At 74.8% G+C, this 456405-nt stretch carries 417 protein-coding genes, 6 tRNA genes, 7 pseudogenes and 3 riboswitches (2 of these 433 only partly in view); of the genes and pseudogenes, 249 read left to right on the forward strand and 181 right to left on the reverse strand.

Going from position 1 to position 456405, the window contains the following annotated elements; translation table 11 throughout:
- Together BJ989_RS03995 and BJ989_RS04000 are read right to left on the reverse strand one after the other, a co-directional pair.
- A protein-coding gene (locus tag BJ989_RS03995) for a (Fe-S)-binding protein (protein ID WP_343049076.1) crosses the window boundary here: on the reverse strand, positions 1–2290 show its 5' portion. It extends 1520 nt beyond the left edge of the window; the window shows 2290 of its 3810 coding nt (coding positions 1–2290); its start codon is at positions 2288–2290; its stop codon lies beyond the left edge, outside the window.
- A gap of 209 nt (positions 2291–2499) precedes the next feature.
- Entirely contained in the window at positions 2500–5025 is a 2526-nt protein-coding gene (locus BJ989_RS04000; RefSeq protein ID WP_179517094.1) for an amidohydrolase family protein, read from the reverse strand.
- Between the two features lie 116 nt (positions 5026–5141).
- On the opposite strand from BJ989_RS04000, the gene BJ989_RS04005 reads away from it, so the two are divergent.
- Positions 5142–6008, forward strand: coding sequence for a PhzF family phenazine biosynthesis isomerase (locus tag BJ989_RS04005; RefSeq protein WP_179517095.1), 867 nt, complete (start codon positions 5142–5144; stop codon positions 6006–6008).
- 115 nt (positions 6009–6123) lie between these two features.
- On the opposite strand, the gene BJ989_RS04010 is transcribed toward BJ989_RS04005, so the two are convergent.
- A complete protein-coding gene (locus BJ989_RS04010; RefSeq protein WP_343049077.1) occupies positions 6124–6888 on the reverse strand; it encodes an IclR family transcriptional regulator in 765 nt (254 codons plus the stop codon).
- 226 nt (positions 6889–7114) lie between these two features.
- Between BJ989_RS04010 and BJ989_RS04015 the strand changes: the two genes are divergently transcribed.
- Positions 7115–8092, forward strand: a complete 978-nt coding sequence (locus tag BJ989_RS04015; protein WP_179517097.1) for an SGNH hydrolase domain-containing protein — start codon at positions 7115–7117, stop codon at positions 8090–8092.
- Here BJ989_RS04015 and BJ989_RS04020 read toward each other — a convergent pair.
- Positions 8052–8492 carry a hypothetical protein gene (locus BJ989_RS04020; protein WP_179517098.1) on the reverse strand — a complete coding sequence of 147 codons (441 nt, stop codon included), beginning with the start codon at positions 8490–8492 and terminating at the stop codon, positions 8052–8054. The two genes, BJ989_RS04015 and BJ989_RS04020, sit on opposite strands and share 41 nt — an antisense overlap.
- Before the next feature lie 152 nt (positions 8493–8644).
- Here BJ989_RS04020 and hutH point away from each other — a divergent pair, with 152 nt between their 5' ends.
- The 3 genes from hutH (at position 8645) to BJ989_RS04035 (ending at position 13745) form a co-directional block, all read left to right on the forward strand.
- Complete coding sequence (gene hutH / locus BJ989_RS04025; protein WP_179517099.1) at positions 8645–10288, forward strand: histidine ammonia-lyase; 1644 nt, start codon at positions 8645–8647, stop codon at positions 10286–10288.
- 101 nt (positions 10289–10389) lie between these two features.
- Positions 10390–12048 carry a urocanate hydratase gene (gene hutU / locus BJ989_RS04030; protein ID WP_179519360.1) on the forward strand — a complete coding sequence of 553 codons (1659 nt, stop codon included), beginning with the start codon at positions 10390–10392 and terminating at the stop codon, positions 12046–12048.
- A 371-nt stretch (positions 12049–12419) separates the two neighbouring features.
- Positions 12420–13745: an HNH endonuclease signature motif containing protein gene (locus BJ989_RS04035; protein ID WP_179517100.1), complete on the forward strand. Its 1326-nt coding sequence runs from the start codon at positions 12420–12422 to the stop codon at positions 13743–13745.
- 238 nt (positions 13746–13983) lie between these two features.
- Here BJ989_RS04035 and BJ989_RS04040 read toward each other — a convergent pair whose 3' ends face one another.
- On the reverse strand, positions 13984–14523 hold the full coding sequence (locus BJ989_RS04040; RefSeq protein WP_179517101.1) for a TetR family transcriptional regulator: 540 nt from the start codon (positions 14521–14523) through the stop codon (positions 13984–13986).
- Positions 14524–14639: 116 nt separating this feature from the next.
- On the opposite strand from BJ989_RS04040, the gene BJ989_RS04045 reads away from it, so the two are divergent.
- The 3 genes from BJ989_RS04045 to BJ989_RS04055 all read left to right on the forward strand — a co-directional run bounded on the left by BJ989_RS04045 (position 14640) and on the right by BJ989_RS04055 (position 16267).
- Complete coding sequence (locus BJ989_RS04045; RefSeq protein ID WP_179517102.1) at positions 14640–15089, forward strand: hypothetical protein; 450 nt, start codon at positions 14640–14642, stop codon at positions 15087–15089.
- 36 nt (positions 15090–15125) lie between these two features.
- Positions 15126–15482 carry a hypothetical protein gene (locus BJ989_RS04050; RefSeq protein WP_179517103.1) on the forward strand — a complete coding sequence of 119 codons (357 nt, stop codon included), beginning with the start codon at positions 15126–15128 and terminating at the stop codon, positions 15480–15482.
- 65 nt (positions 15483–15547) lie between these two features.
- Positions 15548–16267: a hypothetical protein gene (locus BJ989_RS04055; protein ID WP_179517104.1), complete on the forward strand. Its 720-nt coding sequence runs from the start codon at positions 15548–15550 to the stop codon at positions 16265–16267.
- Between the two features lie 100 nt (positions 16268–16367).
- Here the strand turns inward: BJ989_RS04055 and BJ989_RS04060 are convergent, their stop codons facing one another.
- The gene (locus tag BJ989_RS04060; protein WP_179517105.1) at positions 16368–17495 is read right to left on the reverse strand and encodes an RDD family protein; all 1128 of its coding nucleotides are present in this window, start codon (positions 17493–17495) and stop codon (positions 16368–16370) included.
- Positions 17496–17655: 160 nt separating this feature from the next.
- On the opposite strand from BJ989_RS04060, the gene BJ989_RS04065 reads away from it, so the two are divergent.
- Complete coding sequence (locus BJ989_RS04065; RefSeq protein ID WP_179517106.1) at positions 17656–18684, forward strand: NADPH:quinone reductase; 1029 nt, start codon at positions 17656–17658, stop codon at positions 18682–18684.
- A gap of 189 nt (positions 18685–18873) precedes the next feature.
- On the opposite strand, the gene BJ989_RS04070 is transcribed toward BJ989_RS04065, so the two are convergent.
- The 4 genes from BJ989_RS04070 to BJ989_RS04085 all read right to left on the reverse strand — a co-directional run bounded on the left by BJ989_RS04070 (position 18874) and on the right by BJ989_RS04085 (position 22432).
- Positions 18874–19734, reverse strand: coding sequence for an HpcH/HpaI aldolase/citrate lyase family protein (locus BJ989_RS04070; RefSeq protein WP_179517107.1), 861 nt, complete (start codon positions 19732–19734; stop codon positions 18874–18876).
- On the reverse strand, positions 19731–20822 hold the full coding sequence (locus BJ989_RS04075) for an HpcH/HpaI aldolase/citrate lyase family protein (protein ID WP_179517108.1): 1092 nt from the start codon (positions 20820–20822) through the stop codon (positions 19731–19733). The genes BJ989_RS04070 and BJ989_RS04075 overlap by 4 nt, the downstream gene beginning before the upstream one ends.
- Before the next feature lie 69 nt (positions 20823–20891).
- Positions 20892–21497, reverse strand: coding sequence for a DnaJ family domain-containing protein (locus BJ989_RS04080; protein WP_179517109.1), 606 nt, complete (start codon positions 21495–21497; stop codon positions 20892–20894).
- Between the two features lie 305 nt (positions 21498–21802).
- The gene (locus BJ989_RS04085) at positions 21803–22432 is read right to left on the reverse strand and encodes a nitroreductase family protein (protein ID WP_179517110.1); all 630 of its coding nucleotides are present in this window, start codon (positions 22430–22432) and stop codon (positions 21803–21805) included.
- A gap of 147 nt (positions 22433–22579) precedes the next feature.
- Between BJ989_RS04085 and BJ989_RS04090 the strand changes: the two genes are divergently transcribed.
- From BJ989_RS04090 to BJ989_RS04115, 6 genes are all read left to right on the forward strand, one after another.
- Complete coding sequence (locus tag BJ989_RS04090) at positions 22580–23809, forward strand: allantoate amidohydrolase (protein ID WP_343049079.1); 1230 nt, start codon at positions 22580–22582, stop codon at positions 23807–23809.
- The gene (locus BJ989_RS04095; protein WP_179517111.1) at positions 23806–25194 is read left to right on the forward strand and encodes a formimidoylglutamate deiminase; all 1389 of its coding nucleotides are present in this window, start codon (positions 23806–23808) and stop codon (positions 25192–25194) included. Before BJ989_RS04090 ends, BJ989_RS04095 begins: the two co-directional genes overlap by 4 nt.
- Positions 25191–26396 carry an imidazolonepropionase gene (hutI, locus tag BJ989_RS04100; RefSeq protein ID WP_179517112.1) on the forward strand — a complete coding sequence of 402 codons (1206 nt, stop codon included), beginning with the start codon at positions 25191–25193 and terminating at the stop codon, positions 26394–26396. Before BJ989_RS04095 ends, hutI begins: the two co-directional genes overlap by 4 nt.
- 221 nt (positions 26397–26617) lie before the next feature.
- Positions 26618–28060 (forward strand): cytochrome P450, encoded by a 1443-nt coding sequence (locus BJ989_RS04105; protein ID WP_343049080.1) that lies wholly within the window; start codon positions 26618–26620, stop codon positions 28058–28060.
- 106 nt (positions 28061–28166) lie between these two features.
- Positions 28167–29486, forward strand: coding sequence for an MFS transporter (locus BJ989_RS04110; RefSeq protein WP_179517114.1), 1320 nt, complete (start codon positions 28167–28169; stop codon positions 29484–29486).
- A gap of 54 nt (positions 29487–29540) precedes the next feature.
- Positions 29541–30119, forward strand: coding sequence for a hypothetical protein (locus tag BJ989_RS04115; RefSeq protein WP_179517115.1), 579 nt, complete (start codon positions 29541–29543; stop codon positions 30117–30119).
- A gap of 19 nt (positions 30120–30138) precedes the next feature.
- Here the strand turns inward: BJ989_RS04115 and BJ989_RS04120 are convergent, their stop codons facing one another.
- Complete coding sequence (locus BJ989_RS04120; protein WP_179517116.1) at positions 30139–31353, reverse strand: MFS transporter; 1215 nt, start codon at positions 31351–31353, stop codon at positions 30139–30141.
- 155 nt (positions 31354–31508) lie between these two features.
- Positions 31509–32354 carry an aldo/keto reductase gene (locus BJ989_RS04125; RefSeq protein WP_179517117.1) on the reverse strand — a complete coding sequence of 282 codons (846 nt, stop codon included), beginning with the start codon at positions 32352–32354 and terminating at the stop codon, positions 31509–31511.
- Positions 32355–32618: 264 nt separating this feature from the next.
- On the opposite strand from BJ989_RS04125, the gene dnaK reads away from it, so the two are divergent.
- The 4 genes from dnaK (at position 32619) to BJ989_RS04145 (ending at position 36945) form a co-directional block, all read left to right on the forward strand.
- A complete protein-coding gene (dnaK, locus tag BJ989_RS04130) occupies positions 32619–34478 on the forward strand; it encodes a molecular chaperone DnaK (protein WP_179517118.1) in 1860 nt (619 codons plus the stop codon).
- 94 nt (positions 34479–34572) lie between these two features.
- On the forward strand, positions 34573–35220 hold the full coding sequence (gene grpE, locus BJ989_RS04135) for a nucleotide exchange factor GrpE (RefSeq protein ID WP_179517119.1): 648 nt from the start codon (positions 34573–34575) through the stop codon (positions 35218–35220).
- A 58-nt stretch (positions 35221–35278) separates the two neighbouring features.
- The gene (locus BJ989_RS04140) at positions 35279–36481 is read left to right on the forward strand and encodes a DnaJ C-terminal domain-containing protein (protein ID WP_179517120.1); all 1203 of its coding nucleotides are present in this window, start codon (positions 35279–35281) and stop codon (positions 36479–36481) included.
- Positions 36481–36945, forward strand: coding sequence for a heat shock protein transcriptional repressor HspR (locus BJ989_RS04145; protein ID WP_179517121.1), 465 nt, complete (start codon positions 36481–36483; stop codon positions 36943–36945). Before BJ989_RS04140 ends, BJ989_RS04145 begins: the two co-directional genes overlap by 1 nt.
- A 119-nt stretch (positions 36946–37064) precedes the next feature.
- On the opposite strand, the gene BJ989_RS04150 is transcribed toward BJ989_RS04145, so the two are convergent.
- Genes BJ989_RS04150 through BJ989_RS04160 form a run of 3 tightly spaced genes read right to left on the reverse strand, consistent with a single transcriptional unit; the run spans position 37065 to position 38862 of the window.
- Positions 37065–37454 carry a response regulator gene (locus tag BJ989_RS04150; RefSeq protein ID WP_179517122.1) on the reverse strand — a complete coding sequence of 130 codons (390 nt, stop codon included), beginning with the start codon at positions 37452–37454 and terminating at the stop codon, positions 37065–37067.
- On the reverse strand, positions 37451–38161 hold the full coding sequence (locus tag BJ989_RS04155; RefSeq protein ID WP_179517123.1) for a hypothetical protein: 711 nt from the start codon (positions 38159–38161) through the stop codon (positions 37451–37453). Before BJ989_RS04155 ends, BJ989_RS04150 begins: the two co-directional genes overlap by 4 nt.
- A complete protein-coding gene (locus tag BJ989_RS04160; RefSeq protein WP_179517124.1) occupies positions 38158–38862 on the reverse strand; it encodes a hypothetical protein in 705 nt (234 codons plus the stop codon). Before BJ989_RS04160 ends, BJ989_RS04155 begins: the two co-directional genes overlap by 4 nt.
- Before the next feature lie 229 nt (positions 38863–39091).
- Here BJ989_RS04160 and BJ989_RS04165 point away from each other — a divergent pair, with 229 nt between their 5' ends.
- Both BJ989_RS04165 and BJ989_RS17075 read left to right on the forward strand, forming a co-directional pair.
- Complete coding sequence (locus tag BJ989_RS04165) at positions 39092–40414, forward strand: DUF445 domain-containing protein (RefSeq protein ID WP_343049081.1); 1323 nt, start codon at positions 39092–39094, stop codon at positions 40412–40414.
- Positions 40414–41814 carry an Abi-alpha family protein gene (locus BJ989_RS17075; protein WP_218848716.1) on the forward strand — a complete coding sequence of 467 codons (1401 nt, stop codon included), beginning with the start codon at positions 40414–40416 and terminating at the stop codon, positions 41812–41814. Before BJ989_RS04165 ends, BJ989_RS17075 begins: the two co-directional genes overlap by 1 nt.
- Before the next feature lie 16 nt (positions 41815–41830).
- On the opposite strand, the gene BJ989_RS04175 is transcribed toward BJ989_RS17075, so the two are convergent.
- Positions 41831–42334 (reverse strand): DICT sensory domain-containing protein, encoded by a 504-nt coding sequence (locus BJ989_RS04175; RefSeq protein WP_179517125.1) that lies wholly within the window; start codon positions 42332–42334, stop codon positions 41831–41833.
- A 321-nt stretch (positions 42335–42655) separates the two neighbouring features.
- Here BJ989_RS04175 and BJ989_RS18975 point away from each other — a divergent pair.
- Together BJ989_RS18975 and BJ989_RS18980 are read left to right on the forward strand one after the other, a co-directional pair.
- Positions 42656–44113, forward strand: a pseudogene (locus BJ989_RS18975) (cobyric acid synthase); the annotation flags it as partial.
- Positions 44114–44353: 240 nt separating this feature from the next.
- A pseudogene (locus tag BJ989_RS18980) lies at positions 44354–45103 on the forward strand (cobalt-precorrin-6A reductase); the annotation flags it as partial.
- A 44-nt stretch (positions 45104–45147) separates the two neighbouring features.
- Here the strand turns inward: BJ989_RS18980 and BJ989_RS04185 are convergent.
- The 6 genes from BJ989_RS04185 to BJ989_RS04210 all read right to left on the reverse strand — a co-directional run bounded on the left by BJ989_RS04185 (position 45148) and on the right by BJ989_RS04210 (position 52708).
- Positions 45148–46116, reverse strand: a complete 969-nt coding sequence (locus tag BJ989_RS04185; protein WP_343049488.1) for a cobalamin biosynthesis protein — start codon at positions 46114–46116, stop codon at positions 45148–45150.
- A 4-nt stretch (positions 46117–46120) separates the two neighbouring features.
- Entirely contained in the window at positions 46121–46846 is a 726-nt protein-coding gene (locus BJ989_RS04190) for a CbtA family protein (protein ID WP_179517127.1), read from the reverse strand.
- A 1-nt stretch (position 46847) separates the two neighbouring features.
- On the reverse strand, positions 46848–47069 hold the full coding sequence (locus tag BJ989_RS04195) for a CbtB domain-containing protein (RefSeq protein ID WP_179517128.1): 222 nt from the start codon (positions 47067–47069) through the stop codon (positions 46848–46850).
- A 157-nt stretch (positions 47070–47226) separates the two neighbouring features.
- Entirely contained in the window at positions 47227–49908 is a 2682-nt protein-coding gene (gene cobBC, locus BJ989_RS04200) for a bifunctional hydrogenobyrinic acid a,c-diamide synthase/histidinol phosphate aminotransferase CobBC (protein ID WP_179517129.1), read from the reverse strand.
- Positions 49902–50516, reverse strand: a complete 615-nt coding sequence (cobO, locus tag BJ989_RS04205; RefSeq protein ID WP_179517130.1) for a cob(I)yrinic acid a,c-diamide adenosyltransferase — start codon at positions 50514–50516, stop codon at positions 49902–49904. Before cobO ends, cobBC begins: the two co-directional genes overlap by 7 nt.
- Positions 50516–52708 (reverse strand): VWA domain-containing protein, encoded by a 2193-nt coding sequence (locus tag BJ989_RS04210; RefSeq protein ID WP_343049082.1) that lies wholly within the window; start codon positions 52706–52708, stop codon positions 50516–50518. The genes cobO and BJ989_RS04210 overlap by 1 nt, the downstream gene beginning before the upstream one ends.
- Positions 52709–52751: 43 nt before the next feature.
- Positions 52752–52857: riboswitch (cobalamin riboswitch) on the reverse strand.
- A 126-nt stretch (positions 52858–52983) separates the two neighbouring features.
- Here BJ989_RS04210 and cbiE point away from each other — a divergent pair.
- Both cbiE and cobM read left to right on the forward strand, forming a co-directional pair.
- Positions 52984–54249, forward strand: coding sequence for a precorrin-6y C5,15-methyltransferase (decarboxylating) subunit CbiE (gene cbiE, locus BJ989_RS04215; protein ID WP_179517131.1), 1266 nt, complete (start codon positions 52984–52986; stop codon positions 54247–54249).
- Positions 54246–55067: a precorrin-4 C(11)-methyltransferase gene (gene cobM, locus BJ989_RS04220; RefSeq protein WP_179517132.1), complete on the forward strand. Its 822-nt coding sequence runs from the start codon at positions 54246–54248 to the stop codon at positions 55065–55067. Before cbiE ends, cobM begins: the two co-directional genes overlap by 4 nt.
- Before the next feature lie 105 nt (positions 55068–55172).
- On the opposite strand, the gene BJ989_RS04225 is transcribed toward cobM, so the two are convergent.
- The 3 genes and pseudogenes from BJ989_RS04225 to BJ989_RS18600 form a co-directional block, all read right to left on the reverse strand.
- Positions 55173–56798 carry a precorrin-2 C(20)-methyltransferase gene (locus BJ989_RS04225; RefSeq protein ID WP_343049084.1) on the reverse strand — a complete coding sequence of 542 codons (1626 nt, stop codon included), beginning with the start codon at positions 56796–56798 and terminating at the stop codon, positions 55173–55175.
- Positions 56795–57403 carry a precorrin-8X methylmutase gene (locus BJ989_RS04230; protein WP_425490014.1) on the reverse strand — a complete coding sequence of 203 codons (609 nt, stop codon included), beginning with the start codon at positions 57401–57403 and terminating at the stop codon, positions 56795–56797. The genes BJ989_RS04225 and BJ989_RS04230 overlap by 4 nt, the downstream gene beginning before the upstream one ends.
- Before the next feature lie 741 nt (positions 57404–58144).
- Positions 58145–58489 (reverse strand): annotated as a pseudogene (locus BJ989_RS18600) (hypothetical protein); the annotation flags it as partial.
- Positions 58461–58592: riboswitch (cobalamin riboswitch) on the reverse strand. (Overlaps the previous pseudogene by 29 nt.)
- An 83-nt stretch (positions 58593–58675) precedes the next feature.
- Here BJ989_RS18600 and BJ989_RS04240 point away from each other — a divergent pair.
- The 3 genes from BJ989_RS04240 to cobF all read left to right on the forward strand — a co-directional run bounded on the left by BJ989_RS04240 (position 58676) and on the right by cobF (position 64185).
- Complete coding sequence (locus BJ989_RS04240) at positions 58676–59377, forward strand: (2Fe-2S) ferredoxin domain-containing protein (protein ID WP_179517133.1); 702 nt, start codon at positions 58676–58678, stop codon at positions 59375–59377.
- A 427-nt stretch (positions 59378–59804) separates the two neighbouring features.
- Positions 59805–63401 (forward strand): cobaltochelatase subunit CobN, encoded by a 3597-nt coding sequence (cobN, locus tag BJ989_RS04245; protein WP_179517134.1) that lies wholly within the window; start codon positions 59805–59807, stop codon positions 63399–63401.
- Positions 63394–64185, forward strand: a complete 792-nt coding sequence (cobF, locus tag BJ989_RS04250; RefSeq protein WP_179517135.1) for a precorrin-6A synthase (deacetylating) — start codon at positions 63394–63396, stop codon at positions 64183–64185. The genes cobN and cobF overlap by 8 nt, the downstream gene beginning before the upstream one ends.
- On the opposite strand, the gene BJ989_RS04255 is transcribed toward cobF, so the two are convergent.
- Genes BJ989_RS04255 through BJ989_RS18605 form a run of 3 tightly spaced genes read right to left on the reverse strand, consistent with a single transcriptional unit; the run spans position 64178 to position 64783 of the window.
- Complete coding sequence (locus tag BJ989_RS04255; protein WP_179517136.1) at positions 64178–64330, reverse strand: hypothetical protein; 153 nt, start codon at positions 64328–64330, stop codon at positions 64178–64180. The two genes, cobF and BJ989_RS04255, sit on opposite strands and share 8 nt — an antisense overlap.
- Before the next feature lie 39 nt (positions 64331–64369).
- The gene (locus BJ989_RS04260; RefSeq protein ID WP_179517137.1) at positions 64370–64519 is read right to left on the reverse strand and encodes a hypothetical protein; all 150 of its coding nucleotides are present in this window, start codon (positions 64517–64519) and stop codon (positions 64370–64372) included.
- A 60-nt stretch (positions 64520–64579) separates the two neighbouring features.
- Complete coding sequence (locus BJ989_RS18605) at positions 64580–64783, reverse strand: DUF6458 family protein (protein WP_179517138.1); 204 nt, start codon at positions 64781–64783, stop codon at positions 64580–64582.
- Positions 64784–64992: 209 nt separating this feature from the next.
- Here BJ989_RS18605 and clpB point away from each other — a divergent pair, with 209 nt between their 5' ends.
- From clpB to BJ989_RS04280, 3 genes are all read left to right on the forward strand, one after another.
- A complete protein-coding gene (gene clpB / locus BJ989_RS04270; protein ID WP_179517139.1) occupies positions 64993–67599 on the forward strand; it encodes an ATP-dependent chaperone ClpB in 2607 nt (868 codons plus the stop codon).
- Between the two features lie 79 nt (positions 67600–67678).
- Complete coding sequence (locus tag BJ989_RS04275; RefSeq protein WP_179517140.1) at positions 67679–68902, forward strand: hypothetical protein; 1224 nt, start codon at positions 67679–67681, stop codon at positions 68900–68902.
- A gap of 4 nt (positions 68903–68906) precedes the next feature.
- Positions 68907–69761 carry a hypothetical protein gene (locus tag BJ989_RS04280; RefSeq protein ID WP_179517141.1) on the forward strand — a complete coding sequence of 285 codons (855 nt, stop codon included), beginning with the start codon at positions 68907–68909 and terminating at the stop codon, positions 69759–69761.
- Positions 69762–69865: 104 nt separating this feature from the next.
- Here the strand turns inward: BJ989_RS04280 and BJ989_RS04285 are convergent, their stop codons facing one another.
- The gene (locus BJ989_RS04285; protein ID WP_179517142.1) at positions 69866–71032 is read right to left on the reverse strand and encodes a pyridoxal phosphate-dependent aminotransferase; all 1167 of its coding nucleotides are present in this window, start codon (positions 71030–71032) and stop codon (positions 69866–69868) included.
- 23 nt (positions 71033–71055) lie between these two features.
- On the opposite strand from BJ989_RS04285, the gene pyrE reads away from it, so the two are divergent.
- Together pyrE and BJ989_RS04295 are read left to right on the forward strand one after the other, a co-directional pair.
- Complete coding sequence (gene pyrE, locus BJ989_RS04290) at positions 71056–71595, forward strand: orotate phosphoribosyltransferase (RefSeq protein ID WP_343049085.1); 540 nt, start codon at positions 71056–71058, stop codon at positions 71593–71595.
- Positions 71595–72278 (forward strand): DedA family protein, encoded by a 684-nt coding sequence (locus tag BJ989_RS04295; protein WP_179517143.1) that lies wholly within the window; start codon positions 71595–71597, stop codon positions 72276–72278. The genes pyrE and BJ989_RS04295 overlap by 1 nt, the downstream gene beginning before the upstream one ends.
- A gap of 25 nt (positions 72279–72303) precedes the next feature.
- Here BJ989_RS04295 and BJ989_RS04300 read toward each other — a convergent pair whose 3' ends face one another.
- A complete protein-coding gene (locus BJ989_RS04300) occupies positions 72304–72573 on the reverse strand; it encodes a hypothetical protein (RefSeq protein ID WP_179517144.1) in 270 nt (89 codons plus the stop codon).
- Between the two features lie 39 nt (positions 72574–72612).
- Here BJ989_RS04300 and BJ989_RS04305 point away from each other — a divergent pair, with 39 nt between their 5' ends.
- Entirely contained in the window at positions 72613–73647 is a 1035-nt protein-coding gene (locus tag BJ989_RS04305; protein WP_179517145.1) for a zinc-binding dehydrogenase, read from the forward strand.
- A 194-nt stretch (positions 73648–73841) separates the two neighbouring features.
- On the opposite strand, the pseudogene BJ989_RS17475 reads toward BJ989_RS04305, so the two are convergent.
- Positions 73842–74357 (reverse strand): annotated as a pseudogene (locus tag BJ989_RS17475) (DedA family protein); the annotation flags it as partial.
- 56 nt (positions 74358–74413) lie between these two features.
- Here BJ989_RS17475 and BJ989_RS04315 point away from each other — a divergent pair.
- Both BJ989_RS04315 and BJ989_RS04320 read left to right on the forward strand, forming a co-directional pair.
- Positions 74414–75070 carry a TrmH family RNA methyltransferase gene (locus BJ989_RS04315; protein WP_179519369.1) on the forward strand — a complete coding sequence of 219 codons (657 nt, stop codon included), beginning with the start codon at positions 74414–74416 and terminating at the stop codon, positions 75068–75070.
- 13 nt (positions 75071–75083) lie between these two features.
- A complete protein-coding gene (locus BJ989_RS04320; RefSeq protein ID WP_218848717.1) occupies positions 75084–75587 on the forward strand; it encodes an SRPBCC family protein in 504 nt (167 codons plus the stop codon).
- Positions 75588–75596: 9 nt separating this feature from the next.
- Here BJ989_RS04320 and BJ989_RS04325 read toward each other — a convergent pair whose 3' ends face one another.
- Positions 75597–76097 carry a DUF2867 domain-containing protein gene (locus tag BJ989_RS04325; RefSeq protein WP_179517146.1) on the reverse strand — a complete coding sequence of 167 codons (501 nt, stop codon included), beginning with the start codon at positions 76095–76097 and terminating at the stop codon, positions 75597–75599.
- Positions 76098–76205: 108 nt separating this feature from the next.
- Complete coding sequence (locus BJ989_RS04330; protein WP_179517147.1) at positions 76206–78374, reverse strand: M14 family zinc carboxypeptidase; 2169 nt, start codon at positions 78372–78374, stop codon at positions 76206–76208.
- A gap of 167 nt (positions 78375–78541) precedes the next feature.
- Between BJ989_RS04330 and fbaA the strand changes: the two genes are divergently transcribed.
- Positions 78542–79579 (forward strand): class II fructose-bisphosphate aldolase, encoded by a 1038-nt coding sequence (gene fbaA, locus BJ989_RS04335; protein WP_179517148.1) that lies wholly within the window; start codon positions 78542–78544, stop codon positions 79577–79579.
- Positions 79580–79700: 121 nt separating this feature from the next.
- Here the strand turns inward: fbaA and BJ989_RS04340 are convergent, their stop codons facing one another.
- The 3 genes from BJ989_RS04340 to lysS form a co-directional block, all read right to left on the reverse strand.
- A complete protein-coding gene (locus BJ989_RS04340; protein WP_179517149.1) occupies positions 79701–80711 on the reverse strand; it encodes a type IV toxin-antitoxin system AbiEi family antitoxin domain-containing protein in 1011 nt (336 codons plus the stop codon).
- Between the two features lie 231 nt (positions 80712–80942).
- The gene (locus BJ989_RS04345) at positions 80943–81374 is read right to left on the reverse strand and encodes a DUF3151 domain-containing protein (RefSeq protein WP_179517150.1); all 432 of its coding nucleotides are present in this window, start codon (positions 81372–81374) and stop codon (positions 80943–80945) included.
- A 268-nt stretch (positions 81375–81642) separates the two neighbouring features.
- A complete protein-coding gene (gene lysS, locus BJ989_RS04350) occupies positions 81643–83385 on the reverse strand; it encodes a lysine--tRNA ligase (RefSeq protein ID WP_179517151.1) in 1743 nt (580 codons plus the stop codon).
- 318 nt (positions 83386–83703) lie between these two features.
- Here lysS and BJ989_RS04355 point away from each other — a divergent pair, with 318 nt between their 5' ends.
- On the forward strand, positions 83704–84699 hold the full coding sequence (locus tag BJ989_RS04355) for a helix-turn-helix domain-containing protein (protein ID WP_179517152.1): 996 nt from the start codon (positions 83704–83706) through the stop codon (positions 84697–84699).
- A gap of 72 nt (positions 84700–84771) precedes the next feature.
- On the opposite strand, the gene BJ989_RS04360 is transcribed toward BJ989_RS04355, so the two are convergent.
- The gene (locus BJ989_RS04360) at positions 84772–85701 is read right to left on the reverse strand and encodes a diacylglycerol kinase family protein (RefSeq protein WP_179517153.1); all 930 of its coding nucleotides are present in this window, start codon (positions 85699–85701) and stop codon (positions 84772–84774) included.
- 108 nt (positions 85702–85809) lie between these two features.
- Here BJ989_RS04360 and BJ989_RS04365 point away from each other — a divergent pair, with 108 nt between their 5' ends.
- Entirely contained in the window at positions 85810–87096 is a 1287-nt protein-coding gene (locus BJ989_RS04365; protein WP_179517154.1) for an adenylosuccinate synthase, read from the forward strand.
- A 27-nt stretch (positions 87097–87123) separates the two neighbouring features.
- Here the strand turns inward: BJ989_RS04365 and BJ989_RS04370 are convergent, their stop codons facing one another.
- Positions 87124–87753 (reverse strand): TetR family transcriptional regulator, encoded by a 630-nt coding sequence (locus tag BJ989_RS04370; RefSeq protein WP_179517155.1) that lies wholly within the window; start codon positions 87751–87753, stop codon positions 87124–87126.
- Positions 87754–87847: 94 nt separating this feature from the next.
- On the opposite strand from BJ989_RS04370, the gene BJ989_RS04375 reads away from it, so the two are divergent.
- From BJ989_RS04375 to purB, 4 genes are all read left to right on the forward strand, one after another.
- Positions 87848–89278, forward strand: a complete 1431-nt coding sequence (locus BJ989_RS04375; RefSeq protein ID WP_343049087.1) for a cytochrome P450 — start codon at positions 87848–87850, stop codon at positions 89276–89278.
- On the forward strand, positions 89275–90258 hold the full coding sequence (locus BJ989_RS04380; protein WP_179517156.1) for an SDR family oxidoreductase: 984 nt from the start codon (positions 89275–89277) through the stop codon (positions 90256–90258). Before BJ989_RS04375 ends, BJ989_RS04380 begins: the two co-directional genes overlap by 4 nt.
- Before the next feature lie 170 nt (positions 90259–90428).
- Positions 90429–91718, forward strand: a complete 1290-nt coding sequence (purD, locus tag BJ989_RS04385) for a phosphoribosylamine--glycine ligase (RefSeq protein ID WP_246283685.1) — start codon at positions 90429–90431, stop codon at positions 91716–91718.
- On the forward strand, positions 91715–93133 hold the full coding sequence (gene purB, locus BJ989_RS04390) for an adenylosuccinate lyase (RefSeq protein WP_179517157.1): 1419 nt from the start codon (positions 91715–91717) through the stop codon (positions 93131–93133). The genes purD and purB overlap by 4 nt, the downstream gene beginning before the upstream one ends.
- A 7-nt stretch (positions 93134–93140) precedes the next feature.
- Here the strand turns inward: purB and BJ989_RS04395 are convergent, their stop codons facing one another.
- From BJ989_RS04395 to egtA, 6 genes are all read right to left on the reverse strand, one after another.
- Entirely contained in the window at positions 93141–94631 is a 1491-nt protein-coding gene (locus BJ989_RS04395; protein WP_343049090.1) for an MFS transporter, read from the reverse strand.
- A gap of 277 nt (positions 94632–94908) precedes the next feature.
- Positions 94909–95226, reverse strand: a complete 318-nt coding sequence (locus BJ989_RS04400) for an antibiotic biosynthesis monooxygenase family protein (RefSeq protein WP_179517158.1) — start codon at positions 95224–95226, stop codon at positions 94909–94911.
- A 30-nt stretch (positions 95227–95256) separates the two neighbouring features.
- Positions 95257–96279, reverse strand: a complete 1023-nt coding sequence (gene egtD / locus BJ989_RS04405; RefSeq protein ID WP_343049091.1) for an L-histidine N(alpha)-methyltransferase — start codon at positions 96277–96279, stop codon at positions 95257–95259.
- Positions 96280–96340: 61 nt separating this feature from the next.
- Positions 96341–97099, reverse strand: coding sequence for an ergothioneine biosynthesis protein EgtC (egtC, locus tag BJ989_RS04410; RefSeq protein ID WP_179517159.1), 759 nt, complete (start codon positions 97097–97099; stop codon positions 96341–96343).
- 1 nt (position 97100) lies between these two features.
- A complete protein-coding gene (egtB, locus tag BJ989_RS04415) occupies positions 97101–98471 on the reverse strand; it encodes an ergothioneine biosynthesis protein EgtB (protein ID WP_179517160.1) in 1371 nt (456 codons plus the stop codon).
- Positions 98472–99710, reverse strand: a complete 1239-nt coding sequence (gene egtA / locus BJ989_RS04420) for an ergothioneine biosynthesis glutamate--cysteine ligase EgtA (protein WP_179517161.1) — start codon at positions 99708–99710, stop codon at positions 98472–98474. It abuts the gene before it with no gap.
- A gap of 87 nt (positions 99711–99797) precedes the next feature.
- Here egtA and BJ989_RS04425 point away from each other — a divergent pair, with 87 nt between their 5' ends.
- The 6 genes from BJ989_RS04425 (at position 99798) to BJ989_RS04450 (ending at position 105571) form a co-directional block, all read left to right on the forward strand.
- On the forward strand, positions 99798–100478 hold the full coding sequence (locus tag BJ989_RS04425; RefSeq protein ID WP_179517162.1) for an antibiotic biosynthesis monooxygenase: 681 nt from the start codon (positions 99798–99800) through the stop codon (positions 100476–100478).
- 124 nt (positions 100479–100602) lie between these two features.
- Positions 100603–102318, forward strand: a complete 1716-nt coding sequence (locus tag BJ989_RS04430) for a M28 family metallopeptidase (protein ID WP_343049092.1) — start codon at positions 100603–100605, stop codon at positions 102316–102318.
- Positions 102319–102414: 96 nt separating this feature from the next.
- On the forward strand, positions 102415–103329 hold the full coding sequence (locus tag BJ989_RS04435; protein ID WP_179517163.1) for a phosphoribosylaminoimidazolesuccinocarboxamide synthase: 915 nt from the start codon (positions 102415–102417) through the stop codon (positions 103327–103329).
- On the forward strand, positions 103326–103766 hold the full coding sequence (locus BJ989_RS04440) for an SRPBCC family protein (RefSeq protein ID WP_179517164.1): 441 nt from the start codon (positions 103326–103328) through the stop codon (positions 103764–103766). Before BJ989_RS04435 ends, BJ989_RS04440 begins: the two co-directional genes overlap by 4 nt.
- A 57-nt stretch (positions 103767–103823) precedes the next feature.
- Complete coding sequence (locus BJ989_RS04445; RefSeq protein WP_179517165.1) at positions 103824–105386, forward strand: long-chain-fatty-acid--CoA ligase; 1563 nt, start codon at positions 103824–103826, stop codon at positions 105384–105386.
- Positions 105383–105571, forward strand: coding sequence for a hypothetical protein (locus tag BJ989_RS04450; RefSeq protein ID WP_179517166.1), 189 nt, complete (start codon positions 105383–105385; stop codon positions 105569–105571). The genes BJ989_RS04445 and BJ989_RS04450 overlap by 4 nt, the downstream gene beginning before the upstream one ends.
- A 27-nt stretch (positions 105572–105598) precedes the next feature.
- Here the strand turns inward: BJ989_RS04450 and BJ989_RS04455 are convergent, their stop codons facing one another.
- The gene (locus BJ989_RS04455; protein ID WP_218848718.1) at positions 105599–106135 is read right to left on the reverse strand and encodes a YflT domain-containing protein; all 537 of its coding nucleotides are present in this window, start codon (positions 106133–106135) and stop codon (positions 105599–105601) included.
- 66 nt (positions 106136–106201) lie between these two features.
- Here BJ989_RS04455 and purS point away from each other — a divergent pair, with 66 nt between their 5' ends.
- The 3 genes from purS to BJ989_RS04470 are packed head-to-tail and all read left to right on the forward strand — an operon-like array spanning position 106202 to position 107624.
- On the forward strand, positions 106202–106495 hold the full coding sequence (purS, locus tag BJ989_RS04460; protein WP_179517167.1) for a phosphoribosylformylglycinamidine synthase subunit PurS: 294 nt from the start codon (positions 106202–106204) through the stop codon (positions 106493–106495).
- A complete protein-coding gene (purQ, locus tag BJ989_RS04465) occupies positions 106492–107160 on the forward strand; it encodes a phosphoribosylformylglycinamidine synthase subunit PurQ (RefSeq protein ID WP_179517168.1) in 669 nt (222 codons plus the stop codon). The genes purS and purQ overlap by 4 nt, the downstream gene beginning before the upstream one ends.
- A gap of 8 nt (positions 107161–107168) precedes the next feature.
- Positions 107169–107624 carry a DUF3817 domain-containing protein gene (locus tag BJ989_RS04470; RefSeq protein ID WP_179517169.1) on the forward strand — a complete coding sequence of 152 codons (456 nt, stop codon included), beginning with the start codon at positions 107169–107171 and terminating at the stop codon, positions 107622–107624.
- 27 nt (positions 107625–107651) lie between these two features.
- On the opposite strand, the gene BJ989_RS04475 is transcribed toward BJ989_RS04470, so the two are convergent.
- The gene (locus BJ989_RS04475; protein WP_179517170.1) at positions 107652–108983 is read right to left on the reverse strand and encodes a glycoside hydrolase domain-containing protein; all 1332 of its coding nucleotides are present in this window, start codon (positions 108981–108983) and stop codon (positions 107652–107654) included.
- A gap of 214 nt (positions 108984–109197) precedes the next feature.
- On the opposite strand from BJ989_RS04475, the gene purL reads away from it, so the two are divergent.
- From purL to BJ989_RS04490, 3 genes are read left to right on the forward strand one after another with little or no spacing between them, the layout of a single operon-like run.
- Positions 109198–111498, forward strand: a complete 2301-nt coding sequence (purL, locus tag BJ989_RS04480; RefSeq protein ID WP_179517171.1) for a phosphoribosylformylglycinamidine synthase subunit PurL — start codon at positions 109198–109200, stop codon at positions 111496–111498.
- 39 nt (positions 111499–111537) lie between these two features.
- On the forward strand, positions 111538–111948 hold the full coding sequence (gene arfB, locus BJ989_RS04485) for an alternative ribosome rescue aminoacyl-tRNA hydrolase ArfB (RefSeq protein ID WP_179517172.1): 411 nt from the start codon (positions 111538–111540) through the stop codon (positions 111946–111948).
- Positions 111945–112865: a prolyl oligopeptidase family serine peptidase gene (locus BJ989_RS04490; protein WP_218848720.1), complete on the forward strand. Its 921-nt coding sequence runs from the start codon at positions 111945–111947 to the stop codon at positions 112863–112865. Before arfB ends, BJ989_RS04490 begins: the two co-directional genes overlap by 4 nt.
- Before the next feature lie 14 nt (positions 112866–112879).
- On the opposite strand, the gene BJ989_RS04495 is transcribed toward BJ989_RS04490, so the two are convergent.
- Positions 112880–113500: a cupin domain-containing protein gene (locus BJ989_RS04495; protein WP_179517173.1), complete on the reverse strand. Its 621-nt coding sequence runs from the start codon at positions 113498–113500 to the stop codon at positions 112880–112882.
- Between the two features lie 66 nt (positions 113501–113566).
- Here BJ989_RS04495 and BJ989_RS17480 point away from each other — a divergent pair, with 66 nt between their 5' ends.
- Positions 113567–115243: a bifunctional NAD(P)/FAD-dependent oxidoreductase/class I SAM-dependent methyltransferase gene (locus tag BJ989_RS17480; RefSeq protein WP_179517174.1), complete on the forward strand. Its 1677-nt coding sequence runs from the start codon at positions 113567–113569 to the stop codon at positions 115241–115243.
- Here the strand turns inward: BJ989_RS17480 and BJ989_RS04505 are convergent.
- Positions 115240–116082, reverse strand: a complete 843-nt coding sequence (locus BJ989_RS04505) for a DNA-formamidopyrimidine glycosylase family protein (protein WP_179517175.1) — start codon at positions 116080–116082, stop codon at positions 115240–115242. The two genes, BJ989_RS17480 and BJ989_RS04505, sit on opposite strands and share 4 nt — an antisense overlap.
- A 32-nt stretch (positions 116083–116114) precedes the next feature.
- Between BJ989_RS04505 and BJ989_RS04510 the strand changes: the two genes are divergently transcribed.
- The 7 genes from BJ989_RS04510 to BJ989_RS04540 all read left to right on the forward strand — a co-directional run bounded on the left by BJ989_RS04510 (position 116115) and on the right by BJ989_RS04540 (position 124334).
- Positions 116115–116498 carry a sterol carrier family protein gene (locus BJ989_RS04510; RefSeq protein ID WP_179517176.1) on the forward strand — a complete coding sequence of 128 codons (384 nt, stop codon included), beginning with the start codon at positions 116115–116117 and terminating at the stop codon, positions 116496–116498.
- On the forward strand, positions 116495–117445 hold the full coding sequence (locus BJ989_RS18610) for an NAD(P)-dependent oxidoreductase (protein WP_218848721.1): 951 nt from the start codon (positions 116495–116497) through the stop codon (positions 117443–117445). Before BJ989_RS04510 ends, BJ989_RS18610 begins: the two co-directional genes overlap by 4 nt.
- Before the next feature lie 50 nt (positions 117446–117495).
- Positions 117496–118710 carry an aminotransferase class I/II-fold pyridoxal phosphate-dependent enzyme gene (locus BJ989_RS04520; RefSeq protein WP_179517177.1) on the forward strand — a complete coding sequence of 405 codons (1215 nt, stop codon included), beginning with the start codon at positions 117496–117498 and terminating at the stop codon, positions 118708–118710.
- 10 nt (positions 118711–118720) lie between these two features.
- Positions 118721–120073 (forward strand): dipeptidase, encoded by a 1353-nt coding sequence (locus tag BJ989_RS04525; protein ID WP_179517178.1) that lies wholly within the window; start codon positions 118721–118723, stop codon positions 120071–120073.
- Between the two features lie 48 nt (positions 120074–120121).
- Positions 120122–121297 (forward strand): RsbRD N-terminal domain-containing protein, encoded by a 1176-nt coding sequence (locus BJ989_RS18615; RefSeq protein ID WP_179517179.1) that lies wholly within the window; start codon positions 120122–120124, stop codon positions 121295–121297.
- A 186-nt stretch (positions 121298–121483) separates the two neighbouring features.
- Positions 121484–123829, forward strand: coding sequence for a molybdopterin cofactor-binding domain-containing protein (locus tag BJ989_RS04535; RefSeq protein ID WP_343049093.1), 2346 nt, complete (start codon positions 121484–121486; stop codon positions 123827–123829).
- A gap of 10 nt (positions 123830–123839) precedes the next feature.
- Positions 123840–124334: a (2Fe-2S)-binding protein gene (locus BJ989_RS04540; RefSeq protein WP_179517180.1), complete on the forward strand. Its 495-nt coding sequence runs from the start codon at positions 123840–123842 to the stop codon at positions 124332–124334.
- 87 nt (positions 124335–124421) lie between these two features.
- On the opposite strand, the gene BJ989_RS18620 is transcribed toward BJ989_RS04540, so the two are convergent.
- Complete coding sequence (locus tag BJ989_RS18620; RefSeq protein WP_179517181.1) at positions 124422–126326, reverse strand: ATP-binding protein; 1905 nt, start codon at positions 126324–126326, stop codon at positions 124422–124424.
- Positions 126327–126497: 171 nt separating this feature from the next.
- Between BJ989_RS18620 and purF the strand changes: the two genes are divergently transcribed.
- The 3 genes from purF to BJ989_RS04560 all read left to right on the forward strand — a co-directional run bounded on the left by purF (position 126498) and on the right by BJ989_RS04560 (position 129661).
- On the forward strand, positions 126498–128093 hold the full coding sequence (purF, locus tag BJ989_RS04550) for an amidophosphoribosyltransferase (protein WP_179517182.1): 1596 nt from the start codon (positions 126498–126500) through the stop codon (positions 128091–128093).
- A 55-nt stretch (positions 128094–128148) separates the two neighbouring features.
- A complete protein-coding gene (gene purM, locus BJ989_RS04555) occupies positions 128149–129246 on the forward strand; it encodes a phosphoribosylformylglycinamidine cyclo-ligase (protein ID WP_179517183.1) in 1098 nt (365 codons plus the stop codon).
- 229 nt (positions 129247–129475) lie between these two features.
- Positions 129476–129661, forward strand: coding sequence for a DUF3073 domain-containing protein (locus BJ989_RS04560; protein WP_179517184.1), 186 nt, complete (start codon positions 129476–129478; stop codon positions 129659–129661).
- 96 nt (positions 129662–129757) lie between these two features.
- Here the strand turns inward: BJ989_RS04560 and BJ989_RS04565 are convergent, their stop codons facing one another.
- Positions 129758–130894, reverse strand: a complete 1137-nt coding sequence (locus BJ989_RS04565; RefSeq protein ID WP_179517185.1) for a Glu/Leu/Phe/Val dehydrogenase dimerization domain-containing protein — start codon at positions 130892–130894, stop codon at positions 129758–129760.
- A gap of 193 nt (positions 130895–131087) precedes the next feature.
- On the opposite strand from BJ989_RS04565, the gene BJ989_RS04570 reads away from it, so the two are divergent.
- The 3 genes from BJ989_RS04570 to BJ989_RS04580 all read left to right on the forward strand — a co-directional run bounded on the left by BJ989_RS04570 (position 131088) and on the right by BJ989_RS04580 (position 135783).
- The gene (locus BJ989_RS04570; RefSeq protein WP_218848723.1) at positions 131088–131888 is read left to right on the forward strand and encodes a hypothetical protein; all 801 of its coding nucleotides are present in this window, start codon (positions 131088–131090) and stop codon (positions 131886–131888) included.
- Positions 131888–134308, forward strand: coding sequence for a hypothetical protein (locus BJ989_RS04575; protein WP_179517187.1), 2421 nt, complete (start codon positions 131888–131890; stop codon positions 134306–134308). The genes BJ989_RS04570 and BJ989_RS04575 overlap by 1 nt, the downstream gene beginning before the upstream one ends.
- A 131-nt stretch (positions 134309–134439) precedes the next feature.
- Complete coding sequence (locus BJ989_RS04580) at positions 134440–135783, forward strand: choice-of-anchor B family protein (protein WP_179517188.1); 1344 nt, start codon at positions 134440–134442, stop codon at positions 135781–135783.
- An 8-nt stretch (positions 135784–135791) separates the two neighbouring features.
- On the opposite strand, the gene BJ989_RS04585 is transcribed toward BJ989_RS04580, so the two are convergent.
- From BJ989_RS04585 to BJ989_RS04600, 4 genes are all read right to left on the reverse strand, one after another.
- Positions 135792–137264, reverse strand: coding sequence for a hypothetical protein (locus BJ989_RS04585; RefSeq protein WP_179517189.1), 1473 nt, complete (start codon positions 137262–137264; stop codon positions 135792–135794).
- A 270-nt stretch (positions 137265–137534) separates the two neighbouring features.
- Complete coding sequence (locus BJ989_RS04590) at positions 137535–139169, reverse strand: HNH endonuclease signature motif containing protein (protein WP_179517190.1); 1635 nt, start codon at positions 139167–139169, stop codon at positions 137535–137537.
- Between the two features lie 427 nt (positions 139170–139596).
- A complete protein-coding gene (locus tag BJ989_RS04595; RefSeq protein ID WP_179517191.1) occupies positions 139597–140040 on the reverse strand; it encodes a DUF5709 domain-containing protein in 444 nt (147 codons plus the stop codon).
- 143 nt (positions 140041–140183) lie between these two features.
- Entirely contained in the window at positions 140184–140636 is a 453-nt protein-coding gene (locus tag BJ989_RS04600) for a hypothetical protein (protein ID WP_218848725.1), read from the reverse strand.
- 244 nt (positions 140637–140880) lie between these two features.
- Between BJ989_RS04600 and BJ989_RS04605 the strand changes: the two genes are divergently transcribed.
- The gene (locus tag BJ989_RS04605; RefSeq protein WP_179517192.1) at positions 140881–141159 is read left to right on the forward strand and encodes a DUF4212 domain-containing protein; all 279 of its coding nucleotides are present in this window, start codon (positions 140881–140883) and stop codon (positions 141157–141159) included.
- Complete coding sequence (locus BJ989_RS04610; RefSeq protein WP_179517193.1) at positions 141156–142844, forward strand: VC_2705 family sodium/solute symporter; 1689 nt, start codon at positions 141156–141158, stop codon at positions 142842–142844. Before BJ989_RS04605 ends, BJ989_RS04610 begins: the two co-directional genes overlap by 4 nt.
- Before the next feature lie 37 nt (positions 142845–142881).
- On the opposite strand, the gene BJ989_RS04615 is transcribed toward BJ989_RS04610, so the two are convergent.
- Together BJ989_RS04615 and BJ989_RS04620 are read right to left on the reverse strand one after the other, a co-directional pair.
- Positions 142882–143847: a lipid kinase gene (locus BJ989_RS04615; protein ID WP_179517194.1), complete on the reverse strand. Its 966-nt coding sequence runs from the start codon at positions 143845–143847 to the stop codon at positions 142882–142884.
- Positions 143848–143911: 64 nt separating this feature from the next.
- Positions 143912–144646, reverse strand: coding sequence for a DUF305 domain-containing protein (locus tag BJ989_RS04620; RefSeq protein WP_179517195.1), 735 nt, complete (start codon positions 144644–144646; stop codon positions 143912–143914).
- A gap of 75 nt (positions 144647–144721) precedes the next feature.
- Between BJ989_RS04620 and BJ989_RS04625 the strand changes: the two genes are divergently transcribed.
- Entirely contained in the window at positions 144722–146302 is a 1581-nt protein-coding gene (locus tag BJ989_RS04625) for an LVIVD repeat-containing protein (RefSeq protein ID WP_246283395.1), read from the forward strand.
- 169 nt (positions 146303–146471) lie between these two features.
- Here BJ989_RS04625 and BJ989_RS04630 read toward each other — a convergent pair whose 3' ends face one another.
- Positions 146472–147263 (reverse strand): SDR family oxidoreductase, encoded by a 792-nt coding sequence (locus BJ989_RS04630; protein WP_179517196.1) that lies wholly within the window; start codon positions 147261–147263, stop codon positions 146472–146474.
- 88 nt (positions 147264–147351) lie between these two features.
- Between BJ989_RS04630 and BJ989_RS04635 the strand changes: the two genes are divergently transcribed.
- Positions 147352–148593, forward strand: a complete 1242-nt coding sequence (locus BJ989_RS04635; protein WP_179517197.1) for a mechanosensitive ion channel family protein — start codon at positions 147352–147354, stop codon at positions 148591–148593.
- A 31-nt stretch (positions 148594–148624) separates the two neighbouring features.
- On the opposite strand, the gene opgC is transcribed toward BJ989_RS04635, so the two are convergent.
- Together opgC and BJ989_RS04645 are read right to left on the reverse strand one after the other, a co-directional pair.
- Positions 148625–149866 carry an OpgC domain-containing protein gene (gene opgC, locus BJ989_RS04640; RefSeq protein WP_179517198.1) on the reverse strand — a complete coding sequence of 414 codons (1242 nt, stop codon included), beginning with the start codon at positions 149864–149866 and terminating at the stop codon, positions 148625–148627.
- Between the two features lie 28 nt (positions 149867–149894).
- A complete protein-coding gene (locus BJ989_RS04645; RefSeq protein ID WP_218848726.1) occupies positions 149895–150956 on the reverse strand; it encodes an SDR family NAD(P)-dependent oxidoreductase in 1062 nt (353 codons plus the stop codon).
- A 63-nt stretch (positions 150957–151019) separates the two neighbouring features.
- On the opposite strand from BJ989_RS04645, the gene BJ989_RS04650 reads away from it, so the two are divergent.
- The 7 genes from BJ989_RS04650 (at position 151020) to BJ989_RS04680 (ending at position 157946) form a co-directional block, all read left to right on the forward strand.
- On the forward strand, positions 151020–151166 hold the full coding sequence (locus BJ989_RS04650) for a hypothetical protein (RefSeq protein WP_179517199.1): 147 nt from the start codon (positions 151020–151022) through the stop codon (positions 151164–151166).
- A 200-nt stretch (positions 151167–151366) separates the two neighbouring features.
- Positions 151367–152527, forward strand: a complete 1161-nt coding sequence (locus BJ989_RS04655) for a glycosyltransferase (protein ID WP_179517200.1) — start codon at positions 151367–151369, stop codon at positions 152525–152527.
- Positions 152512–153588 (forward strand): glycosyltransferase, encoded by a 1077-nt coding sequence (locus BJ989_RS04660; protein ID WP_179517201.1) that lies wholly within the window; start codon positions 152512–152514, stop codon positions 153586–153588. The genes BJ989_RS04655 and BJ989_RS04660 overlap by 16 nt, the downstream gene beginning before the upstream one ends.
- Positions 153585–154718 (forward strand): glycosyltransferase, encoded by a 1134-nt coding sequence (locus BJ989_RS04665; protein ID WP_179517202.1) that lies wholly within the window; start codon positions 153585–153587, stop codon positions 154716–154718. Before BJ989_RS04660 ends, BJ989_RS04665 begins: the two co-directional genes overlap by 4 nt.
- Positions 154715–155554, forward strand: a complete 840-nt coding sequence (locus BJ989_RS18625; protein WP_179517203.1) for a galactosyltransferase-related protein — start codon at positions 154715–154717, stop codon at positions 155552–155554. Before BJ989_RS04665 ends, BJ989_RS18625 begins: the two co-directional genes overlap by 4 nt.
- Positions 155551–156561: a glycosyltransferase family protein gene (locus tag BJ989_RS04675; protein WP_179517204.1), complete on the forward strand. Its 1011-nt coding sequence runs from the start codon at positions 155551–155553 to the stop codon at positions 156559–156561. Before BJ989_RS18625 ends, BJ989_RS04675 begins: the two co-directional genes overlap by 4 nt.
- An 83-nt stretch (positions 156562–156644) precedes the next feature.
- A complete protein-coding gene (locus tag BJ989_RS04680) occupies positions 156645–157946 on the forward strand; it encodes a glycosyltransferase (RefSeq protein ID WP_179517205.1) in 1302 nt (433 codons plus the stop codon).
- A gap of 4 nt (positions 157947–157950) precedes the next feature.
- Here BJ989_RS04680 and BJ989_RS04685 read toward each other — a convergent pair whose 3' ends face one another.
- From BJ989_RS04685 to BJ989_RS04700, 4 genes are all read right to left on the reverse strand, one after another.
- Entirely contained in the window at positions 157951–158778 is an 828-nt protein-coding gene (locus BJ989_RS04685; RefSeq protein WP_179517206.1) for a hypothetical protein, read from the reverse strand.
- A gap of 423 nt (positions 158779–159201) precedes the next feature.
- Positions 159202–160524, reverse strand: a complete 1323-nt coding sequence (locus tag BJ989_RS04690) for an HNH endonuclease signature motif containing protein (RefSeq protein WP_179517207.1) — start codon at positions 160522–160524, stop codon at positions 159202–159204.
- Positions 160525–160871: 347 nt separating this feature from the next.
- Positions 160872–161795, reverse strand: coding sequence for a zinc-binding dehydrogenase (locus tag BJ989_RS04695; RefSeq protein ID WP_179517208.1), 924 nt, complete (start codon positions 161793–161795; stop codon positions 160872–160874).
- A gap of 126 nt (positions 161796–161921) precedes the next feature.
- A complete protein-coding gene (locus BJ989_RS04700; RefSeq protein WP_179517209.1) occupies positions 161922–162665 on the reverse strand; it encodes a GAF and ANTAR domain-containing protein in 744 nt (247 codons plus the stop codon).
- Positions 162666–162733: 68 nt separating this feature from the next.
- On the opposite strand from BJ989_RS04700, the gene BJ989_RS04705 reads away from it, so the two are divergent.
- Complete coding sequence (locus tag BJ989_RS04705) at positions 162734–163273, forward strand: SRPBCC family protein (protein WP_343049490.1); 540 nt, start codon at positions 162734–162736, stop codon at positions 163271–163273.
- Between the two features lie 34 nt (positions 163274–163307).
- Here the strand turns inward: BJ989_RS04705 and BJ989_RS04710 are convergent, their stop codons facing one another.
- From BJ989_RS04710 to BJ989_RS18630, 4 genes are read right to left on the reverse strand one after another with little or no spacing between them, the layout of a single operon-like run.
- Complete coding sequence (locus BJ989_RS04710; RefSeq protein WP_179517211.1) at positions 163308–163967, reverse strand: hypothetical protein; 660 nt, start codon at positions 163965–163967, stop codon at positions 163308–163310.
- Between the two features lie 48 nt (positions 163968–164015).
- Positions 164016–164906 (reverse strand): NAD(P)H-hydrate dehydratase, encoded by an 891-nt coding sequence (locus tag BJ989_RS04715; RefSeq protein ID WP_179517212.1) that lies wholly within the window; start codon positions 164904–164906, stop codon positions 164016–164018.
- Entirely contained in the window at positions 164893–165621 is a 729-nt protein-coding gene (locus tag BJ989_RS04720) for a histidine phosphatase family protein (RefSeq protein WP_218848727.1), read from the reverse strand. The genes BJ989_RS04715 and BJ989_RS04720 overlap by 14 nt, the downstream gene beginning before the upstream one ends.
- Positions 165622–165673: 52 nt before the next feature.
- Positions 165674–166300 carry a GDSL-type esterase/lipase family protein gene (locus BJ989_RS18630; protein WP_218848728.1) on the reverse strand — a complete coding sequence of 209 codons (627 nt, stop codon included), beginning with the start codon at positions 166298–166300 and terminating at the stop codon, positions 165674–165676.
- 124 nt (positions 166301–166424) lie between these two features.
- On the opposite strand from BJ989_RS18630, the gene BJ989_RS18635 reads away from it, so the two are divergent.
- The 3 genes from BJ989_RS18635 to BJ989_RS18640 all read left to right on the forward strand — a co-directional run bounded on the left by BJ989_RS18635 (position 166425) and on the right by BJ989_RS18640 (position 169079).
- Positions 166425–167735 (forward strand): SpoIIE family protein phosphatase, encoded by a 1311-nt coding sequence (locus BJ989_RS18635; protein WP_179517213.1) that lies wholly within the window; start codon positions 166425–166427, stop codon positions 167733–167735.
- Positions 167736–167749: 14 nt separating this feature from the next.
- Positions 167750–168493, forward strand: coding sequence for an FkbM family methyltransferase (locus BJ989_RS04735; RefSeq protein WP_179517214.1), 744 nt, complete (start codon positions 167750–167752; stop codon positions 168491–168493).
- A 61-nt stretch (positions 168494–168554) separates the two neighbouring features.
- Positions 168555–169079 (forward strand): DUF4190 domain-containing protein, encoded by a 525-nt coding sequence (locus BJ989_RS18640; protein WP_179517215.1) that lies wholly within the window; start codon positions 168555–168557, stop codon positions 169077–169079.
- Positions 169080–169100: 21 nt separating this feature from the next.
- On the opposite strand, the gene BJ989_RS04745 is transcribed toward BJ989_RS18640, so the two are convergent.
- Positions 169101–171203 carry a PP2C family protein-serine/threonine phosphatase gene (locus tag BJ989_RS04745; protein WP_179517216.1) on the reverse strand — a complete coding sequence of 701 codons (2103 nt, stop codon included), beginning with the start codon at positions 171201–171203 and terminating at the stop codon, positions 169101–169103.
- 180 nt (positions 171204–171383) lie between these two features.
- On the opposite strand from BJ989_RS04745, the gene BJ989_RS04750 reads away from it, so the two are divergent.
- On the forward strand, positions 171384–171719 hold the full coding sequence (locus BJ989_RS04750; protein WP_179517217.1) for an STAS domain-containing protein: 336 nt from the start codon (positions 171384–171386) through the stop codon (positions 171717–171719).
- 54 nt (positions 171720–171773) lie between these two features.
- Positions 171774–173249, forward strand: coding sequence for an amidase family protein (locus tag BJ989_RS04755; RefSeq protein ID WP_179517218.1), 1476 nt, complete (start codon positions 171774–171776; stop codon positions 173247–173249).
- 96 nt (positions 173250–173345) lie between these two features.
- Here BJ989_RS04755 and BJ989_RS04760 read toward each other — a convergent pair.
- Positions 173346–173419: transfer RNA gene (locus BJ989_RS04760), tRNA-Phe, on the reverse strand.
- Between the two features lie 161 nt (positions 173420–173580).
- Here BJ989_RS04760 and BJ989_RS17100 point away from each other — a divergent pair.
- The 4 genes from BJ989_RS17100 to BJ989_RS04780 all read left to right on the forward strand — a co-directional run bounded on the left by BJ989_RS17100 (position 173581) and on the right by BJ989_RS04780 (position 176049).
- Entirely contained in the window at positions 173581–175278 is a 1698-nt protein-coding gene (locus tag BJ989_RS17100) for a methyl-accepting chemotaxis protein (protein WP_343049096.1), read from the forward strand.
- 61 nt (positions 175279–175339) lie between these two features.
- Positions 175340–175412 (forward strand) — tRNA-Glu (locus tag BJ989_RS04770).
- A 95-nt stretch (positions 175413–175507) separates the two neighbouring features.
- Positions 175508–175584, forward strand: a tRNA-Asp gene (locus BJ989_RS04775).
- A 111-nt stretch (positions 175585–175695) separates the two neighbouring features.
- Positions 175696–176049: a metallopeptidase family protein gene (locus BJ989_RS04780; RefSeq protein ID WP_343049097.1), complete on the forward strand. Its 354-nt coding sequence runs from the start codon at positions 175696–175698 to the stop codon at positions 176047–176049.
- Positions 176050–176069: 20 nt separating this feature from the next.
- Here the strand turns inward: BJ989_RS04780 and BJ989_RS04785 are convergent, their stop codons facing one another.
- The 3 genes from BJ989_RS04785 to BJ989_RS04795 are packed head-to-tail and all read right to left on the reverse strand — an operon-like array spanning position 176070 to position 177939.
- Entirely contained in the window at positions 176070–176405 is a 336-nt protein-coding gene (locus BJ989_RS04785; RefSeq protein WP_179517219.1) for a CrcB family protein, read from the reverse strand.
- Positions 176402–176854 carry a CrcB family protein gene (locus BJ989_RS04790; protein ID WP_179517220.1) on the reverse strand — a complete coding sequence of 151 codons (453 nt, stop codon included), beginning with the start codon at positions 176852–176854 and terminating at the stop codon, positions 176402–176404. The genes BJ989_RS04785 and BJ989_RS04790 overlap by 4 nt, the downstream gene beginning before the upstream one ends.
- Positions 176851–177939 (reverse strand): ATP-binding protein, encoded by a 1089-nt coding sequence (locus BJ989_RS04795; protein WP_179517221.1) that lies wholly within the window; start codon positions 177937–177939, stop codon positions 176851–176853. The genes BJ989_RS04790 and BJ989_RS04795 overlap by 4 nt, the downstream gene beginning before the upstream one ends.
- Before the next feature lie 219 nt (positions 177940–178158).
- Here BJ989_RS04795 and BJ989_RS04800 point away from each other — a divergent pair, with 219 nt between their 5' ends.
- Positions 178159–179643, forward strand: a complete 1485-nt coding sequence (locus BJ989_RS04800) for an NAD(P)/FAD-dependent oxidoreductase (RefSeq protein ID WP_179517222.1) — start codon at positions 178159–178161, stop codon at positions 179641–179643.
- A gap of 58 nt (positions 179644–179701) precedes the next feature.
- Positions 179702–180949 (forward strand): YibE/F family protein, encoded by a 1248-nt coding sequence (locus tag BJ989_RS04805; RefSeq protein ID WP_218848730.1) that lies wholly within the window; start codon positions 179702–179704, stop codon positions 180947–180949.
- 3 nt (positions 180950–180952) lie between these two features.
- Here the strand turns inward: BJ989_RS04805 and BJ989_RS04810 are convergent, their stop codons facing one another.
- Complete coding sequence (locus BJ989_RS04810) at positions 180953–182920, reverse strand: histone H1-like repetitive region-containing protein (protein ID WP_179517223.1); 1968 nt, start codon at positions 182918–182920, stop codon at positions 180953–180955.
- 636 nt (positions 182921–183556) lie between these two features.
- On the opposite strand from BJ989_RS04810, the gene BJ989_RS04815 reads away from it, so the two are divergent.
- Positions 183557–184801: a cation:proton antiporter domain-containing protein gene (locus BJ989_RS04815; protein WP_343049099.1), complete on the forward strand. Its 1245-nt coding sequence runs from the start codon at positions 183557–183559 to the stop codon at positions 184799–184801.
- A gap of 8 nt (positions 184802–184809) precedes the next feature.
- On the opposite strand, the gene BJ989_RS04820 is transcribed toward BJ989_RS04815, so the two are convergent.
- Positions 184810–184882: transfer RNA gene (locus tag BJ989_RS04820), tRNA-Lys, on the reverse strand.
- Between the two features lie 129 nt (positions 184883–185011).
- On the opposite strand from BJ989_RS04820, the gene BJ989_RS04825 reads away from it, so the two are divergent.
- The 6 genes from BJ989_RS04825 to BJ989_RS04850 all read left to right on the forward strand — a co-directional run bounded on the left by BJ989_RS04825 (position 185012) and on the right by BJ989_RS04850 (position 190474).
- Positions 185012–185674 (forward strand): DUF305 domain-containing protein, encoded by a 663-nt coding sequence (locus BJ989_RS04825; RefSeq protein WP_343049100.1) that lies wholly within the window; start codon positions 185012–185014, stop codon positions 185672–185674.
- A 59-nt stretch (positions 185675–185733) separates the two neighbouring features.
- A complete protein-coding gene (locus BJ989_RS04830) occupies positions 185734–188217 on the forward strand; it encodes a molybdopterin-dependent oxidoreductase (protein WP_179517225.1) in 2484 nt (827 codons plus the stop codon).
- Positions 188214–188753, forward strand: a complete 540-nt coding sequence (locus BJ989_RS04835) for a hypothetical protein (protein ID WP_218848731.1) — start codon at positions 188214–188216, stop codon at positions 188751–188753. Before BJ989_RS04830 ends, BJ989_RS04835 begins: the two co-directional genes overlap by 4 nt.
- The gene (locus tag BJ989_RS04840; protein ID WP_179517226.1) at positions 188750–189418 is read left to right on the forward strand and encodes an acetate uptake transporter family protein; all 669 of its coding nucleotides are present in this window, start codon (positions 188750–188752) and stop codon (positions 189416–189418) included. Before BJ989_RS04835 ends, BJ989_RS04840 begins: the two co-directional genes overlap by 4 nt.
- Positions 189415–189975 (forward strand): MarR family transcriptional regulator, encoded by a 561-nt coding sequence (locus BJ989_RS04845; RefSeq protein WP_179517227.1) that lies wholly within the window; start codon positions 189415–189417, stop codon positions 189973–189975. Before BJ989_RS04840 ends, BJ989_RS04845 begins: the two co-directional genes overlap by 4 nt.
- A gap of 70 nt (positions 189976–190045) precedes the next feature.
- Positions 190046–190474: a four-helix bundle copper-binding protein gene (locus BJ989_RS04850; protein ID WP_179517228.1), complete on the forward strand. Its 429-nt coding sequence runs from the start codon at positions 190046–190048 to the stop codon at positions 190472–190474.
- A gap of 13 nt (positions 190475–190487) precedes the next feature.
- On the opposite strand, the gene BJ989_RS04855 is transcribed toward BJ989_RS04850, so the two are convergent.
- The gene (locus tag BJ989_RS04855) at positions 190488–191201 is read right to left on the reverse strand and encodes a GAF domain-containing protein (protein WP_179517229.1); all 714 of its coding nucleotides are present in this window, start codon (positions 191199–191201) and stop codon (positions 190488–190490) included.
- Positions 191202–191250: 49 nt separating this feature from the next.
- Positions 191251–191394, reverse strand: a complete 144-nt coding sequence (locus BJ989_RS18645) for a hypothetical protein (RefSeq protein WP_179517230.1) — start codon at positions 191392–191394, stop codon at positions 191251–191253.
- 187 nt (positions 191395–191581) lie between these two features.
- Here BJ989_RS18645 and BJ989_RS17105 point away from each other — a divergent pair, with 187 nt between their 5' ends.
- From BJ989_RS17105 to BJ989_RS04880, 4 genes are all read left to right on the forward strand, one after another.
- Positions 191582–192451 carry a helix-turn-helix transcriptional regulator gene (locus BJ989_RS17105; RefSeq protein WP_218848732.1) on the forward strand — a complete coding sequence of 290 codons (870 nt, stop codon included), beginning with the start codon at positions 191582–191584 and terminating at the stop codon, positions 192449–192451.
- Entirely contained in the window at positions 192451–193239 is a 789-nt protein-coding gene (locus tag BJ989_RS04870) for a sigma-70 family RNA polymerase sigma factor (RefSeq protein ID WP_179517231.1), read from the forward strand. Before BJ989_RS17105 ends, BJ989_RS04870 begins: the two co-directional genes overlap by 1 nt.
- Before the next feature lie 268 nt (positions 193240–193507).
- Positions 193508–193711, forward strand: a complete 204-nt coding sequence (locus tag BJ989_RS04875) for a cold-shock protein (protein ID WP_134766768.1) — start codon at positions 193508–193510, stop codon at positions 193709–193711.
- Positions 193712–193994: 283 nt separating this feature from the next.
- A complete protein-coding gene (locus BJ989_RS04880; protein ID WP_179517232.1) occupies positions 193995–194153 on the forward strand; it encodes a hypothetical protein in 159 nt (52 codons plus the stop codon).
- Between the two features lie 10 nt (positions 194154–194163).
- Here BJ989_RS04880 and BJ989_RS04885 read toward each other — a convergent pair whose 3' ends face one another.
- Complete coding sequence (locus tag BJ989_RS04885) at positions 194164–195282, reverse strand: hypothetical protein (protein ID WP_179517233.1); 1119 nt, start codon at positions 195280–195282, stop codon at positions 194164–194166.
- Between the two features lie 48 nt (positions 195283–195330).
- Here BJ989_RS04885 and BJ989_RS04890 point away from each other — a divergent pair, with 48 nt between their 5' ends.
- The 6 genes from BJ989_RS04890 (at position 195331) to BJ989_RS18650 (ending at position 201950) form a co-directional block, all read left to right on the forward strand.
- Positions 195331–196191 carry an NUDIX hydrolase gene (locus BJ989_RS04890; protein WP_179517234.1) on the forward strand — a complete coding sequence of 287 codons (861 nt, stop codon included), beginning with the start codon at positions 195331–195333 and terminating at the stop codon, positions 196189–196191.
- Positions 196192–196401: 210 nt separating this feature from the next.
- Positions 196402–197514, forward strand: coding sequence for an extracellular solute-binding protein (locus BJ989_RS04895; protein ID WP_179517235.1), 1113 nt, complete (start codon positions 196402–196404; stop codon positions 197512–197514).
- A 124-nt stretch (positions 197515–197638) separates the two neighbouring features.
- On the forward strand, positions 197639–198625 hold the full coding sequence (gene pstC / locus BJ989_RS04900; protein ID WP_343049101.1) for a phosphate ABC transporter permease subunit PstC: 987 nt from the start codon (positions 197639–197641) through the stop codon (positions 198623–198625).
- Between the two features lie 2 nt (positions 198626–198627).
- Positions 198628–199713, forward strand: coding sequence for a phosphate ABC transporter permease PstA (gene pstA / locus BJ989_RS04905; RefSeq protein WP_343049102.1), 1086 nt, complete (start codon positions 198628–198630; stop codon positions 199711–199713).
- Positions 199714–199729: 16 nt separating this feature from the next.
- Positions 199730–200509 (forward strand): phosphate ABC transporter ATP-binding protein PstB, encoded by a 780-nt coding sequence (pstB, locus tag BJ989_RS04910; RefSeq protein ID WP_179517236.1) that lies wholly within the window; start codon positions 199730–199732, stop codon positions 200507–200509.
- Between the two features lie 571 nt (positions 200510–201080).
- Positions 201081–201950 carry a DUF559 domain-containing protein gene (locus BJ989_RS18650; RefSeq protein WP_179517237.1) on the forward strand — a complete coding sequence of 290 codons (870 nt, stop codon included), beginning with the start codon at positions 201081–201083 and terminating at the stop codon, positions 201948–201950.
- A 228-nt stretch (positions 201951–202178) separates the two neighbouring features.
- On the opposite strand, the gene BJ989_RS04920 is transcribed toward BJ989_RS18650, so the two are convergent.
- The 5 genes from BJ989_RS04920 to BJ989_RS04940 all read right to left on the reverse strand — a co-directional run bounded on the left by BJ989_RS04920 (position 202179) and on the right by BJ989_RS04940 (position 207843).
- Positions 202179–203216, reverse strand: a complete 1038-nt coding sequence (locus BJ989_RS04920; protein WP_179517238.1) for an inorganic phosphate transporter — start codon at positions 203214–203216, stop codon at positions 202179–202181.
- A gap of 3 nt (positions 203217–203219) precedes the next feature.
- Complete coding sequence (locus BJ989_RS04925) at positions 203220–203840, reverse strand: DUF47 family protein (protein ID WP_179517239.1); 621 nt, start codon at positions 203838–203840, stop codon at positions 203220–203222.
- A 162-nt stretch (positions 203841–204002) separates the two neighbouring features.
- Complete coding sequence (locus tag BJ989_RS04930) at positions 204003–206225, reverse strand: RNA degradosome polyphosphate kinase (RefSeq protein WP_179517240.1); 2223 nt, start codon at positions 206223–206225, stop codon at positions 204003–204005.
- Between the two features lie 147 nt (positions 206226–206372).
- Positions 206373–207512, reverse strand: coding sequence for a YihY/virulence factor BrkB family protein (locus BJ989_RS04935; RefSeq protein WP_343049103.1), 1140 nt, complete (start codon positions 207510–207512; stop codon positions 206373–206375).
- A complete protein-coding gene (locus BJ989_RS04940; protein ID WP_179517241.1) occupies positions 207505–207843 on the reverse strand; it encodes a hypothetical protein in 339 nt (112 codons plus the stop codon). Before BJ989_RS04940 ends, BJ989_RS04935 begins: the two co-directional genes overlap by 8 nt.
- Before the next feature lie 104 nt (positions 207844–207947).
- On the opposite strand from BJ989_RS04940, the gene BJ989_RS04945 reads away from it, so the two are divergent.
- A complete protein-coding gene (locus BJ989_RS04945) occupies positions 207948–209027 on the forward strand; it encodes an alpha/beta hydrolase (RefSeq protein ID WP_246283400.1) in 1080 nt (359 codons plus the stop codon).
- 82 nt (positions 209028–209109) lie between these two features.
- The gene (locus BJ989_RS04950) at positions 209110–209769 is read left to right on the forward strand and encodes a GDSL-type esterase/lipase family protein (protein ID WP_179517242.1); all 660 of its coding nucleotides are present in this window, start codon (positions 209110–209112) and stop codon (positions 209767–209769) included.
- Here the strand turns inward: BJ989_RS04950 and BJ989_RS04955 are convergent.
- Entirely contained in the window at positions 209763–210155 is a 393-nt protein-coding gene (locus tag BJ989_RS04955; protein ID WP_179517243.1) for a DsrE family protein, read from the reverse strand. The genes BJ989_RS04950 and BJ989_RS04955 overlap by 7 nt on opposite strands.
- 24 nt (positions 210156–210179) lie before the next feature.
- Between BJ989_RS04955 and BJ989_RS04960 the strand changes: the two genes are divergently transcribed.
- Genes BJ989_RS04960 through ygfZ form a run of 3 tightly spaced genes read left to right on the forward strand, consistent with a single transcriptional unit; the run spans position 210180 to position 212091 of the window.
- Positions 210180–210674, forward strand: a complete 495-nt coding sequence (locus BJ989_RS04960; RefSeq protein WP_179517244.1) for a heme-binding beta-barrel domain-containing protein — start codon at positions 210180–210182, stop codon at positions 210672–210674.
- The gene (locus BJ989_RS04965) at positions 210671–211129 is read left to right on the forward strand and encodes a Fur family transcriptional regulator (RefSeq protein ID WP_343049104.1); all 459 of its coding nucleotides are present in this window, start codon (positions 210671–210673) and stop codon (positions 211127–211129) included. The genes BJ989_RS04960 and BJ989_RS04965 overlap by 4 nt, the downstream gene beginning before the upstream one ends.
- Entirely contained in the window at positions 211129–212091 is a 963-nt protein-coding gene (gene ygfZ, locus BJ989_RS04970) for a CAF17-like 4Fe-4S cluster assembly/insertion protein YgfZ (protein ID WP_179517245.1), read from the forward strand. The genes BJ989_RS04965 and ygfZ overlap by 1 nt, the downstream gene beginning before the upstream one ends.
- Positions 212092–212211: 120 nt before the next feature.
- Here ygfZ and BJ989_RS04975 read toward each other — a convergent pair whose 3' ends face one another.
- Together BJ989_RS04975 and mshD are read right to left on the reverse strand one after the other, a co-directional pair.
- Complete coding sequence (locus BJ989_RS04975) at positions 212212–215139, reverse strand: hypothetical protein (RefSeq protein WP_179517246.1); 2928 nt, start codon at positions 215137–215139, stop codon at positions 212212–212214.
- A gap of 140 nt (positions 215140–215279) precedes the next feature.
- Positions 215280–216158, reverse strand: a complete 879-nt coding sequence (gene mshD / locus BJ989_RS04980) for a mycothiol synthase (RefSeq protein WP_179517247.1) — start codon at positions 216156–216158, stop codon at positions 215280–215282.
- A gap of 108 nt (positions 216159–216266) precedes the next feature.
- On the opposite strand from mshD, the gene BJ989_RS04985 reads away from it, so the two are divergent.
- The gene (locus tag BJ989_RS04985) at positions 216267–217535 is read left to right on the forward strand and encodes a YeeE/YedE thiosulfate transporter family protein (RefSeq protein ID WP_179517248.1); all 1269 of its coding nucleotides are present in this window, start codon (positions 216267–216269) and stop codon (positions 217533–217535) included.
- A gap of 36 nt (positions 217536–217571) precedes the next feature.
- On the opposite strand, the gene BJ989_RS04990 is transcribed toward BJ989_RS04985, so the two are convergent.
- Entirely contained in the window at positions 217572–218309 is a 738-nt protein-coding gene (locus BJ989_RS04990) for a response regulator transcription factor (protein ID WP_179517249.1), read from the reverse strand.
- A gap of 137 nt (positions 218310–218446) precedes the next feature.
- On the opposite strand from BJ989_RS04990, the gene BJ989_RS04995 reads away from it, so the two are divergent.
- Positions 218447–218716 carry a MoaD/ThiS family protein gene (locus tag BJ989_RS04995; protein ID WP_179517250.1) on the forward strand — a complete coding sequence of 90 codons (270 nt, stop codon included), beginning with the start codon at positions 218447–218449 and terminating at the stop codon, positions 218714–218716.
- A gap of 141 nt (positions 218717–218857) precedes the next feature.
- Positions 218858–219199, forward strand: a complete 342-nt coding sequence (locus tag BJ989_RS05000) for a DUF4333 domain-containing protein (RefSeq protein ID WP_179517251.1) — start codon at positions 218858–218860, stop codon at positions 219197–219199.
- Between the two features lie 167 nt (positions 219200–219366).
- Here BJ989_RS05000 and BJ989_RS05005 read toward each other — a convergent pair whose 3' ends face one another.
- Positions 219367–219804: an Hsp20/alpha crystallin family protein gene (locus tag BJ989_RS05005; protein WP_425490015.1), complete on the reverse strand. Its 438-nt coding sequence runs from the start codon at positions 219802–219804 to the stop codon at positions 219367–219369.
- Positions 219805–219897: 93 nt separating this feature from the next.
- On the opposite strand from BJ989_RS05005, the gene BJ989_RS18150 reads away from it, so the two are divergent.
- Positions 219898–220209, forward strand: coding sequence for a MerR family transcriptional regulator (locus BJ989_RS18150; protein WP_343049105.1), 312 nt, complete (start codon positions 219898–219900; stop codon positions 220207–220209).
- A 23-nt stretch (positions 220210–220232) separates the two neighbouring features.
- Here BJ989_RS18150 and BJ989_RS05015 read toward each other — a convergent pair whose 3' ends face one another.
- The 5 genes from BJ989_RS05015 to BJ989_RS05035 form a co-directional block, all read right to left on the reverse strand.
- On the reverse strand, positions 220233–220658 hold the full coding sequence (locus tag BJ989_RS05015) for a hypothetical protein (RefSeq protein WP_179517253.1): 426 nt from the start codon (positions 220656–220658) through the stop codon (positions 220233–220235).
- A gap of 225 nt (positions 220659–220883) precedes the next feature.
- The gene (locus BJ989_RS05020) at positions 220884–222260 is read right to left on the reverse strand and encodes an HNH endonuclease signature motif containing protein (RefSeq protein WP_179517254.1); all 1377 of its coding nucleotides are present in this window, start codon (positions 222258–222260) and stop codon (positions 220884–220886) included.
- Positions 222261–222408: 148 nt separating this feature from the next.
- On the reverse strand, positions 222409–222672 hold the full coding sequence (locus tag BJ989_RS05025; protein ID WP_179517255.1) for a hypothetical protein: 264 nt from the start codon (positions 222670–222672) through the stop codon (positions 222409–222411).
- An 84-nt stretch (positions 222673–222756) separates the two neighbouring features.
- Positions 222757–223839, reverse strand: coding sequence for a hypothetical protein (locus tag BJ989_RS05030; protein WP_179517256.1), 1083 nt, complete (start codon positions 223837–223839; stop codon positions 222757–222759).
- A 145-nt stretch (positions 223840–223984) separates the two neighbouring features.
- Positions 223985–224875 carry a mechanosensitive ion channel family protein gene (locus tag BJ989_RS05035; RefSeq protein WP_179517257.1) on the reverse strand — a complete coding sequence of 297 codons (891 nt, stop codon included), beginning with the start codon at positions 224873–224875 and terminating at the stop codon, positions 223985–223987.
- Between the two features lie 228 nt (positions 224876–225103).
- Between BJ989_RS05035 and BJ989_RS05040 the strand changes: the two genes are divergently transcribed.
- The 18 genes from BJ989_RS05040 to BJ989_RS05125 all read left to right on the forward strand — a co-directional run bounded on the left by BJ989_RS05040 (position 225104) and on the right by BJ989_RS05125 (position 242307).
- Positions 225104–225481, forward strand: a complete 378-nt coding sequence (locus tag BJ989_RS05040) for a hypothetical protein (protein WP_179517258.1) — start codon at positions 225104–225106, stop codon at positions 225479–225481.
- Positions 225482–225584: 103 nt separating this feature from the next.
- A complete protein-coding gene (locus BJ989_RS05045; RefSeq protein WP_179517259.1) occupies positions 225585–226142 on the forward strand; it encodes a thioredoxin domain-containing protein in 558 nt (185 codons plus the stop codon).
- A gap of 254 nt (positions 226143–226396) precedes the next feature.
- Positions 226397–226858: a DUF4395 domain-containing protein gene (locus BJ989_RS05050; protein WP_179517260.1), complete on the forward strand. Its 462-nt coding sequence runs from the start codon at positions 226397–226399 to the stop codon at positions 226856–226858.
- A gap of 42 nt (positions 226859–226900) precedes the next feature.
- Positions 226901–227749, forward strand: a complete 849-nt coding sequence (locus tag BJ989_RS05055) for a sulfurtransferase (protein WP_179517261.1) — start codon at positions 226901–226903, stop codon at positions 227747–227749.
- Entirely contained in the window at positions 227749–228045 is a 297-nt protein-coding gene (locus BJ989_RS05060; protein WP_179517262.1) for a DUF1416 domain-containing protein, read from the forward strand. The genes BJ989_RS05055 and BJ989_RS05060 overlap by 1 nt, the downstream gene beginning before the upstream one ends.
- Positions 228046–228164: 119 nt before the next feature.
- Entirely contained in the window at positions 228165–229295 is a 1131-nt protein-coding gene (locus BJ989_RS05065; RefSeq protein WP_179517263.1) for a DegT/DnrJ/EryC1/StrS family aminotransferase, read from the forward strand.
- On the forward strand, positions 229292–229903 hold the full coding sequence (locus tag BJ989_RS05070; protein ID WP_179517264.1) for a sugar transferase: 612 nt from the start codon (positions 229292–229294) through the stop codon (positions 229901–229903). The genes BJ989_RS05065 and BJ989_RS05070 overlap by 4 nt, the downstream gene beginning before the upstream one ends.
- On the forward strand, positions 229896–230534 hold the full coding sequence (locus BJ989_RS05075) for an acetyltransferase (RefSeq protein WP_179517265.1): 639 nt from the start codon (positions 229896–229898) through the stop codon (positions 230532–230534). Before BJ989_RS05070 ends, BJ989_RS05075 begins: the two co-directional genes overlap by 8 nt.
- Positions 230531–231832 carry a glycosyltransferase family 4 protein gene (locus tag BJ989_RS05080; protein ID WP_281363156.1) on the forward strand — a complete coding sequence of 434 codons (1302 nt, stop codon included), beginning with the start codon at positions 230531–230533 and terminating at the stop codon, positions 231830–231832. Before BJ989_RS05075 ends, BJ989_RS05080 begins: the two co-directional genes overlap by 4 nt.
- On the forward strand, positions 231819–232859 hold the full coding sequence (locus tag BJ989_RS05085; protein WP_343049106.1) for an SDR family NAD(P)-dependent oxidoreductase: 1041 nt from the start codon (positions 231819–231821) through the stop codon (positions 232857–232859). Before BJ989_RS05080 ends, BJ989_RS05085 begins: the two co-directional genes overlap by 14 nt.
- Complete coding sequence (locus BJ989_RS05090; protein WP_179517267.1) at positions 232856–233965, forward strand: polysaccharide biosynthesis C-terminal domain-containing protein; 1110 nt, start codon at positions 232856–232858, stop codon at positions 233963–233965. Before BJ989_RS05085 ends, BJ989_RS05090 begins: the two co-directional genes overlap by 4 nt.
- Before the next feature lie 5 nt (positions 233966–233970).
- Positions 233971–235077, forward strand: a complete 1107-nt coding sequence (gene wecB, locus BJ989_RS05095; RefSeq protein ID WP_179519397.1) for a non-hydrolyzing UDP-N-acetylglucosamine 2-epimerase — start codon at positions 233971–233973, stop codon at positions 235075–235077.
- Between the two features lie 50 nt (positions 235078–235127).
- The gene (locus BJ989_RS18655; RefSeq protein WP_179517268.1) at positions 235128–236204 is read left to right on the forward strand and encodes a glycosyltransferase; all 1077 of its coding nucleotides are present in this window, start codon (positions 235128–235130) and stop codon (positions 236202–236204) included.
- Between the two features lie 53 nt (positions 236205–236257).
- Complete coding sequence (locus BJ989_RS05105) at positions 236258–237298, forward strand: glycosyltransferase family 4 protein (protein WP_179517269.1); 1041 nt, start codon at positions 236258–236260, stop codon at positions 237296–237298.
- On the forward strand, positions 237295–238500 hold the full coding sequence (locus BJ989_RS05110) for a lipopolysaccharide biosynthesis protein (protein ID WP_281363157.1): 1206 nt from the start codon (positions 237295–237297) through the stop codon (positions 238498–238500). Before BJ989_RS05105 ends, BJ989_RS05110 begins: the two co-directional genes overlap by 4 nt.
- A gap of 227 nt (positions 238501–238727) precedes the next feature.
- A complete protein-coding gene (locus BJ989_RS18660) occupies positions 238728–239795 on the forward strand; it encodes an O-antigen polymerase (protein WP_179517271.1) in 1068 nt (355 codons plus the stop codon).
- A gap of 53 nt (positions 239796–239848) precedes the next feature.
- Positions 239849–240931: a glycosyltransferase family 4 protein gene (locus tag BJ989_RS05120; protein WP_343049108.1), complete on the forward strand. Its 1083-nt coding sequence runs from the start codon at positions 239849–239851 to the stop codon at positions 240929–240931.
- Between the two features lie 119 nt (positions 240932–241050).
- The gene (locus BJ989_RS05125; protein ID WP_179517273.1) at positions 241051–242307 is read left to right on the forward strand and encodes a nucleotide sugar dehydrogenase; all 1257 of its coding nucleotides are present in this window, start codon (positions 241051–241053) and stop codon (positions 242305–242307) included.
- A gap of 738 nt (positions 242308–243045) precedes the next feature.
- On the opposite strand, the gene BJ989_RS05130 is transcribed toward BJ989_RS05125, so the two are convergent.
- The 6 genes from BJ989_RS05130 to cysC form a co-directional block, all read right to left on the reverse strand.
- Entirely contained in the window at positions 243046–243900 is an 855-nt protein-coding gene (locus BJ989_RS05130) for a glycosyltransferase (protein WP_179517274.1), read from the reverse strand.
- Positions 243901–244346: 446 nt separating this feature from the next.
- A complete protein-coding gene (gene cysN, locus BJ989_RS05135) occupies positions 244347–245669 on the reverse strand; it encodes a sulfate adenylyltransferase subunit CysN (RefSeq protein WP_179517275.1) in 1323 nt (440 codons plus the stop codon).
- The gene (gene cysD, locus BJ989_RS05140) at positions 245669–246583 is read right to left on the reverse strand and encodes a sulfate adenylyltransferase subunit CysD (protein WP_179517276.1); all 915 of its coding nucleotides are present in this window, start codon (positions 246581–246583) and stop codon (positions 245669–245671) included. The genes cysN and cysD overlap by 1 nt, the downstream gene beginning before the upstream one ends.
- 49 nt (positions 246584–246632) lie before the next feature.
- Positions 246633–247019 carry a VanZ family protein gene (locus BJ989_RS05145; protein WP_179517277.1) on the reverse strand — a complete coding sequence of 129 codons (387 nt, stop codon included), beginning with the start codon at positions 247017–247019 and terminating at the stop codon, positions 246633–246635.
- Between the two features lie 103 nt (positions 247020–247122).
- Complete coding sequence (locus BJ989_RS05150) at positions 247123–248154, reverse strand: sulfite exporter TauE/SafE family protein (RefSeq protein WP_179517278.1); 1032 nt, start codon at positions 248152–248154, stop codon at positions 247123–247125.
- Positions 248155–248216: 62 nt separating this feature from the next.
- Positions 248217–250118, reverse strand: coding sequence for an adenylyl-sulfate kinase (cysC, locus tag BJ989_RS05155; protein WP_179517279.1), 1902 nt, complete (start codon positions 250116–250118; stop codon positions 248217–248219).
- A 41-nt stretch (positions 250119–250159) separates the two neighbouring features.
- On the opposite strand from cysC, the gene BJ989_RS05160 reads away from it, so the two are divergent.
- A complete protein-coding gene (locus BJ989_RS05160) occupies positions 250160–251134 on the forward strand; it encodes an asparaginase (protein ID WP_179517280.1) in 975 nt (324 codons plus the stop codon).
- Between the two features lie 105 nt (positions 251135–251239).
- Here the strand turns inward: BJ989_RS05160 and BJ989_RS05165 are convergent, their stop codons facing one another.
- Positions 251240–252694: a polysaccharide biosynthesis tyrosine autokinase gene (locus BJ989_RS05165; RefSeq protein WP_179517281.1), complete on the reverse strand. Its 1455-nt coding sequence runs from the start codon at positions 252692–252694 to the stop codon at positions 251240–251242.
- Between the two features lie 177 nt (positions 252695–252871).
- Here BJ989_RS05165 and BJ989_RS05170 point away from each other — a divergent pair, with 177 nt between their 5' ends.
- From BJ989_RS05170 to BJ989_RS05190, 5 genes are all read left to right on the forward strand, one after another.
- Positions 252872–254713, forward strand: coding sequence for a polysaccharide biosynthesis protein (locus BJ989_RS05170; RefSeq protein ID WP_179517282.1), 1842 nt, complete (start codon positions 252872–252874; stop codon positions 254711–254713).
- A gap of 64 nt (positions 254714–254777) precedes the next feature.
- Complete coding sequence (locus BJ989_RS05175; protein WP_179517283.1) at positions 254778–255158, forward strand: helix-turn-helix domain-containing protein; 381 nt, start codon at positions 254778–254780, stop codon at positions 255156–255158.
- 44 nt (positions 255159–255202) lie between these two features.
- Positions 255203–255925: a hypothetical protein gene (locus BJ989_RS05180; RefSeq protein WP_179517284.1), complete on the forward strand. Its 723-nt coding sequence runs from the start codon at positions 255203–255205 to the stop codon at positions 255923–255925.
- Positions 255926–256041: 116 nt separating this feature from the next.
- A complete protein-coding gene (locus BJ989_RS05185; RefSeq protein WP_218848735.1) occupies positions 256042–256329 on the forward strand; it encodes a DUF2516 family protein in 288 nt (95 codons plus the stop codon).
- Between the two features lie 85 nt (positions 256330–256414).
- A complete protein-coding gene (locus tag BJ989_RS05190; RefSeq protein ID WP_179517285.1) occupies positions 256415–256807 on the forward strand; it encodes a phosphomannose isomerase type II C-terminal cupin domain in 393 nt (130 codons plus the stop codon).
- 12 nt (positions 256808–256819) lie between these two features.
- On the opposite strand, the gene BJ989_RS05195 is transcribed toward BJ989_RS05190, so the two are convergent.
- Positions 256820–258217 carry a sugar nucleotide-binding protein gene (locus tag BJ989_RS05195; protein WP_179517286.1) on the reverse strand — a complete coding sequence of 466 codons (1398 nt, stop codon included), beginning with the start codon at positions 258215–258217 and terminating at the stop codon, positions 256820–256822.
- Positions 258217–259215, reverse strand: a complete 999-nt coding sequence (gene rfbB / locus BJ989_RS05200) for a dTDP-glucose 4,6-dehydratase (RefSeq protein WP_179517287.1) — start codon at positions 259213–259215, stop codon at positions 258217–258219. Before rfbB ends, BJ989_RS05195 begins: the two co-directional genes overlap by 1 nt.
- Before the next feature lie 56 nt (positions 259216–259271).
- On the opposite strand from rfbB, the gene rfbA reads away from it, so the two are divergent.
- Positions 259272–260132, forward strand: a complete 861-nt coding sequence (gene rfbA, locus BJ989_RS05205; protein WP_179517288.1) for a glucose-1-phosphate thymidylyltransferase RfbA — start codon at positions 259272–259274, stop codon at positions 260130–260132.
- 10 nt (positions 260133–260142) lie between these two features.
- Here rfbA and BJ989_RS05210 read toward each other — a convergent pair whose 3' ends face one another.
- Both BJ989_RS05210 and BJ989_RS05215 read right to left on the reverse strand, forming a co-directional pair.
- Complete coding sequence (locus BJ989_RS05210; RefSeq protein WP_179517289.1) at positions 260143–261090, reverse strand: GDP-mannose 4,6-dehydratase; 948 nt, start codon at positions 261088–261090, stop codon at positions 260143–260145.
- Between the two features lies 1 nt (position 261091).
- A complete protein-coding gene (locus tag BJ989_RS05215; protein ID WP_179517290.1) occupies positions 261092–262078 on the reverse strand; it encodes a GDP-mannose 4,6-dehydratase in 987 nt (328 codons plus the stop codon).
- 156 nt (positions 262079–262234) lie between these two features.
- On the opposite strand from BJ989_RS05215, the gene BJ989_RS05220 reads away from it, so the two are divergent.
- The 3 genes from BJ989_RS05220 to BJ989_RS05230 all read left to right on the forward strand — a co-directional run bounded on the left by BJ989_RS05220 (position 262235) and on the right by BJ989_RS05230 (position 265383).
- Complete coding sequence (locus tag BJ989_RS05220) at positions 262235–262597, forward strand: DUF5994 family protein (protein WP_179517291.1); 363 nt, start codon at positions 262235–262237, stop codon at positions 262595–262597.
- Positions 262598–262931: 334 nt separating this feature from the next.
- Entirely contained in the window at positions 262932–264104 is a 1173-nt protein-coding gene (locus BJ989_RS05225; protein WP_179517292.1) for an ATP-binding protein, read from the forward strand.
- A gap of 76 nt (positions 264105–264180) precedes the next feature.
- The gene (locus BJ989_RS05230; protein ID WP_179517293.1) at positions 264181–265383 is read left to right on the forward strand and encodes a Fic/DOC family N-terminal domain-containing protein; all 1203 of its coding nucleotides are present in this window, start codon (positions 264181–264183) and stop codon (positions 265381–265383) included.
- A 43-nt stretch (positions 265384–265426) separates the two neighbouring features.
- On the opposite strand, the gene BJ989_RS05235 is transcribed toward BJ989_RS05230, so the two are convergent.
- From BJ989_RS05235 to selD, 6 genes and pseudogenes are all read right to left on the reverse strand, one after another.
- A complete protein-coding gene (locus tag BJ989_RS05235) occupies positions 265427–265636 on the reverse strand; it encodes a hypothetical protein (RefSeq protein WP_179517294.1) in 210 nt (69 codons plus the stop codon).
- A 176-nt stretch (positions 265637–265812) separates the two neighbouring features.
- Entirely contained in the window at positions 265813–266919 is a 1107-nt protein-coding gene (gene nrfD, locus BJ989_RS05240; RefSeq protein ID WP_343049110.1) for an NrfD/PsrC family molybdoenzyme membrane anchor subunit, read from the reverse strand.
- Positions 266916–267962 carry a 4Fe-4S dicluster domain-containing protein gene (locus tag BJ989_RS05245; protein WP_343049111.1) on the reverse strand — a complete coding sequence of 349 codons (1047 nt, stop codon included), beginning with the start codon at positions 267960–267962 and terminating at the stop codon, positions 266916–266918. Before BJ989_RS05245 ends, nrfD begins: the two co-directional genes overlap by 4 nt.
- A pseudogene (gene fdh / locus BJ989_RS05250) lies at positions 267959–270637 on the reverse strand (formate dehydrogenase); the annotation flags it as partial. The pseudogene fdh and the gene BJ989_RS05245, both read right to left, overlap by 4 nt.
- A 12-nt stretch (positions 270638–270649) precedes the next feature.
- Positions 270650–271210 carry a hypothetical protein gene (locus BJ989_RS19040; RefSeq protein WP_484549361.1) on the reverse strand — a complete coding sequence of 187 codons (561 nt, stop codon included), beginning with the start codon at positions 271208–271210 and terminating at the stop codon, positions 270650–270652.
- Positions 271211–271405: 195 nt separating this feature from the next.
- A complete protein-coding gene (selD, locus tag BJ989_RS05255; RefSeq protein ID WP_179517296.1) occupies positions 271406–272464 on the reverse strand; it encodes a selenide, water dikinase SelD in 1059 nt (352 codons plus the stop codon).
- Positions 272465–272518: 54 nt separating this feature from the next.
- On the opposite strand from selD, the gene BJ989_RS05260 reads away from it, so the two are divergent.
- From BJ989_RS05260 to BJ989_RS05270, 3 genes are all read left to right on the forward strand, one after another.
- A tRNA-Sec gene (locus tag BJ989_RS05260) sits at positions 272519–272613 on the forward strand.
- A gap of 52 nt (positions 272614–272665) precedes the next feature.
- The gene (gene selA / locus BJ989_RS05265; RefSeq protein WP_179517297.1) at positions 272666–274030 is read left to right on the forward strand and encodes an L-seryl-tRNA(Sec) selenium transferase; all 1365 of its coding nucleotides are present in this window, start codon (positions 272666–272668) and stop codon (positions 274028–274030) included.
- A 1-nt stretch (position 274031) separates the two neighbouring features.
- Entirely contained in the window at positions 274032–275873 is a 1842-nt protein-coding gene (locus BJ989_RS05270) for a SelB domain-containing protein (RefSeq protein ID WP_179517298.1), read from the forward strand.
- Positions 275874–276060: 187 nt separating this feature from the next.
- Here BJ989_RS05270 and BJ989_RS05275 read toward each other — a convergent pair whose 3' ends face one another.
- The gene (locus BJ989_RS05275; RefSeq protein WP_179517299.1) at positions 276061–276918 is read right to left on the reverse strand and encodes a beta-keto acid cleavage family enzyme; all 858 of its coding nucleotides are present in this window, start codon (positions 276916–276918) and stop codon (positions 276061–276063) included.
- 59 nt (positions 276919–276977) lie between these two features.
- On the opposite strand from BJ989_RS05275, the gene dtd reads away from it, so the two are divergent.
- Positions 276978–277415, forward strand: a complete 438-nt coding sequence (gene dtd, locus BJ989_RS05280) for a D-aminoacyl-tRNA deacylase (RefSeq protein WP_179517300.1) — start codon at positions 276978–276980, stop codon at positions 277413–277415.
- Here the strand turns inward: dtd and BJ989_RS18665 are convergent.
- Positions 277412–279394: an ATP-binding protein gene (locus BJ989_RS18665; protein WP_179517301.1), complete on the reverse strand. Its 1983-nt coding sequence runs from the start codon at positions 279392–279394 to the stop codon at positions 277412–277414. The two genes, dtd and BJ989_RS18665, sit on opposite strands and share 4 nt — an antisense overlap.
- Positions 279395–279500: 106 nt before the next feature.
- Entirely contained in the window at positions 279501–280481 is a 981-nt protein-coding gene (galE, locus tag BJ989_RS05290; RefSeq protein WP_179517302.1) for a UDP-glucose 4-epimerase GalE, read from the reverse strand.
- Positions 280482–280649: 168 nt separating this feature from the next.
- On the opposite strand from galE, the gene BJ989_RS05295 reads away from it, so the two are divergent.
- The 6 genes from BJ989_RS05295 to BJ989_RS05320 all read left to right on the forward strand — a co-directional run bounded on the left by BJ989_RS05295 (position 280650) and on the right by BJ989_RS05320 (position 285738).
- Positions 280650–280916, forward strand: coding sequence for a hypothetical protein (locus tag BJ989_RS05295; protein WP_179517303.1), 267 nt, complete (start codon positions 280650–280652; stop codon positions 280914–280916).
- Positions 280917–280969: 53 nt separating this feature from the next.
- Positions 280970–281836, forward strand: coding sequence for a hypothetical protein (locus BJ989_RS05300; protein ID WP_179517304.1), 867 nt, complete (start codon positions 280970–280972; stop codon positions 281834–281836).
- A 94-nt stretch (positions 281837–281930) separates the two neighbouring features.
- On the forward strand, positions 281931–282854 hold the full coding sequence (locus BJ989_RS05305; protein WP_179517305.1) for a haloalkane dehalogenase: 924 nt from the start codon (positions 281931–281933) through the stop codon (positions 282852–282854).
- A 37-nt stretch (positions 282855–282891) separates the two neighbouring features.
- The gene (locus BJ989_RS05310) at positions 282892–283821 is read left to right on the forward strand and encodes an alpha/beta hydrolase (RefSeq protein ID WP_179517306.1); all 930 of its coding nucleotides are present in this window, start codon (positions 282892–282894) and stop codon (positions 283819–283821) included.
- Positions 283818–284588, forward strand: coding sequence for an enoyl-CoA hydratase-related protein (locus BJ989_RS05315; RefSeq protein WP_179517307.1), 771 nt, complete (start codon positions 283818–283820; stop codon positions 284586–284588). Before BJ989_RS05310 ends, BJ989_RS05315 begins: the two co-directional genes overlap by 4 nt.
- Before the next feature lie 139 nt (positions 284589–284727).
- On the forward strand, positions 284728–285738 hold the full coding sequence (locus tag BJ989_RS05320; RefSeq protein WP_179517308.1) for an SDR family oxidoreductase: 1011 nt from the start codon (positions 284728–284730) through the stop codon (positions 285736–285738).
- 13 nt (positions 285739–285751) lie between these two features.
- Here the strand turns inward: BJ989_RS05320 and BJ989_RS05325 are convergent, their stop codons facing one another.
- Positions 285752–286681, reverse strand: a complete 930-nt coding sequence (locus tag BJ989_RS05325) for a phosphotransferase (protein ID WP_179517309.1) — start codon at positions 286679–286681, stop codon at positions 285752–285754.
- 225 nt (positions 286682–286906) lie between these two features.
- On the opposite strand from BJ989_RS05325, the gene BJ989_RS05330 reads away from it, so the two are divergent.
- Positions 286907–287062 carry a hypothetical protein gene (locus BJ989_RS05330; protein ID WP_179517310.1) on the forward strand — a complete coding sequence of 52 codons (156 nt, stop codon included), beginning with the start codon at positions 286907–286909 and terminating at the stop codon, positions 287060–287062.
- Here the strand turns inward: BJ989_RS05330 and BJ989_RS05335 are convergent.
- The 3 genes from BJ989_RS05335 to icmF form a co-directional block, all read right to left on the reverse strand.
- Positions 287028–287843 (reverse strand): helical backbone metal receptor, encoded by an 816-nt coding sequence (locus BJ989_RS05335; protein WP_179517311.1) that lies wholly within the window; start codon positions 287841–287843, stop codon positions 287028–287030. The genes BJ989_RS05330 and BJ989_RS05335 overlap by 35 nt on opposite strands.
- 132 nt (positions 287844–287975) lie before the next feature.
- The gene (locus BJ989_RS05340; protein ID WP_179517312.1) at positions 287976–289211 is read right to left on the reverse strand and encodes a fatty acid desaturase family protein; all 1236 of its coding nucleotides are present in this window, start codon (positions 289209–289211) and stop codon (positions 287976–287978) included.
- An 84-nt stretch (positions 289212–289295) separates the two neighbouring features.
- On the reverse strand, positions 289296–292520 hold the full coding sequence (icmF, locus tag BJ989_RS05345) for a fused isobutyryl-CoA mutase/GTPase IcmF (RefSeq protein WP_179517313.1): 3225 nt from the start codon (positions 292518–292520) through the stop codon (positions 289296–289298).
- A 75-nt stretch (positions 292521–292595) separates the two neighbouring features.
- On the opposite strand from icmF, the gene BJ989_RS05350 reads away from it, so the two are divergent.
- Genes BJ989_RS05350 through BJ989_RS05360 form a run of 3 tightly spaced genes read left to right on the forward strand, consistent with a single transcriptional unit; the run spans position 292596 to position 294874 of the window.
- The gene (locus tag BJ989_RS05350; protein ID WP_179517314.1) at positions 292596–293366 is read left to right on the forward strand and encodes a 5-oxoprolinase subunit PxpA; all 771 of its coding nucleotides are present in this window, start codon (positions 292596–292598) and stop codon (positions 293364–293366) included.
- A gap of 3 nt (positions 293367–293369) precedes the next feature.
- On the forward strand, positions 293370–293984 hold the full coding sequence (locus BJ989_RS05355) for a carboxyltransferase domain-containing protein (RefSeq protein WP_179517315.1): 615 nt from the start codon (positions 293370–293372) through the stop codon (positions 293982–293984).
- Positions 293981–294874, forward strand: coding sequence for a 5-oxoprolinase/urea amidolyase family protein (locus BJ989_RS05360; protein WP_179517316.1), 894 nt, complete (start codon positions 293981–293983; stop codon positions 294872–294874). Before BJ989_RS05355 ends, BJ989_RS05360 begins: the two co-directional genes overlap by 4 nt.
- 8 nt (positions 294875–294882) lie before the next feature.
- On the opposite strand, the gene BJ989_RS05365 is transcribed toward BJ989_RS05360, so the two are convergent.
- The 3 genes from BJ989_RS05365 to BJ989_RS05375 form a co-directional block, all read right to left on the reverse strand.
- Positions 294883–295422 (reverse strand): MarR family winged helix-turn-helix transcriptional regulator, encoded by a 540-nt coding sequence (locus BJ989_RS05365; protein ID WP_343049112.1) that lies wholly within the window; start codon positions 295420–295422, stop codon positions 294883–294885.
- 156 nt (positions 295423–295578) lie between these two features.
- Complete coding sequence (locus BJ989_RS05370; RefSeq protein WP_179517317.1) at positions 295579–296337, reverse strand: SDR family oxidoreductase; 759 nt, start codon at positions 296335–296337, stop codon at positions 295579–295581.
- A 34-nt stretch (positions 296338–296371) separates the two neighbouring features.
- Positions 296372–297547 carry an acyl-CoA dehydrogenase family protein gene (locus BJ989_RS05375; RefSeq protein ID WP_179517318.1) on the reverse strand — a complete coding sequence of 392 codons (1176 nt, stop codon included), beginning with the start codon at positions 297545–297547 and terminating at the stop codon, positions 296372–296374.
- Positions 297548–297625: 78 nt separating this feature from the next.
- Between BJ989_RS05375 and BJ989_RS05380 the strand changes: the two genes are divergently transcribed.
- Positions 297626–298189: a TetR family transcriptional regulator gene (locus tag BJ989_RS05380; protein WP_179517319.1), complete on the forward strand. Its 564-nt coding sequence runs from the start codon at positions 297626–297628 to the stop codon at positions 298187–298189.
- Positions 298190–298295: 106 nt separating this feature from the next.
- Here BJ989_RS05380 and BJ989_RS05385 read toward each other — a convergent pair whose 3' ends face one another.
- Positions 298296–299000, reverse strand: a complete 705-nt coding sequence (locus BJ989_RS05385; RefSeq protein WP_179517320.1) for a TetR family transcriptional regulator — start codon at positions 298998–299000, stop codon at positions 298296–298298.
- A gap of 93 nt (positions 299001–299093) precedes the next feature.
- Between BJ989_RS05385 and BJ989_RS05390 the strand changes: the two genes are divergently transcribed.
- Positions 299094–300260 carry an acyl-CoA dehydrogenase family protein gene (locus BJ989_RS05390; protein ID WP_179517321.1) on the forward strand — a complete coding sequence of 389 codons (1167 nt, stop codon included), beginning with the start codon at positions 299094–299096 and terminating at the stop codon, positions 300258–300260.
- Between the two features lie 21 nt (positions 300261–300281).
- Here BJ989_RS05390 and BJ989_RS05395 read toward each other — a convergent pair whose 3' ends face one another.
- Positions 300282–300611, reverse strand: a complete 330-nt coding sequence (locus BJ989_RS05395; protein WP_343049113.1) for a metal-sensitive transcriptional regulator — start codon at positions 300609–300611, stop codon at positions 300282–300284.
- A gap of 112 nt (positions 300612–300723) precedes the next feature.
- On the opposite strand from BJ989_RS05395, the gene BJ989_RS05400 reads away from it, so the two are divergent.
- The 4 genes from BJ989_RS05400 (at position 300724) to BJ989_RS05415 (ending at position 305789) form a co-directional block, all read left to right on the forward strand.
- A complete protein-coding gene (locus BJ989_RS05400; RefSeq protein WP_179517323.1) occupies positions 300724–300930 on the forward strand; it encodes a heavy-metal-associated domain-containing protein in 207 nt (68 codons plus the stop codon).
- A gap of 10 nt (positions 300931–300940) precedes the next feature.
- Entirely contained in the window at positions 300941–301102 is a 162-nt protein-coding gene (locus BJ989_RS05405) for a hypothetical protein (RefSeq protein WP_179517324.1), read from the forward strand.
- A 32-nt stretch (positions 301103–301134) separates the two neighbouring features.
- Positions 301135–303384 carry a heavy metal translocating P-type ATPase gene (locus BJ989_RS05410; protein WP_179519402.1) on the forward strand — a complete coding sequence of 750 codons (2250 nt, stop codon included), beginning with the start codon at positions 301135–301137 and terminating at the stop codon, positions 303382–303384.
- Positions 303385–303572: 188 nt separating this feature from the next.
- The gene (locus BJ989_RS05415; RefSeq protein ID WP_179517325.1) at positions 303573–305789 is read left to right on the forward strand and encodes a PxKF domain-containing protein; all 2217 of its coding nucleotides are present in this window, start codon (positions 303573–303575) and stop codon (positions 305787–305789) included.
- 96 nt (positions 305790–305885) lie between these two features.
- Here the strand turns inward: BJ989_RS05415 and BJ989_RS17535 are convergent, their stop codons facing one another.
- Positions 305886–306167 carry a DUF427 domain-containing protein gene (locus BJ989_RS17535; RefSeq protein ID WP_179517326.1) on the reverse strand — a complete coding sequence of 94 codons (282 nt, stop codon included), beginning with the start codon at positions 306165–306167 and terminating at the stop codon, positions 305886–305888.
- Positions 306168–306344: 177 nt separating this feature from the next.
- Between BJ989_RS17535 and BJ989_RS05425 the strand changes: the two genes are divergently transcribed.
- On the forward strand, positions 306345–308141 hold the full coding sequence (locus BJ989_RS05425) for a SpoIIE family protein phosphatase (protein ID WP_179517327.1): 1797 nt from the start codon (positions 306345–306347) through the stop codon (positions 308139–308141).
- 45 nt (positions 308142–308186) lie between these two features.
- Here the strand turns inward: BJ989_RS05425 and BJ989_RS05430 are convergent, their stop codons facing one another.
- Entirely contained in the window at positions 308187–309872 is a 1686-nt protein-coding gene (locus tag BJ989_RS05430; RefSeq protein WP_179517328.1) for an RNase J family beta-CASP ribonuclease, read from the reverse strand.
- Positions 309873–309942: 70 nt separating this feature from the next.
- On the opposite strand from BJ989_RS05430, the gene BJ989_RS05435 reads away from it, so the two are divergent.
- The 3 genes from BJ989_RS05435 to BJ989_RS05445 all read left to right on the forward strand — a co-directional run bounded on the left by BJ989_RS05435 (position 309943) and on the right by BJ989_RS05445 (position 313870).
- Complete coding sequence (locus tag BJ989_RS05435; RefSeq protein WP_179517329.1) at positions 309943–310368, forward strand: MerR family transcriptional regulator; 426 nt, start codon at positions 309943–309945, stop codon at positions 310366–310368.
- A gap of 91 nt (positions 310369–310459) precedes the next feature.
- Positions 310460–312061, forward strand: coding sequence for a peptide chain release factor 3 (locus tag BJ989_RS05440; protein ID WP_179517330.1), 1602 nt, complete (start codon positions 310460–310462; stop codon positions 312059–312061).
- Positions 312062–312220: 159 nt separating this feature from the next.
- Positions 312221–313870, forward strand: coding sequence for a SulP family inorganic anion transporter (locus BJ989_RS05445; RefSeq protein ID WP_179517331.1), 1650 nt, complete (start codon positions 312221–312223; stop codon positions 313868–313870).
- A gap of 407 nt (positions 313871–314277) precedes the next feature.
- On the opposite strand, the gene BJ989_RS05450 is transcribed toward BJ989_RS05445, so the two are convergent.
- Positions 314278–314451, reverse strand: coding sequence for a CsbD family protein (locus tag BJ989_RS05450; protein ID WP_179517332.1), 174 nt, complete (start codon positions 314449–314451; stop codon positions 314278–314280).
- A 116-nt stretch (positions 314452–314567) separates the two neighbouring features.
- Between BJ989_RS05450 and BJ989_RS05455 the strand changes: the two genes are divergently transcribed.
- From BJ989_RS05455 to BJ989_RS05490, 8 genes are all read left to right on the forward strand, one after another.
- A complete protein-coding gene (locus BJ989_RS05455) occupies positions 314568–315233 on the forward strand; it encodes a haloacid dehalogenase type II (protein ID WP_179517333.1) in 666 nt (221 codons plus the stop codon).
- 54 nt (positions 315234–315287) lie between these two features.
- Positions 315288–316247: a glucosyl-3-phosphoglycerate synthase gene (locus tag BJ989_RS05460; protein WP_179517334.1), complete on the forward strand. Its 960-nt coding sequence runs from the start codon at positions 315288–315290 to the stop codon at positions 316245–316247.
- Entirely contained in the window at positions 316244–317107 is an 864-nt protein-coding gene (gene folP, locus BJ989_RS05465) for a dihydropteroate synthase (RefSeq protein ID WP_179517335.1), read from the forward strand. Before BJ989_RS05460 ends, folP begins: the two co-directional genes overlap by 4 nt.
- Positions 317104–317802 carry a class III extradiol ring-cleavage dioxygenase family protein gene (locus BJ989_RS05470; RefSeq protein WP_179517336.1) on the forward strand — a complete coding sequence of 233 codons (699 nt, stop codon included), beginning with the start codon at positions 317104–317106 and terminating at the stop codon, positions 317800–317802. The genes folP and BJ989_RS05470 overlap by 4 nt, the downstream gene beginning before the upstream one ends.
- Positions 317803–317876: 74 nt before the next feature.
- Entirely contained in the window at positions 317877–318578 is a 702-nt protein-coding gene (locus tag BJ989_RS05475) for a dihydrofolate reductase family protein (RefSeq protein WP_343049114.1), read from the forward strand.
- Positions 318579–318687: 109 nt separating this feature from the next.
- Positions 318688–319353 carry a hypothetical protein gene (locus BJ989_RS05480; RefSeq protein WP_179517337.1) on the forward strand — a complete coding sequence of 222 codons (666 nt, stop codon included), beginning with the start codon at positions 318688–318690 and terminating at the stop codon, positions 319351–319353.
- A 135-nt stretch (positions 319354–319488) separates the two neighbouring features.
- Positions 319489–320808, forward strand: coding sequence for an MFS transporter (locus tag BJ989_RS05485; RefSeq protein WP_179517338.1), 1320 nt, complete (start codon positions 319489–319491; stop codon positions 320806–320808).
- Between the two features lie 357 nt (positions 320809–321165).
- Positions 321166–321777 carry a hotdog domain-containing protein gene (locus BJ989_RS05490; RefSeq protein ID WP_179517339.1) on the forward strand — a complete coding sequence of 204 codons (612 nt, stop codon included), beginning with the start codon at positions 321166–321168 and terminating at the stop codon, positions 321775–321777.
- Between the two features lie 12 nt (positions 321778–321789).
- On the opposite strand, the gene BJ989_RS05495 is transcribed toward BJ989_RS05490, so the two are convergent.
- Both BJ989_RS05495 and typA read right to left on the reverse strand, forming a co-directional pair.
- Entirely contained in the window at positions 321790–322056 is a 267-nt protein-coding gene (locus BJ989_RS05495) for a hypothetical protein (protein ID WP_179517340.1), read from the reverse strand.
- Positions 322057–322090: 34 nt separating this feature from the next.
- Entirely contained in the window at positions 322091–323986 is a 1896-nt protein-coding gene (gene typA / locus BJ989_RS05500; protein WP_179517341.1) for a translational GTPase TypA, read from the reverse strand.
- Between the two features lie 124 nt (positions 323987–324110).
- Here typA and BJ989_RS18985 point away from each other — a divergent pair.
- Positions 324111–324317 (forward strand): annotated as a pseudogene (locus tag BJ989_RS18985) (transposase); the annotation flags it as partial.
- 37 nt (positions 324318–324354) lie between these two features.
- Positions 324355–324939, forward strand: coding sequence for a transposase (locus BJ989_RS05510; protein WP_179517342.1), 585 nt, complete (start codon positions 324355–324357; stop codon positions 324937–324939).
- 68 nt (positions 324940–325007) lie between these two features.
- Here the strand turns inward: BJ989_RS05510 and BJ989_RS05515 are convergent, their stop codons facing one another.
- A complete protein-coding gene (locus BJ989_RS05515; protein ID WP_179517343.1) occupies positions 325008–325334 on the reverse strand; it encodes a hypothetical protein in 327 nt (108 codons plus the stop codon).
- 322 nt (positions 325335–325656) lie between these two features.
- Between BJ989_RS05515 and BJ989_RS17120 the strand changes: the two genes are divergently transcribed.
- The 3 genes from BJ989_RS17120 (at position 325657) to BJ989_RS05525 (ending at position 328620) form a co-directional block, all read left to right on the forward strand.
- Positions 325657–326220 (forward strand): DUF6318 family protein, encoded by a 564-nt coding sequence (locus tag BJ989_RS17120; protein ID WP_218848739.1) that lies wholly within the window; start codon positions 325657–325659, stop codon positions 326218–326220.
- A 65-nt stretch (positions 326221–326285) separates the two neighbouring features.
- Complete coding sequence (locus BJ989_RS05520; protein ID WP_179517344.1) at positions 326286–327086, forward strand: hypothetical protein; 801 nt, start codon at positions 326286–326288, stop codon at positions 327084–327086.
- Between the two features lie 133 nt (positions 327087–327219).
- Complete coding sequence (locus BJ989_RS05525) at positions 327220–328620, forward strand: protealysin inhibitor emfourin (protein ID WP_179517345.1); 1401 nt, start codon at positions 327220–327222, stop codon at positions 328618–328620.
- Between the two features lie 3 nt (positions 328621–328623).
- Here BJ989_RS05525 and BJ989_RS05530 read toward each other — a convergent pair whose 3' ends face one another.
- Positions 328624–329313 carry an amino acid racemase gene (locus BJ989_RS05530; RefSeq protein ID WP_179517346.1) on the reverse strand — a complete coding sequence of 230 codons (690 nt, stop codon included), beginning with the start codon at positions 329311–329313 and terminating at the stop codon, positions 328624–328626.
- A gap of 164 nt (positions 329314–329477) precedes the next feature.
- On the reverse strand, positions 329478–330332 hold the full coding sequence (locus BJ989_RS05535) for an SDR family NAD(P)-dependent oxidoreductase (protein ID WP_179517347.1): 855 nt from the start codon (positions 330330–330332) through the stop codon (positions 329478–329480).
- Positions 330333–330386: 54 nt separating this feature from the next.
- Between BJ989_RS05535 and BJ989_RS05540 the strand changes: the two genes are divergently transcribed.
- The 6 genes from BJ989_RS05540 (at position 330387) to BJ989_RS05565 (ending at position 338469) form a co-directional block, all read left to right on the forward strand.
- A complete protein-coding gene (locus tag BJ989_RS05540) occupies positions 330387–330968 on the forward strand; it encodes a ribonuclease H family protein (RefSeq protein ID WP_179517348.1) in 582 nt (193 codons plus the stop codon).
- Between the two features lie 99 nt (positions 330969–331067).
- A complete protein-coding gene (locus BJ989_RS05545; RefSeq protein WP_179517349.1) occupies positions 331068–332807 on the forward strand; it encodes a DUF4012 domain-containing protein in 1740 nt (579 codons plus the stop codon).
- 138 nt (positions 332808–332945) lie between these two features.
- Positions 332946–333371, forward strand: a complete 426-nt coding sequence (locus tag BJ989_RS05550) for a hypothetical protein (protein ID WP_179517350.1) — start codon at positions 332946–332948, stop codon at positions 333369–333371.
- Between the two features lie 369 nt (positions 333372–333740).
- Positions 333741–336506, forward strand: coding sequence for an AMP-binding protein (locus BJ989_RS05555; RefSeq protein WP_179517351.1), 2766 nt, complete (start codon positions 333741–333743; stop codon positions 336504–336506).
- A gap of 153 nt (positions 336507–336659) precedes the next feature.
- A complete protein-coding gene (gene mshA / locus BJ989_RS05560) occupies positions 336660–337898 on the forward strand; it encodes a D-inositol-3-phosphate glycosyltransferase (RefSeq protein ID WP_179519404.1) in 1239 nt (412 codons plus the stop codon).
- 31 nt (positions 337899–337929) lie between these two features.
- The gene (locus BJ989_RS05565) at positions 337930–338469 is read left to right on the forward strand and encodes a type III secretion system chaperone family protein (protein ID WP_343049116.1); all 540 of its coding nucleotides are present in this window, start codon (positions 337930–337932) and stop codon (positions 338467–338469) included.
- A gap of 24 nt (positions 338470–338493) precedes the next feature.
- Here the strand turns inward: BJ989_RS05565 and BJ989_RS05570 are convergent, their stop codons facing one another.
- Positions 338494–340431: a VWA domain-containing protein gene (locus BJ989_RS05570; RefSeq protein WP_179517352.1), complete on the reverse strand. Its 1938-nt coding sequence runs from the start codon at positions 340429–340431 to the stop codon at positions 338494–338496.
- Positions 340432–340561: 130 nt separating this feature from the next.
- Positions 340562–341284: an EAL domain-containing protein gene (locus BJ989_RS05575; protein WP_179517353.1), complete on the reverse strand. Its 723-nt coding sequence runs from the start codon at positions 341282–341284 to the stop codon at positions 340562–340564.
- Position 341285: 1 nt separating this feature from the next.
- On the opposite strand from BJ989_RS05575, the gene BJ989_RS18990 reads away from it, so the two are divergent.
- From BJ989_RS18990 to BJ989_RS05590, 3 genes are all read left to right on the forward strand, one after another.
- Positions 341286–341810: an ATPase, T2SS/T4P/T4SS family gene (locus BJ989_RS18990; protein ID WP_425489981.1), complete on the forward strand. Its 525-nt coding sequence runs from the start codon at positions 341286–341288 to the stop codon at positions 341808–341810.
- Positions 341811–341899: 89 nt separating this feature from the next.
- Positions 341900–342778: a FliA/WhiG family RNA polymerase sigma factor gene (locus BJ989_RS05585; RefSeq protein WP_246283407.1), complete on the forward strand. Its 879-nt coding sequence runs from the start codon at positions 341900–341902 to the stop codon at positions 342776–342778.
- A gap of 266 nt (positions 342779–343044) precedes the next feature.
- Positions 343045–343989, forward strand: a complete 945-nt coding sequence (locus tag BJ989_RS05590; protein ID WP_343049117.1) for a DMT family transporter — start codon at positions 343045–343047, stop codon at positions 343987–343989.
- 25 nt (positions 343990–344014) lie between these two features.
- On the opposite strand, the gene BJ989_RS05595 is transcribed toward BJ989_RS05590, so the two are convergent.
- From BJ989_RS05595 to BJ989_RS05605, 3 genes are read right to left on the reverse strand one after another with little or no spacing between them, the layout of a single operon-like run.
- Positions 344015–344953 (reverse strand): phosphotransferase, encoded by a 939-nt coding sequence (locus BJ989_RS05595; protein WP_179517354.1) that lies wholly within the window; start codon positions 344951–344953, stop codon positions 344015–344017.
- Positions 344950–345627, reverse strand: a complete 678-nt coding sequence (locus BJ989_RS05600) for a response regulator (RefSeq protein ID WP_179517355.1) — start codon at positions 345625–345627, stop codon at positions 344950–344952. The genes BJ989_RS05595 and BJ989_RS05600 overlap by 4 nt, the downstream gene beginning before the upstream one ends.
- Positions 345624–346841, reverse strand: a complete 1218-nt coding sequence (locus BJ989_RS05605; protein WP_343049118.1) for a sensor histidine kinase — start codon at positions 346839–346841, stop codon at positions 345624–345626. The genes BJ989_RS05600 and BJ989_RS05605 overlap by 4 nt, the downstream gene beginning before the upstream one ends.
- Before the next feature lie 121 nt (positions 346842–346962).
- Between BJ989_RS05605 and phoU the strand changes: the two genes are divergently transcribed.
- Complete coding sequence (phoU, locus tag BJ989_RS05610; RefSeq protein ID WP_179517357.1) at positions 346963–347622, forward strand: phosphate signaling complex protein PhoU; 660 nt, start codon at positions 346963–346965, stop codon at positions 347620–347622.
- 253 nt (positions 347623–347875) lie between these two features.
- Here phoU and BJ989_RS05615 read toward each other — a convergent pair whose 3' ends face one another.
- Genes BJ989_RS05615 through BJ989_RS05625 form a run of 3 tightly spaced genes read right to left on the reverse strand, consistent with a single transcriptional unit; the run spans position 347876 to position 350090 of the window.
- On the reverse strand, positions 347876–348619 hold the full coding sequence (locus tag BJ989_RS05615) for a phosphoglyceromutase (protein WP_179517358.1): 744 nt from the start codon (positions 348617–348619) through the stop codon (positions 347876–347878).
- The gene (locus BJ989_RS05620) at positions 348616–349224 is read right to left on the reverse strand and encodes a hypothetical protein (protein WP_179517359.1); all 609 of its coding nucleotides are present in this window, start codon (positions 349222–349224) and stop codon (positions 348616–348618) included. Before BJ989_RS05620 ends, BJ989_RS05615 begins: the two co-directional genes overlap by 4 nt.
- A gap of 47 nt (positions 349225–349271) precedes the next feature.
- On the reverse strand, positions 349272–350090 hold the full coding sequence (locus BJ989_RS05625) for a UbiA family prenyltransferase (protein WP_179517360.1): 819 nt from the start codon (positions 350088–350090) through the stop codon (positions 349272–349274).
- A gap of 234 nt (positions 350091–350324) precedes the next feature.
- Between BJ989_RS05625 and BJ989_RS05630 the strand changes: the two genes are divergently transcribed.
- Together BJ989_RS05630 and BJ989_RS05635 are read left to right on the forward strand one after the other, a co-directional pair.
- Positions 350325–350810 (forward strand): CarD family transcriptional regulator, encoded by a 486-nt coding sequence (locus BJ989_RS05630; protein ID WP_179517361.1) that lies wholly within the window; start codon positions 350325–350327, stop codon positions 350808–350810.
- 131 nt (positions 350811–350941) lie between these two features.
- Entirely contained in the window at positions 350942–351535 is a 594-nt protein-coding gene (locus tag BJ989_RS05635) for a 2-C-methyl-D-erythritol 4-phosphate cytidylyltransferase (RefSeq protein ID WP_343049119.1), read from the forward strand.
- An 18-nt stretch (positions 351536–351553) separates the two neighbouring features.
- Here BJ989_RS05635 and BJ989_RS05640 read toward each other — a convergent pair whose 3' ends face one another.
- Complete coding sequence (locus BJ989_RS05640; RefSeq protein WP_343049120.1) at positions 351554–352279, reverse strand: IspD/TarI family cytidylyltransferase; 726 nt, start codon at positions 352277–352279, stop codon at positions 351554–351556.
- An 83-nt stretch (positions 352280–352362) separates the two neighbouring features.
- Between BJ989_RS05640 and BJ989_RS05645 the strand changes: the two genes are divergently transcribed.
- On the forward strand, positions 352363–353052 hold the full coding sequence (locus tag BJ989_RS05645; RefSeq protein WP_179517362.1) for a CbiX/SirB N-terminal domain-containing protein: 690 nt from the start codon (positions 352363–352365) through the stop codon (positions 353050–353052).
- 61 nt (positions 353053–353113) lie between these two features.
- On the opposite strand, the gene BJ989_RS18675 is transcribed toward BJ989_RS05645, so the two are convergent.
- Together BJ989_RS18675 and BJ989_RS05655 are read right to left on the reverse strand one after the other, a co-directional pair.
- The gene (locus BJ989_RS18675; protein WP_179517363.1) at positions 353114–354064 is read right to left on the reverse strand and encodes an alpha/beta fold hydrolase; all 951 of its coding nucleotides are present in this window, start codon (positions 354062–354064) and stop codon (positions 353114–353116) included.
- Positions 354061–356028 carry a hypothetical protein gene (locus BJ989_RS05655; RefSeq protein ID WP_179517364.1) on the reverse strand — a complete coding sequence of 656 codons (1968 nt, stop codon included), beginning with the start codon at positions 356026–356028 and terminating at the stop codon, positions 354061–354063. The genes BJ989_RS18675 and BJ989_RS05655 overlap by 4 nt, the downstream gene beginning before the upstream one ends.
- A 148-nt stretch (positions 356029–356176) precedes the next feature.
- On the opposite strand from BJ989_RS05655, the gene BJ989_RS05660 reads away from it, so the two are divergent.
- A complete protein-coding gene (locus BJ989_RS05660) occupies positions 356177–356956 on the forward strand; it encodes a MerR family transcriptional regulator (protein ID WP_179517365.1) in 780 nt (259 codons plus the stop codon).
- Here the strand turns inward: BJ989_RS05660 and ispF are convergent.
- Positions 356953–357417 (reverse strand): 2-C-methyl-D-erythritol 2,4-cyclodiphosphate synthase, encoded by a 465-nt coding sequence (ispF, locus tag BJ989_RS05665; RefSeq protein ID WP_281363252.1) that lies wholly within the window; start codon positions 357415–357417, stop codon positions 356953–356955. The two genes, BJ989_RS05660 and ispF, sit on opposite strands and share 4 nt — an antisense overlap.
- 95 nt (positions 357418–357512) lie before the next feature.
- Between ispF and BJ989_RS05670 the strand changes: the two genes are divergently transcribed.
- Positions 357513–359153 (forward strand): molybdopterin-dependent oxidoreductase, encoded by a 1641-nt coding sequence (locus BJ989_RS05670; protein ID WP_343049121.1) that lies wholly within the window; start codon positions 357513–357515, stop codon positions 359151–359153.
- Positions 359154–359397: 244 nt separating this feature from the next.
- Here BJ989_RS05670 and BJ989_RS05675 read toward each other — a convergent pair whose 3' ends face one another.
- Positions 359398–360837 (reverse strand): peptidase C39 family protein, encoded by a 1440-nt coding sequence (locus tag BJ989_RS05675; protein ID WP_179517366.1) that lies wholly within the window; start codon positions 360835–360837, stop codon positions 359398–359400.
- Positions 360838–360937: 100 nt separating this feature from the next.
- On the opposite strand from BJ989_RS05675, the gene cysS reads away from it, so the two are divergent.
- Genes cysS through BJ989_RS05690 form a run of 3 tightly spaced genes read left to right on the forward strand, consistent with a single transcriptional unit; the run spans position 360938 to position 364961 of the window.
- Positions 360938–362371, forward strand: a complete 1434-nt coding sequence (gene cysS / locus BJ989_RS05680; protein ID WP_179517367.1) for a cysteine--tRNA ligase — start codon at positions 360938–360940, stop codon at positions 362369–362371.
- Positions 362371–363318 (forward strand): 23S rRNA (guanosine(2251)-2'-O)-methyltransferase RlmB, encoded by a 948-nt coding sequence (gene rlmB, locus BJ989_RS05685; RefSeq protein ID WP_179517368.1) that lies wholly within the window; start codon positions 362371–362373, stop codon positions 363316–363318. Before cysS ends, rlmB begins: the two co-directional genes overlap by 1 nt.
- Before the next feature lie 8 nt (positions 363319–363326).
- Entirely contained in the window at positions 363327–364961 is a 1635-nt protein-coding gene (locus tag BJ989_RS05690; protein ID WP_343049122.1) for a metallophosphoesterase family protein, read from the forward strand.
- Between the two features lie 4 nt (positions 364962–364965).
- Here the strand turns inward: BJ989_RS05690 and BJ989_RS18680 are convergent, their stop codons facing one another.
- From BJ989_RS18680 to BJ989_RS05720, 6 genes are read right to left on the reverse strand one after another with little or no spacing between them, the layout of a single operon-like run.
- On the reverse strand, positions 364966–366192 hold the full coding sequence (locus tag BJ989_RS18680; protein ID WP_179517369.1) for a GNAT family N-acetyltransferase: 1227 nt from the start codon (positions 366190–366192) through the stop codon (positions 364966–364968).
- Positions 366189–367415, reverse strand: a complete 1227-nt coding sequence (locus tag BJ989_RS05700) for a DUF4032 domain-containing protein (protein ID WP_179517370.1) — start codon at positions 367413–367415, stop codon at positions 366189–366191. Before BJ989_RS05700 ends, BJ989_RS18680 begins: the two co-directional genes overlap by 4 nt.
- Before the next feature lie 59 nt (positions 367416–367474).
- Positions 367475–368833 (reverse strand): hypothetical protein, encoded by a 1359-nt coding sequence (locus BJ989_RS05705; protein ID WP_179517371.1) that lies wholly within the window; start codon positions 368831–368833, stop codon positions 367475–367477.
- A complete protein-coding gene (locus BJ989_RS05710; protein ID WP_343049123.1) occupies positions 368830–369396 on the reverse strand; it encodes a SigE family RNA polymerase sigma factor in 567 nt (188 codons plus the stop codon). The genes BJ989_RS05705 and BJ989_RS05710 overlap by 4 nt, the downstream gene beginning before the upstream one ends.
- A 50-nt stretch (positions 369397–369446) precedes the next feature.
- Positions 369447–371345, reverse strand: a complete 1899-nt coding sequence (locus BJ989_RS05715) for a glycoside hydrolase family 13 protein (RefSeq protein ID WP_179517372.1) — start codon at positions 371343–371345, stop codon at positions 369447–369449.
- A gap of 41 nt (positions 371346–371386) precedes the next feature.
- Positions 371387–371821 (reverse strand): hypothetical protein, encoded by a 435-nt coding sequence (locus BJ989_RS05720; protein ID WP_179517373.1) that lies wholly within the window; start codon positions 371819–371821, stop codon positions 371387–371389.
- A 149-nt stretch (positions 371822–371970) separates the two neighbouring features.
- Here BJ989_RS05720 and BJ989_RS05725 point away from each other — a divergent pair.
- Positions 371971–372043: transfer RNA gene (locus tag BJ989_RS05725), tRNA-Thr, on the forward strand.
- A 21-nt stretch (positions 372044–372064) separates the two neighbouring features.
- Here BJ989_RS05725 and pdxY read toward each other — a convergent pair.
- Genes pdxY through BJ989_RS05745 form a run of 4 tightly spaced genes read right to left on the reverse strand, consistent with a single transcriptional unit; the run spans position 372065 to position 376383 of the window.
- Entirely contained in the window at positions 372065–372913 is an 849-nt protein-coding gene (gene pdxY, locus BJ989_RS05730) for a pyridoxal kinase PdxY (protein ID WP_179517374.1), read from the reverse strand.
- Between the two features lie 31 nt (positions 372914–372944).
- Complete coding sequence (locus BJ989_RS05735) at positions 372945–373643, reverse strand: uracil-DNA glycosylase (RefSeq protein ID WP_179517375.1); 699 nt, start codon at positions 373641–373643, stop codon at positions 372945–372947.
- A gap of 20 nt (positions 373644–373663) precedes the next feature.
- On the reverse strand, positions 373664–374812 hold the full coding sequence (locus BJ989_RS05740; RefSeq protein WP_179517376.1) for an SMP-30/gluconolactonase/LRE family protein: 1149 nt from the start codon (positions 374810–374812) through the stop codon (positions 373664–373666).
- A gap of 35 nt (positions 374813–374847) precedes the next feature.
- Entirely contained in the window at positions 374848–376383 is a 1536-nt protein-coding gene (locus BJ989_RS05745; protein ID WP_179517377.1) for a flavin monoamine oxidase family protein, read from the reverse strand.
- A gap of 60 nt (positions 376384–376443) precedes the next feature.
- Between BJ989_RS05745 and BJ989_RS05750 the strand changes: the two genes are divergently transcribed.
- The 3 genes from BJ989_RS05750 (at position 376444) to BJ989_RS05760 (ending at position 378883) form a co-directional block, all read left to right on the forward strand.
- Positions 376444–377130 carry a TetR family transcriptional regulator gene (locus BJ989_RS05750; RefSeq protein ID WP_179517378.1) on the forward strand — a complete coding sequence of 229 codons (687 nt, stop codon included), beginning with the start codon at positions 376444–376446 and terminating at the stop codon, positions 377128–377130.
- Positions 377127–377858 (forward strand): class II aldolase/adducin family protein, encoded by a 732-nt coding sequence (locus BJ989_RS05755; protein ID WP_179517379.1) that lies wholly within the window; start codon positions 377127–377129, stop codon positions 377856–377858. Before BJ989_RS05750 ends, BJ989_RS05755 begins: the two co-directional genes overlap by 4 nt.
- Positions 377859–377983: 125 nt before the next feature.
- Positions 377984–378883, forward strand: a complete 900-nt coding sequence (locus BJ989_RS05760) for a carbohydrate kinase family protein (RefSeq protein ID WP_343049124.1) — start codon at positions 377984–377986, stop codon at positions 378881–378883.
- A 297-nt stretch (positions 378884–379180) separates the two neighbouring features.
- Here BJ989_RS05760 and BJ989_RS05765 read toward each other — a convergent pair whose 3' ends face one another.
- The 4 genes from BJ989_RS05765 to BJ989_RS05780 form a co-directional block, all read right to left on the reverse strand.
- Positions 379181–380389 carry an MFS transporter gene (locus BJ989_RS05765; RefSeq protein WP_179517380.1) on the reverse strand — a complete coding sequence of 403 codons (1209 nt, stop codon included), beginning with the start codon at positions 380387–380389 and terminating at the stop codon, positions 379181–379183.
- Positions 380386–381603, reverse strand: coding sequence for an alpha/beta fold hydrolase (locus BJ989_RS05770; protein WP_218848740.1), 1218 nt, complete (start codon positions 381601–381603; stop codon positions 380386–380388). Before BJ989_RS05770 ends, BJ989_RS05765 begins: the two co-directional genes overlap by 4 nt.
- Positions 381604–381739: 136 nt before the next feature.
- Complete coding sequence (locus tag BJ989_RS05775; RefSeq protein ID WP_179517381.1) at positions 381740–383179, reverse strand: alpha,alpha-trehalose-phosphate synthase (UDP-forming); 1440 nt, start codon at positions 383177–383179, stop codon at positions 381740–381742.
- A 41-nt stretch (positions 383180–383220) separates the two neighbouring features.
- The gene (locus BJ989_RS05780) at positions 383221–384246 is read right to left on the reverse strand and encodes a Gfo/Idh/MocA family protein (protein WP_179517382.1); all 1026 of its coding nucleotides are present in this window, start codon (positions 384244–384246) and stop codon (positions 383221–383223) included.
- A 145-nt stretch (positions 384247–384391) separates the two neighbouring features.
- Between BJ989_RS05780 and BJ989_RS05785 the strand changes: the two are divergent.
- Together BJ989_RS05785 and BJ989_RS05790 are read left to right on the forward strand one after the other, a co-directional pair.
- A pseudogene (locus BJ989_RS05785) lies at positions 384392–384691 on the forward strand (DUF3263 domain-containing protein); the annotation flags it as partial.
- A gap of 1 nt (position 384692) precedes the next feature.
- Complete coding sequence (locus tag BJ989_RS05790) at positions 384693–385196, forward strand: LytR C-terminal domain-containing protein (RefSeq protein ID WP_343049126.1); 504 nt, start codon at positions 384693–384695, stop codon at positions 385194–385196.
- Between the two features lie 48 nt (positions 385197–385244).
- Here BJ989_RS05790 and otsB read toward each other — a convergent pair whose 3' ends face one another.
- Entirely contained in the window at positions 385245–386090 is an 846-nt protein-coding gene (gene otsB, locus BJ989_RS05795) for a trehalose-phosphatase (RefSeq protein ID WP_179517384.1), read from the reverse strand.
- A 141-nt stretch (positions 386091–386231) separates the two neighbouring features.
- A riboswitch (SAM riboswitch) is annotated at positions 386232–386370 on the forward strand.
- 13 nt (positions 386371–386383) lie between these two features.
- On the opposite strand from otsB, the gene thrC reads away from it, so the two are divergent.
- Both thrC and BJ989_RS05805 read left to right on the forward strand, forming a co-directional pair.
- Positions 386384–387697 (forward strand): threonine synthase, encoded by a 1314-nt coding sequence (gene thrC, locus BJ989_RS05800; protein ID WP_179517385.1) that lies wholly within the window; start codon positions 386384–386386, stop codon positions 387695–387697.
- Positions 387698–387741: 44 nt separating this feature from the next.
- Positions 387742–388017: a MoaD/ThiS family protein gene (locus tag BJ989_RS05805; protein WP_179517386.1), complete on the forward strand. Its 276-nt coding sequence runs from the start codon at positions 387742–387744 to the stop codon at positions 388015–388017.
- A gap of 82 nt (positions 388018–388099) precedes the next feature.
- Here the strand turns inward: BJ989_RS05805 and BJ989_RS05810 are convergent, their stop codons facing one another.
- On the reverse strand, positions 388100–388603 hold the full coding sequence (locus tag BJ989_RS05810; protein WP_179517387.1) for a GDYXXLXY domain-containing protein: 504 nt from the start codon (positions 388601–388603) through the stop codon (positions 388100–388102).
- On the reverse strand, positions 388600–389826 hold the full coding sequence (locus tag BJ989_RS05815; protein WP_179517388.1) for a DUF2157 domain-containing protein: 1227 nt from the start codon (positions 389824–389826) through the stop codon (positions 388600–388602). The genes BJ989_RS05810 and BJ989_RS05815 overlap by 4 nt, the downstream gene beginning before the upstream one ends.
- A gap of 83 nt (positions 389827–389909) precedes the next feature.
- Here BJ989_RS05815 and BJ989_RS05820 point away from each other — a divergent pair, with 83 nt between their 5' ends.
- From BJ989_RS05820 to BJ989_RS05835, 4 genes are all read left to right on the forward strand, one after another.
- A complete protein-coding gene (locus tag BJ989_RS05820; RefSeq protein WP_179517389.1) occupies positions 389910–390794 on the forward strand; it encodes an ATP-grasp domain-containing protein in 885 nt (294 codons plus the stop codon).
- Positions 390795–391031: 237 nt separating this feature from the next.
- Entirely contained in the window at positions 391032–392657 is a 1626-nt protein-coding gene (gene groL, locus BJ989_RS05825) for a chaperonin GroEL (RefSeq protein ID WP_179517390.1), read from the forward strand.
- A 207-nt stretch (positions 392658–392864) separates the two neighbouring features.
- A complete protein-coding gene (locus BJ989_RS05830) occupies positions 392865–393443 on the forward strand; it encodes a hypothetical protein (protein ID WP_179517391.1) in 579 nt (192 codons plus the stop codon).
- 56 nt (positions 393444–393499) lie between these two features.
- On the forward strand, positions 393500–394399 hold the full coding sequence (locus BJ989_RS05835; RefSeq protein WP_179517392.1) for an aminoglycoside phosphotransferase family protein: 900 nt from the start codon (positions 393500–393502) through the stop codon (positions 394397–394399).
- On the opposite strand, the gene BJ989_RS18170 is transcribed toward BJ989_RS05835, so the two are convergent.
- The 6 genes from BJ989_RS18170 to BJ989_RS05865 form a co-directional block, all read right to left on the reverse strand.
- Complete coding sequence (locus tag BJ989_RS18170; protein WP_179517393.1) at positions 394392–394814, reverse strand: DUF3253 domain-containing protein; 423 nt, start codon at positions 394812–394814, stop codon at positions 394392–394394. The two genes, BJ989_RS05835 and BJ989_RS18170, sit on opposite strands and share 8 nt — an antisense overlap.
- Positions 394815–394977: 163 nt before the next feature.
- Complete coding sequence (locus BJ989_RS05845) at positions 394978–396246, reverse strand: glutathionylspermidine synthase family protein (protein ID WP_179517394.1); 1269 nt, start codon at positions 396244–396246, stop codon at positions 394978–394980.
- Entirely contained in the window at positions 396246–396704 is a 459-nt protein-coding gene (locus tag BJ989_RS05850) for a DUF350 domain-containing protein (protein WP_179517395.1), read from the reverse strand. Before BJ989_RS05850 ends, BJ989_RS05845 begins: the two co-directional genes overlap by 1 nt.
- Positions 396705–396774: 70 nt before the next feature.
- Entirely contained in the window at positions 396775–397167 is a 393-nt protein-coding gene (locus BJ989_RS05855; RefSeq protein WP_343049127.1) for a hypothetical protein, read from the reverse strand.
- Positions 397164–398537, reverse strand: coding sequence for an amino acid permease (locus BJ989_RS05860; RefSeq protein ID WP_179517396.1), 1374 nt, complete (start codon positions 398535–398537; stop codon positions 397164–397166). The genes BJ989_RS05855 and BJ989_RS05860 overlap by 4 nt, the downstream gene beginning before the upstream one ends.
- Entirely contained in the window at positions 398534–399076 is a 543-nt protein-coding gene (locus BJ989_RS05865) for an ion channel (protein ID WP_218848741.1), read from the reverse strand. The genes BJ989_RS05860 and BJ989_RS05865 overlap by 4 nt, the downstream gene beginning before the upstream one ends.
- A gap of 45 nt (positions 399077–399121) precedes the next feature.
- Between BJ989_RS05865 and BJ989_RS05870 the strand changes: the two genes are divergently transcribed.
- From BJ989_RS05870 to BJ989_RS05935, 14 genes are all read left to right on the forward strand, one after another.
- Entirely contained in the window at positions 399122–399697 is a 576-nt protein-coding gene (locus BJ989_RS05870; protein ID WP_343049128.1) for a nucleotidyltransferase family protein, read from the forward strand.
- A gap of 156 nt (positions 399698–399853) precedes the next feature.
- Positions 399854–400759 carry an AAA family ATPase gene (locus BJ989_RS05875; protein WP_179517398.1) on the forward strand — a complete coding sequence of 302 codons (906 nt, stop codon included), beginning with the start codon at positions 399854–399856 and terminating at the stop codon, positions 400757–400759.
- Positions 400760–401869, forward strand: coding sequence for a VWA domain-containing protein (locus BJ989_RS05880; protein ID WP_179517399.1), 1110 nt, complete (start codon positions 400760–400762; stop codon positions 401867–401869).
- The gene (locus BJ989_RS05885) at positions 401862–403019 is read left to right on the forward strand and encodes an XdhC family protein (protein WP_179517400.1); all 1158 of its coding nucleotides are present in this window, start codon (positions 401862–401864) and stop codon (positions 403017–403019) included. The genes BJ989_RS05880 and BJ989_RS05885 overlap by 8 nt, the downstream gene beginning before the upstream one ends.
- A 17-nt stretch (positions 403020–403036) precedes the next feature.
- On the forward strand, positions 403037–404164 hold the full coding sequence (locus BJ989_RS05890) for an alpha/beta fold hydrolase (RefSeq protein WP_218848742.1): 1128 nt from the start codon (positions 403037–403039) through the stop codon (positions 404162–404164).
- Positions 404165–404279: 115 nt separating this feature from the next.
- Positions 404280–405536, forward strand: coding sequence for a sigma-54-dependent transcriptional regulator family protein (locus BJ989_RS05895; protein ID WP_179517401.1), 1257 nt, complete (start codon positions 404280–404282; stop codon positions 405534–405536).
- A 241-nt stretch (positions 405537–405777) separates the two neighbouring features.
- Positions 405778–406317 carry a (2Fe-2S)-binding protein gene (locus BJ989_RS05900; protein WP_425489982.1) on the forward strand — a complete coding sequence of 180 codons (540 nt, stop codon included), beginning with the start codon at positions 405778–405780 and terminating at the stop codon, positions 406315–406317.
- Positions 406314–408812 (forward strand): molybdopterin cofactor-binding domain-containing protein, encoded by a 2499-nt coding sequence (locus tag BJ989_RS05905; protein WP_179517402.1) that lies wholly within the window; start codon positions 406314–406316, stop codon positions 408810–408812. Before BJ989_RS05900 ends, BJ989_RS05905 begins: the two co-directional genes overlap by 4 nt.
- Positions 408809–409663: an FAD binding domain-containing protein gene (locus BJ989_RS18685; protein ID WP_179517403.1), complete on the forward strand. Its 855-nt coding sequence runs from the start codon at positions 408809–408811 to the stop codon at positions 409661–409663. The genes BJ989_RS05905 and BJ989_RS18685 overlap by 4 nt, the downstream gene beginning before the upstream one ends.
- 2 nt (positions 409664–409665) lie before the next feature.
- Positions 409666–410421 (forward strand): SRPBCC domain-containing protein, encoded by a 756-nt coding sequence (locus BJ989_RS05915; RefSeq protein WP_179517404.1) that lies wholly within the window; start codon positions 409666–409668, stop codon positions 410419–410421.
- Between the two features lie 186 nt (positions 410422–410607).
- Positions 410608–411027 (forward strand): lycopene cyclase domain-containing protein, encoded by a 420-nt coding sequence (locus BJ989_RS05920; protein ID WP_179517405.1) that lies wholly within the window; start codon positions 410608–410610, stop codon positions 411025–411027.
- The gene (locus tag BJ989_RS05925) at positions 411027–411395 is read left to right on the forward strand and encodes a lycopene cyclase domain-containing protein (RefSeq protein ID WP_179517406.1); all 369 of its coding nucleotides are present in this window, start codon (positions 411027–411029) and stop codon (positions 411393–411395) included. Before BJ989_RS05920 ends, BJ989_RS05925 begins: the two co-directional genes overlap by 1 nt.
- Complete coding sequence (locus tag BJ989_RS05930) at positions 411392–412207, forward strand: class I SAM-dependent methyltransferase (protein ID WP_179517407.1); 816 nt, start codon at positions 411392–411394, stop codon at positions 412205–412207. Before BJ989_RS05925 ends, BJ989_RS05930 begins: the two co-directional genes overlap by 4 nt.
- Entirely contained in the window at positions 412204–413772 is a 1569-nt protein-coding gene (locus BJ989_RS05935; RefSeq protein WP_343049129.1) for an FAD-dependent oxidoreductase, read from the forward strand. The genes BJ989_RS05930 and BJ989_RS05935 overlap by 4 nt, the downstream gene beginning before the upstream one ends.
- 313 nt (positions 413773–414085) lie before the next feature.
- Here BJ989_RS05935 and BJ989_RS18690 read toward each other — a convergent pair whose 3' ends face one another.
- The 6 genes from BJ989_RS18690 to BJ989_RS05970 all read right to left on the reverse strand — a co-directional run bounded on the left by BJ989_RS18690 (position 414086) and on the right by BJ989_RS05970 (position 422207).
- A complete protein-coding gene (locus BJ989_RS18690; RefSeq protein ID WP_179517408.1) occupies positions 414086–415999 on the reverse strand; it encodes an ATP-binding protein in 1914 nt (637 codons plus the stop codon).
- Positions 416000–416081: 82 nt separating this feature from the next.
- Entirely contained in the window at positions 416082–417176 is a 1095-nt protein-coding gene (locus tag BJ989_RS05945; RefSeq protein WP_179517409.1) for an oxidoreductase, read from the reverse strand.
- A gap of 21 nt (positions 417177–417197) precedes the next feature.
- On the reverse strand, positions 417198–419147 hold the full coding sequence (locus tag BJ989_RS17125; protein WP_218848743.1) for a DUF5914 domain-containing protein: 1950 nt from the start codon (positions 419145–419147) through the stop codon (positions 417198–417200).
- Entirely contained in the window at positions 419147–420709 is a 1563-nt protein-coding gene (locus BJ989_RS05960) for a phytoene desaturase family protein (protein ID WP_179517410.1), read from the reverse strand. The genes BJ989_RS17125 and BJ989_RS05960 overlap by 1 nt, the downstream gene beginning before the upstream one ends.
- The gene (idi, locus tag BJ989_RS05965) at positions 420706–421350 is read right to left on the reverse strand and encodes an isopentenyl-diphosphate Delta-isomerase (protein ID WP_179517411.1); all 645 of its coding nucleotides are present in this window, start codon (positions 421348–421350) and stop codon (positions 420706–420708) included. The genes BJ989_RS05960 and idi overlap by 4 nt, the downstream gene beginning before the upstream one ends.
- Positions 421351–421535: 185 nt before the next feature.
- Positions 421536–422207 carry an alpha-ketoglutarate-dependent dioxygenase AlkB gene (locus BJ989_RS05970; protein WP_425489983.1) on the reverse strand — a complete coding sequence of 224 codons (672 nt, stop codon included), beginning with the start codon at positions 422205–422207 and terminating at the stop codon, positions 421536–421538.
- A 214-nt stretch (positions 422208–422421) separates the two neighbouring features.
- Here BJ989_RS05970 and BJ989_RS18695 point away from each other — a divergent pair, with 214 nt between their 5' ends.
- On the forward strand, positions 422422–423126 hold the full coding sequence (locus tag BJ989_RS18695) for a UTRA domain-containing protein (protein ID WP_179517412.1): 705 nt from the start codon (positions 422422–422424) through the stop codon (positions 423124–423126).
- 123 nt (positions 423127–423249) lie between these two features.
- Here BJ989_RS18695 and BJ989_RS05980 read toward each other — a convergent pair whose 3' ends face one another.
- On the reverse strand, positions 423250–423600 hold the full coding sequence (locus tag BJ989_RS05980) for a hypothetical protein (RefSeq protein WP_179517413.1): 351 nt from the start codon (positions 423598–423600) through the stop codon (positions 423250–423252).
- A gap of 124 nt (positions 423601–423724) precedes the next feature.
- On the opposite strand from BJ989_RS05980, the gene BJ989_RS05985 reads away from it, so the two are divergent.
- A complete protein-coding gene (locus tag BJ989_RS05985) occupies positions 423725–424480 on the forward strand; it encodes a copper homeostasis protein CutC (protein WP_343049131.1) in 756 nt (251 codons plus the stop codon).
- Positions 424480–425676: a DUF4031 domain-containing protein gene (locus BJ989_RS05990; protein ID WP_179517415.1), complete on the forward strand. Its 1197-nt coding sequence runs from the start codon at positions 424480–424482 to the stop codon at positions 425674–425676. Before BJ989_RS05985 ends, BJ989_RS05990 begins: the two co-directional genes overlap by 1 nt.
- On the opposite strand, the gene BJ989_RS05995 is transcribed toward BJ989_RS05990, so the two are convergent.
- The 4 genes from BJ989_RS05995 to BJ989_RS06010 form a co-directional block, all read right to left on the reverse strand.
- Positions 425673–426629 (reverse strand): oxygenase MpaB family protein, encoded by a 957-nt coding sequence (locus BJ989_RS05995; protein WP_343049132.1) that lies wholly within the window; start codon positions 426627–426629, stop codon positions 425673–425675. The genes BJ989_RS05990 and BJ989_RS05995 overlap by 4 nt on opposite strands.
- 136 nt (positions 426630–426765) lie before the next feature.
- Positions 426766–428406: a DNA repair helicase XPB gene (locus BJ989_RS06000; protein WP_179517417.1), complete on the reverse strand. Its 1641-nt coding sequence runs from the start codon at positions 428404–428406 to the stop codon at positions 426766–426768.
- Complete coding sequence (locus BJ989_RS06005) at positions 428403–428936, reverse strand: CGNR zinc finger domain-containing protein (protein WP_179517418.1); 534 nt, start codon at positions 428934–428936, stop codon at positions 428403–428405. The genes BJ989_RS06000 and BJ989_RS06005 overlap by 4 nt, the downstream gene beginning before the upstream one ends.
- A 9-nt stretch (positions 428937–428945) precedes the next feature.
- Positions 428946–431288, reverse strand: coding sequence for a helicase C-terminal domain-containing protein (locus BJ989_RS06010; RefSeq protein WP_179517419.1), 2343 nt, complete (start codon positions 431286–431288; stop codon positions 428946–428948).
- Positions 431289–431342: 54 nt separating this feature from the next.
- On the opposite strand from BJ989_RS06010, the gene BJ989_RS06015 reads away from it, so the two are divergent.
- Both BJ989_RS06015 and BJ989_RS06020 read left to right on the forward strand, forming a co-directional pair.
- Positions 431343–432098, forward strand: a complete 756-nt coding sequence (locus tag BJ989_RS06015; protein ID WP_179517420.1) for a protein phosphatase 2C domain-containing protein — start codon at positions 431343–431345, stop codon at positions 432096–432098.
- Positions 432099–432178: 80 nt separating this feature from the next.
- Positions 432179–433819: an AMP-binding protein gene (locus BJ989_RS06020; RefSeq protein ID WP_179517421.1), complete on the forward strand. Its 1641-nt coding sequence runs from the start codon at positions 432179–432181 to the stop codon at positions 433817–433819.
- A 127-nt stretch (positions 433820–433946) separates the two neighbouring features.
- Here the strand turns inward: BJ989_RS06020 and BJ989_RS18700 are convergent, their stop codons facing one another.
- Both BJ989_RS18700 and BJ989_RS06030 read right to left on the reverse strand, forming a co-directional pair.
- Complete coding sequence (locus tag BJ989_RS18700; RefSeq protein ID WP_179517422.1) at positions 433947–434594, reverse strand: fasciclin domain-containing protein; 648 nt, start codon at positions 434592–434594, stop codon at positions 433947–433949.
- Between the two features lie 232 nt (positions 434595–434826).
- Positions 434827–436662 carry a hypothetical protein gene (locus BJ989_RS06030; RefSeq protein WP_179517423.1) on the reverse strand — a complete coding sequence of 612 codons (1836 nt, stop codon included), beginning with the start codon at positions 436660–436662 and terminating at the stop codon, positions 434827–434829.
- Between the two features lie 240 nt (positions 436663–436902).
- Here BJ989_RS06030 and BJ989_RS06035 point away from each other — a divergent pair, with 240 nt between their 5' ends.
- The 5 genes from BJ989_RS06035 to BJ989_RS06055 all read left to right on the forward strand — a co-directional run bounded on the left by BJ989_RS06035 (position 436903) and on the right by BJ989_RS06055 (position 441237).
- Positions 436903–437550 carry an RNA polymerase sigma factor gene (locus BJ989_RS06035; RefSeq protein WP_343049134.1) on the forward strand — a complete coding sequence of 216 codons (648 nt, stop codon included), beginning with the start codon at positions 436903–436905 and terminating at the stop codon, positions 437548–437550.
- Complete coding sequence (locus BJ989_RS06040; RefSeq protein ID WP_179517424.1) at positions 437547–438413, forward strand: zf-HC2 domain-containing protein; 867 nt, start codon at positions 437547–437549, stop codon at positions 438411–438413. Before BJ989_RS06035 ends, BJ989_RS06040 begins: the two co-directional genes overlap by 4 nt.
- A gap of 32 nt (positions 438414–438445) precedes the next feature.
- Complete coding sequence (larE, locus tag BJ989_RS06045) at positions 438446–439930, forward strand: ATP-dependent sacrificial sulfur transferase LarE (RefSeq protein WP_218849620.1); 1485 nt, start codon at positions 438446–438448, stop codon at positions 439928–439930.
- Positions 439927–440763 (forward strand): GNAT family N-acetyltransferase, encoded by an 837-nt coding sequence (locus BJ989_RS06050; protein ID WP_179517425.1) that lies wholly within the window; start codon positions 439927–439929, stop codon positions 440761–440763. Before larE ends, BJ989_RS06050 begins: the two co-directional genes overlap by 4 nt.
- Positions 440764–440838: 75 nt before the next feature.
- Positions 440839–441237 (forward strand): cold shock domain-containing protein, encoded by a 399-nt coding sequence (locus BJ989_RS06055; protein WP_179517426.1) that lies wholly within the window; start codon positions 440839–440841, stop codon positions 441235–441237.
- A 160-nt stretch (positions 441238–441397) separates the two neighbouring features.
- On the opposite strand, the gene BJ989_RS06060 is transcribed toward BJ989_RS06055, so the two are convergent.
- Positions 441398–443137, reverse strand: a complete 1740-nt coding sequence (locus tag BJ989_RS06060) for an MFS transporter (RefSeq protein ID WP_246283410.1) — start codon at positions 443135–443137, stop codon at positions 441398–441400.
- A gap of 177 nt (positions 443138–443314) precedes the next feature.
- Here BJ989_RS06060 and BJ989_RS06065 point away from each other — a divergent pair, with 177 nt between their 5' ends.
- On the forward strand, positions 443315–444094 hold the full coding sequence (locus BJ989_RS06065) for a DUF3027 domain-containing protein (protein ID WP_343049135.1): 780 nt from the start codon (positions 443315–443317) through the stop codon (positions 444092–444094).
- A gap of 13 nt (positions 444095–444107) precedes the next feature.
- Here the strand turns inward: BJ989_RS06065 and BJ989_RS06070 are convergent, their stop codons facing one another.
- The gene (locus tag BJ989_RS06070; protein WP_179517428.1) at positions 444108–444737 is read right to left on the reverse strand and encodes a class I SAM-dependent methyltransferase; all 630 of its coding nucleotides are present in this window, start codon (positions 444735–444737) and stop codon (positions 444108–444110) included.
- Positions 444734–445063 carry a DUF2530 domain-containing protein gene (locus BJ989_RS06075; RefSeq protein ID WP_343049137.1) on the reverse strand — a complete coding sequence of 110 codons (330 nt, stop codon included), beginning with the start codon at positions 445061–445063 and terminating at the stop codon, positions 444734–444736. Before BJ989_RS06075 ends, BJ989_RS06070 begins: the two co-directional genes overlap by 4 nt.
- Positions 445064–445200: 137 nt before the next feature.
- Between BJ989_RS06075 and BJ989_RS06080 the strand changes: the two genes are divergently transcribed.
- The 11 genes from BJ989_RS06080 to rplC all read left to right on the forward strand — a co-directional run.
- Positions 445201–446694 carry a solute carrier family 23 protein gene (locus BJ989_RS06080; RefSeq protein ID WP_179517429.1) on the forward strand — a complete coding sequence of 498 codons (1494 nt, stop codon included), beginning with the start codon at positions 445201–445203 and terminating at the stop codon, positions 446692–446694.
- Positions 446695–446833: 139 nt separating this feature from the next.
- A complete protein-coding gene (locus BJ989_RS06085) occupies positions 446834–447361 on the forward strand; it encodes a MarR family winged helix-turn-helix transcriptional regulator (RefSeq protein ID WP_343049138.1) in 528 nt (175 codons plus the stop codon).
- Between the two features lie 6 nt (positions 447362–447367).
- Complete coding sequence (locus BJ989_RS06090) at positions 447368–448657, forward strand: MFS transporter (protein ID WP_179517430.1); 1290 nt, start codon at positions 447368–447370, stop codon at positions 448655–448657.
- A 201-nt stretch (positions 448658–448858) separates the two neighbouring features.
- Positions 448859–449233: a 30S ribosomal protein S12 gene (gene rpsL / locus BJ989_RS06095; RefSeq protein ID WP_179517431.1), complete on the forward strand. Its 375-nt coding sequence runs from the start codon at positions 448859–448861 to the stop codon at positions 449231–449233.
- A complete protein-coding gene (gene rpsG / locus BJ989_RS06100) occupies positions 449233–449703 on the forward strand; it encodes a 30S ribosomal protein S7 (protein ID WP_179517432.1) in 471 nt (156 codons plus the stop codon). Before rpsL ends, rpsG begins: the two co-directional genes overlap by 1 nt.
- 137 nt (positions 449704–449840) lie before the next feature.
- The gene (gene fusA / locus BJ989_RS06105) at positions 449841–451901 is read left to right on the forward strand and encodes an elongation factor G (RefSeq protein ID WP_218849123.1); all 2061 of its coding nucleotides are present in this window, start codon (positions 449841–449843) and stop codon (positions 451899–451901) included.
- A 69-nt stretch (positions 451902–451970) separates the two neighbouring features.
- Entirely contained in the window at positions 451971–453164 is a 1194-nt protein-coding gene (gene tuf, locus BJ989_RS06110) for an elongation factor Tu (RefSeq protein ID WP_179517434.1), read from the forward strand.
- A 101-nt stretch (positions 453165–453265) separates the two neighbouring features.
- A complete protein-coding gene (trmB, locus tag BJ989_RS06115) occupies positions 453266–454024 on the forward strand; it encodes a tRNA (guanosine(46)-N7)-methyltransferase TrmB (RefSeq protein WP_179517435.1) in 759 nt (252 codons plus the stop codon).
- Positions 454025–454208: 184 nt separating this feature from the next.
- Positions 454209–455414: a S8 family peptidase gene (locus BJ989_RS06120; RefSeq protein WP_179517436.1), complete on the forward strand. Its 1206-nt coding sequence runs from the start codon at positions 454209–454211 to the stop codon at positions 455412–455414.
- Positions 455415–455867: 453 nt separating this feature from the next.
- Positions 455868–456176, forward strand: a complete 309-nt coding sequence (gene rpsJ / locus BJ989_RS06125; RefSeq protein ID WP_008360994.1) for a 30S ribosomal protein S10 — start codon at positions 455868–455870, stop codon at positions 456174–456176.
- Positions 456177–456186: 10 nt separating this feature from the next.
- Positions 456187–456405 carry the start of a 50S ribosomal protein L3 gene (gene rplC, locus BJ989_RS06130; RefSeq protein ID WP_179517437.1) on the forward strand. Its footprint extends 447 nt past the window's final position, so 219 of the gene's 666 nt are visible here — the first part of the coding sequence; its start codon is at positions 456187–456189; its stop codon lies off the right edge, out of view.

Raw genomic sequence — 456405 nt, forward strand, 5'->3', positions numbered from 1 at the left:
CGGGGGCACCGGCGCCCGCGGCCGCGCCCTCGCCCGGCAGCAGCTTGGTGGCCTGGGCGCCCTTGACCGACGCAAGCAGCATCTGCGCCACGTCGAGGACCTCGACCTCCTCGCGCGCCTCGCCCTTCGACTGCTTCATGGTGAGGCCGTCGGAGAGCATGACGCGGCAGAAGGGGCAGCCGACGGCGATCTGGTCGGCGCCGGTGGCGACGGCCTCGTCGGTGCGGTTCATGTTGATGCGCTCGCCGGTGTTCTCCTCCATCCACATGCGCGCGCCGCCGGCGCCGCAGCAGAAGGACCGCTCGGAGTTGCGCGGCATCTCCTTGACCTCCGCGCCGGGCAGGACCTGCAGCAGCTCGCGGGGCGGGGTGTAGACGCCGTTGTGGCGACCGATGTAGCAGGGGTCGTGGTAGGTGATGGAGCGCTTGTGCGCGCCCGCACCGTCCTTGACCGGGGTCAGCCTGCCCTCGCGCACGAGGCGGTTGAGCAGCTGGGTGTGGTGCACGACCTCGAGCTCGACGCCGAACTCGGAGTACTCGTTCTTGAGCGTGTTGAAGCAGTGGGCGCAGGCCGAGACGACCTTCTTGACCTTCATCTCCTTGAAGGTCTCGGCGTTCTGCTGTGCGAGGCCCTGGAAGACGAACTCGTTGCCGGCGCGGCGGGCCGGGTCGCCGGTGCAGGTCTCGCCGTTGCCGAGCACGCCGAAGCTCACGCCGGCGATGTCGAGCAGCTCCGCGACCGCGCGGGTGGTCTTCTTGGCGCGGTCCTCGTAGGCGCCGGCGCAGCCGACCCAGAAGAGCCACTCGACCTCGTCGAGCGACTCGACGGTCTCGCCGACGACCTTCACCTCGAAGGGCAGGTCCTTGGCCCAGTCCATGCGGCCCTGCGGGCTCATGTTCCAGGGGTTGCCCTTGCCCTCGAGGCCCTTGAAGAGCTGGTTCAGCTCGGCCGGGAAGTTGTTCTCGACCAGCAGCTGGTAGCGACGCATGTCGATGATGTGGTCGACGTGCTCGATGTCGACGGGGCACTGCTGCACGCACGCGCCGCAGCTGGTGCAGTTCCACAGCACCTCGGAGTCGATGACCGCCGAGCCCGACTCGGGCATGTAGAACCACTCGTCGTCGGCCGTGTCGCCGACCAGCGGGCGCTCCACCTCGCGGACGAGGGTGTCGCCCCCGGCGGCCAGGACGGCCTCGCGGTCACCCTCGGCGGCCCGGAGGTAGGGCGCCTTCGCGTAGGTGTGGTCGCGCAGGGCGGTGATGAGGAGCTTGGGGTTGAGCGGCTTGTCGGTGTTCCACGCGGGGCACTGCGACTGGCAGCGGCCGCACTCGGTGCAGGAGGTGAAGTCGAGGACGTTCTTCCACGAGAAGTCCTCGGCCGCACCCACGCCGAGCCGGGTGTCCTCGTCCATCTCCTCGACGTCGTCGAGGCTGACCCGCTGCCCGCCGGAGGTCAGGGGCTTGACCGCACCCAGCGCCGTACGGCCGGAGGACTCGCGCTTGAACCAGATGTTGAAGAACGCGGTGAAGCGGTGCCAGGCGACGCCCATCGTGAGGTTCAGCGAGATGACGATCATCCACGTGAACGACACGACGATCTTCAGCATGGCGAAGAAGTGGACGAGGTTCTCGAGCGTGGGGACCGACAGGCCGCCGAGGGCCTCGCCGATCCAGAAGGTGAAGGGGAAGTGGAAGGCGGTGCCGTACTCCTCGCCCTCGGCCTTGAACAGGGCGTACTCGAGGCCGCGCAGCACGATGATGCACAGGCCGACGGAGAGGATGACCGCCTCGACGAAGTAGCCCTGCCACATCGTCGAGCGGAAGAAGCGGCCCTTGACCCCGCGCACGCGCTCCTTCGGCCGCGACGCGCGGTAGGCGATGAAGGCGATGATCGCGCCGATCATCACGACGGTGAAGAACTCGGTGAGCCACTCGTAGAGGAAGAAGTGGCCGACCACCGGCAGCGCGAAGTGGGCGTCGAAGAGCTGGCCGAAGGCCGTCAGCAGCGTGAAGAAGAGCAGCCCGAAGCCGACGAAGATGAACCAGTGGCCGATGCCGACCCAGGTCCACTGCAGCATGCGGGTGTGACCGAGGGTCTCCTTGACCAGCGTCAGCGTGCGGCGCGCGGGGTCGTCGGCGCGGCCCGGCGCGGGCTGGCCGACGCGCAGCGTGCCCAGCATGTCGCGGATGGCCCGCACGAACAGGGCGGTGCCGACGGCCGCGATGGCCAGGGACACCACGATGGCGATGATCTGCATGGAGAACGGCTCCTCGTCGCTGCTGCGCGTCACCGCGCGCGCCCGTCCGGGCGACCTCGTGAGCCTAGTGTGCGCCCACCGTGCCGTCAGGGCCGATGACTTGTGACCCACATCCTACCGAGCGGTAACTTCGGGACAAGACGAGGGCTCGGCACGGACCGGCTGGTGGGCGCCGCCCGCCTTCCGCGACCACCTGGGCTCCGCTCCGGCGTCCGCTCCTGGCGGGCGGCCCCGGTTGCCGCTCAGCCGCGGCGGACGTCGACGACGCGGCCGGCGCGCGACAGCTCGACGGTCATGGCGACCTTCGGGCGGCCGGGCGCCTCGGCGCAGTAGCGGAACTCGCGGCCGACGCGGACGAAGGGCTGGCCGACGGCGCGGAGGACCGCCCGGGTCGACATGCCGGTGCGGACGGCACGGTCGAGGGCGCGGACCGAGCGGCGCAGGCCGGGGTTGCGGCAGGAGTCGGGGCGGATGCTCTCGGCGCGCTCCCAGGTCTGCAGGTAGGCCTCGGGGCCGCGCGTCATGTCCTCGACGATGGCGTCGCCGTCCTTGCCCGCGACCTGGCGCAGGTCCTCGACCCAGTCGGGGTAGAGGCCGTAGTGCGCGACGCCGTCGACGTTGACGTCGTGCAGGCGCTGGCCGGAGCGCTGCCGGTCGAGGGTGATCCCGCCGATGCCGCGGAAGGGGTAGCGCACGGGGTTGGCGACGTCGGCGCCGCGCGGGGAGCCCTGGGCGCCGAGGCCGTTGATGTCGGCGCCGTAGGACATGCCGAAGAAGTAGCGCGGGTCGGCCCAGCCCAGGTGGCGCCGCCACTTGGCGACGAAGCCCGTCGAGTCGCCGGCGTACGGCGCGATGGCACCGCCGGCGCGGTAGATCCGGGGGTAGGCGTCGGGGGTGGACCACGAGTGGCTCGAGACCAGGCCGGGGTAGCGGCGCTCCGCCAGCTGGTCGAGGAGCATGTCGCGGGCCTTGACGCTCATGTGGTCGGGGTCGATGAGCATCTTCTTGTCGGCCATCCGGTCGACGAGGTGCTGCCCGAGCGGGGTGAGGCCGCGGGCGTTGCAGTGCTGCGGTGTGGGGTAGAGCGGCAGGGCGCCGAGGTTGAGGCCGTCCGCGAGCTCGGCGACGGCGCCGAAGAGCGCGTCCTGCTGGCCCGCGCTGATGTCGGGTGCGGCGAGCTGGGTCTTGTCGGCCGACTCGCCGTCGGCGGGGGTGCACTTGCGCATGTCCCAGAAGGTGCCGGTCTCGTTGAAGTTGGCGCCGTTGATGACCACGCCGGTCTCACCCGCGTCGCCGGTGACGCCGGAGAGCGCGTTGTCGAACTTGTTGACCAGCTCCATCTGGCGCACGCCGAGGCGGTGCACCTCGTCGAGCTGCCGGTCGATCGAGGCGACGTCGCAGGCGTTGACGTCACCACCGGGCAGCCGCTTGAAGGTGCAGCCGAAGGGCAGCGAGGTCTCGATGCCCATGACGACGGCGAGCTTGCCCTGGTTGATGACGCGGCGGGCCTGCCACGGGCTGGTGACGATGCGGTACCAGCCCTCGCCGGGCCCGCCGTACTGCGCGTCGACGTAGCGCTCGAACTCACGCATGCGCTTGGCCTGCAGCCGCACGGAGTCCATCTCGTCGCAGGAGTTGCGCTTCAGCGGGTAGGCCTGGCAGAGCTGGCCGTTCTCGACCAGCAGGTTGACGAAGAGCCGCAGGCCGCCGCGCCAGCTGCGCTCCATCCACTTCCAGTAGGTGCCCTCGTGGGTGAGCGAGTCGGGCGCCGGCCAGTCGCGGAAGGTCGGCCAGCCGACCGGGTCGTGCGACGGCTTGCCCGACAGCAGCGCCTCGAGCGCGGCGCCGTTGCCGCCGGTGAGCGTGTGGTCCTCGCAGTCGACGAGGGCGTAGGGCGCGCCGAAGCGGTCCCACGGCTTGCCGCAGTGGGCCTCGCCGCCGAGGAACTCGTAGGCCATGCCGTGGGTGTGCAGGTCCGCGTAGCCGCGCACCTCCTGGAACGACGTCGCCCCGCCGTGCGGGAGACCGCGGACGCCCACCTGCACCTCGGGGTACGCCGCGCAGCCGGTCGTCGTGCGCAGCCGCTCGGTGCGCGAGCCACCGGGTGCGCTGAGCTGGAAGAGGCCGGGGCCCAGGCGGCGCGCGGCCCACACCGCGGCGTCGGAGGGCTCCGCAGCCGTGCCGCCGAGCACCAGGAAGCGGCGGTCGCGGGTGTAGAGGAGGTAGCGGCCGAGGTCGGTGGCCTGGAAGCGGACCGGGCGACCGCCGACGGTGTAGCAGCCGCCCGCCATGGCGAAGCGGTCCTCCGGCACGGCGCGGCGACGCTCGCGCAGCGGCACGTCGACGAGCACCGGGTCGGGGGTGCGGCGACCGGCGGCGACGGCGGCCGCGGCGCGGCGGGCCTGGGCGGCGGTGGTCGGGTCGGTGGTGCCGGCGGTCTCGCCACCGCGGCTGACGAGGTTCTTGGTCGTCGGGTCGCTGTGGTCGTGCCCGTGCCCGTGCCCGTCGTCGTGCCCGTCGTGCCCGGCCTCGGCGGTGGTGTGGTCGTCGTCGACCCCGTGGCGGTGGGGACGCGACTCGGCGGTGAGGGGCGCGCCGGCCGCGCTGGCGTCGTACAGGTCGAGGGCGGAGCCCTCCCGCGCGCCGACGGCGCCCGGCAGCACCAGGGCGGCGCCGACCAGGGTGAGCGCGATCGCGCCCGACCAGGCGGCGCGGCGGCGCAGCGCTGCGGGCGCGGGGCGGGCGGGGTCGGTCCGGGGCGCGTCCACGGGTCCTCCTGGGGGCTCGACGGACCGCCGACGTGGCGGTCGTCACGGGTGCAACGACGAACCTGACAGGGAGTCACGTTCTTGTCGAGGGGGTGTCCGGGGGCGAGGGTGGGGCCGTGGATCGCACGCGCGCCTTCGACCAGGTCGACGTCTTCGCCCCCGCGCCGCTCGCGGGCAACCCGGTGGCCGTCGTGCACGACGCCGACGGCCTCGACGACCGGCGGATGCAGGCCTTCGCCCGGTGGACCAACCTGTCGGAGACCACCTTCGTGCTCCCGCCGAGCGAGGAGGGGCGCGCGGGGGGAGCGGACTACCGGCTGCGGATCTTCACCCCCGCCCAGGAGCTGCCCTTCGCGGGTCACCCGACCCTCGGCAGCGCCCACGCCTGGCTCGAGCGCGGCGGCCGGCCTGCGGTCGAGGGGCGCGTCGTGCAGGAGTGCGGGGTCGGGCTGGTGGAGCTGCGCCGCGGGCCTGCGGACGAGGGGGCCTCGCTGGCCTTCCGCGCGCCGGGGCTGCTGCGGGAGGGCCCCGTCGACGACGGCCTGCTCGCCCGGGTGGTCGCCGCGCTCGGGGTCGAGCCGGAGCGCGTGCTGCGCGCGGCCTGGATCGACAACGGTCCCGGCTGGATCGGGCTGCAGCTCGACTCCGCGGCGACGGTGCTGGCGCTGGAGCCCGACTTCGCGGCCCTCGGCGACCTCGACGTCGGGGTGCTCGGCGCCCACCCGGCGGACGGCCCCGCCGACGTCGAGGTGCGCGCCTTCTGCCCGGAGTACGCCGTGCCCGAGGACCCCGTGACCGGCTCCCTCAACGCGGGCTTCGCGGTCTGGCTGTGCGGCGAGGGCGTCCTGCCGCCGGCGTGGACCGCCCGGCAGGGCACCGCGATCGGGCGCCACGGTCGGGTGCAGGTCACCTCCGACTCCGACGGGTCGCGGTGGGTGGGCGGCCCGTGCCGCACCGTGGTCAGCGGCGTCGTCGCGCTGTAGCGGGCGGCGGCGGCGGGTTCGGCACAATTGTGCCGAGCACGACGGTTACCCGCTGGTTCCACAGTGCGGGCCAGCACAATTGTGCTGAACGGGACGGTCAGGCTGAGCGCGACGGTCAGGCCGGGCGGCCGTGCAGGCGGTGGGTGAGCGCCGAAGCCGCGCGGCGCACGTGGGAGGCGAGGGCGGCGCGGGCGTCGGGCGCGACCTCGTCGGCCGGGAAGGTGACGGCCAGGCCGGCGACGGGCAGGGCGTTGTGGTCGAGCACCGCGGCGGCGACGCTGGCCAGGCCCGGGGTGACCTCGCCCTCCTCGACGGCCCAGCCGCGCTGGCGGGTCTCGGCGAGCACGGTGCGCAGCGCGCTCGGGGTCGCCGGGCCGACGCCGTGGCGGTCGACGAAGGCCGCGCGGTCGGGGTAGAGCGCCCGCACCTGCGCCGCCGGCAGCCCGGCGAGCAGCGCGCGCCCGCTGGCGGTCAGGTGCGCGGGGAGGCGCACGCCGACGTCGGTCACGAGCGGGGGGCGACCCGGGGCGCGCTCCTCCACGACGTACAGCACGTCACGGCCGTGCGGCACCGCCAGGTGGGCGCTGTGGCCCGTGCGGTCCACCAGCTCGGCCATGAGGCGTCGTGACAACCGGGCGAGCGGCTCCTGGCGGGCGTAGCCCGAGCCGACCTCGAACGCCGCCACCCCGAGCCCGAAGCAGCGGTCCTCGGCGAGGTGGACGACGAAGCCCTCCTCGGCCATGGCCCCCAGCAGGTGGTACGCCGTGCTGCGCGGCAGCGCGCACGCGCGGGCGATCCGGTCGAGCGGCACCGGACCCGGCTGCGTGGCGAGGTAGCGCAGCACGCGCAGCGCACGCGTCGCGGCGGGGACCTGGCTCACCCGCCGCAGTCTGGCACCGGCGCGCGGGGTGGCGCTCGACCCGTCGAGAGGACACGATGTGGGCCCACACCGACCGGGGGGACCCATGTCCGCACACCTGTCCGCACACCGCCCGCCCACCGCACGCCGAGCCCGGACCGCACGACGGTCCCGGTGGTCTCGACCGGTCCTCGTCGCCGCGGCGACCGCCGCGCTCTCGCTGGCCGTGGCCTGCTCCGGCGCCGGCGTGGGTGACGCGGCGCCGTCGCCGTCCGCCTCGACGGCCGGCAGCCCCGGCGAGGCCGCGGCCCCGGACACCACGCCCGAGCAGCTCGCCGAGCTCTCGCTGCGCGCTGCCACGACCGACGCCCGCGCGACCTCGCCCGGCGACGCGGTGGTCGAGGCCGTGAAGGCGGCGCGGCGCGGCGAGCCGGTGCCGGCCGACCTGCAGCCGTCGATGCGGCGGCTCGACCGCGACCTCGGCGACCTCGGGGCGTGCGACTACTCCACCTCGACCCGGCGGCTGTGCCCGCGCGGGGACCGCGACGCGAAGCGCGTCGCGGTCGTGCTCGGCGACTCGCACGGCCGCTTCTGGATCCCCGCGCTCGACGCGATCGGCGCGCGCGACGGGTGGAGGATCTACTACCTGGTCAAGCAGCAGTGCACCGCCGCCCACGTGATGGTGGCCCAGATCGGCAGCGGCAAGCGCTTCACCGCCTGCCGCGACTTCCACCGGTGGGCCGACCGGCAGGTCGAGCGCCTCGACCCCCGCCTGGTCGTCGTGTCGACGTCGGCCCCGTCGGGCGGCGTGTGGGTGGGCGGTCGACGGGTGACCGACGCCGAGGGCGTGCGCGCGGAGATGCGCCGGGGATACCAGCGGCTGGTCGAGGCGGTGCGCCCCGACACCCGTCGCCTGGTGCTGCTGCGTGACGTGCCGCGCGTCGGCTTCGACCCGCAGCCCTGCCTCTCGGACAGCAGCAACGACCTCGGTGACTGCCTGCAGCGCCCCGGCAAGGCCTCGGAGCAGATGAACCAGGTCCCGGTCGGCGTCTTCCGCCAGCGGCGACTCCCGGTGGTCGACACCCGGAGGTGGGTGTGCTGGGACGGCCAGTGCCCGGCGGTCGTCGGCAACGTCGTGACCTACCGCGACCGCGGGCACCTCACCGCCAGCTACACCGCCACCCTCAGCGGTGCCGTGGGTCGTGCGCTGCGGATGACGGGCTGACCGTCGGGTCGCCGCCCGGCGCGCCGCCCGCGGGGCCGCGCTGGGTCGGCGGCTGCGGGCGGTAGTCGTCGGAGCGGTGGTCGACCCCGGGGTCGAGCCGGTCGGCCTCGCGCACGGTGTCCTCGACGCGGGCCTCCTCGTGCGCGACCGCGCCGCGCGCCTCGGCCGCGCGCTGCTCGGCCCGCTCGGCCTCGAGGCGCAGCCGCTCGGCCTCGGCCTCGCGCAGCCGCGCCTCCCGCTCGGTCTCCTGCAGCCGCGGCGCGTGGGCCGCGGCGCGCGAGCGGAGACCGGCGGCCTCCTGCCGACGGAGGTCGCGGCGCCGCACCAGCGCGAAGGCGACCAGGGCCGCCAGCACGAGCACGGCGGCGACGACGAGCGCGACGATCCAGGGTGTCTCCACGGGGTTCCCTCCCTCGGTGAGCGGCCGGCGGTGGCCGACCACCCCGTGCGGTGCCCCCCGGCGGGGTCGGCCACCACCCTCGTCTCGGATCCGAGACACCGGCTCGGGTCCGTGCGCAGACGGGCCACCGCCACCGGGTGTCTCGTGGAGAGGTGAGCACCCCGACCCTCCCCGCGGCCCTCGCGCCGTCCTCGGCGGGCCCCGCGGCACCCGCCGACCCGCCGCCCGTCGTCGTCGGCGCCGGGCCGCTGCGCCCCCACGAGCTCGTCGCGGTCGCGCGCCACGGCGCCTCCGTCGTGCTCGGCGACGACGCGCTGCGGGCACTCGCGCGGGGACGCGCCGTGGTCGACCGGCTCGCCGCCGCGCCCACCCCGGCGTACGGCGTGTCCACCGGCTTCGGCGCGCTCGCCACCCGCCCCATCGCCCCGGCCGACCGGGCTCGGCTGCAGGTCGGGCTGGTGCGCTCGCACGCCGCCGGGTCGGGGCCCGAGGTCGAGGTCGAGGTGACCCGCGGCCTCATGGCACTGCGGCTCTCGACGCTCGCCACCGGTCGCACCGGGGTGCGCGTCGAGACGGCCCGACTGCTCGCCGACCTGCTCACCCACCGGATCACGCCGGTCGTGCGCGAGCACGGGTCGCTGGGCTGCTCCGGCGACCTCGCCCCGCTCGCGCACTGCGCGCTGGCGCTGATCGGGGAGGGCGAGGTGCGCGACGCCGCCGGGGTGCTCCGACCCGCGGTCGAGGCGCTCGCGGCGGCCGGGCTGGCACCCGTGGTGCTCGGCCCCAAGGAGGGGCTCGCGCTCATCAACGGCACCGACGGCATGCTCGCGATGCTGCTGCTGGCGATCGAGGACCTGCGGCGGCTGCTGCGCACCGCCGACGTCGCCGCCGCGCTGTCGGTCGAGGCGCTGCTCGGGACCGACCGGGTCTTCGACGCCAGGCTGCAGGCCCTGCGGCCCCACCCGGGGCAGGCGGCGTCGGCCGCCAACCTGGTCGCCCTGCTCGCGGGCTCCGGCGTCGTGGCCTCCCACCGGGGACCCGACTGCACCCGCGTGCAGGACGCCTACTCGCTGCGCTGCTCCCCGCAGGTGCACGGCGCCGCCCGCGACACCGTCGAGCACGCCGCGGTCGTCGCCTCCCGCGAGCTGGCCGCCGCGGTCGACAACCCGGTGGTCGCGGCGTGGGACGACGAGACCGAGGGCGAGGCGGGCCGGCTCGAGTCCAACGGCAACTTCCACGGCGCGCCGATCGCCCACCAGCTCGACTTCCTCGCCGTCGTCGCCGCCGACGTCGCGGGCATCAGCGAGCGCCGCACCGACCGGGCGCTCGACCCCGCGCGCAACCACGGGTTGCCCGCCTTCCTGGCCCACGACCCCGGCGTCGACAGCGGGCTGATGATCGCGCAGTACACCCAGGCCGCTGTCGTCTCCGAGCTCAAGCGCCTGGCCTCGCCGGCCAGCGTCGACACCATCCCCTCCAGCGCGATGCAGGAGGACCACGTCTCGATGGGCTGGGGTGCGGCCCGCAAGCTGCGCCGCGCCGTCGACGGCCTCACCCGGGTCGTCGCCGTCGAGCTGGTCGTCGCCGCCCGGGCCCTCGAGCTGCGGCTCCTGACCCTGCCGGGGGTCGCCGCCGCCCCGGCGAGCGCCGCGGTCATCGCCGCCCTGCGCGACGGGGGCGTCGGCGGCCCCGGGCCCGACCGCTTCCTGTCGCCCGAGGTCGAGGCCGCGGTCGACCTCGTCCGCTCCGGCGCCGTCCTCGCCGCCGCCTCGTCCACGATCGGAGACCTCGCGTGACCACCACCCAGCGCCCGTCGACCGGCCCGGCAGCGACCGGCCCTGCAGCGACCGGTCCTGCCGCCCCTGCTGCCCCCGACCGCGTCGCCGGCCCGCGACCCGTGCGCGCCCCGCGCGGCACCACGTTGACCGCCCGCTCGTGGCAGACCGAGGCGCCCCTGCGGATGCTGATGAACAACCTCGACCCGGAGGTCGCGGAGCGGCCGGACGACCTCGTGGTCTACGGCGGCACCGGCAAGGCAGCCCGCAGCTGGGCGGCGTACGACGCCCTCGCCGCCTGCCTGCGCGACCTCGCCGACGACGAGACGCTGCTCGTGCAGTCCGGCAAGCCCGTCGGCGTGCTGCGCACCCACGCGTGGGCGCCGCGGGTGCTGATCGCCAACAGCAACCTGGTGGGCGACTGGGCGACCTGGGAGGAGTTCCGGCGGCTGGAGGACCTCGGGCTGACGATGTACGGCCAGATGACGGCCGGCTCGTGGATCTACATCGGCACCCAGGGCATCCTCCAGGGCACCTACGAGACCTTCGCGGCGGTGGCCGAGAAGCGGGTCACCGGTCGGGTGAGCGGCGCCGGCGGGTCGCTGCGCGGCACGATCACGCTCACCGCCGGGCTCGGCGGCATGGGCGGCGCGCAGCCGCTCGCGGTGACTATGAACGACGGGGTCGCGATCTGCGTCGACGTCGACCAGTCCCGCATCGCCCGCCGGATCGAGCACCGCTACCTCGACGAGCAGGCCGACGACCTCGACGACGCCGTACGCCGCGCGGTCGCTGCCCGCGACGCCGGCCGGCCGCTCTCGATCGGGCTGCTGGGCAACGCCGCCGAGGTGTTCCCGGCCCTGCTCGCCGCGGGCGCGCCGATCGACGTCGTGACCGACCAGACCTCCGCGCACGACCCGCTCGCCTACCTGCCGGTGGGCGTGCGGGTGGAGGACTGGGAGGCCGAGCGCACGGCCGACCCGGCGGGCTTCACCGAGCGCGCTCGAGCCTCGATGGCCGCCCACGTCGCTGCGATGGTGGGCTTCGCCGACGCCGGCGCGGAGGTCTTCGACTACGGCAACTCGATCCGCGACGAGGCGCGCAAGGGCGGTTGCGACCGGGCGTTCGAGATCGAGGGCTTCGTGCCGGCCTACATCCGCCCGCTCTTCTGCGAGGGCAAGGGCCCCTTCCGCTGGGCGGCGCTCTCGGGCGACCCGGCCGACATCGCGGCGACCGACGCCGCCGTGCTCGAGCTCTTCCCCGACGACGCGAAGCTGCGCCGCTGGATCACGATGGCGCAGGAGCGGGTGGCCTACCAGGGGCTGCCGGCGCGCATCTGCTGGCTCGGCCAGGGCGAGCGGGCGCGGGCGGGGCTGCGGTTCAACGAGATGGTCGCCTCGGGCGAGCTGTCCGCCCCCGTCGTCATCGGGCGCGACCACCTCGACTGCGGCTCGGTCGCCTCGCCCTACCGCGAGACCGAGGGCATGCGCGACGGCTCCGACGCGATCGCCGACTGGGCCTTGCTCAACGCCCTGGTCAACACCGCCTCGGGCGCCACCTGGGTCTCGCTGCACCACGGCGGCGGCGTCGGCATGGGGCGCTCGCTGCACGCCGGCCAGGTCGTCGTCGCCGACGGCACCGCGCTGGCGGCGGAGAAGCTCGAGCGGGTGCTCACCAACGACCCCGCCATGGGTGTGCTGCGCCACGCCGACGCCGGCTACGACCGCGCCGTCGAGGTCGCGCGCGAGCGCGGGGTGCGGGTGCCGGGTCTCGACGCCTGACGCCCGCGTCGAGGGGTCGCGCTGGGCTGGCGTCGAGGGGTCGCGCGTTGGGCTGGCGTCGAGGGTCGCGCGCTGGGCTGGCGTCGAGGGGCCGCGCGCCGCGCGTGCGTCGAGGGGTCACGCGCTGGCAGAGGTCGGTGGTCGAGCAGCGAGCGCCAGCGAGCGTGTCGAGACCCGGCGAGCGGCCCGCCGAACGTCGACCATGGGTTGTCGCGGAGGCCCGCCAAGGCCGTCTCGAGACCTGCGATTCGCGACCCGCGTGCGCCACTTCCCGTCCACAGGCGACCGTCGTGGATCCGTTGTCCACAGCGCGATCCGGGCAGTTCTCGAGGCGCGCGTGACTGTCGGTGGCGAGTGCTTGGGTAGGCGGTATGGCAGACCACCGCGACCACCAGCCGCAGCACCCGCTGCTGGTCGCGCTCGCCTGCCTCGACACCGACCTCGACCACGCGTCGGGTACGCCGGCCTGGTCACTCACCGCGCCCGAAGCCGAGGCGGCGCTGGTCGAGCTCGCCAAGTGTCGTGCCCGCCTCGCCGCGCTCGAGCTCACCACCGTTGCTGCTGCTGACCGTGCGGGTGTCGGTGACGCCACGGGTGCGACGTCTACGGGGGCGCACTGGGCCAGGTTGGTCCACCAGACACGCGCGAAGTCGGTCGGCACCGTCCGCCACGCTGCGGCACTCGAGGCACGCCACGGCACCATGCTCGCGGCGATGAGCGCCGGGGTGGTGCTGCCCGAGCAAGCCGAGGTCATCACCCGCGCGGTCGACGCCCTGCCGGCCGATCGGGTCGGGGCCGCAGTGGTCGACGCCGCCCGCGCCCACCTCCTCGACCTCGCCGCCATGTTCGACGCGGTCGAGCTGAAACGCCTCGGGGACCGCATCCTCGACGTCGTCGCCCCCGACATCGCCGACGACGTCGAACGCGACCGCCTCGAACGCGAAGAAGCAGCAGCAGCCGCGGCAGCCAGCTTCACCATGACCCGCGACGGCCACGGCAAGGCGCATGGCCGGTTCACGATCCCCGCCGCGGAAGCCGACATGCTCGCCACCGCCCTCGACGCGCTCACTGCACCCCGTCACCACCACGCCACCCACGGCACCGACCCGGTGCCGGTCGATCAGCACGGCGACCGCGTCCCCCGACCGCTGCGACGCGGGCACGCGTTCTGCGAGTACGTCCGCACCCGCCACCGCCCCGCCGCCGACGCCGCTGCCACCACCACCACCGCGACCCAGGCCGGTGGGGTCGACGCCACCGTCACCGTCACCCTCGACCTGGCGCAGCTCACCGGCACCGGCCCCGGTGCCGACGCACCGGTCACGTTGTCGACCGGCACCCGCATCACCGCCGCGAAAGCCCGCCTGTGGGCGTGCGGCGCCGGGATCGTGCCCGTCGTGCTCGGCGGAGCCTCGCAGCCCCTCGACGTCGGACGGACCCGGCGGTACTTCACCAAGACCCAACGCCTCGCCCTCGCCCGGCTCCAGGGCGGCTGCACCGCCGACGGCTGCGACTGGCCACCGGGAATGTGCCACGCCCACCACCGCACCCCCTGGCACACCGGCGGACGCACCGACCTCGACCAGGGCTACCTGCTCTGCCCCAGACACCACGCCCGAGCACACGACCCCGCCTACGAGACCACCTACCACCGCCACCGGATCACCTTCGCCCGCATCCGGCCCATGCGGACCTGACACCGCGCGACGCAGCCAGACCCACCCACGCTAGCCCCGGCGGCGTACCTGTGACACCGCGGCCGCCCCTTGCAGCACCCGCGGCCTCGAGACAAGCCCGACGGCACCTCTCGACTACCGGAGCACTGCCGGCCAGCGAGCGACCCCTCGACCCGTGCCCAGCGCAGCGCGTGACTACTCGGCGCGTGCCCAGCGCGCGATCCCTCGGCGCGTGACCCACGCCCGAGACCGGCCAGACTCAGACGAGCCCGAGGGCGCGCGCGGCTGTGTCGGCCTGCGCTGGGCCGGCCGCCAGACGGAGCAGCAGCAGGCCGTCGAGGAGGGCGAGGGCCGCGAGTGCTTCGGAGCGCCGTCGCTCCGGGTCGCCGGCGACGTGCGCCTCGAGCTGCTCGACCCAGGAGTCGACCACGGCGGGCGCGAGGGCGGTGTAGGGCGCGGTGCCGCCGGCGGCGAGACCCATCGCCTCGACGTACGTCGTGAGCAGGGCCGCCGACCCCGGCTCGCGCACCACCAGCCAGGCTCGAGCCGCCAACGCGCGGTGGTCGGCAGCGGGCGGACCCTTCAGGACGGGCTCGAGACCGGCGAGGAGGCGCCGACCGATCTCGCTCACCACGGCCCCGACGAGCGTGTCGCGCGTGGGGAAGTAGTAGACGACCACACGGTCGCTGGTGCCCGCGCGCCTCGCGACCCGGCCGAAGCTGAGGCGGTGCAGACCCTCGTCGTGCACGACGGCCAGCGCGGCGTCGAGGAGCGACGCCGCCGAGTGCTTGTGGCCCACCACTGGATCGTAGGGCCGGGCGGCATTACCGTGATGTAGTGACCACTACAAACCGGGGCCGTCCCGAGGGAGGAGCACCCGTCGCAGCGCCGACCCCTGGGGTGGGGGTGCCCTCCGTGACGCGCGATCGCGCGCTGGTCGCGCTCGAGTCGGTGCTGGTCCTGGTGGTGGCGTACGCCACCACGATGGTGGTCGCCGGCGACGTCGTCGACCGTCTCTTCACGGCGCTCGGCTTCGGTGCGGAGGGTGCGGGCGTGCCGCAGGGCGCACCGCTGGACCACGTCCGGTTGGTGCGCGGCGTGCTGGGGGCCGTGCTCGTGGGGTGGGCCCTGCTGCTGCTCGCCGTCGTGCGGCTGGGTCTGCGCGCAGGTGATCCGCGGTGGTGGTGGGCGGTCACCGCGAGCGTGGGGGCGTGGGCACTGCTCGACACCGCGGCGTCCCTGGCGCTCGGCAGCTGGCAGCACGCGGCCTTCAACGTGCCCTTCGTCCTCGCCCTGGGCCTCCCGCTCGCGATCCTGTGGCCCGGTCGGGTCGGCACCGCCACGACGCGGCCGAGCGCGCCCTGACGGTGCCGACCCGTGCCCGGTCGCCACACTGGGGGCGTGGACCCCGACGACCTCGCCGACCCGGAGGTGCGCGACGTCGACTGGGCTGCGCTCTTCACCCGCCTGCCGGAGGGGTGGAGCGAGGTCGAGCACGACGGCGTGCGCTGGGGCGCGTCGCGCACGGTGCAGGTCGGTGGCCGCTCGCAGAAGGTCTGGGCCGAGGAGCTCGGTGGCGGGCGCCACGTCAGTGCCAACCTGTACGCCGTCGGGTCCGGCGCCACGGCCCGGGTCGAGGTGCGACCGTGCGAGATGCCGGCGGCCGTGGTGCGCGACTTCCTCGCCGGGCTCGAGGTGGTGCTGCCCCGGGCGGCGGCTCGAGGGTCTGGTCCAGACCGCCCCCGGCCCCTAGGGTGAGCGCGACCCCGGGGAGGGGCACGCAGGTCGCGTGCCAGGGGTCCCTGGGGAGTGGGGAACCCATCGTGCTGAACCGTGCCCGCGCCTGCCTCGGCGCTGCCGCCGCCGTCGTCTTGACCGCCGCCGCGAGCGGCGCCGCCGTCGCCGACGCGCCGACCGCGACCATCGACGTGCCCGACGACTTCGTCGCGGCCCTGTCCGACACCCGTGCCACCGGCCACTACGAGCTCACCGAGGACGGTGGTCTCCGGGTGTGGACCGAGGGCACCACCTCCACCGACAAGGTCGCCGAGTACGTCGCGACGCAGACGCCGCTGTCGGCCGCCGGTGAGCCCGCGCTCGACTACGCGCCGACGAGCGGCTCGACCCCGCCGGGCTTCCAGCTCGTCGTCGACTTCGACGGCGACGGCTCTCCCGACGGCATCCTCGTCGGCGAGCCGACCTTCTACGGCTCCGACTGGTGGCTCGGCAACGCGGCGGCCGCATTCGTCAAGTCGGGTGCTCCGGTCACCGGTGGCGGGTCGGGAAGCACGTGGCACGGCACGCTCGACCAGTGGCGCGCGGCGTTCCCGGACGCCGACGTGCTCGCCTTCGGCTTCTCCCTCGGGTCGGGGGTGAAGGGCGACGGGGTCATCCAGTCGATCACCTTCGCGGGCACGACCTACGCCTTCGGGGTCGTCGTCGGCTCGGCAGCGGAGTGCAAGGGCGGGGGCTGGGCGACCAGCACCGCGCCGACCTTCCGCAACCAGGGCGACTGCGTGAGCGCCTTCGCCCGCAGCCGCTGACCACTGCTCCACCGCACGGCCCCCGGCACCCGACGCCGGGGGCCGTGCGCCTCGCCCGGCCGCCGCTGGGGTCGTGGGGGTCGTGCCCCGGGCGCCGGCGTCACGACTGGCGGTCGAGGTACGCCGTGAGGGGGCCGGACAGCTCGACGGGTCGCTCGCCCCAGTCGTAGACGACGGTGGTGCCGGCGACGAGGTCGTGCAGCGTGCCGTGCTCGCGGTGGAAGAGCGCGAGCAGGAAGCCCAGGCCGAGGACCGCGCTGAGCGGGAAGGCGAGCGTGCGCAGGAAGGCGCGGCGCACGCTGATGGTGCGCCCGTCGCGCGTGACGACGCGGTTGCCGACGAGCGCCTTGCCGACGGTGCGGCCGGCCACGGCGAGCCCGCCGAAGGTGTAGACGAAGGCCCAGGCGACCAGCGCGGCGACGGCCAGCGGCGAGAAGCCCGCGCGGTCGGCCTGCAGCCCCAGGAAGACCCGCGCGAGGAAGTCGATGCCGGCCACGCCGACGGTGAACGAGCTGACGACGATCGCGGCGTCGGCGGCGATCGAGGCCAGCCTCGTCACCGGCCCGGCGTAGTGACCCGTCACCGACCGTCGGCGCCCCGGCTGCACGTCGCCCCGCCGCTCTCCGGCCTGCACCAGGCGCGCCGGCCCCGCCGGCTCGGTCGAGAAGTCGCGTCGCAGCAGCCGGTCGGTGACCTGGTCGATGAGCACGTCGAGCGAGACCAGCTGTCGGCGGGCGAGGTCGAGGGTGCGCAGCCCCAGTGCGTTGGTGCTCTCGGCGACGATCTCCGGCACCCCCGAGCGGCGCACGAGCGCCTCGAGGTCGACGCCGGCGAGCAGCGCGTCGACGTCGACGCGGGCGAGCAGCCGGTTGGGGTCGACCCGGTCGAGGAACCGGTCGACGTCCACCCGGTCGAGGAGGCGGTCGGGGTCGACCTGGTCGAGCAGCCGGTCGGCGTCGACGTGGTCGAGGAGGCGGTCGACGTCCACCCGGTCGAGGAGCCTGTTGGGGTCGACCCGGTCCAGCAGCCGGTTGGGGTCGATCCGGTCGAGCAGCCGGTCGGGGTCGATGCGCTCGAGCAGCGCCTCAGGGTCGATCCGCTCCACCAGTGCCTCGACGTCGACCTCGGCGAGCACGACGTCGGGGTCGACCGCGGCGACGACGCGACCCGTCACCTCGCCGGTGACGCGCCGGATGATCCCGCGCGCGGAGGGCCGGTCGGTGCTCACGGCGCGACGGTACCGACCCGGTCCGCCCCGCGCTGCCCGTCCGGGCGGGACGGTGCCCGGGCCCCGAGCCCTCGCAGCCCCCCGGATCGCCCGGTGGGGCCGCGCGGGCGCCACGGCGGGAGGGTGGAGCCGCCCCGCGAGCGGACGGCAGGATGGGGCCATGCGCGCGATCGTCCACACCAGCACCGGCGGCCCCGACGTCCTCGAGCTCACCGACCGGCCGGAGCCGCAGCCCGGTGCCGGCGAGGTCGCGGTGCGCGTGCGCGTCGCCGGCGTGAACCCGACCGACTGGAAGACCCGTGCCGGCATCACCCCGCCCCCCAGCGGCGCCGAGGAGCACGTGCCCGGCCAGGACGGCGCCGGCGACGTGGTCGCCGTCGGCGAGGGCGTCGACCCCGCCCGGGTCGGCGAGCGCGTCTGGCTCTGGCTCACCGCCCGCGTCGGCGCGGTCGGCGGCACCGCGCAGGAGGTCGTGGTCGTGCCGGCGGCGCACGCGGTCGCGCTCGCGGAGGGTGCGTCGTACGACGTGGGGGCGGCGCTGGGCGTGCCGGCCCTGACCGCCCACCGCTGCCTGACCGCCGCCGAGGACGGGCCGAGCCGTCTCGCGCCCGGCGCGCTGGAGGGCCGCACCGTGCTCGTCGCGGGCGGCGCGGGCGCGGTCGGCCACGCGGCGATCGAGCTCGCCCGCTGGGCCGGCGCGACCGTCGTGACGACGGTGAGCTCGGAGGACAAGGCCGCGCTGGCGCGGGCGGCCGGCGCCCACCACGTCGTCGACTACACCGCGGGCACGGTCGACGACACGGCGGCCGCGATCCGCGAGGTGGCCCCCGACGGCGTGCACGTGGTCGTCGAGGTGTCGCCGGCCGTCAACGCCCCGCTCGACGTCGAGGTGTGCGCCAACGGCGCCACGGTGGCCTACTACGCCACCAACGGCGGCGAGGACGCCACCATCCCCGTGCGCGGCTCGATGTCCAAGAACATCCGCTGGCAGGGCGTCCTGCTCTACACGATCCCCGACCGGGCGAAGGCCGACGCCGTCGCCGCCGTCGGCGCGGCGGTGGCCGACGGCGCCCTCCGCGTCGGCGAGGAGGCGGGACTCCCACTCCACCGCTTCGGGCTCGAGCAGACCGCCGACGCCCACCGCGCCGTCGAGGACGGCGCCGTCGGCAAGGTCGTCATCGACGTCTGAGGGCGCGCCGCGCTGGCGGCCGGGCGGACGACGGGAGCTGGGCGGGGTGGGGGTCCGGGGCGGCCGTAGAAGGAGGCGCGGCGCCGCTGACGTGGCCGGGCACGGCAGGGCGCGCCCGGCGACGCGGCGACCCAGGCCGACCCGGGCGCGCACCCCGACCGGCGACACCCGGGCGGTCAGCCCGAGCCGTCAGCCCAGCGCGCGGACCGCCTCGTCGATGGCGAGCGTGCGGCGGGCGGACTCGACGTGGAGCGCCTCCACCATCTTGCCGTTGTAGGTGGCGACGCCGGAGCCGGCCTCCTCGAAGGCCACGATCAGGCCGCGGGCGTCCTCGACGGCCTGCTCGCTGGGGGCGAAGGCGGTGTTGGCGCCCTCGACCTGGCCGGGGTGGATCAGCGTCTTGCCGTCGAAGCCCATCTGGCGGCCCTGGGTGCACTCGGCCAGGAAGCCCTCGGTGTCCTTGACGTCGTTGTAGACGCCGTCGACGATCGCGACGCCGGCGGCGCGGGCGGCGAGCAGTGCGGTGTGGAGGCTCGGCAGGATCGGGGCGCGGCCGGGGACGTGCTCGGCGTACAGCTCCTTGACGAGGTCGTTGGTGCCCATGACGAGGCAGGAGAGGCGCTCGGAGGCCCGGGCGATGGCGAGGGCGTCGAGGATGGCGGTCGGCGTCTCGACCATCGCCCAGAGGGTGGTGCGGTCGGGCGCGCCCGCGGCCTCGAGGGCGGCGACGAGCTGCTGCACCTCGGCGGCGCTGCCGACCTTCGGGACCACGACGGCGTCGGGGCCGGCCTGCGCTGCGGCGCGCAGGTCGTCGTCGTGCCACTCGGTGCCGGTGCCGTTGACGCGGATGGTGACGGTGCGGCGGCCGTAGTCGCCCGAGGCGGCCGCGGCGCAGGCGGCCTCCCGGGCGGCGGGCTTGGCGTCGGGGGCGACGGCGTCCTCGAGGTCGAGGATGAGCGCGTCGCAGGCGATGGACTTGGCCTTCTCGAGGGCGCGCTCGTTGGAGCTCGGCATGTAGAGGACCGAGCGGAGCGGCGTGTAGTCGCTCATGCCGTCACCTCGCCGTCGGCGCCGACCGCGTCGTACGCCGCCTTGAGCTCGGGGTCGATCTCGGCGAGCTGCTCGGCCAGGCGCACCATCACCAGGCACTGCTTGAGGGAGGCGTCGTCCTCCATCTTGCCGTCGAGCATGACCGCGCCGGTGCCGTCGCCCATGGCCGCGACGACGCGGCGGGCGTGGGCGACGTCCTCGACCGAGGGCGAGAAGACGCGGTTGGCGATCGCGATCTGCTTCGGGTGGAGGCTCCAGGTGCCGACGCAGCCGAGGAGGAAGGCGTTGCGGAACTGGTCCTCGCAGGCGACCGTGTCGGCGATGTCGCCGAAGGGGCCGTAGTAGGGGTAGATGCCGTGCATGGCACAGGCGTCGACCATCCGCGCGATCGTGTAGTGCCAGAGGTCCTGCTGGTAGGTCGTGCGCTGGGCCTCGACGTCGGCGACGCCGAGCTCGTTGCGCGGCGGGTCCTGCCGCACGAGGTAGCCGGGGTGGCCGCCGCCGACGCGGGTGGTCTTCATGCGGCGGTCGGCCGCAAGGTCGGCCGGGCCCAGCGAGAGGCCCTGCATGCGCGGGGAGGCGCCGCAGATCTCCTCGATGTTGGCCACGCCGCGGGCGGTCTCGAGGATCGCGTGCACCAGGATCGGGCGCTCCAGGCCGGCCTTGGCCTCCAGCTGGGCGAGCAGCCGGTCGACGTAGTGGATGTCCTCGGCGCCCTGCACCTTGGGCACCATGACGACGTCGAGCTTGTCCCCGACCTCGGTGACGAGGGTGGTGAGGTCGTCGAGCACCCACGGGCTGTCGAGGGCGTTGATGCGGGTCCAGAGCTGGGTGGGGCCGAAGTCGGTGCTCTTCGCGATGTCCACCAGGCCCTGGCGCGCGGCGAGCTTGTTGTCGGCCTTGACGGCGTCCTCGAGGTTGCCCAGCAGCACGTCGACGGTGCCGACCATCTGGGGAACCTTCGCGGCCATCTTCGCGTTGCTGGGGTCGAAGAAGTGGATTGCCCGCGACGGGCGGGCGGGGATGTCGCGGAGGGGCGCGGGGGCGCCCACGGCGAGGGGCGCGAAGAAGTCCTTGGCTGGGCGCATGCGCCGGAACCTAGCGCGCGGTCCCTACCGGCGGGTATGACCCACGTCTCGTCGCTTGTCGGGGCCGGCTCAGCCGCGCCGGCGCCACCAGCGGCGGGCGCGGCGCTCGGCCTGCTCGGCCTCGCGCTGCGCGCGGAGGGCCTCGGCCTGGGCCGCGCGGCGCTCGTCGCGGCGGGAGCGCCAGGCCTCGACCTCGGCGTCGACGTCGCGCAGCGGGGTGATGACCGGGGGGCCGCCCTGCAGCTGCATGCGGGCGTGGCGCACGCGCCGGTTGAAGTCGTCGACCTCGCCGCGCACCTCGCGCTCGGTCGGGAGGCGGTCGAGGTGGGCCTCGAGGTCGGCGTCGTCCTTGCGCAGCTGGAGTGCCGGCGGGAGCACGGTGAGCTGCTCGCGCTCGACGAGCCGCTTGAGCCACCAGTCGGGGTCGTGCTCGCGGCCGAGGTCGCGCAGGGGCTTGCCGTAGCCCGGCAGGTCGTCGAAGTCGCCGCGCTCCATCGCGCGCTGCAGCTGCAGCTCCACCCAGCGGGCCTGGTGCTGCACGCGCAGCGCGGCGGAGGCCTGTCCCGTGCGGGCGTCGCGCTCGCGGCCGCGGTCGGGCGCCTGCGCTGCGCCGGGATCGTCGTCGGCGTCGTCGGCGTCGGCGTCGGCGTGGTGGTCGTCGCGTGCGGCGGTCATGGGCTCACCTCCTGCGATCCCCAGCCTACGGACGGGCTGTGCGCTCGCTCCGGCTCGGACGCGGCTGTCCGTCAGGAGGCGAGAGGACGCAGCAGCAGCCAGCCGCACGTCGCCACCGGGAGGACGAGAGGGGTTCGACGGGTGCGCACCCGTCGAGCCTGGGCGCCGTCGGCCGGGAGCGCATGAGCCCGGGTGCTCAGGTCGGACAGGTGGGGACTTGAGGCCCAAGTCCTGCACTCGTGGCCCGAGTTCTCGGGGCACAAGTGCAGGAGTCACCGGTCAGCCGGGGACTCCGACAGGGGCGCTCAGCCGCGGAAGCGGGCGCGGTGGACGACGTCGTCGAGGGGCGGGCGGCGGTGGGTGGGGGAGGCGGCGGAGCCGGGCGAGCCGGTGTCGCCCGGCTGGCGGTGGCCGAGGGCGAGCGCGCCGACGGGCAGCCAGGCGTGGGGCACCCCGAACGCCTGGCGGAAGGCGTCCCACCGCGCTCCGGGCACACCGAAGAAGCAGGCGCCGAGGCCCTCGTCGACCGCGGTCAGCAGGGCGGCGTGGGCAGCCATGCCGGCGTCGACGTGCCACCACGGCACCGGCCACGCCTCGGTCGGGACGTCGGCGAGGCCCGCCCGCACCTTGTCCGGCTCGGCGTAGCGCGCGGCGTACGCCGTCGGGTCGGTCAGCACCACCGCGAGCACGGGTGCGGTGCGCATCCCGTCGAGCCAGCGGTTGGACGCGTCGGGATCGGGAGAGGTCACCTCCCAGAAGCGGTTGACCTCGGCGGGGCTGTCGAGCAGGAGGTACGCCCGCCCCTGGCTGCTGCCGGCCGTCGGCGCGCGGTGGGCGTGGTCGAGCACGCGCCGCACCACCGCCGGGTCGACCGGCCGGGCGGCGTCGAAGCGGCGCACCATCCGGCGGCGCCGCACCACCTCGGGGAAGTCCACGCGCGCAGCCTGCCACGGTGGCGCCGGGCCGGGCCCGGCCCGAGGTCGGGGGAGAGGGCACCGACCTGCCGGGCGCGTCTCGGATCCGAGATGTCCTGCCCGCGCGGCGGCGTTGACCCGCCTCGCGCCCGCCGCTGGGATGGGCCGGTGGTCTTCGAGCAGATGTGGCGCGACCTCGCCCCGGTGGGGCGCTCGGCGGCGACCGGCGGTTACCACCGCCAGCCGTGGACCGCGGTCGACGCGGAGCTTAGGGCGTGGTTCCGCGAGGAGGCGGAGCGGCGTGGGCTGGCCGTCGAGCAGGACCCGCTCGGCAACCTCGTCGCCTGGTGGCGCCCGGCCGGCACGGAGGGTGCGCGCCCGGTGCTCACCGGCAGCCACCTCGACTCCGTCGCCGACGGCGGGGCCTACGACGGTCCGCTCGGCGTCGTCTCCGCCCTCGCGGCCGTCGACCTGCTGCGCGAGCGCGGCACCGTCCCGACCCGCCCGGTCGGTGTCGCGGTCTTCGTCGAGGAGGAGGGCTCGCGCTTCGGGCTGGCCTGCCTGGGCTCCCGGCTCGCCACCGGTCAGGCCACCTGGGCCGACGTGCGCCACCGCCGCGACGCCGCCGGCACCGCTCTCGAGGACGCGCTGGCGGCCGCCGACCTGGGTGACGACCCCGCCGCCACTGGGCCCGACGGCCTGCGCTGGGGCTGGCTCGCCGACGTCGAGGCCTTCGTCGAGCTCCACGTCGAGCAGGGCCGCGGGCTGGTCGACCTCGGCGCACCGGTGGGCGTCGCTGCGGGCATCTGGCCGCACGGGCGCTGGCGTCTCGACGTCACCGGCCGGGCCGACCATGCCGGCACGACCCGCATGGAGGACCGCGCCGACCCGGTGCTGACCTTCGCGATGACGGCCCTGGCCGCGAGCAAGCAGGCGCGCCTCGCGGGTCAGCGCGCCACCGTCGGGCGGGTCGAGGTGCACCCCGGCGCCGCCAACGCGGTGCCGTCGCGCGTCAGCGCCTGGCTCGACGCGCGCGCCGACACCGAGGAGGCGCTGGCCCAGCTCGTCGCCGGCATCGAGCGCCAGGCCCGCGACCGTGCCGCCCGCGACGGCACCGCGCTCGAGGTGACCGCTGAGTCGGTGAGCCCGCGCATCGCCTTCGACGCCGACCTCGCGCAGCGCCTGGCCGCGGGCCACGAGCGCGGGGGGTGGCCGGTGCTCTGGACCCAGGCCGGCCACGACGCGGGCGTCCTGGCCGCCGCCGGCGTGCCGAGCGCGATGCTCTTCGTGCGCAACCCGACCGGCGTCTCGCACAGCCCCGAGGAGCACGCCGAGGTGCCCGACTGCCTCGCCGGGGTCGAGGCGCTCGCCGATGCCCTCGCTCGGCTCGCCGCATGAGCGCGCCCCGCGTGCTCGACCGCCCCCAGCTGCTGGCTCGCGCCTGGGTCGACGGGGTCGTGCGCGACGACGTGCTGGTCGAGGTCGTCGACGGCCGCTTCGCCCGCGTCGCGCCCGACGCCGCCGACGACCCCGGCGCCGTGGGCGCCGAGCGCGTCGGCGGTCTCACGCTCCCCGGTCTCGCCGACGCCCACAGCCACGCCTTCCACCGCGCGCTGCGCGGGCGGGCGCAGCGCGGGACCGGCTCGTTCTGGACCTGGCGCGAGCAGATGTACGCCCTCGCCGCCCACCTCGACCCCGACCGCCTCCACCGCCTCGCCCGCGCCGTCTTCGCCGAGGTCGCCGCCGCCGGCTGGACCAGCGTGGGGGAGTTCCACTACCTCCACCACGGCCCCGACGGCACGCCGTACGCCGATCCCCGCGCGGCCGCCCGCGCCGTCGTCGCCGCGGCACGCGAGGTCGGGCTGCGCATCGCGCTGCTCGACACCTGCTACCTCACCGCGGCGCCGGGTCGCCCGCTCGAGGGGGTGCAGGTCCGCTTCGGCGACGGCGACGCGCACACCTGGGCTGAGCGTCGCGCGGGCCTGCTCGACCTCGAGGCCGACCCCGGCGTCGTCGTCGGCGCGGCGGTCCACAGCGTCCGCGCCGTGCCGCCCGAGGCGCTGCCCGTGGTCGCCGCCGCCGCGGCCGGCCGGCCCCTCCACGTCCACCTCTCCGAGCAGCCGGCCGAGAACGACGCCTGCCGCGCGGCGTACGCCGTCACGCCCGCGCGGCTCCTCGCCGACGGCGGGGTGCTGGGCCCGCTCACGACGGTCGTGCACGCGACCCACCTCACCGGCGACGACGTCGCGCTGCTGGGCGCCGCGCGGGTGCGCGCCTGCCTGTGCCCGACCACGGAGCGCGACCTCGCCGACGGGGTCGGGCCGTCGGTCGCCCTGCGCGACGCCGGGGCGGTGCTCACGCTGGGCACCGACAGCCACACGGTCGTCGACCCCTTCGAGGAGATGCGTGCCGTGGAGCTCGACGAACGGCTGGTGACCGGTCGGCGCGGGTCGTGGAGCGCCGCGCAGCTGCTCGCGGCAGCCGCCGCGGACGGCCAGGCGGGCCTGGGGTTCGCCGACGCGGGGCGGATCGCGGTGGGGGCACGCGCCGACCTCGTCACCCTCGACACCGCCTCGCCGCGGACCGCCGGCACCGGCGCCGACGAGCACACCGCGGTGTGGGCGGCGAGCGCCGCCGACGTCGTGCGGGTGGTCGTCGACGGGCGGGTGGTCGCGACGGCGGACGGCCGGGCCGACGTCGGCCGCGCCCTCGACCGCGAGGTGGCCGCGCTGTGGGCCCAGGTCGAGGCGGGGGCCGGGGCCGCGGTCGAGGGGGTGCGGTGACGAGCGTCCTGCTCACCGGCATCGGCGAGCTGTCGACGAACGACCCCAGGCGCGCGCACGAGGCCGGGGCCGACCCCGCCGACCCCCTGGCCCGCCTGCACGACGCCGCGCTGGTGGTCGAGGACGGTCGCGTCGCCTGGACCGGACGCGCGGTCGAGGCGCCCGCCGCCGACGTGGCCCACGACCTCGGCGGGCGCGCCGTCCTGCCCGGCTTCGTCGACTCGCACAGCCACCTCGTCCACGCCGGCGACCGGGCGGAGGAGTTCGAGGCGCGCATGGCGGGGCGGCCCTACGCCGCGGGCGGCATCCGCACCACCGTCGCGGCCACCCGCGCCGCCACCGACGAGCAGCTGCTCGCCCGCGCCACCGCGCTCGTGGCCGAGATGCTGCGCCAGGGCACGACGACCGTCGAGGTCAAGAGCGGCTACGGCCTCACCGTCCGCGACGAGGCGCGCATCCTCGCGGTGGCCCGACAGCTCACCGACGAGACCACCTTCCTCGGCGCCCACGTGGTGCCGACCGGGCCCGACGGCCGCCCCGGCGACCCGGCGGCGTACGTCGCCCTCGTCACCGGCGCGATGCTCGAGGCCTGCGCGCCCCACGCGCGGTGGGTCGACGCCTTCTGCGAGGAGGGCGCCTTCGACGCCGACCAGGCGCGCGCCGTGCTGGAGGCCGGTGCCCGCGCGGGTCTGCGGGGGCGGCTGCACGCCAACCAGCTCACCGCGGGCCCGGGCGTGCGGCTCGCGTGCGAGCTGGGCCTGGTCGCGGTCGATCACTGCACCCACCTCGCCGACGCCGACGTCGACGCGCTGGCCTCGTCGGGCACCGTCGCCACCCTGCTGCCGGCCGTGGAGTTCTCGACCCGCCAGCCCTTCCCCGACGCCCGGCGCCTGCTCGACGCAGGTGTCCGGGTCGCGCTCGCCTCCGACTGCAACCCGGGCTCGGGCTACTCCTCCTCGTTGCCCTTCTGCGTCGCCCTGGCCGTCCGCGAGACGGGGATGACCGCGGCGGAGGCGGTGCACGCCGCCACGGCCGGGGGTGCCGCGGCGCTCGACCGCGACGACGTCGGCCGGCTCGCCCCCGGCGCCCGGGCCGACCTGGTCGTGCTCGACGCGCCGTCCGTGGTCCACCTCGCCTACCGCCCCGGCGTGCCCCTGGTGCACGCCGTGTGGCGCGGCGGCCGGCCCGTCGCCGGCGCCTGAGGTAGCCGGGAACCCGCCCCGCCAGCGACGACCCGCCCCGGGCCCTCCGCCTCGCAACGCGGTGTCCGCGTCGCTTCCCCAGCGCTCGACCCCTGGGGAAGCGCCCGACCCACCGCGTTGCAAGGCGCGGGAGCGAGGGCTGCGACCGGGTCTAGTCTGTTGAACCGATGTCCAGTAGCGTGGGCGGTCCGCACCCCACCCGTCCGCTCCCGGGAGGTCCCGTGACCGCGCTGCAGCACCCCGACACGCCCGACGTGCTCGACGCCGACGCCGAGGTCGACCGGCTCACCGAGCGCCGCTTCGCCGCGACCCGGCCGCGCTCGCTGCACCGCGGGCGCCCCGACTACGCCGCGCTGCCGCCCGGCCCGCGCTGGCCGTCGCTGCTGCAGACGATCGGGCTGCTGCGCTTCCGCCACCGCTTCGTGCCGGCCGTGCACCGCCGCTACGGCGAGGTCTTCACCGTGCGGCTGCTGCCCGGCGGCCAGCCGCTGGTGATCTTCACCCGCCCCGAGCACGCCCGCGAGATCTTCGCCGGCGACCCCGAGGTCTTCCACGCCGGCAAGGGCAACGCGGTGCTCGGCCCGATCATGGGCGAGCACTCGCTGCTGCTGCAGGACTCCGTCGAGCACAAGCGCGCCCGCAAGCTGCTGATGCCGGCGTTCAACGGCCAGGCGCTCCGGGGGTACGCCGCGCTGGTCCAGGAGGTCGCCGCCGCCGAGGTCGCGACGTGGCGCGACGGCGAGGAGTTCCGCTCGCTGGACCGGATGAACCGGCTCACCCTCGACGTCATCCTGCGCGTGGTCTTCGGCGTGACCGACGAGGCGCGGCTCGCGGCGCTGCGCCCGCGGGTCAACCGCACGGTGGAGATCAGCCCGGCCATCCTGCTCGGCTGGTCGATCCCGCGCCTGCAGCGCCTCCCGCCGTGGCGCGGCACGGTCGACAACCAGCGTGAGCTCGACCGGCTCATCCACGCCGAGATCCGCGAGCGGCGCGCCGCCAGCGACCTCGCCGAGCGCACCGACGTCCTCTCGCGGCTGCTGCAGGTCGGCACCGACGACACGGACGGCGCCGAGGGTGAGACCCCGCTGAGCGACGAGGAGCTGCGCGACCAGCTCGTGACACTGCTGCTCGCGGGCCACGAGACGACGGCGACGGCCCTGGCCTGGGCGTTCTTCGAGCTCGGCCGCCACCCCGAGCTGCTGGCCCGTGCCCGCGCGGCGGCCGAGGAGGAGCCGGGCGGCGAGGGCGACGCCTTCCTCGACGCGGTGCTCAAGGAGTCGATGCGGCTGCACCCGGTGATCCCGATGGTCGTCCGCACGCTGGTGCGGCCCGCCACCGTCGCCGGTCGCGACTTCCCGGCCGGCACCACCGTCGGGCCGTCGATCCTGCTGGCACACGCGCGCGAGGAGAACCACCCCGACCCCGAGCGCTTCGACCCCGAGCGGTTCCTCGGCCAGAACCCGCCCGCCAACACCTGGATCCCCTTCGGCGGCGGTGTCCGGCGCTGCATCGGCGCCGGCTTCTCGCTGATGGAGGGCGTCGTGGTGCTGCGCGAGGTGCTGCGCACCTACGACGTGGCGGCCCGCGGCGACGACGAGCCCAAGGTCCGCAACATCACCTCGGTGCCCCGCCGCGGCGCTCGGGTGCGGGTGGTGCGCCGCTGATCTCGTGCCGAGCCCGCGCCGGGTCCGCGCCCAGTTCGCGCCCAGTTCGCGCCGAGTTCGCGCCGAGGGCGCCCGGTCGGGCAGCATGCCGCCTCGTGAGCGAGGCATGAGCTGGCGAGACCGGGTGCGAGCCATCCGGCTCGACACGACCCCGCTGCGCGAGTCGCGCGACTACCGGCTGCTCCTCGTCGCCGGCAGCGTGTTCTACCTGGGCGCGATGGTGGCCTACGTCGCCGTTCCCTACCAGGTCTACGACCTCACCGGCTCGAACTTCGCGGTCGGCGCGATCGGCCTCGTCGAGCTGGTGCCGCTCGTCGTCTTCGGCCTCTACGGCGGGGCGCTGGCCGACCACGTCGACCGCCGGCGGCTCCTGGTCGGCACGGGTCTCGCGCAGGTCGTCCTGGTGGGGGTGCTGGCGGCCAACGCGTTCCGCGACGAGCCCAGCGTGGCGCTGGTCTTCGTGGTCGCGGCGCTGCTGGTCTCGGCCGGTGCACTGCAGCGGCCCTCGCGCGAGTCGCTCGAGCCGCGCACGGTGCGCCACGAGCAGATCCCGGCGGCGAGCGCGCTCAGCAGCTTCGGCATGCAGGCCGGGCTGCTCGTGGGCCCCGGCCTCAGCGGCCTCCTCATCGCCACCGTCGGGGTGGGCTGGTGCTTCGTGGTCGACGTGGTGGCGATCGCGGTCGCCTGCTGCCTCTACGCCGCGATGCGTCCCTACCCCCACACCGCCGAGACGACGCCGCCGAGCCTGGCGGGCATCGGCGAGGGCCTGCGCTACGCCGTCTCGCGCCGCGACCTGCTCGGCACCTACCTCGTCGACGTGGCCGCGATGCTGCTCGCGATCCCCGTCGTCCTCTTCCCGGCCCTGGCGCAGGAGGTCTTCGCGCGCCCGGAGCTGCTCGGCCTGCTCTACTCCGCCGAGACCGTCGGCGCCGTGCTCGCGACCCTGACGTCGGGGTGGACGGCCCGGGTCCACCACCACGGACGGGCGATCGTGCTCGCCGCCGCGACGTACGGCGGGTTCATCGCCCTCGCGGGTCTCGCACCGTCGATCTGGGTGGCGATGGGCTTCCTGGTGATGTCGGGCGCGGCCGACACCGTGAGCGGCATCTTCCGCGTGACGGTGTGGAACCAGACGATCCCCGAGCACGTGCGCGGGCGGCTCGCCGGCATCGAGATGCTGTCCTACTCCCTCGGTCCGCTGGGCGGGCAGTCGCGCGCCGGGCTCGTGGCGGACGCCTGGTCGGTGCGCGGCGCCGTCGTGAGCGGCGGCGTGGCCTGCGTCGCCGGCGTCGCGCTCACGGCCACCGCGCTGCGCGACTTCTGGTCCTACGACTCGCGCACCGACCCGCACGCCGTGGCCGAGCGGGCCGAGCGGGCGGCGCGCGCCGAGCGGGCGGCTTGGTCGGCGACCACCACTGCCGGATGATGGGCGCGAAGCCGGGCCGAGGGAGTCGGACCGGGACGCCGCACGCAGGGAGCCGTGACCACCGTGACCGATCGTGACCGTCCTGTCCTGACCGGACTGCTGGCGCTCGTCGCCGTGGCGGTCGTCGTCGGGGTCGTGCTCGGTGTCGCGACGCTGCTCGGCACCCGCGTGCTCGGGCTCGGCGAGGCGTCGGGGTCGACGGGGCAGGCCACCGATGCCGACACCCTCTTCCTGCCGCCGCCCTCGCCCACCGATCCCCCCTCGGGCCCGCTGGTCACGCTGGCGCCCGACGGCGGGCCGACGCAGGTCGTCGAGGCGCCCACCGCCGAGCCGTCGCCCACCGAGTCGGAGTCGCCCGAGGCGGGCGAGATCTCGCTGTCGGCCGGGCAGACGTCGGTGTCGCCGATGGGCCAGATCGACCTCACCGGCACCTACCCCGGCGGCGAGGGCGCGATCCTGCAGGTGCAGCGCTTCGAGGGTGGCAGCTGGTCGGACTTCCCGGTCACCGTCTCGGTCTCCGGGTCGACCTTCGCGACCTACGTGCAGACCGGTCGGGTAGGCGAGGCGCGCTTCCGCGTGGTCGACACCGACTCCGGCGTCGAGTCCAACGAGGTCACCGTCCGGGTCGGCTGACCGCCCGCAGGTCGAGCGGTCACCCGCCGGCCGCTGCGCCCGCGCGCCGCCGGTCGACGACGCGGGTCTGCCGGCCGACCCACCAGCTGCCGGCGAGGGCCAGCACGCCCAGCACCACCGAGACCGCCGCGAGCGGCACGAGCGCGGCGAGCCCGCTGACGAGCAGCGGACCGCCGGAGCCGCCGGCCTCCCCGGCGAGCCGCCAGCCACCCAGGAACTGCGCTCGACCGACCACCGGAGCGGAGTCGGCACCCAGCGTCATCACGATCCCGGAGCCGAGCCCGTTGCCCGCCCCCAGCAGGACCGCCACCGCGGCCACCGACCACGCCGACGCGGTGAAGGGGAGCAGCAGGCCCGCGAGGGCCGTCGTCGCCACGACCGGCACGGCCACGACGGCGCGGCCGCGGGTGTCGAGGAGCCAGCCACCGGGCCAGGCCAACGCGATGTCGACGGCGGCGGCCACCGCGAAGACCAGCGAGGTGGTGCTGGCCGAGAGGCCCACCTGGTCGGCCCACAGCGGGAGCAGCGTCGAGCGCACCGAGCGCGAGGCGCCGATGACCACCACCGCGGAGCCGAGGGTGACCAGCACCCGCCGGTGCTCGCGCAGCACGTCGCGCACCCGCAGGTGGCCGCTCGCGCGCTGCTCCGCACGCGAGCCGGAGCCCAGGTCGGGGACGGCGAGGGCGACCAGCGCGGCGAGCAGCGACGCCGCGACCGCGAGCCAGAAGGCCGCCCGGATGCCGCCGACGCCGATGAGCGCCGCGCCGATCAGCGGCCCCACCAGCACGCCGACGCGGTGGCTGGCGCCCAGCGCGGCGAGCGCACGGGCGCGCGAGCCGTCGGGCACCGCGTCGATGACGAAGCCCTGCCGGGCGATCAGGAAGGCCGACCAGGCGGCGCCGCTGGCCAGGACGGCCGCGCTGAGCACCACGACGGAGCCGGTGAGCGCCGCCGCCGCCATCGCGGCCGCGTCGACGACGCCGCCCACGACCAGCGTGCGCCGCTCGCCGATGCGCGCCACCAGCGCGCCGGCGGGCAGCGAGGTCGCGAAGGCGCCGAGGCCGAGCAGCGCGACGACCAGCCCGGCGCCCGCGACGCTCGCGCCGAGGTCGCGGGCGTGCAGCGCGAGCACCGGCAGCACCGCGCCGTGCCCGACCGAGGCCGCCACGCTCGGTCCGTACGCCGCCAGCGCGACGCTGCGGAGCCGGAACGGCTCGGGCGGGGCGCTCGTCACGGGCCCATCCTCGCCGAGCGGCGCCGGCGCCCGTCCTCGGGTGCGGCCCGGGCCTCCGGACGAGGACCCCGGAGACACCACGGGCCCGCCCCGCGGTGCGCGGAGCGGGCCCGGTGCGCCGACGGTGCGGCGCGGCGTACGTGCGGGGTGGTGGCTCAGCCGGGGACGTAGTCGAACGTCGCCGGGTGCGGCCCGGTGCGGCCGTCCTCGCCGCGGTCGAGCCCCGAGATGCGGTCCACCTCGTCGGCGGAGAGCTCGAAGTCGAAGATCTCGAAGTTCTGCCGCATGCGCTCGGGGGTGACCGACTTCGGGAAGACGACGTCGCCGCGCTCGACGTGCCAGCGCAGGGCGACCTGGGCGGCGCTCTTGCCCTTCTCCTCGGCGATGGAGGTCAGGACCGGGTCGTCGAGCACCGCGCCCTGGGCGATGGGCGACCACGCCTCGGTGACGACGCCGTGGCGGGCGTTCGCCGCACGCACGGCCTCGTTGCCGAAGTAGGGGTGCACCTCGACCTGGTTGACCACCGGCACGACCCCGGTCTCCGCGACGATCCGGTCGAGGTGGTCGGGCTCGAAGTTCGAGACGCCGACGCTGGCCGCGCGGCCGTCCTCGACGAAGGAGGCGAGCGTCTGCCAGGTCGAGACGAAGTCGCCGTCGTAGAGCGTCGGCAGCGGCCAGTGGATCAGGAACAGGTCGATGCGGTCGAGGCCGAGCGCCTCCAGCGTGCCGTCGAAGGCGCGCCGCGCGTCGTCGGGGCGGTGGAAGCCGTTGTTCAGCTTGCTCGTGACGTAGAGCTGGTCGCGGGCGATGCCGGAGGCCGCCAGCGCGGCGCCGACGCCGGCCTCGTTCTGGTACATCTGCGCGGTGTCGACGTGGCGGTAGCCGATCTCGAGGGCCTGCGAGACCACCTGCTCGGTGTCCTCGGGCGGCACCTGGTAGGTGCCGAAGCCCAGCTGCGGGATGGTCGTCCGGTCGTGGAGGGTGAGGTTCGGGACGGTCATGCGGGGCGCAACCGCGCCCCGGGTCCTGGTTGTTCCCGGCACCCCCGGGGAGTGTGTCCCAGATCACCCCGTCGCGGGGGCTCCGGGGGAACAGCAACGCCTGTCACTGCGTTGGGCCGAGTGCGACAACTTGAGCCAGATCGACTCAATCAACTTGTCCGCAGCCTGTCTGCGCCGCAGACTGGTCCGCACGCACCACCGGTGCAGCACCCCGCACCACGAAGCCCGGCAGCGACGCTGCCGACGAGATCCGGAGGTATCCACATGGCTCGCGCAGTCGGCATCGACCTGGGCACGACGAACTCCGTCGTGGCCGTCCTCGAGGGTGGCGAACCCACCGTCATCGCCAACGCCGAGGGCGCCCGCACCACCCCGTCGGTCGTCGCCTTCGCCAAGTCCGGCGAGGTCCTCGTCGGCGAGGTCGCGAAGCGGCAGGCCGTCACCAACGTCGACCGCACCATCCGCTCGGTCAAGCGCCACATGGGCTCGGACTGGAAGCAGCAGGTCGACGACAAGTCCTTCACCCCGCAGCAGATCAGCGCCTTCGTGCTGCAGAAGCTCAAGCGCGACGCCGAGGCCTACCTCGGCGAGAAGGTCACCGACGCGGTCATCACCGTGCCGGCCTACTTCTCCGACGCGCAGCGCCAGGCCACCAAGGAGGCCGGCGAGATCGCGGGCCTCAACGTGGCGCGCATCGTCAACGAGCCCACGGCCGCCGCGCTGGCGTACGGCCTCGACAAGGGCGACGACCAGACGATCCTCGTCTTCGACCTCGGTGGCGGCACCTTCGACGTGTCCCTGCTCGAGATCGGCGAGGGCGTCGTCGAGGTCAAGGCGACCTCGGGTGACAACCACCTCGGCGGCGACGACTGGGACCACCGGGTCGTCGAGTGGATGGTGAAGAAGTTCAAGGACGGCAACGGCGTCGACCTCGGCGCCGACAAGATCGCCAAGCAGCGCCTCCAGGAGGCGGCCGAGAAGGCGAAGATCGAGCTGTCGTCGAGCTCCGAGACCACGATCCACCTGCCCTACATCACCCACGGCGAGTCCGGCCCGCTGCACTTCGAGGAGCGGCTGACGCGCTCGGAGTTCCAGAAGCTGACCCACGACCTGCTCGAGCGCACCCGCGCGCCCTTCGAGGCCGTGCTGCGCGACGGCGGCGTCAAGGTCGCCGACATCGACCACGTCGTCCTCGTCGGCGGCTCGACCCGCATGCCGGCCGTCAGCGACCTGGTCAAGGAGCTGCTCGGCGGCAAGGAGCCCAACAAGGGCGTCAACCCCGACGAGGTCGTGGCGCTGGGCGCCGCGCTGCAGGCAGGCGTGCTCAAGGGCGAGGTCAAGGACGTGCTGCTCCTCGACGTCACCCCGCTCTCGCTCGGCATCGAGACCAAGGGCGGCGTGATGACCACCCTCATCGAGCGCAACACGACGATCCCGACCAAGCGCTCGGAGATCTTCACCACCGCCGACGACAACCAGCCGTCGGTGGAGATCAAGGTCGCGCAGGGCGAGCGGCAGATGTGGTCGCAGAACCAGCCGCTGGGCAACTTCGAGCTGACCGGCCTCCCGCCGGCCCCGCGCGGCGTGCCGAAGATCGAGGTCACCTTCGACATCGACGCCAACGGCATCGTGCACGTCTCGGCGAAGGACCAGGCCTCGGGCCGCGAGCAGTCGATGACGATCTCGGGCGGCTCCGCCCTCAGCAAGGACGACATCGACCGTATGGTCAAGGAGGCCGAGCAGTACGCCGAGGAGGACGCCAAGCGCCGCGAGGCCATCGAGGTCCGCAACCAGGCCGACAGCCTCGTCTACACGACCGAGAAGTTCCTCGCCGACAACACCGACAAGCTGCCCGAGGACGTCCGCACCGAGGTGCAGGGCGACGTCGACGCGCTGAAGGCGACGCTGGCCGACGAGGACGCCTCGGCCGAGACGATCCAGGCCGGCATCAGCAAGCTCGGCGAGTCCAGCCAGAAGATGGGCGCCGCGATGTACGCCGCGGCCGACGCCGACCAGGCGGCCGCCGGCGGTGCCACGGGCACCGGTGACGCCGACGACGACGTCGTCGACGCGGAGATCGTCGACGAGGAGCCCGAGCAGGGCACCGCCGACGACCAGAAGTGACCGACCGGCCGTGAGCCGGCCGGCCGACGGCCCGCCGGCCCCGGGGCAGGAGCACAGCGCTCCTGCCCCCGGGGCCGCTCCCCAGGAGGACCACGTGAGCGACGAGCAGCACGCCCAGGACGAGCAGCACGCCCAGGACGGGCAGGACACGACGGCGGCCGCCGGCACCGGTGGCGGCACCGACGCCGAGCAGCAGCACGAGGCCCCGGCCGACGGGCAGGCCGCGAGCGCCACGCCGCTCGACGACGTGCCGGCCGACGGCGGCGTGGCCGACGCGGCGGAGGCCGACGACCCGCTGGCCGCCACCCAGCGGGCGCTCGAGGAGCGCACCGTCGACCTGCAGCGCCTGCAGGCGGAGTTCCTCAACTACAAGCGACGCGTCGAGCGCGACCGCGACCTGCTGAAGGAGAACGCCCGCTACGACGTGCTCGCACCGATCACCGAGGTGCTCGACACCGTCGACCGGGCCCGCGAGTCGGCGGAGAAGTCGGGCACCGAGCTCGACGGGGGTCTGCGCGCCGTCGCCGAGCAGCTGGAGCGCACCGTCGAGCGGCTCGGGCTGACGAAGTTCGGCGTCTCGGGCGACGCCTTCGACCCTCAGCTGCACGAGGCGCTCTCGCACCTCGGCGAGGACGCCGAGGTGGAGGTGACCACGTGCAAGGTGGTCGCCAAGGCCGGCTACCGCATCGGCGACCGCGTCGTGCGCGCGGCGCAGGTGCTCGTCGTCGACCCGCCGGCCTGAGCGCCGCGGGCCGAGCCGCACTGCACGACGTACGACCGCCAGGGGAGGGGAGGAGACCGTGACCAACGCCGACTGGGTCCGCAAGGACTTCTACGCCGAGCTCGGCGTCGCGAAGGACGCGTCGGCCGACGAGGTCAAGAAGGCCTACCGCAAGCTGGCGCGCGCCAACCACCCCGACTCGCACCCCGACGACGAGGCGAAGCACGAGAAGTTCAAGCGCGTCGCGGAGGCCTACGACGTCGTCGGCGACCCCGAGAAGCGCCAGCAGTACGACCAGGTGCGCGCGGCCGGCGGGGGCTACCCCGGTGGCTTCCCCGGTGGCTTCGGCGGGGCCGGCGGCGGGGCCGGCGGCTTCCCCGGCGGCTTCGACCTCGACGACCTGCTGCGGCAGCGCACCGGGGGGCCCGGCGGCGCCGGCGGACCGGGCGGGGCGGGCGGCTTCGGCGACATGTTCGGCGACCTCTTCGGCGGCGGGGCCGCGGGCGGGGGCCGGCGGCGGCGCCCGCAGAAGGGCACCGACGTCGAGAGCACCGCGACGATCGGCTTCGCCGAGTCGCTCGAGGGTGTGACGATCTCGCTGCGGCTGACCAGCGACGCGGCGTGCGGCACCTGCCACGGCTCGGGCGGCAAGCCCGGCACCAAGCCGCGGGTGTGCCCGCAGTGCGACGGCGCCGGCTTCGTCACCGCCTCGGTGGGCGGCGCCTTCTCGATGAACGAGACGTGCCCCGCCTGCCACGGTCGGCAGCTGCTGCACGACGAGCCGTGCCCCACCTGCCACGGCTCGGGTCGCGGCACGAGCGCGCGCACGATCCAGGCGCGCATCCCGGCCGGCGTCAAGGACGGCCAGCGCATCCGGCTCCGGGGCAAGGGCGGTCCCGGCGAGCACGGGGGACCGGCCGGCGACCTCTTCGTCACCGTCAAGGTGACGCCGCACCGCGTCTTCGGCCGCTCGGGCGACAACCTGACGCTCGACGTGCCGGTGTCCTTCGACGAGGCCGCCCTCGGCGCCGAGGTGCGGGTGCCGACGCTCGGCGGGGCGCCCGTGACCCTGCGGCTGCCCCCGGGCACGCCCAACGGCCGCACCTTCCGGGTGCGCGGCAAGGGTGTGGTGCGCGCCGACGGCAGCCGCGGCGACCTGCTCGCCACCGTCGAGGTGCAGGTGCCGGCGGTCCTCGACGACGCGGCGCGTGCGGCGGTCGAGGCCTATCGCGAGGCGACGGCCGGGCAGCCCCGGCGGCAGGCCCTCTTCGAGGACGCCTGATGGCGCGGGCGTCGCGGCCGCGCCGGTCCTCCGGCGCGCACCAGGGCCCGGCACCCGACGCGGCCGTCTACGTCATCAGCGTGGCGGCCGAGCTCACCGGTCTGCACCCGCAGACGCTCCGCTCCTACGAGCGGCTCGGCCTGGTCACGCCCGGCCGCACCGGCGGCGGCGGGCGCCGCTACTCCCCGCGCGACGTCGAGCGGCTGCGCCAGATCGCCGAGCTCACCGCCGCCGGTGTCGGCGTCGAGGGGGTGCGCCGCATCCTCGAGCTCGAGCACCAGGTCGACGCGCTGCAGCGTCGCAACGCCGAGCTCGCCCGCGAGGCCGAGGCCGCCCGCGAGGGACTGCGCCAGGCGCTCGCCGCCGCCCGTGCCGCCGCGCAGAGCGCGCCGACCAACAAGCTGCCCGTGCTCCGCAGCCCGCAGCCCGGCCAGTCCCTCGTCGTCTGGCGCCGCCCTCGCTGACCGGGCGGCGCAGGTGCGGGCGTGCGTCGGAGGGGGGTAGTCCGACACAGGTCCGCCCTCCGGACCACGGGGGAGGGCGCAGGTGTGCCGGACTACCGAGGGGAGGGAGGTACGGCGGGTCAGCCGGCCGTGGGCAGGCGGGCGTCGGCGAGCTCTCGGACGCGGGCGAGGAGCGCCTTGAGCGAGGTGCCCTTCTCGACGTAGCCGTCGGCACCGCGGTCGACCGCCTGCGTCGCCATGGCGCCGGCGCCGAAGCCGGAGAGCACGACGATCACCGCGTCGGGCAGCAGGGCGCGCATGCCCGGCAACGCCTCGAGACCGTCCATGACCGGCATCGCGAGGTCGAGCAGCACGACGTCGGGCCGCTCGCGCGCGGCGACCTCGAGGCCGGCGCGGCCGTCGCCGGCCTCGGCGACCACCTCGAAGCCGTCGGCGCGGCTGAAGGCCATCCGCAGCATGTCGCGCAGGTCGGCGGTGTCGTCGACCAGCAGCACCCGGCGCGCGGTCACCGCAGGGTCACCGGCGGGTCGGGCTCGCGCGGCTGCGCGGGCTCCCCCGACGCCCCGGGTCGTCCCACCGCTCCGGGTCGGTCCGGCATCCCGGGCTGGTCCGGGGTCGAGGTCGCGGCGGGGGCCGGCGTGGTGGTCACCGTCGCCGCGCTGCTGCGCAGCAGGCCGGCGGAGCCGCCGCGCTGGTGGGCGCCGAGGAGGTCGGTGACCATGCCGCTGGCGGCCGCGATGGCGCCGTCGAGGGCCGACATCGCCCGGTCGCGCTCGCCGAGCTCGAGGGCCATCCGGGCGACGACCAGGCCCTGCAGCACGCCGTCGTTGATCTCGAGCGCCTGCTGCTCGCGCGCACGGAAGTCCTGGAAGAGCGCGGCGCCCTCCATGAGGGAGGAGTAGCTGCGCCGCAACGTCCAGTAGTAGGCGCCCGCGGCGGCGCCGACGACGTCCCACAGCGCGAGCTGCCAGCCCCACGCGGCGCGCATGGCGAGGCCCTGCTCGAGGTCGGCGCCGAACCACGGCATCACCATGTGCACCGCGTGCGCCCCGTGGTGCACCGCGCAGGTGAAGAAGATGGTCGCGGTCGCCGCGCCCAGGGGGTTGCTGCGCAGCTGCCCGCTGCGCACCAGCGGACGCACGATCGCCAGGGTGATCAAGAGGTAGGCGACCATGATCACGGAGTTGCAGACGAGGCCGACGAGCCACCAGCTCATGCGTGCCCTCCCCAGGTGCCGAGGGTGGTCAGGACGACGGCGCAGCCCGCGAGCCACGCCCAGGCGGTGCCGCTCCACGGTGCGCGCCGCGCCGCGAGGTCGGTGCCCGCGCCGGGCCGCAGGCACCAGGCGAGAGCGGTCGCCGCCCACGCGGCGGCGACGAGGTCGAGCGGCCCGACCGGTGAGACGGCGCCGTCGTGCAGGCCGAGCGGGAGGCCGGTGGTGCGGCTCGTGACCCAGGCGGCCAGGCACGCGCCGTGGACGACCGCGCCGGCCACGCGCAGCCCGGCGCGGCGGGGCACGGGCACCAGCCCCAGCACCGCGAGCGCCCACCCCAGCTGCGCGAGCGCGGCGAGAGCGAAGAGGCCGGCCAGCGCCGGGTCGGCGAGGTGCAGCGGCGCCACGGCGAGGTGCACGCCCGCGGCGGCGACGCTGCTCGTCGCGGCCAAGGGGGTCCAGGTGGCCGCGCGCGCGGCGTACGCCGGGTGGTCGCCCGCCGGCGGCCGCTCCAGGACCGCGAGCGTGCCGGTCGCGGCGCGGTGGCGCAGCTCGGCGACGCGGCGGTCGTGGCCGCCGGTGGGGGCGCGGAGCAGGCCGAGCGCCTGCGCGGCGCGGGGCGCCTGGAGTGCGACGAGGCCGACGCCGCCGAGACCCAGCACGGCGGCGTGCAGCAGGTGCCCGAGCGCGGGTGCCGACGACACGTGCCACCTCCCGCTGCGCCCCGGTGCCGGCCCGGTCGGCCGACGTGCCCACGCTAGGCAGGCGACGGCCGCGACACGCCTCCTTGACGCAGTCTTGAGGATCCGTTGCGCCCGCGCACGTGACGCAGTCGTCCACGCGCGACCCTCCCCCCGCCGACGGGCCACGGACTACCCTCCGACGCACGGGCGGTGGCGGGCGCCACCGCGGCGGCGAGAGGCGGTGGGCTGCGTGTCGTGGCTGTCGCAGGTCGTCGCGGACTTCTTCGCCGAGGTCGACTGGTGGTACTTCGCCACCATCCCGCTCTTCACGGGCGTCATCGGCTGGCTCATCAACTGGTCGGGCCTGTGGATGCTCTTCTCTCCCGTGCAGTTCCGCGGGGTCAGGATCCCGGGGATGCGCGAGCTGGCCGGGGTGCTGCCGCGCAAGGTGCAGGAGGTGCCCGGCATCCTGCAGGGCGGCGTCGGCTGGCAGGGCATCGTGCCGGCGCGGGCGGCCAAGATGGGCTCGATCGCCGTCGACAAGGCGATCGCCAAGCTGGGCACGCCGGCGGAGTTCTACCAGCAGCTCGAGCCCGACCGGATCGCCGAGCACATCGTCACCGTCTTCCGCCCCGAGATCCCGCAGCTCGTCGACGAGGTGATGCGCCGCGAGCACCCGCGGCTGTGGCGCGACCTGCCGCGCCCGGTGCGCGAGGCCGTCGTCGAGCGGGTGCAGCAGCAGCTGCCGGCCGTCGTCGGTCGCGTCACCGACGAGATCGGGGTGCACATCGACCAGCTGCTCGACCCCAAGATCATGGTCATCGACCACTTCCGGAAGAACCCCGCGCTCGTGGTGCGGATCTTCCGCGACTTCGGCCAGCGCGAGCTCGACCTCATGGTCACCTTCGGCTTCGTCTTCGGCTTCCTGCTCGGCATCCCCGTGGCCTTCCTCGACCACGCCATCGGCACCTGGTGGGCGCTGCCCGTGCTGGGCGTCGTGGTCGGCTGGGTGACCAACGCGCTGGGCATGTGGCTGATCTTCGAGCCGACGGAGCCGCGCCGCATCCTGGGCGTCAAGGCCCACGGCCTCTTCCTGCGCCGCCAGGAGCAGGCTGCCGAGGTCTACGCCCAGATCATCGCCGAGGACGTCATCACCCTCGAGCGCATCGGCGACTTCCTGCTCGACGGCCCCCGCGGCGACCGCACCCGCGCGATGCTCGCCACCGCGCTGCGCCCCGCGATCGACCGCGCCGCCGGGCCCGCCCGCGCCGCGGTGCGCGTCGCGATCGGCGCCGACCGCTTCGACACCATCCGCGAGTCGGTCGCGCAGGAGGCCGTCGGGCGCACCCTCACGCCCTTCCGCGACCCGGCCTTCTCCGCCCAGCAGGCCGACAAGATCCGGGTGCTCATCGCGCGGCGCACCAAGGAGCTCCCGCCCCGCGACTTCGTCGAGATGATGCGCTCGGCGATCAAGGAGGACGAGTGGATGCTCTACGCCCACGGCGCGATCATGGGAGCGGGCGGCGGCTTCCTGCACTACGCGCTCTTCGCCGCCCTGGGGAGGGCCCACTGATGGCTGCCGCACCGCGTGACCCCGGCCCGGGGCGTACGCCGGGTCCCCCCGGCCCCTCCGCACCCGCCGGCCCGGCGCCTCGGGCCGCCCGACCGGCGCGCCCGTCCCGCGAGGCCGAGACCGGTGGGCCCGACGCGCACCGGGGCGCCGACGACTTCCTGGGCGCCGACCCGGCGCACGACCCCTACCTCGACCCCACCGCGCCGCTGGCCCGCGACCGCGCGCTCGGCCTGGGCGCCGGCACCGCTCCGGGGGGCGCCGCCCGCGACCGCGCGACGTCCGGTGGCCGCGAGGCCGACCTCGCCGCGGCGGTGGAGGCCCTGCCCGGGCTCGCCCGCATCGCGGCCTCGACCTGGTGGCACACGACGGGCTGGGGCCTGCGCACCTCGGTGAAGGCGACGCGGCGCGTGGCCCGGGCCGTGACCGACGCCGACGAGGCCGCGGCGCTCGCCCACGACGTCAGCGACACCGCCCACGCGGTGGCCGACCTCGCCAAGGCCGTGTCGGGCGGGGTGCCGGTGCCCCGCGCCGTCCTCGACCTCGCCGCCGACCTCGCCTCCGACCTGGGGGCCGACCTCGGCACCGCCCTCGACGGCACCCGTGCCGGCCGTCCCGGCCGCACCACCGGCGCCGGCCGGGGGGGCAGGACCGGCGCGCGGGTCACCCGGGCGCGTGGCGGCTCGGCCGCCGACGCGGTCGTCCCGGGCGACGTGGTCGGCGGGCCGGAGCAGGGCTCCGGCGCGGGGCTCGTCGGCGGCGTCCGCGGCTCCACCCCGGCCGACGGCCACGGCGCCGCGCACCCGCGCCGGCCCGGTGGCCGCCCCGCCCTGCCCGCGGACCCGGCCGCCGAGCTGCGCCGGCGCGGCGCCGAGCTGCTCGAGCGCTCGCGCGACGTCTGGGACACCTCGACCGGGCACCCGGCGCACGGGCGCATCCTCTCCGAGCTCGCGCCCGACGAGGCCCGCATCCTGCTGCTGCTCCTGCGCGAGGGCCCCCAGCCCAGCGTCGACGTGCGCACCGGCGGGCCGGTCGGGCTGGTCAGCTCGCAGCTGGTCGCCCCCGGCCTGACGATGATCGGCGCGCGCGCCGGCTGCCGGTGGCCCGAGCAGGTGCCGTCCTACCTCAACAACCTCTTCCGGCTCGGGCTGGTGTGGTTCAGCCGCGAAAGCCTGCAGGACCCGATGGACTACCAGGTGCTCGAGGCGCAGCCCGACGTGCTCGACGCGGTGCACTCGGTGCGCTTCGCCAAGGTCGTGCGACGCAGCATCCACCTCACGCCCTTCGGCGAGGACTTCTGCCGGGCAGTCCTGGTCGACGAGCAGGACGCCGCCGCCGCGCGCTTCCCCGCCCACGCGCTGCCGCCGGAGGGCGACGCGGCCGAGCCGCCCAGCCAGGCCTGACCGGGGCTGCCCCGCGTCAGTGGGCGAGGTGGCAGAGCGTGTCGACGGCGGCGCGCACGTCGGCGTCGCGCTCGGTGGTGACCCAGCGGAAGGGGCGGTCCCCGTCGCGCAGCGGCACCCCACCGGCGTGCGCCGCGGGGTCGGCCTCGGCGGGCGCCACCTCCTCGGCGGCGAGACCGGCGGAGCCGTCGCGCGAGAGGACCAGCACGTTCCACTCGCGCACGAGCTGCTCGTCGGGGTCCAGCTCGTGCAGGTGCAGCCCCGCGACGCAGGTCAGGTCGTCGCGGCCGGTCAGCCCGACGCCGTAGGCGTGCACGGGCACGCTGCGGCCCGCCAGGCGGCGCCACACCATCTCGGTGAGCGTCGTCAGGTGCTCGACGCGCTGCAGGGTGGTGTGCAGGGTCGCGCCCGGGGACCCGAGGGCGACGCCCTCGAGGTCGCGGCTGACGCCGACGAGGCTCCGCTTGGGTGCGGTCTGCGGCTCGCCTCGCGGGGCCAGCACCGTCCACGGCGTGCTCACGCGGACCAGCGTAGGTGGCGCACGGGGCTGGTGGGGCGCTTTCGTGGAGCCCCCGCGCGGACTGCACCGCAGGGGTGAGGAGAGTGCGGGGCCCGGCCGTCCCTCCCCGGCGGCCGGGCCCGAGACGGATCCTGGCACGGCCCGCGGCCCGCGCGGGGCGTCCTGAGAGGATCTTGCGGATCGCCTGCGCGGACCCTGCGCCTGCGCCACCCGGAAGGAGCGTCCGTGCCCGTGCCCGAGCCCGTGCCCGAGACCACGTCCGAGCCGCACCGGGCGGCGGCAGGGGCGGCCGGGTCCTGGCCCGCGGCGCTGCCCCGGCGGCTGCCGGGGCTGCTCGTCGCCGGCACCACCTCCGACGCCGGCAAGACCGTGGTGACGACCGGGCTGTGCCGCGCGCTGGTGCGCCGCGGGGTGCGAGTTGCGCCCTTCAAGGCGCAGAACATGTCGAACAACTCGATGGTCTGCGCCGACCCCGCGCGCCCCGGCGTCGGGGCCGAGGTCGGGCGCGCGCAGTGGGTGCAGGCGCGGGCCGCCCGCGTCGAGCCGGAGCCGGCGATGAACCCCGTGCTCCTCAAGCCCGGAGGCGACCGCGCGAGCCACGTGGTCGTGATGGGCCACCCCGGAGGCACGGTGTCGAGCAGCGACTGGGCGACCGGGCGCCGCCACCTGCGCGACGCCGCCTTCGCCGCGCTCGAGGACCTCGCCTCGCGCCACGACGTCGTCGTCGCCGAGGGCGCCGGGTCGCCGACCGAGATCAACCTGCGCCGCAGCGACTACGTCAACATGGGCCTGGCCCGGCACGCCGGGCTCCCGACGGTGGTGGTCGGCGACGTCGACCGCGGCGGCGTCCTCGCGGCCTTCCACGGCACGGTCGCGCTGCTCGAGGCTGCCGACCAGGCACTGGTGGCCGGCTTCGTGGTCAACAAGTTCCGCGGCGACGCGTCGCTGCTGGCCCCCGGCACGGCGGAGCTCGCCCGCCTCACCGGCCGCCCGACGTACGGCGTGCTGCCCTGGCACCCGGGGCTGTGGCTCGACAGCGAGGACGCGCTCGACCTCGAGGGGCGCCGCTCGCGCGACCCCCACGGCGAGGCGCTGCGGGTGGCGGTGGTGAGGCTGCCGCGCATCTCGAACTTCACCGACGTCGACGCGCTCGGGCTCGAGCCGGGGGTCGACGTCACCTTCGTCTCCGACCCCCGCGGGCTGCGCGGCGCCGACCTCGTGGTGCTGCCCGGCACCCGCGCGACCGTCGCCGACCTGGCGTGGCTGCGCGAGCGGGGGCTCGACGAGGCGGTGCGCGCGCACGCCGCCGCGGGCCGCCCGGTGCTCGGCATCTGCGGCGGCTTCCAGCTGCTGGGCCGGGAGGTGCGCGACCCGGTCGGCGTCGAGGGCGCCCCCGGCACGGTCGTCCCCGGGCTCGGGCTGCTCGACGTGGTCACCGACTTCGCAGCCGACAAGGTGCTGCGGCTCCCGCGGGGATCGGCGCTGGGGCAGCAGGTGACGGGTTACGAGATCCACCACGGCCGCGTCACCCGCGGCGAGGGTGCCGAGGAGTTCCTCGGCGGGGCGCGCGCGGGCTCGGTCTGCGGCACGCTGTGGCACGGGTCGTTGGAGTCCGACGGGTTCCGCGAGGCGTTCCTGGCCTGGGCCGCTGCCGCCGCCGGCGCGGCGTACGTCCCGGGTGGGGTGCGCTTCGAGGCGGCCCGCGAGGCCCGGCTCGACCTGCTCGGCGACCTGGTCGAGGAGCACCTCGACGTCGACGCGCTGCTCGACCTCGCGCTGTCCGGTGCGCCGGCGGGATTGCCGCTGCTCGAGCCGGGGGCCTCGCGCGGGTCGGCTCGCGGTGGTGCGTCATGCGATCCGTGCGCAGTGGCGTCGGGACCGCATGACGCAACGGGAGGCGCGGGTGGCGGCTCCGGTGGTGTGTCATGCGATCCGCGCGCAGTGGCGTCGGGACCGCATGACGCAACGGGAGGCGCGGGCGGCGGGCGAGCACGGCAGGGCCGGGCGCCGCGGGTGCTCGTGCTGGGCGGGACGGGCGAGGCGCGCGAGCTCGCCCGGCAGCTGGTGGACGACGGCGTCGACGTGGTCTCCTCCCTCGCCGGGCGGGTGGCTCGCCCGCGGTTGCCGGTCGGCGACGTGCGGCTGGGTGGGTTCGGGGGCGTCGAGGGGCTGCGCGCGCACCTGCGGGAGGAGGCGTACGCCGGCGTCGTCGACGCCACCCACCCCTTCGCCGCGGGCATCACCGAGCACGCGGCCCGCGCCTGCGCCGAGGAGGGCGTGGCGCTGCTGCGGCTCGCGCGGCCGGGGTGGCGGGAGGAGCCGGGCGCCGCGCGCTGGCACTGGGTCGACGACCACGACGAGGCCGCCGCGGCGGCCGCCCGGCTCGGGCGACGGCCGCTGCTGACCATCGGTCGCCAGTCGCTCGCCCGCTTCGTCGAGCCGCTGCGCGACCACGACGTGCTCGCCCGGGTCGTCGACCCGCCCGAGGGCGAGCTGCCCCGCGGGTGGCGGCTGCTGCTGGACCGGGGCCCCTACACCCGCGACGGCGAGCGCGGGCTGCTGCTCGGCCACGGTGCCGACGTGCTGGTCACCAAGGACTCCGGCGGCGACCACACCCGCGCCAAGCTCGACGCGGCCGACGAGCTGGGGATCGGGGTGGTCGTGGTCCGCCGTCCCACCGACCCGACCGGTGTGCGCTGCGTCCCTGACGTCGCCGCCGCGCGGGAGTGGGTGCTGACGGTGCTGCAGGAGTCACCGGTCGACCGGTGACTCCTGCACCTGTGCCCCGAGTCCTCGGCCCCCCAGTGCCGGAGTCACCGGCTGACCGGTGACTCCGACGACCGGCCTCGGCGCGCAGCCAGCGCGGCGCAGGCCAGCCCCGCGGCGACCTGGACGCGCGTGGAGAGCGCGACCGCGCGGCGTACGTCATGGGCGCCCGGCGCCGGGCCGGCGCCGAGCAGCGGGCGGTGCTGGGTGCCGTAGGGGTAGGGCGTCTCGCCGCCGAGCGCGACCCCGAGCGCCCCGGCGAAGGCCGCCTCGACCACGCCGGCGTTGGGGCTGGGGTGCGCGGCCGCGTCGCGGCGCCAGGCAGCGAGCGCTGCCCGAGGGCGGCCGCCGACGGTGGGCGCGAGGCCGGCGGCGAGCGCCCCGGTCAGGCGCGAGGCCGGCAGGTTCAGCAGGTCGTCGAGGCGGGCCGAGGCACGCCCGAAGCGGTCGTGGCGCGGCGAGCGGTGGCCGACCATGGCGTCGAGGGTGTTGGCGGCGCGGTAGCCGAGCAGGCCGGGCACGCCCGCGACCGCCCCCCACAGCAGCGGCGCGACGGCCGCGTCGGCGGTGTTCTCCGCGGCGGACTCCACCGCGGCCCGGGCGACGCCCGCCTCGTCGAGCGCCGTGGTCGACCGGCCCACGATCCGTCCGACCTGGGCGCGCGCGGCCGGGAGGTCGCCCACCTCGAGGAAGCCCTCCACCGCGGCCGCCTCGCGGCCCAGGGTCGTGCCGCCGAGCACCACCCAGGTCGCGACCGCCGTGGCGGCCGCGTGGGTCACCGGGTGGCGTGCGGTGGCGCGCTCGACCGCGACCCCGGCCAGCGCGGTGCCCCCCGTGAGCACGAGCGCGTGGCCGAGGCCGCGGAGCACCGAGTCGGCCCACCAGCGGCGCTCGAGCGCCGCCGCGAGCCGGCCGAAGGCGGCCACCGGGTGGCCGCGCTCGGGGTCGCCGAGCCACCGGTCGGCGGCGAGGCCGAGCAGCAGTCCGGCCGCACGCGACCGGTCCGGGCTCAGCAGGCCCTCACAGCGACGCCGCGAGCGCGCGTCGCTCCGCCGCGGCGACCTCGCCCGCCCACGACCGCCCGACCAGCCCCGACAGCGCCGCCGCGAGCGCGACCCACAGCGTCGCCAGCGTGGCCAGCGAGCCGACCCGGAAGTCCCACAGCAGGTCGGCCGGGAAGCCGCCCACGCCGGCCGCGTCGGGCAGCAGCTGGGCGACGACGGCGACCACCACGACGTACGCCGTGGCAGGCGCGACCACCGCCGCCCACGCGCCGCTCCGCTCGAGGAGGCGACGGCCGAGCCACAGCGCGAGGCCGGCCGCGACCACGGAGGCGAGCACGAGGGCGAAGTAGCCGGCGGTGCGACCGCCGATGGTCGCGCCGTCACCGACGGCCGGCGGCGTGGCGGGGTACTTCAGGAACGGCACGAGCGAGACGGCCACGCCCCCCACCGCGGTCACCAGGGCGGTGGAGGCGGCGGGGGAGAGCCGGCCGAGCCGACCCACGGCGGCGGCCGAGGCGAGCGCCGCCAGGCCGCCGAGCGCCAGCCCGATCGCGAGGGTGCCGACGAGCAGGCCGACGGTGCGCTGCACGGTGCGCGGCACCGGGCCGTCGCCAGCCGGGCCCTCGAGGGCGATGGCTGCGTCCACGGACGGCTCGCCCACGGCGTACGCGACGCCGCAGGCGAGCAGGCCGGCCATAAGGCCGGCGAGGAGTCCGTGGACCAGGAAGGTCCGCGGGGTCACCTCAGTGGCAGGGGTAGCCGAGGAGGTGGCGCCCGTCGTGCACCAGCTCGTGGAGCACGGTGCCGCCGGGGAAGGCGACCGCACCCTGCGCGGTGGAGACGAAGAAGACCACGAGCTGGGCCAGCAGCCCGGCGAAGAGGAGCCAGGGCCCCAGCTGCGCGAACGAGATCGTGGGGACGGCCGGCAGTGCCGGGGCCGAGAGGGCAGGGGTCGCCTGCGACATGGTGCCTCCTTCAGGGATGACTGCGTCCCTGGTCGATGGGTGGAGTTCGCGGGCGCTCGGGTCTGACTCCACCGCTCGCGGCCGGGGCCGGAGGCGGTGTCACAGTAGCGCGACTGTGCCGGATTCCCACCGGCTTCCTCGTGCTCGCAGGAGCACCCTAGGGCACGGGGCCGCCGGGTGGGGTGAGCCGTCCCACGAGCGGCGCCAGGGCGGCCGCCAGGGCGTCGCTGACGGCCGGCTCGCGCGCGGCCACCCGCACCCACGCGCCGTCCAGGCCCGGGAAGGTGTCCGCCCGCCGACAGGCGAAGCCGGCCTCGCGCAGCGCGGCGTGGACGCCGTGGCCGACCCGGGCGAGGACGTACGGCGCGGCGCCCGGCACGACGTCCGCGCCGGCCCGCTGCAGGGCGAGGGCGAGGTGGTCGCGGTGCTGCTGTGCCAGCGCGGCGCGGCGGTCGCGCTCGGCCCTGGCCTGCGGCGTGCTGCAGGCGATCGCCGCGGCTGCGGCGAGGCTGGAGACCGACCACGGGGCCTGCGCGCGGGCCAGTGCCGCGACCAGGTCGGGCGGGCCGAGCAGGTGGCCCACCCGCACGCCGGGGAGCGCCCACAGCTTCGTCAGGCTGCGGACGACGACGACGCCGGGGAGCCGCGCGGCGGCCAGCGACTCCGGCTCGCCGGGCACGTGGTCGGCGAAGGCCTCGTCGACGACCAGCAGCCGGCCCGGGCGCACGAGGGCGCGGAGGGTGGCCGCGGGGTGGAGCACGCCGGTGGGGTTGGTGGGGTTGCCGACGACCACGAGGTCGGCGTCCTCCGGGACCCGTCGGTGGTCGAGGGTGAACCCGTCTCCCGCGCGCAGGACGGCGTGCTCGGCGACCAGGCCCGCCTCGGCCAGCGCCACGTCGGGCTCGGTGAACTGCGGGTGCACCACCACCGGCCGCCGCCAGGGCCTGCCGCCGGGGCGATGGCGGGCGAGCAGGCCGAAGGCCTCGGCCGCACCGGCGGTCACCAGAACCTCCTCGGGGTCGCGGCCGTGGTGGGCCGCGAGCGCTGCCCGGGCCGTCGTCGGGTCGGGGTAGGCCGTCGCCGCCTCCAGCCCCGTGAGCAGCGCCTCGCGCAGCCACGGCGGCCACGGCTCCCGGCTGACGTTGACCGCCAGGTCGACCAGCCCGGGTGCGGTCTCCGCGTCGCCGTGGTGGCGCAGCGGGTCGGAGTGCGGGTCGGCCGGCGCGGTGCCGGGGCTGCCGGTTTCCCCGGCTGGCGCGCTGTCGGAGTCCCCTGTCGGCGCGCTGTCGGAGTCACCGGTCGACCGGGGACTCCTGCACTTGTGGCCCGAGAACTCGGCCGACAAGTGCGGGACTTGGGCCACAAGTGGGGCTGGTGGGACTGCGGTGACCAACCGCCCGGCCCCCGGAGCAGCGGCGCGCGCGTGCACCGCGTCGGCGAAGCGCTGCGCGAGCTGCGGGTGGCCGGCCCAGTGGACGTGGGGGTAGGCCGCGTGCAGCGTCGGCCCCGCCCAGCCCACCGGGCGCGGGCCGTCGGGACCGGGAGCGAGCCACGCGGGCCCGAGCGCGGAGCCGGCCGCCGGCGCCTCGGGCGTGCACGCGGTGCGGTGGAACTCGTGGGCCGTGACGACCTCGCCGGCCCGGGTGAGCAGGGAGTCGCCCGCGGCCTCGAGGGCGTCGTACGCTAGCGTCAGGCGCGAGCCCATGGCCGCGCGGGCCGGCACGGCGCCCGCCATGGGGCGCTCGTCGAGGGTCTCGGCGAGGTAGAGCAGTCCCGCGCACTCCGCGACCGTCGGCACGCCGGCCGCGACCGCGTCGGCGATGGCGGCGCGCAGGGTCGCGTTGTCGGTGAGCGCGTCGGCGTGCACCTCGGGGAAGCCGCCGCCCAGGTAGAGCCCGGCCGTCCCGGCCGGCAAGGCCGTGTCGCTCGCGGGGTCGAAGGCCACCGGCTCGCACCCCGCCGCCCGCAGCAGCTCCTCGGTCTCGGCGTAGCGGAAGGTGAAGGCCCGCCCACCCGCCACGGCGACGACCGGCGCCGACCCGCGCCGTACGCCGTGCTCCGGCGCCCGCACCTCGGCCGCGGCCGCCCACGGCGCGGCGTCGAGGTCGGGTGCCGTGCGGGCCAGGTCGAGGACGGTGTCGAGGTCGACGTGCGCGGCGACGAGGTCGGCCAGCGCCTCGAGCGCCGCCGCCGACTCGGCCCGCTCGGCCACCGGCACGAGGCCCAGGTGCCGGCTCGGGGCGCTCACCCGCTCGTCGCGGGGCAGCACCCCCACGACGGGCACGCCGCGGCCGGAGGGTCCGCCGGTGCGCACGGCCTCGGCGATCTCCCGGGTGTTGCGGTCCGACCCGGCGCCGTTGAGCACCACGCCGGCGACGGTGACCGCCGGGTCCCAGGTGGCCAGGCCGTGCACGAGGGCCGCGACCGTGCGCGAGGAGCGGCCGACGTCGACCACCAGCAGCACCGGCGAGCGCGTCACCGCCGCGACGTGGGCGGTGGAGGCGAGGCCGCCGGTGCCGAGCCGGCCGTCGAAGAGGCCCATCACGCCCTCGACGACCGCGACGTCGGCGGCGGGGCGCGCCGGGTGCGCGAGCGGGCCGGCGCCGTGCAGCAGCAGGGGGACCAGCCGCTCCTCGCCCACCAGGTGCGGGTCGAGGTTGCGTCCGGGACGGCCGGTGGCCAGCGCGTGGTAGCCCGGGTCGATGTAGTCCGGCCCGACCTTGTGCCCGCTCACCTCGAGCCCGCGCCGGCGCAGCGCCGCCATCAGGCCGGTCGCGACGGTGGTCTTGCCCGAGCCGGTCGAGGGGGCGGCGACCACGACGCGGGGCAGCGCTACCACTCGATGCCCCGCTGGCCCTTCTGGCCGCGGTCCATCTGGTGCTTCACCTTGGTCATGTCGGTGACCAGGTCGGCCGCGTCGACCAGCGCGGGGTGGGCGCGGCGCCCGGTCACCACGACGTACTGCCGCCCGGGGCGCTCGCGCAGCGTGGCCACGACGTCGTCGACGTCGACCCAGCCCCACGCCATCGGGTAGGTGAACTCGTCGAGCACGTAGAGGTCGTGGCGCTCCTCGGCGAGGCGCCGCTTGACCTCGGCCCACCCCTCGGCGGCGTCGCGCGCGTGGTCGGCCTCGGAGCCCTCCTTGCGCGACCACGACCAGCCGGCGCCCATCTTGTGCCACTCGACCGGCCCGCCCTCGCCGGTCTCGCGGTGCAGCTCGCCGAGCCGCTCGAGCACGGTCTGCTCGCCGATGCGCCACTTGGCGGACTTCACGAACTGGAAGACCCCGACGTCCCACCCCTGGTTCCACGCCCGGATCGCCAGGCCGAAGGCGGCGGTCGACTTCCCCTTGCCGTCGCCGGTGTGCACCATCAGCAGCGGCTGCTCGCGGCGCTGCCGGGTGGTGAGCCCGTCGTCGGGCACGCTCAGCGGCTGTCCCTGCGGCATCAGGCTGCTCCGTCGCGTCGGGTGGTGCGGTGGTCGGTGGCGGCGTGAGCACGCCGTGGCGCGGCGCCGCGCACCACGCCCGTGAGCGCGTCGGCGCTGACCTCCGCCACCGGCACGTGCTCGGCGCCGAGGTGGGCGGCGAGCCGGGCCGCGAGGCCCATCCGCAGCGGCCCGGCCTCGCAGTCGACGACGACCGAGGCGACCCGCTGCGCCGCCAGGTGGTCGGCGGCGGCACGGCTGCGGGCGACGGCGTCGGCGCCCTGGGTGGCGCGACCGTCGGTCACGACGACGAGGAGCGGGCGGCGGCGGGGGTCGCGCAGCCGCTCGAGCGCGAGCACGCGGTCGGCCTCGAGCAGCCCCTCGGCCAGCGGCGTCCGGCCCCCGGCCGGCAGCTCGGCGAGCCGCCGGGCCGCCACGTCGACCGAGCGCGTCGGCGGCAGGGCGGTCTCGGCACCGTCGGCGCGGAAGGTCACCAGCCCGACCCGGTCGCGTCGCTGGTAGGCGTCGAGCAGCAGCGACAGGATCGCGGTCTTGACCTGTTCCATCCGCCTGCGCGCCGCCATCGAGCCAGACGCGTCGACGCAGAAGAGCACGAGGTTGGACTCGCGGCCCTCCCGCTCGCTGACCCGCAGGTCGGCGGGCGCCAGGCGCAGCCGGCCCACCCCGGGCACCCGCCCGCGGGCACCCTGGTGCGGCGCCGCCGCGAGCACCGTGCCGACCAGGTGCAGGTCGGTGGCGCCTGCGCGCCCGCCCGGGTCGCGCTCGCCCGCCGGCCGCGACCCGGTGCGCCGCCCGCTCGCGGTCACCGCGCGGCTGCGCCGACCCGCCTCGCCCGCACCGGTCCCCGCCACGCGGAGCAACCGCGGACGGTACGGCGTGCCCGCGGCCGCGCTGCGCGGCGTACTGCCGGTGCCGGTGCCGGTGCCGGTGCCGGTGCCCGCGTCATGCGGACCGCTCGCGACTGCGTCGGAACCGCATGACGCTCCGCGACCGTCACCGCCCTCGTCGCCGGAGCCACCCGCGTCATGCGGAGCGCTCGCGACTGCGTCGGACCCGGATGACGCCTCGCCGGTGCCGTCACCACCGCCACCCGGAGCCGGATCGGGCGTCGGGTCGGGCGTCGGGTCGGGCGTCGGGTCGGGCGTCGGGTCGGGCTCGAGCTCCGCGTCACCGAGGACGGCGTCGAGGAGCTCCTCGTCGAGGCCGGGGGCGTCGAAGGGGGTGCGGCGGCGCCGGTGCGGCAGGGCGAGCAGGGCCGCGACGCGGACGTCCGCGCGGGTGACCGAGTCGCGTCCCTGCCAGGCGGCGTGGGCGACGGCGGCACGGGCGGTGACCAGGTCGGCGCGCAGGCCGTCGACGTCGAAGGCGGCGCACACCTCGGCCACCTTGCGCAGCGCGGCGTCGGACAGCTCGACCCGCGCGACCCGCTCGCGCGCCGCCGCGATGCGGGCGGTGAGGGCGGCCTCGGCCTCGGCCCACGAGGCGAGGAAGCTCTCGGGGTCGGCGTCGAAGGCCATCCGGCGGCGCACGACCTCGACCCGCAGCGCCGGGTCGCGGGGGGCTGCGACCTCGACCGTGAGCCCGAAGCGGTCGAGCAGCTGCGGGCGGAGCTCGCCCTCCTCGGGGTTCATCGTGCCGACGAGCACGAAGCGCGCGTCGTGCTCGACCGAGACGCCGTCGCGCTCCACGGTGGCGCGACCGGTGGCCGCGGCGTCGAGCAGCAGGTCGACGAGGTGGTCGTGGAGCAGGTTGACCTCGTCGACGTAGAGGACGCCGCGGTGCGCGCGGGCCAGCAACCCGGGCTCGTACTCGGCGCGGCCCTCGCTCAGCGCCTTCTCCAGGTGCAGCGAGCCCAGCAGCCGGTCCTCGGTGGCCCCGACGGGCAGCTCGACGAGGCGCACCGGTCGGGTCTCGACCGCGGGGGCCGGTCCGAAGGGGCCGTCGGGCGAGGTGGCCCGCGGGTCGTGCGGGTCGGAGGAGAAGCGGTCGCCCGCCACGACCTCGATCGGCGGCAGCACCGCGGCGAGGGCGCGGACGACGGTGGACTTCGCCGTGCCCTTCTCGCCGCGCACCAGCACGCCGCCGACGGCGGGCGAGACGGTGGTGAGGACCAGGGCGAGCGCCATCCGGTCCGTGGGGTCGTCGTCGTGCCCGGAGGTCACGACGGCGCTGAAGGGGTAGTGCGCTGGCACAGAGGCTCCCGCTCGTCTGCCGGTCAGGTGGACGCCGCGAGGCCGGTCTTCGGACTCCCGCGGTCACGCCACCCGACCGCTGCGGGCAGCGGGGGGCACGTGCCGCGGTCACCGCAGCGGGCCTGTGCCGGACTCTCACCGGCTTCCCAGATTCTCCCGTCGGCCGCGTCGCTCGCGGGGCGGGCGGCGCGTGCCTCGGGGCACCTCGTGGCTTGCGCCGCTCAACCTACGGCACCGCAGGGTCGTGGGCGCGCGGTGGCCTAGGGTCGCCTCCCGTGACCGAGCCCGCGCAGCCCGCCGACCACCGCCTGGTCGTCATCGGGGTCGGCGCGGACGGCTGGGCGGGCCTCTCCGCGCCGGTGCGTGCCCGGGTGGCAGCGGCGGACGTCGTGCTCGGCGGCGAGCGGCACCTCGCCGCGGTGCCGTCCCGGGAGGGCCAGCTGCGCGAGCCGTGGCCCCGGCCGCTGCGCGACGGCCTGCCGGCGCTGCTCGAGCGCCACGCCGACCGGTCGGTCGTCGCGCTGGCCTCCGGCGACCCGCTGGTGTCGGGCATCGGCTCGACGCTGCTGCGCCTGCTCGGGCCGGCCGCGGTCGAGGTGGTGCCCGCGGTCTCCTCGATCGCGCTCGCCCGCGCGCGGATGGGCTGGCCCGCGGAGTCGTGCGCCGTCGTCTCGCTGGTCGGGCGTGATGCCCACGCCCTCCTGCGCGAGGCGGTGCCGGGCCGGCGGGTGCTCGTGCTCTCCGCCGACGAGCGCACCCCCGGCGAGGTCGCCGCACTGCTCGACTCGGTCGGGCTCGGCGACGCGCGGCTGCACGTGCTCGGCGACCTCGGCGGCGCGGCCGAGTCCCGCGTCGACGGGGTGGCGTCGTCGTGGGCCGTCGACCCCGCCGACCTGCCCCGCCTGCACGTGCTCGCGCTCGAGGTCGCGGGTGGGCCCCCCGTGCCGCTCGGCTGGACCGCGGGGCTGCCCGACGAGGCCTACGAGCACGACGGCCAGCTGACCAAGCGCGACCTGCGCGCCAGCGCGCTCGCCCGGCTCGCCCCGCGTCCGGGCGAGGTCCTGTGGGACGTCGGCGCCGGCGCGGGGTCCGTGGGGATCGAGTGGATGCGGGCCCACCCCGCCTGCCGCACCGTCGCGGTCGAGCAGCACCCCGAGCGGGCGGCGCGGGTGGCGCGCAACGCCGCGCGCCTCGGCGTACCCGCCCTCGAGGTCGTCACCGGCCGGGCGCCGGAGTCGCTCGCCGGGCTGCCTGCGCCCGACGCGGTCTTCGTCGGCGGCGGCGCCACCGCGCCTGGCGTGCTCGAGGCGTGCCGGGCCGCGCTGCGCCCCGGCGGCCGGCTGGTCGTGCACGGCGTGACGCTGGAGACGGAGTCGCTGCTGGCCGCGCAGCGTGCCGCACATGGCGGGGAGCTCACGCGCGTCGCGGTCGAGACCGCATCGGCGATCGGCGGCTTCACCGGCTGGACGCCGGCGCGCGCGGTCGTGCAGTGGGCGTGGACCGCGCCACCGAGCGTCTCGCAGGGCGGGGCGGACCGGTGACCGTCCGCTTCGTGGGCGCCGGCCCGGGCGCCGCCGACCTGTTGACGCTGCGCGCCGTGGCGCTGCTCGAGGCGGCCGACGTCGTGCTCTACCCCGGCACCTACCTCGACGCGGAGGTGCTCGGGCACTGCCGCGACGGCGCCCGGCTCGTCGACACCCAGGACCTCGACCTCGACCAGATCACGGCCGTCCTCGTCGCGGCCCACACCGACGACCTCGAGGTCGTGCGGCTGACCTCCGGCGACCCGTCGCTCTACTCCGCCGTGCACGAGCAGGGCTCGCGGCTCGACGCCGCCGGGGTGCCGTGGGAGGTCGTGCCGGGCGTCCCGTCGTACGCCGCCGCGGCCGCTCGCCTCGGACGCGAGCTGACGGTGCCGCTGCTGGCCCAGTCGGTGGTGCTGACCCGGGCGCAGGCCCGGTCGACGGCGATGCCGGCGGGCGAGGAGCTCGAGGCGTTCGCGCGCACCGGCGCGACGCTGGCGATCCACCTCGCGGTGACCCGGGTGCGCGAGCTCGCCGCCCGGCTCGTGCCGCACTACGGCGCGGCCTGCCCGGTCGCGGTGGTCTTCCGGGTCTCCCAGCCCGGCGAGCTCGTGCTGCGCGGCACCCTCGCCGACGTCGCCGACGCGGTCGAGGAGGCGGGCCTGCGCCAGGCCGCCGTGGTGCTCGTCGGGCCGGCGCTGGACCCCGCCGCCGCCGGCCGCGACGCGGGGGAGTCCTACCTCTACGCCCCCTCCCGCGACCGCGCGGCCAAGCACGCACCGGGTCCCGGCGCACCGTCAGGCGCCCCGCCCGGCTCTCGTCCCCCCGGGATGTGACGCGGTGCCCCGGTCGCCCCCCAGGGCTCGACACCTGGGGAGGCGACAGGGACACCGCGTCGCGGGGCGCTCGGGAGTGCCGGCCCGTCGTCGACGCAGCCTCGCTCAGCCCTCGACGTAGCGCGGCGTCCAGACCCGCCCGCCCTCGGTGACCCGGGTGCTCGACGCCCCGACGAGCAGCAGGCACTTCATGTCGACGGTGGTCGGGTCGAGGCCGCCGAGCGTCGTCACGTCGAGCGACTCCTCGGCCCGGCCGACGTCGCGGCCGACCACGACCACCGTGGCCGGGTCGCGGTGCTCGAGCAGCACCTTCTGCAGGTGGCCGACCTGGTCGGGTCGGGCGCGGGAGCGCGGGTTGTAGACCGCGAGCACGAGGTCGGCCTCGGCCACCGCGCGCAGGCGCTGCTCGACCACTGCCCACGGCTTGAGCCGGTCGCTGAGGCTCACCACGGCGAAGTCGGCGCCGATCGGCGCGCCCGCCCGCGCGGCCACGGCCTGCACCGCGCTCACGCCGGGCAGCACGCGCACCTCGACCCCCGCGTACGCCGGGTCGTCGGCCGCCTCGAAGACCGCCGAGGCCATCCCGAAGACCCCGGCGTCGCCGCCGGACACCACGGCGACCCGCTCGCCGTCGCGGGCCAGGTCGAGCGCGAGCCGGGCACGGTCGAGCTCGACGGTGTTGCCGGAGGCGTGCCGCTGCAGGCCCGCGCGGCGCGGCACCCGGTCGACGTACGGCGCGTAGCCCACCACGTGGTCGACCCCCGCCAGCGCCTGCTCGGCCTCCGCGGTCAGCCAGTTCGCCGGCCCCGGGCCGAGGCCGACCACCAGGAGCTCGGCGGGGGCGGGCGTGCCGGGTGGGCGCAATTGTGCGGTAGTCGGCTGTGCAACCGCCGGGTAACCGTCGTCTGGCGCACAATTGTTCCCAGCCCGACCCCCGCGAGCCCCACCCGCAGCCTGCTCCGCGACGCGGCGGCCCGGGCCGTGGCGGGAGTCGCCGGTGACGACGACCAGCGAGAAGTAGGGCACGGTGTCGGGGTCGACGTCGGCCACCGGCAGCACCCGCTCGGTCGCCATCGACGCCCGCTCGACGTACGTCGCGTGGTCCAGGCGGCCCGCCAGCGCGAGCGCCTCGCGCACCTTGCGGAAGGTGCGGCCGAGCTTCATCACCACCGCGCCGTCGGCGTCGGCCAGGCGCCGCGCGAGCTCGCCTTGCGGCAGCGTCCCGGGCAGCACGGTGAGCACGTCGGTCTGGCGCACGAGCGGCAGCGCCGCGGTGGCCGTGGCGGCCGCGAAGGCCGGCACGCCGGGGACGACCTCGCAGGTGAAGCGGTCGGCCAGGCCGTCGTGGAGGTACATGAACGAGCCGTAGAACAGCGGGTCGCCCTCGGCCAGCACGACCACGTCGCGACCGGCCTCGAGGTGGGCGGCGAGGCGGGCGACCGCGTCGGTGTAGAAGTCGGCCATCGCGCCCGCGTAGCCACCGGGGTGGTCGGTGAGACCGGTGGTGACGGGGTAGCGCAGGACCTCCTCGACGGCAGTGGGCGGGATCAGGCCCGCGGCGGTGCGCCGCGCGTTGGAGGCCTTGCCGACCCCCGCGTGGTAGGCCACGACGTCGGCCGCACCGATCAGCCGCGCCGCCTTCAGCGTCACCAGCTCGGGGTCCCCGGGGCCGAGGCCGACGCCCCAGAGCCGCCCGGGAGTCAGCTCGGCACCGGAGGTCGACGCGCTCACTCCGCCTCCTGGGCGAGCGCGTTGAGTGCCGACGCCGTCATCGCCGACCCGCCGCGCCGACCGCGGACGGTCAGGAACGGCACGTCGATCCCGTGGTCGGCGGCGAACCCGGCGAGCGCCTCCTTCGACTCGGCGGCGCCGATGAACCCCACCGGGCAGCCGACGACCGCCGCAGGTCGGGGGGCGCCGTCCAGCAGCATCTCGAGCAGGTGGAAGAGCGCGGTGGGTGCGTTGCCGATCGCGACGACGGCGCCGTCGAGCCGCTCGCCCCACAGGCCGAGCGCGGCGGCCGAGCGGGTCGTGCCCCACTGCGCGGCCAGGGCGGGCACCCGGGGGTCGCGCAGCGTGCACACCACCTCGTTGTCGCGGGGCAGCCGCGCGCGGGTCACCCCGGAGGCGACCATGTGGGCGTCGGTGAGGACCGGGGCGCCGGCCCGGAGCGCGGCGCGGGCCGCCGACACCAGCCGTGGGTGCACCACGAGGTCGTCGACGAGGTCGGTCTGCCCGGTGCCGTGGACCATCCGGACGGCGACCTTCTCGGCGTCGGCCGGCAGGTGCGCGAGCCGGGTCTCGCGGCGGATCGTGGCGAAGCTGTCGTCGTAGATCGCCCGCCCCGACCGCACGTAGTCGTAGCGCGCCTGCGGCGCCCGCAGCGCGCGCGGCCCCGCGTCGCGGGCCGGTGCGGGCGCCACCACCCCGCGCCAGGGAGTGACGACGAGGTCGGCGTCGTCCGCGAGCCCCCACCCGTCGACGTACGCCGTGTCGAGGCGGCCGTCGGGCACCACCAGGTGGCGCAGGCCGGGTGCCCCCGCGACGGGGCCGGGTGGCAGCGGTCCGCTGGGCGTCGGGAGGTCGGGGTGCGGGGCGGCGGCGACGTCGCTCGGCAGCGGGGCCTCGAGCTCCTCGACGTGCCAGGGGGCGTCGGGGCCCTGACCCCGCGCGGCGACCAGCTCGCGGGCGAGGTCGAGCAGGGCGGCTGCCGCGCCCCGGGGGCCGGTGAGCGGGACGACCCGGCCCCAGCCGGACCCGACCCGCAGCTGCCCGTGGGTGGCCGAGAGGGCGACGACGCCGAGGTCGCACGCACGGTCGACCACGTCGCCGCGACCGTCGTCGAGCACGACGAGGGTGCGGGCCGACAGCCCGGCGAGCACGGGGTCCGACCGCAAGCCCTCGTCGAGGGCCGCCGCGACCGGGCGCAGGTCGGCGCGACCACCGACCAGGCCGGTCAGCGGCGAGACCACGACGTTGCGCACCAGCTCGGCGGTGCGCGAGGGCAGCAGGCCGGTGGCCTCGAGCGCGGCGACGACCTCGGGGGGCAGCCGTCCGTCGGAGTGCGGCAGCGCGCGGACCTGCAGGTTGGCGCGGGTGGTCAGGTGCACCGCGCCGTCGCCCCACCGCTCGGCGACCGCGAGGAGGGCACGCAGGCGGGCAGCGGGCAGCGCGCCGCCGACGAGCCGGAGGCGCACGAGCGCGCCGTCCTCGGCGATCCACGGCCGGGCGACGCCGGGGCACAGGTCGGGGCGGGTGCGGGTGGCGGGTCCGGGGCGGTCGGCTCCCGGGCGGGCGGGTCCGGACTGGCTGGTGAGGAGCACGGTCTCTCCCTGGTCGGGGCCCTGTGCGCGGAGCCCGTGGTGACCGCACGGCGGTCGCCGCGGGGCCAGCAGGTCTTCGGACTCGGGGTCATCCGGCACGGGGCGCCTTCCCAGGACGTCCTCTCGTCGGTCCCAGTGGCTCAGTGCCCCGCCCGTCGCCCACACCGCTGCGCGTCAGTCCCGGAGTCGCACCGGGTTCCCTGCCCCACCCGGTGGCCCGGGCGGGGGTGACTGGCGTCGGCAGGCTACCAACGCCTCGGCGGGGTGGCGGTAGCGTCCGCCGGCGTGACGTCGGTCCCGCTCCTCCTCGTCGGCGCCTCGGCGCGCGAGGTCGCGGCCCGGGCGGACCTCGCCGGGCTGGCCGCGACCGTGCCCGGGGCCGAGGTCGCCTTCCTGCAGCTGGGCGACCCGTCGCTCTCCGGGGCGCTGACGCGGCTCGCCGACACGGGTGCCGCACGGGTCGACGTCGTCGGGGTCTCCCTCGGGCCGCTCGCCCCCGGCGCCACCTGGGTGCGTCGCGTCGCCGGCCACTGGTGGCGCGAGCGGACCGGCGACCGGCCCGTGGTGGCGGTGGCCCCGCGGCTGCTGGGCGAGCTCGACGCGGCCGCGCTGCACGACGTACGCCGTGACGCGCGGCCGCTGACCGGCGCCGAGCCGGGGCTCACGTCGGCCGCGTGGGAGGGGGTGACCCACCACCGCCGCCAGTTGCTGGTGTGCCGGGGTCCGCGCTGCACCGCCCGCGGGTCGGACGCGACCGCGGAGGCGGTGGTGCTCGCGCTGGTCGAGGCCGGGTGCACCGACGACGACGTGCTCGTCACCCACACCGGCTGCCTGCTGCCCTGCAACCACGCGCCGGTCGTCGTGGTGCACCCCGACGACGCGTGGTGCGGTGGCGTGACGCCGGAGGTCGGTCGCCGCCTCGTCGCGGCCGTGCTGGACGAGGGCGGCGACCTCGCCGCGGCGGGCCTGCCGCTGCTGCCGCGCTGAGCCGGAGCGGTGCTCGAACGTTCGAGCAGCGGCTGTCCGCACGTTCGAGCAACCGAGCGCCGAACGCCCGTACGGGGACGCGGCCGCCGCACTTGTGGGCCGAGTCCTGCACTTGTGCCCCGAGTTCTCGGGCCACAAGTGCAGGAGTCCCCGGCTGACCGGTGACTCCGACAGCCCGGCGGCGCCGACAACCCCGGGACGCGGACAGCCCCGGCACCCAGCCCGCCGGCGTGGCCTAGGGTGAGCGCACCGACGTCTCGTGGGACCCAGGAACCCGGTGCCGGCCGCGCAGCCAGCGGCCCAGTCCGGGGCGGTTCCGCCACTGTGACCTCGCACCACCGCTCCGCGCGGGGGTGCGACCAGCCAGACACTGGCCACGGGACCTGACCTACCACTGGGGCGAGAACCCCGAGGAGGCGTCCCGGGGATGACCCGCATCGCGCTGCTGTCCACCTCCGACACCGACCTGCTGTCGGCCCGCGCGAGCGGGGCCGACTGGGTGCTGGCCAACCCCGGCCGCCCCGGCCACCAGTCGATGGCCGAGGTGATCGAGGGCTGCGACCTCGTCGTCGGCCGGATCCTGGGCTCGCCGGCCGACCTGTGCTCCGGCTTCGCCCGCGTCCGCGCCACCGGCGTGCCGGTCGTGGTGCTCGGCGGCGAGCAGGTGCCGAGCGCGGAGCTGATGGAGCTCTCGACGGTCCCCGCCGGGGTCGCGGCCGAGGCGCACCGCTACCTCGCCGAGGGCGGCCCCGCCAACCTCGCCCAGCTGCACGCCTTCCTCTCCGACACCGTCCTGCTGACCGGCGAGGGTTTCGAGCCCCCGGCGGTGCTGCCGGAGTGGGGCTGCGCCGAGCGGCCCGCCCCGACCGCGGAGCAGGCCGCCCTCCCGCGCATCGGCGTGCTCTACTACCGCGCCCACGAGGCCAGCGGCAACACCGCCTTCGCGCACGCGCTGGCCGACGCGGTCGACGCGACGGGCGAGGCCGTCGGGGTGCCGATCTTCGCCGGGTCGCTGCGCAGCGCGCCCGACGCGCTCTACGACGCCTTCCGCACCCTCGACGCCCTCGTCGTGACCGTGCTCGCCGCGGGCGGAACCACCCCCGCCGGGGCGAGCGCGGGCGGCGACGACGAGGCCTGGGACGTCGAGCGCATGGCGGCCCTCGACATCCCCGTGCTGCAGGGCCTGTGCCTGACCAGCAGCCGCGCCGAGTGGGAAGCCTCCGACGATGGCGTGACCCCGCTCGACTCGGCCAGCCAGGTGGCGATCCCGGAGTTCGACGGCCGCATCATCACCGCGCCGTTCTCCTTCAAGGAGGTCGACGAGGACGGCCTCCCGCACTACGTCGCCGACCCCGAGCGCTGTGCCCGGGTGGCCGGCATCGCCGTGGGCCACGCCCGGCTGCGCCGCACGCCGGCCGCCGAGCGCAAGGTCGCGCTCGTGCTGTCCGCCTACCCCACCAAGCACTCCCGCGTCGGCAACGCGGTCGGGCTCGACACCCCCGCCTCGGCCGTGCGGCTGCTGCGCCGCATGGCGGAGGCCGGCTACGACCTCGGGGAGGGCGGGCCGGTGCACGAGGCACTCGCCCACGACGACCTCACCGAGGCCGGCGACGCGCTGATCCACGCCCTCATCGCCGCCGGCGGCCAGGACGAGGAGTGGCTCACCACCGCCCAGCTCACCGAGAGCCACGTGCGGATCGCGGCCGACGACTACCGGCGGTGGCTCGCCGACCTGCCCGCGGCGCTGGTGGACGACGTGGTCGAGACGTGGGGCGAGGCACCGGGCAGCCTCTTCGTGAACGACGAGCAGGAGATCGTGCTGGCCACGCTGCGCTCCGGCAACGTCGTGCTGCTGATCCAGCCGCCGCGCGGTTTCGGGGAGAACCCGGTCGCGATCTACCACGATCCCGACATGGCCCCCAGCCACCACTACCTCGCGGCCTACCGCTGGCTCGAGCGCTCGTTCGGCGCCCACGCCGTGGTCCACCTCGGCAAGCACGGGTCCCTGGAGTGGCTGCCGGGCAAGAACGCCGCGCTGTCGGCCGCCTGCGCCACCGACGCCGCGATCGGCAGCATGCCCCTGGTCTACCCCTTCCTCGTCAACGACCCCGGCGAGGGCGCCCAGGCCAAGCGCCGCGCCCACGCCACGATCGTCGACCACCTCGTGCCGCCGATGGCGCGCGCGGAGGCCTACGGCGACATGGCGCGCCTCGAGCAGCTGCTCGACGAGCACGCCAACATCGCTGCCATGGACCCGGCGAAGCTGCCGGCGGTCCGCGCGGAGATCTGGACGCTCATGCACGCCGCGGAGATGCACCGCGACCTCGGCCTCGACGAGCGGCCCGACGACGAGGAGTTCGACGACTTCCTGCTGCACGTCGACGGCTGGCTGTGCGAGGTCAAGGACGCCCAGATCCGCGACGGCCTGCACGTGCTCGGGGCCCCGCCCGAGGGTGAGGCGCGGGTCAACCTCGTGCTGGCGATCCTGCGGGCGAGCCAGGTCTGGGCCGGCGACGTGGGCGCGGTCCCCGGCCTGCGCACCGCGCTCGGCCTCAAGGAGGGCGCCGAGCGCGTCGGTGCCGTCGACGAGGTCGAGGAGCGGGCCCGGGCGCTGGTCGTCGCGATGGAGGCTGCCGGGTGGGACCCGCAGGCGGCCGAGGAGCTGCACGACGACGAGGAGGTACGCCGCGTCCTGCGGTTCGCCGCCACCCAGGTCGTGCCGCGCCTCGCCCGCACCACCGACGAGCTCGACCACGTGCTCCACGCGCTCGACGGCGGCTTCGTCCCGGCAGGACCCTCAGGGTCGCCGCTGCGCGGGCTCGTCAACGTGCTGCCGACCGGGCGCAACTTCTACACCGTCGACCCCCGCGCGGTGCCGTCCCGCCTGGCCTGGGACACCGGGGTGGCGATGGCCGACTCGCTGCTCCAGCGCTACCTCGAGGAGACCGGCGCCTACCCCGCCTCGGTGGGCCTCAGCGTGTGGGGCACCTCCGCGATGCGCACCTCGGGCGACGACGTGGCCGAGGTGCTCGCGCTGCTCGGTGTGCGACCGGTGTGGGACGAGGCCTCGCGCCGGGTCCACGACCTCGAGGTGGTCCCGCTCGAGGAGCTCGGCCGCCCGCGCGTCGACGTGACGGTGCGCATCTCCGGCTTCTTCCGCGACGCCTTCCCCCACGTGCTGGCGATGCTCGACGACGCGGTGCGGCTGGTCGCCGGGCTCGACGAGCCCGACGAGCAGAACTTCGTCGCCGCCCACGCCCGCGCCGACCTCGCCGCCCACGGCGACGAGCGCCGGGCCACGACGCGCATCTTCGGCTCGAAGCCCGGGTCCTACGGTGCGGGCATCCTGCAGGTGGTCGAGTCGGGCACCTGGCGCGACGACGCCGACCTGGCCGAGGTCTACACCGCGTGGGGCGGCTTCGCCTACGGCCGCGACCTCGACGGAGCGCCGGCCGCCGACGACATGCGCACCAACTACCGCCGCATCACGGTGGCGGCCAAGAACGTCGACACCCGCGAGCACGACATCGCCGACTCCGACGACTACTTCCAGTACCACGGCGGCATGGTCGCCACGGTCCGCGCGCTCACCGGCAGCGACCCGCGCGCCTACGTCGGCGACTCGACCACCCCCGACTCCGTGCGCACCCGCACGCTGCAGGAGGAGACCAACCGGGTCTTCCGCGCCCGGGTGGTCAACCCGCGCTGGATCGCCGCGATGCAGCGCCACGGCTACAAGGGCGCCTTCGAGCTGGCCGCGACCGTCGACTACCTCTTCGGCTTCGACGCCACGACGGGCGTCGTCCACGACTGGATGTACGAGGCCCTCGCGCAGGAGTACGTGCTCGACGAGGCCAACCAGGCCTTCATGCGCACCTCCAACCCGTGGGCGCTGCGCGGCATCGTCGAGCGGCTGCACGAGGCCGCCGACCGCGGGCTGTGGGCCGAGCCCGACCCGGCGACGGTCGCGGCGATGCAGCAGGTCTACCTCGAGCTCGAGGGCGACCTCGAGGACCGTGGCTGAGCGCCACGTCCGGGTCGTCGGCGTGGGTCCGGGCGGCGCCGACCAGGTGACGCTCGAGGCGCTGGCCGCGCTGCGCGCCTGCGACTACCTCGTGGTGGCCGACAAGCCCCAGCGGGGCGGTGCGCCCGACCCGCTGGTCGAGGCGCGCGAGCGGCTGCTCGACCGGCACCTCGGTGACGCCCGGCCGCCGCTCGTGCGGGTGGTGGACCCGCCGCGCGACCGGACGGCGCGCGGCACCGCCACGCCCGCCGACTACGAGCGGGCCGTCGAGGCATGGCACGACGCCCGCGCCGCGGCGTACGCCGAGGCGATCGCCGCGCACGCCGGTGACCCGGGCTTCCTGGTCTGGGGCGACCCCGCGTTCTACGACTCGACGATCCGGGTCCTCGAGCGGGTCGCGGCGCAGCTGCCGCTGCGGGTCACGGTGGTGCCGGGGGTCTCGAGCGTGCAGCTGCTCGCCGCACGCCACGGCCTCGTGCTGCACGACGTCGGCCGGCCGGTGCACGTGACGACCGGGCGGGCCGTGCTCGCCGCGGTCGACGCCGGGCAGACCAACCTCGTCGTGATGCTCAACCGCGACCTGGCGCCGCTCGCCGACCTGCGGGTCGCCGACTGGCAGGTGTGGTGGGGCGGCAACCTCGGCACCGCGTCCGAGCGGCTGGTCGCCGGCCGGGTCGGCGACGTGCTCGACGCGCTCGACCGCGCGCGGGTCGCCTGCCGCGAGGAGACCGGGTGGGTGATGGACGCCTTCGTGCTCCGTGCGCCGGTGCCCGCGCTCAGCTGAGCCGCGGCGCCAGCACCATCAGCGGCAGCGCCGCCAGGGCGAGCACGAAGCACAGCCCGCCCAGCACCTTCTTGTCCGAGCGCAGCAGCACGACGCCTGCTGCCAACGCCACGAGGCCGATCAGCCCCCAGTACCTCGGGTCCACGCGGCCATTCCTACCAGGCCGCGGCCGAGGGGCGCGGCGTCAGACCCCGGCGGGCGACGGCTCGACGTCGGGGGTGGTGCCCGGGTCCTCGCCGGGCCCGGGAGGTGCGGGCGGCGTGGGCACGCCGGCGGGGTCGCCGCTCGGGACGACCTCGGGGTCGGGCGTGGGCTCGAGGGGTGTGGTGGTCATGGGAGCAGCGGTACCCGGCGGGGCGCGGTCGCACACGCCGCGCCCCACCGGGGTCGGGGCTCAGACCTCCCGGCGGGTCTCCACGACGTCGGTGCGTCGGCGGTTGTTGTTCATCGTGATCGCGGCCAGCACGAGGGCGACGATGCCGACGCCGGTGCAGATCCAGCCGACCATGGTGAGGTCGACGCCGGGCACGGCGTCCTGGACGGCGAGCGCGAGGATGAGGCCGATCGCGACGAGGGCGATGCCGATTCCGTATCCCACGGCGGAGCTCCTTCTTGTTGGGGGGTCCCGAGAGGGGATCCCGGTCCTGATACCCACTTCCGCCGCGTCTGAGTCCTCGCGTGACCAGCGCCGCACGCCGCCGCGGCACTGAGGCAGAGTTGAGCGGAACAGACTCAACTCTGCGCGCGTTGTGCCCGGTGCGCGGCAGACTGGGCCGCGCCCGGCACGACACAGGGGAGACGCACGACATGAGCCAGTTCGGTCCCGACACCTTCACCACCCGCGCCCGCGAGGCGATCGAGGCCGCCCAGCTGAGCGCGACCGCGGCGGGCCACGCCGCCACCGAGCCCGTCCACCTGCTGCTGGCGCTGCTCGACGACGCCGGCGGCACCGCCCGCACGCTCGTCGACCGCTGCGGCGCCGACGGCGCCGTGCTGGCCGCGCAGGCCAAGGCGGCCGTCGACGGGCTGCCGAAGGCCAGCGGCCAGACGGTGCAGCACCCCGGCGCCACGGCCAACCTCACCCGCGTGCTCGCCGGCAGCATGGACCTCGCGCGCGGCATGCAGGACGACTACGTCGCCACCGAGCACCTGCTGGTCTCGCTCGCGACCGTCGAGTCCAGCGCCCAGCGCATCCTCGCGACCGCCGGCCTCACCCCGGCCGGGCTGCGCGAGGCGCTCGAGGCCGTCCGCGGTGGGCGGCGCGTGACCAGCCAGGCCGCGGAGGCCTCCTACGAGAGCCTGGAGAAGTTCTCCGTCGACCTCACCGCGCAGGCCCGCGAGGGCCGGCTCGACCCGGTCATCGGGCGCGACGCCGAGATCCGACGGGTCGTGCAGGTGCTCAGCCGCCGCACGAAGAACAACCCCGTGCTGATCGGCGAGCCGGGCGTCGGCAAGACCGCCGTCGTCGAGGGCCTCGCCCAGCGCGTCGTCGCCGGCGACGTGCCCGACAGCCTGAAGGGCCGCCGGGTGCTCAGCCTGGACCTGGCCGCGATGCTCGCCGGCGCGAAGTACCGCGGCGAGTTCGAGGAGCGGCTCAAGGCCGTGCTGGAGGAGGTCAAGCAGGCCGAGGGCCAGGTGATCACGTTCATCGACGAGCTGCACACGGTCGTCGGCGCGGGCGCCGGCGGCGACTCCGCGATGGACGCCGGCAACATGCTCAAGCCGATGCTCGCGCGCGGTGAGCTGCACATGATCGGCGCGACGACCCTCGACGAGTACCGCGAGCGCATCGAGTCCGACCCCGCCCTGGAGCGCCGCTTCCAGCAGGTCTTCGTCGGCGAGCCGAGCGTCGAGGACACCATCCAGATCCTGCGCGGCATCCAGGAGAAGTACGAGGCGCACCACGGCGTGCGCATCACCGACGCCGCGCTGGTCGCGGCCGCGACGCTGAGCGACCGCTACATCACCGGTCGCCAGCTGCCCGACAAGGCCATCGACCTCGTCGACGAGGCGGCGAGCCGGCTACGCATGGAGATCGAGTCCTCGCCGGAGGAGATCGACCAGCTGCGCCGCTCGGTCGACCGGCTCAAGATGGAGGAGTTCGCGCTCGCCAAGGAGACCGACGAGGGTTCGCGCGAGCGGCTGGAGCGGCTGCGCGCCGACCTCGCCGACGCCGAGGAGGAGCTGCGCGGGCTCGAGGCGCGCTGGGAGCGCGAGAAGGCCTCGCTCGAGGGCGAGGGCGAGCTGCGCCGCCAGCTCGACCAGCTGCGCATCGAGGCCGACCGGCTGCAGCGCGAGGGCGACCTCGGCGCGGCCAGCGAGATCCTCTACGGCCGCATCCCGGAGCTGGAGAAGCAGATCGCCGGGCAGGCCGGCGCGTCCGCGGACACCGCGGACCTCGAGCCGCTCGTCGGTGAGGAGGTGGGCGCCGAGCAGATCGCCGACGTCGTGGAGGCGTGGACCGGCATCCCGACCGGGCGGCTGCTGCAGGGCGAGACGGCCAAGCTGCTCGAGATGGAGCAGGTGATCGGGCGCCGGCTCATCGGCCAGCGCGAGGCGGTGACCGCGGTGAGCGACGCCGTACGCCGCTCCCGGGCGGGCATCGCCGACCCCGACCGACCGACGGGCTCCTTCCTCTTCCTCGGCCCCACCGGCACGGGCAAGACCGAGCTCGCCAAGGCGCTCGCCGACTTCCTCTTCGACGACGACCGGGCGATCGTGCGCATCGACATGAGCGAGTACGCCGAGAAGCACAGCGTCGCGCGCCTCGTCGGGGCCCCTCCGGGCTACGTCGGCTACGACGAGGGCGGCCAGCTCACCGAGGCCGTGCGGCGCCGGCCCTACTCCGTCGTGCTGCTCGACGAGGTCGAGAAGGCCCACCCGGAGGTCTTCGACATCCTGCTGCAGGTGCTCGACGACGGCCGCCTGACCGACGGCCAGGGCCGCACGGTCGACTTCCGCAACACGATCCTGGTGCTCACCAGCAACCTCGGCTCGCAGCACCTCGTCGACCCGCTGCTCGACCCCGCGGCCCGCCGCGAGCAGGTGATGGCGGTGGTGCGCGGCGCCTTCAAGCCGGAGTTCCTCAACCGGCTCGACGAGGTCGTGCTCTTCGAGGCGCTCACCAAGGAGGAGCTGACCCGCATCGTCGACCTGCAGCTGGCCCTGCTCGAGCAGCGGCTGGCCGTGCGCCGGATCTCGGTGGAGGTCACCGACGCGGCGAAGACGTGGCTGGCCGACACGGGCTACGACCCGGCCTACGGCGCGCGCCCCCTGCGCCGCCTCGTGCAGCAGGCCATCGGCGACCCGCTCGCCCGCCTGCTGATCAGCGGCGAGGTCGGCGACGGCGGAGCGGTGCGCGTCGACCGTGACGACGACGGTGCGACCAGCGGCCTGCGCGTGGTGCCGGCCTGACGGACACGGCCCGCGGGAGCCGCCGACCGGCGCCGGGTCGCCCCCGGCGCCGGTTGGCGGCGCGTGGTGCAATGAGCCGGTGAGCAGCAAGGACGCGCCCGCCCGCCCGCCCCAGGCCTCGGCAGCGGGGTGGGCGCTGGTCGTGGGCGGCGCCTTCGTCGTGCTCAGCGCCTTCGAGTCGGTCTCCTCGCTGCGCTCGCTCGAGAGCCGCGAGCAGGTCGAGGAGATGCTGGCGGAGCCGCCGGCCTCCGGGCTCGGGCTCGGCGTGGAGGGCGTGCTCGACCTCATGCACGCGCTGACCCTCGTGACGGGCGCCTGCGCCGCGGCCATCGCCGTGCTGGGCTGGCAGGTGCTGCAGCGCAACCGCCAGGCGCGGGTCGCGGTCTCCGCGCTCGCGGTGCCGCTGCTCATTGCCGGCACCGTCGTCGGCGGCCTGGTCGCCGTCGTCGTCGCGACGGCCGCTGCCCTGCTGTGGGTGCAGCCGACGCGCGCGTGGTTCGACGGGGTCGAGGCGCCGCCGCGCCGCGGCCTCGAGCCGCCGCGACGCCGGCCGCCGCACCCGCTGCCGCGGCAGGAGGCACGACCTGGCGCCACCACCGACGGCCCGGCAGACCGGGGCACCCCGGCCGACCCCGGCGCCCCGGCCGCGGAGCAGCGCCCGCTCGCCCCCGTGGGTGCCCCGGGGCCCGGGGAGTCGGCTGCCGGCGGGCCGCGTGCCTACGACGGCTTCGGCTCCGTCCGCGCGAGTGCACCCGTCGACCACGGTGCCGCCCACCCCGGCCCACACCCCGGCCCCGCGGGGCCGAGCGGCCAGCAGCAGCCGTGGGGCGCGCCGTACGCCCCCTGGCCCGGTCGCGACGAGCCGCGCCGTCCCGCCGCGGTCACGGTCGCGTGCGTGCTGACCTGGGTGACGACGGCGGTGGTCGGGCTGCTGACCGGCATCAGCCTGGTCGCCCTCGCGCTCGCGCCCGACCTGCTGGTGGAGTCGGCGCTGGAGCAGCAGCCCGGCTTGCTCGACGGCGGCGTGTCCCGCGAGCAGCTGCTGAGCGGCCTGTGGGTGCTCGGCGGGCTCACGGTGGCCTGGTGCGTGGCGGCCGCCGTGGTCGCCGGCTTCGCCTTCCGCGGCGACCGGTGGGCACGCGGTGCCCTGCTGGCCAGCGCCGTGCTGGCGACCGTCCTCAGCCTGCTGTCGAGCCCGGGCGCCCCGGCCATGGTGGTCCCGATGCTCGCCGGGTCGGTCGTCGTGGCCTGCCTGCTGCGCTCGGAGTCGCGCGCGTTCTTCCGCCGCGACGTGGTTCGATGACCCCATGAGCGAGCAGCACCCGCCCCACCAGCCCGGTCCGCCGCAGGGCCCCTCGCGGGGTGGGCCGGAGGGCCCGCAGCAGGGCCCGCAGCAGGGCCCGCAGCAGGGGCAGGCCCCGGGCTACGCGGCGGGTGGGTTCGGCGCCCAGCCCTACCCCTCGGCGTACGCCGCGCCGCGCGACCCCGACCAGCGGCCCGCGACCGTGGTGGCCGCCGCGGTGACGACCTTCGTCTTCGCCGGGCTCGCGCTGCTGCTCTTCGGCCTCGGCCTCGTCGGGATGCTCGCGGCGCGCGGCCAGGTGCTCGACGCGATCGTGGAGGAGCCGGGCTTCGCCGGCACCGGCATCGACGTCGAGGACGCCTACGGCCTGGTCGTCGCGGTGCTGGGCGTCTTCGCGCTGTGGTGCGTCGTCGCGATCGTGCTCGCCGCGCTCGCCCTGCGCCGCTCGCAGGCCGGCCGCATCGGTCTGGTGGTCTCGGCGTCGCTGAGCGCGCTGGTGTGCCTGGTCGGCATCACCTCGGTCGTCACGGTGCTGCCGCTGGCGGCCTCGATCGCCACCATCGTGTGCCTCTTCGCCGGCGGCGCCGGCGACTGGTACGCCCGCCGCTCCGCCCCCCACGGCGGCTACGGCGCGCCCGGCGGGCAGGGGGGCTGGCAGCAGCAGCCGCACGACCCGCAGCAGTGGTCGCAGCAGTACGGCGGCGCGCCGCAGGGCTACGGCTACCCCGGCTACCCGTCGTACCCGGCCCAGGCCCCGCAGCAGCAGTCGTCGCAGCAGCCGCAGCAGCAGCAGCAGGGCCAGGCCGGGGGTGCGTCCGGGCCCGACGACGACCGGCCCGTGCAGCGTCCCTGGGGCTGACCGGCTCCGCACTTGTGGGCCAAGTCCTGCACTTGTGCCCCGAGTTCTCGGGCCACCAGTGCAGGAGTCACCGGTCGACCGGTGACTCCGACAGGGCCCCGGGCCTACGCCCGCAGCTCGGCCGCCGCGAGCCGCCGCACGCCCTCGGTGACGACGGCGTCGGTCTTGCAGAAGGCCCAGCGGACGAGGTGGTCGCCCGCGGGGGAGTCGTGGAAGCCCTGGGTCGGGATCGCGACCACGCCGGCGCGCTCGGGCAGGGCGAGGCAGAAGGCGAGCCCGTCGTCCCAGCCGAGGTGGGAGACGTCGGTGGTGGCGAAGTAGGTGCCCTCGGGCACCCGCGGCTCGAGGCCGGCGGCCGCCAACCCCTCGCACAGCAGGTCGCGGCGTCGCTGGAGGTCGACCGCGAGGCGCCGCGGCCACTCCCACTCGGCGTCGAGGGCGTGCGCGACCGCCGGCTGCAGGGGAGCGCCGGAGGTGAAGGTCAGCCACTGCTTCGCCGCGAGCAGCGCGGAGACGAGGTGGGCGGGGCCGGTCGCCCAGCCGACCTTCCACCCCGTGAGCGACCACGACTTGCCGACGCTGGAGAGGGTGAGCACCCGCTCGCGCATCCCCGGCAGTGTCGCGAGCGGCACGTGCCGGTGGCCGTCGAAGACCAGGTGCTCGTAGACCTCGTCGGTGACGACGAGCAGGGCGTGGCGCCGCACGACCTCGGCGACCGCCTCCAGCTCCGCCCGCGTCAGCACCGTGCCGGTGGGGTTGTGCGGGGTGTTGAGCAGCAGCAGCCGGGTGCGGGGGGTGACGGCAGCCTCGAGCGCGGCGGCGTCGAGCCGGAAGTCGGGCGCCCGCAGCGTCACGCCGCGCCGCACGCCGCCCGCGACCTGCACCATGGCGGCGTAGGAGTCGTACCACGGCTCGAGCAGCAGCACCTCGTCACCCGGGTCGACCAGCGCGAGCAGCGCCGCGGCGACGCCCTCGGTCGCCCCGGTGGTCACGCAGACCTCCGTCGCGGGGTCGAGGTCGATCCCGTGGTGACGCTGCTGGTGGCGCGCGACGGCCTCCCGCAGCTCGGGCACGCCGGTGCCGGGGGCGTACTGGTTGCGCCCCTCGCGCAGTGCCGCGGCCGCCCGCTCGAGCACGGAGGCCGGGCCGTCCTCGTCGGGGAAGCCCTGTCCGAGGTTGACCGCGCCGGTGCGCTGGGCCAGCGCCGACATCTGCGTGAAGACCGTCGGGGGGATGCCCTGGAGCCGCTGGGCGAGCACGTCCGCTGCCATGGGGCCACCGTAGGCTGTCGGCCGTGACTGCGACCGACCCCGACCTCGCCCGCGACATCGACGCCACGTGCCGGCTGACCGGCGAGTTCACGCTCCGCTCGGGCCAGGTCGCGACCGAGTACTTCGACAAGTACCTCTTCGAGGCCGACCCGCTGCTGCTGGCGCGGGTGGCGCGGGAGGTGGTCAACCTGCTGCCGCACGACACCGAGCTGCTCGGTGGTCTCGAGCTCGGCGGCGTCCCGATCGCCACCTCGGTCAGCGGCATCACCGGCACGCCCGCGCTCTTCGTGCGCAAGCAGGCGAAGGAGTACGGCACCTGCAAGCTCGCCGAGGGCCCGCCCGTCGAGGGCCGCCGCGTCACGCTCATCGAGGACGTCGTCACCACCGGCGGCGCGGTGCGCGACGCGACGCGCGCCCTGCGCGAGGCGGGCGCGGTGGTCGAGGTCGTCGTCTGCGCCATCGACCGCAGCCCGGGCGAGGAGAACCCCCTCGCCGACGTCGGTCTCGAGCTCCGCTCGGTGCTCACCAAGGCCGACCTCGACGCCGCGCGCGCCGCCCTCTGATGCGCCTCGCCCTCACGTCGTACGCCGCGTCCGGCGGGTCGGGCGAGGAGCTCACCGGCGTCGCGGGCTGGGCGGCCGACGTGATGGAGGCGCTCGGCCCGGTGGGCGCCGGCGTCCTGATCTTCCTCGAGAACCTCTTCCCGCCGCTGCCCAGCGAGCTGATCCTGCCGCTGGCCGGCTTCACCGCGGGCCAGGGCCGCTTCGGCCTGGCGCCGGTGCTGGTGTGGACGACGGCCGGGTCCGTGCTGGGCGCGCTGCTGCTCTACGGCATCGGCGCCGCCCTCGGGCGCGACCGCGTCCACGCGCTGTGGGACCGGCTGCCCCTGGTGGACGAGCGCGACCTCGAGCGCACCGAGGCGTGGTTCGAGCGCCACGGCCGCAAGGCGGTCTTCCTCGGCCGCATGCTGCCGATCTTCCGCAGCCTGATCTCGGTGCCGGCGGGCGTCGAGCGGATGCCGCTGCTGGTCTTCCTGGTGCTCACGACCGCGGGCAGCGCGATCTGGAACACCGTCTTCGTGCTCGCGGGCTATTGGCTCGGAGACCGCTACACCCAGGCGGAGTCCGTGGCCGGCTACGTCCAGTACGCCGTGGTCGCCGCCGTCGCGCTCGGCGTCGCGTGGTTCGCCGTCCGGCGCATCCGCTCCATCCGCGCCGCCCGCCACACCGGGCCCACGGAGCGGTGAGTGCCCCGCGCTCGGCCCGCGACCCTCAGGAGTTCGTGATCGTGGTGTCGGCGCGCCCCGAGCCGGGCTCGTCGTCGCCCGGCGTCTGGTGGTACGTCTCGCGCGTGCCCGACGGGTCGTCGGTGCGCTCGTCGGACTCCTCGAGGATCGCCTCGGCCTGCGCCTCCGGGTCGGCCGCGCCGACCCGCGCCTCCTCGGCGACCGACCCCGCCCGCTCGTGGGCGCGCTCCTCGTCGCGGTGCTCGTCGTGCTCGTCGCGCTCGGTGCGGCCGGCCGCGTCCTGCTGCTCGCTCATGCCGGGGGCGGTACCCACCCCGAGCCGCCGGAGGCGCCCGTGCGCGCGGTGACCTACGACGCCTACGCCGCGGTGCCGGTCGTGGCAGACCTGCCCGACCCCGTCTGCCCGGCCGACGGGGTCGTCGTGCGCGTCGGCGCGACCGGCGTCTGCCGCTCCGACTGGCACGCCTGGCAGGGCCACGACCCGGTGCCGCTGCCGATGGTGCCCGGCCACGAGCTCGCCGGCACGGTCGTCGAGGTGGGTGCCGACGTGACCCGCTGGCGCGGCGGGGAGCGGGTCACCGCGCCCTTCGTCTGCGGCTGCGGGCGCTGCGAGCACTGCCGCGCCGGCGAGGCACAGGTGTGCCCCGACCAGCAGCAGCCCGGCTTCACCTACCCCGGCTCCTTCGCCGAGCTCGTCGTCGTGCCGGCCGCCGACCTCAACCTCGTGGCGCTGCCCGACGAGGTCGACCTGGTGGCCGCGGCGACGCTCGGCTGCCGCTACGCCACGGCGTACCGCGCCCTGACCGCCCACGGCCAGGTCGCCGCCGGGCAGTGGGTCGCGGTGCACGGGTGCGGCGGGGTCGGGCTCTCGGCCCTGCAGCTGGCGCGTGCCCTCGGCGCCCGCGTCGTGGCGCTCGACCCGAGCCCCGACGCCCTCGAGCTGGCCGGCGCGCTGGGCGCCGAGGTGCTGCTCGACCCGAGCGTGGTCGACGCGGCCGCGGCGGTGCGCGAGGCGACCTCCGGCGGCGCCCACGTGTCGCTCGACGCGGTGGGCCACAGCGCGACCGCGGTCGCGTCGGTCACCTGCCTGCGGCGCCGGGGGCGCCACGTGCAGGTCGGGCTGCTCCTCGGCGCACACGCGACGCCCCCGCTGCCGATGGGCCCGGTCGTCGCGCACGAGCTGTCGGTGCACGGCTCGCACGGCATGGCCGCGGCCGACTACCCGGGGCTGCTGGCCCTGGTCGCTCAGGGGGCGGTCGACCCCGGCGCGCTCGTCGGGAGGGTGGTTGGGCTGGACGAGGCGCCCGCGGCGCTGGTCGCGATGGGCGACCCGGCGCGCGGGGCCGGGATCACCGTCGTCGTGCCCTGACCCGCGACGGCCACCGCCGCCCGACGACCGCGCCACCACTCCCACACCAGCGGGAGCGCGAAGAAGGCCATGACGACCAGCAGCGCCAGCTCGAGGTTGTCGCCGAGCCCTGGCACCGAGGCGCCGAGGAAGAAGCCCAGCGCGGTGATCGAGACGACCCACAGCACCGCGCCGACGAAGCTCCACAGCAGGTAACGCGCCCGGTCCATCCGGGTCGCGCCGGCCACGACGGTGACGAAGGTGCGCACGAAGGCGACGAAGCGGCCGCCGACCAGCGCCGCCGAGCCGTGCCGGTCGAAGAACTCCTCGGTGCGCTCGAGGTGGCGGCGCTTGAGCAGGCGTCGGTCGCGCTCGTAGAGCCGTGGGCCGACGGCGCGGCCGATCTCGTAGCCGACGACGTTGCCGCCGAAGGCCGCGGCGACCATGAGCAGCAGTGCCACGGCGAGCTCGCCGCCCGGCCCGAAGGGCGTGACGTCGACGTCGCCGGTCGCGATGAACAGGCCGATGCCGAAGAGCAGGGTGTCGCCGGGCAGGAACGGGAAGAGCAGGCCGCACTCCACGAAGATCACCGCGAGCCCCACCCAGAAGAGCGCCGCGCCGAAGACGTCGAGCCAGTAGCCCAGCTCCATCCACTCGAGCCCGAGCAGCAAGGGGTCGAGGAGCGCCACGTCCGCCAGCGTACGCGCCGCGGCGCAGCCGGTCCGGACCATTTCTGTGGCGACTAGGTTGCCGTTCCGTGGACGACGAGCGAGCGCCGTACGACCCGATGCCGCACGGGGTGCCCGAGGTGGGGGTCGGGCCGTGGCCGGGCGGGCCCGCGGCCTGGCCCGACGACCCCCGCTACGACCCGGTGCTGCTGGCCGAGGGCGACCGCCGCAACGTCGTCGACCGCTACCGCTACTGGCGCCTGGAGGCGATCGTCGCCGACCTCGACACCCGCCGGCACGGCTTCCACGTCGCGATCGAGAACTGGCAGCACGACTTCAACATCGGCACGGTGGTGCGCACCGCCAACGCCTTCCTCGCCGCCGAGGTGCACATCGTGGGCAACCGGCGGTGGAACCGGCGCGGGGCGATGGTCACCGACCGCTACCAGCACGTCCGGCACCACGCCGACGTGCCGGCGCTCGCGGCCTACCTCCGCGGCCTGCCCGGCGGGCCCGTGCCGCTGCTCGGGATCGACAACCTGCCCGGGTCGCTGCCGCTCGAGACCGCCACCGTCCCCGCCCGGGTGTGCTTCCTCTTCGGCCAGGAGGGGCCCGGCCTGTCGGGGCGGGCGCGGGAGGTCTGCGACGGCACCTTCTCGATCGCGCAGTTCGGCTCGACCCGCTCCATCAACGCCTCGGCGGCCGCGGCGATCGCGATGCACGCGTGGGTGCGTGCGCACGCCGACCTCGGCGGCGACGCGGCCTGGCGCGGCTGACTACGGTGTGGCTGTGAGCCAGACCGCACCCGAGCCGATGACCCTGTCCGAGTCCGTGCACGTCGCCGCGCCGCCGGAGGCCGTCTGGGCCCTGGTGACCGACGTCGGCCGCACCGGCGAGTGGAGCTCGGTGTGCACCGCCTGCGAGTGGGACGACCCTGCCGTCGTGGCCGACGGGCCGGTGGTCGGCGCGACGTTCACCGGGCACAACACCTCGGGCGAGCGCTCGTGGGACACGACCTGCACGGTGACCGCCGCCGACGCGCCGCGCGAGTTCCGCTGGGAGGTCAACGGCGGCCTGGTGCGCTGGGGCTACGTGCTCACCCCCGAGGGCGACGGCACCACGCTGCGCGAGGACTGGGAGTTCACGACCGCGGGCCAGGAGTTCTTCCACGACAAGTACGCCGAGCACGCCCCGCGGGTCATCGCGCAGCGGGCGGAGGAGGCCCGCACCGGCGTGCCGGAGACCCTCGCGACCCTGAAGCGCCTGGCCGAGGCGTCGGTCGCCGCGCCGTAGGTCGGAGGGCTAGGCGCGTGCGGCGCGCACGTCGCGCAGCAGCCGGCGGTGCACCAGGGCCGTGAGCGTCTCGCGCGCCGGCAGGTCGACGAGCAGGTACGCCGCGCCGACGAGGCCGCGGGGCGCGAGGTGCACGGTGGTGGTCACCGTGCTCGTGCCCGGCCGCGGCCCGGCGGTGACCTCGACGGTGAGGGTGACGCGGCCGGGTGCGCGCACGCGGGCGACCAGCTCGAGACGTCCGGGGGCGGTGCCGCCGGTCGTGGTGCTCGGGGCGTCGGCCGCCGTGACGGTCCAGAAGCCGGCGTCGTCGCCGGCGGCGAGCAGGGGGCGCCCCGGCGGCGGCGCGTCGGCCCCGGTGCCGCCCACGAGCCGGTCGACCCCGGCGCGGAAGACGAACGGTGCGGCGTCGACGTACCACTGGTCGCGGTCCTCGCCGCTGGCCACGACGCGCCAGGCGGCCGCCGGCTCGACGGGGGCGGTGCTGCTGCGGCGGCTGGAGGTCGACGACACGAGACGACGCTAGCCCGGGCGGGTCGCGGGGCGACCCACCCGGGCCAGCGGGGGTGAAGCGGGTGGTGCGGGGCGCTGCGGGGGTGGTGCGGGGTGCTGCGGGGTGGGTCAGCGGCGGCAGGTCGCCAGGTTCAGCGCCTTGGTCTGTCCACGGTCGATCAGCACCGAGGTGCGGCCGAGGACCTTGCCGCCGCGCGAGCAGGTGAGCGTGTAGCGCTCGACCTTGCCCTTGGTGCGCTTCGTGACGGAGTCGAAGAGCGCCGCGGTGAGGTCGTAGGTGGGGGTCACCGAGGCGTAGTTGACGACCCGCAGGACATAGGTGCCCGGCGCGGCGTCGACGATCTGGGCGGACTCGACCGTGGCCGGGGCGTTGCCCGAGCCGCCGACCTCCTCCAGCTCACCGCTGGCCGTCTTGCGGTAGATCTCGAGGTCGAGGTCGTCCGGGGTGGCCCAGGTCAGGTCGACCTTGAGCAGGTCGGCCGTCGCCGGCACGGTGAACTCGTGGTCGGCAGTGCCGACGACCGGCGTGGTGGGGCCGCCGACGAAGGTCTGGCTCTTGTAGGGCGCGTCGTCGTAGGCCTGGAAGGTGCGCGGCCGGACGACGGGCCGGGTGGAGGGGTTCACGACCCAGCTGAAGCGGCCGCTGCGCGGCACCGTGATCGAGGAGCTGACGCCGTCGGCGAAGCTGTCCTCCCAGGTGGGCGTGCGGAACTTCTTGCTCAGCGTGAGCACGGTGCCCTTCGGCAGCTTCTGCTTGGCGCGCAGGGTGCCGTGGAAGCGGGTGTCGACGGTGTGCTCGAGGGCGATGAGGTAGGCCTCGCGGTTGCCCTTGCCGGCGTACTTGCCGGTGCCGCGGTAGAAGCCGACGACCTGCTCGAAGGGAGGGTGGAACTCGTCGGGGCCGATCTCGAAGGTGTAGCCGTAGCCGCCGGTGGCGTTGTAGGACCAGTCCTCGGTGGTGCCGGTGGTGTCGTAGAGCTCCCAGCCGTGGATGTTGCGGTAGCCGTTCTGGTCGGTCATCCGCTTGCCGAGGCGCTTGAGGCCCTCCTCGTCGGGGGCGTTGCCGACCGGGATGCCGTCGGGGGCGATGGTGGTCGGGTTCACGCCGTTGGGGCGCAGCACGAGGTTCGAGAACGTGTGGTTGCTGATCATCATCGTGACCTGGCGGCCGGCGATGAGGTCGCGCACGTTCTGCGTCTCCGGCTCGGAGAAGGGCGCCGCGCCGCGGTAGGTCGGGTCGGGCAGGCCGGCGACGCGGTCGCTGCTCGGGTCGGGCAGGGTGCCGGCCGCGCCGGGGCCGCCCCAGAAGCCGCCGTAGTTGCGGTTGAGGTCGGTGCCGAGGCCGAAGCCGCCGTTGCTGTTCAGCGTGAGGCGGCACGAGCCGTCGGGGGTGTCCTGGCCGTCGACGATGCGGCAGTTCTTGCGCTTGTAGGCCTGGCCGGGGGTGCCGAGGATGGTCACCGTGCCGCCGTTGTCGACCTCGCGGAGGTCGACGGCTGCGCCGTCGGTGCGGGAGAGCTCGAAGCCGTCCACGTTGACGACGGGCACCACGACGACGCGGGCGCGGTCGAGGAGGCGGGTGATGCGTCGGTTCTTGCCGTAGCTCTGCACCAGGTCGGTCGCGAACTCCATCGCGAGCTCGGCCGAGGGCCACTCGCGGGCGTGGTGGGCGCCCATCAGCACCATGGTGGGGCGACCGGTCGAGGGGCGGCGCACGTCGCTGCCGATCTCGACGCCGTAGATGGTGCGGCCGTCCAGGCTGGGGCGCGGCATCGCGAACTTCTTGACCAGGGTGCGCTTCTTCGCGAGCTCGTCCATGTCGGCGTTGTAGTCGGCCAGCGTGCGGTAGCTGGTGCGGCCCGAGGGGAGCGCGGACCTGAGGCCGAGCTCGGCCATCTCCGCGGCGTACTCCGCGTTGGCGCGGTTGTTCTGCGCCTCGCGCAGCAGCATGTCCTCGATCTCGACGTCGTAGGTGAAGCCGCCCGCGGTGAGCGCGACCAGGTCGAGGGGGCTGTGCACGACGACCTCGACGTAGTCGTGGCCGGCGTGCTCGGTGAGGTCGAGGCCGAGCTTGGACAGCCGGGTCTTGGCCGCGCGGGTGGGGGTGTCCACCTTGAGCAGCTGGGGGTGGAAGACGTCGGCGGTGCCCACGGTGCCCTGGGCGCTGGTCAGCGCGCCGGGCACGGCGAGGGCGGAGACGCCGAGGGCGAGGGCCGCGATCCCGGAGGCGGCCAGGGTGCGCAACCGGCGGGGACGGGTGGTGCGGAGGGGGGTCATGACGGGCTCCTGGGGGTGGGGTCGTGCCCACCTCAACGCGCGAACCCGGCTGTGGTCACGCGCCCGGATGCGTGAGGCAGCGGGTGAGCCGCGGGGTCTAGGGTGAGCCGCGTCGTACGCCGCACGCCCGCGCGCACCCGCACCGCAGCCCCGAGGAGAGCCCGACGATGCCCATCGCCACCCCTGAGGTCTACGCCGAGATGCTCGACCAGGCCAAGGCGCAGGCCTTCGCCTACCCCGCGATCAACGTGTCGTCGTCGCAGACCCTCAACGCCGCGCTCAAGGGCTTCGCCGACGCCGGCTCCGACGGCATCGTGCAGATCTCGACCGGCGGCGCGGAGTACCTCTCCGGCCCCTCGGTCAAGGACATGGTGGCCGGCTCGGTCGCCTTCGCGGCCTACGCCCACGAGGTGGCGAAGAACTACCCCGTCAACATCGCGCTGCACACCGACCACTGCCCTAAGGACAAGCTCGACGGCTTCGTCCGTCCGCTGCTGGCGGTCTCGCAGGAGCGCGTCGACCGCGGCGAGGCGCCGCTCTTCCAGTCGCACATGTGGGACGGCTCGGCCGTGCCGCTGGAGGAGAACCTGCAGATCGCCGAGGAGCTGCTCACCGCGTGCGCGGCCGCCAAGATCGTGCTGGAGGTCGAGATCGGCGTCGTCGGCGGCGAGGAGGACGGCGTCGCCCACGAGATAAACGAGAAGCTCTACACCACCCCCGACGACGCGCTCGCGACCGTGCGCGCCCTCGGCGTCGGCGAGAAGGGGCGCTACCTGACCGCGCTGACCTTCGGCAACGTGCACGGCGTCTACAAGCCCGGCAACGTCAAGCTGCGCCCCGAGATCCTGAAGGCCGCGCAGGAGGCCGTCGTCGCCGAGCTCGGCCTCGACGCCGGTGCCAAGCCCTTCGACCTGGTCTTCCACGGCGGGTCGGGCTCGACGGCCGAGGAGATCGGCGCGGCCGTCGACTACGGCGTGATCAAGATGAACGTCGACACCGACACGCAGTACGCCTTCACCCGCCCGGTCGCCGCGCACATGTTCGGCAACTACGACGGCGTGCTCAAGGTCGACGGCGAGGTCGGCAACAAGAAGGCCTACGACCCCCGCGCCTGGGGCAAGGCCGCCGAGGCCGGCATGGCCGCCCGCATCGTCGAGGCCTGCGAGCACCTCCGCTCCGCCGGCACCTCCCTCTCCGCCTCCTGACCCCGCCCCACCGGCCCGCCGCCCAGTCCCGGCTCCCGCCTCAGCCCCCGGCTCTTGTAACGCGCCGTTGGTGGCACCTCTACCCCCGTCGACGGAGGTAGGTGGTGCTGCTGACGGCGCGTTACATGTTCCCGGAGCGGAGTGGGCGGCGGTCGACGCGGTACGGCGCGAGGTCGCTGACGTCGCGTCCCCACCTCGCCTCGGTGGCGGCGAACTCCCGGGCGAGGCGGCGCAGGGCGGCCGGACGACCTGAGCCGCAGTCCTCCTGCGTGATGCGCGAGACCCCCAGCCCGAACCCGGCGATGAAGTCCTGTCGACGCTTCTCCTCCCAGAGCACCTCGTCGGGACCGCGGTGGTCGGGCCCGCCGGCGGCGTACTTCACGCGGCCGTCGACCTCGAACATGTGGCGCCCGACCCCGAAGTCGCAGAAGACCGTGCGGTGCCCGTCGGACAAGCCGACCTGCGTCTCGGGTCGCCCGATGCCGAGGTCGAGCACCAGTGCCCGACCGAGTGACTCCAACCAGCTCTCCGACCCGGCGTCGGCCAGGTCCACCACCCTGTCGACCACGGACTTGCCCGGCCAGTTCCGCATCGCTCGGGCCGCGAGCCGCAGGGCGGCGGGTGACGAGCCGAGCCGCAGGGCGGCGTCCGCCGCTGCGAGGCCGGGGCCGAAGCCGTGCTCGCGGGCCGTGTCGAGCGCGGTCCGCGGTCCGTCGAGGACGCTCAGTCCGTCGACGACGGTGACCTGGCCAGGGTGGTAGGGCGCCCCGTGGTGCTTGATGCCGGCCTTCAGGCGGGTCCCGCACACCCGGGCCCGGGTGCGGTGCACGAGCGCGGTGCGCCCGTCGGGCACGCCCAACCCGAGGACCAGCGCGGCCGAGTCGTGGCTGAAGACCCCGTCGGTCGCCAGGACGAGGGCCGCCGCCCGCACCCGCAGGAGCGGCGCCGCTCGCCAGGGATCGAGGGCCTCGTAGGACTCTCGGTCGGTGTAGACGCCTCGTCGGACCTTGAGCCAGGCGCCGGCCGCCACCAGTCGGCGTACGTCGCGGGGGTCGAGCCCGGCGCCGAGCGCCTGGGTCCAGGTGAGGAGGCCGTGCTGCCGCACGGCGGGCACGTAGGCGGTGAGGTCCACGGCCGCAGCGTCGCGGACGTCTCGGTGGTCGCGGGTCGGATCGGCCACGCCTGTGGATGTCCGCCCCGGCCCGGATGCCTGTGCGCGTTCTTCGGCCCGCCCGACGGAGCGCCTGTAACGCGCCGTTGGTAGCACCTCTACCCCCGTCGTCGGGGGTAGGTAGTGCTTCTGACGGCGCGTTACAAGGGGCCGGGGGGTTGGGTGAGGGGGGTTGGGGGGCGGGGGGTGAGGTCAGGCGGGGGTGTCGGCGTCGGCGAGGAGGGCGTCGTACGCCGTGGGGCTGGAGTCGCGGAGGAAGTCGCGGCAACGCTCCCACTCGGGGGTCTCGCCGATCGCGCGGGCGCTCAGGGCGAGGAGGGCGAGGGCGCGCAGGAAGCCGCGGTTGGGCTCGTGCTCCCACGGGACCGGGCCGTGGCCCTTCCAGCCGTTGCGGCGCAGGGCGTCGAGGCTGCGGTGGTAGCCGACCCGCGCGTAGGCGTAGACGGTGACGTCGTCGGCGCCGGCGTCGCGCGCCTGCTCGGCGAGGGTGGCCCAGGCGGTCGGCGAGGACGGGTGCGCGCGCACCACCGCGGCCGGGGCGGTGCCGGCGGCGAGGTCGGCGGCAGCGGGGTCCTCGGGCAGGTGGGTCGCGGGCGGCTGGGCCATCAGGTCGAGGTGTGCCATGCCCCGATCATCGCAGCCGCGCAGCACGGGGGCGCGGGTGGACGCCGCGCATCGACCCCGGGCTGCCGGGTACCGCCCTCAGAACAGGCCGTCGGCACCCCGGCGGCGGGGGAGGGAACCTCAGGAGGAGGTGGAGCGCGTGTACATCGGCATCGGCACCCTGATCGTCATCATCATCATCTTGATCCTGGTCTTCTGACCGCCGACGCGGGTGGGCGCTCGGGCGCCGACCCGCTGGCCCACGAACCAGACGGCCCCCCCGACCGGCTCAGCCCCCGAGCAGCGTGCGCACGCGCGGCGCGCCGAGCGCGAGGAAGAGCGTGGGCAGCCGCGGCCCGCGCTCGGCGTCGACGAGCAGCTGGTAGAGCAGCCGGAAGAACCGCTTCTGGTCGGCCTTGACCTCGTCGGTCGGGGCGTCGTCGAGACCCAGCCCGCGGCACAGCTTCGGCACGCCGTAGACGAGCGCGGTGGTCTCCTCGAGGTCGAGCTCGTCGGGCATGCGGTCGAGCAGCATGCGCAGCCAGAGCTCCTCGTCCTCGTCGAGGGCCGCGAGCCGTGCCGCGTCGGGCTCGCTGCGCACCGTCGTGCGCTCCTCGGCGGGCACGAAGTCCTGGGTCCAGGTCATCGCGCGGGTCAGCCTCGGCTCGAGGTCGTCGACCGAGTCGTGGTCGTGGCCGACGGAGGCCACGATCCGGCTGATCTGCTCGGCCGAGCCGGCGGTGACGTCGGCGACCGACGACAGCACGCGGAAGGGGACGACCACCGGCGGCGTGGGCAGCCGACCCGCGGTCGACGTCGAGGTGGCGCGCTCCCAGGCCAGCACCTGGGCGTCGCGCTTGGCGGGGTCGCCGGCCTTCTTCGTCAGCGCGTCCCACTCGTCGTAGAGCCGGACGACCTCGGGGCCGAAGTCGACCGTGAACGCCTGCTTGGGCTGGCGGCGGGCGTAGAGCCAGCGCAGGATCGGCGCCTCGAGCACCCGCAGCGCGTCGGCCGCGGTGGGCACACCGCCGCTCGACGACGACATCTTCTGCATGCCCGCGAAGCCGACGAAGGCGTAGGCGACGTAGCTGGGCGCGCGGAAGCCGAAGACCCGCTTCACCAGCTCCTTGCCGACGGTGTACGACGAGCCCGGCGTCGAGTGGTCGAGCCCACCCGGCTCGAAGTCGACGCCCTCGACCGACCAGCGCATGGGCCAGTCGACCTTCCACACCAGCTTGCCCTCGTGCTGCGTGGCGACGTTGGTGGTGCCGGTGAAGCCGCAGGAGGCGCAGGTGTAGTCGAGGTCGGTGGTCTCGTCGTCGTAGGCCGTGAGCTCGACGGTGTCGCGCCCGCACTGGCGGCAGTAGGGCTTGTAGGGGAAGCGTGCGAGCCCGGCGGCCCCGCCGGCCCCCGCCCCGTCCGCGACGGCGTCGAGGCCCTCGTCGTCGTCGGCGACCGAGTCGGCCAGCGCCGCGGCCTCCTGGGCGTCGTCGGTGACCGGCTCGGCCTTCTTGGTGCGGTGCTTCGCGAGCACCTCCTCGACGGTGTCGCGGTGGCGGATCGCGTGGAGCACCTGCTCGGTGTAGGCGCCGGCGCGGTAGCGCTCGGTCTGCGAGACCTCCTCCATCTCCACGCCGAGCTCGGCGAGCGCGTCGCGCAGCGGGGCCTTGAAGTGCTCGGCCCACGACGGGTGGCACTCCCAGGGGTCCGGCACGGCCGACAGCGGGCGGCCGATGTGCTCGCGCCACGACTCCGGCACGCCGGCCGGCACCTTGCGCAGCCGGTCGTAGTCGTCCCAGCTGTGCAGGTGGCGCACCGGCAGGCCGCGCCGGCGGATCTCCTCGGCGACGAGGTGGGGCGTGAGGAACTCGCGCAGGTTGCCGAGGTGGATCGGGCCCGACGGGCTCGCACCGGACGCGCAGGTGATGGGGCGGTCGGCGTCGCCGTGCTCGCGGGCGTGGCGCACCGCGTCGTCGGCGGCGCGCACGACCCAGTCGGTGAGTTCCTGCGGGCGTCGGTCCTGCGACGGCATGCGCGTGGGGCTCCTGCGGCTGGGGGACGGGGCGGTCGGCCACGCTACCGGGTGGGGCCGACGACGACCGCAGCGCGACCCGACCGCTCGACCCTGAGGGGCCCGACACGGGAGAGGGCGCCGGAACCGTCCCCTGCGGCGGTTCCGGCGCCCTGTGTGCACCAGCTCGACGTCCCACCCCCCGGTAGTCCGTCTCGCAGCACGTCGCATCCCCCGCGGTGCGGCTGGTGCGCTGGTGCGGCCACCATTCTGGGTGTGGCCGGTCCCGGCCAGGTGGTTCCTACAAGCCTCTGTCACGAAGTTGCCATATGATGCGGCATGCCGCCGCGCCCGCAACCCGTCTCCGCGCTCACCGCGCTGGGCTTCTCCGCCGCCATCGACCGGCTCTACCAGCGCCTGCAGGGCCAGAGCGGGCGGGAGCTGGTCTCGGTCGCCGCGAGCCTGGGGTCGACGCCCGAGGAGGTCGTCGAGGAGCTCGCGCCGCTCGTCGAGCACGGCATCGTGCGCTTCGAGGACGACCGCGTGCACGTGCTCGACCCGCTCGGCGCGGTGGCGGTCGTGCTGCAGCAGCACGCCGAGGCCACCGCCCGGGTGCGCCAGGGACTCGACCTGGTCGCGGGCGCGCTGCCCTTCGTCGCCGCCCTCGGCGCCAAGCCCGCGCCCGGCCAGGTGCACGGCGTCGAGCCGATCGACGGCGAGGTCAGCTCGGGCGGCCAGCCCGTGGCGCTGCTGACCGACCTCATCATGCGGGGCAAGGGCGAACTGATGTGGCTGCGCCCCGACGCCTGGCGGCTTCCGCGCGAGGACCTCATGGCCGAGGTGGTGCGGCAGGTGGTGCGCTCGGGGCGGCGCTCGCGGGCGATCTACCCCGCCCGTGCGCTCACCGAGGCCCCCCACACGCTGCGCCACCGCGCCGAGGCCGGCGAGGAGATCCGGGTCGTGCCCGAGCTGCCGTCGCGGATGTTCGTCATCGGGACGACCCACCTCATCCTCCCCGAGCCGCTCGGCATGTCCGACGAGCCGCGCACCCTCACCCGCCAGCGGGGGCTCGTCGAGCTCGGCACCTGGCTCTTCGAGACATTGTGGGAGCGCGCCGCGACGGTGCCCGAGCTCGACCGGGGCCAGGCGCGCCCGGACCTGCGCCGCTCGCTGCTGCAGCTGCTCGCCGCCGGGCAGCAGGACGAGCAGATCGCCCGCACGCTGGGCGTCAGCCTGCGCACGGTGCGCCGGCGGATCGCCGGGCTCATGAGCGACGTCGGGGCCGACACCCGGCTGCAGCTCGGGGTCGAGGCGGTGCGCCGCGGCTGGCTGTGACGCGGTCGGTGAGCGCGACGCGCGCCGCGACCACCCGGCGTACGCCGTGCTGGTGGGGGTGGGCGCGCGGGGTCAGCGACCGCGCCGCTCCCGCGGCAGCACCATCGAGAAGGCGTCGCGCTCGATGCGCCAGGTGCGGCGACGCTCGGGCCCGGAGAGCTCGCCGTCGGCGCTGCACCAGAAGTCCTCGCCCGACACGCTGACCTCGCGGCCGCTGAGGTGCAGCACGTCGTCGCGCTCGGTGTGGGAGCCGGTGCGCAGGCGGGCGACGTAGCCGAACTTGGCGAGGGGGCCGACCGAGCGGGAGACGACCACGTCGAGCCGGCCGTCCTCGGGGTCGGCGTCGGGGTTGAGCTCCGTGCCGCCGCCGACGCGCGAGCCGTTGCCGACGGCGACCATGAGCACGGGCCGGTCGAGGTCGTTGACGACGACGCCGTCGACCTCGACGCGCAGGCGCAGCTCGGGCGGCTGGGTCGCGGCGAGCAGGGCGCCGATGGGGTAGCCCAGGCGGCCGAGGTTGACCTTGCCGACGCCGACCGCGCCGAGGCGCTCCTTCCAGCGGTGGCCCCGCCGGCTGGCCTGCGCGCCGGCGCCGATGTGCACGTTGTTGACCACGATGCCGCCGAGCTCGTCGACGACCAGGTCGACCGTGCGCACCTCGCCGCCGAGCACGGTGCGGGCGGCGTCGGCGGGGTCGAGGGGGATGCCGGTGCCGCGTGCGAAGTCGTTGCCCGTGCCGAGCGGGATCAGGCCGAGGACGCGCTCGTCGAGCTCGCGGCGCCGGTGCAGGGCGGTGACCACCGCGTGCAGGCTGCCGTCGCCGCCGGCGACCAAGACGCGGCGCGAGCCCGCGCGGTGCAGCACGCCGTCGAGCTCACCGGGGTTGGAGGTCGCGGCGACCTCGACGGAGGTCTTCGCCCGCAGCACCTGCAGGGCCTGCTCGAGGTTGTCCTCGTCGGCCGTCCCGGCACCGCTGTTGGTGATGACGAGCAGCGGGTCCACGAGCGGACCCTAGCGCGGGCGCGCGTCGGCGCGGCGGTTGGTAGCGTGTGGCCGCAAGAGCCCCGACGCCTTGCCGCGCCGGGGCTGTGTCGTTCCCGAGGAGGAACCATGCCCGCGATCGTCGTGCTCGGCGCCCAGTGGGGCGACGAGGGCAAGGGCAAGGCCACCGATCAGCTGGCCACCACCGAGACCATCCACTACGTCGTGCGCACCAGCGGCGGCCACAACGCCGGCCACACGATCGTGGTCGACGGCGAGAAGTTCGCGACCCACCTGCTGCCCAGCGGCATCCTCACCCCGGGCGCGACCTCCGTCATCGCCAACGGCGTCGTGGTGAGCCCCGAGGCGCTCTTCCGCGAGCTCGACGCCCTGCTCGCGCGCGGCGTCGAGGTCGCCGACCTGGTCGTCAGCGCCAACGCCCACGTGATCGCCTCCTACCACTCGACGATCGACAAGGTCACCGAGCGCTTCCTGGGCAAGAACAAGATCGGCACGACCGGCCGCGGCATCGGACCGGCGTACGCCGACAAGGTCAACCGGGTGGGCGTGCGCGTCGCCGACCTCTTCGACGAGGGCATCCTGCGCGCCAAGGTGGAGGCCGCCCTCGACGTGCGCAACCACCTGCTCACCAAGGTCTACAACCGCCGCGCGATCGAGGTCGACGCCGCGGTCGAGGAGCTGCTCTCCTACGCCCCGCGCCTCGAGCCGATGGTGCGCGACACCTCGCTGCTGCTCAACCAGGCCCTCGACCGCGGCGAGACCGTGCTCTTCGAGGGCGCGCAGGCCACGATGCTCGACGTCGACCACGGCACCTACCCCTTCGTCACCTCCTCCAACCCGGTGGCCGGCGGGGTGTGCGTGGGCGCGGGCGTCGGCCCGACCCGCATCGACCGGGTCATCGGCGTCATCAAGGCCTACACCACCCGCGTCGGGTCCGGCCCCTTCCCGACCGAGCTGTTCGACGAGGACGGCGAGAAGCTCTGGAAGATCGGCGGCGAGGTCGGCGTCTCGACGGGTCGCGACCGCCGCTGCGGCTGGTACGACGCGGTCGTCGCCCGCTACGCGTCCCGGGTCAACGGGCTCACCGATCTCTTCCTCACCAAGCTCGACGTGCTGTCGAGCTGGGAGAAGGTGCCGGTCTGCGTGGCCTACGAGGTCGACGGCGTGCGCCACGACGAGATGCCGATGACCCAGACCGAGTTCCACCACGCGACGCCCGTCTACGAGCACCTCGACGGCTGGTGGGAGGACATCTCGGGCTGCCGCACCTTCGACGAGCTGCCGGTCAACGCCCAGCGCTACGTGCTCGCGCTCGAGGAGATGTCGGGCACCCGCATCTGGGGGGTCGGCGTCGGACCCGGCCGTGAGCAGACGCTGCTGGTGCACCCGGACTGACCGGGGTCGCCGCCGCCCGAGGTCCGCTCAGCGCGGCTGCACGACCGCACCGAAGAGCTCCGCGCCGGTCGCGACCAGGCCGTCGCGGTCGAGGTCGACCTCGCCGAGCAGCCAGGCGGCGACCAGCTCGGCCAGCCCCGCGACGTACACCAGGCCGCGCAGGCGCGCGCCCTCGGAGCCCGTCGGCAGGTCGTAGAGCCGGGCCGCCTCGTCCGCGACGAGCGTGGCGAAGGTGCCGAGCAGCTCGTGGCGCCGGGCGCGCAGGGCCGCGTTGGCCGCGCTCTCGACGACCACCACCCGGCCCTTGGCGGGGTCGTCGGCGACCAGGTCGACCACCGCGGCGAGCCCGGCGCGCACGCGGTCGGCGGCCCCCGCCCCGTCGGACGACGCGATCGCGTCGAGCGCCACCGCCGCGACCTCGTCGCTGACCGCGTCGAGGGCGGCCACCAACGCCTCGTCGCGGCCCCGGAAGGACTCGTAGAAGTAGCGCTCGGTCAGCCCCGCCCGCGCGCACACGGCCGTCATCGTCACCGCCGCCTCGCCCTGCTCGCCCAGCACCGCGACCGTGGCCGCGACCAGGCGGGCCCGCCGCTCCGCCGCGCGCTCCGCGGCCGACCGCCCGGCGTACTGCCGAGGGGCTGTGGGGGAGTCGGGCACGAGCCGATGGTCGCAGACGCGCGCCCGTTGACACCGGCGTGGCCCCGGTCACAGACTGCATCTGACAGAGTCGCCTGTCAGATCAGGAGCCGCCGTGCCCGTCCTGCCCCGCCTCGTCGCCGCCCTCCCGCCGACCGTGGTGGGTCGCGTGCCCTACGCCGGCCCCACGCTGGAGTACCTCGCCGACCCGCTCGGCATGATGCAGCGCCGCCACGACACGCACGGCCCCGTCAGCCACGCCCGCTTCCTCGGCAAGCCGTGGACGATCCTGGTGGGCCCCGACGCCTGCGACCACGCGCTGCGCAACCCCGACAAGGCCTTCGCCAGCGGCCCGGGCTGGGGCGAGCTGGTCGGCCCGTTCTTCGACCGTGGGCTGATGCTGCTCGACTTCGAGGAGCACCTCGGCCACCGCCGGCTCATGCAGCAGGCATTCACGCGCCAGCGCCTCGAGGGCTACGCCGGTGCGCTGGGGCCGGCGGTCTCCGCCGGGCTCGACGCGTGGCCGGTCGCGGCCGGCGCCCGCGGCTTCCCGGCCTACCCCGCGCTCAAGCAGCTCACGCTCGAGCTCGCGACGCAGGTGCTCCTCGGCGCCCCGCCGGTCGAGCAGCGCAGCGCCGCCGAGCGCGCCGAGCTCACCGCGGTCAACCGCGCCTTCGTCGACTGCGTCCAGGCCGCGACCGCCTTCGTGCGCGCGCCTGTGCCCGGCACCCGGTGGGGCAGGGCGCTGCGGGGCCGCCGCCTCCTCGAGCAGTACGCCGGGCGCCAGGTCGCCGCGCGCCGTGCGGCGGGCGTCGAGGGCGACGACACGCTGCTCGGCGCGCTGCTCGCCGCGCGCGACGACGACGGCGCCACCTTCGACGACCGCGCGGTCGTCGACCACCTCGTCTTCCTGCTCATGGCCGCGCACGACACCTCGACGCTCACCACCTCGACCGTCCTCGACCAGCTCGGGCGCCACCCGGGGTGGCAGGAGCGGCTGCGGGAGGAGGCCGCGCACCTGCCCGACCGGCCGTCGCTGGCCGAGGTCGAGGCGCTGCCCTCCTTCGACCTGGTCTTCCGCGAGGCGCTGCGCCTCGTGCCGCCCGTGCCGGTGCTCGCCCGCAAGACGGTGGAGGAGACCGAGGTGCTCGGCGAGCGGGTGCCCGCGGGCCGGCTCACCGCGGTGATGCTGCACCTGTCCCACCACGACCCCGCGCTGTGGGACGAGCCGCACCGCTTCGACCCCGAGCGCTTCGCCGAGGGCCGGCGCGAGGACAAGCGGCACCGCGCCCAGTGGGAGCCCTTCGGCGGCGGGGTGCACAAGTGCCTGGGCCTCCACTTCGCCGGTCTCGAGGTGAAGCTGCTGGTCCACCAGGCGCTGCGCCGGTGGCGCTGGACCACGCCGCGAGCGACCCCGACGCCGCTGAGCTACCTCTCGCTGCCCGTGCCGCTCGACGGCCTCCCGCTCGACCTGCAGCCGCTCGGTCGCGCCCGACCCGCCAGCCCGACCCGACCCGCCAGCCCGACGCAAGGAGTGCCCGCATGACCCGCTCGCCCCTCTCCCGCCTCGCCGCCCACGTGCCCGGCCGCCGCCCCGAGCGCGACCTCGCCGGCCTCGTCGTGCTGGTGACCGGCGGCGCCCGCGGCATCGGCGCCGCGACCGCCGCGCGGCTCTCGGCCGCCGGTGCCCGGGTCGCGATCGGCGACCGCGACGCCGACCTGGCGAGCGAGACGGCCTCGGAGCTCGACGCCGCCGCCCGGCGCGCCGGGCGAGGCGGGCAGGTCGTGGCGGCGCCGCTCGACGTCACCGACGAGGCCTCGTGGGCCGCGTTCACCGACGCGGTCGCCCACCTCGGACCGGTCGACGTGCTCGTCAACAACGCCGGTGTCATGCCGCTGGGCCCCGCGCTCGAGGAGGCCGACGCCGTCAGCCGCACCATCCTCGACGTCAACGTGCTCGGCGTCGTGCTCGGCACCAAGGCCGTCGGCCCGGCGATGGTCGCGCGCGGGCGCGGCCAGCTGGTCAACGTCGCCAGCGCCGTCGGCCGGATCGCGGCCCCGGGTGGTGCGACCTACTCGGCGTCGAAGTTCGCCGTCGTCGGCTACAGCGAGGCGCTGCGCGGTGAGCTGCGCCCCCACGGCGTCGACGTCTCGCTGGTGCTCCCCACGGTCGTGCTCACCGAGCTCTCGGCCGGGGTCGAGGCGGCCAAGGGCATCGAGCCGGTCACCGCCGACGACGTCGCCGAGGTCGTCGAGTCGACGATCCGGCGCCCGCAGCCCGAGCTGTGGGTGCCGCGCTGGACCCGCCACCTCACCCGCACGACGCAGGCGCTGCCGCGGCCGGTGCAGGACGCGATGGCCCGGGCCTTCGGCACCGACCACGTGCTCGCCGACGCCGACCCGGCGGCGCGCGCCGCCTACGAGGCCCGGGCCCGCGGCAGCAGGCCCGCTGCGGTGCCGGGCGAGGTGTCGGGCGGGGAGGCCAGCGAGGAGACCAGCGAGGAGGCGTCCGCGCGCGTCGGCTGAGTCGGTCCGGGCGCCGGGCGCGGATAGCATGGCCGCCCGTGAGCGACACCCTGCCGCCCGACGCCCCGACCGACCACCGCGCCGCGACCGACGCGACGGCGCGGCCCGAGGGCGGCGCGACCGTCCTCGTCGTCGGCCCCGGTGGCCGTGAGCACGCGCTCGCCCGGGCGCTGGCCCAGGACCCGCTCGTCGCCGCGGTCCACGTCGCCCCGGGCAACCCCGGCGCGGCCGAGGTGGCGACGCTTCACGCCGTCGACACCCTCGACGGCACGGCGGTCGCCGCGCTCGCCACCCGCCTGGGCGCCGACCTGGTCGTCGTCGGCCCGGAGGCCCCGCTCGTCGCGGGTGTCGCCGACGCCGTCACCGCGGCCGGGGTCCCGTGCTTCGGACCGTCCCGCGAGGCCGCGCGGCTCGAGGGCTCGAAGGCGTTCGCGAAGGAGGTGATGGCCGCCGCCGGCGTGCCCACCGCCGAGGCCCGGGTCTGCCGCACCCCCGACGAGGTCGCGGCCGCCCTCGACGCGTTCGGTGCGCCGTACGTCGTGAAGGACGACGGCCTCGCCGCCGGCAAGGGCGTCGTCGTCACCTCCGACCGGCAGGAGGCGCTGGACCACGCGGCGGGCTGCGAGCAGGTCGTCGTCGAGGACTACCTCGACGGGCCCGAGGTCTCCCTCTTCGCCGTCACCGACGGCACCACCGTCGTGCCGCTGCAGCCCGCCCAGGACTTCAAGCGCATCGGCGACGGCGACACCGGGCCCAACACCGGGGGCATGGGCGCCTACACGCCGCTGCCCTGGGCGCCGGCCGGGCTGGTCGAGGAGGTCCACCGCGACGTCCTGCAGCCGACCGTCGACGAGATGGCGCGGCGCGGCACCCCCTTCCGCGGCCTGCTGTACGCCGGGCTGGCGCTCACCTCGCGCGGCACCCGCGTCGTGGAGTTCAACGCCCGCTTCGGCGACCCCGAGACCCAGGCGCTGATGGCGCTGCTCGACTCCTCGCCCTACGTGCTGCTGCACGCGGCGGCGACCGGGCGGCTGCACGAGGTGCCGGCGCCGGTGTGGAAGCCGGGTGCGGCCGTCGCGGTGGTCATGGCCTCCGCGGGCTACCCCGCCTCCTCGTCCAGCGGCGACGTGGTCGTCGGCACCGAGACGCTCGCCGCCGACCCGGCCGTGCACGTCGTGCATGCCGGCACCGCCCGCGACGCCGAGGGCCGCCTGGTCACCGCCGGCGGTCGCGTGCTCGCCGTCACCGCGGTCGGCTCCGACCTCGCCGACGCGCGCGCGAAGGCCTACGAGGGCGTGCACCACGTCGCCTTCCCCGGGGCGCAGTGGCGCACCGACATCGCCCAGGCGGCCGCGCAGGCCGCTGGCCCGTCCGCTGCCCCGACCGCCGACCTGACCGCCGCCCCGACCGCCGACCCGACCGCCGACCCGACCGCCGCCCAGGAGGCGACCCAGCCGTGAGCCACCCCAACGTCCTCGCCACCCGCTACGCCGGGGCCGACCTCGCCGCGCTGTGGTCGCCCGAGCACAAGGTGGTGCTCGAGCGCCAGCTGTGGGTGGCGGTGCTCAAGGCGCAGCGCGACCTCGGGATCGACGTGCCCGACGGCGTGGTCGAGGCCTACGAGGCGGTCGTCGACCAGGTCGACCTCGACTCGATCGCGGCGCGCGAGCGGGTCACCCGCCACGACGTCAAGGCGCGCATCGAGGAGTTCTGCGCCCTCGCCGGGCACGAGCACGTGCACAAGGGCATGACCTCGCGCGACCTGACGGAGAACGTCGAGCAGCTGCAGGTGCGCCGCTCGCTCGAGGTGCTGCGCGACCGGGCCGTGGCCGCCGCGGTGCGCCTCGGCCGGCTCGCCGCCGAGCACGAGACGACCGTGATGGCCGGGCGCTCGCACAACGTGGCCGCCCAGGCGACGACGCTCGGCAAGCGCTTCGCCACCGTCGCCGACGAGCTGCTGGTCGCGGTCCAGCGCGTCGAGGAGCTGCTCGCGCGCTACCCGCTGCGCGGGATCAAGGGCCCGGTCGGCACCGCCCAGGACATGCTCGACCTGCTCGACGGCGACGCCTCGCGGCTCGGCGAGCTCGAGCACCGCGTCGCCGCGCACCTGGGCTTCGAGCAGACCCTCACGAGCGTCGGCCAGGTCTACCCGCGCAGCCTCGACTTCGAGGTCGTCTCCGCGCTGGTCCAGCTCGTCGCCGCGCCCTCCAACCTCGCCACCACGATCCGGCTGATGGCCGGCATCGAGCTGGTCACCGAGGGCTTCGCCGAGGGCCAGGTCGGCAGCTCGGCGATGCCGCACAAGATGAACACCCGCTCCTGCGAGCGGGTCAACGGCCTCGCCGTCGTGCTGCGCGGCCACCTCTCCATGGTGGGCGAGCTGGCCGGCGACCAGTGGAACGAGGGCGACGTCTCCTGCTCGGTGGTGCGCCGCGTCGCCCTGCCCGACGCGTTCTTCGCCGCCGACGGGCTCTTCCAGACCTTCCTCACCGTGCTCGACGAGTTCGGGGCCTTCCCGGCGGTGATCCAGCGCGAGCTCGACCGCTACCTGCCCTTCCTCACCACCACGAAGGTGCTCATGGCCGCGGTGCGCAACGGGGTCGGCCGCGAGACCGCGCACGAGGCGATCAAGGAGCACGCGGTCGGGGTCGCGCTCGAGATGCGCCAGGGCCGCAGCGACAACGACCTCTTCGACCGCCTCGCCGCCGACGAGCGGCTGGGGCTCACCCGCGAGCAGATCGCCACGCTGGTGGCCGAGCCGATCGAGTTCACCGGCGCGGCGGTCGAGCAGGTGCGCTCGGTCGTCGCGCGGGTCGAGGCGCTCGCGGTGCGCCACCCGGACGCCGCGGCGTACTCGCCCGGCGCGATCCTCTAGCCCGCGCTCAGTCGTCGCGGCGCCACGAGCGCACCGCGGAGACCTGGGCGAGGGTGAGCACGGCGAGCGCGGCCGCGAGCGCGCCCTGGAAGGCGCGCACCGGGTCGTCGGTGGTCGAGAGCACGACCTGGTAGGTCGTCATCAGCAGGGCCGCGCCCATGGCGGAGCCGATGCGCTGACCGGTCTGCAGGGCAGCCCCGGCGGCCCCGCCCATGCGCGGCGGCACGTCGGCGAGGGTGAGGGTGAAGTTGGGGCTGATCACGCCGCCGGCGCCCAGCCCGGCGAGCAGCAGGGTCGGCACCACCACCCACCACAGCGCGGCGCCGTCGGCGAGCGGCAGCAGCAGCGCCAGCAGCGCGACACCGCTCATCATCACCGCGAGCGACTGCACCGTCAGGCGACGCCCGACGGAGGACACGAGGCGACCGGCCGGGCGGGCGGTGAGGGCGGCGCCGAGCGCGAACGGCGTCGAGAGCAACCCGGCCTCGAGCGCGGAGTAGCCGAGCTCCTCCTGCGAGACCACCGAGAGCACCAGGAAGATGCCGGTGAAGCCGGTGAAGTAGAGGCTGCCGACCGCGATGCCGTCGGCGTAGCCCGGCGTGCGCCGCAGCAGCCCCACGTCGAGCAGCGGCGCGCGGCCCGCTGCGGACACGCGGCGCTCCCAGCGCGCGAAGGCGACGAGCAGCGCCGGCGCGAGCGGCACGAGCGCGAGCGGCCACAGGGCCCCGCCCTCGAGCATCACGAGGGGGTAGAGCACGGCCAGGACCCCGCCGCCCAGCAGCAGGGCGCCGCGCAGGTCGAGGTCGACGGGCGTACGCCGCCCCGCGTGGTCGCCGTCGGCCTGCGGGTCGGCGCCGTCCTCGGGTGGGCGACCCGGCACGAGGCGCAGGACGCCGACGAGGGCGAGCAGCCCGATCGGCACGTTCACGAGGAAGAGCCAGCGCCAGCCCTGCTCCTCGCCGAGCAGTGCGATGATCGCGCCGCCCAGGATGGGCCCGGCGGCCGACGAGACCGAGACAGTGAGGCCGAAGAGGCCGAAGGCCCGGCCGCGCTCGGGGCCGCGGAAGAGGTCCTGGATGATCCCGGAGTTCTGCGGCGTGAGGAGACCGGCGCTGGCGCCCTGCAGCAGCCGAGCCGCGATCGCGAGCTCGATGCTGGGGGCCAGGCCGACGGCGGCCGACGACACGACGAAGCCGACCAGGCCGATCGCCATCAGCCGCCGACGGCCGAGTGCGTCGCCGAGCCGACCGCCCGTGACGAGGGTGAGCCCGAAGGCGAGGGCGTAGCCCGACACCAGCCACTGCACCGCCCCGGCGGTGGTCTCGAGGCCGGCGCGGATCGAGGGGATCGCGACGTTGACGATCGTGACGTCGAGCAGGCTCATGAAGCCGACGACGAGCGAGACCCCCAGGATCCGCCAGCGCCGCGGGTCGGGGGCGTCGTCGGTGCCGGCGTCGCCGCCCGCCGGTGCGGACCGCTCCGCCGTCTCCTCGCTCACCCGTCGAGCATGCGTGGCCACCCCAAGTGCCGAGGGGTCGCGCGTTGGGGTGGCGTCGAGGGGTCGCGCGTTGGGGTGGTGTCGAGGGGTCGCGCGTTGGGGTGGTGTCGAGGGGTCGCGCGTTGGGGTGGTGTCGAGGGGTCGCGCGTTGGGGTGGTGTCGAGGGGTCATGCGCTGGCCAGCGGACGACCCCTCGGCGTGTGCCCAGCGCTTGACCCCTCGGCGTGTGCCCAGCGCTTGACCCCTCGGCGTGAGCCCAGTCGATGACCCCTCGGCGTCAGTCCGAGGCGGAGGCGGGGGTGACGTCGAGGACGACGTCGAACTCCAGCAGGTCGGCGCCGGAGGCGACCGGCTTCGCCCGCTCACCCGCGTGGGCCGCCTGGGCGCCCCCGTCGCGCCAGGCCGCGAAGGACTCCTCGTCCTCCCACTGGGTCACGACGAAGTAGCGCTCCTCGCCCGCGGTGGGCCGCAGCAGCTGGAAACCAAGGAACCCCGGGGTGTGCTCGATCGTGCCCGCGCGCGCCGCGAAGCGCTTCTCCAGCTCGGGGCCGGCCTGCGGCGGGACGCTGATGGCGTTGATCTTCACAATGGCCATGCCACGAGCCTACGAGCGTGCCCGCCGCCGTCACACGGTCGCCAGCGAGACCGCGAAGTCGCCGGGCTCGTCGGTCCACAGCTCGACCAGGCGCAGCCCGGCGTCCTCGAGCTCGGCGCGCACCCGCTCGGGGCGGAACTTCGCGGAGATCTCCGTCCTCACCTCCTCGCCCCGCTCGAAGTGCACCGTGAGGTCGAGCGCCCGGACGTGCGCGACCTGGTCGCGGGTGGAGCGCAGCCGCATCTCGATCCACTCCTCGTCGGCGTCCCACACCGCCACGTGCTCGAAGGCGTCGGGGTCGAGGTCGGCGTCGAGCGCGGCGTCGACCACGCGCAGGACGTTGCGGTTGAAGTCGGCGGTCACACCGGCGGCGTCGTCGTACGCCGCGACGAGGCGCTCGGGGTCCTTCACCAGGTCGGTGCCGAGCAGCAGGTGGTCGCCGGAGCGCATCGTCTCGGCGACCGCGGCGAGGAACCGGGCGCGGTGGGCCGGCGCGAAGTTGCCGATCGTGCCGCCCAGGAAGACCACGAGTCGCGGCCCCTCGGTCGGCAGCAGGTGCAGGTGCCGGTCGAAGTCGGCCACCACCCCGTGCACCTCCAGCCCCGGGTAGGCCTCGACCAGCCCCGGCAGCGCGCCCTCCACCGCGTCGACGCTGACGTCGACCGGCACGTAGCGCTCGAGGGTGCCGGCGTCGCGCAGCGCCCGCAGCAGCAGGTGGGTCTTCTCCGACGAGCCCGACCCGAGCTCGACCAGCGTGCGCGCGCCGGTCAGCCGCGCGACCTCGCCGGCCCGCGCCTCGAGCACCGCACGCTCGGCGCGGGTCGGGTAGTACTCCGGCAGCCGGGTGATCTCCTCGAAGAGCTCGCTGCCCCGGCCGTCGTAGAAGTACTTCGGCGGCAGCTCCTTCGGCGTCGCGGTCAGCCCGCGGCGCACGTCGTCGCGCAGCGCGGCCGCCAGGTCGGCGGGCGTGAGGTGGCGGTCCACGCGCGGGGTGGTGCGCGGGGTGGTGCGCGGGGTGGTGCGCGGGGTGGTGGTCGTGCTCTCGGTGCTCACGGCTGGCTCCTGGCTCGGTGGGTACGTCGGGTGGTGCGGGAGGACGTGCGCCCGCGGGAGGTCACAGCGGCGCGGTCTCGGGCTCGGCGCCGGGTCGCACCACGAAGACCGTGCGGTCGGGCAGCTCGCGCCACCCGCTCTCGTCGAGGTCGTCGTCGGGGCCGGTGTCGGGCCCGTGCGGCTCGCTGGCGACGACGACGCCGCCGGCCTCGCGGCGCCACCACAGCGGCTCCCCGCAGACCACGCCGGCCACCGACTCGCCGTCGGCGGCCAGGGTCGTCAGCCGCCCGCCGCCGTGCGCGAGGAGGTCCGTCGTCGCCGAGGCCAGACCCTCGCCGAGCGACGCGCCGCCCTGCCAGCGCGCCACCGCGAGCCCGAAGAGCAGCGCGGAGTCGACGCCGGTGCGCGCGTCGGGCACGTCGGCGGCGTGCTCCCGCAGCGCCTTGCGCGCCCCCGACCAGTCCTCGAGGCGGCCGTTGTGGCTCAGCAGCCACCGGCCCTCGGTGAAGGGCGCCGCGGCGGACTCGTCGGCCGAGGTGCCGACGGTCGCCGAGCGCACGGCGGCGACCACGCACGACGAGGCCACCGTCGGCGCGAGCGAGGCGAAGGAGGCGTCGGTCCAGATCGGCTGGGCACGGCGGTAGCGGACGGGCGCGGGCCGTGCGGCGGCGTACCACCCGACGCCGAACCCGTCGACGTTGACGGTGCCGTGGCGCTGGCGCCGTGGCGCCCACGACTGCGTCAGCAGGCCGTGCTCGGGCGCGAGCACGAGGTCGTCGAGCGCGCGTGGCGGGCCGAGCCAGGCCAGGTGTCGGCACACCTCAGGCGTCCCGGGCGGAGCGGAAGCCGGCGAAGACCTGCCGCCGGATCGGGTGGTCCCAGTTGCGGAAGGTGGTGCGGCAGGCCTGCGGGTCGGTGGCCCAGCATCCGCCGCGCAGCACGCGGTAGCCGTCGTCGAAGAACACCTCGCTGTACTCCGCGTAGGGGAACGCGCGGAAGCCGGGGTAGCCGGTGAACTCCGTCGACGTCCACTCCCACACGTCGCCGAGCAGCTGCAGCACGCCGTAGGCCGAGGCGCCCGCCGGCCACGACCCCGCCTCGGTCGGGCGGTAGCGCACCTGCCCGAGGTTGGCGTGCTCCTCGCCGGGTGGCTCGTCACCCCAGGGGAAGCGGCGCTTGGCCTGCGCGTCGGGGTCCCACGAGGCGGCCTTCTCCCACTCGGCCTCGGTCGGCAGCCGCCGTCCGGCCCACCGGCACCACGCCTCGGCCTCGTGGAAGCAGACGTGCTGCACGGGCTCGGCGTCGGGCAGCTCCTCGACGCGGCCGAAGCGGCGCCGCAGCCACTGCCCGGCCTCGCGGAACCAGAAGGCGGGCGCCCGCTTGCCGCTCTCGCAGCGCCAGCGCCAGCCGGCCTCGCTCCACAGCCGCTCGTCGTCGTAGCCCCCGGCCTCGACGAACGCACGGTAGGCGGCGTTGCTCACCGGCACCGTGTCGATGGCGTACGCCGGGAGCTCGACGACGTGGGCGGGTCGCTCGTTGTCGAGGGCCCAGGGGTCGTCGGAGGTGCCCATCGTGAAGGGTCCGGCGGGCACGACCACCTCGGCCGAGCGCAGCAGCGCCGCGGGCGCCGGCAGCCGGTCGGTCGCGGGCAGGACGGGCGTGCCCCGGCGCAGCTGGTGGGTGGCCAGCATCGTCTCGTCGTGCTGGTGCTCGTGCTGCAGCACCATGCCGTGCACGAAGCCGTGCCGCAGCAGCGGCGGCACCGCCGGGTCGTCGGGCTCGGCCTCGAGCGGCAGGTCGTCGAGCGCGTCGAGCACCTTGCGGCGCACCAGCGCGAGGTAGTCGCCGGCCTCGTCGGGTCGCAGCAGCGGCAGCTGCGGCCGGGTGGCGCGGGGGTGCTCGAAGGCGTCGTAGAGGTCGTCGATCTCGGGCCGCACCGCCTCGACGCCGGCCGCCTCGCGCAGCAGCCACAGCTCCTCGTAGTTGCCGACGTGGGCGAGGTCCCACACGAGCGGCGACATCAGCCGGGAGTGCTGGGCGAGGAGCTCGGCCTCGTCGAGCACGTCGGTGGTGAGCCCGCGGCTGCGCCCACGCACCCGCTCGAGCTCGTCGGCCAGGTGCTGGCGCAGCGCGTCCGGGGCGAGGGTGCGCGGGTCGGTCCCGGGGCGGGGGCGCTCGGGGGTCGTGGTCACTCAGGGCTCCAGGGGGTCGTCGGCCGGGCAGCGGCCGAGGGCGGTCCAGCGGTCGCGGAAGGCGCGCACCAGGTCGGCGAGCGCGTCGTGCTCGCCGAGCCGGGCGAGGGCCGGGACGGCGGCGTCGAGGCAGGCCAGGGCCGCGACCTGCAGCCCCGGAGCGCCCAGCCCGTCGCGGGCCGCGGCCGCCCAGTCGGCGGCACCGGTGCACGCCTCGGCGGCCGCCTCGCCGGCCCGCTCGTCGTCGAGGAGCGCCGAGAGCACCGCGACCGGCACCGGCCACCAGCCGTCGGGCTGGGCGTCGAGGTAGCGCACCTCGAACCACCCCCGCGGGCGCACCGGCGGGAAGAGGGTGGAGGCGTGCGTGGCGAGCTCGGCGGTCGTGGTGGGAGCCTGCTCGTCGAGCCGTCCCCGCAGCGTCAGACCGGCCGGCGCCGACCAGTCGTCGCCGGCCCGCTCGGAGAGCATCAGCGGCGCGTCCAGGACGTAGTCGGCCCACTCCCGGACGGGGTCGCCCGCCGCGCCGGTGGTGACCGGCGACGTACGCCGGGGGTCGAGGCCCTGCCACACCCGCTGGCGCCCGGAGACCCACCCGGTGGAGTGCCCGGCGTGGCGCGGCGAGTTGGCGAACGCCGCCACGAGCGCTGGGCCGACGGTGTGCAGCAGGTGCCAGCGCCGCGCGGCGTCGGGAGCGTCACGACCCACGTCGAGGTTGACCTGGGTGGAGGCGGTGCCGGTCATCATGACCGGGCCGAGCTCGGCGGTCGCGCCGCCGACGGCGGCGAAGTAGCCGGCCATCGCGTCGTAGCGGGGGTGCTGCAGCTGGCGGTGCGGCGCCCGCCACGGGTCGAGGCCCGTCGGCAGCAGCCGCAGCCCGGCGTCGGTGACGGCGCGGTGCAGGTGGGCGGCGTCCTCGGCGAGCGCGTGCCAGCAGGCGGACGGGCCGAGGTGGGCCAGGGAGCTGAGTTCGACCTGACCGCCGGGCTCGAAGGTGACCCGGCTGCCGCGAGGAGGCGGGCCGGCGGCCTCGCACACAGCGCGGAGGTGGGGGAGGGGGACGGGGAGGGTGGGGTCGTCGCGGCGCGCGACCAGCCACTCGAGCTCGGCGCCGACGAGGCGGGGTGGGCCGGTCTTGAAGCAGACCCGCGCCGACCAGCCGTGCACCGCGGCCGCGTCGAGACCGGCGGCGGGGACGTCGTCCCGCGCCGGGCGGAGGACCGAGCTCGCGCCTGGAGGCATGGCGGCGAGTGTGGCACGCCACACCGACGCAGCCCACCCCCCGGGGTGAACGTCCGGCGAACGCCGACGCGGTGGGATCCTGCGGTCATGAGCGAGGTCCCCACCGCCGGCACCACCGTCGGCACCACCGCCGGCACCACCGCCGACGCCACCTCCGGCCCCGGCGCGACCACCGGACCGGTGACGGTCTCGATCACCCGCCACGTCGAGCCCGGCCACCACGACGAGATGCTCGCGTGGATCCGTGCGGGTGGCGCCCTGGCCGTGCGCTTCCCGGGCTTCCTCGGCACCGGCTGGGTGCGCCCCGGTCGCGACAGCGACGAGTGGCACATGCTCTACCGCTTCGCCGACGCCGACTCGTTGGCCGCGTGGGAGGCCTCCTCGCAGCGGCAGTGGTGGCTCGGCGCCGCCCAGGGCATCGTGGGGGAGTCGCGCATCGAGCGCCGCACCGGCATCGAGGGGTGGTTCGACGAGCCGTCCACCTACGACGTCGCCGACCTCCGGCCGATGCCGGCGACCCCGCCGCGGTGGAAGCAGGCGTGCGTCATCTTCCTCGTCTTCTTCCCGCTCAGCCTGCTCGTGAACGCCGCCGCGGGGCAGTGGCTGGCCGCGGTGTGGCTGCCGCTGCGCGTGCTGCTCAGCGTCCTCGTCATGACCCCGGTGATGACCTACGCCGCGCTGCCGTGGATCACCCGCCGGATGGAGTGGTGGCTGCAGGGCCGCCCGGCGCCCTGGCGGCGCGGCGCCACCGGGGCACGCGCGACCTGAGAGGTGAGCGGTGGCGGGGCCCCGAGGTGACCCTTGCCACCGTCGGCGGCCCGCCCTACTGTGCCCGGCACGTGTCGTGGGCCTCCGGAGATCCCGGGTCGGGCCCGTTCTCGAGGAGGTACACGTGCGCCTTGCACCCCTGCCCGCATCCCTGACCCGCTGGGCCCTCCCGGCCCTCGCCGGGGTCACCGCCCTCGGCGTGGTGGCCGGCGGCTCCAGCGCCGTCGCCGGCCCCGCCGCCGACCGCTCCGGGTCCACCAGCCCTGCCGCCGGCGCCCCCGGCTTCGACCTGTCCGAGAAGCTCCGCGGCAAGGTCGGCCCCGAGGCGATCGGGGAGCACCTCGACGCCTTCGCCGCCGTCGCCGCCGCCCACGACGGCAACCGCGCCTCCGGCACCCCGGGCTACGACGCCTCGGTGGACTACGTCGTCGACACCCTCACCGCCGCGGGCTACACCCCCGAGGTGCAGGCCTTCGACTTCCCGTTCTACGTCGAGAACTCCCCGGCGAGCTTCGCCCAGGTCAGCCCGACGGCCACGACCTACACCTCGCCCGAGGACTTCTCGACCATGACCTACTCCGGCTCGGGCGACGTGACGGCGGCGGTGGTCCCGGTCGACACCACCTTCACGCCCGGCGGTGCCAACACCAGCGGCTGCGAGGCCGCCGACTTCGCCGGCTTCCCGGCCGGCTCGGTCGCGCTCGTGCAGCGCGGCAGCTGCCCCTTCGGCCAGAAGGCCGCCAACGCGGAGGACGCCGGAGCGGCGGGCGTGGTCATCTTCAACAGCGGTGCGGCCGGCGCGATCGACTCGTTCGCGGGCACGCTGGGCGCTCCCGACTCCACGATCCCGGTCGTCGGCACGTCCTTCGCCGTCGGCCAGGACCTCGGCGACCCGGCCGGCACCACCGTGCGCCTGGTCACCGACACCACCTCCGAGATCCGCGAGACCTACAACGTGACCGCCCAGACCCGCGGCGGCGACGCCTCCGAGGTCGTCATGGCGGGCGCCCACCTCGACTCCGTGGTGGAGGGCGCCGGCATCAACGACAACGGCTCCGGCTCCGCAGCGCTGCTCGAGACCGCCGTCCAGCTCGCGAAGTACGACAAGAAGGGCAACGGCAACGGGGCCGGCGGCTCGCGGCTGACCAACGCCGTGCGCTTCGCCTGGTGGGGCGCCGAGGAGCTCGGCCTGCTCGGCAGCGAGCACTACGTCGCCGAGCTGAGCCCGGAGCAGGTCGAGGAGATCGCGCTCTACCTCAACTTCGACATGGTCGGCTCGCCCAACTACGTCCGCTTCGTCTACGACGGCGACAACTCGACGGGCACCGGTGCGGTCGGCCCCGACGGCTCGGCCGACATCGAGCGCACCTTCGTCGAGTACTTCTCCTCCCAGGGCCTGGCCTCCGACCCGAGCCCCTTCAACGGCCGCTCCGACTACGGCCCGTTCATCGCCGAAGGCGTCGGCATCCCGGCCGGTGGCCTCTTCACCGGTGCCGAGGGCGTGAAGACCCCGGAGCAGGCGGCCGTCTACGGCGGCGAGGCCGGCGTGGCCTACGACCCCTGCTACCACCAGGAGTGCGACGACCGCGACAACGTCGACCCGCAGGCACTCGACGAGATGTCCGACGCGCTGGCCCACGCCGTCGCGACGTACGCCGTGAGCACGGCCTCGCTGTCCGGCGACGAGGTCGCCGCGAGCGGTGCCCGTGACGCCCGGGGCGCCAAGGCCGCCCGCCTGGCCGCGAAGCGGCCCGACGAGCACGGCCACGTCGACCACGGTGCCGCCGGCAACGCGCCCGACCACGCGCACGACCACGCGCACGACGGCGCCCGCCGCTGACGCTGCACACCCACCGACGGCCCCGGCCCGCCCTGCGCGGGCCGGGGCCGTCGGCCGTCCGGGAGACCGCGGGCCGCGCTGGCTAGGCTCCCCGCCATGGCCGCCGCACCCCTGCTCCCGCCCGCGCCCGCGATCGCCGGCGCCGAGCACCTGCACTCCGGCAAGGTCCGCGACCTCTACCGGCTCACGGACGGGCCGCACGCCGGCGCGCTGCTGATGGTCGCGAGCGACCGGATCTCGGCCTACGACTTCGTGCTGGCCTCGACCATCCCCGACAAGGGCGCGATCCTGACGCGGATGTCGCTGTGGTGGTTCGACCGGCTGTCGGAGGTCGTCCCGCACCACGTGCTGTCGACCGAGGTGCCGGCCGAGGTCGCGGGCCGCGCCGTGGTGGTCGAGGCGCTCGACATGTTCCCCGTCGAGTGCGTGGCGCGCGGCTACCTCACCGGGTCCGGGCTCGCCGACTACCGCGCCACGGGCGAGGTGTGCGGCATCGCGCTGCCCGCCGGCCTCGAGGACGGGTCGCGGCTGCCCGAGCCGGTCTTCACCCCGGCGACGAAGGCGGCCGTCGGCGACCACGACGAGAACGTCTCCTACGCCGCCGTCGAGGCCACCGTCGGCGCCGAGGACGCCCGGGTGCTGCGCGACCTCACGCTCGGCATCTACGCCCGCGCGGAGGAGGTCGCCCGCGAGCGCGGCATCCTGCTCGCGGACACGAAGCTGGAGTTCGGGCGCCGCCGGGCCGGCGAGGGTGAGCGGGGCCCGGTCGTGCTGGCCGACGAGGTCCTCACCCCCGACTCCTCCCGCTTCTGGCCGGCCGACGACTGGGCACCGGGTCGCGCGCAGGCGTCCTACGACAAGCAGGTCGTGCGCGACTGGCTCACCTCGCCGGAGTCCGGCTGGGACCGCGCCTCGGGCGAGGAGCCCCCGCCGCTGCCCGACCACGTCGTCGAGCTGACCCGCGCGCGCTACGTCGAGGCCTACGAGCGCCTCACCGGGCAGCGGTGGTGAGCGTGGGCTCCCGCGCCGGCACCGTCGTCTTCACGGTGCGCGCCGAGGGGCCGTCGCCCGTCGCCCGCTCCTACGCCTACCTCGCCGACCCGCGCACCCGCCCGGAGTGGCAGTCGAGCCTGCGCCGCATCGAGGACCTGCGCGGCGACGGCGAGGTCGGCACGACCTGGACCGACGTGACGACCGCGGGCGTGCGCCCGCGCATGGAGATCACCGAGGTCGAGACCGACCGGGTCTGGACCGAGGTCGGTCGCTGGCGCGCGGTGCGCGCCGAGCTGCGGATGGTCTTCACGCCCACCGCGGCCGGCGGCACCGCGGTCGTCGCCGACGTGCGGCTCGAGCTGCCCGGCCCGCTCGCACCCGTCGCGTGGGGGCTGCGCCTCGTCGCGCCGTACGCCGTGCGGGCCGACCTGCGCGGAGCCCTCCGCAAGGCGTGACCGCGGTCACCCGCCAGGACCGTGACCCGGCTCACGACCGGTGAGTAGGTTGGCGCCATGTCGAACCTGTCCGCCCTGCTCGAGGGCTCCGTCGAGCGCTACCCCGACCGCGACGCCATCGTCTTCGGCGCCACCCGGCTGACCTACGCCCAGGTCAACGGCGCCGCCAACCAGGTCGCCAACCTGCTGGTCTCCCGCGGCGTGCAGCCGGGCGACAAGGTCGCGCTGACCTGCCCCAACCTGCCGTACTTCTCGATCATCTACTACGGCATCCTCAAGGCCGGCGCCACGGTCGTGCCGCTCAACGTGCTGCTGAAGGGCCGCGAGGTCGCCTACCACCTCGCCGACTCCGACGCGAAGGCCTACTTCTGCTTCCAGGGCACCCCCGAGCTGCCCACGGGCACCGACGGCAAGGCCGGCTTCGACGAGGCCGACGGCTGCGAGCACTTCTTCGTCATCACCGCCGACCCGGCGGCCGAGTCGCCGATCGAGGGCACCGAGACGATGGGCCGCGCGATGGCGGGCCAGGCGCCGACCTTCGAGACGGTGCAGACCGACGACGACGACACCGCGGTCATCCTCTACACCTCCGGCACCACCGGGCAGCCCAAGGGTGCCGAGCTGCGGCACCGCAACATGCGCGACAACGCGCTCAGCGGCAAGGACCTCTTCGGCGCCGACCCCGAGTCGCCCGACACCTACCTGTGCGTGCTGCCGCTCTTCCACTCCTTCGGGCAGACCGTCATCCAGAACGGCGGCTTCGCCTTCGGCGGCACCGTGGTGATGCTGCCGCGCTTCGAGGCCGAGCCCGCGCTGCAGCTGATGCTCTCGGAGCGGGTGACCTTCTTCGCGGGTGTGCCCACGATGTACTGGGGCCTGCTCGGCGCGCTCGACGAGAGCGTCGACGTCGCGACGCTGGCGAAGAACCTGCGCATCGCCGCCGCCGGCGGCTCGGCGCTGCCGGTCGAGGTGCACCGCGAGTTCGAGCAGCGCTTCGGCGTGACCATCCTCGAGGGCTACGGCCTGTCGGAGACCTCGCCCGTGGCGTCGTTCTCGCCCTACGGCCAGCCGCCGCGCGTCGGCTCGATCGGGCTGCCGATCCCGGGCGTCGAGATGAAGCTCATCAGCCCCGAGCCGGGCGACTGGAGCGAGGTCGAGGGCGGCCCCGACGCGGTCGGCGAGATCGCGATCAAGGGCCACAACATCATGAAGGGCTACTACGGCCGCCCCGACGCCACCGAGGAGGCCATCCGCGACGGGTGGTTCCGCTCCGGCGACCTCGGCCGCAAGGACGAGGACGGCTACTACTACATCGTCGACCGGTCCAAGGACATGATCATCCGCGGCGGCTACAACGTCTACCCGCGCGAGGTCGAGGAGGTCCTCATGACCCACCCCGACGTCTCGCTGGCCGCGGTCATCGGCGTGCCGCACGAGTCGCACGGCGAGGAGGTCAAGGCCGTCCTCATCCTCAACGAGGGGGCGACCGTGACCGAGGACGAGGTGGTCGCCTGGTGCAAGGAGCAGATGGCGGGCTACAAGTACCCCCGCATCGTGCAGTTCGTCCAGCAGCTGCCGATGACCGCCACCGGCAAGATCCTCAAGCGCGAGCTCGCGTGACCCCCGCCCGGGCCCTCGGGCTGCTGCTCGCCGCGACCATGGTGGTCGCCGGCGCGCTCGCGACCTTCGGGGGCCTGGGCGGCGGCGGGGGTGAGCAGACCTCCGCCGCCCTCTGGGGCCCGCTGCTCGCCGGCCTCGGCGTCGCGCTCGCGATCAGCGTCGTCGGCTCGGCCCGCCGCGGCTGACCCGCTCGGCGGAAGGCCCCGCCCAGCTCAGGCGAAGGGGTTCGGCAGCGCGCCGGGCAGGTCGGCGAGGAGCTCGCGGGCCCGGGCGGCGTGGCGGTGCTCGACCAGCACCTCGTAGCGGGTGGCGACCACCGAGCTGACGGAGGAGAAGTCGCGGCGGCCGCGGGTCAGGCCGTAGCCGACCATCGACCACACGACGCCGAAGAGCGCACCGAAGGCGGCGGTCGACGCCACCAGCGAGAGGGCCGAGCCCTCGCCGACGAGGGCGAAGACGAGCCCGACGAAGACGCCGAACCACAGCCCCGACAGCGCGCCCGCGGCCGCGACCTTGGGCGTCGTCAACCGGCCGGTGATGCGCTCGACCTGGCGCAGGTCGGTGCCGACGATCATGCAGTTCTCGACCGGGAAGCCGGCGTCGGAGAGGTGGTCGACGGTGCGCTGCGCCGCGGCGTACTCGTCGTAGGTCGCCAGCGACTGCGGGAACTCCAGGCTGAGCGGCGCGCGGGCGCCCGCGCGTCCGGGGCCCGCGGGCCCGCGGGGGGCAGGTCCAGGAGAGGTGCTCATGCCGCCCAGTCTGCCGCGGTCTCCTAGGATGGGCCCCGCCCTCACGCCTGTCAGAAGGAGCCGTCCGTGGCCCGCGTCGTCGTCGATGTCATGCCCAAGCCCGAGATCCTCGACCCGCAGGGCAAGGCGGTGCAGGGCGCGCTCCCGCGCCTCGGCTTCAGCGGCGTCACCGAGGTGCGCCAGGGCAAGCGCTTCGAGCTCGAGGTCGAGGGCGAGGCGACCCCCGAGCGCCTCGAGGAGGTGCGCCGGATGGCCGAGGTGCTGCTGTCCAACCCCGTGATCGAGGACTTCGAGGTCCACGTGGTCGACCACACGGTGGCCGAGGCCGCCGGCACCGTCACCGGCCAGGTGACCGCGTGAAGGTCGGTGTCGTCACCTTCCCCGGCTCGCTCGACGACGTCGACGCGCAGCGCGCCGTCGGGCTCGGCGGTCACGAGGCCGTCGCCCTGTGGCACGGTGACGCCGACCTGCGCGGCGTCGACGCGGTGGTGCTGCCGGGCGGCTTCTCCTACGGCGACTACCTGCGCTGCGGCGCCATCTCCCGCTTCTCCCCGGTGATGACCGAGGTCGTCGCCGCGGCGGAGCGCGGCATGCCGGTCCTCGGCATCTGCAACGGCTTCCAGGTGCTGTGCGAGTCACACCTGCTGCCCGGCGCTCTGATCCGCAACCAGCGCCAGAAGTTCCTCTGCCTCGACCAGCCGCTGCGCATCGAGAACAACCGCACGCCGTGGACCTCGGCCTACGACGAGGGTGCCGAGGTCACGATCGTCCTGAAGAACGGCGAGGGCTCGTTCGTCGCCGACACCGAGACGCTCGACCGGCTCGAGGGCGAGGGCCGCGTGGTCGCGCGCTACCTCGGCGCCAACCCCAACGGGTCGCTGCGCGACATCGCCGGCATCTGCAACGAGCGCGGCAACGTCGTGGGCCTGATGCCGCACCCCGAGCACTCGGTCGAGGAGCTGACGGGGTCCGGCACCGACGGGCTGGGCTTCTTCACCAGCCTGGTCGCCGCGGCCTTCGCCTGAGGCGCCGCGTGTCGCCGCTCGTCCTCTTCCGCCGGGTCGCCGTCGCCGAGGCCGTCACGTGGGCGCTGCTGCTCACCGGCATGGTCCTGAAGTACGTCACCGAGACCACCGAGCTCGGCGTGCGCGTCGGCGGCATGCTGCACGGCGTCGTCTTCCTCGCCTACGGCCTGGTGACCCTGCTCGTGTGGGTCGACCAGCGCTGGACGCCGCGCGACGGCCTCCTCGGCCTCGCCAGCGCGGTGCCGCCCTTCGCCACGATCCCCTTCGACGCGTACGCCGAGCGGCGCGGTCTGCTCGGCGCTCGCGGTGGCCGCTGGCGGCTGCGCCACGAGCCGCCGTCCGGTCCGGTGGAGCAGGTCGCGGCCTGGCTGCTGCGCCACCCCGCGCGCGGCGCCCTCGTCGGCCTCCTCCTGCTCGCCGGGCTCACCGCACTCGCGCTCGCCGTCGGCCCGCCGGTCGGCTGAGCCGACCGACCGGCCGGGCCGGCGGGCTCAGTGCCGGCCGCGCTGCAGCGGGGCCCAGTGGTAGGTCGCGAACACCCCGGTGCGCGGCTTGCGGACGCTGCGCTGCCAGCGGGTGACGGCGTCGGCGTCCGCGGCGGTGAACACCCCGGTGCTGCCGCCGGTGCGGTGGCCGGCCGCCGTGAGGGCGCGCTGCAGGCGCCGCACCGCCGGGCCGCTCGAGCCGACCTTGAGCGCCGGCCGCCCGCCCTGCGCCCACACCGCGACCCAGTGGGTCGGGGTGAAGGGCCCGCCGTCGAGGATGCCGCGCGAGCGGCGCCAGGTGTCGGCCGCCTTCCAGGTCGCGCCGTCCCAGGTGCCGTCGATCGGCCCACGGTAGGTGCCGCGCTCGGTCAGCAGGCACTGCAGGGCGCTGACCTGGCCGGGGCGGGCGACGCCCTTGCGCAGGGTGTCGAAGCGGCGGAAGTCCATGCGGACGCCGCCGCAGCGCCGCTCGGGCGCGGCGACCGAGCCGCGGCCGAGGTCGAGCCAGTTGCTGTCGATGTTGATGGTGACGCCGCCCCACGTCTCGTCGTGGCCGCCGCGGTACTGGTGGACGCGCGCCCGCGCCCAGCCGTCGTCGGCGAGGTAGGTCGTGCTGCTGTCGTTGATCCGGCCCGGCGTGCCGCTCCAGCGCGCGATCCACAGCTGGTCGGGGAGCACCAGGTCGGTGCGGCCGCTGCGCCGCGCCTCGTCGAGGTGGCGGATGCCCGAGCCGGCGCTGGAGTAGACGCCCGAGACCCAGCCGAGGGCGTGCAGCTTCGCCGACCAGCCGGAGAGGAAGGCGAGGGCCGACTCGCGGCAGGCCGGGCGGTCGGTGCGGTAGCCCTCGAGGTCGTACCACAGCGTGCTGCCGCGGGGGATCCCGAGCCGCTCGGCGGCCTCGACGGCGGTGACGGCCTCGGCCTGCCCCTGGGCGCGCGCCCTGGTGTAGCGGCCGTTCGAGCCCGGCGTGGCGTCGATCAGCGGGTCGTTGCCGTAGCGCGGGAAGCGGGTGGCGCACGAGGCCTGCGGGCCGAGCGTGATCGGCAGCAGCCGCCAGCCGTCGCGCAGCTGCCGGTCGACCCAGGCCGGGGTGAGGTTCGGTTGGTCGCGGCAGGCGCGGGACTTCCCGGAGGTGTAGATGCCGACGGCGAGGAAGGGCGACCAGTTGAGCCAGCGGGTCATCTTCTCCTGCGTCGGCGCGAGGCACTGGTCGAAGCCGTAGCCGGTGAAGTCGCCGGGGGTGACGACGTCCGCCGCCCGGGCCGGTGCGGTGGTCGTGAGCGCCACGGTGAGCCCGGTGAGCAGGGCGGTCAGGGCGGCGGTGAGGCGGGTCGGCACGGGGTCTCCAGAGGCGCTGGGTGACGGCGGGGGCGAGCGGCGGGGGCGAGCGGCGGGGGCGAGCGGCGGGGTGGACGGCCCGGTCACGATAAGCACACCTGTCACACCTGTCACAGCGAACCCGGTGAACTACCGCGCTGTAGTTCACGAAGGGGTGGGTCCGCGGCCGCGACCGGTTCAGTGGCCGGGGTCCGAGCGCCGGTAGATTGCCGCCGTGCCGACCCCCACGACGCCCACCGACGCCCTCGACACCGTGGAGGCGGCGCTGACCGACCCGGACCGCGTCCAGCCGTGGGCCGAGCTGGGGTTGAAGGAGGACGAGTACGCCCGCATCCGCGAGATCCTCGGGCGCCGTCCGACCAGCAGCGAGCTGGCGATGTACTCGGTGATGTGGAGCGAGCACTGCTCCTACAAGTCGACCAAGGTGCACCTGAAGCAGTTCGGCGAGCTCGCGCAGGAGACGACCGCCGGCAAGATGCTGGCCGGCATCGGCGAGAACGCCGGCGTGCTCGACATCGGCCAGGGCTACGCGGTGACCTTCAAGGTCGAGTCGCACAACCACCCGAGCTTCGTCGAGCCCTACCAGGGCGCGGCCACCGGTGTCGGCGGCATCGTGCGCGACATCCTCGCGATGGGCGCGCGCCCCGTGGCGGTCATGGACCCGCTGCGGTTCGGCCCCCTCGACGCCGACGACACCCAGCGCGTGCTGCCGGGGATCGTGGCGGGCGTCGGGGGCTACGGCAACTGCCTCGGCCTGCCCAACATCGGCGGCGAGGCGGTCTTCGACGAGACCTACCTCGGCAACCCGCTGGTCAACGCGCTCTGCGTCGGTGTCCTGCGCCACGAGGACCTCCACCTGGCGAAGGCGAGCGGCGTCGGCAACCAGGTGGTGCTCTACGGCGCGCGCACCGGCGGCGACGGCATCGGCGGCGTGTCGGTGCTCGCCAGCGAGACCTTCGACGAGGGCGGCCCCGCCAAGCGCCCCAGCGTGCAGGTCGGCGACCCCTTCATGGAGAAGCTGCTCATCGAGTGCACCCTCGAGCTCTTCGCGGCCGGCGTGGTCGCGGGCATCCAGGACCTCGGCGGCGCCGGGCTGTCCTGTGCGACCTCCGAGCTCGCGAGCGCCGGCGACGGCGGCATGCACGTCCACCTCGACCGCGTGCCGCTGCGCGACTCGACGCTCTCGCCCGAGGAGGTCCTCATGAGCGAGAGCCAGGAGCGGATGATGGCCGTCGTCGAGCCGGACGACGTCGCGGCCTTCCTGGCGATCTGCGCGAAGTGGGACGTCGAGGCCGCGGTCGTCGGCGAGGTGACCGACACCGGCCGCCTCGAGATCGACTGGCACGGGCGCCGCGTCGTCGACGTCCCCCCGCGCTCCGTCGCGCACGACGGGCCGACCTACGAGCGGCCGTACGCCCGCCCCGACTGGCAGGACGCCCTGCAGGCCGACGTGGCCGAGGCGCTGCCGCGACCGGCCGGGGGCGAGGAGCTGCGGGCGACGCTGCTGCGGATGGTCGCCAGCCCCAACCTCTGCGACAAGTCGTGGATCACCGACCAGTACGACCGCTACGTCCGCGGCGGCACCGTGCTCGCCCAGCCCGAGGACGCCGGCATGGTGCGCGTCGACGAGGAGACCGGCCTCGGCGTCGCCGTCGCGACCGACTGCAACGGCCGCTTCGCCAAGCTCGACCCCTACGCCGGCGCGCAGCTCGCGCTCGCGGAGTCCTACCGCAACGTCGCGACCGCGGGCGCGACCCCGCTCGCGGTCTCCGACTGCCTCAACTTCGGCTCGCCGGAGGACCCCGGCGTCATGTGGCAGTTCGCCGAGGCGTGCCGCGGGCTGAAGGACGCCTGCGCGACGCTCCGCACGCCGGTCACCGGCGGCAACGTCAGCCTCTACAACCAGACCGGCGACACCGCGATCCTGCCCACGCCCGTGGTCGCGACGCTCGGCGTCATCGAGGACGTCACCCAGCGCACGCCGTCGGGCTTCCGCCCGGTGGCTGACGGGACCCCGGGTGACGAGGTGTTCCTGCTCGGCGAGACCCACGAGGAGCTGTCGGGCTCGGAGTGGGCCCACGTCGTGCACGGGCACCTCGGCGGTCTGCCGCCGCGGCTCGACCTCCACGCCGAGCGGGCGCTCGGTCGCGTGCTCGTCGACGCGTCGCGCTCGGACCTCGTCACCAGTGCCCACGACCTCTCCGAGGGCGGGCTCGCCCAGGCCCTCGCCGAGGCCGCCATGCGCCACGGCGTCGGCGTGCGGGTCGACCTCGCCGAGGTCGCCGGCGGCGACGTCTTCGTCGCGCTCTTCTCCGAGTCGGCCTCGCGCGCGGTCGTGACGGTCGCGCCCGACCAGGTCGACGGCCTCGTCGCGCTGGCGGGTGCTCACGGCGTCGCGCTCACCCGTCTCGGCGCCACCGGGGGCACCGACCTCGTCGTCGAGGGCGCCTTCGCGGTGCCGGTCACCGAGCTGCGCGACGCCTGGACGGCCACCCTGCCGGCCGCGCTGGGCTGAGCCTCGCCCCGCGACCTCGACCCCGGTGCCGACCTCCACGTGGTCGGGGGCTGGACGCTGTCCGCGGCCGAGCTGGCCGAGCGCTTCTCGCGGTCCTCGGGGCCGGGCGGGCAGGGGGTGGACACGACCGACAGTCGGGTAGAGCTCTCCGTCGACGTCGCCGGGTCGGCGAGCCTGCCCGGCCACCTGCGCGACCGCGTGCTGACCCGGCTCGCCGGGCGCCTCGTCGACGGCGTGCTGACCGTGAGAGCCAGCGAGCACCGCGCGCAGCTCGCCAACCGCCGCGCGGCGCGCGAGCGGCTGGTCGCCCAGCTGCGCGACGCGGCGGCCGCCCCGCCCGCCCCGCGCCGTGCCACCCGGCCGACGCGCGGCTCGCAGCGCCGGCGCCTCGAGGCCAAGAAGCAGCGCGGGCAGGTCAAGCGGGGCCGTCGGGGAGACTGGGACGCGTGAGCCCCTCTTCGCGCCCACCCCGCCCGGTCCTGGGCCGCCGTACGCTGCTGGGCGGCGGTCTCGCCGCCGGTGCGCTCGGCGTCGGTGCGGCGTGCAGCCCCGACGGGCCGAGCGGCTCGTCGGCCCCGAGTGCCCTGGAGACGCCCGTGCCCGACGACCTCCCGACCGGCTTCGGGCCCGACCGCGTGCAGCGGCTCGACTACGGTCCCGACCGCGAGACGCAGTTCGCCGAGCTGCGACGCACCGACGGGCCGTCGAAGGGCGTGGTCGTCATCGTCCACGGCGGCTTCTGGCGCTCGCAGTACGACCTGTCGCTCGGGCAGCCGCTCTCCGCGGCCCTCGTCGACGAGGGGTGGACGGCCCTCAACGTGGAGTACCGCCGCGTGGGCAACGGCGGCGGCTGGCCGGAGACCTTCGACGACGTCGCGGCCGCCGTCGACGCGCTCGCCGGCGTCGACGACGTGGACACCTCGACGGTGCTCACGCTGGGGCACTCGGCCGGCGGCCACCTCGCGGTGTGGCTGGCCGCCCGCCCGCGGCTCGAGCCGTGGCGGCCCGTGCGGGTGCCGATCACCGGCGCGGTCAGCCAGGCGGGCGTGCTCGACCTGGTCGGGGCGCACGAGGCGGGGCTCGGCGGTGGTGCGGTCGAGCAGTTCCTCGGCGGCCCGCCGAGCGACGAGTGGCGGCTCGTGGACCCGCTGCAGCAGCTCCCGCTCGACGTGCCGGTGCGCTGCGTGCACGGGAGCGGCGACGACATCGTGCCGCTCGGGCAGTCGGAGACCTACGTCGAGGCCGCGCGTGCGGCGGGCGCCGACGCGGCTCTCGAGGTCGTCGAGGGCGACCACTTCGTCGTCATCGACCCCGCCTCCGAGGCCTGGCGAGTGCAGCTGCGGCTGCTGGAGGAGCTGCGCGGCTGACGGCCCGGCCCTCCTCAGCCGCGCGGCCTCGCCCGCACGTGCATCCGCTCGCCCTGGGGTCCGAAGACGGCGAGCGCCTCGGCGGGGTGGGGGCCGGGGTTGCCGAGCCAGTGGGGTGTGCGGGTGTCGAACTCCACCACCTCGCCCGGCTCGAGCAGGAGGTCCTGCGAGCCGAGGAGGAGTCGGAGCCGACCGGAGAGGACGTAGAGCCACTCGTAGCCCTCGTGCGTCTGCAGCGACGGCTGCGCGCCCGGCTCCGGCGGGAAGACGACCTTGTAGGACTGCAGCCCGCCGGGGCGACGGGTCAGCGGCACGAAGGTGCGCCCGTGCCGGGTGACGGGCCGCAGCCGCACGCGGGGGTCCCCGGTCTCGGGGGCGTCGACCAGCTCGTCGAGCGCGACCCGGTGGGCCTGCGCGAGCGGCAGCAGCAGCTCGAGGGTGGGCTTGCGCTGCCCCGCCTCGAGCCGCGACAGCGTCGAGACCGAGATGCCCGTCTCGGCGGCGAGGTCGGCCAGGGTGGCGTCGCGCTCGAGGCGCAGCTGGCGCAGCCGCGGGCCGACCCGCGCCAGGGCGTCGTCGAGGTCGGCGGGAGGCTCGGAGACGGGGTCGGTCGACTGCGGGTGTGCGTGGCTCACCCGCCGGAGTTTGCCAGAACGGCAACGGTAGTTGTCAAGACGGCGACCACAACGCACGCTGGGCACATGACCTCGTCTCCCGCCTCCGCTCACCACCACGCCCACCACCACGCCCACCACCACGCCCACCACCACGCCGACCACCACGCCCGGACGTCCGTCGACGTCCTCGTCGTCGGCGGCGGTGCCGCCGGCCTCTCCGCCGCCCTCACCCTCGGCCGCGCCCGGCGCGACGTGCTGGTGCTGGACGCCGGCGAGCCGCGCAACGCGCCGGCCGCGGGTGTCCACGGCTACCTCGGCCGCGAGGGCGCCGCCCCCGCCGAGCTGTACGCCGACGCGCGGGCCGAGGCCACGGCGTACGGCGTGCGGGTGCAGACCGGCCGCGTGGTCACCGCCCGCACCTGGGACCGCCCCGGCACCGGCTTCGTGGTCACCACCGACGACGGCCGCAGCGTCGAGGCGCGGCGGCTGCTGGTCGCCACGGGTCTCGTCGACGAGCTGCCCGAGGTGCCCGGCGTGCGGGAGCACTGGGGGAGTGGCGTGCTGCACTGCCCCTACTGCCACGGCTGGGAGGTGCGCGACCGCGCGCTCGTGGTCGTCGCGAGCAGCGGCTTCGCGACGCACCAGGCCCTGCTGTGGCGCCAGTGGACCGACCGCCTCACCCTCGTCGTCGACCCCACCCTGTCGCCCGCCCCGACCGAGGACGACCGCGCGCGCCTCGCCGCCCGGGGCGTCGAGGTCGTCGACACCGAGCCCGGTGGCGTCGTCGAGGTGGCGGGGGAGCCGGGCGCGCTGCGCGGCGTGCGCCTCGCCGACGGCCGGCTCCTCGAGGCCGACGCCGTCGTCTGCGCGGGCCGGATGGTCGCGCGGAGCGACCTGCTCGCGCAGCTCGGCGTGCCGGCGGAGGAGTTCGAGCGCGGCGGCGTCTCCTTCGGCTGCGTCGTCACCCCCGGCCCGATGGGCAGCACCTCGGTCCCCGGCGTCTTCGTCGCCGGCAACGTCTCCGACCTCGCCGCCCAGGTGGTCGTGGCCGCCGGCCAGGGCCTGCAGGCCGGCGCCGCGGCCAACGCCTCGCTCGTCGAGGAGGACACCGACGCCGCGCTGGCCCAGGCGCGCGGCGACTGGTTCGAGCGGGACTGGTGGGAGGAGCGCTACGCCGCGCGCGGCCCGGTGTGGTCGGGCCACGTCAACGCCCAGCTCGCCGCCGAGGCCGGGCGCCTCGCCCCGGGCAGGGCGCTCGACGTCGGCGCGGGCGAGGGCGGCGACGCGCTCTGGCTGGCCGAGCAGGGCTGGCAGGTCACCGCGCTGGACTTCGCCGAGGCCGCCCTGGTGAAGGCCCGCGCGGCCGCCGACGAGCGGGGTCTGGCCGAGCGCACCGACTTCCGGCGGGCCGACGCCCGCACCTTGGAGCCCGGCGAGGAGCGGTGGGACCTCGTCAGCTCGCAGTTCATCCACCTGCCCGACGGCGGCATGGTCGACCTCGTGCGCCTGCTCGCCCCGGCCGTCGCCCCCGGCGGCACCCTGCTCGTGGTCGGCCACCACCCGGACGACCTCGCGACCGGCCTGCGCCAGGGCCGCGCCGAGTGGCTCTTCGCGCCCGAGGACCTGCTGCCCGCGCTCGACCCCGCCGACTGGGACGTGCGCACCGAGGTGCGCGCCCGGGTCGAGGACGGCCACGGGCGCGGGGGCGTCCACGGCGCCACCGAGGTCCGCGACTCGGTCCTGGTGGCGCGACGCCGCTAGACCTCGCGGCGCGTCGCGGCGTGCGGGAGCCGGGCCTCGGGGCCCGGCCCCGGCTGGCAGTGGGGGCACCACCAGGTGACCCGGTTGGCGGGGTCCTCGACGAGCGGCACGTCGCGCAGGACGGTGGTGCCGCACCGGCGGCACGGCTTGCCGGCGCGCCCCGCGACCCAGTGGTCCTCGCCGCGGGTGCCGACGCCGGTCGTCACCTGGTAGGCGCCCTCCACCAGTGCCGAGTGCCGCAGCGCCTTCGCCGCGAGCCGCACGAGGGCCTCGACGTCGAGGTCGCCGATCGGCGTCCACGGGCTGCGACCGACGAGGAAGGCGAGCTCGTTGGCCCACAGGTTGCCCAGCCCGGCCATGCGGGTCTGGTCGAGCAGGGCGCTGACCAGGGGCGTGGTCGGGTCGGCCCGCAGCCGGCGCACCGCCTCCGCGGCGTCCCAGTCGGCGCGCAGCGGGTCGGGCCCGAGGTGGCCGACGACGCGGTGCTCGTCGGCGGTGGCGACGAGGTCGAGCTGGTGCAGCTTCAGCCCGTACGCCGTGTGGCCGCTGTCGGTCTCCCACAGCAGCCGCACGTCGGGCAGCATCCGGCGCGGCAGCCGCTTGCCCGGCCCGGTCACGCTCCACGACCCGTCCATCAGCAGGTGGCTGTGGAGGGTGACGCCACCGGAGAAGCGGGTCAGCAGGTGCTTGCCGTGGGTGACGTGCTCCAGCACCGTGCGCCCGGCCAGGTCGCGGGTGGCCAGCCGGGGCACGCGGAAGTCCGAGCGCGTGATGGTGCGCCCGAGCAGCGGCCGGTCGAGCCGCCGCGCGAGCTTGTAGACGCTGTCCCCCTCCGGCACCGCTCCATCGTGCCGGGTGGTCTGATGGGTGCGTGCCGCCCCGTCGCCGCCCCACCGACCCCGCCGCGCTCGCCGCGGCCCTGGACGCCCTGGCCGCCGGGTCCGCCGGGCCGGCCGAGCAGAAGCTGCTCGTGCGCCACTTCCTCGCCTCGCTCGAGACCCGTGCGCCGGGCCGTTCCGTGGAGGTGCGGGTGCCGCCGTGGGGTGCGGTGCAGGTGGTCGCAGGGGTGCGCCACACCCGCGGCACCCCGCCGGCCGTCGTCGAGATGGCGCCTGCGACCTGGCTCGACCTCGCCACCGGTGCCACCACGTGGGCCGAGGCGGTCGGCGCGGGCCGGGTCAGCGCGAGCGGCGAGCGGGCCGACCTCGCGCCCTACCTGCCCCTCGTCGCCGGCGGCGCCGGAGGTGCCGCGTGAGCGCGGTCGACGCCCGGGCCCGCGGCGAGCAGGTGGTCGCCCTCGTGCCGACGCGCGAGCTGCACGAGGCCGTCCGCGCCCTCGGGGTGCCCGCGGGCGTCGCGCTGCTCTGCGACGAGGAGCCCCACGGCCGTGACGCCGAGGTGACCGCCTGGGTCGCGCCGTACGCCACCGCGGGCGCCCTCACCGAGGTCGAGCGCTTCTCGGCGCTGCGGCTCGTGCAGCTGCAGTCGGCCGGTTACGACGGCCTGCCGGGCCTGGTGCCGCCCGGCGCCGTGCTCGCCAACGCCTCGGGCGTGCACGACGCCGCCACCGCCGAGCACGCCGTGGGTCTGGTGCTCGCGTCGCTGCGGGGGATCCCGGAGGCGGTGCACGCGCAGGCCGACGCGACCTGGCGCCCGATGCCCGGGCGACGCGCGCTGGCGGACTCCTCCGTCCTGGTGCTCGGAGCCGGCTCGATCGGGCGGGCGCTCGCGCGGCGGCTGCTCGCCCTCGAGGCGCGGGTGACCGGCGTGGCCTCGCGAGCCCGCGCCGACGAGGTGCTCGGGCAGGTTCACGGGCCGGAGTCGCTGCCCGACCTGCTGCCCCACCAGCACGTCGTCGTGGTGCTGCTGCCGCTCACCGACGACACCCGCGGCACGGTCGACGACGCCTTCCTCGCGCAGCTGCCCGACGACGCGCTGGTCGTCAACGTCGCCCGGGGCGCGGTCGTCGACACCGACGCGGTGCTGGCGCACGCCGGCCGGCTGCGCTTCGCGCTCGACGTCACCGACCCCGAGCCGCTGCCCGACGGCCACCCGCTGTGGTCGGCGCCGGGTGTCCTCGTCACGCCGCACGTCGCCGGCGGGACCACCGCGATGCTGCCCCGCATGGCCGCGCTCGTGCACGACCAGCTGGGCCGCCTCGCCGCCGGCGACCCGCCGGCCCACGTGGTGGCCCGCGGCTGAGGCGTGGAACTCGCGGGCGCCGGCCCGACCCCGGATGCCACCATGACCCCGTGCGCCGCATCCGTCAGAGCCAGAAGCTGAAGAACGTCCGCTACGACGTGCGGGGGCCGATCCTCGTGGAGGCCCAGCGCCTCGAGGCCGAGGGCCACCGCATCCTCAAGCTCAACATCGGCAACCCCGCCCCGTTCGGCTTCGAGGCGCCCGACGCGATCCTGCAGGACATGGTGCACAACCTGCCGGAGGCGCAGGGCTACTCCGACTCGCGCGGGATCTACTCCGCCCGCACCGCGGTCGCGCAGTACTACCAGTCGCACGGCCTGGACGCGACGGTCGAGGACGTCTTCATCGGCAACGGCGTCTCCGAGCTGATCACGATGGTGCTCCAGACGTTCCTCGACGACGGCAACGAGATCCTCGTGCCGGCGCCCGACTACCCGCTGTGGACCGGTGCCGTGACGTTGTCGGGCGGCACCCCCGTGCACTACCTGTGCGACGAGGAGGACGGCTGGGCGCCCGACCTCGAGGACATCGAGTCCAAGATCACCGAGAACACCCACGCGATCGTCCTCATCAACCCCAACAACCCGACGGGCGCGGTCTACAGCGAGGAGGTCGTGCGCGCCTTCGTCGACATCGCGCGCCGCCACGACCTGGTCATCTTCGCCGACGAGATCTACGAGAAGATCCTCTTCAACGGCGCCGTGCACCACCACGCCGCGACCTTCGCCGGCGACGACGTGCTCTGCCTGACCTTCAGCGGCCTCTCGAAGGCCTACCGCGTCTGCGGCTACCGCTCCGGCTGGGTCTACGTCTCCGGGCCGCGTCACCTCGCCCAGGACTTCCTCGAGGGCCTCACGCTCGTCGCCAACATGCGGATGTGCCCCAACGTGCCCGCGCAGCACGCGATCCAGACGGCGCTCGGCGGCTACCAGTCGATCGAGGAGCTCATCGTCCCCGGCGGCCGCTTCCACGAGCAGGCCATGCTCGCCCACCGGCTGCTCAACGAGATCCCCGGCGTCTCCAGCGTGGAGCCGCGGGGGGCGCTCTACTGCTTCCCGCGCCTCGACCCGGAGGTCTACCCGATCGAGGACGACCAGGAGTTCGTGCTCGACCTGCTGCGCGCCAAGCACCTGCTGGTCACCCACGGCACCGGCTTCAACTGGCCGCGCCCCGACCACTTCCGCCTCGTGACGCTGCCCGACGTGCACCTGCTCGAGGACGCCATCGGCCGCATCGCCGACTTCCTCGCGACGGTCCGGCGCTAGCCTCGCGCCCATGACCCGTCCGGCCCTGACCCCCGACGACCTCCGACCCCGCCTGGCCGACGTGCTCCCGGGTGTGCGCCGCGACCTCGAAGACCTCGTGCGCATCGAGTCCGTGAGCGCCGACCCGGCCCGCGTCGCCGAGGTGCAGCGCAGCGCCGAGGCGACCGCGGCGCTCTTCCGCGCCGAGGGCATGGACGTGCGCATCACCAGCGCCGAGGGCGGCGCCCCCGCGGTGATCGCGCACCGGCCCGGGCCCGAGGGCGCCCCGACCGTGCTCCTCTACGCCCACCACGACGTGCAGCCCGAGGGCGACCACGCGCTGTGGGACAGCCCGCCGTGGGAGCCCACCGAGCGCGGCGAGCGGCTCTACGCCCGCGGCGCGGCCGACGACAAGGCCGGCATCGTCGCGCACCTCGGCGCGCTGCGGATGCTCGGCGACGACCTCGCCGTCGGCGTCACCGTCTTCGTCGAGGGCGAGGAGGAGGTGGGCTCCGAGACCCTCCCCGCGCTGCTCGCGCAGGAGAGGGAGGCGCTCGCGGCCGACGTCATCGTCATCGCCGACTCCGGCAACTGGGACATCGGCGTGCCCGCCCTCACCACCAGCCTGCGCGGTCTCGTGCGGGCCGACGTCGAGGTCCGCACCCTCACCCACGCCGTGCACTCGGGCATGTGGGGCGGGCTCGTGCCCGACGCCCTCATCACCCTCTCCCGACTCATCGCGACGCTGCACGACGACGCGGGCGACGTCGCCGTGGCCGGCCTGCACGCGGGCCCCGCCGCCGACGTCGACTACCCCGAGGCGCGGTTGCGCGCCGAGTCCGGCGCCGCGCCGGGCACCCAGTGGATCGGCACCGGCTCGGTCGTCGAGCGGCTGTGGACCAAGCCCGCCCTCAGCATCACCGGCCTCGACGCGCCGCAGGTCGAGGGCGCCTCCAACACCCTGGTGCCGCACGCGCGGGCCAAGGTCTCGATGCGCATCGCGCCGGGCGACACCACCGAGAACGCCGTCGCCTGCCTGCGCCGCCACCTCGAGGCCCACGTGCCGTGGGGCGCCGAGCTCACCTTCACCGTCACCGACGGCGGCGAGCCCACGCAGATCGACGCCACCGGACCGGCGTACGACGCGGCGCGCAGCGCCTTCCGCGACGCCTGGGACGGCACCGCGCCGGTGGACATGGGCGTGGGCGGGTCGATCCCCTTCATCGCGGAGTTCCTCGAGGCCTTCCCGCAGGCCAGCGTGCTGGTCACCGGCGTGGAGGACCCCGACACCCGCGCCCACGGCGCCAACGAGGGCCTGCACCTCGCGGAGTTCGAGCGGGTCCTGCTCGCCGAGGCGCTGCTCCTCACGCGGCTCGGCGCCTGAGGTCGGCCAGCGTGGTCGGCGCGGCGTGGTCGGCGCGGTGAGGTCGCGGTGAGAGGGGAGACGCGGTCCTTCCTCGCCGAGGTGCGCGCCGGGCGGGTCGAGCCGATCACCGAGGTCCTGGTGGCGACGATCGTGGAGGAGAACCCCGGCTACCGCGGCACCGGGGTCGTCCCGCCCGCCGACCTGCGCGAGTCGTGCCGCGCCAACGTCGAGCGGGTGCTGGAGCTGCTCGCGGTCTCCGCGGACGGGCGCGACCCGCAGGCCTCGCCGTACTTCGACGCCGCCCGCGCCACCGGGCGACGCCGCGCCGAGCAGGGCCTGCCGCTCGACGTGGTGCTGCGCTCCTTCCGCATCGGCGGGCGGCTGGTCTGGGACGACCTCAACGAGCTCGCCGGCGACCGGCTCCCGGCCGAGGAGCTGCGCGAGCTCGGGTCCCGGCTGTGGGTCGTGGTCGACGAGAGCTCCGCGCAGGTGGCCGCGGCCTACCACGAGGCGGAGGCCGCGACCGTGCGCGCCGACGCCCAGCTGCGCGCCGAGCTCTGGGAGGCGCTGCTGGCCGGCCGGCTGCGCGGCGGCGCCGACGAGGTCGACACCGCCCGGGTGCTCGGGGTGCCCCCGCGCACGCCGCTGGTCGTGGTGGTCTCCGACGGCCCCCCGCCGGCGCGGGTCGAGGCCGGCCTCGCCGTCGACGGGATCGCCTCGGCGTGGACGCCGCGCGGCCGCGGCGCCGTGGGCGTGGTGGCGGCCCCCGACGACCCCTGCGGCACCGCGCGACGGGTCGCGACGTTGTGGGGGACGCCGCCGGACTCGCGGGCGGGCCTGGCCGTCGCGGGGCGGCTGCAGGAGGTGGAGCGCGGTCACGTCGAGGCCGGCCTGGCGCTCCGCGCCGCCGCCGGCCGCCCCGGGGCCACCCTGCTCGACGACGTGCTGCCCGACGTGCTGCTGCTGACGGCGCCCGCCCTGGCCGTCCGCCTGGTCGAGCAGCGGCTCGGTCGGGTGCTCGCGCTGCCCGCCCCGGAGCGTGACCTGCTCCTCGACACCCTCGAGGCGTGGGTGGCCGCCGCCGGATCGGCGGGTGCCGCCGCGAGCGCGCTGCACTGCCACCGCAACACGGTGCTCAACCGCGTGCGCCGCCTCGAGGCGCTGCTGGGCCAGGAGCTCTCGGGACCCGCCCCGGTCGAGCTCGCGCTCGCGCTGCGCGCACACCGGCTCGGCGCGGTCTGACGGCGGCCCAGCGTCCGCGCGGGTCGGGCCCGCCGGTCTGGACCGGTTGTGCATGGTGCACAGACCCATCCGGCCGACGCTGGGCGTCGAACGGGTGGTGTTCGACGGTGACGCCCATCACGATGAGAGCGTCCCATCCCATCTGACGCGGCGCACCCCCCGGCGCCGCATCTCGGAGGTGCCCCCGTGACCGAGCAGCTGACCCCCGGAGTGCCGGCCTCGCTGGCCCGCGACCTCGCCGCCCACGACGTGGGCCGGCGCCGCTTCATCGGCTACGTGCTGGGCGGCGCGACGCTGGTGGCCGCGGCCGACATGGCGCTCGCCGGCACGCCGGCGCACGCGGCCGTCCCGTCGGCCCCGCAGGTGCCCGAGATCTACGACCTCAACGACTTCCTCACCGACTCCAACCGGGCGACGGCCAACCTCATCACGGTCACGATCAACGAGGACGGCACGGCCAGCTTCGACCTGCACCGCGCCGAGGTGGGACAGGGCGTCACGACCTCGACCGCCATGCTCATCGCCGAGGAGCTCGACCTCCCGCTGTCCAAGGTGCGCATCGGCCTGGCCGACGCCCGCCCCGAGCTGCTCTACAACCAGCTGACCGGCGGCTCCAACACCACCATCTCCACCTTCACGCCGATCCGGGTCGCGGCGGCCGTGGCCAAGGGGGCCCTGCTCGACGCCGCCGCGATCGTGCTGGGCGACACCGTGGCCCTGCTGCAGAGCAAGGAGGGCGTGATCACGGGCCCCAGCGGCTCGATCACCTACGGCGAGCTGGCGACGCTGGCGGCCAGCGATCGGGTGCAGCAGCGCGAGGTCCAGCTCAAGGCACCGAGCGAGTTCCGCGTGATCGGCACGCCGCGCAACCGCATCGACGCCCTCGCCGCCGTCACGGGTCGCAAGGACTACACCACCGACCTGCAGGTGCCGGGCGCGCTGCCGACCATGATCTGCCGGGCGCCCACGCTCAACGGCACGCCGCGGCGCCTGCTCAACCCCGGCGAGGTCAAGGCGATGCCGGGCGTCACCCACGTCGCCGTGGTCAGCACCGGCATCGCGGTGCGGGCCCGCACCTTCGGCCAGGCGATCGACGCCGTGCGCGCCGTGCGCGCGGAGTGGAACGACGGCCCCGTCGCGGGCCAGTCCGACGAGGACATCGTCGCAGAGCTGCGCGCTGCCGAGGTCCCGATGCCGAAGCTGCCCGACCTGCCGCTGCTCGCCAAGACCGTCTCGGCCGACTTCACCTTCTACTTCCGCAGCAACTCCGCGATGGACACCAACTCCGCCATCGCCGACGTGCGCGAGGACCGGGCGGAGATCTGGTCGGGCATGAAGTCCCCGATCTACACCCAGCAGCGCATCGCCGAGCTGCTCGGCATGACCCAGGACCAGGTGACCTGCCACGTCGTGCAGGCCGGCGGCTCCTTCGGCCGCCGGCTCTTCTCCGACGGGGCCCTCGAGGCCGCCGAGGTGTCGCAGGCCATGGGCGTGCCGGTCAAGCTGATGTGGCACCGCGCCGACGACGCACGCGTGGGCCGCGCCCACCCGATGTGCACCAGCCGCATCAACGCGACCTACCTCGCGGGCCAGGTGCTGTCCTTCCAGCAGGTGCACACCAGCGTGGAGACCGACTACCGCCACGGCCTGGGCGAGTACTTCACCTCGGTGGCCGCCGACCTCCCTGCCGGGCTGGGCAACCTCGGGTTCGCCGAGAGCATCTTCACGATGACGCAGGAGATCCCCTACAACTTCGGGGTCGTCGCGCAGAACCTCGTCGAGGTGGACGACCGCTTCAACACCGGGTCGATGCGCAACATCTACTCCCCGGACGTCCGGGCGGCCTCCGAGCTGGTCGTCGACCAGCTCGCCAAGGCGATGGGCAAGGACCCCCTGAGGTTCCGCCTCGAGTTCGCGAAGGAGCAGCGCCTGCGCGACGTGCTCAACGCGGTCGCGAAGGCCGGCACCTGGGGTCGACCGATGGCGCCGGGCACCGCCCAGGGCATCGCGGTGCACAAGGAGTACAAGGGCGTCAGCGCCTGCCTGGTCGAGATCGACTGCCGCCCGGCCACCGTCAACCGCGAGATCCGCGAGGCCGTCACCGGGCCCCGCGTGACCAAGGTGGTCTACGCCATCGACGCCGGCCTCGTGGTGAACCCGCGCGGCCTCGAGGCCCAGATGCAGGGCGGCATCAACGACGGCATCGCACTCGCGCTGACCTCGAGCCTGCACCTGCGCGACGGCCACTTCGTCGAGGCCAGCTGGGACAACTACTTCTACACCCGGCAGTGGAACACCCCGCGCGACGTCGAGGTGATCATCATGCCGTCCGAGAGCGGCCAGGTCGGCGGTGCCGGCGAGGCCGGCGTCGCGGCCACCTTCGCCGCGGTCGCCTGCGCGTTCACCCGGGCCACGGGGCGCCAGCCGACCTACTTCCCGATCAACCACCAGGACCCCTTCCCCTTCGAGGTGAAGTCCTACGTGCCGCCCGTGCCCGCCTCGCCGACCAACGGCCTGAACTTCACGTACTGAGGAGCCCCCGATGCCTCGCCAGACCTTCGTGCTCAACGGCAAGACCGTCACGGTCGACGTGGCGGACGACGTCCGCCTCCTGTGGGTGCTGCGTGACCTGCTCGGGGTCACCGGTCCCAAGTACGGCTGCGGGATCAACGTGTGCAAGGCCTGCACCTCCCACATCAACGGCAAGGCGTTCAACCCGTGCGCCGTGCCGGTGGGTGCGCTCAAGCCCGGCGACAAGATCACCACCATCGAGGGCCTCCCGGAGCAGGTCCGCGACTCCGAGCGCGGCCCCAACGGCCTCCACCCCATGCAGGAGGCCTGGCTCGACCGCGACGTCGCGCAGTGCGGCTACTGCCAGCCCGGCCAGATCATGGCCGCGGTGGCGCTGGTGAAGAAGGTGCGCCGCGAGGGCCGCTCCCTCACCGAGGCCGACCTCGACGGCATCCGCAACATCTGCCGTTGCGGCACCTACACCCGCATCCGCGAGGCGATCAAGCAGGGCGCGCGGGACATGTGAGCCGGCGCCGGCGGTCCTGGTCCCCCGTGCGGGGCCGCCGGCGTCCTCCACCCGTCGTACGCCGGTGGGTGCGGTGGGCGCGCGGGTTCAGGCCGCGGCGGGCAGGTGCACGGTGAAGGTGCTGCCCCGCCCGGGCTGCGAGGTCACCGTGACCCGGCCGCCGTGGCGCGCGACGATGCGCTCGACGATCGCGAGACCGAGGCCGGTGCCGGGCTGGGCGCGCGCCGCGGGGTCGCCGGAGCGGTAGAACTCCCCGAAGAGCCGGTCGAGCTCGTCGGCGGCGATGCCGATCCCCTCGTCGGCCACGGCGAGGGCCACCTCGCCGCCGCCGCGGCGCAGCGAGACGGTGACGCGGCCGCCGCCGGGGGAGTACTTCACGGCGTTGCCCACCAGGTTCTGCACCACCCGGTCGAGCAGCGTGGCGTCGCCGGGGACCACCGCGGCCGGGTCGCCCTCGACGACCAGCTCGACACCCTGCTCCGCGGCCGCGAGCCCGAGCAGGTCGTGCACGTCGTCGACGACGGCGCGCAGGTCGACCGGCAGCCGCTCCACCTCCGCCTGCGGGTCGCCGGCGCGGCTGAGGGCGAGCAGGTCGCGCACGAGGCCGTCGATGCGCCCCGCCGAGCGCTGCACGGCGGTGAGGGCGTCCCGGGTGCCTGCGTCGAGGCCGTCGCGGTCGAGCGCGAGCTCGCTGTGGCCGACGATCGCGCTCAGCGGGGTGCGCAGCTCGTGGGCGACGGTCGAGACCAGCTGCGCGCGGTAGCGGTCGACGGCCTGCAGCTCGGCGACCAGGCGTCGCTCCCGCTCGAGGAGGCGGGTGTCGAGCACGGCGCGGCCCAGGTCGTGGCCCATGTCGATCGCTGCGGCGGCCTCGGCGTCGGTCCAGTCGCCGGCCGCCGCGCCACGGGCCAGCACCAGCGCGCCGAGGCACTCGGGGCCGGCGCCCAGCGGCACGAGCGCGAGCGAGGTGGTCCCGGTGCGCGCCAGGTGCCCCAGGACGCGGGCGTGCTGCTCGGGTGCGAGCAGCCCCGGGCCCGGGCGGCCGGGCGCGACCACCACGACCTCCTGCTCGCGCCACGCCGCCCCGGCCGTCTCCCGGGCGAGCCGGAGCAGGTCGTCGGGCAGGTCATCGGGCCGTTCCGCGGCGGCGCCGTCGCGCAGCACCAGGTCCCCGGGCACGCCGTCGCCGGCGACGCCGTCCGCATTCCGCTCGGGGTCGGGGCGCTCCGGGTCGGGGACGAGGAGCCACGACCCGTCGACCCGCAGGCCGTCGGCGATCGCCCGCTGGCACCGCCGCAGGGTGCCCGGCAGGTCGAGCCGGGCGCTCGCGGCGCTGGTGGCGCGGGCGACGGTGCGCGTGGCCGCCGCGAGCCGCACCTCCTCGTGCAGGGCCTCCCGCTCCAGGGCGGCGACGAGGGCGCGTCCGGCCTGCGCGGCGTACCGCTCGAGCTGGGCGCGGGCCTCGACGTCGGGTCGCCGGCCGCCGGCGGGCAGGTCCACCGAGAGCAGGCCGCGCAGCGTGCCGGCACCGTCGACGAGCGGCGCGACGAGCAGGTCGAGCGGGTGCCACGCGTCGGGGTGGTCGGCGACCTCGACGTCGGGGACCCACCCCTCGCTGCGGGCGGCGGGCAGCGCGGGGTCGTGCGGCCGGAAGCGGAGGGTGCCCCACTCCTCGGCGACGGCCAGCTCGAGCCGGAGGTCGGCGAGCGGGGTGCGGGTGCCCAGCAGCGCGGCGCGGGCCGACGGGTCGCCGGCGACCGCCACGACCTCGACGCTGCGCGCCTCGCGGACCACGCTGACCGCGGCCACGCCGAAGCCGAGGACCTCGGTGACGGCCTCGGCGACCGCCTGCAGCGCGTCGTGGGCGGCGGGCTGTGCCCAGGCGAGGTCGAGCAAGCGCGCGACGTCGGGCCCGGGCAGGGCACCCGGCCCTCCCGTCGCTCCCGGCAGCGGCGGACGCGCCGCCTGCGCCTCGGTCGTCTCGACCGGCACGTGTCCTCCCGGCCCCCGCCGTCCTCCCCCTCGGGAGGGTAGGACGGGCGCGCCGCCGGCCGCAGGCCGATCCGGGCCGTCGGGACGGAGGTCCCGGGTCGCGGGGCGGTCCGGGCGTCCGGTGACGGCGGCGGGTCGGCCGCCGGGGGCCGCGGGCACTACGATCGAGGGGTGCCCCAGCCCCACAGCGCGCGCAAGGGGGGCGACGGTCGGCTGACCGCGGCCCTCGACCCCCACGACCTGGGACCCCAGGACGCCTGCGGCGTCTTCGGCGTGTGGGCCCCCGGCGAGGACGTCGCGAAGCTGACCTACTACGGCCTCTACGCCCTGCAGCACCGCGGTCAGGAGTCGGCCGGCATCGCGGTCAGCAACGGTCGCCAGATCCTCGTCTACAAGGACATGGGGCTGGTCAGCCAGGTCTTCGACGAGTCGACCCTCGAGGCGCTCAAGGGCCACCTCGCGGTCGGCCACTCGCGCTACTCCACGACCGGGGCGAGCGCCTGGCACAACGCCCAGCCGACCTTCCACCCGACCGAGACCGGCTCGATCGCGCTCGCGCACAACGGCAACCTGATCAACACCGCCGAGCTGCTCGGCATGGTCGCCGACCGGGCCGGGCTCGACGGCCAGCTCGACCTGCAGCTGCGCGCCCAGCCGGCCTCGACCAACGACACCAGCGTGGTCACGGCCCTGCTGGCCGACCACCCCGGGCAGAGCGTGGAGGAGCGCGCAGCCGAGCTGCTGCCGCAGGTCAAGGGTGCCTACTCCTTCGTGTGGATGACCGAGCACACGCTCTACGCCGCCCGCGACCCCCAAGGCATCCGGCCGCTGGTGCTCGGCCGCCTCGAGCGCGGCTGGGTCGTGGCCTCGGAGACCGCCGCCCTCGACATCGTCGGCGCCTCCTTCATCCGCGAGGTCGAGCCCGGCGAGATGGTCGCGGTCGACGAGGACGGCCTGCGCAGCACCCGCTTCGCCGACCCCGCCCCCAAGCACTGCCTCTTCGAGTTCGTCTACCTCGCCCGCCCCGACACCCTGATCACCGGCCAGCGGGTCCACAGCGTGCGGGTCGAGATCGGTCGCCGGCTGGCGCGGGCCTTCCCGGCCGACGCCGACCTGGTGATCCCGGTGCCGGAGTCGGGCACGCCCGCCGCGATCGGCTTCGCCGAGGCCTCCGGCACCCCCTACGGCACCGGCCTGGTCAAGAACTCCTACGTCGGGCGCACCTTCATCCAGCCCAGCCAGACCATCCGGCAGCTCGGCATCCGCCTCAAGCTGAATCCGCTGCGCGACGTCATCGAGGGCAAGCGGCTCGTCGTCGTCGACGACTCGATCGTGCGCGGCAACACCCAGCGCGCGCTCGTGCGGATGCTGCGCGAGGCCGGCGCCCGCGAGGTGCACGTGCGCATCGCCTCGCCGCCGGTGAAGTGGCCGTGCTTCTACGGCATCGACTTCGCCAGCCGCGCCGAGCTCATCGCCAACGGGCTGACCAGCGACGAGATCTGCCGCAGCATCGACGCCGACTCGCTGGGCTACATCGGGCTCGACGACCTGGTCGAGGCGACGTCGGTGGCGAAGGACAGCCTGTGCCGGGCCTGCTTCGACGGCGTCTACCCGATCGAGCTGCCCGACCCGGCCGTCCTGGGCAAGGACCTCCTCGAGACCGTCCAGCCCGCGCCGGGCCTCAGCGACGTGCGGCCCACCGACGTCGACGGTCTCGCCGCGTCGCTCGCCGGTGGCGGGGCGGCCGACGCCCTCGACCGCCCGTGAGCCGCGCGCCCCGTCGCCGCCGGCGTCAGAACCCCACCACCGCAGGAGTCGTGCGTTGACCACTGAGCAGGGTGGCGCCTACGCCGCCGCCGGCGTCTCCATCGAGGCCGCCGACAAGGCCATCGAGCTGATGAAGGGGTGGGTCGAGCGCTCGCGTCGGCCCGAGGTGATCGGCGGGCTCGGCGGCTTCGCGGGGCTCTTCGACGCCTCGGCGCTGAAGCGCTACGAGCGGCCGCTGCTGGCGACCTCGACCGACGGCGTCGGCACCAAGGTCGCGATCGCGCAGGCGATGGACCGCCACGACACCATCGGCTTCGACCTCGTCGGCATGGTCGTCGACGACCTCGTCGTGTGCGGCGCCGAGCCGCTGTTCATGACCGACTACATCGCCACCGGCCGGGTCGTGCCCGAGCGGATCGCGGCGATCGTCAAGGGCATCGCGGAGGCGTGCACCGAGGCCGGCTGCGCGCTCGTGGGCGGCGAGACCGCCGAGCACCCGGGCCTGCTCGCCCCCGACGAGTACGACGTGGCAGGCGCGACCACGGGCGTCGTCGAGGCCGACCGCCTGCTGGGCCCCGGTCGGGTGCGCCCCGGCGACGTGGTGCTGGCGATCGCGTCCAGCGGCCTGCACTCCAACGGCTACTCCCTGGTGCGCCACGTGCTGCTCGGCGCGCCCGACGCCGGCGGTGCCGGCTGGGCGCTCGACCGCCACGTCGACGAGCTCGGTCGCGCGCTCGGCGAGGAGCTGCTCGAGCCGACGCGCATCTACGCCAAGGCGTGCCTCGCGCTGGCCGACGCCACCGAGGTGCACGCGATGTCGCACGTCACCGGCGGCGGCCTCGCGGCCAACCTCGAGCGCGTGATGCCGGCCGAGCTGGTGGCGCGCGTCGACCGCGCGACGTGGACCCCGCAGCCGGTCTTCGACCTGGTGCGCCGCGTCGGCGGGGTCGCGCAGCCCGACCTCGAGGCCACCCTCAACTGCGGTGTCGGCATGGTGGCGCTGCTGCCCGCCGAGTCGGTCGACACCGCCGTCGCCGACCTCGCCGCCCACGGCCTGCGCGCCTGGGTGGCCGGTGAGGTCCGCGCGGCCGACGGCAGCGCCGCCGAGGCCGGTCGCGTGCTGCTCGACGGGCAGCACCCCGGCTGGGCCTGAGGTCGAGTCGGGCGCAATTGTGCGGGACTCGACGGTTACCGGCTGGTAGCACCGTCGACTTCCGCACAATTGTGCGGACCGGGCCGGGGCACCTCCCTGCCGGAGGTCCCGGATCCGGCCCCGAGTGTGCGGAAGCACCCACCCAGCAGGTAGCGTTGCCCTCACGAGATTCGGTGAGGACAGCCCGGCGGCCACAGCGCCCCGGCCGACATGCGAGGGGGTCGACCCTATGGGGCGCGGCCGAGCGAAGGCGAAGCAGACCAAGGTTGCTCGCGAGCTGAAGTACCGCACCCACGAGACCGACCTGGGAGCGCTCGCACGCGAGCTCCACGGGTCCGAGTCCGTGGAGAGCGAGCAGGTCGAGTCCGACGAGCCGGATCCGTGGTCGGACTACGCCGACCGCTCGCGCGACTGACCTCACGCACGCACCGGCGCGCACGACGACGCGTCCACGGACGGGGCCGGGCCACCTCGCGGTGACCCGGCCCCGGCCGTGCGGGCACCGGGTCGCTCAGCGGGCCGGCAGCCACACGCCCCGCAGGCGCCCCACCTCGTGGATCCGCCGCTCGGCGAGCCGGTCGGCGGCCACCGCCGGCGGCACGCCGTCGGTGCGGGCCAGCTCCAGCACGGTGCGGGTGGTGTCGAAGATCCCCGCGGCGCGCTGCTGAGCCCGCTCGAAGGAGAAGCCCTCGAGCTCGTCGGCGACCTGCACCAGGCCGCCCGCGTTGACGCAGTAGTCGGGTGCGTAGAGGATGCCGCGCTCGGCGAGCAGCTTCTCGGTGCCGGGGTGGGCGAGCTGGTTGTTGGCCGCCCCGCAGACCACGCGTGCCGACAGCACCTCGACGACCTCGTCGCTCAGCGCGCCGCCCAGGGCGCAGGGGGCGTAGACGTCGAGGGGCGAGGCGACCAGCTCGTCGGCGGAGCCGACCACCTCGACCTCGGGGTGCTCCTCGCGCAGCCGGTCGACGGCGGGCTGCCACACGTCGGTCACGACGACGCGGGCGCCGTCCTCGAGCAGGTGGCGCACCAGGTGGCGGCCCACCTTGCCGACGCCCGCGACGCCGACGGTGCGGCCCTCCAGGGTCGGCGAGCCCCAGGTCGCCTCGGCGGCGGCGCGCATGCCCTGGAACACGCCGTACGCCGTGAGGACGCTGCTGTCGCCGGCGCCGCCGTGGGCGACGGTGCGGCCGGTGACGAAGTCGCACTCGCGAGCGACGAGGTCCATGTCGGCGCTGTAGGTGCCGACGTCGCAGGCGGTGTAGTAGCGGCCGCCCAGCGACTGCACGAAACGGCCGTAGGCGCGCAGCAGGGCCTCGGACTTCAAGGTGCGCGGGTCGCCCACGATGACCGCCTTGCCGCCGCCCAGGTCGAGACCGGCGAGCGCGGCCTTGTAGGTCATGCCGCGCGAGAGCGCGAGCACGTCGGCGAGCGCCTCGCCGGTGCTGGCGTAGGGGTGGAAGCGGGTGCCGCCCAGCGCGGGGCCGAGGGCAGTGGAGTGGATCGCGACGACGGCGCGCAGGCCGGTCGGGCGGTCGTGGCAGAAGACGACCTGCTCGTGCTCCGTGGCGGCGTCGAGGACGTCGGCGACGTCGGTGGCCTCGGTGACCTCGGTGACGTCGACGTCGGGGTGGGCGGACAGCTCAGACATGGTGGTCCAACTCTCTGCAGCGACCACGTGGGTGGTGGTCGGTGGCGGGTGTGTCGTGGCCGGGTCACGGGGGTGGTGTGGCCCGGGTCACCAGCCTAGCCGCGCCGGGGTGTGAGGGGGGCGGGGCTGGGTACCCCGGCTGGCAACCTGGTCGCCCCCGCCGACGGTGCGGCCCCGTCGAGAGGAGCACGTGGTGACCGAGCGCGGCCTGAGCCCCGAGGAGCTGGCGGCCGAGGAGGGCGTGGCCCTGCCCGACAAGGAGGTCGTCTCGATCCTCGACCTCAACGCCGACCTCGACCTCGCCATCGACGCGGCGGCCCCGATCGACCTCGGCGTGGCCGCAAACGCCAACGTGGCCGCCCCGATCGACGCGGCCGTCGGCGCCAACGTCCTCTCCGAGGGCTCCACCGCGCAGGCGCTCGCCGACCAGGGCGTGGTGATCCAGCAGGGCATCGACGCCGACGCGGTCGCCAACGCCACCCAGGACTCCACCATCGAGCAGGGCGCGAGCCCCGACGACGCGACCACGGCCGACGCGACCACGGCCGCCGGGACGGGCACCACCGACGCGACCGGCACCGACCTCGACGGCACGGTCGACGGCGTCACGGGCACCGTCGACGGCGTGACGGACGGCGTGACCGGGGGGACGACCGACGGCGTGACCGACGGGGTGACGGACGCCGTCGACGGGGCGACCGACGGGGCCACCGACGGCGTGACCGCGCCGACGCTCGAGGACGTCGCCTCCGGCAACCTGCTCGACGTCGACGTCGACCTCGCGGCCGACGCCAACATCGCCGCCCCGATCAACGGTGCGGTCGCGGCCAACGCCAACGTGGCGGCCCCGATCGACGCTGCCGTGGCGGCCAACGTCGGCTCCGTCGACAGCGACGCGGTCGCGGTGGCCCAGCAGGACGCGATCATCAGCCAGGACATCACCGGCTCGGCGGAGGCCACCTCCGACCAGCAGTCCGACCTCGCCCAGCCGTAGTGCCGCTCGCGACCGCTCCCCGCCGGGCGGCCGGGGTCGACCTGCTCGGCGAGGTGCCGGGCTCGGGCTACCGCGAGCCGCCGGCGCTGGCCCGCCGCGCCGACGGGCAGGTCGTCCAGCTCACCCCCTTCCTGCACCTGCTGCTGCAGCAGGTCGACGGCGAGCGCGGCCCCGAGGAGCTGGCCGCCGCGGTCTCCGCGGCCGCGGGGCGCACCGTCACGGCCGACAACGTGGTCGCCCTGCTCGACCGACTCCGTGCCCTCGGGCTCGCGACGGGGGCCGACGGGAGCGAGCCGGAGGTGGAGCGGCGTACGCCCCTGCTGGGGCTGCGCGGCAAGCTCACCGTCGCCGACCCCGCCCTCACGCGCCGGCTGACCACGCCGTTCGCGGTGCTCTTCCACCCGGTGGTGGCGGTGCCGGTGCTCGCGCTCTTCGCGTTCGTCTCGGGCTGGGTGCTGCTCGAGCGGGGGCTGGCGTCGGCGACCTACGAGGCGTTCGCGAGCCCGGGCCTGCTGGTGGTGGTGCTGGCGGTGACGGTGCTCTCCGGCGGGTTCCACGAGTTCGGGCACGCGGCGGCGGCGCGGCGCGGCGGCGCGACGCCGGGTGCCATGGGCGCGGGGTTCTACCTGATCTGGCCGGCCTTCTGGACCGACGTCACCGACTCCTACCGGCTGGGGCGCGGCGGGCGGATCCGCACGGACCTCGGTGGGCTCTACTTCAACGCGCTCGTCGTGGTGGCGACCGCGGCGGTGTGGTGGCTGACGCGCGCCGACGCGGTGCTGCTGGTCGTGGCGACCCAGCTGCTGCAGATGCTGCGCCAGCTGCTGCCGTTCGTGCGCTTCGACGGCTACCACGTGCTCGCCGACCTCACCGGCGTGCCCGACCTCTTCCAGCGCATCGGCCCCACCCTCGCCTCGCTGGTGCCGGGTCGCAGCGACCCGCGTGCGGCCGCGCTGAAGCCCTGGGCGCGCGCGGTCGTCACCACCTGGGTGCTCACCGTGGTGCCGCTGCTCGCGGCCGCGCTGGTGCTGCTGGTGCTGTCGCTGCCGCGCATCGTCGCCACGGCCTGGGCCGCCGCGGGCGCGCAGTGGGCGGAGGCGACCACGGGTGCGGCCGCCGGCGACCCGGTGGCCGCGGCCGGGCGGGCGCTCGGCGCGCTGGTCGTGCTGCTCCCGGTCGTCGCGCTCGGCTACCTGCTGGTCCGCCTCGGCCGGCAGGTCGCCGTCCTCGGGTGGCGGCGTACGGCGGGCCGCCCCGCCCGGCGTGCCCTCGCCGTCGCCACGGCGCTCGCGCTCCTCGCCGGGCTGGCCTGGGCCTGGTGGCCCGACGCCGACCGCTACCGGCCGGTGCGGCCGTGGGAGGGCGGCACCCTGCTCGACGCGCTGCCGACGGCCGGCGACGCCGGCCTGGCAGTGGGCAGCCGCGGCGCGGGCACCGTGCTGCTGCCCGCGGGTGCCGGCACGCCGACCGAGGACGCACCCGCGCTGGCGCTCGTGCTCGTGCCGCGAGGTGCCGGCGGAGCGGTGCCGGGCGAGGAGCAGGTGGTGCCGGCGGGTGCGACGTCCGACGCCGACGCCGGCTCGGGTGCCGCGCCGCAGACCTGGGTCTTCCCCTTCGACGAGCCGCTCGCGCCCGAGGAGGGCGACAACCAGGCGGTCGCGGTCGCGACCGAGGACGGCTCGGTGGTCTACGACGTCGCCTTCGCGCTGGTGTGGGCCGACGGGGAGGCGCCCGCGACGCAGGCCAACGAGTCGTTCGCGGCGGCCAGCTGCCGCGAGTGCGCCGCGGTCGCCGTCGCCTTCCAGGTCGTCCTGGTCGTCGGCGAGGTCGACACCGTCGCGCCGCAGAACACCGCGGTCTCCGCGACCTACGAGTGCACCTCGTGCCTCACCTTCTCCCTCGCGGTGCAGCTCTTCGTCACCCTCGCCGACGAGCCGACCGAGGCGACGCGTGCCGAGGTCGCGCGCCTGTGGGAGGAGATCGCGGCCTTCGGGGCGCAGGTCGGGCGGACGCCGCTCGACGAGTTGCAGGACCGGCTGACCGACTACGAGCGGCAGCTCCTGGCGGTCCTCGCCGCACAACCGGGGCTGCTGCCCGACGTCGACGGCCCCGCGCCGGGCGAGGAGGCGTCGACCGGGCCGGCCGACCCGAGCGGCTCGGCGTCGCCCGGCGGCTCCGGCTCGCCGAGCGGGTCCGCCTCGCCGGAGCCGGGCACGACCCCGTCCGGCACGCCCAGCGGGACGCCGGCGCCGGGGGAGACCTCCGACGTCGAGCCGAGGGGAACGGCCTCGCCGTCGGGCTCGGCCTCGTCCGCTCCGTCCGCGTCCGACCGGTCCTCCTCGTCGCCGAGCCCGAGCACCACCGCCTCGTCGGGGGCCTCGTCGCCCACCGCGTCACCGTCGGGCAGCGCGTCGCCCTGACGTCGGGCGCCACCCTTGCGCTGGTCGGGTGGGGCGTGGTCTGGTGCTCGCGGGACTCTGCGGCGATCGGGCGCCACGAGCCACCGGCCTCCGCCTGTTCCGTCCCACCACCCCACAGACGGAGACAACTCGTGCGACTACGCAGTGCAGCCCTCGCCACCGCGGTCTCGGCGGTCCTGGCCGCCACCGCCCTCCCTGCCCTCGGGCACCCCACCCACGACGGCTCCGGCAAGGAGTCCGGCTTCGACCGCGTCGCCGAGGCGGTCAGCCCCGGCGGCGTGCCGCAGGTGCCGCAGTCCGACGTCCGCTGCGAGGACGGGATGGCCGGCATCTTCCCGTGCCACAAGATCGACCTCGCGTCCTTCCTGCCGCTGAGCTCGATGGACAGCGTGTGGGCCAACGACGTCTGGGGCTGGGAGGACCCGAGCACCGGGCGGGAGTACGCGCTGGTGAGCCTCTTCGAGGGCACGGCCTTCGTCGACGTGACCGACGGCTCGGCGCCCGTCTACCTCGGGACCATGCCGAGCGAGAACCCTGGCGACTCCGGCAACATCTGGGGCGACATCAAGACCTACGGCAACCACGCCTACGTCGTCGCCGAGGCGAGCGGGCACGGCATGCAGGTCTTCGACCTGACCCGGCTGCGCGGCGTGACCTCGGAACGGGCCTGGACCCCCGACACCGTCGTCGACCAGTTCGGCCAGTCGCACAACCTCGCGATCAACGAGGACAGCGGGCGGGCCTACGTCATCGGGGCCACGCGAGGTGTCACCGCTCCCGGTTGCGCCACCGTCGGCGGCGGCCCGATCGTCTACGACCTCTCCGACCCGGCCGACCCGACCCTCGCGGGTTGCTACGGCGGTGACGGCTACACGCACGACATCCAGTGCGTCGACTACGTAGGCCCGGACGCCGAGCACCGCGGCAAGGAGGTCTGCGTGGCCTCCAACGAGGACACCGTCACCGTGCTCGACGCCAGCGACCCGACCGACGTCGAGATGCTGGCCCGCGCGCCGTACGAGACCTCGGCCTACACCCACCAGGGCTGGTTCACCGAGGACCAGCGCACCTTCCTGCTCGGCGACGAGCTCGACGAGCTCGAGGGCACGGTCGACGGCACCACGACCTACGTCTGGGACCTCACCGACCTCGACGCGCCGGTGCTCAAGGGTGCCGACAACGACGGGAACCCGTCGATCGACCACAACATCTTCATCCACGAAGGTCTCGCCTACCAGAGCAACTACACCTCCGGGCTCCGCGTCAACGACACCTTCCGCGTCGACCAGGGGCGGCTGACCGAGCGGGGCTTCTTCGACGTCTACCCCGCGGACGACGCCACCACCTTCGCCGGCACCTGGGGCAACTACCCCTTCTTCGACTCCGGCAAGGTGCTGGTCACCGGGATCGAGGAGGGCCTCTTCGTCCTCGAGCCGCGGGTGAAGTCGAGCACCCGCGACAACGGGCGCGGCTGACCTCTCGCTCAGGGTGCTGCGCGCCCGCCCGCGCGGGCGCGCAGCACCAGCAGGTCGCCGTGGGTGCCGTAGCCCGGCAGTCGGCCTCCGCTCGGCGTCCCGTCGAAGGTGACCAGCCACCACCCGTCGTGCCCGTCGCGGTCCGCCCGTGCGGGCAGCAGGGTGGGCCACGGGATGTTCGAGGCGTACGCCGCGTCCAGCGCGCCCACCTCGTGCAGCTGCTCGTCGAGCACGGGGAAGCGTGCACGGCGCTCGCGGGGCCCGTCGCGGCCGTCGCTGGCGAGCAGTCGCAGGCCGCCGTGGGCGGCACCGAGGTCGGGGCCGAGGTCCAGGCCGAGGTCGGGGCCGAGGTCCACCAGCGTCGTGCCCTCGGTGGCGGTGCGGCTGCGGTCGGCTCCGCGCAGGACGAGAGCGTCGAGGGTCGGGCCGGTGGCCCACGCGGGGTGGAAGTCGAAGTAGCGGCGCGCCGACACGAAGCCGACCTCCCACCCGGCGTCGCGACGTACGAGGTGGGGGTCCCACGTGCCCACCGACGCCAGGTCGTCGACGGGCAGCCGCAGCGCGGTCGTGGGCACCACGTGCGTGCCGTGCAGCGCGTCGCCGCGCAGGTGGCCGAGGGTCGCGTCCACGCGCGCGCCGGAGCGACCGGCCACGAAACCGCCCCAGGTGCTGGTCGCCACCAACCACGCGTCGGCGTCGTCCGGGGCGCGCAGGAGGTGGGTGGCGTGGTCGCCGTGCACGCGGTCGTCCCCGGCGCGGGTGGTGAAGAGCGAGCCGGTGCGCACGAGCGAGCCGGCCACCGGGTCGAGCAGGAAGGTGCCGCAGTGCGCCGCGTCGGCGAACCCCGGCCCCGCGCACGTGGCCGTCAGCGGCACCCGACGGCCATCGCGCAGCGGGGTGCCGTCGGCCTGGGTCACCGCCCGCACGTCGCGCAGGCCCCAGTGCCCGGCGGCGCCGGCCCTCAGGCGCTCGACCGTGCCGGCGACGAGGTGGACCTCGAGGCCGGCGCAGGTCCCCGGGTGGCCGAGGTCGAGCGGGCGCGGCAACGCCTGCAGGTCCACCCGGGCGCGCACCCGCCAGCCGCTGCCGTCGTCGGCGCCGGTCGCGTCGGTGCTGCACGCCAGCACCGCGCCCGTCAGCGTCAGCGCGACCCGGCGGGGGCGCTCGCGCGCACGACCGTGGCGGCGGCTGCGGTGGGTGCTGGCACCGTCGGCACCACCCCGTCCGGTCGCGACGGCCAGGGCGGTCCGGCCCGCCGCGTCGAGGGTGCCCGACAACCGCACCGGGCCGCTGCGCAGCTCGATGCCGACCGCGCCGTCGCCGTCGGGTGGCAGGTCGACGACCACAGCGGCGTACGGCGCGGGCAGCGGCACCGCCCACCTCGCCCCCGAGCGCGGCGAGACCTCGTCCACCTGCACCCCGTGAGGGCCCAGCGGCTCGACCGTCCGCAGGCGGTGGACGCTCTCGAAGGGTGGCAGCACGCCCCCATCCTCCCGGCCGCCCGCGATCACGGTGGCCGGGCGGGCCACCACGCCCGTCCGGCCCGCGGTCGAGCAGGGCCGTCAGGCCCGTGCCAGACCCCTGCACCCCGGGCTCCCGCGGTGGTCGGGGCAGCACGACGAGCCCGTCACCCCGGTGCTGGGTGCGGGCTGTCGTCGACGGGATGGCTGACGAGGAACGGGCCCCCTCGTCCGGTGGTCGAGCTGGGCCGTCGGGCCGGTGTCGAGGCCCGGTGACGTACGCGCGTGTCGTCAGTCCGCGGGTGCGGGTGGACCGGTGTCGGCCTCGTGCGGCGGGGCCGCATCAGGGGGCAGCGGCCCGGTGTCGCACTCCCGCGCCGGACCAGAGCCGGGCGGCGGCCCGGTGTCGGGTGGTGCGGTGTCGGGCGGGCCGGTCTCGTGGGCGAGTGGTCCGTCGAGTGGTCGGGTGCCGGTGTGGTCACGCAGGTAGTGCGCCCCGTGCGGTGACTTCCACAGCCAGGCGCCGGCGCCTGCGGGGGTGAGGGTCCACCGGGTGGCGGCGTGGCCGTGGGTCTTCAACCGGTGATGCGGCCGGCACAGCGGCGCGATGTTGCAGGAACAGGTCGGCCCACCCACCGGCCCGTTAGTTGCCTCGTCCGCCTCGCCAGCGGGGTCGGTGGGGTTGTAGGGGACGGTGTGGTCGTGGTCGCACCTGCGTGCGGCGCGGCCGCACCACGGGAACACGCACGCCAGGTGGATCAGAGCTGTCTGGGTCCGTAGTCGGCGTGGGACCTCGTAGGCCTCGGTGTGCACCGCTTCGGCGAGGTCGATCACCGGCAGCACCGTGACGTGGGGTGCGACGCCGTCGATGCCGGCGGTGGTGAGCCAGTCGCGGATCGCGGTCGCCGACACCGGGGCTCGGGTCTCCTCGACCCGCCCGACCGCGCCGTCCCCAGCCCGTAGCCGTCCGGGGAACATCGAGGTGCGCAGGACGGCGTCGGACAGGTGCAGGTGCAGCAGATACCTCCGCCGCTGCCGAGACCGGCCCGGTGAGCCGGGCTGCGGTGCCCCGGCCTCGGGGGTCTCGACACGCTCGTCGGGGCTCGCTGCTCGACCTCCGTCCGCGGTCACCAGGTCGAGGGTGCCCTGCGTCGACGCGCCGTCGGAGCCCCGTACGACGAGGTTGAGCAGGGCCTGCGCCGATAGTGGTCCCGACTCGGCCGTGGCGCCCAGGGCGCGCAGCCGCTGCTTCTCCTCGACCACGGCGTCGTGGATGGTGAGCCCGTCGGGCAGGTCGAAACAACCACTCGCGTCCACCGTCCCCGTCAGGTCATCCGCAGGGCGACCTTGCAGGTGGACCTCGAACCGCCGCTGTTCCCGTGCCTCGGCCTGGGCGAGCTCGGCCTCGTCGGGCATGAACCGCGCGAGTGCTTCGGCGACGAGGCGTTCGAGGGTGGTGGCGCCGATGGTCTGCGCCACCGGTGTCACGTGCCGGTCGACCCACCCCGCTGCCTCGGGGGTGAGGTCCTTGCCGAGCACCATGCGGGCGACGAGGCGGGCACGCCACCCGTCCACCCGGTGCGCTTGCACCGCATCCCACAACCGGGGCAGGAGGTGGCGGCACACCAGGGATTGGCCGAGGTAGGCGGCACCCGCGGTGGTGGAACGCCCCAGCCGGGTGGCGAACTCCGCCACCGCGAACTCCGTCACCCCCGGCCCATAGGCGCCAGCGACCTTGAGTGCGGTGTCGCCGTAGGTGCCGGCCACCGTCGCTTCGTCGAGGGCGTCGGCGGGGTGCAGGTCCGCCCATGCACACGCGGCGTACATCAGCCGGGCATCCGCTGTGCGCTGGTCCATGACCGCACCGACGGCGGCGTCGAGCACCGCGACCGCGGTGTCGAGCTCGGGCGCCGGGCTGGTCGTCATGAGAGAAGTCAAACACCCACCACCGACAGTCGCCGCCAGCGTGGATCTGGCTGTGGACAACGGATCCAGCCCGTCGACCTGTGCACGAGCAACGGCCCACAGTCCGCCGGGATCTCCGCCTCGAGACGGTCCTGACGAGCCTCCCCGACCACCCGAGTGCCCCAGCGCGTGACCCCTCGACACGAGCGCAGCGCGCGACCCCTCGACACGAGCGCAGCGCGCGACCCCTCGGCGCGAGCGCAGCGCGCGACCCCTCGACGCAAGCGCAACGCACGACCCCTCGACGCGAGCGCAGCGCGCGACCCCTCGGCGCGAGCGCAACGCGTGACCCCTCGACCGCAGAGCAGCGCGTGACCCCTCGGGCTCGCCGGATCTCGACCGGCGCACGTGCGCTCGCTGCCCGACCAGCGGGGCAGCGCTGGGAGCGTCAGGCCTGGACGTCGTCCTCGTCGATGACGTGGACGGCGGCCTCCTCGGCGCCGGCGCCGGCGCCGTCGATGCCGACGTCGGTGGCGACGAGGTCCTTCTCGGTGTCGGTGCGCGCGCCCTCGTCGGTGTCGATGAGGCGGCCGGCCCGCTCGTCGCCGACCTCGCCGCCGACGGACTCGGCGACGGCGCCGGCCTCGGCGTACGGGTCGGGCTCGGGCTCCTCCTGGGCGATGCGCTGGTCGAGCGTCTCGCCGGTGGCCTCTTCGTAAGGGGTGTTGCCGAAGCGCTGCCCGGCCGACCACTTCTCGGGCGGGGAGTAACCCTCGTCCATCGGGTCCTCGAGCCCGCGGTCGGCGGTCAGGTCGTCGCCGCCGCTCTGCGGCTGGTCCTCGGCGTCGACGCTGTAGTCGCCGTAGGTGTCGGCGTCCTGCTGCTCGGTCACGGTGGTCCTCTCGCTCGTGGGCCCTCGCGGGCGGACACCCACGGTGCCCACCGTCGACCGTAGGCACACCCCCCGCGGGGTGTGGCCACCCCGACAGCGGCCCGACAGCGGCCCGACCATGGCCCGGCCGCCCGACAGAAGGGTCAGCCCGCGTCGGCCGCCGCGCTCGCCCCGCGCCACAGCCGCCAGGCCGCGCTGCCGGCGAGGACGCCGCCGCCCAGCACCAGCACGAGCCCGGGGCCGGGGAACCAGCCAGTGGTCCCCACCAGCGACAGCAGCCGCGCGACCTGCCACACGGGCAGCGCGACGGCGACGACCGCCAGCACGGCGCCCTGCACCGCCGCGGCGCGCCGGAAGGGCACGAGGGCGCCGGCCAGGCCGAGCACGGCGGCGTAGAAGGTCCACAACCCGGGCCCGCGGGAGCCGGCGACGGCGCCCACACCGGTGTCGAACCACGTCATGAACGACCCGACGACCACCATCACCGACGCGCCGAGGAGCGCGTTGCGGCCCGGCTCGGCGCGGCGGCGGGGACGCGCCGTACGCCGGGTGGAGCCGGCCCGAGGAGGGGTGGGGCGGGTGCCTGCGGTGGCCATGCCCCGAGCGTAGGAGCGCGGCGCCCGCCACGACAGACCCCCGACGCCCGTTCGTCGCGCGGTCGCGACCGCTCACCGCAAACTGTGACCGCGCTCACAAGCAGGCCTTGCTGCGCGGCCTCCCGCAGCGCTTCGCTGAGCCCCGAGGCGCTGTGTCCGCAGCGTCGTCCGCTCGGGTGCGGCAGGGGTGCCGCGGCCCGCCAGCGGCCCGGACCCCTGACCGCAGGAATGCAGGAGGAAACCCATGGACCAGCGACAGCGCCAGGAGTACTGGCGCAAGAACCTCAGACTCATGGCGTCGTTGCTCGCCGTCTGGGCGATCGTCTCCTTCGGCGCCGGCATCCTCTTCGTCGAGCCGCTGAACAACGTCGTCGTCGCGGGCTTCCCGCTCGGCTTCTGGTTCGCCCAGCAGGGCTCGATCCTCGTCTTCGTCGCCCTCATCGCGATCTACGTGGTGCGCATGGACAAGCTCGACGCGGAGTACGGCATCGACGAGTACGAGCAGGAGGTGCACCACTCGTGAGCGACATCCAGCTGTGGACGCTGATCTTCGCGATCGTCACCTTCAGCATCTACATCTACATCGCCTACGCCAGCCGCGTCGGCACCACCTCGGGCTTCTACGTCGCCGGCGGCGGCATCCCGGCCCCGGCCAACGGCGCGGCGATCGCGGCCGACTGGATGAGCGCTGCGTCGTTCATCTCGCTCGCCGGCATCGTCGCCTTCGCCAACAACGGGTACGCCGGGTCCGTCTACCTCATGGGCTGGACCGGCGGCTACGTGCTCCTGGCGCTGCTGCTGGCGCCCTACCTGCGCAAGTTCGGCAAGTACACGATCCCCGACTTCGTCGGTGACCGCTACAACGAGAGCGCCCGCATGGTCGCGGTCGTGGCGGCCATCGTCGTGTCCTTCGTCTACGTCGCGGGCCAGATGGCCGGCGTCGGCCTGGTCTTCCAGCGCTTCCTCGGCGTCGGCACCACCACCGGCGTGGTCATCGGCATGGCGATCGTCTTCTTCTACGCCGTGCTGGGCGGCATGAAGGGCATCACCTGGACCCAGGTGGCGCAGTACACCGTGCTGATCATCGCCTACCTGATCCCGGCGGTCGCGGTCTCGACCAAGGTCACCGGCGTGCCGCTGCCGCAGGTCGGCTTCGGCCAGATCCTCGAGGAGCTCGACGGCCTCCAGGCCGACCTCGGCCTCTCGGCCTACAGCGGGGCCTTCACCCAGGTCAACATGCTCAACATGGTGCTGATCACCGCGGCGCTGATGTTCGGCACCGCGGGCCTGCCCCACGTCATCGTCCGCTTCTACACCGCCAAGTCGGTGCGGGCCGCGCGCTACTCGGCGCTGTGGGCGCTGTTCTTCATCGCCCTGCTCTACACGACCGCGCCGTCGGTGGCGGCCTTCAGCAAGCTGCAGATCATCCAGGACCTGCAGGGCACGGCGCTCTCCGACGTGCCGGGCTGGTTCAACACCTGGGCCGACGTCGGGCTGATCACCCAGGCCGACGGCAGCCCGATCTCCGAGCTGGCCGCCTCGACGACGCTCAACTACACCGACGTCGCGATCAACAACGACATCATCGTGCTGGCCTCGCCCGAGATCGGCGGCCTGCCCGCGCCGATCGTCGGCCTCGTGGCGGCGGGCGCGCTCGCCGCGGCGCTGTCGACGGCCTCGGGCCTGCTGCTGGTGATCTCGTCGTCGGTCGCCAACGACGTCTACTACAAGAAGGTCAACCCCCAGGCCACCGAGGCCCGCCAGCTCATGGTCGGCCGCATCGCGATGGGCGCGGCGATCCTCGTCGCGGGCTACCTCGGCATCAACCCGCCGGGATTCGTGGCGCAGGTGGTCGCCTTGGCCTTCGGACTGGCGGCCGCCAGCTTCTTCCCGGTGCTGGTGCTCGGCATCTTCTGGAAGGGCTGCACCGCCATGGGTGCCACGGCCGGCATGGTGACCGGCTTGGTGGTGACGATGGCCTACATGCTGTGGACCATCGACATCTACGGCAACAGCGAGGGGATCTTCGGCATCGCCGAGACCGGCTTCGGCACGATCGGCATGCTCATCAACTTCGCCGTGACGATCATCGTCTCGCAGTTCACCCCGAAGCCGTCGCCCGTCATGCAGGAGCTGGTCGAGGAGATCCGCTTCCCCGGCCGCTCGACGCTGGTGGCCAAGCACGCGGAGGGCGAGCTCGAGGTCTGAGCCCGCAGCACCGGCACCACCTGCACCACCGGCACGCTCACCGCGGCCCGTCTCGTCCGTCGAGGCGGGCCGCGGTGCTGTGCGCCGGCACCACGACGTGCAGCGCGTTGCGCTCGACGGCGAACGCCGTGGGGGTGCCGGCGGCCAGCTCCCCGTCGAGGTTGACCGGCATCGGCCGGTCGGTGCTGACCGTGACGGCCCGGGTGGTCAGGTGCACCACCCGCTCGTGCTCGACGAAGGACCCGTCGCGCAGGAACCGCGCGATCGAGACGTGGTCGCGCAGGCGGCCGCGGACGATGGCGTAGACGTCGAGCAGGTGGTCGTCGACCGAGGCGGTCGGCGACACCGCGTTGCCGCCGCCGTAGTGCACGCCGTTGCCGACCGCCACCTGCAGCAGGTCGTCGAGCGCGAGCGGGGCGTGGTCGCCGCCGGGGAAGTCCAGGCGGGCGGCGAAGGGCCGGTGGTGGCGGTAGGCCGCGAGCGTCGCCGCCGGGTAGGCCGCCGGTCCGAGCCACCGCTTGGCCCGTGCCGTCAGGCGCTGGGTCACCCCGACCGACAGCCCGAGCGAGGCGACGTTGAGGAAGACGCGACCGTCGGCGCGCCCGAGGTCGACGTCGACCACGTGGCCGGTGCGCAGCGCGTCGACGGCGCTCGCCACGTCCGTCGGCACGGCCAGCGTGCGGGCGAAGTCGTTGGCGGTGCCGAGCGGCAGCACGCCGAGCGGCACGTCGGTGCCGGCGACCAGGTCGGCCGCGCACCCGACGGTGCCGTCGCCCCCGCCGACCACCAGGAGGTCGGGCCCGCCCGCGACCGCTGCCTCCAGTGCCGGGCGCAGGTCGGCACCCCGCACCACCGGGTGCACGTCGAGCCGCCGGGGGCCCGCGGTCGCGAGCAGCCGGCGTACGTCGGGCAGGGCGGCGGCGCCGCGCCGGGAACCCGCGTTGACCACGAGCGCGACGGCCGCGCCGGGGTGGAGGGGCGTGAGCGGGAGGTGGGGGGGCACGGCCCCGACGCTAGGCAGCCTCGGTGAGGACTCCGTGAGACCCGGCTGTGGGCACGCTGTGCGCTCAGAGGTCGGCGAGCAGCTCCTGCATCCGGGCGATCTCGGCGGACTGGCCGACGGCGACGTCGGCGGCGAGCTCGCTGACCTGCAGGGCGGTGCCCGACGTCGCGACGGTCTCGGCCATGGTCAACGCGCCGCGGTGGTGGCCGACCATGCCGCGCAGGAAGAGCCGGTCGAAGGCGGTGCCGCGCGACGCGCGCAGCTGCGCCATCTGCTCCGGCGTCAGCATGCCCTCCATGCCGTCGTGGCCGTGGGCGCCGTGGTCGTAGTCGAGCGGGTCGTCGGAGGCCGACGGCACGTCGACGCCCTGCTCCTCGAGCCACGCGGCCATCAGCAGGATCTCGGGGCCCTGCGCGGCGGCGATGCGCTCGGCGAGGCTGCGGACCCGCGGGTCGCGGGCGCGGGTGTCGGCGAGCCGCGCCATCTCGAGGGCCTGCGCGTGGTGCGGGACCATCATCTGCACGAAGGCGATGTCGGAGTGGTTCCACGGCGTCGGCTCCGGCGGCGGCACGTCGCCGCCGACCTCGGCCGGCTCGCCCGGCGCGCCGGGCTGGAGGACGGTGACGCCCTCGCCGGAGGGGTCGTCCGCGGTGCCGCCGGAGGCGTCGGCGTGCTGCGCCGAGCCGTGCCCTGCGTGCTCGGCGGCGGTGTCGTCGCCCACGGCGGAGCAGCCCGCGAGCACGCCGGAGCCGGCGAGGAGCAGAGCCGAGACGGTCAGAAGTCGTGGTGCCCGAGTCATTGCCTTCATCGTGCTCGGCACGGTACGACAGGTGCAGCACTTCGTGCGACCCCCACCTCTCGGAAGGAACATCTCTTGTCTCGGGACCCCTCAGCGCTGTCCTTGCGCACCCGCACCCGCTCCGCCGTACGCCGTCCGCTCGCCGCCGCGGGCCTCGCCCTCGCCGTGGCCGCGGCCCTGGTGCCGGCCACCGCGACCGCCCACGACGGCTCGCACTCCTCGCAGGAGGAGGCCACCTCCGCCCAGGCGCCGCAGAACTGTCCGCCCGGCCTGGCCAAGCAGCTCGCGCGCGGTGCGGGCGACCGCTTCGGCGCCGGCTGCGACATCGCCGGCGGTGACCTGGGCGCCATGGACGACTCCGGCACCCAGCTCGCCGAGGGCGAGACCGCCTCGAGCGACAACCTCTCGCTGCTCGCGAACCGCCCGAAGTCGGGCGCGTTCGCCGCGGAGACGGCGTACAACTCCGACCTGGCCTTCAGCGGCGACCACGCCTTCGCGGGCAACTACAACGGCTTCACCGTCTGGGACATCTCGGCCCCGGCCGAGCCGCAGGAGGTCGCGCAGGTCGTGTGCCTCGGCTCGCAGAACGACATCTCCGTCTACGGCGACGTGCTCGTGCTGTCGGTGGACTCCAGCCGCGCGAGCTCCTCGTGCGAGGCCGGCAGCCAGTCGTCCCTCGTGAAGTCGTCGTGGGAGGGCCTGCGCGTCTTCGACGTGAGCGACCCGGCCAACCCGGAGTACGTCGCGGCGGTCGAGACCGACTGCGGCTCGCACACCCACACGCTGGCGCCGACGAAGGACGGCCAGACGCTCTACGCGTACGCCTCGTCCTACAGCCCCAACGTCAACGCGCCGGACTGCCAGCCGCCGCACGACAAGATCAGCGTCGTCGAGATCCCGCTCGACGACCCGTCGCAGGCCGCGCTCGTCAGCGAGCCGGTGCTCTTCCCCGAGGGCGGCAACCCGGGTGGCAACGGCTCCAGCACGACCAGCGGCTGCCACGACATCACCGCCTACCCCTCCAAGGACATCGCGGCCGGCGCGTGCATGGGTGACGGCGTCATCCTCGACATCAGCGACCGCGAGAACCCGGTCGTGACCGAGACCGTCCGCGACACCGAGAACTTCGCCTTCTGGCACTCCGCCACGTTCAACAACGAGGGCACCAAGGTCGTCTTCACCGACGAGCTCGGCGGCGGCGGCGCGGCCACCTGCAACCCGACGGTGGGCCCGGACAAGGGCGCGGACGCGATCTACCGGCTGCAGGGGGGCCAGCTGGAGTTCGCCAGCTACTACAAGATCCCGCGCACCAACTCCAACACCGAGAACTGCGTGGCCCACAACGGCTCGCTGATCCCGGTCAAGGGCCGCGACATCATGGTCCAGGCGTGGTACCAGGGCGGCATCTCCGTCTTCGACTTCACCAACGCGAAGAGGCCGCGCGAGATCGCGTGGTTCGACCGCGGCCCGATCTCCGACGAGCGCCTCGTGCTCGGCGGCTCCTGGTCGGCCTACTGGTACCGCGGCCACATCTACAGCAACGACATCCAGCAGGGCTTCGACGTCCTGACGCTGGACGACAAGATCGTCAAGACCGCCGCGAAGAGCGAGTTCGACGAGTTCAACCCGCAGTCGCAGCCGTCCTGGAACGGCTGAGCCCGGCTGAGCCACCTGCACCAACGCTGAGGGGTCGCGAGCGCACTGCGCTCGTGGCCCCTCGGCACGCTCAGCGGAATGGCCGGACCCGGGTGCAATTGCTGGGTTGTCGCCCGGTTACTGATCGGTAACCGGGCCACAACTCAGCAATTGAACCGCCGAGGGGTGGTCAGAGGGTGCGCCAGCCGCTGCCGGCCTGGTCGTGGCCGTGGGCGGCCATGAGGCTCAGGCCACCGTCGACGGTGAAGGACGAGCCGGTGACGTAGGCGGAGCGGGGCGAGGCCAGGAACGCGATGACCGAGGCCACCTCGGCGACGTGGCCCGGACGGCCGAGCGGGTTGCCCGGGCGCTCCTGGTGGTAGGCCTCGGACTCGTCCTGCCCGGTCATCTCCGTGCTGATCTCGCCCGGGGCGACGGAGTTGACGGTGATGCCGTGCTCGGAGAGCTCGAGCGCCAGCACCTTCGTCAGCATGCCGAGCCCCGCCTTCGCCGAGCAGTAGGCCGCGGCGCCGAGCCGCGGCAGGTGCTCGTGGACGCTCGTGACGTTGACGATGCGTCCGCCGTGCCCCGCGTCGACCAGGTGGCGCGCCGCCGCCTTGCTGGCGAGGAACGGGCCGTCGAGGTCGGTGGCCAGCACGTGCCGCCACGTCTCGAGGTCGGTGTCGAGCACCGTCGAGGAGTGGCCGGTGCCGGCGCAGTTGACGAGCACGCCGAGACCGCCGAGCTGGGCGACCAGGCGGTCGACCACCTCGCCGGCGTCGGGGGAGGCGGCGTCGAACCGCTCGACGAAGGCCCGCTGGCCGCGCGCCTCCACCTCGCGCACGGTGTCGGCGAGGCGCTCGGCGTCCTCGTGGCAGGTCAGGCCGACGTCGAAGCCCTCGCTGGCGAGCAGCTGGGCCGTGGCCTGGCCGATGCCCGAGTCGGAGCCGGTGACGATCGCGAGGCGGGGGTGGTGGGTCATGGTGGTGCGTACCCGCCGCCGACGGCGGTGATGCCGCCCACCCGGGCCTGCGCTTGGCCGCGCGGCCTCGACCCGGTGGACTGGGTGCATGGCACCGACCCTCCTCCCGCACCTCCCGTCGTACGCCGTGCCCGCCGGCCCCGCGCCCCTCCCGCTCGTCGTCGACGACGCCGCCGACGTGGTGCCGGCGCTCGCCCCCGCGGTGCTCGGCGCCCTCGCGGTCGTGGTGGGCGTGCACCTGCTCGTGCGCGTCGCGAGCCGGCGCTGGCCGCCGCTGCGCGACCTGGCACGGGCCGCGCGCATCCCCTTCCGGGTGCTGGTGGTGCTGGTGGCGCTGAACCCTGCCGTGGCCGCGCTCCGGCCGCGCGCCGACGAGGCGGCGTGGTGGGGGTGGGCGGCGCTGGCCGCGCAGGTGCTCGCGATCGTGGCGACCGGGTGGTTCGTGACCTCGGTGGCGCTCTTCGTCGCCGATCAGGGGCTGCGGCGCTACCGCACCGACGTCGCCGACAACCGGCTGGCGCGGCAGCGGCGCACCCAGACGATGGTGATCCGCCGGCTCACCGTCGCGGCCGGGGTGGTCGTGACCGCGGGTGCGGTGCTGCTGAGCTTCCCCGGCGTGCGGGTGGTCGGCGCCAGCGTCCTGGCCTCCGCGGGCCTGATCTCGGTCGTGGCCGGGCTCGCCGCGCAGTCGGTGCTCAGCAACGTCTTCGCGGGGGTGCAGCTGGCCTTCAACGACGCGATCCGGCTCGACGACGCCGTCATCGTCGAGGGGGAGTGGGGGTGGATCGAGGAGATCACGCTGACCTACGTCGTGGTGCGCATCTGGGACGACCGTCGCCTCGTGCTGCCCTCGACGTGGTTCACGACCACGCCGTTCCAGAACTGGACGCGCGAGCACTCCGAGCTGCTCGGCTCCGTCGAGCTCGACCTCGACTGGCGCGTCGACACCGACGCGATGCGCCGCGAGCTCGACCGGGCGCTCGAGACCACCGACCTGTGGGACGGGCGGGCGAAGGTGCTGCAGGTGACCGACGCCGTGGGCGGCTGGGTGCGGGTGCGGGTGCTCGTCACCGCGCAGGACGCGCCGTCGCTCTTCGACCTGCGCTGCCACGTGCGCGAGCACCTCGTCGGGTGGGTGCGCGACCACGCCGACGCCGGGCTGCCGCGCCAGCGCGTGGAGCTGGTCGGCGAGCCGCCCGCGCGCCCGCAGCGCGGCCCCGCCGGGGACCAGGCCGGGCTCTTCCACGGCGACGCCGCCGCCGAGGCCCGCGCGCAGCGCATGGGCACCGGCAGCGTCCCCGTCGTGCGCCAGGACGACCCGCGGCGCTGACCGGTCCCGGCCCGGGCCGGGTCGGGCCGGGTCAGCGCGGCACGATGCCGAAGAGGAACCGCGTGCGGACCATCAGCCACAGCAGCGCGAGGGTGGCGGTGGCGAGCAGCGTGCCCACGCCGAGCGAGGTGTCGCGGTCGCCGAGCTGGGCGACGAGCAGCACCACGGGCACGTGCACGACGAAGACGTAGAGGGTGGCGCGCCCGAGCGGCTCGAGTGCGGCGGACGTGGCGGCCGACACCGGTCGCCAGGCGACCGTGAGCAGGGCGTAGGCGGCGACCAGGAACGCCCAGGTGGCGGCGAGCCGTCCGGGACGGAGGTCGGTGCGGGCGAACCACTCGGCGTAGACCTGGGTGTAGGTGGCGTCGTCGAGGAGCACCCAGCGGACGTCGAGCGCGTTGCTGAGGTAGGGGTTGGCCCAGGAGAACGCGACGGCTGCGAGCCACGCGACGACGAGCAGCACCACGACCGCGCGGCCGGCGCGGGTGCGGGCGGCCGCGAGGACCGCGCTGCGGTGCCACCCGACGACGGTGCCGAGCACGAAGAGCACCTGCCAGCTCAGCAGCGGGAAGGCGTCCTCGAACTGGCTCGGGAGCACCCGCACCGGCTCGACCAGCGCCACGCCCCAGCCGGCCAGCGAGAGCACCACGACGACCGGCCACAGCCGGCGGGCGAGCAGCCAGGTCACGAGCGGGGCGAGGAGCAGCAGCGCGACGTAGAGTCCCAGGATGTTGGCCTGCCACGGGCCCATCCGGAGCAGGAAGAGCGCCTCCATCGCCTCCGGGAACGGCACGGTGCCGTCGGCCACCCCGCGGAACCAGCCGTAGAGGTCGTAGACCTGCCCGGCGCCCTCGGCACCCGCGGCGCCGGTGCCCTGGTCGGTGAAGGTGGTGACGAAGCGGCCGTCGACACCCGGCACCAGCGTGAGCAGCCAGGTCACGACGACCAGGGTGACGGCGGTGAGGTAGAGGGTGCCGGCGCGCGACCACATCTGCTGCGCCGACGCTCCCCACCCGGAGTCGGCGACGCGGCGCGCGTGCACCGAGCCGAGCACCACCCCCGAGAGCGCGACGAAGAGCTCCGCGCTCGACACCGGCCCGATCGCCTCCTCGGTGAGCACCTGGTAGGCGCTCGGCACCGGCAGGTGGTCGACCACGACGAAGCAGATCGCCAGCCCGCGCAGCCAGTCGACGACGCGGTCGCGCGACCCGGCGACCGGCGCGGCGCCGGCCGGGCGCGGCGAGGGAGGCGAGGCGGGGGTGGCGGGCGGCACCGGGTCAGGCTAGGTGCGGCGGGGCGCGTCAGCGACCGCCGCGCAGCGCGCTGGACAGGTGCCGCAGCCCGCCGCCGAGGGTCCCGCCGAGGGTGCCGCTGAGGGTGCCGCCGAGCGGGCCGCGGGGCCGACCGCGCAGTGCGTTGCCGGTCGGCTTCGACTCCAGCACGTTGCCCGGGCCGGGGGGCACGAGGTGGTCGCGGTCGGTGGCCAGGAGCCGGAAGAGCGGGCCGACGAGCACGCCGTACACGCCGGGGAGGTAGGCGGCGCCGAACCGGATCGCCTCGTTGGACCAGGCCAGCTGCGAGCGCACGTGGGGGTTGCCGACGCGGTCGAGGACCTGCCGGGCCGTCCGCTCGGGGGTCGCCACCGGCGGCGGTGGGCTACCGAGGTGGCCCGACGACGTGGCCGCCTGCTGGTAGATCGGGGTGTCGACGCCGCCGGGGGCGACGTAGTGCACGTGCACGTGCGCGAGGTCGCGGTTCTCGACCTGCAGCTGGCGGGCCAGGCCGCGCACGCCCCACTTGCTGGTGGCGTAGGCCGACATCTGCGGGACGGCGAGGTGGCCGATCACCGAGCCGACGAGCACCAGGTCGCCGGCGCGCTGGCGGCGCAGCACGGGCAGCACGTGGCGCGCGACGTTGGCGCTGCCGAGGAGGTTGGTGCGCAGCACGCCCTCGAAGACCTCGGGCGGCACCGACTCGAAGCGGCCGTAGGCCACCACGCCGGCGTTGCTGACGACGACGTCGAGGCGGCCGTGGCGGTCGAGGACCGTCTCGACCACGCGGCGCACGGCCTCGTCGTCGCCGACGTCGGCCGGCAGGACCGTCGTGCTGGCGGCCCCGTCGCACTCGTCGGCGACCAGCTGCAGGCTGGCGCGGTCACGGGCGACCAGCACGACGTGGGCGCCCTCGAGCGCGGCGCGCTGGGCGGTCGCACGGCCGATGCCGCTCGAGGCCCCGGTCACGAGCACGACCTTGCCGCGCAGCTCGGGGCGCCGCGGCAACGCGCGGCCCAGCACGGTGGTGGCGTCGGTCGCCAGGTCGTCGAGGAGGTCGGTCAGGGCGCGGGGCAGGCGAGGAGCAGGCACGCGCGCAGGTACCCCACGACGGTGCGGTCGAACGTGCCGCCGCCGGCTGTGTCGCGCGGGTGCGTGAATGAGCCGCTGTCGTCCGGATACCGGTCAGCCGCGGCGCAACCGTGCACCGCCCGGATGAGGGAGAACCCTGTGAACACCCGCACCATCGCCATCCTCGCGCTCGTCATCGCCGTCATCCTGCTGCTCGTCCTGCTGCTCTGAGCGGCCCCCGCCGAGGCGACTGCCCGGCTCCCCACGCCGACCGCGGGGAGCCGGGCACGCCCCTACGGGTGGGATCACCCCTCCGGGTGACCCCCAGATTCGGGGTGTGGGGGCCCGTGTCGGCGAGCCGCCACCGGGCACCGTGCCCGGAGGGCCGCCAGGCCGTGACCGCCGCTGCCGAGAGGACCGAGGGAGGGACCGTGCTGGAGCCGATCGTCGTCGCGCCCGTGCCGGCCGGCCACCCCTACGTCCGGCGCACGCTGCCCGCAGCGGACGACCCTGCGGCCGGCATCGTCGTGCACCTGCCCGACCCGGACCCCGACCACCCGCACGACCCGACCCGGCAGGCCGGCCCACGCTGGTGGCCCGCGGTGAAGCTCGAGCCGTGGTGGGTCGAGCAGTCCCGCCCGCACGTGCTGCACGTGCACTTCGGCTACGACGACCGCTCGCCCGCGCAGCTGCGCGCGCTCGTCCGCGCCTGCCGCGCCGTCGGCACGGCCCTGGTCGTGACCGTGCACGACCTGCGCAACCCCCACCACGACGACCCGGCCCTCCTCGAGGCCCAGCTCGACGTGCTGCTCCCGGCCGCCGACGCCGTGCTGACGCTCACCGCGAGCGCGGCCGACGAGGTCGCCGCCCGGTGGGGCGTGCGGCCGACGGTCGTGCCCCACCCCCACCTGGTCGAGCCGCAGGAGGCGGCCGCGCTCCGCGCCGCCCGCCGACCGCGCGCCGGACGTCCTCTCGTCGTCGGCGTGGCCGCCAAGGGCGTCCGACGCAACACCGACCCTGCCCGGGTCCTCCCCGGCCTCCTCGACGGCGTGCGCGCGAGCGGCGACCGGCTGCGCGTCGACCTGCACCGCGAGGTGCGCGCGACCCCGGCCGCCGACCGGACCCCCGCCCAGCAGGCGCTGCTGCGGTGGGTCGACGACCACGCCCGAGAGCCCGACGTCGACCTCGTCGAGCACGACCCGCGCGACGACGCCGACCTCCACGCCTACCTCGCCGGCCTCGACCTCGCCGTGCTGCCCTACACCCACGGCACCCACTCGGGCTGGCTCGAGGCGTGCCACGACGTCGGCACCGCGGTCCTCGCGCCGGGCTTCGGCCACTACGCCGACCAGGGCGCCGAGGCGACCTACCCCGAGGGGGCCGACCGGTCGGTGCTGGCCGACCGCGTGGCGACGACGCTCGCCGCGCTGCGCGCCGACGAGCGCCTGCCGGGGCCGTCGCCCGCGGCGCGGGTCGCCCAGCGCGCCGAGGTCGCCGACGCCCACCTCACGGCGTACCTCTCGGCGCTCGGTCGCACCCGGCCCGCCCTCGACCACGACCCTCGGGAGGTCCGCCGGTGCGTCTCTGCCTGATCGCCTCGTGCCGCTACCCGGTCGCCGAGCCCTTCGCCGGCGGTCTGGAGGCGCACACCCACGCCCTCGCCAGCCTGCTGCGGGCCCGCGGCCACGACGTCACGCTCTTCGCCGCCCCGGGCTCCGACCCCGACCTCGAGGCCGAGCTGCTGCCGGTCGCGCCCTTCGCGAGCAGCGACCTCGCGCGCGCCGACGTGGCCGCGCCGCCGGAGTGGTGGATGCAGGAGCACCACGCCTACCTCGACCTGATGCTCGCGCTGCAGCGCGAGGAGGGCCGCTTCGACGTGGTCCACAACAACAGCCTCCACCACCTGCCGATCGCGATGGCCCACGTGCTCGACGCGCCGCTGGTCACCACGCTGCACACCCCGCCGCTGCCGTGGATCGAGTCGGCCGTCGCGCTCGCGCGGCCCGGCGCGCGCTTCGTCGCGGTGAGCCGGGCGATGGCCGAGCAGTGGTCGCACTGCGTCGAGGCCGACGTGGTGCACAACGGGGTCGACACCGACGGGTGGCGCGACCTCGGCGGCGGCGACCGGCTCGTGTGGTCGGGCCGCATCGTCCCCGAGAAGGCGCCCCACGAGGCCGTGCTCGCCGCCCGGCGGGCCGGGCTGCCGCTCGACCTGGTGGGGCCCGTGACCGACCAGCGCTACTACGACGAGCAGGTCGCGCCGCTGCTCGACGACGGCCCGCGCGGGGCCCGCTACGTCGGCCACCTCTCCCAGCACGGCCTGCGCGCCCTGGTCGGCCGGGCCGCCGCGGCCGTCGTGACCCCGCAGTGGGACGAGCCCTTCGGCCTCGTCGCCGCGGAGGCCCTCAGCTGCGGCACCCCTGTCGTCGCCTACGCCCGCGGCGCGCTGCCGGAGATCGTCGGCCCCGGCTGCGGCGTGCTGGTCGCGCCGGGCGACGTCGACGGGCTGGCGCGGGGGATGGTGCGGGCCCGCGGCCTGGACCGCGGTGCGGTGCGGGCGGTCGCCGTCGCGCGCTTCGGCGCCCAGGCGATGGTCGCCGGCTACGAGGAGGTCTACGCCGACGTGAGGCGGCGCCGGCTGGAGGCCGCGTGATCGGCTGGTACGCCCACCACCACGGCCGCGGGCACGTCCACCGCGCCCTCGCGCTGGCCGCGCACCTGGCCGGTGCGGGCGAGCAGGTCACCGTGCTCTCCTCGACCCCCCGCCCCGCCGACGCGCCCCCCGGGACCGTGGCGTGGGTGGAGCTGCCGCGCGACGACGACGGGCTCGACGGCGGGCTCGACGGCGGGCTGGGTGGCCGGCCGGTCGGCGGGTCGGGTGGCGGGTCGGGAGCCGGGCCCGTGGACCCGACCGCCCACGGCCACCTGCACTGGGTGCCGCGCCACCACGACGGGCTGCGCGAGCGCACGGCCGCGGTGTCGGCCTGGATCGCGGAGCACCGCCCCCGCGCGATGGTGGTCGACGTCAGCCAGGAGGTGGCCCTGCTGGCCCGGCTGCACGGCGTGCCCGTCGTGTCGACCGTGCTGCCCGGCGACCGCACCGACGCCGCCCACGCGCTGGGTCTCGGGGTCAGCGACGCGCTCGTCGGCTTCTGGCCCGCGGGGGCCGGGCTGGCCCGGCTGCCTGCCGGGGTGTCCGACCGCCTGACCGAGGTGGGCGCCCTGTCGCGCTTCGACCCGCACCGGCCGGCCGCGGCTGCGCGGGCGGCCGGCGGACCGCGGCGCGCCACGCTGCTGGGCGGGCGCGGTGGCGACGCCTGGACGTCCGACGAGGTCGAACGCCTGACCGCGGCGCTGGGCGACGCGTGGGAGCTGACCGTCCTGGGGTCGGGCGGCGCCTGGGTCGACGACCCGTGGACGGCGCTGTCCGGCGCCGACGTCGTGCTGACCCACGCCGGGCAGAACGCGCTCGCCGAGGTCGCCAGCGCCCGCAGGCCCGCGGTCGTGGTCCCCGCCGAGCGGCCCCACGACGAGCAGCGCAGCACCGGCCGCGCGCTCGCGGGCGGCGGCTGGCCGGTGCGGGTGCTCGACCGGCTCGACCACCCCGACTGGCCCGCGCTGCTCGACGAGGTCGCCGCGCTCGACGGCGGCGCGTGGGCCCGGTGGTGCGACGGCCGCGCGGGCGAGCGCTTCGGCGAGGTGCTCGGGGTAGTGCTCGCCGGGAGGCTCACCGGGGCGTCCGCCGGGACCGCGCGTCCGGTGCCGGTCGGAGCGGTCGGGTGAGCGCCGGGCTCGTCGCGGTCGTGACCGTGGTCTCCGGTCGCCACGACCACCTGCGCCTGCACCTCGGCGCGCTCGCGCGCCAGGCTGCGCACCTGCACGTCGTGGTCGCCGTCGACGACCCCGAGGCGGCCGCGGCCGCCACGGCGGCCGGCGCGCACGTGGTGGAGCTGCCGCGCGAGGCCGGGCACCTCCCCGTCGCCGCCGCGCGCAACGCCGGTGTCGGCGCGGCCCTGGCCGCCGGGGCCGACGTGCTCGTGCTCCTCGACGTCGACTGCCTGGCGGGGCCCGGCCTGGTCGCGTCCTACGCCGGGGCCGCGCGCGCCGACCGCGACACGGTGTGGTGCGGACCGGTGACCTACCTGCGCGCCGACCAGCGGCCGTACTCCCTCGACCACCTGCCCACCCTCGACGACCCCCACCCCGCCCGTCCCGCGCCTGCCCCGGGCGAGGTGCGCGACGAGCACCGCTGGGAGCTCTTCTGGTCGCTGAGCGCGGCCCTGCACCGCGACGCGTGGCAGCGCACGGGCGGCTTCGACGAGGCCTACGTCGGCTACGGCGCCGAGGACACCGACCTCGGACGGCGCGCCGAGCGCGCGGGGCTGTCCCTGCGGTGGCTCGGCTCCGCCCGCGCCTTCCACCAGCACCACCCCGTCGAGTCGCCGCCGGTGCGTCACCTCGACGACCTGCTGCGCAACGGTGCGCTCTTCGCCGAGCGGTGGGGCGCGTGGCCCTACCCGGGCTGGCTCGAGGCGTTCCGCGAGCAGGGGCTCGTCGAGCCCGACGGCGACGGTGGCTGGCGCCGCGCCGCGGCGGGGTCGACGGCGGGGTCGACGTGACCGCGCCGCTGCACCTCCTGCTCGGGCCGGTGGGCCACGGCGTGCGGCGGTGCGCGGCCGACCTGGCCCGCGCGGTCGGCGCGGCCACCGCGACCGACCCGCGGTCGCTGGCCGACGGCGACCCCGTGCACCTGCACCTGACCGACCGGGTCGTGGCGTCCGACCCCGCGTCGGCCGCCGACCGGGTCGAGGCCTGGGCCGCGCGGTGCCCACTCACCGTCACCCTCCACGACGTGCCGCAGCCCACCGACGGGGCGGCGTTCGCGGCCCGACGAGCGGCGTACGCCCGCATCGTGCGCGCCGTCGACGGCTGGGCGGTGTGCTCGGAGCACGAGCGGGAGCTGGTGCACGACCTGCTCGACGGCGCCACCGGGCGGCCCGGGCGGGTGCTGCCGCTGCCGCTCGAGCCCGCCCCCGCGGCTCGGCTGCCGGCGCCGGCGAGGCTCCCGGCCGGCCGCACGGTGGTGCTCCTGGGGTGGCTCTACCCCGGCAAGGGTCATGCCGAGGTGGTGCGGGCGCTGGCCTCGCTGCCACCGTCCGCGCGCGGTCCGGCCCCGCTCACCGTGGTCTCGGCGGGCGCGGTGTCGCCGGGTCACGACGACCTCGTGGCCGCCCTCGGGGAGGAGGCCCTCGTCGCAGGGCTCGGCTTCCAGGTGACGGGGTGGCTGGGGGAGGACGAGGCGCTGGCCTGGCTGCAGCACGCCGACGTGCCGGTCGCCGGGCACCGCAACGTCTCGGCGAGTGCGTCGGTCAACTCGTGGGTCGCGGCCGGACGGCGCCCGCTCGTGCGCCGCAGCCGCTACGCCGAGGAGGTCGAGCGGCTGCGCCCGGGCTGCCACGTCCTGTGGCGCGACGAGGAGCTCGCCGACCGGCTCGCGGCGGCGCTCGCCGACCCGGCGCTGACCCGGCTGGCCGGACCGCCCCCGGGTCCGGACCTCGCGACCGTCGCCGCGGCGTACGTCGCGTGGTGGCGCTCGCTCGACCGGGCGCGGTCGGGAGCGGCGTGAGCGAGGAGGTGACCGCGTCGCGTGCGGCTGGTCCGTGTGCGGTCGGGCCGGGTGCGGTCGGGCCGCCGGCGTGGGGGCGACCGGTGCCGCCGCAGGGCCCCGACGGGGCGTGGGCGGAGGTCGGGGACGCCGAGGCGGCCGAGGCGCTGGCGCAGCGGACGGTGTCGGTGGTCGTCACCCACTACGAGCAGCCCGAGCAGCTCGCCCGGACCCTCGCGGCGCTCGGCCGGCAGACGCGGCCGCCCGACGAGGTGGTCGTCGCCGACGACGGGTCCGCGGCGGTGCCGCGGGTGCCGCCGGGCGTGCGGGTGGTGCGGCAGGAGGACCGCGGCTTCCGCGCCGCCGCCGCGCGCAACCTCGGCGTGCGCGCCACGACCGGCGACCTGCTCGTCCTTCTCGACGCCGACACGGTGCCGGAGCCGGGCTTCGTGGCCGCGGCGGTCCGTCGGGTGGCGGTGCTCCCTGAGCTGGTGGTGGTGGGCCGCCGGCGGCACGCGGCGCTCGCGGGCGCGCCGCTCGACGCGCCGGTCGAGGAGGTCGGGCCGCGACGCGAGCTGTCGGCGCCGGCCTGGCTCGACGACGGGTGGGCGCGCAGCCGCGACCTGCGCGACGCCGACGAGACCTCCTTCCGCTTCGTCATCAGCGCCGTGGTGGCCTGCTCGCGGTGGTTCTTCGACCTGGTCGGGGGCTTCGACGAGACCTTCACCGCCTACGGCGGCGAGGACTGGGAGTGGGCCCACCGTTGCCGTCTCGCCGGCGGGGTGCTGGCCCACGAGCCCACCGCCGTCGCCTGGCACGACGGCCCCGACGCCGGCGCCGAGCCGCGCACCTGGGCGCCCGGCGAGGAGGACGACCGCGCGCTCGCCGAGACCGTGGCGGTCGCCGACCGGGTCGCCGCGCCGGTCTCGGGGTGGCGCGGGCTGCTGCGCGGGCCGGCCGACCTCGAGGTGCTGCTCGAGCCCACGCTCGCCGGTCGCGGTCTGGTGGCGTGCGTCGACAGCCTCCTCGCCGGTCTCCCGCGCGCCCGCGTCGTGGCCACCGCCGCCCAGCGGGAGCTGCTCGGTGACGACCCGCGGCTCGCCGCCGAGCCGTCGCACGCCGCGCTGGCGGGCCCGCGCCTCGCGCTCCGGCTGCACCGCGCCCTCGTCGCGGAGCCCGCGGCCTGGCAACGGCTCGCGCGGGCCTGCGACGGGTCGGCCGCGCCGCCGGCGGTGCGGCTCGGGCCGGCCGAGGCGCCGTGGGCGGAGCTGCGCGACCTGCGCCGCGACCGCCGGGCGGCGCGCTGGGGCCTCGATGCCCCGGTCGCGCGCGCCGGGGACGCGGGCGGTTTCCGGTCGGCCGACGAGGTCACGCTCGCAGCGTGGCTGGGCGGCTGGGCGACCTGAGCGCTCAGGCGGCCGCCGGATCGGCTGCGGCGGTGAGGGGAGCGCGCCGCACGCGGTGGTAGCGGAAGCCCACCATGCGCTGGAAGTGGCGGATGCCGTTGCTCTGCTCGCCCGGGTGCTCGGTGTCGAGCAGGGTGCGCACGCCGCGTCGCGACAGCTCCTCGACGAGGGCGCGGGTGGCGAGGTAGCGCGCGTCGCTGTGCACGCGCTCCCAGCCGAGGGTGCGGAAGTAGCGCAGCACCGCCGTGTCGCCCCACACCGGGGCCACCGTGAGCAGGAGCGGCACCCCGTCGGCGTCCTCGGCGACGAGCCACAGGTCGTGGCGCAGCAGGTCGGAGTTGTCGGGCGCGGGGTTGCGGTACCAGTCGTCGGGGTGGGTCCGCTCGGCCGCGTGCGCCCGGGCGAGCAGGTCCTCGCGCTCGGGACCGCGCGGCACCAGCCGGCAGGTCACGCCGTGCCGTTCGGCCGCGCGGCACTTGCGCCGCAGTGTCTGGCGACGGGCGCCGTGCGAGTACGCCGCCGGGTCGGCCGGCACGCAGAGCGCGGCGAGGCCGGTCCAGCGGGCGGGCAGCCCGCCTAGTCCGCGCATGCCGAGCACCGCGAGCACCGCGTCGCGGGCGGGGTGGTCCGTGTCGCCCGGGCGCTCGCTGCCGTCCCCGCGCACCCGCGCCCGGTCGGGTGCGGGGTCGACGTGGCAGGAGATCCACGCGAGGCGCAGCGCTGCGACGCACGCGAGGAGCGTCCACCACGGGTGGTGGAGCACGAAGGCGAGCCGCTGGTGGTGGTCGTCGAGGTAGCGCGTCCAGAACTGCGCGAGCTCCGGCTCGCCCACGGCGCGCGCGAAGCCGCCCCCACCCACTGCTGTGCCCCGTCCCTCTCGACCGGTGGCCCCCCGAGCGGACCGTTGACTGCCGGCGACACTAGCGCCCCTGAGGCATCGGCGCAGCACGATCGACGGGTCGGGCGAGGGGTCGCGCGCTGGGTACGCGTCCAGGGGTCGCGCGCTGGGCTGGCGTCGAGGGGTCGCGCGTTGGGGATGCGTCGAGGGGTCGCGCGTTGGGGATGCGTCGAGGGGTCGCGCGCTGGGCTGGCGTCGAGGGGTCGCGCGTTGGGGATGCGTCGAGGGGTCACGCGCTGGCAGCGGGCTGGTGGTCGAAGGGGGTCGGCGGCCCGTGCCGAGTCAGATCGTTCGCACAGACGTGTGGGAGTACGTCGTGCCGGGCGGTGTGGGTGGGTCCGGTGGCGTCGCTTGGTCTCAGGTCCGCATGGGTCGGGTGCGGGCGAAGGTGATCCGGTGGTGGTGGTAGGTGGTCTCGTAGGCGGGGTCGTGGGCCCTGGCGTGGTGTCTGGGGCACAGCAGGTAGCCCTGGTCGAGGTCGGTGCTGCCGCCTGCATGCCAGGGGGTGCGGTGGTGGGCGTGGCACATCGAGGGCGGCCAGTCGCAGCCGTCGGCGGTGCAGCCGCCTTGGAGGCGTGCGAGTGCGAGGCGTTGGGTCTTGGTGAAGTACCGCCGGGTCCGCCCCACGTCGAGGGGCTGCGATGCCCCGCCGAGCACGATCGGGACGATCCCAGCGCCGCACGCCCACAACCGTGCTTTCGCGGCAGTGATGCGGGTGCCGGTCGACAAGGTGGCCGGTGCGTCGGCGCCGGGGCCGGTGCCGGTGAGCTGTGCGAGGTCGAGGGTGACGGTGACGGTCGCGTCGACCCCACCGGCCTGGGTCGCGGTGGTGGTGTCAGCGGCGTCGGCGGCGGGGCGGTGGCGGGTGCGGACGTACTCGCAGAACGCGTGCCCGCGTCGCAGCGGCCGCGGGAGCCGGTTGCCGTGCTGATCGGAAGGGATCGGGTCGGTGCCGTGGGTGGCGTGGTGGTGGCGGGGTGCGGTGAGTGCGTCGAGAGCGGCGGCGAGCATGTCGGCTTCCGCGGCGGGGATGGTGAACCGGCCATGGGCCTTGCCGTGGCCGTCGCGGCTCATCGTGAACGAGGCTGCCGCGGTTGCTGCTGCTTCTTCGCGTTCGAGGCGGTCGCGTTCGACTGCTTCGGCGATGTCGGGGGCGACGACGTCGAGGATGCGGTCGCCGAGCCGTTTCAGCTCAACGGCGTCGAACGAAGCAGCCAACTCCAGCAGGTGGGCGCGGGCAGCGTCGACCACTGCGACCCCGACCCGATCGGCCGGCAGCGCGTCGACCGCACGGGCGATGACCTCCGCCTGCTCGGGCAACACCCCACCTGTGCTCATCGCCGCGAGCACGGTGCCGTGCCGTGCCTCGAGCGCCGCAGCGTGGCGGACGGTAGCGACGGACTTGGCGCGGGTCTGGTGGGTGAGCCTGGCCCAGTGCGCCCCGGTGGAGGTGGCACCCGTGGCGTCGCCGACACCGGCCCGGTCAGCGGCGGCGACGGTGGTGAGCTCGAGCGCGGCGAGGCGGGCACGGCACCGGGCGAGCTCCACCAACGCCGCCTCCGCCTCTGGCGCGGTCAGTGACCAGGTCGGCGTACCCGCGGCGTGGTGCAGGTCGGTGTCGAGGCAGGCGAGCGCAGCCAGCAGCGGGTGCTGTGGCTGGTGGTCGCGGTGGTCTGCCATGCCGCTTACTCAACCACCTGCCACCGACAGTCCCGCGCGCCTCGAGAACTGTCCGGATTGCGCTGTGGACAACGGATCCACGGCGGCTGCCTGTGGACAGGAAGTGGCGCACCACGGCCTCCGGCGAGGGTCGGGTCGAGGGTCGGCGGGCGACTCACCGGGCTTCGACACGCTCGCTGGCGCTCGCTGCTCGACCACCGACCTCTGCCAGCGCGTGACCCCTCGACGCGAGCGCAGCGCGTGACCCCTCGACGCGAGCGCAGCGCGTGACCCCTCGGCGCGAGCCCAGCGCGTGACCCCTCGACGCGAGCGCAGCGCGCGACCCCTCGACGGGTCGGCCTGCCCGGTCAGGTGAGGGTGACGGCGATCTTCCCACGGGTGCGGCCCTGCTCGGAGGCCCGGTGGGCGTCGGCGAGCTGCTCGAGGGGGTAGGTGGCGGCGAGGTCGACGCGCAGTCGGCCGCGGTCGACGAGGTCGCGGAGGGCGTCGAGGTGGTCGCGCTCGGGGCGCACGAAGACGTAGCGCCCGCCGGCGTCCCGGACGGCCGGGTCCACGACGGAGGCGACCCGGGCAGGGTCGCGCACCTGCTGCGGCGCGTCGGCCAGCGCATCACCACCGACGAGGTCGAGGACGGCGTCGACCGGCTCGGACAGCTGCGCGGAGACCGGGCCGGCGTGGTGGTCGACGACCTCGGAGACGCCGAGCGCGCGGAGGTGGTCGTGGTTGCGGGGGCTCGCGGTGCCCACCACGGTCGCGCCCCGCGACAGGGCGATCTGCACGGCGAACTGGCCGACGCCGCCTGCGGCCGCGTGCACCAGCACCCGGTCGCCCGCGCTGACCTCGAGCGCCTCGACCAGCGCCTGGTAGGCGGTCAGCCCGGCGAGGGGCACCGCGGCGGCCTCGGCGAAGGAGAGGCCCTCGGGCTTGCGGGCGACGGTCCGCTCGGGGGCCGGCACCAGCTCCGCGGCCGTGCCGGCGTGCACGTCGTCGCGGCGCACGTAGCCCCACACCGGGTCGCCGGGCTGCAGGCCCGAGCGCACGGCCGGCCCGACCGCCTCGACGACGCCGGCGACGTCCCAGCCGGGCACGATCGGGAGGTGGTGCGGGAAGGCCCCCTGGAGGTGCCCCTGGCGGATCTTCCAGTCGACCGGGTTGACGCTCGTCGCGTGCACCCGCACGAGCACCACGTCGGGTCCGACCGGTGGGTCCGGGACCTCGCGCACCTCGAGGACGTCCGCGTCGCCGTACTCGTCGTAGACCGCTGCTCGCACCCGTTGCTCCTCGTCGCTCGTCCGCCGCTGACGCGCCGGGCCGCGACCCGACCTCGCCATGTTGACGCGACGACCAAGCCCGACCCCGCCCGCCGGCTCGCCGCAGCGGGGAGTGCGACGAGCCGCTCAGCGGCTGCGCGGGCGCGGCACGTGGCCGCCCCAGCGCTCGGCCTGCTCGACGACGTGGCGCGCGACGACCTCGAGGTCGACGTGCTGGCGGGTCGCGCTCGCCTCGAGCAGCTCCACGGCCCGCTCCGCCGACGACCCGTAGCGCTCCTGCACGATCCCGACCGCGCGGTCGAGCAACCGGTGCCCCGTCGCAGCGGCGGGCGCCGACGCCGCAGCCGCGGCGACGCGGTCCTGCTCGCGCGCCACCATCTCCGCGACGCGCGCCCCGAGGGCCTGCGCGAGGTCGTGCACGAGTCGGCGGGAGCGGGCGTCGAGGTCGCCGTGGCGCAGGCCGTACGCCGTGAGCACGCCGTGCGCGTCCGGCCCGGCGAGGAGCGGGGCACAGGCCTGGACCCGCACGCCGCGCGCGCTCGCGGCCGCGTCGTAGGTCGGCCAGGAGGCGAGCAGGCCGCGCTCGGCGTAGAGCGGACGGCCGCTGCGCAGCGTGTCGGCGCAGGGGCCCTCGCCGGTGCTGCGCTCGAGGCGGAGGAGGTCGCGCACCAGCGGGTCGGTGGCGACGCGGCAGCGCAGCGGGCTGTCCGGCAGGGCCACGACGAGGCCGACCGCGTCGATGCCCTCGCTCGCCGCGACGAGCTGGTCGGCGAGGCGGTCGGCGACCCGGTCCAGGTCGGCGACGTCGCGCAGCGGCGGCACGCCCGCGAGCGACGCCGTGGTCGCGTCGGTGCTGCTGGCCACGCTCATGGTGGTCCCCTTCGTCAGCCCTCCTCGACGAGCGTCGCACCCGCGCTGGGGCCGGTGGAAGGCCGCGGATCGAAGTTCACCCCTTCGGTCGCGCCGGGGCCGTCCGCGGGGGCGGGTACCGCCGGTCCCACCGACACGACCCAGGGGGCCACGCGCGCACCTACCGCAGGACCGTCGCGACCCGGCTCGACCCCGACGGGGTGTTCGCCTACCTCGCCGACTTCGGCACGACGAACGAGTGGGACCCGCGCGCCGGCGGCACGCGCCTGGTGGCGGGGGAGGGAGCCAGCGTGGGTGCCACCTACGAGACCGACGTGCGGTTCCTCGGCCGGACCACCCGGATGCGCTACACGATCACCGAGCTCGACGCGTCGTCGCGCCGCCTTGTCTGGGTGGGGCGCAACTCGCTGGTCGAGGCCACCGACCGGGTCGTCGCCCGGGCCGTGCCCGGGGGGACCGAGGTCGACTACACCTCGACCTACGACTACCAGCGCGCGCCGGCGCTGCTCGACCGCCTGATGACGTTGCCGCTCACCCGGCTGATGGACGAGGCACGCGACGGCCTGCAGCAGACGCTCGCACGGCACGAGGGGCCGCGGGCCGCCTGACGTCGGGGTCGGCGTCCCGGCACCGCTCGCTGCCTCAGCCCGCTCCGACGCGCTCGGCCAGGCGCACGGCGGCGTGCAGCACGAGGTCGCGGTGCTCCTCGTCGGCGGCGGCCTGCTCCGGGACGAGGCCGCCGAGGAGCGCGGCGGGCTGCGTGAGCCAGGCCCAGGCGCGCCAGGGGTCGAGGCGGGCGGCGAGCAGCGGCTCGAGGGCGGGCAGCAGCTCGGGGCGCACCTCGCCGTCGTCGGTCAGCTGGAAGGCGGGCACCAGGGTGCGCTCGTCGGCCGCGACCACGAGGAGCCGGTGCGCCGCGGCGGCCTTGTGCACCGCGAAGCGGGTGGCGTCGGTGCTGGCGCCGCGCAGCTGCGCGAGCGAGGCGTAGCTGTGGCACGGGGTCGCGAGCAGCTCGGCGCGCACCCGGGCGCGCCGGGCGAGCTGCACGAGCGGCACGGGCACGGCGTGCTGGGGCTCGTCGCCCTCGCTGCGCAGCAGCGCCTCCACCTGCGCGAGCTGGTCGTCGTCGAGCCGGTCGCCGGTGCGCGGGTCGGTCCAGACGACCCGCCCCTCTGGCGTGCGCTCGAAGGTGGGGAGCCCGGCCTCGGCCAGGTGGGCGTCGAGGTGCAGCCGCTCGAGCCAGGCGGCGAGCCGCTCGCCGCGGTCGTCGTCGGGTCGTGCCCCGGGGTCGGAGGTGCTCACGCCCCCACCCTGCCACCGCACCCTGCCGCCGGCGTCGACGTGGGGCGCTCAGCCCACCTCGCCGAGCACCCGTGGCAGCTCGGCCGGCAGCTCGCGCGCGAGGTAGCCGAGCCGGCCCACGGCGGCCGCGAGCCGCTCGCCGCAGCGGGCGTGGGCGTACGCCGCCCACAGCGCCGCCTCGGCCGGCGCTGCGCCGCGGGCCAGCAGGCCGGCGAGCGCACCTGCCTGCACGTCGCCCGACCCGGAGGCGGCCAGCCCCCGCGCACCGCCCGCGACCACCCACGCGCGGCCGTCGGGTGCGACCACGTGCTTCGCGGCGCCGGCGCAGAGCACCACCACCCGGCTGCGCCGCGCGACGGCGGCCGCCACGGCGACCGGGTCGGCCGCCACCTCCTCGACGTCGACGCCGGCGGTGTGCGCGAGCTCGCCGGGGTTGGCGCTGAGCACCGCTCTGCCCTCGAGGTGGTGGAGGCCGTCCGGGTGCTCGGTGAGGAAGGCGGAGCAGAGCCCGTCGAGCAGCACCGGGCCGGAGACCTCGGGCACGAGCCGGGCTGTGAGCACCGCGGCGCGGACGGGGTCGACGAGGCCGGGGCCGACGAGCAGCGCACCGGCGCCGTCGGCCTCCGCCGCGACCACCTGCACCCCGTCGGGGTCCAGGTGGTCGTCGTCGGCCGGGTCGGCCGGCAGGGCCACCAGCGCCGCCTCCGGGAGGTCGGAGGCGACGAGCCGCAGCACCGCTGCGGTGCTCGCCACCGTCACCTTGCCGGCGCCCACCCGCAGGGCGGCCTCCGCCGCGAGCCGCACCCCGCCCGGCGACCGCGACGAGCCGCCGACCACGACGACGCGGCCGCTGCTGTGCTTGTCGTGCCCGGGCTCGGGCAGGCCGACCTCCCGCAGCAGCGCGGGCGTCACGACGACCGGTGCCTCATTCGCGGCCACGGCTGCCCCCGTCCTCCGGCGCGCGGGTGCCGTCGGCCGGCGCCTCGCGGGTGACCTCGGTGTGCGCCTGGACCGCCGTGGTGTCGGCGAAGGCGACCGGCTCCAGGAAGCGGCCCTCGCGACGGTAGGTGGTGACCGAAGCGTTCGGGATCCGCACCTGCCGGTCGAGGTCGAGCAGCGCGGACTCCTCCACGTCCTCCAGGACGTAGCGGAACGTCATGACCACGGCCTGGTGGGTGAACAGCCAGACGCGCTCGCCGTCGAAGCCGTGGCGGAGGTCGGCCAGGAGGCCGCGCAGCCGCTGCGCGACGTCCGCCCAGCTCTCGCCGCTCGGCGGGACGTACCAGAACTTGCCGAGGCGCGCCCGGCGCTCGGCCTCGCTCGGGAGCCGGCTGCGCACCCCCTCCGGCGTGAGCCCGTCGAGGAGTCCCAGGTCGCGCTCGCGCAGACGCTCGTCGAGCTCGATGTCGAGCCCCAGGGGGTCTGCGGCGCCGGCGGCGGTGTCGCGGGCGCGGCGGTAGGGCGAGCTGACCACCACGGTCGGGCGGCGTGCCTCGTCGGTGTCGAGCAGCCACCGCCCGAGCGCCTCGGCCTGCGCGCGCCCCGTCTCCGACAGCGCCACGTCGGCGTCGCGGTCGGCGAGGTCGAGGGCCTCCGCCCCCGCGGCCCGTGCCGCCGCGTCGGCCAGGTTGGCGGCGCTCTCGCCGTGGCGCACCAGCACCAGCTCGGCCGGTCCGGAGTCCCACCTCGGTCGCGCGCCGGTCCCCCTACGCAGCCCGGCGGCGGGCGCCGGCCGCGGCCAGCACGTGGGGGAGGACCGCGGCGGCGATGACGGCGTACCCAGCACTGGACGGGTGGAAGCGGTCGGCCGAGAACAGCGTCGGGTCCGAGGCGAACGCCCGGCTCGTGGCGCCGTCGCCGTCAGCGACGTGGACGCCCAGCCTCCGGGCGACGTCGACCTGCCGGGCGCGCAGCTCCTCGCTGGCAACGCGCACCGCAGCCCGGAGCGCGGGCGGCACGTGGGGCACGGCGCTCAGGTCGGGGGCCGGTGCCAGCGCCACCTCGACGCCGCCGTCGCGCAGGCGCCGCAGCGCGGCCCCGAGGGAGGCGCCAGCCGCGGTCACCGGCGTCCGGTGGGTCAGGTCGTTGGCGCCGACCACCACCACCGCGACGTCGGGCGGGTCGACGAGAGTGCGCTCCACCTGCTCGCCGAGGTGCTCGCTGCGGGCGCCGGGCACGGCATGCACCACCGCCTCGGCGGGCACACCGGAGTCGGCGAGCCCGCGGCGCAGCCGCTCGGCCAGCCGGTCCTCGGGTCGGGCCGCGCCCTGTCCCCAGGCGATGGAGTCGCCGAGCAGGACCAGGCGCAGCGGGGCTCCGGGCGCTGTGGTCACGCCGACCGGTAACCGGCACCGCGGACGGGCATGAGCGCCTCGAAGGGTGAGTCGGCACCGCGGGGCAGGGGTACGAAGTGGGGGCAGGCGACACGCACCGAGCGGTCCTGAGGAGGTGGGCGAGGTGGCGGAGCACGACGACGCCGCCGTCGACCCCGCCGTCGACCCCAGCGTCGACCCCAGCGTCGACCCGGCAGGCCTCGCCGGTGCGGACGTAGCGGCCTCCCTCTTCGAGGAGCTGCTCCGGCGCACCCACCTGACGCGGCCCTTCGAGGTCGCCGACGTGGTGGCGGAGGAGGTCCGGCGCGCCCTCGGAGCCCGCGCAGTGACCACCTTCTGGGTCAACCGGGAGCGCGACGCCCTCGTGCCGCTCGCGGGTGGTGCTGCGGCGACGCGCGGCCCCCAGGACGTCGAGGGCACCGTGGCGGGGCGCTGCTACACCAGCGGCACGGTGATCGACGTGGCGTGCGCCGAGCCGGGCTGGCGGCGGGTGTTCGTGCCCGTCCTGGACGGCACGGACCGCATCGGTGCGATGGAGCTCGAGGTGCCGGTGGGCGAGGCCGACGAGCTCCCCCACCGCCTGCTGCTCGTGCTCGAGCGCTACGGGCACGCGGTCGCCCACGTCCTGGTGGCGAAGCGCCCCTACGGCGACGCCCTCGAGGTGGCCCAGCGCACCCGTCCGGTCGCGGTGGGCGCGGAGATGCTGTGGGCGGCGCTGCCACCCCTGACCTTCGCCTGCGACGGCCTCGTCGTGAGCGGGATGGTGGAGCCGACCTACGACAACGGCGGCGACGCCTTCGACTACGCGGTCAACCGGGAGGCGACCCACCTCGCCGTCTTCGACGCGGTCGGCCACGGCCTCGCGGCGGCCGGCCTGTCGACCTTCACCCTCGGCGCCTACCGCCACAGCCGGCGGGCCGGCGCGGACCTGGTCGAGACCTACACCGCCGTCGACGCCGCGGTCACCGAGACGTTCGCGGAGGGCGCCTTCATCACCGGTGTCCTGGCCCAGCTCGACACCGGCACGGGGACGCTGCGGTGGGTCAACGCGGGGCACCCTCCGCCGCTGCTGCTGCGTGACGGCCGCGTGGTCAAGGAGCTCGCCGCGACGCCGGCGACGCCGCTCGGGATGCCCATGTTCGGGACGCGGCCGGCGGTGGCCCACGAGCAGCTCGAGCCCGGGGACACGGTCGTGCTCTACACCGACGGCGTGGTCGAGGCGCGCCTGCCCGACGGCGGCATGCTGGGGGTGGCGGGCCTGGTCGACTTCGTGACCCGGGAGGCGGCTGCCCACCGCAGCCCGCCCGAGACCCTGCGGCGGCTCCAGCAGGTCCTGACCTCGCCCGACGTCGTGCGCCTCGACGACGACGCGACGGTGCTGCTGGTGGAGTGGCGCGGCGGCTCGGAGCGCACCCTGCTCCCGCAGACGGTGTGACGGAGGAGGAGACGGTGAGCGGTGCTGGGGCGGACCCCCTCGTGCAGCAGCGGGAGCGTTGCGAGCAGACCCGCGACGCCCACCTGCGCTGGCTCGTCGACGCCCTGGGCGTCGACCTCGTGCTCGACGTCGGCGCCAACCGCGGGCAGTTCGCGCAGGCGCTCCGCGCCGGGGGGTACGCCGGGCGGCTGGTGTCGTTCGAGCCGGCGGCGGGCCCGCGCGGCCTGCTCGAGGAGGCGGCCGCGGGCGACGCGCACTGGGAGGTGCGCGGCTGCGCACTCGGCGACGCCGACGGCGAGGCCGTGCTGCACGCGGTCGACGCCCAGTCCGAGCTCGGCTCGCTGCGCGCGGCCTCCGACTTCGGTCGGGCCTGGAAGGACGTGATGGCGCAGACCCGCGACGAGACGGTGGAGGTCAGGCGCCTCGACGGGCTGTGGCCCGACCTCGCGCGGGGCGCGGCGCGGGTGCTCCTCAAGCTCGACACGCAGGGCTTCGACCTCGCGGCCTTCCGCGGCGCCGGCGACCTCGTCGAGTCGGGCGGCCCGGTGGCCGCGGTGCTGACCGAGGTCGCCTGCCTCCCGATCTACGACGGCGTGCCCACGCTGCCCGAGCACCTCGCCGAGCTGGAGCGGTCGGGCTGGGCGCTCGCCGGGCTCTACCCGGTCTCCTTCGACCGCCCGACGCTGCGGGTGATCGAGCTCGACGCGGTGCTGGTGCGCGAACCCGCCGCGGGAGGCGGCACCCACCCCGAGGGGTAGCCGGGCCTGCTGCTGGGTATCGGAGGGAGGCACACCCGCACCGAGACGAGGGAGACCCGACGTGACCCAGCAGCCGCCCGGACCGCCGTACGACCAGGGCCAGCCCGGCCCCTCGGGACAGCAGCCCTACGGGGGCCAGCCGTACGGCGGCCAGCAGGGTCAGCCCTACGGGAGCCAGGCGTACGGGAGCCAGCCCTACGGGGGGCACGGCGGGCACGGCGGCTCCCAGCGCAAGGGTCTCGCCATCGCCGCGCTGGTGCTGGGCGCGCTGGCGCTGCTGACCTGCTGGACGATCGTCGGCGGGATCGTGCTGGGCGTCGCCGCGCTCGTCGTCGGCCTGGTGGCGCTCGGCCGGGCGCGCAAGAGCACGGGCGGCGGCAAGGGCCTCGCGATCGCCGGCATCGTGCTCGGCGTGCTCGGCGCGGTGCTCAGCGGGGCGCTGCTGGCCTTCGGCCTGTCCTTCCTCGGCAGCGAGGAGGCCCAGGACCTCCAGGAGTGCCTGCAGCAGGCCGGTGACGACCAGGCGGCCGTCGAGCAGTGCCAGCGTGACTTCGAAGGCGACCTGCAGGACCGCTTCTCGCAGTGAGGCCGGACGACCCGGCGGGCGTCAGCCCGCCGGGTCGTAGCCCACGAGGAGCAGCGCGAGGTCGTCGTCGAGCGCGTGCCCGGCGGCCTCGCGCAACGACGCCAGGAGCGGGTCGAGCGCGGTGTCGAAGGCCGCCGCGCCGACGGCGGGGAGGAAAGGTGCCGGGTCGACGAAGTCGCCGTCCGGCGTGCGCGCCTCCAGCATCCCGTCGGTGAAGAGCAGCAGCCGCTCACCCGCGCACAGCCGGCCCTCGGCGACCACCGGCTCCGCCCCGAGGCCGAGCGGCCGCGACGGCTCGACCGCGAGCGCCTCGACCCGACCGTCGGGCCGGAGGCGGTAGGGCGGGGGGTGGCCGCACGACGCGACCCGGAAGCAGCCGTCGTGCTCGACCGCCACCACGACCGCGGTCACGAAGTCCTCGGCGTCGGCGAGGTAGGGCACGATCCGGCGGTCGACGTCACGGGCGATGGCGGCGACGTCGTCGGTGTCGGCCGCGGCCGACCGGAAGGCGCCGAGCACCACGGTGGCCGTGCGGACCGCCCCGAGGCCCTTGCCGCGCACGTCGCCGACCAGCAGCCGCGACGAGGTCGCCGACGGCACCACCTCGTAGAGGTCGCCGCCGACCTGCGCCTCGGTCGCTGCGGAGAGGTAGCGCGCCGAGAGGGTGAGCGGGCCGCTGCGCTGCGGTGGCGGGGCCAGGATCGCGCGCTGCGCGGCCTCGGCGACCAGGGTGACCTCGGCGAGCCGCTCCGTCTGGTGCTCGAAGGTGGTCGCGGTGTCGAGGGCGACCGCCGCCCGGTCGGCGATCTCCTCCAGGAAGGCCAGGTCCTCCTCGCCGTAGCGGCGACCGGACTCGGCGTGGATGAGCGCGACCACCCCGACGACGGTCCCGCCACGGTCCCGCAGCGGTGCGATGACCGCGCTGGTCAAGCCCAGGCGGCGCAGCACGGCGAGGTGCTCCTCGCCGGTCGCGGCCCTCTCGACCTGGTCGGCGCTGATGAACGGGTAGAGCTCGCTGCGCCCGGTGCGCAGGACGGCCGCGGCGCCCTGGGCCGCGTCCATCCGGGTCGGGAAGGCGCAGCGCATCGACCACGCCCAGGCGGTGGTGTCGGGGTCGCGGTGCTGCACCGCGACGGTCTCGAGCTGGCCGTCGCGCAGCAGCTGCACCGAGCACCAGTCGGCGAACCGCGGCACCAGGAGCCGGCAGACCTCGTCGAGCGTGGTCTGCAGGCTAAGGCTCCGGGACAGCGTCGACGAGGCCTCCGCGAGCAGCACGGTGCGCTGCGTCGCCGCGTCGTCGGCCTCGAGCTCGACGGCGCGCTGCACCGCGCTGGTGAGCGCGCCCGCGAGCGAGTGCAGGAAGCCGTCCTGGGCGGGGCGGAAGAGGGCGGGCGGGAAGGTGAGCGCCAGCAGCCCGAGGGTGGTCTCGCCCCGGTGGAGCGGCAGCAGGTGCAGGCTGCGGTCCTCCGTGTAGTAGCCCGCGAGGTCCGGGAAGGCCGCCACGATCTCGTCGACCGAGCGGTAGTGCACGTCGGTGCGCTGACGCACGGCTAGCGGACCCGGCAGGTCGGCGGCGAGGGGGATCTCGCGGTACTGGTCCGCGCCGTCGCCGCCGCGCCCGTGCCACGAGACCGTGCGCAGCACGTCGTCGGAGTCGAGGGTCAAGACCATGGCCGACGACGCGCCCAGGGTGGCGACCGCGTGGCCCACGAAGCCGTCGACGACCTCACGCACCGTGCGCGCCCCGGTCAGCTCGACCGCGAGGGCGTCGAGGACCCGCTGGGCGAGGGCGGTGGTCTCGGCCAGCTGGCGCTGCCGGCGGTGGTTGGCCCCGGCGACCGCGACGGCGAGCCCGCACAGCAGCGCGCACGAGGCGAAGCGGACCGACCAGTCCACGCTGCCCACGTTGTCGTTCCACACGCCGGAGGCGAGCGAAGCGACGAGGGCGACGGCCGCGACTGCGCCGGTGCGGCGGGCGTCGGTGCGGATGGCCGCGAGCACCGCGCCCGCGCCGTACACGCCGTTGACCTGCCGACCGGTCAGCAGGTCGGTGGCGACGAGCGCGGCGAGGAGCAGCAGGCCGGCGGCGGGCCAGACAGACGCGCGGGAGAGGTGGCTGCGCATGGGATCGGGTCGGTCCCCTCGGTCCTCGGCGCGCGGTCCGCCGGTTGGCTGGACGGACCCTCGGGAGCAGGGTAGAGCACCGCGCGGGTCGCGGGGGCCGGCTCGCGTCAGGTCGGCTCCGGACCGTGGCCCACCGCTCAGTGGGGTGACCGCGGCGCCGCGGTCGCCTACCGTGCAGGGGTGCCCACGACGCCGATGTCCGCCACCCGCGCCCCCGACGGCGTGCTCGTGGTGACGGGAGCGGTCGACGAAGCCGCGCTCGACGCGTTCTCCGAGGCGCTCGACGACGCCTCCGCGCAGTGGAGTGCGCCGACCGCCGTGGACGTGTCCGGGGTGACCTTCTTCCCCAGCAGCGCGATCAGCCGGCTGCTCGCCGCCCAGCACGCCGCGGAGCGCGGTGGCGTCGAGCTGACGGTGGTCCTGCCGTCGACCTCGATCGTGGCCCGCGTGCTCCGCGCCTGCGGTCTGCTGCGCGAGTTCACCACCCGCGAGCCGGGAGCGCCGTCCGGCCGGTGAGCCGTCGGTGGCGGACGGCCGCGCCGACCGCCGCGGGGCCGTAGGTTGCCCCTCGTGCAGGACTACCGCGACCACGACGCCCTCGCCCTCGCCGCCCTCGTGCGGGAGGGCGCTGCCACCCCCGACGAGCTCCTGGCCGTCGCCCGTGCCCGGGCCGCCGAGGTCGAGCCGCACCTCAACGCCCTCGTGCGCGAGGTGGCGCCGCCGTCGCCGACCGGCCCGGAGCCGGAGGGTGGGCGCCCCTTCGCCGGTGTCCCCTTCCTGCTCAAGGACCTGCACCAGGACCTCGCCGGCGTGCCCACCAGCGGCGGCAGCCGGTCGATGCGCGACGTCCCGGCCGCCGAGACCGCCACCGTCGTCGAGCGGTGGGTCGAGGCCGGTCTCGTCGTCTTCGGCAAGACCAGCAGCCCGGAGTTCGGCGCGAAGGGGATCACCGAGCCGCACGCCTTCGGCGCCACCCGCAACCCGTGGGACCTCGACCGCACCCCGGGCGGGTCGTCGGGCGGCAGCGCCGCGGCCGTGGCGGCCGGCGTGGTGCCGATGGCGGCCGCCAGCGACGGCGGCGGCTCGATCCGCATCCCCGCCTCCGCCTGCGGGCTCTTCGGCCTGAAGCCCAGCCGGGGCCTGGTGCCCTACGGGCCCGCCGGAGGCGAGCCGCTCGGCGGCACCGCGACCGACGGCGTGGTCTCGCGGAGCGTGCGCGACACCGCAGCGGCGCTCGAGGTGCTGGCCGGCCCCACCGGCACCTCGGTCTACCTGCCCGGCGGGCTGCCCGCGGCCGGCCTGGTCGAGCGCCTCGCGCACGAGCCCGACCGGCTGCGCGTCGGTGTCACGTGGCACAGCGCGATCACGCCCGACCCGCACCCCGAGGCCAAGGCCGCGGTCGAGCGGGCCGCCGCCCTGCTGAGCGACCTCGGCCACGAGGTGGTCGAGGTGCCGGTGCCCTTCGACGACGCGCGCCTGGCCCGCGACTTCCTCACCACCTGGTTCGTCCACTGCGCCGTCTCGCTCGAGCAGGCCCGCGAGGCCTCGGGCGCGGGCGAGGACGCCTTCGAGCCCGACACCCGGGTGATGGCCGCCCTCGGCCGGGCCACCAGCGCCACCGACTACGTCCGGGCGGTGGAGAGCCGCCACGAGCACGTGCGCCGGCTCGCCGACTTCCACGCTGACCACGACCTGCTGCTGACCCCCACGACCGCCACCCCGCCGCCGCGCATCGGCGCCTTCGACCTGCCCGCGCCGGTGCGGCTGCTGCAGAAGGCGGTGCTGACCGCGCGCGCCGGCAGCGCGCTGCGCTTCACCCCGCTGGTCGAGCAGATGATCAGCGAGAACCTCGGCTGGGTGCCCTACACCCAGCTCGCCAACCTCACCGGCCGGCCCGCGATGAGCGTGCCGCTGCACTGGACGCCCGACGGCCTGCCGATGGGCGTCCAGCTCGTCGGGCGCCTCGGCGCCGACGAGGTGATGCTGCGGCTCGCCGCGCAGCTCGAGCGCGCCGCCCCGTGGTGGGACCGCACGCCGCCGCTCTGAGGCGCCGGACCCGTCGGCGTCCTGACCCGCACGCGCGAGAGGCCCCCACCGGATCCGGCGGGGGCCTCTGCTGCAGGTCGGAGCCCTGCGTGCTCGTGGGCAGGGGCGGGGTCGAACCGCCGACCTTCCACTTTTCAGGCGGACGCTCGTACCGACTGAGCTACCTGCCCGAGCGGGGGAGACGATACACGGCCGCGGCGGCTCGTCCGCACCCCGGGCACCTCACCCTCAGACCTGCTCAAGAACGCCTCAGCGCGACCGATGGGCGTGCGGGCACCCAGGAGGGGTGCCTCGGTGCGCCGTGCGCACCACCGAGCAGCAAGGAGGCGGCGTGACCGGGGCAGCAGGGACGAGCACGAGCACGACGGGGCACACGACGGGGCACACGACGTACGGCGCGCAGCGCGGCGCGGCGGCACGACTGCGCCGGCTGCGGATCGGGCGCCGCCTCACGGCCGCCTTCCTGGCCTGCGGGCTCTTCGTGGTGAGCGGCGCCTGGCTGGGCCTGTCGGCGCAGGCCGAGGGCGCGGAGAAGCAGGTCGAGATCGACCGCGCGGTCGAGGCCGGGCAGATCGCCGACGACCTGCTGATCAACATCAACGACATCACCGGCTGGCAGGGCCTCTACCTCGCCGACGTGCCGGCCTTCGGTGTCGAGGCCGCGACCGCGGACGACGGCTACAACCGCGCGGGCTACCTCGCCAGCAAGGAGGCGATCCGCGAGCTCTTCCGCACCGTCGACCGCTCCGGCCTGACCGCCGAGGAGCAGGAGCTGCTCACCAGCACCGAGGCCAACTTCGAGCAGCTCTTCGCCGAGGACGACGTCATCATGGGCCTGCTGGCCGAGCGCGGTCTCGAGGCCTTCCCCGAGATCATGCGCAACGTCAACGGCGGGCCGGCGGGCGAGGCGTGGTCGGCGACCTACGACGACATGACCGCCCTCGCCACCTCGGTCGAGGAGCGGATCGCCGAGCTGCGCGACGAGCGGGCCGCGATGGCCGCCGCCGGCTACACCCGCGTCTTCGTCAGCCTGGGCCTGGCCGTGCTCGCCGCGGTCGCGGTGGTCGTCGTGGTCACCCGCTCCATCACCCGCCCGCTGCAGCGCAGCGTCGCGGTGCTCGAGGCGGTCGCCGAGGGCGACCTCGCGCAGCGCCTCGACGACCCCGCCGCCGACGAGATCGGCCAGCTCGGCCGCGCCCTCGACGCCGCGCTCGGCAACCTCGGCGACGCGCTCGGCCAGGTGGTCGGCACGGCCGGCGCCCTCGGGGAGGCCTCCGCCCAGCTCGCCGGCGTCTCGGAGGAGATGTCGGCCAGCGCCGAGGCCTCCAGCCGCCAGGTGGACCTCGTCGCCAGCGGCACGGGCGTCGTCACGGGCAGCGTGCAGACCGTAGCGGCCGGCACCGAGCAGATGTCCGCCTCGATCCGCGAGATCGCCCAGCAGGCCACCGGGGCGGCGCAGGTCGCCAACCGCGCCGTCGCCGTCGCCGGCTCCGCCACCGAGGCCGTCGCCAAGCTCGGCGACTCCTCGACCGCGGTCGGCGACGTGGTCAAGGCGATCACCTCGATCGCCGAGCAGACCAACCTGCTGGCGCTCAACGCCACCATCGAGGCCGCCCGGGCGGGCGAGGCAGGCAAGGGCTTCGCCGTCGTCGCCACCGAGGTGAAGGACCTCGCGCAGGAGACGGCGCGGGCCACCGAGGACATCGGCCGCCGCATCGAGACGATCCAGGCCGACACCGGTGCCGCGGTCGCCGCGATCGCGGAGATCACCGAGATCATCGCCCGCATCGACGAGAGCCAGACCACCATCGCCTCCGCGGTGGAGGAGCAGACCGCGACCACCAACGAGATGAGCCGCTCGGCGCAGGAGGCGGCGTCGGGCTCGACCGAGATCGCCGGCACGGTGGCGGCGATGGCCGACACCGCCGGTCGCACGCTCGAGGCGGCGTCGTCCACCAGCCGCACCGCGGCGGACTTCGCCCGGATCGCGGGCGAGGTGCGGGCCTCGGTCAGCCGCTTCCGCTGGTGAGCCGTGGCCTATGCTGAGCGCGCGCTCGCCGGTGACCGGCCACCGGTCCCCGGCGGCGCGGGCCCCCATCGTCTAGCGGCCCAGGACCCCGCCCTTTCACGGCGGTAGCGCCGGTTCGAATCCGGTTGGGGGTGCGGCCCGCGCCGTGCCGCGCCCTCGATTGGGAGTGCGGGGCCGGCATGGGTTACTGTTCCACCGCTCCGCGACGCTCGCGTCGTGGGCGCCAGTTGGCCCCGTAGCGCAGTTGGTTAGCGCGCCGCCCTGTCACGGCGGAGGCCGCGGGTTCGAGTCCCGTCGGGGTCGCCAAGTGCGACAGCCCCGGACCACCAGGTCCGGGGCTGTCGTCGTCTCCAGCGTCCTCGTCGTCCCCGGGGTCGCGAGGTCCAGTGGGGTGGCGGTGACCGGCAGGATGGGTCCGTGCCCGTCGAGATGAGCCGCCCCGACTTCGAGCGCCTCGTCGAGCACGCGCTCGATGGCATCCCCGCCGAGCTGGCCGCGCGGGTGCACAACGTCGTCGTGCTCGTCGAGGACGACCCGCCGGCCGACGACCCGGACCTCCTCGGCCTCTACGAGGGCGTCGCCCTCACCGAGCGGTGGGACGGCGCGCCGCCCGACCTGCCCGACCGCATCTTCGTCTTCCGCAACCCGCTGCTGGAGATGTGCGAGAGCGTCGACGAGCTCGTCGACGAGGTCCGCATCACCGTGGTGCACGAGGTCGCCCACCACTTCGGCATCGACGACGACCGGCTGCACGAGCTCGGCTACGGCTGAGCCGGTCCCGTCGGACCGGGTCAGACCAGCGCCGCGCCGAGGGCGTAGCCGGCCGCGCACGCCGCGAGCGACCCGCCGAGCGTCGCCGCGGCGTACAGGCCACCCACGCGAGGGCCGAGGTGCACGGAGCGCAGCACCACCGCGGAGTACGTCGTGGCGCCCCCGCACACGCCGGCTCCCAGGAGGGCGGCGAGCGGGGCCGCGGGCGCGGTGGCCACGAGCAGGCCGAGGCCGGCCGAGCCGAGGAGGTTGACCGTGAGCGTGCCGAGGGGGAGCGCACGGTCGCGGAGCAGACCGGCGCCGAAGCGCACCACCGCACCCAGCGCGCCGCCGAGCGCCACCAGCAGCAGCGTCACCGGGTCGGCCCCGCCCGGTCGGTCCACCCGTCGGCGCGCCGGGCCGCCCACCGGTCGGCCAGCACGACCGCGGCGAGGGCGACGGCGGCGGTGAGCACGACGTAGGCCAGCGCCGTCGCGACGGCGCCGGCAGCGAGCAGCGCGCGGGCCTGCTCGGCGGCGAGCGAGAGGGTGGTGAAGCCGCCGAGCACACCGGTGCCGAGCGCGAGGGCCAGCAACGGCCGGGCGCGCACCGCGGGCGCGGCGGGCAGCAGCGCGAGCAGCACGGAGCCGACGACGTTGGTCGCCGCGGTGGTCCAGGGGAAGCCACCGGCGGCGGCCGCGGGGTCGGGCACGGCCTCGGCGAGGCCCCACCGCAGCGCCGACCCGACGGCGCCGCCGAGCGCCACGACGACGACGGCGACGGCGAGCGGAGCGGGGTGGACGGCCCGGGGAGCCGCGCGGGTCACGGAGCGGGGCGCTCGACCACCGGGCGCACCTGGCGCCACGGGACCGGGGCCGCGCCCTCGGACTGCCGCACGAACTCGCCGAGGAACCACCGCTGGAAGTCGCGCTGCAGCGGCGTGCGGGCGAGCGACAGCAGCCGCTCGGCCCGGCAGAACGCGTCGGCGAGCTCCAGCAGCTCGAGCATCTGCGTGATGACCGGCGGGGTCGTGAGCGGCACCTCGAGGACGAGGTCGACCTGCTCGGCTCCGGAGCCGAGGGCCTGCTCGAGCTGGTCGGTGCCGATCGCGTGGGCGAGCTCGGACTCGAAGTCGGTCAGGAGCACCGACAGGCTCGTGGCGAGGGGGTACTCGCTGCCGTGGGCGAGCGCCAGCAGCCGCAGCTCGCGGCGCAGCTCGCGGAAGTGGTGGCGGAAGCCGGCGAAGGTGCGCACAGGCACGCCCTGCACGAACACCGGGAAGCGAGGACCGCGGCGGGAGGCACCCGACGCGGCCTGGTCGTCGGTCGTGGTGAAGACGGCGGCCTCGCTGGGGGCGCCGCTGCCCTCCTCGCACGCGGGCTCGAACCAGACGACCTTGCCGTCGGGGACGAGGTAGGCGCCCCAGGCCGACGAGACCATCGAGACGATCCCGAGGCCGCGGCCCTGCGTCGAGAGCAGCGCGCTGCCGACCAGGTCGGGGTCGTCGATGAGGCCGTCGAGGCCGTCGAAGCCACCCATCTGCGCCTCGGCGCGGGCCTCGAGGTCGGTGCGGTCGCCGAGCGAGCCGAGGTCGCCGAGGTCGCCCAGCTCGGCGAGGTCGCCGAGGAAGGCCCCGAGGTCGAGGTCGGTGGCCAGCGGGTCGGGCGGGGTCGGGGGCGTGGGGGAGCCGTCGTGCACCTCGACGCGGGGGTGCTCGCGGGTGCCGCCGACGCGCACCGCGAGCGGCGGCTCGGCGTGCAGCAGCGCGTTGGTGACGAGCTCGGAGACGCCGAGCGCCGCGGCGTCGGCGAGGTCGTCGCGGCCCAGCCGCGCGCACACGTCGACCACCCAGCGTCGCGCCGCCTGGACGGACCGGGGTTCCGGCTCCAGGGGCAGGGCGTGAGCGTCCACGGTGTCCCTTCATCCCCACAACGAAGGTCGTCGCCGCCCCGGGGGAGGCGGCTGTCGAGCCATCCTGCCTGATCTACCCCGGGTAGTTGTGGCTGAAACCACGTTCCGGCGCGTCTTTCCCACCCTCCCGGACGTGCGTCGGGCCGAGCGGCGCGCGACAATGGGGAGCGGCCACGGGCGCGAGCCGCGCCCCACCACCCGACGACGCGAGAGGTCCTCATGAGCACCGCCCCAGAAACTCCCCACCGGCACCAGGTGGTGGTGATCGGGTCCGGCTTCGGCGGGTTGTTCGGCACCAAGGCGCTGCGCCGCTCCGACGTCGACGTCACGATGGTCGCCCGGACCACCCACCACCTCTTCCAGCCGCTGCTCTACCAGGTGGCGACCGGCATCCTGTCGGCCGGCGAGATCGCGCCGCCGACCCGCGAGATCCTCGCCAAGCAGGACAACGCGCGGGTGCTGCTCGGCGAGGTCACCGACATCGACCTCGAGCGGCGCGTCGTCACCTCGCAGGTGCTGGGCCGCGAGACGACGGTGCCCTACGACTCCCTCATCGTCGCGGCCGGCGCCAGCCAGTCCTACTTCGGCAACGACCAGTTCGCCGAGTTCGCCCCCGGCATGAAGTCGATCGACGACGCCCTCGAGCTGCGCGGCCGCATCTTCGGCGCCTTCGAGATGGCCGAGCTCGCCGCGACCCGCGGCGACGAGGTGGAGCACCTGCTCACCTTCGTCGTCGTCGGCGCCGGCCCGACCGGTGTGGAGATGGCCGGCCAGATCGCGGAGCTGGCCCACCGCACCCTCAAGCGCGACTTCCGCGCGATCAGCTCGACGCAGGCGCGGGTGATCCTCGTCGACGCCGCCCCCCAGGTGCTGCCGCCCTTCGGTGCCAAGCTCGGCGAGAAGTCCAAGCAGGAGCTCGAGAAGCTCGGCGTCGAGGTCTGGCTGGGCGCGATGGTCACCGACGTCGACGAGCGCGGCCTCGAGGTGAAGTACAAGGACGGCAAGACCGTCCGCATCGAGGCGGTCACCAAGATGTGGGCCGCCGGCGTGCAGGCCAACCCGCTCGGCGCGATGCTCGCCGAGAAGACCGGCGCCCCCCTCGACCGCGCCGGGCGCATCGGGGTCAACCCCGACCTGACCCTCCCGGGCCACCCCGAGGTCTTCGTCGTCGGCGACATGATCAGCCTCGACAACCTCCCGGGCGTCGCGCAGGTGGCGATCCAGGGCGCGAAGTACGCCGCCAAGGAGATCGACGGCCGGCTCAAGGGCAAGCCCAGCCAGGGCCCGTTCAAGTACTTCGACAAGGGCTCGATGGCCATCATCAGCCGTTTCCGTGCGGTCGCGATGGTGGGCAAGCTGCGCCTCACCGGCGTCATCGCCTGGCTGATGTGGCTCGCGGTGCACCTCGTCTACATCACCGGCTTCAAGAACCGCGTCTCCGCGCTCATGAAGTGGGCGATCTCCTTCCTCGGTCGCGGCCGCGCCTCGCGCACGATGACCGAGCAGCAGATCTTCGCCCGCGCCGCGCTGTCGCGGCTCAAGGGCGGGGCAGCCGACCTGGTGAGCGAGCCCGGTGCCTTCGAGGCCGCCCGCGACCTGGTCGGCGTGACCCGGCGCCGCGAGGAGCTCGAGGCGCAGGCGGCCGAGGAGGTGCGGCTCACCGACGCCGGCGAGCGCGGCGTCAAGGTCGACCAGCGGGCCTGACGCCGCGGCGTACCCCGCCCAGCGTGGCGCTCCCCCCTCGCCGTGGGAGATTGACCCCATGGGTGGGGCACACGCACACGGGCCGGCGCCCGACGTCGGGATCGACCGTCGCGCGCGGTTCGTGCTGCTCGGGTCGCTGCTGCTGGCGGCGGTCCTGACGGTCGCCGGGATGGTCGCGCTGTGGCCGGCGGCCGACGAGCGACCGGCGGAGGTGCCGTTCGCGGGCGACGGGGTGCGCGAGGTCTCGGCCGAGGTCGTCGCCGTCGCCGACCCCTGCCCGGTGATCGCGGTCGACCCCGCGCTCCCGACCCCGCCGGGCGGCGAGCGCCCGGACTTCCCGGACGGCTGCGGCAGCGTGACGGTGACCGTCGAGGGCAGCGAGGAGCCCGTGACGATCCAGCCCCCGCCGTACGTCGCGCGCGCGGGGTTGCAGGCCGGTGACGGGGTCTCGCTGCTCGCGCTCCCCGCGCAGGACGGCGTGCCGCCGCAGTACGCCTTCGTCGCGATCGACCGCGGCCAGCCGGTGGCGGTGCTCGCGGTCGCCTTCGTGGTGGTCGTGGCGCTCGTGGCGCGGCTGCGGGGGCTGCTCGCGCTGCTCGGTCTCGGCATCGCGGGGCTGGTGCTCGCCTTCTTCGTGCTGCCGGCGCTGCTGGCCGGGCGCGACGGCTTCACGGTCGCGGCGGTGGGGTCGTCGGCGATCATGTTCGTGGTGCTCTACCTCGCCCACGGACCCTCGCTGCGCACCAGCGCGGCGCTCGCCGGGACGCTGCTCGGGGTCGGCGCGACGGCGCTGATCGGCCTGTGGGGCATCGACCGCGCGCGGCTCGCGGGCATCGGGGAGAGCGGCGAGCAGCTGCTGCTCTACGCCCCCGACCTCGACTACCAGGGGCTGCTCGCCGCTGCCGTCGTGATCGCGGGGCTCGGCGTGCTCAACGACGTGACGATCACGCAGGCCTCGGCGGTGTGGGAGCTGCGCGCTGCGGCGCCGGGACTCGGGCGACGGCAGCTCTTCACCAGCGGCATGCGGATCGGGCGCGACCACATCGCCTCCACGATCTACACGATCGTCTTCGTCTACGCCGGCGCGGCGCTGTCGGTGCTGATGCTGATCGCGCTCTACGACCGGCCGCTGCTCAGCGCGCTCGGCGAGGAGGCGATCGCCGAGGAGGTCGTGCGCACCCTCGCCTCCGCCATCGGGCTCGTGCTCGCGGTGCCGCTCACCACCGGCATCGCGGCGCTCACGGTGTCGGGGCCGGTGTCGGGGCCGGTGTCGGGGCCGGCGCGCGCCGGTGCCGCGGAGGGCTGAGGCTCAGAGGTCGGGACGGAAGCGGCGCACCGCGGCCACGAACTCGTGGGGGTCGACCATGCTGCGGTCCACCACGTAGGCCGGCAGGCCGCGACGCTCGAACCGCGCCTGCCAGCGCCGCTGCCCGGGCTCGCCGTGCAGGGTGAGCACGGCGTAGTGGCTGGTGAGGTCGAAGCGGTGGTGGCTGCCGTGGGCGTGGATGTCGAGCACGCCGTGGTCGAGCACAACCGTCGCCGTCGAGGTGCTCGCGCGCACCGCCCACAGCACGAGCGTCAGCGCGGCGCACGCGCCGGCGACGCCGAGGCTGGCCGTCGTCGGGTCGTCGTAGGCGACGTAGCCGGTCAGCGCGGTCAGCGCGAGCGCCCCGAGCAACAGGGTCGCGAGCACCTGGCGGGCCTTGCGCTGGGGGTGCAGCTGCAGGACGGACGCGGGCGGCGCCGGCTCCGGTGCGGGCTCCGGCGTCCGCTTCGGGGTCGCCGCCGGTGCCGGCGGGGGTGCCGGTGCGGGTGCCGGTGCGACCAGGGCCGCGACCTCAGCGGCCGGCACCGCGCCGGGGAGCGGGGGTGCCGGTGCCTCGGTCGGGACCGTCGCGCGGGAGGTCTCCGCCCGAGAGGTCTTCGGTCGTGCGGTCCTCGGTCGTGCGGCTCTCGGTCGTGCGGCTCTCGGTTGCCTGCCGTCGACGGTGGGGGTCGTGGTGTCGGGGGTGTCGGTGCGGGGGGTGCGCTCCGGCTGGGGCTGCGCCGACGCCGGGGCCCGGCGCGCCGTGGCCTTCGGAGTCGCAGGCACGGTCGGGGTGGGGCTCGTCGCGCGCGCGACGGCGCTCGCGGCGGCCTCCGTGCTCGCGTCGGTGGTGACCGGCGTGGCCGGGCCCGCCTTCCTCGGCGTGCGCCGGCGCGGCGTGCGTACGGTGGGTGCGGTGCCGGCGGCCGCGTCGCCGCCCGCCAGCGCCGCGAGCACTGCGGCGCCCGCGGCGCCCGCGTCGACCCGCGCCCCTGAGGGCGCCGGCGTTGCGTCATGCGTCTGCGATGCAACTGCGTCGGTTCCGCATGACGTCTGCCCTGCGAGGCGCGGCGGCTGGTGCCCAGCTGACCCCGGCACCTCGCCAGCGTCATGCGATCCGCTCGCGATCACGACGGGTTCGTACGACGTCTCGGCGGCGGCCTTGTCGGCTGCGGCCTTGTCGGCTGCGGCCTTGTCGGCGGCGGCCTTGTCGGCGGCGGCCTTGTCGGCGGCGGCCTTGTCGGCGGCGGCCTTGTCGGCGGCGGCCTTGTCGGCGGCGGCCTTGTCGGCGGCGGCCTTGTCGGCTGCGGCCTTGTCGGCTGCGGCCTTGTCGGCTGCGGCCTTGTCGGCTGCGGCCTTGTCGGCTGCGGCCTTGTCGGCTGCGGCCTTGTCGGCTGCGGCCTTGTCGGCTGCGGCCTTGTCGGCGGCGGCCTTGTCGGCGGCGGCCTTGTCGGCGGCGGCCTTGTCGGCGGCGGCCTTGTCGGCGGCGGCCTTGTCGGCGGCGGCCTTGTCGGCGGCGGCCTTGTCGGCGGCGGCCTTGTCGGCGGCGGCCTTGTCGGCGGCGGCCTTGTCGGCGGCGGCCTTGTCGGCGGCGGCCTTGTCGGCGGCGGCCTTGTCGGCGGCGGCCTTGTCGGCGGCGGCCTTGTCGGCGGCGGCCTTGTCGGCGGCGGCCTTGTCGGCGGCGGCCTTGTCGGCGGCGGCCTTGTCGGCGGCGGCCTTGTCGGCGGCGGCCTTGTCGGCGGCGGCCTTGTCGGCGGCGGCCTTGTCGGCGGCGGCCTTGTCGCGGCGCCTTCTCAGCAGCCGCCTTCTCAGCAGCCGCCTTCTCAGCAGCCGCCTTCTCAGCAGCCGCCTTCTCAGCAGCCGCCTTCTCAGCAGCCGCCTTCTCAGCAGCCGCCTTCTCAGCAGCCGCCTTCTCAGCAGCCGCCTTCTCAGCAGCCGCCTTCTCAGCAGCCGCCTTCTCAGCAGCCGCATGGTCTTCGTCGGACCGTACGGGCAAGCCGGCGCTCGGGGTCGGTCGCGCCGCAGCTCGTCGGCGCCACAGCGGTCCTCGGCTGCCGGCGTCCACCTCGACGACGTCGGCGGCGCCGGGGTCAGCCGCGGGGGCGTCGCCGGTCGCGTCCGGCGTCGTGGCGGGCGTGGGTGCTGGCGCGGCCAGCGCCGCCAGCACGGCGGCGCCGGCGTCGGTGTGCGACGGGATCTTCGGTGCCGGCGGCACGAGCTGCGGGGCAACCGGGTTCGCCGACACGTGCACACCGGGAGTTCTCGTGCGCTCGGTGCTCGCGAACTCCCGGTGTCTCTCGGCCTCGGCGGCCTCGACACCGACCTCGACACCGGCCTCGGCGGCCTCGGCGACCTCGACCACCTCCACCGCCACCTGGGCCTCCGGCTCGACCTCCGGCTCGGTCTCAGCCGCGGCGCCCGACGCCGGCGCACCGCTGAGCACCCGGTGCTCGAGCCAACGGTCGAGCAGGTCGGAGGCGGGCGCGCCCCCCGGCGCCGCAGCGGTCATGCCCGCGACAGTAGGCAGCGGCCGCGTCGAGCGCTGGGGTTTGAGGAAAGCCTGAACGTTCGGGCATGGACGACCGACCGTTGCGGGTACGCAACCACGTGCCCACCTCCGTCTGGACCGTCCTCGCCGCGACCGTCCTGCTCGGCGTGGTCGTCGCCGCGCTCGGCAGCCGGCTGCGACGGCTGCCCGTCTCCGAGCCCCTGCTCGCCCTGCTCGTCGGGGTCGCCCTGGGCCCGCAGGTCGCCGGCTGGCTCGTCGTGCCCACGGCCGTGGCGGACCCGGCCCTGCTCGAGGAGCTCGCCGCGCCACTCCTGGTCGTCTCGGTCATGGCGATCGCGCTGCGCTACGCCGCCGGCACCGCCCGCCGCCGGTGGGCACCCGTGACGCTCCTCCTGGCCGTCGTGATGCCCCTCATGGCGCTGGCCTCGACCGGCATCGCGGTCGCGGCCGGCACCGCCGCGTCGCTCGCCCTCGTGCTGGGGTGCTGCCTGTGCCCGACCGACCCGGTGCTGTCGTCCAGCGTGGTGACCGGCGGCCCCGCCGAGCGCGACCTCCCGAGCCGCACCCGCCAGCTGCTCTCGCTCGAGTCAGGCGCCAACGACGGGCTCGCCCTCCCGCTGGTCCTCGTCGCGCTGGCCGTCGCGGCCGCACCGACCGGCTCCGAGACGGCCCTGGCGGTCCTCCGCGAGGTCGGTGGAGCGGTCCTGCTGGGGCTCGCGGCGGGCTTCGGTGCGGCGTACGCCGTGCGTGCCGGCGAGCGGTTCGGCTCCGCCGACGGCGCCTCGGTCGTGCTCTTCACCGTCGTGCTGGCCCTCGGGGTCCTCGGGGCGGCCCGACTGCTCGGCGTCAGCGCGGTCATCGCGTCGTTCGTCGCCGGCCTCGCGCTGAACGCGCTGGAGACCCACGGCGACCGCACCCGCGAGGTGCAGGTCGACGAGGCGCTCAACCGCTACGCCGTCCTGCCGTTCTTCCTCGTGCTCGGGGCCGCCCTGCCCTGGGCGGCGTGGGGTCGGCAGGGCTGGGCGCTCGCGGCGGTCGTGGTCGGGGTGCTCGTGCTGCGCCGGTTGCCGTGGCTCCTGGCGCTCGCGCGGCCGCTGCGCCTGCGGCGCCGCGACGCGGTCTTCCTCGGTTGGTTCGGCCCGATCGGCGTCTCGGCGGTGTTCTACCTCGCCGACGCAGCCGCCCGACTGCCCGCGGCCGAGGCCACGGAGCTGGTCGCCCTCGGCACGGCGGTCGTCGCGGCGAGCACCGTGGTCCACGGCCTGACGAGCGCGCCCGGGCGCACGGCGTACGCCGCGGCACGCGACCGCGACGCGCCCGCCCCGGGGGAGCGCGGCGCGTAGCGGGTCGGTGGGCCCCGTGGGACTCGAACCCACAACCCATGGATTAAAAGTCCACTGCTCTGCCCATTGAGCTAGAGGCCCGGCGCGCTGGACCACCCGGGGGCGGCTGCGTGCTCGGCGCGACTCTAGTCGGCGGCGGGCCCCGTGTGCCCCGCCGCCCGGTCGGGTACGCGACGGAGTCCGTGCGTCAGCGCAACGACGGGAGGAGACGTGGGCGAGGAGCAGCAGCAGGAGCGACACGAGAGGCGGATGTACGCCCGGTTCGCCGCGATGATCGCGACGTCCGGGGCCGTGATGTTCGTGCTGATGTACAGCAGCGTCTACGACCTGGGCCACGTGCACTACAGCCAGGAGCGCCTCTACATGGCGCTGACCTCCACCGGCGCGATGGCCCTGGTGATGCTCGCCTTCATGGCCTCGATGATGTACCGCAGCAAGGTGTGGAACGCGGTGGTCGTGGCCGTCGCGCTCGCGGTCGGGCTCGGCGCCTTCGCTGCGTCCCGCACCCAGCTGGCCATCGGCGACGAGCGCTACATGCAGGCGATGGTCCCGCACCACTCGATCGCGATCCTCACGAGCGAGCGCGCCGACATCGACGACGTGCGGGTCCGCGAGCTCGCCGACCAGATCATCGTGGCCCAACGCCGCGAGATCGAGGAGATGGAGTGGCTGCTCGAGGACATCGAGCAGCACGGCCTCGCCACGACGCAGGAGGAGGCCGCCGAGCGACCGGTGCCGGACTTCGAGGCCACCGCCGCCCCGGCGCCCGAGCCCGCGCGCGGCTCCGCGCAGCAGCGGGGCTGGTTCGTCGCGGCCGTGGGGCCGGTGCTCGACGCCGGGCGTTCGTTGCGCGCACGCATGGATCAGGGCTGACGGGCTACGGGACGAGGGGGACGCGCCGACCGGGCCGTCGCCGGACGAGGGGGAGCGACGTGGGACGACTCGACCGGATAGCGGAGCCGTGGGGCACCCGCACGCCGTACGGACCGGGGGAGACCTGGCCGGTGCGCGTCGACCAGCACCTCGCCGAGGGGCTCGGCGACGACGACGTCGACGCCTGGCACCAGTCCGCCTCGATCCTGCACTCCAACGGTGACGGCCTCGACATCGCGGTCAAGGACGGGCGCATCGTGGGGGTGCGCGGTCGCGCGGAGGACCGGGTCAACCACGGGAGGCTCGGGCCCAAGGACCTCTACGGCTGGCAGGCGAACGGCTCGCCCGACCGGCTCACGAAGCCGCTGGTCCGCCGCGACGGCGAGCTCGTCGAGACCGACTGGGACACCGCGATGGAGGCGGTCGCCGGCCGCACGAAGGAGCTGCTCGCCGAGCGCGGCGCCAGCTCGATCGCCTTCTACACGACCGGCCAGCTGTTCCTCGAGGAGTACTACACGCTCGGGCTCATCGCCCACGGCGGCATCGGCACCAACCACGTCGACGGCAACACCCGGCTGTGCACCGCCACCGCCGCCGCGGCGCTCAAGGAGTCGTTCGGCTGCGACGGCCAGCCGGGCTCCTACACCGACCTCGACCACGCCGACGTGATCTGCCTCTACGGCCACAACATGGCCGAGACGCAGACGGTGCTGTGGACGCGCATCCTCGACCGCCTCGCGGGGCCCCACCCGCCCGCGATCGTCTGCGTCGACCCCCGCGAGACACCGGTGGCGCGCGCGGCGACGGTCCACCTCGCGCCGCGACCCGGCACCAACGTGATGCTGATGAACGCGCTGCTGCACGAGGTGCTCGCCCACGACTGGGTCGACCACGACTACGTCGAGGCGCACGCCGTCGGCTTCCCCGAGCTGCAGAAGATGCTGCAGGGCTACTCCGTCGAGCGGGCCGCCGAGGTGTGCGGGGTGCTCGAGGCCGACCTGCGGGAGGCCGCGCGACTGATCGGCACCTCCGAGCGGCTCTTCTCCACGGTGCTCCAGGGCTTCTACCAGTCCCACCAGGCCACCGCCGCGGCCGTGCTGGTCAACAACGTCCACATCGTGCGCGGCATGCTCGGCAAGCCGGGCTGCGGGATCCTGCAGATGAACGGGCAGCCCACCGCCCAGAACACCCGCGAGTGCGGGGCCGACGGTGACCTCCCCGCCTTCCGCAACTGGAGCAACGACGCCCACGTCGAGGACCTCGCGCGGGTCTGGAACATCGACCCGGTGGACATCCCGCACTACACCGCGCCGACGCACGCGATGCAGATCATGCGCTACGTCGAGGACGGCTCGATCCGGTTCCTCTACGTGACGGCCACGAACCCCGCGGTGTCGATGCCCGAGCTGCAGCGGATGCGCAGCATCCTGTCCCAGGACCGGTTGTTCCTCGTCGTGCAGGACATCTTCCTCTCCGAGACCGCGCAGCTCGCCGACGTCGTGCTGCCGGCGGCCACCTGGGGCGAGAAGACCGGCACCTTCACCAACGTCGACCGCACCGTGCACCTCTCCGAGAAGGCGGTCGAGCCGCCCGGCGAGGCCCGCTCGGACTTCGACATCCTCGTCGACTACGCCCGCCGCCTCGACCTGCGCGACAAGGACGGGGCGCCGCTGGTGAAGTGGACGACGCCGGAGGAGGCGTTCGAGGGGTGGAAGGAGTGCACCCGCGGTCGGCCCTGCGACTACACCGGCCTGTCCTACGACGAGCTGCGCGGCGGCAGCGGCATCCAGTGGCCGTGCAACGACGAGCACCCCGACGGCACCGAGCGCATCTACGAGGACGGGCAGTTCTGGTCCGCGCCCGACTACTGCGAGTCCTACGGTCGCGACCTCGTCACCGGCACGCCGGTCTCCCCGACGGAGTACAGGGCGCTCAACCCCGACGGCAAGGCGGTCCTCAAGGCCGCCGAGTACGTCGTGCCCCACGAGGTGCCCTCGTCCGACTACCCCTTCCAGCTCATCACCGGCCGCACGCTCTACCACTTCCACACCCGCACGAAGACCGCCCGCGCGCCGCAGCTGCAGGCCGCCGCGCCCGAGGTGTGGGTCGAGTGCTCGGCCGCCGACGCCGCCGAGCAGGGGTGGGCCGAGGGCGACCTGCTCGAGGTCCGCACGCCGCGCGGACGGGTGACCGCCAGGCTGCGCGTGAGCGGCATCCGCCAGGGGGTGCTCTTCCTGCCCTTCCACTACGGCTACTGGGACACCGGCGCGGGCCACCAGCCCGGCGACGACGCGGGCGACGGTGGTCGCGCGGCCAACGAGCTGACCATGACCGACTGGGACCCCGCCTCGAAGCAGCCGCTCTTCAAGACCGCCGCCGCGACGGCGACCCGGCTCCGGGGAGCCGACGGCGAGCCGTCGCGCGCGCCCACCACGACCGCCTCGCGACCGGTCGGCGACGGCGGGCCACCCGTGCCGGACACCCGGGGAGGAGACGCCGCGCAGGCCGACGAGCGGCTGGAGACCGTGGGAGGTGCGCGGTGAGCCCCGTGAGCCCCGCGCAGGTGGTGCGCACCCTGCGCAGCCTCAGCGGCAACAAGGTGGCCGCCGCCATCGAAGAGCTGCACCGCTCCGAGGACGACCTCGCCACCGCCCTGCTGTCCCTGGCCGACCAGCAGAAGGTCGACCACGAGGTCTTCCACGTCGCGAAGGACGTCGCCGCGTGGTCGCAGGAGCACGTGCGCGAGCTCGCCCGCATCGGCCGCGACTACGACCTGGACCTCGACCCGGAGCCCTCCGACGAGTCGACGCTCGCCGCCAGGCTCAAGCAGAAGGCGTCCGAGCTCGCCGGGCGACACCACGAGCCCACGCTGCTGCTCCTCGCCGACCTGCGCCACATCCACCGCACCGCCGCCGGCGTCTCGCTCGACTGGGAGGTGCTCGCGCAGACCGCGCAGGCGATGAAGGACACCGAGCTGCTCGCGGTGGCGCAGGACTGCCACCCCGAGACCCTGCGGCAGATGCGGTGGGCCAACGGCAAGGTCAAGGAGACCGCCGCCCAGGTGATGGTGACCGGGTGAGCGCCGACCTGCAGGCCGCCCCCCGCGTGGTGCTGCGCCCGCTCGCGAGTCCGCTGCCGCTCGGGTTCCTGGCGCTGGCGGTCGCCACCACCTGCTTCGCGGCGGTCCAGCTCGGCTGGGTGCCGCAGGCGCAGGGCAGCACGGTCGCCCTGGGCGTGCTCGTCCTCACCGTGCCGCTGCAGCTGCTCGCCGCGGTCATGGGCTTCCTCGCCCGCGACCCCGTGGCGGCGACCGGCAGGGGCATCCTCGCCGGGACCTGGGCCGCCGCCTGCCTGGCCACCCTCGCCTCACCGCCGGGTGCCAGCAGCCCGGGCCTGGGCGTGCTGCTGCTCGCCTCGGCCACCTGCCTGCTGGTCCCGGCCGCCGCTGCGCGCACCAAGGCGGTGCCGGCCCTGGTCATCGTGGGCAGCTCGGCCCGCTTCGCCGTCACCGGCCTCGCCGAGCTCGACGGCGGCCGCGGGTGGCTCGACGCCGCCGGCTGGGTCGGGATCGGCCTCGCCGGGCTCAGCCTCTACGCCGCCCTCGCCCTGGAGCTCGAGGGCAGCGAGGGTCGCACCGTGCTGCCGCTCGGGCGCCGCGGCCGGAGCCGGGCCGCCCTCGACGGGCGGCTCGCCGACCAGGTGGACGACGTCGCCACCGAGCCGGGGGTGCGTCAGCAGCTGTGAGCGAGCTCGACGACCGCGGCCCCGCAGGCGCCCCCGACAGCCTCGACGGCCCCGTCGACCCCGACCGCACGGCGTACGACGCGGCGCGCGCCACCGAGGCGCTCCTCGCGGTCTCGCGCACCATGACCGCGGTCGTGGCCCGCACCCTGTCCGCGGTCGCCGAGGAGATCACGGTCCCGCAGCTGCGCGCGCTCGTGCTGCTGGACTCCCGGGGGCCGGTGAACCTCGCGACCCTGGCTCAGCACCTCGACGTCAACCCCTCGAACGCCAGCCGCACCTGCGACCAGCTGGTCGCCTCCGGCAAGGTCGAGCGGGCGACCGCCGAGGACGACCGTCGGCAGGTGCGGCTGCGCCTGACCGACCGCGGCACGGCCTTCGTCGCCGGCCTGATGGAGGCGCGTCGCGACCTCCTCCGCGCCGTCGTCGACCGGGTGCCGCCCGACGACCTGGCCGTGCTCGCGCGCGGCCTGGAGGCGTTCTCCGCCGCGGTGGCCGCTGCGCCGCCCCAGGAGACCGTCGGCCTGCCCGACGGCCGGATCATCCCGTGGCTGCTGTGAGGCCGCGGACCGGTCGACCGCCCGCACCGACAGCCCCCGGCGACCGCCGGGGGCGGATGGAGGGAACCGCATGACCCACCACGACACCACCGCCCAGATGATCCGCTCCCACCCGGCTGCCGCTGGCGGCGGCCTCGGCCTCGACCCGCAGGTCCTGGCCGACTGCATCGACGCCTGCACGACGTGTGCACAGGCCTGCACGGCCTGCGCCGACGCCTGCCTGGGTGAGGAGATGGTCGCCGAGCTGCGCCGGTGCATCCGCACCGACCTCGACTGCGCCGACGTCTGCGACGCCACCGGCCGTGTGCTCTCGCGCCTCACGCCGGGCGACCTCGGCCTCGTCCGGTCGCTCGTGCAGGCCTGCGCCGACGCCTGCCGGGCGTGCGGCGACGAGTGCGAGCAGCACGCCGGGATGCACGAGCACTGCCGGGTCTGCGCCGAGGCGTGTCGCCGCTGCGAGGCGGCGTGCCGCCGAGTCCTCGAGGCCCTCTCGGTCTGAGCAGGTCGCCGCCTCAGCGGCCCCAGCGCACCCGGATCACCTCGAGGGCGAGCTCCACCGGCTCGACGCCCGCCTGCGCGGCGGCGTCGAGCAGGTGGGCCTCGGCCGCCTCGACGTCGACGTCGAGCTGGGCCGCGACGATCCCGGTCGCGACCTCGAAGGTCGAGCGGTCGCGCAACCGCTGCGGCGCCTCCCGCGCGGCGTCGCGGGTGGAGAAGGACAGGTCGGCGTTGGTGACGGCGCCCTCCGCCCACGCACCGAAGACCTCGGCGAGCGGGCCGACCCGGTCGTCGAAGGCGTGCGGCTGGGCGGCGTACAGGTTGACGGTGCCGACCACGTCGCCCTCGGCGAGGACCGGCAGGGTCAGCGTGCTGCGCACGCCGTGCGCGGCCGTGGCGGCGGCGAAGAGGCGCCAGCGCTCCTCGTCGAGCGGGTCGTCGGGCCGGGGGTCGTGCACCTCGGCGTGGTGGCCGCTCTCGATGCAGGGTCCGCCGTCGACGTACTGCACCGCGTCGAGCGCGGCGGCCCGCTCGGAGGACGACACGAGGGTGAACGTGACGCCGTCGTGGCTGCGCGCCAGGCTCACCCCGGCCAGCGACGGCACGACCTCGGTGGCGCGGGAGACCAGGCGGCCCAGCTCGGGGAGCAGGTCGTCGTCGGGCCCGGGCCCGAGCTCGCCGACCGCCTCGACGGTCTCCGGGAGGGGCTCGAGCGGGCGCGAGGCCACGATCTGTCCTCCTCGGTCGTGGGGTGGAGCGGGTGGGCCGACGCCGTCGTCAGCGGTGGCGCGCGGACCAGCAGGCGGGCGAGCAGGTGGCGCCGGCCCGGTCGACCGGCACCACGCGGCAGCCGGCGCACGCCGGGCCGAGGCGGGACGAGGCCGCCAGCAGGACGAAGAGCGCTCGACCGACAGCGCGCACGGGACACCTCCGCGGACAGGACGACGACCGGTCGGGGTGCCGGCCGCAGGACCGGTAACCACGGGCGCCGGTCGCCACACGGGTGGGGAAAAATTTTTCCTCACCCGTACGGGCGTTTGAGGGGGGGCTGCCCGGTTACCGGACGCCCGGCGCGAGCCCTGCGCCATCCGACACGCCAGGAGGCCTGATGACGACCAGCACGCTCACCTTGACCCTCGTCGACGACTGCGAGGTCTCGATCGCCGGACTCCAGGCCGTGCTCGCCCCCTTCGCCGAGCGTGTCGAGATCGTCGACCCGTGCCAGGCGCTGCGCGACCCGTCGGGCATCGACGTCATCCTCTACGAGCCGGTGCGCCAGTCCGACTTCAGCCGGTCGCTGCTGCGCGACCTGCAGAAGCGGGCCGAGGCGGTCGCGGTCGTCTGGTCGTGGGCCCGTCCCGAGGAGCTGCCGGTCCACACCGCAGGCCCCTGCCTGCCCAAGTCGCTGCCGGCCGCGCGCCTGGTCGCCGCCCTCGAGGCGCTGCGCGAGGGCCGGCCCACCCCGTGGGCCGAGACCCCCGCGCCCCCGCCGGCGCCGCGCGCGCCGCGGCCCCGCGTCGCCGACCTGCTGGCGGCCTCCGTCGAGCGGGCCGAGGAGGTCGCCGCACAGGAGGCCGAGGAGGAGGCCCGCCGCGTCGCCGAGGACGGCGGCCGCCCCGGTGGTGTGCGCCTCACGCCGCGGGAGCAGCAGGTGCTGGCGCTGCTCACCCGCGGCCTGACCAACACCGAGATGGCCGACCAGCTCACGCTGAGCGTCAACTCCGTCAAGACCTACCTGCGCCAGGCCTACCGCAAGATCGGCGCCAGCCGCCGCGCCCAGGCCGTCGCGTGGAGCCTCGAGAACGGCCTCGCCGGCCTCGCCGCCACCTTGACCGAGGTGCAGGCGACGACCCCGCCCGCCGAGACCGGCCCGGCGCGCACCGCCGCTCCGGCCCCGGCGGCCGCGGCGGCCGTCGCCCCGGTGTCGGTGCCCGCCGTGGTCGCGCGCACCCCCCTCGCCGCCGGCGCGGTGTCCTGATGGCGAGCGCCGCGGAGCGCGAGGAGCGGCGGGTCGCGACCCGCGAGCTCTACGAGCAGGTGCGCGCCACCGACGACGAGGCCGAGCGGCGCGAGCTGTGGGACCGGATCGTCGTGCTCAACATGCCGGTCGCCGAGGCCGTCGCGCGCCGGCTGGGCGGGCGCGGCTCCTCCCTCGACGACCTCTACCAGGTCGCCTACGCCGCGCTGGTGCGCGTCGTGCGCGCCTATGACCCGAGCAAGGGCGAGGACCTCCTCAGCTACGCCGTCCCGAGCATCAGCGGCGAGGTGCGCCGCCACTTCCGCGACCACGGCTGGGCCGTCCGCCCGCCGCGCGAGGTGCAGCGCGCCCACGGCCGGGTCTCGGCGCAGGGCCCGCTGCCCGAGCGCTGCAGCGTGGCGAGCGTCAGCCGCATCGCCGGCGACGTCGGCGAGGACGCCGCCACCGTCTACGAGGCCCTGAGCGCCGGCTCGTGCCGCCGTGCCGTGAGCCTCGACCACCCCTTCCTGGACGGCGAGGGCGACAGCCTGGGCGCGTTCCTGGCCGACGCCGAGGACCGGTCGATGGGCTGCGCCGACGCGCGACTGCTGCTCGAGCCGCTGCTGCGCGCGCTCGACCCGCTGGAGCGCGCGGTCCTGCGGCTGCGCTTCGCCGAGGGCCTCACCCAGCGCGAGATCGCCGCCGAGCTCGGCCTCACCCAGGCCCGCGTCTCCCGGCTGCTGCACCGGGTGCTCACCTCGATGCGGGCCTCGCTGGCCGGCCTCGACGAGGTCGCGGTCGCCTCCTAGGGACCCGACGTGACGTCGTCGTCACCAGGAGTTCACGCCGGGTCTCCACAAACCTCCCCCCAGGGATGGTGGTGGAGGGGGTCGTCGTTGGTAGTGTCGTGCTCGCACGCGTTGCAAGTTCCAGCAGGTACGCCCGCGGAGTTTGTGATCCAACGGCGTTTTGTCTTGCGCACGGCCCCTGCCAACTGCAAGTCGGAGCGTTGTGTCACCGCAGCGCGTGTGGTCCACCGCCGTGGTGGGCCTCGTTCCGATCAAGGAGTAACAGCAGATGGCTCAGGGCACCGTGAAGTGGTTCAACGCCGAGAAGGGTTTCGGCTTCATCGCGCAGGAGGACGGCGGCGACGACGTCTTCGTGCACTACTCGGCGATCCAGACCCAGGGCTACAAGTCCCTGGACGAGAACCAGAAGGTCGAGTTCGACGTCACGCAGGGCCCCAAGGGCCCGCAGGCGGAGAACGTCCGCCCCGCCTGATCCTCACGGATCGCTGGCGGCGGAGCCGGGCCTCTCGTCCGGCGACTCTGGCACCGAGCACACGGGGCCGCACCTCTCGCGAGGTGCGGCCCCGTGTCGCGTCGAGGGGGTCGCTGCGCGGAGGTCGCGCCTGCGGTCTGGACCGTGACCGGCCCGTGCGGGTGAGCGGGGTTTCGTCCGCGCCCGACGTGGGCAGACTGCTCCTCGGCGGCACCACCCCGTGCTGCCGTCCCCTGCAGCCACCCCCCGCCGCTGCACCCGCACCACCAGCCGAGGAGCCGCCGTGCACGACCAGTTCGACGTGTCGCTCGAGGACCGTGACCTGCTCGTCGAGGTCGAGCTCACCACCAACCTCATCATCGCGGCCAGCGAGGCCGAGGAGCACCTGACGCCGCAGCAGATCGACGAGATCCTCGGCGTCACCCGCCCCGCGGACGGGTGACGGCGACGCCTCAGCAGGTCGCGTAGAGCACCGGACCGTTCGACAGGTCCGAGAGCACGTAGGCCCCGTCGACGGGGTCCAGGTCGAGCACGACGGCGCTGCCCTCGGCGCGGGCCTCCACGAGGGCGAAGCGGTCGGCGAAGTCGCCGCCCTGGCCGGGCGCAGGCCCGACCGCCAGCTGCGCGCGCACGTCTGCCTCGGCCCGCGCCTGGTCGTCGGTCTCGAAGAGCATCGCCACGCGTGCGCCCACCGCCTCCTCGCCGGACTCCCCGGCACCGGGGAGCAGGGCCGTGCCGAGGGCTGCGTAGGGCCGGGTCTCGCCCGCGGCCGCCAGGAGCGCGTCTGCCTCGGCCTGCGCGGCGTCGTCGGCCTGCGCCATCGCGAGCGCCACGCAGGCGTTGGCGCCCGTGAGCAGCGACGCGGCGAGGGGGGAGGCGCCGTCGGCGGTGAGGGCCCCGGCGACGTCGACCAGCGGCTCCACCCCGGCCTCGGCGTCGCTGCGCACGGCCGCGACGCCGCTCTCGAGGTAGTCCGCCTCGTCGCTGGTGAGCACCAGCCCCTCGTCCTCGAGGATCGCGACGAAGGACACCTGCGGGGTGAGCGCGGGGTCGATGCCCGCGACCAGGTCGGTGCCGCCGACCCACACCCCGTCGTCGTCGGGCGGCCGGCGCCAGCCGAGCGCTTCCAGGTCGTCGCCGAGCTCGTCGAGGTCGACCTCGCCCGCGCCGAGCGTGGTGAGCGCTCCCTCGGCGGACTGGGTGAAGGCCTCCCAGTCGACCGTGGCGGGGGAGAGGCCGAGCTCGCGCTGCAGCGCCGGCGCGGACTGCACGAGCGAGGAGGTCGCGCTGAGGTCGGCCTCGAAGGCCCGCGCGAGGAAGTCGGCGAGCGCGTCGCCGTCGGAGTCGGCGTCGAGGTCGGCGCCCAGCTCGCGGCGTACGCCGCTCCAGTCCACCCACGACAGCCGCTCGGTGGTCGGCGGGGCCCACGCGGCTGCTCGCTCGAGGTCGGTGCCGCGGCCGCGCCACCACAGCGTCCCGGCGACCGCGGCGCCGGCGAGCAGCACCACCACGAGCGCCAGGACCGGCCATGCGCGGCGCCGCGCGGGCGCGGGCGGGGCGGTCTCGCTCACGGGGGTCGGCTCTCCTCACGACGGGCTGCGGGTGTGAGACTACGGGGCATGCCGAGCAGCGAGGTCCTCGCCGCGGGCGTGGTCGTCACCCGGCGGGGCCGCCAGGTGCTGCTCATCCACCGACCGCGCTACGACGACTGGTCCTTCCCCAAGGGCAAGCTCGACCCGGGGGAGCACCCCACCGCCGCCGCCGTCCGCGAGGTCGAGGAGGAGACCGGCCTGCACGTGCGGCTCGGCCCGCCCCTGCCCGGGCAGGACTACGCGGTGGCCGGCGGTCGCCGCAAGCACGTCGACTACTGGGTCGGGCGCGTCGTCGGCAGCGACGACGTCTCCGGGTGGCGCGCCACCGACGAGGTCGACCAGGTGCGCTGGGTGCCGTGGGACGACGCCGCCGCGCTGCTGACCCACGACCACGACCGCGTGACGCTCGCGCGGGCGGCCGCGGTGCGCAAGAAGACCCGTGCGCTCCTGGTGCTGCGCCACGGCGACGCCTTCCCGCGGCGGGAGTGGGAGCGCGACGACCGCCTCCGCCCCCTCGCCGAGCGCGGCACGCTGCAGGCCCAGGCGCTCGTGCCCGTCCTCGCGGCGTACGACGTGACGACGGTCGCCACCTCCAGCAGCGCGCGGTGCGTGGGGACCGTCGAGCCCTACGCCGCGACCACCGGCTTCGGTCTGGAGGCGCACGACGTGCTGAGCGAGGAGGACGCGACGCCCGAGGCGGTGGCGGGCGTGGTCGAGGAGCTGCTCGCCCGCGACTCCGGCGTCGTGGTGTGCACCCACCGGCCGGTGCTGCCGCTGGTGCTGGGCGCGCTGGGGGTCGAGGAGCAGCGGCTCGCGCCCGGCGACGCCCTCGTGGTGCACCACCGCAAGGGTCGGGTCGTCGCCACCGAGGTGCAGCGGCCGCTCTGAGGGCCGCTCCGCGAGGGCGGTCCAGACCGCTTCGTCAAGCCCCCCGGGGCTCGTTCACGTGGTGTACGTCTCACCCCCGCCTCGAGGTCGGGGAACGGGCGGTCGACGTTCACGGCTCGTTCACCTGCGGCCACGGATCAGGTCACCTGCGGTGCTTAGCGTCCTCGGTGTCAGTCACCCGAGAGACATGCACACACCAGGAGACACGACGTGCGCACCACTTCCTTCCGCCGGGCCCTCGTGCCGGGCGTCGCCGCGCTGGCCCTCGCCGTGAGCGGCTGCGCCGCCGGCAACGACACCAGCAGCGCGAGCGGCAGCGAGGGCGGCGAGTCGTCGCTCTCCGGCGAGCTCGCCATCGGCGGCGCGTCCTCGCAGGAGGCCGCACAGAACGCCTGGATCGTGGGGTTCCAGGAGGCCAACCCCGACGTGACGGTGACCTACGACCCTGTCGGCTCGGGCGGCGGTCGTGAGTCCTTCATCAACGGCACCTACCCCACGGCGGGCACGGATGCCTACCTCACCGACGACGAGGGCGAGCTCTCCGCGGCCACCGAGCGCTGCGGCGGCACCGCCCCGATCGAGATCCCCAACTACGTCAGCCCGATCGCCATCGTCTTCAACGTCGACGGCGTCGACGAGCTCGACCTGAGCCCCGAGGCCATCGCGGGCATCTTCGCCGGCGAGATCACCCAGTGGGACGACCCGGCCATCGCCGAGACCAACCCCGACGCCGACCTGCCGTCGGAGCCCATCAACCCGGTCCACCGCGGCGACGAGTCGGGCACGACGGAGAACTTCACCACCTACCTCGACGCGGTCGCCCCCGACGTCTGGGACGCCGGCGTCGTCGAGACCTGGCCGACCGAGTACGGCGGCGAGGCCGGCCAGGGCACCTCGGGCGTCATCTCAGCCGTCACCAACGGCACCAACGCCATCGGCTACGCCGACGCCTCGCAGGCCGGCGACCTGGCCGTGGCCAACGTGGGTGTTGGCGACGAGTTCGTCGGCCCGACCCCCGAGGCCGCCGCGGCGATCCTGTCGGCGTCCCCGCGCGTCGAGGGCCGCGAGCCCCAGTCGTTCGTCTTCGAGCTCGACTACACGACCGCCGAGGCCGGCACCTACCCGATCGTCCTGGTGTCCTACATGATGGCGTGCCAGTCCTACGACGGCGACGGCCAGGGCGAGCTCGCCAAGGCCTACCTCGAGTACGTCCTCAGCCCCGAGGGTCAGGAGCAGGGCGCCACCGAGGCCGGCTCGGCGCCGCTGGCCGACGACCTCGAGGCCGAGGTCACCGAGCTGGTCGAGGGCATCCAGGTCGGCTGAGCACGATCGAGACGCACCGCACCGCGAGGGTCCGGGCCGCCGAGGCGGCCCGGACCCTCCGGCGCGCCGCCGGTCCGTCCCCGACCGGGGCCGGCCTGCACCGCAGCAACGAGGAGAGGAACCCGTGTCCACACTGACCACCGGCCCGTCCGCCGGCGGCCCCGTCGGCCCCGGCGGGCTCGACGAGTCCGTCGGGCTGAGCGGCAGCACCAGCCGCCGCGGCGACGCCGTCTTCGCCGGCCTCGCCCGCAGCGCCGGCGTGCTGATCATGGTCGTCCTCGCCGGGGTCGCGATCTTCCTCGCGATCGAGGGTGCCCCCGCGCTCTACGCGTCGGGGGAGAACGCCTACGGCTACGACAACATCGTCCTCTTCGTGTGGCCGCTGCTCTACGGCACGCTGCTCGCCGCGCTGCTGGCGATGCTGATCTGCACGCCGCTGGCCGTGGGCCTCGCGCTGGTGATCTCCCACTACGCCCCGCGCAGGGTGGCGCGGCCGATCGGCTACGTGATCGACCTGCTCGCCGCCGTGCCGAGCGTCGTCTACGGCCTGTGGGGGCGTGCCGTGCTCGCGCCGGCGATCCTGCCGTTCTACCAGTGGCTGGGCGACAACCTCGGCTGGCTGCCGTTCTTCGAGGGCCCGGCGCTCTCGGGTCGCACCATCCTCACCGCCGGCATCGTGCTCGCCGTGATGGCGCTGCCGATCGTGACCGCGATCTGCCGCGAGGTCTTCCTGCAGACGCCCAAGATGCACGAGGAGGCCGCCCTCGCGCTCGGCGCGACGCGGTGGGAGATGGTCAAGATGACCGTCTTCCCGCACTCGCGCTCGGGCATCGTCTCCGCGGTCATGCTCGGCCTGGGCCGCGCGCTCGGCGAGACCCTCGCGGTCGCGATGGTGCTCTCCGCCACCGGCATCATCACGATCAACCTGATCTCGACCTCGAACCCGTCGACGATCGCCGCCAACATCGCGCTGGACTTCGGCAACGCCTCGGGCACCAAGATCAACACGCTGATCTTCAGCGGCCTGGTGCTCTTCGTCGTCTCCTTCGCCGTCAACTTCCTCGGTCGCTACATCGCCGACCGGGGCCGCAAGAAGCTCGAGAGGGGCTGACCGTGACCGAGCTCGACACCCGTCCCGTGGCCCCGGCACCCGAGGAGCCGCTGTCGCTGCCGCTGACCACGCCCACCCTGCCGCGCTGGGCGCCCGCCCTCGCGGCCGTGGTGAGCGTCGCGCTGGCGGCGCTGGTCGGCATGATCGGCGGCCTCGGCCTGGTGCCCACCGTGCTGCTCGCCTGGGTGCTCGTCGTCCTCGCGCTGCCCGCGTGGTCGCAGGCGGTCGAGGGGCGCCGCAAGTCCGTCGACCGGCTCGCGACCACGCTCGTGTGGTCGACCTTCGCCGTGGCGCTGATCCCGCTGGTGAGCCTGGTCTACGAGGTCGTGAGCAACGGCGTCGGCGTGCTGTCGGCGCAGTTCTTCACCTTCGACATGCGCGGCGTGCTCGGCGAGGGCGGCGGCATCTACCACGCCCTCATGGGCACGCTGATCATCACCGCCCTGGCCACGGTCATCTCCGTGCCGATCGGCGTGCTCGCCGCGATCTACCTCGTGGAGTACGGCAAGGGCAACCGCCTGGCGCGCACCATCACCTTCCTGGTCGACGTCATGACCGGCATCCCCTCCATCGTGGCCGGCCTGTTCGCCTACGCGCTCTTCGCGCTGATCTTCGGCCCGTCGGTGCGCTTCGGCATCGGCGGCGCGGTCGCGCTCTCGGTGCTGATGATCCCGACGGTGGTGCGGGCGACCGAGGAGATGCTCAAGCTGGTCCCCGACGAGCTGCGGGAGGCGTCGTACGCCCTGGGTGTGCCGAAGTGGCGCACCATCGTCAAGGTCGTGCTGCCGACCGCGGTGGCCGGCATCGCCACCGGCGTCACCCTCGCCATCGCGCGCGTGGCCGGCGAGACCGCCCCGCTGCTCATCATCGTCGGCACGACCACGACGGTGAACTTCAACCCCTTCGACGGCCGGATGGCGACGCTGCCGGTCTTCATCTACTCCTCCGTGACCACGGGTGGGCGCTACGACGCCGAGCAGCTGGAGCGCGCCTGGGGCGCCGCCCTCGTGCTCGTCGCGATCGTCATGCTGCTCAACCTGCTGGCGCGGGCGATCGGCACGTACTTCGCCCCCAAGAGCGGGCGCTGAGAGGTAGGACTGACCCATGGCCAAGAGCATCGACGTCTCGGACCTCGACATCTACTACGGCGACTTCCTCGCCGTGCAGGGTGTCAGCATGCACATCCCGGCGAAGTCGGTCACCGCCTTCATCGGCCCCTCCGGCTGCGGCAAGTCGACCTTCCTGCGCTCGCTGAACCGCATGCACGAGGTCATCCCCGGCGCCCGCGTCGAGGGCAAGGTGATGGTCGACGGGCAGTCGCTCTACGACCCCTCCGTCGACCCGGTGGCGGTGCGCCGCCAGATCGGCATGGTCTTCCAGCGGCCCAACCCGTTCCCCACGATGTCGATCTACGACAACGTGCTGGCCGGCAACCGCCTCAACGCGCGGAAGATGTCGAAGTCCGACGCCGACGACGCCGTCGAGCGGGCGCTGCGCGGCGCCAACCTGTGGAACGAGGTCAAGGACCGCCTCGGCAAGCCCGGCATGGGCCTCTCGGGCGGTCAGCAGCAGCGGCTGTGCATCGCACGCGCCATCGCGGTGCAGCCGCAGGTGCTGCTCATGGACGAGCCGTGCTCCGCGCTCGACCCCATCTCCACCTCGGCGATCGAGGACCTGATCTTCGACCTCAAGTCCGACTACACGATCGTCATCGTCACCCACAACATGCAGCAGGCCGCGCGCGTCTCCGACCAGACCGGCTTCTTCAACCTCAAGGCCACCGGCGAGCCCGGCCACCTGGTCGAGTACGACGAGACCAAGCAGATGTTCTCCAACCCCGCCAACGAGGCCACCGAGGCCTACATCTCTGGTCGCTTCGGCTGAGCCTGCCCCGCTGCGTCTGGTAGTCCGACTGCGGGGTGGGTGCGCTCGGCGTACGCCCGGGGTCGCCGTCGGCTGCGTCATGCGGATCCGACGCAGTTGCGCGCCATCCGCATGACGCTCGGTGGGGTGCGCGCGGTCGCCGCCGGTTGCGTCATGCGGTTCCGACGCAGTTGCACCGGGACCGCATGACGCTGCGGGGAGGAGCCGGGGGGGCGTACGGCGCGGCGTGAGGCCGCGCCACCGCGGTGGCCGTGCGCCGCTCGACGTGCACAACGCCACCTAGACGCTCGGTCCTGCACAGGGGGCGCGGTTCGCCCACCGCTGCCCGGTCGCGACGGGCGACCGTCGACGCATGCGACCCGATCGGCACCACCACGGACACCTGCTCGCTCCCGCGCCGACGGCGGCGCCGACCCCCGACGCCGCCCCGAGCCCGGGGCCCCGACCGGTTGCGACCGGGCGCCCGGCCAGCCGGCGGCGCGAGGCCGATCGCGCAGCCGGTCGGGCGGCCCGGCGGAGACGGCTCGCCGAGCTCGCGTCGCGGCAAGGGGGCGCCCTGTCGCGACGCCAGGTGTACGCCGCGGGGTCGACGCGGTCGCAGGTCAGCGCCGAGCTGCGCGCCGGGCGCTGGCAGCGCACCGGACCTCAGACCGTGGTGACCTTCAGCGGCCCGCTGCCCCGCGACACGCAGCAGTGGGTGGCAGTCCTCGAAGGTGGTCTGCGCGCCGCGCTCGACGGTGAGGCCGGCCTCGAGGCTGCGGGCCTCGAGGGGTGGCGGCCGAGCGTGCGCATCCGCGTGTCGGTCCCGCGCGGCGCGCGGGTGCGGCGCACTCGCCTGGCCGACGTGCGGCAGACCCGCCGCTGGGACGCTGCCGACGTCGCTCCGACCGGTGTGCCGCACACCCGCCCCGAGGTGGCCGCCGTCCGGGCACTGTTGTGGGCGCGCAGCGACACGCAGGGGGCGCTGCTGCTGACGATGGCCGTGCAGCAGGGGCTGACGAGCGCCGAGCGGGTGGCCGAGCAGGCGCTCCGGGTGAGGCGGGACCCGCGACGTGCCCTGCTCCACGCGACGGTCCTGGACCTCCTGCACGGGGCACGCACCTTGAGCGAGGGAGAGTTCGTGCGCGCCTGTCGTGAGCGTGGGCTGCCGGAGCCGGTGGTGAACGCGCGGCGTGGGCCGGACGGGCGGCACGTCGTCGACGCGGTGTGGGAGGAGTGGGGCGTGGTCGTCGAGATCGACGGGGTGCAGCACTCCTGGGCGACGCACGTCGTGGCCGACGCGCTGCGGCAGAACGCCCTGACGCTCACCGACCACGTGGTGCTGCGACTGCCCCTGCTCGGCTACCGCGCGGCGCCCGGCGAGTTCTTCGCGCAGATCGAGTGCGCTCTACGCGCCTCCGGCTGTCCGCTCCCGCACCGCCCGGCGACCGCCGCGGGGTGAGAGGACACGGCGCGCCCCGGCGTACGCGCGTGGTCGCGGCCGCGTTGCGTCATGCGGTGGCGGCGCAGTTGCGTGCGGATCGCATGACGCCGGCGTGGGGGGGCCGGCGCGCCCCGGCGTACGCGCGTGGTCGCGGCCGCGTTGCGTCATGCGGTGGCGGCGCAGTTGCGTGCGGACCGCATGACGCTCGTGCCGGGGCCACCGACCAGCAGCAGCCCCGGTCGAGCGTCAGATCAGGACCTCGAGGAAGAAGTGGCTGATCCAGTACGCCACCGCAGCCGCGAGGGCGGCCATGGGGAAGGTCAGCACCCACGCGGTGAGGATGGACCGCGCGACACCCCAGCGCACGGCGGAGAGCCGCTTCGTCGCACCGACGCCCATGACGGCGGAGGTGATGGTGTGGGTCGTCGAGATCGGGGCCTCGTAGACGAAGGCGGTCGTGTAGAGCACCGACGCCGCGACCGACTCGGCGGCGAAGCCGCGCGGGGGGTCGAGGTCGATGATGCGGCGGCCGAGGGTGCGCATGATGCGCCAGCCGCCGGCGTAGGTGCCGAGCGAGATCGCGGCGGCGGCGGAGAAGATGACCCAGAAGGGGAGGTCGTCGCCTTCGGCGACGTAACCGCCGGCGAGCAGGGCGAGGAAGATGACGCCCATGGTCTTCTGCGCGTCCTGCAGGCCGTGGCCGAGCGCCATGGCGGCCGCCGAGACGGTCTGGGCGACCTTGAAGCCGCGGTTGGCCCGGCCGGGGTTGGCCCGGCGGAAGAGCCACATGATCGCGACCATCACCGCGAAACCGGCGGCGAAGGCGAAGAGCGGCGAGAGCACCATCGGGATGACGACCTTGCCGACCACGGTGTCCCAGTTGACCGAGACGCCGCCCGCGATCGCCGCGCCGCCCAGGCCGCCGATGAGGGCGTGGGAGGACGACGAGGGCAGGCCGTAGTACCAGGTGAGCAGGTTCCACGCGATGGCGCCGAGCAGGCCCGACATCACGATGACGAGCGCGTGGATCGTCACCGACGTCGCCGCGTCGGGCGAGAGCTGCTCGGGGCTGAACTGGATGACGTCGGCGACGGTCTTGGCGACCTTCTGGCCGAGGAACGCGCCGACGAAGTTCATGACCGCGGCGAGCGCGAGCGCGACCCGCGGGGTCAGGGCACGCGTCGAGACCGAGGTCGCGATCGCGTTGGCTGCGTCGTGGAAGCCGTTGGTGTAGTCGAAGACGAGGGCGACGACGACCACCGCCACGACGATGGCGATCTCCACCGGTCAGGACTCCTTGACGGCGATCTGCTCGACCCGGTTCGCCACCGTCTCGAAGGTGTCGATCGCGCGCTCCAGCGCGTCGGCGATGTCCTTGAGCTTGATCACCTCGAGCGGCTCGGTCTGGCCGTCGAAGAGGCCTGCGAGGATCTTGCGGTGGGTGCGGTCGCCGGCGTTCTCGAGGCGGTTGAGCTCGATCCAGAAGTCGCCCATGTCCTGCAGCGACGACTGCAGCTTGGGCATCGCGTCGGCGGTGATCTCCGCGCAGCGCTGCAGCACCTCGACCTGCTCCGACATCTCGGCGGGCAGCGTGCGCACGTCGTAGAGCAGGATCAGGTCGACGGCCTCGTCCATCTCGTCCATCACGTCGTCGAGGCCCGAGGCCAGCGCGTAGATGTCCTCGCGGTCGAAGGGCGTCACGAAGGTGCTGTTGACGCGCTTGACGATGGCGTGGGTGGTCTCGTCGGCGGCGTGCTCGGCGTCGCGCATCGCGCTGGCGACGGCGTCGCGGTCGGCCCCCTCCGCCAGCATGTCGGCCAGCAGGTCGGCGCCGCGCACGAGGTGGCGGGCCTGCTCGGCGAAGAGGTCGTAGAACGACGCGTCGACCGGGCGGAACTTGAAACGCACGGAGAACTCCTGGTGAGCGGGGGCTGAACCGCGCTCACTCTAGGGGCAGCCTGGCCCGCGGCCACAAGTCCGCGCGACGGTCCCGACCACCCGGTACGCCGAACGGTCGCGGCCCCTGCGTGTCGTGCGGCGTGTCGTCGCGAAACGCCTCGACGCGGTGCCTCAGGGGGTGACCGCGCCGCCGGCCGCCTCGCGGCGCTCGTGGCGGCGGCGACGCTGCCGGGCGATCAGCTCCTCGTGCAGGTGGACGGGGCCGGGGTGGCGGGTCCAGGTGCCGTCGGGCCCGAGCGCCCAGGCGTCGGTGTCGGCGTCGAAGGCGAGGTCGAGCAGCGCGCCGACCTCGGCGACGGAGTCGGGGTGCGGCAGCCGCACGAGCACCTCGACGCGACGGTCGAGGTTGCGGTGCATGAGGTCGGCCGAGCCGATCCACGCCTGCGGCTCGCCGCCGGACTCGAACCAGAAGACCCGGCTGTGCTCGAGGAAGCGCCCGAGCACCGAGCGCACCTCGATGGTCTCCGAGAGCCCCGGCACGCCGGGGCGCAGCGAGCAGATGCCGCGCACCAGCAGCTGCACCGGCACCCCGGCGCGCGAGGCGAGGTAGAGCGCGTCGATGACCGCCTCGTCGACCACCGAGTTGGCCTTGAGGCGGATCCGGGCCGGCCGCCCGGCCTCGTGGTGGGCGATCTCGGCGTGGATGGCCTCGACCAGGCCGTCGCGCACGCTGTCGGGGGCGACCAGCAGCTCGGCGTACGACGCGTTGCGGCTGTAGCCGGACAGGTTGTTGAACAGGTGGGCGACGTCCTCGCCGATGGCGTCGTCGGCGGTGATGAGGCCGAGGTCCTCGTAGGTCCGGGCGGTCTTGGGGTTGTAGTTGCCGGTGCCGATGTGGGTGTAGCGGCGGATGCCGTCGGGCTCGTCGCGCACGACCATCGAGAGCTTGCAGTGGGTCTTGAGCCCGACCAGGCCGTAGACGACGTGGCAGCCAGCGTGCTCGAGCTTGCGCGCCCAGCGGATGTTGGCCTGCTCGTCGAAGCGCGCCTTGATCTCGACGATCACGAGCACCTGCTTGCCGGCCTCGGCGGCGTCGACGAGGGCGTCGATGATGGGGGAGTCGCCGGAGGTGCGGTAGAGCGTCTGCTTGATCGCCAGCACGTGCGGGTCGGCGGCCGCCTGCTCGAGGAAGCGCTGCACCGAGGTGGCGAAGGAGTCGTAGGGGTGGTGCAGCAGCACGTCGTGGCGCCGCGCCGCCTTGAAGACGTCGACGGGCGAGGCCGACTCGACCTCCGCGAGGTGGCGGTGGGTCGAGGGCACGAAGGCGGGGAAACCGAGGTCGTCGCGCGGCAGGTCGGCGATGTCGTGCAGGCCGCGCAGGTCGAGCGGGCCCGGCAGCCGGAAGACCTCCGAGCGGGTGACGCCGAGCTCGGAGACCAGCAGGTCGAGCACGGTGTCGTCCATCGACTCCTCGACCTCGAGGCGCACCGGCGGGCCGAACTTGCGGCGCAGCAGCTCCTTCTCGAGGGCGGCGAGGAGGTTCTCGGCGTCGTCCTCCTCGACCTCGAGGTCCTCGTTGCGGGTGACGCGGAAGGTGTGGGCGCGCAGCACCTCCATGCCGGGGAAGAGCCGCTTGAGGTGCTCGCGGATGACGTCCTCGAGCGGCACGAAGCGCTGCCCGCCGACCGGCACGAAGCGGCTGAAGATCGGCGGCACCTTGACGCGCGCGAAGTGCTCCTTGCCGGTCTTGGGGTTGCGCACCACGACGGCGAGGTTCAGCGAGAGCCCGGAGATGTAGGGGAAGGGGTGCGCCGGGTCGACCGCGAGCGGGGTGAGCACGGGGAAGACGCGGTCCTTGAAGAGCCGCTTGCAGGTCTTCTGCTCGTCGCGCTCGAGGTCGTCGTAGCGCACCAGCTCGATGCCCTCCGCGCGCAGGGCCGGCTGCACCTCGGCGGCGAAGAGCTGCGCCTGGCGCTCCATCAGCTGGCCGGCGGTGCGCCAGATCTGCTCGAGCACCTCGCGGGGCAGCAGGCCGGAGGCGGCGCGCACGGCCACCCCCGCCGCGATGCGCCGCTTGAGGCCGGCGACGCGCACCATGAAGAACTCGTCGAGGTTGCTGGTGAAGATCGCCAGGAAGCGCACCCGCTCGAGCAGCGGGAGCGTCTCGTCCTCGGCGAGCTCGAGCACGCGCTGGTTGAAGTGCAGCCACGACAGCTCGCGGTCGAGGAAGCGGTCCTCGAACTCCTCCACCCCGGCCACCTCGGCGGGGTCGGGGGCGTAGGGCGGCTCCACGTCGAAGCTGTCGGACTGCTCCGCGCGGGCGGCGCCGTCGAGCGGCCCCTCGTCGAGCGAGCCCGTCACCGCGTGCACGATCGAGGTGTCCTGGACGCTCATGGCCCGATCCTCCCACCGGTCGGTGAACGCGGGGTGTCCTCGCGACGCACGACGGCCGCACCACCCGCCGACCCGGGGTGGGTACGACGTGGGGTGCGGCCGTCGGTCGGCACGCTGCCGCGCGGCACGCGGCGGCGCCGCGGGGGGTCAGCGCCGGCGCCGGCCCGCCTTCGCGGGCTCGGCGGTGCTGCCGCGCTGGGCGGGCACGTCGGTGCGCTCCTCGGCAGTGGCCCGCTCGTCGGCGTCGACGTCGTCGGGGTCGCCCTCGCGGCCGCGGGTCTCGCGCAGCGCGCGGGCCCGGGCCACCAGCTCGGCCTCCTTCTCCTCCTGCTTCTTGACGTTGCGGTCGTCGCGCAGCGGCAGCTGGATCGACTCCTCGGCCGCCATGCCGGCCTGCAGCTCGCGGCTGCGCTCGATCTCGGCGTCGAGCTCGGCGCCGAAGAGCAGCGCGAGGTTGGTCAGCCACAGCCACAGCAGGAAGACGACCACGCCGGCCAGCGAGCCGTAGGTCTTGTCGTAGCTGCCGAAGTTGGAGACGTAGAAGCCGAAGGCGACCGAGGCCAGCGCCCACACCACGATCGCGAAGACCGCGCCGATGGAGAGCCAGCGGAACTTCGGCTGCTGCACGTTGGGCGTGAACTGGTAGAGCAGTGCCACGATCAGCACGACCACCGCGAGGATGACCGGCCACTTGGCGATGTTCCACACGGTGAGCGTCTGGTCGCCCAGGCCGATGACGCCGCCGATCGCCTGCGCGACCGGGCCGCTGACGACCAGGCCGACGAGCACGGCGGCGACGAGCACCACGAGCACGGCGGTGAGCAGCACCATCTGCGGGCGCAGCTTCCAGACCGGGCGGCCCTCCTCGACCTCGTAGATCCGGTTCATCGCCCGGCCGAAGGACATGACGTAGCCGGAGGCGGAGAAGAGCGCGAGCGCGAGACCGGTGACCAGCGCGAAACCGGCGCTGTCGCCCGTGGCGAGCCCGCGGATCGTCGGCTCGAGCGTGTCGACCGCCGAGCCGGCGCCGACGCGGCGCAGCACGTCGAGCAGGGTGCTGACCGTCTCGGTGGGGTTGCTCACCAGGCCGACCAGCGACAGCAGCGCGATCGTCGCCGGGAAGAGCGCGAGCACCGCGTAGTAGGTCAGCGCGGCGGCGAGGTCGGTGCAGTGGTCCTTGCCGAACTCTCGCATGCCCCGCCGCACGACGTACCCCTTGGCAGGGCCGCGGAGCTCGGTCGGGGAGTCGGGCTTCGCGGGGTGGTCGGCGTGGGGTCGGTCAGGCACCGGTGCCGCCGGTGGTGCCGGTGCCCGTGGTGCCGGTGGTGCCGGCCGCGCTGGTCGTGCCGGTGCCGGGGGTGCTGGTCGAGGAGGCGCCGTCGGAGCCGCCGTCGGAGCCGCCCACCTTGTCCTTGACCGCCTGGGTGGCCTCGGCGGCCTTCTCCTTGGCGAGGTCCTGCGCCTGCGCGGCCTTCTCCTGCACGCGCGGGTCCTGGCGGACCTTCTCGGCGGCCTGGCCGGCCTGGGTCTTGATCGTCTCGTAGCGCTCGCGGCCGGCGCGCGCGCCGAGCACGTAGCCGACGGCAGCGCCGGCGAGCAGGGTGATCTTGCCCTTCACGGGGTCCTCCTGGGGAGTCGGGTGTGCACAGCGGGTGTGCGGGTCGTGCGTCCGCTGAGCGGTACCCCGCCAGCGCCGGGGCAAGCGCCGCTACCTTCCTCCCCATGACGACGACGTCCCTCCCGGCCCGCGCGGCCCGCATCGCGCACCTCGCCCGCACCCACGTCGAGGCCGGCGTGCTGATGGGCGCGATGGCGCTGCCCGCGCCCGTGCAGCGCCGCCTCGCCGGCAAGCCGGTGGTGGTGGAGGGCCAGGAGCTGGACGTCGAGACCCAGCTGATGCTGCGGCTGCAGGCCGCCACCCAGAAGCCGGTCGAGACGCTGCCGATCCCGGCGGGCCGGGTCGCGCTCGCGCACGGGGCGGGGATCGCGGGCGGGCGGCAGCCGATCGGCGAGACCCGCGACCTGCAGGTCGCCGGGATGGCCGCCCGTCTCTACGTCCCGCGCGCGCTCGTGGGCACCGCCACGCGGCCGACCGGCGACCCGACGCTGGTCTTCTTCCACGGCGGCGGCTGGATCTACGGCGACCTCGACTCCCACGACGCCACCTGCCGCGTGCTGGCGGAGCGGGCGGGAGTGCGGGTGGTGGCGGTCGACTACCGGCTCGCGCCTGAGGCTACCTTCCCGGCGGCCCACGACGACTGCGTCGCGGCGTACCGCTGGGTGGTCGAGCACGCCTCCGACCTCGGGGCCGACGTCGACCGGCTCGCGGTGGGCGGCGACTCCGCCGGCGGCTGCCTGGCCGCGACGACCGCGATCGCGGCCGCGCGCGAGGGGCTGCCGCTGGCCTTCCAGCTGCTCGTCTACCCCGCGACGGACATGACGCGCAGCCACGACTCGCACCGCACCTTCGCGCAAGGCTTCTACCTCTCCGCGGAGTTCATGGACCTCGCCGCGGAGAGCTACCTGCCCCACGAGGCCGACCGCCGCGACCCGCGCGCCTCGCCGCTCTTCGCCGACCTGCCCGAGGGCCTCGCGCCCGCCTACGTCTGCACCGCCGGCTTCGACCCGCTGCGCGACGAGGGCGAGGCGTACGCCGCCAAGCTGCGGGAGGCGGGCGTCGAGGTCGAGCTGCACCGCTTCGGCGCGCTGATCCACAGCTTCTTCAACGTCGTCGGCGTCGGCCGCACCTCCCGCGCGGCCGTCCAGGACATCGCCGAGGCGCTGCGCCGCGGGCTCTCCTGACCGCTCAGCGCCGGCGCGGGCCTCGGTCACGATCCGGTGAAGACCCCTGGCGTGCGGCTGCCACGCCTCTAGCGTGGCGCGCGTGCCACACCGGGGGAGCAGAGCAGCGCGCGTCCTGGTGGTGACGACCCTGCTCGTCGCCGCCCTCGGCGGCTGGCGCACCCTGACGGCGCCGAGCTTCAGCGAGAGCGGCGTGCCCACGGTCTTCGTGGGCGACTCGATCACCCAGGCCGGGTCGGAGTCGTTCCGCGGGATGCCGAGCCGCCGGTCGTGGGTGCGCTACGTGGTGACCGACGAGCGCTCGCCCTGGCGCTTCGTCGCCAACGTCGCGGTGCGCGGCCAGCGCCTCGACGAGATGGCCGCGCGCTTCGAGCGCGACGTGCTGGCGCGCGACCCGGAGGCGGTGGTGGTCCTCGGCGGCACCAACGACGTGCTCCAGGGCGTGCCGGTGGCCGAGTCGCTGGTGCACCTCGAGGCCATGGTCACCGCGGCCCAGGACGCCGGCGCCCGGGTGTGGGTCGTCGCCCCGCCGCCGATGGCCCCTGCGCGCGGTGACGCCCGCCCGCTGCGCGACGCCCAGGAGGCGCTCGCCGAGGACCTCGGCGCGACCTGGGTCGACCCCACCTCCGCGGTCGGCGCCCCCGACGGCACGTGGCTGCCCGAGATGTCGCGCGACGGGGTGCACCCCACCCGCGAGGCCGCACGGCGCTGGGCGGCCTCCGTCCTCGCCGCCGTTCAGTAGACGAGCGCCTGGACCCCCTCGCCGAGGACCTCCTCGATGAAGCCGGCCGCTCCGGCGATGACGGCGCCCTCGCGCAGGTCGGTCTCGACGATGCCGCGGCGCGCGGCGCACTGGGTGCACGCGACGACCCTGCTGCCGGCGCCCACCGAGGCCAGCACGACGTCGACCAGCTCGGTGGCGGGGGTGGCGCCGGCGAGGCCGAGGTCGACGTCGCGGTCCGCCACGGCGTACCACGTCGCCTCGCCGGTCAGCCAGAGCGAGACCTCGGCGCCGGCGAGCACGGCGGTGGCGGCGACGGTGAGGCCCTGGTTGGACCGCTCGGCGTCCTCCGGGCCGCAGGTCACCTTGACGACGAGGCGGCGGGCTGCGGGGGTCTGAGGGGGCACGGGGCAAAGACTAGGGTGGTCGTCATGCCCTTCGAGCTGCCCGACAACCTGCACCCCGACTGCGGACCGGTCGCCTGGATGCTCGGCACCTGGCGCGGCAACGGCAAGGGCGACTACCCCACGATCGAGGCGTTCGACTACGGCCAGGAGCTGATCTTCACCCACGACGGGCGCCCGTTCTTCCACTACATGGCCCGCAGCTGGATCGTCGACGCCGACGGCCAGAAGCTGCGCGAGGGCGCCATCGAGACCGGCTTCCTGCGCTGCCGCGGCGAGGGCAAGGTGGAGCTGCTGCTCACCCACCACACCGGCATCGCCGAGATCTGGTACGGCGAGGCCGACGGCGGCAAGCTCGAGCTCACCACCGACGCGGTCGTGCGCACCGAGTCGGCCAAGGAGGTCACGGGCGGCAAGCGGCTCTACGGCAACGTCGAGGGCGACCTGCTGTACGCCGTCGACCTCGCCGCCGTCGGTCAGCCGCTGCAGCCCCACCTGTGGGCGCGGCTGCAACGCGCGTGAGCGACGAGCTGCGGGAGCGGCTGCGCGGCTCCGGCTACCGGATGACCCCGCAGCGCGAGCTGGTGCTGCGCGCCGTGGAGCACCTGGGCCACGCGACGCCCGACGAGGTGCACGCCGAGGTGCAGCGGCACTCGAGCGCGGTGAACCTGTCGACGGTCTACCGCACCCTCGAGGTGCTCGAGCAGCTCGGCCTGGTGCGCCACGCGCACCTCTCCGACCGGGCGCCGACCTACCACTCGGTGACCGACCACGAGCACTTCCACCTGGTCTGCCGGAATTGCTCCCGCGTCACCTCGGTTGGGGCAGGGGAGGCCGAGGCGTTCACCGGCGCGCTGCGGGCCCGGCACGGGTTCGTCGCCGACGTCGGCCACCTCACGGTCTTCGGCCGGTGCGAGGAGTGCGGGCCGACCGACGACGGTGCCTCGGAGACCGACCCCGAACGCGAGGAGAGCTGATGCGCAGCCCGCTGCTGGACCTGCCCGGAGCCGTCGACGGCGACGGGATCGACGCCGGGGTGCCGGCCCACTACGGGTCGTTCAACACCGAGCAGCGCACGCTGGTGGGCGGCGAGGGGTTCGTCGACCTGTCGCACCGCGACGTGGTGCGCGTCTCCGGGCCCGACCGGCTGACCTGGCTGCACTCGCTCACCACCCAGCACCTGCTCGACCTCGCCCCCGGGCAGTGGACCGGCGCGCTGGTGCTCAGCCCGCAGGGCCACGTCGAGCACGCCTTCGTCGGCGTCGACGACGGCGAGGCGTTCACCGCCCACACCGAGCCGGGCGCCGGCGAGGCGCTCGTGGCCTGGCTCGACCGGATGCGCTTCATGATGCGCGTCGAGGTCGCGCTCGTCACCGAGGAGGTCGCGGTGACGTGGCGGCCGGGCCGCGCGGGCGAGGGGCCCTACGACGCCTACGAGCTCGTGCCGCGTGCGCAGCTGACCGCCTACGCGGAGGCCGCCGGGCCCGCCTGCGGCCTGTGGGCCTTCGAGGCGCTGCGCATCGAGCGCGGCGAGCCGCGGCTCGGCCTCGACACCGACCACCGCACCATCCCCAACGAGGTCGGCTGGATCGGCTCCTCGGTGCACCTCGACAAGGGCTGCTACCGCGGGCAGGAGACCGTCGCGCGGGTCCACACCCTCGGGCGCCCGCCGCGCCGGCTGACGCTGCTGCACCTCGACGGCTCCGAGAACAGGCTGCCCACGCGCGGCGCCGAGGTGTTCGCCGCCGACGCCCCAGACCGCGCCGTCGGCTTCGTCGGCAGCTCCGCGCGCCACCACGAGCTCGGCCCGATCGCGCTCGCGGTGCTCAAGCGCAACGTGCCCGTCGACGCCGCCCTGGTCGTCGACGGCATGCCCGCCGGCCAGGAGGTCGTCGTCGACCCCGAGGTCGGACTGCACGTCCGGCCGCGCCTGCGCTGAGCCGCGGCGTACGCCCTCCGCCCCGGCCGGCCGCCCTGCGTCGGACGGATCACTTGTAACGCGCCGTTGGACGCACTACCTACCCCCGTCGGCGGGGGTGGGAGCGCTACCGACGGCGCGTTACATCTCGGCCGGTGGCGGGGTGAGGTCGGGGCGCAGCCGGCGCAGCGCCCCGTCGAAGGCGACGGGGTCGACGGTGCGGGCGTCGACGACGTACGGCGGGAGGCTGCGGCGGTGGAACAGCACCCGCCAGCCGCGTTCCCCGGGCTGACCCTCGATCTCCACGTGGTGGGAGCGGTCCGCGAGGTCGAAGCGGTGGTGGCTGTCGGCGGCCACGATGTCGACGACCGTGCCGACGATGCGCACCTGCGTGGGCCGGGCGCTGCCCCGGGCGCCGAGCACGGCCAGCGCGACCGTCGCGAGGGTGAGCCCGATGCCGAGCGGGGCCAGCAGGTCGCCGCGGGCGGCGACGTAGGCGACGCCCACCGCCGCGGCCAGCGCCCCGAGCAGCAGCAGCCCGCCGCCGAGCCGCACCCGGCGCTGCGGGGCGAACGTCTCGACGCGGGGCTCGTCCTCCGTCGCGACGGCGCGTACGCCGGTGCTCGCCGCAGCCTCGTCCGCCGCGGTCCCTGACTCCGCCTCGACCGGCTGCTCGACCGGCTGCTCGACCGGCTGCTCGGCCGGCTGCTCGGCGACCCGCTCCGTCGCCCGCTCCGCCTCCATCTCGGCGGCGAGCTCGTCCCAGGTGGTGCGGGGCGCCTGGGGTGCGCGGGTGTCCGCGACGTCGTCGGGCTCGCCCTCCACGCTGGCGTTCACCGCGCCGGCCGGCGCGGCTCCGAGCAGCGGGAGGGCGCCGGGTCGAGGGTCGTCCTCACCAGCCCCGGTGCCGAGGGCGGCGGGGGCGTGCGCGTCGCCGCGCCGCTTGCGCCCGAAGCGGCGCGATCCCTGATCGAGCAGTGCCGCCCGGGCGTCGGCCAGCTCGGCGGCGAGGGCGGCCGCGCGGCGCTCGGCGGCGCTGCGCTCGGCGAGGGCGGCCTCGGCGAGCTCGGCCTGACGGCGCACCGCGGCCTCGACGGCCACCCGGTCCTGCGACCGCTCGGCTGCGAGCTGCTCGGCCTGCGTGCGCAGCCGTGCCTGCTCGGTCGCGGCGCGCTCGGCGGCGAGGCGGGCCTCCTGCGCCTCGCGGAGCGCGGCGGCGTGCTCGGTCGCGGCGGCGGCCGCCTGGTCGAGGGCGGCGCGGGCCTGCGCGAGGGCGGCGGCCTGCTCGGCGGCGACGGCCTCGGCGGCAGCGAGCCGCTCCTGCACGGCCGCCTCGGTGGCGGCGCGGGCCTGCGCGGCCTCGGTGGCCGCGGTCTCGGCGGCGGCCCGCTCGGCGTGGGCCTGCTGGGCGGCCTCGGCCTGCGCGGCGGCCGCCTCGAGCGCCTCGGTGCGCGCCTGCTCGGCGGCCTCGACCTGGGCGGCCAGCGCGGCGGCGGCCTCCCGGGCGGCGGCCTCGTCGGTCGCGGCCTGGGCGGCGCGCTCGGCGGCGGCCCGGGCCGCCTCCTCGGCGGCGGTGCGCTCCGCCTGGGCGGCGGTGGCCGCCTCGGTCTGGGCGCGGGCGGTGTCCTCGGCGACCTGGCGGACGGCGGCGGCCTCGACGGCTGCCGCGCTGGCGGCCGCGGCGGCCTCGTCGGCGACCCGGCGCGCCTCGGCCTGCTCGGCGGCGGCCGCCTCCGCGAGCCGTCGGGCCTCGGCCGCCTGCTGCGCGGCGGCGTCGGCGGCGACGCGCGACTCCTGGGCCGCGGTGGCCTCGGCGGCGCGGTCGGCGGCCTCGCGGTGAGCGGCCTCCTCCGCCTGCGCAGCGGCCCCGGCCCGGGCGGCGACCTCCGCCGCGTGCTCCTCGGCGGCGGTCCGTGCGGCGAGCGCGGCGGTGGCGGCCTCGGCCTGCTGCGTGGCCGCGTCCTCGGCGGCGGCGCGCGCCTCGGCGGCCTGCTCGGCCCGGGCTGCGGCCGCGGCGGCGGCCTCGTCGGCGACCCGGCGGGCCTCGGCCTGCTCGGCGGCGGCCTCCTCCGCGAGCCGGCGGGCCTCGGCGGCCTCGCGGGCAGCGGCCTCGGCGGCCTCGCGCTCGGCCTGTGCCGCCTGCGCGGCCTCGGCGAACCGGGCGGCGGCGGCCTCGGTGTCGCCCACGTAGCGCTCGGAGGCGGCGGCCAGCTCCGCGGCGTACTGCTCGGCGCGCGCCGCACCCTCCTCCGCCAGCTCGCGGGCCCGCTGCTCGGCGGCTTCGCGCGCCTCGTGGGCGGCGCGGGCCTCCTCCGCGGCGGTGCGGGCGGCCTCCTCGGCGGCGGCGCGGTCGGCGGCGGCCTGCTCGGCCTCGGCGGCGCGCGCCTGGGCGGCCTCCTCGGCGGCGCGGCGCTCCTCCAGCGCGCGGGTGGCGGCGGCCTGGGCCTCGGCGGCCTCCTCGGCACGGGCCTGCGCCGTCGCCTCGGCGCCCTTGCGGCCGGCCGCGGCCGACGCGGCCATCTCGACGGCGCGGCGGGTGGCGCCCTCGGCCTCCTCGCGAGCACGCACGGCGCGGGCGACGGCCTCCTCCGCCTCGCCGGTGCGGGTGGTCAGGGCGGCGAGCGCCGCCTCGGCCTCGGCGCGGGCGGCGATCGCCTCGCGGGCGGCCTCGACCTGCTCGACGGCGCGCCGGTCGGCCTCCTCGCGGGCGCGCGCGGCAGCGGCGGCGGCCTCCTCGGCCACGAGCCGCTCGGCGGTCTGCTCGCTCGCGGCCAGCTCGGCGGCGCGGCGCAGCTCCTCGGCGCGGGTGGCGGCCGCGGTGGCGGCGTCGGCCCGGGCGACGGCCTGCGCGAGCGTCTCGGGCGGGGCGTCAGCCGGGTCGGGCGTCGCGTCGGCCGCGGCGACCCCGGGCACCGCCGGGTAGCCCGCCCGCGAGCGGCGCAGCCACCGCCGCGCGGTGCCGCCGTCGTCGTCCGGGCGCAGCCCGGCCTGCCCGGTGGGGGAGCCGGTGGGGGAGCCGGTGGCCCGGTCGTCCCGGGGGGCGTCGTCGTGCGGAGCGGCGGAGTCCATCGGGGCGCAGCCTAGCGACGCCGTGCCCCCGCCGCGGCGACTCACCGGGAGACGTCGCGTCCGGTGCAATTGCTGGGTTGTGGCCCGGTTACCGACGAGTAAGCGGGCCACAACTCAGCAATTGACCCGAATCGGCCCTATCACCCCCGCGCGTACTGCACGTGCGTGTCGGCCGCCGCGTGCGCGAAGCCGAGCCGGGAGTAGACCGCGACGGCGGGCGCGTTGTCGGACTCGACGTAGAGCAGCACCTCGCCCAAGCCGCGGCCGTGCAGGTGGTGCAGCCCGGCGAGCGTGAGCACCCCACCGAGACCGCGGCCCTGCGCGGCCGGCGCGATGCCGACGACGTACACCTCGCCGCGCAGCACGCCGTCGTCGCCGACGGGGTGCACCTTCGTCCAGTGGAAGCCGAGCAGCTCGCCGGTCGCGGTGTCGCGGGCGAGCAGCAGGCCGGCGGGGTCCCACCACGGCTCGTGGCGGCGTACGGCGAGCCCGTCCGCGTCGAGCGCACCTTGCTCGGGGTGGTGGGCGAAGGCGGCGGCGTTGACCGCGAGCACGTCGGCGGCGTCACGCTCGGCGTTCTCGTCGAAGCCGCTGATCGCGACCCCGTCCGGCACGACCACCTCCGGCAGCGGCACGGACGCGTCACGCCGCATCACCCACAGCTCGCGGACGCGCGCGAAGCCGAACCGGTCGGCGAGCACCGCCGCGCCGGGGTGGTCGCCGTGCGACCACGCGGTGAGCCGCTCGCCCTCCGTCACCTCGGCCACCTCTGCGAGCAGCGTCGAGCCGAGCCCGCGGCGCCGCGCGGCGGGGGCGACCACGACCGACAGCTCGTCGTCGACGAGCAGCGCGAACGCCTCGTCTGCCCGCCACCAGCCGATGTCAGCGGCGGGCCGGTGCCGCAACGCCAGCCAGGTCGCCTCGTCGAGCGGGGCGGCGCCGTCGGCGGCCTCCGCGGCCCGCGACACCTCCTCGACGTGGGCGAGGACGTCGGCGGGCAGCAGGTCCGGCTCGAGCACGCCGCCACCCTAGGTGCGGGAAGAAACCGCGGCCCCTCGGGCGTTCCATCCCGGTTGACGCTTCAACCGTCGATCCCCTGACCGTCCCCCCCACGCGCAGGAGTCCTCGTGAGCAGCCCCACCGCCTCCGTCCGCACCCTCCCCGAGCGGATCACCCGTCGCGACGCCGACCCGGTCCCGCCGCCCGCCCCGCCGGCGCAGAAGGGCGTCGCCGCCGTCGGCGTCGCGATCGCCGCGGTCCTGGTCGCGGTCACCCTGACCTCGCAGGGCTGGCGGGAGGCCGCGCTGCTCCTGCTCGGCACGGGCCTCGGCTTCGCGCTCTTCCACGCCCGCTTCGGCTTCACCTCCGCGTGGCGCCAGCTCGTCGCGGTCGGCCAGGGCAAGGCCCTGCGCGCCCACACCGTGCTGCTCGGCGCGACCGCGATCCTCTTCGCGCCGTTCCTCGCCGCGGGTGTGAGCCCCACCGGCGTCGACGTGTCGGGCTATGTCTCCCCGCTCGGCATCGGCCTGGTCTTCGGCGCGGTCGTCTTCGGCCTCGGCATGCAGATCGGCGGCGCCTGCGCCTCCGGCACGCTCTACGCCGTGGGCTCGGGCCACACCTCGATCCTGCTGACGCTCTTCGGCTTCGTCGTAGGCGCGACGGTCGGCGCCGCCCACCTCGGCTGGTGGCAGGGCCTGCCGGGCACCCAGGACCCGGTGTCGTTCGCTGAGGTCTTCGGCGGCCACGCGGGCGGCCTCGCGGTGACCCTGGCGCTGCTCGGCCTCGTCGTCGCCGCGACGTACGTCGTGGGCAAGCGCCGCAACCCGCCGCCGGTCGCCCCGGTGGCCACCGCCGGCGGGGTGGCCCGGGTGCTGCGCGGCTCCTGGCCGCTGTGGGTCGGCGCGCTCGCGCTGGCCGTGCTCAACCTCGGCGTCCTGCTGGTCTCGGGCTCGCCGTGGGGCGTGACGACCGCGTTCGCGCTGTGGGGCTCGAAGGCCGCCGGCGCGCTCGGGATCGCCGAGCCCGCGACGTGGGACTTCTGGGCCAGCCGCTCGGCGACGCTCGAGGGCTCGGTGCTCGCCGAGACCACCAGCCTGACCAACTTCGGCATCATGGTCGGCGCGCTGATCGCCTCGGCGCTGGCCGGCGCGTTCACGCTGCACCGCCGCATCCCGCTCAAGCTCGCCGCGGGCGCGATCATCGGCGGCATCCTCATGGGCTACGGCGCGCGCCTGGCCTACGGCTGCAACATCGGCGCCTACCTCGGCGGCATCAGCTCGCAGAGCCTGCACGGCTGGGTCTGGGGCCTCGCGGCGCTGGCAGGCACCTGGTTCGGCATCCGGCTGCGCCCGTTCTTCGGCCTCTCGCGCCCGGTGAGCAGCGACAGCGTCTGCTGAGTCGGGCACCGCGGTGCCCGACTCGGGCGACGCGCCTCAGGCGTCCTCGCGCTCGGCGTCCGGCGCGTCGGCCGCCTCCGAGCGCTCGCGCTCCTGCGCCGGCAGCACGAAGCGGTAGCCCACGTTGCGCACGGTGCCGATGAGCGTCTCGTGCTCGGGGCCGAGCTTGGCGCGCAGCCGCCGCACGTGCACGTCGACGGTGCGGGTGCCGCCGAAGTAGTCGTAGCCCCAGACCTCCTGCAGCAGCTGCTGGCGGGTGAAGACCCGGCCCGGGTGCTGCGCGAGGTGCTTGAGCAGCTCGAACTCCTTGAAGGTCAGGTCGAGCGCGCGCCCGCCGAGCTTCGCGGTGTAGGTCGCGTCGTCGACCACGACCTCGCCCGAGCGGATCACGTGGGACTCGGGATCGGCGGCCTCGCGCTCGGCGGCGAGCCGGCCGATCGCCAGCCTGATCCGCGCCTCGAGCTCGGCGGGGCCGCAGGTGTGGAGCACCACGTCGTCCATGCCCCAGTCGACGGCGACGACCGACAGCCCGCCCTCGGTGACGACGAGCAGCACGGGCGCGTCGGTGCCCGTCGTGCGCATCAGCCGGCACAGGTCGCGGGCGAGCGCGAGCTCTTGGCGACCGTCGACGAGCACGAGGTCGGCGGCGGGGGCCTCGAGCAGCGCGCTGCCCTCGGCGGGCAGCACCTTCACGCTGTGGCCCAGGAGGGACAGGCCGGGCAGCACCTCGGCGGAGGGCTGCAAGGCGCTGGTGAGCAGCAGCAGCTGGCTCATCGTGCTCCCCTCGGAGGGGTCACGCCGCGCGCCGTACGTCGTCGGACCGCGCGCCACGTGCCGGGTCTCGGAGGTGCGACTCTACCGCGCTACGACGCTTGCGCTCCGCTGCTCGCGCGGTCTGCGACCATCGGGGCGTGAGCCAGACCATCACCCTGCGCTACTGGGCCGCCGCCAAGGCCGCGGCCGGCACCGACGCCGACGAGGTCGCCGTCGACGGGCCCGTCACCTTGTCGCGGCTGCTGCTCGAGGCCCGTCGGCTGCACCCGGAGGGTCGCCTGCCGGGGGTGCTCGAGGTCTGCTCGGTGCTCGTGGAGGACCGTCCCGTCGCCTCCGACGACCCCGCCGAGGTGCTCGTGCAGCCGGGGGAGACGGTGCAGTTCCTGCCGCCCTTCGCCGGCGGCTGAGCACTCGACCCACCCGTCCGTACGCCGCTCCGTGCGGTCGGCGCGCCGGTCACCCCGCGCGGGTGGTCGGAGGCGGGTGGGGTGCGCCCACGGCGGTGCTAGACCGGAGGTGGACCTCGTCCCCGACCCGGAGGCACCCCTGTGCGCCGTGCACCAGTCGTCCCGTCCGCCCTCTCCTCGGCCCTGCTCGCCGTCGCCCTCGTCGGCTGCGGCGGCGCCCCGCCGAGCGTCGAGCAGGAGGAGCTGGAGCAGCGGGTGCTCGAGCACGTCGAGTCCGAGACGGGCGTGCTCCCCGACGAGGCGACCTGCCCCGCCCAGCTGCGCGGCGAGGTCGGCAACCAGACCGAGTGCCTCATCGCGATCGAGGACGTCGTGGACGTCTCGGTCGAGGTGGAGGTCGTCGAGGTGACCGGCGACAGCCCCGACGACGTCGAGCTCGGCTTCGAGGTCGCCGACCTCGAGGACCTCCCGCCCACCGAGTAGCCGAGGGGTCGCGCGCTGCGCTCACGTCGAGGGGTCACGCGCTGCGCTGACGCCGAGGGGTCGCGCGCTGCGCTGACGCCGAGGGGTCGCGCGCTGCGCTCGTGCCGAGGGGTCACGCCCGCGCGCCTGGTGCGCGGTCGTGACCCCTCGTCGGTGCGGTCGGTGCCTCAGCTCTCGATCGCGGTGCGCTCCTCCTCGTGCTCGCTGGAGCCGAGGTGCTGCACCTCGATCTTGCGCGGCTTCGCCCGCTCGGCGACCGGCACGTGCAGCCGCAGGACGCCGTCGCGGTAGGCCGCCTCGATGTGCTCGAGGTCCAGGTTGTCGCCGAGCACGAGCTGGCGGCTGAAGGCGCCGCGCGGGCGCTCGCTGGCGAGCATCTCCCAGTCACCGTTGCGCGCGACGCGCTCGGCGCGGACGGTCAGCACGTTGCGCTCGACGTCGAGGTCGATCGACTCCGGCGCGACACCCGGCAGGTCGAACTCGAGCACGAACCGGTCCCCCTCGCGCCAGGCGTCCATCGGCATGACGGCCGGGCGGTTGGTGGTGCCCATGAGCTGCTGGGCGAGCCGGTCGAACTCGCGGAACGGGTCAGCGGTGCGGATCAGCATCTCTCTCACTCCCTTGCAGGACACCACCGCAGAACCTGTATCTGCGGTTACAGGTTTGTTGTAGCGCGGAGATCACCTACAGTCAAGCGCGTGACCCCGCCGCCTCCCACCGCCACCCGGGTCGCCGCCCACGTCGCGGTCTACGCGATCTCGGTCGCCGCCGAGATGGCCGAGACGCCGGTGCAGAACCTCCGCGTCTACGAGCGCAAGGGCCTGGTCTCCCCGAGCCGCACCGCCGGCGGCACCCGCCTCTACAACCCCGCCGACGTCGAGCGGGTGCAGCGCATCCGCGCCCTCCTCGACGCCGGCTTGAACCTCGCCGGCATCGCCGCCGTGCTCGAGCTGGAGGAGGAGGTCGCCGCCCTGCGCCAGGAGGTACGCCGCCTCCGCGCGCGACGCTGACCGTCGGTGCGGCGTCGCGCCCCCTACCCGACGGACCGATCGTCTCCGTCGGGGTCCTCGGACTCGCCGCGGTGGCCCACCTCGCCCTCGTCGTCTCGCCGGTCGGCGTGAAGGTCCGTTGCGCGGGGTCGCCAGGACTGCAGCACGTCGAGGTCGTCCTGGGCGACGCTGAAGTCGCACGTGGTGCCGTAGGCGTCGCGCACCCGGACGCGGCGCCCCAGCAGGCCACGTCGGCCGACCTCGACCTCGATCGGGAGCCAGAGCCGGGTGGGTGGCACCTCGTAGGCCGCTGCGAGCACGAGTGCCGCCACGTCGGTGAGGAGGACGAGGCTCGACACGGTGCTCGAGCAGGGCAGCACGCGCCGTACGTGCTCGTCGGGCCCCAGCCAGCGGGGCAGCGTTGCGTGGTGGTCAGCCAGCTCGCGGAGCGTGTGGCGAGTGCCGCTCACGCCCGCAGTCCGCGGATCCGCAGCCAGCAGCTGCTCTGTCGTCTTCCGCACCGGACCCCCCGTCCTCGACCCGCGCAGCCTGCCACGACGGGGCCGGCCCTGCCACCGCTGGTCGAGCAGTGCTGGCCCTGCTACCGCTGGTCGAGCAGAGCCGCCAGGCCCGCGTCGGGACCCCGTGAGCCACCGACGACCTCAGGGCAGACCCGTCCCAGGACGGACGTCTCCTCAGCACCGCCGCTGGAACGTCACGCTGCCGTCGGGGTGCGAGACCGTGTCGTAGGCCGGGTCGTGGATGCGGGCGTGGTGCCGGGGACACAGCAACCGGCCGTTGGCCTTGTCGGTCGGCCCGCCTCTGCTCCACGGGATGTCGTGGTGCGCGTGGCACATCCCGGGTGGCCAGTCGCAGCCGGCGGCGGTGCAACCGCCCTGCTCGATCTCGAGGGCGCGGCGCTGTGCGGGGGAGAAGAGCCGCTGTGTGCGACCCAGGTCCAGCACCTCGCAGCGTCCGCCCAGCACGACCGGCGCGATGCCGGACTCGCAGGCGAGCATCCGGGCCCGCCCGGCGCTGATGCGCGTGCCGGTGCTCAGCGTCGCGACCCCGAGCCCGCCCATCAGTGTCTCGAGCGACATCGTGACCGTCACGGTGGCGGGCAGTCCGCCGGCGCGGGGGAGGTCCTTCACCAGGTAGCGCTCGATCAGCTCGCACAGCGCCTGGCCGCGGCGCAGCGGCATCGACGGCCGCTCTCCACCGGCCGCCACCCCTGCGCCGGACTCGGGCTGCGAACCGACGCCCGAGCCGACACCCGACACCGCACCCGGCTCCGCACCCGACTCCGCGCCCGAGCCGCAGCCCGCACCGCCGTCCTCCGTCGCCCGGCGCGCCCGCTGGTGCTTCGGCGCCGCGATCGCGTCGAGGAGCGTGCGCAGCCGGTCGCCGTGCTCGGTGGGGATCGCGAAGCGACCCCGGGTCGTGCCGTGGCCGTCGTCGCTCATGGTCAGCGTCGCTGCCCGCCGCGCCTCGCGCTCCTCCCGCTCGAGCCGCTCGCGCTCCACCTCGTCGGCGACGTCGGGGGCGACGACCTCGAGCACCTTGCGACCGAGGGCGCGCAGCTCGAGCGCGTCGTGGACGGCCGCGCAGTCGAGCAGGAACGTCGCGGCCTCGGCCCGCACGCGGGCGTCGACCCGGTCGGTCGGCAGGGCGTCGACCGCGGCGGTGATGGCCCGCGCCTGGTCGAGGTGCACCCGCCCGTCGGCAAGCGCGTCGGCCACCGCCCGGTGACGCGGCTCGGCGAGCGTCGCGGCCACCCGCGCGTCGCGGAAGCAGTCGGGTCGCGTGCGGCGGGTGTGCGACGCGGCCCAGGCGGCCGTCGACGTCGCACCCGTGGTGCCACCGGCGCCGTCCTCGACCGCCTGCGCGGTCACCCGCAGCCGCAGGGCCGCGACCTGCGCCTCGAGCGCGGCGATGGCGACCAGCGCCTCGCCGAGGTCGGTCTCCGTCATCGACCAGGTCGGCGAGCCCACGACCCGGGTGACGGTCTCGGAGGCCTCCGTGAGCGCGTCGCACACCGGGTGGTGCGACGTCGTCCCGCTCCGGATGGCCATGGGCCATTCTGACATGTCCAGCACGAGAGTGCAACATATCCGTACACACGTTCGACAGTCGGCCCGGCGTAGCAGCGGCCACCCACGACGTACGACGCCGCCCGCACCAGCGTGTGGGCGGACGGCGGCGAGCTGGGGGAGGGACGGGCTACTCGTCCTCGAGCAGCACGTCGTCGGCCACGCCCTCGGGCACCTCGTCGGGGCGGCGGTGCTGCGGGTCGTCGAAGCGCGTGGCCTCGGCGGGGTAGGCCTCGCCCACGGGGTGGGCGCCGCCTGCGGGCGAGCCCTGCGCGGGGTCGTACTGCCCCTCGGCCGCGGCCCCCTCGGTCGTCGAGCTCGGCTCGGCCTGCTCGCCGGAGTCGCTGACGCGACCGGTCGCGCCGTCCGTCTGCTGCGGGTCCTGCGTGCTCACGCGATCACCTCTCGCTGTCGGGTGCCGGCTCCGTACCCTCCGGAGCGCGCGCCATGCCGCGCAGCACCGACCCAGCGCACGCCCTCACCCGGGCAGCGGCTCCCACGACCGCCCGAGGTCGGCCGACGTCGCGGTGCGACCGTCGGAGCCCACCAGGTCGATGCGGCCGTCGAGCGTGGTGGTGAGGCTGCGAGGGTTCGGGAAGGGGAAGGACACCGCGCGCCACGTGCCGCGCCGCAGGTCGACCACCCAGGCGCGCTCGCTGTCGTCGACGAGCGCGAGGTCGCCCCCGAGCGGCTGCACCCGGGTCTCGAAGACGTAGCCGTCGTCGCGGATGCGCTCGGGCACCCGCTGCCACCCCGCGGCCGGCCGACGCCGGTCGAGGACCCACAGGGAGTCGATGGTGTCCTCGGCCCCGACCGCGATGACGGTCAGCACGACGTGGTGCTCGGTCAGCGCGATGCCGCGCGTGGAGCGTCCCGCCGGCGTCTCCAGGCTGTCGAGGCGCCACGGCGCCCTCCCGGTCGGCGCGTGCCACACCCGCGTCGGCTCACCCGCCCGCGTGGTCGCGCCGAGCGCCCACAGCCCGCCGGCCGCGTCGACCAGCGGACCGCCCTCGGCGCGCCCCGGCGGCAGCGCCGGTCGGAAGAGCGTGCGCGTCGACGGCCGGAAGTGCCGCAGCGGGAAGCTGGGCAGCGCGACGTCGCCCGCCCGCCCCGGCAGCCGACGGCCCGCGATCGTGACCGGCGCGAGGTCCTCGTCGGGCGTGAGCACCTCCCACGAGGTCGCCCGCCCCTCGGGGCCGCGAGCGAGCAGGAAGCCGTCGGGGAGGGCGTACGCCTGGAGTCCCGCGCCGCGCCCCCGTGACGGGCGGTCGGGCCCCTCGACGACCACCTCGCCGGAGTCGTCGTAGACGCGGAAGGCGGCGTTGATCGGCCCCTCGTCGTCGTCGGAGGTGGCGCGGGCGACGACCAGCACCCGCCCGTCACCCGCCCGCACGGCCTCGGTGGCGCGGCCGACCTCGAAGATCTCCGCCGGCGTCGCCCGCGGGTCGTCGGCCACCTCGAGCTCGCTGCGCGACCCGAGCCCGCCCCCGCCGGAGCAGGCGCTGAGCACCAGCGCAGCGAGCAGGCCGGCCGCGCCTGCGAGTCGGGTCCGAGACGTCATGCGCGCATGCTGCCACCCCGCGCCGACACCCCGCCGACACCGCATCGAGCCCGACCCCGGGCGCAGCAACGCCCCGGCCGCCGCTGCGCGGCCGGGGCGTTGGCTGAGGTGGAGCTGGTGGGTCACCGGGGGGTGACCCGAGGGCTCACCGCTCCGGCGGGATGACCGGCTGGGTGGCGTTGGGGTCGTAGCCGCTGTCGTAGCCCGTCGACGTGCCCGGCGTGGTGCCGTAGCCGGCACCCGTGCCGCCCGTCGAGCCGTAGCCGGCGGTCGAGCCCGAGGTGGAGTACGACGGGGTGTCGTGCGAGCCGCCCGACTGGCTCGGGACCTGCTGCTCGGCACGCTCGCGACCGGTCTGCGCGTCGCGCTTGGCCTGCTCCTTGGCCTCGCGGCCCTTCGACTGCGCGTCGCGCAGCATCGAGGCGGCGACCTCACGGCCGCCCAGGCCGAAGGCGAGGGCCAGGCCGAGAGCCAGGGAGAACATGATCGCGGCGAAGGCGATGCGCACGATGTCCTCGGCGATGCGGAGCTGGTCGAGGATCATGAAGAAGGCGATGACCATGACGATCGCCGGCACGACGGTCGCGACGACCTTGCCGGTCGGGGTGTCGCCCATGACCTTGGCGACGCCACCGGCGACCGCGCCGGCGATGGCGGCGGCGACCACGAAGATGACGATCGCGACGATCACGTTGGGCAGGTAGGCCAGCACCTGGTTCATGAAGGCGGTGACGGCGGCGATCTTCAGAGCGCCGATCGCGGCGACGGCGAAGAAGGCGAAGACGAGCCAGAAGACGACGCGGGCGATGCCGTTGCTCGGGCTCGCGCCGGGCATCACGCGCTCGACGTATTGGTGTGCTGACGACTCGTGCAGGTGCCGGTCGAGGCCGGCCTTCTGGAAGACCGTGCGCAGCGCTGCCTGCACGACCTTCGCGATGATGAAGCCGACCAGCAGGATGACTGCGAAGCCGAGCAGGTTGGGCAGGAAGGCGAAGAACGAGTCCGTCGCGTTCCGGAAGCTTGCTCCGATGTCCATAGATCTTCCGTCCTGTCGTCAGGGGAGCTGTCCAGACCTCGTACCCGGCCTCTCCGGACGCATGCCCCACCCGTTTCAACGGTGGTTCGGTGGCTCGCAAGCGCTCAACGGGTGAAATGTTGGGATGGGATGAGACAAACCCGTGACCCACCCGCTACGGTCTCCTCACCTACACCAATCACGTGGCTCGGCGACGGTCCACTCGATGCAACATGGGGTGAGAATTCAGTGAAGTCCCTCGTCGGCCTGATCGCGGCCGTTCTGCTCAGCAGCGGCCTCATGGTCGCTACCACGTCGACCTCGGCCAGCGCTGCCTACCCGCGCTCGGTCCCGACAGCCTGCTTCATCGCCGGCGACCGCAACAGCGTGACCCTCCGCGTGACTGCGCCCACCGTCGACAGCAAGCCGGCTGGCAAGGTGCAGATCCGCGTCAAGAAGAACGGCAAGGTCGTCCGCTTCCGCAAGGGCCGCATCGGCGGCGAGCGCGCGAAGACCTTCGGCTACCGCCCGCTGCGCAACGGCGTCTACGACGCGTTCTTCGTCTTCAACCCCGACCGCAACGTCTACAAGTGGTGCACCAAGACCTCGACCCTCGAGATCGGCTGACACCAGCACCTGCCTCGTCGACGGGCGCGCCACCTCCGGGTGGCGCGCCCGTCGCCGTTCTCCGCCACGGAATGCCGCTGCCTCCCGCGTCGTTGAGCTCACCGTGACCCCCGGCGCCTTGATCCTCCTCGCCACCGTCGCCCTGGCCCTCGCCTTCGGCGCCTGGCGACGCTTCAGCGACGGCCGCTTCCGCCCGAACACGTTGGTCGAGCAGGGCCGCCAGGCGAACCCGCTGATCGAGCAGGGCCGCCAGGCCCGTGTCGAGACCGAGCAGGCCCGCCAGCCCACCCCGCTGGTCGAGCAGGCCCGCCAGGGCCGTGTCGAGACCCCCGCAACCCCACCGCCGACCTCCCTCCTCGCTGACACCCCGTACGACGCCCAGCGCGGCGAGCGCGCCACCTTGCTGCAGTTCTCGAGCGCCTTCTGCGCCCCCTGCCGCGCGACCCGCCGAGTGCTGGGCGACATCGCCGAGGTGGTCCCCGGCGTGACCCACGTCGAGGTCGACGCCGAGCAGCAGCTCGAGCTGGTCCGCCGGCTCGGCGTCCTGCGCACGCCGACCACCGTCGTGCTCGACCGGCACGGCCGCGAGGTCACGCGGGCGGCAGGCGCGCCGCGCAAGGAGCAGGTGCTGACCGCCCTCGCCGAGGCCGGCCTCCAGTGACCCTGTCTCGACAACCGGACACGCATCCCGAGCAGCGAGACGCCGGTTCGGTGCGCCGCCGCGCCACCCCTACTCTTGCTCCCGTGCCGACGACCATGCTGACCAAGCGACGCGCAGTGGACCACTGCCGCGTGCGCTCGGCGCTGTGTCGCGAGCCCTGACGGACGCCTCACGCTGCCCTCTCGCGGCTTCACCGCTCGCAGCCTGACGTCCGTGCCCACCCGGCCTGATCCGTCCACGTCAGCAGGAGCACCATGTCCACCACGTCCGCGCCACGCGTCGCCGCCCAGGCGAGCGCGCAGGTCGACCCCCGCGGCCAGCGGTTCGCCGCGTCGCTGACGGTCGTCGTGCTCGCCGTCGTGCTGCTGACGGCCCCCAGCGGCCTCGCGACGGGCCTGCTGGCCGCGCAGGCGGCCCTCTTCGCCACCGCGGTGGCGCTCGGCGTGCAGCGCACCCCGGTCGCCTGGCTCTACCGCACCGTGGTGCGCCCCCGCTTCGGCCCGCCGGCCGAGACCGAGGACGCCGCGCCCCCGCGCTTCGCCCAGGCCGTCGGCCTGGCCTTCGCGGCGGTCGGCCTCGTCGGCTTCCTGACCGGCGCCACGGCGCTCGGCCTGGTCGCCACGGCCTTCGCCCTGGCCGCCGCCCTGCTCAACGCCGCCTTCGGCTTCTGCCTGGGCTGCGAGATGTACCTCCTGCTCAAGCGTGCCACCGCCTGAGCACCACCCACCCAGACCCCGCACCAACCCAAGGAGCAGCACATGAGCCGCGAGAACTCCCTCGTCAGCACCCAGTGGGTCGAGGACCACCTCGACGACGACGGCGTGGTGATCATCGAGGTCGACGAGGACACCTCGGCCTACGACCGCAGCCACATCCGCAACGCGATCAAGCTCGACTGGACGACCGACCTGCAGGACCAGGTCCGTCGCGACTTCGTCGGCAAGGACGCGTTCTCGGCGCTGCTCTCCGAGCGCGGCGTGAGCAACGACGACACCGTCGTGCTCTACGGCGGCAACAACAACTGGTTCGCCGCCTATGCGTACTGGTACTTCAAGCTCTACGGCCACGAGGACGTCAAGCTCATGGACGGCGGCCGCAAGAAGTGGGAGCTCGACGCCCGCGAGCTCACCGACGAGCTGCCGCAGCGCGAGGCGACGACCTACACCGCCTCCGAGCCCGACCTGTCGATCCGCGCCTTCCGCGACGACGCCGTGGCCGCCATCGGCGTGAAGAACCTCGTCGACGTCCGCAGCCCTGACGAATACGCCGGTCGCCTCATGGCGCCCGCGCACCTCCCGCAGGAGCAGGCCCAGCGCGCCGGCCACATCCCCACCTCGGTCAACGTGCCGTGGAGCAAGAACTGCAACGACGACGGCACCTTCAAGTCCGACGAGGAGCTGAAGGCCCTCTACGAGGAGGTTGGCTTCGACGGCTCGAAGGAGACCATCGCCCTGTGCCGCATCGGTGAGCGCTCCTCGCTCACCTGGTTCGTCCTCAAGGAGCTGCTGGGTCACGAGTCGGTCAAGAACTACGACGGCTCCTGGACGGAGTACGGCTCCCTGGTGGGCGTGCCCGTCGTCCTCGGCGACGAGCCGGGTGCGGCCTGATGTGCGGCGCCACTGAGGGCGGCCTCTCGCTCGACGGCGTAGACGTGGCGAAGGAGGCCATCGTCCAGGGCCAGGTCGTGCGTGACGGAGAGCCGGTCGGCAACGCCTACGTGCGCCTGCTCGACCGCACCGGCGAGTTCACCGCCGAGGTGCCCACATCGGCGACTGGCCACTTCCGCTTCTTCGCCGGTGACGGCGAGTGGACGCTGCGCACCCTCGCCCCCAAGGCCGACCCGGTCGACCGCAAGGTCCACGCGCAGGTCGGGTCCGTCGCCGAGGTGACCGTCACCATCTGATGCACGCACGACGCCCCCGGAGCAGCGCTCCGGGGGCGTCCGCATGCGTGGCTCGGTTCATCGGACGCACCACATAACGCCTAGACTGCGCCGGACAGCTCGACGGGATGGGGGACGCGATGGGTTTCGACATCTTGCTGTCGCCGCCGGACGTCGGCGAATTCGAGCAGCAGTACGTCTTGCGCGCGATGCAGTCCGGCTGGGTTGCTCCCGCGGGACCCGACCTCACGGCCTTCGAGCAGGAGGTTGCCGCCCGCGTCGGCGTCGCCCACGCGGTCGGCCTCTCGTCGGGCACGGCGGCGCTGCACCTCGCGTTGGTGTCCTGGGGTGTGGGCCCCGGTGATGTCGTGCCGGTGTCGACCTTGACCTTCGCCGCGACAGTGAATGCAATCCGCTATGTGGGGGCGACCCCGCACTTCGTCGATTGCGAGGAAGAGACCGGCAACATCTCGCCGGCCCTGCTCGAGCAAGCGGTTGCTGGACTGACCGCACAGGGCGCCAGGGTTCCGGTGATCATCCCGGTCGACTTGCTCGGCAAGTGCGTCGACTACGACGCCGTCCAGGGCGTCGCCGGCGCCGCGGGCGCTCGACTCCTCGGCGACGCGGCCGAGTCCTTCGGTGCCACCTACCGCGGCCGGCCCGCCGGTTCTTTCGGCGATGCCTCGGTAGTGTCCTTCAACGGCAACAAAATCATGACCACTTCGGGCGGCGGCATGCTGCTGACCGACGACCGGCGGTTAGCCGACCACGTCCGCAAGCTGTCGACGCAGGCCCGCGAGCCGGTGCCGCACTATGAGCACACCGAGGTGGGCTACAACTACCGGCTCTCGAACATCCTCGCCGCGCTGGGGCGAGCCCAGCTCGCTCGCCTCGACGACATGATCAAGCGACGGCGCGGATGGCGCGAGCGATACCGGGCTCTGTTTACCGACCAGCCCGGCGTTCGCATCCTGGGCGGGGCCGACGACGCGGAGGACAACTGCTGGCTCACCGCGATCGTGGTCGATCAGGCGGCGTCACGCTGGTCTGCGCAGCAGCTCGGCGGAGCGCTCGACGGCGCGGGCATCGAGACGCGGCCTCTCTGGAAGCCGATGCACCTTCAACCCGTGTGCCGGGACCTCCCCGGTCTGATCAACGGCACTTCGGAGCGGATCTTTTCCCACGGCCTGACGCTGCCGGCCGGATCGGTGATGACCGACGACGAATTCGCCCGGATCGAGGACGCTGTCCGGGCGGTGATCGCGTCGTGAGGCGACACGACGCCGTCAAGCGCACGATCGACTTGGTGGTTAGCACTGTCGCGCTCGTGCTGTCGGCGCCCTTGCAGGCGGTCATCGCCGTCGTTGTGCGCCGCAAGCTGGGCTCGCCGGTCCTCTTCCGGCAGCCCCGCCCGGGCCGGGACGGCGAGGTCTTCGAGCTGGTCAAGTTCCGCACGATGCTGGAGCTGGACGTGCAGCGGGGCCTCGTGACCGACGCGGAGCGGCTGACGCCCTTCGGCGCGCTGCTCCGGTCGACGAGTCTCGATGAGCTGCCGACCCTGTGGAACGTCGTGCGTGGTGACATGAGTCTGGTTGGTCCGCGGCCGCTGCTGGTGCAGTATCTCGAGCGCTACAGCCCGGAGCAGGCGCGTCGGCACGAGGTGCGCCCGGGGATCACCGGGCTTGCTCAAGTGAGTGGTCGCAATGCGCTGACGTGGGACGCCAAGTTCGCCAAGGACGTTGAGTACGTGGACAATCGGAGCCTCCGCCTCGACGCGGCGATCGTGTGGCGGACGCTCGCCCAGGTCTTTCGCCGCCACGGCATAACGGCGGACGGCGATGTCACGATGCCGGAGTTCTTGGGGCGGACCCATGGTTGAGCCGTTGGTTATCGTTGGCGCAGGTGGCTTCGGCCGCGAGACCGCCGACGTCGTCGAGGCAATCAACGCCATCGCACCCACGTGGGAACTCCTTGGTTTCGTCGACGACGCGCCGTCCGACGTCAATCTCGAGCGATTGGCGGCGCGGGGCTACGACCTCCTGGGGGGCACCGACCACCTCGTCAGCCTCGACAACTGCGCGCACTACGTGATCGGCGTCGGCTGCCCGCGCGCTCGCCGGGCCGTCGCGGACCGGTTGAGATGCGGCCGTCACGTGCCTGCCACCCTGGTGCATCCCGCCGCCACCATCGGGTCCGCGGTGTCGATCGGGGAGGGCACGGTCATCTGTGCGGGCGCCCGGCTGACGACGAACATCGCAGTTGGCCGACACGTGCACGTCAATCCCAGCGCGACGGTCGGGCACGACACGACGCTTGGTGACTTCGTTAGCCTGAACCCCGCCTCGTCGATCTCGGGCGACTGCGTGATCGGAGCAGGGTCGCTGGTGGGAGTCGGTGCAGTCGTCCTCAACCAGTTGCGGGTCGGGGAGGACGCGACGGTCGGGGCGAGTGCCTGCGTCGTGCGAGACGTGCTCGACGGCGCCACCGTGAAGGGTGTGCCGGCGCGATGACCGGTTTGAGGGTGGTGGCGCTCGTGTGTCAGTGGTACCCGCCCGAGCCGGTAGAGATCCCGTCCGGGATAGCAGCAGCGCTTCGGGATCAAGGACTGGTCTTGAGGGTGCTGACCGGAATCCCGAACTATCCGTCCGGTGCGGTGCACGACGGGTATGCGCCCTGGAGCCGCCGGAGGGAGACACTCGACGGTATCGAGGTCATCCGGTCGCCTCTTTACCCCAGCCACGACGCGAGCGCACTCCGTCGGCTGCTGAACTACGGCAGCTGGGCAATCAGCAGCTCCGTGTTCGGCCAGCGGGTGCTCCGCGAGACCGACGTGGCGCTCGTCTACTCGTCGCCCGCCACTGCTGCGCTCCCAGCCATGGTGGCCAGAACTCTCTGGCGGACCCCGTACGTTCTCTTGGTGCAGGACGTTTGGCCCGACTCGATCTTTGCCTCGGGCTTCCTGTCTGGGCGGTGGGGGCGGCAGGCGCACAACCTGATCGATGTCTTCGTTCGGCGGGCTTACGCGCGCGCGGCGCACATCGTGGTCACTTCTCCAGGGATGGCCGACCTGCTCGCGCGACGTGGCGTTCCGCAGAACAAGCTCACCATCATTTACAACTGGCTGCCTGAGGACCGAAGCGCCCAGCCTGCCGATCACGATGCAGATTTAAAGCGAGCTTTGGGCGTCCCGGCCGACTCGCTCCTTTTCATGTATGCCGGGAACCACGGGAAGGCGCAGGCGCTCGATGCGCTCATCGACGCGTTCACGAGCGATGAGACCCGACCCGCGCATCTGGTGCTTATGGGCGACGGAGTGGAGAAGGCGCGGCTCATCGACCGCGCCCGCGCGTCGGCCCGCATCCACTTCCTGGACCCGGTTCCGCGAGCCGAGGCGGATCGCCTCATGGTTTCCGCAGACGTGTCTGTGGTGTCGTTGGCTGACGAGCCTCTGTTCGCCGTCACGATGCCCAGCAAGGTCCAGTCTGGGCTGGCGTCCGGGCGCCCGTTGCTCGTAATTGCGCGCGGCGACGCAGCCGACGTCGTGACCGGTTCGGGCGCGGGAGTAGCGGCAGCCCCGAGCGATCCGGTCGCGATTGCCGAGGCGGTCGCGAAGCTCTCTGCGACCTCGCTTCACGAGCTGACCTTGATGGGACGGCGCGGCCTCGAGGTCTACCGCAGCCAGATGGCACGGGACGTCGGCGCTAAGCGCATGCGTGCCGTTTTACGTGATGCGGCGCGGCGCAGCCGCACGGCGATCGCCGGACCCCCCGATCGAACGGCGGAAGGATCAGTCAGTGAGCAGCGTTGAGGGCCCCGTACTCGTCACAGGAGGCACGGGCTCGTTCGGCTCCACCATGGCACGCCGACTGTTGGCGACCGGTGCGCCTGAAATCCGCATCTTCAGCCGCGACGAGGCCAAGCAAGACGCCATGCGCCGGGATCTGGCTGACGGTCGCGTCAAGTTCTACGTCGGAGACGTGCGGGACCCGCGCAGCGTGGAGGACGCGATGGCCGGCGTCCGGCACGTCTTCCACGCTGCAGCGTTGAAGCAGGTCCCGAGCTGCGAGTTCTTCCCGCAACAGGCGGTGTTGACCAACGTGAACGGCAGCGACAACGTCATCCGCGCCGCCGAGCGAGCCGGCGCGGAGTCTGTGGTGTGCCTGAGTACGGACAAGGCGGTCTACCCGATCAATGCCATGGGGATGTCCAAAGCGATGATGGAGAAGGTCGCGCAGGCCCATGCGCGGAACCGCCGAGAGAACGGCACCACCGTGTCCGTGACTCGCTACGGGAACGTGATGTACAGCCGCGGCTCGGTGATCCCGGTGTTCATTCAGCAGATCAAGCAGGGTCTGCCATTGACCGTGACCGACCCGCACATGACCCGCTTCCTCATGTCGCTCGACGATTCAGTCGACCTGGTCGAGTACGCCTTCCACCACGCTGAGCCCGGAGACCTGTTCGTGCGGAAGGCGCCCGCCGCCACCGTCCAGGACCTGGCCCGGGCGGTCGCCTCGCTGTTCGGCGACGAGGACCCGGAGATCCGGGTCATCGGCACCAGGCACGGTGAGAAGCTCTACGAGTCCTTGTTGAGCAGGGAGGAGCTGCAGCGGGCCGAGGACTGCGGTGGGTACTACCGCGTGCCGCTCGATGCGCGTTCTCTTGAGTACGAGCTCTACTTCGACCAGGGTGAATCGGAAGTGGTCCATTACGACTACACGTCGCACAACGCCGAGCGGCTGGACGTGGAGGCAACCAAAAGGCTGCTGCTCCAGCTCCAGCCGGTCCGTGAGGAACTGCGAGCGGTGGGGCGCAACCCGGGGCAGTTGCTGTGAAGGTTGCGATCACGGGTGGCTACGGCTTCCTCGGTTGGCACACGGCTTGCCGTCTGCGCGCCCTGCACGGCACTGAGCCAGTTCGGCTCGGCCGGGCAGAGTTGGCTGACGCGGCCCGGCTGAGGGGGACGATCGCGTCGGTGGACACCGTCCTGCACGTCGCCGGTGTCAACCGCGCCGGAAGCGATGCGGAGGTCGAGCGGGGCAACCTTGACGCTGCTGCGTCGTTGGCCGCGGCCGTTCGGGAGACCGGCCGACCGGTGGACGTCGTCTACGCCAACTCAATTCAGGCGCAGTTGGACAACGCCTACGGGCGCGGGAAGTCCGCAGCAGCAGCACTCCTGTCCCAGGCAGTAGCCGCGTCCGGTGGCCGTTTCGCCGACCTGCTGCTGCCCAACCTCTTCGGCGAGCACGGGCGCCCGGGATACAACTCGTTCGTGGCGACCTTTGCCCACGAGGTCGCCGCCGGCCGGCGCCCCACGGTGACCGGCGACCGCGAGGTACCGCTGCTGCACGCACAGCGCGCCGCGGCGGAGCTGATCGGGTCGATTGGCCGCACGGAGCGGCGAACCGTCGCGGGGGAGCCGCGGGGCATCAGCGAGGTGCTCGGGCTGCTGGAGCAGACCCACGCGCTCTACGCCACCCGGGGCGAGGTGCCGCCGCTGCCGGGCAAGTTCGAGGTCGACCTCTTCAACACCTACCGTGCGGCCGCCTTCCCGCAGATGTGGCCGCTGACGCCGCAGGTACACGCCGACCCCCGAGGTGAGCTCTTCGAGACTTTGCGGTCGCACGGCGGCACCGGGCAGGCGTTCGTCTCCACGACTAGGCCTGGGCAGAGCAGGGGTGACCATTACCACCTGAACAAGGTGGAGCGGTTCTTCATCGTCCGCGGCGAAGCCGAGATCAGCCTCCGTCGGCTGCTGCACGACGACGTCGTGACCTTCCGGCTGAGCGGCGAGCGCCCGTCCTTCGTCGACATGCCGACCCTGTGGGTCCACGCCATCCGCAATGTCGGCGACGACGACCTCGTCACGATGTTCTGGGCCGACCAGCTCCTCGACCCCGAGTCCCCCGACCAGTACGCAGAGAAGGTGCACCGCCCGTGAAGGTCATGACGATCGTCGGGACCCGCCCCGAGATCATTCGGCTGGCGCGGGTGATCGCGCGCCTCGACGCGACGCCGGGGGTGGACCACGTGCTGGTGCACACCGGGCAGAACTACGACCGCCAGCTTAACCAGGTGTTCTTCGACGACCTCGACCTGCGCGCGCCCGACCACTACCTCGGCGTCGACACTTCGAGCTTGGGGTCTGTGCTGGGTGGTGTGCTGGTCGAGACCGAGAAGGTGCTCGTCGCCGAGCGCCCGGACGCCGTGCTTGTCCTGGGCGACACGAACTCGTGCATCGCAGCCCTCATGGCCAAGCGGATGAAGGTGCCGACCTACCACATGGAGGCGGGTAACCGGTCTTTTGACGAGAACGTGCCCGAGGAGACCAACCGCCGGTTCGTGGACCACGTCGCGGATTTCAACTTGGCGTATACGGAGCACGCGCGGCGCAACCTGCTGGCCGAAGGGCTCCACCCCCGTCGGGTGATCGTGACTGGTTCACCTATGAGGGAGGTGCTCGAACACTTTAGAGACCGGATCGATGCCTCCGCTATTCGCGACAAACTCGGGCTGCAACAACGGGGCTACTTCCTCGTCTCGGCCCACCGGGAGGAGAACGTCGACTCGCCCGACCGGCTTCACCGACTCCTCGACTGCCTCAATCGCGTGAGGGATGCGTTTGGTCTGCCTGTCATCGTGTCGACGCACCCCCGCACCCGCAAACGACTTGACACGTTCGAGGTCGAGTCCGACGACGGGATCCGTTGGCTTGAGCCGTTTGGCTTTCACGACTACAACAAACTGCAGCTCGAAGCCGCTTGCGTGCTCTCCGACTCCGGCACGATCTCAGAGGAGTCGTCGATCCTCGGCTTCCCCGCGGTCACGCTGCGGGACTCCATTGAGCGGCCGGAGGCGTTGGACACCGGGAGCATCATTATGACCGGCCTCAACCCCGACGACGTCGTTCGCGCGACAGGACTCGTGATGAGTGCCACTGAAACGCCAAGTGTCCCAGCTGGCTACCACTTGGACGACACAAGTCTCCGAGTCGTCAGGTACATCGCGTCCACGGCGGGACGACACCGCGACTGGGCGGGTCTGCGGGCGTGACGCGTACGAGGTTCAGGGTCATTGCGTCGAACCTCCATGTGGGTGGAGGGGTGCAGGTCGCCGCATCACTGCTCGACGAGGCCGCTAGGCTCACGGCACACCCGGACTGGTCTCCGTGGGTTTGCGCCACGCATTTCGAGCTGTCCCCGTCGGTCGCACGCAACGTTTCGCCCACGACCCTGAACAAGGTGCGGCACGCCGTGCGGCACAGGCGTCCGGGATCCCCTTCGCACATTCTGAGCGACCTGCGGCGCTCAAGTGAATCTGCATTGACGGTGTTCGGTCCGCTTTACTCGTTGCCGCGCTGCGACCGGCGATTGATGGGCTACGCCGACGTGACGTCGATCTACGCATCACCGACAGGTACGCCTGGCGTCAAGGACAGGATCCGAGCACACTTGTCCCGCCTCGAATTACGAGCACAGCACGCTGTGATTGTAGAGACAAGTGCAATGCGGGCTCGGGTTGAGCATGTTCTAGCCGGACATGCTCCAGTGATGCACGTTGTTCCCAACGCTGTGAACAGCCGCGTGCTGTCGGCTCAACGTGACGAGTCAATCGCCTTGCGAATCGGGAAAGCCCGGCAAGATCACGACCTGCTCCTCGCCTATCCCACCCGCGATTACCCGCACAAGAACTTGGAGTTCCTCCCCGCTGTCGCCGGTGAGCTCGCACGCATTGGTGTGAAAGCGGGGTTCATCGTCACGCTCCGACCGGAGGAGTGGGACCGTCGAACGCCTGCGTTCCGGGCGGTGTGCGTCAACCTCGGGGAAGTTACGATCGACCAGGTCGCGACCGTACTGAAGACATCGGACGGTCTATTCTTCCCCAGCCTGCTTGAGGCCTACTCGGCGAGCCCGGTTGAAGCCATGGCCCTCGGCGTGCCGGTGTTCGCATCCGACAGGGACTTCGTGCGGACCGTGTGCGGGGATGCGGCCGCGTATTTTGATCCACACGATGGTGAACGGGCTGCAACGGTCGTATTCAATGGCCATAACCGGCCGGGCGACTTGAGGACAAGGGTCGAGGCCGGCATGCGTCGTGTCGGGAAAGCGCCGACTGCGCGAGACCGCGCGATGGCGCTGCTGTCCACCCTCTATGGTTCCCTTCCAGTGGAGGGGACTTGATGTTCAGGCGCGCCAGGTCAAGCCCCGAGTCCCGTCTTCTCATCGTCAACAACATGCCCGCCTACTACCGAACTCCGGCATACGCGGCGATGGCAGAAGAGTTTGCCGCGCGGACAGGCGGATCGACCCTGGTTTGCTACCAGGTGCGACGCGCGGCACGGGAGCGGGCTGAGTGGTTTTACACTGCCGACGCGGAGTTCCCTTTCGACTACTACTTTGTGCAGCCGGATTTCCGATACGTAGCAGGTCGGAAGATGCCAGCTGCACCCGGAGGACGCCTCCTGCTCCGCTACCGGCCCACTCATGTGTTCACCGCAGGGTGGGACACACCGCTATCCCTCGCTGCGTCGACGTGGGCGCGATGGGCAGGGGTGCACCTGGGCGTGTGGGTGGAGTCCAGTCCACTGACGAGTAAACACGACAATTTGCTCCTCAACGCCGCACGTCGGAGGTTCTTGCGGCCCGCGACCTTCGCCGTCGTACCAACCGACGCCAGTCGTGCGCACGTCGATCGGCTCGCGGGCCGCCACGTTCGATCGCGGCTGCTCCTCAACCCGGTTGACCTCGGGCGGCTGCCAGACCAATTTTCCGAGGCGGGAGCTCGGGTGATTTTCCTGGGTGATTTGACCCGCAGGAAGGGATTCGACGTCCTGTTACAAGCGGCGACCGTCCTTCGGGTCAGGGACATTGAGGTCCACGCATGGGGCCGGGATATCGAAGGGCTGGCAGCGGTGGCCGACGACGTGACCATTCACGGCGCCGCGCCGCTGCCGGAAATTCTCCCGATGTTACGGTCGACTGACGTGCTTGTTATCCCCTCACGCGTCGATCCTGCGCCACTGACCTATTCCGAGGCGCTCGCTCTCGGGTTGCGTGTTGTCGTGTCTGAAACGATTGCCTACGCGGGCCACGCGTCGACCACCGTTGGTGCAGTCGTGTCAGATTGCTCATCGCCGGCCGCACTCATTGGTGCGATCGAGGCGGCCCTAACAAGCAGACGCCCCGACCCTGAGTCGTCGCGCGAAGTGACCCCGCGCCACTTCGGCACCACCGTGGTCGATGCTCTGCTCGGATCCACTCAGGACGCCGGTTGAGCCGCCGGTTCGCGGGAGCATCCGCCACGTTGGCCGTCAACGTTGGAAACCTCCTCCTCGGCGTCGTTACCGGGATCGTTAGCGCACGGGGGCTCGAACCCCACGACAGGGGCTTGTTCGTGGCGATCGTTCTGTGGGTTGCGACGCTTTCAACTGTGTCGTTGTTGGGGGGCCAGCAGGCGATCATCTACTTTGGTCGGCAGTCGAGTTCGGGAGTTGGACGAGCGGTGACTCTCGTCCGGTCCTCCTGGGTAGAGATAGCCCTTTGCTCGGCTGCGCTCGCGGCGATCGTCCTGTGGCTCACCTCCGCCCACTCTTCACGCGCGATCCTGACACTCCTGGCCACTGCGATTATTCCCATCAGTGCCATCGTGCAAGCCTTGCTCTCAGGCTTGCTATCGGATGCACGGCTTTCCGTATGGAACGCGGTGCGGCTTGTGCCGGCCGCCACATACGCGATGGCGAGTTTGTTGTTGTTGTCCCTAGAAGAATTCTCCATCGTCACTGGTCTCGTTGCGCTGACCGTCGGGAACGCTGCGGCCCTCGTGGCCGTTCTCGTCGTCGTCGGGCAACGTGGACCGCTGGTCCCTGATGACGCCACCCCGGTAGGCGAGATGAAAAGTTACGGGCGCCGCTCGCTCATGTCGTCCCTTCCGGCCATGCTTCGCGGCCGTACAGATCAATTGGTGCTAGCGGCTGTGGCAGCGCCGTCGGTGCTGGGGGTCTATGCCGTAGCGGCCTCGGTTGCTGCCGTCGCGGACGTGGTCTCAGTGACGGTCGGTCAGTTGGCGTTCCCGCGATTTGTTGAGGACGCTCGGCTGCGGACCAAAGCGCGACGGCTCGCAACTACTGCTATCGCGCTAACTCTTATCGCTATCATCCCGGTGGCGGCAGGAGGTGACTGGCTGATTCGACACGTGTACGGGCCAGCATACGTACCGGCGGCGGACCCCCTGTCCATCTTGTTAGTAGCTGCCGCAGTCAAAGTGGGCATCGCATTCTTGTCGGCTGAGTCGCAGGCGCTCGACAAGTTGCGTCTTCTAGGCCTGGCGCACTCGAGCACCTTGATCGCCACCGGGATGTTGGTGGCGACACTGGTGCCTGTATGGGGCATGACTGGGGCCGCGTCGGCCGTCCTCATCGGTCAGGTCGCTTGCCTTTCTGTGCTCTGGCTAGGCGTGAGGCAGGTCAGTGCGCGATGAGTCTCGAGTTGGCGCTTTGGCTTGACGTGGTCGCTGTGCTCACCTGTGGCGTAGTGCTATTTGTACACCCCGCGATGAGAGCGTCTCACCCGGCCCTTCTTTATTTGTGCGTGCACGTAGCTATCGTTTCAACCCGCGGCTGGGCCATCGCCCGCGGTGCGCCGACCTTCCTCGGACTGCCACTGGAGGAATTTCCTCCATTCATCTTGCTAGCTGACGTCTTCCTCGTGTCCGCCACCCTGGGTTGGTTAGCAGCTGGCACGTCAATGGGCGAAGGCCGGCGCTGCGCGCTCAGCGAACGCCGCCTGCACGAGCACTCGATCGAACGCGCGGCGATGATGGTGGGAGTGGTGGCACTACCAGTCGGGCTCTGGTCGTTGACGCGGGCGGCGTACGTGCCAGGAATCAGCGCGGGCGGCGTTGCTATCGAGACCAGCTATCAAACGGTAGCGATCCTGTGGCCAGCGCTCGTTCTCCTTGCTTTTATCTATTCGCGTGGGATGCGCCCATACTTGCTTATTCCGTTCATCACCTACATCCTGCTGATGGGCATTCAGGGGCACAATCGGTATCGCTTCCTGCTTCCCCTCCTAATGCTGCTGATCATCTATTTGGACCGGAAGGAGTGGCGCTGGCCACGAATGTGGATGGTTCCCGTCGCGTTGTGCGTCGTGGCCTTGTTCCTGCCGCTCAAAGAGGTGGGACGCGACATTCGAAGCGGCAACGCGACGGCATCATCGGTGCTCGACGCCATCTCGACGTCAACGCTGTCAGCTCGCGCTGGGAGGAACGCGGAGCAAGCCCTCTTGGACCAAGGCGCGATTAGCGTCATGCTCGCTGAGCACCAGGATTATCTGGGGCTGGGCCGGAGTTACGCTGCACTCGTTACTCTTCCCATCCCGCGGCCGTTGTGGCCCGACAAGCCACCTCTTGCGGGGGACTTACGCGCCATTTCGACCCCGTCGTATCCGCTGATCGAAGTGGGGGCGATCACAACGCTGGTTGGAGAGCTCTACATCGGCTTCCGATGGCCGGGCGTGGTCGTAGGCGGATTTCTATTTGGCACCATCACGGGGCGGTTTCATCGGCGCGCGTACTCCAGGGAGCGACTCAGCGGACTTCGATTCTTCCACGTCCTGATTTTCGCAGTCCTGTTGCAAGTGGCTCGCGACGGCCTGCCGTCTCTGCTCCTCTTTACCGTTGTGAACGCCTCACCGTGGGTAGCAATAGCACTACTAGCCGGTGCGATCAATCGCCGCCGTGCCGCCCTTCAGGTCAGTCAGAGGAACCCGTGAGAATTCTTTTTGTCGTCCCGCTCTACCCATCAACGCCTCAAGACTTCGATGGAGTGGCTCAGTACCATCGAGCTGAAGCATTGGCAGCGCTAGGCCATACGGTGCACGTGCTTGTTGTAAAGGCGTGGCGCCCGGGGCGCAGCCGGCTCTGGTCGCCGCCAATCGCCGCGGGTGTGAGTACAGAGCTCGTTCAGCACCCGAGTGTTCCGCGCCTCCGTTTTGCGGAGTTGTCCCTTGCCATGCTGAGCCTGTTCGTCGCTGTGCGTTACCGCCAGGTGGTGCAACGGCAGGCGTACGACGTGGTGCACGTGCACACTGAACGGATGGCGCTCGCCGTTGGCCTGCACCAGCGACCTCTGAAACTACCGACTCTGGTCTCGCTTCATGCAGCCGACTCGACGCCCCAGATAGTGCGCGTTCACTGCAAGAGAAGGCGCCTCGCTCGCGCGTTGGGAAACGCCGACCACGTGGTCTTGGTAGGTGATGTGCTTAAGCGTTACTTCGGCCCATGTCTGAATCCGGCGAGCACCACGACTCTGCATAATGGTTTCAAACTCGAGAAGGACAGCGGTCCCGATCCGACCAGGTGGCAGGGCGCCATGCGGCTCGTCAGTGTATCGAGGCTTTTCGAAGGAAAGGGCCTGCACCTTGTCCTGCAAGCTTTGGCGCAATTGAGGCCGGGGCTCGACTGGACCTACGAAGTCATCGGCAGCGGCCCAGAGGAGTCCCGACTTCAGACCCTCGCGGCCCAGCTCGGTGTTGCTGACCGAGTGACGTTCCTCGGTCCACTACCGCATGAGGTTGTCATGAAGCGTCTGGCGTCTGCCGAGGTCTTCGTCCTCCCTTCGTTCTACGAAGCCTTCGGCGTTGCGCACCTGGAGGCGATGGCCGCTGGTTGCCTGACCATCGGGGTGGACGGGCAGGGCCCGTCGGAGTTCATTGAGTCAGGGAGGACGGGGTACTTGGTGCCACCACGAGACGTCGACTCCATTGTGGAGGTCCTCCGCGCCGTGATCGCTGATCCCGACAGCTCGCGCCTTATTGCCGAGGCCGGTCAGCGAACGGCGCGGTCGGAGAAGACGTGGGACGCTCACGCCCGTGCTCTGGAGACGATTTACGCAGGGCTGATCAACTGAGACACAATGACAGCGGCTTGATGGCCGCGCGTCCACGGCATGGGGATGCCCGCACGTCGGCGACGCCGCGGTCGTGGGTAATGCGCTCCGTAATGCGGCTGAGATGGAAGGATGGAGTCATGTACCAGTTCGGGGTCGTCGGACTCGGCTATGTTGGCCTCCCACTCGCTCACGCGGCCGTAGAGGCAGGGTTGCGCGGCGTAGGGGTGGACGCGTCTTCGGCCGTCGTCGATGGCCTACGCTCCGGCCGATCCCATGTCGATGACCTCGATGACGCGCAGGTCGCGGGGATGTTGGGTCGGGGCTTCGTCGCGACCGTCGACCCCTCGCCGCTGGCGTCGTGCGAAGTGATCGTCATCTGCGTCCCCACGCCCTTGAGCGACGAGGGCGGACCAGACCTCACCGCGGTGCGCGCTGCGGCTGAGATGGTGCGTGATAACTTGCGAACTGGGGCCTTGGTGATCCTCGAATCCACCACCTGGCCGGGCACTACGGAGGAGTTGCTGCAGCCGATCCTCGAATCGCGAGGCGCTCAGGCAGGCGTGGACTTCCACCTGGCTTACTCACCCGAACGAATCGACCCGGGCAATCCCACGTTCAACGTGAGGAACACTCCCAAGGTGGTTGGTGGAGTCACTTCGCAGTGTCGGGAGAAGGCAACAGCCTTCTACGCGCAGTTTGTCGACACTATTGTTCCAGCGGCCGGGACGCGCGAAGCCGAGATGGCGAAATTGCTCGAAAATACCTACCGACAGGTGAACATTGCGCTTGTCAACGAGATGGCCAAGTTCTCGCGCGAACTCGGGATCGACATCTGGAACGTCATTTCCTGCGCCGCGACTAAGCCGTTCGGATATCAAGCATTTCATCCAGGGCCGGGCGTAGGGGGGCACTGCATCCCCATCGACCCGTCCTACTTATCCCACCGTGTGCAGGCGGAACTTGGTTATCCGTTTCGGTTTGTCGAGCTCGCTCAGGAAGTGAACCGGTCGATGCCCCGCTACGTGCGAGACCGTGCCCAAGCACTTCTCAACGACCGCGGTTTGCCTATCAGGGGGTCTAAGATTCTGATCCTGGGGGTGACGTACAAGGCCGGAATTTCCGATCAACGCGAGTCGCCGGCGATTCCGCTAGCACGGCAATTGCTCTCCCTTGGTGCCGAACTGCAGTTCTATGATCCGTTCGTCCAGGAATGGAAAGCTCCAGGAGTGACTCTCGCACGTGTGCTTGACGTTGAACTAGCTCTGCGGGAATGCGATCTTGCCATCGTTATGCAACCGCACCAAAGTTACGGGCCCGATGTCTTGAATCGTTCGAGGGCGTTTGTTCTGGACGCCCGAGGGTCCTCACAGGGAGATCGAATTGAAAAGTTATAGGGCCTTGCGAGACCGCCTGTCTAGCGCAAGCGGGGTGGTTGGTCACCATTTGCGGATCAGGGGTGCGTTGAATGCCCTCAAAACAGCGCCCGACCCGACAGATACCGCCGTTATCGCACGATTGACGCGCGCCTGGAGCGGCGGTGGCTACGAAGCGGATCCTCATTACCTCGCGGAAGTTGCTTCGGCTGCGGGTGCCGGGCGTCTGCAGATTCTTGAGTGTGGCACGGGGCTGACGACGCTGCTTCTCGCAGCCGTCACCGACCGGCCAGTGATCTCGCTCGAGCAACATAGGCCGTCCTCCGTGAAGGTGCGGCGCTGTCTGGATTACATCGGGGCCGATCACGTTCGCGTCGTGGATGTGGGCATGGCGGATCGCGGCCCGTGGAGTTGGTACGACTGGGCTCCGACACCGGATGCCCGTTTCGACCTTGTGTTGTGCGACGGCCCTCCCGGAACGACGCCTGGCGGACGGTATGGGCTACTTCCCGCCTTGATCGGACATCTTGCGCCGGGAGCGGTGATCCTCGTTGACGATGCACAAAGGACGTCTGAAACGGAGACCATTGCGAGGTGGGTCGATGAATTCGGCGTCACTCTCGATGAGGTGAGCGGGACCGACCGCAGGATGGCCCGGTTGCGAGTGCCTAACGTGATGAAAACACAGTCTCCAGAGGGTTAGTCGGCAACGGCCTGATTTCGCCAGAGTTCCCATCGAGCGCCTTAGGGATGGACGGATCAAGAGCTTTTTATGAAGGACCGTTCCGTCGCTAGCAATGCAAGATTGACGTCATGTCGGAACTCGGGCCAGGTTGGCGGGGTGTGCATCTCGGCACCTTCGCGGAGGTGCGTCAGCAGTGAACGGTCAAGGAGCAACGCATCGATCAGATCAACGATCGCGTCCGATGTGCCGGGATGGACGAGCCACGAGTTTCGCCCGTGCTGGGCGACGTCTGGGGCCCCAGAGTTGGCGGTTGCCACTATCGGGACACCATGTGCGAGGGCCTCAGAATAGACGAGGCCGAACCCTTCGATTATAGACGGCATTACGAATAAATCGGTGGTTGCGTAGTACCCACGGAGATCCTCTGCGCTCGCATTATTTATTATTCGAACGTTCTCGGGTAGTGGCGCTAACCAGGTCGGCACAGCACTCCGGGTCACCATGGTCAAGACGACCTCCTTGCTGGAGAATTCCCGCATGGCCTTGACGAGCCAATGAGGGCCCTTTCTGTAGGCCAGCTGGCCAACCCAAAGCAATTGCAGGGGCCGGTTCGTGGCGCTTCTCGCGGGCGTGCCCGCACCGCGATACGTGTTTGCCCGGTCCGCGCCGTAGGGAGCTACGTGCACGCGGCCAGAGGGCACCCCGGAGGCACTTAGTCCCTTCGCAACGAAAGAAGATGCGCATATGATGGAATGAGCCGCTTCTAGATTGCCACGCTCGCGTTGTACGTCAGTTTCGTCCAACAATTCCTCGGGCTCAAGTCCAACTTCGAGCCCGGACAGTTCCCGGTCGTGAGCGAGCTCATCGCGGATCTGGGAAGCAAGCGGGTGGACTTGAAACAGCACCCTAGGGCCCTGGACGTTCTCCACGTCAGCGGCGAGAAATCCTTGCCAATAGTAACTGTAAACTAAGGCAGCGTCCGTCACTGCACGCGCACCCGCGCGCCCTAGTCTCGGGTCCACGTCTTCTACGCGGGACCACGGTCGGCCCAGCGGCAAGGCATCAATAAATGTGCTACGGACGAGATTGCTCGGAAGCAGCACTGAATGGCGACGCTGGAAGTAGGTTTTCGTCTTGGTCGCGCCGATTCTATCCATGGACCGCAGCAAAATGTCAGGTGAATAGAAGTCGGTAACTAGGCGTTGCAGTCGGCGCGACTCATGGAGGGCGATTGCCACCTCATAGTGATCCCGAGATCCCCTGAAGATGCACACGTATTTATGAGGGTGGTTCACGCGTGCCTCCTTTGCCGTGCGCGTCTCGTCATTTGCCGCTCATTCGGTGGCGGCCGGGGCGCGACCGCTCTCGATCGAGGTCAACTGCCGGAGTTGATCATCCCCGCACCGACGGTGACCCCGGTGGCCTCGTCGATCAGGATGAAGGATCCGGTCGTCCGGTTCTTCGAGTAGGGGTCGCACAGCAGCGGCACGGTGGTGCGCAGCTGGACGCGGCCGATTTCGTTGAGTCCGAGCTCTTTCGTGTCCTGGTCGCGATGCAGGCTGTTGACGTCGAGGCGATACTGCACGTCCTTGACCATGGCGCGGCCGGTGCGCGTGGTGTGCTTGATCGCGAGCTTCTGGCGTGGCCGCAGCGGCTCGTTGGTCATCCAGCAAATCATCGCGTCGATGTCCTGGGAGGGCTTCGGCGCATTGTTGACGCGCGCGATCATGTCGCCGCGGCTGACGTCGACGTCGTCCTCAAGGCGCACGGTCACCGACATCGGCGGGTAGGCCTCGCTGATCTCCCGGTCGAACAAGTCGATGCCTGCGATCTTCGAGGTCATGCCGGAAGGGAGCACGACGACGTCGTCGCCGGGCTTCAGTACGCCGCCGGCGACCTGCCCGCCGTACCCGCGGTAGTCGTGATGCGCGTCGGACTTGGGGCGCACGACGTACTGCACGGGGAAGCGGACGTCGACGAGGTCGCGGTCGGATGCGACGTGCACGTGCTCGAGGTGGTGCATGAGCGTGGGACCGGAGTACCACGGCATGTGCTCGGACCGGGTCACCACGTTGTCGCCCTGCAATGCAGAGATCGGGATGATCTCGAGGTCGGGAATCGACAGCTTCGTCGCGAAGGAGGTGAACTCCTGGTGGATGCGCTCGAAGACCTCTTGGGAGAAGTCGACGAGGTCCATCTTGTTAACTGCAAGTACCAGGTGCGGCACCCGCAGCAGCGAGAGGATCACCGCGTGGCGGCGCGACTGCTCGGTCAGACCCTGACGGGCGTCGACCAGCACGAGGCCGAGGTCGGCAGTGGAGGCGCCGGTGACCATGTTGCGCGTGTACTGCACGTGGCCCGGGGTGTCGGCGATGATGAACTTGCGGTTGGGCGTCGCGAAGTAGCGGTAGGCCACGTCGATGGTGATGCCCTGCTCGCGCTCCGAGCGCAGACCGTCGGTCAGCAGCGCGAGGTCGGTGTAGTCGTATCCCTTGGACTGGCTCGTTGCCTCGACGGCCTCGAGCTGGTCTTCGAAGATCGCCTTCGAGTCGAGCAACAGGCGCCCGATCAGGGTCGACTTGCCGTCGTCGACGGAGCCGGCTGTCGCGAAGCGAAGGAGGTCCATGCGCTGGGTGACGGTCTCGACGACATCGGCGCCGCTCTCGGTGCTGGTGTCAGTGGTGTGCTCGGTGGCCATCAGAAGTAGCCCTCCTTCTTCCGGTCCTCCATGGCGGCCTCGGAGAACTTGTCGTCTCCGCGGGTGGCGCCGCGCTCGGTGACGCGGGCGACGGCGATCTCCTCGATGATCTCCTCGACCGTGCTGGCTCCCGACTCCACGCAGCCGGTCAGGGTGATGTCACCGCACGTGCGGAAGCGCACGGTGCGCTCCTCGGCGGTCTCGCCCTGCTTCATCGGGTTCAGCGGGGTCTCGGTCATCAACATGCCGCCGCGCTCGAAGACCCGGCGCTGGTGGGCGAAGTAGATGGAGGGGATCTCGATGCCCTCACGGGCGATGTAGGACCAGACGTCGAGCTCGGTCCAGTTCGAGATCGGGAAGATGCGCATGTGCTCACCCTCGTGAAGCCGGCCGTTGTAGAGGCTCCACAGCTCGGGACGCTGATTCTTGGGGTCCCACTGGCCGAACTCGTCGCGGTGGGAGTAGACGCGCTCCTTGGCGCGGGCCTTCTCCTCGTCGCGGCGACCGCCACCGAAGGCGGCGGTGAAGCCGTTCTCCTCGATGGCGTTGAGCAGGGTCCCGATCTGCAGGCGGTTGCGCGAGGTCTTGCCGTCGTCGACCACGACGCCCTGAGCGATCGCGTCGTCGATGCTGGCCACCACGAGCTGCACGCCGAGCCGCTCGACCCAACGGTCGCGCGTCTCCATGACCTCGGGGAAGTCGAGACCCGTGTCGACCTGCATGATCGGGAAGGGGATCTTCGCCGGGTAGAAGGCCTTCTCCGCCAGACGCAGCATCACAATGGAGTCCTTGCCGCCGGAGAACATCAGCACCGGCTTCTCGAACTCCGCCGCGACCTCGCGGAAGATGTGGATCGACTCCGCTTCCAGCTGGTCGAGCTGACTCAGCCGGTAGTCGGCGTGCGTCTCAGTCATGGGTGAACGTGGACCTTCCGTCGGGGCACAGCAGCCAGCATCGTAGCCATCAAAGACCCCGGCCCCTGACATCGCGTCGTCGGCGGACCCACGCCGACCGCGCGAGCGTGACCAGCACCCCGCCGAGGAGACCCCCCGTTGTGTTGGCGACCACGTCGACGTGGGTCGCGGACCTAGCCGGCAGCACGAGCGCCTGGACGGCTTCGACCGAGAGGGAGGCGACGAAGGCCCAGGCCGTCCAGTGGCGCCACCCCCAACGGCCAGCACGACGGAGCCGGGCGGCGGCTGCGAGCACCGGCAGCGGCGTCACCACCAAGACGTTGGCCACCAGCTCGGCCCGGGCGGGCGTCGTCAGCCCCTCGGGGACGCCGACCGACCGCAGGGCCTCGCTGAACCACTGCACCGAGGCCGTCGCGAGCTGGGGGGTGGGGGCCAACAGGGCAACGGCGACCACGGCGCCGTACACGGCGAGGCCGGCGACGGCCCAGCGGCGACCACCGGCAGCGCCAGGCGGTCTGTGGGCGCCGCCGCCCCCTGGGTCAGCCGTGTGAGGGACCGCTCGGCCCCCCTGCCCGGTCGCGCCTGACGGGGCGCGGGTCGTAGCGCGGGCCCTCGAGCTCGTGGACGTAGGGCGCGCCGAACATCGGCAGCCCCTGGTCCTTGCGCAGCAGGCCCCACACCAGCGGGACGAGGACGAGCATCGCCAGGCCGACGCCGGCCACGATGAGCGCGTAGAGGGTGTCGCGGTCGGGCCCGAACGGCTGCCAGCCAGCCTTGAAGAGCAGCGCCACCCCCGACATCGTCAGCACGATCACGATGCCGCGCCGGATGATCGACTGCGGGACTCGCGGGGCGATCCGGCTGCCTAGCAGCGTGCCGGGCACTGAGCCGATCAGCAGCGGGATCAGCAGGCCCCAGTCGAGACCGTGCAGGGCGATGTTGGAGATCGCGGCGGCGAGCACGAGCGGCACGGCCTGCACGAGGTCGGTGCCGACGAGCTTCACCGCCGAGAGGCCGGGATAGAGCATGAGCAGCGCAATCATGATGACCGAGCCGGAGCCGACGCTGGTGATGCCGACCAGCAGCCCGCCGAGCGCACCGACGAGGAGCGTCGGGACGGGGCGGACCGCCGGGTCGGCGTCGGGCTCGGGGCCGCCGCTGCGCACGCGACGCAGGTTGATGTAGAGCCGGAGCGCATAGGTGGCTGCCGCGAAGAGCAGTGCGATGCCGATCGCGACCTTGAGGACGTCGTCGATGCTCTCGGGGTCGGTGAACACCTTGACCAGGTAGGGCCCGAGGAACGCCATCGGCACCGAGCCGATGATCAACCACTTCGCCAGCTGCAGGTTGGGTGAGCCGCTTCGCCAGTGCGCGATCGCGCCGCCGGTCTTGTAGACGGCGGCGGCGGTGAGGTCGGCGGTGACGATCGTGGCGGTGTTGCCCACGCCGAGGAAGATCAGCGCCGGGGTCATGAGCGCGCCGCCGCCCATCCCGGTCAGCCCGACCACGATGCCGACGAGGAACCCGGCGACGAGGATCGACAGGAAGCCGTCGGTGAGGAGATCGAGCATGCCGGGGACTATACGAGCAAGACCGCTAACTCTAGCGATCCGCTAGTCATCGCGTGGCGGCCTCAGTCCTCTGGGGTCAGCGCGGGCAGCACGGTCGCGAGCAGACGGTCGATGTGCTCCGCGGCAGCCTGAGCCGCGGCGTCGCCCCGACGGTAGGGGTCGGCCACGTCGAGGCCGGGCGAAGCGCTGCCACGCGAGGCCGCGGCCTCGGCCACCAGTGCGCGGCCGCGCGCGGTCGTGCCGGACGACTCGACGTAGGCGGCGAGCTGGCCGAGGGTGAAGACCTTGCGGAAGGCCTCCGGCTGGTCCTCGAGCAGGAAGGTGCGGTGGGTTGCCTCGGCGGTCAGCACCACGTCGGCCTCGTCGAGCAGCTCGCGGGTCACCGCGCGGCTGCGGAAGTCGCTGCTGTCGATGCTGCGCGCCTGCAGCTGGGCGGCCATCGCGGCGTCGGTCGGCTTGGCGTCGAACCCGTGGGTGCCGGCGCTGCTGACCACCACGCGGCTGGTGTCGCCGAGGTGGTGGCGGGCGGCGGCCTCCATGTAGGGGGAGCGGCAGATGTTGGCGGTGCAGACGAAGAGGATGCGGAGGGGGGCCTCTGCTTCGGCCTCGGGGGTTTCGACACGGGCCTGGCGGCCCTGCTCAACCACCGGTGAGGGGCGGCCCTGCTCAACCACCGGGGTGGGGCCCTGCTCGACGACCGACAGGGGGCGGGCTCGCTCGACCGCCGGTTCCGCGGTGAGGTCGAGGAGGCGCTCGGCTGCCAGGGCCTGCAGGACGTCATCGAGGGCGTCCTCGATGGTGCGACCGGTCGTGTCGACCCGCACCGACGCGTCCTGGGGCTCCTCGTAGGGCGACGAGATGCCGGTGAACTCGGGGATCTCCCCGCGACGGGCCTTGGCGTAGAGGCCCTTGCGGTCGCGGCGCTCGCACTCCTCCAGCGGCGTGGCGACGTGGACGAGGAAGAAGGTGCCGCCGGCGTCCTCGACGAGCTGGCGCACCTGCTGGCGGGTCTCGTCGAAGGGGGCGATGGGGCTGCACACCGCAAGGCCGCCGTGACGGGCGATCTCGGCGGCGACCCAGCCGATGCGGCGGATGTTGGTCTCGCGGTCGGCCTTCGAGAAGGTGAGGCCGGCCGAGAGGTTGCGGCGCACGACATCGCCGTCGAGGCTCGTGACGGTGCGAGCGGTGTGCTCGAGCACGCGGTCGACCAGGGCGCGGGCCAGTGTCGACTTGCCGCTGCCCGACAGGCCGGTGAAGAAGAGCACGAGGCCACGCTCGTCGGGTGCCTTGTCGGCCGCCCGCACGATGGCGCCGATCGCGCCGGAGTGCGTGCCGTAGGTGTAGTAGGTCTCGCCCGGCTTGGGCGCCGGTTCGGGCAGCGGGGAGAGCTCGCTCTGGTCGACGACGCGGTCGGAGCCGGCGTACGCCTGGACGACGCGGTCGCGGAGGTCGTCGGCGCGTCGTGTGAGGGGCACGGCCACGACGTCGGCCGCGTCCAGCAGGTCGGCCGCGACGAGCCCGGCCCGCAGCAACGCGGTCGCCGGGAGACCGTGTCGGTCGTGGCCGCAGAGCGCGAGGAGCACGAGGGGGCCGAGGTCACGGGCGGCCTCCAGCTGCTCGTCGCTCAACGCGCCGGTCACCACGAGTACGGCGCGCCCGGCGAACCGCTCGCGCACCTCGGCCGGGGTCAGGTGGAGGCGGCGGAAGGGACCGTAGTCGGGCCGCGACAACGGCTCCGCCACGCCGGCCGGCCACGCCACGCGGGCGAGGGGGAGGCCTTCGGGGTCGACGAGCTCGACGGCACCGGCCTCGCGGGCCTGCGTGTCCACCTCGGGCGGGAGGGCGAGGGTGACGGGGCTGCCCGGCTCGCCGAAGCCCCGCAACGGCGCGAGCGCCCCGGTCAGGAGCAGCTCGAGGTCGTCGAGCTCGGCGGGGGAGGGGCAGTGCTGCGGGGCGGTCGACACGGCGGTCAGTGTGCCAGCCGGTGGCGCTTAGGCTGCCAGGCATGTCGCACGTGGTCGTCGCCGAGGTCGTCCGTTCCGGGTTCGTCGAGGGACGCCACCACGGCTCTGTGGTGTCGCTCGCAGCCGACGGCTCCGTGGCGTGGTCGGTCGGTGACGCGGGCGAGCCGATCTTGCCGCGGTCGTGCAACAAGCCGGTGCAGGCGTTGGCCATGCTGCGTGCCGGCCTGGAGCTGCCGCCCGACCTGCTCGCCATGGCCTGCGCCTCGCACTCGGGGGAGGAGATGCACGTCGAGCGGGTGCACACGATCCTGCGCGGCGCCGGGCTCGATGCCGGGCACCTGCAGTGCCCGGCCGACTGGCCCCTCGACCCCGCCGTCAAGGAGGCCCTGCTGCGTCGCAGGGGTGACCGGTCGCGGGCTCACATGAACTGCTCGGGCAAGCACGCTGCCATGCTCGCGACCTGCGTCGTCAACGGGTGGTCGACGCACGACTACCTCGACCCCGCGCACCCGCTGCAGCGGCTGACCGTCGAGGTCTTTGCCGAGATGACCGGCGAGGAGGTCGACACGATCGCCACCGACGGCTGCGGGGCGCCACTGCTCTCCACCTCGCTGACGGGTCTCGCCACCGCCTTCCGCCGGCTGGCCCTCGGCCTCGACGGCCGGGACGAGGCCGACGTGCGGTCGATGCGGATCGCCGAGGCGATCCGCACCCACCCAGAGCTCGTGTCGGGCTCGACGCGCGACGAGCGGGCGCTGCTCGCGGCCGTGCCCGGCGCCATCGGCAAGGGCGGCGCGGAGGCGTGCCACGTCGTCGCGCTGCCCGACGGGCGGGCCGTCGCGCTCAAGATCGAGGACGGCGGCGAGCGGGCCCGCCCGGTCGTCATGGTCGAGGCGTTGTGGCGCAGCGGCGTGCTCGAGGTGCCGGGAGTCGACGTCGTCGCGGTCGAGGGGGTCGGGCGGCACGTGCTGCTCGGTGGTGGGCAGCCGGTGGGAGAGGTGAGGTCGGCGTTCTAGGGGTCGTGGCCGCGCTTGAGGTGGTCTCGACACGCTCGCTGGCGCTCGCTGCTCGACCAACCAGTGGCGGGCTCGCTGCTCGACCAGCGCCTCGATCAGCGGTCGTCAGTCGGACTGGCGGCGCTTCGCGGCCCGGCGGCCCTCGCGCTTGCTGCCCTTGGCGGCCTTCTTCGCCTCTTCCGGGCCGTACCCGTAGCCGTACCCGTAGCCGTACCCGTAGCCGTACCCGTAGCCACCGTCACCGCCGCTGCGTCGACGGACGGGCGCCATGTTGAGGACCGTGCCGAGCACGGTGCCGTCGACCTGGGCGAGCCGGTCGAGAGCCCCTCGGAGCTGATCGCGGGTGGTCTTGCCGTGGCGCACCACGACGAGGGCGCCATCGGACTGCGACGTCAGCAGCGCCGCATCGGTGACCGGCAGCAACGGAGGTGCGTCGAGGATGACGATGTCGTAGCGCTCGCGCAGGTCGACCAGGAGCTGGGCCATGGCCTGCGACTGCAGCAGCTCGGCCGGATTGGGCGGGATGGGGCCGCTCGTCACCACCTCGAGGCCGGTGCCGCCGTGCTTCTGCACCGCGTCGTCCAGGGAGACCCTGCCCACCAGGACCGTGGTGACGCCGACGGCGGAGTCGAGGTCGAAGATGCCCGCGACCTTCGGGCGGCGCAGGTCGCACTCGACGAGGACCACGCGGCTGCCCGCCTGGGCGAGCGTGATGGCGAGGTTGCAGGCGGTCGTGGTCTTGCCCTCGGCCGGCAGCGACGAGGTGACGACGAAGGTCTTGGTCGTCGCGTCCACGTCGACGAACTGCATGTTGGTGCGCAACACGCGGAACGCCTCGACCCGCGGTGCATGCGACTCGAGCGCCGTGACCAGCGGCTGGCGGCTGGTCGCGGCGTCGAAGGCGATCGCCCCCATGGTCGGCGCCTCGGTGATGTCGTCGAGGTCGTCCTTGCTCTTGATCGTGGTGTCGAGCAGCTCTCGCACGACGGCGAGGCCGACGCCCAGCAGCAGGCCCAGGACGAGGGCCAGGCCCAGGTTGCGCACCGGCTGAGGAGTGACCGGGCTCGTGGGGACGGCGGCCCGGTCGACGACGGAGGCCCGGATCGGCGCGGCGCCGCCGCCCTCGGGCGTCTCCAGCTCGCGCACGATCTCGGTGAGCTCGTCGGCGTAGGTGTTGGCGATGGCCTGGGCGCGCTCGGCGTCGGGATCCGTCGCAGAGATCTCCAGGATCACGGTCTCGGGCGTCACCGTCGCCGACACCGCCTGCGACAACCGCTCCGGGGCCATGTCGAGGCCGAGCTCGTCGATCACCCGCGTGGCCACCTGCCGACTGGAGACCAGGTCGGCGTACGAAGTGACCCGCTGAGCCGAGAACAGCCCGCCCTGGTAGGCGTCGGCCGTGTCCGACTGCGCAGTGGAGACGAAGAGGCGAGCCGTCGACTGGTACTGCGGGGTGGCCGCGGCCGTGTAGGCAGCCGCGGCACCGGTGCACACGACGACGCACAACGCGATCAGGATCCACCGCCGGCGGATCACTCGCAGGTAGTCGCGCAGCTCCACAGCATCCTCTTCTTCGACGGCCGGTGACGACGGCTGCACCCTACGGTGTCCAGACCTCGGTCCGTGAAGCGTGACGATCTCGTGCTGGTCGTCGTTGTGACGTAACGTTCGCACTCGGTCGGGAGTCCTCGCACGCCACGCGCGGGGCCGCCGGTCGGCCAGATCGTGGGGGAGATCATGCTTCGATACCGGCTCGCGCCGTTGCTCAGGACTCGTCGCACCACCGTGCTGATGGTCTTCGACGCCGCCGCCCTCGCTGCGGCCTACGTCTTGAGCGCGATGCTGCGCTACGACCGCGGGGCACTCGCCGTTGTGGTCGCCGAGCTCGCGGTCGTCACCGTCGCGGGCGTCGCGGTCCACCTGCTCCTCGGGCTGGTCGTCCGCGTCTACCACGGCCGCGTCGCCGTCGGGTCCACCGAGGAGACCATTCTCCTGAGCCTCACCGCCTGCGGCGCCGGCCTCGCGCTGGGCATCGCCAACCTGGTCGTCGACCCGCAGCCGATCGCCCGCAGCGTGCCGCTGGGGGCGCCGTTCGTCGGCCTCATCCTGATGCTGCTCGGGCGGGCGGTGTGGCGCTCGCAGCTCGACCGCGTCGGCCTCGGCAGCGCGGACGCGGAGCCGGCCCTGGTGGTCGGCGCGGGCTGGAGCGGCCGCCAGCTCGTCCAGTCGATGCTGGACACGCCCGACCAGGTGCTGCGGCCCGTCGGCTTCCTCGACGACGACCCGTGGATGCGCCGCCGGCGCCACCACGGTGTCCCGGTCGTCGGCACCGTCGCCGACCTGCCGACCGCCGTCGAGCGCACCGGCGCGATCGCCGTGGTCCTCGCGATCCCGAAGGCGTCGAAGGAGCTGAAGGCCCACCTGGCCGACGTGGGTGCCCGGCTCGGCGTGGCCGTCAAGATCCTCCCGTCCTACGCCGAGGCGGTCTCGAGCCAGGTCGACATCCGCGACGTGCGCGACATCGACCTCGCCGACGTGCTCGGGCGCAGCGTCGTCGAGACCAACATCGAGTCCATCGCCCACTACCTCACCGGCAAGCGGGTGCTCGTCACCGGCGCAGGTGGGTCCATCGGGTCGGAGCTGTGCCGTCAGATCGACCGCTGGGGGCCCAGTGAGCTCACCATGCTCGACCGCGACGAGTCGGCGCTGCACGCGGTGCAGCTGCTCATCCGCGGCCGCGCGCTGCTCGACTCGCCCGAGGTCGTGCTCGTCGACATCCGCGACACCGCGGCGCTCACCGCGGTCTTCGAGGAGCGCCGGCCCGAGGTGGTCTTCCACGCGGCCGCGCTGAAGCACCTCCCGATGCTCGAGCAGTACCCCGCCGAGGGGGTCAAGACCAACGTGCTCGGCACCGCCAACGTGCTCGAGGCCGCGGCGGCCGTCGGCGTCGAGCGCTTCGTCAACATCTCCACCGACAAGGCCGCCGACCCGACGAGCGTGCTCGGCTCGACGAAGCGGGTCGCCGAGATGCTGACGGTCGGCATGGCCGACCGCGCTCCCGGCGCCTACCTCAGCGTGCGCTTCGGCAACGTGCTGGGCAGCCGGGGATCGGTGCTGACCGCCTTCGCGGCCCAGATCGCAGCTGGTGGACCGGTCACGGTGACCCACCCCGAAGTGACGCGCTTCTTCATGACGGTCGAGGAGGCGGTGCAGCTCGTCATCCAGGCCGGCGCCCTCGGGTCCGGCGGCGAGACCATGGTGCTCGACATGGGCGAGCCGGTGCGCATCGAGGACGTCGCGAAGCGGCTCATCGCGCAGTCGGGCAAGCGCATCGAGATCGTCTACACCGGTCTGCGCGACGGGGAGAAGCTGCACGAGCAGCTCTTCGGCGCACAGGAGCCCGAGGAGCCGACCCGCCACGGGCTGATCACGCACGTGACCGTCCCGGCCCTCGACCCCCGGGCGGTCAGCACGTCGCTCCACCTCGTCGACGGGGACGAGGCGCGCGCATACGCGCGGCGCCTGATGGTCGCCGGCGCTAGCAAGGTGCCAGCGCAGAAAGTGGCCTCCTACCGCTGACGCGTGACCCATCACACGCCGCTTGCACTTGCAAGCGCTAGCAGTTGCTAGCACAGTAGTAGCCATGGCCCAGGGCAAGGTAGGCAAGACCGTCGAGGGACTCGGCGACTTCCTCCGCGAGCAGCGCACCTCCGCGCAGCTCTCGCTGAGGCAGCTCGCCGACCTCACCGGCGTGTCCAACCCCTACCTCAGCCAGATCGAGCGCGGCCTGCGTCGGCCCTCGGCAGAGGTGCTGCAGCAGATCGCCAAGGCACTGCGCATCTCGGCGGAGCAGCTCTACGTCCGCGCCGGGATCGTGCACCCGCAGGACGGCGTCGGCGGCTCCGTCGAGCTCGCCGTGCTGGGCGACACCGCGCTCACCGAGCGCCAGAAGCAGTCGTTGCTCGACGTCTACTCGTCGTTCCTGGCCATGAACGCAGCGGCCGCACCCGACGACGAGGCCTGACAACCCCACCCCGGCCCCGGCCGGGAAACCGAAGGAGATCACCCATGGCGAAGGCCAAGTTCGACATCAAGACCGAGGCGACCCGCACCTTCTACGCCGGCGCCGGCGTGGCGGACCTGGCCGTCGAGGCCGTCCGCGACTACGTGGCCGACGTGCAGGCGAAGATCGCCGGCGTCCGCGGCGACGTCGAGACCCGCGTGAACGACGTGCAGAAGCGCGTCACCGCGATCGACCTCGAGCCCAAGGCGCTGCGCGACCAGGCCCTCACGGTCGTCAACTCCCGCGTCGAGGCCCTCACCGAGGACGCCAAGGCCCGCCGCGCCGCCATCGAGGCCCGCGTCGCCGAGCTTCAGGCCGAGGCCAAGGCCCTCCCGACCCGCGTGCAGACCGTGGTCGACGGCAACGTCACCACCGTCACCACGACCTACGCCGACCTCGCCGAGCGCGGCCAGAAGCTGGTCGTGCGCATCCGCCGCCAGGAGTCGACCCAGCAGGCCAAGGCCAGCGCGACCACCACCGCGACCAAGGCGAAGACCACCACCACCCAGGTCAAGAAGGCCGGCACCGCCACCGCGAAGTCGACCACCACCGCCGCCAAGAAGACGACGGCGACCGCCAAGAAGGCCACCACCACCGCGAAGAAGACGGCCACCAAGAAGGCCGCCCCCGCCAAGAGCAGCGCCAAGGCGACCGCCACGGCCGCGAAGAACACCGCTGCCAAGACCGCGGCTGCCACCACCGAGGCTGCGGCCAAGGTCGGCGACTGACCTCAGCGGGTCTCGGCACGGCCCTGACGGGCCTGCTCGACCGACGAAGCACCGGACGACCCCCGGACCGGACTGGTCCGGGGGTCGTCCGCGTCCCGACCGGCTACCCTCGGGACGTGGACTTGTTCGTCATCGAGGGCTACGTGCGGCTGCTCATCCTGCTCGGGCTGCTGGCCGTGAAGGTCTTCTCCTTCGTCAGCGCGCTGATGTTCCCGACGGAGGCCTACGAGGCGGCGGGCAAGCTCACCAAGACCGCGTGGTGCGCGATCCTCGGCATCGGGGTCGGCTTCCAGGTGCTCTTCCCCGGCTCCCCGCTCGGGATCTTCCAGGTCATCTTCGTCGTCGCCGCCTTCGTCTACCTCGCCGACGTGCGCCCGGCGCTGGCGAGCGTCACCCGCCGCTGACCCGCTCTTCACCCGATCTTGAGGTGTGGGCCCCCCACCCACGGGTAACGTCGAGGGGCACATGGGGAACGACGGAGGAGCAGGCATGGTGAACGGGCTGGAGTGGGCGGAGCGGCCCTGGGGCTCGTGGCACGTCATCGACGACGGCCAGGGCTACAAGGTCAAGCGCATCCACGTGAAGCCCGGCCAGCGGCTCAGCTACCAGACCCACAAGCACCGCTCGGAGCACTGGGTCGTCATCTTCGGCATGGCCACCTGCGTCATCGACGGCGAGACCGTCGTCGCCGGCCCCGGCGAGTCGATCGACGTCGAGACCGGCCAGGCGCACCGCATCACCAACATGCACTCCGAAGAGCTCATCATCATCGAGGTGCAGCACGGCGCCTACACCGGCGAGGACGACATCTGCCGCCTCGAGGACGACTACGGCCGCGAGGACGACGACCTCGCCGCCCTCGACGCCGAGCTCCGCGCCTGAGCGCTGGTCGGCTCAGTCGGTCAGGTAGCGCGCCAGCGCCGTCGCGGCGTCCTCCGGCTCGAAGCCGGTCGCGCGCAGCTTGGCCAGGCTCATCGTGGAGTGGGCCGGGCGGGGCGCGAGGGCCTTGCCCGCGGCGTAGTCCTCCGTGGTGACCGTCGTGACGTCGCCGCCGTCGCGCCCGCGGAGCTCGAAGACCTGCCGTGCCACGTCGGCCCAGCTGGTCGGCTCACCTGCGTTGGTGCAGTGGTAGACCCCGGACGGCGCGCCTGACGCGAGCAGGTGGCGCGTGGCCTCGGCGAGGGTGTCGGTGAAGGTGAGCCGGCCGACCTGGTCGCCGACCACCGACGGGCGGACCCCGTCGCGCGCGAGCCGCGCCATCGTGGCGACGAAGTTGCCGCCGTCGCCGACCACCCACGAGGTGCGCAGCACGTAGTGGCGCGGAGCCGTGCCGACGGCGAGGTCGCCGGCGGCCTTGCTCTGGGCGTACACCCCCAGCGGGGCCAGCGGCTCGTCCTCGACGTGCTCCACGACGGTGCCGTCGTAGACGTAGTCGCTGGAGTAGTGCACCAGCGTGAAGCCGTGCTCGCGGGCCAGCGCCGCCAGCCGTGCGGGGGCGGCGGCGTTGGCGGCCCACGCCGCGCGGCGGCCCTCGGGTGTCTCGGCGGCGTCGACGGCGGTGTAGGCCGCGGCGTTGAGGACGACGTCGTGGTCGCCCCACGCCCAGGCGGCGACCGCGTCGGCGTCGGTCAGGTCGAGCACGCTGCGGTCGGCGACCAGCGCCTTGGGGAAGGCGCGGGCCAGGGCGCGGCCGAGCTGGCCGCCCCCGCCCAGGACCAGCGGGCGGCGCCGGCGGAAGGCGGTGACGTCGGCGAGCACCGGGTTGCGCCGGTCTTTCTCCGACACCTCGGCCTCGGCAAGCGGGATCGGCCAGTCGATGCCGAGCGCGGGGTCGTCGAGCGCCACCGCGGGATAGGTGAGCCCGGGGCGCCAGTGGTCGTTGACGAGGTAGGTGTAGGCCGTCGCGTCCTCGAGCGCCTGGTAGGAGTTGCCGACCCCGCGCGGCACGAAGACCGCCCTGTCGGGGCCGAGCTCGAGCGTCACGACGGTGCCGAAGCCCGCCCCCTCGCGGAGGTCGACCCACGCGCCGAAGATGCGGCCCGTCGCCACCGAGACCAGCTTGTCCCACGGCTCGGCGTGGATGCCGCGGGTCGCGCCGCGCGCGGCGTTGTAGGACACGTTGTTCTGCACCGGCCCGAAGTCGGGCAGGCCGAGGTCGACCATCTTCGCGCGCTGCCAGTTCTCCTTGAACCAGCCGCGGGCGTCGCCGTGCACCGGGATGCGCACCACGAGCAGCCCGTCGATCGCCGTCGTCTCGACCGCGAGCTCCTGGGCCGGCGAGCCGCCCGCCATCACTGGCCCCGCGCGGCGTACGCCGCCTCGACGGCCTGCTTGTGCGGGCGCCACCAGTCCGCGTGGTCGCGGTACCACTCCACGGTCTTGGCGAGGCCGTCCTCGAAGGTGCCGTAGGTCGGCTGCCAGCCGAGCTCGGTGCGCAGCTTGGTCGAGTCGATCGCGTAGCGCAGGTCGTGGCCGGCGCGGTCGGTGACGTGGTCGAAGTCGTCCTCGTCGTGGCCCAGCAGGCGCAGCACCTGGCGCACCACCTCGAGGTTGGAGCGCTCGCCGTCGGCGCCGACGAGGTAGGTCTCGCCGATGCGCCCGCGCTGCAGGATCGTCCACACCGCCGAGGAGTGGTCGTCGGCGTGGATCCAGTCGCGCACGTTGGCGCCGGCGCCGTAGAGCTTGACCCGCCCGCCGTCGAGCAGGTTGGTGATCTGGCGGGGGATGAACTTCTCGACGTGCTGCCAGGGGCCGTAGTTGTTCGAGCAGTTGGAGATCGTCGCCTGCAGCCCGAAGGAGCGCGCCCACGCCCGCACCAGCAGGTCGGAGCCGGCCTTGGTCGCGGAGTAGGGGCTGCTCGGGTTGTAGGGCGTCGCCTCGGTGAAGCGCCCGGGGTCGTCGAGCTCGAGGTCGCCGTAGACCTCGTCGGTCGAGACGTGGTGGAAGCGGGTGCCGTGGCGCCGGGCCGCCTCGAGCAGGGTGAAGGTGCCGACCACGTTGGTCTGCACGAAGGGCGAGGGGTCGGCCAGGGAGTTGTCGTTGTGCGACTCCGCGGCGAAGTGCACCACCGCGTCCACCGTGCCGACCAGCGGGTCGACCACGGCTGCGTCGGCGATGTCGCCGACCACCAGCTCGACGCGGTCGGTCGGCAGGTCGGCCAGCGACTCGCGGCTCGCGGCGTAGGTCAGCTTGTCGAGCACGGTGACGCGCACGTCGGTGTGCTCGACGAGGTGGCGCACGAAGTTCGACCCGATGAAGCCGGCGCCGCCGGTGACGAGGAGGTGTCGCATGGCCGCCACCCTAGTGAGGACGGGCCGCCCCGATCACTGCCCCTAGGGTGGGCGCCATGCGCGGGATCATCCTCGCCGGGGGCACGGGCTCCCGGCTGCACCCCATCACCCTCGGGACCAGCAAGCAGCTGATGCCGGTCTACGACAAGCCGATGGTCTACTACCCGCTCTCCACGCTGATGCTCGCCGGCATCCGCGAGGTGCTCGTCATCACCACCCCACACGAGGCCGAGGCCTTCCACCGGCTGCTCGGCGACGGCTCGCAGTTCGGCATCGAGCTCACCTACGCCGTGCAGCCCAGCCCCGACGGGCTCGCGCAGGCCTTCGTCATCGGCGCCGACCACGTCGGCGACGAGCCGGTCGGGCTCGTGCTCGGCGACAACATCTTCTACGGCCCCGGCCTCGGCACCCGGCTGCGCCGCTTCGAGCGCATCGAGGGCGCGGCGGTCTTCGGCTACCAGGTCGCCGACCCCACGGCCTACGGCGTCGTGGAGTTCGACGCCGACGGCCGGGCGGTCTCGATCGAGGAGAAGCCCGCTCACCCGCGCAGCTCCTACGCCATCCCCGGGCTCTACTTCTACGACGGCACCGTCGTCGAGCGGGCCGGGCGGCTCACGCCGTCGCCGCGCGGAGAGCTCGAGATCACCGACCTCAACCGCACCTACCTCGACGAGGGCGCACTGCAGGTCGAGGTGCTGCCGCGCGGCACCGCCTGGCTCGACACCGGCACCTTCGACTCCCTCAACGACGCCAGCAACTTCGTGCGCACCATCGAGCACCGCCAGGACACCAAGATCGGCTCGCCCGAGGAGGTCGGCTGGCGGATGGGCTTCCTCTCCGACGACGACCTGCGTCGGGTCGCCGAGCCGCTGGTCAAGAGCGGGTACGGCGAGTACCTGCTGCGGCTGCTCGGCTGACCCGATCGGTTCAGGCCAGATCGGCCCGCACCATCCGCGCCACGACCTCGGCGAACGTGGTGGCGGGCGCCCAGCCCAGGTCGCGGCGGGCGCGGGAGGCGTCGCCGACGCTCACGGCCGCGTCGGCGGCTCGCACGAGGGCGGCGTCGCTCTCGACCAGGCCCTCCCAGTCATCGATGCCCGCGGCGGCGAAGGCGGCCGCGACGAAGTCGCGCACGGAGTGGGTCTCGCCGGTCGCCACGACGTAGTCCTGGGCGACCTCGTGTCGGGCGGCGCGGACCATCGCGTCGACGTACTCCGGGGCCCAGCCCCAGTCGCGGCGCGCCTCGAGGTTGCCCAGGGTGAGAGTGTCGGCCTCGCCGCGGGCGATGGCGGCGACGGTCGAGGTGATCTTGCGGGTCACGAAGTGCCGCGGCCGCCGCGGCGACTCGTGGTTGTAGAGGATGACCGCGACGGCGTGCAGGTCGCGGTGGCGCTGGACGCCGACGGCGAGGTGGGCGAAGGCCTTGGCCGCGCCGTAGGGGTTGACGGGGCGGATCGGCGTGGACTCGTCGTGGGGCCCGGGAGCGTCGCCGAAGATCTCGGCGCTCGAGGCCTGCACGACGCGCACCTGCCGCCCCGTCGCTTCCTGGCACAGCCGCGCCGACTCGAGCAGCGCGGCGGCGGCGTGGCCGTTGACCAGCGAGGTCAGCTCGGGCTCGCTCCACGACCGCGCCACCGAGCTGACGGCCGCGAGGTTGTAGACCTCGTCGGGCTCGACCTCGCGCAGCAGTGCGCGCGTGGCCGCGACGTCGCTGACGTCGCCGCGGTGCACCGTCACGGCGGCGGGGGTGAACCCCAGCGGCTCGTCGGGCAGCAGCAGGCCGTGCACCTCGCCGCCCTCGGCCAGCAGCTGCTCGGCGAGGTAGGAGCCGTCCTGCCCGCCGATGCCGGTGACGAAGGCCCGAGCGCCGCCCACGTCAGAGCCCGGCCAGCTGCTTCTGCTCGGCCAGGTCGGCCTCGACCATCATCGCGACCAGCTCGCGGAACGAGACGGTCGGCTGCCAGCCCAGCCGCTCGCGCGCCTTGGTCGCGTCGCCGATCAGCAGGTCGACCTCGGCGGGCCGCATGAAGCGCGGGTCCTGCCGCACCCGCGGGCGCCAGTCGTCGATGCCGACGTGGCCGAAGGCGGCGTCGAGCAGTTCCTCGATCGAGTGGGTCTCGCCGGTGGCGATGACGTAGTCGTCGGCCTCGTCCTGCTGCAGCATCCGCCACATCGCCTCGACGTAGTCCCCGGCGAAGCCCCAGTCGCGCTTGGCGTCGAGGTTGCCCATGACGATCTCGTCCTGCAGGCCGAGGTGGATGCGCGCGACCGCCCGGCTCACCTTGCGGGTCACGAACTCGGGCCCGCGCCGCGGCGACTCGTGGTTGAAGAGGATGCCGCTCGAGGCGTGCATGCCGTAGGACTCGCGGTAGTTGATGGTCATGTAGTGCCCGAAGACCTTCGCCACGCCGTAGGGCGAGCGCGGCCACAGCAGCGTCGACTCGTCCTGCGGCACCTGCTGCACCTTGCCGAACATCTCCGAGCTCGACGCCTGGTAGAAGCGCACCGAGCCGGGGTCGTCGCCCGCGTGCAGCCGCACCGCCTCGAGCACGTTGAGCACGCCCTTGCCCGTCACGTCGCTGGTGACGTGGGCGTTCTCCCACGAGTAGGCGACGAACGAGATGGCGCCGAGGTTGTAGACCTCGTCGGGCTGCGAGTCGCGCAGCGCCCGCATGAGGCTCGACATGTCGGTCAGGTCGCCGTTGTGCAGCTGCACGTAGGGGAAGCCGGTCTCGATCAGCGCCCGCTTCGGGTTGTTCTGCCCGCGGATGAGGGCGTGCACCTCGTAGCCCTTGCCGTGGAGCAGCTCGGCGAGGTACATCCCGTCCTGGCCGGTGATGCCGGTGATGAGCGCGCTGGGCACAGTGGTCCTCCTGCAGGTCGACTGCGCCCGATCCTGTCAGGTGCCGCGCGCGGCGCGGATGCCAGGCGGGGGCCCGCCGCGGCGTACGGTGCAGGAGACGGGTGCACCCCGGCCGGCACCGCGCCGGCCCTGCGGCCCGCGCGAGAGGCGGCCGTCGTGACGACGCCCCACCCCACCACCCTCCGGCTGCAGCTGGCCGACACCTTCGACCGCGCCGCGCTCGACGGGGCCTGGTGGCCCCGCAGCCGCGACCTCGCCACCGAGCTGCCCGTGCTGCTCGACCACCTGCCCGACCGCGTCGGCCGGGTCGTGCACGCGGTGGTCTCCCCGCCCGACTGGGACGACCTGCCGCGCCGCGTCACCCGCCGCGGCGGGCAGACCAAGGTCGGCTCCTACCCCCGCGACGACACCCGCACGCTGATGCTCTCCACCTCCACCCGCGTGCTGCGGTTGCGGGTCGTGCCGCCGGGCACCCCCGACGCCGAGGCCGGCGAGCTGATGGCCTCCGCCTGCCGCTGACCCGCTGAGCGGGGTCGGAGGTCCCCGGCGCCGGGACCTCCGGCACTCCACTTCTGGGTGGAGGAGGGCAACCTTCGGAGTGTCTTGCACGTCTCGCGCCGCAGGACGTGAGACGGCGAGCCGATGCTGGAGCCATGACCGCACTCGTCCTCTGCTCCGCCCTCGCGGTGTGGCTCGTGGCCTCGCTGCCGCTCGCCGTGCCCGCGGCGAGGCGCAGCACACACCGCGGGTGACGGCGTACGCCGGCGGGTCCGACGGGTCGCGTGACACCATCGGGGCTGCGCCTCAGGGGGAGGGGCGGCTGATCTCGGGCAGCGTGCGGAGGGGACGAGCAGTGACCAGCGAGGCGGACGCCTGCGACACCGTGTGCGCGATGGACGCGGTGGGGGAGCACTACCGCTCCTTCTTCAGCGCCAACCCGCACCCGGCCTTCTGGCTCGACCGCGACGGCAACTACCTCGCGAGCAACCCGGCGGGGGCGGCCATCAGCGGCTACTCCGAGTCGGAGCTGTGCCAGATGACCTTCCTCGACGTCATCCACGGCGACGACCTGCCGCAGGTGCTCGCCGCCTTCGGCGAGGTGCTCGAGGGTGGGCACCGCACCGTCGACGCCCGCATGCGCCACCGCGACGGGCGGGTCTTCGACCTCGCCATCACCGCCGTGCCCGTGGTCGAGCGCGGGGAGGTCGTCGGCGTGCACGGCGTCGCCGAGGACGTCACCGAGCGCAACGACGCCCGCCGCCGCCTCGCCGAGAGCCAGGCCGCGCTGCGCCAGGCCACCGCCGAGGCCCGCGCGATCAAGGCGGCCTTCGTGGCCAACGTCAACCACGAGGTGCGCACCCCGCTCACCTCCGTGCTCGGCTACCTCGAGCTGCTCGGCGAGACCGACCTCGAGCCCTGCCAGCAGACCTTCGTCGAGACCATCAGCCGCTCCAGCCAGCGCCTGCTGCACCTCGTCGACGAGCTCCTCGACTACGGCGCGCTCGAGGCCGGCACGGTCCAGCTCGCCGCCGACCCCTTCGACCCTCGCCGCATCGCTGCCGGGGCCACCCGCCGCGTCGCCGACCTCGCCGAGCGCGACGGCATCGAGCTGCACTGCGCCATCGACGAGGCCGTGCCCGCCCGCGTCGTCGGCGACGCCGGCCGCCTCGAGCAGGTGCTCGGCGACCTGCTCGACAACGCGGTGAAGTTCACCGACGAGGGGCGCGTCGACCTCGAGGTCGGGCTCGTGCCCGCCGTCGAGCTGGGCGCGTCGGCCTCGGGCGAGGGGCGCACGTGGCTGCGCTTCGAGGTGCGCGACACCGGCATCGGCATCCCGGCCGACCAGCGCGTGCAGCTCTTCGAGGCGTTCTCACAAGGTGACGCCACCATGACCCGCCGCCACGGCGGCGCCGGCCTCGGCCTCGCCGTCGCCCGGCAGATGGTGACCCTCATGGGCGGGTCGATCACCGTCGACTCCGTCGTCGGGCACGGGAGCACCTTCCGCGTCGACGTGCCGCTCGGCTGAGGCCCTCGGGACGTGCATGTCCGACAACGGCCACTGCCTGACAACAATGTCCGTGAAGTGCCGCTACAGTGACATTGTGGACGTGGCAATGTTCGGAAACGGCAGCACAGGCCTCCTGGTGCCGATCGAAGGTCACGACCCACGTCGGGGTCCGTGGCGACACCACGCCTTCGTGCCCGAGCCGTTGTCCACGTCGATGCCGGCACTGGCCCCGCAGACCTACCTCGGGGTCGCGAACGCCCGCGCCGCGCTGGCAGCTCTGGACAGCACAGCACGGCAGTTGCCCAACCCGACGTTGTTGCGGCGCCCCACGCTGCGACGCGAAGCCCAGAGCACGTCTGCGCTGGAAGGCACGTACGCCCCGCTCAGCGCAGTCCTCACGGCGGACGAGGACGCGCCGCCCTCGACAGACCTGCGCGAGATCCTCAACTACGTCGCTGTCGCCACGCAGGCATTCGCGGCGACGGCCGAAGGTCGTCCCTTGAACCTCAGCGGGCTCTGCAACCTCCAGGCGACGCTCGTCGCGGGCACGCCAGGCGAGAGCACGTCGTCGGGCGACGTCCGTGACATCCCCGTCGTCATCGGCCGCCGGGCTGACGCCACGCCGGACCAGCTGCCCGTCCAGGCGGCGCGTTTCGTACCCTCCCCGCCAGGTGAGCAGTTGAGGTCGGACGTACAGGCGCTGGTCGACTGGATGCAAGTCGACCACCGGGCGACCATCGACCCGGTAGTCGCAGCGGCGATGGCGCACTACCAGTTCGAGACCCTTCACCCGTTCCACGACGGCAACGGGCGGCTGGGCCGCCTCCTGATCGTCGTGCAACTGCACGCGGCGGGGGTGCTGTCCGAACCGACCCTCACAGTGTCGCCGTGGTTCGAGTCGCGGCGGACGGAGTACTACGACCACTTGCTCGCGGTCAGCGCGCACGGGGCTTGGGACGCATTCGTGCGGTTCTTCGCAGCCGGCATCGCGGAGTCCGCCGCCCTGACCCATCGACAGATGCTGGCTCTCGTGCGGGCGCAGGACGAATTGAAGGACGTGGTGAGGCGCTCCCCGCTCCGAGCGGACACTGCGCACCTCGTGATCGACCACGCCGTGGCGAACCCGGTCTTCACCGTGCGTTCGGTGGAGAGGGACCTCGGGCTCTCCTACGGCCGGGCCAACGCCGTCGTGGCGCAGCTCGTCGAGCTGGGCGTGCTGGAGTGTCTCGACCCGAATGCCTACAACCGCCGGTTCTTCGCCCCGCAGGTGCACGAGGTGTTGCTGACGGTTGCCTGACGACCGAGCAGGACCGTCGAGCACGGCGCGAGGCGCGCGAGGCTCAGTGCGCTCGCCTCCACAGCACTCCGCAGGCGAGCATCCCGGCCACCCACAGCGCGAGGGCCGGGAGGTCCGAGAGGTGCACGCCGTGCGTCCCGGCGCTCACCAGCGTGCGGCCCGGGTCGCCGGGCTCCGGCGGCAGCTGCACGACGTACACGAGGAGGCCCGTCAGGGCGATCGCGACGATCGCGACCGCTCCTCTGCTCGACACCGCCTCAGCCTAGGTGGCGCCCGGGGAGGGCCCGGCTACCGGCGGGTACGTCGGACGTCCAGGTCGGCGGGCGGGCACGACCTGGGTGGACGGGGGCGGCGGCGCCGAACGTCCGACGTACTGGCCGGTCACCGCGGTCTCGGGACCGGCCTGCGGCCTTCCCCGGCCGAGGGGGGTCAGGCGGGGAAGCGGGTGGGGCCGTGCTCGGCGAGGCGCTGGCGCTGGGGGACGACGACGTACTTCGGGTCCTTGGCGGACTCCTGGCCCGCCTCGAAGACGCCGAAGCGCAGGCAGGCCGAGCCCGCCATCATCGCCGCGCCGGAGAGCGCCGCGACCGCGCGCGAGCGGCCGCCCAGCAGCGTGCCGACCGCACCGGCGGCGGTGAGGGCCTTGGCGGCCTTCATCAGCGTGCCGGCGTGGCCGTGGTGCAGCGGCTCGGCGGTGACGCCCATCGAGCGCTCCATGCGCTGCTCCATCACCAGCTCGAGCAGCGCGCCGCCCGCGGCGAGGCGCCGCGCGGGGCCGGTCTCGGCGACCGGGGAGGTCACCATCGCCAGCCCGCCCGACGCGGCCGCGGCCGAGCCGACGAAGACGAAGGGCAGCTCGCGGAAGGCCTCGTGCCACGACGGCGTGGCGGTGTCGGAGAGCAGCACAGCGGTGTACGACGCCACGGCGGGCGCCGCGACGGCCGCCACGACCCCGGCCGGTCGCCCGGCCACCTCCGCGAGGCGCAGCACGCCCTTGCGCTCGCCCGGCAGCATCGAGAGCACCTCGGAGGCCGCCGCGGCCCCGGCGAAGGGGCCGTAGAACGACAGGATCCAGGTGCCGACCGACATCGGCGAGGTCGGCTTGGCCACGCGCAGCATGTTGAGGAAGCGCGACGGCTTGCCGAGGTCGTGGACCAGCGCGACCATCGAGAAGGTGAGCGCCGCGATCGCGCCGAGCCGGCCCGAGCGCCGCATCGACGGACGATCCGTGAGGTCGGCCCCCGCCGCCAGCAGCGACGAGCCGGCCGCGACTCCACCGGCGAAGAGGTAGGCCGGGATGTCGTGCTCCCACGGCGACGGCTTGACGATCGGGCGGCCGTAGTAGGAGGTGAACTCCGCCTCGGGCACGACCGACTCGACCTTGCCCTTGCGGCCGCGACCGCGGCCTCCGCCCCGGCGCAGGCGGTCGCTGCCTCCGGTCGGGTGGCGCAGCGCGCTCGCGCTGTCGGTCTGGTCGGTCGGGGCCTCGGTCTGCGGGGTGCTGCTCTGCTGGCCGTCGCGGCCCACCCCGGTCACGGCTTGCGCCCCAGGAACGACACGGCCGCGCCGAGCAGCAGCACGCCGGCCGCCGTGGCGGCCTTGCGCGCCATCTCGGGCAGGTCCTTCGTCGTGACGACCGGGTCGGGCGGGAAGCCGTAGACCTCCGGCTCGTCGAGCAGCAGGAAGAAGGCTCCCGTGCCGCCGACGCCGTCGTTCGGGTCGTTGCCGTAGAGCCGGGCGTCCATGACGCCGGCCTCGTGCAGCTTGGCCACCCGCGCCTCGGCGCGCTCGCGCAGCTCCTCGACGTCGCCGAACTGGATCGACTGGGTCGGGCACGACTGCGCGCACGCCGGGGTCTGCCCGGCGGTGAGCCGGTCGTAGCAGAGCGTGCACTTCTGGGCGATGCCGACGTTCTTGTGGCCGTCGGGGCCGCGCCGCCGCTCGATCACGCCGTAGGGGCAGGCGGCCACGCAGTAGCCGCAGCCGTTGCAGATGTCGTCCTGCACCACCACGGTGCCGAACTCGCTGCGCATGAGCGAGCCCGTCGGGCACACGTCGAGGCACGCCGCGTGCGTGCAGTGCTTGCACACGTCGGAGCTCATCAGCCAGCGGAAGTCCATCGAATCCGCCGACGCCGAGCCGCCGTCTGAGCCCGGCGCCTCCGCCAGCATCGAGCCCAGCAGGTCGCTGGTGTCGATGGGTGCAGGGGCCCCCGCGCCCACCGGGTCCGGGTCGGCTCCGGTGGCCGGCAGCCCCGGGACGTACGCCGGGGCGCGGCCGGGCATGCCGAGGTCCACCGTCTGCTTGGGCCGGACGGGCTGCTCGATGAAGGCCACGTGGCGCCACTGGTTGGCGTTGAGCGAGTGCGAGTTGTCGTAGGACGTGCCGGTCATGTCGAAGTGGTCCGACGGGACGTCGTTCCACTCCTTGCACGCCACCTCGCAGGCCTTGCAGCCGATGCAGATGCTGGTGTCGGTGAAGAAGCCCTTGCGCTTGGGTCGGTCGTCGTCGTAGCCCGCGTCGGCGGAGGGGTCCAGCGGACCCCAGAACGCGTTCGGCGAGATCCTGGCCTCGGTCACGCGCCCTCCTCGTCGTCGAAGTCCTTCGCGCCCGCCGCGGTCAGCAGGCCGGCTCGGCGCTGGTGGTCCTCCACCAGCGCGCGCAGCGCCGGCCCCTGCGGGCGGCGCCCCGGCTGCACGTCGCAGGTGCCGACCTTCGACTCCTGGATCAGCACGTTGGGGTCGAGCGTGATGCCCATGAGGTCGTTGGTGGAGTCACCGGTGACGATGCCCCCGCCCTGTCCCCAGTGGTAGGGCATCCACACCTGGTGCACCGTGCGCCCGTCGACGCGCAGCGGCGTGAGCCGGTCGGTGACCAGCACCCGCGCCTCGATGGCCGAGCGGGCCGTGACGATCGTGGCCCACCCGCCGTTGTCGAGGCCGCGCTCCTCCGCCAGCTCCGGGGAGACCTCGACGAACATCTCCGGCTGCAGCTCGGCCAGCCGGGAGACGTAGCGGCTCATGCCCCCCGCCGTGTGGTGCTCGGTGAGCCGGCTCGTGGTGAAGACGAAGGGGTAGACGTCGGCGTGGTGCGGGGCCGAGGGGTTGGTGAGGTTGTCCGAGCGGTCGTACTGCTTGCGCGTCGGGTTGGCCTGCTGACCGTAGAGCGGGTTCTGGAAGGGCGACTCGACCGGCTCGTAGTGCGTCGGGACCGGGCCGTCGATCAGGCCCTGCGGCGCCCAGAGGGCACCCTTCCCGTCGCCCTGCATGATGAACGGGTCAGCGCCCCCGATGGCCTCGATGCCCTCGCTGCCCTCGGGCGCGGCGTACGACGGGGGCTTGGTCAGCTCGAAGTCGGGGACGTCGTGCCCCACCCACTTCCCCTGCTCCTCGTCCCACCAGACGTAGGCCTTGCGCTCGCTCCACGGCTTGCCCTCGGGGTCGGCCGAGGCGCGGTTGTAGAGCGTGCGGCGGTTGGCCGGCCACGCCCAGCCCCACTCCGCGGCGACCCAGTCCTGCTCGGAGCCGGGCTTGCGGCGTGCGGCCTGGTTGACGCCGTCCTTGAAGACGCCGGTGTAGATCCAGCAACCGCCCAGCGTGCTCCCGTCGTCGGCCATCTCCATGAAGGTCGACAGCGGGCGGCCGGTGGCGACCTCGTAGCCGTTGATCTCGCGCAGCACGGCCTCGGCGTCGGGCTCGGCGTGCTCGCCGTGCGTGGGGTAGTCCCACGTCAGCTCGAGCAGGGGGCGGTCGCGCGGGTCGGTGGAGTCGGCCAGCCGCTCCCGGACCATCCGGCCCAGGTGGTAGAAGAACCACAGCTCCGAGCGGCAGTCGCCCGGCGCCTCGAGTGCCTTCTCCCGCCACTGCAGCATGCGCTGCGTCTGGGTGAAGGTGCCCTCCTTCTCCGCGTGGGAGGCGGCGGGCATGAGGAAGACCTCGGTGCGGCACTCCTCGGGCACGATCTCGCCGGTGGCGACCTCGGGCCCGTCCTTCCAGAAGGTGGCGCTCTCGATCTCGAAGAGGTCGCGCACCACCAGCCAGTCGAGGTTGGCCATGCCGAGGCGCTGGGCGCGACCGTGCGAGGAGCCGACCGCGGGGTTCTGCCCGAGCAGGAAGTAGCCCGCGATCTTGCCGCCGTCGATCATGTCGAGGACCTGGCGGTAGGTGCCGTGGTCGCCCGTGATCTTGGGCAGGTAGTCGAAGCAGAAGTCGTTGTCGGCCGTCGCGTGCTCGCCCCACCACGCCTTGAGCAGGTTGACGCCGTAGGCGCCCGCCTTGCTCCAGAAGCCCTTCGCGCCCGGGTGGCGCATCGCGTCGATCCACGCCTGGAAGCTCTGGTGGTCCTCGGCGTTGGGCATCGGGAGGTAGCCCGGGAGGATGTTGAACAGCGTCGGGATGTCGGTGGAGCCCTGGATGCTGGCGTGGCCGCGCAGCGCCATGATGCCGCCGCCCGGGCGCCCGATGTTGCCGAGCAGCAGCTGCAGGATCGCGCCGGTGCGGATGTACTGCACGCCGACGCTGTGCTGGGTCCAGCCGACGGAGTAGACCAGCGCGGTCGTCTTCTCCCGGTTGGAGTTCTCCACCCACGACTTCGCGACCTCGAGGAAGTGCTCCTCGCTGACGCCGCAGGTGCGCGCGACCATCTCGGGGGTGTAGCGGGCGTAGTGCTTCTTCAGCAGCTGGTAGACGCAGCGAGGGTGCTGCAGCGTCTCGTCGCGCAGCGCGTCGCCGTCGATGCTCATGCCGTGGGTCTCGTGCTCCATCGCCGAGGCCGTGTCGCGCTGGGTGGCCTGGTCCTGGCGGTCCTCGCCGTCGTCCTCCTGCGTGGCGAACTGCCAGGACTCCGGGTCGTAGGTCTTGGTCTCCGGGTCGAAGCCGGAGAAGAGGCCGTCGAGGTCCTCGGTGTCGACGAACTCGTCGCTGACGATGTGGGCGGCGTTGGTGTAGGCCACCACGTAGTCGCGGAAGTCCAGCTCGTTGTTGAGGACGTAGTTGACGATGCCGCCGAGGAAGGCGATGTCGGTGCCGGCGCGCAGCGGGACGTAGGTGTCCGCGAGCGCGCTGGTGCGCGTGAAGCGCGGGTCGACGTGGATCACCTTGGCGCCGCGCGCCTTCGCCTCCATCACCCACTGGAAGCCCACCGGGTGGGCCTCCGCCATGTTGGAGCCCTGGATGACGATGCAGTCAGCGTTGGCGAGGTCCTGCAGGAAGCCGGTGGCGCCGCCACGCCCGAACGAGGTCCCCAGACCGGGGACGGTGGCGGAGTGTCATATGCGCGCCTGGTTCTCGATCTGGATGGCGCCCATCGCGGTGAAGAGCTTCTTGATGAGGTAGTTCTCCTCGTTGTCGAGGGCCGCCCCACCCAGGCTCGCGATGCCCATCGTCCGACGGACCGCGTTGCCCTTCTCGTCCTCCTCCTGCCAGTAGTCGCGCCGCGCCTTGACCACCCGGTCGGCGATCATCTCCATCGCGGTCTCGAGCGGGAGGTGCTCCCACTCGGTGCCGTAGGGGCGGCGGTACTTCACCGTCTTGTTGCGCAGCGGGCTCGTGACGAGGTCCTTGCTGGCCGAGCCCTTCGGGCACAGCCGACCGCGCGAGACGGGGCTGTCGGGGTCGCCCTCGATCGAGGTGACCTGGCCGTCCTTGACGTAGATCTTCTGCCCGCAGCCCACCGCGCAGTAGGGGCAGACGCTGCGCGCCACCGTGTCGGCGGTCGTCGTGCGGGAGGTCGTGGCCTCCGTCTGCTTCGAGCGCACCGCGTGCCCGCGACCGAGTGCGTCCTTGCCCGTCAGCTGCCGCAGCAGCGGCCATCCCAGGTCGACCTTCACGTGACGCACGTTACCGAGGTGGTGCAATCTTCACCCACCCCGCGGGGTGGCGCGTCGACGAGCGGTCGGTGGGGTGCGGCGTACGGCGGGTGGGTGCGGTGGGGGGTCGCCCTCCCCGCACCGGTAGTCCGACACAGGTCCGCCCTCTGGCGGCGTCCGAAGGGCCGAGGTGTGACGGACTACCCGGCCCGGGGGTCAGCGGACCTCGAGGGTGTGCCCGCGGTAGGGGACCAGCTCGCCGACGACGGGGTGGCCCGGCAGCTCGCCGGCGACGAGCAGGCCGCCGGAGGTCTGGGCGTCGGCGAGGACGACGAGGGTGTCCTCGTCGAGGTCGGAGACGAGGTGGGGGCGCACCCAGTCGAGGTTGCGCCGGCTGCCACCCGGCACGAAGCCGGCGGCGAGCGACTCCCGCACCCCGTCGAGCACCGGCACCGCCGCCGCGTCGACGACGGCCGTGACCCCGCTCGCGCGCGCCATCTTGTGCAGGTGGCCCAGCAGCCCGAAGCCGGTCACGTCGGTCGCCGCCCGCACCCCCGCGGCCAGCGCCGCCCGCGAGGCGTCGCGGTTGAGCGTCGTCATCGACGCGATCGCGTGCTCGAAGACCTCACCGGTCGCCTTGTGCCGGTTGTTCAGCACGCCCACGCCGACCGGCTTCGTGAGCGTCAGCGGCAGCCCCGCCTCGGCGGTACTGTTGCGCATCAGCCGGTCGGGGTCGGCGAGCCCGGTCACCGCGAGGCCGTACTTCGGCTCCCGGTCGTCGATGCTGTGCCCGCCCGCGAGGTGGCAACCCGCCTCGGCGCACACCGTCGCCCCGCCGCGCAGCACCTCCTGGGCCAGCTCGAAGGGGACGAGGTCGCGCGGCCAGCACAGCAGGTTGAGCGCGACGACCGGCTCGCCGCCCATCGCGTAGACGTCGCTGAGCGCGTTGGCCGCCGCGATCCGCCCCCAGTCGAAGGGGTCGTCGACGACCGGGGTGAAGAAGTCGGTCGTCGCGATGACCGCCCGGCCGCCGTCGATGCGCACCGCGGCGGCGTCGTCGCCGTGCTCGAGCCCGACCAGCAGCTCGTGGTCGTGCGCAGCGGACGTCGGCAGCGGCGCGGGCAGCGATCCCAGCACGCGCTCGAGCTCGCCGGGCGGCACCTTGCAGGCGCACCCGCCCCCCGCGGCGTACGACGTGAGGCGGCCGAGCTGCGCCGCCCCGGCGCCGCTCGGGGCGCTGCCGTGGGGAGTGGTGGCGGTGTGCTCGTCGGTCACGGCTCCGACCCTAGGCGGGGGCGTCTAGGGTGGCGCTGCCGGTGGGTGCGCCGGGGAGGCGTACCTCGTCTGGTGACGGGCGCGGTCCTCAAAACCGACGTGGCCGAGCACCTCGGTCAGGCGGGTTCGATTCCCGTCCGCCTCCGCCACCCGCCGCCCTCGCCCCGGTCGTTGCTGCGGGGTCGCGCCTAGGCTGCGAGCGTGACCACGACGGCCGACCCCCGCCGCGCGACGCCGCGCACCGACGCGGTGCTGGCCGACCCGCGCCTGGCCGACGCCGCGTCCCGTCTCGGGGGCGCGCTGGTCAAGGACGCCGTGCGCGCCGTGCTCGAGCGCTGCCGCGCCGGCGAGGTCGCGCCCGACGCCGTCGTCGACACCGTGCTCGCCGCGCTGCCCCGCACCGCGACCGCGCTGCGGCCGGTGCTGAACGCGACCGGCGTCGTCGTCCACACCAACCTCGGGCGCGCGCCGCTGTCGCCCGCGGCCGTCGACGCGCTCACGCTCGCCGCCGGCGCCACCGACGTCGAGCTCGACCTCGACACCGGGCAGCGGGGCCGGCGCGGGCGCTCCGCGATGGCGGCGCTCGCCGCGGCCGTGCCCGACGCCGGCGGGGTGCACGTCACCAACAACGGCGCCGCGGCCCTCGCGCTCGTCACCTGCGCGCTGGCCGCCGGCAAGGCGGTCGTGGTCGCGCGCGGCGAGATGGTCGAGATCGGCGACGGCTTCCGCATCCCCGACCTGATGGAGTCGGTCGGCGCGCGGCTGCACGAGGTCGGCACCACCAACCGCGTGCACCCGCGCGACTACGCCGACGCACTCGACCGGCTCGGGGACGAGGCCGGCTTCGTGCTGAAGGTGCACCCGTCGAACTTCCAGGTCACCGGCTTCACCTCCACAGTCGACGTGCGCGAGCTGTCCGCGCTCGCCGCCGAGCGCGGGGTGCCGGTGGTCGCCGACGTCGGCTCCGGCCTCCTCGCGCCGCACCCGCGCCTGCCCGACGAGCCCGACGCCGCCACCGCGCTGCGCGCCGGCGCCTCCCTCGTCACCGCCTCCGGCGACAAGCTGCTCGGTGGGCCGCAGTGCGGGCTGCTGCTCGGCGACGCCGCGCTCGTCGAGCGGGTGCGCCGCTTCCCGCTCGCGCGGGCGATGCGCGTCGACAAGCTGACCCTCGCCGCGCTCGAGGCCACGCTGCGCGGTCCGGTGCCGCCCGTGCCCGCGGCCCTGGCCACCGACGTCGCGGCCGTGCGCGCGCGGGCGGTGGCGGTCGCGGAGGCGCTGGCCGGCGTCGTGCCCGCCGAGGTGGTCGACTCCCTCGCCGCGGTCGGGGGCGGGGGCGCGCCGGGCGTCACCCTGCCGAGCGCGGCCGTCGCGCTGCCCGAGGCGCTGGCGCGACCGCTGCGCCTCGACGCCGAGCGGCCGGTCGTCGGCCGCGTCGAGCGGGGGCGGCTGCTGCTCGACCTGCTCGCGCTCGCGCCGGAGGACGACGCGGCGCTGGTGGACGTCGTACGCCGGGTGGCCGGGGCGGCTGGGTCGGCGGGGGTGGCCGGGGTGGCCGGGGCGCGCTGACGTGCATGTGATCGCGACCGCCGGTCACGTCGACCACGGCAAGTCCACGCTGGTCGACGCGCTCACCGGCATGCGCTCCGACCGGCTCGCCGAGGAGCAGCGGCGCGGGCTGTCGATCGAGCTGGGCTACGTGTGGACCGAGCTCGCCGGCGAGACCGTCGCCTTCGTCGACGTGCCGGGGCACGAGCGGTTCGTGACCACGATGCTGGCCGGCGTCGGGCCGGTGCCGGCCGCGCTGCTCGTCGTCGCCGCCGACGACCCGTGGATGCCGCAGGCCGCTGAGCACCTGGCGGCGCTCGACGCGCTCGGCGTGCGCCGCGGGGTCGTCGCCGTGACGCGCGCCGACCTCGCGGACCCCGGTCCGGCGGTGGCTCGGGCGGTCGCCGAGGTCGCCCGGACCGGGCTCGTCGGGGCGCCGGTCGTGCCGGTCTCGGCGGTGACCGGCGCCGGCGTCGAGGAGCTGCGCGAGGCGCTGGTCGACCTGGTCGCGGGGCTGCCCGAGCCCGACCCGACGGCCGACGTGCGGTTGTGGGTCGACCGGGTCTTCTCGGTGCGGGGCGCCGGCACGGTCGTCACCGGCACGCTGCCGGCCGGGCGGATCGCGCGCGACGACCGGCTCGTCGTCGCCGGCCCGCGCGGCGAGGTCGCGGTGCGCGTGCGCGGCGTGCAGGCGCTCGGGGCCGACGTGGCGTCGGTCGACGGGGTCGCGCGGGTCGCGCTCAACGTCGTCGGCGACGGCGCCGGGATGCTCGAGCGCGGGTCGGTGCTGACCACGCCGGGTGCGTTCGTCGCCGCCGAGCAGGTGGACGTGCTGGTGACCGCGTCCGGTGGTGGCCGGGGCGACCGGGCCGAGCCGCCGACCCTGCCCGAGCAGCCGGTGCTGCACGTCGGCGCGGCCTCGGTGTCGGTGCGGGTGCGTCCGCTGGGGCGGGTCGCCGGCTCCGGTCCGGCGGGTCCTGCGGCTGGCGCGGTGGGTGGCGAGCTGGTGCGGCTGCGGCTCGCGCGGCCGCTCCCGCTGCGCGTGGGCGACCGGGCGCTGCTGCGCGACCCGGGGAGCCGGGCGGTGTGGGGCGTCGAGGTGCTCGACCCGCTCCCGCCGGGGCTGCGGCGGCGCGGCGCGGCCGCAGCGCGGGTGGCATCGCTGACGGGGTCGGTGGCCCTCGGTGGCGGGGTCGCGGCCGAGCTCGCGCGCCGCGGGGTGGTCGACCGCGACCTGCTGCGGCGCCTCGGCGTGCCGGCGGCGCCCGTGCCCGCGGGCACGGTCGAGGCCGGCGACTGGCTGCTCGACGCGACCCACGCGTCCGAGCTGGGCGCGGCGGTCGCGACCGCGGTCGCCGAGCACGACGCAGCCTCGCCGCTCGACCGGGGCGTCCCGCTCGGCGTGCTCGCCGAGAGGCTGGGCGTGCCCTCGCCCGAGGTCGTCGCCGCGGTGGTCGCCGCACCGCTGCGCGTCGAGGGCGGTCGGGTGCGCGCGCCGGAGCCGGAGGGTCTCCCGCCCGAGCTCGAGCGGGCCGTCGCGGCGCTGGAGCGGGAGCTGGCCGACGCGCCCTTCGCCGCCCCCGGCGCCGACCGGTTGGTCGAGCTGGGCCTCGACACGCGGCGTACCGCTGCCGCCGCCAAGGCCGGCCGCGTCCTCCGCCTCGCCCCCGGCGTCGTGCTCCTCGCCGGCGCCGACCGCGCCGCGCTCGAGGTGCTCACCGGCCTGCCGCAGCCCTTCACCACCAGCGAGGCCCGCGTCGCCCTCGCGACCTCGCGCCGCGTCGTGCTGCCCCTGCTCGACCACCTCGACCGCGCCCGGCTCACCGTGCGCCACCCCGACGACACCCGCTCGGTCCGGACGTGACGCGGTGTCCGTGCTGCTTCCCCAGCGCTCGAGTCCTGGGGAAGCGACGCGAACACCGCGTTGCAAGGGGCTGGCGGCGGCCGGCCGCATGCAACGCGCCGTCGGTAGCGCTCCGACCCCCGTCGAGTGGGTGGACCAGTGCGCGCAACGGCGCGTTACAAGCTGGCGGGTCGCGGGCGGCCCCGCGTCACACTGCGGCCGGGGGGAGGCCGAGGAGGGTGCGGGCCTCGGCGGGGGAGGCGGGGACGCGCTGGGCGAGGCGGCCGAGCTCGACGGCGCGCTCGACGAGCTGGGCGTTGGAGTCGACGGGTACGCCGCGGCGCAAGGTCAGCACGTCCTCCATGCCGACGCGCAGGTGGGCGCCCATCGACAGCGCGGCGAGCGCGACGGGCAGGGTGGAGCGGCCGATGCCGGTCGCCGCCCACGAGGTCACCTGCGCCGGCAGCGCGGCGACGGCAGCCACCATCGCGGGTGCCGTGCCGGGCATGCCGCCGGGCACCCCCATCACCAGGTCGCAGTGGACGCGGTCGCCCACCGGCAGGCCGTAGCGGTCGAGCAGCCGACCCAGCGCGTGCACGTGACCGAGGTCGAAGAGCTCGAACTCCGGGGCCACCCCGCGCTCCTGCGCCTGCTGGTAGAGCTCGCAGACGAAGGGCCACGGGTTGGCGAAGACGTCGTCGCCGAAGTTGGTCGTGCCCATCGTGATGCTGCACGAGTCGGGCTCGGCGTCGAGCACGCGCAGCCGCTGCTCGAGCGGATCGTGCACCGAGCCGCCGGTCGAGAGCTGCACCACCAGTCCGGTCGACTGCTTCAGCGCCGCGACCGTCTCGCGCAGCAGCCCCGCGTCGAGGGTCGGCGCGTGGTCGGCGTCGCGCACGTGCACGTGCACCACCGCCGCACCGGCGGCCTCGCACTCCTGCGCCGCCGCGACGAGCTCCTCGAGCGTGGTCGGCAGCTGCGGGCAGTCGGCCTTGCTCGTCTCCGCGCCCGTCGGCGCGACGGTGACGAGCAGGCGGTCGGCGGGCACGGCAGGCGCGGCGGTCATGGCGGCATGGTGGCAGACTCCGGACGTCCGGCGACACCGAGGGACAGGAGATCTTCCGCGTGCGAGCCGTCGTGCAGCGAGTCCTTGCGGCCGAGGTGCGGGTCGACGGGAAGGTCGTCGGCGCGGTCGCGCCCGGTGACGGCCCGGGCCTGCTCGTCTACCTCGGCGTCACCCACGACGACGGCGACGCCGAGGTCGCCTGGACCGCGCGCAAGGTGTGGGAGACGCGGCTGCTGCGCGACGAGCGCTCGGCCTCCGAGGTCGGCGCGCCGGTGCTCGTGGTCAGCCAGTTCACGCTCTACGGCGACGCCCGCAAGGGCCGCCGACCCACCTGGGCGGCCGCGGCGCCCCGGCCGGTCAGCGAGCCGCTGGTCGACGCGGTCGTCGCGGAGCTGCGGCGGCTCGGCGCGCGCGTCGAGACCGGCGTCTTCGGCGCCGACATGCAGGTGAGCAGCACCAACGACGGGCCGGTCACGCTGCTGCTCGAGACGCCCTAGGGCGCAGCCGGCAGCTCGAGCTCGAAGGTGCTGCCCTCCCCGAGCCGGGACCGCACCGAGACCCGCCCGCCGTGGCGCTCGGCGATGCGCGCGACGATGGCCAGGCCGAGCCCCGTGCCGGGGCGCGCCCGCGCGGCCGGGTCGCCGGAGCGGAAGAACTCCGTGAACAGCTGCTCCTGGTCCGCCGGCGCGATGCCGATGCCGCGGTCGGTGCAGGTGAAGACGACCACCGGCCCGTCGGGGCCCTCGCGCCGCGCGAGCGAGAGGGTGACCCGGCCGCCGTCGTCGGAGTACTTCACGGCGTTGCCGACCAGGTTGACCAGCGCCCGCTCGAGCTCGACGGGGTCGCCCGCCACGACGTACGCCGTCCCGTCGCCGCCCGGCGCGCCGGTCGCCGTCACGCCCGCCCCGACCGCCGGGGGAGCAGCGGGCGCCTCCACCGTCACCCTGCGCGCGTCGGCGGTCACCTGGACCGGGTCGAGGGCGTCGTGGAGGGTGCGCAGCAGGTCGACCGGCTGCGGCACGACCTCCTGCCGGGGGTCGCCGACCTGCGCCAGCACCAGCAGGTCGTCGACGAGGGTGACCATGCGCGCGACGTTGCGCTCGAGCGCCTCGCGGCTGCGCGGCGCCTCGCGCTCGAGCAGCTCGTCGACGAGCTGCGCGTGGCCGCTGATGGAGGTGAGCGGGGTGCGGAGCTCGTGGCAGATGGTGCCGATCAGCGCGCTCTTGTAGCGGTCGAGGTCCTCGAGGTCGGTGCGCAGCCGCGACTCACGCTCGAACAACCGGGCGTGGGCGACGGCCCGGCCCACGTCGCGCCCGAGCTGGCGTGCCGACTGGAGCTCCGCGGTGGTCCAGGCGGGGTCGTCCCGGCGGCGCATCAGGACCAGGCAGCCGAGGCAGTCGGCGCCGGCGCCGACCGGCACCACCACGACCGCGTCGCCCCCGAGCGGCTCGATGGCCTGCAGGACGCGGTGCCGCACCTCGTCGGGCACCCCGGGCACCGCGGCGGTCCGGTCGTCGCCGACGAACGCCCAGGTGCCCTGCACCCACGACCGTCGCGCGGTGCGCTCGGTGAGCACCGCCAGCTCGCTGCCGTCGGCGGGGACCAGTGCGGCCAGGTCGACGCCCGCGAGGCGGCTGCCGTGGCGCGACCCCACGGCGCGGCGCCCGGGGCCGGCCTCCTCGTCGTCGAAGACCTGCAGCCACACCACCTCGCAGCCGAGCGCGTCGGTGATGAGGTCGGCGCTGCGATCGACCACCTTCGCGGTGTCGAGGCGCGAGCTCTGCTCCAGCACCGCCCGGGTGGCCCGCTCGAGCCGGAGCCGCTCGCGCAGCCGCTCGCGCTGCTGGGCGTGGTTGAGCGCGATGCCGGCGTGGGTGGCGTAGACCTCGAGCAGCTCGCGCCGCTCGGGCCCGGGGCGCACCCCGTCGAGCGGCAGGTCGACCGAGAGCACCCCGAGCACCTCGCCCGTCGGTGAGCACAGCGGCGCGAAGAGCATGTCGTCGCGCTGCCAGGCGTCGGGCCGGTCGAGCACCGGGTGGTCGCTCACGTAGACGGCCGTCGTCGCGGTCGAGTGCCCGGCCGGCACGAAGCGCAGCGTGCCCCAGCGCTCGGCCACGGCGTAGTCGGCGTCGAGCTCGGCGCGCGACCAGCGGGCGCCGAGCAGCTCGGCGCGCAGCTCCTCGCTGCCCGCGACCGCGACCACCTCGAGCGAGCCGTCACCGCGCACGAGGTTGCACGCCGCCAGCCGGAAGCCGGCGGCTGCCGTCACGCCGTCGACCACCAGCTGCAGCACGGTGGCGGTGTCGTGGTCCTCGTTCAGCAGGCCGACGATGCGGTGCAGCGAGCGCAGCGACTCGGCCGGGTCGGCGGTCGCCGGGTCGGCCACGCCGGGGTCGACCACGCCGGGGTCGACCACGCCGGGGTCGACCACGCCGGGGTCGACCACGGGCGCGCCGGACCGCTCGTGCACCACCACGACGCGTCTCCCGCCTTCCGAGCTCCCCGGGTCCAGGGTAGGGACGCAGAGGCCTCGGCGGGCGGGTTCGGCCCAGGTCGGCGGCGGCGGGTCGGCGGCGGCCGGGTCAGCGCGCGGGGTAGGCCGCCCCCGCCGCCTGCCGCGCGCGCCAGGCGGACTCGACCATGTCGCGCAGCGAGTGCCGCATCTCCCACCCGAGGTCGCGGGCGGCGAGCTCGCCGGAGGCCACGATGCGGGCGGGGTCGCCGGCGCGGCGCGGCGCGATGGTCGGCTCGAAGTCGATGCCGGTCACCTCGCGCACGGTGTCCATGATCTGGCGCACCGACGTGCCGCCGCCGGAGCCGAGGTTGTAGACGCGCTCGACCGACTCGCCCGAGGCCAGCCGCTGCGCCGCGGCGACGTGGGCCTGCGCGAGGTCGGCGACGTGGATGTAGTCGCGCACGCAGGTGCCGTCGGGCGTGGGGTAGTCGTCGCCGTTGATGCGGGGCGTGTCGCCGCGCAGCAGCATGTCGAAGACCAAGGGGAAGAGGTTGTGCGGGCTGGCGTCGAAGAGGTCGTCGGTGCCCGAGCCGACGACGTTGAAGTAGCGCAGGCTGGTGTGCTTCAGCCCGGTCGCGGCACCGGCCGCGCGCAGCATCCACTCGCCGATCAGCTTCGTCTCGCCGTACGGCGACTCCGGCATCGTCGGCGTCTCCTCGGTCACGAGGTCGACGTCGGGCGTGCCGAAGGTGGCGGCGCTGGAGGAGAAGACGAGCTTGTCGGCGCCGACCGCCTCCATGCACTTGAGCAGCGTGACCATGGCGGAGACGTTCTGCTCGTAGGTGTGCAGCGGACGCTCGACCGAGACCCCGGCGTACTTGAACCCTGCGACGTGGATGACCCCGTCGACGTCGTGCTCGTGCAGCGTGTGGTCGACCAGCTTGGCGTCGAGCACGCTGCCGTGCTCGAAGGCGACACCCGGCGGCAGGAACTGCTCGAAGCCCGTCGACAGGTCGTCGAGCACGACGACCTCCATCTCGGCCTCGCGCAGCGCGCGCACCACGTGCGAGCCGATGTAGCCCGCTCCGCCCGTCACCAGCCAGCTCATGCGTCTCCCTCGTCAGGCGTCTCGCCGCAGGCTCCGGGAGGCCCGCGGTCGGCGGCTCACCTTAGCGGGGGTGACGCCGCGCACCCGGCGCATGCGACGGGGCCCGGCGGGTACTGGTCCGTCGCGCAGCACGGACCGTGGGGTCCGTCGCAGGACAGGAGGACCCCCATGCTCCGCCTCACGGTGGCCACCCCCGACGACCCCGCCGGCTGGGCCGCACCCACGACCGGCGGCCCCGCCGCCCCCCTCGCCGCCCCCCTCGCCGACATCGTCGCGCTGCCGACCGGCGAGCGCCCCGGCCGCACGACCGCGAGGTCCCTGCGACCGGCCCGAGCGGCGTACGCCGCGTCGATGCGGGCCCGCTGCGCCCTCGCCCGCCTGCTCCGCGCCGGCCACCGCGAGCCCCCGCGCCACCGCGCCCAGCGCGCCGCCTGAGCCCTGTGGAGGGGCGCCGCCACGCTCCCTGCTGACGCGGCAGGCTGCGTCGGGTGGACCCGGCGCAGGCGCTCGCCCAGCTCGGAGGTTCCGCGTCCACGACCGAGCTGTACGCCGCGTGCTCACGCCGCGCCGTCCGCGCGGCGCTGGTCGACGGCACCGTGGTCCGGTTGCGGCGCGACGTCTACGCGCTGCCCTCGCCGCACCTCGCCGTGGCCCGCGCCCTGTCCTCGGGTGCCGTGCTGAGCGGGCCGAGCGCGGCGATGCACCACGGCCTGCAGCTCAAGCACGCGCCGAGCCGGCCCTGGCTGCTCGTGCCGCCGCGCGCGCGTCGGCCGCCCGGGCCGCTGCACGTGCGGCGAGGCGCCGTCACGGCCGCGGAGGCCGCCGCGGGCGTCAGGTCCGTGGCCGGAGCCGTCGCCGACTGCGCGCGGTGGCTCCCCTTCGACGAAGCCCTCTGCGCTGCCGACTCGGCGCTCCGCGGCGGCGTGCCCCTCGCCGACCTGCTCGACGCCGCCCGGGCGCTGCCCCGCACCGGCCGGTCGCGCGCGCTCGCGGTGGTGCGGGCCGCGGACGGGCGGGCGGCCAACCCCTTCGAGTCCGTCACCCGGGCGATCGCTCTCCCGGTGCCGGGGCTGCAGCTCGAGCCGCAGGTGCACGTGGACGGCGTCGGACGGGTCGACCTGGCCGACCGCCGCCTGCGCATCGTCGTCGAGTGCGACTCTTACGCGTTCCACACCGACCCCGAGGCCTTCGCGCTCGACCTGCGGCGCCACACCGCTCTGGTCCGGAGCGGGTGGCGCCTGGTGCGGGTGGGGTGGCGGGACGCGATGGAGCGGCCCGCCTACGTCCGCGGCGTCCTCGCCGACGTGGTCCTACTGGCAGGTACGTCGGACGTTCGAGGTCGCCGGGCCTCCTGACCTGGGCGGACCCGCCCGCCGGCGCCGGACGTCCGACGTACCGGCCGGTAACACCTCACCCGCGGCCGGGCCGGGAGCCGTTAGGTTCGGCGCCATGGAGAGCCTGCGCACCCCCGACGACCGCTTCCGCGACCTGCCCGACTTCTCCTACGACCCGACGTACGTCGAGGTGGACGACACCGAGGGCGGGCGGCTGCGCGTCGCCGTGGTCGACGAGGGGCCGGCCGACGCGCCGGTGGCGCTGCTGATGCACGGGGAGCCGACGTGGTCCTTCCTCTACCGCCGGATGGTGCCGGTCCTGCTCGAGGGCGGGATGCGCGTCGTGGCGCCCGACCTGGTCGGCTTCGGGCGGTCCGACAAGCCGACCGAGCGCACCGACTACACCTACGCGCGCCACGTCGGGTGGATGCGCGAGGCGCTCTTCGACCACCTCGACCTGCGCGAGGCGACCTTGGTCTGCCAGGACTGGGGCGGGCTGGTCGGGCTGCGGCTCGTCGCCGAGCACCCCGACCGCTTCGCGCGCGTGGTCGCGGCCAACACCGGGCTGCCGACCGGCGACCAGCGCATGAGCGAGGCCTTCGAGCAGTGGCGCACCTTCAGCCAGACGGTCGAGGACTTCTCCGTCAGCGCGATCGTCGCCATGGGCTGCGCGACGCCGCCGGCCCCCGCGGTGCAGGCCGCCTACGACGCGCCCTTCCCCGACGACACCTACAAGGCCGGCGCGCGCGTCTTCCCCACCCTCGTGCCCGCGAGCCCCGACGACCCGGCGGCCGCCGACCAGCGCCGCGCGTGGGAGTCGCTGGCGCGCTTCGACAAGCCCTTCCACACCGCCTTCTCCGACGGCGACCCGATCACCCGCGGCGGCGAGGCGCCCTTCCGCACGCTGGTCCCGGGTGCGCAGGGCGTCGCGCACACCACGGTGGCCGGCGGCGGGCACTTCCTGCAGGAGGACGTCGGGCCCGAGCTGGCGCGCTTCGTGCTGGAGGTCGCGGGGCTCGCCGGCCCGTCCCGCGGCTGACGCGGCGCGGCACCGCGCCGCGGCTAGGGTGACGCGCATGCCGGTCGATCCCGCCACCCAGGCCCTGCTCGACTTCGTGGACCAGGCGGGCTACCCGCCGATGCACGAGGGCACCCCCGAGGACGCCCGCAAGGGCTTCCGCGCCATGACCTGCGACGCGGGGCAGCCCGACCAGGTCGTGGCCGTGGAGTCGGTCGAGGAGACCGAGGTGGCGGGGATGGCGGCGCGCGTCTACCGCCCTGCTCGCCCCGACGGCGGGACCGGCCCGCTCCCGACGGTGCTGCACCTGCACGGCGGCGGCTTCGTGATCGGTGACCTCGACACCCACGACCAGACCTGCCGGCGGCTGGCCAACGACGCGCAGGCCGTCGTCGTCGCCGTCGACTACCGCCTCGCGCCCGAGCACCCCTTCCCGGCTGCGGTGGACGACGCCGTCGCCGCGGCGGAGTGGGTCTCGGCGCACCTCGGCGAGCTCGGCGGCAGCGACGTGCTGGGCGTGGCCGGCGACTCGGCCGGCGGCAACCTCGCCGCGGTCGTGGCCCAGGCGCTGCCGGGGCGCGTCGCTGCCCAGCTGCTGACCTACCCGGCCGTCGACATGTTCGGCAGCTACCAGTCGCGCGTCGACAACCGCGAGGGCTACTTCCTCGACATGCCGACGATGGAGTGGTTCGCCGGCCGCTACCTCGAGGGCGTCGCCGACGTGCAGGCCGACGACCCGCGGCACTCCCCGCTGCACGGCGCGCTCGAGGGCCAGCCGCCGGCCGTCGTCGCCACCGCCGAGTACGACCCGCTGCGCGACGAGGGCGAGGCCTACGCCGCCGCCCTCGCCGGGGCCGGCACCGAGGTCGACGTCGTGCGCTACGACGGACTGGTGCACGGCTTCGTCGACATGGGGCTGTGGAGCCCGGCCGCCGCCGACGCCGTGGCGGACATGAACCGCCGCTTCCGCGCCCTGCTCCACCGGTGAGTGAGCACCTGCGGGTCACGCGCGACGGCGCGGTCGTCCACGTCGTCTTCGACCGACCCGAGCGCCACAACGCGTTCACGAAGGCGATGTACGCCGGCCTGCGTGACCTCTGCTCCGACCTCCGCGCGGACGCCGAGGCCCGCGTGGTGGTGCTGCGCGGCGCCGGCGGGCGGGCCTTCGCGGCCGGCAACGAGATCAGCGACTTCGTCGACGCCGACGCGCCCGCCTACGAGGCGTGGATCCGCTCGATGCTGCAGGGCCTCGCCGAGCTGCCGCAGGTCACGGTCGCGGCGATCGACGGCGTCTGCGTCGGCGGCGGCCTCGCGGTCGCGACCCACTGCGACCTGCGCGTCGCGACCGCCCACTCCCGCTTCGGCTACCCGATCGCACGCACGCTCGGCAACGCGCTCTCGGCCTCGGTCGTCTACCGCTGCGCCGCGGTCTTCGGCGAGTCGCTGACCCGCGAGATGCTGCTGACCTCGCGCCTCACCACCGCCGTCCGCGCGTACGCCGTGGGGGCGCTGCTCGCCGTCGTCGACGACGCCGCAGCGCTCGACGCCGAGCTCGAGACGCTCGTGGCGGGGCTGCTGCAGGCCTCGCCGGTCACCATCCGGGCGACCAAGCAGCAGCTGCTCGCCCGCGCGCGGGTCGCCGAGGCCGCGCCGGCCGACGACGAGGAGCGGCTGCGCGAGGTCTACACCGGTGCCGACTTCGCCGAGGGCGTGCGGGCGTTCGTGGCCAAGGTGGAGCCGACCTTCCGAGGCTGAGGCGCGGGTCGGCACCGCCACGACGCGCCCGGGCGCGTCCCCACGGTGACGACCCCTGCGGCGGCCGCGCAGGCTGAGAAGTCGCTGGGGATCGCGGCCGGGGCGGGTGCGGAGCGGGGTCGCTGGTTACCGGACCGCCATGCGGAGACGACGTACGAACCGGGTGGTGGTGGTGACCGGCGCGAGCGCCGGGATCGGACGGGCGAGCGCGCGGGCCTTCGCCGCGCGCGGCGACACCGTCGCGCTGCTGGCGCGCGGCCAGGGCGGCCTCGAGGCCGCGGCGCAGGAGATCCGCGAGGCCGGCGGCCGGGCCGCGTGGTGGACCGTCGACGTCGCGGACGCCGCCGCGGTCGAGCGGGTCGCCGACGAGGTCGAGCGCACGCTCGGACCCGTCGACGTGTGGGTCAACAGCGCCTTCACGTCAGTCTTCGCGCCCTTCTGGGAGATCGAGCCCGACGAGTTCGAGCGGGTCACCGAGGTGACCTACCTGGGCTTCGTCAACGGCACCCGCGCCGCGCTGAAGCACATGCGCCCGCGCGACCGCGGCGTGGTCGTGCAGGTCGGCTCCGCCCTCGGGCGACGGGGCATCCCGATGCAGAGCGCCTACTGCGGGGCCAAGCACGCGCTGTGCGGTTTCCACGACTCGCTGCTCGCCGAGCTGCGCCACGAGGGGAGCGCGGTGCGCGCCAGCCTCGTGCAGATGCCGGCGGTCAACACCCCGCAGTTCCGCTGGGTGCGCTCGCGGCTGCCGGAGGAGGCGCAGCCGGTGCCGCCGATCTACCAGCCCGAGGTCGCGGCGAAGGCCGTGGTGTGGGCGGCCGACCACCCGCAGCGGCGGGAGTACTGGGTCGGCGCCGCCACCGTCGGCACCATCCTCGGCGGTCGCTTCGCGCCCGGACTGCTCGACCGCTACCTCGCCCGCACCGGCGTCGACGACCAGCAGACCGGTGAGCCGCGCGACCGGTCGCGACCCGACAACCTCTTCGAGCCCCTCGACGACGAGCCGGGCAGCGACCGCGGCGCGCACGGCGCCTTCGACGACGTCGCCCACGGGCGGTCGGTCCAGGCGGTGGCGTCCCGGCACCGGCGCGGTCTCGGCCTCGCGGCGCTCGCGGCCGTCGGTGCCGCCGCGGTGACCCGCCGCAGCTGACCCCGCGGAGCGGTCAGGAGCGGGCGAAGCGGCGGCGGTCGCGGGCGCGCCGCGCCGCCCACCACAGGCCGCGGGGGCCGGTGGGGTACGCCGTGTGGTCGGCGCCCTGCACGGCCCGGGCGAGGCGGTGGCGGCCGCGCCGCTCCATCTCGCGGTCGCCGTGGCGCGCGCCGTGCGAGACCAGGCTGAGCGCGAAGACGGGCAGCTGCAGGCGCACGGCCTCGTGCTCCTGCGCGGTCATCGGCCGGCCGTAGCCCTCGAAGAACGCGTCCGCGAGGTCGGGCCGCTCGCACCACGGGCCGACCCACAGCCGCGCGAAGTCGAGTGCGGCCGGGGCGAGGCGCGCGTCGGCGAAGTCGATCACGCGGAGCCGGTCGGGCCCGCGCGCCCAGTTGTGGCCGCCGAAGTCGCCGTGGACCGGCACGCGGGGGAGGTCGGCGTGCTCGCGCTTCAGCGTCCCGACGGCCCGCTCGGCCGCTGCCACGAGCGCCGGGTCGACCGTCGTGCCTGCCGGCTTCCGGCGCAGCGCCGCGTCGAGCCGGCTGTGCATCAGCCGGCCGAGCCCGACCCCGGGCGCCTCGGCGTGCGCCTCGCCGGGCGACCCGCCCGGAGGTGCGTCGTGCAGGCGGCGCAGCAGCTGCCCGGCCTCGCGGTGCCGGGCGGGGTCCCAGGTCCAGTCGGCCTCGCCGGGCACGCGCTCGAGGACGAGCGTCCGCGAGTCGCGGTGGGCGGCGAGCAGTCGCGGCGCCTGGTCGGCCAGGTGCGGCACCCACACGGCGTACGCGTGCTGCTCGCGGTCGAACGCCCCCGGGGTCGGGGCGGCCTTCACCACCCACGGTGTGCCGTGGCGGTCGTGCACCTCGACGACGCTGCCGACCTGGCGGGTCAGGTCGGCCACGACCGTGCAGGGCCCGAGCACGTCGTGCAGCCACGCGTCGCGCACCCGGTCGACGCCGACTGCCTCGGCCTCGGCGGGTCGAGGGGATCGTGGTGGTCGCGCGCGAGGAGCGTGGCGGGCGCAGATGAGGTGGGCGTGAGAGCGACGTGAGGTGCCCGCCGTCGGCCTGCACGGGCGCGCGTGGCAGGTTGGGGACACGGGCAGCGGGGTCCTTGCACTGCCACCGTCGCGGGTGCAACCTGGGACGACGACCTTCGGGGGAGGGCCCACATGACGCACCTGCACGCTCCGCACCGCAACCGGGCACGACGTCGCTACGCGACGCTCAGCCGCCGAGCCCAGGCCGAGCAGCTCCTGACGCTGCTCTTCTTCGGCGCCGTGGTGATGGCCTTCAGCCTCGTGGCGTCGGCTCCACTGCTGCGCTGAGCAGGCGGGCGGCGTCGAGGAGCGAGGGCCCGTACCACGTCAGGAGCCGCCCGCTCACGAGCTCGGTCGGGGTGCGCGCGAAGGCCTCCGGGCCGTCGTCGGCCGTGAAGACGTAGGGCTCGTCGGGCAGCAGCACCGCGTCGGCGCCGGCTGCGTCGAGGTCGGCGAGGTCGACCGCGGGGTAGCGCTCGGGGCGGTCCGCGAAGACGTTGTCCCACCCGAGCCGGCGCACCAGGTCACCGGTGAAGGTGCGCCCGCCGACCACCATCCACGGGTCGCGCCAGATCGCGACGGCCACCCGGCGCGACACCGGTGGCACCGGACCGCACCACAGCCGTCGCGCCTCGGCGAGCCACGCCGGCCGCTCCCAGCCGAGCGCGTCGTCGAAGAGCCGCTCGATCGCCGCGACGCCCTGGGGCACGGTCTCGACGTCGGTGACCCACACCGGCACGCCGGCGTCCCGCAGCCTCCGCACGTCGAGCTCGCGGTTCTCCTCCTTGTTGGCCACGACGAGGTCGGGCGCGAGCGCCGCGATCGCCTTCGTGTCGGGGTTCTTCGTCCCGCGCACGCGGGGGACGTCGAGGTCGCCCGGGTGGGTGCACCACTGCGTCGCCGCGACCAGGGCCTCGGGGCGCACGCTCGCGATCGCCTCCGTCAGCGACGGGACCAGCGAGACGACGCGCTGCGCCGGCCGCGCACCGGCGTACGGGTGGCCGAGGTCGTCGGCGGGGTCGCCGTCCCTCCTGGGGCCCGGCGGAGCGTCATGCGGAGGCGAGGTCATGGCGTCCGGAGCGTATGACGCACGGGGTCGGGCGGGGGAGGGCCCTGCGCGAGCGTCATGCGGTCTGCACGCGATCGCGTCGCCTGCGCATGACGCACGCCAGGGTGACCACGGCGCCCCCGCGTGAGGACCTCAGGCGGGCGCCGGCAGCTGCCGGCCGGCGCGCACCATGTGCGCGAGCCGGCGCAGCTGGGAGCCGACGTTGCCGCGGTGCGTCTCGGCGAGCCAGCCGTCGGGCAGCGAGAGCCGCAGCACCTTGTGCCAGGCGCTGCCGACCTGCGGCACGAGCGGGCGGGCGTTGTAGTCCAGGCCGTAGCGCTCGAAGAGCGCGCGCACCTGCGGCGCGATCTCGGCGTAGCGGTTGCTGGGCAGGTCGGGGAAGAGGTGGTGCTCGACCTGGTGCGACAGGTTGCCCGCGAGCAGGTGCAGCAGCGGGCCGCCGGAGATGTTGGCCGAGCCGAGCATCTGGCGGAGGTACCACTCGCCGCGGGTCTCGGTCTCGGGCAGCTCGTCGAGCTCGAAGGCCTCGACACCCTCGGGGAAGTGCCCGCACATGATGATCGAGTGCGACCACAGGTTGCGCACGAGGTTGGCGGTCGCGTTGGCGGTGAGGGTGGAACGGGCGCCGCGCCCCGACAGCGCCGGGTGCACGACGTAGTCCTTCGTGACCTGCTTGCCGGCCTTGCGCAGCGTGCCGCGCAGCCGGCTGCGCAGCTCGGGGGTCATGCCCTTGCCCTCGCGCAGGTGCTCGCCGAGCTCCATGTCGTACATCGCGATGCCCCACTCGAAGAGGCACGCGTTGACGAAGTTCCAGACCGGCTGCACGAGGTAGCGCGGCTTCCACGGCTGGTCCTCGTCGACGCGCATGATGCCGTAGCCGAGGTCGTTGTCCTCGCCGATGATGTTCGTGTAGGTGTGGTGGCGCTGGTTGTGCGACTCCTGCCACTGCTCGGTGGGAGAGGCGTGGTCCCAGTCCCAGGTGGTCGAGTGGATCTTCGGGTCGCGCATCCAGTCCCACTGCCCGTGGAGCACGTTGTGCCCGATCTCCATGTTGTCGAGCACCTTCGCGGTCGCGAGCATCGCGGTGCCCGCGAGCCACGCCGGCCGCCGCCGGCTGCCCGTCATCAGCACCACGCGCCCGCTCAGCTCGAGCAGCCGTTGGGCGAGGATGACGCGACGGATGTACGCCGCGTCCCGCGCGCCGCGGGAGTCCAGCACCGACTGCCGGATCGCGTCCAGCTCGCGGCCGAGCTCGGCCACGTCGGCCTCGGTGAGGTGGGCGGTCGGCCCGCCCTGGGCGTGCGTCCGCACACCCGCGGACGGTGCGGTGCCCGCCTGCGAAGGGGCGGCGTACGTCGTGGAGGTCATGCGGTCAGGTAACCCGATGCCGGCACCGGCACGCGCACCCGGGGTGTGGCGTGGACAGCGCACGGGGTCCCAGGGGGCACGGCCTCACACGTTGCGGCGGTACTGCCCGCCCACCTCGAAGAACGCCTCGGTGACCTGGCCGAGGGTGCAGACGCGGGCGGCGTCCATCAGCACGGCGAAGACGTTCTCGCCGCTGGTCGCGGCCTGCTTGAGGCGGGCGAGGGCGGCCGCCGCCTCGTCGCGGTGGGCGTCCTGGAACTCCCGGGTGCGGCGCAGCTGCGACTCCTTCTCGGCCTCCGTGGCGCGGGCGAGCTCGATCTTCTCGGGGGTGCCGTCGCCGGCGTCGGGGCGGCGGAAGGTGTTGACGCCGATGATCGGCAGCGACCCGTCGTGCTTGCGGTGCTCGTAGAGCATCGACTCGTCCTGGATGCGGCCGCGCTGGTAGCCGGTCTCCATCGCGCCGAGCACGCCGCCGCGCTCGTTGATGCGGTCGAACTCCGCCAGCACGGCCGCCTCGACGAGGTCGGTGAGCTCGTCGACGACGAAGGAGCCCTGCAGCGGGTTCTCGTTCATCGCCAGGCCCCACTCGCGGTTGATGATGAGCTGGATCGCCAGCGCGCGGCGCACCGACTCCTCGCTGGGGGTGGTCACGGCCTCGTCGTAGGCGTTGGTGTGCAGGCTGTTGGCGTTGTCGTAGATCGCGATCAGCGCCTGCAGCGTGGTGCGGATGTCGTTGAAGTCCATCTCCTGCGCGTGCAGCGAGCGACCGGACGTCTGCACGTGGTACTTCAGCTTCTGGCTGCGCTCGCCCGCGCCGTACTTCTCCTTCATCGCGATCGCCCAGATCCGGCGGGCGACGCGGCCGAGCACGGTGTACTCGGGGTCCATGCCGTTGGAGAAGAAGAAGGACAGGTTGGGCGCGAAGGCGTCGATGTCCATGCCGCGCGCGAGGTAGGCCTCGACGTAGGTGAAGCCGTTGGCGAGGGTGAAGGCGAGCTGGCTGATGGGGTTCGCCCCGGCCTCGGCGATGTGGTAGCCGGAGATCGACACGGAGTAGAAGTTGCGCACCCCGTGCTCGATGAACCACTCCTGGATGTCGGCCATGCAGCGCAGCGAGAACTCGGTGGAGAACAGGCAGGTGTTCTGGCCCTGGTCCTCCTTGAGGATGTCGGCCTGCACGGTGCCGCGCACGGTCGCCACCGCGTGCGCGGCGAGCATCGCGCGCTCCTCCTCGCCCGGCTCGCGGCCCTCCCGCTCGCGGAACGTGTCGACCTCCTGGTCGATCACGGTGTTGAGGAAGAAGGCGAGGACCGTCGGCGCGGGGCCGTTGATCGTCATGCTCACGCTGGTGCTGGGCGCCGTGAGGTCGAAGCCGTCGTAGAGGACCTTCATGTCGTCCAGCGTCGCGACCGAGACGCCGGAGGTGCCGACCTTGCCGTAGACGTCGGGGCGGGGGTCGGGGTCGCGACCGTAGAGGGTGACGGAGTCGAACGCGGTCGACAGGCGCTTGGCCTCGCCCTCGGCGGAGAGCACCTTGAAGCGGCGGTTGGTGCGCGCGGGGTCGCCCTCGCCGGCGAACATCCGCGCCGGGTCCTCGCCGTCGCGCTTGAAGGGGAAGACGCCGGCGGTGAAGGGGAAGTGGCCCGGGAGGTTCTCGCGGCGCCAGAAGCGCACGAGCTCGCCGTGGTCCTCCCAGCGCGGCAGCGAGACGCGGCGCACCTGGTTGCCGCTCAGCGACTCGCGGGTCAGCTTCGTGACGATCTCGCGGTCGCGGACCTTCACGACCTGCTCGTCGCCGGAGTAGGCCTCCACCACCGACGGCCACGCGGCCACCTGGTCGGCGACCTCGTGCGGCAGCTGCTTGCGCGCGGCCTCGAGCAGGGCAGGTACGCCGCCCTGGTCGCCGTCGGCGAGCTCGGCGCTGACCGCCTCGAGGCGCTGCACCCGGCGCGCGGCCTCGGCCAGCTCCTCGGTGCGCGCGTGGTAGGCGCGGACGGTCTCGGTGATCTCGGCGAGGTAGCGCACCCGCTCGGTGGGCACGACCTGCCGGATGCCGGAGGAGTGCTTGACGCCGACCGGGGCGAGCGTGCCCTCGGCGACCGGCAGGCCCTGCTCGGCCAGCAGGTCGCGCAGGTGCTGGTAGAGCGCGGTGACGCCGTCGTCGTCGAAGGTCGCGGCGCTGGTGCCGAAGACCGGCATGTCCTCGGGCTGCTGGCCGAAGGCCTCGCGGTTGCGCACCATCTGCCGGCCGACGTCGCGCAGCGCGTCCTTCGCGCCGCGGCGCTCGAACTTGTTGATCGCCACCACGTCGGCGAAGTCGAGCATGTCGATCTTCTCGAGCTGGCTCGCGGCGCCGAACTCCGGCGTCATGACGTAGAGGCTGGTGTCGACGAAGGGCACGATCGCCGCGTCGCCCTGGCCGATGCCGGGGGTCTCCACCACGACCAGGTCGAAGCCCGCGGCCTTGAGCACCGTCAGCACGTCGTCGAGGTGCTCGGGCACCTCGTGGGCGCCGCGGGTCGCGAGGCTGCGGAAGAAGACCCGGTCGCCGTCGATGGAGTTCATCCGGATCCGGTCGCCGAGCAGCGCGCCGCCGCCCTTGCGGCGGGTCGGGTCGACCGCGACGACCGCGACGCGCAGCTTGTCCTGCTGGTCGACGCGGAAGCGGCGCACCACCTCGTCGGTGAGGCTGGACTTGCCCGAGCCGCCGGTGCCGGTCAGCCCGAGCACCGGCACCGTGCGGGCCGCGGCGGCCTCGCGGAGCCGGCGTACGACCTCGTCGGGGAGCTGGCCCTGCTCCGCGCCGGTGATCGCGCGCGCGATCGCGAACCGGTCGCCGGCGAGCACCGCCTCGGCGTCGACCTGCTTGGCCTCCCACAGGTCGAAGTCGCAGTCGCGGACGACGGAGTTGACCATGCCGACCAAGCCCATGCGCTGGCCGTCCTCGGGGGAGAAGATCGTGACGCCGGCGGCGCGCAGCCGCTCGATCTCGTCGTGGACGATCACGCCCCCGCCGCCTCCGACGACGCGCACGTGGTCGGCGCCCTGCGCGCGCAGCGACTCCTTGAGGTACTCGAAGTACTCGATGTGGCCGCCCTGGTAGGAGCTGACGGCCACGCCCTGGACGTCCTCCTCGAGCGCGGCGTCGACGACCTCCTGCACCGAGCGGTTGTGGCCGAGGTGCACGACCTCGCAGCCCTGGCTCTGGAAGATCCGCCGCATGATGTTGATCGAGGCGTCGTGGCCGTCGAAGAGGCTGCTCGCCGTGACGAGGCGGACGGGGTTGACGGGCGTGTGCAGGTCGGCCATGCCCTCGATGGTAGGACGTCCAAGTATCTGGTGTCGAGGCGTCGGCGACGACGGGACGTGGGCGATACTGGGCCGGTGCGCACCGTCGACCTCAACGCCGACCTGGGGGAGGGCTTCGGGGCCTGGACGCTCGGCGACGACGACGCGCTGCTCGACGTCGTGACGAGTGCCAACGTGGCCTGCGGCTTCCACGCCGGCGACCCCACGACCATGCGCCGCGTCTGCGAGCGTGCGGCCGAGCGCGGCGTGCGGATCGGGGCGCAGGTCGGCTACCGCGACCTCGCCGGCTTCGGCCGCCGCTTCGTCGACGTCGCGCCCGCCGACCTCACCGCCGACGTGCTCTACCAGCTTGGTGCGCTCGAGGCCTTCGCCCGCGTCGCCGGCACGCGCGTCGCCTACGTGAAGCCGCACGGCGCCCTCTACCACGCCCTCGTCCACCACGAGGCGCAGGCCGCGGCCGTCGTCGAGGCCGTGCGCCGCTTCGACCCCGCACTGCCCGTCCTCGGCCTCCCCGGGTCGCGCTGGCTGGCCCTGGCGGAGGAGGCCGGGCTGACCCCGGTCGTCGAGGCGTTCGCCGACCGCGCCTACACGCCCGAGGGCACGCTGGTGTCCCGGCGGGAGCAGGGTGCGGTGCTGCACGACGCCGAGGAGGTGGCCGCGCGCTGCGTGCGGATGGTCACCGCCGGCGAGGTGGTGGCCGTCGACGGGTCGGTCGTGGCGGTGCGCCCCGCCTCGCTCTGCGTGCACGGCGACAGCCCGGGCGCGGTCGCGATGGCACGGCGGGTGCGGGCGGCTCTGACCGACGCCGGGGTGGCGCTCACCCCGTTCGCGGCGGCGGACGGCTAGGCCGTGCGCCTCCTCGACTGCGGTGACACCGCGCTCCTCGTGGAGCTCGCGGACCTCGACGAGGTGCTGGCGCTGCACGCCGCGCTGCTCGCGGCGCCGCCCCCGGGCGTGGTCGACCTCGTGCCCGCCGCGCGCACGCTGCTGCTGCGCACCGACCCGGAGGCGGGGGCCGACCTCGACGGCGTACGCCGTGCGGTGCTGGCCGCGCGACCCCGACCGGGTGCGCGCCCCGACGCCGGCCACGTCGAGGTGCCGGTGCGCTACGACGGCGCGGACCTCGAGGAGGTCGGCGCCCTGACCGGTCTGGGCGCCCGCGGCGTGGTCGAGGCGCACACGGCCGCGGAGTGGACGGTGGCCTTCTGCGGCTTCGCGCCCGGCTTCGGCTACTGCGTCGGCGGCGACGACCGGCTGCACGTGCCGCGCCGGCGCGACCCCCGCACGTCGGTGCCTGCGGGCTCCGTCGCGCTGGCGGGCGGCTTCACCGGCGTCTACCCGCGCGCCTCGCCCGGCGGCTGGCAGCTGCTCGGGCGCACCGACCTGCCGGTCTGGGACCTCGACCGCGACCCGCCCGCGCTGCTCGCCCCCGGCGTGCGCGTGCGCTTCGTCGAGGTCGCGTGAGCGGGCCCGCGACCGGGGGCGCCCCTGGCGGAGCTCCGGTGCTCGAGGTGCTCGAGGCCGGCCGCGGGACGACGGTGCAGGACCTCGGCCGGCCCGGGCTGGCCGCGCTCGGCGTCGGGCGCTCCGGCGCCGCCGACCGGGCCGCGCTGCGACTCGCGAACCGCCTCGTCGGCAACCCCGAGGGGCACGCCGGCCTCGAGGTGACCCTCGGCGGCCTCACGCTCGTCGCGACGGCCGCGGTCACGGTGGCGGTGGCCGGGGCGCCCTGCTCGGTGACGGTCGACGGCCGCGCGGAGCCGGCGTACTCCTGCGTGCGCGTGCCGGCGGGCGCGACGGTGCGGCTCGGGACGCCGTCGACGGGGCTGCGCGGCTACCTCGCGGTGCGCGGAGGGGTCGACGTCGCGCCGGTGCTCGGCTCGCGCGCCACCGACACGCTGGCCGGGGTGGGGCCGCCACCGGTCGAGGCGGGCACGCGGTTGCCGGTCGGTCGCCCGCGCGGGCCGCTGCCCGACGTCGACCTCGCGCCCGTCTCGCCGCCGACGGGAGGCGACGTGCGGCTGCGGGTGCTGCCGGGGCCGCGGCTCGACTGGTGCGACCCCGGCGCGTGGGCGGTGCTGCTCGCGACGCCGTGGGAGGTGAGCGCCGACAGCGACCGGGTGGGGCTGCGGCTGGGGGGCGCCGAGCTGCGGCGGGTGCGCGACGGGGAGCTGCCGAGCGAGGGGACGGTGCCGGGCGCGCTGCAGCTGCCGCCGACCGGGCGCCCCACCCTGCTGCTCGCCGACCACCCGGTGACCGGCGGCTACCCCGTCGTCGGCGTGGTCAGGAGCGCCGACGTCGACCGCGCGGCCCAGGCCCGGCCGGGGCAGCGGCTGCGCTTCGTCGCGGGGTGAGCGGGCGGTCAGTCGACCGGGTCACCGGCGGTGCTGCGCAGGCGGGCCAGCAGCGCGGTGAGGTCGCGCACGTCCGCCGGGTCGAGGCCCGGGGCCGCGAAGACCTCGTTGAGGCCGGCGGTGGCGCGACCGGCGACCTCGCGCCCGGCGTCGGTGAGCACGGCGAGCTTGACCCGGCGATCAGCGGCGCCGGGCTCGCGGCGCACGAAGCCCTGCCGCTCGAGCCGGTCGACGGCGCTGGTGACGGAGGTGGGGTGCACCTGCAGCAGCGAGCCGAGGCGCGTCATCGGCATCCGCCCGGCCGAGGAGAAGCTCAGCAGCTGCAGCACCTCGTAGCGCGCGAACGTCAGCCCGTGCGGGCGCAGCACCTCCTCGATGCGCTCCATCAGCAGCTGTTGGGCGCGCACCAGCGAGGTCACCATCGCCATGCCGTCGGCTGCGTCGTCCCAGCCGTGGCGCAGCCACTGCTCGTGCGCCGCCCGGATCGGGTCGCGCCCGACGCCGCGCGCACCCCGGGCCGCGGCGGAGCGGGAGCGGGCCTCGGTCACGCAGGGGAGCGTACGGCGTGGGGCTGGGTGCGCGCGCCGGCGCGTCCGCGGGCGGACTTGTGGCCCAGGTCCTGCACTTGTGGCCCGAGTTCTCGGGGCACAAGTGCAGGAGTCACCGGCTGACCGGTGACTCCGACAGGCGACGGAGGGCAGTCGTCAGCGCGGAGCCATGCGCAGCGCGCCGTCCATGCGGATCGTCTCGCCGTTGAGGTAGTCGTGGCGCACGAGGGTGAGGACGAGGTCGGCGAACTCCTCGGGGCGACCGAGGCGCTGCGGGAAGGGGACGCCCGCGGCGAGCCCGGCGCGGAACTCCTCCGACACGGTGGCGAGCATCGGGGTCTCGACGATGCCGGGGCAGACCGTGTTGACCCGGATGCCGTGCTGGGCGAGGTCGCGGGCGGCGGGGAGGGTGAGGCCGACGACGCCGCCCTTGGACGCGGCGTACGCCGCCTGGCCGACCTGGCCGTCGAAGGCCGCGATGCTGGCGGTGTTGACCACGACGCCGCGGGCGCCGTCGGCGAGCGGCTCGGTCTCGGCGATGCGGGCCGCCGCCAGGGTCATCACGTGGACGGTGCCGAGCAGGTTGACCTGGACCACCTTCGCGAAGAGACCGAGGTCGTGGGGGCCCTTCTTGCCGAGCAGCCGGGCCGAGGGGCCGATGCCGGCGCAGTTGACGACGGTGCGCAGCGGGCGGCCGGTGCCGGCGGCCTCGGCGACCGCGGCCTCGACCTGCGTGGGGTCGGTGACGTCGACCGGGAGCAGGCGCACGCCCTCGCCCGGCTCGGCGCCCTCGATCGACGACGGCAGGTCGAAGCCGACGACCGTCGCGCCGGCCTCGGCGAGCGCGTGGGCGGTGGCGGCGCCGAGCCCGGAGGCGGCGCCGGTGACGATCGCGGTGGTGTCCTGCAGCTGCATCGGGGGTCTCCTGGGTGGGTGGGGGTGAGGGCGGTCAGGGGGCGACGACGATCGAGCCCTCGCCGGGCGCGCCCTTGTCGAGCGAGCGGCCGATCACCATGCGCTGGATCTGGTTGGTGCCCTCGAAGATCTGCATGACCTTGGCCTCGCGCATGTAGCGCTCGACCGGGAAGTCGCGGGTGTAGCCGTAGCCGCCGAGCACCTGCACCGCGTCGGTGGTCACCTTCATGGCCCCGTCGGTCGCGACCAGCTTGGCGACGCTGGCCTCGCGGCCGTAGGGCAGGCCGCGGTCCTTGAGCCGGGCGGCGTGCAGCGTCACCGCCCGGGCCGCCTGGATCGTCGCCTCCATGTCGGCGAGCACGAAGGCGAGGCCCTGGTGGTCGATGATCCGCTGCCCGAAGGTCTCGCGGGTCTTGGCGTAGGCCACCGCGTGGTCCAGCGCGCCCTGGGCGAGCCCGACCGCGACCGCGGCGATGCCGAGGCGGCCGGCGTCGAGGCCGGCCAGCGCGATCTTGAGCCCGTCGCCCTCCTCGCCGAGCCGCCGCTCGACCGGCACCCGCACGCCGTCGAGCAGCATGGTCGCGGTCGTCGAACCGGTGAGCCCCATCTTGCGCTCGGGGGTGTCGGCCGTGAGCCCGGGCGCGTCGGCGGGGACCAGGAAGCAGGAGATGTCGCCGCGGCCGTCGCCGGTGCGGGCCATCACCTTGTAGAAGTCCGCCTCGCCGCCGTGCGTCGTCCAAGCCTTCGCGCCGTCCAGCACGTAGTCGTCGCCGTCGCGCCGCGCCGTCGTGCGCATCGCGGCGGGGTCGGAGCCCGCGTGCGGCTCGGAGAGGCAGTAGGCGCCGAGCAGCTCGCCGCCGAGCATGTCGGGCAGCCAGCGCTGCTGCTGCTCGGCCGTGCCCCGCGTGACCAGGCCGAAGCAGGACAGCGCGTGCACGCTCGTGCCGACCCCGACGCTCGACCACACCGAGGCGATCTCCTCGAGCACCTGCAGGTAGACCTCGTAGGGCTGCCCGCCGCCGCCGAGCTCCTCGTCGTAGGGCAGACCGAGGATGCCCGCGCGGCCCAGCGTGCGGAAGACCTCGCGGGGGAAGGAGCCGTCGGCCTCGGCCTGCGCCACCAGCGGCGCGAGCTCCTTGGTGACCAGCTCACGGACCAGCTTGAGCAGGTCGGCGGACTCCTCGGTGGGCATCACGCGGGTGGCGGGCACGGGTCCTCCGGCGGGTCGACGATACTGAGACGAGGCCTACAGTATCGTCGAGAGTCCAGCTCGTCACCAGGAGGTCCCGTGCGTCGTACGCCGCGCCAGCAGGACCTCCTCGGCCGCCTGACCGCCGTCGTGGTCGCCGAGGGGTTCGCCGAGGCGACCCTCGACGACCTGGCGCGGTCGCTGCGCTGCTCCAAGACGACCCTCTACGCGCTCGCGCCCTCCAAGCAGGAGCTCGTGGTGGAGGTGGTGCGGGCGTGGTTCCGCGAGGCGACGGCGCAGGTCGAGGCGCACCTCGCCGAGGAGCCGCACCCCGGACGCCGGGTGACGGCCTACCTCGAGGCGGTGGCCGCCCAGCTCAGCGGGCTCTCGCGCGCCTTCCTCGACGACCTCGCCGCCTTCGCCCCGGCGGACGCGGTCTACCGCCGCAACACCGAGGCCGCGGCCGACCGCATCCGCGCCCTCATCGCCGAGGGCATCGAGGCCGGCGCGCTCCGCCCGGTCGACGCCGCCTTCGCCGCCGAGATGGTGGCGGCCACCATGTTCGACATCCAGCGTGGCCGGCTCTTCGCGCGGCTGGGCCTCTCCGACGCCGAGGCGTACGCCGCGCTGGCGGGGTTCGTCGAGCAGTCGCTGACGGCCTGAGGGCGCGAGGCGCGCGTAGACCGACGGGCACGACGAGCGCCGGGCGCACAGGCACCGCGTGGTGGCGCGGGGTCGAGACCCCGGCCGGCCCGTTGTGCCCGTCCGACTACGACTGCTCGGCGAGCGGGGCGAGCGCCGCGGCGATCTCGGCGTCGCTGGCGCCGGTGCGCACCACGACGATGGCGGCCGGCCCGTCGCCGGCGGCGCGGGCACCGGAGGCGAGACCCACCAGTGCGACCACTTCGCCCATGGCCGTCTCGAAGTCGGCCTCGGGGTCGGTGGTCTGGTCGCGCAGCCAGGCGCGGAGCACGTGGTTGTGGGCCGTGACGACGGCGGCGGCCAGCAGCTCCGCCCGCAGCGCCGTCTCGGGTCCGCTGCCGAGCCACGCGTGCAGGTAGGCCCCGAAGAGCCGCTGGTAGGCCTGCTGGCCGGCGATCTCGCGGGCGCGCAGCGCGGGCACCGTGGTGGTGAGGCGGTAGCGGGCGCGAGCGAGGTCACCCTCGGTGAGGTAGTGGCGCAGCACCAGGCGGGCGGCCTCGACGACCGCGGTGCGCGCGGTCGCCAGGTCGGCCGGGGGAGAGGCGGCGGCGAGCCGGTCGCGGATCTGCCCGAGCAGCCCGTCGTGCTCGGGGAAGATCACGTCCTCCTTGCTGCGGAAGGACCGGAAGAACGTCGTGCGCCCCACGCCGGCGCGCTCGGCGACGTCGTCGACGGTGGTCGCCTCGAAGCCCCGCTCCTCGAACAGCTCGAACGCCGCGAGCGTGAGCCGCTCGCGAGCCGTCGGGCGCGGCGTACGGGGGGTGTCGGGCACGGCGCGAACCCTAGCGCCACGTTGCTCCGGCGGATGGTACTGAGTACCGTGGTGGGCGCACCCCGTCCCACCCACGACTGCGAGGCGCCCCCCATGGCCGGCAACCCCGACTTCGACCTCTTCCGCACGACCGACGACCACGAGGAGCTGCGCCAGGCCGTGCGCGCCGTGGCCGAGGACAAGATCGCCCCCTGGGCGGCGGAGGTCGACGAGCAGTCGCGCTACCCGCAGGAGGCGCACGACGCGCTCGTCGCCAGCGACTTCTTCGCCCCGCACGTCGAGGAGCAGTACGACGGCGTGGGCGCCGACGCGCTCGCCACCTGCATCGTGATCGAGGAGGTGGCGCGGGTCGACGCGAGCGCCTCGCTGATCCCGGCCGTCAACAAGCTCGGCTCGATGCCGGTGATCCTGGGTGGGTCGGAGGAGCTGAAGCAGGCCTACCTGCCGCCGCTGGCGCGCGGCGAGGCCGGCTTCTCCTACGGCCTGTCCGAGCGCGAGGCCGGCTCTGACACCGTCTCGATGCGCACCCGCGCGGTGCGCGACGGGGACGACTGGGTGCTCAAGGGCACCAAGGCGTGGATCACCAACGCCGGCGTCTCCGACCTCTACACCGTGCTGGCGGTGACCGACCCCGACGGCGAGCGGGGCCGCAACATCTCCGCCTTCGTCGTCGAGAAGTCCGACCCGGGCTTCTCCTTCGGGGAGAAGGAGCGCAAGCTCGGCATCAAGGGCTCCCCGACCCGCGAGCTGCACTTCGAGGACTGCCGCATCCCCGGTGACCGGCTGATCGGCGCGGAGGGCGAGGGCCTCAAGATCGCCTTCCGCACCCTCGACCACACCCGCGTCACCATCGGTGCGCAGGCCGTCGGCATCGCCCAGGGTGCGCTCGACCAGGCGGTCGCCTACGTCAAGGAGCGCCAGCAGTTCGGCAAGCGCATCGCCGACTACCAGGGCATCCAGTTCATGCTCGCCGACATGGCGATGGAGCTCGAGGCGGCGCGGCAGATGGTCTACGTCGCGGCTGCGAAGTCCGAGCGCGACGACGCCGACCTGCCGTTCTTCGGCGCGGCCGCCAAGTGCTACGCCTCCGACGTGGCCATGAAGATCACCGTCGACGCCGTCCAGCTGCTGGGCGGCGCGGGCTACACCCGCGACTTCCCGCTCGAGCGGATGATGCGCGACGCCAAGATCACCCAGATCTACGAGGGCACCAACCAGGTGCAGCGCCTGGTGATGGCGCGCAACCTGCTGAAGGGCTGACCGCCGAGCCGACGGGCCAGGTCAGGAGCGCACGAGGCGGGCGATCGCCTCGGCCGCCTCCTTGACCTTGGCGTCGGCCTCCGGCCCGCCGGCGCGGGCGGCCTCGACGACGCAGTGCTCGAGGTGCTCCTCGAGCAGCCCGAGGGCGACCGACTGCAGGGCCTTGGTCATCGCGCTGACCTGCGTGAGGATGTCGATGCAGTACTTCTCCTCCTCGACCATCCGCTGCAGCCCGCGCGCCTGCCCCTCGATGCGCCGCAGCCGCTTGAGGTAGGCGTCGCGGTTGCCGTGGGCGAGGTAGCCGTGCTGGTGGTCGGCGGCGTGCTCGTCGGCCGGGGCGGTCTCGGTCACGGGGGCTCCTCGTCGGTGGGGTGAGGACAGCATACCCCGAGGGGGTACTTGATCACCTCGGACGGGCGGCGTACCCTCGGGGGGTATCCATCCGCGACCTTGAGGAGACCCGATGAGCACCACCGCCACCTGGACCGTCACCGGCATGACCTGCGGCCACTGCGTCGCCTCGGTGACGGAGGAGGTCGAGGAGCTCGACGGCGTCACCGCGGTCGACGTCGACCTCGCCTCCGGCGCCGTGACCGTCACCTCCGAGCAGCCGCTCGACGACGCCGCCGTGCGCGCGGCCGTCGCCGAGGCCGGCTACTCCGTCGCGTGAGGCGCGCGGCGTGAGCACCCCCGCCGTCCTCGCGTCGTACGCCGCGGGCCTGCTGCTCGCGCTCGGCGGCGGGTGGGCGCTCGGCGCCGCCGTGCCCCCGGTGCTCGACGAGCCGGCGCCCGCCCACGACGCACCGCACCAGGACGACACGCACGAGGGGGACCGCGGGTGAGCACCCAGGACACCGAGCTGCTGCTCACCGGCATGACCTGCGCGTCGTGCGCGAACCGGATCGAGCGCAAGCTCAACAAGGTCCCCGGCGTCACCGCGACGGTGAACTACGCGACCGAGAAGGCGCGCGTCACCTTCGCCGAGGGCGTCACCACCGACGACCTCGTCGCGACCGTCGTCGCCGCCGGGTACGGCGCGTCGCTGCCGGCCCCGCCGCCGACGCCGGCCGGCTCGGCCGACGAGGGCGGGGCGGACGCCCAGGCCGCGGCGGACCCGCACGACGCCGCACTCGCTGCGCTGCGCCAGCGGTTGGTCGTCTCGACGCTGCTCACGGTGCCGGTCGTGGCGATGGCGATGGTGCCGGCGTGGCAGTTCACCTCGTGGCAGTGGGCCTCGCTGACGCTGGCCGCGCCGGTCGTGGTGTGGGGCGCCTGGCCCTTCCACCGCGCCGCCTGGACCAACCTGCGGCACGGCGCCGCGACGATGGACACGCTGGTCTCGCTCGGCGTGCTCGCGGCCTTCGGCTGGTCGCTGTGGGCGCTCTTCCTCGGCGACGCCGGGCAGCCCGGGATGACCCACGCCTTCGAGCTGACCATCGCGCGCACCGACGGCTCCGCGAACATCTACCTCGAGGCCGCGGCCGGCGTCACCACGTTCATCCTCGCCGGGCGCTGGCTCGAGGCCCGCTCGAAGCGGCAGGCCGGTGCCGCGCTGCGGGCCCTGCTGGACCTCGGCGCCCGCGACGTGGCGGTGCTGCGGGACGGGCCGGGCGGTCGGGTCGAGGAGCGGATCGGCGTCGACGCGCTCGTCGTCGGCGACCTCTTCGTCGTGCGCCCCGGGGAGAAGGTGGCCACCGACGGCACCGTCGAGGAGGGCAGCTCGGCGGTCGACGCCTCGATGCTCACCGGCGAGTCGGTGCCGGTCGAGGTCGGCCCCGGCGACACCGTGGTGGGCGCGACGGTCAACGCCGGAGGCCGGCTGGTCGTGCGCGCCACGCGCGTCGGCGCCGACACCCAGCTGGCGCAGATGGCGCGGCTGGTCGAGCGCGCCCAGGAGGGCAAGTCGGCCGCCCAGCGCCTCGCGGACCGGGTCTCCGGCGTCTTCGTGCCCGTGGTGGTGGCGCTCGCCGTCGCGACGCTCGGCTTCTGGCTGGGCAACGGCGCGGGGGCGACGGCGGCGTTCACCGCCGCCGTCGCGGTCCTGATCATCGCCTGCCCGTGCGCGCTGGGGCTCGCCACGCCGACCGCGCTCATGGTCGGCACCGGCCGCGGCGCTCAGCTCGGCATCCTGGTCAAGGGTCCCGAGGCGCTCGAGCAGACCCGGCGCGTCGACACCGTCGTGCTCGACAAGACCGGCACCGTCACGACCGGCGAGATGGCCCTGGTCGACGTCGTGCCGGCGGCCGGGGAGGACCGGGCCGAGGTGCTGCGGCTGGCAGGCGCGCTCGAGGACGCCTCGGAGCACCCGGTCGCGCAGGCCGTGGCGGCCGGTGCCCGCGAGGCGGCCGGGACCGTGGGCCTGCCCGCGGTCGAGGGCTTCGCCAACCTGGAGGGCCTCGGCGTCGCCGGCGAGGTCGAGGGTCGCGCGGTCGTCGTCGGCCGCGCGCGGCTGCTGGCCGAGCGTGGGCTCGCGGTGGGCGACGAGGTGGCCGCCGCGCTCGCGGCGGCGCAGCAGCAGGGGCGCACGGCGGTCGTCGTCGGCTGGGACGGCCGCGCCCGCGGCGTGCTCGCCGTGGCCGACGAGGTCAAGGACGGCTCGGCCGAGGCGGTCGCGTCGCTGCGGGCGCTGGGGCTGCGCCCGGTGCTCCTGACCGGCGACCACGAGGTGGTCGCGCGCGCCGTCGCCCGCGAGGTCGGCCTCGACCCCGACGAGCCCGGCACCGTCGTCGCCGACGTCCTGCCCGCCGACAAGGTCGCGGTGGTCGAGCGGCTGCAGGCCGAGGGGCGCGTCGTGGCCGTGGTCGGCGACGGCGTCAACGATGCCGCCGCGCTCGCGCAGGCCGACCTGGGCCTCGCGATGGGCACCGGCACCGACGTCGCGATCCAGGCCAGCGACCTGACGCTGGTGCGCGGCGACCTGCGGGTCGCGGCCGACGCGATCCGGCTCTCGCGCCGCACGCTGCGCACGATCCAGGGCAACCTCGTGTGGGCCTTCGGCTACAACGTCGCGGCGCTCCCGCTCGCGGCCGCGGGCCTGCTCAACCCGATGATCGCCGGCGCCGCGATGGCGGCGTCCTCGGTCTTCGTCGTCGGCAACAGCCTGCGGCTGCGCACCTTCCGCTGAGTCCGTGACCGCCTGCGCCGAACCGCCGGCGCGGGTGGGCTGAGCGGAACCGAGCGTTCCTTGCGCATCCCTTGCCGTTCCTTGCGGCTGCGCGGGGCGCGCCCTGTGTGATCACGGTCATACGTTGCTCGAGCCGGGGGGACCGGCGTACGCCGACGGGCCGTGGGGCCCACAGGGAGAGCAGCACCATGGGGATCCGCAGAACACTCACGCTGGCGGCGGCACTGCCGCTGGCCGTGGCCGGGGCAGTGCCGGCCGTCGCAGACAACGTGCTCGACAACGCCGTGAGCGCGAGCGTCATCGACACCGGCAAGGTGTCGACCATCGTCTACCGCCTCTCGCAGACCGCCGACGACGGCGAGAAGGGCTGCAACGCCAGTCCGGCCTCACCGGCGACGGTGACGCTGAAGGCCTTCGCGGCCGACGGCACGACGCCGACGACCGGGCTGACCTTCTCGCCGACCAGCTTCACCTTCACCGACTGCGGGCCCGCCTCGGACGCGTCCGTCACGGTCACCGGCAACCGAGCCGGTTCGTACGTCGTGAAGGTCGGCGTGGTCGACAGTGGACCGGGCTCGTACACGACGGCCCAGGCCGACGTCGCGCTCAGGGTCGACGACCCGAACCAGGCCCCGACCGTCACGGTGACGGGGGTGCAGCAGGACCGGGAGTACGTCCTGGGCTCCGTGCCCCAGCCCGGCTGCTCGGTCACCGACGACCAGGCCGTGACGACGCAGCCGACGCCGACGGTGGTGCCCTCGCCGTTCGACGCGCTGGGTGCCCACACGGCCACGTGCAGCTACACCGACGCGGGTGGCAAGTCCGGCAGCGCGTCGACGTCGTACACCGTCGTGCGCCCGCCCAACAACGCGCCGACCGTGGCCGTCACCGGTGTGGAGCAGGGCGGCACCTACCTCGCGGCGACGCCGCCGGTCGTCGGCTGCGACGCCGACGACCCGGACGGTCCGGTCGCAGACCCGTCGCCGACCTTCAGCGGTGTGCTCAACGAGCGCGGCATCGGTGAGCGCACGGCCACCTGCACGGTGACCGACGACCGCGGCGCTACCGCGTCCGACTCCCGGACCTACCGGCTGATCAACACCGCGCCGACCGTGGTGGTCACCGGGCCGAGCGACGCGTCGTACGTCAACGGCACGCAGCCGGCCGACTCCGCCTTCGGCTGCGCTGTCGCCGACCCCGACGAACCGGGCCTGCCGTCTGGCGCGCCGACGGTGAGCCGCGACGCGCTGTCGCGTGGGCTCGGCACGGTGACCGTGACCTGCTCCGTGACCGACGCGGACGGGGCAGGTGCCCGCGCGCAGCACAGCTACGCCATCACCAACAGCGCACCCAGCGTCGCCGTGACCGGCGTGGGTGCCGCGGCCTACGAGATCGGCTCGGAGCCCACTGTGGGCTGCGCCGTCACCGACCGCGAGGACGGCGACCGGACCGCGGCCGCCGAGGTGGCGCGGGGCGCTCTGGTGCACGGCCTCGGCACGGTGACCGTCACCTGCGACGCCAGGGACGCCGACGGCGCCGTAGCCGAGCAGGCACGGACCACCTACCAGGTGGTCGACACCGGCGCCCCGAGCATCACCGGCGAGCGGACCACGCCCGCCAACGAGCACGGGTGGGACAACGGTCCTGTCGTGGTCCGGTTCACCTGCGACGACGAAGGCGGCAGCGGCATCGCCACCTGCGCCCCGGCGACGGCCACCGTCACCGCGCAGGGCGAGGGCCAGTCGGTCACCGGCACCGCGACCGACCACGCCGGGAACACGGCGCAGGCGACGGTCAGCGGCATCAGCATCGACACGTCCGCCCCGGTGCTCGACGTGGTCGGCGGGCCGGCGGCGGGTGCGACCTACGCCTTCGGTCAGGTGCCGGCGGCGCCGACCTGCCGCGCCTCCGACGGCCTGTCCGGCCTCGACGGTGCCTGCGAGGTGAGCGGTGGCGGCACGGCGATCGGCACGCACACCTGGACGGTGTCGGCGCGTGACCGGGCGGGGAACGTCGCGACCAGGTCGCTGACCTACACGGTCGTGCCGTGGACGGCGACGGGCTTCACGAGCCCGGTCGACATGGGTGGTGTGCTCAACACCGTCAAGGGCGGCAGCACCGTGCCGCTCAAGTTCGAGCTGTTCGCCGGCGGAGTCGAGCTCACGAGCACGTCGGCCGTCGCGTCGTTCAGGACGGCGGTCGTGAGCTGCGCCTCGGTGGCCACCGACCGTGCCGACGAGGTGGAGGTCACCACCACCGGTGGCACGGCCTTGAGGTACGACGCCACGGGCGGCCAGTTCGTCCAGAACTGGCAGACGCCGCGCACCGCGGGGGTCTGCTACCGGGCGACGATGACGGCGGCCGACGGGGTGACCTCGCGCACGGCGTACTTCCGGACGAGGTGACCCGTCCCACCGCACCGCGGCCCGGCGCTCTCGGGGGAGGCGCCGGGTCGGGGTGCGTCGGCGCCACGAGGCGGCCGGCCCGGCCCCCGGCGGGGTTCAGGCAGTGACCTCGACCCCGCGCCAGAAGGCGATGCGGCCGGCGATCTCGCTGGCGGCGGGCTTCGGCTCGGGGTAGTACCACGCGGCGTCGGGGTTGGTCCGGCCGTCGACCTCGAGGGACCAGTAGGACGCGTCGCCCTTCCACGGGCAGTGGGTGGTCGTGCTCGAGGGGCGCAGGACGTCCTGGCGCACGGACGCCTCGGGGAAGTAGTGGTTGCCCTCGACCACCACCGTGTCGTCGCTCTCGGCCACGACCGTGCCGTTCCAGACCGCCTTCACGCCGTCCTCCTGGGTGCCTGCGCGGGCCCGCCCCGCGTCGACGCCACTGTGCCGGGCGGAGGCAAGCCGGGAACCCGAGCGTGCGCCGATGCCCTCCACTACGATGTGGCCCCGAGCGGGCTCGAGACCAGGGCCCGCGTGCCGGACCGTCCCGCCGCCCACGCGGCCAGGAGCCCCATGACGACGAGCGAGACGGTGGGCGACCTCGGGGTGCTCGCGCGCGCCTTCGACGCGGTGCCGGTCCCGCTGCTCCTGCTCGACGTCGACCTGCGGATCGTCCACGCCAACCGCGCCCGGGTCGACGTCACCGGCCTGCCGCTCGACGAGCAGGTCGGGCGACCGCTCTTGGAGGTGCACCCCGACGACCCCGACCGGCCCGGCGCGGATGGTCGCGAGCGCCTGCTCGCCTCGTTGGAGCGGGTGCTCGCCACGGGCCGGCCCGACGTCATGCCGGTGCAGCGCTACGACGTGGTCGGGGCCAGCGGTGCGTTCGAGCCACGCTGGTGGAACCCGCGCAACGAACCGGTGCTCGACGAGGTCGGCCGCGTGGTCGCGATCCTGCACCACGCCGAGGACGTGACCGACCGCGTCCGCGAGGGCGAGGCCTCTCGGGAGGCGGTCGCGCGCGGGGTGGCGCTGCAGGACCGCGTCGACGAGGTCGAGGCCGACCTGGTACGCCGGGCCCGAGAGCTCGCCGACGCCAACGCGCGTCTGCGCCGCGTGCTCGACCAGCAGCAGCGCCTCGCCCGGATGCTCGCCGGACTCGCCCGCGTCGTGGCCGCGATGGGCGCGGTCGACACCCACGCCGCCCTCGTGGCGGCCGTCGTCTCCGAGGCGCCCGGCGCGCTCGGCGTCGATGCCGTCGGTCTCGCGTGGGGGCAGCTGGACCACCCGCTGCACGCGGTGCAGGCCCGAGCGGGCGAGGCACCGCGCGAGCACGAGCTCCCGCGTCGCAGCCCCTCGCCACTGGCCAGTGCAGCGCGCGGTCGCCGCGTCGTCGTGCGCGACGCCTCCGCGGTCACCTCCTCCTGGCGCGCCGGCACCGGCGCGCTGGGTGCCTGGGTCGCGCTCCCCGTGACGGTGGCGGGACTCCCGCTCGGCTCGGTCGGCTTCGGCTGGGACGCGCCCCAGACCCTCGACCCCGACGAGCTCGCCGTCCTCGAGGCCTTCGCCGGCCAGTGCGGCGAGGCTCTCGTGCGGGTGCTGCGGCTCGAGGAGGAGACCCGGCTCGCATCCGCGCACCGCAACTTCGCCGAGGCCATGCAGGTGGCGCTCCTGGGTGCCCCCGCGGAGGTGCCCGGCCTCGAGGTCGCCGTCCGCTACCGCGCCGCCGTGCAGGCCGCCCGGATCGGGGGCGACTGGTACGACGTCTTCGACCTCGGTGACGACACCGCCCTCGTGGTGGGCGACGTCGCCGGTCACGACGAGCGGGCCGCCGCGGTCATGGGGCAGGCGCGCGGACTGCTGCGCGGGGTGGCCTGCGCACTCGACGACCGCCGCCCCTCGGTCGTGCTCGCCAAGCTCGACGAAGCGCTCCTGGGCCTGGGGGAGCGGGTCAGCGCCACCGCCCTGGTCGCTGTCGTGCACGGGGACGACGGACGCGACCGGTCTGCGGGTGGCGTGCGGTTGACGTGGTCGCGGGCCGGGCACCCGCCGCCGGTCCTCCTGAGCGCCGACGGGTCGGTCCGGCTGCTGGAGGGCGGAGGCGGCCCGATCGTCGGCTTCGGGTTGAGCGGCACCCGCCGGGACGGCGAGGTGGAGCTCGCGCCCGGATCGACGCTGGTGCTCTACACCGACGGCCTGGTCGAGCGCCCGCGCGAGGTGCTCGACGTGGGGTTCGCGCGGCTCACCGATTCCCTCACCGGACGGCAGCACCTCGGTGCCGAGGAGGTCGCCGACCTGCTCCTCGACCAGCTCGCCGGGGAGCACGACGACGACACCGCACTCGTGGTGCTGCGGGTGCCGCCGGCCTGACCCCGACGCGGGGCCGGCCGCCCGGCTTCCGCCCCGGGCCCCCGCTCAGGCGTCGACGACGACCGGGATGACCAGCGGGCTGCGGGCGTAGGAGCGGCTGAACCAGCGCCCGACGTCGCGCGCCAGTCGCTGCTCGAGCAGGTGCACGTCGCCCACGCCCTCGGCGGCCGCCTGGTCGACCGCCTTCTCGACCGCGGCCTCGGCGCGGGCCACGATCGACTGCTCGAGCTCGAAGCCGCGGCACAGGAAGTCGGGCCGGTCGACCAGCTTGCCGGTGTCGGGGTCGACGATGACGAGCACCGTGACCACGCCCTCGGAGGCCAGCGTGAGCCGGTCGGCGAGGTGGGAGTCGGTGAGCTGGCCGACGGTGCGCGCGTCGACGTAGACGTTGCGGGCACGCACCTTGCCGACGATCTTCGCGTGGCCCTCGACCAGGTCGACCACGACGCCGTCGTCGGCGACGACCACGTGGTCGGCCGGCACGCCGGTGTCGATCGCGATGTCGGCGTTGGCGCGCAGGTGGCGCCACTCGCCGTGCACCGGCATGACGTTGCGGGGGCGGACGATGTTGTAGCAGTAGGCGAGCTCGCCGGCGCTGGCGTGGCCCGAGACGTGCACCTTGGCGTTGCCCTTGTGCACCACGCGCGCGCCCCAGCGGGTCAGGCCGTTGATGACGGCGGTGATGGCGTTCTCGTTGCCGGGGATGACCGAGCTGGCCATGAGGACGGTGTCGCCCTCCTGGATGCGGATCTTGTGGTCGCGCGCGGCGATGCGCGACAGCGCCGCCATCGGCTCGCCCTGCGAGCCGGTGCAGATCAGCACGGCCTTGCTCGGGGCCATCCGCTCGAGCTCGTCGAGCGGCACGACGAGGCCCTGCGGCACGTCGAGGTAGCCGAGGTCGCCGGCGACGCCCATGTTGCGCACCATCGAGCGGCCGACGAAGGCGACCTTGCGGCCGTGCTCCGCGGCGGCGTCGAGCACCTGCTGGATGCGGTGCACGTGGCTGGCGAAGCTGGACACGACGATGCGGCGCGGCGCGGTGCGGAAGACCTCGGCGATCGCCGGGCCGATCTCGCGCTCGGCGGTGGTGAAGCCGGGCACCTCGGCGTTGGTCGAGTCGGTGAGGAAGAGGTCGACGCCCTCCTCGCCGAGGCGCGCGAAGCCGCGCAGGTCGGTGATGCGCCCGTCGAGGGGGAACTGGTCCATCTTGAAGTCGCCGGTGTGCAGGACCGTGCCGGCGGCGGTGCGGATGCCGACGGCCAGGCCGTCGGGGATGGAGTGGTTGACCGCGAGGAACTCGCAGTCGAAGGGACCGGCCTGGTGGCGGTCGCCCTCGGCGACCTCGACGAAGGTCGGCTTCAGCCGGTGCTCCTTCGCCTTCTCCCGCACCAGCGCGAGCGTGAGCTTGGAGCCCACGACGGGGATGTCGGGGCGCTCCTGCAGCAGGTAGGGCACGCCGCCGACGTGGTCCTCGTGGCCGTGGGTCAGGACCAGCGCCTCGACCTTGTCGAGCCGGTCCCGGATCCAGGAGAAGTCGGGGAGGATCAGGTCGACGCCGGGCTGGGTCTCCTCGGGGAAGAGCACCCCGCAGTCGACGATGAGCAGCTTGCCGCGGTGCTCGAAGACGGTCATGTTGCGGCCGATCTCACCGAGGCCGCCGAGGCCCACGACGCGCAGGCCGTCACGGGGCAGGGAGGGCGGGGCGGACAGCTCGGGGTGGCGGGTGTTCACGCCCCGACCCTACCGAGGCGTGAGGGTAGGGTCGGACCCCGTCGCACCCCACCGCCTGGGAACGGAGCCGATGACCGAGCACGTGCAGATCGGCGAGGTCGCCGCCCGCACCGGGCTGAGCCTGCGCACGATCCGCTACTACGAGGAGGTCGGCCTCGTCGCGCCCTCGGCGCGCTCGGCGGGCGGGTTCCGCCTCTACGCCGAGGCCGACGTCGACCGGCTCGAGCTGGTCAAGCGGATGAAGCCCCTCGACTTCTCCCTCGAGGACATGCGCGAGCTGCTCGCGGTCGTCGACGCCCTCGACGCGACCCCGCGCCCGGCCCCGGGGGACGACGGCACGGAGCGCGCGGCGCTGCTCGCGCGGCTGGCGGCGCTCGAGGCGTCCGCCCAGGAGCGGGTCGCCTCGCTGCGGCGCAAGCTGGCCGTCGCCGAGGAGTTCGCCGGCGGGTTGTCGGAGCGGATCGCCGCCCAGCGCTCGCCCGCCTCCGGCCCGTGAGGCGGCGGTGAGGACCCGGCGTACGCGGGGCTCGGGGCCGGCGCTCGCCGTCGGGGCCGCAACCCTCACGCAGGGGTAGACTCGGCCGGCGATGACAGCCGACCCCCGCCCCCGCCGCACCTTCGCCGTGATCAGCCACCCCGACGCGGGCAAGTCGACGCTCACCGAGGCCCTGGCCCTGCACGCCGCGGTGATCCAGGAGGCCGGCGCGGTGCACGGCAAGGCCGGGCGCAAGGGCACCGTCTCGGACTGGATGGAGATGGAGCGGGCCCGCGGCATCTCGATCACCTCGGCCGCGCTGCAGTTCGAGCACCGCGGCACGGTCGTCAACCTCGTCGACACCCCGGGTCACGCCGACTTCTCGGAGGACACCTACCGTGTGCTCTCCGCGGTCGACTCCGCGGTGATGCTCGTCGACGCGGCGAAGGGGCTCGAGCCCCAGACGCTGAAGCTGTTCCGGGTCTGCGCGCAGCGCGGGCTGCCGGTGCTGACAGTGGTCAACAAGTGGGACCGTCCGGGGCTCGACCCCTTCGAGCTCCTCGACCAGGTCGAGCAGCAGATCGGGCTGAAGCCGACGCCGCTGACCTGGCCGGTCGGCGCGGCCGGCGACTTCCACGGCGTGCTCGACCGTCGCGACGGCCACTTCGTGCGCTTCACCCGCACCGCCGGCGGGGCCACCCGGGCGCCGGAGGAGCACCTGACCCCTGAACAGGCCGAGGCGGCGGTCGGTGACGACTGGGTGGAGGCGCTGGAGGGCCACGAGCTGCTGAGCGCCGACGACGCCGACCACGACCAGGCGTCCTACCTCGCCGGGCGCACGACGCCGGTGATCTTCGCCTCCGCGCTCCAGAACTTCGGGGTCGGGCAGCTGCTCGACCTCCTGCTCGACGTCGCCCCGGCGCCCGGGCCCACGCCGGCGGTCGACGGCGGGGTCCGCGAGCCCGGTGACGACTTCAGTGCCTTCGTCTTCAAGGTGCAGTCGGGCCTCGACGCCCAGCACCGCGACCGCCTCGCCTACGCCCGCGTCTGCTCGGGCCGCTTCGAGCGCGGCATGGTCGTGACGCACGCCGCGACCGGGCGACCCTTCGCCACGAAGTACGCCCAGACCGTCTTCGGGCGCGACCGCACCGTCGTCGAGACCGCCGAGCCCGGTGACGTGATCGGCCTCGTCAACGCTGCCGCGCTCAAGGTCGGCGACACGGTCTACGCCGGCAAGCCGGTGCGCTACCCGCCCATCACCAGCTTCGCCCCCGAGCACTTCGCGACGGCCACCGTCGCCGACACCGGGCGCTGGAAGTCCTTCCGCCGCGGCATCGAGCAGCTCGACGAGGAGGGTGTGGTGCAGGTGCTGCGCTCGGAGTGGCGCGGTGAGCAGGCGCCGGTCCTCGCGGCCGTCGGGCCGATGCAGTTCGAGGTGGTCGCCGCCCGGCTCGAGTCGGAGTTCCGGGCGCCGGTGCGCCTCGAGCGGCTCGGCTACGAGCTCGCCCGCACGGTGCGCCCCGACCAGGCCGAGGAGGTCGCGGGGCTGCGCGGCGTCGAGGTGCTCGCGCGCCGCGACGGCACCCTGCTCGCGCTCTTCCCCGACGAGTGGCGGCTGCGGTTCGTCCAGCGCGACCACCCCCACCTCGAGCTCACTGCCCTGCCCGCCGGCGGCGAGGTCTCCGAGCGGGCAGCCGCCGGCGCGCGGCGCTGAGGGCACGCGCCCGCGATTCACGCTCAACCCTCACGTCGCGTTAGGGTTCAGGTGCCGGCCGCCCGCGAGGCGGCCCCCCGACCTCGTACCTCCCGCCCGGCCCGGCGCGCGACGACGCGCGCTGCGGCAGCCGGGCACCCGGACTCCTGGAGCCTGCGCATGTCCTCTGCCGACCGCCCTGCCGATCGCCCTGCCGATCGCCCTGCCGACCGCCCAGCCGACCGCCCTGCCGACCGCCCTGCCGACCGCGACGTCGACGAGCTGGAGCTCGCCGGCCTGCCTCACCCCGCCGCCGCCGACCTGCCGTCCGGCGGCAGCCCCGCGCCCTCGCGCGACGACAGCGTGCGCACGGCGCTGCGCTCACCGGCGGTCCTGCGGCGCGAGGTCGTCGCCGGCCTGGTCGTCGCGCTGGCCCTGATCCCCGAGGCGATCTCGTTCTCGATCATCGCCGGGGTGGACCCGCGCCTGGGCCTCTTCGCCTCCTTCACGATGGCCGTCTCCATCGCGTTCCTCGGTGGGCGGCCTGCCATGATCTCGGCCGCCACCGGCGCGATCGCGCTGGTGATCGCCCCGGTCGCGCGGACCTATGGCGTGGACTACCTCGTCGCGACCGTCATCCTGGGCGGCGTCTTCCAGGTGCTGCTCGGCCTCGCAGGCGTGGCGAAGATGATGCGGTTCGTCCCGCGCTCGGTGATGGTCGGCTTCGTCAACGCGCTGGCGATCCTGATCTTCCTGGCCCAGGTGCCCTACATGACCGACGTGCCGGTCCTGGTCTACCCGATGATCGCCGCCGGCATCGCGGTCATGGTCTTCCTCCCCCGCATCACGACGGTCGTGCCGGCCCCGCTGGTCGCGATCGTGCTGCTGACGGGGGTCACCCTGGCCGCCGGGCTCGCCCTGCCCGACGTCGGTGACGAGGGCGATCTGCCCGAGACGCTCCCGTCGCTGCTCTTCCCCGACGTCCCGCTGACGCTCGAGACCTTCCAGATCGTCGCGCCGTACGCCGTGGCGCTGGCCCTCGTCGGGCTCCTGGAGTCGCTGCTGACCGCCAAGCTGGTCGACGACGTCACCGACACCCACTCCGACAAGACCCGCGAGGCGTGGGGCCAGGGCGGCGCCAACATCGTGACCGGCTTCTTCGGCGGCATGGGCGGCTGCGCGATGATCGGCCAGACGATGATCAACGTGAAGGCCTCGGGTGCCCGCACGCGGATCTCGACCTTCTCGGCCGGCGTGCTGCTGCTCGTGCTGGTCGTCGGCTTCGGCGACCTGGTCGCCCGCATCCCGATGGCCGCGCTGGTGGCGGTGATGATCATGGTCGCCGTCGGCACCTTCGACTGGCACAGCGTCGCGCCCGCCACCCTGCGGCGGATGCCGAAGTCCGAGACCACCGTCATGGCCTCGACCGTCGCGGTGACCGTCGGGACGCACAACCTCGCCATCGGCGTGGGCGTCGGCGTGCTGGTCGCCATGACCCTCTTCGCCCGCCGCGTCGCGCACCTCGCCGCCACGCACCGCGAGGTCGTGACGGACGCCGACGGTCGTCCCGTCGCGCGCTACACCGTCACCGGCGAGCTGTTCTTCGCCTCCAGCAACGACCTTTACACCCAGTTCGAGTACGCCGACGACCCCGACCGCGTGGTCGTCGACCTCTCCGCCTCGCACGTGTGGGACGCCTCCACCGTCGCCGCGCTCGACGCGATCGCCACGAAGTACGAGCGAAAGGGCAAGAGCGTCGAGATCGTGGGGTTGGACGAGCACAGCACCCACATGCACGACCGGCTCAGCGGGCGGCTCTCCGCGCACTGAGGGTCCCCGTCGGCGCGTCATGCGGTGGGTGCGCGACTGCGTGCGGTCCGCATGACGCTCGCGGCGGTGCCCACGGGCGTACGGCGGTGCGTCATGCGGTGGGTGCGCGACTGTGTGCCGTCCGCATGACGCTCGCGGCGGGACCCACGGGCGTACGGCGGTGCGTCATGCGGTGGGTGCGCGACTGCGTGCTGTCATGCGGTGGGTGCGCGACTGCGTGCGGTCCGCATGACGCTCGCGGCGGTGCCCACGGGCGTACGGCGGTGCGTCATGCGGTGGGTGCGCGACTGCGTGCTGTCCGCATGACGCTCGCGGCGGTGCCTACGGACGCAGGACGGCCGGCCACCCCGTGGGGTGGCCGGCCGTCGCCGTGTGGGCTCGCGCCCGACGCCTCAGTGCTCGAGACGTCAGTGCTTGAAGGCGTCCTTGACCTTCTCGCCGGCCTGCTTGAGGTCGGCCTTGCCCTGGTCGGCCTTGCCCTGGTTCTTCAGCTCGTCGTCGCCCGTGGCGCCGCCGACCTTCTCCTTGGCCTTGCCGCCGAGGTCCTGCAGCTTGTTGTCGGCCTTGTCGTCGGTGCTCATCGCCGACTCCTTCCCGACCGGGGTGCGGTCGTGTCGCGGACGTGCTGTCCCCGACGCTGTACCCACGAGCGCCGCAGGCATGAGCAGGCGCTGGGCGGGCGGGGCACAGTGAAGTGGTGGCCCGACCCGAGCTCGTCGTCCTCGACGTCAACGAGACCCTGTCCGACACCGCGCCGCTGCGCGAGCGCTTCGCCGAGGTGGGGCTCGCGCCCCACGAGGCCGAGCCGTGGTTCGCCGGCGTGCTGCGCGACGCCTTCGCGCTCACGGTGGTGGGGGAGAACCCCGCCTTCGCCGACCTCGCCGCCGAAGGGGTGAGGACGCGGCTGCCGGCCGACCACCCGGACCCCGACGGCGCCGCGGCCGCGGTGCTCGACGCCTTCACCTCGCTCGCCGTGCACGCGGACGTCGTCGACGGGCTGCGCGCGCTCCGCGACGGTGGCAGCCGGCTCGTGACGCTGAGCAACGGGTCCGCCTCGATCGCCGAGGGCCTGCTCGAGCGGGCCGGCGCCCTCGACCTGGTGGAGGCCTGCCTGAGCGTCGCCGACGCGCCGGCGTGGAAGCCCGACGCCCGTGCCTACGCCCATGCGCTGGCGCACACCGGCGTCGACGCCGGTGACGCGATGCTCGTCGCGGTGCACCCGTGGGACGTCGACGGCGCGGCCCGAGCCGGCCTGCGCACGGCCTGGCTGCGGCGCGGCGTGGCCCACTACCCGGCGTACGCGCGAAGCGCCGACGTCGTCGCCGACGACCTGCGCGACCTCGCCCGGCGGCTGGCCGGTTGAGGCCGGCCTGTCGGTCCACCCGTCGGGGTGGGCGGCGCTGGCTATCGTCGTGAGGTGACCTGGTTCGCCTCCCACACCCACCGCTGGCAGGACTGGCCGCTGGCCTCCCTGCTCGCGGCCAAGCAGCGCGCCGGCGTGAGCGTCAGCCTCGTCGTGCCGGCCCGCAACGAGGCGGCCACCGTCGGTGACGTGGTGGCACGGGTGCGCGACGCGCTGGTCGACACCGTCGCGCTGCTCGACGAGGTGGTGGTCATCGACTCCGACTCCACCGACGACACCTACGCCGTCGCCGAGGACGCGGGCGCCCGCGTGCACCGCGCGGCGGAGGTGCGCCCCGACCTCGGCTCCTTCCCGGGCAAGGGCGAGGCGATGTGGAAGTCGCTCTTCGTCACCCGCGGTGACCTCGTCGTCTTCATGGACGCCGACCTCGTCGACTGGGACACCCACTTCGTGCCGGGCCTGCTCGGGCCGCTGCTGTGCCAGCCGGGCGTCGACCTGGTGAAGGGGTTCTACGAGCGGCCCTTCCTCGGGGCCGAGCCGGCGGCCTACGAGGGCGGCCGGGTGACCGAGCTCGTCGCGCGGCCGCTGCTCGCGCTGCGCCACCCCGAGCTCGCGGCGCTGGTGCAGCCGCTGGCCGGCGAGTGGGCGGCGCGGCGCACCCTGCTGGAGACGCTGTCGGTGCCGACCGGCTACGCCGTCGAGCTCGCCGCGCTCCTCGACACCGCCGCCACCCGCGGCGTCGACGCGATCGCCCAGGTCGACCTCGGCCGGCGCGCCCACCGCCACCAGGCCCTGCGCGACCTCGGCGCCATGGCCACCCAGATCCTCGCCGCGGCCGACGCCCGCGCCGGGGGCGGTGCGCTGCCGGAGCCCGGGTCGGTCGTGCCGTTGCGGCAGTACCACCCTGTCGACGGCGCCGTCGTCCCGCTCACCCGCGACGTGCCCGTGGGCGAGCGCCCTCCGGCCGCCCTCGTCGCCCCCCTCCAGCCCTCCGTCCAGGCAGGACCCGCATGACGCTGCAGCTCGGCCGCCACACCTTCGACGACGACGCGACGCTGGTGATGGCGATCGTCAACCGCACGCCCGACTCGTTCTACGACCGCGGCGCTACCTGGGGGGAGGACAAGGCCTTCGAGCGGGTCGAGACCGTCGTCGCCCAGGGCGCGGAGGTGGTCGACATCGGCGGCATCAAGGCCGCCCCCGGCGTCGAGGTCGACGCCGCGGAGGAGAAGGCGCGCGTCGTCGACTTCGTCGCGCGCGTGCGCGAGGCCTTCCCCGGGCTGGTCATCTCCGTCGACACGTGGCGCGCCGAGGTCGGCGACGCCGTGTGCCGCGCCGGCGCCGACGTGCTCAACGACGCGTGGGGCGGCGCCGACCCCGAGCTGGTCGACGTCGCCGCCGCGCACCGCGTCGGGCTGGTCTGCACCCACACGGGCGGGGTCACGCCGCGCACGCGTCCCTTCCGCATCGAGTACGACGACGTGGTCGCCGCCGCCGTCCGCGACACCGTCGCCTACGCCGAGCGGGCGGTGGCCGCGGGCGTCGACCCGCGCAGCTGCGTCATCGACCCCGCCCACGACTTCGGCAAGAACACCTTCCACTCCCTCGAGGTGACCCGCCGCCTCGGCGAGATGGTGGCGACGGGCTGGCCGGTGCTGGTGAGCCTGAGCAACAAGGACTTCGTCGGCGAGTCCCTCGACCTGCCCGTGGGGGAGCGGTTGACCGGCACGCTCGCGGCGACGGCGGTGTGCGCCCTGGCGGGCGCGCGGGTCTACCGCGTGCACGAGGTGGTGGAGACCCGGCAGACGGTGGACATGGTCCGCACCATCTCGGGGCACCGGAGACCCACCAGGGCGATCAGGGGGTTGGCGTGAGCAGTGCAGGAGACGACGCGGTGACGACGCTGCAGGACGCGGCGGAGCGGCGGGCAGGGTTGCGCATCGCGGTGGTGCCGCCCGTGCCGGCGCTGCTGCCGGCGTACTCCAGCGAGGTGGACCCGCTGCCCGAGCTGCGCGAGGCGGTGCGGGCGGTGGTGCGCGACCTGCTGGCCGAGGAGCCCACGCGGCTGGTGGTGCTGCACGACCCGCCCGACCCCGCCAACGTCGAGCGGGGCGTGCCCGAGCCCCTCGGCGCGACCGTGGCGCAGCACCTGCTCGACGAGGTCGGCTACCCCGGCGAGGTGGTCTGGGGTCAGCAGCCGTGGCCGCTGCCCGACGTGGTCGACGCCTGCGTGCTGGTGATGGCCAACGGCTCCGCCCGTCGCGGCGAGAAGGCGCCGGGCCACCTCGACGAGCGTTCCTTCGGCTTCGACGAGCAGGTCGAGGCGGCCCTGCGCTCCGGCGACGGCCACGCCCTGCAGGCGCTCGACGCGCGCCTCGGGGAGGAGCTGATGGCCGCGGGGATCGGCGCGCTGCAGCAGGTGGGCCAGGTGCTGACCCGACCCGCCGACAGCGACGTGCGGTGGGCAGGGGATCCTGGGGGCGTGCAGTACTGGGTGGTGCTGCTGACCGCCCGCAACGACCCCGACGACGCCGTGCCCCGCGTGGGCCCGGACGGCCGGGTCACGTGACGGTCGGCGCCACCGCCGGCTGAGAGGCCACCGGAGCTGCGCGCCGCCCGATCCCGCACCCCCGAGGAGCGCACGTGCAGGTCCTGCTGGACACCCTGGCCCCCGCCGACGCCCCGCGCGTCGCCGACCCGCGGGCCCTCACCGACGAGGACCTGCTCGCGCTCTACGCGCCGCCGCAGCAGACCTGGCTGCGCGTGAACATGGTGTCGACCGTGGACGGCTCGGCCACGGGCGACTCCGGGCTGAGCGGCTCCATCAACAACCCCGCCGACGGCCGCGTCTTCGCGACCCTGCGCCGGCTCGCCGACGTGGTCGTCGTGGGCGCGGGCACGGCGAAGGCCGAGGGCTACTCGCCGACCGACACCCCGATCGTGCTGGTCTCGCGCAAGGCGCAGGTGCCCGAGTCGTTGCGCGGTGCGCCCGCCGGCTCGGTGCTCATGGCCACCTGCTCGCTCTCCGACGGCATCGGGGAGGCACGCGAGCTCCTCGGGGAGGAGCACGTGCTGACCTACGGCTCGCACCGCGTCGACCTGCCGGCCCTCAAGGCCGGCCTCGCCGAGCGGGGCTGGGGCCACATCCTCTGCGAGGGCGGCCCGCACCTGCTGCGCGACCTGGTCTTCCAGGGCGCCGCCGACGAGCTCACCGCCACCACCGTGCCGCGGCTCGTCGCCGGCTCCTACCCCCGCATCACCGTCGGCGCCCCGCTCGACGCCCACCTCACGCTGCGGCTGCTGCTGGAGGACGAGGGCACCCTGCTCGGACGCTGGTTCGTCTAGACGGGTGAGGCCGTAGGTCCCGTTCTTGCGGAAATCCTGCGGTTCGCGCCCCCCACGTCGATGATCTCCTCGACGGGCCAGGGAGGGTCCGTCGGAGAGGGAGAGAACTGTGACCACCCCTGCACGCACCCGCGTGGCCACCCTGGCCACCTCCGTGGTGCTCGCGGTCGGCCTGTCCGCGGCGGCGTCCCCTGCGCTCGCCGACGACACGGTCGACACCACCTGCGTCTCGCAGGAGCAGTACGACGCCGACGTCGCCGCCGCGGAGGAGGCGCTCGAGGCCGCCCGCGTCGAGGCGAAGGCCGCCCAGGTCGCCTTCACCAGCGCCGTCAAGCAGAGCCGCAAGCCGCTCGTCGCGCAGGTCAAGGCCCAGCGCGCCGAGGTGCTCGCCTCGGTCAAGGCGCACCGCGACGAGCTGCGCGAGATGAGCAGGGCGTTCGGCAAGGCCGACCGGGCCGAGAAGGCCGAGCTGCGCGCGCTCATCGCCGAGCACCGTGCCGAGCTGCGCGACGCGATGCGGATGCTGGCCGGCGGCACGAAGGCGCTGCTCGCCTCGCTCAAGGCGGAGCTCAAGGCAGTCAAGGCCGCCTGGGACACCGCCAGGGGCGCGGTGCGCGACGCCGAGGGGGCCCTCGAGGCCGCCGACGCCGCCGAGGTCTGCGAGCCGGTCGAGGAGCTCCCGACCGAGGAGACCCCGACCGAGGAGACCCCGGTCGAGGAGACCCCGGTCGAGGAGACCCCGGTCGAGGAGACCCCGGTCGACCCGATGGCCTGAGCCAGGTCGCTGAACCACTGCTCGACGGGGTCGGCACCGTGATGGCGCGCTGGAGCGCGGCGGGACGGTGCCGACCCCGTCGTCGTGGGCGGGCGCGGGGAATGCCCGGGCCCGCGCGCGGTGTTGAAGCCCGTCGTGACCCCTGACGACTCCCGCCGCGTCTCGCTGCTGCTCGGCCTGCTCTTCGGCCTGGCCGGCATGGGGTCGTCGTCGGCGGCTGTCGCGCTGCCGCTGCTGGGCGAGGACCTCGGCGTCGGGGTGGGCGGCGCGGCCTGGACGATCAGCCTCTACGCGCTGATGCTCGCGGTGTGCACCGCGGTCTACGGCCGGGTCTCCGACCTGGTCGGCGTCCGCCTGCCGCTGCTGGTCGGCATCTCGATGATGACCACCGGCGCCCTGCTCGCCGCGCTGGCCCCGAGCTTCACCGTGCTCCTGCTGGCGCGCCTGCTGCAGGGTGCCGGCGCGGCCGCGGTGCCCACCCTCGGCGTCACGGTCCTGTCGCGCCGTTACGACGGGCCCGTGCGGGGGCTGGCGCTCGGCCGGCTCGCCGGCATCGCCGCCGCGGTCTCCTGCCTCGGGCCGCTGGCCGGCGGCGTGGTCGAGGACGCCTTCGGCTGGCGTGCGGTCATGGCGCTGCCGATCCTGGGGCTGCTGGTGATCCCCTTCCTGTGGCACGCCCTGCACGCCGAGGGCACGGGCGCCAGCCTCGACGTGCTCGGTGCCGTGCTGGTCGCGGTCACCGCGGCCGGGGTCGTGCTCGTCGTGCAGTCGCCCTCCACGGGTGTCGCCGTCGCCCTCGTCGGGGCCGCCCTGGTCATGCTCGGCGTGCCCGCGGTGACCGCCTGGGTGCGGCGGCGCCCCGACGGCTTCCTGCCGCTCTCGGTGGTGCGCAACCCCACCGTCGTACGCTCCGCGCTCGCGGCCGCCGCCGTCCCCGCTGCGTGGTTCGCGATGCTCATCGGCATGCCGGCCGTGCTCGTCGGCAACGGCTGGGAGGCCTGGCAGGTCGGGCTGATCATGGTGCCCTCCGCCGCCGTCGGCCTGGCCGTGCCGCGGGTCGCCGGCCCGCTGCTGGTGCGCATCGGCGCCGCGCCCTCGCTGGCCGTCTCCGGGGTCACCGCCTCGGTGGCGCTGGTGGTCGCTGCCGTGGGTGCCCACTGGGTCTCCGCACCGGTGCTCGTGGTGGCGATCGTGCTGGTGACCTTCGCCTTCGGCCTCGGCCAGCCCGCGCTCTCCGCGTCGGTCGGCGACGCCGTCGAGCTCGACGTGCGCGGCGTCGCGCTGGGCGTCGCCACCCTGCTCTTCCTCGTCGGCGGCTCCGTCGGCTCCGCCGTCGTCGGCGGTCTGGGCGAGGTCATCGGCATCGACGGCTCCCTCGCCGTCCTCGCCCTGCTGCCCCTCCTCGGCCTCGTCGCCCTCCTGCCGGTCCTCCGCCGCGCTGCCGTCGCCGCCTGACCTCCCGGCCGCCGCTGTCGGAGTCACCGGCTGACCGGTGACTCCTGCACTTGTGGCCCGAGAACTCGGGGCACAAGTGCAGGACCTGGGCCACAAGTGCGCCGCGCCGTCGGCCTGGTGGCCCGCTCCCGGCAGTCCGACGCCCCGCCGTACGCCGCGCCCTCGCGCCGCACGTCCTCGCCGCCGCCCGCAGCGTCATGCGGTCCGCACGCGACTGCGTCGCACCCGCATGACGCACCTGCGCATCCTCCCGCGCAGCCCCCGCAGCGTCATTCGGTCCGCGCGCGATCGCGTCGGGATCGCATGACGCAGCGCGGCGGGGTGGGGACGCGACCCGTGCAGGGGCAGGATCGCCCCGTGACCGACCGCACCCACCTCGGCGACGTGCCGCCCGACTGGCTGGCCGCCTCGACCTCGCTGGCGCAGGCGACGCGCGAGCTCGTCGAGGCCGTCGCGCTGAGCGACGCCGACGCCACCGTGCTCGACGAGGCGCGCTCCGAGGTCGCAGCGCTGACCGAGCGGCTGCGCGCCACGGCCCGCCCCCATGCGCTGCGGCCCGGCCCGGCCGACCTCGCAGCGTTGCGCGCCGCCGACGCGGGCTCGATCGTCGTGCGGCCGACCAACCCCGGCGCGGTGCCGCTCGAGATCAGCGTGCGCGCCGACACGGCCGAGGCCACCTGGACCGCCGGCCCGGTGCACGAGGGCCCGCCCGGATCCCTGCACGGCGGCACGTCGGCGTCGCTGCTCGACAGCGTGCTCGGCACGCTCGTGCAGGTGCGGGGCACGCCCGCGGTGACCGGGACGCTGACCGTGCGCTACCGGCGGCGGGTGCCGCTCGGCGTACCCCTCACGGTCTCGGCCGCCCTCGGCGAGCGCGACGGCCGTCGGCTGCCGGTCACCGGGCGCATCGAGGCAGGCGGAGAGGTGTGCGTCGAGGCCGAGGCGCTCTTCGTGGCCGTCGAGCGGTAGCGGAGCGGGCCGTCAGAGGACGAGCGCTGCGACGAACCCGGCGTACGCCGTGAGGGCGACGCCGCCCGCCAGCCGGCGGGACCAGCCCGGGGCGTCGGCGGCGACGAGCAGCCCCAGCACGCTCAGCGCCGCCCAGCTGACGGGGTGACCCCACCGCAGCGCCACCGCGCGGACCCCGTCGGCGCCGACGGCCTCGTCCGGCACGACGACGGTCCAGACGACGGCCAGCACGGCTGCGAGGACCGCGCCGAGGAGGGCCAGACGACGTCGTCCGGTCACGGGCCCTCCTCGCGGCGCGGCGGTCGGCGTGCGGCTACTTGGCGGCCTTGCGGGCGCGGGAGGCGATCTTCGCGCGCTCGTTGGCGTCGAGGATCACCTTGCGGATGCGCACCATCTCGGGCGTGACCTCGACGCACTCGTCGTCGCGGCAGAACTCCAGGCACTGCTCGAGCGAGAGCTTCTTCGGCGGCACGAGCTTCTCGAAGTTGTCGGAGGTGGCGGACCGGATGTTGGTCTGCTGCTTCTCCTTGGTGATGTTGACGTCCATGTCGTCGGCGCGGGAGTTCTCGCCGACGATCATGCCCTCGTAGACCTCCGTGGTCGGCTCGACGAAGAGGACGCCGCGCTCCTGCAGCGAGGTCATGGCGTAGGCCGTGGCGGCGCCCTTGCGGTCGGCCACCAGCGAGCCGTTGTTGCGCGAGCGGATCTCACCCGCCCACGGCTCGTACTTCTCGAAGATGTGGTGGGCGATGCCGGTGCCGCGGGTGTCGGTGAGGAACTCGGTGCGGAAGCCGATGAGGCCGCGCGCGGGCACGAGGAACTCCATGCGCACCCAGCCCGTGCCGTGGTTGGTCATCTGCTCCATGCGGCCCTTGCGGTTGGCGAGCAGCTCGGTGATGGCGCCGAGGTACTCCTCGGGGGCGTCGATCGTCAGGCGCTCCACGGGCTCGTGGACCTTGCCGTCGACCTCCTTGGTGACCACCTGCGGCTTGCCGACGGTGAGCTCGAAGCCCTCGCGGCGCATCTGCTCGACGAGGATCGCCAGCGCCAGCTCGCCGCGGCCCTGCACCTCCCAGGCGTCGGGGCGCTCGGTCGGCAGGATGCGCAGCGACACGTTGCCGATGAGCTCGGAGTCGAGGCGGTCCTTGACCAGCCGCGCGGTGACCTTGGCGCCCTTGACCCGGCCGACCAGCGGCGAGGTGTTGGTGCCGATGGTCATCGAGATCGCCGGCTCGTCGACGTGGATCAGCGGCAGCGCGACCGGGTGCTCCGGGTCGGCCAGCGTCTCGCCGATGGTGATGTCGGGGATGCCCGCGATCGCGACGATGTCGCCGGGGCCCGCGGACTCGCCCGGCTTGCGCTCGAGGCCCTCGGTGACGAGCAGCTCGGTGACCTTGACCCGGTTGACGGAGCCGTCGCGCTTCATCCACGCGACCTGCTGGCCCTTGCGCAGCTCGCCCTCGTGCACGCGCACCAGCGCGAGGCGGCCGAGGAACGGCGAGGAGTCGAGGTTGGTGACGTGGGCCTGCAGCGGGGCGCCCTCGGTGTAGGTCGGGGCGGGGATGGTCTCGAGGATCGTCTTGAACAGCGGCTCGAGGTCGGGGGAGTCGGGCAGTGCGCCGTTCTCCGGCTGCTCGAGGCCGGCGACGCCGGCGCGGCCCGAGGCGTAGACGACGGGGAAGTCGAGCGCGTCCTGGCTGTGGTGCTCGTCGAGCAGGTCCATGAACAGCTCGTAGGTCTCGTCGACCACCTCGCTGATGCGGGCGTCACCGCGGTCGGTCTTGTTGACCACGAGGATCACCGGCATGTCGGCGTTGAGCGCCTTGCGCAGGACGAAGCGGGTCTGCGGCAGCGGGCCCTCGGAGGCGTCGACGAGCAGCACGATGCCGTCGACCATCGACAGGCCGCGCTCGACCTCGCCGCCGAAGTCGGCGTGGCCGGGGGTGTCGATGATGTTGATGGTCATCGGCTTGCCGTCGGCCGCCGGGCCGGCGTAGTGCACCGCGGTGTTCTTCGCGAGGATCGTGATGCCCTTCTCGCGCTCGAGGTCGCCGGAGTCCATGACCCGCTCGGCGACGCTCTCGGCCTGGTGGGCCGTGAACGCGCCGGCCTGCCGGAGCATCGCGTCGACCAGCGTGGTCTTGCCGTGGTCGACGTGGGCGACGATCGCCACGTTGCGGAGGTCGGTGCGGGTGGTGGTTCCAGACATGCGGAGGCAGCATCACTTTCGCGAGAGGTCGCGGCCGGAGGCCACGTGGCCCTGCAGGGCCCCAGCGAGTCTAACTGGGCGTGTCCCTATTGCACGGGTCGTGACCGTGGGCACCGTGCCCCGCATGTCGTACCCAAGTGACCTGGCCGATGACCAGTGGGCCCTGCTCGAGCCGGTGTTCAACGCGCCGGGCAAGCGCGGGCGCAAGCATGCCGATGACCTGCGAACCGTGGTGGACGCCATGCTCTACATCGCCCAGACGGGATGTCAGTGGCGCTACCTCCCGGCGTCGTTCGGTCCCTGGACGCGGGTCTGGTCACAGTTCCGCCGCTGGTCGCGCACACGGCACCTGGGCGCAGGCCCTGACCGTGCTGCACGCGGCCGCGCGCATCGAGGACGGAAGGGCCGAGGAGACGCCTTCGATGGTCGTCATCGACACCCACCTGGCCCGCGGCGCCTCGAACGGCGGGTTCACCTTCCACGACCGGGGCGGTCCCTATGGCCGCACCAAGGGCGCCAAGCGGGTCGTAGCCGTCGACGTGACCGGCCTCCCGGTGGCCGCGGTGGTCGTGCCCGCCTCTACCCACGAGAACCGGGCCAGCGAGCTGATGCTGGAGCTCCTGGCCCGTCAGGGTGTCACCGACCGGCTCGAGCTGGTTCTGGTGGACCGGGGTGTCACCGCGACCGCCGCTCGCGCCCTCGGCCGAGACCACGGGCTTGAGGTCCGGCGAGTTGGGTGGGACGACAAGCAGCCGGTCTTCCGTCCCATCCGGCACGCCTGGCGCGTCGAGGTCGCCCACGGCCGCCTCGGACGCTCCCGCCGGCTGGCGAAGTCGTTCGAGAACACCACCACCTCGGCGACCGGGTGGCTGCAGGTCGCCTGCATCGCCACGACGCTGCGGCATCTGTCACGGGAACGAGCTCGCCGGCGACCAGTCGTGCTCGCAGCCTGACTGCACTCGCGAACCGCGCGGAACGCGGCATGTCCGGATGCCCGCAGCGCTCGAGCCCCGTGGGATCGTCAACGCGACAGAGCGCCCGCGTTTCCAGGCGTCCGCGTATCCCTGTCGCGGCGCGCCCACCTCAGCATCACCACGGCGACGGCGACCACCATGACGATGAGCACCAGTGCCCCGAGGAGGGGAGCCGGATCTGTCACCGTGACGGTTGGGTAGCCGTCGTACTCACACACCACCGTCACCGGTCCGTCCAGGTACGCCGGACGCCCACCGAGCGCCTCCGGGTCAGCCGGTGTTGGTTGTGCCACACGGTCGGAGGTGCAGTAGTCGTTGATGTACTGCGCTTGCCCAACGACCCAGACGACCGCCGCGCAGAGCGCTGCTGCCATGGTGGCAAGCCAGGCCACCACAAGTCGTGTCTTCGACCACTCCCTCAGCCTCATGCCTAGACAACGACGGCGCATGCCCCGAGGGCACGGTCATCGGCAGATCCGGTAAACGGGGTGCCGGTGCGCCCGGCGGTCGGCAATAGGGACACACCCAGTAAGGGCGGCCGCCGACAGCAGCGGAAACGTCGCGCACCCGGCGCCTCCTGCCGCACTGCCCGCGCGTTGTCCACAGGGCGGCTGCGAGGGACTGCCGTCCACCCCGCAGGGGGTTACCTTGGCTCTCGCGTCCGCCTCACGGGCGACTCGGGAAGTGAGGACCGCCATGGGGACCACCCACGTACGCCGCCTCCGCGCGGCCCCCGTCATCGCACTCGCCTGCCTGCTCCTGCTCGCCGGCTGCGGTGGTGACGACCCCGCGCCGATCGTCGCCGACCCGACGCCCTCGCCCTCCGCCACGCCCACCCCCACGGCCTCGGCTGCCCCGCAGCCGTGGGAGGAGCGGAGCAAGGCGGGTGCGGTGGCGTTCGTGGAGCACTGGGTGGAGGTGTTCAACGAGGCGGGCGCATCTGGCCAAACCGAGGAACTGCAACTAGTTAGCGCGCGCGATTGCGTGACCTGTAACGGGGCAATCCAGCTCATTAATGACTGGTCGGCTCAGGGCTCAACTCTGACCTCCGCCGGTTGGAAGGTCGTCGCAGCTCAGATCCCGACAAGCCAAAGGCGTCCGCCCTTCGACGTGGCCGTTCGTATACGCCGATCTCCGCAAGTACTGCGTGCGGCTGACGGTTCGGTCCAACGCTTTCCAGGGAGCACTGAGACCTACAACGCACGCGTTTCGTGGTCGGCCGGGCGATGGTCGCTTGCCAACCTGAATCAGGTGACATGATGAGGGCGCTCCGGCTCCTCTCGCTGTGCTTCCTCTTCACGAGTTGCCTCACTCTGCTTGCGCCCATGTCAGCCTCAGCAGAAGGTGGCTGCAACACAGTCAACGGCTCGATTGACGCGTTCGACACGATCGTGTGTGCCGAGGCTCCTGGGTCTGGTAACGGTGAGGCCGGGTCTGCGCAGGGAGCCGGTTCTGGAGACACGGGTGTCACCTTCTCCTACGTTCCCTACTGCGAACGCGGCGACGGAATCACAGGCGGGGACTTCTACGGTTGTGGCGGCCAGTCGGCTTGCGGTGAGGACGGTCAGGCGTTCGTCGTCTACGCCGTCTACCCGGACGGCACCACGAACAGTCTCGGGGTCCAGTGCATCGAACCGTCCGCGGTCCCCGAAGCCGCCGCGCCACCCCAGGTCACCCCGGGCATGGTGGCGGCCGCGTTCCGCCGGGTGCCGCTGCCGGAGTCGACGCTGACGCTGGCGCCGCCGGGCGGCAGGACGCTGGTCGGTCTCGACACCGTGCTGTGGACGCAGGCGGAGCGGTTCAGCGAGGTGGTGACGCTGCTCGGCCAGCGGGTGGAGCTCGACATCTCGCCGTCGTCGTACTCCTGGTCGCACGGGGACGGCACCGGCCAGGAGACGAGCAGCCCGGGCATGGCCTACGCCGAGGGCCGGCCGTTCGCCGACTACGTCACCCACGCCTACACGCGGGTCAGCGACGCGGTGTCGCTGAGCGTCGACACGACGTGGTCGGCGCGGTTCCGCGTCGGCGGTGGGCCGTGGCAGGAGGTGGGCGAGACCGTGACGATCGAGGGCGACCCCGTCAGTCTCGAGGTGGTGGAGGCGGAGCCGAACCTGGTCGGCTACTGAGCGGTACGTGTGGCTCCGCAGCCACCTGGTGACCGCAGATCCACACGCTGTGCGTCCGGCTCCGCGCCGGCGGCCGCCTGCCGACGAGCCTGCCGCACCTCGACACTGTCGGTGCCGCGCGGGAAGGTGGGGCATGAGCACCTCTCGGGAGCAGACCTCCGGACCCGACCGTTGCGGGTTCGTCCCGCCGTACGTCTTGCGCCACCTCGCCGCGAGCCGGCCCGACGGCTGCGGCCCGCGCACGTTGCTGGCCGACCAGCGGCTGCGCGAGCACCGCGAGGCCCTGCCTCCCGGCGCGACGCTCCGCACCACCGCCCTCCCGGCCGCGCCCGAGGCCGCCGCGTGGACCGTGCACGACGCCGGCGGCCTCGAGCAGCTGCCCGGCACCCCCGTGCGGGCGGCCGGCCAGCCCGCGACCGGCGACCCGGCCGTCGACGAGGCGGCCGCCGGCATCGAGGCGACGCTGCGGTTCTTCGCCGAGGTCCACGACCGCGCGTCCTACGACGGAGCGGGCGCACCCGCGGTGGTCACGGTGCACTTCGGGCGCGACTACGCGAACGCCTTCTGGGACGGCACGCAGCTGGTCTTCGGCGACGGTGACGGCGAGGTCTTCGAGCGGTTCACCAAGCCGCTCGACGTGATGGCCCACGAGTTCGGGCACGCGCTCACGCAGGCGACCGCAGGCCTGGTCTACGAGGGCCAGCCGGGCGCGCTCAACGAGTCCGTCTCCGACGTCGTGGCGGCCTGCGTCAAGCAGTGGCTGGCGGGCGAGTCGGCCGCCGACGCCGACTGGCTCGTGGGGGAGGGGCTCTTCCGGCCGGGCGTGCAGGCGCGGGCGCTGCGCGACATGGCGGCGCCGGGCACGGCGTACGACGACCCCCGCCTCGGCCGCGACCCGCAGGTCGGCCACCTCGACGACTTCGTGGTGACGACCGACGACAACGGCGGGGTGCACCTCAACTCCGGCATCCCCAACCGCGCGTTCGTGCTGGCCGCGCGCGCGGTCGGCGGGCGCACGTGGGAGGGTGCGGGCGCGGTCTGGCACGCCGCCCTCCTCAGCGGAGACCTCGGCCCGCGCACCGACTTCGCGGGCTTCGCCGCCGCGACCGTCAGCGCCGCCGAGCGCGTGCTGCCCGACCACGTCGAGACCGTGCGGGCGGCCTGGCGAGACGTCGGCGTCGAGCCAGGGCGACCGTCGACCGGGCCCGCCGGGCAGGGGCCGGCGGCGACCGGTGTCGTCGAGGTACGCCGCTCCGGGGGGTTCGCGGGCACCCGGGTGGTGGCGCGGGTCGACCTCGCCGACCTGGCCGGCGACCCGCGCGGCGACGAGCTGGTGCGGCTGCTGACCGAGCGCGACGTCCGCGCCGAGGCGCTCGGCGCCGGACGGGAGGCCGCCGGCGGCGCGCCGCAGCCCGACCGGTTCTCCTACGCCTTCGTGCTCGACGGCGAGGAGGTCGTGCTGCCCGAGCAGGCGCTCACGCCGTCGTTGCAGCGGCTGGCCGGGCTCGTGCTCGACCTCGGCAGCACGCGCTGAGCGTCAGGCCAGGGCGCGGTCGAGCGCTGCGGCGACGTGCAGCGTCGTGCTCGGCAGCACCGGGATGTCGCAGTCGGCCTGGCTGAGCAGCAGCTCGAGCTCGGTGCAACCGAGGATCACCCCGCCCGCGCCGGCGTCCCAGAGCTCGTCGACCAGCGACACCATGGCGCGGCGGCTGTCGTCGAGCACCTTGCCGTGCACGAGCTCGTCGTAGATGACGGCGTCGACCGCCTCGTGGTGGCGGGCGTCGGGCACGACGACGCCGAGGCCGTGGGAGGCCAGTCGGTCGACGAAGAAGTCGGCCTGCATGGTCGAGGCGGTGGCCAGCAGGCCGACCGACTCGAGCCGGTGGGCCTTCGCAGCCTCGGCGACCACGTCGGCGAGGTGCAGCACGGGCACCGACACCGCAGCCTCGACCTGGTCGGCGACCCGGTGGAAGGTCGTGGTGCACAGCAGCAGGAAGTCGGCACCGGCGCGCTCCACGCCCTGGGCCGCGCCGACCAGCAGCTCGGCCACGCCGTCCCAGTCGTCGGCGCGCTGCCGGGCGGTGAGCTCGGCGAAGTCGACCGACACCATCGCGGTGCGGGCGGAGGAGAGACCCCCGACCCGCTCCTCGACGCCGGCGTTGAGCTGCTGGTAGTAGACGGCGCTGGACTCCCAGCTCATCCCGCCCACGAGTCCGATGGTCTGCACGCGCCCATCGTGCCGGGTCGCGCCCGCTCGGGCCAGCCGCGTGTCCACGTCCCGGCCGGCGGCCGGGTCCGTGACCCCTCGGTGCGAGCGCAGCGCGTGACCCCTGGGTGCGAGCGCAGCGCGTGACCCCTCGGTGCGAGCGCAGCGCGCGACCCCTCGCCGGGTCAGACGCGGTGGACCTTGTGCTGTGCGGCCTGGGCGCGGGGGCGGATCACCATCTCGTCGACGTTGACGTGGGCCGGGCGGGTGGCGACCCAGGCGACGGCGTCGGCGACGTCCTCGGCGCGCAGCGGGTCGGCCACGCCCTCGTAGACGCGGGCGGCGGCGTCGGCGTCGCCGCCGAAGCGGACCAGCGAGAACTCCTCGGTCTGCACCATCCCGGGGGCGATCTCGGTGACGCGCACGGGCTCGCCGCACAGCTCCAGGCGCAGCGTCTCGGTGACGACCTGGGTGCCGTGCTTCGCGGCGGTGTAGCCCGCGCCGCCCTCGTAGGCGATGCGGCCCGCGGTCGAGCCCATGTTGAGCACCAGCCCGTCGCCGCTGGCGCGCAGCAGCGGCAGCAGCGCCTGGGTGACGTGGAGGGTGCCGAGCACGTTGACGTCGTACATCGCCCGCCACTGCTCGGGATCGGCCGACTCCACCGGGTCGGAGCCGAAGGCGCCGCCGGCGTTGTTGACCAGCACGTGCACGACGCCGTCGCCGAGGTCGCCGGCGGCTGCCGCCAGGGCCTCGACGGACGCGCGGTCGGTGACGTCGCACGCCACCGCCAGCCCGCCGATCTCGGAGGCGAGTGCTTCGACGCGGTCGGCGCGCCGCGCCGCGCACACGACCCGGAAGCCGGCGGCCGCGAGCGCCCGGGCCGACGCCGCACCGATGCCGCTCGAGGCGCCCGTGACGACCGCGACCCGGCCCGCGGTGCGGCCCGCGTAGGCGCGCGCGTCGAGCCCCTCGGTCGGCGCCGGCGGCAGGCCGGCGGCGGGGGTGGCGGCGGGGGTGGCAGAGGTCGGCGCGTCGCTCATGGCCCCATCCTGCCGACCGCGCCCCACCGTGCGCCGGGTGGGAAGATGGGCGCCATGACGATCACCGCCGCCGCGGACGGCTCGGCCCTCGGCAACCCCGGGCCCGCGGGCTGGGGGTGGTTCGTCGACGAGGAGCGGTGGGCGTGCGGCGGCTGGCCGCACGGCACCAACAACATGGGCGAGCTGATGGGCGTCCTCGACCTGCTGCAGCAGACCGCCCACGTCGATGACGACCTGCTCGTCCTGTGCGACTCGCTCTACGTCATCAAGTCGCTGACGCTGTGGCTGCCGGGCTGGAAGGCCAAGGGCTGGCGCAAGAAGGACGGCAAGCCGGTGCTCAACGTGGAGCTGATGCAGCAGCTCGACGCGGAGCTCGTGGCGCGGCGCGCGAGCGGCCACGAGGCGCGCTTCCAGTGGGTGAAGGGCCACGCGGGCCACCCCCTCAACGAGGCGGCCGACCGGCTCGCCAACGGGGCAGCCACCGCCTGGCGAGACGGCGCGGCCCCGGCGCCCGGACCCGGGTGGCCCGGCGCCCGCCCGGCGACGGTGCGGGGCGGCGTACGCGTGGAGGAGGTCGCCGGTCGGCCCGCCGCCGCGCCGCCCGACGACGAGCTCGACCTCTTCTCGCTGCTGTAGGGTCGGGCGGCGTCCGGCCCGGTCACAGCCGTCGCCGGGGCCGCAGCCGCAGTCCGGTCCCACCGCGGTGGGCGGGTCAGGAAGGACGCCACTCGCCCGATGCGTCGTCGCCACGTCGTCACCGCCGTCCTCGTCCTGCTGCTCGCTGCCGGCGCTTGGGTCGGGTGGACGCTGCTGCAGGTGAAGTCCGACCTCGCCGACGCCGCCACCGCCGCGGCCGGCCTGCAGGACAGCCTCGAGGCGGGCGACCAGGAGGCCGCCCAGCAGCGGCTGGCCGAGGTGCGCGACGCCGCGGCTGACGCCCGGGACCGCACCGACGGGCCGACCTTCGCGGTGCTCGGGGTGGTGCCGGTCCTCGGCGACGACGCCGACGGCGTGGCCACCGTCAGCCGGGTGCTCGACGACCTCGCGGGCGACGGCCTCACGCCCCTGGTCACGGCCACGGAGGAGCTGGACGCCGGGTCCTTCACCCCTCGCGACGGCCGGGTCCCGGTGCAGCAGGTCGCTGAGCTGCAGACCCCGCTGGCCTCCGCCTCGGCCGCCTTCGCCGCCGCCGGGGAGGGCCTCGCCGGGCTGCGCACCAGCGGCTACGTCGACCCGCTGCGCACCCCCGTCGAGGACCTGCGCCGCCAGGTCGACCGGGGCGCGCGCGTCCTGCGCTCCGCCGAGACCGCCGCCGCCGTGCTGCCGTCGATGCTCGGCGCCGACGGGTCGCGGCGCTACCTGCTGCTCTTCCAGAACAACGCCGAGGTGCGCGCCACCGGCGGTCTGCCGGGGGCGCTGGCGGAACTGCGCACCGAGGACGGTCGGCTCGCGCTGGGCCGGCAGGCGACCGCGGGCAGCTTCGGCTTCCGGCGCGAACCCATCCTGCCGCTGACCGAGGCGGAGGTGGCCCTCTTCGACGTGAAGCTGGGGCAGTACTTCGCCGACGCGAACTTCACGCCCGACTTCCCGCGGACCGCCGAGCTCGCGGCCGCGTGGTGGCGCGAGCGCTTCGGCACCCAGGTCGACGGGGTGCTCTCGGTCGACCCGATCGCGCTGTCCTACCTGCTCGAGGCGACGGGGCCGGTCGAGGTCGGTGGGCGCACCATCACCTCCGCCAACGCGCGGGAGGAGATCCTCAACCGGCCCTACCTCGAGCTCACTCCCGAGGCCCAGGACGTGTTCTTCGCGGAGGTGGCACGCACGGTCTTCCGAGCCGTGACCGACGGGGCCGGTGACCCGCGACAGACTCTGGCGGCACTCGCTCGCGGTGCCGAGGAACGGCGGTTGCTCGTCCACTCGTTCATCGCCACGGAGCAGCAGCGGATCGACGGCACGGCCGTGTCCGGCGCTCTGGTCGACGAGACCCCGGAGCAACCGCAGATCGGCGTCTACCTCGACGACGGCACGGGCTCGAAGATGTCCTACTACCTGGAATACGACGTGCGCGTCGAGGCGGAGTGGTGCAGCGACGGCGTGCAGCAGTTCGTCGGTCGCATGGACATCGCCTCCGTGGCCCCCGCCGACGCTGCCACGCTGCCGCCGTCCATCACCGGTGGGGGCGCCTCGGGCACCACACCCGGTGAGCAGCTGGTCACCGCGACTCTCTACGCCCCGCGCAACGGGCAGATCGGGGAGCTCGAGATCGACGGGCAGCCCCTGGAGGGCCCGGCGCCCGTGGAGCACGAAGGACGCCCCGCCCAGATCGCGGTGTTCGCACTGAGCCCCGGCGAGAGCGAGACGCTGACCTGGAAGGTCCGCACCGGGCCCGACCAGCCGGGTGCCGCCCGCCTCGACGTCACGCCGCCCTCGCAGCCCGGCACCGAGTCGGGCCGCATCGCGTCGGCCTGCGGCTGACGGGACCTCCGCCGGGTCCGGACCAGGCGCCACTCGACGGGCGGGGGGCGGCGCGGCACACTGGGCGCCGCTGCGGCCGGACCGCAGCACGGATCAGCGGCCCGCGTGGGGCCGGGTGGGGTCGCAGGAGGACACGACATGCTGCACGTGCTCGCGCGGAGCGCCGGCCTGCTCGGCGGGCTCGCCTGGGTGGCCCGGCTAATCCTCGACCGCACCGGCTCACTGGGTGCCTCCGCCTCCGACGCGCTGCTGTGGGGCGGGGCCGCGCTGCTCGCCGTCGCCGTGCTCGACGTCGGGCTCGGGCTCGTGCCGCGCGCACCGGTCTGGTTGCGCGTCGTCGTCGCCCTCGGGTCCGTCGCACTCGCCGGCTCCGTGGTCGCCGTCCTCCACGGCGACGGCGACGGGGTCGTGGTCGACGGGGTCGTCGGCGCGCTCGCCGTCGTCGTCTTCGCGCTGCGGCTGGTGCGCGGCGTGCGCTCCAGGTCGGAGGGGTCCGCCGCTGAGCAGCGGACCGCCGCCCGTTGCGCCGCGCCCCGTCGCTCCGCCGGCAGCCACGCGCGCTGACCCGGGCGTCGGGCCCTGGTGCTGGGCGGACCGCCCAGCCGCGCCGCTGGGTCGCGCCCCGGGGTCGGTCCGGGGTCCCGCCGGCGGGTCCAGCCACCGCTGCCTGCCGGCGGCGTGCGGGCCGTCGGGACCGGCGTACGGCGGTGGGCGCGGGGCCGTGGGCGCAGGCCGGCCCCGCACTTGTGGCCCAGGTCCTGCACTTGTGGCCCGAGTTCTCGGGCCACAAGTGCAGGAGTCACCGGTCAGCCGGTGACTCCGACAGCATCCGGGCGGCGCTCGACGGCGCTGGGAGGCGTCGACGGCGCTGGGCGGCGTTGGCAACGTCACAGCCCGTACACAGGTAAGGCTTGCCTCACCTACACTCCGCTCGTGACCCTCTCGCCCGAGCTGCACCCGGGGGCCCTGCCCGCGGCGCCGCCGGTGACCGCGCCGGGCGGCCTGGTGGCGCACCTGCGCTCCTTCGGCGAGCTGCCGGCGCTGGTCGGGCGCGGCGTGCCCGGGGCGGCGCTGAGCTACGCCGAGCTCGCGGACCGGGTGGCCGACGCGGCCGCGGCCTTCGGGACCGCGCGCCGCCTCGTGCTCCTGGAGGGGGCGCGCGACGTGGACGGGCTGGTCGCCTACCTCGGCGCGCAGGCCGCCCACCAGGTCGTGCTGCTCGCCGGCGGGCCGGCGCTGGCGCCGCTGCGCGCGGCCTACGACCCCGACGTCGTGCTCGACCGCGCCGCGACCGCCGACCTGCACGCGGCGCTGCGCGACCCGGCTGCAGCCCGCCCCACCTCCGCCCACGACCTGCACCCGGCGCTCGCGCTCCTGCTCTCGACCTCCGGGTCGACCGGCTCCCCGAAGCTCGTGCGGCTCTCGGGCAGCAACCTCGCGAGCAACGCACGCGCGATCGCGGGCTACCTCGACCTGCGCCCCGGCGACGTCGCGCCGACCGTCCTGCCGGTCGAGTACTGCTACGGCCTCTCCGTCGTGCACAGCCACCTCGCCGTCGGCGCCGCGCTGCTGCTCACCGAGGACTCGGTCACCGACGAGCGGCTGTGGGACGACCTGCGCCGCCACGGCGCCACCTCGCTCGCGGGCGTGCCGCACACCTTCGAGCTGCTGGAGCGCAGCGGCGCCGCCGAGCGCCTCCTCGACCCCGCCTCGGGGCTGCGGCTGCGCACCCTGACCCAGGCGGGTGGCCGGATGGACCCCGAGGCCGTCGCCCGCTGGGCCGAGCGCGGCGCGCGCGCGGGCGTCGACCTCGTCGTGATGTACGGCCAGACGGAGGCCACCGCCCGCATGGCCTGGCTCCCGCCGCACCTCGCCGCGACGGCCTCCAGCGCGATCGGGCGCCCGGTCGCCGGGTCGTCCTTCCGCCTCGAGCCGCTGCCCGCCGACGAGGCCGCCGGCCTGCCGGCCGGCACCGGCGAGCTGGTCTTCCGCGGGCCCGGCGTCATGCTCGGCTACGCCACCACCCCCGCCGACCTAGCCCGCGGCCGCGAGCTCCACGAGCTGCGCACCGGCGACCTCGGTCGACAGCGGTCCGACGGGTTGTGGGAGGTCGTCGGCCGGCGCGCGCGGTTCGCCAAGGTCCTCGGGCTCCGGGTCGACCTCGACCGCTGCGAGCGGCTCCTGGCGGCCGAGGGCGTCGTCGCGCTCGCGGCCGACGGCGGCGACCGGGTCGTGCTGGGCGTCTGCGACGGCGCCCGGCCCGTCGACACCGCGGCCGTCCGCGGCCGCGCCGCCCGGCTGCTGGGGCTGCCGCCCGGCCGCGTCGCCGTCGTGACGTACGCCGAGCCGCCGCGGCTGGCGAGCGGCAAGCCGGACCGCCGTGCCGTCGCCGCCCTGGCCGCGACCGACGGGTCGCCCGGGGAGCGCCGTGCGGACCGCTTGCCGGCCGCGACCGCCTCGCCCTACGCGGCAGCAGCGGCCGCGACGGCGGAGGGGGTCGCGGCGCTCTACGCCCGCGCGCTGGGTCGCGACGACGTGTCACCACGCGACACCTTCGTCGGGCTGGGCGGCGACTCGCTGACCTACGTCGAGGTGAGCGTGGGCCTCGAGGCGCTGCTCGGGCGGGTCCCGGGCGCCTGGCCCACCACCCCGGTCGCCGACCTCGCCGACCTCGCCGACCTCGCCCAGCGCACCGGGCGGACGCGCACGGCTGCTGGTCGCGCCTCCCGCCGCACCGCGCCGGGCCGGCCCGCCGGGGCCGCGGGCCCGGCCCCGACGACCGCGCTCGGCCGCGCGCTGCGCCTGCGGCACCTGGAGACCGGGGTGGTGCTGCGGGCGCTCGCGATCCTCACCATCGTCGCCACCCACGCGAACCTCGTCACCCTGCTCGGCGGGGCCCACCTGCTGCTCGCCGTCGTCGGTGCCAACCTCGCCCGCTTCGCGCTCGCACCGGGGCCCGCCCGGGAGCGGACCCGTCGGGTGCTGCTCGGGGCCGCACGGATCGCCGTACCGTCGGTCGTCGTCCTCGGCACCGTCTCGCTGTGGACCGACGGCCTGGGCTGGCGACAGGTGCTGCTCCTCAACAGCCTCACGGCCCACGGGTGGTCGGAGCCGGCATGGCACTACTGGTTCGTCGAGGTCGTGGTCGTGCTGCTGCTCGCCACCGCGGCGCTGCTGGCGCTGCCGCCGGTGCAGCGCCTCGAGCGGCGCTTCCCCTTCGGGCTGCCCGTCGCGCTGGCCCTGCTGGGGCTGCTGACCCGCTACGACGTGGTCGCGACCGACGGCGACGAGCTGCACCGCGCCCAGGTCGTCGCGTGGCTCTTCTGCCTCGGCTGGGCAGCCGCGCGGGCCCGCACCCACGCCCACCGGGTGCTGCTGACCGCGCTCGTCGTCGCGACGGTGCCCGGCTTCACCGGCGACCCGGCCCGCGACGCCTACGTCGCGCTCGGGGTGCTCGCCCTGGTCTGGCTGCCGACGGTGCGGGTGCCCGACGTCGTCGCGCGCCTCGCCGTGCCGCTCGCGGGGGCATCGCTGTGGACCTACCTCGTGCACTGGCAGGTCTACCCGCACCTCGAGCACGACTGGCCGCTGGCCGCGACCGTGCTGTCGTTCGTCGCCGGCCACCTCGCCTGGCGGGCCTGGACGGGCCTGGTGCGGCGGCTGCCGGCGCTGCCTCCCGGGGGCCGCGCACGCGGGTGACCGCGGCCCGTCACCGGGAATGGGGGAGGATCGACGGCGGTTGTCCCCCGAGCCCGGCCGCGGCCTCGCCGGGTGGCCCGGACGGAAAGGCCCGACGTGCACCCTGACCTCGACGCTCCCGCGCGGAGCCTCGGCCCGCTGCGGCGCGTGGCGATGATCAGCCTGCACACCTCGCCCCTCGACCAGCCGGGCACCGGCGACGCCGGCGGCATGAACGTCTACGTCCTCGAGGTCGCCAAGCGGCTCGCCCGCTGCGGCACGGCCGTCGACATCTTCACCCGCGCCACCTCCTCCGCGCTGCCGCCCGAGGTGGAGGCGGCCGACGGGGTGCTCGTGCGCCACGTGCACGCAGGTCCCTTCGAGGGCCTCGCCAAGGACGAGCTGCCGGCGCAGCTGTGCACCTTCGCCCGCGAGGTGCTGCGCACCGAGGCCGCGCAGCCCCACGGCCACTACGACGCGGTGCACTCGCACTACTGGCTCTCGGGGCAGGTGGGCGCCCTCGCCCGCGACCGCTGGGGCGTGCCGCTCATCCACTCGATGCACACGATGGCCAAGGTCAAGAACGACGCCCTCGCCGAGGGCGACACCCCCGAGCCGACGCGCCGCGTCATCGGCGAGCAGCAGGTCGTCGACGCCGCCGACGCGCTCATCGCCAACACCGACCTCGAGGCCAAGCAGCTCATCAACCTCTACGACGCCGACCCCGGCCGCGTGGAGGTCGTCCACCCCGGGGTCGACCTCGGGGTCTTCCGCCCCCACCCCGTCGCCGCGGTGCGCCGCGAGCTCGGGCTGGCCCCCGACGCGCTGGTCGTGCTCTTCGCCGGCCGCATCCAGCCGCTCAAGGCCCCCGACGTGCTGCTGCGCGCGGTGGCGGTGCTGCTCGCCGACGACCCGTCGCTGCGCTCGCGCCTGGTGGTGCCGGTGGTCGGCGGGCCGTCCGGCTCCGGGCTCGAGCACCCCGAGTCGCTCGCGCAGCTCGCCGACGAGCTGGGCCTGCGTGACGTGGTGCGCTTCGTGCCGCCCGTCGACCAGGCCACGCTCGCCCGGTGGTGCGCGGCGGCCACGCTCGTCGCCGTGCCCTCGCACAGCGAGTCCTTCGGCCTCGTCGCGGCCGAGGCGCAGGCCACCGGCACCCCCGTCGTCGCCGCCGCGGTCGGCGGGCTCACCACCGTGGTCGACGACGGCCGCAGCGGGCTGCTGGTCGAGGGTCACGAGCCGCGTGCCTGGGCCGCTGCGCTGCGCCGCGTGCTCGTCGACGCGGACCTGCGCGACCGGCTGTCCGCCGGCGCCCTGCGCCAGGCGCGGCGCTTCGCCTGGGAGCACACGGCCGAGGCGACCGTCGAGGTCTACCGCCGCGCCGCGGCGGCGATGCAGCGCGAGACCGTCTCGTGAGCGGCACGGATCCCCACGAGAGGAGCGCTCGGTGAGCGAGGAGCTGGTCGACCAGGCCTCCGGCGGCGGCGACCCCGCCGTGGCCGACGTGGTGCGGGCGCACCTCGTCGAGTCCGGAGTCGAGTTCGAGGAGCGCACCCCGGGCGTCTTCTCCTGCACGCTGCCCGGGGAGAAGAAGCTGCAGACCCCCGTGCGCCTCGACGTCGGCCCCCACGCGCTCGGCGTGCACGCCTTCGTGTGCCGGCGGCCCGACGAGAACGAGGCCGGCGTCCACCGCTGGCTGCTGCAGCGCAACCTGCGCATGTACGCCGTGGCCTTCGCCGTCGACCGCCTCGGGGACGTCTACCTCGACGCCCGGCTGCCGCTCGCGGCCGTCGAGCCCGTCGAGCTCGACCGGCTCCTGGGCTCGGTGCTGACCTACGCCGACGAGTCGTTCAACACCCTGCTCGAGCTCGGCTTCGCCACCTCGATCCGCAAGGAGTGGGAGTGGCGCCGGCTGCGCGGCGAGCCCACCCACAACCTCGAGGCCTTCCGCGGCTGGCTCGAGGCCGGCGAGGACCCCGGCGCCTGAGGCCTGACGCCGTACGCCGCAGCGTCAGGCCGCGCGGCGGCGCAGCCGCAGCAGCAGGGCCGCGACCAGCCCGGCCAGCAGCAGCGCGCCGAGGCCGAGCAGCAGGCCGAGCGCACCCGGGCCGTCGTCGGTGGCCGCAGCCGTCTCGGAGGCGTCGTCGTCCGGGGCCGGGTCGGCCCCCGGCGAGGGCGAGGTGCTGGGGGACGAGCTGGCGGTGACGCCGACGGGCTCCTGCCCCTCGGCGTACTCGGGGACGCCGCTGGGCTCGCCCACGACCTCGACGCGCAGCCGCACCGGCACGGCGAAGGCGTCGGGGGCGTCGGCGCGCAGGAAGCCCATGCCGAGCACGACGTGGACCTGACCGGCGCGGGTGTGCGTGGCGAGGTAGCTGTCCGGCGCCTCGGCGTTGCGGGCGCGGATCGGTGGCAGGGCTGCGGTCAGCACGCGCGCCTCGTCGCCGTCGTAGAACCCGCCGCCGTCGAGCGGGTCGCCCTCGGTCAGGCGCGGTCCGGCGGTGCCGAGCGCGCCCACGGGGTAGAAGGTCACCGGCTCGCCCTGGACGCCGAGCATCCCGCCGGCGACCGGCTCGGGCTCGAGGCGCGCGGTGACGCGGACGGCCTGGCCGTGGTCGGCGGCAACGGCGTAGACCAGCTGCTCGGAGGGCAGCAGCGTGTCGGTGTAGGTCACGCCCGGCTCGAGCAGGGGCGCGTCGTCGGGGGTGACACCGCCTGCGACCGGGGTCGTGGGACCGCCGCGGGGCACCGGGACGGGGCGGGTCCAGGGGCCGACCCAGTCGTCGACCGGCCCCGGCAGGGCGGCCGCGTTCGTCACCGCGGGGGTGGTGGACAGCTCCAGCCGGAAGTCGGCGCGGTTGTCGAGCTCGACCGTCGCGACGAGCTGCTCGGCCGCCTGGCACTCCTCCTCGGCGAAGCCGGCACGGGTGAACTGGTCGAACTGCACGGCCGCGGTGCTCAGCGGCGTGAGGCCGACGACCTGGAAGGCCTGGTCGAGCGCGTAGGAGCACTCGGTGCCCTCGAGGGTCTGCAGGCCGATGCGGTTGACCACCTGCCAGTTGTCCTCGTCCTTGGGCGGGCGCACCAGCGTGGCGAGGGCGACACCGCCGCCGGCGGGCTTGTCCACGAGGTAGTGCAGCACCTGACCGGGGCGGGCGGAGTCGACGTAGGTGCCCGGCTCGAGCGGCAGGGCCGTCTCGGGGGTCGACCCGCCGCGCACCCGCTCGCCGACCAGGCGGAAGCCGCGCAGGTCGCGCACGCTGACCTTGACGAGGCCGGTGGCGAGGTCGTCGGCCGACGCCGCGTCGACGTAGGTGCCGCCGCCGGCCCGCGCGGTGCACTGCAGCGCGCGGCGCGCCGCCCCGGAGACGTCGAGGCCCACGACGTTGATGCGCACCTCGACGTCGTCGGCGCGCAGCCGCCGCGCCACGGCGCACGGGTCGGGGGCGCAGGTGGGCTCACCGTCGGAGAGCAGCACGATCGTGCGCTCGCCGGTGTCGCCGAGGTCCTCGGCGGCGCCCAGGAGCGCGTTGCCGATGGGGGTCTCGCCGTAGGGCGCGTAGTCGGCCACCGCGTCGCGCAGCGCGTCGCGGTCGAGCGGGCCGACCGGCACCACCGACTGCGTGTCGGTGCAGGCGCCGGGCTCGTCGCGGGAGAAGACCGTGGCCCCGAAGACCCGCAGCCCGACCTCGGCGTCGTCGGGCAGCTCGTCGACGACCTGCGTCAGCGCCCGCCTCGCCGCCTGGATCTTCGTGCCGCCTCCGGGCGCCCGCTCGGCCATCGAGCCCGACGAGTCGAGCACCAGCACGAGCCGACCGGTCCCGTCCTGCTCCGCGCCGGCGGCGGGTGACGGGCTCGTCCCCGAGCCGGTGGCGGCGGTCGGGACGAGCCCCAGCGCGGCGGTCGCGAGGAGCAGGGCGGCCGCGGCGTACGGCGTGGGTCGGCGCATGGTGCCATGCTCCCCCAGGTGGGGGGTGCTCAACCGTCCTGGCCCCCGGCGGTAGTCCGGCACACCTCGGCCCTCCAGCCGGTCCGGAAGGGCCGAGGTGTGTCGGACTACCGCGCTGGGGGGACCCGGCTCAGTCGACGATCAGCGCGCGGGCGGGCTGGGGGCGCCCGAGGTGGTGGCCCTGGCCGACGCGGCAGCCGAGGGCACGCAGGTGGGCGAGCTGGACGGCGTCCTCGACGCCCTCGGCGACGACCTCGCGCCCGGCCGCCTCGACGAGGGCGAGCACGGCGCGCACCAGCTCGAACTCCTCGGGCGACGAGCCGATGCCGGCGGTGAGGGAGCGGTCGACCTTGACGGTGTCGACCGGCGAGGCCCGCAGCTGGGCGATCGAGGACCACCCGGTGCCGAAGTCGTCGAGGCCGAGGCGCACCCCGGTCGCGACGAGGTCCTCGAGCACCGGCACGACCGAGTCGGGGCCGGTGGCCAGCGCCGACTCGGTGAGCTCGAGCAGCAGGCGGCCGGGGGCGACGCGGTGGCGGGCGAGCAGCGCGTGCACGCCGTCGACGTAGCCGGGCTCGCGCAGCTCGTGTGCCGAGACGTTGGCGTGGACGACGACGTCGCCCGGCCAGGAGCGCGCCGCCGCCAGCGCGCCGTCGAGCACGACGCGGCCCAGCGCCGGCATCAGCCCGGACCGCTCGGCCATCTCGACGGTGGGCAGCGCGGGCTGCGGCCCGAGGCGTGGGTGCACCCAGCGCAGCAGCGCCTCGGCGGCGACCACCCGCCCGGTCGCGAGGTCGCGCAGCGGCTGGAAGGCCAGGCCGAACTGCGCGGGCGCCCGCTCGGACCCCGACATCGTGCTGATCGGCGAGATCCGCGACCACGAGACCGCCTCGATCGCGGTCGAGGCGTCCCTCACCGGCCACCTCGGCACCCGACGAGGCGTCCGGGCCCGCGTCGGCGGCCGCCGACGGCTCCGGGGGCTGACGTGGCGCCCTGGGGGAGGCGGCGCTGGCGGTTGCCGGCGCCACCGTGCCCGGGGTCGGTGGCGCCGTGCTCACCCGCTCGCCGGTATCGCCATCCCGCTGTTCCTGAACCAGCGTCAGAAGGCGGCCGACGCCGCGACGAAGTCCGACCTGAAGAACGCCGCCACCGTCCTCGAGACCTACTTCGTCGACAACCAGACATACACGGGCGTGGTCTCTGATGACCTCGCGGAATCGAATGACGACATCACGCTCACCCTCGCGGTGGCGTCCGACGGTGCTACCTACTGCATCACGGGTGTGAACTCGCAAGGAAGCAAGGACTTCAAGTACGACGCCAACGGTGGCGGCCTCGCGGAAGGAACTTGTACGGGTTACACCCCGCCGACCCCTTGATTCACCCCAGGCGGCGCGCCACCCCCGTGGCGCGCCGCCTCGCGGCGTACCCCTGCACGACCCCTGACCAGGAAGGCCGGGGCCCTGCGATGACCGACCTCCTCGCCCTGCCGGCGCACCCGCGCACGGTGACCGGCGCGCCGCGACGCGCGCGGCACGACCGCGGCGCGATGATCGTGCCCGCCCAGCGCTCCCCCCGCGCCGGCCGCCCCGAGGAGACCCCTGTGCCCGCCGAGACCGAGAGCGCCGTCGACGTGCCCGCGCTCGACGCGGTGTGGACCGAGTTCAAGGCCACGGGTGAGGTCGAGCTGCGCAACCGGTTGGTGGTGCAATACTCCCCGCTCGTGAAGTACGTCGCCGGCCGCGTCCGTGCCGGCCTGCCGCAGTCCGTCGACCACGCCGACCTGGTGTCGGAGGGGATGATCGGGCTGATCGACGCGCTGGAGAAGTTTGAGCCGCAGCGGGGCCTGGCCTTCCCGACCTACGCCGTGCCGCGCATCCGGGGCGCGATCATCGACTCCATCCGCGCCGCCGACTGGGTGCCGCGCTCCGTGCGCACCCGCGTGCGCGACGTCGAGCGGGCCAGGGCCGAGCTCGCTGAGCGCCTCGGCCGCGCCGCGACCGACGACGAGGTCGCCGCCGAGCTCGGCACCACCGCGGCCGAGCTGCGCACGGCCGCCGAGCCGCGCACCTTCGTCTCCTACGCCTCGACCGACGACCTCGCCGACCTCGAGGAGCTCTCACCCGCCCTCGACGACGCCTTCGGCGACGACGGCGTGCGTGCGCTGCTGATGCCGGCCGTGCACGCACTGCCCGAGCGCGACCGCGTGGTCGTCGCGCTCTACTTCTTCGAGGGCCTCACCCTCGCCGAGATCGGTCAGGTCCTCGGCGTCACCGAGTCGCGGGTCAGCCAGCTGCGCTCCCGCGCCACCCGCGCCCTCCGCGAGGCGCTCGCCGACCTGTCCTGACCGGCGTACGCCCGTCGCGCCGCCGCCGCCCCCTCGCGCCGCACCGCCCCCCGCTGGGGTGCAATTGCTGGGTTGTCGCCCGGCTACTAGCCGATAGCCGGGCGACAACCGCGCAATTGTGCCCAGCAGGGCTGTGCAACCCGCCGGTAACCGCTCTGTCGCGCACAATTGCGCCGAGAACGACGGGCCCGAGGTCGGCAGGATCTCGCGCTGCCCTGACCGGAATCGGCTCGCCGGGCTGTCACCAGCGTCCGTAGTCTTGGCCAGTGACCACCGCCCCCGCCGTACGCGAGCCCTCCGCCCCCGCCACGTCCGGGCTGGCGTGGCTCCCGCTGGCGGCGGTGGCGACCACGCTGCTGCTGTGGGCGAGCGCGTTCGTGGCGATCCGGCACCTCGTCGACGACTTCTCGCCGGGTGCGCTCAGCCTCGGCCGGCTGCTGATCGGGGCGTTGTGCCTCGCGGTCGTCGCGCTGCCGCGGGGCCTGCCGCGCCCGACCGGCCGCGAGTGGGTCTCGCTCGTGACGATCGGCGTGCTGTGGTTCGGCGTCTACAACGTCGCGCTCAACGAGGGCGAGCGCCGCGTCGACGCCGGCACCGCGGCGATGCTGATCCAGGTCTCGCCGGTGCTGATCGCGCTGCTCGCCGCGCTCTTCCTCAGCGAGCGGTTCACCGTCTGGCTCGCGCTCGGTCTCGCGGTCGCCTTCGCCGGCGTCGCGGTCATCGCCTTCTCCAGCGACCAGGCGGGCGGTCGCGACGCCCTGGGCGTGCTGCTGGTGCTGGTCTCGGCGGTCGTCTACTCGATCAGCGTGATCCTGCAGAAGCCCCTCATGGCGCGCCACCAGGCCGTCCACGTCACCTGGATCGCCTGCACGGTCGGGGCCGTGGTCTGCCTGCCCTTCGCCGGCGAACTCCTCGCCCAGACACGCGCCGCCCCGGCGTCGTCGATCGCGTGGGTCGTCTACCTCGGCGTCTTCCCGACCGCGATCGCCTTCACGACCTACGCCTACGCGCTGCGGCACATGTCGGCCAGCTCGCTGGGCGTGACGACCTACCTCGTCCCGCCGATCACCATCGTGCTCGGCCTGGTGCTCCTCGGCGAGCAGCCGCCCCCGCTGGCCTACCTCGGCGGCGTCCTCGCCCTCCTCGGCGTCGCGCTCGCCCGCCGGCGCCCCCGACCGCGCCGCACCGAGGCGGCACCCGCCCCGGCCTGAGGCCCGAGGCCCGAGGCCACCGAGGTCAACCCAGCGCGGCGAGCGCCGCCGTGGCGTCACCGGCCGCAGCGAGTCGCGCGCCGAGGTCGGGTGCGCCGGCCAGCGCCACCTCGGCGGGACCCACCACGGCCTCGACCAGCCGGAGGGTGCGCTGCCACGCGAGCTCGTCGGGGTCCGGCGCGAGCACACGGCCGTAGCCGCGCGTCAGCCACGCCTCCTCCTCGCTCCCGACGTGCACGCCGAGGCCGTCGCCGGTCAGCCGCTCCAGGTCGCGCTCGCGCGCCGCGGCGCCCGCACGCCACCACCCGAGCAGGACGGGACGGTCGTCGGCGAGCAGCACGTGGCGCAGGTGCAGGTCGCCGTGGCAGGCGACGAGCGGACGGTCGGCGCGCGGCGTCAGCAGCACGCGCGTCGCCCGGTCGAGCGCGCGCCGGTGCTCGCGCAGCCCGTCGCGCAGCGCCCCGAGCGCGGCCCCACCGGTCCGGGTCGCGACGACGCGACGCCGCACCGCCTCCAGCCGCGCCGCGAGCGCTGCGGGGTCGGGCTGGGGCACGGGCGGCAGACCGTCGACCGGCAGCGCGTGCAGCCGCCCGAGGGTCTCGCCGAGGGCGACCCAGTGCGCCCGTCCGAGCCGGGCCTCGGGCGCCGGCACCCCGTCGAGCCACGGCACGACGCTCAGCGCTCGCCCCGCCACCGCGACGTGCGCGGTGCCGTCGACGGTCGGCACCGGCGCGGCCACGCCCGGCACCCCGGCCGCCGCAGCCGCGAGGGCCGTGGCGAGGCCACCGGCACTGTCGGGAGGCCCCAGCTCCACGGCGTACGCCGTGTCCCCGACCGTCACCCGCCACCGGCGGCTGCCTGGGCTGCCGGCCAGCTCGACGGCCGCGGCGCCGTCCTGGTCGAGCCCGCGCGCCGCCCACCCGGCCGCCAGCGCGTCGCGCACCGGCGGCGGCAGGTGCCTCACAGGTCCAGCTTGTAGCCCAGCCCGCGGACGGTGACGAGGCGCTGCGGGGTCGAGGGGTCGGGCTCGATCTTGGCGCGCAGCCGCTTGACGTGCACGTCGAGGGTCTTGGTGTCGCCGACGTAGTCGGAGCCCCACACCCGGTCGATGAGCTGGCCCCGCGTGAGCACCCGGCCGGGGTTGCGCAGGAACATCTCGAGCAGCTCGAACTCCTTGAGCGGCAGCCGCTGCTCCTCGCCCCCGACCGTCACGACGTGGCGCTCGACGTCCATGCGCACCGGGCCCGCCTCGAGCACCGCCGGGTCGGCCTCGGGCTCGGCGCCGCGCCGCAGCACCGCGCGGATGCGGGCCACCAGCTCGCGGGGGGAGTAGGGCTTGGTGACGTAGTCGTCGGCGCCGAGCTCGAGCCCGACCACCTTGTCGACCTCGTCGTCCTTGGCGCTGACCATGATCACCGGCACCGACGAGGTCTGCCGGATCTGCCGGCACACCTCGGTGCCCGGGATGCCGGGCAGCATCAGGTCGAGCAGCACGATGTCGGCGCCGTTGCGCTCGAACTCGGAGAGTGCGGCGTTGCCGTCGGCCGCGATGGCCACCTCGAAGCCCTCCTTGCGGAGCACGTAGGCGAGGGCGTCGCTGTAGCTCTCCTCGTCCTCGACGACGAGTACTCGGGTCACCGGATGACCTCCTGCTGGTCGGGGCCCGCGCCGTCGGCGGGGGCGTGGTCGGGGTCGTGCACGTGGTGCGGTGGTGCGGGTGCCGGGGCGCCCGCGGTCGCGGCGCGCGGCAGGCTGAGGGTGAAGGTCGAGCCCTCGCCCTCGACCGACCACACGCGCACGTCGCCGCCGTGGGTGGCCGCGACGTGCTTGACGATCGACAGGCCCAGGCCGGTGCCGCCGGTGGAGCGGTGGCGGGCGGGGTCGACGCGGTAGAAGCGCTCGAAGATCCGGTCGATCTCCCCGGCGGGGATGCCGATGCCCTGGTCGGTGACGCCGACCTCGACCGTGTCGTCGTCCGCGCGGGCGGCGACGAGCACCGACGAGCCGCGCGGGGAGTAGTGGACGGCGTTGGCGACGAGGTTGGCGACCGCGACGGTGACCTGCTCCTCGTTGCCGACGACCTGCAGGCCGGGCTCGGCCTGGGTGACGACGGTGATGTCGCGGGCGCGGGCCTCGATGGCGGTCTGGTCGACGGCGTGGTGCAGCACCGACGCGACGTCGACGTCGGCCGGCTCCTCGAGCGGGTCGTCGGCCTGCAGCCGCGAGAGCTCGATGATCTGCTGCACGAGGGTGCCGAGCCGCTCGCTCTCGGTGATCATCCGCCCGGCGAAGCGCTCCACGGCCTCGGGGTCGTCGCTGGCGTCGCCGACCGCCTCGGCCAGCAGCCGCACCGCGCCCACGGGGGTCTTGAGCTCGTGGCTCACGTTGGCCACGAAGTCGCGGCGCACGGCCTCGATGCGGCGCTCGCGGGTGCGGTCCTCGACCAGCGCGAGCACCAGCTGAGAGCCGAGCGGGGCGACCCGGGCGGTGACGTGGCGCGGCGGGTGCCCGGGGCCGCGGCGGATCACCAGCTCGGTGTCGCGGATCTGGCCGTCGCGACGCACCGCGCGGACGGCCTCGGCGAGCTCGGTGACCACGAGCTCCTGCCCGCGCACCAGCCCGAGGGCGTACGCCGGCGCCGAGGCCTTCAGGACCACGTCGCGCTCGCCGAGCACCACCGCCGAGGAGCGCAGGACCGACAGGACGGTGCCGACGCCGGGCGGCACCGCGGGCGGCGCCTCCTCGGGCACGCGGTGCTGGATCCGGTCGCTGACGTGCCACGCGAGCACGGCCGCACCGCCGACCAGTGCCCCGAGGAGCGCGGCCAGGAGCGCCTGCGTCGTCGGGTCCACGCCGCGATCGTACGCACGGCGCGCCGCCCCCGGAGACCAGCGGGAGGCTGGTGGGCGGCTGTTCACCGCGCGTTCACGCCGCGGCGGTCTGGGGCAATCCGGGCCGCCTACGGTCGTGACCATGCGTGAGGCCTTCTACGACCAGCTCGACCGCACCCTCGGCGACCTGGTCTCCATCACCCGTCGTGTCGAGTCCGCCGTCTCCGTGGCCACCCGCGCCCTCATGGAGGCCGACCTCGCCGCCGCCGAGTCCGTCATCTCCGGTGACGCCGCCATCGACCTCGCCCGCGAGCGCGTCGAGGACAGCTGCTTCGCGCTGCTCAGCCTGCAGCAGCCGGTGGCCACCGACCTGCGCACCGTCGTGGCGGCCCTGCGCATGGTCTCCGAGCTCGAGCGGATGGGCGACCTCGCCGTCCACGTCGCCAAGATCGCCCGCATGCGGGTGCCCGACCTGGCCGTGCCCGCCGACGTGCGGCCCACCGTGGAGCAGATGGCCGCCGTGGCGCTGCAGATGGTGCACCGCGTCGTCGACATCATCGAGCGCCGCGACGTCGAGGCCGCCCTCGACCTCGCCGCCGCCGACGAGGAGATGGACGGCCTGCGCCGCCAGAGCTTCCGCGACGTGCTCGACGAGGGCTGGGCCCACGGCGTCGAGGCGGCGGTCGACATCGCCCTGCTCGGCCGCTACTACGAGCGCATCGCCGACCACGCCGTCTCGGTCGCCAACCGCGTCGTCTTCGTCGTCACCGGCGAGTACCCCACCGCCGACGCGCCCGCCTGAGCCCACCGTCGTACCGGCCCCTGGGTCGCCGGCGGGTGCGTCATGCGCGGTGTACGCGGTTGCGTCGGGACCGCATGACGCAGTGCGGGGGCGCCGGGGAGTGCGTCATGCGCGGCGTACGCGGTTGCGTCGGGACCGCATGACGCAGCAGCGGCGCCGGCGCGTGCGTCATGCGCGGCGTACGCGGTTGCGTCGGGACCGCATGACGCAGCAGCGGCGCCGGGGACCCCGCGACAGGCGAGGGCCGTGAGGCTCAGCGACCCTGGCTGGCGACGGCAGCAGCGGCGGCGGCCGCGGCCTCGGGGTCGAGGTACTCGCCACCGGGAACGGTGGGGCGCAGGTCGTCGTCGAGGCGGTAGACCAGCGGCATGCCGGTGGGGATGTTGAGCCCGGCGATGTCGTCGTCGGAGATGCCGTCGAGGTGCTTGACCAGCGCGCGCAGGCTGTTGCCGTGCGCGGCGACGAGCACGACCTTGCCCTCGCGCAGGTCGGGGACGACCGACGACTCCCAGTAGGGCAGGAAGCGGGCGATGACGTCCTTGAGGCACTCGGTGCGGGGCAGCTCGTCGCCGAGGCCGGCGTAGCGCACGTCGTGGGCCTGCGAGAACTCGGCGTCGTCGTCGAGCGGCGGCGGCGGGGTGTCGAAGCTGCGGCGCCAGAGCATGAACTGCTCCTCGCCGAACTCCTCGAGGGTCTGCTTCTTGTCCTTGCCCTGCAGCGCGCCATAGTGGCGCTCGTTGAGCCGCCACGAGCGGTGGACGGGGATCCAGTGGCGGTCGGCCGCGTCGAGCGCGAGGCAGGCGGTGTTGATCGCGCGGCGCTGCAGCGAGGTGTGCACGACGTCGGGCAGGACGCCCGCGTCGCGCATCAGCTCACCGCCGCGCACGGCCTCGCGCTGGCCCTTCTCGGTGAGGGCCACGTCGACCCAGCCGGTGAAGAGGTTCTTCGCGTTCCACTCGCTCTCGCCGTGGCGGAGCAGGACCAAGGTGTGGCTCACTCGCCGGCCTCGTCCTCGGGCAGCTCGAGGTCGGCGTCCTCCTGGTCGGGGAACTCGACCGGGGTGAGCTCCTCGCCGTCGATGCCGGCGTACTCGTCGTTGTTGGGCAGCACGGGGATCTCCATCTCCTTCGTGGTGCCGTCGGCGAAGGTGAGGGTGATCTCGACGAAGTCGCCGAGCGCGAAGTCGCCGGAGACGCTGATGCGGGAGGCCTCGACCGTCTCGGCCTCGACCGTGCCCGGGCCGGGGGCCGCGCCCTCGATGCCGTAGGCGAGGTTGACGAAGCCCTGCGGCAGCAGCTCGACGTCGCCGGGGATGTCGAAGGTGAGGGTGGAGCCGTTCTCCGGGTTGACCCCGGTGATGTCCTCCAGCGTGGCGTCGTCCTCGCGCGAGTTGTTGGACAGCGAGGCGATGAACGTGCCGGTGTCGCCGTCGGTGGAGACGATCGCGGCGTTGAGCACGTCGACGTCGCCGTCGCGGTCGTTGACGCCCGCAGCCGGGGTGTAGATGTAGTCGGTGGCGTACTCCTCGCCGCAGCCGGCGAGCAGGGGCGCGGCGAGCACCAGGGAGCCGACGGTCAGCGCCGTCGTGCGCGTGATCTGCATCAGGAGGCCTCAGCGGGTCCGGGGGCGGGTCCCGCACATGCTAGCGGTCAGCCGCCGAGGCCCACCTCGCGGGCCACGAGCAGGAAGCCGACCGCGCAGGCGGCCGTCCAGACGCCCGCCAGGAGCAGCAGCCGCGGGGCCCCGGTGCGCAGCGCGAGGCGCAGCGGGAGGTGGCGCAGCCCCTGCCGGTTGTCGGCCACCAGGCCCGGCAGCGCGCGCAGGACGTGCACCCCGACGCCGAGCAGCGCCGCCACCACGCAGAGGGCGACGGCCGGCGGCTCGCCGAGGTGCGCACCGCCCCACCCGCCGTAGGTCAGGAACGCCGGGTAGAGCGCGAACTGCACGGCCCACGGGAGCCACGACAGCCACCCGCCGCGCAGTGCCACGTTGCCGAGCAGGCCCACGGCGAGGGCCGCGAGGTACGCGCTGCCGGCGGTCACGCCGTTGGCGACGGCGAGCGGCACGAGGAGGAGGACGGCGCAGGCCAGCGCGAACCACGCCGTGCCGGGGTCGAGGCGGCCCTGGGCCAGCGGCTTGCCCGGCGCCCCGGTCTCCGCGTCGCGCTCGCGGTCGACGAGGTCGTTGTGCCACCCGAGCACGGTCTGCCCGACCAGCACCGTCGCGAGGACGAGGCCGACCTCGGCGGGGCGGCGCCCGGCGAGCCCGGCGAGCGTCGCGAGGACCAGTGCGGTCACCACCGCCTGGCGCGGGTGCGCGGCGCGCAGCAGCGCCAGTGGCGTGACGAGCGGGCCGGGGACGCGGCTCCGCCCGCGCGTCGGCGCGTTCGCCGGGGCGGCCTCGGGGGCGGCCTCGGGGGCGTCCGCGGGGGTGTCCGCGGGGGTGCGTCGACGCAGCGTCCTCACCATGCCCCGCAGTATCGACCACGGTGCGCGCCGCGGGGTGGCTTTCGGGCCGGCGACCACCCGCGGAGGGGGCCGCGATCGGGGTCGTCGGGCTCACCCGGAAGGCCCCCGGGATGTTGCGGCCACCACAGGTCTCGGCCGTTGTCAACCCCTCAACAGGCCTCTGACCTGCGCAAACGCGTCGGAGGAGGGGGCGGAGCCGTGGTAGACTGGCCGCCGCGAAAGGGGATCAACTACATGACTTTCACCGTCGGCGAAACGGTCGTCTACCCGAACCACGGGGCCGCTGTCATCGAGGACATTGAGATGCGGACCATCAAGGGTGAGGAGCGTCAGTACCTCGTCCTCCGCATCGTCGCACAGCAGGACCTCGTGGTCCGCGTGCCGGCCTGCAACCTCGACCTCGTCGGGGTCCGCGACGTGGTGGACAAGGAGGGCCTCGACCGTGTGTTCGACGTGCTCCGCGCCTCCCACGTCGAGGAGCCCACCAACTGGTCGCGGCGCTACAAGGCCAACCTGGAGAAGCTGCACAGCGGCGACGTCATGAAGGTCTCCGAGGTCGTGCGCGACCTGTGGCGCCGTGAGCGCGACCGCGGCCTGTCCGCCGGCGAGAAGCGGATGCTGGCCAAGGCGCGCCAGATCCTCGTCTCCGAGCTGGCCCTGGCCGAGCACACCAACGAAGACAAGGCCGAGGCCCTCCTCGACGAGGTGCTCGCCAGCTGAACCGCTCCGCCTGATCCACCGCACGAGGCCCCCGGGACCACCCGGGGGCCTCGTCGCGTCTCCGGGGCCCGCGGGGCCTGCGGGGGCTGCGGGGGTACGCCGGGCGGTGCGGCGCGCCGTACGGTGGCGGGGTGAGCCTGGACGCGACCGACGCCCTGCACCCCGAGCCCTTCGACGAGCCCGAGCCGGCGCTCGGGACGGTGCTCGAGCTCGACCGCGGGTCGCTGCCCTTCGCGCTGCTGCACGGCGAGTCCCTGGTCGCGACCGCGTCGTGGGCGCTGGGGGAGGCCGGCGTGACCCTGCTCGACCTCGGCACCGGGTGGGAGGGGCTGGTCGAGTCCGGCGAGGCGCTCGTGCTGCACGACGCGCTGTGCCCGGCGACGCCGCCGGGCTTCCTCGCCACCTGCGTGCGCACGGCCCAGGACGCCGACGTGGTCGTCGCGGGCGTGCGCCCGGTGACCGACACGGTCAAGGCCGCCGGCGACGGCTTCGTGGGCGCGACGCTCGACCGCGACGAGCTGGTGGCCGTCGCCTCGCCGGTGGTGCTGCCGGCGCGGGTGGTGGCGTCGCTGAGCACGCTGCCCAGCACCGACCTGGCCCGGCTCGTCGAGGTCCTCCGCGCGGACGGTGAGGAGGTCCGCCTGCTGGAGGCGCCGGCCGAGGCGCGCCGTGTGGGGTCGGAGGAGGACCTGCGGCTGCTCGAGGCGCTCACCGGTCGCGACTGACCAGGTGCCGCGCGTCGCTCAGGGGGTGGCGAGCCTCGCGGCGACGGCGAGGTCCTCGGGGAAGGTCACCTTCAGGTTGCGCGGGGTGGACGGGACGGCCGCGATGCGGACGTCGGCCCCGGTGCGCTGGCCCCACCACCCGACGCAGGCGGCGGTGTCGGTGCCCCGGAAGCCGTCGGCCTCGGCCGCGGCGTAGGCCGCCAGCAGCGCGTCGGCCCGGAAGGCCTGGGGCGTCTGGACGCCGACCAGGGTCGCCGGCAGTGCCCCGCCGTCTCGCCGGACGACGCCGCGCACGGGGACGGCCGGCAGGGCCCCGCCGTGCTCGCGGGCCTGGTCGAGCACCGCGGCGAAAAGCCCCGGGCCCGCCAGGGGTCGGGCGCCGTCGTGCACGGCGACCACGTCGACGCGGCCGGCCTCGACGTCGGCGGCCAGGGCCCTCAGCGCGGCCCACTCCGAGTCGTGGCGGGTCGCCCCGCCGGCCACCATGACCACCTCCGGCGCGTCGGGTGCGGGGTCGAGGGGCAGGTGCGGCCCGAGCGCCTCGGCCACCGCCTCCTGCTCGCCGTCGCGGACCACGACCACCACGCGGCACACACCGTCGACGGCGAGCGCGGTGCGCACCGACCAGGCCAGCACGGGCGCGCCGAGGAGCGGCAGCAGGACCTTGTTGACGCCTGCCCCGACCCGGCTGCCCGAGCCGGCCGCCACCACCACGACCGCCGCGCCCGGCTGCTGCTCCACCACGGCGGCCACCCTAGGCGGGCGCGCCCGGCCCACGTCACGGGCACGGCGCCGCGGCCCCTGTGGCGGTCACGCACACTGGAGGCGTGAGCCGCCTCGTCACCGTCGCCCACGGCACCCGCACCACCGCCGCCAACGCCGTGGCCCGCGAGGTCACCGAGGCGGCGGCCGCGGCGCTGGGCGTGCCGGGCACCGCGGCGTACGTCGAGCTCCACCCGCCGCTCCTGACCGACGTCATGGCCGCCAACCACGACGAGGCGGTGGTCGTGCCGATGCTGCTGTCGACCGGCTACCACGTGCGCCACGACGTGCCCGAGGCCGTCGCGCTGTCGTCCGCGCCCGTGGCGCTCACCCCCGCGCTGGGGCCGCACCCGCTGCTCGCCGCCGCCCAGGTCGAGCGGCTGCGCGAGGCCGGCGCGGAGCCCGGGCAGCCGGTGACGATGGTCGCCGCCGGCTCGCGCGACGTGCTGACCGGCAGCGACCTGTGCGTGGCCCGCGGCCTGCTCGCGGCCGCGTGGGGCGGCGACGTGCGCCTCGCCGTGCTCACCGGCCCCGGCCGACGTCCCGCCGACGTGGTGCGCTCCGGCGACGCGGTCTCGCCGTACCTCCTGGCCGGCGGCTTCTTCGCCGACAAGGCCGAGCGTGACTGCCGCGCTGCGGGCGCCGCCCTCGTCGCCGGCGTCCTCGGCCCGCACCCGCGCGTCGTGGACCTGGTCGTCGAGCGCGTCCGCGCCGCGCTCGCCCCGGCCGGCGCCCCCGCCCCGGCCCGCTTGTAACGCGCCGTTGGTGACGCTCCCACCCCTGTCGACGGGGGGTCGGAGTGCTACCAACGGCGCGTTACATGGCGGCGGGTGTGGCGGCGGGTGTGGCGGCGGGGGCGGCGGCGGGGGTCGGGGCGGCGGTACGGCGCGCCCGGGCGGCGGCCTGCGCGTCGGCGACGAGCTCGACGAGGTGCTCGGAGACCAGCGCCTCGCGCTCGAGGGGCAGCATGTGGCCGGCGCCGGGGGCGACGACGAGCCGCGCGCCGGCGATGGCGGCGGCGAGCTTGCGCGCGTGGTGGGGCGGGGTGAGCCGGTCGGCGGAGCCGACCAGCACCCGGGTGGGCACGTGGTCGTAGGCGCCGAGCAGCGCGTGGCGGTCGTGGAGCATGCAGTCGCGGTAGAAGCCCTCCATCGTCGCCGGCGGGCAGTTGATGAGCTGGTCGACGACGAGTCCCGTGTCGCGTGGGCGCAGCGGCGAGCCGAAGAGCACCCGGCGCACGACCTGGCGCTCGATCAGCGGGAAGCGGCGGCGCTGGGTGCGCGAGAGCAGCCGGGCGCGCACCGCCAGCACGTGGGGGATCGCCTCCTTGACCGGCCCCATCTCGGGCAGCCCGAGCGTGACGGTGCGCAGGTCGCCGCAGGAGGTCGACACGAAGAGCGCGCCGTCGACGCGCGCGAGCAGGTCGGGGCGCTGCTCAGCCAGGGCCATCATCGTCATGCCGCCGATGGAGTGCCCGGCCAGCACGAGGCGACCGGTCGGGGCGTAGCGGTCGAGCACGTCGCCCATGTCGCGGGCGAGGTTCTCGATGGTGCACGCCTCGAGCGGCGACTCCTGCGAGCGGCCGTGCCCGCGGTGGTCCCAGGTCACGATGCGCACCTCGTGGCCGAAGGCGCTGAGCAGGTCGCGCACCTGGTAGTGCCAGTCCTCGGTGTCGGCGGTCCAGCAGTGCGCCAGGGCGACGGTCAGCGGCGCGTCGTCGGGGCCGTGGGTGCGCACGTGCAGCTCGAGCCCGTCGAAGGTCTTCACGCGCCCGCTCCCACCGTGCGGCGGCGGGTGCGGCCCGCGGGCCCGGCCGGGCGCCGCGCGCGGCCCGGCGCCGGCCGGGTGCGTCGTGCGGCGGCGGCGTAGCCCGCCCCGATGACCCAGAAGAGGCTGGCGAAGATCGCGCCGACCACGGCGTACGCCGCGGTGCTGAGCCAGGCGGGCACGTCCGGGCGCGCCTCGCGACGCAGGATCTCGGCCTCCTCGACGAAGGCGCGGGTGGTGGCGCCCCCGACCGGTGCCGGCACCTCGGGTGCGGGGATCGCGGCGTCCTCGGGGAGGTAGGCGGGCGCGGCGACCAGGGCGAGCGGCCCGGCGTGCAGGCGCACCAGCGTCTTCCAGGTGCCGTGCAGCGGCACCGGCTCGGTGGTGCGCCAGGTGTCGTCGTCGACCCGCTCGAGCTCGCCGTGCACCACGCCGCCGCCCTGCCACGACAGGGTCTCGAACCACCAGGCCTCCTGCGCGACCGGCGGGTCGGAGACGGTGACCTCGAGCAGCCCGGCGAGGCCCTCGCGGCCGGCGACGTCGGTCGTGGTGGCGGGCTCGAGCACCCGCAGCGTCGCCTCGAGCGGGGCGTCGCCGCCGTCGGTCAGCCCGCCGGCGCGGGGCGGCACCGTCACCGCCAGCACCGCGACGACCACGGCGAGGCCGAGCGCGGCCACCCGGCCGGTCCAGGGGTGGGCGGTGCGGGCGGCCCGTCCGGCCGCGTCGGCGTAGGTCGGCTCGTCGCCGCGCGCGCCCACCGACGCCAGCGCGAGGTGCAGCCACAGCGCGACCGCACCGGCGGCGGCGCCGACGACCGCGCTGCCGGCGAACGCCAGCGGGAGCATGTCGGCCGGCCACGGCATCGGCCGCACGGCGTCGGTCCACACCAGCTCGGTCGCGGTCTGGGCGAGGGCCACGAGCAGGCCGACCCCGACGGCGTGCGCCCAGGTCGGGCGGGCCCAGCGGGCCGCGAGCGCGGCGACCACCGCGCCGCCGAGCAGCAGCGGCGGCCACGGCGCAAGGGCGTTGAGCACGACGGTGTTGAGGCCGAGGAGCGCGCCCTGCAGCACGGCGTACGCCGCCCACAGCGCCAGCGGCAGCCACCAGGAGCGCAGCGAGGCGAGCACGAAGGTGAGCGAGGCGGTCGCGGCCAGGATCAGCGGGTCGTTGAGCAGGGGGAACTGCGGGACTCCGAAGGCGTACTCGAGCATGAAGGCGACCGGGCCCGCGGGGACGATCAGCAGCCCCAGGTGCTCGAACCACGGCCGCAGCCGCGAGCGCGACACCTGGCGGGCCTCGGCGCAGGTCAGCAGGATGGCGTAGCCCGCGAGGACGGTGCCGCCGATCATCACCACGTGGGTGGGGCCCCACTCGGTGACGTCCTGGCCGAAGAGGCGGTGCCACAGGTCGTCGAGGGGGAAGCCCAGGAGCGCGATCATGCCGACGGACATGCCGACGAGGGGGCCGTACGGCGTGCGCCAGCCGCGCAGGACGCGGAAGGTCCGCTCGGGCAGGGCCGAGTCGTCCGCGGGGCGGTCGGCGAGGCCGACGGCGAGCACGGCACCGGCGAAGATCGCGACCAGGCCGAGGAAGATGAAGTAGTGCGCCGGGTTGGCCAGCGGACCCTCGTCGCGGCCGGCGGAGATGTGGTAGCTGACGTCCCAGTAGAGGCCGACGACCGCGCTGACGACGCCGACGGTGACGACGCCCAGCGGCAGGGCGAACCACGTGGGGCTGCCGTCGAGGCGGGCCACGCGCACCGCGGCGCGACCGACGAGGGTCGGGCGGCCGAGCCGCTCGCGCAGGACGATCCAGGCCACCGCGCCGTAGACGAGGGCGGTGAAGGCGACGACCACCGCGACCTGGTCGAGCGGGGCGCCGCCCGCGGACGGCGCGGCGGGCGCGGCGGTGAGCGCGGGCGCGGTCGAGAGCGCCTGCGGGACGAGGTGCACGACGTCGGGCACGGGGACCTCCGGGGGCCGGTACGGGACACCACCTATGTGACATCAGCGATGTAACATCCACTGTGGCACGACGGCGAGGAGGGCGGCAAGGGTGCTCCGGGTCACACCGACGACCGGGTCGTCGGGAGCGGTGGGGGAGGATGGGCGCGTGAAGCCGCCCCGCACGCCGCACTCGGTCGAGATGACGATCGACCAGCTCGCCGCGCGCGTCGGGATGACGGTGCGCAACGTGCGCGCCTACGCCAGCCGCGGCCTGATCCCGGCGCCGCGGCTCGTCGGGCGCACGGGCTACTACACCGAGCAGCACGCGGCGCGGCTGCAGCTCGTGCGCGACCTCGTCGACCGGGGCTACACCCTCGGCGCGGTGGAGAAGGCGCTCGCGGACAAGCCGCACGTCGCGGACTCGCACGCGCTCGACCTGCTCACGCTCCTCAACGACCCGCTCGGCACCGTCGTCGAGCCGGAGCGGATCGGGGTCGACGAGCTGAGCCGGCTCGCCGGGGTGGAGCACGACGACGCCTTCGTCGACCAGCTCGTGCAGATCGGGCTCGTGCAGCGCGAGGACGACCGCACCCTGCTGCTGCTGCGGCCCGTGCTGGTGCGCGCGGGTGCGCAGGCGCTCGCGCTCGGGTTGAGCCGCACCCGGGTGCTGGGGCTCTTCGACGACGTCACCGCGGCCATGTCGGGCGTGGCGCAGAGCTTCGTGAGCGCCTTCATCGACGACGTGTGGCACCCCTTCCTCGAGGAGGGGATGCCCGAGGAGCGGTGGCCCGAGATCACCTCGCGCATCGAGTCGATCCTGCCCGTGGTCTCGCAGGCGGCGCTGGCGTCCTTCCGCCACGAGCTCACCGCCGCCATCGAGCACGCCCTCGGCGAGGAGCTCGGCACGCTCACCGGCGAGCAGATCGACCGGCTGCTCGGCGGCTAGACCACGAGCGCGGTGGCGATCGCGGCCACGCCCTCGCCGCGGCCCGTGAGCCCCAGGCCGTCCGTGGTGGTGGCCGAGAGCGAGACCGGGGCGCCCAGGGCGGCACTCATCGCCGCCTGCGCCTCGTCGCGGCGCGGGCCCAGGCGCGGTCGTTCGCCGACGACCTGCACCGCCACGTTGCCGATCGCGTAGCCGGCGGCGCGCACCCGCCGCGCGGTCTCGGTCAGCAGCGCGGCGCCGGACGCGCCCCCCCACGCCGGCTCGGCGGTGCCGAAGTTGCTGCCGAGGTCGCCGAGCCCGGCGGCGGAGAGCAGCGCGTCACAGGCCGCGTGGGCGGCGACGTCGGCGTCGGAGTGCCCCTCCAGGCCGACGGGCTCGTCGGGCCACGCCAGGCAGCCGAGGTGCATCGGCACGCCCGCGACCAGCCGGTGCACGTCGGTGCCGGTGCCGACGCGGGGCAGCCGGGTGCCATCCGGGGAGGCCGGCGACGACGAAGCACTCGGGCCGGCGGGCGTCTCGCTCACGGGCCGCATCATGCCTGAGGGAGGATGGACGCGTGAGCGAGGACGGGTCCCACGAGGCGACGGCCGTGCCCGGGCCCGCCGGGCGCGCGGCCCGGCGCGACCCCCGCCGGGCGCCGCGCGGCACCTGGTCGCTCGCGGGTGTGCTCGCGGGCCTCGCCGGCCTGGCCACCAGCTACGTCACCGCCGTCGCCCTGGGGGTGCGCGAGTCGCCGGTCGTGGCGGTGGCCGAGGCGCTCGTGCGGCTCACGCCCGGCCCCGTCGCGGAGGCGGCGATCGGCGGGCTCGGCAGCGCCAGCAAGCCCCTGCTGCTGGCCGGGATGGGGGCCGCGCTGCTGCTGGTCTTCGCCTTCGCAGGGCGCCGGCAGCGGCGTGCGTGGTGGCAGCCGCTCCTGGTGTGGCTGGCCCTCGGCGCCATCGGCGCCGCAGCCGTGCTGTCCGCCCCCGTCGCCACCGTGCCCGACCTGGTGCCGGTGCTGGTCGGCGTGGTCACCTGGCTCTTCGCGCTGTCGCTGCTGACCACCCCGCTCGCACGCCTCGAGCGCATCGCGGTGCCGCGGGTCGGCGCGGGAGCGGAGCCGGGGCCGGAGGACAGCCGGCGCGCGACCGCGCGGGCCGCCACCCGCCGCGCGTTCCTGGTGCGCGCGGGCGTCGTGGCCGCGGGTGCGGTCGTGGTCGGGGCCGCGGGCCGCCTGGTGGGCCGACCACGCCGCGCGGTCGAGCAGACGCGACGGCTGCTGCGGCTGCCGATCACGCGTCCCGACGTGCCGGACGCCGCGCTCGTCGGTCTCGAGGGCGTGACCCCCTGGCAGACGCCGCTGCCGGAGTTCTACCTGATCCACACGGCGATCGTCGTGCCCACGATCGACCCCGAGCAGTGGGAGCTGCGGATCCACGGGATGGTCGACCGGGAGGTGCGGCTGACCTACGCCGACCTGCTCGCCCGCGAGGTCACCGAGCAGTGGGTGACGCTCACCTGCGTGTCCAACCCCGTCGGCGGTGACCTCGTCGGCAACGCCTGGTGGAGCGGCGTACGCCTCGCCGGCCTGCTCGCCGAGGCGGGCGTGCAGCCCGGCGCCGACGCGGTCCTGCAGACCTCCGCCGACGGCTGGACCTGCTCGACGCCGCTCGACGCCCTCACCGACGACCGCGGCGCGATGCTCGCCGTCGGCATGGACGGCGCCCCGCTGCCGATCGAGCACGGCTTCCCGGTGCGCACGGTCGTGCCGGGGCTCTACGGCTACGTCTCGGCCACGAAGTGGGTCGTCGACCTCGAGGTGACCCGCTTCGCCGACGTCGCGGCGTACTGGACGCAGCGCGGCTGGGGGGAGCGCGGCCCGGTCAAGACGAGCTCGCGCGTCGACGTGCCGCGCTCCGGGGCCGAGGTCCCGGCGGGCGACGTGCGCTGCGGCGGCGTCGCCTGGGCGCAGGGCACCGGCATCGCCGCGGTCGAGGTCGCGCTCGACGGGGGTGCCTGGCAGCCGGCCGAGATCGCCTCCCCGCCCACCGACGACACCTGGGTCCAGTGGGCGGCCACCGTCGAGGTCGAGCCAGGCGAGCACGTGCTGCGCGTGCGCGCCACCGACAAGAGCGGCGCCGTGCAGACCGGCGTCGTCCGCGACGTCCTCCCCGACGGCGCCACGGGGTGGCACGAGGTCGACTTCACCGCCTCCTGACCTCGCCCCGGCCGCGGGTGCGGTCGGCGGGCCGCCGCCGGGCTGGGCGGACCGACTGGGCCACCCCGTCCCGCGAAGAGCGCAGGACGTGCTCGAACGTTCGAGCAAGGCTTGCACGAACGTTCGAGCACGTCAGGGACTCTTCCCCGGTCCCCGGTCCCCGGTCCCCGGTCCCCGGTCCCCGGTCCCCGGAGCCCGGTCCCGGTCGCCGGCCCGCCTCAGACCGTCGGCCCAGCCCCGGGCCTCACCAGTTGCGCCGCTTGCCCCGCGCGGGGAGGGGAGCGCCGTCGGGGCGGATGACGTAGACCGCGCCGCCGGAGGCGCGCAGCCACAGCCGCTCGAACTCGGCGCGGTCGTAGACGCGGCGCACCGGCGAGGAGGCGGTGCCGCGGCCGGCAGGGTCGTTGACCACCACGTCGCCGTCGTCGGTGAAGCCCGCGACGACCAGCAGGTGGCCGGCGGAGCTCGAGATGGGTGCGCCGCTCAGCTCGCCGCGGGCGAAGGCGATCGAGGCGACCAGCGGGATGCCCGCCACGACGAAGTCCTCGGCCTCGCGCAGCGAGCGCAGGCGGGTGACGAAGGCGTCGGTGCCGCGCAGGGCGGCGTACGCCGTGCCGAACGCCCAGTTGCCCGTGCCGCCGTAGCCGTGGTCGTAGGTGTAGCGCGCGGCGTGGTCGACCCACGGCTCGGGGTGGTCGGTCGGCACGAAGCGGTACTCCCGCGGCATCGGCAGCCGGCCGTAGCCGCCGAGCACCATCGACACCGAGGTCGGTGCGCACCACGCCTCGCCGCCGCCGCCCCACTGCGGGTAGTGGTCGGTGTGGGTGTACTGCGACCAGCGCGGCAGGTCGATCGCGACGCCGCGGCCGGGGCCGGGCGTGGAGGTCGGGACGGGCGTGGAGGGGGAGGGCAGCCGCGAGGCGACCGCACCGACCGCGTCGACCGCGGGCGCGGCAGCCGTGCCCGCCCGCCGCATCAGGGTGACGCGCACCTGCCACGACACGACGCCCTGCACGCGCGCCGCGCGCCAGGTGTCGACCGAGACCCGGCCCAGGTCGTCGGCCTGGCCCGAGCGGGTCGTGCGCCGAACCCGGCCGTCGGGGTTGGCCCACTCGGCCAGCGTGTCCCAGCTCGACAGCCGCCCGTCGCGGTCGCGCCCGCGCAGCTCGACCTGCACCAGGCTGTCGCCCGGCGTGCGCGCCTGCCACGACGGGATCAGCTCGGTGACGCCGAAGCCCGGCCGCACCCAGGGCGAGAGCCACGCGCCCAGGTCGTACGCCGTGCCGCCGCGTCGGCGGGTCGCCGCCGGGGAGGCGAGCACGAGGTCGCCGTCGACCGCGGCGGTCCCGCGGTGCGTGCCGCCGGCCAGCGCGGCCTGCGTGTCGAACCACGTGTGCACGATGCTGCGCGCGGGGACCCGACGCGCCTGCCGCCCGGCCGCGGCGACGGCTGCGGTGCTGCTCACCGGCACCGTTCCTGCCGCCGTGCCTGCCGCCGTGCCTGCCGCGGTGCCTGCCGCGGTGCCTGCCGCGGTGCCTGCCGCGGTCGCGGCTGCGGGCCCGCCCGGCACCACCAGCAGTGGTGCGGCGAGCACGGCGGCGACGGCGGGCACGGCGAGGGGGACACGGCCCCGGAGGGCGCGGACGCGCCGGAGCGGACGGGTGCGGACGGGGAAGGCGCGCATGGTCACCACGGTAGGCGAGATCGCCACTCACGTCCCAGGAGTCACAGAAGCCGCCGCCGACGATGCGGGGCGCCCCCGGCGTCGCCACTAGACTCGGCGGGTGGCACTGAGGCTCTACGACACCGCGACGCGCGAGGTGCGCGACTTCGTCCCCCTGCAGCCGGGACGGGCGGGCGTCTACGTCTGCGGGCTCACCGTGCAGTCCGAGCCCCACGTCGGCCACGTGCGCAGCGGGGTCGGCTTCGACGTGCTGCGCCGGTGGCTGACCCGCAGCGGCTACGACGTCACGTTCATCCGCAACGTCACCGACATCGACGACAAGATCCTCGCGAAGTCGGCGGAGCAGGGTCGCCCGTGGTTCAACCTCGCCTACGAGATGCACCGCGAGCTCGACCGCGCCTACACCGCGCTCAACGTCGCGCCGCCCACCTACGAGCCGGCCGCGACCGGTCACGTGCCCGAGATGGTCGAGATGATCGAGACGCTGATCGCGCGCGGCCACGCCTACGCCGCCGACGACGGCACCGGCGACGTGTGGTTCGACGTGCGCAGCTGGCCGGCCTACGGCGAGCTGACCCGCCAGGGCGTCGACGACATGGAGCCCGCCGCCGACGGCGAGACCCGCGGCAAGCGCGACCCCCGCGACTTCGCGCTGTGGAAGGGCCGCAAGGCCACCGAGCCCGAGACCGCCTCGTGGCCGAGCCCGTGGGGCCGCGGCCGCCCCGGCTGGCACATCGAGTGCTCGGCCATGGCCGGCAAGTACCTCGGCGCGGCCTTCGACATCCACGGCGGCGGCGTCGACCTGCGCTTCCCCCACCACGAGAACGAGCAGGCGCAGTCGCGCGCGGCCGGCCACCCGTTCGCCTCCTACTGGATGCACAACGCCTGGATCACCACCGCCGGCGAGAAGATGAGCAAGTCGCTCGGCAACTCGCTCACCATCCCGGCGGTGCTGCAGCGCTTCCGCGGGCCCGAGCTGCGCTTCTACCTCGTCGCCGCGCACTACCGCAGCCACGTCGAGTTCAGCTTCGAGGCGCTGGAGGAGGCCGCGGTGGCCTACCGCCGCCTCGAGGGGTACGTCGACCGCGCGGCCGCCGCCCTCGGCCTCGCGCCGGCGCAGCTGCCGGCCGACGGCGAGCTGGCCGCCGACTTCGTCGCGGCGATGGACGACGACCTCGGCACCCCCGCCGCGGTGGCCGCGCTGCACGAGGCCGTGCGCCAGGGCAACAAGCTGCTGAGCGAGCCCGCCACCGCGGGCGGCGAGGCCGGCCGCGCCCACCTCGCCTCGGTGCTCGCCATGCTCGACGTGCTCGGGCTGCACCCCCACGACCCCGCCTGGCCCTCGGCCGGGAGCGGGGCCGACGACAAGCTGACCGCGGCCGTCGACGCCCTCGTCGCCGGCCTCCTCGAGCAGCGCGCGCAGGCCCGCGCCGCGAAGGACTTCGCCACCGCCGACGCCATCCGCGACCAGGTCGCGGCCGCCGGCATCGAGGTCGAGGACACCCCCGACGGCCCGAAGTGGAGCCTCTCCTGATGCCCGGCAACTCCCAGCGCAAGGGCGCGATCCGCAAGACCTCGAAGGGCCCCACGGCGGGCTCGGGCGGCCGCGTGCGTCGCGGGCTCGAGGGCAAGGGCCCGACGCCCAAGGCGAAGGACCGCCCCAACCACAAGGCCTACAAGGCGGCGCAGCGCACCGACCGCGCCCAGGCGGGCCGGCCCCGGCGCCGGGCCCCCGGCTCCGACGAGTGGGTCGCCGGGCGCAACCCGGTCGTCGAGCTGCTGCGCAGCGGCGCGCCGGTGGCCGCGGTCTACGTCGCCGAGGGCGCCGAGCGCGACGGCCGGCTGCGCGAGGCCTTCGCCCTCGCCGCCGAGCACGCGGTGTCGCTCATGGAGGTCTCGCGCGGCGAGCTCGACCGGCTCACCGCCGGCGCCGTGCACCAGGGCCTGGCCGCGCGCATCCCCGCCTACGAGTACGCCCACCCCGACGACCTCCTCGACCGCGCGGCCGAGGCCGGTGAGCCGCCGCTGATCGTGGCGCTCGACTCCGTGACCGACCCGCGCAACCTCGGCGCGGTCGTGCGCAGCGCGGCCGGCTTCGGCGCCCACGGCGTTGTCGTGCCCGAGCGTCGCGCGGCCGGCATGACCGCCGCCGCGTGGAAGACCAGCGCCGGGGCTGCGGCCCGCACCCCGGTCGCCCAGACGGTCAACCTGGTGCGCCAGCTCAAGGCCTACCAGCAAGCAGGTCTGATGGTCGTCGGCCTCGCCGCCGACGGCGAGGTGTCGCTGCCCGACCTCGACCTCGCCGACGGCCCGCTCGTCGTGGTGGTCGGCTCCGAGGGTGGCGGCCTCGGCCGGCTCGTCGCCGAGACCTGCGACCAGCTGGTGTCGATCCCGATGGCCGGCGACCTCGAGTCCCTCAACGCGGGCGTGGCCGCCTCCGTCGCCCTCTACGCCGTGGCGCAGGCGCGCGCCGCGGGCTGAGACGAGCGGTGCCCTCCACGCGGGCCCTCACCAGCCGGGCCCACCGGGTCGGCCGGGTGCTGGTGCCCGCGGCCGTCGGCCTCGGCGTCGCGGTGGTCGTGGCGCTCGGCCTCTTCGGGGTCAGCAGCCGCGAGGTGACGGTGGCCAGCCACGACGCGGTGGTGCGCCCGAGCCTGGCCGCCGACCTGCGCGGCGACCTCGTCGTGCGCACCGGCCCCGTGCTGCCCGACCTGCGGCTGGCCTCGGCGGCGCCGGTGGGCGTCGAGGTCGAGCTCGGCAAGACCGAGGCGCGCTCGACCGGCGAGCTGGTGCAGCGCTACGCCTTCATCGCCAGCCAGCCGGAGCCACAGCGTGCGGTGGTCGTCGACGCGGTGCAGGACATGGCGCTCGCCGCGGCCCTGCGCGGCCTCGCCGCCGGCACGGCCGTGGTGGGTCTGTGGGTGCTGGTCGGCCCGCGCCGGCGGCGTGAGCTCGTCGCCTCGCTGCGTCGGCCCCGGGCCGCGGTGGCCGGCGCCGTGGCGGTCGCGGTCGTGGTCGCCGCGTGGCAGCCGTGGGTCGGCCTCCCGCCGCCCGAGGAGGAGGAGCAGGCGTGGGAGCCGCTGGCCGACTTCCTCGGCCCCGGCGTGCCGCTCCCGCCCGAGGCCGCCGACCTGCAGGTCGGCACGGGCAGCGTGATCAGTGCGCAGACCCGGCGGCTCGTGCGCAGCGCGGTCGACACCTACGACCGCAGCCGCGCCTTCTACGCCGAGGCCGCCGAGGCGGCCGCCGACCTCGTCGACGACCCGCTGCTGCGGCAGCCGGAGGACGGCGAGACCGTGGCGCTGCTGGTCTCCGACCGCCACGACAACGTCGGGATGGACCCCGTCGCCCGCGCCGTCGCCGACGCCGCCGGGGCGACCGCGGTGCTCGACGCCGGCGACGACACCTCGACGGGGTCGCGGTGGGAGGCCTTCAGCCTCGACTCGCTGCAGGAGGCCTTCGGCGACCTCGACCGGTGGGCGGTGACCGGCAACCACGACAACGGCCCCTTCGTCGGCGAGCGCCTGGCCGAGCTCGGCTGGACCGTCCTCGACGGGGAGGTCGTCGAGGGACCCGGCGGCTCGCGCCTCCTCGGCGTCGGCGACCCGCGCGCGAGCGGGCTCGGCACGTGGCGCGAGGAGACCGGGCTGTCCTTCGGCGAGCAGGCCGAGCGGCTGGCCGACGCCGCCTGCGAGGCCGAGGCCGACGGCGAGCGGGTCGCGACGCTCCTGGTCCACGACGCCAACAGCGGCCGGCTCGCGCTGGACCGCGGCTGCGTCGACCTCGTCGTCGGGGGTCACCTGCACGTGCCGGTCGGGCCCAGCGAGGTGGTCGGGGAGGACGGCGACACTGGCTGGACCTACACCAACGGCACGACGGGGGGCGCGGCGTACGCGATCGCGGTCGGCTCCAAGCTGCGCCGCTCGGCCGACGTCGCGCTCCTCACCTACCGCGACGGCCGGCCCGTGGGGGTCCAGGGCGTGACGCTGCAGACCAATGGCGTCTTCGTGGTGCGCCCGTGGCAGCCGCTGACCTACGGCGAGGCCGAGCCCGCGCCCGAGCGCACCGACGTGCCCGAGCCCGGCCAGCAGGTCGGCCCGGGCACGGTGCTGCGACCCGAGTGAGGCCTCAGAAGTAGTCGCGCACGTGCAGCGCGGCGCCGCGCGCGCCGGCCGACCACACGGCGTCGAGCAGCGCGTCGTCGGCCTCGTCACCGCCCGCCGCCAGGCCCGCGTCGCGCAGCGCCCCGACCGACCAGGCCCCGGCCCACAGCAGCGCCAGCCCCTGCGGGGTCAGCCGCAGCGCGCCGGCTCGCGCGTCCGCTCGCTCGCACGCGACCGCGCCGTCGACCACCCGCAGCGCGTAGCCGCCGTCGAGGGTGCCGAGCCGGTCGCCCGCGACCTCGAGCGCGACCGCCGCGTCGGGCACCGGCAGACCGGTGAGCGCCCGCGCCCGCACGGCCTCGACGAGGTCGTGCACCCGCAGCATGTAGGGGTGGCTCCCCACCACCGACCAGTGCACCGTCGGCAGCACGAGCCGCGCGGCGTCGGTGCCGGAGGTCTGCACCCGCACCTTCCCGACCACGCTCGAGAAGGAGCCGAGGAAGGCCCACAGCGCCCGCGCCGCGTCGACGTGGCGCACCACCAGGTCGTCGACCTCGAGCACCGCGGTGTCGTCGTAGCCCTGCCCGCGCCGCCACGCGGCGTACCCCAGGACCTCCTCGTCGCGCCCGAGCGCGAGGGTGGTGCCGGTGACGTCGGCGAGCAGCTCGGCGTCGGTGGCCGGCCACGACGGGCCGCGGCGCACGAGCGGGCCGTGCTGGCGGGCGGCCCACCGGTCGTACGCCGCTCGCAGCGCCGGCACGTCGGCCACGGTCGCGCGGCGCAGGGTGACGCCCTCGGGCGCGCGGACCCGGGCGAGCGCGGCGGCCGGCACCTCGACGGTGTCGAGGGAGGTGACGAGCTCGTAGCCCAGGCCGCGGTAGATGCCGGGTGCGGTGGGGTAGAGCGTCGAGACCGCCTCGCCGCGCTCGCGCAGGCCGGCGCCGAGGACCTCGCGCAAGAGCGGCGCGAGGTGGCCCCCGCCGCGGTGCTCGGCCGCGACGGTGACACCCGCGATGCCGTTGGTGGGGACCCGGGCGCCGGCCCACCAGGAGTGGTACTCGCGCTCGACCACCTTGGCGACGAGACGGCCGTCCTCGAAGGTGCCCCAGCTGTGCATGCCCGGGCGCGGGAAGGCGGCCGGGTCGAGCGGCGGTGTGCCCGGGAGTGGCTCGCCGAACGCCTCGCGGCTCAGCGCGGTCGTCTGCTCGAAGTCCGCCCGGGTGAGCGGGCGGGTCTCGCGGTGGGGCGTCACGGGGATCCTGCCTCGTCGGGGTCGGCGGCGACGGCCTCGTCGGGCCGGCTGCGCAGGACGCGGTCGATGTAGTCGCGGGCGGTCTCGAAGAGGTCGACCTCGTGCCCGGCCGCCTCGGAGAGGTACCACCGGTGCACGAGGATCTCGTGGAAGACCTCGGCCGGCTCGAGCTTGCCGCGCGCCTCGGGCGGCACCATCGCGGTGATCGGCTCGTAGACGGTGGTCAGCCACCGCTGCGCGACGAGGGCGCGGTCCTCGCCGCCGAGGTCGTAGTGGGCGGTGAAGGCGGCGAGGTCGTTGAGCAGGCGCCGGGCCTGGTTGTCCTGCACGTCCATGCCGGTGAGGTCGCGCAGCTCGCGCCGGTGGTGGCCGAGCTCGACGACCTTGGGCTGGATGCGGATGTCGTCGCCGTCGAAGTCGGTGACGATGTCGAGCTCCTCGACGTCGAAGCCCAGGTCGTTGAGCCGCTCGATGCGCTGCTCGATGCGCCACATCTCCGCGGCCGAGAAGTGCTCGGCGCCGGTCAGCTCGCCCCACAGCGCGGCGTACCGCTCCCGGAGCAGGCCGACGACCTCGAAGGGGTCGACGTCGCCCTGCACGACGCGGCTGGCCTGCAGGTCCATCAGCTCGGCGAAGACGTTCTCGCAGCCCACCGTGACGTCGTGCTCGCGCAGGCGGTCCGAGAGCGTCGGCTGCAGCTCGCCGGTCTCGGCGTCGACGAGGTAGGCGGTGAAGCCGCCCGCGTCGCGCCGGAAGAGCACGTTGGACAGCGACACGTCGCCCCAGTAGAAGTCGTTGAGGTGCAGCCGCACGAGGAGGACCACGAGCGCGTCGACCACCGCCGGCAGGCTCTCGGCGGTGACGCCGTGGCTGAAGAGCACGCGGTAGGGCAGGGAGAAGCGCAGGTGCTCGGTCATGAGCGCGGCGGGCAGCTCCTCGCCGTGCGGGTCGGTGCGGCCGGTGACCACGCCCTGCGGCACGACGGTCGGCAGGCCGAGCCGCTGGAGGTCGCGGAGCAGGCGGTACTCGCGGAACGCGATCGGCTCCTGGGTCTCCTTCACCGCCCACGTGCGGTCACCCACCCGCACGATGCGCACCACGTGGCGCGAGAGCCCGCGCGGCAGCGGCACGACGTGCTCGTCGTCCCACTCCTCCAGCGGACGCGACCACGGCAGCGTCACGACCGCCGGGTGTGGACGCGCGGCGACGATGCGCAGGGCCATGGGGGCACCCTAGGGGTCCGGCGCGCCCGTCGCCTCGGCCCGGAGCCGAGCCCGGCTGCTCAGCCCGCCTCACGCCGGCGTCGGCGCACGACCAGCAGCAGCGTCACCAGCCACCCCGCCGCGGCGCCGACCCCGAGCGCCACCTCGCGCCAGTGCCATGCCAGCCAACCGTCGGCTGTGCCGAGGAGCAGACCGCCCAACCCACGGTGCGCGCCGCCGTCGAGCGCGGAGCGGGCCCAGGTCGAGCACGAGACCTCGAGGCGCGGGTCGGCGACGACGTCGACCGCGCCGTCAGGGCGGGAGAGCGCCACCGACCCGGTCCACGGGCTCGCCGCCGAGGCGATGTGGAGGGCGTCCGAGCTCCACGACGGCGGGCAGACGCTGGTCGGGTCGACGAGCGGCTGCAGCGGCGCGGTGCGCCGTCCGGCGTCAGGCCCGGTGAGCGCCCACAACCGCACCGGGAGGTCGCCGGCGGAGCTCGGCACGCCGGTGACGAGCAGCGTGCCGTCGGGCGAGGTCGAGCCGAACCACTGCGACCGCGACGCGCTGCCGCGCACGTCGCGCAGCACGACGGTGCGCTCCAGCCGCCCGGTGTCGACGCCGACGACGAGCACCTGGACGTCCGGCCCGCGGGACAGGTCGACCAGCGCCACGCTGTCGTCGTCGACCCACCCGAGCGGCATCGTCGAGCTCCGGGTCTCCGGCGGGGTGAGCACCGGCGCCACCGAGCCGTCGGTGCCGAGGGCGAGTGCCGACGTACGCCGCTCCTGGGGGGTGGCGTCGTCGGCCCACGCCTCGACGTTCACCAGCACGCGGCTGCTGTCGGGCGACCACCAGCTGGGCGCCTGGCCCGAGTGGTAGAAGCGCTCGTCGTCGCCCGTGGGCACCTCGAGGCCTGTGTGGATCGAGGAGAACTCGACGACGGACCCGTCGGCCAGGTCCCGGATCTCGTAGGACGCCTCCTCCATCGAGCCCGCCATCAGGCCGAGGTGCGAACCGTCGGGGGACAGCGCCGGCACGTAGTCCGCGGCTGCCAGACCCCGGAGCCGCCACATCCGTCCCTCCGGCGACACCCCCCACCAACCGCTCAGGTCCTCGCCGCTGCGCTCGACCAGCCCCGCGAGCGGACCGGGCGCGTCGGGTAGCTCGCGGTCCCACCAGAGGTGCTCGAGTCGCTGAGGGTGGGACTGCGCGGCTGCGCCGGTGCCGGCCGGTTGCAGCCGCAGTCCGGCGGGCGCGGCGACCTGCCAGCCCAGGAGGGCCGCGACGAGCACCACGACCGCCCCGGCGACCGCCTGGCGGCGGCGGGTGCGTCGGCGCCGTGCGCCCTCCGCCCAGGCGGCTGCCGCGTCGCGGTGCACCGCCGGTGCGCGGTCGACGACGAGGTCGTCGAGGGCGTCGTGCAGTCGGGTGCTCACGGGGACACCACCTCCGGTCGGCCCGCCGCAGCGGGATCGGGCAGGTCGCCGAGCTCGGCGAGCAGGTCGGGCGCCAGCTGGCGTAACCGGGCGAGCGCGACGCGTGCCTGGGACTTCACGGTGCTGACCGAGCAGCGGAGGACCTCGGCGGTCTGCACCTCGGTGAGGTCGTCGTAGTAGCGCAGCACGAGCACGGCGCGCTGCTTCGGCGTCAGCCGGTCGAGCGCCTCGCGGAGCAGCAGCCGGCGGTCGGCCGCCGCCCCGCCGTCGTACGCCGTCAGAGCCGTGGGCTCCTCGCCGGTGACCGGCGGTGCCTCCTGCGGCCGCACCCGTCGCCGGCGCCAGCCGTCGACCGCCGCGTGGTGCAGGACGCGGCGGGCGTAGGCGTCGGGCTCGCCGCGGCGCACCAGCCGCGGCCAGTGCTGGGCGACCCGAGCCAGGGTCTCCTGCACGAGGTCCTCGGCCCGGTGCACGTCGCCGGTGAGCAGCAGCGCCGTGCGCGCCAGGCCGCCCGACCGGGCACGCACCCACTGCTCGAACTCCTCGTCCACACCCCTACCCACGCAGAGCAGTGTGCCCGCGGGTGGGGGTCACGGCAGGTCCGTGCGGCGGTTCAGAGCGGCGGGTGCACCGCCGGCAGCTCCCAGACGGTGAAGGCGGGGCCGTCGCCGGGCAGCGCGAGGTGGCCGCCCGCGACCGCGAGGTCGCGCCCGCTGTCCTCGGTGGCGAGCAGCAGCGGGGCGGTGCCGCCGTCGGCGAGGCCGAGCGCGGAGGCGGGCAGCCTCACGGGTGCACCGGCGGCGCGCCGGGCCAGCACCAGCACGGAGCCGTCGGGGTGCTCGCGCAGCCACGCGAGGGCGTCGTCGGAGGCGTGCGCCCAGCGCAGGCCCCCGCGCCGCAGGGCGGGGAGGTCGGCGCGCAGCCGGGCCAGCGCGGCGTACGTCGCGAGGGTCGCCTCGTCCCACGACTCGCGGCGGTGCCACGGCATCGGGCGGCGGGCGTCCTCGCCGGTCACGCCCTCGAGCCCGATCTCGTCACCGGCGAACACCATCGGCACGCCGGGCAGCGTGAACTGCAGGCCGGCGGCGACGCGGTGGACGGCCGGGTCGCGCACGAGCGTGCGGATGCGGGCGGAGTCGTGGGAGCCCAGGATGTTCCAGGACGCCTCCGTGGCGCGCCAGCCGAGGCGGCCCTGCCACTCCCGCAGGCCGCGGAGCACGGCGGGGCCCGGGCGCACGGGCGCGGGCAACGGGCGGCCGAAGGAGCGAGCGGGGGAGTCGGGGTCGCGCAGCCACGACCAGACCGGCCAGGAGAAGCCGGAGTAGTTCATCGTGCCGTGCCAGCCGTCGCCGTCGACGTCGCCGGAGGCGTCGTGGTTGTGCTCGCCGATCACGAGCGGGTCGGGGCGCACGGCGGCCGCGGTCGCCCGCACGGCCCGCGCCACCTCGTGGTTGACGTCGACCGCGCCGAGCCGACCGGTCATGTTGGCGACGTCGATGCGCCAGCCGTCGACGTCGAAGGGCGGTCGCAGCCACCGCGCGACGATGGAGTCGTCGCCCTCGACGAAGGCGGCGCGCAGCCCGGGGTGGGTGTGGTCGACCTTCGGCAGCGTGCCGTGGCCCATCCAGCACTCGTAGGAGCCGTCGGCGTTGAAGGTGTAGTAGCCGCGCTCCTCGCTGTCGGGGTCGCGCAGCGCGCGCTGGAACCACTCGTGGGTGTCCCCGGTGTGGTTGGTCGTGAGGTCGCCGAGGATGCGCATCCCGCGCTCGTGGACGGCGCCGGAGAGCCGGGTGTACGCCGCGTCCCCGCCGAGGAGCGGGTCGACTCCGGTGAAGGTCGAGGCGTTGTAGCGGTGGTTGGACTCGCCGGGGAAGACCGGGGTCGTGTAGAGCACGGTCGCACCGACGGCCTCGACGTGGTCGAGGTGCTCGGTCACCCCGTCGAGGTCGCCGCCGAAGAGCTGCAGCGGGGTGCGGTGGTCGTGCGGCTCGAAGACCACGTCGTCGTCCCACGCGGCGGGCACCGCCCACGCGGGCACCTCGCGCTCGTCGGCCGCGGCCGAGCGGGCGAACCGGTCGGGGAAGACCTGGTAGACCACGGCGTCCCGGCCCCAGTCGGGCGCCGGCTGGTGGGTGGTGACGCGGAAGTCGGAGGCGTCGGGCACGTCGTGCTCGACCACGCCGGCGCCGGTGAGCCACCGCTGCCGCCCGTCGGGGGTCGCGAGCAGGAAGCGGTAGTGCGTGACCGGGCTGTGCACCGGCAGGTCGCCCTCCCACCAGGTCGACCCGTCGGGGGCGTGGCGCGGGGCGCAGACGTGGAAGACCGGCTCCGCGTCGTAGGTGGTGCGGATCCACACGCCGTCGACCGGGTCGGACGCCGCCGTCCGGCAGCGGACCCGCACGGTGCCGCCGAGCGCCGGCCACTCCTCGTCGAGGTGCACCGGCGAGCCGTCGTGGTGCGGCTCGTCGAGGAGGTGGCCCGGCGCCTGCGGCTCGTCGCGGTCGTGGCTCATGGGGCCAGTCTGGCGGACGCCGTCGCGCCGCGGACCGTCCGTCAGGGCGTCTCGGTGGCCGGCACCCGGCGCACGCTCCACCGCAGGTCGCCGGGGCAGCCGTCGGGGGCGAGGTCGAGCACGGCGAGCCGCAGCGCCTCCCGCAGGACGCGCAGCGCCTCGGCCGGTGCAGGCGCTGCGAGGTCTGCCTCGTCGTCTGCCTCGTCGTCTGCCTCGTCGTCGGGCCCGTGGTCGCCAACGTCGGCGGTCGGCTCGCGGGCGGGGAGCGCGAGCAGGTCGGCCGGCACGGAGAAGGCCCACACGTGCGTGGCGCCGTCGTCCTCGCACCGGTAGCCGCGGAACACCACGCCTCGCCCGGCAGTCGCCGCGGCGAGCGTCGCCGTCAACCGGGTCTCGCGCGCGAGGTCGAGCCCGCCGCCCGCCGCCAGCAGGACGAGGGCGCCGGCGGCGTGGAGCACGATCTCGAAGACGGGCACAGGGGCCTTCCTGCTGGCGCGACCCCCGTCGACGGCGACCCTAGGCCCCACGTGACCCGTCTCGTCCACCCCCAGGGAGGGGAGGGGCCGTCGACCGGGTCACACCGGCACGCGCCCTACGATGGGCGCCGCGCTCGCCAGGGCGCGACGCCGGTGTAGCTCAGTAGGTAGAGCGCCTCACTTGTAATGAGGATGTCGCGGGTTCGACTCCTGTCACCGGCTCCGACCCCGTTGAGCCGCCCGTCAGCGGACCTGCTGCACCTCGAAGGTGCGCGGCGGGTCGACGAAGACGTCCTGGGCGCCGACGATGCGCAGCTCGCGCTCACCGCTGGCCAGCGTCGCCTCCAGCAGGGCGAAGACCGACGCGGCGGTGCGACCCAGGGCGGTGGCGGGGTCGGTCTCCAGCAGGTGGGCGGTGAAGAGGGCGGCGGTGACGTCGCCCGAGCCGTTGGCCTTCATCGGCAGCCGTGGCGTGGTGACCAGCCAGGCGCCCTCGTCGGTGACCGCGGCCATCGAGATCGTCTCGGGATCGGCGCCCTCGGTCTCCACGCTGGTGACGAGGACCGTCGAGGGGCCCATCGCGCGGGCGGCGTCGGCCGAGGCGAGCACGTCCTCCAGCGTCGCCGGCTCGGTGCCGGTGAGGAAGCCGAGCTCGAACTGGTTGGGCGTGATGACGTCGGCGGCCGGCACGACCTGCTCCCGGATGATCGGCGGGATGGCGGGGTCGACGAAGCAGCCGGAGCGGGCGTTGCCCATCACCGGGTCGCAGGTGTAGGACGCCTGCGGGTTCGCCGCCTTGACCCGCGCCACCGCGTCGAGCACGACCTCGGCGATGCCGGCGCCGCCCTGGTAGCCGGACAGCACCGCATCGACGCTGCCCAGCACCCCGCGCTCCTCGATCCCGGTGACGACCTCGCGGACCTGCTCGGGCGGCAGCAGCGGACCCCGCCACGCGCCGTACCCGGTGTGGTTGGAGAAGACGACCGTGAAGACCGGCCAGACCTCGTGGCCGAGGCGCTGCAGCGGGAAGACGGCGGCGGAGTTGCCGACGTGGCCGTAGGCCACCGAGGACTGGATCGAGAGGAAGCGCACCCGGCCATCCTGCCAGGGCGGGGCGCCACGCCTAGGCGGGCAGGCGCCAGTCGACGGGGTCGGCGCCCTGCGCGACGAGGGCGGCGTCGGCCCCGCTGAAGGGGCGCGAGCCGAAGAAGCCGCGGTAGGCCGAGAGCGGCGAGGGGTGCGGCGCGACCAGGCACGGCACGGGCGCGAGGGCCGGCGCGAGGGCGCGGGCGTCGGCACCCCACAGCAGCGCGACGAGCGGCTGCCCGGCCGCCGCCCGGGCGGCGAGGGCGGCCACCGCGCAGGCGGTGACCTCCTCCCAGCCACGGCCGCGGTGCGAGCCCGGCTCGCCGGGGCGCACCGTCAGGCAGCGGTTGAGCAGGACGACGCCCTGGTCGGCCCACGCCGTCAGGTCGCCGTGCCCGGGCGGCTCGTGGCCCAGGTCGTCGGCGAGCTCGCGCTGCAGGTTGCGCAGCGACGCCGGCAGCGGGCGGGTGTCGCGGCCCACCGAGAAGGCCAGCCCCACCGCGTGGCCGGGGGTGGGGTAGGGGTCCTGGCCGACCACCAGCACCCGCGCCTGGGCGAGCGGTCGCTCGAAGGCGCGCAGCACGACCGGCAGCTCCGGCAGGAACGGCCGCCCCGCCGCGGCCTCCGCCTCGAGGAAGGCCAGGGCGGCGCCCACCTGGGTGTCGACGGGCGCCAGCGCCTCGGCCCAGTCGGGCGCGACGAGACCGCGGGCGACGAGGTCGGCGAGGGTGCTCACCGGTCCGACGCTAGCCAGCGTCACCGACGGAAGAACGCCCCCGGGGGGAGGTACGGCGCGCGGCCGCGCTCGCCGGTCTCGACCTCGAGCACCGCGTGGTGGGAGGTGTCGCCGGTGAAGGACTGGTTGGCCACGAGCACGCGGGTGCCGCGGAAGGTGGCGTTGCTGGGGGTGTCAGAGGGGATCGCCGAGCCGTTGTCGCCGGTGAAGGGCACCTCGGGGAACCGCTCGAGCTCCTCGCCGGTGGGCGAGAGGACGACGAGCTGCGCCGACGGCCCGGCGTTGGCGAGGTAGATCTGGCCGGACTGCGCGATGCCGAAGCCGTCGGGCAGCTCGGTGGGCTGCGAGGTCCACAGCGTCTCGAGCGGGCCTGGCCGGCCGTCGCGCCGGATCGGCACGCGGTAGAGCTTGCCGTTCACCGGCAGCGTGCCGTCGAGGGCCGTGGACTGCTGGCTGATCAGCAGGTCGCGGCGCCCGGGCCGGAAGACGATGCCGGTGGTGCCGAACTGGGTGCCGTCCAGCGCCGGGGACGCGAGCCACACCCGTGGCCTCCCGCCCCGCGGCGGCACCCGCCAGACCACGGCCTGGGCGTAGTCGCTGACGAACAGCGCCCCGCCGGGGCCCCAGGTGGCGTAGTTCGGGATCGCCGGCAGGTCGAGCACGTTGGGCGAGCAGCCCGCACCCGGAGCGGGCGCGGAGGTCGGGTCGGCGCAGGCCGGCAGGTCCGGGAAGCGCGCGACCATCCGCTGCCGCCCCGTGCGCGGGTCGAGGAGCCGCAGCGAGGAGGTGGACTTCTCGAGCAGCACCAGCTCGCCGCGCACCGTCTGGTGGGCGACCTGCACCCCGTGCGGCTGGTCGAGGCGCTGGCCGCGCACCCGCCACGAGCGCAGCAGCGTGCCGCTGCCCGACCACTCGCGCACGACCGAGGCCTGCGCGTCACCCTGCGGATCGGTGTAGGTCCCGGCGTAGACGCGGCCGTTGGTGTGGGCGTGGACGTACGCCGGGTAGCCGGGTGCCTGCACGACCGCGAACACGCGGGTGTCCCAGCGCTCGCGCGCCGGCGCGGCGGTCGCGGGGCCCGGCTGGGCCGCGAGGCCGGCGGTGAGCGCGAGGGCGGCGAGGGCGGCGAGGGCGGCGAGGGCGGCGGGGCGCTCGCGGGGTCTCGACACGGGCCTGGCGGCCCTGCTCGACCAGCGGCTGCGGGTCACCGGAGCCGCCCGAGGACCTCGGTGGCGGCGCGCTCGCCGGCGCGCACGGCGCCGTCCATGTAACCGGTCCAGTAGGTGGAGGTCTCGGTGCCGGCCCAGTGGACGCGGCCGAAGGGGCGGCGGATCTCGGGCCCGAAGGTCGACAGGGTGCCCGGCCCCATGACCGCGACCGGGCCGCCGCGGGTCCACTGCTCACGGGTCCAGTCCTGCTCGGTGTACTCGATCGGGGAGAGCGCCTGCTCGCCGAACATCGCGGCGAAGCCCTCGAGCACCGCGCGGCGGCGCGCGGCGCGCGGCAGCGTGCCGTAGCGCTTCCACGTCGACCCGCCGACGAAGGCGAGGAGGACGCCCGGGGAGCCGTCGCTGGGGCAGTTGTCGAAGGCGACCCGCACGGCGCCGGAGTCGTTGAGCCCGAAACCGCTCAGGCCGGCGTCGCGCCAGAAGGGGCGGCGGTAGACGGCGTCGCACTTCATCAGCTCGCCCATGCCCATCTGCCGCAGCAGCTGCGTGCGCCGGTGGGGCAGGCGCGGGAACCAGTCGACGTCGAGCACCAGCGGGGGCGGCGCCGCCACGACGACTCGGGAGGCGCGCACGACGCCGCGGGTGGTGTGCACGACCGCGCGGCCGTCGCCCTGCACCACCTTCGTCACCGCGGCGTCCAGGGCGACGCGGTCGCCGAGGCGCCGGGCGAGCCGGATCGGGACGAGCTGCGAGCCGCCCACGAAGCGGCGCTCCTGGGCCCCGCCCACGGTGTCGGAGTTGCGCGCGAAGGTGCCGGGGTTGCGCTCGTCGCCGGAGCACGCGACGTACCACAGCGTGAAGAGCAGCGAGAGCTGCGCGGGGTCGGCGCCGAAGCCGGGCTGGCTCCAGCTGCGGATGAGGTTCTCGACGCCGGCGGCGTTGACCGCGTTGGCGCGGATCCACTCCGCGAGCGTCATCGAGTCCCACTCGGCGGCGCGGGGGTGGCTCCAGGGTGCGTCGACGGGGATCTCGGCGGCCATCCGGTCGATGCGGGTGAGCAGGAGGGCGGCGTCGGGCAGGATCGTCGGGTCGGGCGGGACCGTGCCGGAGTAGGTCTGCCGGCCGGTTGTCGAGGAGATGTAGACGCTCTCGCCTTCCGCGTGCTGCAGGAAGGTCGGCACCCTCATCTCGCGCGCGAGCGCGGCGATCCGGCCCTGGGTGGGGCCGATGAAGGCGCCACCGGCCTCGATGACGCCGCCCGCGCGCAGCGGGTGGTTGAGGATGCGGCCCCCGACGCGGCGACGCGCCTCGACGACGAGCACCGAGCGGCCCGCAGCCGCGACCCGGCGGGCCGCGACCAGCCCGGAGAGGCCGGCGCCCACCACGACCACGTCGACCCGGCGGGGGAGACGGCCCTGGCGGCTGCCGGCCTCGGCAGCGGCCGCCTCCGCGGCGATGCCGGTCAGCCCGCCGGTCGCGGCGAGGGCGAGGCCGCCGGAGCCGGCGAGGCCGGCCGCCAGCAGGCCGCGGCGCGTCAGGTCGAGCCCGGTCGGGGTCGGGTCGGTCGCCATCTGGTCCTCCATCGAACGTGAATGCGTGTCAGGTTCAGCTCGAGAGGCTACAGTGCGCCCGTGACGAGCACCACCACCGAGACCAACGAGCGCAGCGCCGCGAGGCGACGGGTGCCGCGGCAGGCGCGCAGCCGGGCGCGGGTCGAGGCCGTCCTCGACGCCGCCGCCGCGCTGGTCGTCGAGCACGGCGTCGAGGCACTGACCACCAGGGCTATCGCCGACGCCGCGGGGGTGCCGGTGGCCTCGCTCTACCAGTACTTCGCCGACAAGGAGGACGTGCTGCTCGCCCTCGCCGACCGCGACATGGCCGAGATGGACGAACAGGTCCTCAGCGACCTCGCCACGCTGCCGGTGCTGACCGTCGCCTCCGTGGTGGAGACGACGATGCGGGCCTTCGTCACCGTCTACCACCGGCGACCCGCCTTCGTGGAGATCTGGCTGCGCGGCCGCACCAACACGGCCCTCCACGACTATGGGCGCGAGCACAACCGCCGCATCGCCGCCACGTTGCGGGCCCTCGCGCTCGAGACCGGGTTGGCCGACGAGGGCCTGGCCGAGCACGTCGCGCTGCTCGCCGTCGAGGTCGGCGACCGCTGCTTCCAGCTCGCCTTCGAGCACGACGCCCAGGGCGACCCGGCGCTGGTCGAGGAGGGCATCGCGCTGGTCACGGCCTACCTCGAGCGCCACGCCACCCCTGCGGGCCGCACCGGCGTGCCGCAGCCAGGCTCCGGGGAGGGGCGGCCGTGACGGCCGCCGGGGCCACCGGGGCCGCCGAGCCCGCCGAGACCACCGACGCACGCCGGGCGGTCGCCGCCGCCGCACGCCGCCTCGCCGCCGAGGGCCTGCTCGTCGGCACCGCGGGCAACGTCTCGGTGCGGGTCCCGGGCGGGGGAGGCGGGGAGGGCGCGCGGGTCGCGGTCACGGCGACCGGCGTCGTGCTGGCCGACTGCTCGCCCGACGACGTGACCGTGGTCGACGCGACCGGCCGCGTCGTCGCGGGTGACCTCGCCCCGACCTCGGAGCTCGACCTGCACCTCGGGGTGCTCGCGGACCGCCCCGACGTGGGCGCGGTCGTGCACACCCACGCGCCGTGGTCGACCGCGGTGGCGTGCGTGCTGGACGAGCTGCCGGTCCTGCACTACCAGCAGCTGCTGCTCGGCGGGTCGGTGCCGGTCGCGCCCTACGCGACCTTCGGCACCCCCGAGCTCGCGGCGTCGGTGCGCGGAGCGCTGAGCGGCCGGCAGGCGGCGCTCATGGCCAACCACGGCTCGCTCGCCGTCGGTGCCGACCTCGCCGCGGCCGTCGAGCACGCCCTGCTCCTCGAGTGGCTGTGCGCCCTGCACCACCGCGCCGCGGCCCTCGGGTCGCCGCGCGAGCTCAGCCCGGAGCAGCAGGTCGCCGTCGTCGAGGCCGCGATCGCCCGGAAGTACGGCGCCACCCGACCCGTCGAGCCCACCCCTGAGGAGCCCCGGTGACCACGACCCCCGACCCGACTGCCCCGACTGCCCCGACTGCCCTGACTGCCCTGACTGCGCCGACGGCCCCGTCTGCTGCGAGCACAACGGCGCGCGCGTTCCACGTCGCCGTTGCCGGGGTCCACGTGCTCGACACCCACGTCGTCGGCATCGAGTCCATCCCGGCCGGCAACGACGGCCAGCTCGTCGAGCAGCTGCGGATGTCGGCGGCCGGCACCGCGGGCGGCACGGGCCTCGTGCTGGCCCGCCTCGGCGCGCAGGTCCGCAGCCTCGGCGCGGTCGGCACCGACCCGACCGGCGACACCCTGCTCGCGCTGCTCGCCCGGGAGGGCGTCGACGTCACCGGCCTGGTGCGGACCGCCGACCACCCGACCTCGGCGTCGGTGATCCCGGTGCGCCCGACGGGCGAGCGCCCGGCGTGGCACCTCATCGGCGCCAACGGGGCCTTCACGCCGGACTCCCTCGCCCCCGACGCCCTGGACGACCTGGACCACCTGCACCTCGGTGGCCCGGAGTTCCTGGGCGGCGAGGCTGCGGGCGCGCTGCTCGCGCGAGCCCGCGAGCGCGGGCTGACCACGTCGGTCGACGTCCTGGCACCCGGTGACCCCGGGATGCTCGAGTGGATCGCGGCCTGCCTGCCCCACGCCGACGTGCTGCTGCCCAACGACGAGCAGGTGCTCGGCTTCACCGGCGCGGACGACCTCGTCACCGGCGCCCGCGCCCTGCTCGACACGGGCGTCGGCTGCGTCGCGGCCACGGCCGGGGCGCGCGGCGCCGTCGTGGTGACGGCCGAGGAGGTCGTCGAGGTGCCGGCGTACGCCGTCGACGTCGTCGACACCACCGGCTGCGGCGACGCCTTCTCCGCAGGCTTCCTCCGCGGGCGCGCCCTCGGCCTTGACCTGCGCGGCGCCGCGGAGCTGGGCTGCGCCACGGCCGCCCAGGTCGCCCAGGGCCTCGGCACCGACGCCGGCTCCTACGACCTCGCGACCGTGCAGGCCTTCGCCGCCTCTGCCGCCACCCGCTGACGCCGCGCCCGTGGGTCGGCGCGGCCTGTGCTGCCGGGGTGCGGCACGGCTGCTGCCGGGGTCTGGTCACCGGGCGGCGGAGCCCGGGGGGAGAAAAGCTCCTGTCGTGCTCGAACGTCCGTGCAACCGGTGATCGAACGTTCGAGCACGTGGTGGCGAGCTTGTGGCCCAAGAACTCTGGGTTGTGCTCGGACGTTCGTGCAAGGGGTGGACGAACGTCCAGCACGTGCCGGACTCCTCCCCCGGGAGAGGAGCCGCCGCGCCGACGGGGCAGGACCCGCGACCGGGGAGCCGCAGCTACTGCGGCAGCGTCTCCCGCGCCCCGATCCACGGCAGCACCGCCACGGCGCTCACGAGGCCGGTGACGAGGAACGCGGTGCCGTAGCCGTAGGCGTCGGCGACGACGCCGATGAGGACCGGCCCGACGATCGCCCCGGCGTCCTGGGCCATCTGGAAGGTCGCGAGCACCTTGCCGCCGCTGCGGTCGGGGCCCACCACGTCGGCGACGCTCGCCTGCTGCGCCGGGTTGACCAGGCCGGCGCCGAGGCCGGAGACGCCGCACAGCACGAGCAGCAGCACGAGGTCGCCGCTGAGGCCGACGACGCCGAGGCCGACGGCGGAGACGAGCAGGCCGGCGACGACCAGGGGCCGGCGCCCCACCCGGTCGGCGAGCCGGCCGCCCACCTGCAGCGTGAGCGCCGTGCCGGCCGCTGCCACGGCGAGGGCCACGCCGGCCACCCAGGTGTCGTCGTGCACCGCGACGGCGAACTGCGGCAGCACGGCGACCCGCACCCCGAAGTTGCACCACCCGTTGGCGAAGGCCGAGCCCAGGGCGGCGCGGTAGGCGGAGTCGCCGAGCGCCTCGCGCAGCAGCATCGGGGGCGCGGGCGTCGTGCCGGGCGGCGGTCGCAGCGACGCGTCGGAGATGCGCAGCGCCACGATCGCGGCGGCGACGACGAGTGCGCCCGCGTAGACGACGAACGGCAGGCGCAGGCCGCCCGCGGCCAGCAGGCCGCCGAGCACGGGTCCCAGCACGCCGCCCAGCAGGAAGGCGCTGGCGTAGGCGCCCGACACCCGGCCCCGCACCGCGGGCGGCGCCAGCCGCACCAGCAGCGCCATGGCCGAGACCGTGAACATGGTCGACCCGATGCCGCCGAGGCCGCGCAGCACCAGCAGCTGCGCGTAGGACTGGGCGAACGCCGTCGCCAGCGAGGACGCCGCGACCACGAGCAGGCCCGTGAGGTAGACGGGCCGCTCGCCCAGCCGCGTCACCAGGGCGCCGCCCGCCGGGGCGAAGAGCAGCCGGAAGAACGCGAACGCCGACACGACCACCGAGGCGGCGGCGACGCCGACGTCGAAGCTGCGGGCGTAGGCCGGCAGCACGGGGCTGACCAGGCCGAAGCCGATCGCGATGACGAAGGCGCTGCCGACCAGCACCCGGATCTCACCGGGGATGGCCGGCGGGGTGGCGGCGGCCGCCTGCGTCGGGGAGGGGCCCTCGCTCACCGCGAGAGCGCGCGCGAGCCCGCCGACCCGTAGCGGCGCCGGGGGTTCGAGCCGATCGCCCGCGGGGTGGCCGACCGCTCGGCTCCGCCCGCCGCAGCGGCGGCGCCCTCGGCGCCCTCGGTGCCCTCGGCGCCGTCCGCGTCGCTCGACCACCGGTCGACCCACTCGTCGAGCACCTGCCAGGTGGTGCCGCGCGCAGCCCGGCCGGTGAGCATGCCGAGGTGGCCGCCCGGCACGATCTCGAAGCGCACCTCCTCGGCGCCCGAGAGCAGCGGCACGAGCGCGCGCACCGCACCGACCGGTGCGATGCCGTCGTTGGCGCCGGCGAAGACCAGCACGGGGGCGGTCAGGTCGGCCAGGTCGATGGTGCGGTCGTCGAGCTCGAAGCGGCCGCCCTTGAGGGCGTTGCCCTTGACGAAGCGGTGGTAGAGCTGGCCGAAGGTGCGGCCGGGGTAGGCGATCATGTTGGCGGTGAAGCGGTCGACCGCCTCGATCTGCGCCAGGAAGTCGGCGTCGTCGAGGTGGGTGGCCACCGCCAGCGGCTTGGTCACCAGCTTCTGGAAGGAGCTGAGCTGGAAGGCCCACCGCACCAGCGGCTTCGGCGCGCCGCCCATCAGCTGGTAGGCGCGGGTCACCGCGCCGCGGCCCTGGGTCGGGTTGAGCCGCAGCAGCGGCCGGATCGGGGCCACGAGCGGCACCAGCGAGACGTCGAAGGGCGAGCCCACGATGGTCACCGACGCGATCGGCAGGTCGGGGGAGTCGGCGGCCGTCAGCGCGGTGAAGATGCCGCCCAGGCTCCAGCCGACGAGGTGGACGGGGCGGCCGCCGGCGTGCTCGGAGACGGCCCGCACCGCGGACGGCACGACCTCGTCGATCCAGTGCTCCATCCCGAGGCCGCGGTCGCGGAAGGACACCTCGCCGTACTCCACGACGTAGGTGCGCCGCCCCTCGGTGACCAGGTGCTCGACCAGCGAGCAGCCGCGGCGCAGGTCGAAGCAGATGCTGGGCGCGGCCAGCGGCGTCACCAGCAGGACGGGGTCGCCGGTCTCCTGCGCGCCCGCGGCCGGGCGGTAGTGGTAGACCTCGCGCAGCGTGCCCTCGTCGATCAGCGTGCGGGGCATCGGGCGCAGGTCGGCCAGCCCGCCGTAGAGCACCTTGTGCGCCACGTTGCTCGCGGCCGAGACCACCTGGTCCGGCTTCGGGATCACGTCCATGACGGCGAGGTTACGCCCGTGCACCGACCCCGCGGCAGCGCTTCTCGCGAGGCCGCCGCGTGACGCTGTCCACGCGTGACCTCCCGGCGCGTACGTCGTGCAGCGGCGCCGCGGGACGCCGGCGGGACGCGGGCGTTCAGGACCGGCGGGCCGGCCGCACGACCTTGCCGTGCTCGGGGCGGGTGGCGGCGAGCTCCTCGAGGAAGTCGGAGGCCCACTGGGTGACGTCGTGCTCGGCCACGCACTTGCGCATCGCGCGCATCCGTCGGGTCAGCTCCTTCTCGGGCGCCCGGTGGGCCTCGAGCAGCGCCTGCTTCATGCCGTTGATGTCGTAGGGGTTGACCAGCCAGGCCTGCTTCAGCTCCTCGGCGGCGCCGGCGAACTCCGAGAGCACCAGCGCGCCGGACTCGTCGAGGCGGCAGGCGACGTACTCCTTGGCGACGAGGTTCATGCCGTCGCGGAAGGGGGTCACGACCATGACGTCGGCGGCGCGGTAGAGCGCCGCCATCTCCTCGCGGGGGTAGGAGGAGTGGAGGTAGGAGATCGCGGGGCGGCCGATGCGGCCGAGGTCGCCGTTGATGCGGCCGACGAGGCGGTCGATGTCGTCGCGCAGGATGCGGTACTGCTCGACCCGCTCGCGCGAGGGCGTCGCGACCTGCACGAAGACGGCGTCGTCGACGTCGAGGTGGCCGTCGCGCACGAGCTCGCTGTAGGCGCGCAGCCGGGCGTAGATGCCCTTGGTGTAGTCGAGGCGGTCGATGCCGAGGAACACCTTCGACGGGTTGCCCAGCGCCTCGCGGATCTCGGCGGCGCGCGCCTCGACCGCGGGCGAGGAGGCGAGCTCGGCGAAGGAGTCGACGTCGATCGAGATCGGGAAGGCGGCCGCCTTCACCGTGCGCCCGTCGGGCAGGTAGACCATGTCGCGGTGCGTCTTGTGGCCCACCCGCTGGCGCACCAGCCGCACGAAGTTCTGTGCCGCGCCCGGGAGCTGGAAGCCGACGAGGTCGGCGCCGAGCAGGCCCTCGAGCAGCTGGCGGCGCCACGGCAGCTGCTGGAAGAGCTCGGCCGGCGGGAAGGGGATGTGGAGGTAGAAGCCGATGCGCAGGTCGGGGCGCAGCTCGCGCAGCATCTGCGGCACCAGCTGCATCTGGTAGTCCTGGACCCACACCGTGGCGCCCTCGCTGGCGACCTCGGCGGCGCGCTCGGCGAAGCGACGGTTGACCGCGACGTAGGAGTCCCACCACTCGCGGTGGAACTCCGGCTTCGCCACGACGTCGTGGTAGAGCGGCCACAGCGTGCCGTTGGAGAAGCCCTCGTAGTGCTCCTCCACCTCCTCGGCCGTGAGCCCGATCGGCACCAGCTGCAGGCCGTCCTCGACGAAGGGCTCGAGGTCGGTCTCGGTGCCGCCGGGCCAGCCCAGCCAGGCGCCGTCGTTGGCGCGCATCACCGGCTCGAGCGCGCTCACGAGCCCGCCGGGCGAGCGCCGCCAGCCCGGCCCGCCGTCGGCGTCGGTGACCCGGTCGACGGGCAGCCGGTTGGCGACGATGACGAGGTCTGCCGAGCCGCTCGTGGTCATGGCCTCGACCCTAGTGGGCGCCGCCACCGCGGGGAGGCCCCTCAGGGGTAGGTCACGCCGACCTGCGCGAGCACCTCGTCCATCTGCCGCGCGATCTCCAGCGTCTGCGCGTGGGGCACCAGCGGGCTCTCGCGCAGCCCCTCGGCCAGGCAGCGTCCGACCTCGGCCGCCTCGTTGCCGTAGCCGCGCCCCAGCAGCGGCCCGCTGCCCTCCACCCGCTCCGGCTCGCCGTCGAGCGGCGTCCACACGGCGTACGCCGGGTGGTGGAAGGGGGCGGGCAGCTCGAGGCGGCCCGTGCTCGTCGCGAGCGCCGCCGAGCGGGAGGTGGGCGCCGACATCGACGCGGTGAGGGCGGCGACGGCACCTCGCCCGTCCGTGGAGGCGTAGCGGCCGGCGATCGCGACGTCGAGGTCGACGCCCTGGTCGGTCAGCGTGGCCGTGGCGCGCAGGTCGCGGACCTCGCCGAGCAGCAGGTGCGCGACCGTGAGGACGTAGACCCCCATGTCGAGGGTCGACCCGCCGCCGAGCTCGCGCGAGAACATCCGGTCGGTCGGGGGCAGCTCGACCTTCCAGCCCAGGTCGGCGTGCAGCTGGCGCGGCGCCCCGAAGCGGCCGGCGTGCAGGCCGTCGACGACTGCGCGGACGACCGGGTGGCAGGCGGTCCACATGGCCTCCATGAGGAAGCGGTCGTGGCGCCCGGCGAGCGCGACGAGCTCCTCGGCCTGCGCCAGGCTCAGCGCCAGCGGCTTCTCGCACAGCACGTGCTTGCCGGCCTCGAAGGCGAGGCGGGCGTGCTCGAGGTGCAGCGCGTGGGGCGAGGCGACGTAGACGACGTCGACGTCGGGGTCGGCGACGAGGGCGGCGTACGACCCGTGGGCGCGCGGCGGCGCGGCACCGGCGGCGAGCTCCCCGCCCGCGGCGAGGTCGTCGACGAACGCCTGCGCCGCGGCCTCGCTGCGCGAGCCGACCGCGACGAGCGCGGCGCCCGGCACGTGGGCGAGGTCGGCGGCGAACGTGCGCGCGATCTTGCCGGTCGACAGGATGCCCCAGCGGGTCGTCTGCTCCATGCCCGCGACCCTAGGCGAGCCCGCGCGGCGCGGGCCCGCCCGCCGGACGAGACCACTCGCGGCGCGCCACGCCGGTGGAATGACACGCGTGTGGTTCGTCGCCTAGTCTGGGCGGGCCCGCACCCGACCCCGTCGCCAGGAGCCCCGCATGGACGCCGCGAACGCCCTCACCGGCCACGAGGCCGGCGACGCGCCCAGCCTGTCCGACCGGGACCGCGAGATCCTCGAGTTCGAGCGCCAGTGGTGGAAGTACGCCGGCGCCAAGGAGCAGGCGGTCCGCGAGAAGTTCGACATGTCGTCGACCCGCTACTACCAGGTGCTCAACGCCCTCATCGACAAGCCGGAGGCCCTCGAGGCCGACCCGCTGCTCGTGCGGCGGCTGCGGCGGCTGCGCTCCGCGCGCCAGCGCCAGCGCTCCGCCCGCCGCCTCGGCTTCGAGGTCTGAGGTGCCCGCGCCCCGCCGCCGCGACGAGCGCGGCACCGCCTTCCCGTCGCCGGTCGTGCTGCTGAGCGTGGTCGCGGTCGCGATGGCCGGGGTCGCCTTCCTCGCCACCGACGGCCCGGGCGAGGAGGAGCGGGTCACCGTCGTCTCCCGGGAGGCCGACCCGACGCCGTCGGCCACGCCGAGCGCCACGCCCACCCGCACCGCCGAGCCCGCGAGGAAGGCACCCGCGGTGCGCCGCGGCGAGGTCGTGGTCGAGGTCTACAACCAGTCCGGCATCAGCGGTCTCGCCGGCCGCGTCGCCGACCGCACCGCCGACATCGGCTGGCAGGTCGTCGGCTCCGACAACTGGGTCGGCACCATCCCGTCGTCGACGGTCTACTTCCCGCCGCGGCTGCAGAAGGCAGCCGACGTGCTCGCGCGCGACCTCGGCATCGACCGCGTCGTGCCGGCGGTCGAGCCGATGCGCTTCGACCGGCTCACGGTCATCCTCACCGGCGAGCTCTGACCCCCACCGGGTGGTCGAGGGGGCCCGTCCGGGCGGTCTCGAGACCCGTCAGCCGCGCGCCGCGGCCGCGTCGGCGGTGAGCCGGCGCAGCAGCTCCAGCACGCCGTCGGGCCCGTCGACCACGACGTCGGCGCGCTCGACCAGCGCGACCTGCTCCTCGGAGGCCGAGCAGACCAGCAGCGTGGCCAGGCCCTCCTCGCGCAGCTCGGCCACGGCCTCGAAGGCCTCGAGGTCGCCGAGGTCGTCGCCCGCGAAGAGGATGCCCCCGGCCTCGACCTCCTCGACGACAGTGCGCACCGCGATCCCCTTGTGCATCCCGGGCGCGCGCACCTCGAGGACGTGCCGCCCGGGCTCGATCGCCAGGTCGTGGCGCTCGGCCAGCGCGGTGAGCGGCGCGGTCAGGCGCCGCTGGGCCTCCCCGGGCTCGGGCAGCCGGCGGGTGTGCACCGCCACCGCCAGGCCCTTCTCCTCGACCCAGGCGTCGGCCGCGTCGGCCTCGCGCAGCACGCCCGGCAGCTCCCGCAGGAAGGTCGCGAGGCCGTGCGGCGGTTGCGGCGAGACGATGCGTCGCCGGCTCGCCGACCACCGCTCGTTGCCGTACTGCCCGAAGACGTAGAGCTCGGTGCCGGCCTCCCGGAGCGCGGTGCCGACCTCGTCGAGGTCGCCGAGGGCGATCGCCTGCCGCGCCGGCCGGCCCGTGACGACCGCCAGCGCGCGGACCTCCGCGGCGAGCGCGCGCAGCACCGGGGCCGCCTCGGGGTGGATGCGCGCCGCCGTCGGGTCCTCGACGATGGGCGACAGCGTCCCGTCGAAGTCGAGGCCGACCACGACCTGCGGCAGGGCGCGGACGAGCGCGGCGTACCGCTCCTGCGCCTCCGGCGAGGTGAACTCCATGCGCCCACCCCACCACACCCGCCGGGGCCGCGCACCGGCGTACGCCGTGGGGGGGCGGTCGGCGCGTGAGGTGCGTCGCAGCCGGTCCCGGATGCCGAGAAGCGTGTGCACGTGCTGAGACGGGTGCGTACAGTCGTCCCCAGCTCATCGAGAGGGACTGAGGGAACGGCCCTGTGACGTCCCGGCAACCGCCGCGAACCTTCCTGCACCGCCCGGTGCAGTCGCGGAAGTGGTGCCGACACCGGCCCGGGGCGAAGTCCGCCTCAGGGAATGATGAGGAGGAGGAATCCCCCATGAGCGCACCGACCGTCGAGCCCACCACCGCTCCGGCTGCCGCACCGGCCGACACCGCCCCGGCCCCCGACCCGCGCCTGCGCGAGGGTGCCTTCGGCAACGCCACAGCCCTGGCCTGCCGCGAGTGCGGCCACCAGGTCGCCCTCGGTCCGTTCTACGCGTGTCCGGAGTGCTTCGGGCCCCTCGAGGTGGCCTACGACTTCCCGGCGGTCACCCGCGAGCAGATCGAGGCCGGCCCCCGCAACATCTGGCGCTACAAGGCGCTGCTGCCGGTGCCGGACGACATCGAGCAGAGCCCCAACACCGAGCCCGGCTTCACCCGGCTGCTCGAGGCGCGCAACCTCGCCGCCGAGCTGGGCCTGGACAAGCTGTGGGTGAAGGACGACTCGACCAACCCGACCAACTCCTTCAAGGACCGGGTGGTCGCCTGTGCGCTGAGCGCGGCGCGCGAGCTCGACGCGAAGGTCTTCGCCTGCCCCTCGACCGGCAACCTCGCCAACGCCGTCGCCGCGGCCGGGGCCCGCGCCGGCATGAAGACCGTCGTCTTCATCCCGAGCAACCTCGAGAAGCCCAAGCAGGTCAACTCCGCGGTCTACACCGACAAGCTGGTCGCCGTCGACGGCAACTACGACGACGTCAACAAGCTCGCCTCCGAGATCGCCGGCGAGGAGGAGGGCTGGGCGTTCGTCAACGTCAACGTCCGCCCCTTCTACGCCGAGGGCTCGAAGACCCTCGGCTACGAGATCGCCGAGCAGCTCGGATGGCGGCTGCCCGACCAGGTGGTCATCCCGGTCGCCTCGGGCTCGCAGCTGACCAAGGTCCGCAAGGCCTTCCAGGAGCTCGTCGCGCTCGGCCTCGTCGAGGACAAGCCGGTGCGCATCTTCGGCGCCCAGGCCACGGGCTGCTCGCCGGTCTCGACCGCCTACAAGGCCGGCGTCGACGCGATCCGCCCGGTCAAGCCCGACACCATCGCCAAGAGCCTCGCCATCGGCAACCCCGCCGACGGGATCTACGTGCTCGACATCTGCCGCGAGACCGGCGGCGCGGTCGAGGACATCAGCGACGACGAGGTGCGCGAGGGCATCCTGCTGCTCGCCCGCACCGAGGGCATCTTCACCGAGACCGCGGGCGGGACCACCGTCGGCGTGCTGAAGAAGCTGGTGGAGACCGGCCAGCTCGACACCTCGCTCGAGACCGTGGTCATCAACACCGGCATGGGCCTCAAGACGCTGGACGCCGTCGCCGACCGCGTGGGGCCCGCCGCGACCATCGCCCCGTCCTACAGCGCGTTCGTCGCCAGCGGCATCGTCTGAGCCGCCGCGCCCACCGCCCCCTTCCCAGCCCCAGGAGCCGCTCCGTGGCCGTGTCCGTCCGCATCCCGACCATCCTGCGCACCTACACCGGCGGCGCGTCCGAGGTGAGCGCCGAGGGCGCGACCCTCGCCGAGCTCCTCGACTGCCTCGAGGCCGACCACCCCGGCATCCGTGCGCGGGTGCTCGACGACACCGGCGCGCTGCGTCGCTTCGTCAACGTCTACGTCGGCAACGAGGACGTCCGCTTCCTCGACGACCTCGCCACCCCCACCCCCGACGGCGCGCAGGTCTCGATCATCCCGGCGGTGGCGGGCGGCTGACCCCGCTCCGGACCCTGCGTCATGCGCTTCGCACGCCACTGCGTCGGAGCCGCATGACGCAGGCGGCGGCTGACCCCGGCGCTCACGGCGCGCGCAGGCCGGTGATCGCGGCGTTGCCGCGACCGTCGACGCGGACGGTGGCCAGCGCGCCGGTGTCGGCGAGCACCCGCTCGAGGCGCAGCGCCTCGTCCTGCGGCACGAACCAGCTCTCGATGCCGCAGCGCACCGCCCAGTCGGCGTCGTCGCAGGCGAGGTAGAGGCCGTCGGCGGGCCGCTCCCGGGACCAGCGCGCCAAGGCCCAGGTGGCGGGCAGGCCGTCGGCGGCGGGGCGCTCCTCGAGGACGGCGTAGACCGCGCCGCTCCGGCCGTCGTCGACCGACGGCGGCCACGAGCCGCCCTCGGTGGTGAGGTCGGGGTAGTCGAGGTCGACGTAGGCCCCGCGGAAGGGGTCGATCGGGTCCACCGGCGCCACCCGCAGCAGCACCTCCTCGCCGGTCAGGCGGGCGGAGAGCTGGGGTGCGACGCCGGCCGCGACCAGCGGCAGCGAGGCGAGGGCGGCGACGGCCGCGCGGGCGAGGGTGCTCACTGCTCCTCCAGGGTGCGGGCGAGGCGCTGCTGGGCGCGGACGGTGAGCCACCCGGTGCCGACGAGCACGGCGCCGAGCAGCAGGAAGAGCCAGGCGCCCTCGACCACGCGGGCGAAGACCGCGAAGGCCTGCACGGTGGTGAAGGCGACCAGGGCGACGGTGGCCAGCCCGGTGAGGCGACCGCTGTCGCGCAGGGTGCCGGCCGCGGCGACCGCGACGGCCAGGCCGACGTAGGCGAGGACCCCCGCGCCGGCGTGCAGCCAGCCCGCGAGGTCGACGTCGGTGGCGTCGTTGCCCGCCTCCCACAGCACGAGCGCGGTCGCCACGGCGACGGCGAGCGCGGCGACGGCCGGCTCGAGGCGCCCCTGACCGACCGAGCGGGCCGCGGCGACGGCGGCCAGCGCGAGGGCGACCGCGCCAGCGGCGAGGGCCCAGGCCCCCGGGCGCTGGGCGTCGGCCTCGACGAAGGGCAGGGCCGCACCGAAGAGGGCGGCGAGCACCAGGAGGGCACCGGCCTCGCGCCACGGCACGCCGAGGCGGGCCAGCCGGTCGCTGCCGCCCTCGTGCAGGGCGCCCAGGGCCACCGCGCCGACGCCGGCCGCCCCGAGCAGGAGCACCACGTCGAGACCGGTCGCCGACGCCCCGACCCCGGCCCACACGAGCCAGCCGGTGCCGACGGCGACGCCGACGACGACCGCGAGGGCCGAGCGCACGGCGTACGCCTGGAGCAGCGCGCCGGCCGCCCACACCCCGAGCAGCCGCGGCTCCCAGGCCGGCACCTGCAGCGACTGCGCGGCCTGGAAGACGACCGCGCCGAACGCGAGCACCGCTGCCAGCCGGCCCACCGCGACGACCGGTCCGGGCAGCCGCGCTGAGCGGGCCTCGCTGCCGAGCAGCAGCACCAGCCAGACCACCACGACGCCGGCGAAGCGGGCGGTGGGGGAGAGCGCGGCGAGGTTGGCCGCGACCAGCCACAGCAGGCCGACGCCCACGAAGCAGGCGCCGACGACGAGCAGCAGCCGCGCCAGCGACGCCCGGCGGCCGGGGGTGTAGAGCGCGAGCACGGCCGCGGCCTGCGCCTCGTCGAGGAGGCCGCGGCGGCGCCAGTCGGCGACCTCCGCGGTCAGCCACTCGAGGCGGGGGGCGGGCACGGGCCGGGGGCCGGCGTGCGGGGCGGGCGGCGGCGCCGGCGTCGCGGCCGGCGGGGGCGAGGTGGTGGTCACCTGCTCAGCATGGGACGTGGGGGCGGCCCGGCGCATGGGTACGGGTGCTCATCTGCGCCGGCGCCTCACCTAGCCTCCTCGCCATGAGCGACGACGTGCTGCTGGCGACCTGCGCCCTGCTCCCCGACGGCGAGACCGGCGGCGAGCTGCTGCTGCGGGCGCTGGCCGCCGAGGGCCTCGACGCGCGGTGGGTGCGCTGGGACGACGAGACGGTCGCGTGGGGCGACGCCGCGCTGGTGGCGGCGCGCTCGACGTGGGACTACCAGCGCCGGGTCGCCGAGTTCCTCGCCTGGGCGCGGCGGGTCGAGGCGGAGGGGCGGCTGCTCAACGGGGCCGAGGTCTTCGCGTGGAACACCGACAAGGCCTACCTGCTCGAGCTGGAGGCCGCCGGCCTGCCGGTCGTGCCGAGCCGGCTGCTCGACGAGCGCACCCTCGTCGAGGGTCTGACGGCTGCCCTCGACACCTGGGGCGAGGTGCTGGTCAAGCCCCGCACCGGCGCCGGTGGCGTCGGCGTCGTCGTGTGCGACTCGCTGCGCGACGAGCGGCTCGAGGGCCTGGTGGCGGCGCCGTGGCTGGTGCAGCCGGTCGTGCCCGCGGTGCGCACGGAGGGCGAGACGTCGGTCTACGTGCTCGACGGCCGGGTCGTCGCCCAGGTCGACAAGCGCCCGGCCGGCGGCGAGGTGCGCGTCCACGAGCTGTACGGCGGGTCCTCGCGCCGCACCGAGCCCACCGACGAGGCCGCGGCCGTGGCCGCGCGCGCGGTCGAGGTCGCCACCGCCCTGCCGGGGCTCGCCCGCGACGGCGCCGCGCCCGACCTGGCCTACGCCCGCGTCGACCTGATGCGGTGGGAGGGAGCCCTGGTCGTGAGCGAGCTGGAGCTGATCGAGCCCGGGCTCTACCTCGACGTCGTGCCCGAGGTCGCGACCTCCTTCGCCGCCCTGGTGCGCGCGCGGCTCGATGCGGCCTGAGGCTGCCCGTCTGCCGGCCGGCGGCGCCGCGCGCCGCGGCGTACCCGCCTTGCACTCGCCTGGGGCGAGTGCTAAACATGACGCTGGCACTCTCCTCGAGAGAGTGCCATGACTTCCGGTCCGGGGAGTCGAGGTCTGCAGCGACGGCGGGAAGGGTCCGCCGGCTCGGTCAGGCCGTCCGTCGCGGGCGACGAACCGGGTCACGACCCTCCACTCGAGTGAGGAACCGCAGGAGACATGTCGAAGCTGATCGCTTTCAACGAGGAGGCCCGGCGCGGGCTCGAGCGTGGCATGAACACGCTCGCCGACGCCGTCAAGGTCACCCTCGGCCCCAAGGGCCGCAACGTCGTGCTCGAGAAGAAGTGGGGCGCCCCCACGATCACCAACGACGGCGTGAGCATCGCCAAGGAGATCGAGCTCGAGGACCCCTACGAGAAGATCGGCGCCGAGCTGGTCAAGGAGGTCGCGAAGAAGACCGACGACGTCGCCGGTGACGGCACGACGACGGCGACCGTCCTGGCCCAGGCGATGGTCCGCGAGGGCCTGCGCAACGTCGCCGCGGGTGCCAACCCGATGGCGCTGAAGCGCGGCATCGAGACCGCCGTCGCCGCCGTGTCCGAGCAGCTGCTCGGCATGGCGAAGGACGTCGAGACCAAGGAGCAGATCGCCTCCACCGCGAGCATCTCCGCCGCCGACACCACCGTCGGCGAGATCATCGCCGAGGCGATGGACAAGGTCGGCAAGGAAGGCGTCATCACCGTCGAGGAGTCGAACACCTTCGGCCTCGACCTCGAGCTGACCGAGGGCATGCGGTTCGACAAGGGCTACATCTCGGCCTACTTCGTCACCGACCCCGAGCGCATGGAGACGGTGCTGGAGGACCCCTACGTCCTCATCGCCAACCAGAAGGTCTCCAACGTCAAGGACCTGCTGCCGCTGCTCGAGAAGGTCATGCAGTCGGGCAAGCCGCTCGTCATCATCGCCGAGGACGTCGACGGCGAGGCGCTGTCGACCCTGGTCGTCAACAAGATCCGCGGCACCTTCAAGTCCGTCGCCGTCAAGGCCCCGGGCTTCGGCGACCGCCGCAAGGCCATGCTGCAGGACATCGCCATCCTCACCGGTGGCCAGGTCATCTCCGAGGAGGTCGGCCTCAAGCTCGAGTCGACCGACGTCGCCATGCTGGGCCAGGCCCGCAAGGTCGTCATCACCAAGGACGAGACCACCATCGTGGAGGGTGCGGGCGACGCCGACCAGATCGCCGGTCGCGTCAACCAGATCCGCGCGGAGATCGAGAAGTCCGACTCCGACTACGACCGCGAGAAGCTCCAGGAGCGCCTCGCCAAGCTGGCCGGCGGCGTGGCCGTCATCAAGGTCGGCGCGGCCACCGAGGTCGAGCTCAAGGAGCGCAAGCACCGCATCGAGGACGCCGTGCGCAACGCCAAGGCGGCCGTCGAGGAGGGCATCGTCGCCGGTGGTGGCGTGGCGCTCGTCCAGGCCGCGGCCACCGCGTTCGACAAGCTCGAGCTCGAGGGCGACGAGGCCACCGGTGCCAACATCGTCCGCGTGGCCACCTCGGCCCCGCTCAAGCAGATCGCGGTCAACGCCGGTCTCGAGGGCGGCGTCGTGGCGGAGAAGGTCGCCAACCTCACCGCGGGCCACGGCCTCAACGCCGCCAACGGCGAGTACGTCGACATGATCGCCGAGGGCATCATCGACCCGGCCAAGGTCACGCGCTCCGCGCTGCAGAACGCCGCGTCGATCGCCGCGCTGTTCCTCACCACCGAGGCCGTCGTGGCCGACAAGCCGGAGAAGGCGCCCGCGATGCCGGGCGGCGACGGCGGCATGGGCGGCATGGACTTCTGAGTCCTGCCCCACCCCGCGGCTCCGGCCGCACCCGCACCACCTGCTCCACCGCGAGGCCCCGGGACCACCACGGTCCCGGGGCCTCGTGCCGTCCGGGGGTGCGCTGTGGGAGCCTGGGGTGGGTACGAGCCCGGTGCCACGCCCGCGCGCCCGACCGCCGCCCGAGGCCGCCCCGACCGGGTGGCCCGAACGCCTGAGGAGACCACGATGCGGAGCCCCCGGCAGCCCGCCGACGACGCGGGCACGGCCCGTGGTCGCCGCCGTCCGCGCAACCGCTGGCTCGCGGCGGCCGCGGCGGCCACCGTCCTCGTCGCGGGTGGTGCGGTCGCGGCCGTCGTCGCCGGCGACGACGAGCCCGACCCCCTCGCCACCGTCACGCCGTCGGAGACCGCCGGCACCGAGCCGGGCGGAGCGGCCGCCGCGGGCGAGGTCGTCCTCGCGGCGCCGCCCGCGAGCAGCGCGCGCTGCATGGTGCCCACCGCCGAGGCGGTCGCGCGGATGGAGGTCGCGCTCGACGGCACGGTCGCCGAGGTGGCCGGCGACCGGGTCAGCCTCGACGTGGGCGAGTGGTACGCCGGCGACCCCGGCGCGGGCGGCACCGCCGCGACCACCGTGGTGCTGACCAACCCGGTCGACCTGCGGGCCGCCATCGGGGGCGTGCCCGACTTCGAGGTCGGCCAGCGGTGGTTGGTCGCGGGCAGCCGCGGGACCGTCGCGGTCTGCGGCTTCACCGCCCCGTGGACCCCCGCGCGGGCGCGGGTCTTCGAGCAGGCATTCCCCTCCTGAGCGTCCCGCCGCAGCCCGCGGGCCCCCTGCGGCTGCAGCCGCTCACGCGGGCGCGCGTGGCCTCGCTCGGCGCGGCCGGCGCTGCCTGGGCCGCCGCGCTGCCCGCCACCCTCGCGCTGCTGTGCGAGCGGTGGGGTCTCGAGCTCGAGCGGGCACTGCCCGGCGGCAGCGCGTCGTACGTCGTCGGCGTGCGCACCCGCGACGGCGAGCCGCGGGTGCTCAAGGTGGCCACCCCCGACAGCGAGGTGGGCGGGGTCGCCGCGCTGCTGCGCGCCGCCGACGGACGCGGGCACGTGCGGCTGCACGCGGTCGACCTCGCCCACCGCGCGCTGCTGCTCGAGCGGCTCGGGCCGTCGCTGGAGCAGACCCCGCTCGCGCCCGAGGAGAAGGTGCGGCTGCTCGCGACCACCCTCGCCGGGTCGTGGCTGCCTGTGGCGGCGCCGTGGGTGGCTCCCGCCCCCGGGGCCGACCGGGCTCTCCTGCTGCTCGACGGCGTCGCGCGGCGCTGGCGCGAGCAGGGGGCACCGGCGTCGCCCCGGGTGCTGCGCGCCGCGGAGGCGGCGGGCCGGCGCCGGGCCGCGGCCTTCGACCCCCTGGCGTGCGTCGTCACCCACGGCGACCCGCACCCGGCCAACCTGCTGCGCGTCGAGCACCACCGGCCCGGTGCCCTGACCGGGTGGGTGCTCGTCGACGGCGAGGGCGTCGTCGCGGAGCCGGCGTACGACGTGGGGGTGGCCCTGCGCGACCTCACCGGCGCGCTGGGGAGCGACCCGGCGACCGCGTGTGGACGGCTGCGCGGGTGGTGCGACCTGGCCGCCGGCCTGACCGGGACCGACCCCGACGCAGTCTGGGACTGGGCGCTGCTGGAGCGGGTGTCGACCGGGCTCTACGTGCTCGGCTTCGGCGGCGAGGCGGTCGGGCGGCGCCTGCTGGCGTCGGCGGAGCTGCTCACCTGACGCGGCGGATGCGGATCGCGCCCTTGGCGGTCGAGGGGTCGACGACCTGGCCGCCCTGGGTGATCTCGACCTCGCCGGCCGCGACCAGGCGTCGGGCGGCGCGGCGGGCGGGCTCCATCAGCTCGCGCCAGCCGTCGGGGTCGTCCGCCGCCCCCGGCCGGGCGGCGTGGACGGCACGGGCGGCCTCCGACGGGCAGATCGTCGACCCGCCCGAGCGGCGGGCCAGCAGGTCGAGCACGCTGGTCTCGAGCGCCTCGTCGGTGGCGTCGACCCCGTGGCGACGGCACGCGTCGGAGCAGTACTTCACCTGGTCCCAGTCGCGCTCCCACTTCTTGCGCCACTCGATGCGGCGCCCGCACGACGCGCACGTCTTCTCCGCCGGCGCGGTCTGCTGCTCGCCTCGCTGCCTGCCCACGCCGGCCAGTCTGGCGCGCCCGGCAAGGCCCGGGCGGGCGGCGGCGGGCCGCCGTGCGCCGAGACCGGCCTCTTGTGGCCCAGGTCCTGCACTGGTGGGCCGAGTTCTCGGGGCACAAGTGCAGGAGTCACCGGTCAGCCGGTGACTCCGGCAGCGGCGCAGCTCAGTCCGGCAGCACCGGCACGCGGGGGGCGGGGCCGCGGTCGGCGAGCCAGGACTGCACCTGGGCGGCGTCGGGGGAGACGGCGTCGCTGATGGCGTGGGGGACGACCCGGCTGTAGTAGTCGGTGACCAGCCCGTCGGACTCGCGCACGATCATGCCGGCCGCCTCGCCGTCGACGACCCAGCTGCCGAGGACGACGTGGTTGCCGTCGTGGACGGGCAGCTCGACGTACTCCTGGTAGACGAAGCCCTCCTGGCCGTAGGCGCCGGGCATCCGGGTCTCGCTGCCGTCGGCGAGGTGAATGCGCACGTTGTCGCCCTCGCGGCCGTGCAGCGGCTTGGCGACCCACGCGGTCAGGTCGCCGGGCGCGTCGAAGTAGGCGGGGAGCAGCAGCGGGTGGCCGGGGTTGCGCTCCCACAGCACGGGCAGCAGCGCCTTGGTGCTCAGCAGCACCTTCCAGGCCGGCTCGAGCCAGCGCACCGGCTGCGCCTCGGCGCCCTCACGCAGCAGCCGTCCGAACTCCTCGCCGAGCATGTCCTCCCAGGGGTAGAGCTTGTAGGCGTTGCGCACCGGGCGACCGTGCACGTCGACGAAGCGCCGGGCCTCCGCGTCCCACCCGAGCTCGGCGATCGGGTGGGCCATCGCGCGCAGGCCGGCCTGCACGGCGGTGTCCACGAGGTAGTGGACGGTCATCTCGAGCTCGCCGTCGTCGTAGGAGGGGCCCTCGCCGAGGTCGTAGAGAAAGTGCACCTCGGGTCCGTCGAGCGCGCCGCTCCACGACAGCGCCCGCCAGCGCGCGACGAGGCGGTCGTGCAGGCTGTTCCACTGGTCGCTGCCTGGCAGCACGTCCTCGACCCAGCGCCACTGCACGACGCCGGTCTCGACGAGCCCGGTGGGGGTGTCGCCGTTGACCTCGAGCATCTTGACCGAGCCGTCACCGCCGTAGGCGAGGTCGAAGCGCGCGTGCAGCGCGGGGTCGCCGCGCCGCACCGACTCCCGCACGTAGGCCAGCGAGCCGGGGGGCAGACCGAGCCGCTCGTCGGTGAGGTGGGCTGCCATCCACCCGGCGGCGTCGACGCAGAGCGCCCACAGCTCCTCGGTGGCGGCCTCGAGGTGCTCGACCTCGGCCATCGTCAGCTCGTACCACGCCGACTCGTGCCAGTAGTCCACGACGCTGCCGTCGGGACGGGTCGTGGTGGGGAAGACCAGGCCCTGCTGGGTGACGGTCTGCTGCCAGCCCTCCCGCGGGCGCGAGGCGTGGCGCCACATCAGGCGATGCTCGCGCAGACGATGGCGGCGACCGAGAGCGCGGCGGCGGCGGCGACGGTGGCCAGCGGCCGCACCGGGCCGGGGGTGGTGACGGCCTCGCGCAGGCTGCCCGGGGTGATGGCCTCGACGACGAAGAACATCACCGCGTTGAGCGCGATGCCCAGCACGCCGAAGGCGATCGTCCAGCCCAGCGCCCAGCCCAGCGACGTGGCGCCGTTGGTCCAGATCGCGGTGAAGAGCACCAGCGCGTTGGAGACCAGCCACGCGCCGGTGACCAGCCCGGCGCCCGACGACGGCAGCGCGCTGCCCTTCCCGTCCGGCCCACCGCCGCGCAGGTGGCGGCCGAGGTGGCCGGGGGTGACCAAGTCGAGCACGTAGTAGGCCAGCACCAGCAACCCCCCGGTGAGCAGGGCGTAGACGACGGCGTGGCCGAGGGCGGTGAGCAGCTGGTCGAGCACGGTTCCTCCGGGTGGTGGGGCGAGCGGTCGGGAGCGAGGCGTACGCCGCGGCGCGCGGCGCGGGCGGGCCTCAGCCGCCGATGCCGCGGCTGGTGCCGCCGAAGCCGCCGCGGGTGGTCGAGCGGACGCTGGAGCCGCCCGTGGTGGGCAGCCCACCACGCTGCACGGAGCCCCGCAGACCGGAGCGGTCGTAGGTGCCGCCGAGGCCGCGCACCGAGCCGCCGAGGGCCGGCACCCGCGAGCTCGCGCCGAGGTAGAACCACAGGAAGCCGGCGCCGACGCCGCCGGTGCCGCCGTCGTCGTCGCAGTACTGGTCGTCGACGCGCTCCTCGGTCTCGGGGTCCACGCACACGGCGGCGTAGTCGGGGGAGGACGAGCAGCCGCTCAGGCCGGCGGCGACGAGGGCGGTGACGCCGATCGCGACGTTGGTGGAGCGCATGCGGCGGCGGGGCTGGTCGGTCACGGGGCGGTCCTCCGAGCGGTGGGCACGAGCGTGAGGTAGCCGGCGCCGACGGCCAGCACGGCGAGGACGGCGGCGAGCGAGGTGGTCGAGGTCGCGGCGAGGTCGCGCAGGGAGACGACGAGCACGGCCGCGAAGGTGGTGGCGGTCAGCAGAGGCACGACGACGCGGGCCAGCGGGCGCTCGCGGGCGGCCCGGCCGAAGTAGGCGGGGACCGCCGCGGCCGTCACGGCGTAGTAGCCGGCGACCAGCACCCCGGTGGCCGCCACGGAGTCGGCGAGCACGGCCTCGCTGGTGGCGAGCAGGGCGAGGTAGACGGCGGTGGCGAGGCCGGCGACGGCCCAGGTGACGCGGGCGGGGGAGCCGGCCGGGGTGACCTCGGCCAGGCCGGTCGGCAGGGCGCCGCGTCGTGCCATGGCCAGGGCGGCGCGCGCGGCGGGCAGCACGGTGGTCTGGGTGCTGGCCAGTGCCGAGGCGAGCACCGCACCGGCGAGGACGGTGCCGCCGGTGCTGCCCAGCAGGGCGTCGCCGAGCACGGCGAAGAGGTCGTCCTCGCCGATCGCGGCCAGCCGGTCCGGCCCGGCCCAGGCGAGGAGCGCGGCCGTCGTGCCGGCGTACAGCACGACGAGGCCGGCCATCGCCAGCAGCGCGGCGCGAGCGGGGGTGGTGGTGGGCTCGACCGACTCCTCGTTGACCGAGAAGGAGGAGTCCCAGCCCCAGTAGAGGAAGACCGCGACGAGGAGCGCCGCGGCCACCGCGCCGGCGCCGACGCCGGCGGGCGCGGCGGCAGCGGAGGCGGTGGGCTCGGGCAGGGGTGCGGTCGCCAGCGCACGGGCCGCGACCCACACCAGCGCCACGGCCTCGACTGCGAAGAGCACGACCTGGGTGCGCGCGGCCACGGTGATGCCGCGGACGGCCAGCCACGTGACGAGCGCGACCAGCGCCGTGCCGAGGAGGCCCTGGGCGACGCGGGAGGCGGCGAGGTCGTCGGCGCCGACGACGGTGAAGGCGTAGACGGCGGAGGCCTGCGCGAGGTTGGCCAGCACGAGCACGCACGCGGCGACCGCCACCCACCCGGTGAGCCAGCCGGTGACGGGCCCCAGCGCACGGGTGGTCCAGGCGTAGCAGGTGCCGCAGTCGGGCTCGGCACGGTTGAGCTCGCGGAAGCACAGCACCACCAGCGCCACGGGCAGCGCCGCCGCCACGAGCACCAGCGGGGCGCGGTCGCCGACGAGGCCGACGAGCAGCCCGACGGTGACGGCGAGGGAGTACGCCGGCGCGGTCGAGGCCAGCGACAGCACCGTCGAGGCGGCGAGCCCCACCGCGCGCGGCCGCAGCCGTCCGGGTGCGGGCCGGGTCGTGGTGGCGCTCACCGCTCGTGGTCCCGGAAGGTGTCGAGCATCTGCTCGTGGCGGTCGTGGGAGGCCTCGTCGAGCGCGCGCCACTCCGCCACCTGGCGCGCGACCCAGTCGCGGCCGTGCTGCTCGCCGAGGGAGGCCAGCAGCAGGTGCTCGAGCCGCTCGACGCGCTCGTGCAGGCCGCCGACCGTGTCGGCGAGCGCGACCTGCTCGTCGTGGGTGAAGGCGTTGCGGTCGACGACGAAGCCCGCGATGACGTGGCCGATCGCGATCGGCACCAGCACGAGCGCGCTGACGATGAGCACCACGGCGACGACGCGGCCCGCGGTGGTCGCGGGGTACTGGTCGCCGTAGCCGACCGTCGACCCGGTGACCACGCCCCACCACAGCGACTCGACGAAGCCCTTGTCCTCGAGGAGGGCGTAGGCCGCGGAGCAGGCCACCCACACCGCGAGGATGGCGACCACGAGCCGCCACGGGGCGTTGACCAGCCCCTTGGTCGGCTGCGCCACCCACCGGTGCGCCGCCGGCGCCCGCCCGTCCCGAGCCGTCACCGCTCCTCCGTCCCCCCGTGAGCGCCACACGCTAGCGTCCGGGTCGTGGCCGTGCACGCGCTCCTCCTCGCCGCAGGCGCCGGACGGCGGATGGGCACGCCGAAGGCACTGGTGCACGACGACGACGGCACCTCGTGGCTGCGCCGCTCGGTGGCGGTGCTGCGCGAGGGTGGCTGCGCCGAGGTGGTGGTCGTGCTCGGGGCGGCCGCCGACGAGGCGCGGCTGCTCGTGCCCGGGGAGCGGGTGGTCGAGGCGGCCGACTGGGCCGAGGGCATGGGTGCCTCGCTCCGCGCCGGGCTGCGGCACCTGGTCGGCACCGACGAGGCGGGCGCGCCGGAGGCGGTGGTGGTCTCGCTCGTCGACCTGCCCGACGTCGGCGCCGAGGTCGTCGCGCGGCTGCTCGCCGACCCCGCGGGTGCGGCGCGGGGCGCGCAGGCGCTGGCGCGCGCGGCGTACGACGGGGTCCCCGGCCACCCCGTGCTGCTCGGGCGCGCGCACTGGGAGGGTGTGGTGGCCGCGGCGAGCGGCGACCGCGGGGCGCGCGACTACCTGGCCGCCCGGCCCGTCGCGCTCGTCGAGTGCGGCGACCTCGCGACCGGGGCGGACCGCGACACCCGTTGAGCCGCCTGCAGGAGTCACCGGCCGACCGGTGACTCCTGCACCTGTGCCCCGAGAACTCGGGCCACAAGTGCAGGACCTGGGCCACAAGTGGGGCAGCGGCGGCCTCGCCGCGGACGCCAACCCTCGGCCAACGTGGCGCCGACTAGCCTCGCGAGCATGGGTGATGACCGCCACAGCGGGCTCGAGCCGGGCGACGTCGCGCAGGTCGCGGCCAGCCTCGCCGCCACGGGCTACGTCTGCGACGACGACCTCGCGACGGTGGTGTTCCTCGCGCTGCGCATGCAGCGCCCGCTGCTGCTCGAGGGCGAGCCCGGCACCGGCAAGACCGCGCTGGCCGAGGCGCTGGCCGAGACCCTCGACCTGCCGCTGGTGCGGCTGCAGTGCTACGAGGGCATCGACGCCACCCAGGCGCTCTACGACTGGGACTTCCCGCGCCAGGTGCTGCACCTGCGCGCCCTCGAGGCCACCCGCGGCGACGACGGCGTCGACGTCGAGGAGGCCGAGAAGTCGCTCTTCGACCCCCGCTTCCTGCTCGCCCGGCCGGTGCTCGCGGCGCTCCAGCAGGCGCCCGCGGTCCTGCTCGTCGACGAGGTGGACCGCGCCGACGACGAGTTCGAGGCGTTCCTGCTCGAGGTGCTCTCGACCTACCAGGTCTCGATCCCCGAGCTCGGCACCGTGCGCGCCGCGGTGCCGCCGCTGGTCGTGCTCACGTCCAACCGCACCCGCGAGCTGCACGACGCGCTCAAGCGCCGCTGCCTCTACCACTGGATCGACCACCCCGGCCTCGAGCGCGAGGTCGAGATCGTCCGCTCCCGCGCGCCCGAGGTGAGCGCCGAGCTGGCGCGGCAGGTCGTCACCACGGTGCAGCGCCTGCGCGGTGACGGCGGCCTGCTCAAGCCGCCGGGCGTGGCCGAGACGCTCGACTGGGCCAAGGCGCTCAGCGTGCTCGGCGCGAGCGAGCTCGACCTGGCCACCGCGGCCGCGACGGTCGGGGCGCTCGTGAAGTACCGCGAGGACGGCGACCGCGTGAAGCAGGCCCTCGACCGGATGATGGCGGTCTAGGTGCACCAGCCCGACGAGCTGCTCCTCGGCCTCTGCCGCGCCCTGCGGGCCGCGGGCGTGCCGGTCACCCAGGACCGCGCCCACGGCTTCCTCGCCGCCGTCGCCCACGTCGGGCTCGGCGACCGCGAGGCCGTACGCCGTGCCGGCCGCGCGACCCTGTGCGCGAGCCCCGACGACCTCGAGCGCCTCGACCTGGTGCTCGACGCGTGGTTCGACCCCGGCGGGCTGCCGCGACCGCGACCGGCGAGCGTGCCGTCGCGCCCGGCGTACAGCTCCCTGCCGGAGACCGACCTCGAGGAGGGCGACGGTGAGCCGGGCGAGGAGCACGTGCGCGCCGCTGCCAGCGCGACCGAGGTGCTGCGGCACCGCGACGTCGCGGCGCTGAGCGCGGCGGAGAAGCGGCGCCTCGACGCGATGTTCGGCACGCTGCACCCGACCTCGCCGCTGCGGCGGGCCGCGCGCCACCGCCGCTGGCACCGTGGCCAGGTCGACGCCGCCCGCACGCTGCGCGCCAGCATGCGGCGCCTCGGCGAGCCGGCCGACCTCGCATGGCGCCGCCGCGCGGTGCGGCCGCGGCGCGTCGTGCTGCTGGTCGACGTGTCGGGCTCGATGAGCTCCTACGCCGACGCGCTGCTGCGGCTGGCCCACCGCTTCGTCGTCGCCGGGCCGACCGGACCGGGGCGCGCGGAGGTGTTCACCGTTGGCACCCGCTTGACCCACCTGACCCGCGCGCTGGCGGTGCGCGACGCCGACCGCGCGCTGGTCGCGGCCGGTGCCGTGGTGCCGGACTGGTCCGGCGGCACCCGGCTCGGGGAGTCGCTGCAGGTCTTCCTGGACCGGTGGGGCGCGCGGGGGCTCGCACGGGGTGCGGTGGTGGTCGTGATGAGCGACGGCTGGGAGCGCGGCGACGCGGCGCTGCTGGCCGAGCAGATGGCGCGGCTGCAGCGGCTGGCCCACCGCGTGGTGTGGGTCAACCCGCACCGCGGCAAGGCCGGCTACGAGCCGGTGCAGGCCGGGGTGCGGGCGGCGCTGCCGCACGTCGACGACTTCCTCGCCGGCCACTCGCTGGCGACCTACGCAGAGCTGGTGGAGGTGGTGGCACGTGCGTGAGGTCCTCGACGACCTGATGCGGTGGTGGGGGGCCGGCGAGACGGTCGGCGTCGGCACCGTCGTGGCGACCTTCCAGTCCGCCCCGCGCCCGCCCGGCGCGTCGATGCTGGTCGGCCCCGGCGGCGAGGCGGTCGGGTCGGTGTCGGGCGGCTGCGTCGAGGGCGCGGTCTACGAGCTCGCGCAGTCGGTGGTCGACTCCGGCGAGCCCGTCCTGGAGCGCTACGGCGTCTCCGACGACGACGCCTTCGCCGTCGGCCTGACCTGCGGCGGCATCCTCGACGTCTTCGTCGAGAAGGTCTCCCGCGAGACCTTCCCCGAGCTCGCCGAGGTCGCCGCCGACCTCGAGGCCGGCCGGCCGGTGGCGGTCGCGACCGTCGTGGAGCACCCCGACCCGGCGCTGCTCGGCCGCCGCGTGCTCGTGCGCCCCGGCGACGAGCAGCCGCTCGGCCTGGGCAGCGACCGGATGGACGACGCCGTGCGCGACGACGCGCTCGGCCTGCTCGCCGCGGGCCGCTCGGAGACGCTGGGCTACGGCCCCGACGGCGAGCGCCGCGGCGAGGGGATGCGGGTCTTCGTCTGGGCGTTCGCGCCGAAGCCGCGGATGCTGGTCTTCGGCGCCATCGACTTCGCGGCCGCCGTCGCCCGGGTCGGCGCGTTCTTGGGCTACCACGTCACGGTGTGCGACGCCCGGCCCGTCTTCGCGACCGCGACGCGCTTCCCGGAGGCCGACGAGGTCGTCGTCGACTGGCCCCACCGCTACCTCGCCGCCGAGGCCGAGGCCGGCCGCGTCGACGCCCGCACGGTCCTGTGCGTGCTCACCCACGACCCGAAGTTCGACGTGCCGCTGCTCGAGGTGGCGCTGCGGCTGCCCGACGTCGCCTACGTCGGCGCCATGGGATCGCGGCGCACCCACGACGACCGGCTGGCGCGCCTGCGCGACGTCGGGATCACCGACGACGAGCTGGCGCGGCTCTCCAGCCCGATCGGCCTCGACCTCGGTGCCCGCACCCCCGAGGAGACCGCGATCTCGATCGCCGCCGAGATCGTCGCCTCGCGCTGGGGCGGCACCGGCGAGCGCCTCGCCGAGCGCCCCGGCCGCATCCACCACGACCTCGCCCTCCCCGTCGAGGGGGCCTCGCTGCACCGGTGAGGGGCATGCTGGGGGACGTGCCGCGCCGTCACCCGCAGTCCGGGCCCGCCCACCCCGTCGTACGCCGGCTGGTCGCGGCCGCGACCACCCTCACCGCCGCGGCGGCGCTGCTGGCCGGGTGCAGCAGCGACGACGAGGAGAGCGCGGGGCCGGCCGCCAGCGCGCCCAGCAGCCCTGCCGAGCGCTCGGCCACCGCGAGCCCCTCCCCAGCCGCTGACCCCTCGCCGACGGGTTCCGCAGCCGGTGATCCCGCGGCCGGTGCCGGCGCCGACCCGCTGCCGCCGGTGCGCCGCGCGCTGTCGCTGCCGGCGCTCATGCGCGACGACGTGCAGGGCGGGCCGATCCGGCGCACGCGGCCGCTGGCCGAGACCGAGCGCTGGCGCAGCTGGGCGGTGACCTACACCGCCGACGGCGCCACGGTCTCCGGCGAGCTGCTGGTGCCGAAGGGCCGCGGCCCGTTCCCGGGCGTCGTGCTCAACCACGGCTACATCGAGCCGTCGGTCTACCAGCTCGGCCAGGGCCTCTCGCGCGAGCAGGAGTGGCTGGCCAGCAACGGCTTCGCGGTGCTCCACACCGACTACCGCGGCCACGCCGGCTCCGACCCGGCCAGCCCGATCGCGCGCGAGGCGCGGCTGGTCTACGCCCGCGACGCCATCGCGGCGGTCAAGGCGCTGCAGCGCGAGCCGCAGGTCGACGCCGAGCGGATGGCGATGCTCGGGCGCTCGATGGGCGGCGGCGTCACCTACGGCGCGCTCGTCGCCGCGCCCGGCCTCGTCGACGCCGCCGTGGTCTTCGCGCCGGTGAGCTCGTGGGCGCCCGACAACCTGCGGCAGTTCTCCGACCCTGGCGAGACCACGGCGCTCGTCGCCCGCTTCGGCACGCCGCGCGAGGCGCCGCAGGTCTGGCGCGAGCTCTCCCCGCGCACCTACCTCGACCGCGTCACCGAGCCGGTCCTCGTGCTGCACGGCACCGCCGACGACACCTGCCCGCCGCAGTGGTCGCGCGACACGGTGCGCGCCATGCGGCGCGCAGGCGTCGACGTCGAGCTGCAGCTCTACGAGGGCGAGGGCCACGCCTTCGGGCCGCGCTACGAGGACTCGATGCGTCGCACCGTCGGCTTCCTGCGCGACCGCCTCCGCGGCTGAGCCGGGCTGCGTCGCGGCCAGGCCGGTCGCGCTGTCCGTGGCGGGCGCGACGCCCTCGCGGTCGCTGGCGCCGAGGGCTACCGTGTGCGACACACGTCACACCCCGGGAGCGCCGATGCACGACCTGCACCGTGGAGGCGACCTGCACGCCCGTCGCCTCGACGCCGTCCGCGCCTGGACCGCCTTCGTCGAGCGCGGCGACGAGGCCGAGCCGCTGGTGCGGCCCGAGATCCTCTCCTCCTGGCGCCGCTCCGGCACCGGCCGGGCGCTCCAGCTCGCCGAGGCGCCGCTGGCCGACGAGCGCGACACCGCGGCGTACTTCAAGGACTCACCGCTGCAGGTCGCCGTCGCCCGCGTCGAGGAGGAGCTGCGCCGCACCGCCGAGGACGGCGACCTCGTGCTCGCGATCACCGACGCCGAGACCCGCATCCTGTGGACCTACGGCGGGCGCGTCATGCGCCGCAAGGCCGAGACGGTCAACTTCGTGCCGGGCGGCCGCTGGGACGAGGCCAGCGTCGGCACCAACGCCCTCTGCCTCGCCGCGACGTCGGGCGCCCCGTCGATGGTCTTCAGCGCCGAGCACTACGCGCCCGTCGTGCACGACTGGGTCTGCTGGGCCGCGCCCGTCCACGACCCCGCCACCGGCGAGCGCCTCGGCGTGCTCGACCTCTCCACCACCTGGGACCGCACCCACCCCATCGGCCTGGCCACCGCCCGCGTCATGGCGCGCCTCATCGAGCAGGCGATGCCGACCCGGCCGGCGGCCCCCGCCGACCCGGCCCCCGCTGCGCCCGACCCGGAGGAGCGCCCCGGCCTCGTGCTGCGCCTCCTGGGCCGCGCCGAGGCCACCCTCGACGGCCGCCGGCTGCTGCTGAACCGCCGCCAGACCGAGATCCTCGCGCTCCTCGCCCTCCACCCCGAGGGCCTCTCGCTCGAGCAGCTCCACGCCCTGCTCTACGGCGACCACGCGGTCACCCTCAGCACGCTGAAGGCCGAGGTCTCCCACCTGCGCCACGCCCTCGGCGGCCAGCTCACCTCCCGCCCCTACCGCCTGCCGATGCCGGTCGAGACCGACGTCGACCGGGTCGTCGCGCTCGTCCGCGAGGGCCGCGTCGGCGAGGCCGTCGAGGCGTACGGCGGCGACCTCCTGCCCGGCACCGACAGCCCCGCCCTCACCGACCTCGGGGAGTACGTCGCCGTCGCCGTCCGCGAGGCCCTCCTCGCCGACCCCGACCCCGCCGCCGTCCTCCGCTACGGCGAGCTCGCGCCCTACGACACCGAAGTGGTCGAGGTGGCCCTCGCCCGCCTCGCCGGCCGCCCCCACCCCCTCACCCCCCTCCTCCGCGCCCGCCTCGCCGCCGCCTCCCGCTGATCTCGGTGGGGCGCGGGCGGCGGTGAAGCGACCACGACGCGCTGGCCGGCGGAGAGGGGTGGGTGCCGGCCCGTGGAAGGAGGCGTGGCGCGGAGCGGCGGCCGGGCACGAGCCCACCGGGTCCGGCGACACGGCGACCCCAGGGCCGGCGCGCGCCGCTCGCAGCCGGGCAGCACCCCGCAGCCCACCTCTGCAGCAACCCAGGCTCGCTCCAACCAACGACCAACCCTGGCGACCTAGCGTGACCCACGTCACCCCCGACGTGCCCTCGCGGGCCAGCGAGCAAGGGAGCCGCCACCACATGAAGATCGAACTCACGGTCGACGGAGCGAAGGTCTCCGACGACGTCGAGCCCCGGATGCTGCTCGTGCAGTACCTCCGCGAGAAGCTCGGCAAGACCGGCACCGTGATCGGTTGCGACACGAGCAACTGCGGTGCGTGCACCGTGCACCTCGACGGCACCTCGGTGAAGTCGTGCAACGTGCTGGCCGTGCAGGCCGACGGCGGTGAGGTCACCACGATCGAGGGCCTCGCGCAGGGCGGCGAGCTGCACCCGGTGCAGCAGGCCTTCCACGAGTGCCACGCGCTGCAGTGCGGCTTCTGCACGCCGGGGATGATCATGCAGTCGATCGACCTGCTCAACGACAACCCCGCTCCCACCGAGCAGGAGGTGCGCGAGGGCATCGAGGGCAACCTGTGCCGCTGCACCGGCTACCAGAACATCGTCAAGGCCGTGCAGCGCGCGGCCGGCGCCCCGTCCGGTGAGGGGGTGACCCTGTGACCGCGACCCAGGACGCGCCCGCCACCCAGCCCGAGATCGGGCGCGAGCGGCGCCGCAAGGAGGACCAGCGCCTCATCACCGGCCGCACGCGGTGGACCGACAACATCGTGCTGCCCGGCATGCTGCACATGGCGATGGTCCGCAGCCCCTTCGCCCACGCACGGATCACCTCGATCGACACCAGCGCGGCGAAGGCCTCCCGCAACGTCGTCACCGTCATCACCGGCGCCGACGTCGCCGAGGAGCAGGGCGCGCTGCCCAACGCCTGGCCGATCACGCCCGACCAGGTCACGCCGGCGCACCCGCCGGTCGCGGTGGACCGCGTGACCTTCGCCGGCGAGATCGTCGCCGTCGTGGTCGCGCGCACCGCGGCCGAGGCCCGCGACGCCGCCGAGCTCGTCGACGTGGAGTACGACGAGCTGCCGGCCGCGCTCGACCTCAAGGCCGCGGCGGCCGACGAGGTGCTGGCCCACCCCGACCTCGGCACCAACAAGTCGGCGCTGTGGGTCTTCGACTCCGCCCAGGCCGGCACCGGCGGCGACGTCGAGGAGGCCATCGCGAAGGCCCGCGACGGCGGTGTCGTCATCGAGCGGGAGTACCGCCAGCAGCGGCTGATCCCGGCCTTCATGGAGCCGCGCTCGGTCGTGGTCGACCCGACCGGCGAGCAGATCACCATGTGGTCGGCCACCCAGATCCCGCACATCCTGCGCTTCCTGCTCGCGGCGGTGCTCGGGGTGTCGGAGTCGAAGATCCGCGTCATCGCCCCCGACGTGGGCGGCGGCTTCGGCGGCAAGCTGCAGACCACCCCGGAGGAGTTCATCTCCATGGTGATCGCGCGGCGCCTCGGCAAGCCGGTGAAGTACACCGAGACCCGCTCCGAGTCGCTCATGGCCGCCCACCACGGCCGCGACCAGTGGCAGAAGCTGACCCTGGCGGCGGAGGCCGACGGCACCGTCACCGGCCTCAAGGTCGAGCTGCTCGCCGACCTCGGCTCCTACGTCTCCCTCGTCGGCGGCGGCGTGCCGGTGCTCGGCGCGTTCATGTTCAACGCGATCTACAAGTTCCCGGCCTACCACTTCGCCTGCCAGACGGTGCTGACCAACAAGGTGTGGACCGACGCCTACCGCGGCGCCGGGCGCCCGGAGGCGACCTACGCCATCGAGCGGCTGATGAGCGAGCTGGCCGCCGAGCTCGGCGTCGACCCGCTGGAGATCCGCGAGAAGAACTGGATCACGCACGAGGAGTTCCCGTTCACCACGGTGGCGGGGCTGGAGTACGACTCCGGCAACTACGAGGCCGCGACCGCCAAGGCGAAGGAGATGTTCGGCTACGACGAGCTGCGCGCCGAGCAGCTGCGGCGACGCGAGGCGGGCGACCCGGTCCAGCTCGGCATCGGCATCTCGACCTTCACCGAGATGTGCGGCCTGGCGCCCTCGCGGGTGCTCGGCTCGCTCGACTACGGCGCCGGCGGCTGGGAGCACGCGAGCGTGCGGATGCTGCCGACCGGCAAGGTCGAGGTCATCACCGGCGCCTCGGCGCACGGCCAGGGCCACGAGACCGCCTTCAGCCAGATCGTCGCCGACAGGCTCGGCGTGCCCTTCGAGGACGTCGAGGTGCTGCACGGCGACACCCAGATCGCCCACAAGGGCCTCGACACCTACGGCTCGCGCTCGCTGGTCGTCGGCGGCGAGGCGCTGGTCAAGGCGGCCGACAAGGTGATCGAGAAGGCCAAGCCCATCGCGGCCCACCTGCTCGAGGCCTCGGTCGACGACATCGAGTTCTCCGCTGGCCGCTTCGGGGTGCGCGGCACCGACCAGGGCCTCGGCATCGCCGAGATCGCGCTCGCGACCTTCGCCGCGCACAACCTGCCCGACGGCGTCGAGCCCAGCCTCGACTCCGACGCGACCTACGACCCGGTGAACTTCAACTACCCGCACGGCACCCACCTGTGCGCCATGGAGGTGGACACCGAGACCGGTCAGGTCTCGATGCGCAAGTACGTCTGCGTCGACGACATCGGCAACGTCATCAACCCGCTGATCGTCGCGGGCCAGGTGCACGGCGGCCTCGCGCAGGGCATCGCGCAGGCGCTCTTCGAGGAGGCGGTGCACGACGAGTCGGGCACCTTGGTCTCGGCGTCGTTCGTGGACTACCTCGTGCCGACCGCGGCCGACCTCATCAGCTTCGAGGTCGACCACACCACGACGCCGTCGCTGACCAACACGCTCGGGACCAAGGGCGTCGGCGAGGCCGGCACCATCGCCTCGACCCCGGCCGTGGTCAACGCCGTGGTCGACGCGGTGCGCCACCTCGGCGTCACCGACATCCAGATGCCCTGCACGCCCGAGCGCGTGTGGCGCGCCGTCAACGGCGCCGGCCGGGGCGGGTCCGACCCGACCACCGGCGACGCCGCACCCCACTTCGGCGGAGCCGAAGCCAACCAGCACAGCGACGCCGCGGACACCGCGGACCGCACGGACGGAGCAGGTCAGTGATCCCCACCGAGTTCGAGTACGTCGCACCCCGCACCGTCGAGGACGTCCTGGCCGCGCTGGCCGAGCACGGCGACGAGGCCAAGCTGCTGGCCGGCGGGCAGAGCCTGCTGCCGGTGCTGCGGATGCGCCTGAACGCCCCGGAGGTCGTCGTCGACCTCGGCAAGGTCGAGGAGCTGCGCGGCATCCGCGACGAGGGCGACGCGCTCGTCGTCGGTGCGATGACGACGCACGCGACCGTCGGCAAGAACCCGCTGATCGCCGAGCACGCCGCCCTGGTGCACCAGGCGGTCAAGCACCTGGCCGACCGCCAGATCCGCCACCGGGGCACCTTCGGTGGGGCGCTCGCCCACGCCGACCCGGCGGGCGACCTGGGCGCCCCGGCCCTCGCCCTCGGCTGCGAGTTCGTCGTCGCGGGGCCGCAGGGGCGTCGTACGGTCGCGGCCGACGACTTCTTCACCGACCTCTTCGAGACCGCGGTCGGCGAGGGCGAGCTGCTCGTCGAGGTGCGGGTGCCGAAGCACACCGGGTGGGGCGCGCACTACGAGAAGTTCGTGCGGGTCGCGCACCAGTGGCCGATCGTCGCGGTCGCCGCGACCGTGAAGGCCGAGGGCGGCACCATCAGCGAGGCCCGGGTGGGCCTGACCAACATGGGGTCGACCCCGCTGCGCGCCCGCGCGGTGGAGCAGGCGCTGGTCGGACAGCCCGCGACCGACGAGGCGGTGCGCGCCGCGGCCGCCTCGGCGGCGGAGGGGACCAACCCGCCCTCCGACCTCAACGGCGACGCCGACTACCGCCGCCACCTCGCGACGGTGCTGACCCGGCGCGCGGTGCTCGCGGCAGCGGGGGCCTGACGGTGCAGCTGACGCACGAGTTCACGGTCCCTGCCTCGCTGGAGGTGACCTGGGCCGCCTTCGACGACATCGCCTCGGTGGGGGAGTGCTTCCCCGGCGCGGTGGTGACGTCCGTGGACGGCGACACCTTCTCGGGCACCGTCAAGGTCAAGCTCGGGCCCATCGCGCTGGTCTACGGCGGCACCGGCACCTTCGTCGAGAAGGACCGCGACGCCGGCACCATGACGATCCAGGCCAAGGGCAAGGACAAGCGCGGCAACGGCACCGCCGGCGCCGACGTCGTGGCGCGGCTGGTGGCCGAAGGGGACGCCTCGACCAAGGTCACCGTCCACACCGACCTCGCGATCACGGGCAAGCCGGCGCAGTTCGGTCGCGGCGTCATGCAGGACGTCAGCGACAAGCTGCTCGGCCAGTTCGTCGAGTGCCTCGCCGTCAAGGTGGGTCGGTCGGACGGCGAGGCGGCCGGGGAGACGGGTGCGGAGAGCGGGGCCAGGACGGCTGCCGACGACGCGGGGTCCGCCCCGGTGCCGGCGGCCGCGGCCGGTCCGGACGCCGAGGCGGGCGGCGGCGCGCCGGCGGCGGCTCCCGAGCCGGGCGCGCACCGCGCGGCCGCCGCCCCGTCCGGGAGCGGCGGCGACGACGCCCTCGACCTCGGCGCGACGGTGGTGCCGATCCTGCTGCGCACCTACGGCAAGCAGGTCGCGGTCGGACTCGGGCTGGTGGCGCTCCTCGCCTGGCTCCGCGGGAGGCGCCGCTAGCGACGCCCTCCTCGGTGGTGAGGTCACCGGTGGCGGTGCGCCGGTGGTGGTGACGGTGCGGGTCCGTGTCCGTGGGGGGACGGGCCCGCACCGCTGTCTGCTCCCGTCCCGGGCTCGCTGGCCCGGCTACCAGCGCTTCTCTAGGCTGACCGCACCAGCGGCGGCACGACACGGCAGGGGCGGTGGGTGGAGCAGTACGAGTACCTCGTGGTGATGGGGCTGTGCCTCCTCGTCACGCTCCCGCTCGAGCTGCTGCTCGGGGCCCGCGTGTGGCGCCGGCCGCGCCGGTTGCTGCTGACCCTGCTGCCCGTCGTCGCGGTCTACTCCGTGTGGGACGTGGTCTCGATCCAGCGCGGGCTGTGGGACTACAGCGAGCGCTTCACCACGGGGATCCTGCTGCCGCTCGACATGCCGCTGGAGGAGCTGGTCTTCTTCGTGGTCGTCCCGATCTGCGGCCTGCTGACCCTCGAGGCGGTCGGCAACGTCCTCGCCTGGCTGCGCCTGCTGCGCGCCGGTGAGGGGCTGCGCGCCGCCACTGCCACGGCGTACGCCGACGGGGTCGGCCGCTGGGTCCGCCCGGCGCCGGCGCGGCAGGAGGTGGCGTAGTGCTCGAGTACACCGTGCCGGCCGTCGTGTCGGTCGTGGTCGTCGTGCTGGTCGAGGTGCTGTGGCTGCGCACCGGGATCTTCCGCACGCTGCGCTTCTGGCTGGCGATGGCGATCGTGTTGGGCTTCCAGGTGCCGGTCGACGGCTGGCTGACGAAGCTGTCGGACCCCATCGTGCTCTACGCCGAGGATGAGATGACCGGGGTGCGCGCACCCTGGGACATCCCGGTCGAGGACTTCGCCTTCGGCTTCGGGATGGTGACGCTGACGATGCTGCTGTGGGTGCGCCTCGGCTCTGCGGAGGACCGCCGCGCCGGCGCCGTCCGCGGAGCCGGGACCGGCCCGCGCGAGACCGAGGAGACCGCATGACCGCCCGCCACGCCGAGCCCGAGGCGGCCGGCTCGCCGGTTCACGCCGCGGGGGTGCCCGACGCCTTCGACGGCGTCGCGTCGACCTACGACCTGATGGTCGCCCTGAACCCGGGCTACCACCGCCACCTGCGGCAGTCGGCCGAGGTGCTGGTGGAGGCGCTGCGCAGCCGACCGCGACCCGCGGGCCGCCCGCTGCGGGTGGTCGACCTGGGCTGCGGCTCGGGTGCCTCCACCGCGGCGCTGGTGGCCGCACTCGTGGCGGGCGGCCTGGCGCGCAACGAGGTCGAGGTCGTGGGTGTCGACGGCTCGGCGGGCATGCTCGCGCAGGCGCGCCGCAAGCGCTGGGACCTGCCGGTGCGCTGGGTGCAGGCCGACGCCGAGCACCTCACCGCCGCGCAGCTCGGCCTCGACGGCGCGGGCGTCGACGGGGTGCTCTCGGCCTACCTCTTCCGCAACGTCGCGGCCCGCGACCGGCTGCTGGCCTGCGTGCGCGACCTGCTGGTGCCGGGCGGCTCGGTCGTCGTCCACGAGTACAGCGTCCGCGAGGACCGCCTGGCCCGCGCCAAGTGGGACGTCGTGTGCTGGGGCGTCGTGGTGCCGCTGGGGCTGCTGACCGCGCCGCGCAGCGGCATCTACCGCTACCTGTGGCGCAGCGTGCTCGACTTCGACGGCGCCGAGGAGTTCCGCAGCCGGATGGTCGCGGCCGGTCTCACGGGGGTGCGCAGCCGCACCTTCGGCGGCTGGCAGCGCGAGGTGCTGCACACCTTCCACGCCCGCCGGCCGGAGGCGCCCCGCGCGGAGGCCGGGTGAGCCCGGTGCTCCCGCGGCCCGCCCAGCAGTGGCGACCCGGCGCCGACAAGCGCGCCGTCTGGCACCCGGGCGCGCCCGGCGCCGCCTCCGACGAGCGCCGCCACCACGTCGTCGTGGTCGGCGGGGGCATCGCCGGCCTGGCCGCGGCGACCGGGCTCGCCGAGCGCGGCGTGCGCGTCACGCTGCTGGAGCGCGAGGCGCAGCTCGGCGGCCGGGTGCGGGCCTGGCCGGTCGAGGCGGGCGGCACCGCCACCACGATGAGCCGGGGCTTCCACGCCTTCTTCCGGCAGTACTACAACCTCCGCGCGCTGCTCGGCCGCTCCGACCCGGGGCTCTCGCGGCTGGTCCCCGTCGTCGACTACCCGCTCTCGCTCAAGGACGGGCCGACCGACTCCTTCACCTCGGTGCCGCGGCAGCCACCGCTCAACATCGCCGCCTTCGTCGCCCGCTCGCCCAGCTTCCGGCTGCGCGACCTCGCGGCGGTCGACGTCGACGCCGCGATGGGCCTGCTCGACGTCTCCTTCCCGCGCACCTTCACCGACCACGACGGCACCAGCGCCGCCGAGGTCCTCGACCGGTTGAACTTCCCCCACGCAGCGCGCCACCTCGCCCTCGAGGTGTTCGCCCGCTCCTTCTTCGCCGACCCGCGGGACTTCTCGGGTGGCGAGCTGGTCGGGATGTTCCACGCCTACTTCCTCGGCTCGGCCGAGGGCCTGCTCTTCGACGTGCCCGACGACGACTACGACACCTCGCTGTGGGCGCCGCTCGGGCGCCACCTCACGGGACTCGGCGTCGACCTCCGCACGGGCGTCGAGGTCGAGGGCGTGGCGGACTCCGCCGGCGGCGTCGTGGTGACGGCCGGCGGCGAGGCCGTCGACGCCGACGCCGTCGTGCTCGCGACCGACCGCGCGCCACTGCAGCGGCTGGTGTCGGGTGCGCCCTGGCTGGGCGACGCGGCCTGGCGCGAGCGGCTCGCCGGCCTCGGCCACGCCCCGCGCTTCGCCGTGTGGCGGCTGTGGCTCGACCGCCCGGTCGCGGCCGGCACCCCGCCGTTCCTCGCCACCAGCGGACACGGTCCGCTCGACAACGTCTCGGCACTCGAGCTCTTCGAGTCCGGCGCCCGGGCCTGGGCCACCGCCCACGGCGGGTCGGTCGTCGAGCTCCACGCCTACGCCGTGCCCGACGGCACGAGCGACGAGGAGCTGCGGGCCGAGCTGCGCGCCGAGCTGTCGGCGCTGCACCCCGAGCTCGACGGGGCCGAGGTGGTGCACGAGGAGTGGCTCGTGCGTGACGACTGCCCGCTGGTCGGCACGGACCCGTGGGCCACCCGGCCCGGCGTCGTCACCCCCGACCCGCGCGTCGTGCTCGCCGGCGACGGCGTGCGCTGCGCCCTCCCGGTCGCGCTGATGGAGCGCGCCGCCACCACCGGCTGGCAGGCCGCCTCCGCCCTGCTCGACGGCTGGGGTGTCGCAGGGCACGGCCTGTGGACCGTGCCGGTCGAGCCGCGCCACCGCGTCGTGCCGCCCCTGCGCCGCGCCCTCGCCCGCGTGCCCGCCCTGCGCTAGCCCCCGGCGTACGCCCCTGCACCTGCTCAACCCCCGCCGCGGCTGCGTCATGCGGTGGGGGTGCGGTTGCGTCGCCTTCGCATGACGTACGGCGGGGGGTGGGGTGGGTCCGCCCGGGTCGCCGTGGCTGCGTCATGCGGTGGGGGTGCGGTTGCGTCGCCTTCGCATGACGTACGGCGTGGGGTGGGGTGGGTCCGCCCGGGTCGCCGTGGCTGCGTCATGCGGTGGGGTAGTCCGACACACCTCGGCCCTCCGCGGGGTCTCGGAGGGCCGAGGTGTGCCGGACTACCGCGCCGGGCGGAGTGGTCGGACGTCAGACGTGGCTGAGCGGCAGCCGGACGGTGAAGGTGCTGCCCTCGCCGAGGTCGGACTCGAGGCGGATGGAGCCGCCGTGGCGCTGCACGATGCGGCGCACGATCGACAGCCCGAGACCGGTGCCCGGCGCGGCGAGGGCGTCGGGGTTGGTGGAGCGGAAGAACTCGGTGAAGAGCTCCTCCTGGTCGCGCTTGCTGATGCCGATGCCGTCGTCGCGGCAGACCATCCGCACGAAGCGGTCGCTGCGCTCGGTCCACAGCTCGACGCGGCCGCCGGCGGGGGTGTACTTCACGGCGTTGCCGACGAGGTTCAGCGCGACCCGCTCGAGCTCCTCGTGGTCGCCGCTGATGATGACCGGGCCCGCGGCGGGGGCGACCTGGAGGGAGACGCCCTCCTCCTGGGCCCGCAGCGCGAGGGCGGAGGCGGCGTCGAGCAGCACCTGCTGCAGGTCGACGGCGCGGGTCTCGAGCGGGCGGTCGGGGTTGCTGACCTTCTTCAGCGTCAGCAGGTCGTCGATGAGGGAGCCGACGCGGTCGAGGTTGCGCCGCACGACCGCGAAGCTGGCCTCGGCGGAGCCGGTCGGGTCGTCCTCGATCAGCTCGAGGTGGCCCTTGATCGAGGTCAGCGGGGTGCGCAGCTCGTGGGAGACGGTGGAGATCAGGTCGTGCTTGTAGTGGTCGAGCGAGCTGAGCTGGGCCACGAGCGCACGCTCGCGCTCGATCATCCGGGCGTTGAGGACCGCTTGGCCCAGCCCGCCCGCGACCTGCGCGGCGGTGGCGACCTCGTGGGGCGCGAAGGGCGGGCGCCCGCGCCCCCGGAGGGCGACGACGTAGCCGAGGCAGTCGGGCCCCGCCCCCATGGGGACCAGCAGGAGGCTGCGTGCGCCCGTCGGGCGCAGGAAGTCGACGATGCGGGCCTGGTCGGAGGCGTCGTGGTAGGGCGAGGGGGACGTGTGGTCGCGCACCCACCCGGCGGCGCCGCCGGCCACCGGCACCTGCACGTGGCGGTCGGCGTCGGCCCACGAGCCGTGCAGGGAGGTGCCGAGCGGCGTGGCGGCGAAGGTGGCCTCGTCGCCCTGGAGCACAGCCGTGTCGACGCGACCCGCGGCCCACGCCTCCCGGGCGCTGCGCGCCACGATCGCGAGCACCTCGGGCGGCGCGTCGGCCCCGTCGCGGTCGGGGTGGCGCGCGCCCCGCCCGGCGCCGGTCAGCTCGTCGTCGCCGTCGAAGGCGCGCACCCACACCACGTCGGCGGTCAGCGCCTCGGCGACGGCGGCCGCGCTGGTCTCGACGATCGCGCCGACGTCGAGGGTGCGGGCGGCCTGGGTGTGCAGCGCCTCGACGGCCGTGGCCAGGCGCACGCGCTCGGCGAGCTCGTCGGTGCGCCGGGCGTTGGCGATGGCGAGGCCGGCGAGCTCGGCGTACATCTCGAGGAGCTCGCGGCGCGCGCCGTCGGGGCGCTTGCCGTCGACGGGGAGGTCGACCGCGAGGAGGCCGAGGAGCTCGCCCTCGGGCGAGCGCAGCGGTGCGCGCAGGGTGTCCTCGGGGTGCCAGGCCTCCGGGTCGCCGTCGACCTCCAGGTCGGGGATCCAGCCGCCCGCCGCGCCGTCGAGGCGCTCGGCGGGGATGAAGAGCAGGCTGCCCCAGCGGTCGGCGAGCGCGAGCTCGGCCTCCATCTCCTCCAGCGGCACCCGCCGGCCCACGAGCGCCTCGCGGGCGCCGTCGTCACCTGCGACGGTCACGATCTCGAACTCGTGGTCGGCGGTGAGCCAGCTGATGGCCGCGACCTCGAAGCCGGTCGCGGTGGCGACCCCCGCGGCGACGGCGTCGAGCACCGAGCGGACGTCGGCGCCGGCGTTGATCCGCCGCATGATGTCGTAGACGGGCCGCAGTCCGTCCAGGTGCGCTCGCACCGGCATCCGCTCACCTCCCGAGAGTCTGCGCCATCTTGTCAGGGTGGTGGCAGCGACGGGTGCGAACGGTCCACGAGACCGTTCAGGCGACCAGGTCGTCCCAGTTCGTGGCGAGGTAGTCGACGAACCGCGGTCCCACCGACTCCGCCGCGAGGTGCTCGCGCGACACCGGCGGGCGCACGGCCTCGAAGGCCGGGTCGGCCACCATCCGCGCCGCCACGTCGTGCTGCAGGATCGCGGCGGTGCCCACGAGCACGAAGTCGACGCCACGGTCGAGGCACCACTGCGCCGCCGCCGAGCCGGTGACCTCGCCCGCGACGCCGAGAGGCACCCCGCCGCGCTCGAGGGCGGCGAAGTGGTCGATCAGCAGCGTGCCGGAGTACGCCGCCTCGTGCGGCTCCTTGCGCACGTCCCACAGCGACACGTCGAGGTAGTCGACGTCGCCGGACGCAGCGAGCTGCGCGGCGAGGGCGGTCGACTCGGCCAGCAGGATGCCCGAGCGCTCGGGGGTGAGCCGCACGCCGAGCTGGAAGTCCGGACCGGTCGCGCGCCGCACCTCGGCCGCGACCTCGCGCAGCAGCCGCGAGCGGTCCTCGGCGGAGCCGCCGTAGCCGTCGGTGCGGTGGTTGTGGCGACCGTCGAGGAACTGGCACAGCAGGTAGCCGTGGGCGCCGTGCAGCTCGACGCCGTCGAAGCCGGCACGCTCGCAGCGCACGGCCGCGGCCACGAAGTCGGCGACCACCTGCTCCACCTCGCCCGTCGAGAGCGCCCGCGTGCCGGTCTCCTCGTCGTCCCACGCGCCCACGCGCGGGTGGCCGGAGAGCTCGGGCAGCGCGCGGCGCCCGCCGTGCTGCAGCTGCACCGACGTGCGGCCGCCGAGCGAGGCGTCGGAGGCGGTGCGCAGGTCGGCGGCGAGCCGCTCGAGCCCCGGCAGGAACCGGTCGTCCCACACCGCGAGCTGACCCGGGAAGGACTGCCCGGCCGCCGACACGTGCGCCGCGCACGTCATCGTCAGCGCCATCCCGCCCTCGGCGCGCCGCACGAGCCACGCCCGCTCCTGCTCCGAGAGCGACCCGTCGGGCTCGGCCTGGTGGTTGGTCAGCGGCGCCAGTGCCACGCGGTGCGGCCACCGCGGGCCCCGCGGCAGGTCGAGCGGGTCGGCGAGGGAGGTCGTCACCCTCCGATCCTGCCAGGGGGCCTACACGCCGTAGGACTCGCCGCGGGCGCGGAGCAGGTAGGACCGCTCGGCGTAGATCATGTCGTCGACCCACAGCCGCTTGGCCGTGCGCGCCATGGCCGGTCGCACGAGCCCCTGCAGGTGCCGGGCGACGGCGAAGCCGGTGCGCTCGGAGTGCGCGATGGTCGCCTCCACCATCATCGTGCGGGGGTGCCCGTCGGGGCCGAGGCCCAGCGGCGTCGCGTGGGTCTCCACCACGCTGCCGGCGCCCTCGCCCTCCACGATCGTCATGACGATGGTGCGGGCGTCGGGGCAGGCGAACTCCGCGCGCACGGGCACGCCGTAGGTGCGGCTGACGCGGAAGGTCACGTCGACGGTGAGGACCTCGTCGGTCGTGGCGGCCTCGTCGACGGTGAGGTGGCTGAAGGCGTAGGGGTGGAACCACGACCCGTGCCACGGGTCGAGCCGGTTGGCGACGACGTCGCGCGGCTCGCAGGTGCCGGGCACCTCGACGACCGCGGCGACGGAGCGCGCGAGCGGCGGCCGGGCGGTGATGGTGGGGGCGTCGGCGGTGACCTCGCCGAGGGTGGGGATGCGCACCCACAGCAGCACGCCGTCGTCGTGGGCGGCGTAGGGCTCCCAGCCGGGAGCGCCGCCGGCGTCGAGGGCGAGCCCGTGCCACTTGCAGTAGAGCCGGTCGCTCATCACCTCGCAGTCGTCGAGCAGCGCGCCGAGGTGGGGGCACGACCCGGGGCCGGCGGCGACGCCGCCGTCGGAGGTGCGCCAGAGCACGACCTCGCTGCCGCCGACGGTGCGCACGACGGAGCGGCGGGCGCCGAGGTCGCGGCTCGCCCCGACGACGTACCAGCCGCCGGGGTCGCGCGACATCGCGACGTCGAGGGCGGCGCGGATGCGCGCGGGCTTGGCGTCGCGCCACGAGGGGGTGAGCTCGTCGCGGCGCGGCATGGGGCGCAGCGCGAGCGGGATGCGGCCTCCGGCCATCCCCTCCGCGCCGGAGCCGGTGCCGGGCGCGGCGGGTGCGGCGGTGCGGGCCTGCCCCGGCGGCGTACGCCGGTCGGCCGGGGTGCGCGTGCCGAGCTCGCGGGCGGCGGTGGCGGCCTTGCGCCACGTGGGCACGCGGGCGCGCGAGGAGAAGACGTCGTAGTCGGCCGCCTCGATGCGGTCGAGGATGCCGGAGTAGAGGACCCGGGCCGTGCGCACGCAGCGCTCGGAGGGCCCGGGCAGGTGCGGCAGCCCGGCGTCGGCCTCGCGGTAGAGCTCGCGGTTGCGCTCGAGCTGGAAGCGCATGAGGTCGCGCCAGGCGTCGTCGACGCGGCGGGCGGCGGGGTCGGCGGAGAACCGCTCGAGGTCCTCCTGGGGGAGGTAGACCCGACCGCGGTCGAGGTCCTCGTCGACGTCGCGCAGGAAGTTGGTGAGCTGGAAGGCCAGCCCCAGGGCGCGGGCGGGCTCGCGCGCGGCCGGGCTGGTGGGGCGCAGCACCGGCAGCATCATCTCGCCGATGACGGCCGCCGAGCCCTCCATGTAGCCGAGGAGGTCGTCGTAGGTGTCGTAGGCGCAGGTGTGGAGGTCCTGGGCCATGGCGCCGAAGAACCGGTCGAAGCACTCGGGGTCGATGCCCGTCTCGCGCACCGTGTGGGCGACCGCGGCCATCACCGGGTCGTCGCTGCCGTGGTCGGCCACCGCGGTCGTGAAGGCGTCGCGGAAGGCCTGCAGCGCGGCGGTGGTGGCCTCGACGTGGTCCTCGGCGCAGGCGTCCTGGGCGTCGACGATGTCGTCGGCCAGGCGGCACAGCGCGTAGACGGCGTGGACGTGCCGGCGCTGCTCGGCCGGGAGGATCGCGGCACCCCAGAAGTAGGTGGTGCCGTGGCGCCGGGTGAGCTCGGCGCAGCGCCGGTAGCCCTCGGCGAGGTGGCGCGCCTGCGCCGGGGGCCCCAGCAGGGTCGCGGCCATCAGGACACCGCCTCGCTCCCGGTCACGGCCGGCCGGGGCGCACGCCGCGCGCGGCGCGAGGCGAGCGGCACGGCGGGGCCCGCGCGGCCGGTGTCGGGCAGGTAGGAGGTCACGCGCTGGGCTGCGAGCTTGCCGCTGACGAGGACCATCGGCACGCCCACGCCGGGGGTCGTGCCGGAGCCGGCGAAGAACATGCCGGGCAGTCTGCGCTCCACGTTGCCCGGGCGGAAGGGCCCGGTCTGGGCGAAGGTGTGCGCCAGTGCGAACGGCGTGCCGCGCTCCATGCCCATGCGCTCCCAGTCGAGCGGGTCGACGAGCTCCTCGGCGACCACGTCGGTGGGGTAGCCCTCGGTCTCGAGGAAGCGCAGCAGCGAGTCGCGCATGGGGCCGCGCTGGGCCTGCCAGTCGACGACGCCGTCGAGGTTGGGCACGGGCTCCAGCACGTAGAGGGTGTGCGCGCCCTCCGGCGCGAGCGAGGGGTCGCTCACCGTCGGCACGGTGACCAGGCGCGACGGGTCGGGCATGAGGCGGCCCTGCTTGATCAACGCGTCGAAGGCGGAGTCCCACGCCTGGGCGAAGTGGATGTTGTGGTGGTGGGTGCCCTCCGGCAGCGCGCCCCGCGCGCCGACGTGCCACACGACCGCCGAGGGGGAGTAGTCGCCCTTGCGCAGCACCCGCGGCGGCGCGAGGTCCGGCAGCAGCTCGCGGTAGGCGACGGGCGTGTCGAGGGTGCACACCACCGCGTCGGCGGCGATCCGCTCGCCGTCGTCGACCTCGACGCCGGCCACCGCGCCGTCGGCGCGGCGCAGCACCCGGGTGACCGACGTGCCGTAGCGCAGCGTGGCGCCGCCGCCCTCGGCGGCGCGGGCCAGGGCCTTCGGCACCTCGCTCATGCCGCCCTCGGGGAAGAAGACGCCCTCGATGCAGTCCATGTAGGTGATGACGGCGTAGATGGCGAGCGCGGAGCGCGGCGGCAGCCCGGCGTACATCGCCTGGAAGGTGAAGAGGCGGCGCAGCCGGTCGTCGTCGAAGCGGCGCGCGACGGCCTTGCCGAGACGCCCGAAGCCGCCCATGGCGACGAGGCGGGCGGCGGCGCCGGGGGAGGCGACCAGGTCGAGCGGGGAGTCGAAGTTGTGGTCGATGAAGTGCGGCATCTCGACCTCGTAGAGCTTGCGCAGCCAGCCCACGAACTCGTCGAACGCGGCGGCGTCGTGCGCGCCGCACACCTGCCGGATCTCCTCGCGCATGGCGTCGTGGCCGTGGCGCACGAGGATCTCGCTGCCGTCGTGGAACTTCGCTCGGTAGGCCGGGTCGAGCCGGCGCATCGGCAGCAGCGTGTCGAGGTCGCCGCCCGCGGCGCTCACCACGTCGTCGAGGAGTCCGCGCATGGTGAGCACGGTCGGGCCGGTGTCGAAGGTGAAGCCGTCGCGCACGATGCGGCCGGCCCGCCCGCCCGGGATCGGCTCGCGCTCGACCACGACGACCTCGTGGCCCGACCCCGAGAGGTGGCAGGCGGTGGCGAGGCCCGCGAGGCCTCCGCCGATGACGACGACCGTGCTCATCGCGTGCTCCTGACGTGCTGGGTGCCGGGCGCGGGGTCGTGCGCGGCGCGGGTGGTGGCGTCCCCGGGGCTCGGGGCGCCGGTGGGCAGGTGGGGACCGAGCTCGCGCACCTGGAGGACCATCCAGGGGCTGAAGACGGCCGGGGTCGCGGTCACCGCGGTGTGCAGGTCGCCCCAGGCGACCCAGGTGTGCTCCGCCACCTCGGCGGGGTCGGGGCGCAGCGGCGCGTCGGCGTCGACGACGGCCACGTGCACCGGGCACAGCTCGTGCTCGACCACGCCGCTGGCGTCGACGGCGCGGTAGCGGAAGTCGGGCAGCACCGTCGTGACCTCGTCGACCCGCAGGCCGAGCTCCTCGCCGACCCGGCGACGCACGGCGTCGGTCGTGGCCTCGCCCGGGCGGGGGTGGCCGCAGCAGGAGTTGGTCCACACCCCGGGCCAGGTGCGCTTCGCCAGGGCGCGGCGCGTGAGCAGCGTGCGGCCGGCGCGGTCGAGCACGTGCAGCGAGAAGGCGAGGTGCAGCGGCGTGTCGGCCGTGTGGACCGCCAGGCGCGGTGCCGTGCCCTGCGGGGCGCCGGACTCGTCGACGAGCACGACCTCGTCGGCCGCCTCGGCGGGCGCGCGGGTGTCGGTGGTGGGCACGGCGGGCAGCAGCTCCTCGAGGTCGGCGTGCGAGGTGGGCGTGGCTCAGGTGCGAACCTAGCGAGCCTCCTCAAGCAGCGCACGGCTCCGCGCGCCACCCCCCAGAGGAGGGGGCCGTGACGTGCCCGGGGCGGCCGGCGAGCGGCGTACGCCGTGGGGCGGGGTCGGCTGACGCCGCGAGCGGCTCAGAGGACGCCGCGCGTGCGGAACTGCACGCTCAGCCGCGGGCCCGCGTGGGCGACCTTCGGGACGGCGTGCTCCCACGTGCGCTGGCACGAGCCGCCCATCGCGAGCAGGTCGCCGTGGCCGAGGGTGAACGAGAGCGACGGGCCGCCGCCGCGCGGGCGCAGGGCGAGGCGGCGCGGGTCGCCGAGGCTGACGATCGCCACGACGGTGTCGTGGGTGGAGCCGCGGCCGATCGTGTCGCCGTGCCAGGCGACCGAGTCGCGGCCGTCGCGGTAGAAGCAGCACCCGGCCGTGCGGAACGGCTCGCCGAGCTCGGGCAGGTAGTGCGCGCTGAGCGCGTCGCGGGCAGCCTCGAGCGTGGGGTGGGGCAGGGGGCGACCCTCGCCGTAGTGGCACAGCAGCCGCGGCACCGCGACGACCCGGTCGTACATCTCGCGGCGCTCCTCGCGCCAGGGCACGTCGGCGACCATCGTCGCGAGCACGTCGTCGGCGTCGGCGAGCCAGTCGCGGCGCACGTCGACCCAGGCGCCGCGGCTGAGCACGGTGCGCTCCACCCGGTCGCCGAGCGGGCGCAGGCGGGAGCGGTCGTCGGTGCGGTCGTCGGCCTGGTCGTCGGCCTCGTCGAGGCCGAAGAGGGAGGCCTGGAAGTCGGGTGCGTGCGTGGTGCCCACGGGGTGGATCCTACGCCGTCGGTCGAACGGGTGTTCGAGGACGGGCGGCGCGGGCGGCCCTCGGCGCGGGACCAAAGGCCCGGGTGCGGGTGCGAACGGCGGGCAATTGCGGCGTTCTGCGGTCTAGTCGTCTGGTCGTCGCTACGTTCCTCCCGTGAGACAGCAGGTGACGACGGCACGACGGCACGAGCCCGTGCGGAGCAGGGAGACCCAGGTGAGCGAGGCCCCGGCCCTCAAGCACGTGCAGGTCCGCGAGTACGTCCGCGCCCTCTGCGAGGGGGCGCCCCCCGGCAGCGCCGCGCCGTCCGAGCGCGAGCTGGTGCAGCGCTTCGGCGTCGCCCGCATGACGGTGCGCCAGGCGATGGACTCGCTGGTCAACGAGGGCCTGCTGGAGCGCATGCCCGGGCGCGGCACGTTCGTCGCCAAGCCGAAGGGCGAGGTGGGTCGCCTCACCTCCTACACCGAGGACATGGCCAAGCGCGGCCTGCTCCCCGAGAGCTCGACGCTGCTGGCCCGCCGCGAGCAGGCCGGCCCCGGCGTCGCCCGTGCCCTCGACATCACCGAGGGCGACGCGGTCATCCACTGGAAGCGGCTGCGCCGCGCCGACGGCGCCCCGATGTGCATCGAGGACGCCTACCTCAACGAGGTCATCCTGCCCGGCTTCCTGCAGTCGGGCATGCCGACCAGCCTCTACGACGCCCTCGAGGCCCGCGGCCTGCGGCCCACCTGGGCCGAGGACTCCGTGAGCGCCGACGTCGCGAACGACGACGAGGCCGCGCTGCTCGACGTGGAGGCCGGTGCGCCGGTGCTCCGCGTCGCGCGCCGCGCGCTGCACGAGGACAAGTGCGTCGAGGTCTCGCGCTCGGTCTTCCGCGCCGACCGCATGACGGTCTACGTGCAGTTCGCCGACGCCCGCTGACCCCGCCCGGACGCCGCCCGCTGACCCCTCGCCCCGCCGTACTGGCGCAATTGCTGACTTGTCGCCCCGTTACGCGTCGGTAACCGGGCGACAACCCAGCAATTGCACCGGCCGGCGGCCGGGTCAGGAGGCGGCGGCGAGCTCGCCGAGGCGGGCGACGACCTGGCTGGTCTCCTCGCACACCCAGTGCGGGTCGGGGCCGCCGAGCTCGGGGGTGATGTGCAGCGGGTGCAGCGGCGCCTCGGGCGGGCAGCCGACGCACACGGGCCAGCGCTCCCCGCGGTCGATCAGCGCGTCCTGGACGTCCTGGGCGACGAGCCCGGCGACGTACGCCTCGCCGTCGGGCCACTGCTCGGCCCACCACCGGCGCGCCACCATCGCCTCCTCCAGCGCCGAGACCGCCGCGGGGAGGGCCATGCCGCGGGCCTGCAGGTCGGCGAGCACGCGGGCCCGGGAGTCGAAGAGCAGGTCCATCGGGCCATCGTGTCAGCCGCCCCCACACCCACCGGCGCCTCCCGCCCACCCACCCCGACGGCGCTCGACCCCGCGCCGGTGCGGTGGCGGCCCCGCAGGGGTCGACGGGCCTAGTCTCGGAGTCGTGCAGGCAGCGGAGGACCGGGTCGAGGGGCGCGCGGCGCTGCTCGAGGTCGCCGTCGACCACCCGCGCGACGTGCCCGGCGCGGTCGAGGGCGGGGCCGACCGGCTGCTGCTCGCCGACCGCACGCGTGACCGCACGACCGGCCTCGCGCCCGAGCCCGCGACGGTCGCGGCCGTCTGCCGCGACGCCGCGGTGCCGGTCCACGTCGTGCTGCGCCTCAGCGATGGCTGGTCGACCACGGGCGGCGAGCTGGCGCGGCTCGTGGGACTGGCCCGCGACTACCTCGAACGCGGGGCGGCCGGGCTGGCCTTCGGCTTCCTCGACACCGACCTCGAGGTCGCCGCCGACGTGTGCGCCCACCTCGCGGCCGCGCTGCCCGGGGTGCCGTGGACCTTCCACGAGGCCTTCGACGCCGCCCTCGACCCGCGGCGCTCGTGGCGGCGGGTCCGCGACCTGCCGGGGCTCGCCGGGGTGCGCTCGGCGGGCTCCCCGCGCGGTCTGGCCGTCGGCTACGACGACCTGCTCGCCCTCGTCGAGGCCGACCCGGACCTCGCCGCCCTCCTGGTCACCGGCGCGGGGCTGGCCGGCGAGCACGTGCCGTGGCTGCTGCGCGCCGGCGTCACGGCGTACGCCGTGGGGCCGCAGGTGCGTCCCGGCGGCTCGCCACGGGCCTACGTCGACGCCGGCCTGGTGCGCTCGTGGCGGCTGCTGCTCGACCGCGCGCCGGGCCGCGCCACCGGCCGCGCGCCCGCCTGATGCTGCTCATCGACCCGCCGGGGGTGCACGGGCCCGGCGGTGGCCTGTGGTCCCACCTGGCCAGCGACGCCTCCTACGAGGAGCTGCACGACTTCGCCGCCTCGCTCGGCATCCCGCGGCGCGGCTTCGACGGCGACCACTACGACGTGCCGGCGGTGCTGCACGACCGGGTGGTCGCCGCCGGCGCGGTGCCCGTGAGCTCGCGCGAGCTCGCGGCCCGCCTCGTGGCGGCCGGGCTGCGCCGCCGCCGCACCGGTCGCCCCGGGCGCCGGGCCGTGGGCCGCGTCCTGCTCGCCCCGCCCCCGTTGCGCCCGGGCGCACGCGTCGCCGTCGTCGCCCCGAGCGGTCCCGTCGACCCCGCACGCCTGGCCGCGGGCGTGGCGCTCCTCCGCGACTGGGGCCTGGTCGTCGACGAGCCGGTGCTGCCGCCGCCGGGGGAGCAGCCCTGGCTCGCCTCGACCGACGCGGAGCGGGCGGCCGACCTCGAGCGTGCGTGGCTCGACGAGGGCGTCGACGCGGTGTGGTGCGCCCGCGGCGGCTCGGGAGCCCACCGGGTCGTCGACCTGCTCGACTGGACCGCGCTCCTCGAGGTCCGCCCGCCGCTGCTCGTCGGCTTCTCCGACACCACCGCCCTGCACGAGGCGGTGGCCTCGCGGCTGGGCCTGGTCACCGTGCACGGCCCGGTCGTCGCGATGCTGCCCGACCTCGACCCCGCCGCGCTCGCCGCCACCCGGGCGCTGGTGCTCGAGGGGCGCGTCGACGACCTCCTCGGCGCACCGCTGCTGCCGGGCCGCGCCGAGGGGCCGCTCGTCGGCGGCAACCTCACGGTGCTCGCCGCGGGTGCGGGCACCCCGACCTCGCGCCCGGCCCGCGGCTGTGTGGCGGTGCTCGAGGACGTCGCGGAGCCGGCGTACCGCCTCGACCGCGCGCTCACGCAGCTGCTGCGCGCCGGGTGGTTCGACGGGGTGCACGGGGTGGCGTGCGGGGCGTTCACCGACTGCGGCGACCCGGCCGTCGTGCGTTCGCTGCTGCGGGCGCGGCTGGCCCCGCTCGGCGTGCCCGTGGTCGTCGACCTCCCGGTGGGCCACCAGCCCGCGAACCGGCCACTGCCGCTCGGCGCGCGCGCCGCCCTCGACGGCGACGCGGGCGTGCTGCGGGTGCCCGACCCGCTCGGCCCCGGGGCCGGCCGGTCCTAGGCCGGGTGGGCCGCCGCGCTCGTGACGTGCCCGGCGGCCGTCGCGGTCGTGGCCTGGGCCCGCTCGCGCGCCTCGGCGCCCGCCTCGGCCCCGGCCGACAGCGCCCAGCGGATCGTGCGGGTGAGCACCTCGCCGACCAGCGGCGCCACGGTGCGGTCGAGCGGGGGCAGGTCGGGCAGGCCGAGCGGCTCGCGGGTCCAGCGCGGCATCATCGCGACCGCCGACACGACCAGGCCGTAGTAGGCCGGACGGGCCAGCAGCGGCAGCGGCGGGCGCCACAGCAGGAAGGCGATCGCGTCGCGGGCGTGCTCGGTGCCGGCGAGCTCGGGACCGTAGTCGGCGAGCACCTGCGCCAGCGCGGCCTCGGTCTGCGGAGGGTCGAGCACGCCGAGGCGGGCGGCGACCTCGCCGGCCTGGCGGACGTACTCGTCGCGGCCGGCCTGGTCGAGCGGCCGCGCGCCGTAGCGCTGGTGCGCCCGCAGGAAGGAGTCGACCTCCGCGGCGTGCACCCAGGCGAGCAGGTGCGGGTCGGAGGCGGTGTACGCCGTGCCGTCCGGCATCTCGCCCCGGATCCGGTCGTGGATGCGGGCGACCGCGGTCACCGCCTGCTGGGCGTGCTCGGCGGTGCCGAAGGTGGTGACGGCGAGGTAGGTGCTGGTGCGCGCGAGGCGGCCCCACAGGTCGCCGCGGAAGCCCGAGTGCTCAGCCACCGCGGTCATCGCGACCGGGTGCAGGCTCTGGAGCATCAGTGCGCGCAGGCCACCGACGAACATGCTCGCGTCGCCGTGCACCCGCGCGATCGGGGAGTCGGGCGCGAACCACCGCGGGCCCGGCGTGCCGTGGATGCGGTCGCGCTGGCGCGGCCCGTCCTCGCCCGCCACGCGCTCGAAGATGACCGCGCCCAGCCGGTCGCGCACCGCGCGGGGCGTCGGGATCGGCAGCGGCAGGCTCACGCCGACCATGGTGCCGGGGGTGGCCAAGGCCCGGTGTCGGAGTCACCGGCTGACCGGTGACTCCTGCACTTGTGGCCCGAGAACTCGGGCCACAAGTGTCAGAGTCACCGGTCGACCGGTGACTCCTGCAGCCACCTCAGGCCGGCAGGTCCTCCGCGTCCACGATGCGGTAGGCGTAGCCCTGCTCGGCGAGGAAGCGCTGGCGGTTCTGGGCGAAGTCGGCGTCGACCGTGTCACGGGACACGACGGTGTAGAAGCGCGCGACCTTGCCGTCGCGGCCGGGGCGCAGGAGCCGGCCGAGGCGCTGGGCCTCCTCCTGGCGGGAGCCGAAGGACCCCGACACCTGCACCGCCACCTCGGCGGAGGGCAGGTCGATGGAGAAGTTCGCGACCTTCGAGACCACCAGCAACCCCAGCTCGCCGGAGCGGAAGGCCTGGAAGAGCCGCTGCCGCTCCTTGACCGGGGTGTCGCCCTTGATGACGGGGGCGTCGAGGGCGGCGGCGAGCTCGTCGAGCTGTTCGATGTACTGCCCGATCACCAGCGTCGGCTGGCCGGCGTGCTGCGCGACCAGCTCGCGCACCACCTCGGTCTTGCGGTGGGTGCAGGCGGCCAGCCGGTAGCGCTCCTCGGGCTCGGCGGTGGCGTAGGCCAGCCGCTCGCCCTCGGGCAGGCTGACGCGCACCTCGACGCAGTCGGCGGGCGCGATCCAGCCCTGCGCCTCGATGTCCTTCCACGGCGCGTCGTAGCGCTTGGGCCCGATGAGCGAGAAGACGTCGCCCTCGCGGCCGTCCTCGCGCACGAGCGTCGCGGTGAGGCCGATGCGGCGGCGCGCCTGCAGGTTGGCGGTCATGCGGAAGATCGGCGCCGGCAGCAGGTGCACCTCGTCGTAGACGATGAGGCCCCAGTCGCGGGCGTCGAGGAGCTCGAGGTGGGGGTACGCGCCCTTCCGCTTGGTGGTCAGCACCTGGTAGGTCGCGATCGTGACCGGGCGGACCTCCTTGACCGAGCCGGAGTACTCGCCGATCTCGTCCTCGGTGAGCGAGGTGCGCTTGACCAGCTCGTCCTTCCACTGCCGCGCCGAGACGGTGTTGGTGACGAGGATCAGCGTGGTGGCCTGCGCCTGGGCCATGGAGGCGGCGCCGACCAGCGTCTTGCCCGCCCCGCAGGGCAGGACCACGACGCCGGAGCCGCCGTGCCAGAACGACTCGGCCGCCTCGCGCTGGTAGTCGCGCAGCGACCAGCCCTCCTCGGCCAGCGCGATCGGGTGGGCCTCGCCGTCGACGTAGCCGGCGTAGTCCTCGGCCGGCCAGCCGAGCTTGAGCAGCGCCTGCTTGAGGTTGCCGCGCTCCGAGCCGTGCACCACCACGGTGTCGTCGTCGAGCCGCTCGCCGAGCATGCCCTGCACCTTCTTGGCCCGCAGGACCTCCTCGAGCACCGGCCGGTCGGTCGAGGTCATCACGAGCCCGTGGGTCGGGTGCTTCTCGAGGCGCAGCCGGCCGTAGCGCGCCATCGTCTCCGCGACGTCGACGAGCAGCGCGTGGGGCACGGCGTACCGGCTGTAGGTGAGCAGCGTGTCGACGACCTGCTCGGCGTCGTGACCGGCGGCGCGGGCGTTCCACAGCCCGAGCGGCGTCAGGCGGTAGGTGTGGACGTGCTCGGGGCTGCGCTCGAGCTCGGCGAAGGGGGCGATCGCCTTGCGGCAGTCGTAGGCGCGCTCGTGGTCGACCTCGAGCAGCAGCGTCTTGTCGGACTGGACGATGAGGGGGCCGTCGGTCACGACGCCGCCCTGGCCGCGGCGCGGCGGCGCGCGCGGTAGGCCGCGACGTTGGCCCGCGAGGAGCAGCGCTCGGAGCAGTAGCGGCGCGAGGAGTTGGGCGAGGTGTCGACGTAGACCTCCTCGCACCGCTCGGCGCCGCAGACGCCGAGCCGGGTGGCGCCGAGGTCGCACACGAGCGTGGCGAGGCCCAGCAGCGCCTCGCCGGTCAGCTGCTCGGCGACCCCGGCGTCGCGGTGGGCGACGTGCAGGTGCAGGTCGGTGCCGTCGTGGGCGCTGATGACCGGGGCGACGGGGTGGCGGGCGAGCAGCGCGTTGAGGCCCGTCACGACCTCGTCGACGCGGCCCTCGCCGGACGCCGCGAAGACCGGGCGCAGGTCGGTCTGGAGCCGCCGCAGGTCGCGGGCGTCGCGCTCGGTGGCGCGCGCCTGCAGCCGCGGGCGGCCCGCGAGGTGGGCGCGCAGGGCGTCGAGCGAGCCGAGGTCGGCGTTGAGCAGGCCCGCCGAGGCCTCGGCGTAGCGCACGAAGTCCATGCCGCCAGCCTACGGACCGGGCGGCACGGGGCGGACGGCGGTGATGCGGTGGACGGCGAAGGAGCGCACGTCGTCGCTGCGCTGGTCGAGGGCGGTGAGGCTGCCGCCCTCGAGGCGCCGCGGCTCGACGATGCGCTCGGTGCTCGTGCCGTGGTTGTCGACGTAGCCGATCCACACCGGCACCCGCGCCTCGATCGCCTCGCGCAGCGCCGCCATCGTGCCGACCGGCGTGGTGGGCGCCGGCGGCCGGTCGGGGCGGGCCGCGGCGGCCCGGTCGCCCGCGCGGATCGCGGTGACGGTGGTCGTGAGGTGGGCGCCCTCCCGCGCGGCGCGCAGCCCGGGCGGTCGGCGGTCCTTCGGGGTCCTGGCACGGCGCACGTCGGGGCGCGCGACGTGGACGGTGCCGTCGGCCGCCTCGACGACGGGGGCCGCACCGAGCTCGCGCAGCCGGGGCAGCAGCAGGTCGACGGGGGTCTCGCTCACCAGGACGGTCGGGGCGATGCGGCGCAGGCCGAGCGCGGCGGCGCGCGGGTCGTGCAGCAGCGCGGCGAGCGCGGTCTCGTCGTCGGCGCGCAGGAAGGCCTCGGCGTGGCCGACGCGCACGGTGCCGAAGGTGCGCGCGGTGTCGTCGACGAGGTAGGCGAGCGGCTGCGGCACCGGGGTGCGGGACACCTCGTCGAGGAAGGCGTGCACCTCGGCGGCCGACCAGCCGGCGTCGAAGGCGCGGCGCACCGACCCGGTGTGGAAGCGGTAGGTCGTGGCGCCGCCGCGCGACTCCACGTCGGCGAGCACCTGGAGTCGCCGGGCGAGCTGCGACTCCAGCGGCCCGGGGGCCACCGCGGTCAGGTCGGCCTGCAGCAGCACGTGGTCGACGGGGGCGGGCAGCAGCGGGGCGAGGGCCTCGGCGGCGTCCCGGGCGGCGGCGGGGTCGTCGGCGGCCGCGGTCGGGCCGGTCGCGCTGGGCTCGCCCGGGTCACCGAGCAGGGGGCGGGCGGCGGCGGGCACGCCGCCCAGGCCGAGCAGGCCCAGCGTGGTCGCCTCGGTGACGGCCCACTGCGTCATCTGCTCGCGCACCCGCGGTCGACGGGGGCGGCGCCAGCGCAGCCGCTCGAGCAGCGACGGCAGGCCGGTGCCCGTCGCGAGGGTCGCGCCCGGCGGCAGCGCGGCGAGCTCGGCCAGGGCGGCGGCCCGCGACTCCGCGGCGATGCTGCTGGCCAGCTCGGGGGCGAGCGCGTTCCACGTCTTGCCCGCGGAGTCCTTGGTGCCGACCAGGCCGGGCACGCGGGAGGTGCGCAGCCAGGCGACCGCCAGCTCGGCCCAGCGCTCGGCGACCGGGCGGGCGACCCAGGTGTCGACCAGGTCGGTGGGCGTCCAGGCCGGGTCGCCGTCGTCGTCGGCTGCGGTGGCCAGCAGGCCGGCTGCCTGGGCGAGCTCGACGTGGAGCGCGGCGGTGGCCTCGTCGACGTCGAGCAGGACGGCGACGGCCTTCAGGTCGCGCACCGCGAGCCCGCCGTTGCGCAGCGCCGCGGGTGGCGCGGTGCCCCAGGCGTCGAGCAGCAGCTCGGTGCGGCGCACGGCCTCGAAGGCGGCGCCCGCGGCCGTGCGGTCGACGAGCGCAGGGTCGCGCTCCGTGGTCGCGACCTCCGGCACGGCGTCGACCGGCTCGCGGGTGGTGCGACCGCCGCGCAGGTGCGTGCCGACCTCGCCGGGCAGCACGAGCAGCTCGTCCTCGCGCGGGACGAGCAGCCGTCGCGCCACCAGCTCCTCCGCGGGGGTGCGGGCGTCCGCGGCCGAGACCGTACGACGGGTGGTGCCGGTCGTGCCCGTGCCGCCGTGGGCCTCGACGTGCTCGAGCAGGGCGCGCGCTGCGGGCGACAGCTCCGCGACCCTCGCGGCGACGACCGCCTCGTCGGGCGCGTCCGGGGTCCAGGGGTGCAGCCCGCTCGGGCCGGTGCCGCCGCCCGCGCCCGAGCCGCCCGTGGCCAGCTGCTCCGCGACGCCCGACAGCGGCCGCAGGCCGCCGCTGGCCTCCCAGGCGAGCGCGAGGTCGACCAGCCGCTCGACCGCGGCCCCCACCGAGGCGGGTGAGGCGTGCACCGTCGCGACCAGCCGCTGGAGCGTCGTCTCACCCTGGAGGACGAGGGCGTCGAGCACGTGGAGCTCGGCGGCCGTGAGAAGGTCGAGCGCACGGGTCAACGAGGACCGCGTGCTGGCGCGCGACGCCAGCTGGGTTGAGTCGTGGGGGGCTGGGGTGGCCAGGTCGGGTCGAGCACGCAGCAGGCGCGCGAGTCGCTCGTCGGGCCAGCGGCGCAGCTGGTCGGCGAGCGAGCGGGCGGGCGTGGCGGTGGACATCGTTCCCACGCTACCGAGCCGCCCCACCGCGCCCGTCCGCGACGAGGAGGGCACGTGAACGACGCGCAGGTCCAGCTCGCCTTCGGCGCCGCCACCGACGTCGGCCGCGTGCGGCAGGTGAACGAGGACGCCTACCTCGTCGCGCCGCCGGTCTTCGTCGTCGCCGACGGCATGGGCGGCCACGACGGCGGCGACGTCGCCAGCCGCACGGTGGTCGAGGAGCTCGAGGCCCTCGGCGGCAGCACGCACGACGCGGCGTCCGGCGCCGCCGCCGTGCGCGAGGCCCTCGACCGCGCCCAGGAGCGCGTCGCGGCCTGGTCGCGCGAGCACGGGGGCGGTCGCGGCCGCGCGTCGTACGCCGGCACGACGGCCGTCCTCGCCCTCCTGGTCCGCGGCGACGACGGGCCCGCGTGGCTGGTCGCCAACCTCGGCGACTCCCGCGCCTACCGGCTGCTCGACGACCGCCTGGAGCAGGTCAGCGTCGACCACTCGCTGGTGCAGGAGCTCGTCGACGCCGGCACGATCACCCCCGAGCAGGCGGCGGTGCACCCCGAGCGCAACGTCGTGACCCGGGCGGTCGGCGGCACCGAGCGCGGCGAGGTCGACTTCTTCCTGCTGCCGCTGCCGGCGGGCCGGCTGCTGCTGTGCTCCGACGGCGTCAACGGCATGCTCGACCACGCCACGCTGCAGGAGGTCGTGGCCGCGGTCGCCGACCCCACCGACTGCGCCGAGCGCGTCGTCGCCGCCGCCGTCGAGGCGGGCGGCGAGGACAACGCCACCGCCGTCGTCGTCGACACCACGACCGCCTGACCCCGCCGCGGCGGCTGCCTGCCCTGCGCGGTCGCCGCAGGGGTGGTGGGGCGCCCGGGGAGCGGCGTACGTTGCGACGCATGCCGACCCCCACCGCGTCGTACGCCGCCGGCGAGACCGAGCCCGCCCTGCTGGAGGTGACCATCGGGGCCGACCTGGCGCGCACGGTCGCGGAGCACCCCGACGGGGAGGCGCTGGTCGAGGTGGCCAGCGGGCGCCGCTGGACCTGGGCGCAACTGGCCGCCGACGTCGAGGCCGTCGCCCGCGGCCTGCTCGGCTGGGGCCTGGCGAAGGGCGACCGGCTCGGGATCTGGGCGCCGAACTGCGCGGAGTGGACGATCCTGCAGTTCGCCACCGCGCGTGCCGGGGTCGTGCTGGTCAACGTGAACCCGGCCTACCGCACCCACGAGCTGGCCTACGCCGTCCAGCAGAGCGGGCTGCGGGTGCTGGTGGCGGCGAGCAGCTTCAAGACCAGCGACTACCGCGCGATGGTCGCCGAGGTGCGGCCGCAGTGCCCGGGTCTGGAGCGCGTCGCCTTCCTCGACACCGACGACTGGGCCGCGCTGGTGGCCGCGGGCGCTGACGTCGACCCGGCCGCGCTGGCCGAGCGCGAGGCGTCGCTGTCGCCCGACGACCCGATCAACATCCAGTACACCTCGGGCACGACCGGGCGACCCAAGGGCGCGACGCTGAGCCACCGCAACATCCTCAACAACGGCTTCGCCACCACGGAGCTGATCCGGCTGGGCCCCGACGACCGGTTGTGCATCCCGGTGCCCTTCTACCACTGCTTCGGCATGGTGATGGGCAACCTCGGCTGCTCCTCGCACGGCACGACGATGGTGATCCCGGCGCCCGGCTTCGACCCCGAGACGACGTTGCGCACCATCCAGGACGAGCGGTGCACGGGGGTCTACGGCGTGCCGACGATGTTCATCGCGATGCAGTCGCACCCCGACTTCGCGTCCTACGACCTGTCCAGCCTGCGCACCGGGATCATGGCCGGGTCGGTCTGCCCGGTCGAGGTGATGAAGCGCTGCGTCGACGACATGGGCATGGCCGAGGTGTCGATCGCCTACGGCATGACCGAGACCTCGCCGGTCTCCTGCCAGACGCGCGTCGACGACGACCTCGACCGGCGCACGGCGACCATCGGCCGGGTGCACCCGCACGTCGAGATCAAGGTCGTCGACCCGGCGACGGGGGAGACCGTGCCGCGCGGCGAGCCGGGGGAGTTCTGCACTCGCGGCTACTCCGTGATGCTCGGCTACTGGGACGACCCCGAGAAGACCGCCGAGGCGGTCGACGCCGACGGCTGGATGCACACCGGCGACCTGGCGATCATGCGCGAGGACGGCTACTGCGTCGTGGTCGGCCGGATCAAGGACATGGTCATCCGGGGCGGGGAGAACGTCTACCCGCGCGAGGTCGAGGACTTCCTGCACACCCACCCCGACGTCGAGGACGTGCAGGTCGTGGGCGTCCCCGACGAGCGGTACGGCGAGGAGCTCTGCGCGTGGGTCCGCCTGCGGCCCGGCGCGGAGCCGCTCGACGCGGAGGCGGTGCGGGCCTTCTGCGACGGCCGGCTCGCCCACTACAAGGTGCCGCGCTACGTGCTGGTCGTCGACGACTTCCCGATGACGGTCACCGGCAAGGTGCGCAAGGTCGAGATGCGCGAGGAGTCCGCGAAGCGCCTCGGCCTCGCGACCCCCGCCTCCTGACCCCGCCGAGGGGTCGTCGCCTGGGGACCCGCCGAGGGGTCGTCGGCTGGGGACTCGCGACGGCGCGGGCCCCGGTTGCCGACGGGTGGCAGCCGGGGCCCGCGCGCTCAGCGCTCGCCCGGGAGGATCAGAGGTCGAGCGGTCGCAGCACCCGGTCGATGCGGTGCGCGATCTGGCGGTTGCCCTGGTTGATGTTGAACTTCGAGATGCGGGCGTTCAGGTCGTCGGGGTCGCGGTCGAGCAGGAAGACCTGGCCCTTGCGGCGCACGTCGACGCGCACGCCTGCGCCCTCGAGCGCCGTCGTGAGGCGCGCCCCGTCGGAGCTGCGCGCCGCGCTGCGGCTGATGGGCGCGCCCGGCACGACGTGGTAGAGCAGCACCGCCTCGATGGTGTCGGCGTCGTAGGTGCGCGCGACCGCGGCGAACACGTCGGCCTCGCGGGCGACGTGGCGACCGGTGAGGTCCTCGACGAGGCGCCGGAACGCCCGGTCGGTCGGCAGGAAGGCGGTCAGCCGCACGGAGCCGTCGGCGAGCAGGCCGACCGGGCTGTCGGGCTTGGCGGCCAGCACGGCACGTACGGCGCGCTCCAGCACGTCGAAGTCGGTGGGGTTGCGGTCGAAGCGGTTGCCGTCGGCCGACAGCACCTGCACCAGGCTGCGCTGGCCGGCGCGGGCGTCGGCGGCGCGCGAGTCGGTCGCGGCGGCCGGCACGGCAGCGGCGGTCAGGGACAGGCTGGTGGCGGCGGCGACTGCGGCAACCAGGGATCGGATCTTCACGGGTGCTCCCTCGCTCGTGTGGACGGACCGGGATCCGGCGTGCTCGCCGGCCCCTGCGATCTGTCCGGTGCGGTCTGGACCGCCGGATGCCGCGGTTCGCCGAGAAGTGGCTGAGAAGCCTGAGAAGTCGCCGAGGGGTCATCGGCTGGGGACCCGCCGAGGGGTCAGGCACGGGCGGATCCGCGCAGTCCGTGACCCCTCGGCGGGTGCGTGACCCCTCGGCGTACGGCCCTCAGAGGGTCGGCGCCACCGGCACGCCGTCGACGGTGAAGACACCGCCCGGCTGGTTGAAGGTGTCCGGCCCGGTCGGGGCGGTGTTGCCCTCGATGCGCACCTCGTTGACGACGAAGGTGCCCGTGCTGCTGTTCCACAGCCCGCCGCCCTCGCTCGTCGCGGCGTTGCCCGTGACGGAGCCGCCGGTGTAGGAGACCCGTCCGGCGCCGGTGGTGTGGAAGCCGCCGCCATTGCCCGGGGCGTCGCCGGTGGTGTTGTCGCGCAGGACCACGTTGAGCAGCGACACCTCGCCGCCGTTGGTCTCGACGCCGCCGCCGGCGCGGACCGCGGCGTTGCGCTGCACGGAGGTGCCGTCGACCTCGAGGGTGCCGAGGTTGTTGAGGATGCCGCCGCCCGAGCCCGCCGCGCCGCTCGCGCGGTTGGCCGCGACCGTCGAGTCGGAGACCGTCAGGGTGCCGCCGTCGTTGTAGAGGCCGCCGCCGCCCTGGTCGGCGGCCGCGCCGGTCGCGGTGTTGGCGCGCACGACGGTGCCGGTGACGCTGAAGTCGCCCGTGCCGCTGTTCCACAGCCCACCGCCCTCGACGGCGCGGTTCCCCACGACGCGCGAGCCCTCGACGAGCACGGTGCCGGCCCCGGTCAAGTGGAGTCCGCCGCCGTTGCCCGGGGCGGGGCCGGTGGTGTTGCCGCGCAGCACGCTGTCGGCGACCGTGGTCGACCCGACGTTGGCCTCGATGCCCCCGCCGGCGCGCGGCGCGGTGTTGTCGGCCACGGTCGAGCCGCGCACCACGAGGCTGCCGAGGTCGTTGAGGATGCCGCCGCCGGAGCCGGCCGCACCCGTCGCTCGGTTGCGCTCGACGGTGGACTCGAGCACGCGCAGCGTGCCGCCGTCGTTGTGCAGGCCGCCGCCACCCTGGTCGGCCGCGGCGCCGTCGGCCCGGTTGCCGGCCACCAGCGTGCGCTGCACGGTGAAGCGGCCCTCGGCGGAGTTCCACAGCCCGCCGCCCTCGGCCGAGGCGCGGTTGCCGACCACGCGGCTGTCGACGACGCGCACCGTGCCCGCACCGGTGAGGTGCAGCCCGCCGCCGTTGCCCGGGGTGGGGCCGGTGCGGTTGCCCGCGAGGCGCGAGAGCGTCACGGTGGTCGAGCCGGCGAGCGCCTCGATCGCGCCGCCCGCGCGGGTCGCGCTGTTGCCGGTGAGCACCGAGTCGAAGACCACCAGGCGCCCGCCGTCGTTGAACAGCGCGCCACCGGAGGCGCCCTCGCCGCGCACGCGGTTGCGCGACAGCGTGCTGCGGTTGACCACCAGCGTGCCCGCGGAGCGCACGGCGCCGCCGCTCTCGCCCGCGGCCGGTGCGCCGTTGCGCACGACGACCCGGTTGAGCGTCAGCCGGGTGCCGGCGGCGACGTCGAAGAGCCGGTCCACGCCCCGCACGTCGACGGCGCGGCCGAAGCCCTCCACGAAGAGCGTGTCGGTCACCTCGAGGTCGCCGGCGAAGACGCCGGTGCCGCGACCCGCGCCCGGGGTCAGACGGAAGGAGCGCCCCAGGTCGATCCGGTCGGGGCCCTCGCGGCGGTTGGCCGCTGCCACCGCACGGCGCAGCTGGGCGCTGGTCCGCACGGTGCGGGTGGTGCCGGCCTTGCCTCCGCTGCGGGGGGCCCGGGCGGTCGCCTGGGCGGTGGTCGGTGCGCTCGTCGCGCCTGCGGCTGCGGCGGTGGTGGCGGGCGACGCCTGCGCGGCGGCCGGCGCGGCCGGGGCGACGGCGAAGGCGGCCAGGGCCAGCACGCCGGCAGCGCCGCCGCGCAGCAGCCGCCGGTGGCTCGTGGTGTCGGTCATCGGGTGGTCCTTCCGTGGGGAGGTCGGGACGGTGGGGCCGGCCGCGCCCCCGTGGGCGGCCGGCCTCGTGGGTGAGTACGCCGCGGCGCGCGGCCGCGTTCACCGCACCGCCGACCTCCCGAGGCGGCCGGGGGCCCGCCACCCGTCCGGTCGGCGGCTCCGAACGACCTCTGCCCGGTGGTGAACGCGGCGGCCGCGGGCGCCGTAGGCACGGGTGTGAGGACGAGCGGAGGTGGGTCGGTGCCGGATACCGCTGCGCCCGAGAGCGCCGCGCCGACGACCGGCGCTGGTCCCGGCGCCGCTCCCGGTGCCGCGCCGGTCGACCCGCCAGCGCCGACCGGCCCCGGCGGGCCCCCCGTCGTGGCGGGCCTCGCCGACGAGGACGCGGTGCACGCGGCCTACGTCGCCTACGGTCCGCAGCTCTACCGCTTCGTGCTGCGCGGGCTCGGCGACCCGGGCGCTGCGCAGGACGTGGTGCAGGAGACCTTCCTCAAGGCGTGGCGCTCAGCCGACCGCTACGACCCCGAGCTCGCCTCGCTGCGGGTGTGGCTCTTCGGCATCGCCCGCAACACGATGCTCGACCACGCGCGGGCCGCGCAGGTGCGGCCGTGGTTGCGCGAGCTGGCCGACCCGGCGACGCTGGCCGGGGCGGGCGAGCCCGTCGCCGACCCGACCGAGCAGCTGGTGCGGGCCTGGGTGGTCGAGGAGGCGCTGCGCCGGTTGCCCGAGCACCACCGGGCGGCGCTCGTGATGACGCACCTGCAGGGCCGCCCCCACGACGAGGTGGCCGCGGAGCTCGGGATCCCGACCGGCACCCTGCGCAGCAGGGTGTTCTACGGCTTGAAGGCGCTGCGCGTCGCCATGGACGAGATGGGGGTGACCGGATGAGCCCGCAGGAGCACCGGAGGCTGCGCGAGGAGCTGGGGGCGCTGGCCCTGGGCCACCTGGCGGAGGCCGAGGCGGCCGCGCTGCGCGCCCACGTCGACGGGTGCGCGGAGTGCCGCGCCGAGCTGGCCGAGCTCGCGCCGGTCGCCGACCTGCTCGGCCGCGTCGACCCGGCGCGGGTCGCGGCGCCGCCGCACCCGCCCGCCGACCTCGGTGCGCGCATCCGCGCCGCCGTCGCCGCCGAGCGCGCGGCGGGGGAGCCGCCCGCGACGACGCGCGGCCACGCCGCCCCCGCAGCCACCCCCGCGGCCACCACGGCGGCCACCCCGGCGGCCACGCCGGCGGTCACGCCGGCGGCCACGTCCGCCGTCGGCGACGACCCCGACGACGCGGACCGCGTCGCGCGCCCCGTCGTACGTCGTCTCGGGGGGTCCGCCCACCCCGCCGCCGCCCGGGGTGGCTGGGCGCGCCGACCCGCGCTGGTCGCCGCGGCCGCCGCCCTGGTGGCGCTCGGCGGCGGGGTGGTGGTCGGCCGCGCCACGGCGCCGGAGCCGGAGGTGCCGCGCGAGGTGGTGGCGCTGCAGGAGGTGCGCGACACCCCGGTGGAGGTCGCCGAGGCGGTGCTGGTGCCGCACACCTGGGGCGTCGAGATGCGGATGGTCGCCGCCGGCTTCGCCGAGGGCCGCACCTTCCGCGCGGCCTTCCGCGACGCCCGCACCGGCCGCCTGCGCCCCGCCGGGGCGTTCCTCGGCACGGGCGCGGCGACGATGGTGTGCAACCTGCAGGCCGCCGTGCTCCGCGAGGACGTCAGCGAGGTCGTCGTGACCGACGCCGGCGGGGAGGTCGTGCTCACCGCCGCGCTGTGAGGACGGGCGCGCACACCGCCTACGCTGGCGAGGTGAGCGTCTCGACCCCGCCCGGCACCCCCGCGCCCGGTCCGGTGGTCGGCTTCGACCTCGACCTCACCCTCATCGACACCGTGCCGGGCATCGCGGCGGTGCTGGAGGCCCTGGCCCGCGAGCTCGAGGTCGACCTGCCGGTCGCCGAGCTGACCCGGCGGCTCGGGCCGCCGCTGGACCACATGCTCGCCCCGCACCTGCCGCCCGAGCAGGTGGGCCCGGCGGGCGACCGGTTCCGCGCGCTCTACCCCGACCTCGCCGTCGCGCCGACGCCCGCGCTGCCGGGCGCCCACGAGGCCCTCGCGGCGGTGCGCGCCCACGGCGGGCGCACGGTCGTCGTCACCGGCAAGTACGCCCCCAACGCGCAGCGCCACCTCGACCACCTCGGCCTCGACGTCGACGTGCTCGAGGGCTGGGTGTGGGGCGTCGGCAAGGCGGAGGCGCTGCGCCGCGAGGGCGCGACCGTCTACGTCGGCGACCACGTCCACGACGTGGAGGGCGCACGCGCGGCCGGCGTGCTGAGCGTCTCGGTGCTGACCGGTGGCTGCACGCGCAGCGAGCTCGAGGACGCCGGCACCGACGTCGTGCTCGACGACCTCACCGACTTCCCCGCGTGGTTCGACGAGCACTTGCTGACCACGCGGGTCGCGGCGCTGGAGGAGCGGCTGCGCGGGCTGGGGTCGGTGCTGGTCGCCTTCTCCGGCGGCGCCGACTCCGCCCTGGTCCTCGCCGCGGCCGTGCGCGTGCTCGGCGCCGACCACGTCGTCGCCGCCACCGGGCACTCCGACTCGCTGCCCCAGGCCGAGCGTGGCCCGGCCGAGGCGTTCGCCGACGCGCTCGGCGTGCGCCTGGTCACGCCGCGCACCCACGAGATGGACCGGCCGGCCTACCGCGCGAACGCCGGCGACCGCTGCTTCGCCTGCAAGGCCGAGCTGCTCGACACCCTGGTGCCGCTCGCCGCCCGGCTGGGCCTGGCCGCGGTGACCACCGGCACCAACGCCGACGACCTCGTCGCGGGCTTCCGGCCGGGCATCCGGGCCGCGGCCGAGCGCGGCGCGGTGACCCCGCTGGCCGACGCGGGCCTGACCAAGGCGCAGGTGCGCGAGGTCTCGCGCCGCTGGGGGCTGCCGACCTGGGACAAGCCGGCGGCCGCCTGCCTGTCCTCGCGGGTGGCGTACGGCGTCGAGGTCACCCCCCACGGGTTGGCCCGGGTCGAGCGGGCCGAGGCGGCCGTGCGCGCCACGCTCGCGGCCGCGTCGGTGCCGGTGCGCGACCTGCGGGTGCGCGACCTCGGCGGTGACCGGGCGAGCGTCGAGGTCGACGCGGTGCTCCTCGACGGGCCGCTGCGCTCGGGCGCCGGGGCGCGCGACGCGGTGCTCGCCGGGGTGCGCGAGGCCGGCTTCGCGGTCGCCGACCTCGACCCCCGCGGCTTCCGCAGCGGGTCGATGAACGAGCGGCTCCCCGACCCCGAGCGGTGGCGGTGAGCGACGCCCTCGACCCCGCGGTCCTGCTGGCCAGGGCAGCGGCGTGGGTGTGGGTGCCCTCCGACGCCCTGGTCCGGGACACGGCGGACTACCTCCTCGTGGGCTACGGCGAGTGGTTCGCCGACCCCACGCAGTGCTTCCGGCTTGACTCCGAGCGCACGGCCGCCGACCTCGTCGACGACGTGCTCGACCGGGCACGCGCGTGGGGCCGGCCGTGGGTCACCTTCAGCGGGTTGCACGACCACACGCGCCCGGCCGACCTGGAGGCCCACCTGCAGGCGCGCGGCGCCACCCTCGTCGAGCAGTACGCCGTGCTGGCGCTCGACCTGCGCGGCTCGCTGCCCGACGTGGCCCCGCCGGCCGACGTCGAGGTCCGCGAGGTCGTCGACCTCGCCACGCGCCGCGACCTCGACCGCGTCGACGTGGCCGTCTTCGGCGGTGAGGCGCTCGACGACGACGCCCTGATCGCCGGGCTCGAGCGCGACCGGCGTGACGGGCTCGACGCTCCGCGCTTCGTCGCCTACCGGTCGGGCAGTCCGGTCGGCGGCGCGGGCTGCACGCTGGTCGGCGACACCCCCGGCACCGTCGACACCGTGCGGTTGTGGGGAGGCGGGGTGCTCGCGCCGCACCGCGGCCGCGGGGTCTACCGGGCGCTGCTCGCCCACCGGCTGCGCCTGGCCACCGCCCGCGGCGCCGAGGTCGCCCTGGTGAAGGCGCGGGTGGAGACCTCCGCCCCCGTGCTGCTGCGCACGGGCTTCTCGCGCCTCGGCGAGGAGCGGTGCTGGCGGCTCGCCACCACCGGCGACGCGGCGTCGCGCACGCCGGGCGCGTAGGCTGGGACCTCGCGGCACGGTGCCGCGGTGCGCCTCCCCTCGCGGGAGGCGTCGGTGCGTTCGGAGGTCGCAGCGGTGCCCACTGGCAAGGTGAAGTGGTACGACGCGGGCAAGGGTTTCGGGTTCCTCTCCCAGGAGGACGGCCCCGACGTCTACGTGCACGCCGACGCGCTCCCGGCCGGCACCACCGAGCTGAAGGCCGGCACGCGCGTGGAGTTCGGCATCGCCCAGGGTCGCCGCGGGGACCAGGCGCTGCAGGTGCGCGTGCTCGACAAGCCGACCTCCGTGTCGCGCAACAAGTCGCGCGCGCAGCGCAAGTCGCCCGAGGACATGGCGGGCATCGTCGAGGACCTCATCCGCCTCCTCGACGGCGTCGGCGAGGGCTACCGCCACGGGCGGCACCCCGACCCCCGCACCGCCGCCCCCACCGCCAAGCTGCTGCGCGCCCTCGCCGACGAGCTCGACCTGAACTGAGCCGCCTCGGCGGGGGCGGACGCCCCGGTGTCGGAGTCACCGGCTGACCGGTGACTCCTGCACTTGTGGCCCGACAACTCGGGGCACAAGTGCAGGACCTGGGCCACAAGAGGTCGCACGGGGCGGTTCGCCCCGCCCCCCGGCGCCCCCCGCGACCCGCCTAGCCCGAGGCGTACGCCGCCTGCCGACCGCGCAGCGAGTCAGGCCGGGTGGCCAGCACGAACGCGAGCCACGCCGCCACCAGGCCTGCCGCCAGCCCCAGGCCGAGGCGGGGCATGAGCGGCATCAGGATGCCGACGAAGCCGCCGACCACCCAGGCCAGCTGCAGCAGGGTGTCGGAGCGCGCGAACGCGCTGGTGCGCACGCGCTCGGGCACGTCGCGCTGGATCGTGGAGTCCAGCGACAGCTTGGCCAGCGACTGCGCGAGCCCCGCCGCGAGGCCGAGGAGGCCGAGGGTCACCACGCCGTAGAAGGCGGCGGCGAAGGCCGCGAAGACGACGTCGGCGACCAGCGCGAGGGCGACGGTCGTCAGCGGGTCGACCCGCTTGAGCACCGAGGCCAGGGCGATGCCGAGGGTGTTGCCCAGGCCGGCGCCGCCGATGACCACGGCCAGCAGCAGCTCGGTCGACCACCCGGCGATCGGGTTCTCCCGCAGCAGGAACGCCATGAACATCGTGAGGAAGCCCGACGTCCACCGCGGCCCGCAGTTGGCGCGCAGCGCGTAGGCGACGGTGGCCGGCATGCCCAGCCCCGGCAGCCGCACCCGCCGGCGACCGGTGCGGCCTCTCGCGTCACCGGGGTCGCGCGTCGGCCCGCGGGGCCGCCCGGGCTCGCCGCGCTCGTCGGACACGACCCCGGTCGCGCCCGGGTCGACGAGGGCGGAGGGGCCGGGCATCAGGGCCAGCGGCTCCTCGCCCTGGGTGGAGTCGACCCGCGCGGGCAGCAGGATCGCGAGCACGGTGGCGACGGTGAAGACGAGGAAGGCGAAGCGCAGCGACCACTCGGGCCCGAAGGTCGAGGCCAGGCCGGCGAGCGGCGCGGAGACCGACGCGCCCACCACCCCGGCCAGCGAGGTGCGGCCGTTGGCCTTGACCAGCGTGAGGGAGGGCGGCAGCAGTCGGGGGACGGCGGCGGCCTTGGTGACGCCGTATGCCTTCGAGGCCACCAGCACCCCCAGTGCCGCCGGGAAGAGCCACGGCGAGTCGGTGACGACCGCTCCCGCCAGGACCCAGCACAGGAAGGCCCGCACGGCCATGGTCGACCCGATGGCCCAGCGCCGACCGTGGCTGAACCGGTCGAGGAACGGCCCGATCAGCGGCGCCACGATCGCGAAGGGCAGCATGGTGAGCAGCAGGAAGAGAGTCACCTGCCCGCGCGCCTCGCCCGTCGGCACCTGGAAGAAGAGCGTGCCGGCCAGCGAGATCGCGACGGCCGCGTCACCGGCCGCGCCGAAGGCGTGCATCTCGAGCAGCCGCGACAGCCCGGTCTCGCCGGCGCCCTCCGCGTGGCTCGCGCGCCGCGCCAGCCCGACGGTGGAGCGCCCCGCGCGCCCGGTCGCCCGGCCCGTCACCCGCGCCGCCGTCGCCGCGCCGCGACCCGCCGAGCGGACCGTGCGGCCCACCGTGGGCCCGACCGCGCTCGCCCCGCCGCGCGTCGCCCCGCCTCGCCGGCCTCGCCCGCCGCGACCCCACGGCGTACGCCGGGTGGCGCCGGCCGCCGGTGTCTCCACCGTCGGCGCGTCGAGCGCCTCGTCGGGCCGCGTGTCGGGGCCCGCGTCGTCGGCCCGGTCGTGGGCCCTGTCGTGGGCCCTGTCGTGGGCCCGGCCGTGGGCCCGGCCGTGCGTGCGGTCGTGGCCGCCGGTGGGCTCCGGGTCGGGGGGCCCCGGCTGCCACGTGGTCATGGCGCCCATCCTGCCGGGTGCCACCCACGGGCGCGGTCCGACCCGGCGCAGGCGCATGCTCGAACGTCCGGGCAACCGTTGCACGAACGGTCGAGCACGCCGCGGACCCTCCCCGCCAGGTCACGGATCGGCCACCCGACGCGACACGACGCGCTGCGATGGGTGATGATCGAGCACGTGATCGCCCCCGCCCGACCCCGCCCCGACGCCGCCACCGTGCAGGCGGTCGACGCCGCGCGGGCCGCGCTGCTCGAGCAGGCGCCCGCGGCCGACGTCGGCGAGCACCTCGGCCACGTGGTGGAGGACGACCGCGTCGTCACGCACCACTTCGCCTGCACCGCCGCCGGCTACCGCGGCTGGCGCTGGTCGGTGACGGTCGCGCGCGCGCCGCGCCAGCGGCACGTCACCGTCGACGAGGTCGTCCTCGTGCCCGGCGAGGAGGCGATCACGGCGCCCGCGTGGGTGCCCTACGCCGAGCGGCTGCAGCCCGGCGACCTCTCGCCCGGCGACCTGCTGCCCGTCGCCGACGACGACCCGCGCCTGGTCCCGACCTTCTCCTACGGCGACGACCCGCTCGACGCCGACGACCGCGCGCAGGTGCGCCAGGTCGCCGCGGAGCTCTACCTCGGCCGCCCGCGCACGCTCTCCCGCGAGGGCCGCGACCTGGCCGCGGAGCGCTGGCACGCCGGCGACGGCGGGCCCGAGTCGCCGCTGGCGAAGGCGGCCCCCGCGCCGTGCACCACCTGCGGCTTCCTCGTGCGTCTCGCCGGGCCGCTCTCCGAGCTCTTCGGGGTCTGCGCCAACGGCAACGCCAACGACGACGGCCGCGTCGTGTCCTTCGACCACGGCTGCGGCGCCCACTCCGAGGTGACGCTCTCACGCCAGCACCAGCCGCAGCCGCTGCCCGAGCCGGTCTGGGACACCCTCACCGACGACCTCGAGGTCGTCGGCGCCTGACCGCAGCCCTGCCTCAGGCCGACCCGTCGGCGGCCCGCGCGAGCACCCACACGGCGTACTCCTCGCGCGGCGGGCGCAGGTCGTAGGACCCGAAGCGGGCCTCGACCACGAGCCCCGCCGCCGCGACGTGCTCGCGGAAGGCCGCCAGCGGGTAGGGCCGCGCGATCTCGGGCGCGCCCTGCAGGTGGAAGCCGACCAGCACCCGCCCGCCCGGCGCGAGCAGCGCCGCGACGCGGTCGAGGAAGGCCTGCTCGGTGCCGTCGGCGGTGAGAAGCAGCACGTTGCCGACGCACACCACGAGGTCGAAGGCCTCGGGGCGTCCCAGCGCGCGCAGCCGCGCCGCGTCGACGTCGAGGAGGTCGGCGGCGACGACCTCGAGACCCGGGTACGCCGCGCGCGACGCAGCCACGAGCGCCCCGTCGGGCTCGACGGCCACCACGTCGTGCCCGCGCGACTGCAGCTCGGCGGCGACCCGGCCCATGCCCGAGCCCGCGTCGAGCACCCGGGCGCCCCGGGGGAGCAGGGCGTCGGCCACCCGCGCCTCACCGGCGACGTCGGCGCCCGACGCGAGCAGCTCCGCGAACGTCTCGGCGTAGTAGCCGTTGTCGTCCCCGGCCTGCTCCCAGCGGGTGGGGCGGCTCATGCCAGCGGCGGTACGTCGTCCGGCGCGGCGCCGCTGTCGTGGCCCGGGCCGGCGCCGCGCAGGCGGGCGCGGCGTCGGCGACGGCAGTACTCGAGGCCCAGCAGGCCCAGGCCGAAGCCGGTGAGGCAGGTCCACAGCCACCACAGCCGGCCGGACTCCTCGAGCTGGCCGTAGAAGGGGAGCAGTGCGACGAAGCCGACGAGCCACACCGCCGAGCCGACCTCGACGGTCCGCACGCCGTCGACGTCGAGAGGGTCCACGTCGGCGACGACGTAGGTGCGGTTGCCGATCTCGTGCTGCCTCGGCTGGTCGTCGCGCAGGTCCACGCGAGCACGGTAGCCCCTGGCCCGTCCGCGTCCCGGCGCCCGCCCTGCGGCGCGGTCCGCGGGTGTGACGCGGACGTCGTCTAGACCGGACCGGACCGGCTCCCACCGGCCTCCCGCGCGTGCCAGGATGACCGCCCGTGAGCGACTCCGCGAAGACCGCCTCCGGCGGCACCACCACCCCGGGCCCCCGCCCGTCGGGCCTCGACCGCTTCTTCTCGATCACCGCACGCGGCTCGACCGTCGCCCAGGAGGTGCGCGGCGGCGTCGTCACCTTCTTGACGATGGCCTACATCATCGTGCTGAACCCGCTGATCCTCGGCTTCGTCCCGGACTCGACCGGCGCCTTCCTCGGCGGCGGCCCGGGTGACGGGTCGAACCTCCCGGCGATCGCGGCGGCCACGGCGCTGGTCGCGGGAGTGCTGACGATCCTCATGGGCGCCGTCGCGAACTTCCCGCTGGCGCTGGCGACCGGCCTGGGCCTCAACGCCTTCGTCGCGGTCGCGATCGCGACCCAGGCGACGTGGGCCGACGCGATGGGGCTGGTGGTGCTCGAGGGCATCGTGATCCTGGTGCTGGTGCTCACCGGCTTCCGCACCGCGGTCTTCCACGCGGTGCCGACCCAGCTCAAGGTCGCCATCTCGGTCGGCATCGGCTTGTTCATCGCGCTGATCGGCTTCGTCGACGCGGGCTTCGTCAGCCGCATCCCCGACGCCGCGCAGACCACGGTGCCGGTCCAGCTCGGCTCGGGCGGACAGCTCTCCGGCTGGCCCGTCCTCGTCTTCGCGGGCGGCCTCGTCCTCCTGGTCGCGCTCTGGGTGCGCCACGTCAAGGGCGCCATCCTCATCACAATCGCCGTCGCGACCGTGGTCGCCGGCATCCTCGAGGCCGCGCTCGACATCGGCCCGCGCAGCGCCGACAACCCCGGCGGCTGGATCCTCGCTGCGCCCACGCTGGACCGCTTCGTCGACGTGCCCGACTTCGGCACGCTGGGCGAGTTCTCCCTCTTCGGCGCCTTCTCCTCCATCGGCGTGGTCGCCGCGCTGCTGCTGGTCTTCTCGCTGCTGCTCGCCGACTTCTTCGACACCATGGGCACGATGACCGCCATCGGCGCCGAGGCGGGCCTCAACGACGAGGAGGGCGTGCCCCCGCGCACCCAGCGCATCCTCGTCGTCGACTCGATCGCGGCGATCGCCGGCGGTGCCGGCGGCGTGTCGTCCAACACCTCCTACATCGAGTCGGCCTCCGGCGTCGGCGAGGGCGCCCGCACCGGCCTGGCCTCGATCGTGACCGGCGTGCTCTTCCTGCTCTCCACCTTCTTCACCCCGATCGTGAGCGCGATCCCGTCCGAGGCGGCTGTCCCGGCCCTGGTCCTCGTCGGCTTCCTGATGATGCAGCAGGTCGCCCAGATCGCCTGGTCGGACCTCGAGATCGCGATCCCGGCATTCCTCACCATCGTGCTGATGCCGTTCACCTACTCCATCTCGGTCGGCATCGGTGCCGGCTTCCTCGCCTACGTGCTGATCAAGCTCGTGCTCGGCAAGGCCCGTGTCGTCCACCCGCTGATGTGGGTCGTCGCCGCCTCCTTCGCGGTCTACTTCGCGATCGACCCGCTCACCGACCTGCTCACCTGAGCGCTCCACCGACCCGGTAGTCCGACACACCTCGGCCCTCCTGCGCCCGCGGGAGGGCCGAGGTGTGTCGGACTACCGCCAGCGGGACGGGGAACACCAGCACGGGGAATAGTTAGCGCGGGTAACGAGTTCACCCCACGTGCCCGCCGCGACCGCCACCCCCAGCAGCCCCAGCAGCCCCACTGGCTCCACCACCACCACCGGCTCCACCACCACCACCGGCCCGAGCACCCCGCCCACCCGCGGCGAGGCCGGGCTCGCGGCCGACCTGCGGCTCGCGGTGATGCGCCTGCGCCGCCGGCTGGCGGCGGAGCGGCAGCCGGGCAACGACCACAGCCTCACCGCGATGGCGGTGCTGGCCGGGCTGCTGCGCCACGGCGAGCTGACCGTCGGCGACCTCGCCGCGCGCGAGCGGGTGCAGCCGCCGTCGATGACGCGCACCGTGACCGCCCTCGAGGCCGAGGGCCTCGTGGCGCGCCGGCCGAGCGAGACCGACGGGCGCCAGGTCCTGGTCGCGCTGACCGCGGCCGGCCGCGAGACGGTGCTCGCCGACCGGCGCCGCCGCGACGCCTGGCTCGCCCAGCGCCTCGGCGAGCTCACCCCCGACCAGCGCGCGACCCTGCGCGCCGCCGCCCCGATCCTGGCCGCGCTGGCCGAGGAGGACTGACGCCGCGTGAGCCCCACCTTCCGCTCGCTGCACAACCGCAACTACCGCCGCTACGCCGCCGGCGGCATCGTGTCGAACACCGGCACGTGGATGCAGCGGGTCGCGCAGGACTGGTTGGTGCTCCAGCTCACCGCGAGCGGCACGGCGCTCGGCATCACCACCGGCCTGCAGTTCCTGCCGATGCTGCTGCTCGGCCCCTTCGCCGGGCTCGTCGCCGACCGGATGAGCAAGCTGCGGCTGCTGCAGCTGACCAACCTCGGCATGGCCGCCCCCGCCCTCGTGCTGGGCCTGCTCGCGGTCACGGGCGCCGCCGAGGCCTGGCACGTCTACGTCCTGGCCTTCCTGCTCGGCACCGCCGCCGCCTTCGACAACCCCGCGCGGCAGTCCTTCGTCTCCGAGATCGTCAGCGCCGACGACCTCACCAACGCGGTCGGCCTCAACTCCGCCTCGTTCAACGTCGCGCGCCTGGTCGGCCCCGCGGTCGCCGGTCTCCTCATCGCCGCGCTCGGCGGGGGAGCGCAGGCCACCGGCTGGGTGATCCTGCTCAACGCCGTCAGCTACGCCGCCCCCGTCTGGGCGCTGCGCCGCATGGACGCCTCCGCCCTCGACTCCCCGGCCCCCAGTCCGCGCCGCCCCGGTGCGCTGCGCGAGGGCGTGGCCTACGTCCGCGGCCGCCCCGACCTCGTGCTGGTCCTCGTGGTCGTCTTCCTGGCCGGCACCTTCGGCCTCAACTTCCAGCTCACCAGCGCCCTCATGGCCACGGAGGTCTTCGACAAGGGCGCCGGCGAGTACGGCGTGCTGGGCTCGATCCTCGCCGTCGGCTCGCTCAGCGGGGCACTGCTCGCCGCCCGCCGGCCCACGGTCCGGTTGCGGCTCGTCGTGGTCGCCGCCGTCGTCTTCGGAGTGGTCGAGGTCGCGGCCGGGCTGATGCCGACCTACGCCTCCTTCGCCGCCGTGCTGCCGCTGCTCGGCCTGGCCTCGCTGACGATGATCACCGCCGCGAACACCACGATGCAGCTCAAGACCGACCCGGGCATGCGGGGGCGGGTGATGGCGCTCTACATGACGGTGTTCATGGGCGGCACCCCGCTCGGCTCGCCGGTGGTCGGCTGGGTGGGGGAGACCTTCGGTGCGCGCTGGACGCTGGTGCTCGGCGGCGGCGTGACGGCCCTCGGCGTGCTGGTCGCGGCGGCGCTGCACGCCCGGCGTACCCGCGTTTTGACCCCTGTCGGGGCCGCGGGTAACCTCGGTCCTCGTGTCTGGGACGACCAGGCCGTTGCGCGTGCCCGGAAGTAGCCGACAGCAGACCTGACCGGCCCGGGTGCACCCAGCGAACCACGCACGACTCCTGCTCCAGGGCCGACACGCCCGACCGCGGGGGCTGCGCGCGGCCTGGGCGGTGGCGGCCGGGGGCGAGCGCACCACCCGGACCACCGCAGCACGTCGTTCCCGGCAGGTCGCCGGGTCCTGAGAGACAACACGAAGGGGAACCACCCGGTGCCCACCATCAACCAGCTGGTCCGCAAGGGCCGCCAGGACAAGGTGTCGAAGAACAAGACGCCTGCCCTGAAGGGTTCGCCGCAGCGCCGAGGCGTCTGCACCCGCGTCTACACCACCACGCCGAAGAAGCCGAACTCCGCCCTCCGCAAGGTCGCCCGCGTGCGCCTGTCGAGCGGCGTCGAGGTCACTGCCTACATCCCCGGCGTGGGCCACAACCTCCAGGAGCACTCCATCGTGCTCGTGCGCGGCGGTCGTGTGAAGGACCTGCCCGGCGTGCGCTACAAGATCATCCGCGGCTCGCTCGACACCCAGGGCGTCAAGAACCGCAAGCAGGCCCGCAGCCGCTACGGCGCGAAGAAGGAGAAGAGCTGATGCCGCGCAAGGGTCCCGCTCCGAAGCGTCCCATCGACGTCGACCCGGTCTACGGGTCGCCGCTGGTCTCCCAGCTGGTGAGCAAGGTGCTGATCGACGGCAAGAAGCAGGTCGCGCAGCGCATCGTCTACACCGCCCTCGAGGGCTGCCGCGAGAAGACCGGCACCGACCCGGTCGTCACGCTCAAGCGCGCGCTCGACAACGTCAAGCCGGCCCTGGAGGTCAAGTCCCGCCGCGTCGGCGGTGCGACCTACCAGGTCCCGATCGAGGTCAAGGCCAACCGCAGCACCACGCTGGCGCTGCGCTGGCTGGTCGGCTACGCCCAGGACCGTCGCGAGAAGACGATGTCCGAGCGTCTGATGAACGAGATCCTCGACGCCTCCAACGGCCTCGGTGCCGCGGTGAAGAAGCGCGAGGACACGCACAAGATGGCCGAGTCGAACAAGGCCTTCGCCCACTACCGCTGGTGACCTGACCGGGGACGCCTCCCGCCCGCGCGGGCAGGCGTCCCCGGCACACCGGCTCCACCGACCTACCGAGGGACTGAGACTTCCAAGTGGCCGTCGACATCACCACGGACCTGAACAAGGTCCGCAACATCGGCATCATGGCGCACATCGACGCCGGCAAGACCACCACCACCGAGCGGATCCTCTTCTACACCGGCATCACCTACAAGATCGGTGAGGTCCACGAGGGCGCTGCCACGATGGACTGGATGGAGCAGGAGCAGGAGCGTGGCATCACGATCACCTCCGCTGCGACCACCTGCTGGTGGAAGAAGCACCAGATCAACATCATCGACACCCCCGGGCACGTCGACTTCACCGCCGAGGTCGAGCGCTCGCTGCGCGTGCTCGACGGCGCGGTCGCGGTCTTCGACGGCGTCGCCGGTGTCGAGCCGCAGACCATGACGGTGTGGCGCCAGGCCAACAAGTACTCCGTCCCGCGCATGTGCTTCGTCAACAAGCTCGACCGCACCGGCGCGGACTTCTTCCGCTGCGTCGACATGATGGTCGAGCGCCTCAACTCCACCCCGCTGGTCCTCCAGCTGCCCATCGGTGCCGAGAGCGACTTCCTCGGCGTCGTCGACCTGGTCGGCATGCGCGCCCTGACCTGGCGCGGCGAGACCACCATGGGTGAGGACTACACCGTCGAGGAGATCCCCGCGGAGATGGCCGAGCAGGCCGCCGAGTACCGCGAGAAGTTCCTCGAGACGCTCTCCGAGGCCGACGACGCCATCATGGAGAAGTACCTCGAGGGCGAGGAGCTCAGCGTCGAGGAGCTCGAGGCCGCGATCCGCCGCGCGACCCTGGCCGACAAAGTCAACCCGGTCCTGTGCGGCACCGCGTTCAAGAACAAGGGCGTGCAGCCCCTGCTCGACGCGGTCGTGAAGTACCTCCCCTCGCCGCTCGACATCGAGGGCATCGTGGGCCACTCGGTCAAGGACGAGGAGGAGCAGATCGTCCGCAAGCCGTCGGACGACGAGCCCTTCTCCGGCCTGGCCTACAAGATCGCCTCGGACCCGCACCTCGGCAAGCTGATCTACGTCCGGGTCTACTCCGGCAAGCTCGAGGCCGGCTCGACCGTGATGAACTCGGTCAACGGCCGCAAGGAGCGGATCGGCAAGGTCTACCAGATGCACGCCAACAAGCGTGAGGAGATCGCGTCGGTCGGCGCCGGCCAGATCGTGGCCGTCATGGGCCTCAAGGACACCAAGACCGGCCACACCCTGTGCGACCCGGCCTCCCCGGTGATCCTCGAGTCGATGACCTTCCCGGCCCCCGTGATCGAGGTCGCCATCGAGCCCAAGACCAAGGGCGACCAGGAGAAGCTGGGCATGGCGATCCAGCGCCTCTCCGACGAGGACCCGACCTTCACGGTCAAGTCCGACGAGGAGACCGGCCAGACGATCATCGCCGGCATGGGCGAGCTCCACCTGGAGATCCTCGTCGACCGGATGAAGCGCGAGTTCCGTGTCGAGGCCACCGTCGGCAAGCCGCAGGTCGCCTACCGCGAGACCCTCCGCAAGGAGGTCAAGAACCACAGCTACACGCACAAGAAGCAGACCGGTGGTTCGGGTCAGTTCGCGAAGGTCGTCGTCTCGCTCGGCCCCAACATCGACCCCGAGACGGGCACCGGTGCGGGCTACGAGTTCGTCAACAACGTCAGCGGCGGTCGCGTGCCGAAGGAGTACATCCCCTCGGTCGACCAGGGCGGCCAGGAGGGCATGGAGTTCGGTGTCCTCGCCGGCTACCCGATGGTGGACGTCAAGTTCACCCTCGAGGACGGCGCCTACCACGACGTCGACTCCTCGGAGCTGGCGTTCAAGATCGCGGGCAACCAGGCCTTCAAGGAGGCCGCCCGCATGGCCAAGCCGGTCCTGCTGGAGCCGATGTTCGCCGTCGAGGTGACCACGCCGGAGAACTTCCTCGGCACGGTCATCGGCGACATCAACAGCCGCCGCGGCCAGATCCGCGCGCAGGAGGAGCGTCACGGCGACATCGTCGTGAACGCCCTCGTGCCGCTGTCCGAGATGTTCGGGTACGTTGGCGACCTGAGGTCCAAGACCTCTGGGCAGGCGTCGTACTCGATGGAGTTCGACTCGTACGCCGAGGTTCCTTCGAACATCGCCGACGAGATCATCAAGAAGGTCCGCGGCGAGTAACCTCGCACGGCCCTCGGCCCCACCGCACCACCACGAGTCAAGCAACCAATCCACCAGGAGGAGCCCCCAGTGGCTAAGGCGAAGTTCGAGCGGACCAAGCCGCACGTCAACATCGGCACCATCGGTCACATCGACCACGGCAAGACGACGCTCACCGCGGCGATCTCGAAGGTGCTGCACGACAAGTACCCGGACCTCAACGAGGAGTCGCCCTTCGACTCCATCGACAAGGCTCCCGAGGAGCGCCAGCGCGGCATCACCATCTCGATCGCCCACATCGAGTACCAGACCGAGCAGCGCCACTACGCGCACGTCGACTGCCCCGGTCACGCCGACTACATCAAGAACATGATCACCGGCGCGGCCCAGATGGACGGCGCGATCCTCGTGGTCGCCGCCACCGACGGCCCGATGCCGCAGACCCGCGAGCACGTCCTGCTCGCGCGCCAGGTCGGCGTGCCCGCCCTGGTGGTCGCGCTCAACAAGTGCGACATGGTCGACGACGAGGAGCTCATCGAGCTCGTCGAGATGGAGGTGCGCGAGCTCCTCTCCGAGTACGAGTTCCCGGGCGACGACGTCCCCGTGGTCCGCGTGGCGGCCTTCCCGGCCCTCAACGGCGACCAGAAGTGGGCCGACTCGATCGGCGAGCTGATGGACGCGGTCGACTCCTACATCCCGCAGCCCGAGCGCGACACCGACAAGCCGTTCCTCATGCCCGTCGAGGACGTCTTCACGATCACCGGTCGCGGCACCGTGATCACGGGTCGCATCGAGCGCGGCATCGTGAAGGTCAACGAGGAGGTCGAGATCGTCGGCATCCGCGAGAAGTCGCAGAAGTCGACCGTCACCGGCGTCGAGATGTTCCGCAAGCTCCTCGACGAGGGCCAGGCCGGCGAGAACGTCGGTCTGCTCCTGCGCGGCACCAAGCGCGAGGACGTCGAGCGCGGCATGGTCGTCGTGAAGCCCGGCACCACCACCCCGCACACCAACTTCGAGGCGAGCGTCTACATCCTCTCGAAGGAGGAGGGTGGCCGTCACACGCCGTTCTTCAACAACTACCGCCCGCAGTTCTACTTCCGCACCACCGACGTCACCGGTGTCGTCACGCTGCCCGAGGGCACCGAGATGGTCATGCCGGGCGACAACACCGAGATGGCCGTGGAGCTCATCCAGCCCATCGCGATGGACGAGGGTCTGCGCTTCGCGATCCGCGAGGGTGGCCGCACCGTCGGCGCCGGTCGCGTCACCAAGATCACCAAGTGATCCCCGCGGTCGGCTGACCGCACCCGCACCAGACGAGAGGCCCCACCCGGTTCGCCGGGTGGGGCCTCTCGCCGTACGCCGTCACGAGAGGTCGTCCGCCCGTGGACCCCCAGCCCCCCACCGCCCGCGCCGGGCGTCCTGCCGGCGCCGTGCGGCCCGCGCGCCCGCACCACAAGCTCACCGAGGACGGGCGGCGCGTGCGCGAGGTGCTGACCTACTCGCGGCGCGGCAGTCGCTTCGACGCCCGGCAGGAGGCGGCGTGGGCCGCCCACGCCGAGGCGTGGGTGGTGCCCGACGAGGCGGTGGACGCCGACGGCTTCTCGCTCGCCGACTGGTTCGGCCGCGAGGCGCCCCTCGTCGTCGAGATCGGCTCGGGCACGGGGGAGGCCACCGCGGCCCTGGCGGCGGCCCGCCCCGACGTCGACGTGCTCGCCCTCGAGGTGTGGCGCCCGGGCGTCGCCGAGGGCCTGGGACGCGTCGCGGCCGCCGGCGCCACCAACGTGCGCTTCTGCTCCGTCGACGCCGTGTGGTTCCTCGAGCACGTCGTGGCCGAGGGCGCGCTCGCCGAGCTGTGGACCTTCTTCCCCGACCCGTGGCCGAAGAAGCGCCACCACAAGCGCCGCCTGGTCAACCCCGCCTTCGCCGCGGTCGCCGCCCGCCGGCTCGCGCCGGGCGCCACCTGGCGCCTGGCCACCGACTGGGCCGACTACGCCGAGCAGGTCCGCGAGGTGCTCGACGCCGAGCCGCTGCTCACCGGCGGCGAGGTGCCGCGGTGGGAGCCGCGCCCGCTCACGAAGTTCGAGCGCAAGGGCCTCGCCGCCGAGCGGCGCATCGTCGACCTGGCCTACCGCCGCGCGTGACGGGCGCCGACGTGCCGACCGGCAGGTGACGTGCCGCCGGTCTGCCGTTGAACGCGCAAGCATGCTTGTGCCCCGGCGGCGTGCGGGCGCATGATCCGCGTGGCGGTGCGAGCGCACCGCCCGCTGTCCGTTTCTCGGGACGGCGCCGTCACCGGGCCCGCGGGTCCGGAGAGGAGTCGTGCGGATGCACACCTTGCGCAAGCCTGCCCTCGTGGCAGCAGCCACCGCCCTCGCCCTGGCCACCGTGCCGGGGCTGGCGACCAGCGGGGCCACCGGCGCCCCGGCCGACGGCCGCGGTGCGGCCGGCGGGAAGGCACCCCTCGTCCAGGCCGAGGACGCCCTCGCCGGGCAGTACGTCGTGATGCTCGAGGAGGGCGCGTCGATGCGCGACGTCGCCGCCGCCCGCGCCGCGGCCCGCGACACCGGCGCCCGGGTGACCCGGGTCTACCCCCACCTGCGCGGCTACGCCGCCGAGATGAGCGCCGACCAGGTCGACGCCGCCCGGGCCAACCCCGACGTGGCCTTCGTGCAGGAGGACCAGCAGGTCACCCTGTCCGCTGACCAGACCGGGGCGACCTGGGGCCTCGACCGCTCCGACCAGCGGCCCCGCTCGCTCGACGGCACCTACCGCTACAGCCGCACCGGCTCGGGCGTGCGGGTCTTCGTCATCGACACCGGCATCAACCGCTCGCACACCGACTTCGGCGGCCGCGTCACCACCGGTGCGAGCGCGATCAACGACGGCCGCGGCTCCTCGGACTGCAACGGCCACGGCACCCACGTCGCCGGCACGGTCGGCGGCGCTCGCTGGGGCGTCGCCAAGGCCGTGACGCTCGTGCCGGTGCGCGTGCTCGACTGCCGCGGGAGCGGCGCCACCTCCGGCGTCATCGCCGGCATGGACTGGGTCGCCGGGCAGACCGGCGGCGCCCGGGTCGCCAACATGAGCCTCGGCGGCCCGGCGGACACCGCGACCGACGCCGCCGTCGGCCGGATGGTCTCCTCCGGCGTCACCGTCGTGGTGGCCGCGGGCAACGAGAGCCAGAACGCCTGCAACGTCTCCCCGGCGCGGGCGGCCTCCGCGATCACGGTCGGCTCGACCACCAGCAGCGACGCGCGCTCGTCGTTCTCCAACTACGGCGGCTGCGTCGACCTCTTCGCGCCGGGCAGCTCGATCACCTCGGCCTGGTGGACCTCCACGACGGCGACCAACACCATCTCCGGCACCTCGATGGCGGCGCCGCACGTCGCGGGCGCGGCCGCGCTCTACCTGCAGGGCAACCCCGGGGCCAGCGCGAGCACGGTGACCAACGCCCTGCTGGCCAACGCCACCACCGGCCTGGTGAGCGGGGCCAACGGCTCGCCGAACCGCCTGCTCTACACCGCTCCCTGACCCACCCGCACGGCACGAGGGCCCCGGGCGACGCCCGGGGCCCTCGTCGCGCGCCCGGCTCCCGGCGCGCCGCGGCTCCTGGGGGAGCTCGCAGGGGGCTCGCGGGGGAGCTCGCCGGAACGATTTGGCGTGCTGGGTGATGTCTGCCAAGATGGTCCGGTTGCTCCGGCGGGTCGCCGGGGTGCGGCACACCTTGACCACTGAATCGCGTCTCCTGATCGAGCCGGTGGTCTGGCGTGCAGCCGCACCGGTGCAGGGGACCCGATCAGCCCGACGAACCCGTCGGGCGCCACCAGAGGATCAGCAGACCAGCGGACAGCCGCGTGCAGCATGCGCGACACGCCCGACCGCGGGGGTCGCTGGTCGGCGGAGGAGCGACGGGCGGTGCGGATCCACCCGGAGACGCGTCGTGACCTGCACGTGGCACTGAAGACGTAAGGACGAGAGAGACCTATGGCGGGACAGAAGATCCGCATCAGGCTCAAGGCCTATGACCACGAGGTGATCGACACCTCGGCGCGGAAGATCGTGGACACGGTGACCCGCACGGGCGCCAAGGTCGCTGGCCCGGTGCCGCTGCCGACCGAGAAGAACGTCTACTGCGTCATCCGCTCGCCCCACAAGTACAAGGACTCTCGCGAGCACTTCGAGATGCGCACCCACAAGCGCCTCATCGACATCATCGACCCCACGCCGAAGACCGTCGACTCGCTCATGCGCCTCGACCTGCCGGCGGGCGTCGACATCGAGATCAAGCTCTGAGGTCGGAGACATGACGAACACCCTGGAACACAGCCTCAAGGGTCTGCTCGGCACCAAGCTCGGCATGACCCAGGTCTGGGACGCGGACAACCGCATCGTCCCGGTGACCGTCGTCGCCGCGACCACCAACGTCGTGACGCAGGTCCGCTCTCCCGAGGTCGACGGCTACAACGCCGTGCAGATCGGCTTCGGCGAGATCGAGGGCCGCAAGGTCACCAAGCCGCAGGCC

Origin of the sequence: Nocardioides perillae, assembly GCF_013409425.1 — a bacterium.
In the GTDB taxonomy this organism is placed as follows: Bacteria; Actinomycetota; Actinomycetes; order Propionibacteriales; family Nocardioidaceae; genus Nocardioides; species Nocardioides perillae.

Excerpts from the sequence above, each read along its gene's own strand:
- BJ989_RS04035 (WP_179517100.1), top strand. The coding sequence starts at position 12,420 with ATGGCAGACCACCGCGACCACCAGCCGCAGCACCCGCTGCTGGTCGCG.
- BJ989_RS04155 (WP_179517123.1), bottom strand. The coding sequence starts at position 38,161 with ATGAGCTGGTGGCTCGTCGGCCTCGTCTGCAACTCCGTGATCATGGTC.
- BJ989_RS05180 (WP_179517284.1), top strand. The coding sequence starts at position 255,203 with ATGGCGAAGGCCAAGTTCGACATCAAGACCGAGGCGACCCGCACCTTC.
- mshA (WP_179519404.1), top strand. The coding sequence starts at position 336,660 with ATGATCAGCCTGCACACCTCGCCCCTCGACCAGCCGGGCACCGGCGAC.
- BJ989_RS05625 (WP_179517360.1), bottom strand. The coding sequence starts at position 350,090 with ATGGTGAGGACGCTGCGTCGACGCACCCCCGCGGACACCCCCGCGGAC.
- BJ989_RS04145 (WP_179517121.1), top strand. The coding sequence starts at position 36,481 with ATGGCGCGGGCGTCGCGGCCGCGCCGGTCCTCCGGCGCGCACCAGGGC.
- BJ989_RS05930 (WP_179517407.1), top strand. The coding sequence starts at position 411,392 with ATGACCGCCCGCCACGCCGAGCCCGAGGCGGCCGGCTCGCCGGTTCAC.
- BJ989_RS05055 (WP_179517261.1), top strand. The coding sequence starts at position 226,901 with ATGAGCCGCGAGAACTCCCTCGTCAGCACCCAGTGGGTCGAGGACCAC.
- groL (WP_179517390.1), top strand. The coding sequence starts at position 391,032 with ATGTCGAAGCTGATCGCTTTCAACGAGGAGGCCCGGCGCGGGCTCGAG.
- BJ989_RS17120 (WP_218848739.1), top strand. The coding sequence starts at position 325,657 with ATGGGGACCACCCACGTACGCCGCCTCCGCGCGGCCCCCGTCATCGCA.
- BJ989_RS05520 (WP_179517344.1), top strand. The coding sequence starts at position 326,286 with ATGTCAGCCTCAGCAGAAGGTGGCTGCAACACAGTCAACGGCTCGATT.
- BJ989_RS06070 (WP_179517428.1), bottom strand. The coding sequence starts at position 444,737 with ATGAGCCGCCCCACCCGCTGGGAGCAGGCCGGGGACGACAACGGCTAC.
- BJ989_RS05035 (WP_179517257.1), bottom strand. The coding sequence starts at position 224,875 with ATGGACATCGGAGCAAGCTTCCGGAACGCGACGGACTCGTTCTTCGCC.
- BJ989_RS04365 (WP_179517154.1), top strand. The coding sequence starts at position 85,810 with ATGCCCGCGATCGTCGTGCTCGGCGCCCAGTGGGGCGACGAGGGCAAG.
- BJ989_RS04850 (WP_179517228.1), top strand. The coding sequence starts at position 190,046 with ATGACCCACCACGACACCACCGCCCAGATGATCCGCTCCCACCCGGCT.
- otsB (WP_179517384.1), bottom strand. The coding sequence starts at position 386,090 with ATGGAGTTCACCTCGCCGGAGGCGCAGGAGCGGTACGCCGCGCTCGTC.
- BJ989_RS05150 (WP_179517278.1), bottom strand. The coding sequence starts at position 248,154 with ATGCTCGATCTCCTCACCGACGGCTTCCTGTCGATCCTCGTCGCCGGG.
- BJ989_RS05175 (WP_179517283.1), top strand. The coding sequence starts at position 254,778 with ATGGCCCAGGGCAAGGTAGGCAAGACCGTCGAGGGACTCGGCGACTTC.
- BJ989_RS04560 (WP_179517184.1), top strand. The coding sequence starts at position 129,476 with ATGGGGCGCGGCCGAGCGAAGGCGAAGCAGACCAAGGTTGCTCGCGAG.
- BJ989_RS04605 (WP_179517192.1), top strand. The coding sequence starts at position 140,881 with ATGGACCAGCGACAGCGCCAGGAGTACTGGCGCAAGAACCTCAGACTC.
- BJ989_RS05330 (WP_179517310.1), top strand. The coding sequence starts at position 286,907 with ATGACGCACCTGCACGCTCCGCACCGCAACCGGGCACGACGTCGCTAC.
- BJ989_RS05845 (WP_179517394.1), bottom strand. The coding sequence starts at position 396,246 with ATGTGGCGCCACGCCTCGCGCCCGCGGGAGGGCTGGCAGCAGACCGTC.
- BJ989_RS05895 (WP_179517401.1), top strand. The coding sequence starts at position 404,280 with ATGCACGACCTGCACCGTGGAGGCGACCTGCACGCCCGTCGCCTCGAC.
- BJ989_RS05525 (WP_179517345.1), top strand. The coding sequence starts at position 327,220 with ATGAGCACCTCTCGGGAGCAGACCTCCGGACCCGACCGTTGCGGGTTC.
- BJ989_RS04435 (WP_179517163.1), top strand. The coding sequence starts at position 102,415 with ATGGCCGCCGCACCCCTGCTCCCGCCCGCGCCCGCGATCGCCGGCGCC.
- BJ989_RS04425 (WP_179517162.1), top strand. The coding sequence starts at position 99,798 with ATGAGCGAGGTCCCCACCGCCGGCACCACCGTCGGCACCACCGCCGGC.
- folP (WP_179517335.1), top strand. The coding sequence starts at position 316,244 with ATGACGCTGCAGCTCGGCCGCCACACCTTCGACGACGACGCGACGCTG.
- clpB (WP_179517139.1), top strand. The coding sequence starts at position 64,993 with ATGAGCCAGTTCGGTCCCGACACCTTCACCACCCGCGCCCGCGAGGCG.
- BJ989_RS05990 (WP_179517415.1), top strand. The coding sequence starts at position 424,480 with ATGCTGCTCATCGACCCGCCGGGGGTGCACGGGCCCGGCGGTGGCCTG.
- rpsG (WP_179517432.1), top strand. The coding sequence starts at position 449,233 with ATGCCGCGCAAGGGTCCCGCTCCGAAGCGTCCCATCGACGTCGACCCG.
- BJ989_RS04400 (WP_179517158.1), bottom strand. The coding sequence starts at position 95,226 with ATGGCCATTGTGAAGATCAACGCCATCAGCGTCCCGCCGCAGGCCGGC.
- BJ989_RS04565 (WP_179517185.1), bottom strand. The coding sequence starts at position 130,894 with ATGTCTGAGCTGTCCGCCCACCCCGACGTCGACGTCACCGAGGTCACC.
- egtA (WP_179517161.1), bottom strand. The coding sequence starts at position 99,710 with ATGCCTCCAGGCGCGAGCTCGGTCCTCCGCCCGGCGCGGGACGACGTC.
- BJ989_RS05310 (WP_179517306.1), top strand. The coding sequence starts at position 282,892 with ATGCCGGTCGATCCCGCCACCCAGGCCCTGCTCGACTTCGTGGACCAG.
- BJ989_RS05550 (WP_179517350.1), top strand. The coding sequence starts at position 332,946 with ATGCTGCACGTGCTCGCGCGGAGCGCCGGCCTGCTCGGCGGGCTCGCC.
- icmF (WP_179517313.1), bottom strand. The coding sequence starts at position 292,520 with ATGGCCGACCTGCACACGCCCGTCAACCCCGTCCGCCTCGTCACGGCG.
- dnaK (WP_179517118.1), top strand. The coding sequence starts at position 32,619 with ATGGCTCGCGCAGTCGGCATCGACCTGGGCACGACGAACTCCGTCGTG.
- BJ989_RS05030 (WP_179517256.1), bottom strand. The coding sequence starts at position 223,839 with ATGACGTCTCGGACCCGACTCGCAGGCGCGGCCGGCCTGCTCGCTGCG.
- BJ989_RS05820 (WP_179517389.1), top strand. The coding sequence starts at position 389,910 with ATGAGCGACGACGTGCTGCTGGCGACCTGCGCCCTGCTCCCCGACGGC.
- BJ989_RS04945 (WP_246283400.1), top strand. The coding sequence starts at position 207,948 with ATGACGACGACGTCCCTCCCGGCCCGCGCGGCCCGCATCGCGCACCTC.
- BJ989_RS05170 (WP_179517282.1), top strand. The coding sequence starts at position 252,872 with ATGCTTCGATACCGGCTCGCGCCGTTGCTCAGGACTCGTCGCACCACC.
- typA (WP_179517341.1), bottom strand. The coding sequence starts at position 323,986 with ATGTCTGGAACCACCACCCGCACCGACCTCCGCAACGTGGCGATCGTC.
- BJ989_RS04300 (WP_179517144.1), bottom strand. The coding sequence starts at position 72,573 with ATGAGCGAGCAGCAGGACGCGGCCGGCCGCACCGAGCGCGACGAGCAC.
- BJ989_RS05275 (WP_179517299.1), bottom strand. The coding sequence starts at position 276,918 with ATGACCGCCGCGCCTGCCGTGCCCGCCGACCGCCTGCTCGTCACCGTC.
- BJ989_RS05195 (WP_179517286.1), bottom strand. The coding sequence starts at position 258,217 with ATGGCGGGCGGCTCGCCGGCCCAGGAGCTCGCGGTCGAGACGACGGCG.
- cysD (WP_179517276.1), bottom strand. The coding sequence starts at position 246,583 with ATGACTGAGACGCACGCCGACTACCGGCTGAGTCAGCTCGACCAGCTG.
- BJ989_RS05335 (WP_179517311.1), bottom strand. The coding sequence starts at position 287,843 with ATGACCTCGCCTCCGCATGACGCTCCGCCGGGCCCCAGGAGGGACGGC.
- BJ989_RS04070 (WP_179517107.1), bottom strand. The coding sequence starts at position 19,734 with ATGAGCGACTACACGCCGCTCCGCTCGGTCCTCTACATGCCGAGCTCC.
- BJ989_RS04355 (WP_179517152.1), top strand. The coding sequence starts at position 83,704 with ATGCCGCCGCGCCCGCAACCCGTCTCCGCGCTCACCGCGCTGGGCTTC.
- BJ989_RS04875 (WP_134766768.1), top strand. The coding sequence starts at position 193,508 with ATGGCTCAGGGCACCGTGAAGTGGTTCAACGCCGAGAAGGGTTTCGGC.
- wecB (WP_179519397.1), top strand. The coding sequence starts at position 233,971 with ATGACGATCGTCGGGACCCGCCCCGAGATCATTCGGCTGGCGCGGGTG.
- BJ989_RS04620 (WP_179517195.1), bottom strand. The coding sequence starts at position 144,646 with ATGACTCGGGCACCACGACTTCTGACCGTCTCGGCTCTGCTCCTCGCC.
- lysS (WP_179517151.1), bottom strand. The coding sequence starts at position 83,385 with ATGCCGTCGCAGGACCGACGCCCGCAGGAACTCACCGACTGGGTCGTG.
- BJ989_RS05125 (WP_179517273.1), top strand. The coding sequence starts at position 241,051 with ATGTACCAGTTCGGGGTCGTCGGACTCGGCTATGTTGGCCTCCCACTC.
- BJ989_RS04065 (WP_179517106.1), top strand. The coding sequence starts at position 17,656 with ATGCGCGCGATCGTCCACACCAGCACCGGCGGCCCCGACGTCCTCGAG.
- BJ989_RS05080 (WP_281363156.1), top strand. The coding sequence starts at position 230,531 with ATGACCGGTTTGAGGGTGGTGGCGCTCGTGTGTCAGTGGTACCCGCCC.
- BJ989_RS04380 (WP_179517156.1), top strand. The coding sequence starts at position 89,275 with ATGACCCGCTCGCCCCTCTCCCGCCTCGCCGCCCACGTGCCCGGCCGC.
- BJ989_RS05390 (WP_179517321.1), top strand. The coding sequence starts at position 299,094 with ATGGCCGGCAACCCCGACTTCGACCTCTTCCGCACGACCGACGACCAC.
- BJ989_RS05415 (WP_179517325.1), top strand. The coding sequence starts at position 303,573 with ATGGGGATCCGCAGAACACTCACGCTGGCGGCGGCACTGCCGCTGGCC.
- BJ989_RS05160 (WP_179517280.1), top strand. The coding sequence starts at position 250,160 with ATGTCGCACGTGGTCGTCGCCGAGGTCGTCCGTTCCGGGTTCGTCGAG.
- BJ989_RS04700 (WP_179517209.1), bottom strand. The coding sequence starts at position 162,665 with ATGAGCGTGGCCAGCAGCACCGACGCGACCACGGCGTCGCTCGCGGGC.
- BJ989_RS05295 (WP_179517303.1), top strand. The coding sequence starts at position 280,650 with ATGCTCCGCCTCACGGTGGCCACCCCCGACGACCCCGCCGGCTGGGCC.
- BJ989_RS04890 (WP_179517234.1), top strand. The coding sequence starts at position 195,331 with ATGCCGAGCAGCGAGGTCCTCGCCGCGGGCGTGGTCGTCACCCGGCGG.
- BJ989_RS06120 (WP_179517436.1), top strand. The coding sequence starts at position 454,209 with ATGCACACCTTGCGCAAGCCTGCCCTCGTGGCAGCAGCCACCGCCCTC.
- rfbA (WP_179517288.1), top strand. The coding sequence starts at position 259,272 with ATGCGCGGGATCATCCTCGCCGGGGGCACGGGCTCCCGGCTGCACCCC.
- BJ989_RS05320 (WP_179517308.1), top strand. The coding sequence starts at position 284,728 with ATGCGGAGACGACGTACGAACCGGGTGGTGGTGGTGACCGGCGCGAGC.
- BJ989_RS04690 (WP_179517207.1), bottom strand. The coding sequence starts at position 160,524 with ATGGCAGACCACCGCGACCACCAGCCACAGCACCCGCTGCTGGCTGCG.
- BJ989_RS05515 (WP_179517343.1), bottom strand. The coding sequence starts at position 325,334 with ATGGCAGCAGCGCTCTGCGCGGCGGTCGTCTGGGTCGTTGGGCAAGCG.
- BJ989_RS05620 (WP_179517359.1), bottom strand. The coding sequence starts at position 349,224 with ATGCAGATCACGCGCACGACGGCGCTGACCGTCGGCTCCCTGGTGCTC.
- BJ989_RS04315 (WP_179519369.1), top strand. The coding sequence starts at position 74,414 with ATGCCGCACGGGGTGCCCGAGGTGGGGGTCGGGCCGTGGCCGGGCGGG.
- BJ989_RS05675 (WP_179517366.1), bottom strand. The coding sequence starts at position 360,837 with ATGCGCGCCTTCCCCGTCCGCACCCGTCCGCTCCGGCGCGTCCGCGCC.
- BJ989_RS04080 (WP_179517109.1), bottom strand. The coding sequence starts at position 21,497 with ATGACCGCCGCACGCGACGACCACCACGCCGACGCCGACGCCGACGAC.
- BJ989_RS05425 (WP_179517327.1), top strand. The coding sequence starts at position 306,345 with ATGACGACGAGCGAGACGGTGGGCGACCTCGGGGTGCTCGCGCGCGCC.
- BJ989_RS04810 (WP_179517223.1), bottom strand. The coding sequence starts at position 182,920 with ATGCGGCTGCTGAGAAGGCGGCTGCTGAGAAGGCGGCTGCTGAGAAGG.
- BJ989_RS04630 (WP_179517196.1), bottom strand. The coding sequence starts at position 147,263 with ATGACCCACCACCCCCGCCTCGCGATCGTCACCGGCTCCGACTCGGGC.
- BJ989_RS05410 (WP_179519402.1), top strand. The coding sequence starts at position 301,135 with ATGACCTGCGCGTCGTGCGCGAACCGGATCGAGCGCAAGCTCAACAAG.
- BJ989_RS17480 (WP_179517174.1), top strand. The coding sequence starts at position 113,567 with ATGACCTCGTCTCCCGCCTCCGCTCACCACCACGCCCACCACCACGCC.
- fbaA (WP_179517148.1), top strand. The coding sequence starts at position 78,542 with ATGCCCATCGCCACCCCTGAGGTCTACGCCGAGATGCTCGACCAGGCC.
- thrC (WP_179517385.1), top strand. The coding sequence starts at position 386,384 with ATGAGCGCACCGACCGTCGAGCCCACCACCGCTCCGGCTGCCGCACCG.
- BJ989_RS04125 (WP_179517117.1), bottom strand. The coding sequence starts at position 32,354 with ATGACCGTCCCGAACCTCACCCTCCACGACCGGACGACCATCCCGCAG.
- BJ989_RS17125 (WP_218848743.1), bottom strand. The coding sequence starts at position 419,147 with ATGGCCGCGACCCTGCTGGGGCCCCCGGCGCAGGCGCGCCACCTCGCC.
- BJ989_RS06010 (WP_179517419.1), bottom strand. The coding sequence starts at position 431,288 with ATGTCCACCGCCACGCCCGCCCGCTCGCTCGCCGACCAGCTGCGCCGC.
- BJ989_RS17105 (WP_218848732.1), top strand. The coding sequence starts at position 191,582 with ATGACGACCAGCACGCTCACCTTGACCCTCGTCGACGACTGCGAGGTC.
- BJ989_RS04540 (WP_179517180.1), top strand. The coding sequence starts at position 123,840 with ATGCCTCGCCAGACCTTCGTGCTCAACGGCAAGACCGTCACGGTCGAC.
- BJ989_RS04445 (WP_179517165.1), top strand. The coding sequence starts at position 103,824 with ATGTCGAACCTGTCCGCCCTGCTCGAGGGCTCCGTCGAGCGCTACCCC.
- BJ989_RS05440 (WP_179517330.1), top strand. The coding sequence starts at position 310,460 with ATGACAGCCGACCCCCGCCCCCGCCGCACCTTCGCCGTGATCAGCCAC.
- BJ989_RS17075 (WP_218848716.1), top strand. The coding sequence starts at position 40,414 with ATGGCTGCCGCACCGCGTGACCCCGGCCCGGGGCGTACGCCGGGTCCC.
- BJ989_RS04330 (WP_179517147.1), bottom strand. The coding sequence starts at position 78,374 with ATGACCCCCCTCCGCACCACCCGTCCCCGCCGGTTGCGCACCCTGGCC.
- BJ989_RS04870 (WP_179517231.1), top strand. The coding sequence starts at position 192,451 with ATGGCGAGCGCCGCGGAGCGCGAGGAGCGGCGGGTCGCGACCCGCGAG.
- BJ989_RS04525 (WP_179517178.1), top strand. The coding sequence starts at position 118,721 with ATGACCCGTCCGGCCCTGACCCCCGACGACCTCCGACCCCGCCTGGCC.
- BJ989_RS05570 (WP_179517352.1), bottom strand. The coding sequence starts at position 340,431 with ATGCGCCGACCCACGCCGTACGCCGCGGCCGCCCTGCTCCTCGCGACC.
- BJ989_RS04455 (WP_218848718.1), bottom strand. The coding sequence starts at position 106,135 with ATGAGCACCTCTCCTGGACCTGCCCCCCGCGGGCCCGCGGGCCCCGGA.
- BJ989_RS05190 (WP_179517285.1), top strand. The coding sequence starts at position 256,415 with ATGGTGAACGGGCTGGAGTGGGCGGAGCGGCCCTGGGGCTCGTGGCAC.
- cysN (WP_179517275.1), bottom strand. The coding sequence starts at position 245,669 with ATGGCCACCGAGCACACCACTGACACCAGCACCGAGAGCGGCGCCGAT.
- BJ989_RS04805 (WP_218848730.1), top strand. The coding sequence starts at position 179,702 with ATGGGTGGGGCACACGCACACGGGCCGGCGCCCGACGTCGGGATCGAC.
- BJ989_RS05020 (WP_179517254.1), bottom strand. The coding sequence starts at position 222,260 with ATGGCCATCCGGAGCGGGACGACGTCGCACCACCCGGTGTGCGACGCG.
- cobO (WP_179517130.1), bottom strand. The coding sequence starts at position 50,516 with ATGCCGCAGGGACAGCCGCTGAGCGTGCCCGACGACGGGCTCACCACC.
- BJ989_RS04345 (WP_179517150.1), bottom strand. The coding sequence starts at position 81,374 with ATGGCACACCTCGACCTGATGGCCCAGCCGCCCGCGACCCACCTGCCC.
- BJ989_RS05770 (WP_218848740.1), bottom strand. The coding sequence starts at position 381,603 with ATGGACGTGATCCCGAAGCCGGACCAGGTGGTCTCGGCCGCGAGCAAC.
- phoU (WP_179517357.1), top strand. The coding sequence starts at position 346,963 with ATGCGTGAGGCCTTCTACGACCAGCTCGACCGCACCCTCGGCGACCTG.
- cobN (WP_179517134.1), top strand. The coding sequence starts at position 59,805 with ATGACCCGCATCGCGCTGCTGTCCACCTCCGACACCGACCTGCTGTCG.
- BJ989_RS04745 (WP_179517216.1), bottom strand. The coding sequence starts at position 171,203 with ATGCGCAGCCACCTCTCCCGCGCGTCTGTCTGGCCCGCCGCCGGCCTG.
- BJ989_RS04800 (WP_179517222.1), top strand. The coding sequence starts at position 178,159 with ATGAGCACCGCCCCAGAAACTCCCCACCGGCACCAGGTGGTGGTGATC.
- BJ989_RS04295 (WP_179517143.1), top strand. The coding sequence starts at position 71,595 with ATGCGCCTCGCCCTCACGTCGTACGCCGCGTCCGGCGGGTCGGGCGAG.
- BJ989_RS05780 (WP_179517382.1), bottom strand. The coding sequence starts at position 384,246 with ATGGAGCAGACGACCCGCTGGGGCATCCTGTCGACCGGCAAGATCGCG.
- BJ989_RS06060 (WP_246283410.1), bottom strand. The coding sequence starts at position 443,137 with ATGACCACGTGGCAGCCGGGGCCCCCCGACCCGGAGCCCACCGGCGGC.
- BJ989_RS05340 (WP_179517312.1), bottom strand. The coding sequence starts at position 289,211 with ATGACCTCCACGACGTACGCCGCCCCTTCGCAGGCGGGCACCGCACCG.
- BJ989_RS05060 (WP_179517262.1), top strand. The coding sequence starts at position 227,749 with ATGTGCGGCGCCACTGAGGGCGGCCTCTCGCTCGACGGCGTAGACGTG.
- fusA (WP_218849123.1), top strand. The coding sequence starts at position 449,841 with ATGGCGCACATCGACGCCGGCAAGACCACCACCACCGAGCGGATCCTC.
- BJ989_RS05700 (WP_179517370.1), bottom strand. The coding sequence starts at position 367,415 with ATGGCCCTGCGCATCGTCGCCGCGCGTCCACACCCGGCGGTCGTGACG.
- BJ989_RS04635 (WP_179517197.1), top strand. The coding sequence starts at position 147,352 with ATGGCACCGACCCTCCTCCCGCACCTCCCGTCGTACGCCGTGCCCGCC.
- BJ989_RS04075 (WP_179517108.1), bottom strand. The coding sequence starts at position 20,822 with ATGCGCCCAGCCAAGGACTTCTTCGCGCCCCTCGCCGTGGGCGCCCCC.
- BJ989_RS05745 (WP_179517377.1), bottom strand. The coding sequence starts at position 376,383 with ATGGCGACCGACCCGACCCCGACCGGGCTCGACCTGACGCGCCGCGGC.
- BJ989_RS04285 (WP_179517142.1), bottom strand. The coding sequence starts at position 71,032 with ATGGCAGCGGACGTGCTCGCCCAGCGGCTCCAGGGCATCCCCCCGACG.
- BJ989_RS04975 (WP_179517246.1), bottom strand. The coding sequence starts at position 215,139 with ATGGACTCCGCCGCTCCGCACGACGACGCCCCCCGGGACGACCGGGCC.
- BJ989_RS05435 (WP_179517329.1), top strand. The coding sequence starts at position 309,943 with ATGACCGAGCACGTGCAGATCGGCGAGGTCGCCGCCCGCACCGGGCTG.
- BJ989_RS04195 (WP_179517128.1), bottom strand. The coding sequence starts at position 47,069 with ATGTCGCAGGCGACCCCTGCCCTCTCGGCCCCGGCACTGCCGGCCGTC.
- BJ989_RS06020 (WP_179517421.1), top strand. The coding sequence starts at position 432,179 with ATGCCGACCCCCACCGCGTCGTACGCCGCCGGCGAGACCGAGCCCGCC.
- BJ989_RS05875 (WP_179517398.1), top strand. The coding sequence starts at position 399,854 with ATGGGTGATGACCGCCACAGCGGGCTCGAGCCGGGCGACGTCGCGCAG.
- BJ989_RS05450 (WP_179517332.1), bottom strand. The coding sequence starts at position 314,451 with ATGAGCACCGACGACAAGGCCGACAACAAGCTGCAGGACCTCGGCGGC.
- BJ989_RS04095 (WP_179517111.1), top strand. The coding sequence starts at position 23,806 with ATGAGCGCGCCCCGCGTGCTCGACCGCCCCCAGCTGCTGGCTCGCGCC.
- BJ989_RS05960 (WP_179517410.1), bottom strand. The coding sequence starts at position 420,709 with ATGAGCACGGTCGTCGTCATCGGCGGAGGCCTCGCGGGCCTCGCCACC.
- BJ989_RS04930 (WP_179517240.1), bottom strand. The coding sequence starts at position 206,225 with ATGAGCGTCCAGGACACCTCGATCGTGCACGCGGTGACGGGCTCGCTC.
- rfbB (WP_179517287.1), bottom strand. The coding sequence starts at position 259,215 with ATGCGACACCTCCTCGTCACCGGCGGCGCCGGCTTCATCGGGTCGAAC.
- BJ989_RS04110 (WP_179517114.1), top strand. The coding sequence starts at position 28,167 with ATGAGCTGGCGAGACCGGGTGCGAGCCATCCGGCTCGACACGACCCCG.
- BJ989_RS05370 (WP_179517317.1), bottom strand. The coding sequence starts at position 296,337 with ATGCAGCTGCAGGACACCACCGCGATCGTCACCGGCGCCGCCTCCGGG.
- ygfZ (WP_179517245.1), top strand. The coding sequence starts at position 211,129 with ATGCGCAGCCCGCTGCTGGACCTGCCCGGAGCCGTCGACGGCGACGGG.
- BJ989_RS04260 (WP_179517137.1), bottom strand. The coding sequence starts at position 64,519 with ATGACCACCACACCCCTCGAGCCCACGCCCGACCCCGAGGTCGTCCCG.
- BJ989_RS05830 (WP_179517391.1), top strand. The coding sequence starts at position 392,865 with ATGCGGAGCCCCCGGCAGCCCGCCGACGACGCGGGCACGGCCCGTGGT.
- BJ989_RS05400 (WP_179517323.1), top strand. The coding sequence starts at position 300,724 with ATGAGCACCACCGCCACCTGGACCGTCACCGGCATGACCTGCGGCCAC.
- BJ989_RS05050 (WP_179517260.1), top strand. The coding sequence starts at position 226,397 with ATGTCCACCACGTCCGCGCCACGCGTCGCCGCCCAGGCGAGCGCGCAG.
- BJ989_RS05445 (WP_179517331.1), top strand. The coding sequence starts at position 312,221 with ATGTCCTCTGCCGACCGCCCTGCCGATCGCCCTGCCGATCGCCCTGCC.
- rpsJ (WP_008360994.1), top strand. The coding sequence starts at position 455,868 with ATGGCGGGACAGAAGATCCGCATCAGGCTCAAGGCCTATGACCACGAG.
- BJ989_RS05630 (WP_179517361.1), top strand. The coding sequence starts at position 350,325 with ATGACTTTCACCGTCGGCGAAACGGTCGTCTACCCGAACCACGGGGCC.
- BJ989_RS04590 (WP_179517190.1), bottom strand. The coding sequence starts at position 139,169 with ATGACGACCAGCCCGGCGCCCGAGCTCGACACCGCGGTCGCGGTGCTC.
- BJ989_RS05585 (WP_246283407.1), top strand. The coding sequence starts at position 341,900 with ATGACCGACCTCCTCGCCCTGCCGGCGCACCCGCGCACGGTGACCGGC.
- BJ989_RS06030 (WP_179517423.1), bottom strand. The coding sequence starts at position 436,662 with ATGACCGACACCACGAGCCACCGGCGGCTGCTGCGCGGCGGCGCTGCC.
- BJ989_RS05980 (WP_179517413.1), bottom strand. The coding sequence starts at position 423,600 with ATGGACCTGCTCTTCGACTCCCGGGCCCGCGTGCTCGCCGACCTGCAG.
- BJ989_RS05105 (WP_179517269.1), top strand. The coding sequence starts at position 236,258 with ATGCCCGCCTACTACCGAACTCCGGCATACGCGGCGATGGCAGAAGAG.
- BJ989_RS05545 (WP_179517349.1), top strand. The coding sequence starts at position 331,068 with ATGCGTCGTCGCCACGTCGTCACCGCCGTCCTCGTCCTGCTGCTCGCT.
- BJ989_RS05540 (WP_179517348.1), top strand. The coding sequence starts at position 330,387 with ATGACGATCACCGCCGCCGCGGACGGCTCGGCCCTCGGCAACCCCGGG.
- BJ989_RS06005 (WP_179517418.1), bottom strand. The coding sequence starts at position 428,936 with ATGGACTTCGTGCGCTACGCCGAGGCCTCGGCGGGCCTGCTCAACGCC.
- BJ989_RS04600 (WP_218848725.1), bottom strand. The coding sequence starts at position 140,636 with ATGGCCACCGCAGGCACCCGCCCCACCCCTCCTCGGGCCGGCTCCACC.
- BJ989_RS05065 (WP_179517263.1), top strand. The coding sequence starts at position 228,165 with ATGGGTTTCGACATCTTGCTGTCGCCGCCGGACGTCGGCGAATTCGAG.
- BJ989_RS04990 (WP_179517249.1), bottom strand. The coding sequence starts at position 218,309 with ATGAGCCAGCTGCTGCTGCTCACCAGCGCCTTGCAGCCCTCCGCCGAG.
- BJ989_RS05535 (WP_179517347.1), bottom strand. The coding sequence starts at position 330,332 with ATGAGCGACGCGCCGACCTCTGCCACCCCCGCCGCCACCCCCGCCGCC.
- galE (WP_179517302.1), bottom strand. The coding sequence starts at position 280,481 with ATGAGCTGGCTGGTGACGGGCGGAGCGGGCTACATCGGCTCGCACGTG.
- BJ989_RS05575 (WP_179517353.1), bottom strand. The coding sequence starts at position 341,284 with ATGTCGGGGTCCGAGCGGGCGCCCGCGCAGTTCGGCCTGGCCTTCCAG.
- pstB (WP_179517236.1), top strand. The coding sequence starts at position 199,730 with ATGGCCAAGAGCATCGACGTCTCGGACCTCGACATCTACTACGGCGAC.
- BJ989_RS05775 (WP_179517381.1), bottom strand. The coding sequence starts at position 383,179 with ATGACCACGAGCGGCTCGGCAGACCTCGTCATCGTCGCCAACCGGCTG.
- BJ989_RS04280 (WP_179517141.1), top strand. The coding sequence starts at position 68,907 with ATGAGCGAGCAGCACCCGCCCCACCAGCCCGGTCCGCCGCAGGGCCCC.
- BJ989_RS05075 (WP_179517265.1), top strand. The coding sequence starts at position 229,896 with ATGGTTGAGCCGTTGGTTATCGTTGGCGCAGGTGGCTTCGGCCGCGAG.
- BJ989_RS04960 (WP_179517244.1), top strand. The coding sequence starts at position 210,180 with ATGCCCTTCGAGCTGCCCGACAACCTGCACCCCGACTGCGGACCGGTC.
- BJ989_RS05715 (WP_179517372.1), bottom strand. The coding sequence starts at position 371,345 with ATGAGCCACGACCGCGACGAGCCGCAGGCGCCGGGCCACCTCCTCGAC.
- BJ989_RS06040 (WP_179517424.1), top strand. The coding sequence starts at position 437,547 with ATGAGCCCGCAGGAGCACCGGAGGCTGCGCGAGGAGCTGGGGGCGCTG.
- BJ989_RS05305 (WP_179517305.1), top strand. The coding sequence starts at position 281,931 with ATGGAGAGCCTGCGCACCCCCGACGACCGCTTCCGCGACCTGCCCGAC.
- rlmB (WP_179517368.1), top strand. The coding sequence starts at position 362,371 with ATGCCCGGCAACTCCCAGCGCAAGGGCGCGATCCGCAAGACCTCGAAG.